Genomic DNA, 461,373 nt, shown 5'->3' with positions numbered 1-461,373 from the left:
AATATGCCTCCTCGTCCGGTGCTTGGCCCGGCAGTCATCCACAATGAGCGCACCATCCGCCGGATACTGGGGCGTGCTGCAGTTACGGGTATCACTGAAGGCACAGCCATCCACAGTGTTCTGGGATATGACCGCCAGATATAAATCCCGCCACGAAACTTCATCGCCAAACTTAAGTCAAATTAGCGCCTCAATGTCATTACGGCCAATAGTTGACCTTCTCACGGGGCCGGCCGATGAACTGTTTCGGGAGTAATTATGCTGAAAGCCCTGATTGTCCCAATGATGTTACTGCCTGCTTTACCTGCACCAGCGCAGATTGTTTCCATCGCACCAGGTCACATCCATCGCGTGCCTGCTCCGGAGCTAGTGGCATATACGCCCGAAAGGGTTCCGGAGACGGAGGCATTAATTCGCAGCAACCTGCTTGATGATACGCATTCACCGCGAGTCGGGGCGCTGCAACCGGCGCTGACGCTGGTATGTTTTACCGATTACAGTTGCAAAGCCTGTAAATGCCTGGATGAAAAACTGCATCGGTTGCTGGCGCAGCATCCTCAGCTGGCTGTGACTTACAAATTCAGTCCATCCATGTTTCAGCCACTTAACCCTTCGCGTATGGCTCTCACCTTATGGGAACAACAGCCCTCAAAATTTGAGGCCTTTCATCGCTATCTGATGCGTTATCAGGGCTTACTGGATGATTACAGTATCCGGAATGCAGTCCGCTCTGCAGGCTCAACCATTTATCAACTCAGCCCGGATGTCACGCATACACTGGCGCTGAACAAAGCATTGATGAAAAAACTTAATATCACCCACACGCCCGCGACCCTCATTGGCGACACAGTTTTGACGGGCGATGTGCCTTTCAGTGAACTTGAAGAGGCGGTGAAGCGCGCACAGACGGAAACGTAATGTGTGAAAACGAACGGAAAGCATTTTTGCGGAAAACTTAATGCTGTCAGTGTCAGCTTATAGTCTCGGCATTTTTCGGGGCGAAAGAGTATGAACTCATTATCAGTATTATCTTTACTGGCGCTGACGATGGTTGGCGCTGGCATGGATGCGAATGACAGTGAAACCTACTACGGAGACAGCTGGGACAACACCATGGCTAAAATCCATGGAACATGCACACGGGTAACATGCCCGCCAGGCACACGCGTCGAGGTGGATGTGGTGCCAGGTGATACCGGTATCGCAGAAACCTGGGACAGAAAGGTCGTAGAACTGCTTAACCTGGTCGGAGTTACGTTCGTGGTGATGGGCACAGATGGACACTCTTCGTCTTCGTGGGTTCTGGCGCCCGGCGGTGTGGCCTACAGCATTCAATGGATGTTCCTGAAGAAAGTTGCCGAGAAGAAATGCAAAAGTTAGGGGGGTAATTGGCTTAGCTGTAATCGCTACCCATCTGAAATATGAGTATTTCTCAAGGTGCAAGTATGAAAGTACTGGCTAAGGCTTAGCATTAAGTTATTTTGCGATAAATTTACTTAGGCTGAGCGTTTCATGTTGGGTTAACATCTGCCATCATATGCCTAACATTTGTTGTTTTTAGCTAGACATTATTTCTCAATGTCTTGGCATATGCATTAGGGGTTGTTAATGAATATCGTAGTTGGGGACATAATTGCTCTTATAGAGGCATCACTTGATGCAAACTATACAGAAGTAAGAAATGTTAGTAATAGAATAGCAAAATCAATCAGTACCGATGACATGGACACCGCTAAAAACATAAAGTCCATCTTACGTCGTAAAGGAGTGCCGCTACGTAGTTCCGGGTATAGTGACAGCTTGCCGATGGATTCTAAATCGCGCATGCCACTTATCGAGGAGCATCAATGGCCAGTAACTCCGTTATTTCTTGATGAAGGTGAAGTTCGCATATTTAATGAGTTTGTCGAATGTGTAACACATCAAGAAAAACTAATCGAAAATGGGCTCAGCGGTCGTTTAGGACTTTTGCTCTCAGGTCCCCCGGGAACAGGGAAAACCTTAATTGCAGGTCACGTTGCAGCTCGTTTGAACAGGCCGCTTTATGTAGTTAGGCTTGATTCGGTGATTTCATCTCTTTTGGGAGACACCGCGAAAAATCTGAGGCAAGTATTTGATTTTGTGCCATCTAAAAATGGGATCATCTTTTTAGATGAAGTAGACGCTGTCGCAAAACTTCGAGATGATCGCCATGAAGTGGGGGAGCTCAAGCGAGTTGTTAACACATTAATTCAAGGATTGGACTCATTAGACGATGATGCTATCGTTATTGCTGCCACAAATCATGCCGGATTACTTGATCCCGCTATTTGGCGAAGATTTCCATATAAAATCAAATTTTCATTCCCATCTTTGGATGTAAGAGAAACGTTATGGAATCATTTTTTGTATCAAGACAAGGGTGAAGGTAAGCATCTTAAAGCTCTCGCAGTCATCTCTGAAGGTCTAACCGGAGCAGATATTGAGACGATTGCAGTCGCTAATAGAAGGCATTCGATCCTTCATGATATTCCCCTCAATATTGTTTCAGTTATCAAGTCAACTATGGATGCATGTGAGGAAGATTCAGTCGCACCGAGCTATGATGGCTTGAATATTGATACAAAAAAAAGGATTATCAGGTTGTTGAATAATTCGAAAATGTTTACTCAAGCCGAAATAGGCCTTTTTCTTGGCTTAAGTAGACAGACGATATCTAATTATCTTAAGGAGTAAGATTTATGGCTGATGGAAACAATTCACCAATATTGAATCCTATCTTATCGTTACTTACTGACCCCACACCAAACTCTGTAAATGGTGGTGGAAAAAGTGCGAAAGGTATTGTCTCATCTCGCTTAGGGCATCAACAAGTTAAGTTGTCTGATGACCTGAGATCGATACAAAAGGATGAAGAGTCGACAGAAGTCGCAGGTCGATTACACTTGCTGATAAAAATGTTTCCTGATTCCTTTGCTCCTTCTTGGACTCCTAATGATCTGTTTGAGACCAGCAGTGTCGTAAGAATCGTAGCGCCTGCTTATAACGGATTTTTAGTCGAGGTCAAAAAGTCAAATATCCAAGATTTGATTACTAAGATTGAAAAACCAAAATCAGAAATTGTCAAAGTGGACATTTCTCGATTAAGTAGCATATCGAGTTTCAAAAAAAATGAAGTGCTTCGTGATAAAAATATGGACGAAGTTTACGAGGCGGGTGCCGAATCAGGACATCAATTTAATATATGGTTATTACCATTTCATGATCCTAACGCTAGAGTTGCAGTGACAAATATCATTGAAGACCTAGTTACAAGTGATTGCTTAGGGTTTGGTGATGATAAGTTTAATAATGTATTGAGTACATCATCTGTAAGTTTAACCATTAATAGTAAAGTAAAAAAATACCTTGTTGACGGCTCTCTCTCATTTACAGCCTCTATAGATGATTATCAAAAGTTTCAACGTGTTCTAGCATCAGGGATTGTATATAGAATTGAGCCGGTATTGCCAATTTCCGTTAAAGCAATGCCACCTGGCGAAGGTAAAGAGCCAACCCCTTCAATTAGAAATGCCCAAAACATGCCTACAGTTGTAATTGTTGATGGAGGTTGCTCCGCAACTTCGTATCTTCCTTTAAATATACTTAGCATAAGTCCTTTGGTTGATAATGTCGACGCTGATTTGAAACATGGGAATCAAGTAACATCTGTAGTGTGTCAGGGGGCTGCTTGGAATAATAACTTGGCTCTCCCAGACCTAGAATGCAATTTTGTAAGTGTCCAAGCTATTAATAAAGTAGGAGTCAAGATCCAACCTACACCTGATCAATTCATAGGTTATCTTAGAGATGTAGCCTTGAAAACTAAAGGTATATCTTCTGTATGGAATTTGTCATTTAATGAGAGAATTCCATCAAGTAGTGACATTGAAATAAGCTTTCTTGGTCATGAAATTAATAAGATTGCAAGAGAGTTTAATATTCTTCCTGTTATCTCTATCGGGAATGTAAGCCGAAGTAACAATGCTCGTCTTTGTGCTCCAGCTGACTGTGAATCTGCTTTAACTGTATCAGGAAGAGTTGCTGATAAAGAAGGAGCACCGGCTCTGCCTTGCCCTTTTAGTCTGAGAGGCCCAGCTCCTGGGGGAATGAAAAAACCCGAGTTATCATGGTTCTCAACCCTACGAATGATCGGTGGAAATGTTGAAACAGGCACAAGTTTTAGCACTCCATTAATTTCAACGGTGGCGGCTCATACTTTTAGTAGTTTAAAAGATCCAACACCTGACTTGGTAAAAGCTCTCTTGATCAATAAAGGGGAGTGTCAGGCGCATGATGCACGTTTAGGTTGGGGATCTCCATGGGCTAGGGGTAAAAATCTGCCATGGTTGTGCGAAGATGGAACTGTAACCCTAGCATGGAATTCTAGAATTAAAGCTGGATTTTCCTATTATTGGAACAACATCCCAATACCGCCTGAAATGCTTGTTAATGGACAGATTAAAGGTGAAATTGTCTTAACGGCCATTTTAAAACCGATAGTTTCTGAGCTAGGTGGTGATAATTACTTTTCAACTAGACTTCAATGTGCTTTGCAATCCGTTGGCAGCAGAGGAACAGCGAAGAACATATTAGGGACTATGAAGGAATCTACAGAAAAAGAAATAGAGTCGCGGAAAGAGTTATCTAAGTGGAGCCCTATAAGACATCACGCTAAGGTTTTTAGCGGTGTGAGTGTTGATAATGGCTTTCTTCGTTTACATGCGAGGGTCTACACACGTGACCTGTATCAGTATGGGCTTTCAACGCATCATGAGTTAGACGAGCAAGACATCGCTATCGTGTTGACATTCAAAAGTCCAGAGAAGAGTGATGCAATTTATAACTCGATGAAGTTACAACTCGGCGCTGCAGCTGAAATCGGCATTCTTGAACAAGATATCGAAATTGATCATGATGTTTAATAAACTTGATTTACTAGTTACATTATTTAATTCTTAGATTTGTTAAGCCCTCGTTTACACGGGGGCTTTTTTTTGGTGGACTCTTTGGATATCGAAGCCTATAAGGTTGCCGTCAGGCTCAGTCTGACTGAAAACATCTCCGCTGGTTTACTGGCTGTCTCCCGGAGGTTTGCTGATACCCACCAGCAGGCCGCATTGTTTCATGCACAGATGAATCAGATCGGGAGGATGACGATCGCCGGTGGAGGTCTGACAGCTGTTGGCCTGGGTATTACAAAGGGACTGGACGCAACCCTTAAGGCTGCACGAGACCTGGTGCGTGCTCAGACTGATTTCTGCACGCTTAATCTTTCCGCTCAGGATAATGCCGCTGTAACGGGGCAGGCGCAGTTGCTGGCACACCAGACGCTGGGTACCACGATTGCAGGTAATATTCGCCTGATTCAGGACCTGCATACAGCCTTTGGTGACCTGCACCATGCCGTTGAGACCGCGCCAGAATTTGCCCGCTATGAAGCGACAGTACGTATGGCACTTGGTAAAGGCGCGACTGACGGACTGGTCAATGCCGCAGCGAAGGCTTTAGAGCACCGTGGCGGTGCGGTGATTAATGATCCCGCCCGATTCCTGAATGAGCTGTCAATGATGTCTCAGGTACAGCTTGCATCACGCGGGCGTGTCAGCCCGAAAGACTTTCTTGCCGCCTCGCAGACGGGCAAAGCCGCTTATATGATGCTCGATCCGCAATATCTGTATGGTCAGTTTGCAGGCCTGATGAGCATGGACAAAGGGGGAAATAAATCCGGTACAGCGCTTATGACAGCATTCAGTTCGCTGATTGGTGGGCACATGGACCGGAAGGCAAAGGGTTTGCTCGCTGAAATAGGCATGCTGGAAGAGGGTGTCAGTCCTGTACGACTGAAGATGATGCGCGAAGCTATGCGCAACATGTCGGCTGAAGAGAGGGATTTATACCGGCAGAGTCTTGGCAGTGAGTCCGTTACCAGTGGCGGTCTGAAGCCGGAGTATGCGAGGTTGTTTTCCCGCCCCGATAAACTTGCTGCCGTGATGGCGGATAAAATCCGACAGCGTTACGGCAGCGGGCTTACCGATGATGAAGTCGAAAACATGCTCGGTGAATACCTGAACCGTAACGCCGGACAGTTTTATGGCCAGCACATTAAGAATGCCGCTAAGCTGAGCAAAGACGCCACGGTATTCCACCGTGCGCAGAGTTACAGCGCTGCTTACGACACTTATCTGAATTCACCTGACGGTGCCGCTGTTGGGCTCACGGCAGCCTGGACCAACCTTAAAGCCATCCTGGGCATCCAGCTGCTGCCCACGGTAACCAGCCTGACGTTGGGACTTACACGATTTATCGACAAGCTCAGCCAGTTCGCCGAAGACAATCCATGGGCCACCCGGATTGCGGCTTACTCTGCAACGGCGCTCGCGGGTCTGACACTGCTGTCCGGTGGCATTTTGTTGTTAAGTGCCACCATTGCCGGAGCAAGGCTGGTGGGCAGTCTCGGCGTTATAACTTCTGTTGCCGCCATACTGGGTGGTCCGGTGACGCTGGCCATCGCAGCAGCTGCAGGTGCCAGCGTACTGATTTACAGCAACTGGGCACGCGTCCGTCCCGCGCTGAAGGGGATGTGGAGAGAGTTCAGTGAGGTGGCCAGCACAACCTGGGCTGCGATAAAGGGGATGGGGCAGCACTTCATCAGCTGGTGGGAAGGCATTGAGAGCAGGGCGGATAAGTTCGGAGAAAGTATGCAGTCAGGCTTTAACCGGTTGTTTGACTACATCATAGGCCTGCTCAACAACCTGCCTGGCGTCAACATTCCGACAACGGCTCAACGCCAGCTGAAAAAGAGCGCTTCCACACTGTTCGGTGATATTGAGGCCATAACCCGTAGTGCACGCGTCTCCGGAACTCATTCAGCAATGGCGATCGCAATGGCAACGCAGGGAAGAAATAAGGTTGGGGTAGATTATGCTAAAGGTATGCAGAGCCAGTATCGCGGTGATGACATACCGCCAATGCCACACAGATTTCAGCAGATGGTACAGGTTCACAGCAGGGTGTATCTGGATAAAAAGGCAGTGGGCGAAGCCGTAACACAACATCAGGTGCGTGAGGCGACCCGTGCACCCACAGGGATCAGTCGCTTCGACCCATCTATGCTATTGACCCATCCAGGGCAGGTCAGTAATGTATTTATGCCTTGACTGTAGTTAATTAAACTATCCTGGCACCGTACGGAACATAAGGAGAATGGCCGTATGATACTTATTTAATGCCGAATCGTATTCAACATTAAAAGGTAATAAAAGAAGTTCATTGCCAAAATTGGTGATGAAATTATCAACAATAAAGAAGATCTCTAATTCCTTGATTGTATATGACTGTAGAACTAAAAGGCCCTAATAATAGGGAGTAGGACAGGTATTTATACCAATCCATGGCACATATCTTATTAATGCGTCATGTAGATGGGTTTGGAGGGCGACGGCTTATACGTCCTCCTTTACGTCCAGCTTCGATTGCTCGTTCCGGGTTGTTTCTAAAGTTACCACCGCTGACACGTCCTCCTCGCTTACCGGCCTCACTCGCTCTATTGGGATCGTTAGCAAAATTACCTGCAACGCCTCTGAGTTTTACTTCTGCCATAGTCAGTCCTCAATTAATCTTGGATAAAGGTTAGTTTTAGGCCACTCATAAAAAAAACATTAGGCAGCTTGTGTGTTTTTTTCCACCCCCATGCAGGGGAATAGAATGATGCAGATCAAATAAGCAACCAAAATTTGACTTAAGGGGCGGGGTCAGGCTGAGTTTTGTATGCATTTTTAAATCCATCGTCATCATTATGCCCAGCCATACTATTCCTAATCATTTTTATGCATCAATTGTAGCGATCGACGACTCATGCGGCCGACAAGCTAAAGCGGCAGTTAAGTGAATTAAAACTTCAGTTAACTGATAGCCGTCAATTGCTAATAATCTTGTGAGAAGTAAAGCATCAGATTAAAGACAATGAGGGATGATAAGGGGTGATAAAAATAAAAGCCCGGTAGTGGTGGCAACCGGGCTGGGCACAATCCTGTGCCAAATTTCCAACAAGAGCGGGTCTCATCACAGGGGGTGATAAGGACAATTATGATTGTAGATTATGTTGAGAGAAGTACATGTAAAGCGGCAAATTTTTATCTTTTATCAGACCTGGGGCCGTGATCATCTCAGAGTGGATGAACCACGAGACGAGGTGTGAATCCTTCTACATGGGATTCGAAAGGGCAGCGCACTGAAACTCCACAACATTTCCTTTTTTCTTATTGGAATTAATATCATATTCATCCACTCTTAGTTAAGACTAACAACCAGAAATTAAGAGCCAATTGTGTCTAAATTAAGTAAACAACTCGAACAGAATTTTGATGATGCGTGTCAGATTATAGGGCAGGTAGCTATACAAAAAGCTGCCCGGGGAGAAGAGACCACCCGTTTGTTGTTAGTTGAAGAGATTAAAAAGCTTGCAGCACGTTACAAAATTCTTACCGGAGAGGAGCATCAGGCTATGCGGATGGCAATTGAATCTCTGGAGGGCAACTTATGATCACAAACTTATTCAGACATTGATTCAGGAACAGTAGAATGCGTACGCACTACATTAATCACCTCACAATGTTCTCTGTGGACATTTGTGTTAAGTACATTGGGGGCCTGACTCACTGAACCTTCATGCATCGTGCACAGTATTGCATTCTCAATAATTTTCAGCAGTTAACCCACCAGTTAGTTATCGAACCTTCAAGCGTCGCCCGGGACTCAGAATCAGCAAGGCCATAATTTACGGCGCTCTCAGCATCAATAAATGAAGCGCTTTCAATTTTCGCATACCAGTCCGTACCAGAATTTTTCGTCTCTGCAGTCAGGATATCAATGAAACGATTCATATCATTATCGAGACTTCTCACCCACTCTGCTATTCGGGCGTGATCCGCAGCATGATTAGTGAAGCCCCACTGAAGAGGGTGGATCAAGAATCGCGAGCCTGGGTTGACCCGGCGGTCGCTACCAGCCAGATAAATCACCGTTGCAATGGACTCTACGTTACTGAGATTGTGGGTATGGAGCGGCACAGGCAGGGATTTTAAAAAGTGATAAGCCGTAAAACCGGCCAACAGCTCACCGCCCGGACTGGAGATATGCAGGTTAATTTGCGTTGCACCATTCCCCAAAGCTTTCAGACATGCGTCCTGAAGGCCTGACACCGTGGACATGTTAACCGGACACAAAAAATGGACAGTGTGACGCATGTAATCCCCTCAGCCTTCATTAGGCGTAAATCCCTGAACAACGATTTTTAGGGCCATTTACTGGAAATGTCCAGTCATCATCGTATGAACATTCAATATAAAAATTTATCTTTCACCGGTGGTGGAGATCCGACCGCCACACGTCTGATGTTAGGCGAATTCGAATTTATGGAATTCGAAGTGCCGGAACGTGTGGTTATTCCCGGTCGGCAGAAGACAGTCCTGCACCAACTAATCGGTGGGAGGCGCATCATTGATGTGCTGGGTACCGAATACGAGCCGTTGACCTGGTCTGGCGTCATCACCGGCTTGCAGGCCAGCGAGCGCGTTAGTGCCCTTGAACGGATGCGGGATGAAGGGCGTCCGACAGTGCTCACGCTTGACGATTACCGTTTTACGGTAATTATTACCCGCTTCACGTCAGTGTATGAGTTTATCTGGCGCCGACCTTATTCAATTGAAGTGGCCGTTGTCAGCAATGACGGTGCGCCGACAAAAGTTGATGGGCTTACTGGAGCGTTGCAAGGACTGATTAACAGTGACCTTGGACGTGCACTGGGTCTGGCAAAGATAATTAATATCGACGCAGTGACAAAGACTGTGAAAGAAGTGCATCAGGCGGTACAACAAATTACTGACTTTGCCCACGCCACGGTGGCGCAGATTCAGTCGGTAATCAGACCCCTCATTGCCGCTCGTAATATTATTCAGCATGAATTGGCCTTACTGGAAGCCGCTGCCGAAGATATCACTTCACTTGGTGGCATGGTTCCCGGAAATCCCATATCAAAAGCCGTAAATAATCTCCTTATGCAATTAGACTGCAGCACCCGCATTCCAGCGTTCTATCAGTTACAGGATGTGCTGGGAAGAATGAACAAAAACGTCAGAACAGGCCAGACTGCACAGGGAGTTAAAGCTATCACCCTTGCAGGAGGAGATCTCTATCGGGTGGCTTCAGAGCAGTACGGCGATGCATCACTGTGGACCAGCCTAGCCGATGCTAATGACCTGGCCGATCCACAGTTAAGCGGGGTCAATACAATCAGAATACCCACCAGCCCGATGAGTTAACAATGAACCTGAACAATACTCCTGTTGAATCCAATGGCCGCTATGTCAGCGGGCGTTGTCTTTTAAATGGAACGGACGTGCCTTTCATATCGTTTAGTGTCGAGGCTCATGCCTTTCGCGGCGCCGGGACGTTTGACTTGACGCTGGCCATCACAGCTCTACCAGCCGCCATGCAGATGCTGAACTGGTGGGCAGTGCAGACGACTATTCGGGTTGAACTGTTCATCTCGGTAAGCACACGAGCAGGCATTGATGAGAAGAAGCACATCACCGGCAACATTGATACCTGGCACTTCGAACCCGCGCGCTTTGTGATATCGGCTGAAGGACGTGACTTTGCCGCGAAGCTTATTGATGCGAAGACTACAGGAGAAAGCTTCAAAAATCAGACCAGCTCTCAAATAGCCTCCACGCTTGCACTACGTCACGGTCTTAGGCCAGTGGTTACCGCTACGAGGCAGCGAGTAGGTGAATATTATCAGATTGATACGGCTCACCTTACGGGAGAGCAGACCGAGTGGGACCTCATCACAACGCTTGCGGCAATTGAGAATTTCTCGGTTTACCTGGATGACGACAGCCTGCATTTTGAACCGAAGCACGATCCGGCTGATGCTGACAGCTATGTTATTCAATGGCAGCCACCCGGCGTGCAGGCATATCCACAGAGCAACATCTCTGACGACCTGTCGTTTTCACGCTCGCTGACGGTTGCCAAAGGCGTGACGGTTGAAGTCCTTAGCTGGAATGCGAAGCGCAAGATTAAGCAGTTTACGGCTTCCTATCCGAAGCCGACCAGAAAAATGACGCCTGGAGAATCCAAGGCTGAAACGCAGGTTTATCGGGTCATTCGTAACGGATTAACCCCAGAGGCGGCTCATGCACTGGCGCAATCCATCTATCTTCAGGTCGTTCAGCACGAGATGACTTTCAACGGGTCAACAGCGGGCGACAACATTCTCACGCCACGAACACTGGTTCATATTAAAGGGACGCAAAGTCCGTTCGACCAGTTTTACTGGTGCGATCGTGTGCGACGCACGCTCAACTGGGAAACAGGTTACACCATGCATATCTCAGGAAAGAACCACACTCCGGCGCTGGAAGTACGGCAATGAGAGCACTACTTAATGTCATGGCGGCGTCGGCAAGACAGGCAACAATGGGCGAAATCGGTACCCGACAAGGCATCATTACCGCATACGATCCGGATGCTTATGTGGTGAAAGTACAGTTGCAGCCATCGGGTGAAGAAACGGGCTGGATCCCGTTAAGTTCACCCTGGGTCGGCAAGGACTGGGGCATGGCAGCAGGACCCATGATCGGCGCAGTGGTGGAAGTCGAGTTTGATTCCGGACTTCCTGGCGCAGGTATGGCGACGGGGCAATTCTACAACGATCAAGATCGCTGTCCAGGACCGCCCTCCGGCGAGTTCTGGTTAGTGCATCAAAGCGGATCGCTGCTCAAATTCCTGAACAATGGCGAAGTACTGCTTAGTGCTAAAGTCAAACTCACTTATGACGCACCTGCACATCATTTTAGGAGAGGAAATGTCCGGATAGACGAAAATCTGACCGTGGTGAAAGACATCCGCGACAGGAACGGCCAATACGGCACGGTAAACCGGATTCGCACTTTCTACGGCGGCCACACTCACCTTGAATGTGGCCAGGGACAATACACTCAGCCTCCTAAACAACAATTAACATCCTTTAAGTCGCGGTAATCCATGTTTGATCTTTACCACATTACGGGTGGTGACCTCGATATCTCTCCCGCCGGCGACCTACGTCCTGTCGATCAGCAGGAACGTGGAAGACAGCGCATTTTGCGTCGTCTCCTCACCAATCCAGGTGACTATCTGTTTCATCCTGGGTATGGCGCCGGGTTGGGAAAAAAAGTAGGCGAGAATATTCATCCCGGGGAGTGGAGGGCGCTAATCGCCGGGCAGATGTTGCTTGAAGAATCTGTGTCTTCCAGTCCGCCACCGCATGTCCGTTTGTCCCTGATAGAAAGTGGCGTCAGTGTCTCCGTGTCATACACGGATGCGCTGACTGGTACTCCTGAAACACTCAGTTTTGACATAACGAGGTAAGCATGACCGCATTCAACATCAAATCTTTCACTGAACTGGTAAGCGGCCAGGTTACTGCTGTGCAGTCGCGAGCGCAGAAGCTGGTGGACTTCTCTATCGGCAGCATTCTCCGATCGCTGGCCGAGTCGAATGCCGGTGTGGCCATGTGGATACAGCAATTAATCGTGAAACTGCTGGTGACAACGCGCGCGGCAACCTGCTCAGGCGAAGATCTCGACAGTTGGATGGCGGATTTTGGATTAAGGCGGCTTTCTGCCGTACAGGCAACCGGACAGGTTGTATTTAGCCGGTTCACGGCAACACATGAGGCATTAATCCCTTTGGGAACACTGGTATCCACGATTGACGGAAGCCAGAGTTATACCGTGATTGCTCCAATGGATAATAAAGCCTGGGATGCAGAGCTTTCGGGATATATTTTCGAGGCAGGGGCCAGCAGCCTGACTGTGCCTGTCCGGGCTTCAGCTGCAGGTGCATCGGGCAATGTGCAAAAAGGTATGGTTAGTATCATTACAGGCTCTATACCGTACGTTGATACGGTGACCAACAACACCATATTTGTGAATGGTAAAGATGCAGAGTCTGATGACGAATTCCGTAAGCGATTTATTACGTGGATAGCGTCTTTGTCTAAAGCCACAAAAGGGGCTTTGGAGTATGCAATCAGCAGTTACTCCGAAGTGACCAGTTTTACTCTGACAGAAAACCTTGCCTGGGATGGTACGCCTAAACCGGGTTATTTTTACGCTGTAGTGGAGAATTCGAGCGGTCAAAATGATAAAGAATTCCGTGAACAGGTATTCAGGTCTATTGATGCAGTTCGTGGTTTCACAATTAATTTCGGGGTCTTCTGTCCAATGGTAATTACAGTTGATGTTGTTATTTCTGTTGCAACTAAAAATCGGGAGCATGACGTAAAAGTCATTGAACAGATTAAAAAGAGAATTACCGAATACATCGCAAATCTTCATATTGGTCAGCTTCTCTCATACACCCAAATTATCAGGGTGGCATATGCCGCCAGCCCACTGGTCACTAACGTCACTTCATTAAGTCTGAATGCAGATACAGCAGACCTGGCCGCTTCCCCAAAAGAGGTAATTCGTCCTGGCAAAATTGTGGTGAGTTAAATGACTTCAGGGGATCAGAACGATATCTATGTGAGACTTCATGCTCTGCTGCCTGCGGGCTGGTTTGCCAATACCAGCCCGCTGCTCACCGGTGTGCTGGTGGCAGCAGCCCGTACACTTGCATGGTGCCATGAATTGTATCGCTATGCCCAAAAGCAAACACGAATCTCAACCGCCACTGATGGCTGGCTCGATATGACTGCGTATGACTTTTTTGGCGATACTCTTCAACGTCCGTTAGAGATGCCCGATGACGCTTTTCGTAAACGGATACGGAGTGAACTCTTGCGCGAACGCGGAACGCGGCAGGCAATTATAAGCGTCCTGAATGAGCTGACAGGCAACACACCCACGGTCTTTGAACCTCAAAGACCAGAAGATACCGGTTCATATGGCGGGCCAGCATTAGGTTACAGAATGGCCGGCGGATACGGTTCATTACTGACGCCTTATCAGGCATTCGTCGTTGCACGCAGGGGCAAAATCTCGGGTTTGCCCTACATTACAGGTTATGGCAGTAATTCATCCGGATACGGTACGCCTTCGTACGGGCAATACGTTTCACTGGACAAGTTACGGGGTGAGCTGAGCGATGCACAAATATACGCTGCGGTGGCTGCAGTGAAAGTCGAAGGCACCACCGTGTGGGTCAGGCTGCATTAATCCCTCATTTACTAAACTTTTTGCTGGCCACTTTCACGGTGGCCTTTATTTTGGGAATTATTATGGATCGTCAGATTGTTTATCCAGGGCAAATTCCGCTCGAAACGGACCTGTTAAATACTAACAAATTTGCAATGGTAGGCCTGGCCAAACTAGCCGCTGCCATCATGGGTCAAAATACCTGCCTCTGCGGACTTGAATGCACGCCTGGTGTTCCAGAATCAATGATGATCAACGTGGGGCAAGGGCAGATATATGCTCTTCAGAGCATCGATGATTCGGCCTATTCCTCGCTGGCGCCAGACACGACGAGCAGCATCCTAAAGCAGGGGCTGTTCATGACCCCAACGTCATTCACGCTCAAGGCTCCCGTTACGGAGGGGGAGAGTATCAACTACCTGATTCAGGTTACGTATAGCGAAGTGGATACGGGCCCAACAGTGTTGCCCTACTATAACGCAGCCAATCCGGCCATCGCGTATAGTGGGCCTGACAATACAGGAGCTGCGCAAAGTACGACCCGTTCGGGTGTCTGTCACGTTGCGTTAAAAGCCGGCATTGCAGCAGCCACAGGTAAACAGATGACACCGTCCCCCGATGCCGGCTATATATCTGCATGGGTTGTAACGGTGCACTTTGGAGATCATGTAGTAACTGCAGGTCATATCCGTCATGCGGATGGCGCACCATTCCTGCCACATGACGGCTTCATCAGTGCGATTCAGCAGGGCAGTTTGACTTACGGAGAAGACACCGGAACCGCCAATCAATACCAGCTTTTGATTCATCCCGCCGTGAGGCAGCTCAGTGACAGTATGCGTTTACGTTTCCGGGCTAGTAATACCAATACGGGACCCTCATCATTGGCGGTGGGGCATCTGCCGGCAACCAGCATATTGACTAATGAGCATCAACAATTGCAGCCTGGAGACGTTACTGAAGGACAGATTGTGGAAGTGGAGTGGAACAGCGCGTTGAATGTATGGATTCATTGTTCCGCTATTAGCAGTTACAGCAAAGTGGAGTCAGATAAAAAATTCTATTCCTGTGCTGGAGGCAATATTGGCGGAGATGTTGTCGTGGAAGGGATTTTGAAGGTCGACAAAAATTTGCTTGTAGGAGAGGCCGAGCTGACTGATGAAGGTGACTTGAAAGGTAAACAGTGGGATGGGAGTCTTAAAAAGTGGATTAAAGGACTGTTGCCTAAAACCACTGGAAATTCGGGGGCCTGGTATTACAAATCAACCAACAAGAGACTCATTATTCAGGGGGGAAGAATAGAGCGTTCCGGCCAGACAACCCGCGTCGCATTTCACATCGTTTTTCCTTCTCAATGCCTCAATGTCCAGTTTTCCTTAAACAAAAAGCACAAAAAAAGTGTCGAGAATCCTTATGTCAACGTGATAGACAACTCACACTTTGAGCTGGTCGCGGGTTCAGGTGAAACCGAATTCTATTGGGTTGCATTTGGCCACTAAAAGTAGGGGGGAATGATATGAATATTGGATTCAGTGCAAAAACGAAAGCTTTCTACGACCTTGATGAGAAGGCGGTATATATTCAAAATGCTTCATGGAGTGAAGATGTTAAAAGCATATCAGAAGTGCTCTGGCTGAATCACTGTGGCCAGCCTCCAAAGGGAAAAATTCGTGGTGCTGATGAACACGGTATGCCTTGCTGGATTGATGCTCCAGAACCTACCGAACAGGAGCGTATAGCGGAAGCCGTAAATATAAGAAATGCGATGTTAATGACGGCTGACACCGAAATTCGCCAGTTAAAGATTATTGAAGAAATTTGTGCATTAACGAGTGAAGAAACTCAGAGACTTATGTCATGGAAAAAGTATCTTGCTGATGTATACCGCATCGAACCGGGAAATGTTAGTTCCATTCGCTGGCCAGATGTTCCAGTGTAAAAGATGATTAAGCTGCGGCAATTCTAGCTGAGAGAGCTGATTTTATCAGCTCAATGCTTTGAGGCAGGAATTGTTTAAAAATGATAACCCACACTCAGTGATGCAGCGTTCAGGCTATTGTAATCCTGATTTTTCTCTGCTGGTGCCCCTTCATATCCTGCTGCAAGTGTGAGCGTATCAGTAACATTCAGGATAACGCCGGCACCAAATGCAACATTATTGAAAGAGTGGGAACCATTTCTTACCGCTTTATTCGTGACCTTATCATGTAGAAGGGGCTTATCCATTCTCAAATGATATAATCCAAAAGCGCCATAAACAGTCAAAAGATCGTTTATGCGTAAGGATGGGCCAAACATGGCAGAATAATACTCCGTGTCTTGTGTGGCTTTTTTATCAGTCTTGACCCTGATACGTCTGCCATTGATGTCCTTCTCATTGTGAAACTCATCTGTGTCATCCCAAAAATTCTTTAAGGCCGTCAAAGATCCAACAATACCGAACATGCTCTCGGGCTCGTAGATCATTTTAAAGTTTGGTCCATGAAGGCTGCCGTAACCCTCAATGGATCCGTGCTCATAACCAAATAACATTGTGGCACGGTCTGGTATATACAAGGCTTTTGCATTCATGCAAAAAATACAGGATAGTGCGGTGATTATTTTGATTAATTTATTTTTCATTTATAGTTCCGCAGTAATTCAATCAGATATGAATATTAAAAGCCCCCTTACGTATATTGAGGGGGCGTATTTGATCAGAAACGATAGCCAACACTCAGCATAACAGCATTGATGGGATGTAATTTTTCATCAAACCTGACTCTTGAACCTTCATACCCCATATTGAGACTTAAATTGTCGGTAATATTAGCAGTCATGCCAAAGCCGTAAGCGAATCGGTTAGTGTTAAAGCTGGCGGAGGAAGTTTTATTACTACTTAAGTTAGCGGCTGAGGTTTTATCGATTTTGCTATGCGATATACCAGCCAGTGCATAAATGCTAATGGATTCATTTAAACGCAGAGTTGGACCAAACATCGCAGAGTAATATTCAGCACTGTTGCCTGGTTTTGTTGATGATGATCCTTTATGTTTTCTAATACCGTTAGTTATTACGTCCAGGTCTGACCGCAGAGCTGTCACTGAACCCATGATTCCTACGGGTAAATCGGGTTCATACTGAACCGTTAGATTCCCCCCATAGAGAGAACCGAAGTCACGAAGTTCCCCTTGTGAATAGCCCATGGAGATGGTCGTTCTGTTTGCATTAACATTGTAATCAACAGGTGAAGCAATGGCTGCCCCACTTGTAATTGAGGCCAAGATTAAAAAAGCGCATTTTATTTTACTGTGCATCTCTATTGCCCTGTGTTAGTTTTTTGATTAAGGAGATCGCCTTAATCAGCAGAGAGGTTACAGATATTTTTAGTCATAAAAATGAATATTTATGGTTTGCGTGAGTTCTAACACAACCTATATAGTAAGATGTTGTCAGCAGATTAATGTATTCGCATGGCTTATTTTCTACTTTTGTATTAGTTGCTCGGGATGTCGTGTTTTATATGGGGGTTTTAAACATCTCTCATGTAGGTTGACGCGGATTTAATGGCCTATATCATCGTCACAATAACGGTCATTTTATTGAGATATAATCCCGATATTGTTCAGTCAATCGCCAAACATAATATTCTGAAGTGCCACATGTAATCTAAAGCTGAGAGGATATGGAGATAAATATGAAAAGAGCTATAGCTTATCTACGTTTTTCATCTTTACAGCAGGTCCAGGGAGATTCAGTCAGAAGACAGAAGAAATTAATTGATGAATGGCTTAAACATAACGCTGACTACTACCTTGATCCGGTAACATTCGAGGACCTTGGGCTGAGCGCATACAGGGGACAGCATGCTATTTCAGGCGCATTTTCTGAATTTATGGAAGCGGTGCAACGGGAGTTAATTGAAGCGGGCAGTGTACTCCTTGTAGAAAGTCTTGATCGTCTATCAAGGGAAAAAATAGGTGATGCGTCCGACAGACTCCGTACAATCCTCAAAGCGGGGATCGATGTGGTCACACTCACTGATGGCACGCATTATACCCGCGATTCACTTGACGACCCTTACTCGATCATCAAAGCAATTCTGATAGCCCAGCGAGCTAACGAAGAAAGCGAGATCAAGTCTAAACGCCAGCGTTCGGTATGGGCCGAAAAGCGTAAACAAGCGGCTGAAAAGGGAGAAATAATGACTCGCCATTGCCCCTCCTGGTTGAAAGTAAACGCTGCCGGTGATGGTTTTGAGGTAATAGAAGATAGAGCAGACATTATCAGAACCATTTTCGAAATGAGACTCGACGGCCGCTCTTTTGAGAAAATCAGTCAGGCACTGAATGTCCAGGGTAAGAAAAATCTTCGTGGAAAAGTTTCTCAGTGGAATTCAGCTTCAATTGAAAGACTGGTTAAATCTAAAGCTGTGATTGGCGTTCTTTCTCCGTCATATCGCATAACAGTGCCCGATGTTGAGGACATTCCTCATTATTATCCTGCAATCATCAGTATTGAAGATTTTGAGCGTGTTAGGCGTATTAGTTACGAACCTGAAAGCAGAAGAAACACTAATTTTAATCCCCATCTAATAAATATATTCAAGGGGCTGATGCACTGTAAAGGTTGTGGGCATGCCATTATTTTGACGGGGATCAGCACAAAAGGCTATGGCTACTATGTTTGCTCAATGCGGCGTCAGCACAGATGTAAAACTGAAGCGGTCAGAAGAGATTTAACCGATCGCTACCTGATTACTGGAGTCATAAAAGGTGCATCAGGAATGGACCTGCATTTATCAAATGAAACTGCATTAACTTCAATGACAGCCAGGCAATTGGAATTAACCGGTAAGCTTCAGAACGTGATTAAGGCAATAGAGCTAGCACCGGATGTCAGAGAGCTGACAGTCAGAGCAGCTGAAATTGCTGCTGAAATAAATCAGTTAAAGAGTGACATGGTTGAAATACAGGTTGAGCGCGATATGAAGGCTGCTTCTGCACTAAATGTGCTCAACGTAGCCGACCGCAAGGAATATCAATTAATAGCTCGAAGAATAATTCAGGATATTAAAATTGACGGAAAGTCAAAAACCTGTGATATCTATCTGCATAACGGGATGAAAGTTCTGAATTATCCCCTCACAAAGTCTACCGGCTGGTCATCTATACTAGATGCAATGGCTTATTTAGAACAGACTGAAATCATTCTCTGATAAGCCACACCATTAGAGATTTATTTAAAAAATAACATAGAGAGAATTTTAATGTCTTAATGAAAATAAAGGGCTAAATCATTCTTAATTTGTGAGTCATTAAATAAGTCAAGTTTAGGTTCTAGGTTAAGTCACTATGAGAGTGGGAAGGTTGCATAGTAACTTTTTTGGTTTCTGCAAAATGATAAGTAACGTCTTGATATCTTAGCAATAAAAAATCAACAAAAAGCATCCAGAACTTAAGTTTTAAATGATTTATTATCCTTTAAATACAGTGAGTTATATCAATATTTAAATCCTTTAGAAGTGTGAGTAAATAAACAATTCACACGATGGCATAGTAATCCTCCTTAGTTATCAGTGGGTGAATAAGTGAGCTGATAATAGTGGCGAAAAGCGGCACTTTCCAGTGAAAAATGCCAGAGATGTGGCGGCGATCGCTATGACGTGCCGGGCAGGGTGCTGGCATCGATAATGAGCCTGGTCGGTGAAAATCTCCTTCAGAGGTCTTCTGCAAAACTCCAGCAAAACTCTTCTGCAAAACTGGTTAAAAAATAATCTGCCTTTGAGCCCGGGTGTTCTTGTTAGATGGCATATCAAATAAAGTGTGGAAGGCTGCTTAGTGCCAGAACCGGACGCATGGTCTGGAAGCTCAAGACTGACTCTGCTTGTGCAGTCTATTATTTTTCGAATTTGGTCCCCTTTTAATCGGGGAGCCATATATAAAGAAAAAATTAGTAGATACATGATTCTTGACTTTAGAATGTTATCACTTTAAAAGAGGTTTAAGCCTATAAAATCTTATAAAGGAAACTGGTTCATGTTGCCGCAGGATAGCCTTCAGCAAGGAATAATTGCATCAATAAAAAAATCACTCACTTTCGATATATTATATCAAAGAATAAGGCCTGATATATCAAAATTCATCGCGACCACCTCAAAGTTACCCTTAAAAGGCCTCGATGATTGGGAACGATTAATTCGAGCTGAAGCTTTCCATTCACTTCGAAAGTATACTCAGAAGCAAAATGATAATAATTTCCAGCAAGTAGGTTCACTTAGATGGATAGACATATGTAGCACTGATGGTTTCAGACGCGAAAGAGCGCTAAAGACACTATCTGGCGGGGCACCAAATAGTTTTTTATTAGCTTTGGTTGTTCGGAAGCTAAATGACTGGGTTCCGCAAGTAAGAGCTGCAGCCCGTGATGCTTTGCCATTGATTGCTGAAGAATCTGATCCTGAGTTTATTGTTGATGTCTTATTTTTAACTCTTCCCTACTGGCATTCCTGGGGGAGAATGGAAGATATCGAGAAAGAGGTGCTCATGAAAATTATTTTGATGGAGAAGGTGACTAATGCTTTAAAAAAACGGCTTCTAACATCCTCTTCAGGGCCTGTCGCTACTATATTTGGGCAGATAGGGCGCACAACAGCGCTGGATGAATTTTTAGCTGAAATTTCAGAAAAATCAATTCAACCCTCCCTGCGAGCCAAAGCGTATCGTTGCCAGTTTGAAAGTAAATTTATTTGGGCTGAAGGGCTGACATGGCAGTGGATTGACAAAATATACGGCTTACAGCGGCGCATTCCTGCTTTAAAAGAACGAATAATACCTACAACTCGGCCCTTTATTGATACTTTGAGAATGGCAACAATCGACCGCTCGCCAATGGTTCGGCGTATAGCTGGCGAAATGCTCATAAAAGAATTGGATAACATTGGTGATGAAGCATTTAACCTGGCAAATATATTGGCTTCAGACAGGTCGCCGTCAGTAGCGGAACGCGGAAGATATGCATTAGCCGACTTAAAAAAACGAAACTGACCATTCACATACATACATTGGTGTGCCTGTGGCCAATTAAGCGATAACACATATTATTTGCTATAGGTGCATCCGCCAACATCTGTGAGAATGATTGCTTACTCCCGCTCCACGCTCACCGCTGACATCAGCCCCTTGCAACAGGCAGCTTTGTGCCAGAAGCGGAAATGGTTAAGTCCGCCTTACATTGGCTTAAGGGGAGCAGGCCAATGTCCATCTGGTATGGATTATTTCAGTACATAATCGAATTTTTCTTCCCAATTTGAATTCAGATCTTGCAATTTTACCCTCTCAAAAATCGCGATAATTTTGTCAAAATAACTTCCAAGCCTTAGCTTGGATAGCTCGGAATTTAACCATATTATTTTTACCGGCCTTTCAACATCTGTGCTAAGGCGATCCCACAATGCATCAAGATTTTTGCCATAGTAAGGTCCAAAGTCTAACAATGCAGAAATAATGGAATGAAATTCCTTTTCAGATAGGATGCGCGTTCCATCCAAATACAAATGACCAACACTCATTTTCTGTTCACTCACTTTTGACTTTCTACCCATAAATAAACAAGAAAATGTAAGTGATTTTTTCCTTATAGGTTTTAACAATTGCCAACTTTCGCTCCTCGCTCACAGTGAACATTCAGGTCTGTCAGATAACCGCTTCGTGCCAGAAGCGGACTGGCAAATACTCGCGAGCTGTCAGTAGGGTGAAGGAAGGTCAGAACGATCCCCTCGTGTTGTCGGATGCGAAATTACAATAAACTCTACGGGAGACCCAGTGTCATTTCTGGCTTGATGCTTTGAACCCGGTGGGATTTCCAGGCCCTGCAGAGCCTTAATATTATGAATTTCTCCTTCCAACTCCATGGAAAGAATGCCAGTAATAACAAAGAAAAACTGCCTTGAAACGGAGTGAAAGTGTCGTTTTTCAAAAGTGCCTGGCGGCATTTGTTCATGAATAACCAGCATGTCCGGGCGGTTTAACAGATACCAACCGTCGCAATCGTCGCCCCAGACATAATGCTCTGCATTATCCTTTGAAATCATTATCCTTCTCCTCTATACCTGTGTGCGTCTCTCTATACCTTAAGAAGGTTATACCGAGAGATTCTTTAGATTCACAATAGGTTATGCTTTTTGTTAATTCCTTTAAGTCCCGAACTGCATCATTCAACCTATCTGGCCGTCATGAATGAAATGTTATAGCAGTGTCCAGGCAGGACCGTAACGTCCGTTCTTCGCTCATTGCAGACCGTGCAGCGCACAGGTCAGCTTCGCGTCAATAGCGGACATTTTGTAAGCTCTCCTGGATAAATTGAGAATATGATCATGTGTAAACTTGAGCTGAATTTTAACGCTCAAGAAAAAAACTTCAGCGGAGAACATCTAATTGTTTACTCATATGCGTATTGCCAAACCCGTCTCCAATCTTGAACGATCTTTTCTGATGTATAGTCAGGGACTGGATTTACACAAATTAGCTGAATTCAATGATCATGACGGTTTCAATGGACTGATGTTAGGACGGAAGGGCTTAGACTGGCACATTGAATTCACCTTTTGCCTTAGTCATCCCATTCAACCTTTGCAAACTCAGGAGGATTTACTCGTTCTTTATTATTCACATGAAAATGCGTGGATAGATGCCTGTGCAAGGATGATAGAAGCCGGATTCAACATGACGAACTCATTTAACCCTTACTGGGATATCAACGGAAGGACATTTGTTGACCCAGATGGATACAGAGTGGTTATCCAAAATAAGACATGGGTATAATTTCAATTATTATTGCCAGTCCACTGGCCGTCTAGTTGCAAACCTGACGGTCTGCTCCTCGCTCACAGCGGACGGTGTTCAAATTAGTTGTTCGCTTAGGGCCATGAGCGGACATCGATGAAAATTCTGTGAATTAAACGTCACGAGATTTCTCTAATTTGATGTCAGTGCCATTGAGATCTGTTTCATTACCCCAACCGAGCTGCATATAAAATTTCGCCGCGCGACTATTCTTATCGGTTTCCAACCAGGCAATATCATGATGTTGGAATAACTCCTGCTCGGCGAGCATAACAAGCCTGCGACCTATTCCTTTGCCTTCATATTCAGGCAGAACAAAGGCCGCAAACAGACAGCCTTCATCCGGAAATATCATGGAGAAGCCAATGATTTTATTATTTTCAGTCGCAACCCATGCGCAAAGACTTTTTTCAACCATATCGCCTACCACGCTTTCGGTAATACCCATCTGCCGCATCTCTTCACGGCTCAGGTGATTCTCGATTACCGATGTTCTGACGTCGAACATTCCCTCGATATCAGAAAGTCGAGCTGTTCTTATGTGGAAACTCATTAGTCTTACTCCATGTATGACGAAATAATTTTGATAATAATGTCAAAAAAAATCAACGGAATATACACTTTAAGGCGGCAAATTATGTCAGCTTTTCGCTCACAGCAGACGTCGTTTTCCTCGGGCTTGGCCGCTTTGTGATGTGAATTCAACCGATGGATGCAACACACTTATTGAACCGCTCAGTTTTTAATGTAGAGAACGGCCTCCTAAAGTTAACCCAGCATATGATAAAAATAACATTCACTCATTTACAGTATTAGCGCCTCTCTCTGATCGCTGACGCATAGCGCCCGGCGGATAGCCATTGATGCGCTTGAACGCTCTGCTAAACGCTGCCTGCGAGGCATAGCCAAGACGTAGAGCAACGGTGTCAATTGAGATCTTATCGTGAGTAATCCAGTGACCCGCGATGCGCATTCGCACTTCTCTTGCATAGCGCAGGGGAGGTATGCCGATGATTGACTTGAAGCGTTCAGCAAAAACAGAACGCGACACATGCGACTGGGCAGCAAGCTCGGCAACAGACCACTCCCGGCTTGTATCACGATGAATGGCCAGAATGGCGCGGGCAAGTCGTGGATCACGTAACGCAGCGATCAGGCCTGCGGCGTTCTCGCTACCGTTTTCGATCCATCCACGCACAATCATGGCCGCCGCCACTTCTGCGAGGCGTGCCAGAATGCCCGCAAAGCCTGCGCGTCCGGAACAGATTTCCGATTTCATCGCGCCCAGAACGGGAACCAGCCCCGGATAAATTTGTTCGTTTGCCTCAACCACGATGGCTTGCGGCATCAGTTTACCCAGGCCCTGCATTCCACCAAGATCGAACTCCATACAGCCATAAAACAGAACCGTGCTGGGTGTCGGATGCGAACTCGGGCAGGTGTTAATTCCGCTGACGGCCTCGCCTAATGGCGCAGAGCCGAACGTGTCGATATGTTGAAATGAACAGCTGGCATCCGATAAAAGCTGATGCTCCTCACCCTGCGGCATGAACACCATGCTGCCGGCGTGCAGTTCGTGCAACGTACCCTCACTTGTGCGAAGCAGCGCAGTACCCACGGCGATGTAATGAAAATAGGCGTGTCCCGGCCTGTTGCTAAAACCGACGCCAAACTCAGAACCCGTCTGCAAGCGACGATACTGCACGCCACGCAGGCGCATTTCCAGCAGCAATTCACTGATGAGCTCGGATGACAGGGCAAAATGTTTATTCACATGCATATCCGGAGTTTCGGGTAAAAAATCAGGGTAAGACATCATAGATCGTCCAGTTGCTCGACTCTAGACTTGGAGCTGTGATTTTTTACTCCAGAAAGAGTGTGTTATGAGAAATGAAGCAACTGAAGCTGTATCCGCAAGTTTAACCTGTTCTGAACCCAAAGAATCCGCATGGATGGCCGTGATTTCACTGACTATGGGGGTGTTTGGCTTACTGACAGCAGAATATCTTCCTGCCAGCCTGCTGACACCCATGGCCGCCGATCTCGGTGTGACGGAAGCGCTCGCTGGTCAGGCTGTGACCGTCACGGCTGTGGTGGCCCTGTTTGCGGGTCTGATGGTTCCCCGCCTGACGCGTAATTATGATCGCCGTACTGTTTTGCTGGGTTTTACCGTGCTGATGATTGCCTCTAACCTGCTTGTCGCACTTTCATCCAGTCTGGCTGTTTTGTTAATCATGCGCATCTTGCTGGGCATCGCGCTGGGAGGCTTCTGGAGCATGGCAGCTGCTGTAGCTATGCGGCTGGTTCCTGCTCAAAGCGTCCCGCGTGCTCTCTCCGTTATTTTTAGCGGTATCGCTGTCGGAACCGTAGTTTCGATCCCGCTGGGAAGCTATTTAGGTGGGCTTTATGGCTGGCGTAGCGCTTTTATCGCTGCAACCGCAGTAGGCGTACTGACTCTGCTCTTTCAGCTGTTTACCCTTCCCGCAATGGCTCCGCGTCGAATGATGGTAACGGCATCTGTCATGGATTTACTCCGCCGCCCAGGCATTGCGGTGGGAATGACGGGGTGTGTAATTGCCCATACGGGTCAGTATGCGCTGTTTACCTATATTAGGCCGGCTCTTGAAAATATTGTTCAACTTGATGTGGATCGTTTGTCTTTGATATTGCTTGGATTTGGCGTCGCTAATTTTATCGGAACGCTGCTTGCCGGGTGGCTGATGGAGAAAAGCCTGCGTCTTACCCTGATACTGATGCCAGCGCTTGTTGGTGTGGCGGCATTAAGCATGATTTTGCTGCCACTCAAGGAAACAGGATTGATGTTGTTTGTTGCGTTGTGGGGAATGGCATTTGGTGGCGTTCCCGTTGCGTGGTCAAACTGGGTAGCGCGTTCCGTTCCCGATCAGGCTGAAACCGCTGGCGGCATGGTTGTCGCAGCCGTTCAGTCCTCAATTGCTGCGGGTGCTGCGTTGGGAGGATTACTTTTTGGTCTCAGCGGCGTAACCGGTGTTTTCATCGCCGCTGGTTGCATAATGTTTTTTGCCGCGCTGGTTATTGGACTAAAGGTGAGGGATACGCTGACCTGACCATTTCCTACAACAACGATTTAAATGAAGGCCAGCTACATCCTTTATTGGTTTAAGAATGACGTTACCTCTTGGGAAAACCGTTTTGGCTGATCAAGCATGACAAAGTGAAAGCTATTATCGATGCGCGTGAAATGGATATCGGATGCAGATGCATAGGCTTGACGATACATGGCATCCACGCTGGCTGGAGGAACGCCGAATAAAGCGTCATACGCGTACACGATCTCCATCGGCGCTTTGATACGGGCGAGTTCGGGGCGCAGATCGGTAATCATCAATTCATACACGGCATCCGCAACTGTTTTACGATCAGAATTGAGTCCCGCAGTCACCAAAGCTGGTCTCATCGCCTCAGTCTTCACTAAACGGATGAGGGATGTTTTCTGAAACTCTTTGAATTGCTCCGGCGACTGTCCCAGTAGCCAATCCCGCGTCGCTGTGGCATGCCGTGCAGCAGTCTCGGTGGTCGCCGCGGGATCAATCATCAACGTATAGAATGGCAAGGCGTCGACGATCATCAAACGACTGACCTGGTCAGGATGACGGGCCCCGATCATCAGGGCAATCTCCCCCCCAAGCGAATGGCCAATGATCGCGGGTGCTTCAATGTGCTGGATTTGAATGTAATCAGCGATGGCGTCAACTGCCGGAGCGATGACCTTGCCATCTGGATTGGAGAGGGCAGGTGTGCTTGCAAAACCGGCAAGTTCAACAAGATGAACTCGGTGGCTTTTACGCAAAGTTGCTGCTAAATCAGTCCAAACTTCGCGAGACGACGCCAGCCCCGGAATCAATATGACATCCGGTCCTGCGCCTTGCGTCTCTACAGAGATGCGTTGCGAGTTCGAATGCACTGCAGGTATCGGCTGAGTTTCTGACGCTGAAACTAAGACGGACATCAATAGAAGCGCCCCTCCGAACGTGGCACGTATATTTGCGCCAGGCATGAATGTAGTCCTTTATATTTTATCCCTGATAAACCGGGTTTGGCTGACATAAGAGTATATCATATAAGGTAAAATTATTAAGGGATGGATACAAAGGATTTTAATTTTCCGCTTACAGTTTCGTGCCAAAAATGTGGGTAACTGCAGTATTCTGAGTTGAATAAAAGGGAACAATTCACCCGCCATAAGCAATATGGACTGCACCCGATTAAATAAACGTTTTATCTTTGTCGGTCTCAAAACCCATATATATCGCATTGAGTCGCTTTCTGAACAACACGGGATCGTGTTCCAGGCAAATGCGCGCGAGTGAGTTTTTGGCGCGCTCTGATACGATTTTTCTGTCGCTGATGATTTGCAATATATAGGTTTTCAACTGAGATATGATGGCATTTCTCAGAACGGTTTTGTCCTTCAATGAGGCTACCGTCAGCTCTAACTTCGGATTCAGGGGGCAGCGGATCAGCCAGCCGGCATTTTCTGGGTTGATTTCTGGCAGAGCCCTGACATTCGTCGTTATAACCGGGCAGCCGCATGCCTGCATCTCCAGAACGGAAAAGCCGTACGTCTCCTGCCAGGTTGGTAGCAGCCCGACATCAGAGGTCTTAATTAACGCCAGCACCGCGTCGTTGGTCAGCGACGTATGGTGACGGAATATCGGGCAATCACGCAGCTTATCTTCCACACATTTTCTAAAAACGTCGTCATCCTGGAACGCATGGTGAGCCACATTATGCGTTTTGCCAGGATCACCAACCAGATTTACGCGCACGTCGTTCACACTTATCAGGTTTTCCCTTAAAAGCTGGGTAAAGGCCAGCACTACTTCTGCACCTCCCTTGCGATAGAACTCATTACCCACGAAGGTGAATGTCACCGGTCCTTCCTGAACAACCACGCTTTTTTTATGCAGTATCGGCTGCGGAGGATGGAGTACGTGCAGTTTGGGCCCAATGATGGCCTGCTCTTCAGGAAAATGTTCCAGCAGCCGCAGCTGAATCTGCCGTGTGGCTTCTGAGATAGCGATGATGCCCTTACAGCGCGGAGAGCAGACGTACCTGAGTTCCCGCGCCAGCTCGGGGTTGGCAAATTTCTGTATTCCGCCAACGGGCAGAACACGAGGCAGTTCGGTTTCAAAGGTCGCCACCCAGTCGCCCGGCCCCGAAGAGACTTCATTGAAAAGGTGGATAATGTCCGCATCAACGGAAGACATCAGGGGCAGTGGGCGGAAAATAAAGAGCTTGTTTTTATGCAATAAGCGCTGCCTTATAACGTTGATCCAGGTCCAGATGTTTCTGGGACGGTAATCCAGGTAGCGATGTGAAGGGTCTGTAATGATATTTCTCTTTTCCGGGTAGCCATTACCCCCCACGATAATCTTCATTTTTCCCCCTGCTGGCGAGTGCAAAAAATTAACAGGATTAATTGAAATATGCTTGCAATTAAAAATGGTAAATAGGTATTTGCGATCTATATGTAGTTATGATGTTTAAGAAAAGGTCCGTATGCGTCCTGATTACAAAGGTTGTTGATACCAAATAAAAATCCGCCCTATGCTGCTGCTTTCAGACACGCTTAATTATGCACGGATATGCAGACAAAAGACGTGTATTTGCATCTTTTTACTGGCTTTCCAGAATACTTCGGTAGAGAGAGTACCAATGCTAATTAAAAAGTTATGTGGCTGATAACCGATGAAACAGGATATCTGCCTTACAATAAGCAAGAATCCAATCTGTTTTATCAGGTAATAGCAAAATATTATATGAAGAGTGCAATAAGCCTGAAATCTGGCAAAGCCTCTAATTAAATATTGTCCAATCCTTTTGATCTACACAAAAAAAAGAGTCTGCGGATGTTTAGGGCTCTTATCCCCTAAATTCTCAGCGTATCAATCACCGCGCGCAAAGCGGGCGACACATTGCGATGTGGATAATAGAGAAATGAACCTTCCAGACGTTGGCTGTAACGTTGCAGTACTCTGATCAGTTTCCCTTGTTCCAGATCCTCAGATACCAACTCTTTCGGGACATAAGCCAGTCCCAGACCCAGAGCGGCGGCTTTTGCTTCCATATAGCTGTCAGCAAAAACCCATTGGCCTTGCGGCCGATGGGTGATTTTTTTTCCATCCTGATTGAGTTCCCATGCGTACAGGGTGCCATCACCAAACTGGTAAGCGATGCAGGGATGAACGGCTAAATCTGCCGGAACTTGCGGAAAGCCGTAGCGACGAAAGTGTTCGGGCGTACCGACAACGACCATCTCCATGTCGGGCGAAATGCGCACAGCAATCATACCCTTGCCCACTTCTGGCCCCAGACGTACACCCGCATCGAATCTTTTCGCAATAATATCGACAAACCGACTTTCGCTGATGAGTTCCAGTCTGATATCCGGGTAGTGTTGCTTGAACACCGCAAGCTTCGGCAGCAGCACTTTATCAATCGCGTGCTGGCTGGCATTAATGCGTACCGTACCAGATGGCGTCTGGCGATAGTGGGCCAGCGTAGCGAGTCCCGTATCTAAAGCATCGAATCCTGACTCAACGGTTTGATAGAGCTGCTCACCGGCATGGGTGAGCGATAATCTGCGCGTGGTACGAACAATGAGTTGAACGCCCAGTCTTTCTTCAAGCTCACGTACTGAACGACTGATTCCTGATTGCGCCAGGCCAAGGCGTTGCGCTGCGGCGGTAAAACTTCCCTCGCGCACCACCAGCATGAACAAATAGAGATCGTTGTAGTTTTCCCGTTTTGCCATTATCCCGCCCTCGTATCCGCATCGCCATTTAGAACAATTTGATATCAATCTTAGCAAATATTGCCCTCTAATCAGAACGCATACTGCTGACTAAAATGTGCGCATTGCAATAAAGCACAGCAGCGTTGTCGGTATGAAACCTGCCTCTTTTAGGTTTTTTTTAGAAGGATCTTGATGAATGTTTTCACCAAAAAACTGACAGCCGCGATGCCTGCATTGCTGCTATGCGCATCATTTAGTGGAGTCACAACCATGAGTTATGCTGATACAAACAACCCGAACGCACCCGTTTCGCTGGTCAAAAAGTGGGACAAAACCTTTCCTGAAAGTACCAACGTTGATCACCGTAAAGTGACCTTTCAGAACCGCTACGGCATCACTTTAGTCGGGGATCTCTATCTTCCGAAGGATCGCGGTGAGCGAAAGCTGGCAGCCGTGGCCGTCAGCGGGCCTTTCGGTGCGGTCAAAGAACAGTCCAGCGGCCTGCACGCGCAGACGCTGGCTGAACAGGGATTTGTTACCCTCGCGTTTGATCCTTCATACACGGGCGAAAGTGGCGGCTAACCGCGTAATGTGGCGTCTCCAGATATCAATACCGAGGATTTCAGTGCAGCGGTTGATTTCTTGGGTCTGCAAAAAGAGGTGGATCGCAACCGAATCGAGCTGCTCGGTATTTGTGGCCTGGGCGGCATGGCGTTAAACGACGCCGCTATGGATACCCGCGTTAAAGCCGTGGCAACCAGCGTGATGTATGACATGAGCCGCGCGATGGGTCATGGTGTGGGCGATGGCAAAGACCGCTACACCACCTCCGATCGTCGTGCTGTGTTGCAGTATCTGAACGCGCAGCGCTGGAAGGATGCGGAGAGCGGCACTTTCACGGCTGGCAGTCACGACATCTATGTCGACGAAAACGGTAAAGCCAGCGCCTCTGAGCGTATTCTGCCGGAAACGTTACCCGCTAATCCAAATCCAGTTTTGATGGAGTTTTTTGATTATTACCGAATGCCGCGTGGTTTCCATGCGCGCTCGGTTAACTCAACCGGCGCATGGAATGCAACCATGCCGCTGTCGTTTATGAATATGCCGCTGCTGAGCTATGCAAATGAAATCACTATCCCCGCGCTTGTTGTGACCGGTGAAAAAGCCCATTCACGTTATTTTGCTGAAGATGCCTTTAAAGCGATCGGGAGCAAAGAGAAAGAGCTGGTAATTATTCCAGGGGCAAACCATGTGGACTTATATGACAACGTTGCTGGAAAGATCCCGTTTGCTAAATTTGAACAATTTTTTAAATCAAATTTAAACTAACTTACTGAAATAATACATATTTACCATGCCACCTGTAATCCTCGGGTGGCGTTGACCTGTCTGATGTAACGCAGGGAATTGATAATGTCTACCGTAAGTCTTCAACCTCCACACAATAAAATCCATGCGTATTGGGGCGGCGTATTTGCCATGACGCTCTGCGTTTTTGTGCTGATCGCTTCTGAGTTTATGCCTGTAAGTCTACTGACGCCCATTGCCAGCGATTTGCACGTCACGGAGGGGCTGGCAGGACAGGGCATCGCCATTTCAGGCGCGCTGGCGGTGCTAACCAGCCTGACAATTTCCCGCATTGCCGGGGATCTGAATCGTAAATATCTTCTGCTGGGGCTGACAATTCTGATGGCGGTATCAGGAATGATTGTCGCGCTGGCGGCCAGCTATCCGATTTGTATGTTGGGGCGGGCGCTGATTGGTATCGTGATTGGTGGATTCTGGTCAATGTCGGCGGCGACGGCCATTCGGCTGGTGCCGCAGCATCAGGTTCCCCGCGCGCTGGCGATTTTTAACGGCGGTAACGCATTGGCCACGATTGTCGCGGCACCGTTGGGTAGCTATCTCGGGGCGACCGTTGGATCGCGGGGTGCCTTTTTATCTCTCGTACCGCTGGCGATAGCGGCGTTCATCTGGCAATGCATCAGCCTGCCTTCAATGGAAAGCGATAATCAACGCAAACCACAGGGATCGGCACTCCGTCTATTTAGAGTCTCAACCGTAGCAACGGGGCTGCTGGCCTGCGGACTGTTCTTTATGGGGCAGTTTGCCTTGTTTACCTACGTGCGGCCGTTTTTGGAAAACGTGACCAGAGTGAGTGCTTCTGGCTTGTCGTTGATTTTGCTTGCTATAGGTGCAGCAGGTTTTATCGGCACCATGATTGTTTCGATCTTCCTGAACGCAAGGTTTTATCCGACATTAATCATGATACCTCTGGTTATGGCAGCGATTGCGGGAACGTTACTCTTGTTCGGTCACAGCATGTGGGTTGTTGCCGTTTTGCTAAGCCTGTGGGGAATGCTTGCGACCGCCGCGCCAACCGGATGGTGGACATGGATCGCACGGACGCTGCCCGAAGATGCAGAGGCGGGTGGTGGCTTAATGGTTGCTGTCATCCAACTCTCCATTGCGCTGGGTTCAACAGCAGGAGGTCTGATATTCGACAGACTGGGATGGCAATGTGCTTTCGGCTTGAGTGGTTTATTACTGCTTGGTGCGGTGGCAATGACGTTTGTGATATTTCGTCAAGATTATACGTCACTGAAGAAAGCCGCCGTACGCGACTGAGAGAACAGCAGCGAGTCAGGCACTATTGCACAACGCTTATTACCGGATTAGCGGCTCAGATGTATTGCTAATCCGGTTCATCAGACCAGATACATACTCATCGATATGGCGTAACACCTAACGTCAGGGCATTACGCCACATCATTTGCAAAACACGCCTAGGCTTTTCTCTTACTCTCGTGTTGGTCTAACTGGCGGGTAAACTCTTCCGCTGAACAACGTTGCTGTAATGCTTCCAGTAACAGCTGCTGTTGTGTTTTGGGGACCAGGCCTCCCAGTGGTGGATCGGTATCCAGATTGGTCGGGAAGGAGTAGCCTTCACCGCTCGCCGCCACAATTGCCTGTAATTCTTCATCGCTCAGATCTTTACTCAGCAGGGTTGGATAAATCGCTTCCATCACTTTAACGTGATTCACCTTCTCCATGGTTTTGCCAAATGCGGAAGAGACCTGCAGCAAATTGGCCGTACGCACGTGATCCTGCGTGATATTATTGCCGGCGGCATGAAACAGGGCCGGATTGAAGAACAGCCCATCACCTTTTTGCAGCGGCAACTGAATGGCATGCTGCTGGAAGAATTCAATAAAGCGCGGATCGCGCCATGCCAGATATCCCTCGGCATACTGCTGCGACCAGGGCAAAAGTTGCGTCGGACCTGATTCAATCGGCATGTCACTGTGAGCCACCGCGCCCTGAAGCGTCAGGTATTGCGACAGGATCTGTAACGGCAGCGGGAAGCGAGCAACGACGTCATTTACCTGAAAACCGAGATGGTAATCGCGATGCGGCTGCTGCGCTTTGCCGCCCGGACGCACCTGATTGACCTGCGCCGTAATTTCATATCCCGGCCCGACCCAGGCTTCACAAATCAGCGCCAGCAAAGGATTGCTGTAGTAATCGATGAAGGCATCAGCATCCCGCTCTGCCACTTTTTGCAGTGCATTCCAGATACGCCCGTTACTGCCCGCTTTGGCAAAGTGATCGCCGCCGCCGCCGTTTGCCGCTTCACTGGCGAGGATATCCTCAAAGACGTTACTGCTGCGATCAACGGCTGAGACATCGCCATATAACCCCTGAACCACCAGAACACCGGGGCCGCTGGACAATGCACGATGCAGTTCAGCCAGCATGTTTTGACGGTCTGCTGTTGCAGCCGCCAGCAGGTCGTCACGATGATAGATCAGCACATTTTTATCAGCCGAACGTGCCAGCGGGAAATCGTCTTTACGCAGGGTTTGCGCGCAAATCGTGGCGAAATCGTCGAGCGAAATATGACTGTCGTTAATGTAGATATTCTTCATTTTTTTGCCTCACAGAGTCAGAGCTTGTGATGGCTGGAAGCCACCGTTATCACCACAACCAACCACACTTTGATCGAAATCGATCACCGCACCCGTCATCATTCCTGACTCCTCAGAAAGGAGAAATGCGACGCCACGCGCGACTTCGGCTGGCTTGAGCAGACGACCAAAAGGCTGCGCCTGCTCAGCGTTGCGAAGCCAGTTTTCATCAGCGTCATGATATTGCCGCTGGATGTCGTGCTCGTGTGGCGTATCCATCCAGCCAATATTCAGACCGTTTACCCGGATGCGATTGCGCATGGCGCTGAAGGCCACGTTTTTAGTCAGTGTGACCAGCGCACCTTTGGATGCGGCGTATGCCGTTAAGAAGCTCTGACCGCCATGAGAAGTCATGGTGATGATATTGACGATGCTGCCTTCAATGCCTTTGGCAATCATCAGTTTGATCGCTGCCTGCATCAGGAAAAAAGGCGCGCGAACGTTGACGGCCATAATCGCATCAAATAATTCCGGGGAAGTGTTGAGGATGGTGCCGCGATCGGACATGCCTGCGCAATTCACCAGCCCGTGCAGGGTTCCAAACGCCTTTTCTGCGGTCGCCACTACTTTTTCGCAGGCTTCTGGCGAGCTGATATCTGCTTCAACAAATATCACTTCACAACCGGTTTGACTGAGAATATCCACCTGTTCGTGTCCGGCTTTAACATTACGACCGCAAATCACAATGCCCCGGGCTCCGCGAATTGCCAGAAGACTGGCAACGGCTGCGCCTAATCCCTGTGTTCCGCCGGTCACGACGAACACTTTGTTTTTAAATCTGCTGCTGTCACTCAGGCTCATTTCATGTCCTTTGTTATTTTGGGTGAGGTAAGGTCTGTCCACTTGCTCACAGTGACCTTAGCAATTACATTCGATTAACAATACGGCGACATAACCTCAAAAAGACCTCAACTTATGGCAAGGTCATTCTCCATTAAGCAAATCGCGGCACAGTCTGGCGTCAGCAAAGCCACGGTCGACAGAGCATTGCATCAACGCGGCAGTGTCAGTCCACGCACTGCCCGACGCATTGCTCAGGCGATCCGCGACCTGGAATTACAGCAGCGCGCCAGCCTGGCAAGCGGTCGCACGCTACCGATCGATCTGGTGATGCACGCGCCAGAGCGATTCAGTTCGTTAGTGCTAGCGGCGCTGCTTAGTCAAATCAACAGCTTCGCGCCTTTCCGACTAACGTTGCGTTGCCACATTTTTGAAGAGATCTCGCCTGAAGATCTGCAGCGTGAGCTGCGCCGCTGTGGCAATGACAGTTATGGCGTGTTGCTCAAAGCAAGCGATCACCCTTTGCTCAAGAATACGATTGCGGAGCTGGCGGCCCTCAACGTGCCGGTGGTAACGCTCGTTACTGATTTACCGTCAAGCGAGCGCATCAGCTATGTCGGCATGGATAATGAAGGTGCCGGTCGAACGGCGGCCTGGCTGATGTCGCGGTGGCTGCCTGCTGCACTGCAAACGGTCGCCGTAGTGATCAGCAGCACGGGTTTTCGTGGAGAAGAGCAGCGAATGGCGGGCTTCATTCAGGCGTTAAGTCAGCGAGCGCCGTATTTGAAGATTAAAGCTGTCAGTGAAGGTTACGGTATCGATTCACTCACTTTTACCCAGATGTGCACAGCGCTGGAACAGGATCCCTTGATCCAATCTATTTACAGCGTGGGGGGCGGAAATGGTGCCATTTTGCAGGCTTTTTCAGCGATGCACCGCGAGGTAAACGTTTTCATTGGCCATGATCTGGATGAAGAAAATCGCCGGCTACTCGCTGCTGAAGAGATGGATGCGGTGATTGACCATGATCTTCATGAAGATGCGCGATCGGCGTTTAAAGCAATCCTGCGTTTTCACGGCTTTTTGCCCGAAGCCGAAGATGAAACGGCATCATCACGCGTTATTGTCGTCACGCCGTTCAATATTTGAGGCACTAGCGATGGCTAAGTGGCAATATCGACGCCAAACCGCTATTGCTCTGAGGATTTTGATATGACCACCTTTCACCAACTCAATGCCATCAGCCTGCGTGGCCAGCCTATCTCAATGGCCGATTTCACCGGCAAGCTGGTTCTGGTGGTTAACACCGCCAGCCATTGTGGATTCACGCCACAATATGCCGGTCTAGAAGCACTTTACAAAAAGCACGCCGCTCAGGGGCTGGTGATCCTGGGGTTCCCCTGTAACCAGTTCGGTAAGCAGGAACCCGGCAGCGCCGATGATATCGCGCAGACCTGCCAAATTAACTACGGTGTGAGCTTTCCGATGTTTAAGAAAGTGGAGGTCAACGGCGCCGCAGCGCATCCGCTATTTCGCTATCTAAAAGACGAATTGCCCGGCGTGTTGGGAGGGCGCATCAAGTGGAACTTCACTAAGTTTCTCATCGGACGTGATGGCAAACCGCTCAAGCGTTTTGCGCCAATCACCACTCCGGAGAAAATGGAAGCCGCAATCCTTGCTGCACTAGAAAGCTAATAGTGATTCCGTCTCTCGACGTCCGAAATGTGCGAGCTATCACAATTAACAACATTTCTTTTTAAGCAATTAGCCTGTTTCTACCTTAAACATCCCCTGCATGTCACGGTTTGTGACATGATAAACGTCATAAATGACCTGCCAGGATGTTTAAATATATGTTTGACGCAAGAAAGTTATCCACTCTAAACGCCCTCGAAAGCTGCGTGCACAATTATATTATCAAAAACATTAATGCCGTTATTTATATGACGATAAGGGAGCTTGCCGATAATTCGGGTGTGTCTACCGCAACGGTTCTGCGATTCTGTAAAAAAATGGATTTCAAAGGTTACTCAGAACTTAAAGCCAGTATGAAGTTACACCTGAACAGAAATAGCACATTACTTATTCCTCATGGCGCTGAGGAAATATTAACCTTTTTTAAAAGCATCAGAAACGATGAGTTTGATGAGATGATTAAGCAGGCAGCAGAGTATATTCGTGATGCAGAACGGGTGTTCTTTGCCGGCGCTGGCAGCTCGGGTACGCTTGGCAGGTATGGCGCCCGTTTCTTCTCTAACATGGGCAAGTTCAGCAATCACATTGACGATCCCTATTATCCGGTGAGCTCGGACATGGTGCAGAGTTCAGTGGCTATCGTGCTTTCTGTCTCTGGCGAAACACCTGAAATAGTGAAGCTTGCCAGACAATTTGTTATTCACCATTGCAAAGTGATTGCGATAACCTGTAATCCTGATTCAACCCTGGCAAAACTCGCTGACTTTATTGTTCCCTATCATGTGTCCCGCATTTTAATTGATAACGAATACGATATTACCACGCAGGTTCCGGTTATTTTTATTCTTGAATCAATAGGCAGAAAACTGGTGGTGAATAATGTCAGTGAGATGTCACGTGGTGTGACATTTTTGTAATTGTCGACCGGTTATAACATATTGTGACTTCGTGACATTGCCGAAGCGATTTTCTAACATTGCCGCGATGAGTTCGCCTCTGACGGACTGAATTCCCTCTGGCAATGGAAGAAAACCATGGCAATAAATTATACGGATTCTGCGAAAGAGATCGTAAAGCTGATAGGTAGCGATAATAACGTGATAAGTGTCACGCATTGCGCCACACGTCTGAGGTTTGTGCTTAAAGATTATGCTCTGGTCGAGGTTGAATCACTCAAGCGGGTGAAAGGGGTGATTACCGCGATGCAGGCCAGCGGACAGATGCAGGTGGTTATCGGCAATCACGTCGGTGATGCTTACCGCGAAGTGCAAAATCTACTCAATATCGATGAAAGTGTTGCGGTAACACCGCCTAATGTCGGTATTGTTAGCCGCGTTATGGATATCATCTCCAGCATCTTTGCGCCTTTCCTCTATCCGCTGGCAGCCTGCGGTGTGCTGCAGGGCATCATTTCGCTGCTGACCGCCATCGGCTGGATGGATCCGGCAAGCGGCACCTATCGCATTCTTAATTTTGTTTCGTGGACCGGCTTTACCTTCCTGCCCGTGATGGTGGCTTTTACCGCTGCAAAAAAATTCAACGTAAATCCGTTTACAGCGGTAATCGCCGCCTGTGCGCTGGTGTCGCCGGATTACCTGAATATGCTGACGGCCAACAAAATACTCACCGCCAACTCAGCCGATCCAGCTGTGCAGGCTTTGATGCAGAGCGCGGTTGAAAACCCGGCTATTTCAAAAGTGCTGGTGGAGATTGCTGGCATTCCGCTGGATGCCGCGCCGCTGACCTTTATGGGCTTGCCGGTTCAGTATCTGAGTTACACCTCGTCGGTGATCCCGATTATTTTGATGGTCTGGGGCATGTCGTATGTTCAGCGCTTCTTTGAGCGCCTGCTGCCGATGGTGATACGCAACCTGTTTACGCCAATGTTCTGCCTCGCCATTATGGTTCCACTCACGCTGCTGGCATTTGGCCCGGTCGGTAACATGATTGGTGGCGCTATCGGTGGCGTCTATAACACGCTCTATCACCTCAGTCCTTCTGTTGCCGGATTTGTGGTCGGTGCCTTGTGGATGCCGCTGGTTACATTAGGCGTGCATTGGGGCATTACGCCCGTAACCGTCGGCAACTATGCAACCTTGGGCTACGACACCTTTACCGGATTACAAGCCTCTGCGGTATTTGGCATGGCGGGTGCGGTGCTTGGCGTCTACCTGAAGGCAAAAGATGCTGAGCTTAAGCGCATGGCGCTCTCTGCAGGTGTGACGGCGCTGTTCGGCATCACTGAACCCGCCATTTACGGTGTGGCATTACGCCTCAAAAGGCCAATGATCTGTGGCTGCCTCGCGGGTGCTGCTGGCGGCATGATTGCCGGAGCTTTCAACGCGGTTTCATGGAGTTACTGCATTCCAGGTATTGCCGTCCTGCCGGTGTTCTTTAAAGAAGGGCACATGACACAGTTCCTTGGCTTCCTGATATCCATTTTCGTTGCATTCGTTTTGGGCATGGTCTTCTCCTGGCTAGCGGGATTCAAAGAAGACAGCCAGCCTGACGTCCGCCCTGTGCCGCAGCCTGGCACCATCTGATCAAGAGATACTTATTATGAATAATCAATTCCCAGAAAATTTCATGTGGGGCGGCGCGGTTGCCGCTCACCAGGTTGAAGGTGCGTGGGATAAAGGCGGAAAAGGCCCGAGCATTGTCGATGTGCTGACCAGCGGGGCGCACGGCGTTGATCGCGTTATCACCGCAGGCATTCAGGATGACTGCTTTTATGCCAATCATGAGGCATCAGACTTTTACCATCGTTATCCTGAAGACATCGCGCTGCTGGCCGAAATGGGATTCCGCTGCTTCCGCACCTCAATTGCATGGTCGCGTATTTTTCCGCGCGGCGATGAAGCTTTACCCAACCAAGAGGGGCTGCGTTTTTACCATGCATTATTTGATGAGCTGTTGAAATACGGGATTGAACCCGTTATTACGCTGTCCCATTTTGAAATGCCCAATTTCCTGGTCACCGAATATGGCGGCTGGAAAAATAGAAAGGTTTTGGACTTCTTTGTCCACTTCAGCGCAGTGGTTATTGAACGCTTCCAGCACAAAGTAAAATACTGGATGACCTTCAATGAAATTAATAATCAGCGCAACTGGAAAACCCCGCTTTTCGGTTATTGCTGTTCCGGTGTTATTTTCACCCACGAGCCTAATCCTGAAGAGTGCATGTATCAGGTTCTGCATCATCAATTTGTTGCCAGTGCTCAAGTGGTGAAGTTAGGACACGACATTAATCCTGAACTGAAAATTGGCTGCATGATCGCCATGGTGCCGCTGTATCCGTTTTCCTGTCACCCAGATGACGTGATGTATGCCCAGGAAGCGATGAGGGAACGATTCTTTTTTAGTGATGTTCACATGCGCGGTCATTATCCGGCTTATATCCTCAATGAATGGCAGCGCAAGGGATACCACATTGCGATGGAGCCCGATGATGCGCAGATCCTGCGCGAAGGATGTGCCGATTATATCGGGCTGAGCTATTACATGAGTAATGCAGTCAGTAAAGAAAATGCCGGCAGCGGGACCGCACTATCAGGATTCGAAGGAAGTGTTCCGAATCCACACGTTAAAGCCTCCGATTGGGGCTGGCAGATCGATCCGGTAGGCCTGCGTTATGTGCTGAATATTCTCTATGAGCGTTATGAAAAGCCGCTTTTCGTGGTTGAAAACGGTTTTGGTGCCATCGACAAATTGGATGAAAAGGGCGAGGTCAATGACGACTACCGCATCGACTATCTGCGCGCGCATATTGAACAGATGAAAAAAGCCGTCACCGAAGATGGTGTCGATCTTATGGGATATACTCCTTGGGGATGTATTGACTGTGTATCCTTTACCACTGGCCAATACAGCAAGCGTTATGGCTTTATCTACGTAAATAAAAACGATGATGGTAGCGGAGATTTTGCCCGCTCGAAGAAGAAGAGTTTTGACTGGTATCGCCGGGTCATCGCCAGCAACGGCGAAGAACTCTAACAAAATTAGGTGCGACAAGGATGTCGCACCTACAAAATTTTTAAGGCTTCTCTTTCTCTTCTTCAGCCGGAATCAGCGGTTCATCAATGGCGATGGATGAATTAGATTTCAGCAGCTGAATATCCAGAATCACGTAGGTCATAGTGGTAATGAATAACGAAATCACGCTGCCAATCACGCCGCTGGTGGTGAAGGTGAAATAGTTATACATCACCACCCAGGTCACACAAATAAACAGCGCCAGCGCAACGTTAATTGCCGACTGCGAATAATCGGTGGTGCGTGATCCCATTTCATTAATTTGCCGACTGAAATTCGCGCCGCTGTATTTCTCCAGCACAAAAATTCCCTGTTCCCAATTACGCAAACGACGTGCGCCGCTGCGGGTGAGAAATACGTAGAGCAGCGAGACAAATAAACCGGAGAAGGCGATCAGTACCGGCACCGCTTCCAGCGCATAAGCGAGGCTTTTATGGCTGGATGCCTGCGGCGTGAGATCCAAAGTTAATGACGCACCCAGCGCGGCATATAAAAACACAAACAGCAGCAGAAACAGCGCGTTGCGCCGCCAGTCGAGATCGGCTTCGTGATTCTTCTGCTGGCGCGCGCTGTGCAGCGCCTGCTGTAATAACGTGGCATTGGTGGATGCGGTGTCAATACTTTCAATCTCTTCAGCCAATAAGCGGTGAATAAACGGCTGATCGGCCGGTTCAATGGTGATGCGCATAGATTTCTCGGTAACGTAACGATCAAAGGCGTCAGTGTAACGTAAATCGCCTGGCTCGCGCAGAATCTGCGAGTAAGCGCGCAATTTTCCATCTATGTTTCGGTTCGCATCGCACATTATTTGTACAATTGATGGGCGGTTATTACTGACCGCGCAAATCACGACGGAGTAATGAGCTATGTCGTATGTTGATGGTTTTGTCGTAGCGGTGCCGGAAGCCAATAAGGAGGATTATCGTGCCATGGCGGCCAAAGCCGCGCCGCTGTTCAAAGAGTTTGGCGCCACGCGTATCGTCGAGTGCTGGGCAGACGATGTGCCTGAAGGCACGCAGACCGATTTCTATCGCGCTGTAAAAGCCGAAGAGGGCGAAACGGTGGTTTTCAGCTGGATCGAATATCCCTCGCGAGAAGCGCGTGACGCCGCCAATGCCAAAATGATGTCCGATCCGCGCATGAAAGAGATGGGCGAGAATATGCCGTTCGACGGTAAACGCATGATTTATGGCGGATTCGCGATTTTGCTGGAGGAGTAGTTGAGCGCTAAGGCGTTGAGATGGTCGCCATGAATGGCGACCCTACGACTTGGCGCTCTATCTCCGTCCGATATCATTTATGATCTTCAAAATCTGAACTGACCTCTAAGCGATTGGCGCTCGCAGATTATTCGGGTAACGTGGAATGCTTAACTTTGTTACCTACAAATAATTACCGCACGCTAAGTTGCAGGAGAGTCAGTCCATGGCCGTAAATTCAAACATCGTCGGCATTGTCAGCGATGAGTTCACCAATCCCAATACCGTAAAACTGCTCAATGAAGTTACGCGCCAGCTGAATGCACGCGGCTTGATTACGCTGCTGCTCAATGCCAATTCCCGTGAAAGTTATCAAAGCGCGCTTCATAACGCCGCGCAACTTCCTGTCAGCGCTTTAGTGTTTCTGACCTCGCTGTTTAGCGATGAGTTGAGTGTGGCAGCCGATATCCTGCCGCAGGCCAAAACCGTCCATCTCAGCCACAGCGCCAGCGCGGATGCCAACGTCGTGATTGCCGATGGTTATGACGCAGGTGCAGAGATGGGATTGTTGCTGCTGTCGCAAGGTCATCAACGGTTCGGCTTTATGCACAGCCAGCAAAACAGCGCGACTGCGCGCCAGCTGGATGGTTTTGTAGCCAGCCTGCAAGCAGAACAGAAAGAACTGAAAATCGAGCTCTCTGCCGGTGGCAACGATCGCGAGCTGGCTTATCAGGCGATGATGGCGTATTTGAAGAAAACGCGTGCTGCCGAGCGCATCAATGCGCTGTTCTGCGAAAGCGATGTGTTGGCGTTTGGTGCGTTACAAGCGGTGCGTGACTTCGCACAAGGCGCTCATGTTGCGGTGGTGGGTTTTGATGATGTCGATGAAGCGCGCGCGTCAACCTGGCATCTCACCAGTTGGGCGCAGCGTCGTGATTTGCTGGTGGCTGAAGCGTTGAATCGTTTATTGGAGAACCGCGCTGATACCAGTAACGCCTGGCAGCAGGGCGAGTTACAGGTGCGCCATTCGCATCACGGCAAGCATGTGCCGGGCGAAATGTCGCAGTGCGGCTGTGCGATTCGGCATTGATAGCAAGAACCAGCGGTGCGCATTGCTGCGCACCAAATCTCTATTTACACCGCAAATGAATATTCGACACACGCTGATAGCTGCACAAAGGGCCCAGCCAAGGTTTGATTATGGTGCGCAATAATCTGCTCAGCGCTCAGCACGCCGTTAACCACTGAAGTATGTCCATCCTCAATCAGCACAACGCGAAAACCTAAATCTGCGGCAGCACGACAAGTGGTATCCACGCAGTATTCGCTCTTCATTCCAACAATCACTAACTCTTGAATATCGGCACTTTTCAGGGCTGACAGTAATTCAGTGTCGCGGAAACAGTTGGGATAGCGCTTCACAAATACCCGATCGTGCGATGCATCCATCTGCAGTTCAGGAATCAATTGAGTCAGCGGACCGCTTTCGGCGAAGGGCGATCCATCCGGTCCGGTGTGGCGAGCGAAGAAAACCGGCGCATGCGCTTGATGGGCTAACGCGATCAGCTGATTGATATTGGCTAAAACAGATTCCGCCGCAAAGGGCGCTGGCGTAGCGTGAAATAAGCCGTTCTGCATATCAATGACTAATAAGGCTTTAAGTTGTGGCTGCATGGTGTGTCTCCTTTCTGCATGCTATGAACGGAGACCATTCCCCGTCCAGTGATTGACGGGGCTGAGGATGCTGGAGCTTATCTCTTCGCTACAGATGCACACACGCCGCCGCCATATGCGGTGGTGGTAGTGGTTTCTGTGATTAACGCGTTGAAGATAGACATAAAAGTTCGCCAGAATGTGGTGTGAGCGTTGAATCTAACAGAGTGCCAGAAGAAAACAAGGGGGAAGTGTTAACAGCTATGAAACCAAAAGGCGAACGCGGATTAACCGGCGTTCGCCCAATGTTTAATGCTTGGTGCCATTACCTGAACCGTCACGATTGCGGAAAATATGCGTCACGTTGTCGGTATTCTTGATCGCCACTCCGCTCGACTGCGGTGTTTCAATATGATTCATCACTTCCGACATCGCGCGACTTAGTGCTTGCTGGCGCGGTGGATCACGCTCAATCGACGCCATCCCACGCAATTTATCCAGCAACGCGCGAGGTGAAAGCGGGCCGGATTTTTTCAGCAACTGTAAAATTGCATCGCCCATGATGATGTCGGTGAGCCGTTCTTCATCACTTCTGTACATAGATTCTCTCTGGTTACCGCGGCAGACCTGCGGCAAATAACAAAGTGGATTCAGTCTCAACCGGGCGCGAATGAGGCGGAAACCACTTGGTTAATTCTCAGGACAGCAGCGCCTGGTTTAGGATTCTCGTTCTACAGAAAACATCAGTCCAATTAACTGCTGATAGTGAATTTCTGCTTCAGTACCGCGCGCTTGTTCCATACGGCACAGCAACTTAGTACACAGCGTTTTACGGCTTAGCGTCCGTCCTGAACGTAAGATCTCAACCACAATTAGTCCCAGCGTTTCCTGCTGCGAAGGCAAAGAGGCTTCTTTGAAGTAGCGCGCAATAGCTTCCGACGCTGTTGAAAGATTGCGATCCTGACGCATGGTTCCATCCTTAAGTTAACGTATGACTTTCGCCATCAAACTTATACAAGTTTAATTAATATGTACAGGAATATGGCGAATCAACTACGCAGCGATTTGGCCAAAAGTGCTAATTTATTGTTAACAATAACTTAAGGAAAGGGTAGGCAATGCTGAGTGTATTCCGCGCAATACTCGTCACTTAAGCGTCTTTAGGTCGCCATGAATGGCGACCCTACAAAGGCTTGGCGCGTTTTTTGTAGGGGGCACATTCATGCGCACCTGCATACCAACGTTTTGATTCCATCAGCCATCCGTCGATCGCGTCAGCGTTTCCCAGCAATCTATCTCTGCGCTTAATGATTCAATCTTCTGCCGTACCAACCCCAAAGCATCACTGCCCAGCAACAGATGCGCCGGGGGATTGCTGCTTTCGATCACCTCCAGCATCGCGCTGGCGGCTTTGAGCGGATCGCCCAACTGCTTGCCGCTCTTCTCCTCTCGTGCCTGGCGAATCGGGTCAAACAGCGCATCGTAATCGGCGATGCTGCGTGCGCTACGCACCATGGAACGACCGGCCCAATCGGTGCGAAACGATCCCGGAGCAACGGCGGTCACGTGGATGTTGAAGGGCGCCAGCTCTTTGCTCAGAGTGTCCGAAATCCCTTCCAGCGCAAACTTGCTGCCGCAGTAATAGCTGATGCCGGGCATGGTGATAAAACCGCCCATCGAGGTGATGTTGATAATGTGGCCGTGACGGCGCTGGCGCATAAAGGGCAGCAACGCTTTAATCATCGCCACCGCACCAAACACGTTGACATCAAACTGACGGCGCATTTCTTCAAGTGATGACTCTTCCATCACCCCTTCATGACCGTAACCGGCGTTATTTACCAATACATCAATCGGGCCAACCTGGGATTCAACATTGGCAATCACCGCATCAATGGCGGCGAAATGGGTGACATCCAGCTCATAGGCGAAAGCATTTTCCGCATGCAAACTTTCAAACTCAGCCTTTGCGGCAGCATTGCGCACCGTACCGATCACGCGATAGCCACGACTAAGCGCAACCTGTGCCAGTGAGCGCCCAAATCCGCTGCTGACGCCAGTAATGAATAATGTTTTAGCCTTAGACATTTGCGGGTTCTCCTCAAAAAGTAGAGGATGCATAATATTCTGTCGATTGAACGGCTATAAGACCTTATCTTGTATATTCTTTGCCTAATCTTATGGAAGTGATGTTGCTGATGAAAGAAACGCTACAGCAGAAAACGGTAGAACTGCTTAAAACGCTAGCGCCGAAGGAAGGTTACAACCTGACTGCGCTGCCGGACGTGCGCATCCTGCGTTCCGATCGGCCGCTAGCACGCACGCCGGTGCTGTACGATCCGGGCATCGTGATTGTGTGTCAGGGATCGAAGCGCGGTTTCTTTGGCGATCAAGTCTATCTGTACGATGAGCAACATTATTTGGCGGTTTCGGTGCCGGTGCCTTTTACCATGGAAACAGCGGCGTCAGCGGAATATCCGCTGCTGGCGATTTATCTGCATCTCGACTTCACTGTGGCGACTGAATTGCTGTTGCAGCTGGAGCAGCAGGACGTGACGTTTGAGAGCCAGGCAGCGCAGAGCATGATGTCGAGTCCGATGGATCAGACGCTGCGCGAAACGGTGTTGCGCTTCCTCACCACGCTAAATCATCCGCTGGACGCAAAGATGCTTGGCCCCGCGCTGGTACGTGAACTCTATTATCGCGTGCTGACCGGTGCGCAGGGCAGCGCGATGCGAGCGGCGCTCACCTTGCAAGGGCAATTTGGCAAAGTGGGCAAAGCGCTGAGCCATATTCACGCGCACTATGCGCAGCCGCTAACGCTCGGACAACTGGCGGCGCTGGCGGGCATGAGCGTGCCCACGTTTCACACCCATTTCAAAAGCATCACCCATCAGCCGCCGATGCAGTATGTGAAATCGGTACGATTGCATCAGGCGCGCATGTTGATGGTGCGTAGGGAGATGACGGCGTCATCGGCCAGCCACGCGGTGGGCTATGAAAGTGCTTCGCAATTTAATCGCGAGTTCAAACGTCTGTTTGGGTTACCGCCTGCTGAAGAGATCAAACGCATGCAGCGTAACTTTGCTGTGCCGCCGGCGCACGAGCCATCGCGGTTCGTTTCCTCACATTAATGCCAGTCTGTGCTATAAATGATAACCATTATCATTTTTGGCGTGAGGCACAGGATGCAGGCAGCAGAGGTAAACGCGCTAAGCGCGGATTGTTGTATCGTTGGCGGCGGTCCGGCGGGTTTGATGCTGGGCTATTTACTGGCGCGCGCGGGTTTACGCGCCGTGGTAATCGAGAAGCATCCCGACTTCCTGCGCGATTTTCGCGGCGACACCATTCATCCTTCAACGCTGGAGATCATGCGCCAGCTTGGCTTGCTGGATGAGCTGCTGACCTTACCGCATCAACGCGCGGAGAAGCTGCAAGCGGAAGTGGCTGGTGAAGAGATCACCATGGCCGATTTCTCACGTTTGCCGGTTCAGTGCCGCTTTATCGCCTTTATGCCGCAGTGGGATTTTCTCAACTTTCTTGCGAAAAAAGCTGCTGAATTTCCGGGGTTTACTCTGCTGCAATCCACCGCATTTGATGACTTTATTTATGAGGATGGCGCAATCAGTGGCGTTAAAACGTTACAGGGTAACGAGCGTCACATTATTCGTACTTCATTAGTGATAGGCGCAGATGGCCGCAATTCGCAGGTCAAAGCTAAAGCCGGATTAACCGGTCAAAGCTTTGGTGCGCCACGCGATGTATTGTGGTTTAGGCTGGAGAAACATCCTGACGATCCGCAGCTGGGTATGGGACATAAAGGGCCTAAGCAGAACTTCATTGTCATCGATCGCGGTGATTACTGGCAGTGCGGTTACACCATCCAGAAAAATCAGTTCGACGAGTTAAAACTGGCGGGTTTGGACGCGCTGAAAAGCACCATGGCGCAGGTGGCACCCTTCAGCGCAGAGCGCATGGCGGAAGTCGATGAGTGGGACAAACTCAAGCTATTGTCAATTCGCATCGACCGCCTTGATCACTGGATGAAACCCGGCGTGCTCTGTATCGGCGATGCTGCGCATGCGATGTCGCCGATTGGCGGGGTTGGGGTTAACCTGGCGATTCAGGATGCGGTGGCCGCAGCCAATATGCTGACCAAACCGCTGCAGCAGGGGAATGTTGCCTTACAGGATCTGCAAAAAGTGCAGCGGCGCCGCCAGTTTCCAACGGTCGCCACCCAGTTCCTGCAAATCAAAATGAGCAGCAACAAACGCAAACGCACCACACCGAGCAAAGTGCCACAGATGATCAGCCGCTTTCCGTTCCTGCGCCACCTGTTTGGTCGCTTAATTGGCCTCGGATTCCGTACTGAAAAGCCGCGTTATATATAACCGGCAAAAAAAAGCCCGCTAAGCGCGGGCCAGGTAAACGTTACCAATCTGAAATTCTCGTAGCAACGCATTGCTGTGTGTTGCGTCGCTATAATAGCAACATAACGCAGGTTGTGCAGGAAATGATCAGCGAGAAAATTTTGTGCTAAGGATTAGCATTACGCTTGCTGCACGCGCGTTGACCACCAGCACATTAGCGATCCGACGCTAACCATCGCGGTGCCTTGTCAGAAAGCGATGGTCAGATGCGAGCGCAATATAAAGACGGCGAGAAGCGATGAGATGATCGGAATGAAGTAGGACGCGGCGGCCAAAATGGTGACGTTGCCATGCAGAATGCCAACATTCCATGCAGCATAGCCAAAGCCCATCGCCATCGCAGCCAGCGCCAGACTGATGCAAACCCCAACGGATAACACAAACGGCGGTTGTGGCGAGAGCAAAAACTTCAGCCACAGCGTCAGCGCTGTCAGGATAAAGAACAGGGTTATGCCATTGCTGCCGTTAGCAATTTTTTTTGTTACCACACAATATACCGCCCAGATCACCGCGCCGCTTAATGCCAAGCCATAACTCAACGGATTATCCATCACGTTATTGGCGATCTCGCTGAATGAAAAACCCTGATCGCCGCCCAAAACGCGACAAATGCCTGCAACCGCCAGCAACATGCCCGGAATAATCAGCGGATGCGTTTTTTGCCGATTCACTATCACCGCTAAAAGGATGGTCAAACTTGGCCACAGATAATTGACCATGCCAACTTCAATCGCTTGGCGTCCGCTGTGGGTAAAGCCTAGTGAAAGCGACAGGCAGAGTTCATAACAGACGAACAGTACGCTGCCGATAATCAAATAGCGGCGCGGAAAAGCACGCAGTTTTGGCAAGCCTACAGTGAAAATCAGCAAAACCGCGCTGGCACTGTAGATCAGCGCCGCACCGCCCACCGGGCCGAATCCTTCGCTGACATTTTTAATCAGTCCTACAATCGCGCTCCACAGCAGAATGGCCAGCAAACCAATCAGCGTCGCTCTTTTTTGGGGCATGACCCGCAACCTTATTTCGCAAATTCGGGCCAAAATCCTATCAAATCAAATGCGCTTTGTATTTGCTGGATTCTCTGCGGTTTTCGAAGGTCGCCATTCATGGCGACCTCACTCACGGAAACATCCATTACCACTTCATCTCGCCGGTATTCACTTTGGCGCTCAGGTCCAACGAACTCTCCTCCGGCAGATTCGGATAAGCGGCTTTCATGGTCTCGATCACCTGGGCCGAACCTTTATGCTGCTGTAACGCTTTCTCAAAGGTTTGCAGGTAGTTCAAGGTAAAGGTAATCGCCGCATCACCCGCCGTGCGCTCGCCAAGATAATGGCCCGGAATTACTTGCTTAGGTTGCAGTTTTTGCATCTCGCTTAGCACATTACGCCACTGCTGACGAACAGCTGGCGTTTGCGTATCGGCGGTCCAGACGTGAATGCCGGAAGCCACGCCGGTGCCGCCAAGAATCGCTTTGTTGGCCGGGATCCACACGTAGGCGGCGTAATCATTGGCGTGACGCAGTTCCAGCGTTTCACCGTCGACTTTAAAGCTGGTGGCATGCGTAACCTGCGGAACATACAGCTGTTTTAGTGCGCCGTCCTTCATCTGCGGGCCCCAATACGCCAGCTTGGCGGCTTTGGTCGCTTCGATGTGTTTCACCACGTCCGACGTCGCCACAATCTTCACCTGCGGGAACGCTTTTACAATCGGTTCCAGACCAAAATAGAAGTCAGGATCGCCGGAGGTGATAACAATCTGCGTCAGCTTTTTACCGCTGGCTTTAATCATCTGCACCAGCTTTTCACCGTCTTTGGTGCTGAATTGCGCATCAAACAGTATCGCTTCATGCGGACCGGAAACCAGCGTGGAAGAGACCGGGAAAATGCCATTCTCCTGCGGGTTATACACTTCTAGATTGAGTGGTGCAGCGAAGGCAGGCAAGGTGGCAAAGGCCAATGCCAGTGTCAGCGTTTTCATTTTCATCGAATTTTCCTTTATCCGGCACTTCGCCGTATTTGTGGCTCTATTGTAGGGAAATCGCTGGCTGGTAGAATTCCCGAAACTGGATATGATCAGTTTCATAAAACGATCAGATGGAGCCAACATGGACAGAGTCACTGCGGCAACAGTGTTTAACCGCATTTGCGAACTGGGCAGCTTAAGTGCTGCGGCGCGTGCACTGGATATTTCGCGGCCGATGGTCAGCCGCTACCTGGATGAAATGGAGAAGTGGGCTGGCGCGCGTTTACTGCACCGATCATCGCGCAAGCTAACCATCACACCCGCTGGCGAGAAGATCCTCGAAAAATCGCGCGCGCTAGCCAGATTGGCTGAAGAGATTGCCGATCAGGGCGCGGATAGCGAGCCGCACGGCACGTTGCGCGTCGCATGTGCGCACTCCACCGCCACGCATATTCTGGGGCCGATGATCCCGGCATTCCTGGCGCGTTTCCCGGCGGTGCGCATCGAGCTGGAGATCAACAATCAGCCGGTGAGTTTGATCGGTGAGCGCATTGATGTGGCGGTGCGCATTACCGACGATCCCGAACCTGGCGCCATTGCCCGACGTTTAGGCGAGTGTGTTTCGGTGATTTGCGCGTCACCGGGCTATCTGCAGGCGCATGGTTCGCCGCACACGCCAGCCGATCTCGCGCAGCATAACTGCCTGCATTACAGCCGTTTCGCTGGGCAGAGCTGGCAATTTTTAGATGCGCACGGCGAAACAATCTCCGCAGCGGTGCACGGTAATTTCAGCGCCGGCATCTCGTCGGTGTTGTGTGATGCGGCGATTGCCGGTTGTGGACTCGCGATGGTGCCGGAAATGGAAGCGCGTCATGCCATCGACAATGGACAGCTGCAAACCGTATTGCCGGCTTATCAGCCAAAAACGCTGGCGATCTTTGGCCTTTACATGTCGCGTGAACGGCAGCCGGCAGCGCTGCGGGCGTTTTTAGATGCGGTGCAGCAGCAGTTAAACGCCTGAAAGTTCGACATGCATTTGGGCTTGAAGGAATGACAAAATAATCAGTGTGTTAGGCAAATAATTCTGGCTACGAAAAGCCGGTTTTCAGCCTGAAATCGCCAAAGTTGTGGCGAAAATTCGTTCAATTGTGGTCGATATAAAATGATGGCACCTGACCGGTGACGCGACGAAACATAGTGGAGAAAGCGGAGCTGCTGTCATAGCCGAGCGAGAGCGCCACCTCGTTTACCGATTTGCCCGCCACCAGCCACGCCAGCGCCGTCACCACGCAGGCACGCTGTCGCCAGGCCGAGAAAGACAAGCCGGTTTGCTGCAGGAAATGGCGGCGGAAGGTGCTGGGGCTCATAAACATCGCGCTGGCCCAGTCATCGGCCGCATCATGAATGGTTGGCGCCAGTAAGAAGTTCTGACATTGCGCCAACAGTGCCGGATGCTGTGGCAGCGGAATATCGAATTCACGTGCAGGCATCGCCGCTAGCTCCAGCAGCAGCAACTGCACCAGCGATCGATCGCGATCGGATGCATATAATAGTGGTAAATCAACCGCTTCAATCAACAACTGCCGCAGTAGCGGCGAGACGCTGATGACGCTACAGCGATCGCGCAATGCTGCCGCGCAAATCGGCTCGATATACAGGCTGCGCGTCGAGACGCCGACAAACTTCACGCTGTGCACAGTGTTCGGCGGAATCCACACCGCATGCTGCGGCGGCACCACCCATTCGCCCGCCTGCGTTGCGACGTGCATTAAACCTGTCGCGCCATATAGCAGCTGCGCGCGGCGATGGCGATGCTCTGGCAGTACAAATCCCTGCGCGTAGTCATTGCCCAGCGCCACCACGTCACGATCAATATAGTCGTATTCATCAATGTGACTATTTCGCATCCCCGACATCCACCGCAAATTGACTGATTTGCAAGGGTAAATGAGCGCTGCGCAAATGGGAAGCGGGCTGCTTGCTGCGTAAGCTGCATCACTCTTTTCATGATGCAGAGAAAGGCGATGAACGAGCTGTTAATTATTGGGTTGGCGGGATTTGCGACCGGCATCACCACGGTGTTGTTTGGTTTTGGCGGCGGTTTTGTGGTGGTGCCGTTTGTCTATCAATTGCTGTTGCAGCAGCTGCTACTGGCGTCGCAGGCGATGCATATCGCGGTGGCAACCTCGACCGCCGTGATGATTTTCAACGCCGGTTGGGCCAGCTATCAAAACTGGCGAGCGGGCAAATTGCATGATGTCCCTTTGTTGCCGCTAATCTGGTTTATCGCGCTCGGTGCGGTGATCGGATCGTGGCTGGCGGGTGTGATGAGCGATATGTGGGTGCGCAGGCTGTTTATGCTTTACATGGTGGTGACTATCGCTGATTGCCTGCTGCGGAAAGGCTTCTTTAGCCGCACTGCACCGCGAATGTTGACGCGGCTGACCGTCAGCGCGGGCGGCACAATGATTGGCGTGATCGCTGCCATGCTCGGCGTTGGTGGCAGCGTAATGACCGTGCCGCTGCTGCGTCGTCATGGTTATGCCATGCGCGATTGCGTCAGCGCGGCTAATCCGCTTTCGCTGCCGGTCGCCATTTTTGGCGCGATAACTTACGCCATCAGCGGCTGGCAGCAGATTCCTGCCAGCGGTTATCTCGGCTTTATCAGCTTGAAAATTTTACTGCTGCTGGTGGTCGCCGGTTTTATCGGGATGGTGTTTGCCCGCCGCTGTATTCCGGCGGTGCCCGATGTCTGGCATGCGCGTACCTATGTTCTGCTGCTATGCATAGTGTTAGTGGCTATCGCCGTGTAAACCGGTTAATCGTTAAGCCAATTCTAAGCTTCGCCACGTACAGTGCCCTCATTGTTACAACCATCAGTAAACGAAGTCAGAATTAGAGGGCGATCGCCGAACTCCTGCAGATTGCCCGCGTCTACAGAGCGTACTGAGCTTTGAGTTAAGCGCTGGAGTGTTCATTTGTTGCGATTACTGTTTCTGCTGATGGGTGGGCCTGCACTCAGATCCGGCTGGCCTTACCTCGCCGCGTTAGGTGTGATTTGTCTGGGAGCCAGTGCCGGGATCGTCATGGATCTGCTGCAACATGGAACGGTCTCCTTTCCCTTGCAGCTTTTAGGCATGTTTTTGGCGTTAGAGGGCGGAGCGGAAGCGCTAAATGCGTTTTATGCCCCCGCCGGTATCGCCTGGCCGTCTTTGATGAAATCGACGATATTGCTGATCTTTGGCGCGCTGGTGTTTCTCGCTCCCCACGACAGCGGCGTTTGCCTTTCACTGGCATTCGCTACGGTGTTTTTACTCGATGGCGGTTTCCGCGTCATCTCATGTTGTCTGATGCGCTGCCGGCGCTGGACGCGCAAGTTAACGCTCGGCTGTAGCGAACTGGCGTTCAGCGTGCTGATTGCCACCAACTGGCCGCTATCACCGCATGTGATTGTGCCGCTCTGTTTTGCGCTGTTGCTGTTGGGTTGGGGCAGCAATCTGTTGGTGATGACGGCACAAATCCACGCCTTGCCCGCCAACACCAGCGTCACCGCATTGCCAATGTTTACGCGTGCCGGTCTGCGTGCGCCGCACGGATTAGGCTATGTGCATCCGCCGATGAGTCAGCATGCGGTGAGCACGCCACTTAACGTCTACATCTGGACGCCGGTGGGTTCCGGGGATGTCGCAGGTCGTCGTCCGTGGTTTGATCGTTGGGTGGCAGCGATTGACCATCGCGGCGAAGTCTCTACCGGCCATACCTCGCTGGAGATGGGCGAAGAGATTTACATCAGCCTCTATCCTGCGGATGACGTTTCTCGCGATTTTCGTGGCTTCCTGAAAACGTTGCGGGCGAAAGAGGAGTTTGATGTAGAAGGTTGTTTCCTGCCTTCACTGGAGAAAGAGATCAAAGCGTGGTGTCGGCCCGACAAACGCCTGACGCTACCTCACTACAATCAGCAGGCGCTGCGAAATTTCTGGCTCAGCAACGCCAGCGACACGCGCTATAATCTGACCTCGCGTAACTGCTCCACCAGCGTGATTCAGGCGCTGGATGTCGCCACCGAAGGTTTGCTGGGCGAGCGCGGTTTACAGGGTCTATGGGTGCTGTTCAATCCTGACTTCTGGCTGTTAAGCCTGGTGCGCAGCCGCGCCGAAGGCATGACCTGGACGCCGGGATTGGTGATGGATTATTGCCTGCTGTTGCGCCAGGTTTTGCCACCGGCACAGCGCTTGAGTCGCTATAAAAGGGCGGCGAGTTGGCTACAGCAGCAGCTTGGTTATAAGCGTTCGGCTACCGATCCGTAAACGGTATAAAACCGTGCTGCTGCAGAAGCGTTTGCGCCGCAGCGGATGAGAGAAATGCCGCGAAAGGCTGCGCGGCATTGAGGTCGCTAAGCGCAAATCATTCCGGCACAGCAACGATAGCCAATCATCCGCTTGCGTGACAATGTCACGCTTTATGGTCAGGCAAAGCGTATTAGCGGCAAACAATCCTGCTTCTGCTGCGCGTCCCGACTGCAATAGCGCTTCAGGATGCTGTCGATTGGCGGAAGCAAACAAGTCGCACGGTTCACCGGCCTCAATGCGCTGGCGCAGCAGGCCCGCCGGAGCGAAATCGGTGTTGACTTTGAGGCCGGAAAGCACGCTAAATGCCGCCACCAAATCCGGCCACACCGCGCGTAAACTACCGGCGGCCAGAATCTTCAGCATGGTCATGATAGTGCGTCCGGTAGAAGCGCTGATACCAGCGGTCGGCTTGTTGTTGCATATCGATGTCGCGGAATTTTTCCGGGTAGAGCTTTTTCGCCATCCACAGTTCGCCGAGGCCAATCGCTTCTGGCATCGGATAGCCCCAGGCTTTGGCGTATTCCGGCATCAGCCACACCCGATGATTTTTCACCGCGTCAATGGTTTGCCAGCGCGCATCCTGCTGGATCGCCTGCACCACGTTGGGATAGCGATCCTGCACGAAAATCACCTGCGGATTCCACGCCACTACCTGTTCCATGCTGACCTGTTTGAAACCTTGCACCGTCGCGGCCGCGACATTGAATGCGCCCGCATGCGCCATCATCAAGCCAGTATATTTGCCCGAGCCGTAAGTGGTGAGGTCGGGATTCGCCATATAGGCACGCACGCGCTGCTGTTCAGACATATTTTTTAAACGATCGCTGATGATTTTGCGTCCGGCAAAGGCGGCATCAATCAGTTCCTGCGCCTGTTTTGGCTTGTTAACCACATTGCCAATTAGCGTGATGCCTTCCTTAATGCCGAGATCGTAAGCCTGATCTTCATTCTGCATACTGGGATTCATTTTGCCTTGCTGACCGGCGTCATCGTGACGCAGTGAGATCGCCAGCACCGGAATGCCCAGGGCAGAAATCTGGTCGATCATCTCTTTCGGCGCATAGTTGGTAACAAACACCACCTGCGGATGCAGTGCCACCAGCTTTTCGAGATCGACATGCGTCAAATCACCGAGCATTGCTTTGTGCGTCAGTTCCGGCACTAATTGCGCATAACCCTCACCTAACTGCTGCTTCCAGTTCGCCAAAATCCCGACGATTTTATCGGTGGCGTTGAGCTGCACCAGCAGGTTCAGGGTCTGATGCTGCAGCACCACAACGCGATCAATCTTGTCCGGAATCTCCACCTGACGGCCAATTTGATCGGTGACGACGCGGCTGGCATAGCTGTGCAGGGAGGTAAAAGTGAGAAACCCCGCGAGAATAATCCGCTTAAAAGAGATGGGCATAAAAGCTCCTGAATTCGATATGCACCGAAGTATATAGCGATTGTGTGGGACGGGATATGATTGTTTAATGTGGCACCCACATCAGACAAAGGATGCTGAAATGAATAATGTTTACCTGATTCTCGCTATTTCAATCGTGGCGGAAACACTTGCAACAACCATGATGAAAGCCTCGCAAGGATTTACGCGGTGGGTTCCGAGCGTCGTGGTGGTGGTGGGCTATGCAATCTCATTTTATGGCCTTTCGCAGGTGGTTAAGCAGATGAATGTCGGCATCGCTTATTCTATCTGGGCCGGAATGGGCATCTTCCTTGTCTCCGTAATGTCGTACTTCTTCTATGGCCAGAAGCTGGATTGGCCAGCGATTATCGGGCTGATGTTAATCGGTCTTGGCATTGTGGTGATTCAGTTTTTCTCCAAAACCATTCTGCATTAATCGAGTAACAACAGGGAAGCGCAGGCTTCCCTGCTGGCGTTAAGGGATAATGCGAGCTGCGCGTAATTGCGTAAACAGCGTAAAGAACATCTCATCCGTTGCCTGATAACCGCTAAAACCCGCGCGCCGTAATTTGCTGCCGTCTCCAAACATGTCGTAATCCCAGCCAAAGACAAAATCGGCAAATTGCCCATCATTCAGCTGCAAGATATCCGGCTCGATCAGCTGATTTTGTTCAGCGATGTTTTGCCATCGGTCGCGGTAATCCTGGAAAAGCTGATGAAACGACAGATTTACCGCTGGCGCGCATTCCAGTTCAAACCAGCGGGCAATCGCCGGCCACAGTTCGCTCCAGCGCCACAAGTCGCCATTGTTAACGTTGAATGCCTGATTGTGGGCGCCAGGCGCATTGGCCGCCCACAGCGTGGCCTGTGCGAGCAATCCGCTATCGGTGTGATCGACCATGCTGTGCCAGGCGAGTGAAGAGCCGGGAAAACGCAGCGGCAAACCCTGAGATTTACACAGCGAGGCATAGATCGCGATGCTCAGCGCCAGGTTCATGGCATTGCCGGGCACCGCGCTGCCGACCACGCCGGGACGCAAGGCATGCCAGTGCCAGCTTTTACCGCGCTGAAAGTCACTGAGCCAGCGCAGCTGTTCCGCATTGAATTCGGCTCCTGCCACGCCAGCATCGCTCTCACGCGCGGGCGTTTTGAACGGCCCCAAATGTGCCCCATACACTTTGTATCCCTGCATTAAACTGACGCTGCGCAGCGGCGCGACCTTATCGATGTTAACCACCAGATTGCGCAGCATCGTCACGTTAGGCTCGACCATCTCGCGCCAGCTTTCGGCATTCTGCCACGCGCTGTAGAAGATATGCGTCACTTGATTGAGCGGGGCCAGTGCCTGTGCGCTCTGTTGCGCATCCAGCAGATCAACGTGGATGAAAGGGATATCGTGCGTTGAGGTTGCAGGCTGGCGCGTCAGGCCGATCACCTGCCAATCCTGCTCACGCAGTGCGGTGACCAGCTGACTGCCAACAATCCCGGTTGCGCCTGCCACCAATGCAACGTTATGTGTTTGCGACATGATGATTCTCCTGTGAACAATACAGCGGTAGTGTTATCTATTATTTTTATTGCTGATATCCCATAATTCAGATGTCACTTATCAGAAAAATCATTAAATGAATAACAAACTCAACGCCATCAACACCTTCATGCGCGTGGCGGAAGCCGGATCCTTTTCGGCGGCGGCACGCCTGTGCGGCATGAAACAATCCGCCGTGAGCCAGCAAATCGCCGCGCTGGAGGAGGAACTCGGCATCGTGTTGCTGCACCGCACCACGCGCGCCATGAAATTAACCGAGCAGGGCGAGCGTTATTTACAGCAGATGCAGCCGCTGGTTGCCGCGATGCAGGAAGTAGAGAGCCAGTTGCGTCCGGCGCAGCAAGCGCTGCAAGGTAGGGTGCATATCCAGTTACCCAGCGGATTAGGCCAGCGGTTTCTGCCGCATTTGCTGGCGCTGCAACGCGCGAACCCTGAACTGCATCTGACCATCGCGCTCGACGATCGTGTGGCTGAACTGGTGAGTGAAGGCGTGGATATCGCGTTGCGCCTGAGTGAAACGCCGCCTGAGATGTTTCCGGCGCGCTTACTGGCGCGTATTGAAACACCGCTGTTTGCTGCGCCTGAGCGGGTACGCGCAACACCGATCACCACGCTGGCAGAGTTGGCGGAGCATCCGCATGTCCGCTTCAGCGGCATCGATAAAGAGGCGCCGCTGCGCCTGATATCCCATCAGGACAGCGTGGCGCTGGCGGTGAATACCGTGTTTCGTGCCAACAGCAGCGAAGGGTTATTGCAGGCGCTGCAGGCGAATATCGGCGTCGGCGGCATGCAATTACCGCTGGTGCACGAAGCGTTGCAATCAGGATCGCTGGTGCGCATCTTGCCGCAATATCGCCTGCCAGACCGTTTTCTCTACGCGGTGTTTCCCGATGCGCGCTTCATCCCGCTGCGCGTAAGACGCGTGGTTGAGGTGCTCGAACAGGTTCTGGTGGATTTAATCCCTGCGGCTGATTAAGCCGCTCTCCATCGTGGCGCATGGCTGCGCCATTTTCGTGCTTCTTGTATCCACATCTGTATTGTAAAGAAACATAAGTATTCGATCTTGTATCCAAGAGCGTATCCCATCTGGCCTGGCGGCCTGCACCCTCATTTCTGGCGTTTTTTGGCACGCAAACTGCAACGTTCCCGATAAGTCATAAATCGGGAGTATTCGCATGTTTGATGCACTGTTGGATGAGGATGCCACCACGCTGGCGGAGTTAATCCGGAGCGGCGACGTCTCGGCCCAGGAAGTGACGCAAGCCGCAATCGATCGTATGGAGCAGCGTGAGCCGCAGATTCAGGCGTTTTGTACCGCCACACCGCAGTTGGCAATGCAACATGCTGCCGCCGTTGATGCGAAACGTGCGCGCGGCGAATCGCTGGGTGCGCTGGCGGGCGTGCCGCTGGCGGTGAAAGACCTGATATGCACCGCCGGCGTGAAAACCACCTCGGGATCGTATGCCTACGCCGATTTCGTCCCGGATGAGGATGACATCACCGTTGAACGCCTGCTGGCCGCTGATGCGGTGCTGCTGGGGAAAACCACCGCGCCGGAATTTGGTTACAGCGGTGTCGGGCATAATCCGCTGTTTCCATCACCGCGCAATCCGTGGGATCTCAGCAAAACGCCGGGCGGATCCAGCGCCGGTTCCGGTGCGGCATTGGCAGCGCGCCTGTGTCCGATTGCCTTAGGCAGCGACGGCGGCGGTTCGGTGCGCATACCTGCTGCGCACTGCGGCGTGTTTGGCCTGAAAGCGTCAATGGGGCGCGTACCTTTGTGGCCAGGCTGTCGCGACGAGCGGTATCCCGGCGTTTCCAGCTGGGAATCGCTGGAACATATCGGCCCAATGACGCGTTCGGTGCGCGACAGCGCATTGATGATGTCGGTGATGGCGGGGCCCGATATGCGCGATCGCCACTCGATTCCCTGCAATGACGTCGATTGGCTAGCCGCGCTGAATAAGCCACTCGGTGGTATGCGCATCGCCTTCAGCGCGGATTTCGGCTACATCGCCGTCGACCCTGAAGTGCGTGACATCGTCACTCATGCTGCGCGTCGTTTTGCCCGTGAACTTGGCGCCGAATTGGATGAAGTCAATCCCGGCATCGCCGATGAAGGGGCCACTTTTGCCGCGCTGGTGGCCTTTGAGAGCGATCTTACTGGCATGCGTAACATGCAAGCTGAACTCGGTTCACGTATGTCACCGCATCTCAGCGCCATGCTGCAACACGACTGGCGGGCTGAAACCTTTACCGACGCCAACACCACGCGTAAAAAGCTGTGCAATCAGATGTGGCGCTTTATGCAGCATTACGATCTGCTGCTGTCGCCGACGCTGGCGGTGCCGCCATTCCCGCTCAACATGCAGGGACCGGAGATTATCGATGGCCGCATGGTGCGCAGCGATCACTGGCTCTCATTCTGCTTCCCGTTCAATTTTACCGGCCAACCGGCGGCATCTGTTCCCGCGGGCTTTACCGCCAGCGGATTGCCGATTGGCATGCAAATCGTGGGTCGTCATCTGGACGATGGCCTGGTGCTGGCGGCAAGTGCCGCATTCGAGCGCATTCAACCCTGGAATCACATCACACCTGTTTCATTCGGAGTTGCCCATGACTAACAAAAATTCACCGGCGTTAGAGCAGGAGTTCGAGCACGAACCGGTTCCGCTCAGCCATCGCCACTCGACCGGTTCGGTGTCGGCGGTGTGGTTTGGTTTCCCGATGATCCTCACCAATGCGCTGTTTGGCGGCATCATTACCTGGCATCTTGGCTTCTGGCCGGCGCTGATTGCCATTCTGCTGGGTAATCTTGTGCTGTTTGCCTATGTTGGCGCGCTCAGTTGGTTCGCGGGTAACACCGGCATGAACTTTGCGCTGCAGGCGAAACGCACCTTTGGTACCAAAGGCTACATTTTGGTTTCAGGCTTCCTTTCTACCGTGGTGATTGGCTGGTACGCCTTCCAGACCGGCTTAACCGGCACGGTGATCAATCAAACCTTTGGCTGGAACGCGCTGGCGGTGACGGCATTTGCCATGGTGCTGTATACCGCCATCACCTTCCTCGGTGTGCGCGCCTTGTCAGTGCTGGGCATGATCGCGGCACCGCTGTTCGTGGTGTTGGGATTGGTGGCGCTGTGGCTGATCGCTCAGGATCACGATTTCAGCACCATCACGCAGTTTACCGGCAGCAGCAGCGCGGTGGGCGCAATGAGCATGGGCACCGCCGTCACCATGGTGGTAGCCGGTTTCGCCGATTCCGGCACCATGACGGCAGATTTCACTCGCTGGTCGAAAGACGGTAAATCGGCGGTGATTGCCGCGTTCTCGGCGTTCCCGGTGGCGAACGTCATCTCTTATCTGTTTGGTGTGGTGATTGTGGCGGTGGGCGCGGCTGTCGATCCGGCGAGCAACGGCGGCAACTTCCTGCCGATGCTGATGGGCCACGGCATGCTGCTCTCGGTGATTGCCTTCCTGTTTGTGTTTATCAACCTCGGTTCAGTGTGTACGCACTGCTTGTATAACGGCGCGGTTGGTTTTAGCCATCTTTTTAGCAGCAAAATGCGCTTATGGACGGTGATCCTCGGCGTGATCGGCGGCGCGCTGGCGCTGGCTGGCGTGTGGTCCTATTTCCTTGAATGGCTGAGTTTGCTCGGTATCGTGGTGCCGCCGTTTGGCGCGGTTATGATTGTCGATTTGATCTTCATGGCCAAAATCAGCGAACAGCGCAAATTGCGCCGTCTGCGCGGCAGCGCCTTTGCCGCCTGGGCGATCGGCAGCTTGTGTGCGGTGATTGCGCATATCGCTTTCCCACAGTTTGGTGAAGCAGTGATTGGTCTGGTCACTGCCGCCGCTAGCTACACGCTGATTGTGAAACTGAAACGTGAAAGTACGGTAAATGTGATGGAGGAAAAAAATGCCTGATTACGCCATTGATTCAACCCCTTACTCGTGGCCGTATGACGGCCGCTGCAGCCAACAGGATACCGCGCTGATCGTCATCGATATGCAAACCGATTTCTGCGGCAAGGGCGGTTACGTTGATAGCATGGGCTACGACATTGCTTTAACGCGCGCGCCGATTAAGCCGCTGCAGCAGGTGCTGGCAACGATGCGCAAGTTGGGCTTCCCGATCATCCATACACGCGAAGGGCATCGGCCCGACTTAAGTGATTTGCCTGCGAACAAGCGCTGGCGTTCGAAGCGCATGCAGGCAGAAATCGGCGCGCCCGGTCCGTGCGGGCGCATTCTGGTGCGCGGTGAACCGGGTTGGGAGATTATCCCTGAACTGGCGCCGCTGCCGGGTGAAGTCATCATCGATAAACCGGGCAAAGGTTCGTTTTATGCCACCGATCTCGAACTGATCCTGCGCAGCCGGGGCATTCGCAATCTGATCATCAGCGGCATCACCACCGATGTCTGCGTGCATACCACGCTGCGCGAAGCCAACGATCGCGGCTTCGAGTGTTTAGTGTTATCTGATTGCTGTGCGGCGACCGAGCTGAAACACCACGAAGCGGCGCTCAGCATGATCCATATGCAGGGCGGGATTTTTGGTGCGGTGGCCAGTTCGCAGACTTTGCTGGCGGGATTGGCTAGCAAACAAATGTCTGAAGTCGGTTAACGCTCTAGCCAACTTTGATAGTGCTCAGGCCACGCCATTGTCGGCGTGCCGGGCCTGCCCATACCAAATCCATGTCCGCCGTTGCTGTAGCGATGCATCTCCACGGGCACATGCTGGCACTTGCAGGCGTCAGCCATAATCAGCGTGTTATTTGGATCGGAAATCGGATCATCTACCGCTTGTACCAGAAAGAAGGGCGGCGATTGCGGATTAACAAACTCTTGTACTGACCATGCGGCGTCTTCATTGGCAGGCGCGTTTTTACCCACCAGAATTTTGTGGGTTGAGGTGTGCGTGTAAGGTTGTTCCAGCGTGATGATGGGATAGATCAGCGCAGCGCTATCGGCGGTGGCGGGCAGGTTATCCAGTGCATCGGTGGCCCTATACGAGCGGAAATCCGCGCGCGTAACCGCCATACCGAGCAGATGCCCACCGGCGGAAAATCCCAGCACGCTGACATGCTTTTCACGCTGCCGCACCACGCGCAGCGCGCGCTGTGCATCCTGCAGTGGAACCATCGCACCATCTTTCCAGCCTTCATGTGGCAAACGATAGCTCAGCACATAAGCGGTATATCCGCGTGCCGTCAACCAGGCTGCGGCAGGCCAGGCTTCTTTGCCCATTTCAATGCGCGTATAGCCGCCACCTGCGGCGATCAACACCGCGCGACCATTGGGTGAGGGCGGCGTTAATACGGTGAGTGTGGGCTGCACGATATTACGCTGCGCACCTTTGGCTGAGATAACCAAATCGCCAGCAGGACCGCCGCCGCCCGGCGGTAAATCAGGCCACAGCGGTAAAACTTGGGTTGTTACGTTCGCTGAAGCAGCCCATATCAGCCCGCTGCGCATGGCCAGCGCGGAAAGGGTGAGGCACGATAAAAAATGGCGGCGGTTCATGGCGGATCCTCATGAAATCGGAGGCTTATTGAAGCAGATAAATCAGCAGAAAAGATGAAGAGGGAGTTGTTTTGTATGAACAAATGCGACGGGACAAGTATTAAGGTTTGTAGTTACAACATACTTTTAATTATTTTTAATCGTGACCCTGGCAGCAGTGCGGTTGTCGTTTTGACAGTGAAGCGCGGCTATAGATGCTACGACGAAAGTGAAATTGGCCTTGGCTGCGTCTGGTACTCCGATGGGTGCTAATGATGCGGCGATCGCCGGACATGCCATTGCGGCAGGCACAATTTTATTCATTAACAATATTCGGGAATTCGCTCGGGTAGTGGATTTGGATCTTCAGGATTGGGCTAGTTAGCCACTAAAGAAAAGGGCGACCAACGTCGCCCCCAAATCAACCTCAACCACGCATCGGTTCAGCGCGGACCGGTTTATCACCGGCAATAAAGTAATCCGCTTCGCTGCGCGGCAGCGGCTGGCGGCCACGAATGTTATCCGCGATTTTCTCGCCGATCATGATGGTAGTGGCATTCAGGTTACCGGTGATGATTAACGGCATGATTGACGCATCCACCACGCGCAGCGCTTCGACGCCATGCACGCGGCCTTCGCCATCAACGACCGACATCTCGTCAGTACCCATTTTACAGGTGCCGCACGGGTGATAAGCCGTTTCGCCGTGATTACGCACAAACTCATCCAGCTGCTCATCGGTCTGGCAATCCAGGCCTGGGCTGATCTCTTTACCGCGATATTTATCCAGCGCCGGCTGGTTGATGATCTGGCGCGTGATACGAATCGCATCGCGGAACTCCTGCCAATCCTGTTCATGTGACATGTAGTTAAACAGAATCGCCGGATGGCGACGCGGATCGCGTGATTTCAGGCGCACATGGCCGCGGCTCGGTGAGCGCATCGAACCAACGTGACACTGGAAACCGTGCGCTTCCACCGCGTTCGAGCCGTTGTAGTTAATCGCTACCGGCAAGAAATGATACTGAATATTCGGCCAGCTGAACTCTTCGCGGCTGCGGATAAAGCCGCCGCCTTCAAAGTGGTTGCTGGCGCCGACGCCGGTGCCGTTAAACAGCCACTCCGCACCGATTTTCGGTTGGTTCCACCACTTCAGTGCCGGATAGAGTGATACCGGCTCTTTGCACTCATATTGCAGGTACATTTCGAGGTGATCCTGCAAGTTCTCGCCCACGCCCGGCAAATCATGTACCAGCGGGATATCAAACTGTTTCAGCAGTTCAGCGGAACCAACACCGGAACGCTGCAGAATCTGCGGCGAGGCGATGGCACCGGCGCACAGCAATACTTCACGACGCGCGTGCGCCTGATGCGACGTATTGCTGGAACCTAGCAGATACTGCACGCCAACCGCGCGTTTACCTTCAAACAGAATGCGGTCAGTGGTCGCATGGGTGAGGATTTTCAGGTTCGGACGCGTCTTAGCGGTATCGAGATAACCGCGCGCGGTGCTGGAGCGGCGACCTTTCGGCGTCACAAAGCGATCCATTGGCCCAAAACCTTCCTGCTGATAGCCGTTCAGATCGTCCGTGCGCGGATAACCCGCCTGCACGCCGGCTTCAATCATTGCCGCGAACAGCGGATTGTTACCTGGTTTACAGGTGGTGATACTCACCGGACCTTCGCCGCCGTGATAATCATTGGCACCGATATCGCGCGTTTCAGATTTGCGATAGTAGGGCAGGCAGTTCAGGTAGCTCCAGTTTTCCAGACCAGGCTCATTGGCCCAGTTATCGAGATCCATCGCGTTACCACGGATGTAGCACATGCCGTTGATCAGCGACGATCCGCCCAAACCTTTACCGCGTCCGCACTCCATGCGGCGGTTATTCATGTACGGTTCAGGTTCGGTTTCGTACGCCCAGTTATAGCGTTTTCCCTGCAGCGGGAAAGCCAGCGCCGCAGGCATCTGCGTGCGGAAGTCGAAGCGGTAATCTGGGCCGCCCGCTTCTAAAAGCAGCACATTGACGCTGCTATCTTCGGTCAGTCTTGTTGCCAAAACGTTCCCTGCGGATCCGGCTCCGATAATGATGTAATCAAATTCCATTAGTCGTTCCTCAGGTTAAAAGCCAAAATTAAAATACGGACTGAAAACGGGTCATTTCGAGTTGCACCGATTTCACCTGCGTGTAGTTTTGCAGCGTCATCAGGCCATTTTCGCGGCCGACACCCGAATGCTTGTAACCGCCGACAGGCATCGCGGCGTCAGATTCGCCCCAGGTATTGATCCAGCAGATACCCGCTTCAATCTGGTGAATCACGCGGTGAGCGCGGTTAAGATCCTGAGTTACCACACCCGCCGCCAGGCCAAATTCGGTGGCGTTGGCGCGGCGAACCACTTCTTCTTCGCTTTCGTAAGTCAGAATCGACATCACCGGCCCGAAGATCTCTTCGCGCACAATGGTCATCTCATCGCGGCAGTCGGTGAACACGGTAGGTTCAACCCACGCGCCGTTATCGAAGTCCGCGCCGCTCAGGCGTTTACCGCCGCACAGCAGACGCGCACCTTCGCTGATACCGGATTCGATAAAGCGCATCACGTTGTCGCGATGCGCGAAGCTCACCAGCGGACCGAAGTTGGTATCGGGATGGTTAAGATCGCCCGCCTTGATGCGCGCCACGCGCTCGGCGATTTTCGCTTCAAACGCCGCTTGCAACGTAGCCGGGATAAACACGCGCGTGCCGTTGGTGCAAACCTGGCCCGAGCTGTAGAAGTTCGCCATCATGGCGATATCAGCGGCGAGGTCGAGATCGGCGTCATCGAAGATGATCAGCGGGGATTTACCGCCCAACTCCATGGTGACGTCTTTCAGCGTTGAGCCTGCCGCATTCGCCATCACTTTCTTGCCGCTGGCGACGCCGCCGGTGAAGGAGACTTTATCGATGCCCGGATGATCGGTGAGCAGCTGGCCGGTGACCGCACCGCGACCGTTCAACACGTTGAACACGCCGTTTGGTACGCCCGCTTCGGTGTAAATTTCTGCCAGCTTCAGCGCGGTGAGCGGCGTAACTTCGCTCGGTTTGAAGATCATCGCGTTACCGGCGGCCAGCGCAGGCGCGGATTTCCACAAAGCGATCTGAATCGGATAGTTCCACGCGCCGATACCGGCCACCACGCCCAGCGGTTCGCGGCGGGTATACACGAAAGAGGTGTCGCGCAGCGGGATTTGCTGGCCTTCCAGAGAAGGAATCAAGCCCGCGTAGTACTCCAGCACGTCGGCACCGGTCACAATATCCACGTATTGGGTTTCGCTCAGCGGTTTGCCGGTATCGAGGGTTTCCAGCGCGGCCAGCTCGTCGTTACGTTCACGCAGGATATCGACCGCACGACGCAGAATGCGCGAACGTTCCATAGCGGTCATCGCCGCCCAAACTTTCTGGCCTTTTTTCGCTGCGGCAACGGCGCGATCAACGTCTGCGCGATCGGCTTCATGCACGTCGGCCAGCACTTCGCCGTTTGCCGGGTTGATGGTCTGGAATGTGTTGCCTGCCGCAGCGGGAACCCCTGCGCCATCAATATAAAGGTGTTGCTCGGTGAATCGGGACATGATTTCTCCTTCCTCAGTGATTCTGGTCAGCCAATTGCTGACGAATGAATTGGGTGGTGAGCTGTCTGGCGATAGCCAAATCGAACGGTTTGCCACTGAGCGCCGCGCGCAGCCACAGGCCATCAATCAGCGAGGCAAGGCCATGCGCCGCCAGGCGCGCCTTCTCGCGCGGAATAACGCGACGAAATTCGGCTGCCAGCGTGGAAAACAGACGACGGCTGCTTACGCGTTCTAAGCGCCCCAACTGTGGCTGATGCATGCTGCTGGCCCAGAAATCCAGCCAGGCTTTCATCGCGGCGCTGTGCACCTGCGAATCATCAAAGTTGCCTTCCACAATCGCCAGCAGGCGCGCTTCGGTGCTGGCGCCGGCCAGCGGTTTTAACCTTGCAGCTACCGCATCACGCAGTTGACGGGTTACGTCACGCATCGTGGCTTCCAGTAGACCGTTCTTGTCTTTGAAGTAGTGGCTGATGATGCCTGTCGATACGCCAGCACGTCGCGCAATCTGCGCAATGGTGGCGTCGTTGATCCCGACTTCATTAATGGTGCTCAGGGTCGCATCAATCAGTTGCCGACGACGTATCGGCTGCATTCCCACCTTTGGCATAACACTCCAGCTCCACTTCAATCTTAGAACACTATTAAAACTTTTTTTGATTGCACGTTCAATATAAAAAAGAAATTTGTTAGGATGCTGTGCTTGGATTGTTACAAAAACGAAGCGGTGGGTTGAAGGGATCTCATCAGGTGTGTACTCACGCGCACCCCACGAAAACCGCACTTCCCTCGTCGGCTCGTCATTTATGGCGGCCGAATCAGGGTTCATTGGCACGTACTACAGGAAATTAACCAGAGGTAATCGATGATTAATCCACCTGCCAGTGAAAAAGACAGAATCAATCCTGTGGTGTTTTACACCTCAGCCGGACTGATTCTGACATTTTCACTTGTCACGATTTTTTACAGCGAACTTGCTGCCAGCTGGCTTCTGACCGCCGTCAATTGGGTCACGTCCACGTTTGGCTGGTACTACATGCTCGCTGCCACGCTGTACATCGTGTTCGTCATCTATATGGCGTGTTCGCGCTATGGCGCTATCAAGCTTGGGCCGGAGCAATCTAAACCCGAGTTCAGTTTACTGAGCTGGTCGGCGATGCTGTTTGCCGCCGGTATCGGTATTGACCTGATGTTCTTCTCGGTTGCCGAACCGGTAACGCAATATATGCAGCCGCCAGAAGGTGCAGGGCAGACCATGGAAGCCGCGCGTCAGGCGATGGTGTGGACGCTGTTCCACTATGGCGTCACCGGCTGGTCGATGTACGCCTTGATGGGCATCGCGCTCGGCTATTTCAGCTATCGCTACAACCTGCCGCTCACTATCCGTTCAGCGCTTTATCCAATTTTTGGCAAACGCATTAATGGCCCGATTGGTCACACGGTGGATATCGCTGCGGTGATCGGCACCATTTTTGGTATCGCCACTACCCTGGGAATTGGGGTGGTGCAGCTGAACTACGGCCTCAACGTGCTGTTTGATGTGCCGGAAGGTTTCACGGCACAGGCCGCGCTGATCGTGCTGTCGGTGATCATCGCCACCATCTCAGTGACATCCGGCGTAGATAAAGGCATCCGTATTCTCTCTGAATTGAATGTCGCGCTGGCGCTGGGCTTGATTCTGTTCGTGCTGTTTATGGGCAAAACCGATTTCCTGCTCAACGCGCTGGTGTTGAACGTCGGTGACTACGTCAATCGCTTTATGGGTATGACGCTGAATACCTTTGCCTTTGATCAGCCACGCGAGTGGATGAATAGCTGGACGCTGTTCTTCTGGGCGTGGTGGGTTGCCTGGTCGCCATTCGTTGGCTTGTTCCTTGCCCGTATCTCGCGCGGTCGTACTATTCGTGAGTTCGTGCTGGGTACGCTGATTATCCCGTTCACCTTTACGCTGCTGTGGTTGTCGGTGTTTGGTAACGCGGCGCTGTATGAAATTATTCATGGCGACGCCGGCTTTGCCCAGGAAGTGATGGCGCATGCTGAACGCGGCTTCTACAGCTTGCTGGCGCAGTATCCGGCGTTCAAGTTCAGTGCTTCGGTGGCCACCATCACCGGTATGCTGTTCTACGTGACGTCGGCGGATTCCGGTTCGCTGGTGTTGGGTAACTTCACCTCGAAGCTGAAAGACATCAACAGCGATGCACCGAACTGGCTGCGTATCTTCTGGTCGATTGCGATTGGTGTGCTGACGATGGGTATGCTGATGACCAACGGGATTTCTGCCCTGCAGAACGCCACGGTGATCATGGGCTTACCCTTTAGCTTTGTGATCTTCTTTGTGATGGCCGGGCTGTATAAATCGCTGAAGGTCGAGGATCATCGCCGCGCCAGCGCCAGCCGCGACACCGCGCCGTACATTCCGGCCAGTAACGATCGCCTGAGCTGGAAGAAACGCCTGTCGCGCCTGATGAACTATCCGGGCACGCGCTATACGCAGAAGATGATGGAAGAGGTGCTGTTCCCGGCGATGCAGGATGTGGCGAAAGAGCTGGAGCTGCGCGGTGGACGTATCTCGCTGGAGCGTGCCGAGCCAGAAGAGGGGCAGCCGCTGGGCCACCTCGATCTGCGCGTGTTGCTGGGTGATGAGCAGGATTTCGTTTATCAAATCTGGCCGCAGCAGTATTCGGTTCCGGGCTTTACCTATCGGGCACGCAGCGGTAAGTCGACCTATTACCGTCTGGAAACCTTCCTGCTGGAAGGCAGCCAGGGCAACGATTTGATGGACTACAACAAAGAGCAGGTGATTATCGATATTCTCGATCAGTACGAACGTCACCTGAACTTTATCCATCTGCATCGTGAAGCGCCGGGCAGCAATATGACGTTCCCGGACGTGTGATTTATCCAGGTCGCCATAAATGGCGACCCTAAAAAACCCAGCACGGTTGATCGCCCTTTATGACGACCAACCGTGCACATTCCCAAATAACAGCTAAGCTTTCAGGCTGATTAAACGGGGGATGAAATGAAATTAGGCTTTGCTTGTAAGTATCTGGATCAACAGGCTAAACAGCCGTATCCCTTCAAAAGCACCACGCGCACGCGTTTTCTCAGCCTTGACGATGATTCACGCATCACGCTGCTGAATCAGTTGGCGCAAAACAATCTGCACAATCTCCTTCTCACGCTCGAACAGCTTGCTACTCAGCCGGATGCGCTGCGCATGATGCGCATCGGCAGCGATCTGTTGCCGCTGTATACCGTGCCGGAAGCCACGCAGTTATATGGCGAATTATTGCCCGATCTCACAACGTTATTACGCCGCTGCGGCGAGCTGGCGCGTGCCAATAATATCCGGCTCTCGTTCCATCCCGGTCAATATACGGTGCTGGCTTCCGATAACGATGGCGTGGTAGATCGTGCAATTGAAGACGTGGAGTATCACACCACCTGCGCAGTATTAATGGGTTATGGCCGCCAGTTTCAGGATTTCAAAATCAACATCCATATGAACGGCAAAAAGGGCTATGAGGGATTTCGCGCCGCGTTTCTGCGGCTGAGTCCTGAAGCGCGCAATATGCTAACGGTGGAAAATGATGAAATATCCTGTTCGCTGGACGATGTGTTGCAGGCGCGTGAGTTGTGTCCGGTAGTGCTGGATATTCACCATCATTGGGTGAAAGAGAACCACTATATTCAGGCTGACGATGCGCGAATCGCGCTGATTAATGAATCGTGGCGCGGTGTGCGGCCCGTTTTGCACTATTCAATTGCGCAGGAAGGTCTGATTCCCGATCACGGTTTCCCGGATCAGCAGGATTTGGCGGTGTCGAAAAGCAAACTTCGCGCCCATGCCGATTATTACTTCAATCAAAGCTTAAATGATTGGGCGCTGTCGTTTAACGCCTTCGATATTATGTGCGAAGTAAAAAAGAAGAATTTAGCGCGCGACCGCCTTTATGATTATGCGGTTGCGCGCCAGATTATCACGGCGCCGTAATTACAATCGCCACGCGGCGATTTTGCGCGCGGTCCTGCGCATTGTTGTTGCTGGCAATCGGTGCGCTCATGCCTAATCCGCGCGTAATAATATTTTCGCGCGGAATCGCGGCGCCTGTTGCCCATTGTGTTGCGACGGCGTTGGCTCTTTTCAATGACAGCTGCTGGTTGTAATCCGCTTTGCCGTAATTATCGGTATGTCCGTCGATACGCACATGGTGAATACCGGTCGCCGCCAGATTTTTCGCCATTGACTGTATATTCTCTTTACTGGCGGGAGTGAGTTGCGCTTCATTGACGCCAAACAGGATTTTGTCCGACAAGCCTAATCCCCAGCCTTCGCTATTTTGGCTGAATCCGGCATTACGCATCGCCGCAATCTGCTCGTCACTGAAACGTCCCTTTGTCTGGCAACCGACCAGCGCTAACACACACACCATCAGGAAAATTTTCATCTTCATATCCGCACCTTACTCATTCCCTTGTTTTTGTACATGTTCATATCTGCGCGTTCCAGAATCGACTCAACGGTATCACCGTGCTGCGACCAGGCGTAACCAATGGTCACCGAGGTAGAAATCGATGTGCCCTCCGCAATAATGATTTTCTGGCTGATCGACTCGCTAATATCCTGCATCAGCAACTGCAGTTGCGCGTCGCTGGCGCGGCTGCTTACCAACATGGCAAACTCATCGCCACCTAGACGGGCGACCAAATCCTGCTTATAAGCCAATGTTGAAAGGCGTGAACCAATGGCTTTCAGCACCTCATCACCGGCCGCATGGCCCCAATTATCGTTGATGCTTTTAAAGCGATCGCCATCAAGAAACAGTAAAACGAAGCGCTCTTTCGCCAATTGCTGATCGAGCAACTGTGTTAAGCGCGCCACAAAGGCGGCGCGGTTGGCGAGGCCGGTCAACGGATCTTCCAGCGCTTTAGCCGCCAGCGTGCGGTTATCTCGCATCAGAGAAGCCTGCAGCGTCTGCATCTCTGTCAGCAACGAGTTGAGGTCATTCGAAAACAGCTGAAACTCGCGCGTCGGACTTTCTGGAATACGTAAGGAAAAATCACCGGAATGGATGACATAATGAATCGAGCTGGTGATGTTGCGCAGCGAGGCGAGAATGCCGCGATGGAGGAATTCACTCAGCATGAAGGAGATGATTAATACGCACAGCATGCCGCTGGTCAGAATCATCAGCGAATAACGAATAAAATCCGCCGCGCCGGTCACCGTACCTTCCAACGTCAGCGTACCGACATTGGTTTCAGAGTGGATAATATTGACGCTAAACGGTTTGAGATAAATCCACTCACGTAATAAACGCGGATACCAGCCGGTTTGTTCCTGTTGATCATGCCAGTCCACTAAAACGGTTTGATCGTCAGTCACTAATTTCGCCGAATCGAACATGCCTTCATTGCCGAGTCGCGCGATTTTATTATGCGCGTCGTAACTGTCTTCAAAAACCGTGGCGGCGGTCAGCGTGGTGCTGAGCGTGGCGGCAATTAATTCGAGGTTTCTTTTCTCGTAGCTTTTAATAAACAGCAGGGAAGTCGAGGAGAGCAACAGCCAGCACAGCAGTAAAATTACCGCCGAGTTAATGGTGCTGATCTTACGCAACTTGTTGCGAATCGATGATTTATCATTAATTGAATTTTCTAATTTCATCTTATTTGCTTCCATTGCGGGACAGCAACAACACGTCCGGACTTACCTTGACGCCGCTCCTGGCAAGCGAATCAAGGTTGACTGAGAACAGCGTGTGATCTGATTTAAAGATCAGGCAGAAGGCGGCGCCGATGGTACATTCCGCATTGTTCTCAGCCAGGGTCAATACCGCTTTACCCTTGAAACGTTCAAACAGTTCAACCTGTTGTTGCGGAGTCTGATCGCCAAAATAGACCGCATCGCAATGCTGCGTCGCCAGTTCGCTCTCGCTGGAGAGATAAACCACGCTAAACGGTACAGATGAAGGCACTTTGTTTTGTGGCAGCGAAAGATGCTGTGCAGAAGAAAATATGCAAAGCTGCGGCGCACCGGTTAATCCCGGCCAATGGGTAAAACTAATAATGCCGCTGACAATGCGATTGGCTTTATCGTCTTTTATTTCAGCAATAGCTGAGCGAGAAATAAACAGCAGCAGAAAAAGGGCAGTAATGACGATTTTGCAGATGTGGAGCAGGGAAAGCAGCACGTCGGCTTCCCGAAGAATGTGATGTTTACGTAACATACTGCGTTCCCGAAAGTTCTTCGCATTGTTCAGCGCGCAAATATTACCATCGCTGCGGTTAAAAAAGTACACATCTCCCCGGTAGGGTCGCCATTCATGGCGACCTTGCATGCATAAATGCACACCCTGAGAAAATCCCCGCGATATTTGTACCTGTCTCTGCGCGAAATTATTTTATGGATAAGAAGCCAAAAAGGACGTATTTGGCCAAAGTGTGATCCAACACACATTTATTGTCCTGATAACTGATGTGCGTTAAAGCGGCTCAAAACGCTGATGATGGGTAAATTAGCGACAAAACCGCATCTTTCCCTTGTGCTTCCATTAGCAGAGCTTACACATTCCCATCGCAGGCAAATCGCGCCATGAACATGATTTTCGATTGCGAAACAATTCGACATATTTATCGAGGTGAGGCTTTTTCACATTCTGGCAGGATACGCAACATTCAGTACATCCTGGTCACCGTGTCATGCAGTGGTTGTCAAAAAACGCCGTTTTTTTTGCTGTAAAAACCTGTCTGGCCGCCTTTCTGGCACTCTATTTCGCACTCGAATTGAACCTGGATAAACCGGCCTGGGCGGTGACCACGGTTTTGCTTGCGTCGCAGCTCTATTCCGCCTCAACCATTTCAAAATCGGTGTTCCGCCTGCTGGGCACCTTATTAGGTGGCGTATTCGTTTTCTTTATTTTTCCGCCAACCGTGCAGCATCCGCTGCTGTTCTGTTTCTGCATTTCGCTGTGGGTCAGCGTTTGCCTTTATCTGTCGCTGCACGACCGCACGCCGAAAAGTTACGTGTTTATGCTGGCCGGTTACAGCGCGGCGATCATGGGTTTTCCGGAAGTCACCACGCCGCTGTCAATCACCAGCACGGTGATTTCACGTATAGAAGAGATCACACTCGGCATCGTCTGTAGCAGTCTGGTGCATGCGCTGCTGTTTCCGGTATCAATGCGCAGCCTGCTGGAGCAGAGCGTCAGCCACTGGTATCTCAACGCGCGTAAACTGTGCGGCGATTTGCTTTCGGGTATTCCCAGCGACAGCTCGCCCGAGCGTGACGACATTCTGATTCGCATGGCGACCCATCCGCAGCAGGTGGAAGTGCTGATCACCCATTGCGTCTATGAAGGTGATGCCGCGCGGCGACTGATTCGGCTGGTGAGCGTGCAGTATCAACATCTCTCCTATCTGATCCCGACGTTAACGGCCATTGAGATGCGCCTGCAGCGGCTTTCAACACTGCAAGTCGCCTTCCCGGAAAACGTGGCGCAGACCTTTCAGCTGTTTCTGCTGTGGCTCAACGACGGTGAAGCGGTGGGGGAGACCGGCGGCATTCAACAGACGTTGAGCGCGTGTCAGGCTGAACTCAACCTCGCCTGGCAAAACGGCGAATTACCCACCGAAAACTGGCTGCTGTTTACCGGGTTAATGGAACGTCTGGCGGATTTTGTGCGTATTGCGGGTGCTTATCAAAGCGTCGGCGGATTGGTGAGCGATCTGTCGGGCGACACCACATTGGCGCGCGGTAAACGCACGCACCGCTTTTTCGATAAAGGGTTAATCCGGCTGTCAGCGTTAACCGCTTTTTGTGCCACCTTCGGTTCCTGCTTACTGTGGATGGGAACGGGCTGGCGTGATGGCGCATCGGCACCGGTGATGGCAGCGATTCTCTGCTCACTGCTCGCCAGTCAGGATACGCCGCTGACCTCGATGAAGCTGTTTGTGCGTGGCGTGATCGTGGCAATCATTATCAGCGTGATTTACGTGGCGCTTTTGATCCCGCAAGCGACCTCATTCGAAGCCCTGATGATTTGCCTCGCGCCCGGCCTGCTGCTGCTGGCACTGATGATCGCGCGTCCCACCACCAACATGATTGGCCTGAGCGTGGCGATTCAGATTCCGGGCTTTATTGGCCTCGGCCACCATTTAAAACCCGATCTGGTGCTGCTGATCAACAACGCGATTGCCACCATGGCGGGCGTAATGTTTGCAGTGATCATCACCGCCATCATGCGCAACAAACGTCCCTCATGGACTGCGCGCCGCGCCGTGCGACAAGGTCTGCGCGAGCTGTTGCGCTTTATTAAAGAGACCGAGCGCAATGGTTCGTCACTGCTGGGACGTCAACGTTTTATCAGCCTGATGCTGGATAAAGTGAACGTGGTGCTGCCGCGTTTACGCCTCGATCCGCATCCCGATATGCGCTCGGCTGGCATGTTGCTCAAGGAAGTGTGGCTAGGCGTTAACAGCTTTGACTATTACGCGCGCCACAAAGAGTTGCTGCAGCAATATCAGCTGGATAGCGGACAGATGTTTCATGAGCTGGCGCTGTTTCTTAAGCGTCGCCTGAAATCGCTGCAAACGCCGCCGCATGCGGATTTGCAGGAGGAGCTGGATTTACTGCTATTGAAGCTGGAACAACTGGCGAAACACGATGAAAAGGTGCTGACGCCGCTGTTCCATCTGTTCAGTATTCGGCTCTATCTGTTCCCGCAACAAGCATGGCCGATCATTAAGTAGGGTCACCATTCATGGCATGAGTGCGCAGGCCGGGGGCACTTTTGGTCCGGCGGTCCTCGCGCCGCTTACGCGGTCCCTTCACTTCGCTCGTCTGCCTGATGGACCGGCGGAGACGGGACTTCCTTGTCCCGGCTCCGCCTTTCGCCCGCGTCCTGCGGGCTCTCCTGGCTTCCTCGCTTCGTTCAGCGCTGCGGATTGCCTGCCCACAAGCGTCCCCGGCCTGCTCATAAGCTTCAGTGCGCGTTATTGAAAAGGGCACATTTGCCAGAGGCGCTGGCGCGTCTGCTGCGGCAAAATGGCCATTCGCAGCGCTGAGGCTTTTACGTCGGGCCAGGAGCCTCATGCATGGATGCATGAGGCAGTTCGGGGCCGGCCAGGAAGGCCGATCCGCGAACGGTCCGTTGGCACGACATGGAAGCCGAAGGCACCGCGGTAGCGGCGCGAGGACGGCCCGTGACGCAGCAGATGTGTCAGAGCCCGCTACCTATTCAAAGCAAAATGCGTTCTTAACTGAAAAGCATTACGCCATTCATGGCGACCACCTATTTAAATCGCGTCCAGATTCCGCCCGTTGCTGGCGATCACTTGCTTGTACCACCAGAACGATTTTTTGCGGATGCGTTCAAGGCTGCCGTTGCCTTTATCATCACGATCGACATAAACAAATCCGTAGCGCTTACTCATCTCGCCGGTCGAGGCCGCCACCAAATCGATGCAGCCCCACGTGGTATAACCGATCAGCGGAATGCCATCGGCAATCGCGTCGCCCATCGCCTGAATGTGTTCCTTCAGGTAACTGATGCGGTAATCATCGTGAATCTCGCCGTCGGCGTTGATTTCATCGCGCGCGCCGAGGCCGTTTTCCACCAGGAACAGCGGCTTCTGGTAGCGGTCATACATCATGTTCATGGTGATGCGCAGGCCGAGCGGATCGATGCCCCAACCCCAATCGCTGCGTTTGACATGCGGATTGGTCAGCGATTTCACCACGTTGGCGGCGCTGCTGTTTTGCTCGTTCATCTCTGCCGAGGCGCAGCGTGAGGCGTAATAGCTGAAGGAGACGAAATCGACGGTGTGACGCAGCGTGGCGGCATCTTCCGCTTCCATCGCAATCTCCACGCCTTTCTCGCGGAACACCCGCGCGGCATAGGAAGGGTAAGCGCCGCGCGCCTGCACATCGATAAAGAACAGGTTTTCGCGATCCTTCTCCAGCGCCGCCCACACGTCTTCCGGCTTGCACGACCACGGATAGAAATTACCGCCCGCCAGCATGCAGCCAACCTGGTTTTCCGGGTTAATTTCATGGGCGATTTTGGTCACCAGCGCGCTTGCCACCAATTCATGATGTGCCGCCTGATACTTCACCTGCTCCGGGTTTTCGCCCGGTTCGAACACCAAACCTGCGCCAGAAAACGGGCTGTGCAGCAGGATATTGATCTCGTTAAAGGTCAGCCAATACTTCACCAGACCGTTAAATTCTTCAAAGCAGGTACGCGCGTAGCGGCTGAAAAATTCGATCATTTTGCGATTGCGCCACGAACCGTATTCGGTCACCAGATGCATCGGCACATCGAAGTGGCACAGCGTCACCAGCGGCGTGATGCCATATTTCTGGCACTCTTCAAACAGGCTGCGGTAGAAGGCGATGCCTTCCGCGTTGGGCGTCAATTCATCGCCTTGCGGATAAATACGGCTCCAGGCAATCGAGGTGCGGAACACGGTGAACCCCATTTCCGCCATCAGCGCGATATCGTCTTTGTAGCGGCGGTAAAAATCGATGGCGTCATGGCTTGGGTAATATTCATCGCTGCGCAGTGCGAAGCGCTTCTCCTGACCCAGCTTTACCGGCATGCGATGCGCGCCGTGCGGGATCATGTCCACCGTGGTTAAGCCTTTACCGCCCGCCAGATAGCTCCCCTCTGACTGATTGGCAGCTAACGCGCCGCCCCACAAAAATCCCTCTGGAAATGTCACTTCAGACATAAAAACCTCTTTTACACCTTGGATAAATTAACGTTGGCGGGTTTGACATCATCCGTCACCGGCTTTGGCTGTGCGGGCTCGGTAACCGGAATATCTTCAAAGCCGAGAATCAACGTCAGAATGAATGAGAGCACCACCGACAGCACCATCACGCCGCCGACCCACACGATGCTCATCGGATTGGTGGGATCGAAAAACTGCACGCTGGTGAACAAGCCGGGCGAAGCCATCGAATGGCTGGCGAGTCCACCAATACCGGCTACCGCGCCGCAGATAAAGCCACTGATCAGGCTGGCGATCAGCGGTCGTTTCAACCTGACCGCCACACCATACAACGCCGGTTCAGAAATGCCCGCGACAATCGCCGATGCCGCCGCCGCAAACGCGGTTTGACGCAGTTCTGGGTTTTTGGTTTTGAACGCCACCGCCAGCGAAGAACCACCCAGCGACAGATTGGCGCCAATTTCCGACGGCATCACCATGCCTTCTTTGCCGGTTTCAGCAATGGTTTGAATGATGGTTGGCGTAAACACGCGATGCATACCGGTCATCACCAGCAGCGGCCACAGCGCGCCCATGATCGCCACCGACAACCAGCCAAGATAGCCGTGAATGGTGTAAACCAGCGCCGAAATACCGCTACCAATCCAGATGCCGAGTGGTCCGATCAGCACAATAGCGATCGGCGCAGCCACCAGCACAATCAGCATCGGCTTGAGGAAGTTCTTGGTAACCGCCGGCGTAATGCGGTCGATCCAGTATTCGATGTGCGACAGAATCCACGTCATCACCAACGCCGGAATCACCGTGTAGGTGTATTTCACCGCCGTCACCGGGATATAGGCGAATTCCACCGCCTGACCTTGCGCCGCTTTGGCCATCAAATCGACAAAGTTGGGATGCACCAGCACGCCCGCGATGGCAATCGCCAGCGACATGTTGGTTTTGAATTTCAGCGCAGCTGAAGCGGCCACCATAATCGGCAGGAAGAAGAACGCGCCGTCACCAATCACGTTGAGGATGATCAACGTCGAGGAGCCTTTCTCCAGCACGCCGCTCATCTCCAGTACCATCGCCAGCAGCTTCACCATTGAGCCACCAATGATCGCCGGAATCAGCGGCGACATGGTGCCCACCAGCGCATCCAGAATCCCAGCACCGATGCTGCGCAGGGTGATTTTGCGTTTCACAGGCGCCGCGCCGTCGCTGTTTGGCGTGCCAAGCTTCAACACTTCCTGATAGGCGAGGTTCACGTTGTTACCAATGATCACCTGACATTGCGTATCGGTATGCACGACGCCCATCACGCCGGGAATGGCTTTCAGCACGGCGTTATCAATGTGCGCGCTGTCTTTCACCACGAAGCGCAGGCGCGTCATGCAGTGCGTCACCGCTTCGATATTGTTCAGGCCGCCGAGCGCAGCCACGATGGCGCGCGAGACGTCCGCATAATTTTTAGCCATGGATTTTTGATCTCTGAATATTTGGTAGAGGTACAGCGGTTTTCTGCGTGATTTTTAATCATGAGAAACCGGTTTCACAAAATCATGAAGATGTGATGTAAACCAGGCAAGAGATTTAAAATTCAATGATTGAAAGTGTGAAGTTGATCGCTGTGAGTGAAAGGGCGCTGATAAGGGGATGGCAGAAAAATTGCCGTACATTTCGTCGCTTAGGTACACTGATGCGATGAGCATCGAAAAAGAGTGAAACATGGCGACCATAATCGAGGTGGCAAAAGTAGCCGGCGTATCAAAAGCAACCGTTTCGCGCGTGTTGTCTGGCAATGGTTATGTCAGCCAGGAAAAACGCGAGAAGGTGTATCAGGCGATTGCTGCCACCGATTTCCGCCCTAACTTGCTGGCGCGCAATCTGGCAACCAAATCCAGCCAGACGATTGGGCTGGTGATTACCAACACTTTGTATACCGGCAGCTACTTCACCGAGTTGATGCAGCACTCCGCGCGCCTGATGGAACAGCAGGGACGTCAGCTGCTGTTAGTGGATGGTAAACACAGCGCCGAAGAGGAGCGCGCAGCCATTCAGTTCCTGCTCGATTTGCGTTGCGATGGTGTGATTATCTATCCGCGTTTTCTCACCACCGATGAAATGGACAACATCATCGCGCAGCATAAACACCCGATATTGGTGATTAACCGTCGTCTACGACAGCACGACAGTTACTGCATCTATTCCGATCAACAGCGCAGCAGCAGCGCTGCGGTGGAGCAGCTGATTGCGCTGGGTCATCGAGATATTGCCTTTATCACCGGTTCGCTGGATTCGCCGACCGGGCGTGAACGTTTGGCGGGCTACCAGGCAGCGCTGACCAAACATGGTATTCCAATTAATGATGCGCTGGTGGTCGAAGGAAAATGGCAGGCGCAAAACGGCATGGCAGCGGTGGAACAGTTGCTGAAGCAGGGCAGGAATTTCTCAGCGCTGGTGGCCAGCAACGATGATATGGCGGTGGGCGCGCTCAAAGCGCTGGCGGCAGCGCAGATTGCCGTTCCTGCACAAGTGGCGGTGATCGGGTTCGATGATATCCCGCTGGCGCCGTTTACTATTCCGGCGTTATCCAGTGTGAAAATGCCGGTCACAGAGATGATTAAGGAAACCATCGAACGTTTGATTTCTATGCTGGACGGCGGCGAAATGCGCAATGACAAAACCTTCTCTGGCGAATTAATTTTGCGTGAATCTGTTGGGCCGGGACCGCATCACAATCTGTAATTGAAAATTTGAGTTTCTAATTCCATTAATTTAGTCATTGATACTTGATGGAAATAGGATTGTTTCTCCATTAATAAATGGCTTTCTTTTTTAAAGAGACTCTGATTTCAATCTGCTTTAATCAGAATTAGCCTGATTGATTGTAAAACTCTGTCAATGCTAATTTGACTTTACTCATCCAGTCATCTTTCCTGAGGGAATTATGCACGCACGTATAACGCACCTTGATGGTATGCGCGGCCTGGCGATCCTGTTAGTTATCGGTTACCACGCTTACGCACGATGGCCGGAATTATTACCTTATGTCGCGCAAACACAACATATCCCACTTTTCAGCTTTGGCTGGCTCGGCGTAGAACTGTTTTTCATGATTTCAGGATTTGTCATTTTTATGACGCTGGATAAATCCAACAGCTATATCAGTTTCTTGAAAAAGCGCTGGCTGCGGCTGTTTCCCGCGATGTTTATTGCCAGCATGCTGCTTTTCGCGCTAGGCGGTTTCTTCCCGGAATGGTCAGCCATGACGCCGTACGTCAGGAATCTGCTGCCTGGATTGATATTTACCAATCCGGAAACCCTGACACAATTAACCGGCATTGAATTTAAATCAATGGCGGGATCGTTCTGGTCACTGTATGTCGAAGCGGTTTTCTATCTGATTATTGGTGCCGTTTACTTTACTCTGGGCCGGAAATATTGCTTGCCTGCTTTACTGGTGCCAATGTTGCTATTATCCGCTTCGTCGGTATTAAAATCGCTTGGGCATCCGATGCTTATCGATATAATTTCCAAGTTTGGTTTTATACATTATTCCTGGTTTATGGTGGGTTGCCTGGTTTATGAACGTATGCACGGTCGCGATAAACTGTTCCATTACGCGATTGTCGCCGTGGCGATGCTGATTAACTTCGGCTATTTCGTCAAAAATGCTGGCATAATGACAGTCATTCCGTTGCTGATGGTGCTGGTGTTCTTTGTTGCCAGTTTCTACTCAAAGCAGATGGAGCGCTGGCTTTCGATACGCTTCCTGACGGCTGTTGGATTTGCCAGTTACGCATTTTATCTGATTCATGAAAACCTGATGATCGCCACGCTGATTAAACTTAACCTCTATATCAAGAGTGAAGTTGTCATGCTGCTGATGCCTATCGTGGTGGCCTGCGTGTTGTACTACATTGCTTTCCTGATAACAAAATATGCCGAACCGGCACTGCGAAATATGCTAAAGGGGAAACGCATCCCCGCAGCGCCGCAATCCGGCGCAGGAGCGTAATCTCACTAATTTCCATACATATCAAATCGTAGGGTCGCCATTTATGGCGACCTAAATAATTTTCGCGCAAAGCATTAAATTCATTAAACCCAGACATCAATTGCTGGAGAAAGTAGTCGCTGTCTGCGATTAGCATGACGATGCCCATCACACTTCCTGCATTTTCCAGATCGTTTTTATAAGTTATTTTGAAAAATGATAACCTCGTCAAAATAATCCCACAGATATTATCGCGAATTAAGCTCGCGCATAGTTCAAATCTGTTTTCGCCTTATCAGTTGTGATGAAGTGTTCAACGATATGTCCATCTTCTGCCCATCATTTAGTATTTTCCTCGTTGCTTATCTCTCGTATAAACGTATCCATGGTGGGTAACGGTGAAAAACAACCAAGGGCGTCAAGAATGACAGCACTGAACCAACGACAAAACGGAATTATTGATTTTCTGATCGCAGAGAATGATTGGGTTCCGGCGAATCGGGTTGCTGAATCTCTCGATATTTCTGTCAGTACGCTGCGAAGAGATATTGAAGTTATCAATGAATTTTGTTCTGACAATCAACGTCGCATTATTAGTAAGCCAGGATTAGGTTTGCGCTTTGATGGCGGATCGGTTTTCTCGCGCGGCACATCAGTTGTCTCTGAACAGCATCATGAAATATTGGGCACTAAACGCCTGGTCGGCATTTCTACTGATTTATTGACGCAATCACCCGCGCCATTATCACTCAGCGCGCTGTCGGAGAAATTTTTTGTCAGCCGATCTTCAATTGTGGAAGATTTGAAAAAGGTCGATGCCTGGCTGGCTACATTCGCTTTGACGTTGATTCGCGACCATTCAGGCACCTATATCCACGGTAACGATCTGAATATACGTATGGCGTTAAAAGATATCATCACCGTAAGTGTATTAAGTCAGTATCAAACAGCGGATAGCCGAATTGACCGTTTTTCCAGAACAAAATTAGTCGATCAATTTGGCAAGGTGAACGTGGATAATTGCATCTCGCTCATTGGTTTAATTGAAGATGAATTAACCTGTGCCATCAGTGAGCCTTATTACACCAATCTCTTTTCACATCTGCTGGTGACGATTCGACGTGCGGCGGGCCTTACGGCGCAATCGGACGTACAAACCTATACGCGACACGAGGGCAAGGAGTGGACGATTGCCGAGAAAGCCGTGAGCTGGTTGCAGGATGAGTACCGAATGATCTTACCGGCGATTGAAGTGAGTTATATCTATCAATATCTGATTTCATCGGGCCGCCATACGCTGACGTCAGGCGATAGCCTTCCGTTACCACTCAACAGCGAAGCCGATCGCTACGCAGATGGGCTGATTCGTGAATCATCAGAAGATTTAGGCCTCGACCTTAGCCTGGATAAGAAACTGCGTCACGATTTAGCTCAGCATATTAAGCCTATGCTCAATCGACTTGCCTATGGCATCGCTATCCATAATCCATTGCTGGATGAAATTAAAAGTGAGCTGGGTAGCGCCTTTAATGCGGTAAAAAAGGCAGCTGACCGTATTAATCAAAAATATGGCTATGCGGATATCTCGGATGATGAAGTGGCTTATCTGACGATTTACCTACAAACCGCGCTGGATAAATTCCGTGCTGCTAAGAAGATCATTATCGTTTGCTCCAGTGGTGTAGGAACATCGCAGTTGTTATCCAGTCGTATCAATCGTGCGTTTCCCGAATGGGAAATTATTGCCATCGTTCCCGGCAGTCAGCTCTCGAGCACACTGGAAATGAAGGCGTGCGATTTAATTATCTCAACCATCAAATTAGAGGATGTTGAGTTACCGGTTGCCTATGTCTCGGCAATTTTCTCTAAGAAAGATATTGCGCGAGTTTCAGAAAGACTTTTTTCTGATGAAAATATGAAGGAGAAACATCATGCTGGATAAAGTGATCGTGTCAGATATTTTAACCCGCTCATGTGTGGTTACTGATTTAGTGGCGAGTAATAAAATTGAGGTGATTGAGGCACTATCGTCGCTGCTTTATGCTGAGAATATTATTAATGATAAAGCCTTATTTATTCAGGATGTGATGGCGCGAGAAGCGCTGGGGCCAACTGGATTTGATAATCAGGTGGCGATACCTCACGGTAAATCGGTGGCAGTGAATGAAACGCGCATGGCGGTGGCTAATTTACGCACGCCGGTTGACTGGGAAACTGAAGAGGACGTAGCGGTAAAACTGGTGATTTTATTTGCGGTACGCAATTCCGATAGCGGCATTGGTCATATTAAAGTATTAGCCCGTGTGTCTGTGGCATTGGGTGATGATGAGATTGTTGAACGATTAATTAATGCCAAAACCAACGAAGAGTTGTATCGGCTAATCGTCAATAATACCGGAGTATAAACTTTTTACCTGGAGTTTATAATGAAACTGATCGCTATTACCGCCTGTCCGACAGGCGTCGCCCACACTTACATTGCAGAAGCCAATCTGAAAAAAAGTGCAGCGAAGATGGGCATCGACATTGTAGTTGAAACCCACGGCGCGGTGGAGAGTGAATATCACTTCACTCAGGATGATATTAGCCAGGCGGATGCAGTATTGATCGCTGCCGATAAAGTCATCGATTTACGCCGATTTAAGGGAAAGCGCATATTTAAAGTACCGGTGGCGCGCGCGGCGAAAGATGCCAGCGGATTATTGAGCAATATCATGAGCGGCGCGCTAAAGCCGGAGATGAACAGCAATAGCGAAGCGCTAAACAGCGATGATAGCGAGACGCAGAGCGGAAAATCCACCTTGTCGCAGCTCTATATTCATCTCATTACCGGCGTGAATCTGATGATTCCGTTTGTGATAGCCGGAGGCATATTAATTGCCCTCAGCTTTTCCTTTGGTATTACTGCAGCAACGCCAGGCGATGCGAATTTCAGTCCGATTGCGAAAATGTTGTCTGACATTGGTGGCGGTGCGGCTTTCGCGCTGATGTTGCCGATTCTGTCGCTCGGCATCAGTAAATCAATCAGTGGCAATCTGGGTATTGTGTCTGGCGCGGTCGGCGGCATGCTCGCAGTGCACACCGGTGCGGGCTTTCTTGGGGCGCTATTTGCCGGCTTCCTCGCCGGATATATCACGTTGCTGGTAGTGAAATATATTCATCTGCCTAAGGCGATTGCGGGTTTAAAACCGATTTTGATTGTGCCACTGCTTACGGTGTTATTAACCGGCGCATTAATGATTTTAGTTATCGGTCAGCCCATCAGAATGTTGCTGGAAGCGCTGACCGCTTTCCTGCAAAGCATGGGCAACATGAATGCCGCCATTATGGGGTTAATGATTGGCGTAATGGTCGCATTTGATATGGGCGGCCCGTTAAACAAAACCGTGTGCATGTTTGCCATCGGGTTAATGTCCACCGGCATTTATGAACCTATCGCCGCCTGTATGGCGGCTGGCATGGTTCCGCCATTAGGCATTGCGCTGGCTACCACGCTGTTTGGCCGCAAATTCACTGCTCAAGAGCGCGAAACCGGCAAAGTCACCTATGTATTAGGACTGTCATTTATCACTGAAGGCGCAATTCCCTATGCGGTTTCCGATCCGCTGCGCGTGATTCCCGCAATTTGTGCCGGTTCAGGTTTAGCGGGTGCGCTCTCCATGGCGTTAGGTTGCGCTTCACGCGCACCGCACGGCGGCGTGTTCGTCCTGTTTATCCCCAATGTGATTACACATGTATTGGCCTATATGTTTGCGATTGCTGCGGGTGCGGTTTTCACCGCGGTAATCCTGCGATTTATTAAGAAAGACGTAAATGAAACCCTTACCGAAGGAGTGAATGATGTTAATCAACATGAAGAATCTTTTGAGCGTGGCTAAGAATAATAAGTTTGGTGTCGGCGCTTTTAATATCGCCTCCGCTGAGTTTGCTCGCCTGGTAATTGAAGTGGCGGAAGAACTTAAATCACCGGTTATTCTGGAAGTACACCCGGTAGAACATGATTTCGTGGGTGATGCTTTTATTGTTTATCTACGTGAGTTAGGCGCTAAAGCCAGCGTGCCGGTGGTGATTCATCAGGATCACGGTCAATCGCTGGAGCACAATATTAAAGCCATTCAAACCGGCTACACCTCGGTGATGATTGATGCTTCATTACTGCCGTTTGAAGAGAATATTGCGCTGACGCGTAAAATGACGGAAATCGCCCACGCCGCGGATGTGTCAGTGGAAGCGGAGTTAGGCACCATCGGCGTAGCGGAGGGGAGTGCGGAAGGCGGCCACAGTGAAATCCTCTTTACCGATCCCGATCAGGCAGAACGCTTTGTCAAAGAGACCGGCGTGGATACCTTAGCGGTTGCTATTGGTACATCGCACGGGCTTTATCCAGCCGGTAAACAACCAAAGCTGGATATTCCCCGCTTGAAAGAGATTGCCGCACGCGTGGATATTCCGCTGGTATTGCATGGTGGTTCCGGCAATAAAGACAGCGAAGTTGCCGAAGCTATTGAACATGGCGTCAGTAAAATCAATATTTCCAGCGATATGAAGAAAGCCTTTTTTGTCATGCTGGAAGATGAGATTAAACGCGGTGGGCATGAACCGAGTGAATTGTTCCTGAAACCGATTGCCGCTGCAAAAGAGGTGGTCGCGCATAAGATGCGGTTGTTCTCTTCAGTGGGTAAAGCCGAACTCTATGGCTGAATGTACGTAGGGTCGCCATTCATGGCGACCCTTACCAAAACCGCATCAAGCATCCGCTAACGCGTTCATCACTGCATCAGGCATGGAAGGGCGTCCATTCTGCAGGCAGGTGGCAACAAACGTCGCATCGGCATATACCACGCCATTCACCAGAATCTGCTGCACAAAATTCACGCGATTGCGTTTCTCATTCTTCCCCAGCACGCAGGTCACTTCAACCTGGTCACCTTTTACCAGGCTCTTACGAAAGCGCAGGGAATACTCCAGCACCATGTAAATTTTGCCCTGCTTAAACTCTTCTTCCATATCGATACCCAGGGCTTCACGCATGTAAGCATGGCGCGTCCACTCCATATAAAACGGATAGTAGAGGCCATCGACCACGCCCTGAAAATCAATGTGTTTTTCATCAACCTCATACTGCTTTGTAAACATTTTTATATCCTTATCTGAGAGTTAGCTGAAGAAGGAGGGTGGTATACCGCAGAACGCGCGCCCGGTAAACGCCGGTTAAGCGGCTGGTGATGATGATCACAATTTAATGCTAAAAATCATCACCGTGAGCTCCTTCGGATTTTTTAAAGCAACACCTCGGTTAATGCTGTTTTCGCTGCCACGCGTGGGAAGGTATACCTTGCGCAAACCCTTTTCGCATAGCAGGCAAGCATGACCACACATACTCGCATCCGTAAATTCAACACCAAAGAAACCTATCCCAATCAGGCGCTGGATAACGATCTCTGTCAGGCGGTGCGCGCGGGCAACACCGTGTATGTCCGTGGACAGATTGGCACTGACTTTGCGGGCAATCTGGTGGGATTAGGCGATCCCGCCGCGCAAGCCGATCAGGCGATGAAGAACGTTAAACAGCTACTGGAAGAAGCGGGTAGCGACTTGTCGCACATCGTTAAAACCACCACCTACATCATCGACCCACGTTATCGCGAGCCGGTGTATCAGGTGGTGGGTAAATGGCTGAAAGGTGTGTTCCCAATCTCTACCGGCTTGGTGATTTCCGGTTTAGGTCAGCCGCAATGGTTGATGGAAATCGATGTGATCGCGGTAATCCCAGACGACTGGCAAGCGGAATAAGAGGCGGGAGACGATGACGTTATCCATTGTGGGACGCTGTGACGAAACCGGCCAAATCGGCATTGCCATTAGCTCATCCAGCATTGCGGTGGGTGCACGTTGCCCATGGCTACGCTCAGCGGTAGGCGCGGTATCAACTCAAAACATCACCTTACCGGCGTTAGGTCCGCGCATTCTTGATCGCCTGCAACAAGGCGATAGCGCAGAAGCCGCGCTTAAAGCCGGTTTGGCCAGCGATGAATATCACCATTATCGCCAGGTGACGGTGTTAGCCGCGAATGGCCAGACCGCCTGCTTTAGCGGCGATAAAACCCTTGGCATTAATAACACGCAAACCGGTCATCACTGCGTGGCGGCGGGTAATTTGCTGGCTAACCCTGAGGTGATTCCGGCAATGGTAGGCGCCTTCGAGCAGCATTCCGGCCATTTAGCTGAGCGCTTAATCGCGGCGATGCAGGCGGGCATGCAGGCCGGCGGTGAAGCGGGGCCGGTGCACTCCTCGGCATTGTCGATCGTTGATGATCAGGTGTGGCCAATTGTCGATCTGCGCGTTGACTGGACGGAAGGCGATGCGATTGGCGAACTCAACCAGCTGTGGCTGGCCTATCAACCGCAAATGAACGATTACGTGACGCGCGCCATCGATCCAACGAAGGCACCCCGTTACGGCGTGCCGGGCGACGAGTAGGAGTTCCCATGTTTACCAGCCGACAACTGCTTGAAAAGCTGGTGGCGTTTGACACCACCAGCCGTGAATCCAACCTGGCATTGATCGATTTCGTCTGGCGATACCTGAGTGATCTGGGTGTGAGCTGTGAGCTGATCCACAACGCAGAACGCAGTAAAGCCAATTTGTATGCGCGCCTTGGGCCCGCTGGCGATGGCGGCGTGATGCTGTCCGGCCACAGCGATGTGGTGCCGGTGGATGGGCAAAACTGGAGCGTGCCGCCGTTTGTACTGACCGAACGTGATGGCAAGTTATACGGCCGCGGCACCACCGATATGAAAGGCTACATCGCCTGCATGCTGGCGGCAGTGCCCCATTTTCTGGCACAACCCCTTACACAGCCGCTGCATCTGGCGATCTCCTACGACGAAGAGGTCGGCTGCCTTGGCGTGCGCACTTTGCTGGATGCGCTGGCGCAGCGCCCGGAAAAACCGGCCATCTGCCTGATCGGTGAACCTACTGAACTGCAACCGGTGCTGGGTCATAAGGGCAAATTGGGCGTGCGCTGTGAAGTGAAGGGTGCGGCTTGCCATTCGGCCTATGCGCCGCAGGGCGTCAATGCCATCGAATATGCCGCGAGATTGATCCAGCAGTTAACGGCGATTGGCGAGCGGAAGGCACAACATCAGGATTCTCGTTTTGATCCGCCATTTACCACCGTACAAACCGGCATCATCAGCGGCGGCCGCGCATTGAATATAGTGCCCGCCGAATGCGCCTTTGATTTCGAAGTGCGCACCTTGCCGCAGGATGATGCGCAAGCCATCGCCGATGAGCTGGATGCGTTTGCGCAAACAGAGTTGGTGCCACGCATGCAGGCCATCGCAGCGGACAGCGCGATCCGTTTTTATCCGATCAGCGGCTATCCAGGATTATTGACTGATGCCCAAAGTGAGGCCGCGCGACTGATCGCCTATTTAACTCAATCCAGCGACTTCAGTACCGTCGCATTTGGCACCGAAGGCGGTTTATTCCATCAGGCCGGTATTCCCAGCGTGATTTGTGGGCCAGGCAGCATGGCGCAAGGTCATAAACCCGACGAATTCATCAGCATCGCGCAGTTAGATGCCTGTGACGCCATGTTGCAACGCTTAGCCGCATGGATGAGTCAATAATTTCCGTGACGTTGTCACGCAAGACAGTTTTGGAGAGTTCATGGTCAGTGCAGAAATTACCCGATTCCCGCAGCCCGATATGCCGCATCTATCAGCGAAAGCCAGTAACGTCGCCGTGCAGTTAGATGGCGTGCTGAAAAGATTTGGCGACGCTATCGCGCTGCACAAAATTTCCCTGACCATTGAAGAAGGGGAATTTATAACGCTGCTCGGCCCGTCGGGCTGTGGCAAAACCACGCTGCTAAACCTGATGGCTGGTTTTGCGGAAGCCGACGGCGGCGAGATTTTTATTGATGGTGAGTTGGTGACCGAAATTCCACCTTACCAGCGTGAAATCGGCATCGTATTCCAAAACTACGCGCTGTTCCCGCATATGACGGTAGAGAAAAACGTCGGGTACGGCCTGCGTATGCGCGGCGTGCCTAAGGCCGAAATCGCCGAGCGGGTTGAGCAAGCATTAGCCTTGGTCAAGCTGGCAGGTTACGGCCATCGCAAGCCACGTGAACTCTCCGGCGGACAACAGCAGCGCGTGGCGCTGGCGCGTGCGCTGGTGATCCGGCCCAAAGTCTTGTTGCTGGATGAGCCGTTTTCCGCGCTGGATAAAAATCTGCGTTTATCAATGCAGGTCGAACTGAAAGCGATCCAGCGCAAATTGGGCGTCACCACGGTGTTTGTCACTCACGATCAGGGCGAAGCGCTGAGCATGAGCGATCGCGTGGTGGTGATGTCAGCGGGGCACGTGCGCCAAATCGGTACGCCAGATGAGATCTATCGCCAGCCGCGCGATCCTTTTGTGGCGGGCTTTGTCGGTGACGTCAATATTCTGCCGGGACGTTATGCTGGACGCGATCACGCGGCGGTGCTTGAGCTGGGGGGCAACGCGCTGCGTCTGCCACCAGAGCGTGTTCAGGCGAATGTTGGCGAGCGTCTGGATGTGTATGTGCGCCCGGAAAACATTCAGTTGGGGCCGCTGTCTTCGCACTCCTTCCTGAGCGCCACGGTGATCACCCATGTGTTTCAGGGCGATCACGTTGACGTGCATCTTGATGTGCCGGCGCTCGGCAGCGCATCGCTGTTTGCGCGTCAGTCTGGGCTCGATTCCCTGACGCGCTGGCCGGTTGGCAGCGTGCTGGGAATCACCTTTGATGATGAAGGCGTGTGCGCTTTTACCACCGCTAAGCAGGGATAAGCTCCGATGTTGCCTGAAATGATGAAAGCAGTAATAGCCAGCCAGCCGGGTGGCGCAGAGGTTTTAACGGTTGTGGAGCGTGCTGTGCCACAACCTGCGGCGGGCGAAGTGCTGATTCGTGTCGCCAGCGCGGGTGTTAATCGTCCGGATATTATGCAGCGCAACGGTATGCCCATTCCGCCGGGATCGACAGATGTGTTAGGTCTGGAAGTGGCAGGTGACGTGGTGGCGTTGGGTGCAGACGTTATTGGCTTCGCCATCGGTGACGCGGTGATGGCGCTGCTCAACGGTGGCGGTTATGCCGAATATTGCGTGGCGCGCGCTGAGTTGTGTTTGCCGCTGCCCGATAATCTGCCGTTGTCGCATGCCGCAGGCGTACCCGAAGCGGCGTTTACCGTGTGGCACAACCTGTTTGAGTTGGGGCGCTTAGCACCCGGCGAAACCGTGCTGATTCACGGTGCTGCTAGCGGCGTCGGCACTTTTGCCATTCAATGTGCGCAGGCCTGTGGCGCGCGTGTGATTGCCACCGCAGGCGGTGCTGAAAAAATCGCAGCACTGCAACAGATTGGCGTCTGGCGCGCCATTGATCGTCATAAAGAGGATTTTGTCGCGGCGATTGCAGCGGAAACCGCAGGTCGTGGCGTGGATGTGGTGCTGGATAACGTCGGCGGTGATTACGTGGCGCGTAATCTTAGCGTATTAGCGCAGGGCGGACGTCATGTGAGTTTGTCATTTATGCAGGGCGCGAAGATCGAACTCGATCTGCAATTGGTGATGCGAAAAGGATTGAGTTTGACTTCTTCCACGCTGCGCCCCAAAAGCGCGGCTGAAAAGGCGCGCCTGGCTGAGTGCATCCGCAAGCATCTGCTGCCGCTCATCGCCGCAGGCAAAATCGTCCCCACGCTGCATCAAGTTTTGCCGCTGGCGCAGGCGGCCGATGCGCATCGCATCCTTGAAGCCAACGCCAACATTGGCAAAGTGCTGCTCAGCGTGGATCAGCCGGGAGCGCTGACATGATGCGACTGTTTTACGCCACTACATCCGCTTATGTGCGCAAAGTGATGGTCACTGCACATTGTCTTGGGCTGACTCATGAGATTGAGCTGTTAGATTCCGCGGCACATCCGATTGAACGTGACGAGCGCATTGCCACCTTTAATCCGTTAGCTAAAGTGCCGGCGCTGCGCACGGAAGAAGGGTTGTGCCTGTACGACAGCCGTGTGATTTGTGAATACCTAATTACTCGCGCGCAGGGCGATTTGTTGCCATCGCACGGTGACACGCGTTGGATCACCTTATCGCGGCAGGCGTTAGGCGATGGTTTGGTCGATGCCGCTTTGCTGGCGCGTTATGAATTCAGCGCGCGTCCAGCGGAAAAGCAGTGGCAAGGTTGGGCCGATGGACAATTGAAGAAAGTCAGTGCCGCGTTGGCGGAAATTGAACGCCATGTTAGTGGTTTTAGCACTCAGCCTGACAATCTTGGTGTGATTGCTATCGGCTGCGCGCTCGGTTATCTCGATTTCCGCTTTGCCGACCTTAACTGGCGAACAAACCATCCGCTGACTGCCGCCTGGTTTGCCCTGTTCGATGCCCATCCAGCGATGGCCAGCACGCGCCCACATTGATCCCTGTAAATCGTCATTCGGTCACCATAAATGGCGACCCTACGAATAACAGGCCCTTTAACCGTAGGGTCGCCATTTATGGTGACCACCGCATAGCGACTTAGGAACTCACATGAATCAGCAAATCTATTTCCTCAACGGCCCGAACGCTAACCTGTACGGCATGGACAAAAGCGGCACCTACGGCACAGAAAGCTTTGCCAGCATCGGTGAACGCTGCCAGCGCCGGGCGGCTTCGCACAATATCACGCTGCAATTTCGCCAGAGCAATCACGAAGGCGTGTTGGTTGACTGGATTCAGGAAGCACGACAGCAGGCCGCCGGATTGATCATCAACGCCGCTGGTTTAACCTACAGTTCGGTGCCAATCCTTGATGCGTTACTGATGTTTGATGGCCCGATCATCGAAGCGCACATGAGCAACATCTGGAAACGCGAGCCGTTCCGCCATCATTCAATGGTATCAAAAGCCGCCACCGGCGTGATTGCCGGCTTGGGCGTGATCGGTTACGAACTTGCGATTGATGCGGTGGTCGAGTTGATTAAGGCGCATGCGGCATGAGTGCCTTGGTGTTTTACAGCGAGTTCGACAGCTTTGAACAGTGGTCAGCGTTGCTCGCGCCGCATCTGCCGGGCGTGAATATCTGTCGCGCAGAAGAGGTGCAAAACGTCGAGGAAGTACATTTCGCGTTGGTGTGGAAACCGCCGCACGGCTTTTTCGCTGCATACCGCAACCTGAAACTGTTGGTGAATCTGGGTGCGGGCGTTGATTCGCTGGTCGGACGCGATGATTTGCCGGATATCCCGATTGTTCGTTTGTCTGACCCGCACATGGCGCGCATGATGGCCAGCTTCGTGCTGTTTGCCGTGCTGCGTTATGTGCGCGATATTCCGGCGTTTGAGCGGGCACAACGTGAACGGCGCTGGCATTACGTGCATCCGCGTTCACCGGAAACCGTGCGCGTTGGCGTGCTGGGATTGGGTGAGTTGGGCGCGCACGCCGCGCAGGAGTTGGTGCGTCAGGGATTGGATGTGCGTGGCTGGTCGCGATCGCAAAAAACCATCGACGGCATTTCCTGTAGCAGCGGAATAGAGGCGCTGGATGATTTCCTCGCCAGCAGCGATATTTTGGTGGTGATGCTGCCGCTCACGCCGCAAACTCAGGGATTGCTGAGTGCTGAACGGTTAGCACTCTTACCGCCCGGTAGCGCGTTTATTAATGTGTCGCGCGGGGCGATTGTCGATCAGGTGGCGTTAACACAAGCGCTGCAGCGTGGGGATATTGGTCAAGCCACGCTGGATGTATTCGACCGCGAACCGTTGCCGCCGGAAGATGCGCTGTGGGCGATGGATAATGTGTTGATTACGCCGCATCTGGCGTCGGTCGCCATTCCCGCCAGCGCCGCACCGCAGGTTGCCGAAAATATCCAGCGCGCCGCGCGTGGTGAACCGGTGTTGCATCAGGTATTCCCGCAGCAGGGATATTAATCGGTGGTCGCCATTTACGGCGACCAACATCATCACGCCACCCGCACCACTTGTGGATCGAAATAACTCGGTGCCGCCATGCCGGGAATATATTGGTCGGAAATAAACATGCGGCAACGCTCGGCAAACGCGCTCACCACCATGGATTGCTGTACGTGCGCCATGGTGGCATAACCCAACTGCATCGCCTTGTTAACGCCCGCCAACCGCACGCGAATCAGGCGTTTACCATCCTGCGACAAGTGCGCTTTGGGTCTCACGTTGGCGATACCAAAGCCAACACCGTTCGCCACCATCGCGCGCACCGTTTCCATACTGCTGGATCGCATCACCACATTTGGCGTCACACCGGCTTCGCTGAACAAGCCAAGAAAATATTCCCGACTCCACGGCATATCCAGCAGCACCATAGGCACTTCAGCCAGATCCTGGATCGATACCGCAGATTGCGTGGCGAACGGATGATGCTCACCCACCATCACATAGGGCGGCAGCTGCGCCAGCGACTGGAAAGTGACATCGCTGGCGGGCACCAAATCATAGGTAAGGGCGATATCGATATCGGCTGAGCGCAGCTGTTTTAACAGCAACTCATGATTGCCCTCCACCAGCGAGATGCGCACGCCGGGAAAGGCGCGGCCAAAACCAAACACCAGTTCCGGCGTCAACATCGGCGCTAGCGTATCAAGGCAACCAACGCGCAGCGGGCCGCGCACGTTGTTCATCGATTCCGACGCGATGGTGTAGAGATTCGACATCTGTTCGAGGATCAGTTTGGCCTCTTTCAATACCTGATGGCCGATTGCGGTGAGTGAAACGCCTTGGGCGTGGTGACGCACAAACAGCTGCACGCCAAGCTCAGACTCAATATGGGTGATGGCTGCGGAAATCGACGGTGAGGAGACGTGAATACGCTCCGAGGCGCCAATAATGCTGCCCGCTTCACCGGAAGCGACAAAATATTCCAGCTGACGCTGGGTGATGCGACTGAGCATGCAGGTTCTCCTGAGATCGCTGACACGCTCATGTCGCGTCAGTCATTCTAATAGTGTCGATTTAGCTCAAGCATTTCTCATGCCAAATTCCGACTCACAGCATAATCACCTGTTCATGCGCCAGCGCCCATTCGCTTCTACCTCACTACTGCTTAAGAAAATCCTTGCTAAGCAGGCCGCTTTTTTAGCCTCAGAAATTCTGATGCAACAGCGAGGGAAATGCTGTTTTACCCAATCTCAACGCAACGGCATTATCGCTTCAACACCCGAGAACCGCCTTCGCACTGTTTTAGTGCATTGCGACGCGATGGACCAGACGGTGGTGCAAAGCAGCTATAACAGCCATTTCATTCATTGGGGACGAAAATATGTTGCGTAAGATTGGTGCCTTAACGTTATTGACCACGTGTGTATTGAGCGCAGGGAATGCGATGGCCGCAGATAAGCTGATTGTCAGCACCTGGGGCGGCAGCTTTAAAGATCTGATTGATCAAACCATCGCCAAAGAGTTCACCAAAGAAACCGGCGTAGAAGTGCAGTTTGTCACTGGCGGCACCATTGATCGCCTAAATAAAGCCAAGCTGGCGGGCGGCTCGCCGGAAACCGACGTCACCTTTACCACCGCGCATGTCGGTTATCTGTATGCCAACAGCGGCCTGTTTGAAAAGCTCGACATGAGCAAAATCCCTAACGCGGTGAATCTGGTCCAGCAGGCCAAAGTCAGCCCGTATCACCTTGGCGTGTGGGGCTACGTTTACACCATCGGCTATCGTCCAGATTTAGTACCGAAGGGCGAAGAATTTACCAGCTGGAACGATCTGTGGCGTCCAGAACTGAAAAGCTCGATTGCGCTGCCAGACTGGGATCCGAGCCATATCATTGCGGTCTCCGCCAAACTCTCTGGCACTGATGCCGCGCACTGGGAACAAGGTCAGGCCAAACTGAAAGCGCTGATCCCGAACATCAAATCCTTCTATACCGATGATGCCAACAGCCAGCAGCTGATCTCCACGGGTGAAACGCCGGTGCAGGTGATGCTGTCGATGAACGCCTACAGCATGATTGCAGAAGGCGTCAACATTAAGCTGGCCATTCCAAAAGAGGGTGCAATTTTGGGCGTTGATACCGTCGGTATCAACAAAGGCACCAAACACGCGGAACTGGCCTACAAGTTCATGAATATCGCGCTGAAACCGGAAATCCAGCAGGAAGTGGCGAAGATCTATCGCGGCAGCCCAACGGTGACCAATGCGCATATCGATCCGGAACTGGCGAAACTGCCTGGCATGCTGACCACGCCAGAACAGTGGAATGCCACCATCAACACCGATCCACAACTGCGCGCGGAAAAAACCGCCGAGTGGCGTCAGTGGTTCTCTGAAAACATCATGTCGCATTAATAAATAGGGGCGGCCGTTTGGTCGCCCGGTTAGTCGCAACACTTTATTCAGGCAGCAACGTCTATGACGAAAAAACCGACATTCTTACCCTGGTTCATTATCCCCGCCACGTTTACGGCGCTTGGGCTGGTGGTGGCCATGTTTGCCGTGATGCAGTTTAGCGTGCGGGCCTATATTCCCGGATCGCTTGATGTGGGTGGATTCACGCTGGCGAACTTTAACGGGCTATTTAAGAAAATTTATGCCGATGCTTTTATCAACACGGTGATGCTCAGCGCAAAAACCGCGATTTTTGGCCTGCTGATGAGTTATCCGCTGGCGTATGCGCTGGTGAGAACGCGCACCACCTGGATCAAATCCACCATTTTGATTATCGCCATTACGCCGCTGTTTCTTGGCGAAGTGGTACGCACTTATTCGTGGATCATCGTGCTGGGCAATAGCGGCTTCCTCAATAGCCTGCTGCTGGCAATGGGGCTGATTAACAAGCCGATCCAGTTCATGTTTACTCAAACCGGCGTGGTGGTCGCGCTGGTGCATGTAACCATGCCAATCATGGTGATGATGCTGGCGACTGCGCTGTCGCACATCAATCCCGATTATGAGAAAGCCGCCACCAGCCTGGGCGCAGGGCCGATTCGGACCTTGCTGACGGTGACCATTCCGCTGTCGATTCCCGGTATCGTTTCCAGCCTGACCACGGCGTTTGCCTGGACGTTCAGCGCTTTCGCAACCCCGCAGCTGATTGGCGGCGGACGCGTTAGCACCGTGGCAACCATGGTTTATCAGCTGGGCTTCTCTTCAATGAATTTTCCGTTTGCCGCTGCGCTCAGCATTGCCGGTTTGATTCTGACCATTCTGCTGTTGATGGCGCTGAAACGTATGAGCCGCTTCATCCATGCGATGGGAGAGCACTGATATGACCCGCTCCCTCAACGATAAATTGATCACACTGGCGGGACGCGCGCTGGTTATCGCGATTTTGCTGTTCGTATTACTGCCAACGATTGTGGTGTTCATCTCCTCGTTCAGCAATAACTCAGTGTTGTTCTTCCCGCCAAAAGGCTGGTCGCTGCGCTGGTTCGAACGTGCGGTGAATTACGATGACTTCCGCCACGGTTTCTATTCGGGATTGATTGTGACGGCGTGGGCGTCAACGCTGGCGGTGATTATCGGTGCCACGCTGGCGATCGCCATTGAACGTTACAGTTTCCCTTGTAAACAGGTGCTGGAAGGTGTGCTGTTGTCACCGCTGTTTATTCCGCACTTCACCATTGGTCTCGGCTTACTGATGCTGGTCTCTCAACTGGGCATTGGACGCGGTTATCCGCTGGTGATCTTCTGCCACATCGTGCTGGTGCTGCCGTTTGTGCTGCGCAGCGTGTATGTGTCGCTGAAAAACCTCGAACAGCGTATTGAATTAGCTGCTGCAAGCCTCGGTGCTTCGCCGCTGCGCGTGGTGTGGACCATTACCGTGCCGCTGATTTTGCCGGGCTTGTTTGGTGGTTGGTTATTTGCTGCCATCCTGTCCTTCAACGAATTTACCGCTTCGCTGTTTATTACCACGCAAGCCACGCAAACCTTGCCGGTGGCGATGTACAACTATGTGCGTGAGTTTGCCGACCCAACGCTGGCTGCACTGTCGGTTATTTATATTGCGGTGACGGCAACGATGTTAATTATCGCGAATAAGTTTTTAGGTTTAGGGAAAATATTAAACGTCGAAGCAGGGCATTGATGTATTAACACTGAATGCTGTGCTTATTTAATGGCGCAGCATTTATTAACCTGAATATCAGTCATACGGCACCTGATTACTCTTTTCCATGAAAAGAGCGGGGGCGATCATCTTTAGGGATCTCACATGTCAGTAGAAAAAATTAATACCGTGGTGGTCGGAGCGGGTCAGGCAGGTATTGCGATGAGTGAACATCTGTCATTAATGGGCGTGCCACATGTGGTTTTCGAGCGTAGCCGTATTGCTGAACGTTGGCGTTCAGAACGTTGGGATTCATTGGTTGCCAATGGCCCAGCCTGGCACGATCGTTTTCCTTCAATGAAATTCGATAATATTTCCCAGGAAGCCTTTCCTCCGAAAGAGCGCATGGCGCAATATTTCGAAGACTACGTAAAAATGCTCAATGCGCCGGTGCGTACTGGCGTGGAAGTGTATTCGGTTGAGCGCCTGCCGGAACGTAGCGGTTTTAAAGTACTGACCTCGGTCGGTGAATTTGAAGCTGACAATGTGGTGGCGGCAACCGGTCCTTTCCAGAAACCCGCTTTCCCGCAGATCGTGCCGGAAGCCGCTGCACTGCATCAAATTCACTCATCGGCCTATAAAAATCCGCAGCAGCTGCCGCAGGGCGGCGTGCTGGTGGTGGGGGCAGGCGCTTCAGGCTCACAAATTGCGGAGGAATTACGTAAATCTGGCCGTGAAGTGACACTTTCCATCGGTGAACATTACCGTCCGCCACGTTCGTATCGCGACCGCGATTATTGCTGGTGGCTGGGCGCGCTGGGCTTGTGGGATGAAGTCAAAATCAAGCCAAAGAAACAGCACGTTGCTTTTGCCGTAAGTGGTTATGAAGGGGGAAAAACGGTCGATTTTCGCCGACTGGCACATATGGGAATTACGCTGGTTGGTATCACCAAAACCTGGAATAACGGCGTGCTAAGCTTTGCCGATGGTTTAGTGGAGAATATTGCTGAGGGCGACAAAGCCTATTTTGACGTGCTGCGTGATGCCGATGCTTATATTGAACGCAATGGCCTGGATTTACCGCCCGAACCGCAAGCATGGGAATTACTGCCGGATCCAGAATGTTTAATTAATCCATTATCAGAATTGGATCTGCAGGCTGCAGGTATCACCAGCATTATCTGGGCCACCGGTTTTAAATTTGATTTCAGCTGGCTGAAAGTGGATGCCTTCGACGCTAATGGTATACCGTTCCACAAGCGCGGTATTTCAGCGGAGCGTGGTATTTACTTCCTTGGCTTACCTAATTTGGTAAATCGGGCATCATCGTTTATTTACGGCGTATGGCACGATGCCAAATATATTGCCGACCATGTGGTATTACAAAACGCCTACACTGATTATAAAAAGTCGTAAAAATATCTGCTTCTGCACGGTGCGCATAAATGCGCACCTTACAATATGTGCAGCACGGTCGTAGGGTCGCCATTCATGGCGACCTCTTCCAAATATTATTGGAAAATCCTCAATGGTCATTACCTGCATCGAAGAGTTACGCCATTTAGCCCGTAAACGCGTACCAAAAATGTTTTATGACTATGTCGATGCTGGTTCATGGACGGAAAGCAGCTATCGCGCCAATGAAGCCGATTTTCAGCGCATCGAATTTCGCCAGCGTGTAGCAGTGGATATTTCACAGCGCAGCACTGCCAGCAGCATGGTTGGGCAATCCGTGGCGATGCCAATGGCGATTGCGCCCACCGGCTTAACCGGCATGATTCATCCCAACGGCGAAATCCTTGCTGCCCGCGCGGCGAAAACCTTCGGCATCCCGTTTACGCTTTCCACCATGAGCATTTGCTCATTGGAAGCGGTGGCGCAGGCCACAGACCATCATCCATTCTGGTTTCAGCTTTATGTGATGCGCGATCGGCAATTCGTCGCCAACCTGATTGAACGTGCCAAAGCCGCCAACTGCAGCGCTTTGGTGCTAACGATGGATTTGCAGGTGTTTGGTCAGCGGCATAAAGACATCAAAAATGGCTTATCGACGCCGCCCAAATTGACGCTGCGTAATCTGCTCAATATCGCCGGTAAACCACGCTGGTGCAGAGGGATGCTTGCTACAACGCATCGTAACTTTGGCAACATCATCGGACACGCCAGCGGCGTAGACAGCATTGATGCAATGATGGCGTGGACACAGCAGCAGTTTGATCCCTGCCTTTCCTGGCGCGATGTTGAGTGGATTAAGCAGCGCTGGGGCGGCAAGTTGATCGTCAAAGGCATTATGGATGTTGAGGATGCGCGTCTGGCGGTGGAAGCGGGCGCCGATGCGATCATTGTCTCGAATCACGGAGGCCGCCAGCTGGATGGCGTCTCTTCGTCGATCTCACTGCTGCCGGAGATTGTGGCAGCGGTGAACAAAGAGGTTGAAGTGCATTTCGATGGCGGTATTCGTTCCGGGCAGGATGTACTGAAAGCCATCGCGCTTGGCGCTCAGGGAACCTATATCGGCCGCAGTATGCTTTATGGTTTGGGCGCGCTAGGCGAACAGGGTGTAACGACCGCGTTGAATATCATCCGTAATGAGTTTGATCTTTCTATGGCGTTTTGTGGCAAAACGAATGTGGAGTCGATTGGCGCAGATATTCTTCGTTTGTGAGTCGGTCGCCATAAATGGCGACCCTACAAAAACGCGCCAATCCTTTGTAGGGTCGCCATTTATGGTGACCGAAAGACGCTTAACTGAAGAGTATTACGCCCATAATGGCGGCCTACAAAAGATAATAAAAAAAGCCGGACATTGTCCGGCTTGATTCACTTCTGGCGTGGATTACAGCGCCATATCCTGTTTGCCTGATTCCGCACGCGGCTTAGCCTGCATCGGTGCAACCGCTTGATCACCCATGTTGATAACCGGCGGCTTGGTCAACAGCAGCGTCGCTGCAGTGTTATCCCAAACTTGCTGGGTCAGCGCGGTGTTGCCGTTCAGCTTCTGGCCGAAGCTAGGCACGATTGCGCGGATCTTCTGCTGCCACTCTGGCGAAGCGAACTGCTCTGGGAACAGCTTCTTCATCACGTCGAGTGTGATTGGCGCAGCAGTAGAAGCACCCGGAGATGCGCCCAGCAGGGCAGCCAGGGTTTTCTGCTGATCGGTCACGATTTCGGTACCCAGTTTCAGCAAGCCACCTTTTTCCGCATCTCTCTTGATGATCTGTACGCGTTGACCAGCCTGAATCAGTTTCCAGTCCTCTTTACGCGCGTTCGGATAGTACTCTTTCAGCGCAGCAAAGCGGTCGTCGTCATTCAGCATCACCTGCCCAATCAGGTATTTCACCAGATCGAAGTTGTCGATGCCCACATGCGTCATCGGCATGATGTTGCTGGTGGTGGTCGCGCTCAGCAGGTCAAACAGCGAACCATTTTTCAGGTACTTGGTAGAGAAGGTGGCGAACGGCCCAAACAGCACCACTTTCTTACCGTCAAGGGTACGTGAATCGATGTGTGGAACCGACATCGGTGGCGCACCCACAGAAGCCTGACCGTACACTTTTTCCAGGTGACGGTTAGCGATTTCTGGGTTCTCGGTCATCAGGAACGAACCGCCGACCGGGAAGCCGCCGTAGTTGTCTGCTTCCGGAATACCGGTTTTCTGCAGCAGCTTAATCGCGCCGCCGCCAGCACCGATGAACACGTATTTCGCATCAACCGAACGCTTATCGCCGCTCTTCACATCTTTGATGGTGACGTGCCAGGAATTATCGCCGTTACGTTTGAAATCAGTGACTTCAGATGAAGTTTCCAGCTTGAAGTTCTGATCTTTTTTCAGGCTACCGATCAACTGACGGGTAATTTCACCGTAGTTAACATCGGTGCCGACTGGCGTCCAGGTTGCCGCGACTTTCTGGTTCGGGTCGCGACCTTCCATCACCAGCGGTGCCCATTGCTGGATCTGCTGATGATCGGTAGAGAACTTCATGCCCTGGAACAGGGTGGTTTTCTGCAGCGCATCGTAACGCTTGGTCAGGTACTCGACGTTTTTGTCGCCCCAAACGAAGCTCATGTGCGGCGTCGAGTTAATGAAGGAGTGCGGATCGTGCAACACACCGCGCTGCACTTGAGCAGTCCAGAACTGACGCGAAATCATAAAGGATTCGTTGATTTCCAGCGCTTTGCTAACGTCGATTGAACCGTCTGCACGCTCAGGCGTGTAGTTCAGCTCCATGTTAGCAGAGTGACCGGTACCGGCGTTGTTCCAGCCGTTGGACGATTCCAGCGCGACGCCGTCCAGCTTCTCAACCATCAGCTGTTTCCAGCCCGGTTGCAGCTCTTGCAGCCAGGTGCCGAGCGAGGCGCTCATGATGCCGCCGCCAATCAGCAGCACGTCAGTTTTTTCCGGTGCGTCATCAGCGCGTACCGCTGAAGAGACAAGCAGCGCTGCCAGCGAGAGGGCAGACACAATCTTTTTGGTGTGAGTCATTCCAGTCCTACTTATTATGCAATGCAGGTGAACGTTAAAAATTCGGATTGCACATTAAGAGATTGTTACTAAATGATTAACTTGTTTTTAGTTAATAAAGTATTGGTGTTAATTAATTAACTTACGAAACAGAAAATAGCGTGAAATATAAGCAGAAGAGGAAATAAATCGGGGATAAACCGCTTAGGCAGCGCGGTTATTCTTTATATCGGGAGACGCGACTTAGGTCAAATGAAACTCACGTATCCTTCGCTGCACATTCCATAAAACATCACTTCACGAAGCGTGTTCATTGCCCGCACACAAACTGGTTTACCCTAACGTCTCTAATGACTTGTTTTACTTTTGCGTGGGCAACGGCATGACTAACAAAACGCTGTATGAAAAACTGATCGATCAGCATGTGGTTCGTAAGTTAGACGATGAAGGGCACGTGCTGCTCTACATCGATCGCTCGATTCTGAATGAATACACCAGCCCGCAGGCGTTTAGCGCCCTACGCGATCACCAGCGTCCGGTGCGTAATCCGGGCACCATTCTGCTGAATGTCGATCACGTCAACCCAACGCGACCCGAGCGCGATGAGGCGATGACCGACGCGGGCGGGCAGTTACAAGTCGATTACTTCCGCCAAAACGCCGCGCATTTTGGCATCGAACTGTTCGATGTGCTGGATCCGCGCCAGGGTATTGAACACGTGGTGGCGCACGAGCAAGGTTTGGTAATGCCCGGCATGGTAATTGCCGCTGGCGACAGTCATACCACCACTTATGGCGCGTTTGGCGCACTCGGTTTTGGCATCGGCACCTCGGAAATCGAGCATCTGCTGGCGACGCAAACCCTGATTTATCGCACGCTGAAAACCATGCTGGTGACGGTGAGCGGCGAGCTGCCGTTTGGGTGCTCGGCGAAGGACATCATCATGGCGCTGATCGAACAGATTGGCGCATCGGGCGCGACCGGTTTTGCCATTGAATTTGCCGGTGAAGCCATCGAAGCGCTGAGCATGGAAGGGCGCATGACGCTGTGCAACATGGCGGTGGAAGCTGGTGCGCGCGGTGCAATTATCGCGCCAGATGAAAAAGTGTTTGCCTATATTGCCGGCAAGCCGCAAATGCCGACCGGCGAGCTGTGGCAGCAGGCCGTTGCGGAGTGGCGCGATTTACGTAGCGATGCTGACGCGCGCTTTGACAGCCGCATCGCCATCGATTGCAGCGATCTTGAACCGAAAGTGACCTGGGGAATCAGCCCGGACCAGGCCAGCACTATCACTGGCCGCGTGCCCGATCCGGCGCAGGAAAAAGATGCGGTAAAACAGCAGACGCTGCGCAGCGCGCTGAAATATATGGGGCTTGAGCCCGGCACGCCGTTAGCGGAAATCGCCATCACGCATGCCTTTATTGGTTCCTGCACCAACGGCCGCATTGAGGATCTGCGCGCCGCCGCCGCAATTATCGATGGGCATAAAATCGCGCCGCACGTACGCGGCATTATCGTGCCGGGATCGACGCAGGTGCGTCAGCAGGCAGAAGTGGAAGGTTTAGCCGCGATTTTCGTTGACGCCGGTTTCGAATGGCGTCAATCGGGCTGCTCGATGTGCCTGGCGATGAACGAAGATGTGTTAGCGCCCGGCGATCGCTGTGCATCTGGCACCAACCGCAACTTCCCTGGCCGCCAGGGCGCCGGTGCGCGCACGCACTTAATGAGCCCGGCGATGGTCGCCGCCGCCGCGATTGCCGGTCATCTGGTTGATGTCCGCAAATTCATGACTGCAGAGGTTTAATATGGAAGCATTTAACAACCTGACTGGCACGCTCGCGCCGTTACCGGCTGCCAATATGGATACTGATGTGATCATGCCCAAGCAGTTTCTCAAAGGCATCGATCGCCGGGATTTGGATCGCGGCGTGTTCTTCGACCTGCGCTTTTTGCCCGACGGCAGCCCGAATCCCGATTTCATTCTGAATCAGCCGGGCTGGGAAAACGCCGTTTTCTTGCTGGTCGGCGCCAATTTCGGCTGTGGCTCCAGCCGCGAACATGCAGTTTGGGGACTCAATCAGCTCGGCATCCGCGCCATTATCGGCACCAGCTTTGCCGGCATCTTTGACGATAACTGCCAGCGCAATGGCGTGCTGACGCTGACGTTAAGCGAAGAGGATTATCAGCGCCTGTGTGCAGTGGCGAATGATGCCGCCAACAACCGCATTACCGTGTCGCTGGAACAACAGGCGATCCTCTTCAATGATCAACGCATTGCCTTTTCGGTCAGTGCCTTGAAACGCGAGATGTTATTGGGCGGCGGCAGCGCGGTGGATTGGACGTTGCAATACGAATCCGATATCACCCAGTTTGAAGCGCAGCATTTTGCCCAGCGTCCGTGGCTGAAACGCGATCAAATCGTACAGGATGCCCAAGCATGAGTGAGATAATGCCACGTGGTGCTTCCCCCTTTATTAACGGCTTTAGGCTGAGTGACGTGCGTTTGGCGAATGGCGTGACGTTGCGCGTCGCCATCGGCGGCGAAGGCCCGCCATTGCTAATGCTGCACGGGCATCCACAAAATCATCTGGCGTGGCGCAAAATTGCGCCCCAACTGACGCAAAAATATCGCGTGATCCTGCCGGATCTGCGCGGATACGGCGATAGCGACAAGCCGTCGAGTGATGAGGCGCATCGTGCTTACTCGAAACGCGTGATGGCAGACGATATCGGCCTGTTGATCGACGCGTTAGGCCTGGAGCGTGTGGCGTTTGTCGGTCACGATCGCGGCGCACGCGTGGGCCATCGGCTGGCGCTCGATCATCCGGAAAAACTCTCCTGCTGCGTGTTCGTCGATATTGCGCCGACCGCCACCATGTATGCGTTAACCAATAAAGAGTTCGCCACGCGCTATTTCTGGTGGTTCTTCCTGATTCAACCTTATCCCTTACCGGAAACCATGATCGGTCACGATCCGGCATTATTCCTGCGTAAACACATTGATGGGCAATTAAAAACGCCGGGCGCCACCGAAGCGGCAATATTTAACGATTACCTGCGCTGTTATCAAACGAAAGAGATGATTCACGCGGTGTGCGAAGATTATCGCGCTGCGGCGACAATTGATTTAGACGATGATGCGCAGGACAGCGATAAACGCATTGAAGCGCCGCTGCTGCTGTTATGGGGAGAAAAGGGCACGGTTGGCCAATTATATAACGTGGTGGAAACCTGGCAGGATAAAGCGCGCGATATTCAAGGCCACGCATTACCTTGCGGTCATTCACCGCATGAGGAAGTGCCCGAGCTGTTTTTAAGCCAGCTTCAGCCCTTCCTGGATTCTGTGTTATAACCGGCTAAATTTCTCTAACGCTGTGATGGTTATGAAGATGCTGCTTGCCGGGAAAAGTTATCAGAAGCCGCTTGAGGGGTGGCCGTCGGTTGAAGATCTGTATGTATTTATCAATGTGGCGCGCTATGAAGGTTTTGGCCGCGCCGCCATTGAACTCGGCCAGTCGCCATCGTATATCAGCAAGCGTATTGCCATCCTTGAAAAGCAATTGGAAACCCGGCTGTTTTTCCGCACCAACCGCGTGATGCGTCTGACGCCAGAAGGTGAAAAGGCGCTGGAAGGCGCGCTGCAAGTGGTGCATGAGATGGATTCCTTCCTCAATAACTTCCAGCAGTGGCGCGGCGAACTGACTGGCGATCTTACCGTGGCTTGTTCATTTGGTTTTGGTCAGGATTATTTGTCCGATGCGATTGCCGAATTTATGACGCGCCATCCGTCACTCAAAATCAAACTGATGCTCAGCGATCGCGATATTGATTTATTGCAATCAGGAACCGATGTGGATATTCGCGTTGGCAATGATGTTAATCATTCCTACATTGCGCGAAAATTAGCCGCCAATCGGCGTATTCTTTGCGCTTCAGCAGATTATTTAGCCCGATCGTGTTCGCTGGAGACGCTGGATGATTTAATCGATCACAGCTGCCTTATTATTAATGAAAATAACAACACGTTTGGCCATTGGACGTTAACCGATGGCGAAAATAAAATCGTCTGTCGTCTGAATAGCCATTACTCATCGAATAGTGGAAAAGTGATTTTGAACTGGGCTTTAAAATCACACGGCATTGCATTGCGCTCGGCCTGGGATGTCGCACCTTATTTAAGCGAAAATAAATTGGTGCACGTTTTACCGCAATGGTACCAGGAAGCGAATGTTTGGGCGGTTTACACGCAACGCGCTTCTGAATCGCCGCGCATTAAAGTGTTTATTGATTTTCTCGCTGACTATTTTGCAGAAAAAAGCCTGCCGATGATGAAGGGCAGGCTGTAAATTCCAATAAATTAAACATTAGCCATAGGCCACTTTACTGTTGATGTGGTAAAGGGTGGCGGTAGCGGCCATGACGTGCTGACCATCGTGCGCCGGCTCGTGGGATTCCACTTCGGTGATGTGATAACCCACCGCACCGGCGGCAACGGCTTTCTGCACAAAGGCGTCATTCAGCTCTTCCATTGAGGTCGCCCAGCTTACCGAAGTAAATCCTACCGGATGAAGTGATGAAAGTTCGCGATGAGTTAAATCAGCGCGAATTAAAACGGGTTTAACAGATTGCGGTGTGAAAATAGATATTACGTCATTAATTAATTGTTTCATGGCGATACTCCTCGCAAATAGTCGCTGAACACATGGCCGCAGCTACGAATCTTTCAATTGTTGATAATGCGCTTAAACCCTAAATGTTCACGACAGCTGATCATTGCCGGTGAAGTTAATAAACACCTTTTCAGGTTAAGCGTTTTAGCTTTAATTGCTAATTAGATGTTAAGAAAGATTCAGCCACAACTCATTCAAACTTACGCGACTATTTTTGCATCTGGTTACATTTGGCGGAAAAAATAAGGTCGCCATGAATGGCGACCCTACGGTTATTTCACGGGATTTTGTAGGTGCGCCATTCATGGCGACCGACTAAAACTCGCGCTGCCCGCCCAGCTCGATGACCCGATTCGGCGGGATATTAAATTGCTCATGTGCGCGCTGTGCATTGCGCTGGCAGAAATGAAAAATACCGCCTTTAACCCGCATCAAACCTTTTCTCTTCTTCATCACCAGCGTGTCGTGCGAGGTGAAGAACGAGGCTTCATTGACGGTACAACCCAATCCTTCCAGCCCGCACAGATGCAGGATCTCCGCCATCGAAGGCGTCTCGCGCCAGCCGTAAGCGGCAGTTACTTGCCAGAACGACGGCGACAACTGGGTGATGCTCAGGCGCTTCTGGTTGTAGACGCGCGGGATATCGGTGGTGCGGATATGCAGCAGCACCACGCGCTTATGCAGCACGCGGTTGTGTTTGAGGTTGTGCAGCAGTGCCTGCGGAATCTCATGCTCTTTACGTGAGAGGAAGATGGCGGTGCCAGACACACGGCTTGGCGGGTTGGTTTCCAGCGATCGCACCAGCGCCTGCAAGCTTTCAGGATCGTTATTCAGTTTGCGGATCAGGCGATTACGCTCGCTGCTCCAAATCAGCATCAATCCCATCATGCTCAGCGCCAGCAGTACCGGCACCCAACCGCCGGAGAGCAGCTTCATCAGGTTGGCGCTGAACAGCGGCACATCAATGCTTAACATACACAGCAGGAAAACCAGCGCCACCGGCAGCGGCCACTTCCAGTTACGCAGCGCTACCACACCCGCCAGACAAGCGGTAATCACCATGGTACCGGTCACCACAATGCCGTACGCGGAAGAGAGCGCCGAAGATTGACGGAATGCCAGCACAATCACCGTTACTGCCACAAACAGCAGCCAGTTCACCACCGGAATATAGATCTGACCGGACTCAGTATGCGAGGTGAATATGACGCGCATCGGCGGCAGGAATCCCTGACGAATCGCCTGATGCGTCAGCGTATAGACGCCGCTAATCACCGACTGCGCCGCAATCACCGTCGCCAGTGTAGACAGCACAATCAGCGGAATTTGTCCCCAGCCCGGCGCGAGATTAAAGAACGGGTTATTGATGGCTTGCGCATCGGCAATCACCAGCGCGCCCTGACCAAAGTAGTTGAGCACTAGCGCGGGCATGGCGATAACCAGCCAGGCCATGCGAATCGGTGCTTTGCCCAGATGTCCCATATCGGCGTAGAGCGCTTCCGCACCGGTCACCGCCAGCACCACCATGCCTAGCGCGGCAAACGACAACGCTTTATGGCTAAGCAGGAACGTCAGCGCATAGGAAGGATTCAGTGCATACAGCACCTCCGGATTGAGCAGGATGCCGCGAATACCTAACAGGGCAATCGACACGAACCAGACAAACATCACCGGCCCAAACACTTTACTGACCTTTTCGGTACCGTGTTTTTGAATGATGAACAGCAGCGTGAGGATCGCCACCGCTAGCGGCACCACATATTTATCCAGCTCAGGCGACACCACTTCGATACCTTCAATTGCCGACAGCACCGAAATCGCCGGGGTGATCACGCCATCGCCATAGAAGAACGCGCCACCAATTAAGCCTGCTAACACAATAATATGTGACGCTTTGGGTCCGACATGCTGGCGCGCCAGCGACATTAGCGTTAACACGCCGCCTTCGCCATCATGATCGGCGCGCATCACGAAGCAGACATATTTCAGCGTCACAATCAGCGTCAGCGCCCAGAAAATCAGCGACAAAAATCCCATCACTGCGGTGGTGGAGATCGCGCCGTTAGGCAAAATGGAGAGGCACTCTTTGAGGGTATACAGCGGGCTAGTACCGATATCCCCAAACACGATCCCTGCGGCCGCCAGCATGCCAGCAGGCAAGGATTGTTTTTCACTCTGACTCATAGATTTCCTGTGGTTTATCAGGGTTGAAGCTAATGAGGGCGAACATACCTGTTTGCGACCAAAGCGAACAGAGGCTGGCGAATTTATACACAGCATTTTTACGCGTAACGCCGATATTTTTACACCATTTTTATATAGCGCTTATTTTATGAACTGAGCTTAGCTGATTAACGTGGGAAGTCGCGAAAGGATGGATGTTGTCAGTTGAGCGGAAAACCGGTCGCCATGAATGGCGACCCTACGGTGGTTTGGCAAGTGCGCATTTAAGCGCACCGGCATACACAGGCTTAATTAAACCGTAAATTACCAGCCTTTAATAATATCGCCTTTGTAAATCTCGTTAGCTTTATCCAGCACTTCCTGCGACTGGAAAGCTTGTTTCAACTTCTGCACGTTAGCGCTGTCTTTATTGTCTTCACGCGCCACAATCGCATTCACGTAAGGCGAGGCTTTGCCTTCCATAAACATGCCGTCACGCGAGGCGGAGAGATTAACCAGCGCGGCGAAGTTGTTGTTGATGATCGAAATATACACCTGCGGATCGTCCAGCGTACGCGCCAGCTGCGGCGTATCGACTTCAACAATTTTCAGCTTCTTCGGATTATCGGTGATATCCAGCGTGGTTGGCAGCAGGCCCGCTTCCGGTTTCACTTTGATTAAGCCTTGCGCCTGCAACAGCAGCAGGCTGCGGCCGAGCGTGGTGGCTTCGTTGGAGATGGTCACGGTCGCGCCATCCGGCAACTCTTTCAGCGATTTAATCTTGCGCGAGTAACCGGCAATCGGGAATACGAAGGTGTTGGTGACCACGGCGAAGTGGTAGCCGCGCTCTTTGGATTGCATCTCCAGATAAGGCAGGCTCTGGAAGGCGTTGGCATCAACATCTTTGTTGAACAGCGCTTCATTCGGCTGCACGTAATCATTAAAGGCTACCACATCGACATCCAGCTGATATTTGTCGTGCGCAACCTGCTTCACGGTATCCCACAGCACCTGATCAGGTCCGGTGTTAATGGCCACTTTGATGTGATTTTCATCGTCTTTATTACAGCCACTCAGCAGCGCCACGGAAGCAGCCAGCAGAGTCGTGATTAAAATTTTCTTCATTGCGCAGATCCCCTCTTAACGTAGGGAACGGACTATAATGGATGTTTAGACGTCTGTACATCCATATGCGGCGCGTTTGCTCACTATTCGTTCAGGCGTTCAAGCAGGCAACATATTTCTCACCCGACTGCATTACGATTTGCTGCGCATCAGCGAGAATTTCACGTTGCTCGAATGCGCCATAAAGCCGCGCAAATTTCAGCGCCGCCAGACGACGTGTAATATCTCTTACCGAAGTGACTGATAAAGGGAGCATATTCGGATAGCTCCACATAAATGACACCGCATTAGCGCCCGGCGTAACTTGCACAATATCGCCGCTCAGCAACACGCCACCCTCCTGCGCCCAATACAACACGCAGCCGCCGGCAAAATGTCCACCAAGACGAATCAGCTTCACATTCGGCACAATTTCCAGCTCATCATGTTGCCAAAGCCTAATATGCGGGCTTTCGCGCATAATCCATTCACTGTCGTTGGCGTGCAGATAAATTGGCGCATCGAACGCCGCCGCCCAATCCTGCATGGTGCTGTAATAGTGCGGATGCGAAATAGCGATGGCGTGAACACCGCCTAGAGCGGTGATAATCGCTTTAGTGGCTTCATCGAAATTAGCGATGCAATCCCACAGAATATTGCCGTGCGGCGTTTGCAGCAGAAATGCGCGTTGATTTATGGCGAAGCTGGGCACGGTTTGCAGGCTAAATAAGTTGGCAGCATGTTGCTGCCATTTATTGCAGTGCGTGGATTGCAGGCTTTTCAGTGAAGTCCATTTTTGCCCGCTGGCCGGCACAAATTGCCGTTCGTCTTCACAGATTTTGCAGTGTTCGATTTTACTCTGCTGTTCATCGTACGATGTGCCGCATGCCGTGCAGATTTTGATCATCATGAATTCCTCTCGTCTATGTGAGATTCATTCTAGAAGCCGAAATCAAGACGTGTGCAGATCACCATCGATTGTATTAAGGGCGTTGCACCTCATTTGGGGTGGAAGAGGAAAGGGTGAAATTTCCCGTAGGGTTGCCATTTATGGTGACCAGGTGCGCATGAATGCGCACCCTACGAAATCGAGCTGTGAAGTTAAAGTTGCGGCTGCAACTGATAAATCCACGCCGTGATCAGCTCGCCATTGCTGGTGGTGACATCCACTTCCACCCGATCGTAGCCATCTTCGAACTCATCCAGCATCGGCCAATGTGGCTCGAGCTTGTCAGACACAAACAGATAACCCGGTACGCGCGGGCCATTGTCCTGCAACACAATGCCGGGGAAATCCGCCGCTGCGCCCCAGCCGCGTGCATAGAAGGTGCCGCGAACCGATCCCGCCAGCCATTCTCCGCCGATATTTTCCAGAATATGCGCATTTGATTGGCCTGGCTGCAGCGTGCCGTAAACAAATAAACGTTTCATTTTCCCTCATAAAATCAAGCAAAAGGGTGACTTTACCTATTGGCGATGACGATGTCATCAATCGCCCAATATGCGATGTGCGATGCCTTAAAAGTGGCTATTCTGAAGGACCCGCGATGAGAGGTAAAAGATCAATGTTGAATAGTTCGAGCATTTCTCGCTGCAATATAAAAAGCTACCCGCAATCCGCTCAGTTCGATGGCAAAAGGTTTAACAATAAGATCCCACGCCAGCAGTTAGGATTGACTGAATTCGCCAAACTATTCTGGGATTTTGCCTTTAATAAACCGAAAAACACCGCTCCTGAAGCTGCGCTGCCGTTAATCCAACTCGACGCGCAGCAGCTTGCCGCGGCGGCGGATAACAGCGTATTTCGCCTGGGTCACTCGTCATTGCTGTTTAAAATGCAGGGCAAATATTGGCTAACCGATCCGGTATTTACCCAGCGCGCCTCGCCGTTTAAATGGTTTGGTCCCAAACGCTTCCAGCCTGCACCAATTGCGCTTGAAGATTTACCGCCGATCGAAGGGATCATCCTTTCGCATGATCATTACGATCATCTGGATTATCACACCATTTTGCAGCTCAAAGATCGCGTGCGCTATTTCCTGACGCCGCTTGGCGTGGGCGATTTGCTGGTATCCTGGGGCGTTGCGCAGGAAAAAATTACCCAGCTGGATTGGTGGGAATCAAAGAGTATCGGCGGGATTCATTTTGTTGCGACGCCATCGCAGCACTTTTCTGGCCGTGGGATCTTCGACAGTAATAAACGTTTGTGGTGCTCATGGAGCCTTATCAGCGATGATTTCCGCCTGTTTTTTGGCGGTGATTCCGGTTATTTCGACGGTTTCAAACAGATCGGCAATAAATTCGGCCCATTCGATATGGCCTTTCTGGAAAACGGTGCTTATGACCGTCGCTGGGCGGATATTCATATGTTGCCGCAAGACACCATCAAAGCCTTTATCGATCTTAACGCGAAATGGTTGTTCCCGATTCACAATGCCGCTTTCGATTTAGCATTCCATCAATGGAACGATCCGCTTAATCAAATCGTGGCGCTGGCGCAGGAACAGCAAATTAACCTGTCGATGCCGCAAATCGGGCAGGGCGTGCAATTTTTGCAGCCGCAGCATGAGAAACCGTGGTGGTAAAAAGAGGCCCGATTGTCAGGCAATCGGGTTATCCGGTTATTTCGTCATACAGGTTGCGCAGTCGCGTGCGCAGAAATAAAACCGCTTTGTGCTTGCGCGATAATAACGTCTGCACGCTGCTGCCGCTCTCTTCAGCTAGTTCGTTATAGCTGTAGCCGAGCAGTTCGGTTTTCTCGAACACCTCACGCTGTGCGTCCGGTAATTCGGCTAACGCCTCCTCCAGTTCTTCCCACAATAACGTTTTGAGATATTCATCTTCCGGCGTTTGCGGCACGCCAAATAAGGTTTCAGCCAGCTCATCTTCCGGGAAATCATTCTCTTCACTGCCGCCGAAAAAATCGGCCAGCGGCAGCTCACGCTTTTTCCGTGCCCGATCGGTCATTTCATTGCGTGCCGCCCGGAACAGCCAGGCGGCGACATTCTCCACCGGCTGCTCCACTTGCATCAGCTTATACGTGACGTCCTGCAAGATATCGTCGGCATCTTCACGCACTGCGGTTCGTCCGCGAATAAATGCATTGAGCTTGGTGCGACAGGCGGTGATCGCCGACATCAGCAGTGAATTCTGCGCCATCACGCTTACTCGGTGTCGCTGGATTTAGGCGGGTTATTCTCCGGCTGTGGGCGCGCTTCGCCTCGCTCATCACGACGACCCTGCCAGTCGCAACGATCGTGGTGGCCACGATGACCAAAGCGATTGCGGCGATGCTGCATAAATTCTTCGCGCTGTTCCGGCGTCATCTGCATCCAGCGCTCGTGCATGCGGCGACGCGCCATACCAAACATGCCCGGACGGAATCCCAAACCGCCAAACAAGATGCGGCACAACGCCAGCAAACCCAGCGCCTGCCAGAAGCCGATGCTTTTCACGCCGATAATGTCGGGCAGCAACGCATTCCACAGCGACATCACCAGTAAACCCAGTGCGGCGATGATCACCGCGCCCATCAACAGCGGTTTCGCCAGGCGATGCCCACCAAAATGATCCCGATGACCGTGTCTGTGCATATCAAAATCTCTCATTGTTTTTGTCCTCATTAGATTAACGGATAACTGCTGTTGATGAGGTAGACGAATGAGCGGTGAGAATATTGCTTAAAAATTTAAAAAAAAGAAAAAGGCCGCCGGATGGCAGCCTCTAATTGCGGGCTATTTGCTAAGAAATCAACGTTTTGCTTTATCCCTCCGTGGTCTAATTACAATATCGGCAATTTGCGTGTCTTCCGGGCTGTCAACGATAAAGCGTACGGCGCGTGCCACTGAAGTCGCGTCGAGATACTCCTGCGAATTGATCGGCGAATGGTTGCCCGCGCGGGCACGCGAGGCTTGGTTCATCGGCGTATCGGTTGGGCCAGGCGCGACTGTCGCGACCCGCACGCCATGTTCGCTCTCTTCGCTACGCAGCGCATGCGCCAGCGCGGTGAGAGCAAATTTCGAGGCGGAGTAAATGACGTGTCCTGCTAACGCCAGCGTTCCCGAACCGGAATTGATAAATACCACTTTACCCTGCGAGGCGCGCAGGGCTGGCAAGGCTAAACGCGTGAGTTCAGCCGGCGCGATGACGTTAATATTCAGGTGCTGTTGCCACAGTTCTGGCGTGGCGGAGAAGGTGGTGCTGAGTATCGAGATCGCCGCTGAATGCACCAGCGCGTCAATCCGTTCCAGCGTGGCGATGAACGCGGCCACGGCGGCAAAATCTGTGATATCCAGCGCAACCGGAATGACATTGGTGACCTGTTCCAACGCCTGCAAAGTTTGCTGATTGCGACCAATGGCGTAAACCTGATGATCGGCCGCCAATAACTTCACGGTTTCCAGGCCAATGCCGCTGTTGCCGCCGGTGACAATCGCCACCGGTAATGCTGATGCTGTCATAGGTTCCTCTCCTGTTGATGATTTCAAGCTAAGGAAAAGGACAGCCGCAGGCAAATGCCTAAACTGACTATGTTTACCTGGTGCGCATGAATGCGCACACGTTGTAGGAGTGCCATTCATGGCGACCATCATCGGTATTTGCAAGGCGTCTACATCTTCGCCAATCCACCAAACGTCTGCTTACCGTTATAGAACGTCGCCATTACCGGCGCGATGTGCGCAACGGCTTCCGCAGAGCAACTTGCGTTAACCAGCATCATGGTGGCGTGATCCTGTGCTTTCGGCCATTGCTGTTCGCCGTGGCTATTCAGCGGCAACACTTCGTTAGTAGCGATACCTAGCGCGCGACTGAGCGAATACTCATCCGGCCCACGATAGAGTTGCGAATAGACGTTGGCTTTTTCCAGCATGCTGCCGCTACCAAACGGCTGCCAGTGATCGGCTATGGTGTCAGTGCCCGACCACACCGGCACGCCCGCGGCGCGCAGCTGCGGCAACGGCATGATCACCCGGCCAATCGGCACGGTAGTAGCGATGCTGAACTGCTGCTCTTTCAGTTCCTCAATCATTGCCGCCAATTCGTTACCCTGTAACGTACCCAGCGCAAAAGCGTGGCTGATGGTCACTTTGCCTTTCAGCTGCGGATTATCGCGCACCGTTTTCAGCATGTAGCGAATCGCTGCTACGCCGTGCGGCTCGGTTTCATGTAAGTGAATATCGATCGGTGCGGCGAAATCGAGCGCGATGCTGAACATGGTATCCAGCGACTTCTCCATCGCGCCGTCGACGTTGGTCGGGTCCAGCCCGCCGACATAGTTCGCGCCCATCTTCATCGCTTCGCGCATCATGCCTTCGACGTTTGAGCGCAGTAATCCGTGCTGCGGGAAGGCGACAATCTCCGCGTGAAAATCGTCGCGATGGTTGGCAATCGCCTGCTGAAGATGTTCCAGACCTTGTAACTTGCTGACCGGATCGATGTTGCAATGGCTGCGTGCGGAACTGCTGCCTTTGGATTGCAGCAGGCCAATCAGTTTCTCGGCACGGATTTCTGAAGTCGGCACCAGTTCGGGCAGGATCTGCTCTTCCTGATGAATCATATCGATCACGCTATGACGCGGCAGCGGGGCACGCCAGCCTTCGCCGTAGAAGGTTTTATCGAGATGGATGTGCATATCGCGCGTGGCGGGCAGCAGCAGATAACCGGCGGCGTCCCATGCGGGCAGATTAAGTTTAACGCCTGGAGGATGCACTGCGGCGATGTTGCCGGCATTCACCTCGACATCATACAAACCGGTGCGCGTGGCGGTAATCACGTCCTGTTTGCGGATAAAAGCTTCTTCCAGTCGCACGTTACGCAGCAGATAGTGCGTGGCATCCACGCGGCTGGCATTGGCGGGTTGGCAGGTTGCCGCCGCCTGAGCGCTGCGGCTCATGCCCGCGCTGAGTAAGGTGCCTGCGGCGGTGAGTTTCATGCCGGCGCAAAGAAAATCCCGGCGATTGCCGGGTGATAAGAGGCTCATGAGTCATTCTCCTTGTAGGGGAGAATTACCCTAAAATAGACGCTGGCAGGGCGCTTTGATATTTCCCACTGCTGGCTATGGTGAAAACTAATGACCGCAGTGATTGCTACTCCGCGAGATGAATTCGTACCTGATGAATCCCAGCTTCACCGCTGAGCGTGATGGCATCATCCGCACTTAGCTCATCATCCAGCCACAGCTGATAACCTTCGGACGTACGTAGCATCTCAATTTCATAGCGCGCGTCACCTTCATGATAAATCACCTTCGCGCCCGGCCACGCCTGAGGCAGACGTGGACGCAGTTGCAATTTATCGCCGTGGCGCGTGATGCCGAGCAGGGTCTCGATAATCAGCTGATAGGTCCAGCCCGCCGAGCCGGTGTACCACGTCCAGCCGCCGCGACCTTGGTGATTATCGGCGCTGTAGACATCCGCCGCCATCACATAAGGTTCGACTTTGTAGGTTGCAACAGCATGCGCATCAAGGCTGTGATTGATCGGATTGATCAGCGCCAGCAATTCCCAGGCGCGATCAACCTGGTCCATTTCCGCGAACGCCATAATTGCCCACAGCGCGCCGTGCGTGTATTGCCCGCCGTTTTCGCGAATGCCGGGCAGATAACCACGAATGTATCCCGGATTGGGACCGATGCCATTAAACGGCGGCGTCAGCAGCTTGATCAGGCCGTTATCGCTGTCAACTAACTGCTGATCGAGCGCCTGCATTGCCGAGACGCATTTATCGTGATCGCCTGCAGCAGAAAGCACCGACCAGCTCTGCGCGATAGCATCAATGCGGCATTCGGCGTTGCGCTGTGAACCGAGAGTTTCACCGTTATCGAAGTAGCCGCGCAGGAACCATTCACCATCCCAGGCGCGCTGATTCAGTGCCGTTTTCAGCTTTGCAGCCTGCTGTTCGCACAACGTAGCGGCTTCCGCTTGCCCGATACGTGTGGAGAGCGCGGCAAAGCGCGTGAGCACGTTGTAGAGGAAAAAGCCCAGCCAGACGCTCTCGCCTTTACCGGCAATGCCGACTTCGCTCATGCCGTCATTCCAGTCGCCAGAACCCATCAGCGGCAAACCATGCTCGCCAAATCTCAGGCCATGCTGGATGGCGCGCAAGCCATGCTGCCACAGGTTTTCCTGCAGCTGACTGACGTTGGGCAGGCTGTAAACCGACTCTTCTTCGGCCGCAAGCAGCGGCGCTTCAAGATAGCTAACTGGCTGTTCTAACAGCTCGACATCCTCGGTGGCGGTGATGTAATGGCAAAGGGCAAAGGGCAGCCAGAGATAATCATCCGAGCAGCGGGTGCGCACGCCGCGTCCGGCGGGTGGATGCCACCAATGCTGCACATCGCCTTCGAGGAACTGACGGGACGCGCACAGCACCAGCTGATCGCGCAGCAGGTGTGGCGCGGCGTGGGTCAGCGATAGCGTGTCCTGCAACTGATCGCGGAAACCAAACGCGCCGCCCGACTGATAATAACCGCTGCGCGCCAGCAAACGGCTGGCCAGCGTTTGGTACAGCAGCCAGTTATTCGCCAGTAGGTTCACCGCCGCATCGGGCGTTTGCACCTCGACTTTGCTTAACAGACCGCGCCATTGCTGCTGTACTTTTGCCAGTTCGGCTTCCGCCTGTTCGCTGGGGAGAAATTGCTGCATCAGCGTCAGCGCAGATGTGGTATCTTCCGCCGCGCCTAATACGAACACCAGCGTGCGCGTGTCACCATCAATTAAGCTGGTCAGCGTTTGCAAGGTGGCGCAGGGATCGAGCCCCGCGCCGGTGTTGCCCGATAAGCCACGCGCTTGCATCATCGCGGGCTTACGCGTTGAACCATTGCGGCCCAGACACTCAAGGCGATTACCGCTGAAAGCAATCTGATTGCCTGATGCGGCGAAGAACGCGGTGCGCGCCGATCCGGCGCTGGTGTACGGATTCATCGCCAGAATGGCGCTGCCATCGGCCACGATCGCCGATGAAGTTTGCACGTGGCGGGCAGATTGGCTCATCAGCTCACCCAGCACCCATTCGACGTAGCCGGTGATCGACAGATGTCGCGTTTTGCCCGACAGATTGCTGAGTTGGATTAGCGTGATTTTCGCCGCCTGCTCGGCTGCGACAAAGGTGGTGAGCGTGCTGCGAATGCCTTGCTCCTGATGCACAAAGCGGCTGTAGCCCATACCGTGCTGCGTCAGATAATCACCGTTGCCACGCATTGGCAGCGGCATCGGCGACCAGACATCGCCGCTCTCCTCATCGCGCAGATAAAAGGCTTCGCCCGACGTATCGCTAACCGGATCGTTGTGCCACGGCGTCAGGCGGTATTCGTGCGCATTTTCAAACCAGGTGTAGGCCTGACCACTTTCCGAGATCACGCTGCCAAACTGTTTATTCGCCAGCACGTTGCACCAGGGCGCGGGCGTCTGAAGATGTTGGGACAGCAGAATGTGATATTCAGTGCCATCGACGCTGTAGCCGCCGGTGCCATTGAACAGCTGCAAGGTTTCCGCTGCGGCGAGGCGAGCGGGCGTAGGAAAGGCCTGTTTATGCGGCAGGAAGCGGGAAGGCGGCGCAACCGGCTGCGGTTTTAACAGCACCGTCAGCTGATCGGCCAAACTGCCATTACGGCCTTCCAGCACCACGGCTGCCACGCTGAGTAACAGCGTGACGTCCTCGGCGGCAAAGTGATCGCTTTGGCGCAGGAAGATGCCGCCCGGCTTGTCGGCCAGCAGCTGAGTTTCGCCGGATGAAATCATCTTGAGCAGTTGATTCTGCAATAGCTGCTGATAACCGCCTTGCTCGCCGTTAAGGATCACCAAATCCGCCGTCAATCCTTTCTGACGCCAGTATTGATGTGCCTTGATCAGATTGCTCACCAGACTAAGCTGCGTACCGTTTTCGATGCGTACCAGCACGATAGGCAGATCGCCTGAAATGGAGTAGCGCCATAGCGAGGTTTGCCCGAGACGATTCTGCTGCATACGCTGGCTGTCGCCGCGCATTTCAGGGCTGGCAAAAATCACCGCGCTGGCGAGCTGGTTATACAAACTGGCATCTTCGGCGAGGATATTCAGCTGTCGCAGCGCCACCTGACTGTGCGACGCCGTCATTTCAAATACCCGATTGGCATAGACATTGTTGCGATACTTCTCAATCAATCCAAGGCAGGCGTCACGCTGCGTAGTGACGCCGTACACCAGATCGAGGGTGATGGATTTACCCGGGTTGAGCGCGATTTTCTGGCGGATCGACATCAGCGGATCGAGCACCGCACCGGCGCTGCCGCTGAGTATGCCTTCCGCTGTAATGGCTTGTGGATCGGCGCGGGTCCTGCCGCGACCAATAAACTGCGCACGGTCGGTTTCATAATGCGTATCGCGCTCGCTGGTGCCGTGAATCAGCAGCGCGTGGAACATCCACACCGGTTCGGTTTTCTCATCACGCGGGCGGCGATGCGCCAGAATGGCTTCCAGCTCGGTAACAATTTCGGTTTGCACAAACAGATTGCTGAACGCCGGATGCGCCATATCGCTGGCAGCGGAGGCGAGCACCACTTCCGCATAGCTGGTGATATCCATCTCACGCAGCTGGCGTGAATGGTTGGTGAGGACGATGCGGCGAATCTCCACATCATCTTCTGGCGACACCACCACATGAGTGTGGGTGCTGAGGGTTTCAGCGCGCGACTCAAACTCCGCGCCAGCATCGGTGAAGCGGGCAATGTGTTGTGGCCGCGTATCGCCGCTCGGCTGGAACGTCGGGCTGATCAATTCGCCGGATTGACGATCGCGGATATAGCAGAAGATGCCGTGCTGATTGCTGGTGCCATCGGCGCGCCAGCGGGTTAACGCCAATCCTTTCCACTGGCTGTAGCCGGTGCCGGATTGCGTCACCATCACATGATAATGGGCATTCGACAGCAGTTGGAGCTGCGGCAGATGAGCCGCCGAACCGCTGTATTCGCGCAGTTCAGGCGTGTCCGAACGCGGCTTGATCTCGCTGGTATCAACGAACTGACGACGCGGCGTATACAGCTCAATGTCGTCCGGCATGCGCTCCTGCAGCAGTAAATAAGAAGACTGGAAGCGTGCGCTGGACATAAACCGCGCCACCATCGGCGCTTCATGCAGCAGATGCGAAATCGCCAGAAAACCCATTCCCTGGTGATGCGCCATGTAAGTTTTCACTGCGACAAATTGCTGACCGCGCGCCAGCCGATGCGCGGTGAAATCAAGCGCTTCGTAGAAACCGTATTTCCCGCAGGCACCCATTTTCTTCAGCTTCATCAGGTTATCGGTAGCCTGATGCGGCAGCACCATCAACGCGAGCAGCGAGGCGTAGGGCGCGACCACATGATCATCGTTGAGGCCACGCTTCAGCCCTAACTCGGGCGTACCGAAGGCTTTGTATTGATAGTTTTGGCTATCATCGAAAGCGGCATACGCCGATTCGGAAACGCCCCACGGAATCTGCGCGGCGTCGCCGGAAGCGATCTGCTGCTTCACCGCTGAGAGCGCCATTTTCTCCAGCAGCGTATCCGGATAAACCGGCATCACCAGATGCGGCATCAGATACTCAAACATTGAGCCGCTCCACGACATCACTGCAGGTTTGTTATCCAGCTGGGTAAACAGGCGTCCCAGTACGAACCAGCTTTTTACCGGTAGCTGATTGGCGGAGATGGCGTAATAGTGCGTCAGGCGCACTTCGGAGGGGAAGAGATCGTAATGGCCTTTGTCGAGTAGGCCGCTATCGAGGTTGTAACCGACGCTGAGCAGCGCGTTTTTTTCAACATAGAGAAAACGGAAGTCCATTTTAGCGTGATCTTCCAGACGTCCTTCCAGCTCCAGCAAGGTCGCCATGCGTTCTCGCGCGGACCACATCACGGAAGCGGCGAGCTGAGCATTAAGACCGGGGCGATGGAGCTTTAATTCACTCAGCCACAGCAACGAGGGCAAAGCGTCCGGCAGCACATCATCCGGCCCGATCCAGCTGAAATAACGCATCCACTCTTGCTGGAAATCGCTGAGCTGATGGATAAAGCGTTCAAACCATTTCACCTGCGACGGCGGCAGTTTGAGCTGCGCCAGCAGAATTTCACTCAGCGCGATCAAGGATGAAAGATGATTGGCAATCGCGGCGGGTGCGACTTGTTGCAGCGCAACAAACTGCTCGGCTAGCTCATCCCAGCGATCGTGACGCTCTGTGCCCATTTGCGCTTTGGCCAGCATCAAGGCGTCATTCAGACCGGCCATGATCACCGGTAAAGCGATTACTGGCAGATGCTTCCACTGCACAAGGCCCGCTTGCAAAGTGGCGAGGTGCGCAGCGAGGTTGCCGCTATCGACAGTAGAAACGTAGCGTGGATTTAAAGGTTTTAGCGTGTAAGTGTCGTACCAGTTATAGAGATGACCACGAAAATGTTCCATGCGATCAAGGCTATCCAGCGTGGCGAGCGAACGGCTAATTACCTGCTTCTGCGTGATGTAGCCAAAATCCCACGCGGTTAAATTAGCCAGCAGCGACAGGCCGATATTGGTCGGCGAAGTGCGGTGCGCCACCACCGGCTGCAACACTTCCTGGAAGTTATCCGGCGGCAAGTGGTTATGTTCGGCGATGACGAAATCTTCAAACCATGCCCAGGTATGGCGCGCGGTCTGGCGCAAAAACTGCTGCTGCTCTGCGGAGAGTTTTTTCTGCCGCGATTGCGCCGGTTTACTCAACTGCCATAACAGCCACGGCGTGAGCAGCCACAGCAAGGAAAGCGGCAGCGCTAACGCGATCAGTTGTGGATTGATCAGCACGGTTAAAAGTGACAGTGCAACGCCTGCCGCCGGATTAAACCACATCGCCTGATAAAAATGGCGCAGTGACGGCGTGGGCGAGGAACTGCCCGCCGACGCGCTTTTCCATTCATGGAGAAACTGCCCGCTGACGTTCAATCGCCACAGCGTGACGATGATCGCTTTAAGCGACCAGTAGCTTTCATGCGGCAACGCTGCCAGCGTCAGTCCCGCACGTCCCAGACGCATTAACGCATCCGAGTACAAGATAGTGAGATGATGTTGCCAGGCGCGCCTTTTGCTTTTGCGCATGCCTTCCATGCTCAGCGCAAAAGCGCTTGGCAGCAGCAGGAACAGCGCAATACAGCCGAGCCAAAACGGCGGATTCGCCACCCAAGTGAAAGCCAGAAACATCAGCAGTAGCAAAGCAGGAGCCACCAGGCTACGACGCAGGTTATCGAACAATTTCCAGCGCGAAAGCGCGCTCAGCGGATTGGCCTGATAACCGCCATCCTCGAGACGTACGCGCAGTTTTAACCAGTTCAGCAGCTGCCAGTCACCGCGCACCCAGCGGAAACGCCGTGCGACATCGCTGAGATAGTTATCCGGATAGTGTTCATACAGCACCACATTGCTGACCACGCCGGAACGCGCGTAACAGCCCTCCAGCAGATCGTGACTCAGCACCAGATTTTCCGGGCAGGTATTGCGCGTCGCGCGGGTGAAAGCCGCCACATCGTAAATGCCTTTGCCGACAAACGAACCTTCGCCAAATAGATCCTGATAGATATCGGAAGACATCGATGAATAGGCATCGTTGCCCGGCACGCTGCTGGAGAGCCGCGCGTAGCGGCCTTGTCCAAAGGGCGGGATCTCTTCGGCCAGACGCGGCTGCAGAATGGCGTAACCTTCCACCACGCGGTTGAGGCGATCATCAAATACCGGCGCATTGAGGGGATGCGCCATGATACCAATCAGCTTGTGTGCGGTTTCGCGCGGCAGAATGGTGTCGGCATCAAGGGTGATGACGTATTTCATCGTGCGCATCTGCGCCTGGCTGGCACCTACGATCACGTTAAACATCTCCGCTTCACCTTGCAGCCAGCGATTGAGCGCATGCAGTTTGCCGCGCTTGCGCTCATAACCCATCCAAACGCCCTGTGAAGGATTGTGAACCCGGTTGCGATGCAGCAGCGAAAACAGCACATCGTGGTGCGACTTGCTGCTGTAACGGCGGTTGAGCGCCTGAATTTTCAGTACTGCGTAACCGATGATTTCATCATCATCAACCTGATGTTCATCCACGCTGTCGGTGAAGTCGGCCAGCAGCGCAAAAGTGATGTTGTCGAGCGCGTTGCCGAGATAGCTGGTTTCCAGCGAGCGCAGCAGCGTATCGGTGCCGTGTTTGCTGCTGATTAAGCAAGGGATCACCACCAAGGTGCGATCGCTATCCGGCACCGCCAGCTCGTAATCGAGTCGTGGAAGGGGAACCGGATGGCGGGTGCGGGTTGTCACTTCGCTGAGCAGTTGTAAGGCGAGCTGGCTGCTGATAATGATCACCGCCGGTACCAGCAACAGCCACAGCACCAACGACATACCGGCCTGATGGGTGAAAAACAGCGCTTCGGCGCTGAAGGCGGTGGTCAATAAGGTGAGGCTGCCAAGCCAGGAGAGCAGCGGCGTTTGGCTGAGATGATGACGCGCCTGATTCAACCAGGAGCGGCGCGGTTTTAACTGTTGCTCAAGCTGAGTGCGTCCTTTATCCAGCAGAAAGTAACCAATATGCTGCTGTCGCGGTGGCAATTCGGGCTGACGACTCAGCGCCAGCACCTGATTGGCCACACTAAGCTCGTCGAATTCGCTCTGACGCGCCAGCTCTTCCACCACGTGTCGGTACTGATCGCGGCTGTCAAAATGCATCTGCGGATAAATGCCGGCAGGATCCTTGAGCAGTAGTTGCTCAACCAGACTCAGCGATTCCACCAAATCCTGCCAGTTGATTTCACCGAGCTGGCGCAATCCGGCAATGCTATTGCTGACCGAAAGCTGGCTCAATGCCAGTTGACGGTTAAATTGTTCAATCACATCCGCGGTATTACGCCCGGTGTTCAGCAGATGTTGCTCCACCCACGTCAGCGCTAGCGAGTGATTCTGACCATTCAGCTTGCGCGCCAGTTCGGCGACAAACGCGCCAGAAAGCTGGCTGTTTTTGTGTGCCATATCGGCAATCACCTGAATCACCCGCGTGGCGTCTTTGGCGGAGTGATGAACGATCTCATTAATCCACGCTTCGGCCTGGCTGCGCTCCTGATGGATCTCGGCGACGCCTTGCGCAATACGCGCGAGGTTATCGAGCAGCGCAAAACGCAGCATGGCGGGAAGCGCCCAAAGTTCTCCCATCAGCAGCGGCGTAATCCTCTGATAAGCATGAATAAAAGTCGCCAGCACCGTCGATTCTAAGCGGCCGTCGCTGTGACTGATCATCTCATCAGCAATCGCCTGAATACGTAACGCGTGGGTGGGCTCTTCAAGCGCGGGTAAACCCTGACCAAATTTGGTCGGCAACAGATGGCGTACCATGCGAATTTGTTCTTCGATGATATAAAAATTATCTAACAGCCACTCGCCAGCCGGCGTCAGATTACGCTTATCACCGGTACTTAATATTTCTGCACTTTTTATCAGCGCCTGTTCGTTTTCACTTAGTCGCTGCAATAACTTATAGTTTTTTTTGGCGTCAGAAAGATGATGCGTTTTTGCCAGTCGCTCGCCATATATTGCCATTTGCTGTTCGGAAAAAACGTCTGGCCGGTTCGCCTGATAGATGCCGCTGTCAGGCAATAATTCAAGACTGGCGCGTGCGGTTGCTGGAAGCGCACTACTGCCGATGATTGATCCGGTGGGAATTTTATTTTTCATAATGGCGTCGCAAAAAATCCAATGGATTATAAAAGTCAGCACTATCAACAGGAAGATTGACGGTATAAGAGTGGGCGAGGAAACTGTTCTGTCTTTATTGAGTATAGCGTTGAATTTATTTGACGGTTGGCTTTATATAATTAAAGTAAATTTAAAATATTTAAATGAGTGTAATGATGGGGTTGAAGATCATTAACAATGTTGTCAAGTGTTAGTTGCAGTGAAAAAAGTGAGGTGTGTTAGAATAAGTTAACTGAAAAAGGAAAAATCATGAGCTGGTTAAATCAATTTTTAGAAGGTTTATCGCGCCGGGAAATAAAAACGCAGTGTCCAGTGTGTAAAAAATTCTGCCCGCAATCTTCCTTAAAACAAGCGCGCGGGCAGGCTATGTTGTGCCCGCACTGTAAATCACTGTTTATTGCTGAGGTATAGACACATGCGCCATATTCTTGAATGGATTGATTTAAATGAACAAGCGCCGGGCTACAAGCAGGAGTGCATCGTGCAATTTGATAATGGCGAAGTGCAGGGCGGCTGGCTTTACGGCGGGCAGTCGCGCAGCGGTGAGCATATTTTTCTTGAGTCACACGCAGAATATGAAACCAGCATGGGGGTTGATTTCTGGATGTCATTGCCACCCGCGCAACCGAACCATCTTGCCACTGTTCACTCTATAATATGAAAATGAAAAATAAACATTACCGCTCATATTCGATAAATGACCGCTGCGCTTCAGCCCGATCGACAAACTGAAACCCCAGTGGATGTATTAATTTTTCATCACAATACCAGCGATCATTTATGCGTTTAAAAATGTCACCCTGATGAAAGGGTTGATCTTTATCCAGGCGCATAACGGCATATTTGCCGTTATTGAAGACGACTTCGTAAAGAGAAATTAAACCGAGCGGGAGTAAAGTACGTTCGTGAATAATTTCACCGCTGAGTTCGGGTTGTCTTGGTTTTTTCATGATTATGTCTCCGATTAACCTGCTTTAATTCTGGCAATGAATTAAACAATGCGTGGTGTTTATTTTTAAGGCTTCGCTTGTGAATTGTGTAATGTCCGCCAGGATTAAGTCAGTCTTATGTGTCGGCGCAATTTATTATTCCTTCTCGCCCACGTTTTACCTACCTGACATCCTACTTTATCAAAAGGCAATATTATGACGATTAAAACACTGCACGATCTGTTTGTGCATGATCTCTCTGATATTTACAGCGCAGAAAAACAGATCACTAAAGCGTTACCAAAAATGATTCGTGCAGCCACCGATCCTAATCTGGTCGCAGCCTTTAAACAGCATCTGGAAGAGACACGCGGACAAATTGAACGTATCGATCAACTGGTTGAACTCACTGAAGGTGTGCAGATCAAACGGATGAAGTGTCATGCGCTGGAAGGATTGGCTGAAGAAGCGCAGGAGATCATCGATGAAGTGGAGAAAGGGCCGGTTTGCGATGCCGGACTGATCGGTGCTGCGCAGAAGGTTGAACACTATGAGATCGCCACCTACGGTACTTTGCGCGCGTTAGCCTTAAAACTGGATTATCAGGATGCCGCGAAGTTGTTGGGTGAAACGCTGGAAGAAGAAAAAGCCACCGACGAAAAACTGACGCTGATTGCTGAAGAGCAGGACTAATCCACCGTGGAGGAGGCTAATGCAGCCAGCCTCTTCCAACCTGAAAAATCCGCTTGCGAATTCCTGGGTTAAAAATCACTTCATTCTCAGTATGCTAATGCCTCTTTTCTCAAACTCACGTTTGAACACGGTTATGAAAACAGAGGATTTGCATGCCTGCCAACGGTCACTCCGCAGAGCCCAACACGACCTTACGTGCTGGGCGCTTCTTACTGATGCAGAAACTACTACGCCGCGACAAAACGCCCGTCGCGCTGTTGCTGCTGGCCGCGCTGGTCGGTGTGTTAACCGGTTTAGTTGGCGTGGCCTTTGATAAAGCCGTCAATTTTGTGGTGCATATGCGCTTAAGCTGGCTTGAGGGTGCGGGTGACAATCTGCTGGTGAAAATCGCCGGCGCGTTTATGCTCTCTGCGCTATTAGGCGCTGTCGGCTACTTGCTGGTGCGACGTTTCGCGCCGGAAGCGGGCGGATCGGGCATTCCCGAAATTGAAGGCGCGCTGGAGGAACTTCGTCCGGTGCGCTGGTGGCGCGTGCTGCCGGTGAAATTTATCGGCGGCATGGGTGCGTTAGGATCAGGCATGGTGCTGGGTCGCGAAGGACCGACCGTGCAACTGGGCGGCAATATCGGCGGCATGTGTGTTGATCTGTTCCGCGTAAAATCTTCTGAGTCTCGCCACACGTTGCTGGCAACCGGCGCTGCAGCTGGTTTGTCGGCCGCTTTCAACGCGCCGCTGGCCGGCATCCTGTTTATTATCGAAGAGATGCGTCCGCAGTTTCGCTACAGCCTGATTTCCATCAAAGCGGTGTTTGTTGGCGTTATCGTTTCCAGCATTGTTTTCCGCGTGTGTAATGGCAACGAAGCAATCATTAATATTGGTCAGCTGCAGGATGCGCCAACCAATACGCTGTGGCTTTATTTAGTGTTGGGCGTGTTATTTGGTGGCTGCGGCGTGGCGTTTAACCGCTTCATTTTCCTCGCGCAGGATCAGTTTCAGCGTTTGCATAAAGGCCGCGTTGCACCCTGGGTGCTGTGGGGAAGTTTGCTGGCGGGGATGTGTGGCGTGATTGGTCTGTTTCTGCCACAAGCGATTAACGGCGGGATTGCGCTGATTCCTGATTTCTCCAGCGGAGCTTACAGCGCGCTGGCGCTCTTTGCCATTTTCGCACTGCGCACGTTGATAACTATTTGCTGTTTTTCCTCCGGCGCGCCGGGCGGTATTTTTGCCCCGATGCTGACGTTGGGCACGCTGTTAGGTACCTGCTTCGGCCAACTCTGCATGCAGTGGTTGCCGGGTTTGCATCTGGAGCCAGCAACCTTTGCCGTGGCTGGTATGGGCGCGCTGTTTGCGGCCTCGGTGCGTGCGCCGCTGACCGGCATTGTGCTGGTGCTGGAGATGACCAACAATTATCAGCTGATTTTGCCGATGATCATTACCTGTCTCGGCGCGACGCTGGCCGCGCAATTCTTCGGCGGCAAACCGCTGTACTCCTCAATTCTTGCGCGCACGCTGGCGAAAGCGAAACAGATAAATGTGCAGTAGGTGAATCGGTCGCCATGAATGGCGACCCTACGACGTCTGATGCGCATTCATCAACCAATCTGAAAACGCCGTCATTGCGGTGCTTTCAGGTCGCGACTGCAAACGCGTTAACCAGTAGCCGCCGAGATCGATTTCTGCGGCGAAAGGGCGCACCAGCCTCTCGCTTTGCAGCAGGTGATTGAAAATTTTCACCGGTGCCAGCGCAATCCCCGCGCCCAGTAATGCCGCTTCGATCATCGTCAGGGATGAGTCAAAAATCATCACCGGATGCGCAGGTGATGGCGCATGTTCATTAATGCTGTGCAGCCATTGGCTCCACTCATCACGGCGGAACGATCGCAATAGGGTGAATTTGTGCACGTCTGCAGGCTGCTGCAACTGCCGGGCAATGGCGGGATTACACAGCGGCGATAACGGGGCTGAACAAATAAACTGCGCTTCGGTGCCGTGCCAGGCGCCGCTGCCAAAGCGAATGGTGTAATCATGGCCCTCGGCGGCTGGATCGACGCGATTGTTGTGGGTGGAGAGTTGCAGCTCTATGTGCGGATAGCGGCGGTTAAAATCTTCTAAAAGCGGCAACAGCAAACCGGTGGCAAAGCTTCCCACCGCGCCGACCTTTAATTTCTCGCGCATCTGACCCGATGAGAAGCGATCCAGCGTATCGGCAATGCGATCGAATGAATCGTTTAATACCGGCAACAGGCTTTCGCCTTCGGTGGTCAACATCAATCCGCGCGATACCCGCACAAACAGCTGGCAGCCGAGCTGCTGCTCCAGCGATTTCACCTGCTGACTTACGGCTGCATGGGTTACATGCAGCTCAATAGCAGCGTTAGTAAAACTTAGATGACGTGCGGCGGCTTCAAAGGCTCTGAGCGCGTTAAGTGGAATATAAGGGCGAGTCATGCGGTGACCTGTAAGAATTTCTATTGTCTGACGCTAAAATTAACAGTTTGTTGCTGCCTGTCAAAGTGGGCAAACTGCCCGCGGAACAACAACCCGGAAGGTTAATAACAGTGAAATTGATTTCTCAAACTTTGATAGCAACAGCACTGACATCGGCGTGCTCAATGGCGTTCGCTGCGACGCCTGATGTGGACGCCATCGTTGATCAGGCCATCAAACCGCTGATGCAGCAGCAAGCCATTCCCGGCATGGCGGTGGCGGTGGTGGTTAAAGGCCAGCCGCACTATTTCACCTGGGGTATGGCGGATGAAAAACAGCAGCGTCCGGTCACGCAAGATACGCTGTTTGAACTGGGTTCGGTGAGTAAAACCTTCACCGGCGTGCTGAGTAGCGTCGCGGTGAACAAAGGCGAGATCGCACTGAGCGATCGCGCCAGTCAATACTGGCCGGCGCTGAATACGCCGCAGTGGCGTGACATCACGCTGCTGCAATTGGCGACGTACACCGCCGGCGGCTTGCCGTTGCAGGTTCCTGATGTCGTGACCGATGAAAAGGCGCTGGCGAACTTCTATCAACAATGGCAACCGCAATGGGCGCCGGGCAACACGCGTCAGTATGCGAACAGCAGCATCGGCTTGTTTGGCTGGCTGGCGACGAAACCCAGCGGGCTGACATTTGAGCAAGCAATGCAGCAACGCGTGTTTACGCCGCTGCAGCTTAAGCACACCTTTATCACCGTGCCGGACAGTGAGAAGGATGCTTACGCATGGGGTTACCGCGAAGGCAAGCCGGTGCGCGTGTCGCCGGGCATGTTGGATGCCGAAGCCTATGGCGTGAAGTCGTCAATTAAAGATATGGCGCGCTGGATGCAGGCCAACATGGATCCGCAGCAGGTAAAAGACCAAACGCTGCAGCAGGCGCTGAATTTCGCGCAAACGCGTTTCTATCGTACCGATGCGTTATATCAGGGGTTGGGGTGGGAAATGCTGAATTGGCCCGCTCAGGCAGACATGGCAGTGAAGGGCGCGGATAACAAGGTAGCGCTCGGTCCGCAGCCGGTAAGGGATGCGAAAGCACATCCGCGTGTCACCGCGTCGTGGGTGCATAAAACCGGCGCAACGGGCGGATTTGGGGCTTATGTCGCCTTTATTCCAGAGAAGCAGGTCGGCATTGTGATCCTGGCGAACAAAAATTATCCCAATACCGAGCGGGTTAAAGCGGCGATGCAGATCCTGAAAGCGTTGCAGTAAGCGGGTGGGGCGAACTTTTCGCCCCATTTAGATCAACTACACTTAATGGGTGATTAACCAAGGAGCTGCAAATGAGCCATCACCCAAAAGATAAACGTGACGTGAATGATGAAAAACATCCCGCTAAGGACAATCCCAGTGAACACGGTGAGATTCCCAGAACGCGCGATGACAGCGAAGATGACAAAAAAGATCCGTTTAACGACGAATAATCAACATCACCAGTAACGGCAGGGCGGCAAACAGTGTTAATACGGTTGACGCGCCTGCCTGCGCATAGAGTTGTCCGAACAGTAGCGATCCAATGACCTGGCCCGTCGCCAACATGAAGAACAGCATGCCTACGCCGATGGCGGGGACATTTTCCGTTGCTGCTGCGCCCCACACCAGCAATACGCCCGAGAGCGTGACGTACGCGGCGCCACCCAATGCCACGGCGGGAAATAGCCAAACTGAGTAGTGATGGCTGAACGCCAGAAGCAGCAAGGGAACGGCGAGGCAGCACTGCCACGCAGTAAGCGGCAAAGCTGCAGAGCGGCGTTTTTACCGGCTTCGCACGCCTGCGAAGCACCAATAATTAACGCTGAAGTGAGAACACCTTCAAACAACAGCCAAATGGCATCGGCTAACGCCAGATGATGCTTGCCGAGCGCCTGTTGAACAGCCCGCGGATCGTTTTACTTTTGCAAATTTCAGGATGCTGTAGTTTTACTTAAGGAATAGTTATTGCTGACTCCAACCGATCCAGCGCAAACAAAATGCCGTAACGCCGTGCGTTTTTTGCCTCTGGCAGCGGCAGCCAGATATCGGCCTGATTCGCCAGGTCTAAGGTCTGCGCACAGAGCGCGATCACCGGCGTTTTTTGAATATGGGCATGGTGTACCGTGCTGAGCACGTGGCTGTTAACCGCGTCAGGCGCGAGAATCAGCAACAGATCATCCGGCTGTAAACGACTCAGTGTCATGCTCAGCAGGTTGTCATCCTGAATCCATGCGATGGGCAATCCAGCGCTTTGCAGACGCTGATGGACTTCCGCCACCAGCGCGGTCTGTGGCCCCGACGCGCCAATTAGCAGCACGCTTCTGGCCTTGTGCAACATCTCTGCGGCACGTTGCCAGGTTGCGGTTTCCGCTTGCGCGTATTGCTGACTTAACGCCTGAGTAATCGCATCGATGGGCGCAATGGCGTTACTGGTTCGCTGCTGTGGCGCGCGTGCCAGCCGCATGCGTAAATCGCGGATATCTTCGCAACCCAGCGAACGGGCAAAGCGGGTGATGGTGGCGGCGCTAACTTCGGCACGTCCGGCAAGTTGTTCGATGGTGGCGGAGGCAGCAAAAGCGGTGTCGCTGAGAATCGCCTCGGCAACGCGTTTCTCCTGCTGGCTGAGCGATGATTGCCGCTGGCGAATGACATCAATCAATTCCACGTCCTGTTGCTGACCGGCTTTACGCACCTGACGAAGAAAATCATCGAGATCCTGACAGCCTGCCGACGTGGCAAAGCGTCGCAGCACATCCGGACTCACGCCAGCCTGCGTGGCGAGACTTTCCATGGTGGCCTGCTCAGTCGCACCCAATTTAGCCAGAAAAAAACGCGCCAGCCTCGATTCCTGCGCATCCGCGCGCTCCGATTGCTGCCGTAATTGCCAGACAATATCCATCAGCTCATCACATCCTCATTAGCGAGCGTCCATCATGCATGAAATAATTTTTCATGTTGAGTTTTTTTTCATCGGAATACCGTTTTTCATCGCCGATTGTCAGGGTTGTTACTGTTAAATTACGGTTAAGATCACACTCGTGAAAAATATTTTCATGATGTATTTTGTCATATGTCTATGATTTATATTAGTAAATTATCAAACCATCAGAAAATCATCTGCCCGTAGCCACTTTACAGCTTCTCTGAGACGGGTCTTAAATGGCCGGGACAAATCACAGGAGAAGAAATTATGCGCATCGTACTTTGCTGTGCTGCAGGCATGTCCACCAGCATGCTGGTGAGCAAAATGCAGCACGCTGCTTTAGGTCGCGGTCTGGAGATCGATATCAAAGCTGTGCCGGTGGCGGAATTCGAACGTATTCTGCCGGATGCCGATGTCGTTCTGCTCGGCCCGCAGGTGCAGTTCGAAGCTGCCCGTCTTACCGCCATTGCCGCGCCGCAGGGCAAATCTGTCGCCGTCATCGACATGATGGATTACGGCATGATGCGTGGCGAACAGGTGCTTGATAAAGCGCTGGCGTTACACACCGCCTAACTGTCCGTTTTAACCCATCTAACCGACATTACACGGCTTGTGCTGTGGGGGATTTTGCATGTCTGAAATCGTGGCTATCGAGTTTGAAGAGGGAATTATGCTGCTGCTGGTGCAAGCCGGCGCAGCGCGCAGCGCGGCAATCAGCGCGCTGCGGCTGGCACGAGAAGGGCGCTTCAGCGAGGCGCAACAGCAGTTGGCGGCGGCGAGTGAAAGCATTAGTGCGGCGCACCAGCAGCAAACCGCGCTGATTGGTCTGGACGAAGGCAGCGGCAAGTTGCCCGTCACGCTGATTCTGGTCCATGCCCAGGATCATCTGATGAACGCCATGCTGATTCAGGATCTGGCAGGCGAAATCATTGAACTTTACCGCCGCACTGCGGCAGGAGGCACGAATGCTTAAGATGGCCATTATTGGTGGTGGCAGCAGCTATTCTCCGGAGTTGGTAGAAGGGATCATCAATCGTTATGCGCAGCTGCCGGTGACGGAACTGGCGCTGGTGGATGTCGAGCAGGGGCGTGAAAAGGTACATGTCATCGCCGATCTCACTCGCCGTATGCTGCAGCAAAATGGGCTGGAGCAGGTGAAAGTCAGCGTGCATTTTGAACTCGATGAAGCGATTCGCGGCGCCCGATTTGTGCTGACGCAGCTGCGAGTGGGTCAACTCGCCGCGCGTGCCGCAGACGAGCGCCTCGGGCTGAAATATGGACGACTCGGCCAGGAAACCACCGGCGTGGGCGGTTTTGCCAAAGCGCTGCGCACCATTCCGGTGATGCTTAACGTGGCGCGCAAAGTGGAAGAGCTGGCGCCAGATGCCTTTATCATCAACTTCACCAATCCGGCGGGGATGGTGACGGAAGCGGTGTCGCGCTACAGCAAGGCGAAAATTATCGGCCTGTGTAATGTGCCGGTGAATATGCACCACATGATTGCCGGCATGCTCGACGCGTCCTGGGATGAGGTGCAACTGCGCTTCGCCGGGCTCAATCATCTGGTATGGGTGCATCAGGTGACCTGTCGCGGCGAGGATGTCACTTCACAGGTGATTGAACAACTGTGCGATGGCCAATCGCTCACCATGAATAACATCAAAGATATGCCATGGTCGCCGCAGTTCCTGCGCGCGCTCAAGGCGATTCCGTGCCCGTATCATCGCTATTACTGGCAAACGCCGCAGATGCTGGCTGAAGAGCAGGAGAAAGCGCAAAACGGTCACGAAGGCACGCGCGCGGAGCAGGTAATGAAAGTGGAAGCCGAGCTGTTCGAGCTGTACGCCGATCCGCATCTGGCGCACAAACCTGAACAACTGAGTTTTCGTGGCGGCGCGTATTACTCCGAAGTGGCGGTTGAGCTGATCAGCGCGATTCATAACGACAGTGGCAACAATCTGGTGGTGAACTGCCGCAACAACGGCGCGATTCATGGTCTGCCGGATGATGCGGTGGTGGAAGTGAACTGCCTGGTAGATGCGCAAGGCGCGCATCCGCTGGTGTTTGGCGAGTTGCCGCCGCTGATGAATGGCCTGACGCAGCAGATCAAAGCGTTTGAACGTTTGACCATCGAAGCCGCCGTGCACGGCGATCGTCAGCAAGCGCTGCTGGCGCTGCTTGGCAATCCGTTAGTCGGTGATGTCGCGACCGCCGAAGCGTTGCTGGAAGAAGTGCTGACCCTTAATAAGCTGTGGTTGCCGCAGTTCGCCACGCCATAATCCGTTGCGCCACCGAGCCAGAGGAACACTTATGTCTAATCGTACTTTTATAGACCGTTATGTCTTGCCCGTCGCACTGAAAATTGCCGGTCAGAAGCATGTGCTCTCCGTGCGTGACGGCATCATTCTCAACATGCCTTTTATGCTGATTGGCAGCTTCTTCCTGATCTTCGCCTATCTGCCGATTCCAGCGTGGGGCCATTTGATGGCGGATCTGTTTGGCGACACGTGGCGCAACAAACTGCTTTATCCGGTGCGCGCCACCTACGACATCATGGCACTGATCTCCAGCTTCGGTATTGCCTACCGTTTGGCGGAGAAGTATCGCACGCTCGATCCGCTCACCAGCGGCGCGATGGCGTTAGTGGCATTTGTGATGACCATTCCGCAGCAGACGCTGTTTGCTCCGGTGGAAGGCGCGCCGACGCAGTTGGTCACCGGCGTGTTGCCGATTTCGCTGATTGGCAGCCAGGGCTTGTTCGTGGCTATCGTCATTGCACTGCTTTCCACTGAGATTTATCGCTTTGTGCATAACCGTAATCTGGTGATCAAGATGCCAGAAGGCGTGCCGCCAGCGGTGGCGAAATCCTTCCTCGCGCTGGTGCCGGGTTTCTGTGTGCTGGCAGTGGTGTTGATGCTTCGTCTGGCGGTGGAAGCCTCACCGTTCGGCGATATCAATAACCTGATTGCGACTGTGATTGGTCTGCCGATGCATCACGTCGGTGGCACGCTCCCCGGCATGATTTTCTCAGTGCTGCTGATTGGCATTCTCTGGACGCTTGGGCTGCACGGCGATGCAATAGTGCTGGTGTTTATTCAGCCGGTTTGGCTATCGAATATGAGTGAAAACCTTGAGGCGTTCCAGCATAACCAACCGATCCCGCACATCTTTACCCAGCAGTTTTACGATTTATGGATTGCGCCGGGCGGCACCGGCGCGCTGCTGGGATTGGTGATCTTTATGCTGATCCGCTCACGCAGTCGTCAGATGAAGCAGCTCGGTAAAATTGCCGCTCCAGCGGCGCTGTTCAACATCAGCGAACCATTGGTGTTCGGCATCCCGCTGGTGATGAACCCGTATTTGTTTCTGCCTTTCATCCTGACGCCGGTGGTGTTGGTGATTGTGTCATGGGCGGCGATGAGCACCGGTTTAGTGGCACCTCCAGCGGGCATTGCGCTGCCATTTACCACACCGATTTTCGTTAGCGGTTATCTGGCAACCGGCGGGCACATTTCTGGCACCGTATTGCAGGTGGTCAATCTGACGATTTCTCTGGTGATTTACTATCCGTTCTTCCGCGTCTGGGATCGACTGAAGTTCCGCGAGGAAGAAGCGAGCCTGCAGCAAGCGAAAGTGGTAAGCGAAGCGGTAACGTCTTGAATTAATAGGCAGAAGCGCATGAATGTGTGCTTCTGCCTCTCAGAAATTGGTTGCCCGAAATGCAAATTAATCACGGGAAAGGACTAATTTACAATTCTCTTTGAGGTCTAACTATCACGCAACTGACTGTTATTGCTGATTTTATTTCAAATGATTAAATTTAAAACGTTTTTCCTAAAAGAAAATTCTGTACTCTTATTACACCTTTGTATATTTTTGTCGGCAAGCAGTGATGAGACAACTATCCCACTGAAATTTACGCATTCAATCATTAACCTCAGCAGGCTCTCTTGATAGATTTTTTTTCTAAAATTAATAACAACCTCTTTTTATTAAACTCAATCAGTTTAGTTAGATCTCTATTGGTCTTTCTTTTCAGACCATTCCATTAATCTTAACACCACTAAATAAAATGCTGGCACTAATGTCGCCAGGGGAAATGCATGCAAAAAATGAATATCAGTACCGATTTTATCGCCTATTTTAATTGCGGTTCTGCACAGCTAAAATCTGAGGCCGAAATATTGGGTTCAGTCATTACGGCGATCATAAAAGACAAAAAAACTGTTACTAATAAAAGCATTATCGCCTATCTGCTGGCAGAACTTGAGAGCACCAATGATGTGATTTTCCAGGATTGCTTGCGTAATACCCTGCAAATCGTGCTCGGAAAGACGCCAGACGATGATGGATTTTCAGGCTAAGATATTCTCCCATTAATAGGATTATCAGTATTAAACTGGTTTTCAATTTCAAAAGTTCAGGAATTATCTGACAGTATTAAACCTTGAGAAAAGCGTTATAATGACTGGACCGACCAGAATAATCTGGCACACAGATAAATCCATCAACAAGTGATATTTTATGAATTACAGCAATTTTTCTGCAAAAGTGAGTTTCTGGCCAAATATGCATTTCACCGCAATAGAAATTCAGCAGTGCGGCGATCTCTATGAGATATATGCCACGGATATTTCCCGTCTCGCTAAAAGTAAGCTTTTCGTGGGGCGTACCCATGATCAACATCTGGCAGATTCCTACGCCAAACAGTTCGAAGAATGGCTGCCAAAAGTAAACCGTGAAATGAAGCTGCGAGAAATTACGCCTTTAGCCAGAAACACAGCTTCCTCGCGGATAAACCATCAAACAGAACTTGAAATTCTGCCGGGCTATTTGCACAACCAACGTGGGATGTAAAAATCTGCGAGCCATTACAGGCTGATTATTGGTCTCCTGCCATGAATGGCTTTTGCTTGTCAGCATGACACAGGTTTCCCAACGATAAATTCGCACAATGGAAAGCTTCTCTTTCCAGTGCGAGGAATGGTTGTGGACAACATTAAAGTCGGACTTTTTGGTATCGGACTTGAAACCTACTGGCCACAGTTTGCTGGGCTCAAGGAGCAACTTGAGCACTATCTTGCTGTGGTATCCCGGCGGCTACGAACTTACAACGCTGAGACTGTGGATGCCGGCCTGATCGATAACAGTGAGAAAACCGAGCAGGCGACGCAATTGTTCTCTAAGGAGAATGTTGACGTTGTGGTGTTATACATCACCACCTATGCGCTCAGTTCTACCGTGCTTCCTCTGGTGCAAAGCCTTAACAAGCCGGTTCTGATTTTGGCGTTGCAGCCGGAAATGTCGGTGCCTTGTCAGTAAATCAATCTACTCACCAAGCGCGAAGACCGCACCGGCCAATGGCTGGCGCACTGAAATATCCAGGCAGCCCGAATTACGTAAGGATATCCAGCAAAGCCGCCCTCTGAAATAAAATCTTACTCACTCAATGGTTAAATCGTATACGTTCAACCAGACCATTGCTTTCGCATTCTAAAAAACTAAACCAGGCTAAATAATTCATCGTTATTAATGGGCCAGTTTATTGGATATAAGTGAGGAAGGAATGGATTTTGTACAACGTACCATCCAGTTAGCCATGAAGAATGTTGAAGAGGGCGGTCGCCCGTTTGCAACGGTCATTGTCCGTGATGGCAAGGTGATCGCTGAAAGCGCGAACCGCGTAGCTCAGACCAACGATCCCACCGCTCATGCTGAAATTCTGGCCATTCGCGAAGCCTGCCGCGAAACAGGCAGCGAAAATCTCACCGACTGCGACATTTATATTCTCGCCAGCCCATGTCCAATGTGCTTAGGCGCGCTTTATTATTGCAGTCCAAAGCAAGTTATTTACATCACTAAACGCGAGGAGTATTCAACCTATTATCGCGACGACCGCAAATACTTTGAACTTGACACTTTCTACGACGAATACAGTAAACCGATTGAACAACGTCGTTTGCCGATGAAATATGATCCACGACCTCAGGCATTAGATGTGTATAAAAGTTGGCAAATATTAAATAAGTAATAAAGGATATTCACGCGCAGCCCGTGCTGCGCGTTGCCCCGGTAATGAACGCTGCTCAAACCGCTCTACCGGCATATACATGCGCCTTCTCTACTTGTCGATGCTGATTTCAGCACTCAAGAGTACAAATGCAAAAACGTAAATCAGGAACTTAGGAACGGGCGGTCTGGAAGTCTCTATCCTGGAGTTTGGTTGCATAGGACTAAAATTTGGATATGGCGCAGCATTGGATTTCGATGAAAATATTGGCGGCGCGGCGTTAACGCTTAGTGCGGCGGATATTACAGAGATTGAAACATTACTGGCAAAAATGCCGGTGATCGGCCACCGCTACTTAGCGCAGATGCAGGCAACCATCAATCGCTGATCGCCAAAGCGGTTGTAATGCGTGAGTCGAGCTGCCTGCTGGCGCAGGCAGCTCAGGTTATTACTTAGATTGCTGCTGTTTACTATCTTCTTCTTTCTGCTTTTTATTCGCCATATGATGACCAACGGCACAACCGGCGGCCGCGCCAGCCACGCCGTGATGCGCCATGTGGCCCGCAACACCGCCGACTACCGCACCTTTAATACAGCCCTTGGCTTCAACCTGAGAAGTGACCGACAGCAACACGCCCGCAGTCAATACAATCAGAGAAAATTTACGCATTGGTTTACTTCCTTATTCATTATCGACATGCTGATTGTAGTTATCCTCGGTGAACTTAACGTATTAAACTGTAAGCAAAAATATCTTTATGCCATAAAGGTTTTAACAAAAATGATCACATCATCAGCAGGCATTTTAATCCTCGCGGCAGGTCAAGGTTCGCGCTATATCGCCAGCGGCGGCAGCGGTAATAAATTGCTTGCCAGCATGGGCGATGAGGCGAAGTCGGTGATTGAAACCGTCATCGAACAGGCGAAGCTGAGCGAATTGCCGGTAGCGCTGGTGACGCGTCCAGATTATCTGGCGGTGCGAGAACATGCTGAACGCGCGGGCGTGCAGCTTGTGCTGTGTGAAAGCGGCGGCAGCGGTGAATCGATTGCGGCGGGCGTAGCGATGACCGATCGCTGGAATGGATGGATCATTACGCTGGGTGATATGCCGTGGCTAACGGCGGCGCATCATCGGCGAGTCAATGAGGCGCTGGAGCAGGGCGCGGCGCAGGTTCGTTTTACTTACAAAGGAAAACCCGGCCATCCGGTCGGGTTTGATCGGCGCTACGCTGAGGCGTTACGCCATTTGCACGGCGATGAGGGCGCCAGAGCGCTGCTGGATGCGCGCTTACTGGTCACCCTTGAAGCGGATGCCGATGTGCACCTTGATATTGATGTGTTAGCTAAACCACGTTGAGCCGGGCCGCCGCGACATCGGCAACAATTGACAATGCCAGCGTGCGAGCATCTCTCGCCTGCGCAAAGATGCCAATCGGCGCTTTGATGCGGGCAATCTCATCTTCCCTAAATCCCAGCGACAGCAGTTTCTCAACGCGCGTTGCATGCGTGCGTAGGCTGCCTAATGCACCGATATAGAAGGGCGCAGAACGCAGTGCCGCCAGCAGCACCGGCAGTTCACGATCCAGATCGTGATAGAGCAAAATCACCGCCGTGAAGGGATCGAGATTCTGCGTCTGCACATCCTCGCCGGATAGCACTTCGTAGCCGGCGGCCTGCGCAATGGATGTGGTCGCTAGCGCTTCGACTGAACGTCCATATACCGCGACACGCGTTTTTGGCAGATAGCGAGTGATAAAGGCATCATCCTGCCAGCCGGATATCTCAGCGTAATCCGCGCTAGCCAGCCGTTGAAACTTCGGCAAATAGCACAGCGCAGCGGGTTGCCGCTTTGCCAGCAGATCCAGCACGTTTCTCAACGGCTGCGCATCTCGTAGCCGATGGAAAGCCAGCGTGATCCCACCACCACAGGGCAGCACAATATCCAGATAAGGCGATCCTTCGCCATAGCGTACAACGCGATCTTTTCCGCTGGCGATAACCTGCAACGCTTCGTAAGCAGCCGCTGCTTCTACGCAGCCGCCGGAAACATAGCCGCAATAGCGGCCATCTTCCCGCACCACCATTTGCGCACCCAAGGCGCGCGCCGCGCCGCCGCGGATTTCAACCAGGGTGATCAACACGACGGCGAAATCCGCCTCCATTGCTTCTAATGCAAAGCGCAGAATGGTTTCGCTGTCATCGGTCTGCAAAGCCTGCTGCGGCTTAATCTGCGGTTGCAGATCGTCATCAATCAGTAGCTGCTGCACTGCGCTTCTCCTCAGCGTTAGACAAGGGCGGGCAAGCCTTTAAGTAACTTATCCAGCGTGACCGGATAGTCACGCACGCGCACCCCGGTGGCGTTGTAAATGGCATTGGCGATTGCCGCGCTGACGCCGCACAAGCCCAGTTCACCGACGCCTTTGGCTTTCATCGGTGATGAGATGGGATCGGTGTCATCAAGGAAAATCACCTCCTGCTGCGGGATATCGGCGTGAACCGGCACTTCGTAGCCCGCCATATCGTGGTTGACGAAATACCCGAGGCGCTCATCGACGAACAGTTCCTCCATCAACGCGCCACCTAGGCCCATCGTCATAGCGCCAATCACCTGACTGCGCGCGGTTTTGGGATTGAGAATGCGTCCGGCGGCACAAACCGCCAGCATGCGCCGCACACGCACTTCGCCGGTGGCGACATCCACGCCGACTTCGATGAAGTGTCCGGCGAAAGTGGATTGCTGATATTGCTCGTCAAGATCGCCAAACTCGATGGTATCTTCCACGGTGATGATGGCTTCGGCGGCGGCCTGGGCGAGCGTCGCGCTCTGGTTGCCGTCATGCACCTGACCCTCGCTGAAGGTGGCGCGTTGCGCGTCAAAGCCCAGTTTGCTGGCGACCGCTTCACGCAATTTCACGCAGGCGGCGTAAACGCCGGAGGTTGAGGTGTTCGCGCCCCATTGGCCGCCGGAACCGGCAGAAACCGGGAAGTCAGAATCGCCTAAGCGAACCACCACGCGCTCAATCGGCACGCCCATCATCTCCGCCGCGGTTTGTGCGAGGATGGTGTAGCTGCCGGTGCCGATGTCGGTCATGTCGGTTTCAACGGTGATGATGCCTTTACCATCCAGATGCACGCGCGCACCGGAAGACGTCACCATGTTGTTACGAAAGCCCGCTGCAACGCCCATGCCGACCAACCAGCGCCCATCCTTAACCATCGCCGGTTTAGCGTTGCGACCTGACCAGCCAAACCGCTCGGCGCCGGTGTTCAAACACTCAACCAACTGACGTCGGGAGAAAGGGCGCTCGGGTTTGGCCGGATCGACCTGCGTATCATTGAGAATGCGGAAAGCGATGGGATCGATCCCGACTTTTTCCGCCATTTCATCGATGGCAATCTCCAGCGCCATCAATCCCGGCGCTTCGCCCGGTGCGCGCATGGCGTTACCTTCAGGTAGATCCAGCGTGGCCAGTCGTAATCCGGTAAAGCGGTTAGCACCGGCGTAAAGCAGTTCCGTCTGCTGCACGGCAGTTTCCGGTGTGCCATCCGGCAAATTACCGGACCAGCTTTCATGCGCGATGGCCTGAATCTTACCGGATTGATCGGTGCCGATGCGGATGTGCTGAATGGTGGCCGGTCGATGCGTGGTGTTATTGGCGATGAGTGGCCGAGGCAGCATCACTTTGACCGGACGCTGAACGGCGCGCGCGCCCAACGCAGCTAACACCGCATCGCTGCGCAGGAACAGCTTGCCGCCAAAGCCGCCGCCGATATAAGGCGACACGATGCGGATCTTTTCCATCGGCATGTTGAGCGTGGCGGCCAGATCGGTGCGGCACCAGTCGATCATCTGATTCGAGGTCCAGACGGTGAGTTTGTCACCTTGCCATGTTGCCATCGAGGCGTGCGGTTCCATCGCGGTATGACTCTGGTCCGGCGTGGTGTAGTGCGCATCTAAGTTGACGTCAGACGCAGCAAACGCAGCGGCGAAATCACCCACGGCCTTGTCAGGCGTGTCTTCGGGAGAGGAAGTGACCCCCGGCTTTTGCTGCGCGAGATTATAAACACCGTGCTCTCGCTGATAATCCACCTTGACTAAACTCGCCGCGGCACGCGCCTGCTCAAACGTCTCGGCAATCACCAATGCGACCGCCTGATGATAGTGTTCGATGGTATCTTCAGCCAACAAACGGGCCGTATTTTTATCGCCTTTACCCAGTTTTCCTGCGTTGTTAGCTGTCACCACCGTTAAGACGCCCGGCGCATTTTGCGCGGCTTGCACATCAATGGCGGTGATTTTCCCTTTGGCGATCGGCGCGCCGACCACATAGCCGTACGCCGCGTCGGGCGCTTCGTTATGCCATTCGTAAGCGTAATGCGCCTGGCCGGAGGTTTTCAGCGGTCCGTCGATACGATTAAGTGGTTGACCGACCACTTTGAGCTGATCAATCGGATTATTGCCTGCGGGTTTTTCGAATTTCATCAGTTATCCCCTCGCTTCTGCCAATACGGAAGCGAGCGTGCGCTGCGCCAGAATGATTTTGAACGCGTTTTCAGCGGTGGGTTGTGCCGTGGCAAACAGCCGAACGCTCACCGCCTTAGCGCCCTGAATCACCGCGTTATCCGCCTCTTCCAGCCGCCACGGCTGATGTGCCACGCCACCGAGCGCCACGCGACCGGAGTTATCCGGCTGAATGATGGCGGCGACCGAGACCAGCGCAAAAGCGTAGGAGGCGCGATCGCGCACCTTACGGTAAATGTGTGTGCCGCCCAGCGGTGCCGGCAGTGAAACCGCAACAATCAGCTCGCCAGGATTGAGCACGGTTTCCAGATGCGGCGTGTTGCCAGGCGCGCGATAGAATTCAGCAATCGGGATGTTGCGCTCACTGCCATCCGGGCTGACCGTTTCTACCACCGCATCCAGCAAACGCATCGCCACTGCCATATCGCTCGGGTGGGTGGCGATACAGTCTTGACTGGTACCGACCACCGCATGCTGGCGACTAAAGCCGTCCAGCGCCGCGCAGCCGCTGCCGGGCAAACGTTTGTTGCACGGTTGGTTGGTATCATAGAAGTAGGGACAACGCGTACGCTGCAGCAAATTTCCTGCGGTGGTCGCCTGATTACGCAACTGACCGGAAGCGCCAGCCACTAACGCGCGTGACAGCACGCCATAATCGCGGCGAACGCGCGCATCGGCCGCCAGATCGGTGTTACGCACCAGTGCGCCGATGCGTAATCCGCCATCCGCCGTGGCTTCGATTTTGTCCAGCTCAAGGCCATTCACATCAATAAGATGTGCGGGTGTTTCAATCTCCAGCTTCATCAGGTCGAGCAAATTGGTGCCGCCCGCGATGAATTTGGCATTGGTATGTTGCAGGGCGCTGGTAGCGGCTTCGGCCGGGGTTTTTACCCGCTGATAGGTGAAGGCTTTCATGATTCCAGGCCCTCCGCGTAATCTTCTATCGCCGCAAGAATGTTGGAATAGGCCCCGCAACGACAGATATTGCCACTCATACGCTCGCGGATTTCATCCGCGGTGAGTTGCGGTGCGGAGACTAAATCGTGGGTGACGTGGCTGGGAATGCCCGCTTTGATCTCTTCCAGCACCGCCATCGAGGAACAGATTTGCCCCGGCGTGCAGTAGCCGCACTGGTAACCATCATGCTTAATGAATGCCGCCTGCAAGGGATGCAGCTCGTCAGGATTTCCCAAACCTTCAATAGTGGTAATTTCCGCATCCTGCTGCATCACGGCGAGCGTCAGGCACGAATTGATGCGACGACCGTTGACCATCACCGTACAGGCGCCGCATTGACCGTGATCGCAGCCTTTTTTGGTGCCGGTCAGATGCAGGTGCTCACGCAACGCATCCAGCAGCGTGGTGCGGGTATCCACATCTAATTGCTGCTGTATGCCGTTGACTTTGAAGCTGATTGGCAACATTGCAGGCGCGGGTGTTGTTAAGTGTTGGCTGCTCATGCCAAACCTCCAGTAAAAGGGTGAAATGTTGAGGTACAACTTATTTTTGTATGGTTTTAGAAGGGTAAGCATAGTCGGCATCTGCAAAAGCACTATCGGCAATCACTGAATGGGTTTATGAGCGAGAGTAATAAAAGCAGGTAGGGGCGGTTAAATGGGAGTGAAAAGCCTATGACAAAATGGGGTCACGATGACATCGATATAAATCCAACATAGTGTGTTTTATTGGCCTCAAGTGGCTTTTACACCCAATATGTTGGATTTAAGTTTGTCTTAGACGAGCTGTTGTTCCAAAAAGGCGATGAACGCTCTTACCTTGGAATTTAGCGCCGAACGCTCGTTAACACAGGCATAAATATTCATTGGCAAAGCCGCAACATCGCTTTTATCTCCTTGATCTGAGTGGAACAAAGCTATGAGTTGGCCCCGCTCAATCAACGGTTGAGCGATAAAACTCGCCAGCCGGGCAATGCCACCGCCGTTTTCGGCGATTTTCGCAATGATATCAATATCGTCACTGATGAACTCTGGATTGAGCTTTGCGTTCACCGGCTGGCCGTTGACCATAAACGTCCACGGAAGAAAGCGTCCATCGGTTGGATAGCGGAAAACTAAACATGCGTGCTGGCTCAGCTCTTCAGGCATTTTAGGAATGCCCGCGCGCGCCAGATAAGCGGGTGCAGCGCAGAAAATAAAGGGTAATGAGGCAATTTTACGGGCGATGAGTTGATCGTTTAGTTGCGCCTCAATACGAATACTGACGTCGACGCCTTCTAAACGGTGATCGACATTGCGGTCGGTACTGATCAGTTCGATATCAATATCGGGGTAAGTTTGTTTAAAAGCGGGCATCAGCGGGGCAAGAACGTGTCTGCCAAAAGCGGCCGTAGTGGCGATGCAAAGTGAGCCCTGCGGTTTGGTTTCAATCGCCGCAGCCTGCGAGGCAAGGTCAATGTCCTGGGGAATATGTCGGACTTTTTCAAAGTAGCGTTTACCGCTCTCGGTTAACGTCATACTGCGGGTGGTGCGTGATAACAATCGCACGCCTAAATGTGTCTCCAGACGCGCAACGCTCTGGCTGACCGCCGCTGGACTCATTCCTTTCGCGCGCGCGGCGGCGGCAATGCTGCCGTTTTCCACTACGCGGATAAACGTGTTAATCAATCCCAGTAAGTCCATACATCCCTCATTATGCGATTCGTTGCTTTTACTTAATAATGATTAAAGCAGCAGTGTTCTACCCGCATCATGATTCGCTTGATAGGTTACCGGCTGTTTTGCTTAAACTGACTAAACAGGATAGCGTTATGACAGCAGCCATTGAGAAAAATACCGCACGCAGACGCCTGCCAAAACATGTTTCACCTTACATCTTTGCGCTTTACATGGCGACCATCATGGCGTTTCTGATGAGCCTGGTCATCACCTTCGCCGAATTTGGTATTAGCCCGCATTATATGGAAAATGTGATGAATGCATATCAAGTTGCGATGCCAGCAGCTTTTGTTTGCATACTCGTGGTACGCCCGATTGTGGTCCGGTTAGTCGGGTTGACGGTGCAAGGTCATTGAAGGGTTTGCAACTCGCTCGTGTCAGTTCTCATTGAGCGCATACAACTCTGTTTTGCAAAAAGTCGATGAACGCTCGTACTTTTTCAGGTACATGGCGAGTGTTGGGGTAGAGCGCATAAATTCCCTGGCGGGGAAAATGATGATCTGGCAGTAGTTGGATTAACTTCCCCAGGCGCAACTCTTCCTTTACAAGCCACGCAGGTAAGAGGGCAATGCCAGCCACTCCTAGAGCAAAAGCCAGGAGTGATGCCGCATTGTCGGCCATGATTGTGGCGGGACTATGCACGTTGAAAATCACGCTTTCACAGGATGGTGTTGTAACTTGCCAGCTCAATGGTGCTGACAGACGGCTATGTGCAATCCATCTCGCATCAGCAAGTTGCTCCAGAGTGGTAATGGGATGGTCTTTCACAGTGTTGAGATAGTCTGGGGAAGCTACGGGATAAATATCGAAGCGATCGATGAGCCGTGCATGGTGACTTGAATCGGCAAGTTGGCCAAGCCGGATTGCCACATCAAAACGTCCAGAAATAAGGTCGTCATTCTTTGATGATGAAACGTGTTGAATACGCAGTTGTGGATGTCTGGATGAAAATTCTGCCAGAGCCGGCACAACCACTCGCGATCCATACTCGGGTGTAGTGGTAATGCGTAATAATCCAATCAATCCGGTATGATCGCGTCGTACTTCATCAAGGACGCGTTCAGCATCCTGCAGAAGTTGCCGGCAACGCTGATAAAACCTTTCTCCACTGTCCGTAGCAGACACACGTCGCGTGCTACGAGTCAGCAATGAGACACCCAGCTCACCTTCAAGCTGTTTAATATTGAAGCTGACTACCGCTTTAGTCAGCCCCAGCGTATCGGCTGCTTTAGTGAAACTACCGGCTTCTACCACTGCAACAAACATCTCAAGACGCTGCAGATTAATCATCAGTTACTCCCATTAAAGAATCCGACTGTCAAAATATCTTTGACAGTGTAACAACCGAATGCGCATTTATCATGGTAACTAATGTTCCTATAGTTCACGCATTATGCTGTTTTGATGAGAAAAAGATGACTTATCGTGTACGTGTGGGCTGTGTATATTTGCTAGGATTTTTTATCGACCTGGTAAACATGTTTATTGCCAATGTTGCTTATCCTGAAATTGCTCGTGAGTTTGACTCGCCGGTGAATCAACTGGCGTGGATAAGTAACAGCTATATTCTGGCGCTTACGCTGGTAATACCGCTTAGCAATTACCTGGCTAAACGTTTTGGCACTAAGCGCCTGTTTATGGTTTCCCTGATGATTTTCATTATTGGGAGTTGTGGTGTGGGGTCGTCTTCATCGCTAGTACAGTTGATTACCTGGCGAGGGATACAGGGAATGGGCGGTGGCATGTTGATTCCTCTGGAGCAAACAATGACCTATGCGTTGTTTAAAAGTCATGAACGCGCACGATTATCTTCTGCTGTGATGTTAGTAGCGTTACTTGCGCCAGCACTCTCGCCAGTTATCGGAGGGATATTGGTTGAAAGCCTCAGCTGGCGCTGGGTATTTTTTGCAAGTGTACCGCTGTCAGTTATCGCCCTTGCATTAGCCGCATGCTGGCTTAAATCAGACCAACGTCGCGAAAATCATGAGAGCCTGGATGTAGGAGGTTTGATCGGCGGTTGTACAGGATTGACCTTGATACTTTTTGGACTGACGTATCTGGGTGACTCTCAGCATTTCCAGCAAGGTGGTCTACTGCTACTGTTGGGCTCATTCATCATGGCCGGATACGTATGGAATGCCATGCATAAAACGCATCCTCTCCTAAACTTGCGCCTGGTAAAAGATCCTCTCTTACAGACCGCGATGCTGATTTACCAGTTCATACCAGGTTTATTCATGGGAGTGAGTATGATCGCTATGCTCTACCTGCAAAACCAGCTTGGCATGCATGCCTCATTAGTCGGAGCCATGATGCTACCATGGTCACTAGCATCGTTTGCGGCGATCACGTTGACCGGCAAAAAATTCAATACATTTGGGCCAAGCCCGTTATTTATTTCGGGTTGTCTGATTCAGGCGACAGGCATTGGGCTACTGGCCATGTCAGGTCATGATGCTGATGTTGTGATATGTATATCGGCCTTCACACTGATGGGATTCGGTGGGAGCTTATGCAGTAGCACGGCACAAAGTTCTGCTTTCATTCAAATAGCAGAGAATGAACTTGCTGATGCCAGCGCCATTTGGAATATCAATCGTCAGCTCAGCTTCTGTCTGGGCGTTACCCTCATCAGTCTGTTATTTAACGTTATAGCCGACACCGGGGTTCCAACATACCAAGCCTATCATCTGTGTTTTGCCATAGCGGCATGCAGCGCCGTTATACCCATAGCATGTTGTTTCCGCATAGCTAATCAGGACATTATATTTACTTTAAAACAGGAGCAAAAATGAATCGTTATTTCAAGGAAGTAATGGATGCGCATGAACTCATCCGCAATTGGCTGGGAAATTCAGCAGCGGATGATGAGGTTTGCGAGAAATTACTCGCTCGCTTTAGTCCAGCGTATTCGATGATGACGACGGGGGGTGTATTACTCAACTTCAACCAATTGAATAGTTTCTTTCGCACTCAGCGTGGCGCACGACCGGGCCTTAATATTGAAATCACTGATTTGCAGATTGTTGCTGAGAGTGAAGGGGGGGCAATCGTAACCTATAAAGAACGGCAGAAAATTTGCGAGCTGGCGGCTACACTTCGTTTTTCGACAGTTGTGTTTGAACTAAATCAGGATGGATCGGTGATCTGGCGACATCTACATGAAACATCGATGCATCTCGATTAAGCTTTGTTTTGTATTTAAAATGATCAAGGAGTTATCCAGTGCGTACCCGTGATTCGGCCCGTTTGCTTATTATCAATTCTCTCAATCAGGTTTTATTGTTCAGGTTCAGGCATGAAAATGATGCGCTGGCCGGTAAAGCATACTGGGCCACCCCCGGTGGAGGCGTGAAATCAGGAGAGACTTTTGAGCAGGCAGCCATCAGGGAGCTTAGAGAAGAAACAGGTATCTATGTTGATGATGTGGGGCAGCCGTTAACGGAGAGAACTTTTGAAATGACTCTACCCAGCGGTGAGGTGGTTCTGGCAAATGAGCGATTTTATTTAATTAAAGTCGCTGATGAAGAAATCAGTACCAGCGGATGGACTGAAAATGAAAAAACAGTCATTGATGATTATCACTGGTGGGATCTAAATGAACTGCGGAATAATGACGATGTGGTTTACCCCTCAAATATTCCCGATATCTGCTTAATGCGGGGTTAACTAGCTATCAGGTGACATTATCAAATTGGATTCTCAATTAGGTGCGCATAATCATGATTATGTTAAATGAAGTATCTGAACGCGCACTAAAACCTCACCTAATCCCGATATCAACCATCACCCTTTCGAGTGACGCTTCTGATCAAACATCCGCATTAAGGCGGCTGGTAATTATCTCAAGGCCAATCTGCTGGCCGTATGAAAGCTCAAGCGTGTTGCCATCTGGATCGGCGAAAAATGCCCAATAGCCTACTGGCGCGGATGATTGCTGCGCGGGTCGGCGTAACACGCCTTCGCGTTCTGCCAAAATAACTTTGGCATCAATCTCTTCTTTGCTGTCGCACGCAACGCCAATGTGACCAAACGGCCCTAAAGGAGTATCCACCGTGGTTTGAGATTGCACCAGCACCAGCGCAAACGGACGCGTCAAATCAGAAAGCCATGCGACTTTTTGCGCTTCTGCAATGCCGGGTTCACGCTCATGGATCACCTGCATCCCTGCGTAACGTTGATAGAAGTCGATGCTGCGTTCTAAATCTCTGACTTGCAGCGCTATGTGGCTAAAACCAATATCGTGCTGTTCCATATTCCATTCCTGTGAAATCACCAAAACAGGAATATGTCATAAATTGTTGCTGGCACTTGTTCATGAATGCCTAAATATGCAGCTCATACACCACGCAAGGCACATCGTAGTGTTGCTCAATCGCTTTGTAGGTCATGCCCAGCCGCTGCATCACCTTTTGCGATGCGGCATTTTCAGGATCGGCCACCGCGACCAGATAGTTAACCCCGACATGTTCGACCGCAAACTTAACCATCGCCTGCGCGGCTTCTGTGGCAAAACCTTTACCGTGATAATTAGCATTAAGACGCCAGCCTATTTCCAACGGCGCGCCATCCTGATTGGCTAAATGCTGCAGGCAGCACGCACCAACGATTTCGCCAGACGCTTTTTCCCGCATCGCCCACCAGGAAAAACCATATTGCTGCCAGCGCGATTGAACGCGTTCAATACTCGCCAGGGTTTCTTCTGGCGTTTTAACCACGCCATTACTGATATAACGCATAATTTCCGGGTCGTTTTCCATCGCCCGCAGTCCGTCAAAATGCGCGAGTTCAAAGGGTTCCAGCCGCAGTCGGGTTGTTTCTAATTCCATTATTCCTCCGCTTTATGAAGAGCCTGCACCAGCGTCATGGCATACGGTGACGCTTCAGAAATATCCAGCTGCTGCTCCAGCTCAATAAGATGATCGCGCATCAGTTGCTGCGCTTTAGCGGTATTACCGGCAATCAGTTCATCAATGATGTGCTGATGCTCGTCGCACTGACAAACCGGCATCTCATTGCGCTGATACAGCATCACAATTAACGAACTTAACACCATCAAATTATTGAGAATATCTTCCAGCACTTTGTTGTCGGCAATTTTGCCTAACAGCAGATGAAACGCGCCAAGCTGATACACCACCCGCTGTCGTTCCTGACTGTGAATCGCTTCATGTTCTTCTTTTTGCTGCTGCTGCAATTGCACGGCAAACGCCGCCATTTTTTGCGGTGTAATGCAGGCAATTATGGCCGATTCAATGGCATGGCGAGCGGTGAAGATCTCACGCGCGGTAGTGGCTGATGGCTGCTCAACAATGGCGCCGACATTAGGTTCGATGGTGACGATGTGTTGCAACGCCATGCGCTGCAGCGCCGCCTGCACATGGTTGCAATGCGTTCGCCCTGCCACACCACTTCGCCATCCGCCAGCAGGCAGTGATCGCCATCTCGATAGCCCACCACCCACGCGGCGCGCAGTCGGGTTACTTTTTCGCTCATCAGAACAGGCACTCCCCGTCAGCGGCGATCAGTTTGCCGCCTTTGAATACCTTACGGTCGCGCGGCAACTCCACCAGCGCTTCCACCATGCTACGGCCGGGAATCAACACCAAATCGGCGCGATTGCCGGGCTGCAAACCATAATTGTCCAGCGTCATCACGCGGGCACCGCCAAAGGTAATGGTGTGCGCCGCGCGCATAATCTGGCGATCCTGACGCCAGCGATAGCGCAGCCCCATGGTGACGGCGCGTTGCAACATATCGCCGCTGCCGTAAGGGCTCCAGGTATCGCGCACGCCGTCATTACCGGCGCAAAATGCCACGCCCGCGTCGGTGAGCAATTCATAAGGCGGAACCGCGATATCCGCCGGCGCGGTTGTTGCAACCGACATTCCCAGCTCCGCCATCTCTTCGGCAAACTGTTGTTGGCGCGCCGGTTCGACCATGCCGAGACAGAAGCCGTGGCTGAGCGTGACGCGATTATGCATCTGATAACGGCGGGTAAAATCAATCAGCAACTCAAGGCTAAACGCGCCCAGTTCACCGCGTTCGTGCAGATGAATATCCACTTTTTTGCCGTGACGAACCGCCAGCTCGAAGATGATCTGCAGATGGCGTACTGGATCTTTATCGTATGAACAGGGATCTAAACCGCCCACCAGCTCGGCGCCCATTTGCAGCGCGCGATCCAGCAGCGCTTCGGTGCCGGGACTTTGCAGAATGCCGCTTTGCGGAAACGCCACTATCTCAATATCCACCTGATCGGCCAGCCGACGCCGTGTTTCCAGCACGCCTTCCAGATTCGCCAGACCGATTTCGTTATCAATATCAACATGGGTGCGAATAAATGAGGTACCTGCCGCGATGGCGCGACGCGTGATACGTTCTGACTGCAACTGCGGATCGGGCTGCTGCTCGCGGCGATAATCGCGTTCATTGGCGATGATCGCCGCCAGATTGCGTGGCACTTCGTTGCGATACCAGTCTCGTCCCAGCAAGGTTTTGTCGAGATGTGCATGGCCATCCACTAAGCCAGGAAATGCCTGCATGCCGCTGGCATCGATGACTTTTGCGCCTGCGGGCATCGGCAAATTATGCCCACGCGTCGCGATAACGCCATTTTCGAGCAACAGGTCTACGCGCTGATTCTCATCAAACGGCATGACATGTTGAATTAACACACTTTCCATCGGCGATCTCCTATTCGGTGAGTCGCTGCTGGCAGCGGGCGATCAGCGCAAACTCATTTTCACGGCTCAGTTCGCCCTGACGCTGCGAGTTGGTATGACCGTGGCCGACCAGTTCACTGCCGGGCAGGCTTACCCAGCGATCGAGCAGCTGCGGGCAATAATCGATGATGGCGGTGTTGGCAATAACCGCTGGCGGAATACCCAGTTCGGCAAACAGATCGGCCAGATACCAGCCGCCGACCCGATTGCCGTAGTCGCGCCACGCATAGTTCAGCACGTCGAGACGATTCGCCCCTTGCGACAGCTTCGCGCCTTCCGGCAAGCCAAACGCGAAGTGCTCCAGATTCATGGCGATATACAGCGCCAGACCTTTACCTTTTGGCCACACGGGCAATACCTGATGTTCGATTGAGCTGTAGGCGTAACGCTGATGGCTGGCGATATCCCACATAACCTGCGGCGATGACATAACGGCCTCCTGATTGAACACACATCTTGCGATGTCAGAAGTAAAGCAAGGGATATGCCACTCTAGCTTTATTGCTAGCAATATTTCTTAACGCGAGGAATTGGTGGGTTTTTCATCGAAAATTTCTTTCTTTGGGTTGAGACTTGCGGGATCAAGTACGTAGCAAAAAGAGTAAAAGGTGAGCTGTTGGTGTTCGCCGCACCAAACAAACCCTTTCACCGCGTGAATTTGGTTTATTGCGCATGTTGGGGCAAACCAGCAATCTCACCGACATTGGGCACAAGCTACATCTCAGTTGTAAAACCATTAGCCATCACCGGCAAAGTATTATTCGCAAACTTAACTGCGCCAATAATAAAGAGTTATTCAGCCGGTTAAGCCGAATGGGTTATCAGGCAAAGATGTAAAACGTAGGGTCGCCATTCATGGCGACCGATTCACAAGCATTACGCCACCAACCTTGTACAAACCTGGTCGCCATGAATGGCGACCCTACGGTTTAAGTGATTTTGTGTGATTGTGGTTGCATTTTCTCCACTGATTGCTGGTTAAGTGCGCACATCGAGGTGCAGAATGGAATATATAATCCAATGTGAATATATATTCACAAATGCAATCATCTGAGGAGAAGGTCGAATGAGTTCCTACACGTATCCGAAATTCGGTGCCGGCTTGTGGCACTTTGCCAACTATATCGATCGCTACGCCGTAGATGGTTACGGACCGGCGCTCAGTACGCTTGATCAGATTAAACTCGCTGGCAGCGTCGAGGATCTTTCCTACGTTGATGTGCCCTATCCCTTCACTGAAGGCGTCACGGTCGCGCAGGTGAAACAAGCGCTGGCCGATGCCGGATTGAAAGCCATCGGCGTCACGCCAGAAATTTACCTGCGTCGCTTCTCACGCGGTGCCTTTACCAATCCGGATGCTGCCATTCGCAAACAGGCGTTTGATTTGATGCATGAAGCCGCCACCGTGGTGCGTGAGTTGGGCGCTAACTACGTGAAAGTCTGGCCAGGTCAGGACGGTTGGGATTATCCGTTCCAGGTCGATCATAAAAACTTGTGGAAGATGGCGGTGGATGGCATGCGCGAACTGGCGAGCGCCAATCCTGACGTTAAATTTGCGATTGAGTACAAACCGCGTGAACCGCGCGTCAAAATGACCTGGGATTCGGCGGCGCGTACGCTGCTCGGCATCGAGGACATTGGCCTTGATAATGTCGGCGTATTACTCGATTTCGGTCATGCGCTGTTTGCTGGGGAGTCGCCGGCGGATTCCGCCCAGCTGATTATCGATCGCGGCCGCCTGTTTGGTATGGACGTCAACGACAACCTGCGCGGTTGGGATGACGATCTGGTGGTGGGCACCGTGCACATGACCGAGATTTTTGAGTTCTTCTATGTACTGAAGATCAACAACTGGGACGGCGTATGGCAGCTCGATCAATTCCCGTTCCGCGAAGATCATGTCGAAGCTGCAAATCTGTCGATCCGCTTCCTCAAACATATTTATCGCGCGCTGGATAAGCTGGATATCGCCGCCTTGCAGGAAGCACAGCGCGAGCAAAACCCACTAAAAGCGCAAAGAATTATTCAGAATGCGCTGCTGACCAGCATCGAGCAGTAATTTTACGCCGTAGGGTCGCCATTCATGGCGACCGCAAATGCGAACGGCGCACACGCATTTCACCGTGGCGCCAACGCTCATCAGCACCCTCGCGACCATCAATCAAGCGGTTCAACGCTTCGGCGATCAGCAGATCTATCCGCTGACTAAAGGTGGTGAGCTGGCAGCCTGGCGCGCTGGCTTCTTCGATATCATCAAATCCCACCACCGCAATCTTGGGCATATTTGGCGCGGCGCGCATTGCTTCCATCGCACCGAGCGCCAGCACATCGTTTTCACAGAACAGCGCATCAATCACAGGCGCGTCCGGCTGTTGCAGGTAATCATTCATCGCCTGCCAGCTACGCGCGCGATCGTAACAGCCCGCTTTTAGCAGTACATTAATCTGGCATCCCGCTTGTTGCAGCGTAGCTTCAAATCCCTCTTTGCGCAGCAGATGAGACGTCGGTGTATCCGGACCTTGCATAAAGCCAAAACGTTGCGCGCCCTGCACCAGCAAAAGTTCGGCGATTTGTTTCCCTGCGGCATAACCATCAATCGCCACCACATCAATGCCCTGCGCATGCGTATTGCGACACAGCTGCACCAGCGGAATGTTATACATGTCCTCCACTAGCGTAATCAGCTGCGCCGATAACACCGTGCCGAGAAACAGAACGCCGTCGATCTGCAATTGATCCGCCTGCGTCATCACCGATCGATACGGTTCGCCATCGGTGATGTTGAGGATCAGCGCCATGTAACCACGGCGTTGCAGCTGCTGCGTGGCTTCATTGAGGATCATCAGCGTATGCGGATTCTTTAGCTCGTCGATCACCACGCCAATGATATGCGTCCTCTTCTTCACCAGGCTGCGCGCCAGCAAATTGGGGCGATATCCCAGCTCTTTAGCGATGCGCATCACCTTCTCGCGCGCCTTATCGGAAATCGAAGCGCCGGGCATAAAAGCACGCGATACCGTCCATTTCGACACGCCCGCAAGAATGGCCACATCGCTGGCCGTGGCCTTTTTCACTGTTCTCGTCATCGGCTCCCTTCCGCTAATTGCCTGGCAAAAAGTGAGCATAGAGCGATTCCTCACGTTAGCAAGAGGCGACTTTCGCAAACTTTGCACCCGGTTGCATTTCTATTATGCACTCGGGTGCAAATCGTGATGATTTTGTGATCGTGGTGATGAAATCAATTTTTGCTGCGTTGACTATTTTTCAACCGTACCTGAGAGTGAAGACAGAACATCACGTTGCCCTTATGAACATGATGTCAATCAGCGGCAGCAATCTGGCCAACTTTGCACCCGGATGCAAAATAAAATAAACCTCCCCTACAGAGATAAAAAAATGATATTATTCAAGGTAGTAATGCTTATCTGCTGTTTGCTCAGTGTGTTCACTGCCCAGGCGAAAACCTACATGGTTGGCGTCGCTTTGGCTAACCTCGATCTCAATTTCGTTTCCATCCTGCGTAGTCAGATGGAGAAGCAGCTCAAAGACAAAGGGCTCAACAGCCAGTTTGCCGATGCCAAAGGTGATGTGTCCCTGCAAATTCAGCAGGTGGATGATTTCATCAATCAGGGTGCGGACGCGATCATCATCAACCCGGTGGATACGCAAGGCGTGATGCCAGTAATCGCCGCCGCGCAGAAAGCCAATATCCCGCTGATCTTCGTCAACCGTAAACCCGAAGTGAAATTGACCGGCAAAATGGCCTATGTCGGTTCTGATTCTGCGTTAAGCGGCAAGATGGAGATCGAAGCGTTAGCCAAGCGTCTGGATAACAAAGGCAATATCGCCATTCTGATGGGTGCCCTTTCCACTGAGGAAGCGCGTCAGCGTACCAAAGCGGTTGAAGATTATGTTAAGGATCATCCTGGTCTGAAAGTGATCCAGAAACAGAGCGCCAACTGGCAGCGCAACGAAGCGGTCGATAAAACTTTGTCATGGTTGCAGGATGGTAACGATATCAATGCCATCATCGCCAACAACGATGAAATGGCGATCGGGGCAATTATGGCGCTCGATCAGCTGAAGAAAAGCAATGTGTTAGTCGCCGGTATCGATGGCACGCCAGATGGTTTGCAGTTTATTAAGAACGGCAAAATGGCGGTAACGATTTTCCAGGATGCGAAAGGTCAGGCAACCGGCGCAGTCGATGTGGCTTACGACATGCTGAGCGGTAAAAAGACCGAAGCCTACAACTGGGTGCCTTATCAAACGGTGACTAAAGAAAATTATCAGGAATTCACCAGTAAGAATCAGAAGTAACACCGCTTTGTAGATACCGTCTTGCCAGTACCTGGCAAGACATATTGTTCAGTTCGGCCTGGCCGAAGCGCTTAATGCGGGCAGGTTTTTCAACGCTGACGTCATAGCCTTCATCGTGCAGGAAGGTGGCCAGCGGCTCGCTGTACGCGCCATGCAGATATGGCAGTCGCCGAACGGCTCCAGCCATCTCACCCGCAACTTCCCGATGATCAGTCGGAGATCATAGCACCCGGAGGAGAATGATCGAGATATAAGGGTCGCCATTCATGGCGTAATGCCGATCGGTTAAGCCCAAAATAGTGGGCATACAGTAATTTCCTACGTTGAAAAGGTGATGGCACGCTGGCAACGTGCAGCGCATGCGTTGGCGGTGCGCACCGGTAATGACACAGCCTGCGGATGGCGACCGGTGACGTTTTTTATCGACATAAATGAAAACAGGGAGTAGTTTTTTTTATCAGTTATTAGCATTAATTGATAAATATATGACAGAATACTTACAATCAGAGGTGGGCAAATGAACCCAGAATAGCTTAAGCGGAATCGCTATGATTTATGATTGCTTTTTATACTATGACGAAGATATGTTACTCGACATTCGGTTACATACTTTGAATGACGTCGTCGACTACTTCGTGATTGTTGAATCCACACATACTTTCACCGGTAAGCCGCGAAATTTGCATTTCAATGTGAATAAATTCGCTAAATTTAAGCATAAGATTATTTATGTCGTTTATGACGAGCCGCCCTTTTTCACAAATAATGTCGTCAATGCATGGAAGAACGAAGCCCATACACGAAATGCCATCATGAGAGGTTTAGAATCCGCCAATGACGACGATATTATTATCGTTTCCGACGTTGATGAAATACCCAATCCCAAGGTTATAGTAAAAATTAATAAGAGCAGACTTTGCACCTCGCTGCACATGAATTTCTACAATTATCAGTTCAATCTGCAGGTTTTCAATACTAATGGCGTTCCGCGCGTGTGTTCATTGCCCCGGGCGGCATCACTTAAAAATCTTAAAGGTTTCTTTGCCGGTAAACCAGAAGATTTCCGAAATATAAAAAAAAGCCCAATTAAATCCAGCTTTATGAAATGGACGCTCTTCGAGCTACGTAATAAAAATATTACATCTGCAGGCTGGCACTTTTCATGGATTATGCGGCCAGAGCGGATATCGGAAAAAATGTCTTCTATTTCGCACACGGAATATGACTTACCACAATTCAACAATAGCGATCATATTATTGATGCACTGAAAAATGGCAAAGATATTTGGGGCCGTGACAGAAAAATGTGCAAACAAGAACTTACTGCCGAACATTTCCCCGATTATTTGGTTAAGAATCAGACAAGATTTAGCGAATTTATTCTGTAGTCATTGCCCTGAGGTTTTCACCTGTGGGGCACATTCCGCTTAACTTACTTTTTGCTACAACATTCAAACTCATAGCCCTCTGCAAAATGCGCTTTTGGCCCTAAGCTTAAAGCCATTCAGCCACTGATGATGAGGTTTCAATGAGTTTACTGTTTAGTGCGACGCAACTGGGTAAGTTAACGCTCGATAATCGCATCGTGATCGCGCCGATGTGCCAATACTCCGCTGAGAATGGCAAAGCCAGCGCCTGGCACCGCATTCATCTCGGGCAACTGGCGCTTTCCGGCGCCGGTTTGCTGATCATTGAGGCGACGGCTGTCGAAGCGGCCGGACGTATTTCTCCCGGTGATTTAGGCTTGTGGGACGATGCAACGGAAGCGGCGCTGGCCAGCGTTCTGCAGGATATCCGTCAATATTCTGACATTCCATTTGGTATTCAACTCGGTCACGCCGGACGTAAAGCGTCCTGCGCCGCGCCGTGGCTCGGTGGCAATCAGCTATCACTGGAACAAGGCGGCTGGCAAACCGTCGCGCCTTCTGCGCAAGCCTTTAATCCTGAAGATCGCGCGCCGGTGGCGCTGACGAAACAGGATCTTGAGCGCCTGAAACAAGCCTTCGTTGATAGCGCGCAGCGTGCCGCCAAACTCGGTATCCAGTTAATTGAACTGCACGCCGCACACGGTTATTTGCTGCATCAGTTCCTGTCACCGCTGAGTAACCAGCGTGAGGATGAATACGGCGGTTCGCTGGAGAATCGTCTGCGCTTCCCGCTGGAAGTGTTCCATGCGGTGCGCAGCGCCCTGCCGGACTCGGTGGCGGTTGGCGTGCGCCTTTCGGCAACGGATTGGGTTGAAGGTGGCTGGGATGTTGAGCAGTCGATTGTATTTAGCCAGCAGCTTGAAGCGGCGGGCAGCGATTACGTGCACGTTTCCAGCGGCGGCCTGTCACCGCAGCAGAAAATTACGGTTGGCCCCGGCTATCAATTGCCTTTTGCCCGCGACATCCGCAAACAAGTGAAGATTCCGGTGATTGGCGTTGGCTTGATTACGGAACCGAAGCAGGCAGAACAAGCCTTGCAGGAAGGTGATGCTGATTTGATCGCGCTGGCGCGCGCGGTGCTTTACGACCCACGCTGGCCGTGGCATGCCGCCGCTGAATTGGGTGCGCAGGCCAAAGCACCACCGCAGTATCTGCGTTCCGAGCCGCACGGCCTGAAAGGCACGCTGATTTCCAATAAAGAGTAATGGTTTTGACCCGGTGCGCATCAATGCGCACCGGTTGAATGTAGGGTCGCCATCTATGGCGACCGATTCACTCTTAACCTGCTACTTCCGTCTTCATGGTCTGCAACATATGTTCAGCCAGGCGCAAGCTCAACGCAGCGCCGGTCAAGGTCGGGTTCATACAAGATGCTGACGGCATCACGCTGGTTCCGGCAATCCACATATTGGGATGATCATGCGTGCGGCAATCACGATTTACTACCGAATTATGCGGATCATCGCCCATAATGGTGGTGCCCATGATGTGCTGGCGATCCTGGAACTTAGTATCGATCGACAATATTTCCGCATTCAGTAGTTCTGCAAACTTGTGAAAATCTTTGAGCCCCGCTTCTTTTCCGGCATGCCAGTAATCCGTCACGCTGTAGTAAATCTCCGGCAACGGAATACCAATCGCATCTTTTTTCGTCTTGCTTGGCGTAACGCGGTTTTCCGCCAGCGGCAAGGTTTCAAAATCGATAGCAAAGTTCAGCGAGCGTGCCGACTGGCGCCGGATTTCAGCATCCAGTTTGGAGCCCAGCACACCTTTCTCAATCAGCGATGCAGCATAATCGGCGGTTGGCACCGTGTTACGCACTTTGATCTTGTAGCTGGGGAAATCCTTGCGGAATACGCCATCGCGGTTGTTCAGATACACCAGCAATTCGGTCGGCCCCTGACCTGGCCACACATCTTCCGACATCATCACGTTCATACTGATGCCGGTGTGGCCCATCAAATTGCGGCCAACCTGATCGGAAGAGTTTGCAATGCCGTTGGGATATTTCTCCGACGTCGACATCAACAGTAGCTTGGGCGATTCAATGCCGTAGGCCGCCAGTACAAAGTAGTCGGCGGTTAAATGGTGCTCGGAACCATCCGGCTTTTTATACCAAATGCCGGTAATTTTGCCATCATCCGCTGCCTCTATACGGTACACCACCGCGTTATCCAGCAGTTTTGCTCCCAAACGCTCCGCTTCATCGATATGCATCGAGCCATCATATTTGGCGGCGATCGGGCAAACCGGATTGCAGTTATTATTGCCGCCACACATTGGGCGCTTGCCCCACGGCTTAGTCGCGCGACCGTTCGGTTCCAGCACCGGATTATAACCGCCTTTACCCAGCATCTCAGTTAGGCGATCAAACAGATAACTGGTTGGCAAACCCGGCATCGGGAATGGTGTAGATCGCGGTGGCCAGGCTTTGCCACCCTGCCCACTTTCGTCTTGTCCATCGACGCCTGAAACGCCCAGCTCATGCTCGGCTTTGCCATACCACGCTTCCAGCTCTTCGTAGCCAAAGGGCCAGTCGCGGCCCCGACCATAAAGTGTGTTAAGTTTGAAATCGTTGGGGATCATACGCCACAGTGCGGAGCCAAAGTGCCAGGTCGTACCACCGACAACGCGCAGGTATTTGGTGGGATATTTAACCGGCCCAACCTGCTGCAAATAGTCACCGTAGGTGGACGGAATATGTGGCGGATTGGGATAAGGCGAACCCACGCCCTGTAATTTGACATTGGTTAACGACATCTTGAACGGGGAATTACGGAAACGTTCGACGATTTCCTGGCGAGACACACGCGGGCCTGCCTCAAGGATGATGACTGATTTACCGGCTTTTGCCATCTGGCAGGCGATCAACCCGCCCATCACGCCCGAGCCAATGATGATCACATCGGCATCGACTTTTTGTGCACTCATGCGCCTTCTCCTGTAGTTGCCACTTTGCCATCATGCGTCACTGCCCAGTAGAACGGCCCGCCGCCATAGGTTGGGACCACCAGAATATCTTTGGTGGGCAGGTACATCATCGCATCGGCATAAGCGATCAACTCCAGATCGCTGCCGTCGCCGACAACGCCGGTGTACCACGCTGAAATGATGCGTTTTGCCGTTTTCCATTCAGGATTATCTGCACCAAATGCGGCAAGGAAATCGTCGACATGGGCAAAATTATGCTGCTGCAACACTGCCTGCAGGCTGCTGAGCTGGTGCGTGAATTCGGCATTATGGCGATTCAAGGCATCGTAGTAGCGCTGTCCCAGCATCGGGCCGACCGGGCGACTGACCAAAAACTGCGAAACGGTCAGAAAACCATTTTCAGCCATCTGATCTGCAGCCAGCGCGCGCGCCGGGAACAGGGAATTACACATCGCGCCGAGTGACAAAATGCCCATGCCTTGCAACAAACGACGTCGGGAAAGGTTATGCGCCATGTTTTTTCCCCTTACGCGAAATTGAAACCAGCAGCACCAGTAAAATAATGATAACTACCGCGCCACCGCCCCACACAGCAGGCTGCGCCAGGCGAGCAATCAGTGGGCGCTTGCCGCCTTCACGCACGGTTTTAACCTGTTCAGGCGTTACGTTCAGCTGAGCATTACCAAAGTTTTTCAGCACGTAGTTGCTGACGTCGGAAATTTGCTGGTCGCTTAATCGATCGGTAAATAACCCATCCGGGCCAAAAGCGGGCATGACGACATCTTTGCCATCAACCTGACGATGTACGCCGTAGACAATAGTGGCAATGAGGTTATCGGCCTGCGGTGCGCCGGTGGCGGTGTTGTGGAACAGCGAAGGATAGAAGTGATTGCCCGCACCATCCGCCTGATGGCAGTTAGCGCAAGAACTGGCGTAAACCTGCCAGCCCGCATCGGGATTTTTAACCGCTCGCAGCGCCGCTTCATCTGTTGCGGGTTTGCCAAGCGCGTCGCGCGGCGAGTTCGTGGCCTGAGTCACCGCGGGGATCTGCCGCAGATAAGCCACTATCGCATTGATATCGTCATCAGACAGATGCTGTAAGCTGTGCTCAACAGCTTCCGCCATCGGGCCTGCTGCCTGGGCTTTGCCTGCAACATGGCCCGTTTTGAGATATTGCGCGATTTGCGCATCGCTCCAGTTGCCAATGCCGGCTTGTTTATCGGGCGTGATATTCGGCGCGTACCAACTGCCTAGGCTGCCGCCGCTGAGAGCCTGACCGTTGTTTTGCCCCATCAGCGCGTTACGTGGCGTATGGCAGGTATCGCAGTGCGCCAATGCATTGACCAGATAATCACCGCGATTAACCACATCCGATTTATCTTTTGCCGGAATAAATGGCTTATTATCGGCAAACAGCATATTCCAGAAGAACATACTTGAACGAATATTAAACGGGAAAGGCAAATCCGTGGTGGGAGGTACATTATCGTCTGCTTTTACACCGTGCATAAAATAAACATACAGCGCGTGCATATCGGCATCAGAAATTTTTGCGTATGAGGTGTAAGGCATCGCCGGATAAAGATGCTGCCCCTGTTTATTAATGCCACTTCGCACGGCTTTAACAAAATCTTGTTCGCTATAATCGCCAATGCCGGCGGTTTTTGATGGCGTGATATTACTGGCAACAATATTCCCCAACGGCGAGGAGATAATATAGCCACCCGACATTTCCTTGCCCTGATTCGGTGCGGTGTGGCAAGCTCCACAGTCCGCAGCAATAGCCAGATACTTGCCTTTCGCAATAAGAACCGCAGACTCAGCCGCATCTTCAGCGTGAGCTGAAAATGTGGCAGACATCAGAATGCTCAACGCGAAAGGCAGACAACACTGTCTCACCTTTCTTGCTTTCATTGTAATTGCTTCCGGTAAATAATTATTAGTATTGTAAAAACAATAATGCACTTCTGTGGCAACCCACAGAAGTGCACACTATCAGACAACGTCAATTCACAAAATACAAACAGTGCTATAACAATTCATAATCATTGAAGATGATATTTTCGCCACTTGCCGCCGTTATATCGACTTTACCTGGCTCGGTTAAAAAGGCATCGCCGGGATGTACCCAAACTTCTTTTACCCGATTGGTATGAGTTTGATCGGCAATCAGTACCCGCCCTTCGGTAAAGAACACGCGCACGCCAGGCCCGTGTTGCGTATATTCGCCGGTACTGGCGCCAGGCTTCAGCGTGACCTTCCAGCCTCTCACTGTTTTCTTATCCAGCACCTGAGTAAATGCGGCATTAGCAGGCCGCGAAGCGTTACCAAAATGTTGCGGGCCTGGGATGTTAATTTCGAACGCCACCTGATGATTGACGTTATTTCCGGTATTGGTGACCTTATCCGTATCTGATTTCCCTTGATGCTCACCGAATTTAACATTGCCACTTTTCATTTCGGTCATGTTTACCGGCTTGTCGGGATACTCTATTTTGACCGGGCTCCCTTCAATGTGCGTATTAACATAATCCAGATGCTGCTCATGAAATAGCGTCGATTGTCCGGGTTGAATTAATACGCGCATTACCGTGACGTATTTATTTTCCAGAATGACGTGGTGCAGTGGTTCCAGATCGGTGGCAACCCCTTTTTCAGCCGCTTGTGTCGGTAATCCTGCGCTTAACAGCGTCGAGCACAATAATGTGCTGAATAATCTTTTGCGAACAGTCGACATAAACACTCCTTTTTTTACGAATGAATTAAATAGAGCAGAAATTTACTCAACAATAGTGACCCAATTAGCGCCCTTGCCGGTGGGGACGCGCTCAATTAATGTCAGTTTGCCAGTGGTTTGATCTATGGAATAGAGCGAAATTTGTGTCGACTTCTGACCCGATTCAATTAAATAGCGCCCGGAATTATCAATAGCAAATCCACGCGGCTGAGCTTCTGTTGGCATGCTATTAATCAACGTCAATCGACCATCGCTCGGTGAAACATGAAATGCAGTAATATGACTGCTGGTGCGTTCGGTAGAATAAAGGAAACGTCCATTTGGCGTGATGTGAATATCGGCTTGCCATAAACGCGGTTTGGCGGATTTTGGCAAATCATCATCGCCGGTCAGTGGTCGCGCTTCACCACGCTGCATGTTGGCGGCAATGGCCGGATCGAGTGATGGTGTCGCTTCATGTTCCGTCAGGGTGCCATCTTTGTTCAACGTCAGGCGGGAAATGTTGCCGGCCATTTCGGTCAGCACATAGAGATTCTGCTCACCCTTCTCATCCCGCTGCGGTGCAAAGGTGAAATGACGCGGTCCGGTTGCCGACTCGCGTTGGATATTCACAAACGCTGGCGTGTTCGCCGTGACGGTTCCGCTGTGGCTATCAAAACGGTACTGCAGCAGTTGATCGGCGCCTAACAGCGGTACATAGAGAAACTGGTTGCTGGGATCGGTCTGAATCGAATGTGCACGCTTTCCGGTATGCACCACCTGCACCGGCGCACTCTCAACTTTGCCATCCGCGGCAATGCGATTGATGCTAAACAGATCGCCGCCGTAAGAAGATGAAAGCAGGAATTTCCCGCTTTTATCCAGCGCGACATACGCCATCGCCTCTGGCAGCGGCGTATCCGCAAAATGCTGCAGCGAGCCGTCAGGTTGAATATGCCAGGCCGAAACATGGTAAGGCTTACTGCGAACGGAGACATAAAGTGTCTTGTTATCCAGCGAAACCACCATCGGCATACTTTTCAGGCCGCTGGGATATTCACCAATCGGTTTAAGCTGGCGCTGCGCCTTTTGCAGCTCGTAGGCCGTCACCGTGCCGCTGTCGCCGTTGGATACGTAGACAAAAGATTTTTCCTGCGCCAATACTGTTGATGCAAAGAGCATTATGCCTGCGGCTATTACCGTCTTTTTCATCTTTGGATCTCGTTTTTGTAGGGAACAATGCGGGTATTACCAGCGCGTATTAAAATGTTCGCACAGCTCCAATACGGCTTGTTCTGGCAGCGCGGCGGGCTTATCCACGCAGTTCAGCCAAAGGCGCGCGGTTTCTTCCAGCTCTTCAAGGGCAAAGCTTACCGCTGAAACGGATTTACCCCACATTACCGGGCCAAGTCTCTCCAGCATCACGCCACGCACGTCATTGGCCAGCTCAGCCACCTGCGCAGCCACATCGGCATGGCCTGGGCGGCGATAGTCGATTAACGGAATCCGCCCGACTTTCATCACCTGATACGGCGTCAGCGGCGGTAAAATGCTGTCGCGCTGCCACACACCCGCTAACGTCAGTTGCACCAGATGCGTGGAATGGGTGTGCACCACACCGTGCGCCTCCGGGTTACGATCGTAAATCTGGCGATGAAGCAGCAAAGTCTTCGACGGTTTGTCGCCCGAAACCCATTCACCCGCGCGATTTACCTTGGCAATCCGGACTGGCTCGAGATGTCCGAGACAAGCATCAGTTGGCGTAATCAGCCAGCCATCTTCCAGGCGAGCGCTAATGTTTCCCGCGGTACCGGTGGTATAGCCGCGGTTAAACAGTTCGGCTCCCACCTGACAAATCTCTTCTCGTAAGGACTGTTCGTTTTGCATGCTGTTTCTCCTCTTATTGATTGGCGGTAGCAATGACGTTGGCATCCGGTTTAGAGCTGATCGGTAATGGTTCCAGTTTGCCGAGCACAAACATAAAGGTCAGCGCACCCAGCACACAGATTCCGCCCGCCACCAACAATGGCACCACAAATGAACCGTGACTGAGGCTCAGCATCAGGCCAGTGAAGGAGGCCGTAACTATCCCTGCCAGGTTACCCGCAAAATTCTGGATGCCGCCTAGCGTGGCTACGTAATTACTGGCAGGCGCAACGTCGGCTGGCAGCGTCCAGATGTTGGCGGCGGTGAAGGCTAAACCGGCGTAAGTGATGGAGAATAAGGTGAGGATCACCGTAATGCTGTCGGTGAATGCGGCGAAAGCAATCACGCTGGAGAGCAACATCCCGCTGATAAGACAGGTTTTACGCGCAGCGGTCAGGCTAAATCCTTTGCGGTAAAGGGTATCTGACACAATCCCGCCGAGCAGACTTCCCGGAATCCCCATCAGTGCAGGGATCGCGCCGAGCGTCCCCAGCTCTTTCAATGAAAAACCATGCGCCACCGTCAGATAAGTTGGGAACCAGGTCACAAAGAAATAGGTGGCGAAGTTCATGCAGAAGAAGCCAATCATCATTCCCCACACGTTGCGATGACGGAAGAGTGACCACAATTCAACTTTTGCGTCGGCCTGCGTAGTGGGCAAAGCACGATCTTCCAGCAGATTTTGACGCTCAGTTTCATCGAGACCTTTCATCTCTTCAGGTTCACGATAGAAGACTAACCAGATCACCACCCAAATCAGTCCTAACGCGCCAGTCACGATGAAGGATGTTTCCCAATCCCATACGCTGATTAACCATGCAACCAGCGGCAGCGCCAGCGCGCTGCCGGCACGTGGACCGGCATCAAAGATCCCGCTTGCCGTTGCACGCTGTTTTTTCGGGAACCAGCTGTAAACCACTTTTACACAGCCCGGATTTCCCCCCGCCTCACCCAACCCTAATGCCAAGCGCGCCGCAAAAAGAGAAGTGAATCCTTTACCAAACGAAGTAAACACCGTAAACAACGACCACCAGCCAACGGCGATGGCTAGCCCGGCACGTGCACCGAGACGATCGAGTAGGCGTCCAGCCGGAATTTGCATCAGCGCATACGTCCAGAAGAAGGCGCCCAGAATCAGCCCCATGCTGGTGTCATCGAGGCCTAAATCTGCTTTGATGTGCGGTGCGGCGATTGCGAGGTTGATACGATCGATGTAATTGATTGCGATGGCGAAAAAGCAGAACACGATCATCAGCCAGCGAATTCGTGGATATCTGCGCATAGTGAATTCCTTTATGATTTATATAGGGTTAACACAGGTTCTGCGGCCTTAGGGCGGCTGCAGTCAGCGTTGTGGTTAAATTTGGGGGTGACAGTTCATGATCGTGTTAAAAAACGTGAGCAGGCACACCCAACCTGATAACATGATGTCAAAAGTAAGCGATTACAAAATTCAGTCAAGCCAAAAGTAAGCGCTTTCAAAATTACCTGTGAGGTGTCTGCAATTTTTGTGGACAAGCTCACTCTTTCTGCAGGAGTGACTTGATGAGTGATAAGCAAAATGGATCTGGCCGCGTATCACTGGATGATGTTGCGCGTCTCTCTGGCGTTTCAACGGCGACGGTTTCACGCGTATTAAACGGCAGCACCACGGTCAAAGCGTCACGCCGTGAAGCGGTGGAAAAGGCCTGTGAGGAATTGGGATATGTGATTAACCGCGCCGCGCGCACCCTCGCCTCACGCCGCAGCATGACGATTGGCGCGGTAGTACCCACGCTGGCGACGGAAACCTTTTCGCGCCCGCTGGCGGCTTTTCAGCAACTGATTCATGAAGCCGGCTATACGCTGCTATTGGCCAACTCCAACTTCGATCCGGAAACCGAGCTGAAAGAAGTTAATAAGCTGATTGAGTACGGCATCGACGGTTTGATGCTGGTGGGCAATACCCATCATCCAAAGCTGTGGGAGCGCATTATTCAGCAGAATATCGCCTGCGTGCAGACCTTTTCGCAAGACAGCGAAAGACCCTGTGTCGGTTATGACAGCGAGGGTGCGGCTGAAACCCTGGCGCAGCATTTGCTGGGATTAGGGCATCAGCGTTTTGCGGTGATTGTCGGCACGCCACCTTCCAACGATCGTATTTCAGAACGCCTGAACGGTACACGCCGCGCCCTGCAGCAGTATGGATTGACGCTGCCGGACACGCATTTAATTGATAACGCCTTCACCATGAATGATGCGCGCAGGGCGGTGTTTCGTTTACTCGATGCGCCGCAGCCGCCCACCGCCATCATCTGCGGTAACGATCTGCTGGCGTTTGGTGCTATGCGCGCGGCGAGCGAGCGTTATCTGCGCATTCCAAATGATATCTCCATCGTTGGCTTCAACGACTATGAATACGCTGAACATCTTGAGCATCCGCTGACCACCATGCGTGTGGATTTAGCGTCGATTGGTGAACACGCCGCGCACTATTTGTTGAACTCGCTGAATAACTTACCCGCACCAATGCAGACGCAGATAAGTACCGAGTTGATTGTCCGGGGCAGCAGCGGCTCGGTGCCCCGTCAGGAACGCTAATCGCGTCTATCCATGCCGAAACGGTTGAACACGTCCGTGACTGACGGCGTTTTCAGCCAGCTCAGAAATGCTTGCGCCCGTTCAGGTTGTTGGGCGCGGCTTAACACCGCAGCCGAAAGCGAAATCGCCTGCTGCGTACCCGCTGGCAGCGGTCCAACAACATCAATGCCCTCCACCATCAGCAGTTCGCTGATCTGCTGTACTGCCAGGTCAGCGTTGCCCTGCACCAGTTGCTCGGCGGTAAAACCAGCAGGAATCACCGTGCCACGCGCGCGCAGTTCCGTATCAATGTTGAGTTGTTTCAACAATTGTGAAAACCAGACACCGCTGGCTCCGGCTTCTGACCAGGCCACCGAACGCGCAGCTAACAAAGTCTGAATCAACGTTTCGCGATTGCTGATATCGGGCTGTGCAGCGCCCGCCCGCACGGCAATACCGATGGGAGAATCAACGAGTTCGATACGCGTGCCCGCATCCGCCAAACCCGATTGTGTCAGGCGGTCCAGCGTCTCAACCGTAGCGATCACCACATCCGCACCGGCGCCAGCGTTGAGCTCTTTTTCGATGAGGGTGCTGGGATGCCAGCGTATCGCCAGCGGTGCATTAGGATGTTGCGACTGCCATTGGGCAACCAGCGTGTTAAACGGCGCGCTCAGTGCAAGCGCGCTATAAATCGTTAACGCCATGATTAATCCTCGCGTGCGAAAAAGGGAGCGCGACGCAGCAGCGCAGCATTAAGTTGCTCAGGCCGCGTCACGCCGATCAGTGCTAAATCGCGATCGATTTCATCCCGCAGGATATGCATGGCATGTTCAACGCCCGCCTGAGCGCCAATCACCGCGCCATACAGGAATGGACGACCAAGAAACACGAAGTCCGCGCCCAGCGCCATCGCTTTCATCACATCGGTGCCGCGACGGATGCCGCTATCAATAATTACCTTCATATTGCCCTTCGCCGCCGCAATTTCAGCGAGTGTATGCAGCGGCGGCACCGTGTAGTCCAGCTGACGGCCGCCGTGGTTGGAGAGAATCACCGCATCGGCGCCAAGATCACGCGCGATGAAGGCATCATCCGGCGACATCAGCCCTTTAATCACCAGATTGCCTTTCCATTTTTTACGGATCGCTTCAACGTGCTTCCAGCTCAGTTTGTCGCGTGCATTGGTGTTACGTACTTTGCTCGACATCATCGGCGGGCCGCGTTCAGCATCGGTATTTTCGAAGTGTGGCGCACCATGACGCAGAAAGGTTTGCGCCACCGTGCCCAATAGCCAGCGCGGACTCATGGCGCTTTGCCACATCACTTTCGGCGTGATTTTTATCGGCATGCTGAAGCCACTGCGGGTGTTATGTTCCCGATTACCCAGCATCGGTGTATCACCGGTCACCACCAGCGTTTTATAACCGGCGTGTTCAACGCGGTCGACCAGGCGATCGATACGCGGTTGGTCGCCCGCCAGATAGGCCTGAAACCAGGCGTCAGGATTAGCGGCGATCACCTCTTCTAACGAAATCAGCGACGAGGCGCTGAGGATCATTGGCACATTCATTGCGCGTGCAGCCTTCGCCAACATTAAGTCAGCCCGGTAACTGACAAACGACGCGCCGCCAAGCGGAGCAACACCGAATGGATGCGCCCAATCATGGCCCAATAAATTCACACGCTGATCCCGGCCAGAAACATCGCGGAACATACGCGGCACAAAGACATATTGCTGATAAGCCTCATGCGCGGCAGCAAGTCCTCTGCCGGTTTCCACGCCGCCTTTTACATACTGATAAATCATATTCGGCAATCGCTTACGCGCATGGCGTTCAAAATCATCTAACGCCAGCAAGTCACGAAAATGGCGTGGCACCGTATTCGCAGGGCGCACCTGCGCTTCGGGTGTCACGTTAACGTTAATAGCGGTGGTTTCTCCACGAATGGTCATAGTGCGTTCTCAGAGTTAGCTAAAAGTAAGCGATTTCAAATTAGGCATTCAGACGAATGCATTCACTTACATCCTGACAGATGCGCAGTTTTTTTATGTGACGGGCATCACCATATGAAGACAAATGTAAGCCCTTACATTTTCATTCTAACTCAGATATGGTGTGCTGTAATTCACTTGTGTATCGCTGGTGTCGGAGAAAATGATGAGCCAACGCATAGTTTTACTGCATGCCACGCCGGTGGCGATGTCTCCTATTCAGGACGCTTTTAACGATCTTTGGCCAGAGGCTGAAGTGGTGAATTTGCTGGATGATGGTTTGACTGTGGATCGCGCAAAAGAAGAACAGCTTTCCCGGCAGTTGATTGATCGCTTCGTTGCTTTTGGCCGCTACGGTTACGCGATGAATGCGCAAGGTATTCTGGTGACCTGCTCAGCCTTTGGCCCAGCGATTGATGAACTCTCTGCGGCTTTGCCGGTGCCGGTGCTTAAACCGAATGAAGCGATGTTCGAGGCTGCACTGCAGCAAGGCGAACGCATCGGCATGCTGGCGACCTTTGGTCCGTCATTAGTGACGATGTGCGATGAGTTTTATCACTATGCCGAACAAATTGGTTCATCCGCGACGCTGGAAACCGTGCTGGTTCCGGATGCCATCGACCTGCTGCGTAAAGGTGATGTCGCCAGCCACAATCGTCTGGTCGCAGAGTGCGCACCGCAGTTAAGTCACTGCGATGTGATTATGCTGGCGCACTTCTCTACCTCGCGCGCCGCCGATGCCGTGCGTGAGAAAGTCTCGATTCCGGTTTTAACGGCACCGCATGCAGCGGTGAAAAAAATGCAGTCCGCGATTGGAGGATCATCATGCTGATTGGGGTCATCGCCGATGATTTTACCGGTGCCAGCGATATTGCCGTCACGCTGTCGAAAGGATTGGTGGGCGAAGGCGGTTTGCGCACGACCCAGTATCTTGGCGTACCGCATCAATCTGCAGACAAACAGGTGCAAGCTGGCGTTATTGCCTTGAAATCGCGCTCTCTGCCCGCAGAGGAAGCTGTTCAACAATCGCTGGCTGCCTGTGAATGGCTATTGCAGCAAGGCTGTACGCAGATCGTATTTAAATATTGCTCGACCTTTGACTCGACCGACTCTGGCAACATTGGTCCTGTACTCGACGCGCTGGCTCAGCGATTAGCGGCGCGCAATGTGATTGTCTGCCCGGCGTTTCCCGCGATGGGCCGTACGCTTTATCAGGGCAATTTGTTTGTGCACACCCGTCCGCTGAATGAATCTGGCATGGAGCATCATCCTTTGACGCCCATGAAGGATGCGGATATCCGCCGTTTGCTGGCGCGCCAGGCAAAAACGCGCGTCAGCCATATTGGCTGGCAGCAAGTGGTGCAAGGCAGTGAAGCACTGCGCGAGATTCTGCAAGCCCGGACAGATGAGGAACCCCAATTGGTGGTGGTGGATGCCATCAGCGATCACGATTTAACGCTGATCGGCATCGCCGCTGCGGATGAGAAGCTTATCAGTGGTGGATCGGGCATCGCGCTTGCCCTGCCGCACAATTTTATCAGTGCCGGTAAAGCACAAGGTAACAACAGTGAGTTTCCTGCCATTAAAGGTTCCAGCGCCATTTTAGTTGGCAGTTGTTCAGGTGCGACGCGCGGACAAATAGAAGAACACCAAAAACAGCATGCGGTGCTGGCCATTGAGATTGAGGATGTGATGGCGGAACGAATTGATGCTGACGATCTCGTGGATTTTATCCTCACCCAACAGAACCGTTGCCCGCTGATCTATTCCTCAGGCGATCCCGTAACCGTAAAGCAAATGCAGCAGCAGTTTGGCCAGCACAATATCTCACAACGCCTTGATCGGCTGTTTGGTGATACGGCACGCAAGTTGGTGCTTGAAGCGGGCATTCAGCGTTTAGTGGTTGGCGGTGGAGAAACCTCGGGCGCGGTGGTCAGCGCGTTGAATTTAGGTTCGCTGCAGGTTGGAAGTGAAATCGATCCTGGCGTGCCCGCCCTGTTTGCTCAAGGCGAGCGACCGCTGGCGCTGGCGCTAAAATCGGGGAATTTTGGTCGGCGCGACTTCTTCTCGCATGCCCTTAACGTGTTAGCCGGTTCTATGCATTAAATCGAAGACAACGTCTGCACGACGTTGTCCTTTTCTCTCTTATCGGCCACCAAATTCCGGCAATACCCCAAACCAGCTCAGCAGCCAGGCCAGTATATTCATCGCGCCAAATACAAACAGTAAAACCACTGCCAGTGAACAGCGTTGCTGAGATTTCCACGCCAGCATGGCCGGGATGATCACCGCCCATAAAGTCGCGAACAGTCCTGCAAAACCAATCGCGGCGACAAAACCACTCGGCCAGCAAATCGAGGCGAGTAACGGCGGCAGGAAAGTCAGGCTGGCGGTTTTCAAACGTGCGCCCGGCGAATTCCCGTATCCCAGACGATCGGCGATGAAATCAAACAGACCAGCGGTGACGCCGAGGAATGAAGCGATCACCGCGAAATGCGAGAAGATCGACATCATCAGCGCCAGCGCATTTACGTGCAGATGATCACGCAACGCTGCCATCAGTGCCGCGATATCACCGCCCTGCTGCACAATCTTGGGAAACGCATTGCGCGGAAGATTTCCCATGGTGCTGGTCAGCCAAAACAGATACAGCGCCAGCGACAGCAAGGTACCCAAGACCAATGCGCGCGTAATATTCTGCTTATTACCACCGTAATAACTCACCAGACCGGTGATGTTGCCGTGGTAACCAAACGACGCGAGACAAAACGGCAGCACGCCAAGTGCATAAGGCCAGTAATGTTCCCCTGCTGCGGGCCCGCTCAGTAACGACGGCACATTCACCTGCGTCAGTAAGCCGCCGAACAGTACGATCAACAGCAGAATTTTCGCCAGCACGCAGAAGGTCATCAAGCGGCTGACGCCGGTAGTACCGAGCCACACTACCAAAGCAACGCACAGCGTCAGCACTATTTTGGCTTCTGCGGTAGAGATCGGTAATCCCAACTGACTGATCGATTGCTGATAAACCGGGCCGCTGGCCGAAATGTAGGCGTAGGTGAGAATGCCGAGGACAAATAAGATGCTAAGACCATTGAGCGTCGCCCAGCCACGTCCGAGCAAATCTTTGGTTAAGGTGTCGTAACCCGCGCCAGGCGGATACTTCAAGCTAACACGCATAAACAACAAGCCGGACAGCAACATCCCGCCCCAGCTAATCAGCAACAACACCATCGCCCAGCCAAACCACGCGCCCGCCATCACCACCGGCAACGTAAACATCCCTGCGCCCACTACGGTGCCGCAAATAATCATCGCGCCCCACCATACGGAAGGCTGCCGGCGGGACAATGTCATCTCCGTCATCACTTATTCCCTACAAAACTGCTTAAAAGCGGCGATGATACACGGGAAAACGCTGAGAAGAGAGTGTGATACGAGATAAAACGCGCGCCATAATGCAGGTGCGCATTAATGCGCACCCTACGAAAAAAGCGCCAATCCTTTGTAGGGTCGCCATTTATGGTGACCGAAAGACGTTTACTGACGAGCATTACGCCATCAAAACGCGCGTATATGGAAGGGAAAAGAACTTAGTTATAGAACGTCGGTTTCGCTGGCATGGTGATCGGCACGATGTCACCCGAGTTTTGCGCCGCAACGCAGGCATCAGCCGCGACCGCCGCCGCATAACCATCCCATGCGGATGGCCCGGTCATCTCCCCCGCCAACACGTTATTGATGAAGTCCTGCAGCTCCACGTCATAGGCATCGATGAAACGCTTTTTCCAGTCGGTGAGAATACTGGTGGAGAGTTTGGCCGCGCTGCGCGTTTGTACCGACATCGGTTCAGGCAAACGTGCGATACCGCTTTCGCCCACCACTTCACACTGAATATCGTAGCCGTAAGCGCAGTTAACGAAGATTTCTACATCGATGCGCACGCCTTTGGCGGTTTCCAGCAGCACGATTTGCGGATCTTTCAGATGCGCAGACGCTTTACTGGTTGAGCGTGGATAGATCACCTGCGCGCTGACGTAGTCATCTTTCAGCAACCAGCGCAGCACATCGAGCTCATGAATCAGCGTGTCGGTGATGGCCATATCGGTGGTGTAGGCATCGCCGACTTCGGGATTGCGGTGCGCGCAGTGCAGCATCAACGGTTCGCCGATCTCACCGTTCTCAATCACCGTTTTCAAGGCGCGATAGCCGCTGTCGTAAGGACGCATAAAGCCGACCTGCACCAGCTTTTTACCGGCGGCGATTTCCGCTTCAACGATGTTCATGCAACCCTGCGCGGTGACCGCCAGCGGCTTTTCACAGAACACCGCTTTGCCCGCTTTGATTGCCGCCAGCACGAATTCTTCGTGAGTTGGCCCCCACGACGTGACCAGAATCGCCTGCACTTCTGGCGCGTTAATCAGGTCATGCGCGTTGTCATAAATCTCCGCCTGGATTCCCAGATCTTGAATGATCTGTTCGCAGTTGCTGCGGTTGATGTCATTCAGCGCCACTACGCGCGAATGTTGCAGCACCTGGCTACAACGACGGATGTGTTCGCGACCAATCGCGCCCGTGCCAATTACACCAATATTGAGCGTCATAGCGTGTTCCTTAGTTATTCAGGTAAGCAATGCTGGATTGGATTTCCTGAGCAATCTGTTCTTCGCTCCAGCCATCCATTACGGAAGAAAACGGTTCAAAGGCGTAGATGCCGCGATAGCCCATCTCTTCCAGACGCTGCACTTGCTGTTTCGATTTCAGCAGATCGTCGGCGCTGAGCATGATGCGCTCTTCGTCAGTTAGCTGATGCGTTGGGCGCGCATCGGTGACGCCAGAAAGATGCACCAGTCCGATATTGTTGACGTCGACGCCGCCGGCAAAGTCTTGCTCAGCGCCTTCGTACAAGTGGTGGTGAAAAGTATCGAGTACGATTTTGAACGGCGCGCCCGCTTGCTTGATCAGCTGTTGTGCCAGTGCGGCAGAACGCAGCGAGCTTTGTGGAAATCCGAGCGGCTCAACCAGACCGGCGATGCCATATTCAGCGAACAGCGGTGCCAGTGTTTTTAACGCATCCACGGTTTGCTGCTGGGAAATAACCGTGCCGTCATTCAGTGGGCAGAGTACTAACGCTTTGGCACCGGTTTCACGCGCAGCGTTTAATAAAGCGCGCGTCTTCTCCAGCACCTCATCAGTTAATTGGTTAAACGGATAAACCGCATTAATCGTTTCGATGGTGAACGCATGTTGTTCAGCCAGATCACGAACTTGTTCACCGGATAAATGATCAGTCACGCTGCCACTTTTCATATCATTGCGGATTTCGACTTTATTTAACCCTAACTTTTCAACCAGAGAGAAAAAACGATCGAGGCTGAGGTTGGGCGCAATTTTACGATTAACGCACAGTCGGTCATGGCTTATTTTGTAGGTCATGGTGTGTTCTATCCTGAAAGAGTAATAGTATTGACTTTCTGTTATGTTGTGACGCGTTGATATCTTGCGATAGTAAGCGATGTCGTTTTGCTGCTCTGCCAGAACTTTGATTGATTTACATCAACGCAACATCATTTATACAACTCATGGAAGTAGTGCTCGACCTGCTCCAGGCTGCGCCCTTTGGTTTCCGGGATGGTGCGCAACACGAACATCGATCCACCAATACCAATCACCGCAAAGGTTAAGAAGGCTCCGGCGAGGCCAAACGCCGCCAGCAGCAAAGGGAATGCCATCGAAATGGCAAAGTTCGCCATCCACAGCGCAAACACCGCGCCGCCCATGCAAATGCCGCGCATACGCGCCGGAAAGATCTCAGAAAGTAATAGCCAGGTAACCGGCGACAGCGCGCCTTGCTGGAAGCACAGGAACATCAACATCCCCGCCAGCACCAGATAAGCGCGCAGCAGATTGACGCCACCCGCAGAATGATATTCCGGCATCAAGAAGCAGACCGCCGCGATAAAGAACAGACACGCGGTGCAGCCCATCTGTCCCACCAACACCAGCGGACGACGACCGATTTTGCCGATCATCCAGATACCGACCAGCGTCATCAGCACTGAAATCACGCCGTTAGCGATGGTGGCAAACAGCGCGGCATCATTACTCAAGCCGGTTGCCGTCAGCATGGTCGGCGCGTAATACATGATGGTGTTGACGCCGGTCAGCTGCTGAATCGCCGCAATACCGATACCGAGGAGGAACACTTTGCGCAGCCACGGCGTTCGCAGATCTCGCAAGCGGCCTTTGCCCTGTTGCCGGTTCTCTTCAATGGTTTCTTCGATCTCTTCCAGCTCCCAATCGACGTCATCCGCCGCGCGGGTTTTCTCCAGCACTTTGCGCGCTTCGTTGTTGTTACCGCGCATCACGTGCCAGCGCGGGCTTTCTGGCATAAAGATCATGCCAAACCACAGCAAAACGGCGGGCACCGTCGAGATGGCGATCATCCAGCGCCAGGTGTGCTCCCCGCCCCAGATTTCGTTGAAAGTGGCGTTGGACACGTACGCCAGCAGCTGACCCGAAACAATCATCAGCTCCTGCAAAGTGACCAGTTGGCCGCGCTTGTTGGCCGGTGCGATTTCCGCGATATACACCGGCACCGTGGCCGCCGCGCCACCGACGGCAATGCCAAGGAACAGTCGTGAAGCGATCATGGAGATGACATCCGGCGCAAATGCCGAACCGATGGCTCCAAGGGCAAAAATAAAGGCGAGGGAAATAATGATTTTGCGACGCCCCAGCGCGTCGGCGAAGTGACCGGCGAGCAGCGCGCCAAAAGCGGCACCAAACAGCAGTGAACTGGTGACTAATCCTGTGGTGAATGGCGTGAGTTGCAAATCGTCACGCATAAACAGCAAAGCGCCCGATACCACGCCGGTATCGTAGCCAAACAGTAATCCACCAAGCGTGGCAACCAGCGCAATTATTTTAACAAAGGGCTCAGTGCGTGTGGTGCTATTCGGGCCGGAAGCCGTGTTGGTGGATATATAAAGTTCTCTTTCCATAATACCTCCTGGTAAAAAAAATAAATAAGGAAATAAGGCAGAACAAAACAGAAGGCTCACGCTAAAGGCATTTTTATTTCATGTTAATTTTTATTTGGAATTTTCTTACCGAAATGTGAGTTCAAGCATTTTGGTGTTTTTATTTTGATGGAATTGCATCAGGGGGAGATTTTATTTAGGCAGGATTTATAACGGTAATTTAAAAGGTCGCCATGAATGGCGACCTTCCATATGTGTATTTCGCATTAACATTGCCAAATAAAGCTATCGCACTGGGCGCAAAAGCCTGCTTTGTCGGGCGGCCGTTTAATTATGCTTGTGCGGTGGGCGGTTTAGCGGGCGTCAATTTAGCTATCGACTTGATTACCAGCGAGGTTAGCCGCGATTTAGGCATGTTAGGCGCGGCTTCGCTGGCAGATTTAGGGGAGAAGCATTTGCGGATCGTTGGTTGATATGGTCGCCACGAATGGCGACCCTAAGGACAATTATCGGCGGCGCGGCAGCGAAACCAGCAGCAAGCCAAACACAATCAGCACCACGCCGGCAAAGCTGCTCCAGCGAAAGGTTTCCCCCAATATGGGCAAGGAAATCGCTGCTAACCAGACCAGCACATAACTCAAACTGAGCAGCGGATAGAGCCGATTGAGCGGCAGAAGACGCAGCGCCAGCATCCAGCACAACATCGACAGCGCATAAGCGCCAAGGCCCATCGCTAACAGCAGCAGCGGTTTGATGTGCTGCATGCTCAGCAGCGCGCTTAACGGCGGGAATTCGAGCATCGCCATTCGCAAAACCAGCTGCGCCAGCGATACCAGCAATACGCTGCACAGCGCCAGCATTACGCCTTTCATAGATGACTTCCCATCAGCGCCACACCGGCAACAATCGCCAGCGTGCCAATCCACTGCTGTAGGCTGTAGGTTTCGCGCCAGATCAGCCGCGCGGCGATGGCCACCAACACAAAGTTAAGACTCAGCATCGGATACGCCACGCTCACCGGCACCACGCGCAGTACCGCCAGCCACAGCAGCATGCCGATACCCAGCAGCAGGATGCTGAGCGCCAGCCAAAGCATCCCCTTTTTGATGCCGAGATGAGCCGCCTGCTTCTGACACAGCTGGGCGGCGCAACTCAGCACGCTGACCAGTAAAATCAGCAGCAGATTCATGGTGTGGCATTGTAGCCGTAATAAACCAGGCGGCCCTGACGATAGACATCATCCGGTTCCGGCAGGTTTTTATCCGGCGTTTTGTCGCTGGAATTCATCATCAGCACCAATGAAACCTTGCCCTGACGACGATGCACGCGCAGCCAGTCGGCAAAGTTATCCGCATCAATATAGTGTGACTGCGCATCCGGATAGCTCAGGCCGTATTGCAACTCGCCTTTGGCATCATAGAAATTGATGTCGCTGCGCTGCAGTTCCCAGGCCACCGCCGATGCCACGCCAGGATTGTTGGCCAGCAGATAACGACTCTCCGCCAGCTGATCGTGCACCGCGCCGACAAAACTCTGCGGCTGCTTGGAGTCGCGCACCTTTTGCGGAATGGCAAAGCCCACCAGTAACGCCAGCGCCAGCGGACAAAGCGCGGCTAACTGCCAGCGACCGTTCTCCGGTTTGCGGCTCAGCCAGCCCATCACGCCCCATCCGATAAAGGAGAGCGCCGCACAGAACACGCCAACAGTCTCTTCGTTGCTGTACACCGGACGATGCGAAATGCCCCACGGCGCTAGTACTACCAGCAACACGATTGCGGCAATCGCACCGAACAGCAGATTGATCCAGCCATTTACTTTTAGCGCTTTCATCACCTGCGGTGAAGCGCTGTGCGCGTAGTGCGCCATCAGCAGCGCCAGCGGCGCGAAGCACGGCAAAATGTAGGTCGGCAATTTGCCTTTAGCGATGCTAAAAAACAGCAGCGGCAGCAGCACCCAGCTGAGCAAATAGATTGGCCCGGCATGCTGGTTGCGCTGACGCCACGCGCCGAGCAGCGATCCCGGCAGCAGCGCCAGCCACGGCAAACAGCCCGCCAGCAACACTGGAATGTAATACCAGAATGGCGCTTTGTGCTGTGCATCCGACTCGGCGAAACGCTGAATATGCTCGACCCAGAAGAAGTAGTGCCAGAAATCCCCTTCCTGCTGATTAATCGCCAACGCCCACGGCGTGCTGAGCAGCACAGCAACCACAATCGTCAGCGGTCCCCAACGCAGCAGTTCACCGAAGCGACGCTGCCAAATGGCCCACGGCAGAATCGCCAACACCGGCACCGCCAGCGCGAGAAACCCTTTGGTCATAAAACCCATCGCGCAGGCCGCGCCCAGCAAAACATAGCCACACAAACGTTGCCGCGTGGTGCTAGCCTGCGACGCCAGCCAGTAACTGCACATCGCGGCAACCAGCCACAGCATCAGGATCGGATCGAGTACCGCGTAAGTGCCGACGCCGTACACCAGTAGTGAAGTCAGGAAAATAACGCTGCCAGTCAGCGCGACTTGGCGGCTGGCAAACATCTGCGTGCCGAGCCAGAAGACCAATACTGCGCTTAACGTGGTGCTAAAAATCGATCCAGCGCGCACGCCAAAGTTTGTGTGACCATACAACCATTGGCCAATGTTATTGACCCAATATCCGGCAATTGGTTTTTCGAAGTAACGGAGATCGAAGAAATGCGGCACCACCCAATTGCCGCTGAACAGCATTTCACGGCTGATTTCAGCGTAACGGGTTTCGTCCGGCTGCCATAAGGCGCGGAACTCAATCGGGATCAGGTAAAAAAGCGCGAAAAGCGCGATGAGTAATGCGGTTTTAGTGCCTGTACGCATCCGTGGTTCCTGTAAATATTAACGCTGGCAGCCTAGCCAGCCTTCGCGTCCGGGAATATGCCCGCGCACGATGTTGCCCTGTGGCAGCGTAGTGAGATCGTCGGGTAACAAGGCGCTGAGTGGACAAAATTCAATGTCCTGCTGCTCCGCACGTTTCAGCAGATCGGCGAACGCCTTAAGTCCAACAATCCCTTCCACTTCGGCATGAATGGTGTAGACCGGTGAACCCGTTGCAGCATGGATCTGCTCGAGAATGAAGTCGTTAAAATCTTCCGCGCTTACCGATTGTCCCACCACTTCATCCCAGGTGGGCAAGGTCACCGGAATTTGTACCGTGCCGATACTACCATCACTAAGAATGGGCAGAAATGGCCCAGTACCTCGGCAGTCGCTGTTATAGCTGAAGCCAAACTGCTGCTTAGCTGCCACGACGCGACCGTCTGCCCGCCAACCCGCCACGGCTGAACATGTGACGTTGTCACCAATAATCGCTTCAAGCGCCTGCTTCCCCCGCGCAATCTGCTCAACCAGTTTTTCTTGCGGCCACACGCCCGCCCAGGTCTGCCAGGCAAAGTGATCCCAGGCATGCAAGCCGACCTCATGATGATCGGCGGTAGCACTGATGATCTCCTCCAGACCGCGACCAATTTCCCGTCCCGGCCAGGCGGTGCCGGCCAGCAAGATATCCCAGCCGTAAAGAGATGCTGCGCGCGAACGCAGCATTTTCCACAGGAAGCGCGGTTTTAACAGGCGCCACAAGTGGCGCCCCATATTATCCGGTCCAACACTGAAGAAAAAACTGGCCTGCAGCTGATGCAGACTGAATTGCTCCAGTAGCGCCGGCACCCCGAATTGGGTGCCGCGCCAGGTATCTACATCGACGCGCAAACCTACTTTTTTCATGGCTTATCCTGCAGCTCAACGGTGCGCAGGAAGAAGTCCAGCGTGTTATCAATGGTGGTATCCATCTCGACGGTTGGCGTCCAGTCCAGCAGACGACGCGCGTTTTTGATCGACGGCTTGCGGTGTTCCACGTCCTGATAACCTTTACCGTAATAGCTGCTGCTTTCTACTTCACGGAATCCAGCAAACGGCGGGAAGTTGCTACGCAGCGGATGACGTTCAAAACTCGCCAGCAGACGCTCGGCCAACTCTTTGATGCTGGCTTCGTTATCCGGGTTACCGATATTGACGATCTGGCCATCGCAGTTATTCTGCTTGTTCTCGATGATGCGGAACAGCGCTTCAATGCCGTCGCGAATATCGGTGAAGCAACGCTTCTGTGCGCCGCCATCGATCAGCTTAATCGGTGAACCTTCCACCAGATTCAAGATCAGTTGCGTAATAGCACGCGAACTGCCGATGCGTGCAGCGTTCAGGTTATCGAGGCGCGGACCCATCCAGTTAAACGGACGGAACAAGGTAAAGCGCAGCCCTTCTTTCTCACCGTAAGCCCAAATCACGCGGTCCAGCAACTGCTTAGAAACGGAGTAGATCCAGCGCTGTTTATTGATCGGCCCAACAACCAGATTCGAGTGATCTTCATCGAAATGTTTGTCAGTACACATGCCGTACACTTCGGAGGTCGATGGGAAAATGATACGCTTTTTGTATTTCACGCAGTCACGAATGATTTTGAGGTTCTCTTCAAAATCGAGTTCGAACACGCGCAGCGGATTGCGCGTGTACTCAATCGGCGTGGCAATCGCCACCAATGGCAGCACCACATCGCACTTCTTAATGTGATACTCAATCCATTCTGAGTGAATGCTGATGTCGCCTTCGACAAAGTGGAAGCGCGGCTGATCGAGGAAACGGCTGATGGCATCTGAACCGATGTCTAAACCGAATACTTCGAAGTTATCATCCTGCAGCAGACGCTCAGTGAGGTGGTTACCGATAAAGCCGTTCACGCCGAGGATCAGCACGCGCGTACGACGTTTGACCGCTGCCACCGGCTGAGAGTAGAGCAATGCGCCCTTCACCATGCCGAGGTTTTGCGCCAGCTGGCTGCCGTTCATGAAGACGCCGTTATCGCTTTGGCCGGTCATCACTTCCAGCGCACCTTCACCGCAAGCGATGAGGAACGGCTCTACGGACAATACGGTGCCTGGTTTGGCGTGGTGACCAATGTTGTGCACGCGGCTCTTCCACACCACAAATTTCACGGTGCCAGCAAAAGCAAATGCGCCCGGCCAAGGATAAGTTACGGCACGCACCAGATTGTTGACCGTCTGCGCCGGGGCTTCCCATTTAATGCGACCATCTTCCGGTGTGCGACGACCGACAACAGTGGCTTCACTTTCGTTTTGTGGCGTGGTGACAATATCGCCACGCTTCACTCCCGGCAACGCGTTATTCAGGACTTCTGTGGCGCAGGCCACCAGTTTGCGATGCAGCGTTAATGCATTGTCCTGCTCGTCAATCGCGACGCGCTGTTGCGCCACGATGTCACCGGCATCGGCGCGTTTCACCATGCGATGCAGCGTAACGCCGGTTTCGGTTTCGCCATTGACCAGCACCCAATTCAGCGGTGCGCGGCCACGGTATTTAGGCAGCAGCGAACCGTGCAGGTTAAAAGCACCCAGTTTTGCGCAGCTGAGAATGCTGTCGTTCAGTAAAGCACGATAGTAGAAGGAGAAGATGTAATCCGGCGCCATGGTTTTAATGCGATCGACCCACAGCGGATGATTCACATCTTCCGGCGCGTAGACCGGAATGCCCTGCTCAGCGGCTAAACGCGCAACGGAGTCAAAAAAGTGGCTCTCAGTTCCTGTGTCTGAGTGGGTAAAAATAGCGCTGATTTCATAGCCAGCGTTCAGAAGTGCAGAAATACCCGCACAGCCCATTTCGGCGTAGGCGAAGACGACAGTTTTCATTGCTCAATTTCCTGTACAGATGAGGCTTTTTGCTGTGGGTGAATCACACGTTGAATGAAGTAGCGCGGACGGGCGCGTACGTCGTTGTAAATGCGGCCGATGTATTCGCCGAGTAATCCCATGCCGATAAACTGCGCACCGACAAAAATAAACAGCACGGCGAACAGCAAGAACACGCCATCGCCGGCCCAGGCGGCGCCGAGGAACAGACGCAGCACAATCAGAATCAGCGAGAAGGCAAATCCGGCCAGCGCAATCAGGCTGCCGACGATACTCAGCAGACGCAGCGGCGTGGTGGTGAGGCAAGTCACCAGGTCATACATCAGGTTAATCAGCCGCATAAAGCTGTATTTTGAATCGCCAAACTCGCGCTCGGCATGCGCCACCGGCAGCTCAATGGTGCGGCGCGCAAAGGTGTTAGCGAGGATGGGAATAAAGGTGCTGCGCTCGTGGCAGTTCAGCATCGCATCAACAATATGGCGGCGATAAGCGCGCAACATGCAGCCGTAGTCGCCCATCGCTTTGCCAGTCACGCGCTGAATCAGGTGATTGATGGTGCGTGAGGCGCGACGACGGAACCAGCTGTCCTGCCGGTTTTGACGCACGGTGCCCACCACGTCATAACCCTGCTGCGCCGCTTTCACCAGGTTCGGGATCTCTTCCGGCGGGTTTTGCAGATCGGCATCCAGCGTGATGATCAAGTCGCCGCTCACGTGGCTGAAGCCCGCCATGATCGCCGAGTGCTGGCCGTAATTACGATTGAGTAATACGCCAACCACATGGCTGCCCGGCATATCCGCAGCGTCAGCAATCATCTCGCCCGAGCGATCGCTGCTGCCGTCATCAACCAGCAGAATCTCGTACTCCAGAGCTAATTCCGCGCAGGCCGCGTCGGTACGACGCACCAACTCCGGCAAGCTCTCCTCTTCGTTGTACACCGGGATCACCACGGAGACTTTACGAATGGCTTTTTCTTCCAACATGTCAAACTCCAGCGATCTGACGCAATGCGCTAATGACGCGCGTGACATCTTCGTCGCGCATATCAGGGAACAACGGGATTGAGCAAATGCGATCGCTATTCCATTCGGTGTGTGGCAGCGAGAGTTGCGGATAGCGTTCGCGGTAATATTTGTGCGTGTGTGCAGCACGGAAATGCAGCCCGGTGCCGATATCCTGCGCTTTAAGTGTTTCCATTAATGCATCGCGGGTAATGCCGCATTGCGCTTCATCGACACGAATAATGAACAGATGCCACGCATGCTGATGCGCCCATTCTGGCTGCGTCAGCGGCAGAAACGGCGTATCTGCCAGTTCGGTGAGATAACGTTGCGCAATCGCCGCGCGGCGCTCATTGATGACGGGCAGCTTTTTCAATTGCACCAAGGCAATGGCGGCGCTGATATCCGGCAAGTTGTATTTGAAGCCCGGCATGATCACTTCCGCCTGCGGCTTGCGGCCATGCGTGTGACGATCGTAAGCATCGACACCGAGGCCGTGGAATTTCAGGCTGCGCATGCGGTCGGCCAATGCCGCATCATCGGTCACAATCAAGCCACCTTCGGCGCAGGTCATGTTTTTGATGGCGTGGAAGGAGAAGATTGCCGTGCCCTGTTGGCCGACGTGCTTACCTTTGTAGTAACAGCCGGCAGCGTGCGCGGCATCCTCAATCACCGGAATGCCGTGGCGCTCACCGATGGCGCGGATGGCATCCAGATCGGCCGGTGCACCTGCGTAATGCACCGGAATGATGGCGCGCGTGCGCGGTGTAATTGCTACTTCAATCTGCTCTGGCGCCACCATTAAGGTGTCGCGATCGATATCGGTCATCACCGGCGTCGCACCGAGCAGCGTGATGATGTTAATGGTGGAAACCCAGGTCAGAGACGGCGTGATCACCTCATCGCCAGGCTGGATGCCCAGCGCCAGCAGCGTGACGTGCATCCCCGCCGTTGCGGAGCTGACAGCAATCGCATGCTGATTGCCGGTGAGCTGGCAAAAAGCCTCTTCCAGTTCGGCATTTTTCGGGCCGGTGGTGATCCAACCCGACTCAAACACCGATTTTACGGCGGCTAACTCTTCCTCGCCCAACGAGGGCCGTGAGAATGGTAAAAAATTCATAATGTTACCTTGGAATTAAGCACTATTTGACGGCCATTTATTCCAAAATACGCGGGTTAACTTAACGCAACATTAAATGAGGAGAGTACTAAGTCGGCTTTTTCTGACACGTTGAGGATTGGTAGAGGAAAGGGCAAATTTGCCGTTTTATCATCATGAACCAGCACACTTCTTAAGGTTAAATTAAGGTTTTGACCCTATACTAAATCAGGATATGTCTTATAACGTCTGGAGGATAATGCGATGAGTACGGCTACTGACAGACTTTCTCAGGCAGCGCTGCGCCGCCACCATATTGGGGTGAAAACCAAAGGATTACGTTATCGCGGCGATCTGTATGTGTTCCGCTATAACGCCGGCCACTCCGATGTGTTCCTAAACAACGACCGCGTGATGTCATTGAATACCAGCAACGTGCAGGAAGCGATCCAGCTGTTTAAGCAGCAGTCATAACACTTTAAAGTTATTATTTTTCCTTTCACCCGATGAACTCAGAACGTTCGTTTTGAGAGCGCTCTCATATTCTTAACGCCTGCAAAAACTTATTTTAATCCGCGAATGCAATTCTTTACGCGTTAATCCTCATTCGGTCTATTGACCTTTTAGGCTGAGGGAGACTTCCCTCAGCCATTTTTATTTACCAGGCAAATAATCATGAAATCAAAATACTCCCGCATGCAGGTATTTCTGCATTGGCTATCCGCCGTTATTATTATCTGGGGTACTATCTCCGGCTTTATGGTCGCGCTCTTTGAACCCGCCTTTGAGCATAAAGCCTGGGTCGGCTTCATCAATGTTTCTCTCACTACGCTATTTATTCCTTTCTTTGTGATGAGATTGTGGTTTGCATTCCGTCACGGTAAACCCAATGATCATCTGCTCTCCTTACGCGAAGAGAAATTATCCGCCATCGGTCACGCCTTTCTCTATCTGAATATGACCATTGTGATGCTCAGTGGCGTATTGATGATGGATCGCCCTATCAACGTATTTGATTGGTTCTCTCTTCCACAACCGATTGAAAATGAATCGATTACGCGTGTTTTCAACCGCGTTCATATCTTCTCCTGCGCCACGCTGGGATTATTAGTCATCGGCCATGTGCTGGCGGTAGTAAAACATCAAATGAAAGGCAAAGCGCTGCTACGTCGTATGAGCTGGTGATATTAAGGTCATTCCGAGAGTGCTCTTATAGCTTAGGTCTTCTTATCTAATTACTTTAGCGCAAAAAAATTCACAGAGACAATTTATATGCTCACTGATGAACAGGCAAAATCATTACTTTCATCTGGACAGCACAATTACGATAATATCCTGCTGTTAGATTCTGCCTATAATAAAATTACGCTCCCCCAACAAGCGATCACTTTTTCAGTTAACGAAGCACAAAAGCGTTTAATGCTGTGCCTGCTGAATAAAATAAGCTGCAAGCGCGAGATTATTCAAGTGGTGTGGAACGATAATCATCAGCGCATCCGCGATAACAATTATCATCAGCTGGTATTTCAGTTTCGCGCCCTGTTACAACGCAATGGTTTACCAGCAAACTTAATTGTCACCGTGCCCTATTACGGCTTAAAGTTGAATGAACCCTTATTGCGCGAACTAAAAGATTGCGGATCCGCGATGCCAGAAGAACGGCGTAAATTGCTGCCGCAACTGCTCTCCTTTGCGCGTTCCCTGTTCTAAGCAAATGGATATTCGCTTAATTGCGCACGCCTGCATCCAATGGCGATCTCTTTTTATCTGGCTGCTCAGTGCGCTGCTGCTCATCGTGGCGCTGCTGAGGTTGGTAATGACGCTCACCGCAGGCCACGCAATCACTATCGAGCTGCCAGTTTCACCCGAAAACGGGCAAAACGCTCCGCGCGCATCTGCGCTCAATCTCGCGTTATTCAACGAAAAACAGGCATGGTCGCCGTTTGCAGTGGGTGAAATGGCCTCTGATGATGCGCGTCTACGCGATGCGCCGCGCAGCGCTTTGCCCGTAAAGGTGGTCGGCATTGTTCATCAACGAAAGGCAGATCAAAGCCTGGCAATTCTTGCCGAAAACCAACAGCAATTCACAGTATCCAGCGGTGAAGCGCTGCCGGGCTATGCCGCGAAAGTGGCGCGCATCTTTCCCGATCGCGTAATCGTGCAATATCGCGGCCACTACGAATCGCTCTTAATGGAATCAGGCAGTCAGCGATGACTGCACCAATTATGAAAAAATTTCTTTTGTTGCTCTGTCTGATGACGTTTGTGGTTCAGGCAGAAGAGTATGACGCCAGTTTTAACAACGCCGAGATCGGCGAATTTATTAACACGGTGAGCAAAAACCTCAGGAAAACCATTATTCTTGACCCCAGCGTCAAAGGCCATATCAGCGTGCGCAGCCATGAAGTGCTGGATGAAGAGCAGTATTATCAGTTCTTTCTTAGCGTGCTGGATGTGTATGGTTTCTCAGTTCTCCACATGAAAAACGGCGTGCTGAAAGTGGTGCCGTCGAAAAATGCCAAAAGCGGCGTGATTCCCCTCTCCAAAAATGGCGAGATCCGCGCTGGCGATGAGTTGATTACCCGCGTGGTGCCGCTGCAATTTGTCACCGCCAAAGATCTCGCGCCCCTGCTGCGTCAGCTGAACGATGCCGCCGCTGGCAGCGTGGTGCATTACGATCCCAGCAACGTGCTGCTGATGACCGGGCGCGCAGCCGTTATCGAACAATTGGTGGCGATTGTGGAGAGCGTCGATCTGCCCGACGATCACAGTGTCGATAAAATCACGTTAGAAAATGCCGCAGCGCCGCAGGTCGCGGAATTGCTCAACAATTTGCACAGCAAAGCCGCGGCTAAAGCGGTGGCCGACAGCCGAACCAACGCGTTGTTAATCAGCGGCGAGTCCTCAGCCCGTCAATCATTGCTTGAGGCCGCGCGCGAACTTGATGCAAAGCAGGTGCGACGCAGCAACGCCAAAGTGATCTACCTCAAACACGCTAAAGCCGAAAACCTGCTGGAAGTGTTAACGGGTATCAATCCGCAAGGCGACACCCGTTCCGAAGGCGGCACCGCGCTTCCGGCCATCAGCGTGATGAAAGACGTGGTGGTAAAAGCCGATAAACAGACCAATTCACTGGTGATCAACGCGCCGCCGGAAAGTGTTGCCGAGCTGGAACACGTGATTCAGCTACTGGATATTGATCGTGCGCAGGTTTTAGTCGAAGCCATTATCGTGGAAGTTGAAGATGCCGATGGTCTGGCGCTTGGCGTGCAGTGGTTCAATCAGCGCGGCGGCGGTACGCAGTTCACGGATAGCGGCGCACCGGTAACCGGACTCTCACCGGGCGGCATGGGCGAGGCGCTGGCGAAGATGAACGGCCTTGCCGCCGGTTTTTATCGCGGTAACTGGTCAGGTTTATTCACCGCGCTGCAAACCAACAGTGAGAACAATATTCTCGCCACGCCGAGTATCGTCACACTCGACAACATGGAAGCGGAATTCACCGTCGGCCAGGATGTTCCGGTGCTGACCGGTTCCCAAACCACCAGCGGCGACAACATTTACCAAACCGTATCGCGCCGCAGCGTGGGCATTAAGCTCAAAGTGAAACCGCAAATTAGTAAAGGCAATGCGGTGATGATGGAGATTGAGCAGGAAGTCTCCAGCGTCTCAGAAGCGGCCAGCAAAGATAATCTCGGTCCGACGTTCAATACCCGCACCGTGCGCAATGCGGTGCAGGTCAGCAGCGGCAACACCGTGGTGGTGGGCGGACTGCTAGATAATAGCGGTTCACGCATCACCAACAGCGTGCCGCTGCTAGGCAACATTCCGCTGATTGGCGGCTTGTTCCGCTATCAGTCCGAGAAAAGCAGCAAACGTAATCTGATGCTGTTTATCCGTCCGACAATCATTCGCAGCCAGGCGGATTACAACACCAGCACCGAATCGCAGAGGAATAAATTTGGCGATGCGCTGCAAGGCTCACCCGCCGCACGCAACATTGATCGCGGTTTTAATCAGATCCTCGGTGGGAGCCAGAACAATCAGGCGCTGGATGAGACGCTGCAACTGATTAACGACTTCAATCGGGCGGCGCGATGAGTGCCCCGCTTCTGCCGTGGAACTGGGTGCAGCAGCACCACATAGTGCTGCTGCCAGAAGATCCACCGCGCCTCTGCTGCAAATCGAGCATCAGCTTTACCGCGCTGGCCGAGGCGCGACGCCGCTGTCCTGATGCGCTGATTGAAACGGTCAGTGATGACCAGTTTCAGCAACTCGCCAGCGCCTGCTATCAGCAGAACAACGCATCGCAGAAAATGGTGAGCGAAATCGGTCAAAGCCTCGATCTGGATGAACTGGTTGATGCCTTGCCGGATGAAAATGAACTGCTCGACAGCGACGATGGCGCGCCAGTCATCCGCTTGATCAATGCGATCCTGAGTGAAGCGGTGCGGGAAGGCGCTTCAGACGTCCACATTGAGCCGTTCGAAAAGTTGTTGAGCGTACGCTTCCGCATTGACGGCATGTTACGCCCGGTGTTGACGCCGCCGGTACAGCTCAGCCGCTATCTGATTTCCCGCCTCAAAGTGATGGCAAAACTGGATATCGCGGAAAAACGGCTGCCGCAGGACGGTCGCATTACGTTGCGCGTTGCCGGCCGCAGCGTGGATGTGCGTGTGTCAACGCTGCCCGCCAGTCACGGTGAACGCGTGGTACTGCGTATCCTCGATAAAAACAGCCTCGATGTCGCGCTGGAAAATACCGGCATGCAGGCAACGTTATGTCAGCGTTTACAGCAACAGCTGCAGCTGCCACACGGCATTATTCTGGTAACCGGCCCAACCGGTTCGGGAAAAAGCACTACGCTGTATGCCGCCTTACGCGCGCTTTATCGCCCGGAAAAAAATATTCTTACCATTGAAGATCCGGTGGAATACGAGCTGGAAGGTATCGGGCAAACGCAGGTGAATGCCAAAGTTGACATGACCTTCGCCCGCGGGCTGCGTGCCATTTTGCGTCAGGATCCGGATGTGGTGATGATTGGTGAGATTCGCGACAGCGATACGGCACAAATTGCCGTGCAGGCTTCGTTGACCGGCCATCTGGTGCTCTCCACGCTTCACACTAACAGCGCGTTAGGTGCGGTAGAACGCCTACGTGACATGGGCATCGAACCCTTTTTGCTGGCGAATGCGCTGAGCGCGGTTTTGGCCCAGCGTCTGGTACGCAAACTCTGTGAAGCCTGTAAACAGCCGTGGCAACCCGATGAGCATGTGCTAACCCGCTACGGACTCGGTGGCCTAACGCTCAGCGCCCCGCTTTTTCAGCCGCAAGGCTGCGCCGCGTGCAATCACAGCGGCTATCGCGGCCGTACCGGCATTCATGAGCTGGTTATCGTGGATGATGCGCTGCGCAGCGCTATCAACCAGGGATCGAGTGAGCAGCTTTTACAACAACATGTCACTCAGCGTATCTCGCTGATGCAGGACGGACTAGAGAAGGCGCTGGCGGGCATCACCTCATTGGAAGAAGTGCTGCGCGTCTCACGGGAGGGATATTGATGCACTTCCGCTATGTGGCGCGAGACGATCAGGGTAAAACCCAGCGCGGCACGCTCGAAGCCGATAATGCGCGTCACGCGCGCCAGCAATTGCGTGAACGTCGCTGGCAGCCGCTAACGTTGAAGCGTGCAACGGCTTCATCCGCCAAGTCAGGTCGTATTAAATCCCGCGATTTCGTCTTGATGATGCGCCAGCTCGCCACCTTAACCGGTGCGAACTTACCGCTGGCGCAGTCGCTGCAGGCGCTGGCCCAGCAGAGTGAAAAACCGCAGCAGCGACAGCTAATCGACACCTTACGTCAACGCGTGCTTGAGGGGAGTTCGCTGGCGGAAGCGGTGGCGCTGTTCCCAAAAACCTTTTCTCCCTTGTATCAGGCGATGATCAGCGCGGGCGAAGCCTCCGGACGTCTGGACCGCGTGCTGGAGCAATTGGCGGATTACAGCGAGCAGAGCGAAAAACTAAAGAGCAAACTGTTGCAGGCAATGATCTATCCGCTGTTGCTCACCGTGGTAGCAATGTCGGTGGTGGGAATTTTGCTGGTCGCGGTAGTGCCTGAAGTGGTGGCGCAGTTCAGCCATATGCAGCAGAACCTGCCTGCCAGCACGCGGATTCTGATGCAGCTGAGCGATGCAGCGCAACAGTTCGGACCGGCGCTGCTGCTGATCATCGTCACGCTTCTGCTGCTGTGCCAAACCGCCCTGCGACGCCCAACACTGCAACTGCGCTGGCATCAGCGCATGTTGCAGCTGCCGGTGATCGGTCGTATTACGCTGAATCTCAACCTGGCGCGCTATGCGCGCACGCTCAGCATTCTTACCCACAGCGCCGTACCGCTGCTGGAAGGCATGGCAATCAGCGCGGCCGTGCTGAGCAATGTTTTTATTCGTGAACGCCTGCAGGTGGCTGCTGAACGCGTACGCGAAGGCGTCACGCTGACGCAGGCGCTGGATGCTTCACAACTGCTCACGCCGATGATGCGCCACATGATTGCCAGCGGCGAAAGCAGTGGCGAACTGGATGCGATGCTGAAGCGCACCGCCGATATTCAGGATCAAGCTTTTGTCAGCCAGATGACGCTGGCCGTCAGCCTGTTCGAACCCTTACTGATTGTGGTGATGGCAGCAATTGTGCTGTTCATCATCCTCGCTATTTTGCAGCCAATACTGCAGCTCAACTCACTGACAGGATAAAACTCAATGGAATTAGCGCCGGTTAACACCCAACGCCAGCGTGGCTTTACGCTGCTGGAAATCATGGTGGTGATTGTGATTCTTGGCGTACTCGCCAGTTTGGTGATCCCAAGCTTAATGGGAAATAAAGATCGTGCCGATCGGCAGAAGGCGGTGAGTGACATTGTCACGCTGGAAAATGCGCTCGATATGTACAAGCTGGATAATGGTCGCTATCCCACCACGGAACAGGGACTGAAAGCGCTGGTCGCAGCACCGGCGATCGCCCCGCAGCCGCGCAACTATCGCAGCGATGGCTATATTCGCCGTCTGCCACAAGATCCCTGGGGCAACGATTATCGTCTGGTCAGTCCGGGTAAACACGGTGCTATTGATCTGTTCTCGGCAGGCGCGGATGGCGAAGCCGGCAGCGAAGATGATGTCAATAACTGGCAGTTGGATGGCAGCGAATAACCATGAAGAACAGAAGTCAGGGTTTCACGCTGTTAGAAATCATGATGGTTATGCTGCTGCTGGGCGTGGTGACGCGTTTAGTGGTCGCGGCTCTGCCTGAAAGCAAAACCGCGCAACCGCTGGAACAGTTGCAGGATAGCGCGCGCTGGGCATGGGAACAGGCGCAGCTCGAAGCGCGCATTTGGCGTTTACAGCTGCATAGCGATCGCTGGCAGCTCTCCACGCTCACCGGCGGTGAAGCCGGTGAAAAAGGGCCGTTGCCCGGCACTGTCTGGCATCCGGTGGTGGGCGCATTAGCACAGGAAACGATTAAAAACGGGGAACTTCGTCTGCGCGGCGCGGCGGCACATGCCCTGCCCGCCACATTGTGGTTTTTACCGGATGGCGACATGACACTGGCTGAGATTGAATTTCATTCGCCTGCTGGCGAGGTCCATCAGCTGGCGCTCAATCCCGCCAGCTTATCCGCCACCTTACCGCTATGAAACAGCAAGGGATGACGCTGATCGAAGTGATGATTGCACTCGCTCTGCTGGCAATAGCCGGGCTGGCGCTGATGCAAACGCAGCATGAGCGGGTGCGTAATCTTCACTATCTGGAGCAGAAACAGATCGCGGGCTGGGTTGCAGAGAACCAGCTCGTGCTGCTGCAACTTTCGGCGCTGCCACATGCGGGCCTGCAGGAGGTTCAAATGGCGCATGAACGCTGGCACTGGCAAGTGCAGAGTTTGCCCACCACGCAACCCAGCGTGCAGCGTGTTGAAATCGCGGTATGGCGAAATAGCATTGAGGGAGCACCGCTGGCGCGCCTGTATAGCTGGGTTGCGCAATGAATCCACAACGCGGGTTTACGTTGCTGGAGATGCTGCTGGCGCTGGCGATCTTTGCGCTGCTGAGTCTGGCGGGATATCAACTGTTACAAGGCAGCATGCGCGCACAACAGCAATCGCAGCAACATACACACCAGTTGAGTGCGTTGAATCGCCTGTTTGCGATCCTCGAACAGGATCTCAAACACGCGCTGATTCTGCCGAATGCCGTCATTCATCAACAACCGGCTTTTGTTGCCCAGCAGCAAGCCACGCTGCTGCAATTCACTCGCCGGAATTGGCTCAACCCGCAAGGCGATGCGCGCGCGGCTTTACAACAGGTTCGGTGGAATTTCAGCCAGCAAACTTTGTCGCGGCAACGGCTGGACGATGGTCTCACCCTCACCTTTTCCGCCATTCAGCACGTCAACCTGCGCTTCTATTCAACTGGCCGCTGGCAGGATCGCTGGACCTCACAATTCAGCCTGCCGCAGGCGATTGAAATTACTCTGATCACGGCGCGCTGGGGGAAAATTACGCGCGTGCTATTAGTGGGAAATGGGCGATGAGGGCGCAACGTGGCATGGCGTTAATCACGGTTTTGCTGATCATCGCGCTTATGACGCTGCTGGCGGTAGCAGGACAGCGACAGTGGTGGCAGGCTCTGACGCGCACTGCGAGCCAGCAATTTCAGCAACAGGCGCAATGGACGCTGCGCGGTGCGGAAACCTGGCTGATTAACCAAGGCGGCAAACCGCTGGATGGACGCGTGCAACAGCTGCGGCTGGACCAGCAAACGGTCAGCTATCGCTGGCGTGATCGACAACGCTGTTTCAACCTCAATGCGCTGGGTCAAAATGGTCGCACCGATAAGGATGGCGTGTTTCACCGCAGCGCGGCGCAACGCGTATTTGCCCATTTGCTGCAGCAACAAAGTATGGATCAACAGGCGATCAGCATCCTGCTTGCCCAGCTCCACCAGCAGATCAATGCGGGCGACAACAAACAGTGGCCTTTGCTGGCCGATAAGACCGAAATCCGCCATTTATCCTTGCTGGCCGAACCGCGCTGGTCAAACCTCGCGCCACTGCTTTGTGCCTTACCCAGTAGCGAACTCAACATAAACCTAAACGCGCTACACGCTGACCAGGCATCACTGTTGATGGCGCTGCTCGAAGGCGAAAAAGATCGTTCACAGATCCTCTCACTTCTGCAAAAACGCCCCGAGCGCGGATGGTCCACGCTGGATGACTTTATCAGCGCCTTGCCGGGTGGTACGGCAGCGGCCGTTAGTACCTTGCAAAGTATCGCCGTGCTGGAAAGTCAACATTGGGAGCTGCTGATTTGGCTGGCCGACGAACAGCAGTTTGCCGCCATTCGTAGCCAGTGGATACGCCATCAGGACCTCTTTACCCTGCATCACCGTCAATATGGATTAAGTGAAGCGCCATGAAATTTTTTAACAAACACCCAAAAGGTTGGCGGATCCTTGTGCAGCACGCGCAGGGATGGCGTTGGTGTTACCAATACGCCGACCTGCGCCCGCAACAGGGCGAATCTCTGGCAGACTTACCGGTAGCCGATGATATCGAGACGATTGTGCTGATCGCCGCCGAACAGCTGACACTCGCCAACGTCACGCTGCCAAGCGCCAATAGCCAATCACTGCGCTGGCAACTGGAGCCGCTGCTGAGTGAAGAGGAGGAAAATCTGCACATTGTTAGTCTGCAGCGTCACGGCGATGCGCATCTTATGGCTGCAATCAATCGCGATCCATTACGACAGATACTTGAAACGCTGAACGATCACGGCATTGTGCCGCAACGCGTAATCCCCGTGACGCTGGTGCTGGAAGCCGGAACGCGCTTACAGCTTGGTGATCAATGGTTGCTGCGCCTGGCAGACGGAACCGGCTTGTCGCTGCCGGGTGATGCGCTGGCACAGTTTCCCTCTTTGTCTGAACTGACGGCGATTGAAGGCGATAGCTTATTGCATCTGGCACAAGGCGCGCGCAACTGTCGCTATTCGCTGCTGCAAGGTGAATTTGCACGTCGCCCAGAACTGCGATCACCGCTGTTCGCGTTGGCGGGCGCCATCATGTTGGGTTGGTTTAGCGTGATATTTCCCCCTTTGTGGCAAGGCTGGCAGGCACAACAGGCGCTGACGCAGCTTAATCAGCAACTGCTGGCACGCTATCAGCACTATTTTCCTGCGGAGTCGCCGACGTTAGTCCGCCGCGCGTTTAGCGCTAAGGCGTCACAGTCAGCTGATTTCCCCGCTAATCCGGGTTTGCTTGCTCTGCTGCACAACACTTCGAGCCTGCTCGAAAAACTGCATGAAACCCACTGCAATCGCTGATATGGGATGGTACGACGCAACGATTACAGTTAACGTTTCGCGATGCGCTGCCTGCGGCCGTCAGTAATGACGCGCCTGAGGGCATTGAGGTGATTGTGATGGAGACACAATTAATGTTGAGCAGGAAATCATGACCTTTCTATCTGAATGGTGGCAGACACGTCAGCCGCGTGAACGCGGATTGCTGATAGCGGCAATCTTGATCGGCATTGGATTATTGCTGCAACTTAGCTCGCAGCAAACCGATGAATATCGTCAACGCAGCCAGCAGGCATTCGCACGAGAACAGCAAGTGTTACAACTGCTGCCAACGTGGGAAGCCGCGCTGCAAAGTTTTCGTCAACCTGGTGAAGCGCCCTCAACAGGCGCGTTCAACATACTGGCGCAGCAGCAGGGTTTAACGCTTGAGGTGGAATCACATCAGCATCACTGGCAATTGAAGCAGGCGGTGACGCTCTCCTTTCCTGTTCTGCTGCAATGGTTAAGCGAACTTGACGCGCGCTGGGGTATTGAGGTCAGTGAGTTGAAAATGCAGCGCGACAAGCAACATGTCCGGCTCACACATCTGGAGCTGAAGCATGCTGAATGATGGGTTGATGCTGCTATTCGGCAGTCTGTCTGCGCTCTCCGTCGGCAGCTTCCTCAACGTGGTGATTTATCGACTGCCGCTGATGATTATGCAGCCTGAGAAAAAGTTAAGCCTGACGCTGCCGCGATCGCATTGTCCACATTGCCACCGGCCGCTGCGCAAGCGCGATAACATCCCGCTGATTAGCTGGCTGGCTCTGCGTGGTCGCTGCCATCAATGTGCCCATCCGATTAGCGTGCGCTATCCCGCACTGGAACTGGCGACGTTAATGCTTAGCCTGTTTTTAGCCTGGCTGTTGCCGTGGGATGCGACCTTATTGGCCGCACTGCTGCTGTGCTGGATACTGCTGGCACTAACGCTGATTGATATTGAGCATCAGCTGCTACCCGATGCGCTGACGCTCTCACTGTTGTGGCTGGGCTTGTTGCTACACGCATTTGCCTGGTTGTCGGGCTCATTAAGTGATGCGGTGTTGGGGGCTGCTTTTGGCTATCTGGCGTTGTGGCTACTTGCGAGCGGCTACCGTTACTGGCGCGGAATCGACGCTTTAGGGCTGGGCGATGCAAAATTGCTGGCGGCGTTAGGTGCCTGGCTGGGTTGGCAGATGCTGCCGACGGTTTTATTAATTGCCGCAGGTGGCGGCATCGTCACGGTAATTTTACGCACACTGCTGTTTAAGCGCCCTTTACACCAACCGCTGCCGTTTGGCCCGATGCTGGCATTTGCCGGGGCGTTACTGTTTGTTTATCCGTTGGTTTGAGTATGCGCACCACGCATATTTAACTTCTTACCCAACTCATCTGATTCAAAAACGGCGCAATGGCCACATTCAGCGCTGCGCATTTCTGTGCGTTAGTTTGATGATCTTTCGTCAACGCAGCGTATCGCTGGTTGATGGCATTACTCAGCTCGTGCGGATCGATCTGCGCGGTATTCCAGCCACGGTTTTTGGCCTGACCTAATGCGCCACGCATTAATGTTTGTTGATCAGGAATATCGCTGCGTTGGCAATAATCGCGCGTCCAGTTACTTCCCGCCACTAACGCGGATAATTGGTTTAACTGCTGCGGCTGCAGTGCTTGTGCTGGCGAGAGCTGCTGGCAACCGCTCAACGCGGTAGCCAGAAAAACAAATACACAGGTGCTTATACGGATAGTCATCTTCATTCCGGGAAAAGAAAAATTAATTGCAGGAATTTTAATCATCTGGCGAGTTTTATGACACCGCCAATAAGGATGTTTAAGGTCTTTAAGAAGTTAGAGGGGTTTATTAAGGTGGTTGTTAATCAAGGGATAAATAATATTTTCTCAACGTTAATACCTCTAATGTCCTTTAAGTCTGCATCTGTCCGCAAATTTCTTATCCTGCTTCTGCCTGTGAAATACAGGTCAGGAAATAACGGGCGCCCTACACGCCTACTTAAACCTTTGGATAAGGGAATAATGATGAAATTAACCAAAATTGCTCTGGCAATTTCTGCTCTGGCATTCAGCGGCGGCGTATTAGCGCATGGCTATATCAGCGAACCGGCGTCACGCGATCAAATGTGTCGTGATGCTAAAACCCCGAACCTGAACTGCGGCCAAGCGCAGTATGAGCCGCAAAGCGTGGGCGAAGGTCCGGATGGTTTCCCGGCTGCAGGTCCTAAAAACGGTGAACTGGTCAGCGGCAGCGGCGGCACCAACTGGATGGGTACCGCGCTGAATGCCCAGAGCAGCGATCGCTGGGTGAAACATAAAGTCGAAGCCGGTCCAATGGACATCACCTGGACTTTCACCGCCCCACATCCGATTGCCGATTTCAAATACTACATCACCAAAGCCGACTGGAATCCAAACCAGGCGCTGACGCGTGATGCGTTCGAACTGACGCCGTTCTGCGTGATTCCAGGCGGCCCGGCAGCCTCTACCGGTAAAACCACTCACAGCTGTAATCTGCCTGAGCGTAACGGCTACCAGATTATTTACGGTGCGTGGGATGTCTCCGACACCGCAGCGACCTTCTATAAAGTCATCGACGTGGAATATGACGAAGTCGCTTCCGTGTGGAAACGCACCATTGGTTCTATCCTGCCTTCCCGCGCGCTGGAAACCGGCGACAGCGTGAAAGCCCGTATCTTCGACGCCAATGGCGAACGTGAAGATCTCAGCATCACGCTGAATATCGATTCAGACGCCGCCGGCGAACCTAATGCCTGGTCAATGGCGTTAGCGAATAAGATCAACGATACCTTCAAAGACATCCGTGCGGGCGTGAAGAATAAAGACGGTGATGTGGTGCCGGTGGCCGGTAGCAACACCATTTATGCGCAGAGTGAAAGCCAGATTACGCGCGTCGAGCTGCAGGTAAATGCTCAGGCCGATAACCGCCCAGGTTTGGAACTGACGAATATCGCCAGCAGCTACAACATTACCGAAGGTCTGACGCCGGTTGAGTTCGGCATTCAAACGCGCGGCGCAATGGTAATCAATGCGAAAGCCTACAACGCGAAGCAAGAGAACATCGGTTTTGGCAGCGTTAATGTTGAAGATGCCGCGCAGAATATGACCGTCAACCTGTGGAACGCTGAAACCGGCGATATCACCATGGTGGTTACCGGTGCAATGAAAGATGGCAAAACCTTCCAGAAAGAGTTCACCACCAAGCTGGTGAGCAACGACGCGGGCGGTGATTTTGACTTCATCTATCCGGCGGGCATCGGTCAGTATAAAGAAGGTACCAAAGTACAGCTGCCAGCAACCGGCGAAGTCTTTGCGTGCAAGCCATTCCCGTATTCGGGCTGGTGTAACATCAACTCACACCATTACGTACCGGGCACTGGCTCTAACTGGCAGGATGCGTGGACCAAAGTTGGCGGCGGTCATCAGCACTAATTTTACAGTTTTAAACCGGGTGTAAACCTCAATGGCAACCTGCGGGTTGCCATTTTTTATCCACAATTGCAGCTATTTATGCACAATTCATTTCCGCGTCATGCTGACGAAATAATCTAAGCGCCGAATTCTTCAACAAATCCCTGATTCATATAGACAAGTAATAAACAAATCTAAACAAAATTAATCATTGTGATGTAGGTCAAAAGGCTCTATATTGGCCGCGTTTTTTCACAGCTGTTACTTTTTTGTTCAATTAGTCAATTGGCGAGCCTCACGTGCCCCGGTTGAAGGAGAGATATGATGACGGATAAAGTCCGTATTGATAGTTTTGGTGCCAATGCATTCAACGGAAACAACGACGCATTCTTAGCCCGTCAGGCTGAGTTTGAATCTAACGTCAGGAGTTACCCGCGCAAACTGCCTTTAGCCATCGCTAAAGCCCATGGCGTGTGGATCACAGATGTTGAGAATAAACAATATCTTGACTGTCTGGCTGGCGCAGGGACGCTGGCACTGGGTCACAACCATCCTGATGTTCTCCAGAGCATACAAAATGTCATTACCAGCGGCTTGCCGTTACATACTCTTGATCTGACTACACCACTGAAAGATCAATTCTCTGAGTCTTTACTCTCGCTGCTGCCAGGCCAAGGTAAAGATTATTGTCTGCAGTTCACCGGCCCTTCAGGTGCGGATGCAGTAGAAGCCGCGCTGAAGCTGGCGAAGAAAGCCACTGGCCGTAGCGGCGTGATCAGCTTCTCTGGCGGTTACCACGGTATGACGCACGGCGCGCTGTCCGTTACCGGCAACCTGGCACCGAAAGAAGCGGTTGATGGCATGATGCCAGAAGTGCAGTTCATGCCTTACCCTCATCAGTATCGTTGCCCGCTGGGTATCGGTGGTGAAGCTGGCGTGAAAGCGTTGACCTACTACTTCGACAACCTGATCAACGACGTGGAAAGCGGCGTGCGTAAGCCAGCTGCAGTCATCCTCGAAGCGGTTCAGGGCGAAGGCGGCGTAAACCCAGCTCCGGCTGAGTGGCTGCAGCGCATCCGTAAAGTGACCCAGGAACACGGCATTCTGCTGATCCTCGACGAAGTTCAGGCTGGCTTTGCCCGTACCGGTAAATTCTTCGCCTTCGAACACGCAGGTATCGAGCCAGACATCATCGTGATGTCTAAAGCGGTGGGCGGCGGTCTGCCACTGGCCGTGCTGGGCATCAAAAAGCAGTTCGACGTTTGGTCACCGGGTCATCACACCGGTACCTTCCGTGGCAACCAACTGGCGATGGCGACCGGCCTGACCACGCTGAAAATCCTCAAAGAGCAGGATATCGCGGGCAAAGTTGCCGCGCAGGGTGAATGGCTGAAACAGCAGCTGGCTGCGATGCAGAAACGCTTCCCGGTCATTGGTCACATTCGTGGTCTCGGCATGATGATCGGTATTGAGATCGTTAAACCGAACGAAGCGGCCGATCACATGGGTAGCTTCCCGGCTGACGGCGAGCTCTCTGCGCTGCTGCAGAAGAAGTGCTTCGAAGCAGGTCTGATTCTGGAACGCGGTGGCCGTCATGGCGCAGTGTTGCGTCTGCTGCCTTCACTGCTGATCACCGACGATGAGCTGGCGATTTTCCTGGATAAATTTGAGCAGGCGCTGATTGGCGCTGGCGTCAAACCTGTTTGATTGGAAGAGTAAATGTCTGAAGTAAACCCGATTCTGGCCGCCTCTGCACAGAGCATTGAGGCGTACCAGCAGGCGATTGCCCAGAGCAGCGCCGCGGTTGTGCAGTGGCTGCAACAGCCTGAGATGTATCAAGGCAAGACCGTTGCCGAACTGCGCGAGCGTATCACGCTCGACTTCAATCCAAACGGCCTGGGTAACCAGGCCGCGATTGAACGCGCGATTGAATATTTCCTGAAAGACAGTCTTTCAGTGCATCACCCACAATGTGTGGCGCATCTGCATTGCCCTAGCCTGGTAGTAAGCCAGGCAGCAGAAGTGCTGATCAACGCCACCAACCAGAGTATGGATTCGTGGGATCAGAGCCCTTCTGCCACCATCATTGAGATCAAACTGATTGAATGGCTGCGTGCGCAAGTGGGTTATCCGGCTGGCGACGCAGGTGTGTTCACCAGCGGCGGCACCCAGAGCAACCTGATGGGCCTGATGCTGGCACGCGATGCGTTTTATCAGCGCCAGGGCCACTCGGTACAGCAGCATGGCATCACTGGCGATCTGCGTAAGATCAAAGTGCTGTGCTCTGAAAACGCGCACTTCTCCGTACAGAAGAACATGGCGCTGCTTGGCCACGGCTATCAGTCTGTGGTGCAGGTGAAGTCTGATGAATTCGCCCGTATGGATGTGTCAGACCTGAAAGCCAAGCTGGCACAGGCCGAAGCCAACGGCGAGCAGATTCTGGCGATCGTTGCGACCGCCGGTACCACCGATGCCGGTGCTATCGATCCGCTGCGTGAAATTGCCGATATCGCTGCCGAGCACAACATCTGGGTACACGTTGATGCAGCCTGGGGCGGCGCGCTGTTGCTGTCCGAGAAGTATCGCGACTACCTTGATGGCCTGGAGCGGGTGGATTCCGTCACGCTGGACTTCCACAAGCAGTATTTCCAGACCATCAGCTGTGGTGCGTTCCTGCTGAAAGATGAGCGTCATTACGAGCTGATGCGCTATCAGGCGGCTTATCTGAACTCTGAGTTTGACGAAGAGGCTGGCGTACCGAATCTGGTTTCCAAATCACTGCAGACCACGCGTCGTTTCGATGCATTAAAACTGTGGATGGGCCTGGAAGCGCTGGGTCAGAAACAGTACGCGGCGATCATCGATCACGGCGTGACGCTGGCGCAGGAAGTGGCGAAGTTTGTTACCTCTGAACCACGCCTCGAGCTGGTAATGCAGCCTCAGCTGGCGAGCGTGCTGTTCCGCTATCGTCCAGAGCAACTGACCGATACCGCGCAGATTGCCCTGTTCAACCAGCGCATCGGTGATGCGCTGCTGGATTCAGGCCGCGCCAACGTGGGTGTGACCGAGAACCAGGGCATAACCTGCCTGAAGCTGACCTTGCTGAACCCAACCGTCACGCTGAAAGATGTTAAAGTCCTGCTGGCGCTGGTTGAGAAAACCGCGAATCAGCTGCTGAACGCATAATTATCTGTGATGCGAATAAGCCGATAACTGGCAACGGTTATCGGCTTTTTTCGCTTCTGCACCTGAATTCAGTTCGCGCACATAATCCAGAAACGCCTGGAGCGGCGCCGGAATCAACCGGCGATCGTTGTAATAGAGCCACAGGCCAGAGAAGCTTTGCCACCAATCCGGCAGAATCGGCTGCAGGCTGCCATCACTCAGCGCCGGTCTAATCCAATCCTCAAATAAGTAGACCACGCCGCAGCCAGCAATCGCGGCCTCCACCGTGAGATCCATCGCCGCGCCGATACTGCAAATCAGCGGACCTTTCGGCTGCAAACGCACGGTTTCTTCGCCGCAGGTGAATTCCCATTCGGCAATCACACCCGTCGCATAGCGCCCGTGCAAACAGCGATGCCGCACCAGGTCGCGCGGATGCTGCGGCGTGCCGAACTGCGCCAGATACGCTGGAGATGCCGCCAACGCAAAGCGCTGGGTACGCGGGCCGATCGGCAGCGCCACCATATCTTGCTCCAGATGATCGTCGTAACGAATGCCAGCATCACAGCTATCGCGGAACACGTCCTGCACATTACTTTCCGCCACCACTTCGAGCTGGATATCGGGATAGCGCTGCAGAAATCCCGGCACAATCGCCGGTAACACGATGCGCGCGGCGCTCACCGGCACATTCAAGCGCAAGGTGCCGCCCGGCGTATCGCGGAACGTATTCAGTGCATCCAGCGCCGCATCCACTTCATTCATCGCCGGAAGCAGTCGCGACATCAGCGCCCTGCCAGCTTCGGTTAACGCCACGGTGCGCGTGGTGCGATTAAACAGCCGCACGCCGAGCTGCTCTTCAGCGCGCCGCACCGCATCACTTAAACGCGACGGATTGCTGCCGGTGATACGCGCCGCCTCGCGAAAACCACCCGCTTTTGCCACCGCCACCACCGCGTGCAGTAGCGCGATATCCAATGCCATTGTTCGCCATTCCGTACAGTATGTCCCGATTTGTACGGATAGTTGCACAGCACTTTGGCGATTACAATCTAACCACACACTGACGAAGGAGCTTTCCATGTCTCATCCAGCATTGACTTACACCCTTGGCGATCGCCAGGTTGCACGACTCGGTTACGGTGCCATGCAGTTAGCCGGTCCCGGCGTGTTTGGTCCGCCGAAAGACGAAGCGCGTGCTTTGCAGGTGCTGCGCGATGCCGTCGCGGCAGGCGTGAATCACATTGATACCAGTGACTTCTATGGTCCACACATTACCAATCAGCTGATCAAGAAGGCGCTTCATCCTTACACCGACGATCTGGTGATCGTCACCAAACTGGGCGCGCGTCGTGACGAGAAAGGCGGCTGGTTACCGGCGTTTACACCAGAAGCGTTGACGCAAGCAGTGGAAGATAACCTGCGTAATCTCGGACTGGATGTGATGGAAGTGGTGAATCTGCGTTCGATGTTGGACGTGCATGGGCCGAAGGAAGGTTCGCTGGAACCGCAGATTGAGGCGATGATCAAGCTGAAAGAGCGCGGGCTGATTCGTCATATTGGTCTGAGCAACGTTACCGCCAAACAGGTGGCCGATGCCCAGGCAATGACGCCGATCGCCTGCGTGCAGAACCTCTACAATCTGGCCAATCGCCAGGATGAGGCCTTGATTGATCAGTTGGCAGCACAAGGCATTCCGTACGTCCCGTTCTTCCCGCTCGGCGGTTTTTCACCGCTGCAATCGGATCGGCTGAGCGAGGTGGCAAATGAGCTTAACGCGACACCGCTGCAGGTGGCGCTGGCCTGGCTGCTGCAGCGTTCGCCTAACATTTTGCTGATTCCGGGCACCTCATCGCCGGAGCACCTGAAGCAGAACATGGCGAGTGCCGAGGTGAAACTTACGCCTGAAGTTTTGCAGCGTTTGGATAGCATCGCGCAGCCATAAGTTGACCAGGTCGCCATAAATGGCGACCCTACGAAGACGATGCGGCCGTTGTAGGGTCGCCATTTATGGCGACCTCCGCTTCAAATTATCCCCATCTCCGCCAAACACCCTTTCAAGGTACCAAACGCATCCTGACACTGCCGCTCATCGACGCAGGCAAAACCCAGCAGCAACCCGCGCCGCTCCTGCGGATGCATATAATATTGCGACAGCGGCCGCACCTTCACGCCGCGCCTCAGCGCCAGCGCGGCGACCGCCACATCGTCACAGCCGGTTGGCAAATTCATCACCAAATGCAATCCCGCCTCGTGATTCACCACCGGCAAAAAAGCAGCCCCTAAATAACGCTCAATCAGGCTAACCATAAAGCGCCGCCGCTGACTATAGAGCTTACGCATGCGGCGAATGTGCGACATGTAATGCCCTTTCTGGATGAACTCCGCCAGCGCACGCTGCACCAGCAAATGGCCGCCGCGATACAGTTCCGCCGCCGCCACACGCAGCGGCTGCGCCAGCGCTTTTGGCACCACCAGATAACCGAGGCGCAGCGCCGGATAGAGCGTCTTGCTAAAAGTGCCCATATAAATTACCGGCGCATCCGGCTCGAAGCCTTGCAGTGAGGGAAATGGCTGGCCGGAGAAGCGAAACTCGCTGTCGTAATCATCTTCCACCAGCCAGGTTTTGTGTTTGCGCGCCAGATCGAGCAGTTGCTTGCGGCGTTCCAGGCTGAGATGCACGCCCAGCGGATATTGGTGTGACGGTGTCACGAAAATCATCTTCGGTGCGCGACTGCGTGGCGGCAAATCGGGAATTAAACCATGCTCATCCACCGCAATGGCATTGATTTTCAAGCCATTAATGCGCAGCAGATTGCGCGTACCCCAATAACCGGGCTCTTCGATCCACACCTGATCGCCAGGATCGCACAGCACGCGTGAAACCAAATCCACCGCCTGATGAATCCCTTCGGTGATGATGATTTGATTGGCATCGGCACGCACCGAACGCGCCACGCTGAGATACTCCGCCAGCGCGGCGCGCAGCTGCGGACAGCCGCCGTTGCTGCTGTAGATCAGCCGTTCAATATCCGGTTCACGATTCAAACGCGCCTGGATCTGGCTGAAAAGTTTATGCGGGAACTGCGTGACATCCGGCGCGCCAGGCACAAAAGCGCCCCACTGATACGGCGAGGCATTGGCATGGCCGAGCAGCGAGGCGCCGCGTTTAGAAATCGCCGCCGGTTTCGCGGTCAACGCTTCGACAGTTGCTTCATTGCGCGGTGTGTTAAGCGATCCTTCCGGCAAGTTTTCTGCAATCCAGGTGCCGCTGCCGGTGCGCGCCGTGACGTAGCCTTGCGCCATCAAATTCTCGTACACATTTAACACCGTATTTCGCGACACCGACAGCTCACGCGCCAAATCGCGCGTGGCGGGCAAGCGCGTGGCACGCGGAAAAATGCCTTCAGCGATAGCGGCTTGCATACAGCTCAGCAAACGCTGCTGCAATGTTCCTTCCGGCATAAACTGCATGCGCTCTAATACATGATCGGCGTACAAACTTCGCAATTGGCTCCCCTCTTTTCACTGAAAGTGGCTCTGGCAAGATAGCGCAGCGCAGGCATAAATAAGCGTGTTTATCGTGATTTGTAAAGACGCTTATCGCTAAGGAAAGGTTATGGAAGGTAAAAACAGCCAGTTGCAGCAACGTAAAGATGATGCCCTGCCACGCGGCACCGGCAATCTTTGTCAGTGGTATGTCGAGCACGCGGAGAACGCCACGCTGCGCGATGGTGAAGGTAACAGCTGGATCGATTTCGCCGGCGGCATCGCGGTGCTGAACACCGGTCACCGCCATCCGCGCATCGTGCAGGCGATTGCCGATCAGTTAGCGAAATTTACCCATACCGCATTCCAGGTGACGCCGTACGAGAGCTATGTGGCGCTGGCTGAACGCCTCAATCGCGTGGTACCAATTGCCGGTAAAGCCAAAACTGCTTTCTTCTCCACCGGCGCAGAAGCGGTCGAAAACGCGGTGAAAGTGGCACGGGCGGCGACGCGCCGTCACGGCATCATCACCTTCGGCAACTCTTTCCACGGTCGTACTTTTATGACCATGGCGATGACCGGCAAAGTGGCACCTTACAAACGCGACTTCGGCCCGATGCCCGCGTCGGTTTGGCACGCGCGCTATCCCAACAGCGTGACCGGCATCAGCGTTGATGATGCGCTATCCAGCTTGCAGGACATCTTCACTCAGGACATCGCACCACAGGATGTTGCCGCTATTGTGCTGGAGCCGATTCAGGGCGAAGGCGGCTTCCACGTCGCGCCGCCTGAATTCTTCAACCGTCTGCGTGCGCTAGCCGATGAGCACGGCATTCTGCTGATTGCCGATGAGGTGCAAACCGGCTTTGCGCGCACCGGCAAGCTGTTTGCGATGGATCACTATGCGGTGAAACCGGATCTCATCACCATGGCGAAAAGCCTCGCGGGCGGCATGCCGTTATCGGCGGTCAGCGGCCGCGCCGAGATTATGGATGCGCCAGGTCCGGGTGGATTGGGCGGTACTTACGCCGGTAACCCGCTGGCGATTGCCTCAGCGCATGCGGTGCTGGACGTGATCGCCGACGAGAAGCTGTGTGAACGCTCTGCACAACTCGGCGCGCAGTTAACCGACTTCCTGCACAGCGCGCGCAGTCAGTGCTCCTCCATCACCGATATCCGCGGCCTTGGCTCGATGATCGCGGTGGAGTTTGCCAGCGCGCAAACCGCGCAAACTATCCAGCAACAGGCGATGGCGCGTGGGCTGCTGCTGCTCACCTGCGGCCCGCAGGGCAATGTCATCCGCTTCCTCTATCCGCTCACCATTCCTGATGCACAGTTCGGTCAGGCGCTGGAAATCCTCAGCAGCGTGCTGAGTCAACACGCCGATTCGTAACACGCTACCCAGCCCGTGCGGCGGGCTGGGCTTCTCACCTGTTGTAACCCGGTTGCGCATGGCGCGGCCTGAGAGACGCTTTGGAGAAATATTGATGAGTTCACAGAATGCCGATGTACTGGCGCAAGGCCTGAAGCCACGTCATGTGCGGATGTTATCGATTGGTGGCGTGATTGGTGCCGGATTGTTTGTTGGTTCAGGCCATGCGATCGCCGAAGCCGGTCCGGCGGTATTGCTGGCCTACATCGCTGCGGGCGCGTTGGTGGTGCTGATTATGCGCATGCTGGCGGAAATGGCGGTGGCATCGCCGGATTCCGGCTCTTTCTCCACTTACGCCGACAAATCGCTCGGCCGCTGGGCTGGCTTCACCATCGGCTGGCTGTACTGGTGGTTCTGGGTATTAGTGATCCCGCTGGAAGCCAACGCCGCTGGCACCATCCTGCATTCATGGTTTCCGCAGGTTCCTGTATGGGAATATACGCTGGCGATCACTTCATTTCTGACCATCAGCAACTTGTTCAGCGTGAAAAATTATGGCGAGTTTGAATTCTGGTTCGCCCTGCTGAAAGTGGTGGCGATTGTGGCATTCCTCTGCGCGGGTAGTTTGGCGGTGTTCGGATTGATGCCGGGCAGCAGCACGCAAGGAATTTCACATCTGTATGACACGCAAGGCTTTATGCCGAATGGCATTGGCGCGGTGCTGGCCGCCATCCTGACCACCATGTTCTCGTTTATGGGCACCGAGATCGTCACCATCGCCGCCGCTGAATCGCGCGAGCCGAAGAAGCAAATTACCCAGGCGACCAACTCGGTGATCTGGCGTATTGCGCTGTTCTATCTGCTGTCGATTTTCATTGTGGTGGCGCTGGTGCCGTGGAATACGCCGTCGCTGATGAAAGCCGGTTCTTACCAGACGGCGATGCAGATGATGAACGTGCCGTACGCGAAGCAGATTGTTGATGTGGTGGTGTTGATTGCGGTGTGTAGCTGCCTCAATTCCGCGCTGTATACCGCATCCCGCATGATCTACTCGCTGTCGCGCCGTGAAGATGCGCCTGCCATCGCATCGCGCACCACCCGCAGCGGCACGCCGTGGGTCGCGGTACTGCTTTCTACGGCGGCCGCCTTCCTCGCGGTGATCGCCAACTATCTGGCGCCAAGCGCGGTGTTTGAGTTCCTGCTGGCCAGTTCCGGTGCCATCGCGCTGCTGGTGTATCTGGTGATCGCCGCGTCTCATCTGGTGCTGCGCAAAAAGCGCGAAGCGCGCGGCGAAATCCTCAGCTATCGCATGTGGCTGTTCCCTGGCCTGACGTGGGCGACGATGGTGTTCATTGTCGGCGTGTTGATTGCCATGCTGTTTAACCAACAACACCGTCCAGAGATTATCGCCACCGGCCTGTTAACGCTGGGTGTGGTTGCCGCCAGCCGCATTGTGCAGCGCAAACGCGTGGCGCGTAAAAACGAGGAGATGGTGGCGTTACGCTCGTAACGCATTGATTCCGGGCAAGGATGCCGCGGAACTCAGTCGTACTGCACGTCGATGCTGATGGCTTCTTCCAGCACGTTGAGGTTAATCGCGCATTTGCGCCACACCGGCAAACCGTTGGTCATGTTGTTATCCACGAAGTACTGCTGAAAATCCTTCAGCGCCTCCGAGAGATCGCCAATCGCGCGCGCATCGGGTTCAAACCAATCCGGTTCACCGTTTTCATCGATGTAATCGAATTGAAACTGCCCGCCATCATCGTCCGCAAACAGTTCAGCCTGAACGATCAATTCCCGCGCACCTTCGGGGCCACAGCTAAAGATGATCTGGCCGATACGGCGATAAAGGTCTTCGTATTGCATAGGTTTTGGGTTCCTCAATGGTGTTTGGTGGCTGTCGCCATAAATGGCGACCCTACGTGAACGCGAATGTCTTTTGTAGGGTCGCCATTCATGGCGACCTGCAGTTTCTCGATTATATTGACTTTAGTTCGCATGATAAGAGAATGAGGCTCTTCGAACAGAAAGTTGCAAAAAAGGGAGTTTACCATAGCCTGTTCACATCGTTTTCCCTGGGTTAATACCTACAAAAAATCCGCTGCGCTGATTGCCGTTGCCGTCGCCCTCTCTCTTGCCAGTTGCTCCTCGCCGCCGCCAAAATCGTTGGTCACGCCGTTGCCGACGGTGACTAAACCGCCAATGCCCACCAAACCAGCGCTGAGCAAAGAGCCGGTGCGCGGCGTGTGGCTAACCACCGTTTCACGCCTCGACTGGCCGCCGATCAATTCAGTCAATGCCAGCCCGGCCAACCGCATCCACCAGCAGCAACAGGCGTTGACCGACAAGCTGGATAAACTGAAAAGCCTCGGCATCAATACCGTGTTTTTCCAGGTGAAGCCGGATGGCACCGCGCTGTGGCGTTCCAGCATCTTGCCGTGGTCAGATATGCTCACTGGCAAGATTGGCGAAGATCCCGGCTACGATCCGTTGAAGTTCATGCTGGATGAGGCGCACAAACGCGGCATGAAGGTGCACGCGTGGTTCAACCCTTATCGCGTCTCAACCAACGTCAAACCGTCCACGGTTAACGCGCTGAATAATACGCTTTCGCTGCAACCGGCCAGCGTATTTGTGCTGCATCGTGACTGGATTCGTACCGCCAGCGACCGTTTTGTACTCGATCCCGGCATTCCCGCCGCGCGTGACTGGATCACCAGCATCGTTGCGGAAGTGGTGTCGCACTATCCAATCGACGGCGTGCAGTTCGATGACTATTTCTACACCGAAACGCCCGGTTCAGCTCTCAATGACAACGCCACGTTCCGCCAGTATGGTCAGGGTTTTGCCTCAAAAGCCGACTGGCGCCGCAACAATACGCTGCTGTTAATTGAGCAGGTGTCACGCACCATCAAGCAGTTGAATCCGAACGTGGAATTTGGCGTTAGCCCGGCGGGCGTATGGCGCAATTTGTCGCATGATGCGGCGGGTTCCGACACGCGCGGCGCGGCCGCCTACGACGAAGCCTATGCCGATACACGTCGCTGGGTGCAAATGGGACTGCTGGATTACATCGCGCCGCAGCTTTACTGGCCGTTTGCGCGCCAGGCCGCACGCTACGACGTGTTAGCTAACTGGTGGGCGGATGTGGTGAAACCGACGCATACACGGCTCTATATCGGTGTGGCGCTATACAAAATCGGCGAAGCGTCGAAAAGCGAACCTGACTGGACGGTGAATGGCGGCGTGCCGGAGTTGAAAAAGCAGCTCGATCTCAACGAGTCAGTACCGCAAATTAACGGCACCATTTTGTTCCGCGAGAATTACCTGAATCAGCCACAAACTCAGGATGCGGTGAATTATTTACGCAGCCGTTGGGGCGATTAACATTATCGTAGGGTCGCCATTCATGGCGTAATGCTTGTCAGTTAAGCCAACGAAGAGTGCGCAGGCTGGCGCGTCTGCTGCGGCAAAAGGGCAATTCGCAGCGCTGAGGCTTTTACGTTGTGCCAGGAGCCTCACGCATGGATGCGTGAGGCAGTTCGGGGCCGGCCAGGACGGCCGATCCGCGAACGGTCCGTTGGCACGACGTGAAAGCCGAAGGTACCGCGCTAGCGGCGCGAGGACGGCCCGTGACGCAGCAGATGTGTCAGAGCCCTCACTAGTTTAAAGCAACATGCTTTCTTAACTGGTCGGCATTACGCCATTCATGGCGACCGATTACGCCAGCAGCTCCTCACTCTGCATCAGCGCAAAAAACGACTCCAGCTCGCGCAGCATCATCGAAGCGGCGATCGAAAGCTGGCGCTGCGGCGCAACACACAGCGACAGAGTAAACGGCTTCAGCACCGTATCGATCAGCGGGATAAACTTCAGTTCGCCGCGCCGATACTCATCGACGATATCCAGCCAGCACATCAGGCTAATTCCCACGTCATCGCGCACCAGCGAACGCAACATATGAATGTTATTGGTGCGCGCCACTTCATTGATCTTAATGCCCGAACTGTTGATCAGCGCCTCCAGTGGATCGGCCAGCATCAGCGGCGCGGCGGGCACGATAAACGGCCAGGATTCGCAGTGGCTAAAGCGGATCGACTCCAGCTGGGCCAGCGGATGCTGGCTGCTCACCACAATACCCAGACGTAAATCGGCAAATGACTTCACCAGCAGCTCGCGTGAACTCTGCGGATTGAGCATGATGCCGAAATCCGCATCGCCCGACGTCAACGCATTGGCGATGTGGATATTGCTCATGGTGGTCAGCGTGAAGGAGATGCCGGGATAGTCGCTGCGAATGCGTTGCAGGATCGAAGAGAAGAAACCGCGATTAATCGCATCGATGGTGGCGATATGCACATGACCGTGGCGCAATCCGCGTAAATCATCCAACTGTGTGCAGACGCGGCCAAAATCCCGCTGCCAGTTTTTGGCCGCATTCAGCAGGATCTCACCCGCTGCGGTCATACGTAATCCTGATGGATGGCGCTCGAACAGCGGCATATCCAGCTGTTCTTCGACGCGCAGGATCTGCCGATCAATCGACGATGCCGAGACATGCAGCACCTCAGAAGCCTTACGCAGCGAACCCTGGCGGGCCACTTCAGTGAAATAGAGCAGAAATCGGGAGAAGGCGAACATAAGGGGGTGCTCTCTTTTTTGCAACGCATCATGCGAATTAAACAGATGGACGCTTACACAAGGGCAAAATAATAATCGCTGTCATGATAAAAACAAGGGTTTGCGCGGTCTCGCAGCCGACGACATCCCTGCTCAGGCAGAAAGATGATGAAATCCAATTTTCTCGCCGTCACCGTCATCGCAAAGCAGTTCAACGGTGCAGGCAATGTGTTACTGACGCTGACGAGTCGCAGCGGACAGCAACTGCCCGCCTTCACGCCGGGCGCGCATATTGATGTGCTGATTCCCGACGGCGGGAAACGCCAGTATTCGCTCTGCTCTGCGCCAGCCGATGATTATGAAATCTGCGTGCGTCTGGATGAGTGTTCAACCGGCGGATCGCGCTGGCTGCACAACGAGCTGACAGTCGGCGATGAATTACAGATTTCCGCCCCGCGCAACCACTTCCCGCTGCCACAGGCGCCGCGCACGCTACTGTTTGCCGCCGGTATCGGTTTGACGCCGCTGTTGGTGATGGCCGAAACGCTGGCCGCGCGTCAGGCGGATTTCACTCTGCACCTTTACCTGAAACGCGCCGACGAGCTGGCTTTCAGCCCACGCCTGAGCAAACTCGGCGCTCGCGTCGTCATTCACTACAGCAGCGAAGGCGATAGCCTGCGTCAGCGCGTTCCCGACGATCTTACCCAGCCAGAGAACGCGGCGTTAGTGTTCTGCGGTCCGGTAGGCTTTATGGATCATCTGCAGCAGCTCGCGTTTCAATTCGGCTGGGCGGAAGCACAGTTGCACAGCGAGCGCTTCCAACCCAAAACGACGGTGACGGCGGGCGGTGCGTTCGAGGTGGAGATCGCCTCCTCCGGCGCACGCTTTGCCGTGGGCGCGCAACAAACTATCGCTGAAGTGCTTGAGAATGCAGGACTCGAATTACCGCTTTCCTGCGAGCAAGGTATGTGTGGTTCCTGTATCACCGGCGTACTGGCAGGCGAACCGGATCACCGCGATGAGGTGCTGAGTAAGCAAGAGCGTGCCGCCAATAATTGCATCGTATTGTGCTGCTCGCGCGCCCATTCTCCGCTGCTGGTACTGGATCTATGAGCGGCTATGCGGGTGCGACCGGCGCACGTTTACCCCGCTGGCTGCTGCCAGAAAACTGGCCTGAAACGAGTAATCAACCGCAGCTGGCGACCTTACATTTCCACGCCGCAGGCCTGCAATTCGAACCCGACAGCGCAGCAGCACCCGCTGATTATCTGCCGCTTAACGGCGCGCTGGTGCTACCCGCGTTTATCGAGCCGCACGCGCATCTGGATAAAACTTTCACTATCCAGCGCAGCCCGGCGCAACAGCCTGGTTTGCTGGCAGCGATTGCCGCCATGCATCAGGACCGCGCGCACTGGAACGCCGAGGATTTACAGCAGCGCGCCAGCCAGGCGCTGCGCTGGGCGGTGGAAGCCGGGGTTGGTTTGCTGCGCACCCACATCGACTGGTTCTCTATCGATGCACCGTTAGCGTGGCAAGTGATTGGCGACTTGCACCATCCGCTGTGCAGCATCGAGCGCGTGGCCCTCGCGCCACTCACCTTTTTCGCCGATGCCAGCGATGCGCAGCATATCGCTGCGCAGGTCGCGACCAGCGGTCCCGGCGCGCTGTTAGGCGGTTTTATTCACAGCAGCAATTGGGATGCGCAGGCGTTTCAGCATCTGATGCAGGCCGCCGAACTGTGGCAGCTGGATATCGATCTGCATATTGATGAAGAACTTAACGTTGAGGCGCAGGGATTACGCTGGCTGGCGCAGTATTTGCAGCAGCATCCGTTTAGCGGCGCGATTACCTGCAGCCACAGCTGCGCGCTATCGCAGCAAGACGATGCAGAACAGATTCTGGCCGTGCTGGCGCAGCACAATGTGACATTGATTGCGCTGCCGCTCACCAACCTGCTGCTGCAGGACGCGGTGCCTGACCGCACGCCGCGTCTGCGCGGGTTAACGCTGGTGAAAGAGGCGCAGGCGCTTGGCATTCCACTGCTGCTCGGCGCTGATAACGTGCAGGACGCGTTCTGCCCGTTTGGCAGTTACGACCCGCTCGATACGCTGTTTAGCGGTGTGCTAAGCCTGCAACTGGGCGCGCCATTTGATCGGGCCTCGGCGCTGATCTGCCAACGCCGCGCGCTGCTGGCCAATGATTTAGTGGTTTTTCCGCATGCCGATGTGGCGAGCTGGCCGTTGCGTCAACGTCAGCGCTATCGGCTGAAAATGGGTGTGCGTTATGGAGAAACAACAGATGGCGCTTGATGCAGGAGCGGGACAACCGCTGGCGAAATATGCCGCGTGGCGACGCGCGGGCGACTTCATTTTCCTCTCCGGCATTATTCCGGTGAACCCGCAAACCGCCACCATTGTGCGCGGCTATGACGACATTCCCGCTGCGGCACAACAACTGCTTGGCCGCACCGGCGAGTTCTCCACCGACATTAAAGAGGGGCCGATTCTGGCGCAGAGCTGGTACGTGCTGGAGAGCATCCGCACCACCATCGAAAGCGCCGGCGGTCAGATGAGCGATGTCTTCAAACTGGTGCAGTACTTCCGCAACCTCGACCATTTTCCCCATTACAGCCGGGCGCGTAAGCAATTTTTCCCCGATGCGCCGCCGGTTTCCACCGTGGTGCAGGTCAGCGAATTGCTGCCTAGTCCGGACGTCTTAATTGAAGTTGAAGCCACGGCGTGGTTGCCGCAATAACACGAGGAGTTGAAATGTTGCATGGTTATATTCCGGCAAACCGCTTTTTGCCGTACCTGAGCTGGACCGACATCGCCACGCTGGAAAATAAAGCCAACACGGTGATTGTGTTACCGACCGGCGCAATTGAGCAGCACGGCCCGCATCTGCCGTGTGCGGTGGATAGCGTGATCTCCTCCGGCGTGGTCGGCCATGCGCTGGCGCGCTTACCTGCAGCGATCCCCGCTTACGCCATCCCGCCGATCACCTACGGTAAATCGGATGAGCACCTGCATTTTCCCGGTACGCTGACGCTCACCGGCGAAACTTTGCTGCACACCATTCTGGAGATTGGCGAATCACTTTATCGCGCTGGTTTCCGCAAATTCCTGATGGTTAACGGCCACGGTGGCCAGCCGCAACCGTTGCAGATGGCGGCGCGCGAACTGCGTCTGCGTCACGGCGACATGATCATCATCATGCAAGACACTTTCAAAGTGCCGAACTGCGCTGAAAGCTTTATGGATGACAAAGAGCGGCAGATGGCGATGCACGCGGGACATGCGGAAACTGCGCTGATGCTGGCGCTCGCGCCCGATACCGTGCAAATGGACAAAGCCGTTGCCAACTATCCGCCAGAATTCCCCTGCCCGACGTTATCGACCAACAAACCGATGGCAGCGTGGGCATCCTACGATTTCGGTCCAAGCGGCGTGATTGGCGATCCTTTGCCGTCTACGCCCGAGCAAGGCGCAGCGATCCTCGATTCGCTGGCAGAAAGCTGGGCGCAGGTGATCACCGAAGTGCATCAGATGACGTGGGTAACGCGCGCCGAACCGGCGTGGGGCACCGGCCAGTGGCAAGGCAAAGTATTAGATCACAACGACGCAGCCGCCTTTTTAACACCTCGCTAGGGAATAACGATGAAAAAAACATTGAGCACTGTGGCCGCGCTTGCGCTGGCACTCTCGGCCCCGAGCATGGCGGCGGAGAAATTCACCTTTATGACCAACTGGTATGCGCAGGCCGAACATGGCGGTTTCTACCAGGCGCAGGCGCAGAATCTCTATCGCGATGCCGGCCTCGACGTCACCATCAAGATGGGCGGTCCGCAGGTGCACACCATGCAGCTGATGGCGGCCGGTCAGGCCGACTGTATCATCAGCGATAACATGCAGGCGCTGGAAATCTGGCAGCAAGGCGTTGAAGCGATGCCGGTTGCCACCACCTTCCAGCACTCGGCGATTGCCTTTCTCACTCATCCGGATGTGAAAAATCAGGCCGATTTGCAGGGCAAAACCTTCCTGCTGGCAGCAGAAGCCTACACCTCATATTGGCCGTGGGCGCAGAGCGCGCTGAACCTGAAAAATGCCCGCGTGCGGCCTTACACTTTCAGCATTCAGCCATTCCTCGCCGATAAAAATCTGGTGCAGCAAGGCTACATCACCTCCGAACCGTTTGCGGTGCAGAAAGCCAATGCGCAGGCCAATGTCTATCCGATCAGCGATTGGGGCTATCCGCCGTACGGCAACAGCATCGTTTGCATGAAATCGACCATTGAGAAACGTCCGGCAGCGGTGGCGGCGTTTGTGAAGGCATCGATGCAGGGCTGGAAAAACTATTTGCAGGATCCGAGTGCGGGCAACGTGCTGATCAAGAAAGAGAACCCGCAGATGAGCGATGAACAGATCGCCTTCGGCATCGCGCAGATGAAGAAATACCAGATGCTGACCGGCGGCGATGCGCAAACCGGCGGCATCGGCATCATGACCGAAGCGCGCCTCAAGCAAACCTGGCAGCTGCTGGTCGATACCAAGCTGATCGATCCCGCTAAAGTGCCGTTTGACGGCAGCTACACGCTTAAATTCATTCAAGACGTCAAGGTTCTGCCATGAATACAGCCAGCCATCTGACGCTGCTGCATCCCGATGCGCAAGCGTTGCCGCGTTCTGCGGCGCCACCGGCGATTGAGGTGCTATCAGCGGAAAAAATCTATCCCAATGGCACGCGCGCACTGCTGCCGGTCGATCTCACTATCCGTCAGGGCGAATTTGTCTCGCTGCTCGGCCCGTCCGGCTGCGGCAAAAGCACCTTGCTGAAAATGATCGCCGGACTGATTGAGCCCACCGATGGCAAGTTGATGCTGTTTCGCCGCGATCGGCGGGAGAATCAACGCGATCTGCCGCTGTCGTTTGTGTTTCAGGAAGCGACGCTAATGCCGTGGAGCAACGTGCACAAAAATGTACGTCTGCCGCTCGATTTGGCCGGCGTACCGCGTGCCGAAGCGGACACTCGCGTGCGCGAGATCCTCGAGCTGGTCGGCCTCGGCCAGTTTGGTCACGTGTTGCCGCGCGAGCTTTCTGGTGGCATGCAGATGCGCGTATCGATCGCGCGCGGCCTGGTCACGCGCCCGAAAGTGCTGCTGATGGATGAGCCGTTTGGCGCGCTGGATGAAATCACCCGCAACAAGCTGGACAGCGATCTGCTGGATTTGTGGCAGGAGCAGAAGCTGACGGTGGTGTTTGTCACCCACTCGATTCAGGAAGCGGTATTCCTTTCGCAGCGCGTGATCATGATGGCGGCGCGCCCCGGACGCGTGGTGGATGACATTCGCATTGAAACGGCGTTGCCGCGCGACGATGAGTTCCGCGTCAGCCAGGATTTCACGCACTATGCGCAACAGCTACAACGCGGCCTGTTGGCGGCCAGCAAGGAGAGTCAATGATGAAACCGTTAGCGAGCCATCGGCAATTTCAGCAGTGGCTGTTCCCCGCCATCGTCGCAGTCGCCATGCTGCTGTTGTGGCAGTTTCTGGTCACCACCTTCAAGGTGCCGGTGTTTCTGGTGCCGTCGCCGTTAGTGGTGGCACAAAGTCTGGTGCAGAACTTCCCAACGCTGTTTATGTCGTTGCTCTACACGCTGAAAATCACCGTGATTTCCTTCGCGGTAGCGATTGTCATCGGCTCGATTGTGGCGTTTCTGCTGGTGCAAAATCGCTTCATTGAAACCGCCCTTTTTCCCTACATCGTGTTCCTGCAGGTGACGCCAATTGTCGCCATCGCGCCGTTGATCATCATCTGGGTGAAAGACACCACGCTGTCGCTGGTGGTGTGTGCCACTTTGATGGCAGTGTTTCCAATCATTTCCAATACCACACAAGGATTGCGTAGCGTGTCGCCCGGATTGCTGAGCTACTTCCGCCTCAATCACGCATCGCGCATGCAGATTCTGCTGCGCCTGCGTATTCCCTCGGCGCTGCCGTACTTCTTCGGCGCGCTGCGCATCTCCAGTGGCTTGTCGCTGATTGGCGCAGTGGTGGCAGAGTTTGTCGCCGGCACCGGCGGCACCGATACCGGGCTGGCATACCAGATTTTGCAGGCCGGTTATCAGCTCAATATCCCGCTGATGTTCGCCGCGCTGCTGCTGATTTCACTGGCCGGTTTTCTGCTGTTCGCGCTGATGTCGTGGCTGACGCGCCGCGTGCTGGCGGCGTGGCATGAGAGTGAATTAAGCCCCAGCTGACGTGTAGGGTCGCCATTCATGGCGACCTTCTTACCAGGTCGCCATGAATGGCGACCCTACGGAACCCTCTTTTACCACAGGAAATAAACATGTCTGATTCTGATCGCCAGTCTGCACTGGCGGCGCTGGTCGCGGCGTTGCCTGAACTTGACTGGATTAAAGAAGCGCCGAAGGTCAAACGTCTGTCGCGCGATTTCCACTGGTTCAGCCCGGTACTGAAACCGCAGCTGGAAGAGAAGTTTGCCGAGCTAGCGGTGCGTCCGCGTGATGAGCAGGAGCTGGCGCTGATCGTCGCGGCCTGCACGAAACAGCGCGTGCCGCTCAATCTGCGCGGCGGCGGCACCGGCAATTACGGGCAGCTGATTCCGCTGCACGGCGGATTGATGGTCGATATGACGCGCCTCAACGCGGTGACCGCCGTCGGCCACGGCACGGTGCGTGCGCAGGCGGGTATTCGGCTCGGCGATCTGGAAGCGCATACGCGTCCACTTGGCTGGGAGCTGCGCTGCATGCCCTCCACCTGGAAAGTGGCGACGCTTGGCGGTCTGTTTGGCGGCGGATTTGGCGGCGTGGGCTCCATTAATTACGGTCCGCTGGCCGCGCCGGGCAATGTGTTGTCGGTGCGGCTGATGACCATGGAAGAGACGCCGCGCATTATCACGTTGCAGGCACCTGATGCATTGCTGCTGCATCACGCGTATGGCAGCAACGGCATTGTGCTGGAGATCGAACTGGCGCTGGCACCGCGTCACGACTGGATCGAACGTCTGGATATCTTCAACGATTTCGCGGCGGCAATGGCCTTTGCCGATGCGATTGCACGATCGCCGGGCATGGTGAAACGCCAGATTGCCGTATTTGCCGCGCCAGTACTCAATTACTTCAGCGATCTGGCCGATGCCGATGTGGCGGGCACGCATGGCGTGATTTCTGTGGTGGGCAGCGAAAGCGATGGATTATTACCTGCACTTCTCACCCAGCATGGGGGCCGCAACGCGCTGCATTTTGCCGAAGGTGAAAATAGCGGGCATTCGCTGATTGAATATTGCTGGAATCACACCACGCTGCAGGCGCTGAAAATCGATAAGACGCTAACTTACCTGCAAACTGCTTACACGACGGATAACTATTTGCAGCAGGCGTTAACGCTGGAAGCGCAATTATCCGATGAGGTGATGTCGCACATTGAATTCTTACGCGATATGAACGGCAGCATTACCTGTAGCGGTTTACCGCTGGTGCGTTATCAGGACGAAGATCGCCTCAACGCGATTATGGCTACTTACCGCACGAATGGCGTGAATATTAATAATCCACATGTGATTCATATTGAAGATGGCAAACAGGGCATGGTGCGTGCTGATGTGGTGGCGATGAAACGCGCCTGTGATCCCCACAATTTATTAAATCCCGGCAAATTGCGCGGCTGGGAAGTACGCGATACGTTGCCGGATGTGCATATCCCTGGCGTCAATTAACCACGTAGATTTTATTATTGTCGAGCCAGCAACCTCGATTGCTGGCTCGATAAAATTAATAGGGATCGGTAGCACTGTGCAATTCAATACTGCGCTCCGTTCCATTGACTCGAACTTTTAAGAAACGACGCGTTCTCCATGATCCATCGGGATTTTGCACGCTCTTTTCGAACACCGGACCATGCAATAACAACTCTTTATTGTCGTTGTACCCAAAGCCAACTTGTTTATTACCAATCCAGTGCTGTTCAAAGGCAACAACTTTCTCCGCATTCAGTCTGGTGCTCTCTTCGGCGCTACAGGCCGTGAAGCTTTTACGGAAAATAAAGCAATTTCCAGCCTGGTATCGGTCTTTGCCATTGGTATCGACTAGCGCAATGGAATAGGCGGTAAAGCCCGCAATTTTCACATAGAGTTTGGTTCGGGCACCATTACCCGAAATATGCACTTTGGTCACCGGACTGGAACCTTCACCATACCAACTGCCAATAGATTCAGCGCCATTTCTTGCCTGCAGATAGATATTTGCCACGCCTTCCGGCGTACGGCTACTAAAGTCAGTTTGGGTTTCACTTTGTGAGAGGAATTGTGCGGTGCCAATAATGCGCACATGTATTTGCGAGTTGGCATTAGAGAAAGCGAATTCCCCGACATAAAACCACTGTTCAGCCTCTTTCCCCTGATTATCCATGTGATACTGCGAGGAGATATAGTCATAGCTCAATGAACCTTGCGCAACGATTCCCCAATCCGACATCTCCAGTACCCCACGATCGCCTTCACCGATTAGCGTCCACGGCTCAATACCTTCGGTACTGTAATCGAATCCAGCACTTTGATTATGGATACTTTTTTGAATAATAGTGGCGCGGCAATAACCCAATTTTAATGGGTTATCGGTGGATTCAATCGCTAATCCCTCAATCACCCACTGGCCATTGGAAAGATCACCGGCAAATTCGGAGTGTTCAATCCAGCCGTTGCGAATAAAGGATTGCGTACAGCGCGGTAAATCCAGCACCGGCTTTTTAGTGCCGCCCTGCAAATTAAAATTGGAGAGTTCAATTGCCGTAGAGTGATCCCACGCGCCTTGTTGGCGATCGGACCAACGAGCATAAACAATGCTGTCCTGACAACCACGGGAATAGAACTGGTCGATTTTACAATCCAGCGTATCGATAAGATCAAGCGCACGTCCGCCCAAATAGCGGAATTCCATACTGCTGACGCGCAAGAACTGGCCGCCGATAATGGTATTAGTGTAAAAACCGACATTATTGAACGCCGTGCCGCCATCACCACCGCTGTCCGAACTCTTGCCTTTCACAACCAGCCCAGAAATTTCGGCATAGCGTGCCTGCACTTTAAAGAAATGTTGACCACGAGGTTTGGTATCCCAGTCGAAAAACAACGTCGTTGTTGGAAAATAACCGAAATTGACCGCCGCACCGGTAACCTTAAAACGGTTAATTTCTTTATCTGAGATATCAAACGTCGACATACTAAATTCGCCCGCTGTAAAACGTATCCCTGCTGATGGCAGCACGCGCTGCGACCAGTTAAACATGCGTTTCACCGCCTCGATGCAGTCGGTTTTCCCGTCAGGCACCGCGCCAAAATCCAGCACGGTGACCGAGTTATAATCCAGTATCACCCTTTTCCAGCGTTTCTTTCCCGCTGTCACAATCACCAACCCACCATCGTCTGGCGATGTGGTATCTGTTGCGTCATAAACAAATACGCCGCCGCCAGCTTTTGTTCCGCGCTTATACTCCAGCACCGTAGCGAGTTCACCGCCGGTGGTAGGTTCGGTGGCTTTGAGCTGTTCGATATCTATGATCTGAATAACCGGTGCCGCCGCCGTGACACTATTTTGTGGTGTGGTATTCGTATTGCTGGACGCATTCGCCATGGTGTACCCCTTAACTATTAAGAGAAAGTAACTGCACCATCGAGTATAAGTAACTGAAAATTAATGTGTTGATGCGTACCACTCTAATTGGGGCATTTGACTTATGTGATTTTTGCATGGCCAGACAACAATATGATTAATGGAAAAAAGCGTAGCGGCAGCGAGGCGATTTACAGATTAATCGCAGACAACTTCTTTATTTACATGGCACGAAACAGGAGTGGTAACGCGGAATTACAAGGTTGATGCTAAGCAGAGAAAGCATTTGTGATCGTTATAAATTAACAGGCCAGCAACTAACAGTTACTGGCCTGCATGCTTAGAACGTGGCGTTCACACCGACATTCCAGGTCACCTGATGGTAATCGCTATTCCCACCGACGGTTGAAACCCCGGCAAACGCATTCACCGTTTCGCCGAGCGGCACGTTGGCACCTAGCGACAGATCCAGCCAGTTTTTATCGCGCGCCTCAACGCTGCGTTCAAACGAAGTACGCGTCGATTTCAATCCGGCACGCACCGTGGAATCGGTATCGCCAAACTGATGGTTGTAGCTCACCTGTGCCCAGGGATTAACCACCCACTGTTTGCTGTCGATGCGCCAACCCACTGAGCCAATCTGTGAATGGGTGGTTTGATCGGAGTAGCGCATCGCGGTGCTGCTATCACTGTTCTCGCTGTAGCCGCCGACGCGACCGTAATCCAGCGCGTAACTGGCAACCGGCCCGGTGCTGAGATTTTCAGTAATTGGCAGCGTCCAGCCAGTCTGCACGCGCATGCCGAGCAATTTACCGCTGGTGCTACCCTGCTCGGTACGTTTGGCCGGGCCGATGTGGATATCACGCTCGATGCTGTCGAAATCGAGATCGGCATAATGCAGATCGGCGTTAATCCAGCCCTGATCGAACACCGTCAGCTGGCTATAAAGCGCCACCAGATTGCCGCGCAGTTTATAGTCGTAGTTCGACGAAGGTTCCTGGCGCTGATTGGTGTTGGAGAACAGCACACCCGTTTGCCAGTTGTCGGTGATCTGATAGCCGATACCCAGCGTTAAGTTGGTGGTGTTGGCATTTCCGTCGCTCCAGCTGTCGCCCTGATAATCGACATGTTGCCCGGCATAGCCGCCAAATACCGTGAACTTTCCGGCGCTGGCAGGCTGCTGACGCTGTTGCTGCAAATGCCCATCCAACGTGTTTTGCGTATCGCGCGCCATCATCAGTGGCGATTGTGACAGCGCCGCCACTTGCGCTGGCGCATCCAGAATCGACTGAATGTAATCGGCGATCATCGCGTGCACCGCTGGACTTGGATGCAGGCGATCGGCAAACAGATAATCCTGCGCGCTGGAAAAACCCGGCGTGCTGGATTGACACTCATCCGCTGACGTCCCAATCGGACACGCGATGCCGATAGTGTTGGTGAGGCCATATTGCGTGGGATTAGCGATCACTTCATCAAACAGCCCGGCTATATCAACACGCACGATGTTGCCATTCAGAGTCGCCAGTCCCGCTTCTTCCTGCTGGTTATAGCCGTCGGAGAGCGCAGTAACCTGCTCGCTGAGTTCTTGCCATGCGCTGTAAAGCTGCTGCGCCAGCGCGTCGCGCACCGCCGGAACAGAAGAGACTTCGCCCGCGGCTTGCGTAAACGCATCCTGCACCGCCTGTTGCCGCGCGGCTTTATCTGGCGTGGTGACGCTATCCAGCGACTGAAACGCCGCCACCATCGCTGGCGTGGCTGCGGTGCCTAACACGCGCAGCACCGTTTGGATCATATAAGGCGTTGAACCGAGTTGCGGTACGGTTGGCACAATTACCGCTCCCGCGCCGGCATCCAGCAACGTTTTGATCTGTGCAACCGATTGATTGGCGCTGTTGCTGATGGTTTCACTGGCGGTTAACGGATTGGTGACGGCAGCGGCGATGTCGTTGGCACCGACCCAATGGATGTACAAACCGTTGTTGTCAGCGCGGCCGCCGGTTGAGGCGAGGTATCCCGCCAGTTGATCCTGAGTATTTAATTCCGGATCGAGCTTCGGCACCGACACCGCGCCGCCCTGCGCATAATTGCTGCCGCCCAGTGTAGATCGCTGCAAGTCCTCGCCCAAATGCGCGGCAAGAATCTCGTCATATAAAGGATGTTGTGCACCGTCGAAGGTAAAGCGGCCCACGTTGCCGCTATCACTCAGGCTATCGCCAAACACGGTCAGGCTATCCCATGCCAGCGCCGGAGCTGGCGTCAGCAACGCGCTGAAGGTAGCGATGGCGACAGCAGAAAGCGCAGATTTGTGGTTGTTCATCATCAACTCCGTGATGGGCCAGCGTTACGTCGTCTGACCGGCAAAAGGTTAGGTCCGCGCATCAAGCGAACCCGCAACATCGCATCAGGAATGCGTAAGGGAAATATCAAGGACGTTTAACTGTTTAGTCAGGAAGGTGGCGTTATGCCAGTTTGCAGCAGCAAATTAACCGAAGTTTATGAACAACTCTTTTACATGCATTTAAATTAAACCTTTAAAAAAGGCCGCCGATAACTAACGATGCAGAGTTCGACTACGCTCTGATCGGTACCTTTGAAAACATCAGGTCGGTTAATTAAATACCCCCATGCGGCGCTGCGGCGCGCAGAGACACGTTCAAGTGTACGGCGAAGGGGATCTGCGGGCAGCCTAAGCGACACGTCCTGAACGTGAGCAGATTGGTGCTGCACGCCTTACGTTCAACAGCACAATAATCGCCTGAGGCTTCCCATGTTTGGTGTGAAAAAGTCGAGTCTTACCTTGCCGTTTTATAAAAGTGGTGATGTGATTAAAGATATCAATGCGATCAAACAGCATGTGGCATGGATCGAATTTACGCCCAACGGCGAGATTCTTACTGCCAATCATCTCTTCCTTGCCACCACCGGATACCAGCTGAATGAGATTCAGGGGAAACATCACCGCATCTTCTGCAGCCCGCAACACAGCCAATCTTCCAACTACCTCGCCTTCTGGCAAACGCTGGCGTCGGGCGAATCGGTGACCGGCATCTTTGAACGCTTCAATAAGCAAGGCCAGCGCTTCTATCTCAGCGCCACCTATTTCCCGGTGAGCGATGACAAAGGCCATGTTTACAAAGTGATCAAGGTGGCGTCGGATATTACAGAACGGCACCAGGAGCTGGAGCATAAAGAAGCGGTGATCACCGCGTTGGATCTTTCCATGGCGGTGATTGAATTTACGCCGGAGGGTCAAATCCTCACAGCAAACAATAATTTCCTGAAGCACATGGGATATGAGCTGGATTCGGTGGTTGGGCAACATCACCGTATTTTCTGCTTCGATAACTTCTACCGCGAAAATCCGGACTTCTGGCGCAAGATGGCCAAAGGTGAACACTTTGTTGGCCGCTTCGAACGCAAAACCGCCAGCGGTGAACGCATCTGGCTTGAAGCCAGCTACAACCCGGTTTATGACGCGGATGGCAAGGTCTACAAGGTGATCAAAATCGCCTCGGATATCACCGCGCGCGTGGAAGCTGCCAAGCGTGTGGCCGACATCGCGCTGACCACGTCTGAAGAGACCTCACAAATCACCGACAACGCCAATGAAGTGCTGGATGAAACCATCCGCAATTCCGGTCTGGTGGCGGTGCAGGTGAATGCGGCGACGGCAATTGGTGCCGAACTCAATGCCTCGGCGAAGAGCATTAGCGAGGTAGTCGAGACCATCAACCTGATTGCCTCACAAACCAATATTCTGGCGCTAAATGCGGCGATTGAGTCGGCGCGCGCCGGTGAAGCGGGCCGTGGATTCAGCGTGGTGGCGGGCGAAGTGCGGCGTTTGGCGGCATCCACCTCCAGCGCCACCAAGCAGATTACGCAGGTGGTGGAACACAACGCCAGTTTGATTGCGCAGATGGAGCAACAGCTTAATGAGGTGAAGCAGTTTGTGGTGACCGAGCAGGATAAAATCAGCGTGCTGTCACGCAGCCTGCGGGAAATTAACAGCGGCGTACATGAGTTTGTGAACGTGATTCATCGGTTAGATGTGTAATTTGTAGGGTCGCCATTTATGGCGACCTGGAAAGTATCGTGCGGTCAGCGGTAAGGTCGTCATGAATGACGACCCTACGGTGGCGGGGTTGTGATTACATCATCTGCGGTTCACGGATCGCCTGACCTTTGGCGAAACGCGCCAGACTGTACGGCTTCATATCGGTGAACAGCGGTTTGTTATTCACCATCTGCGCGCACAGCAAGCCTGCGCCCGGCCCAATACCAAAACCGTGGCCGCTAAAGCCGGAGGCGATAAACAAGCCCGGCATGCTGGTCATCTCATCAATCACCGGCACCAGATCCGGCGTGGTATCAATCCAGCCGCCCCACGCGTGATCCACTTTAATGCCGTTCAACTCCGGATAAAGCTGCACCAGTGCCTGCATTGCTTCCTGCACAATGCCGTTATCCGGTGCCGGATCGAGAGTACGAATCTTCTCAAACGGCGACACACCTTGGTTAGACCATGAACCGGCGGCTTCCGGGCCGTTGAAGAACGAGCCATTGATGCGCATCTTCAGCTTCTTAGCGATCTTGCTGCGAAACATCGGATAAAACTTGGTGGCGTAACGGATGTTTTGCGGTGCGAGGTCAATCTGCCCGCGCCCGGAGAGCGCCACGGTGTAGCTGCCATCCTGACGACGGCGGATGCACAACCCGCCAGTGCTGAGACAACCTGTGATCACTTCAGGTGCCGCCGTGGTTTTGAACGCGGTACCCAGAATGTTGGCGCTCGGCAGTTCGATGCCGTATTGCTTGCAGAAGCGTGAGCTCCACGCGCCGCCGCAGCAGATCACGCGATTGGCTTTCACAAGGCCGCGCTCGGTCCAGACGCCGGTCACGCGTCCGCCGGAAACATCGAGGCCGCGCACCGCGCAGTTTTGCTGGATTGATGCGCCAAGGTTTTTCGCGCCAGTCGCAATTGCCGGTGCCGCCAGTGACGGCTCCGCGCGTCCATCGCTGGGCGACCACACGCCGCCAATCCACGGAGAATTGTTGCCGATGCGTTCGCGCGTCTCTTGCGCAGTCATCAGATGGCTAACGAAACCAATTTGCTTCGCCTGTTTGCCCCACGCTTCCCAGCGCGCCAGGTCGCTTTCGCTCTGCGTGCCGTAAGTAATGCCCTGACGCGAGAAGCCGAGATCGAGGCCGATTTCGCTGCTCAACTCGTCCCAGCGCTGCAAACTGCGCATCGCCATCGGCAGCTCATACAGGTCGCGGTTTTGCTGGCGCACCCAGCCCCAGTTACGACCGGATTGCTCGCCGCCGATCACGCCCTTTTCAAACAGCGCCACGGAAACGCCCTGTTTTGCCAGTTCGTAACTCACCGACGTGCCAATAATGCCGCCGCCAATGACTATCACATCAACGGATTCGGGAAAGCGTTCACTGTCTGCTACTGCATTGATTTTTATGCGCATCGTCTCAAGTCCTGCACGCCACGTCGGTGACGAAATCACAAATGATGTTCAGAGGGAATGTGCATGATCCACAATACTCTGGCTTCACTCGCGCTATGGTTAAAAATGTTGTGCGGTAAATGGCTCTGGAACTGGAAGCTGTCGCCCGCAGTTAAGATGGTGCTGTCGCCATCAATCTCCAGCGTTAGCTCACCTTCCATCACCAAACCGGCCTTCTCGCCCTTGCCCATTAACATCTCATCGGAACGCACGCCCGGCGGCACATTGATGAACATAAACTGCAAATCGTGATCGCCTGACGGCGACAACATCTCCTTGGAGATCCCGCGCTTGCCGACATTGAAATGCGGCCGCTCAACGGCGCGACGCACATAATGTTCCGCGCCGCGCAGGTTGGTTTGATTCTCTTCAAGAAAGGCTGAAAGTGGCACTTTCAACACTAATCTCAGTTGCTCTAACACGCGCACGGTGGGATTGGTCAGGTTGCGCTCGATCTGGCTGATAGCGCCAGCAGACACATTCGCCAGCTGCGCCAAATCAGTGATGGTCATATTGCGCGCCTTACGAATCCGTTTCAGGCGCGATCCAATATCCGCGTCCTGCGCATCCGTTGCTTCGTCACTGATACTCACTTTCTTCATCGGTTTTTACCCTTCCAGCGGATAACTTTATCCAATTTCGCACAGCGCAGTCGCCGCGTTTATTTCCCTGATACTGTGTTTATCGCTGAAATTACCGGTGCGAGACAGCAAAATATGCCGCAGCGACGTTATGGCATGCCCCATTTGGTTTTAATAATTTGCAAAGTGCCGTCTTCTTTCATCGCAGTCAGCGCGCTATTAATCTGCGCCATTAATGGGTCGTTGCCCTTTTTCACGCCAAACGCCATCGGCGAAACATGTTCGGGTTTATAACCGTCGATAACGTGCATGCCTTTCAGGCCACCGGCTTTTTCCTGCGCTTTCAGGATCGGATAATCATTCATGCCTGCCGCAATACGTCCGAGCGATAAATCGCGCGTCATATCCGCCGGACTGTCATACACCTTCACCTCTTTGGCGATGCCGCTCGCCATCAGGCTTTGGGTGTAATCGGTGCCCGCCATGGTGCCGACGATGTCACCTTTTACATCCTGCCACGAGTTATAGGTCTTTTTGTTGTCGTCACGCACCACCAAACCCGCGCCAAACGCGGTCACCGGCTGCGAAAACGTAATGCGTTTTGCGCGTTCTTCGGTGGGCGTCATACCGGCCACAATCATGTCGATTTTGCCGGCAATCACCGATTGAATCAGCGTGGAGAACGGAATGGCGGTGTAGTTGATGTCGAGGTGCTGGCGTTTAGCCACTTCGGCTGCCACATCCGGCATAAAGCCTTCAATTTTGCCGCTTTGGGTATCGAGAAAAGTGGTTGGCGCACTGGAAGGCGGTGAACCGGCGGTCAGCGCCGCCGCTTGAGCATTGAGGCTAAATGCAGCCGCCAGACACGCAAGTAATAACCGGGAACGATTAGCAGACATAACTCACTCCTGAATCAAATGAAAAGGGCGAACGTCATTTTCACTATAATGAAATTAGTCAGGTGTCTGTCAATGTTTTATTTAATCACACTGCGTGAATTCACAATTCAGGATTAACCCCTTTGATAACAAGCGTTATTTAACCTATAGCCTATTCGTATGACGACAATAAGTAAAAGCTATCTCTGTGCGGCGGGTAAAGATTGACAGTGATTCGCCATCGGGGATATTCATTATAATGAAAATTATCTGCAGGGGATTATCATGGATTGGAGTAGTATTCACGTTTATCTGCCCTTCCTGTTAAAAGGGGCCGAAATGACGATTTACATCACCATTTTGTCCCTGATAATCAGCACGCCATTGGGACTGATTTTTGCTGCTGCGAAGATGTGTCCTTGGAAAATAATTTCCTGGCCGATCGCGACGGTAATTAATATTACGCGCGGCCTGCCGATGATTGTGGTGCTGTTTTATATCTATTTTGTCTTCCCCGATATTGGTATCACGCTGTCGTCATTTCAGGCCAGCGTGATCGGTATCGCCTTCTGCTTTTCGACCTATATCGCTGAAATTTTCCGCGCCGGCATTGAATCGGTAGATCGCGGCCAGCTCGAAGCCGCACGCTCAATGGGCATGAGTTTCCCGAAAGCAATGCGCCGTGTGGTGCTGCCGCAGGCGTTTCATGTTGCCCTGCCGCCTTACAGCAATACGCTGGTGATGATGCTGAAAGATTCCGCGCTGGCCTCCACCATCGCCGTCACCGAGATGACACGTCAGGGCCAGCTGATTGCTGCATCCACGTTCGATAACACCACGGTGTATACGCTGGTGGCGCTGCTTTATCTGGTGCTGTGCCTGCCGTTGCTGGCGCTAACCAAGCAGCTGGAAAAACGCCAGATTAAAGGAGCCTGAGATGATTGAAATTCGTGATGTGTACAAAAAATTCGGCCATGTCGAAGTGCTGAAGGGCGTGAGTTTCAACGTCAGCGAAGGAGAAGTGGTGTGTTTGATCGGCCCGTCGGGTTCAGGGAAATCGACCATATTGCGCTGCATTAACGGCCTGGAAACCTACGAAGGCGGCGACATCAACGTGCTGGGCCAGCGCGTCAATAACAAACATAAAAGCATCAACGATCTGCGTCGTCAGATCGGCATGGTGTTTCAGCGCTTCAACCTGTTCCCGCATCGCAGCGTGTTAGAGAACGTGATGGAAGGTCCGATTCACGTCAATGGCGAACCGCGTCATGTGGCGGAAAAGCGCGCCAAAGATCTGCTGGCGATGGTGGGGCTGGCGGAGAAGATCAACGCGTGGCCGACGCAGCTTTCCGGCGGTCAACAGCAGCGCGTGGCGATTGCCCGCACGCTGGCGCTGCAACCAAAAGCGATATTGTTTGATGAACCAACCTCAGCGCTCGATCCAGAACTGGTGGGCGAAGTGCTGCAGGTGATGCGCAATCTGGCGCGTGAAGGCATGACGATGATTGTTGTGACGCATGAAATGCAGTTTGCGCGCGAAGTCGCTGACCGCGTCTGTTTCCTGCACAGCGGCCAAATTGTCGAACAAGGTCCCGCCGATCAAATCCTGCTAAAACCGCAGGAGCCCCGCACCCAGGATTTTCTGCGCCGCGTGCTGGGCAACGTGGTCTCCACCACCTGCGACTGTTGCCGCAGTGTCGCCATTCATGGCGACCTGGAATCTCAACCGCACAACACTTAATTCAGAGGAAAATAATGAAAGTCCAAAAAATCACCCAACCCGCCACCATTGCATCGATGGAAGATTGGGGTAGCGTGGAAGGTTTACCTGGCACCGGCAGCATTGCATTATCCGGCATTCAGAAAGTGATTCCCGGTAAAGAGGATATCGATACCGGAATATTCGAGTGCGGCGTCGGTTCCTATCGCCGCTCGGTGAAACAGGCCGAAATCATGCACTTCCTCAACGGCAACGGCTCTTTCACGCCGGATGGTGAAGAGACGCTGCACTTCAAACCTGGCGATTCGTTGTTCTTTGAAGCCAATACCGAAGGCACCTGGCTAATTGAAAACACCATGCGCAAGTTGTATGTGATTTTTGACGCCAGCTGATTAATGCGCTGACTTCCCCGGTGCGCAGAGATGCGCACCCGACAAAATCCCGCCTTTATATACCGTTCCCCTTTCGTAAATTTTCGTCTAGATACTGGCATTGCGAACAAAAATGACTCATATAAATAGCATCAGCTATATATTATAGCATTGGCTATATTTCTCTGGAGATGATCATGTTCACTCAACGCCTCTTGCCTGCGATTGCTGTCCTGCTGTCACTCAGCGCGTTTACCGCGTCCGCGGCTGAAAAACTTAAAGTGGTAACCACTTTTACGGTGATCGCCGATATGGCGAAAAACGTTGCGGGTGATGCGGCGGAGGTGACGTCGATTACCAAAACCGGCGCAGAAATCCACGAATACCAACCCACGCCAGGCGATATTCGTCGCGCGCAAGGTGCCAATCTAATCCTGGTAAACGGCTTTAATCTGGAATTGTGGTTCAGCCGTTTTTACCAGCGCCTCAAGGATGTGCCGCAGGTTACCGTGACGCAAGGCATTGAGCCAATGGGCATCACCGAAGGCCCGTACAACGGCAAACCCAATCCGCATGCGTGGATGTCGCCGGATAACGCGCTGATCTACGTCGATAACATCCGTAATGCGCTGCAAAAATACGATCCCGCCAATGCCGCGATTTATCAGGCCAACGCCGAGCGTTACAAAGCGCAGATTCAGCAGACCATCGCGCCGATGCGTGCCGCTATCGACAAACTGCCCACCGATAAACGGTGGTTGGTGACCAGTGAAGGTGCGTTCTCTTACCTGGCGCGCGATTTCGGTTTGAAAGAACTCTATTTATGGCCGATTAACGCCGATCAGCAAGGCACGCCGCAGCAGGTGCGTAAAGTGATCGATGCGGTGCGCGATCATCAAATTCCAGCCATCTTTAGTGAAAGCACCATCTCGGCCAAACCTGCTCAACAAGTGGCGCGTGAAGCCGGTATTCATTACGGCGGCGTGTTGTACGTCGATTCGCTGAGCAACAGCGATGGCCCGGTGCCGACCTATCTGGATCTCTTGCGCGTCACCACTGAAACCGTGGTGAAAGGCATCACAGAAGGAAGTCAGAAATGAACCCAGCCGCAGGTTTACTCGTCGAGAATGTCGGCGTTACCTACCGCAACGGCCACACGGCGCTGCGTAAAGCCTCTTTTAGCGTGCCCGCAGGCAGCATTACCGCGCTGATTGGTGTTAACGGCTCTGGCAAATCCACGCTGTTTAAAGCGATCATGGGATTTGTGCCGCTCTCCTCAGGCGCGGTAACGCTGGCCGGTTTACCGGCCAATAAGGCGCTGAAACACAATATTGTTTCTTATGTTCCGCAAGCGGAGGAAGTCGACTGGAGCTTCCCGGTGCTGGTGGAAGATGTGGTAATGATGGGCCGCTACGGCTACATGGGCATGCTGCGTATTCCGCGTGCCGCCGATAAACTGAGCGTAGATCAGGCGCTGGAACGCGTGGGAATGAGCGCCTATCGTCATCGTCAGATTGGCGAGCTGTCGGGCGGGCAAAAGAAACGCGTGTTTCTGGCGCGCGCGCTGGCGCAAAGTGGCCAGATTATCCTGCTGGACGAGCCGTTTACCGGCGTTGACGTCAAAACCGAAGCCGCGATTATCGCCCTGCTGAAAGAGCTGCGCGACGAAGGCCGCACCATGCTGGTTTCCACCCACGATCTCAACGCCATCCCCGATTTCTGCGATCGCTGCGTACTGGTGAAAAACACCGTGCTGGCGAGCGGCCTGTTGCATGACACTTTCACCGCCGACAATCTGGCGCAGACCTTTGATGGCGCACTGCATGAGCGTAACGCGGTATTAATGCAGTTGATGAAGGACAAAAATCCGGACCGGGGAGCAAATCATGTCGTGGATTATTGAACCGTTTGGCTATCAATACATGCTGAATGCGATGTGGATCGCGGCGCTGGTCGGCGCGATTTGCGCCTTTCTTTCCTGCTTTCTGATGCTGAAAGGCTGGTCACTGATTGGCGATGCGCTGTCGCACTCGATTGTGCCCGGCGTGGCGGGCGCGTATATGCTCGGACTGCCCTTTTCACTCGGCGCGTTTCTCTCCGGCGGGCTGGCGGCTGGCAGCATGCTGTTTCTTAATCAACGCACGCGTTTAAAAGAAGATGCCATCATCGGTCTGATTTTCTCGTCGTTTTTCGGCATCGGCCTGTTTCTGGTGTCGCTTAATCCCACGTCGGTGAACATTCAAACCATCGTTCTGGGCAATATTTTGTCGGTTGCGCCCGCTGATATCTGGCAGCTCGGCGCGATTGGCTTTATCACCCTGACCATTCTGCTGCTGAAGTGGAAAGATCTGATGGTGACCTTCTTTGACGAGAGCCACGCACGTTCACTCGGTTTGAATACGCTGCGGCTGAAGATCCTGTTCTTTACCCTGCTCTCGGCGTCCACCGTCGCCGCGCTGCAAACCGTCGGCGCCTTTATGGTGATTTGTCTGGTGGTGACGCCCGGCGCGACCGCCTATCTGCTGACCGATCGTTTTCCACGTCTGTTGATGATCGCCGTCGCCATTGGCAGCGTCACCAGTTTTCTCGGCGCGTGGAGCAGCTACTTCCTCGACGGCGCGACTGGCGGCGTGATTGTGGTGGCACAAACGCTGGTATTTTTAGTGGCCTTTGTCTTCGCGCCAAAACATGGCGTGCTGGCGGCGCGCCGTCGTGCGCGTCAGACCCTGGAGGACGGCGTAAATGGCTGAATTACTGTTGAGTCCTTTCCATTTCGAATTCATGAACATGGCGCTGATCACCACCTTGGTGCTGTCGCTGCCGTGCGCGATGCTGTCGGCGTTTCTGGTGCTGAAAGGTTGGTCATTGCTCGGTGATGCGATGAGCCACGCGGTATTTCCCGGCGTGGTGATCGCCTGGCTGATTGGCTTGCCGTACGCCATCGGCGCGTTTGTCGCCGGGATGCTGTGCGCCGTCGCAACCGGCTACATCAGCGAAAACAGCCGCATCAAACCCGATACGGTGATGGGCATCGTCTTCTCCGGCATGTTTGGCGCCGGTTTGGTGCTGTACCTGAAACTGCAGCCTGAAGTGCATCTCGACCACATTTTGTTCGGCGATATGCTGGGTATCAGCCTGGCGGATATCATCCAGACCGCGGCCATCGCGGTGATTGTCAGCGTGCTGATTGGTATTAAGTGGCGCGATTTACTGCTGCACGCGTTCGATCCCAATCAGGCGCGCGCCTGCGGCATCAACGGTAAACTGATGCATTACGGTTTGCTGTGTTTGATCTCGCTGACCATTGTCGCCGCGCTGAAATCGGTGGGCGTAATTCTGTCGATTTCCATGCTGATCGCGCCCGGCGCTATCGCCTTGCTGTTGGCGCGCCGTTTTGTGCAGGTGATGTTGCTGGCGATTGGCATTGCGATGGTAACGGGTTTCAGCGGCGTGTACGCCTCGTTCTTCCTCGATAGCGCGCCGGGTCCAACCATTGTGGTGATCTACGCGGCGCTGTTTGTGCTGGCGTTTTTGTATGTCACGGTGAGGGATCGGCGCACGCAGCAGGTGCATGGCTGATGAAGTGATCGCCATGGATGGCGACCCCTACGTCGTGCGTACCTTTGAAAACACGCGAAGTGAAGCCTGAATCATGGATTTTGACGCAAACACCCATCGCTGCACCCTCGTGATTGATCGGCAACTTCCCGCCAGGTTGGCGATGAACGCTTCAAGCGGTATCGGCATTAATTTTGGAAAAATTGTTCCGCTGATTGATAGCCCGCTTGAAGAGTATTAATTTATTGTCCGATAAAGCGCATATCGAACAATTTTCAGCCAAGCGGTCATGTAAACTTCTTCATTTTTGGCTTTACCCCAAAAATGAAGGAAGCGTAATGCGATTGTTTTATGAGAAAGTAACACACAACACTTACTGCAATACCAATGACAAAATCTATCAACACATAAATGATTGAGAATTGTGCCGGGAGCCAGGTATCTAACAACCAGGAAAATGCAATAACTACTGGATAATGCAATAAGTAAATCACTAACGCTGAATCGATAATAGTAGTCAGCATGCGGTTTTCTTTAATCTGAATTTTTTCAAACTTAAATACTAACCAATAGGATAACAAAACTGAAAAGACGCTACCTGCAAGCGTAGGCAAGTACTTCATCGCGCCTTCAATATGAAACTCTGCCACCATAAAGAAACCTAACCATATTGCCATAGCCAGAGCAGCAATTAACCCGCCATTCATAACGATACTGTTGCTATAGCATGAAATATTGCCGCGATGGATATACAGAGCATAGCCAGCAGTATAATACACAAGGAAACGTGCAGTGACTGGAATTAAATTAATAAAATCGCCCTGACCTTTTGTCAGAAACTTCAAAACAAAGAATAGATTGCCCAATACTATCAATAATGCAATCAGGAATGGCAGCGGCATTTTGGCGAAATAACGGGCGCACCACTGATAAAATCGATTGGGGATCAGTAATGACATGATGCTTAAGGAAACCAAAAACCATAAATGATGCAGGGTCGCATAACTTTCTAGCACGCCTTTTAAGGTTATCACAGAGGTACTCATTTGCTTTTCAAGGCAGTACATTAATGGAGGAATAATGATATAGGCAGATAGCAGTGGCAGAAGTACGCGTTTACGTCGATTATCATGAAAAAACGCTCGCCCTTTCCTTAGAATAATGAGTGCTGAAAACATACCCGATAAAAAGAAAAAAACTTCCATTCTGAACGTATGTATCAAACTTAATAAGGCTGTAAAGAGTGTTGAAGGGTCGCGCTGAGAGTTATAAATCCAACTGTTTTCTCCGGGTAAACTACGGGAAGCGTGTAATAAAACACCTTCAATAATCAGTCCTGCACGCAGCAGATCCAGGCCAATATTTCGGCTGGATAAAAAAGATTTGGTTTTCATGTCTCACACCTGTGTAAGGGATCGTAAATGCGCAAGAACATTAACCATTAATTATTTAAAAGAACTTAAGCTTTGTCCTTAAATTCTTACAGTGGTTTTCGCGGAATTCATTAAAATTAATAAGACAAACCTTAACAACCAGTAACGATGAGAACTTTTAGCCGATAAGAAAAATTAGCCAAATAGGTCAATACCCCATCAATTGATGCTGAAATAATTTCTGAAGTATTAGATTTAAATTTCCTCTTCTGCGGCGAACCACGCCGGTAGCTGTCCAACGTAACGACTGAATGCCACGCTGTAAGCACTGGCTGAGCGATAGCTGACGCGTTCCGCTACTTCTGCCACCGCTATGCTATCGATTCGCATGCTCCGATGCGCATTCCTGCCGGTAAAGATGCGGTGGCGCTGGCGAACGAAGTGGATTAACTGTGAATTTCGGCGACAGCCATGGTGAAAATCAGCGGCAGTTCGCCGAGGTTCGCATAGCTGTGCGGCGCAGTGGTTTTTGCCACCGCTGAACTGCCGCGCGGCACCTGCAACTGCTGTTCATCAACCTTCAGCGTGAGTTCGCCCTGCTCGACATGCAGCAGTTCGTAAGTGCGCTGCGGATGACCCGGCGAGGCAAAATGTTCGCCGGGAAACATCTCCCAACGCCACAGCTCGATCATATCCGGCCCTTGGGTGCCCGCCAGCAAACGCGCCGTGCCGCCCTTGTCGCCTTGCCATAACACCGGTATATCCTCTTCAGCAACCAGATGCGCGAGCGGATCGGCGGTGACATTCACAATATCGGCCACCGATATTCCCAGCGCAGCCGCCACTTTGCACAGAATGGCGATGCTGGGATTTGCGCTGCCTTTCTCAATCTCAACTAACATGCCTTTACTGACGCCCGCGCGGCGTGACAACTCATCCAGCGACAGTTTTTGCTGTTGGCGGAAGCTTTTGACACTGGCTGATACGGCGGCGCTCACGTAGTCGATATCAGAACCTGTTTCGGTCAATTTATTGACTTTCGTCTTCATCGGTCACTATCATGGAATAAATTAGTCATTACAGGATTATGTTATGTTCACCTTTAGCCCGTCAATCGATCCTTCCGTTTCTGCCTTAGCGCCTGACTTTACCGCGCTCAGCATTTTAGTTCAGGCTGCGCCAGTGGAGCGTCCGCACGTTGGTGAAGAAGCCTTAGCGCAAGCGTGTCGCGACATGTTGCAGAATGACTTTCCGTGGGCGGAAGAACATCTGACGCAATGGGCTGAGATGTTCAAACGCTTTGGCGCTAAACCGAAGCGCACGCCCTGTTCAGCAGATGCGTTGCGCAAGCGCGTGCAGCGCGACGGAACTATGGCGGCCATCGATCCGATCGTTGATCTCTACAATGCGGTGAGCATTCGTTTCGCCATTCCGGTCGGCGGTGAGAATGTGGCCGCTTACGTGGGCAACCCGCAACTGACACGCGCCGATGGCAGCGAATCCTTCGATGTCTATAAAGAAGGCGTGTTAAGCCATGAATCTCCAGAACCTGGCGAAGTGGTATGGCGGGATGATGCAGGCGTCACCTGTCGGCGCTGGAACTGGCGACAAGGCGTGCGCACGCGTCTCAGTATTGAGCAAGCGCAGATGTGGTTTGTGCTGGAACGTTTACCGGCGATGCCGCTCTACACATTGCAACAAGCGGGCGATATGCTGGAGCACGGTATTCTGCAGATGATGCCTGGCGCGACTGTCGAGCGCCGTTTGCTTGGCAATATCAGTAGCTAACCGTTATGTTGTCACTCTCGCCCGCCATTTTTAGGAATCGGAATGCACATCAACCTGCTGGCGCAACAGCCACAGTTATTGGATGCAGTGACGCAAATGCTGCATCGCGAATGGTCGGATTTCCCCAACTGGCGTGATGCGGCGGTGATTCAGCAGCGTTTGCAGGCGCGCAATCACGCGGAGGCCAAAACGCTGACGCTGGTTGCCACCACATCCGATGGCGAATTGATGGCGACCGCCAGCATTATCCATTACGAACTGCACGATATCGCCGAGCGCGAGTTTTGGCTTGGCGAAGTGATTACGGCTGCCGAACATCGCGGTAAAGGGTTGGCGAGCACTTTGGTGACGCGCTTGATTACTGAAGCGCGTCTGCGTGGGATTAGCGCGTTGTGGCTGTATACGCCGGATCAACAAGCGCTCTATCGCCGCTTCGGCTGGCAGGATGTGGAACAACGCGTGATGGCTGATGAAGAAGTTACCGTGATGAAGCTGGTGCTTTAAGTCGATTTTCCCAGCGCCTTTAACGCCGCGATTCCATCGCGTGCGATCCAGGTGCGCAGCGGTGCAAACAGCGGTTGCGGCAGATTGTCTGGTGCGAACCATTGCCAGCCGTGGCACTTTTCAGGCTCCATCAGTTGTGGTTCACCGATTGCATCCTGCGCCACCATCAGTAGCGTAATGTAGTGCTTGTTGACCTCGGGAAACACATCGCTAACGAACGCGCCGTTTTGCAGTTCGCCAAGCTGTAGGCCGGTTTCTTCCAGCACTTCTCGACGCGCGCAGGCTTCCGGCGATTCGCCAAACTCCAGATGCCCGCCCGGCGCAGACCAGTCGCCCGCGCCGTGGCTGCCTTTGCGTTGTCCCAATAACAGTTTCCCGTCGCGGAAAATTAAAACGCCGATTCCCACTTGTGGCGACATTGTTGCTCCTTGTTTTGCCAGGTCGTCATAAATGACGACCCTACGTTAAAAAATTGCCCCCACGTTTTATCACATTCTCTGTGGTTTAAACCGCAGCGCCATCACCATCAGCAACACAATGCCCACGCTCATGATTATCCACGCACTATCGAGCGAGGCGGCGCGGTCACGTACGATGCCAGCGACCAGCGGCATCAACGCCGCCAGCAAATAACCGCCGCCCTGCACGAAGGATAGCAATGCGCCCGCTTCTTCCGGCGTGTGCGCATGATCAAGCGTGACGATCAGCGAGAGCGGGAACAGCGCGCCAATGCCTAATCCGAGCAGCAATGTAGGCAGCCACGCCTGCGCCCCACCAAGCCACAGCAGACTGATCAAGCCCAGCAGAATCAAAGTTAACACCACCAGCAACGGACGGCGACGATCGCGGAAGCGATGGATCAACGCCGACAGCACAAAACCCGCGGCAACTTCCGTCAGCGTGAGCGCGCCCAGCACATAGCCACTTTGTTCAGGTTGCCAGCCGTGCTGCATGTAAAACGGCGGTAGCCACGCCAGCACCAAGGTGTACGCGCCGGTGCCAATGCCAAAGAAGATCATCAACAGCCAGGCACGCGGTGAGCGAGCAGTGCGTGGAGCCTGGCTGCTTTGCATTGGCGTTACGCCGCGTGAAAACGTCAACCACAGCAACAGCGCGATGACTGCGGGAACAACAGGAATTGCCAGCGTTAACGCTAAACCTTGCGATTTCGCCAATGGTGCGGCGCTGGCGGCAGCAATCGCTGCGCCCGCCATAATCCCGGTGGTGAATAACGCCATCAGCGTGCCCGCTTTCGCACCGAAGTGACGTTTGATCTGCGCGGGCATCAAGGCCTGAATTAACCCTATTCCGCTGCCCGCCACCAGCGCACTGACAATTAACAGGGTGGCGGAGTGATCGAATCCACGCGCGATACTCGCCAGCGCCAGCAACAGCAATCCAACAGCGATACCGCGCACTTCGCCAAGCCGACGCAACAATAGCGGACCCGCCAGCGCCGCTAATCCCATCATGATCACCGGCAATGTGGTGAGCAGGCTAAGCTGCGTGGCGCTAAGCTGCGCGTCGCGCTGCAATAGTGGAAACAGCGGCCCCATCGCCGCCATAATCGGCCGCAAATTCAGTGCGATAATAAAAACCAGTAAGGCAAACATCCCAACCGCAGGTAAAGTACGATTCACTTTGCATCTCCTTGCACATTAAAAGTACCTTAACGTTAAGATACTTTTCGGAGCAGCAATAGCCCATGCGCACAAAGCAACAAATGGTGATGAGATATGGTCGCCATAAATGCCGCGTTTTTCGGTCGCCATAAATGGCAACCCTACAAAAGATTGGCGCGTTTTTCGTAGGGTGCGCATTCATGCGCACCTTCTTACATCAAACTCAGGAGTTAGCCGCTTGACCGATCACGTCGATTTTGTAGTTGAACAATGGGCCAGCGCGATGCCGGAGTTGGATGCGTCATCAATGGCGGTTTTTGGCCGTATGCTGCGCATCATGCAACATCTGGCGAAAACCCGCGCTGAAGCGCTGGCACCGTTTGGTTTTCGCGATGGCGAATTTGATGTGCTGGCGACGCTGCGACGCGCAGGCGCCCCCTATCGCTTGTCGCCCACGCAGCTGTATAAATCGTTGCTGGTGACATCGGGCGCGATGACCAATCGCCTCAATCGGCTGGAAGAAGTGGGTTCGATTTTGCGTGTTGCCGATCCCGAGGATAAGCGCAGCATGCTGGTGGCGCTCACCGATGGAGGCTTAGCAAAGATCGAGCAAGCGCTGCTGGTGCATACGCAAACGCAAAACAGTTTGCTGGCCACGCTGGATGCCTCGCAGCAAGCACAGTTGAAAACCTTGCTGAGTCAGTTATTGGTGGCAACTGAAGCGGAAAAGTAAAAACGCTGTTGCTGATGCGTCAAAATATGAATTAATTCAGGGCATTTTCCCTTAAATTAAACGTCCCGCCAGATATATTTACGGATTAGAGATGAGCAATAAATATGCCCCATCACAGATTTTTCTTCATTGGTTGACCTTCCTGTTGGTCGTCACTGCGTATTGCACCATGGAATTTCGTGGATTGGCGACGCGCGGTTCGTGGCAAGGCTTTGCGATGATCATTGGTCACTTCAGCGCTGGAAGCTGTGTGCTGGTGATTATGCTGTCGCGCATCCTGCTGCGTTTTCGTCATCGCAGCCCGGCAATTGTGCCCAAACCACCGCACTGGCAAACCGGGCTGGCGCATCTGATGCATCTGGCGATCTACGTGTTTTTCATCGTCTTACCCACGCTGGGGATTCTGTCGCGTTTCTATATGGGACGAACCTGGTGGATTTTTGGTATTCCGATGCCGGTGAGTGGCGATCCTGATCCGGATTTCGCCGACACGATTGCGGACTGGCATGAGACCCTCGCGCCATATGGTTACTGGCTGATCGGCATTCACGCCGTTGCCGCGCTGGCACATCATTATCTGTTTAAAGACAACACTTTAATGCGCATGATGCCGTCGCGTCGCTCACGTTAAAAAAGTTACAGCGTCACTAAAATGTCAGACTAAAGCTGTCATCGAGTAGCGCCAAAATCTCGCTGTCCGGCAAGCCATTCTCCAGCGTGATACTCAACCAAAGTTCTTTGTTCATGTGGTAAGCCGGATAAACGCCGGGCAACTGGCGCAGCGATCCAATGAGTTCGGGGCGCGCTTTGATGTTCATCACGTCAATCACCGGCCCATCCGGCAAACCGAGTTTATGACTCTCCAGCGGGAACACCAGCGCAAACCATTTGCGGTGCCGCGGATGACGCAGCACCGCATATTCACTGTGCTTTTTCCACGGATAATCGGGTTCTACCTGATAGTGCTGAATGATGTAGTCGAACAGCTGCTGGCGTTGCATGCATCCTCCGTGGTGAACGCGGGATAAGGGCCGCCGAAGATGGCGGCCCTGAGACTTTATAAAGCTGAAGCAAACGTTGCCAGTGTTCGATTAAAACGCGCAGGTTCTTCGATAAATGGCGCATGGCCAGAATCGGCAAACATCTGTGTCTGAATGCGCGAATTGATACGCTTTACTCTGGCGAGAGATGCAGCAGGATTCACCAATGCATCATGCTCACCGTAGATGAACAGCAGCGGCACACGCACATTTTTTACTCCTTTTTCTAATGCAATGGTCATGGTGGGCACCGCTCGTTGCATGGGCCACGCAGCTAGCGCGGCGTTGGCCAGCAGGCGTTCAAAGGTGGTGCGGTCAGGTTGCTGGTAAAAACATAGCTGCAGAAAGGCCCGCTCGCCATCCAGATGTGTTTTCAAATCACTTGCCGTCATTGCGCCATATACGTCATGCGCCGGAATCAATGTGGGATTGAGCTCTACCACACCGTCGACGTAGATAGCGCCACTGATATTACCGTCACCAGAGGCCGCCAGGTAGTTGGTGATCACCGCCCCGCCCAATGACCATCCGACTAATAACGGCTTATTGGCATGGCTTTGATTAATTACTGCGCGGAGATCGTCGGCCCAGCGTTTCCCATCGCGGTAAGCTGATTCTTGTTCTGGCTTATCGGATAAACCGTGCCCACGCATATCGAATGTAATCAGCCGATAGCGTTGCTGTAACTGCGCGTCACTGATCTGTTTTTCCCAGTTTAAGTGGCTGCCAAGCAAACCATGAATAAACACAATAGGTAAACCATCAGGATTACCTGATTCCTGTACTGCCAGCTTCACGCCATCTGGCGCGGTAATGGAGTACTGCTTCTCAGCGGCAAACAGCGTGGCAGAAAAGAGCATGAGAACGCCGATAAACATTGTGCGTTTAAAAAGTAACAGCATAAAAAATCTCCTTAAATGAATGATTCCCGGCTATCCTGAACCCTGACACTGATGTCAGAGTCAAGCCGCTTTATGGGGAGTCACTTATGCAGTTATCAATTGGAGAGCTGGCAAGAGAGACAGGTGTGAGCGTGCGCGCCATTCGTCATTACGATCGCCATCATCTGCTAACTTCAACACGTGCCTGCAATGGATACCGTTTTTTCCCGCCACAGGCGATCACCCAGGTGCGCCAGATTCAACGGCTCATCAATACCGGTTTCAGCATTGCCGAAATCTGCTCTTTTCCGGATTGTATGCGCATGATCGAAGGGGCAGCATTCTGCCCGGAAACTCAGGCTGTGCAATATAAGCGACTGGCGGATATTGAACGCCAAATTAGTGAACTCGAATCTCGTCGGGCATTGCTGATGGCCACGCTGGCTGAAGGCATCACCCGATGATGCGGTTTTATCAACAGTGCGGTCAGTAATGTTCTTTGCGGATAAATTTTTGCGCTAAATCAGCGCTCTTAGACCAGGGAAGTGAATGATGTTCCATCTGATTTTCAGCATACCGAGCTGGTATGTGATCGCCCGATTTTTGTTCCCGTTAGCCATGCCCTTGCTGTTAAAAATCATCCTTTCTCTGCTGGTGTTGCTGGCTTCGCAATATCTGCTGGTGAGCCGTTTTACCTCTGGCAGCATGTTCTCGCCGGAAATGCCGCGCGCCATCGTCATCCTGTTCAACTGGGGTTTCAGCGCCGTGTTATTCCTCGCGCTGACGCAGTTTGTGATTGATATGGTGGCGCTGGTTTCGCTGTTGTTCCGCCATCCGTTCGAAATTGTGCCTGCGGTGCGTTATGTGGCGGCGGCGTTTGCCTTGATTCTGGCCACCGTTGGCGTTTATCAGGCTATCCGCGTGCCGCCGATCAAAGATGTGACCATTGAGATCGACAACCTTCCGCGTGAATTCGAAGGCTATCAACTGTTGCAGTTGACAGATATGCACATTACCAAACTCTTCAACGAGAAATGGACGCGCGCGCTGGTGAAAAAAGCCATGACGCTGGATGTCGATCTGATTCTGGTCACCGGCGATGTGATCGACGGCACGCTGCAGAATCGTCGCGCGGACGTCGAGCCGTTGCGCGGATTGCATGCCCGCGATGGCGTGTTTGCTATCACCGGCAATCACGAATATTTCTTTGAGCAGGAGCGCTGGACCGCGCATCTGGCATCGCTGGGTCTGGAGCCGCTACTCAATCGTCATACGGTGATTAAGCGCGATAACGCCGAGCTAGTGATCGCCGGCATGCCGGATACGTCAGCAGCACGACGTGGCGCAGTTGGCCCCGATTTGGAATTGGCGCTGGCCGGTGCGCCGGAAAACGCTCCGGTGATCTTGCTCGACCACCAGCCGCGCAACGCCCGGCAAAATGCGCTGAAAAACATCGATCTACAGCTGTCTGGCCACACGCACGGCGGCCTGATTGTTGGCTTTGATCGCCTGTTTGCCAAACCCAACGCGGGCTTCGTGTCGGGTTTGTATCAGGTCGACGGCATGCAGCTCTACGTCAACAATGGCACCGCGCTCTGGCCTGGCATGGCGGTGCGTTTGGGCCGACCATCGGAGTTGACCCGCATTACGCTAAAGCGCAAACCGTAACGCGCTGTTTAAGGTTGTGGGATTGTCCGCGAGGCATCCCATAACCTCATCATCTGAGCGATTCCCCGCTCAATTTCGGCGAGAGGGACGTCATCCCGCGCCAGCGTCGAGATGCCCAGCATAAAGCTGTTGAAGCTGACCGCCAGCGAAAGCGTCTCTTCCTCATCCCGCAACTCACCGCTGCCAATCCCTCTTTCAACGCAATGCTTTATCCCTTCACGGGTGCGCATGCGCGATGCTTCAAGCGGTTTAAGCACGTGGCGATTTTCCTCAGAACAGGAAAACATCACGCTTAGCGCAACCATGCATCCACGCGGATGCGCAGGATCGTACTGCATTCTGGCGGAGTTGAGCAGCGCGGTTTCCAGCGCCTGCCGAGCGGGCACGCGGGTATCCCACAAAGCTTCCGTGACCTGAGCATGGGTTTGCAAATAACAGTTCACGGTTTCAGCAAAGAGTGCCTCTTTCGATCCAAACGCGGCATAGAAGCTTGGCGCGGTGATGCCTTTACCTATAGAGGCTTTGAGCTGCGCCAGCGAGGTTGATTCATAGCCGTTCTCCCAGAAAAGGTGCATCGCTTTGATCACCGCTTCATCCCGGTCAAATTGTCTTGGTCTGCCTGTTCTCATCATCACATCCTCCGCCATTTATACTAATCGATACAGAATTCATTGACAACGCACAGCTCGCCTCCGCAATATAAATACCGATCGATACATATATTCATGGCGCTTCGCGGCGCTGTTGCAAATCAAGAGCAGGCTAAATAATGAATTCAACGTTTAAGCACGAAGAAGCCCAACGGCTGCCAATCCTGGCGCTTTTGGCGCTCGCAATGGCAGGTTTTATCTGCATCCTGACTGAAACCATACCCGCCGGATTGCTGCCACAAATTAGTCAGGGGCTTAATATTTCCCCCTCGCTGGCCGGTCAATGGGTTACCTCCTATGCAGCCGGTTCGCTACTGGCCGCGATTCCGCTCACATTGCTGACCCGAAGCTGGTCGCGCCGGGTTGTGCTGCTGAGCACCGTGTGTGGATTTCTGCTGTTTAACACTCTTACCGCCGTCTCTTCTGACGTTGTCATCATCTTAATAGCGCGATTTTTTGCTGGTGCGTCAGCCGGTTTGGCGTGGAGTCTGATTGCGGGCTATGCGCGAAGAATGGTGGTTCCATCGCTGCAGGGACGCGCATTGGCGCTCGCCATGGTGGGCACGCCAATCGCTCTTTCACTCGGTGTTCCGGCAGGCACATGGATGGGTTCGTTGCTGGGATGGCGTCTGACATTTGCCGCCATGTCGGGTCTCTCTCTCATTCTTATCGGCTGGATTTTGCTGGCCGTACCGAACTATCCCGGCCAATCTGCCACGCAAAAAATGCCGCTCGGCGCAGTATTACGCCTCCCCGGCGTAAGTGCCGTGCTCGGCGTGGTGCTGACCTGGATGCTGGCGCATAACATTCTCTACACCTACATTGCACCGTTCATTGCTTCAGCCGGTCTGGCTGATCGCGTGGATGTGGTGCTGCTGATCTTTGGTATTGCGGCATTGGGGGGAATATTCATTACCGGTAAGATCATTGATACGCATCTGCGCAAAGCGGTGCTGCTGTCACTCTCCATCTTTGCTGCGGTGTCGGTGATTTTTGGTCTAAGTACGCCAACACCCGCCGTGATCTATGCGGGCATAGCCGTTTGGGGACTCACCTTCGGCGGTGCCGCGACGCTGCTGCAAACGGCTCTGGCAGATGCCGCCGGCGAATATGCCGATGTCGCGCTCTCCATGAATGTCGTCACCTGGAACAGCGCTATCGCCCTCGGCGGTTTGACCGGCGGAATGTTGCTGGAACATGTCGGCTCCCAATCTTTTCCGTGGGCGATTCTGCTATTGCTGTTGGTCGCGTTGGGAATTGCGCTGCGTGCTAAGCAGGGTTTCCCGGCTGCGAACAGCCGGCAAACCGGCATGACACCGGTGGCTTAGCGTAAACATACATTGCACATGCTGTAGCGGCGCGATTTATCGCGCAAATAATTGCGCCGCTACGATTCGTGAACTCGGTAATTTACGCTTTCGCAAACGCTAACAAATCGGGGTTAATCTGCTCAGGATGCGTCGCGAACATACCGTGCGACAAACCTGGGTAGGTTTTCAGCGTGCCCTGTTTCAGCAGCTTAATCGCCTTATGCGCCGAATCATTAATCGGCACTACCTGATCGTCTTCCCCGTGCAGCAGCAACACCGGCACCGTGATCGCTTTTAAATCCTCGGTAAAATCAGTTTCCGAGAAGGCAGTGATACAGTCGTATTGCGCCTTCGCGCCGCCCGCCATGCCCTGACGCCACCAGTTATCGATCAAGCCCTGACTGACTTTCGCCCCCGGACGGTTGAAACCATAGAACGGACCCGCTGGCACATCGATAAAGAACTGCGCGCGGTTGGTTGCCAGCGCCGAGCGGAAACCGTCAAACACCGATTTCGGTAAACCTTCCGGATTGGCGTCGGTTTGCAGCATGATTGGCGGCACTGCGCCCATCAACACCGCCTTCGCCACGCGGCCTGGCTCAGCGTGCGCTACATAACGCGCCACTTCACCGCCACCGGTTGAGTGACCGATATGGATAGCGTTGCGCAGGTCCAGCGCTTTAGCCAGTTCTGCCACGTCGGCGGCGTAAGTGTTCATATCGTTGCCGCTATCGGTCTGATCGGAACGGCCATGGCCGCGACGGTCGTGGGCGATAACGCGATAACCTTGCGCCAGGAAGAACAACATTTGGTTATCCCAGTCATCGGCGCTTAACGGCCAGCCGTGATGAAACACTACCGGTTGGGCGTTTTCTGGGCCCCAGTCTTTGTAAAAGATTTTGGTACCGTCTTGAGTGGTGATGATGCCGTTGCTCATGAGTAAGTCCTCTGTATGTGATTGTCTGCGTTCGATGGGCTTATTGTCATGGAAAGCGGCAACGGCTAATATTGTCAAATATGACACATTAAGGGCCGTAACTGACAAATGATAAAAACTGATGAAAGCAGCGTTGTCGCGGAGATTGGCTTAGTGATCTATCCCGATTGCCAACTCGCGGCGATATATGGCTTAACCGATATGTTCAGGATTGCTGCGGAATGGGCCGAGAATATATCGGGTGAAGAGCGCAAGCGGACGATTCGTGTCTCACATTGGCAGATTGATGCGCATAGCGATCACATGGTTTGCGTCTGGGATAGCCATCCCGATACAGCACATCGCCTGAGCCACGTGATTGCGCCGCCAAGTCTGGTGGTGCCAGCGAAAATGGTGCCCATGAAGGTGCCCGCCAACTGGATGAGTAAGCTTTATGACGCAGGCGTAACACTCTGTTCGGTGTGCGCCGGTGCCTTTGTGCTGGCCGAAACCGGACTGATCGATCATCGTCGCGCCACCACGCACTGGGCCTTTGCACAGACGCTGTCGGAGCGTTTTCCTGCGGTAGACGTCGCGGTGGAAAATATGGTGATTGACGATGGCGACATTATTACCGCCGGTGGGATTTTGGCGTGGACGGATTTGGGTTTAACGCTGATCGAAAAAGTGCTCGGTACCGGCACCATGCTGGCGACCTCACGCTTTTTACTGATCGACCCGCCGCGACGCGAGCAAAGCACCTATTCGGCATTTATCCCCAATTTCGATCACGGTGATAGCCTGATTCTGCGCGCACAGCATCATCTTCATGCCCATGTTGCCGAGCAGCACAGCATTGAGAGCATGTCGGCGCTGGCAAGCATGACGCCACGTACTTTTCTGCGCCATTTCCAGAAAGCGACCGGCCTGCGACCAACGGATTATTTGCAGCAGGTACGCATTATGAAAGCGCGCGACGCGCTGGAGCTGAGTAATCGTTCGGTCGATCAGATCGCCTGGGAGATCGGCTACAGCGACCCTTCCGCTTTCCGCAAAATTTTCCGCAAGCTCACCGGCGTCACGCCCGGCCAGTATCGGCAGCGGTTTGGTACCCGGCAACATAATTAACGCCCATCACAGCAGGAAAATTGCCGTTTTCCTGCCATGATTACGTTCGTCCCGTTCCGATTACTTGCTAAGGATTTCTATGCCACTGCGTTCGCTTCAGGCTCTGTGTCTGGTTAACTTTTTTATGGCTGACGTACGAGATGGTCTTGGGCCTTTTCTCGGCATATTTCTGACAGAACGCCACTGGAATGCAGGAGATATTGGCTGGGTGATGACCGCCGGTGGCCTTGCAGGGCTGGTTGCCACCCTGCCGGCGGGTTTAGCCACAGACGCTACTCGCCATAAACGATCGTTGCTGCTCATCGGTTCACTCCTGATCACCCTATCCACCTTACTGCTGTGGTATTTCCATCAGGGATGGATCGTGGTTTTATCGCAGATTGTGACTGGCCTTTCCGCCGCGCTCATCGCGCCGATGTTGACGGGTATTACCCTTGGCCTGGCCGGTCCGCAAGGATTCAGCCATCAAATGGGGAGAAATGAAGCCTTCAACCACGGCGGTAATATGACAGCCGCCATTATTGCGGGTGCTTCAGTGTGGTTGTGGGGCACGGGTGCGGTGTTTGTACTCATGACAACGATGGCGCTGTGTGCAGGTGCAGCCGTGCTGGCTATTCGCCATAATGACATCGATAACCTTGCCGCGCGCGGGCTTTCTGGCAGCGAATCGGTTAGCAACGTCCCACGTCTTTATCAGATTGCCCGTAATCCTGCCGTCATTATTACGGGAGTTACGCTGTTACTCTTCCATCTTGGCAATGCCGCGCTGTTACCTATGCTGAGCCTGCGGGTGGCGGCAGCACACAATGCAGCCATCAGCCCCGGACTTTATGCTGCCGCCACGGTGGTTATTTCACAATGTGTGATGATTCCCATGGCGCTGTATGCTGCACGTCACGCACCGCGTTTTGGCTATCCTGTGCTGATCACGGCGGCGCTGCTGGTGCTGCCGTTACGTGCGTTGATTGCCTCCGCTTTTGACGGCGCTTATTTCATGATTCCGGTACAGATTCTGGATGGCGTAGCGGCGGGTCTGCTGGGCGTGGCGGTGCCGGGTTATATCGTGAAGGTGCTCGAGGGCAGCGGACATACCAATGCCGGTCAGGGCTTTATCATGCTCATGCAGGGCATCGGCGCGGCAATGAGTTCCGCGTTGGCGGGAAACATTGCCGCAGCCTATTCCTATCGCAGTGCATTTGCCGTGCTGGGCGCGATCGCCCTGGCGGCGCTGATCACCTGGTGGATAGGCAGCCGTTATTCAGAGAAAAACGGCGTGCCACGCTCAGCGCGTTCTTAGCTAAGGCTCGATTAACTCAGCTGGAAACGCCCAACGGTGTTCGCCAGCTGCGAAGCCTGATCTTCCAGCGAACTGGCGGCGGCAGACATCTCCTGCACCAGCGCGGCGTTTTGCTGCGTGGTGCTGTCCATCTCGTTCACCGCGATGGTCACCTGGCTGATGCCGCGCGCCTGCTCATCGGACGCAATCACAATTTCACCAATGATGGTGCGCACTGAATTCACCGCCTGGGTCATCTCCTGCATGGTTCTACCGGCATCCTGCACCAGCTGCACGCCGCTGCCGACGCGCTGCGTGGATTCTTCAATCAGCGCGCCGATATCTTTCACCGCATTGGCGCTGCGCTGGGCCAGATTACGCACTTCCGACGCCACCACAGCAAACCCGCGCCCTTGTTCCCCGGCGCGTGCCGCTTCTACTGCGGCGTTCAGCGCCAGAATATTGGTCTGGAAGGCGATGCTGTTGATGATGGCGGTGATGTCACCAATCTTCTTCGCGCTATCGTCGATCTGCGCCATGGTTTGCACCACTTCGCCCACCAGCGTTTCACCGCGGCTGGCGATATGCGTGGCATTGTCGGTCAACGTTGTTGCCTGATGCGCGTTGGTGGCGTTGTGTTTCACCGTGGCGGTGATCTGCTCCATGCTGGCGGCCGTTTGCTCCAGCGCGGCAGCTTGCTGCTCAGTGCGCGAGGCCAGATTGAGGTTGCCGCTGGCGATTTCACCCGCGCCCTGACGCACCGACGAACTGGCATCCTGAATCTGTCCCACGATATCGCGCAGCTGGTTTTGCATGGTATGCAGCGCATAGAACAAGCTGCTGTTATCGCGACCTTTAAGCGTGATGATGTTATCGAGTTTGCCATCGGCGACGGCCAGCGCGATGGTCGCGGCTTCCAGCGGTTCGCCACCAATCGGCTTCAGCACTTTGCGGCTGAACAGCATACCCAGCAGCGTACACACCACCAGAATGCTGATGATCATCAGGATCACCGCGTTGATCAGTTGACGATGTGCCGCAGCCATTACCTGGCTGACCGGCGCAACCACGCCGAGATACCATTTCTGATCGCTGTTACCAATTACCACCGGCTGCCACGTCACCAACACATCTTCATCCAGCAACGCATCATGATGCTCCATCACGCTGCTGCTGAAATTGTTGGTATCGCCTTTCCACGGCTTGCTGGTCTGGCTTTTATCTGGATAAGAGACCACATTGCCCGCGCTGGAGAGCAACATCGCATAGCCGCTGCCTTCCCACGGTTTGATTTTGTTGACCTTCTCCTGCAGTGACGCCAGCGAAATGTCGGACGTCACCACGCCCCACAATTTGCCCTGGCTGACAATCGGCGCCGCCACCGAGGTTAGCAGCGTCGGCACGCCGTTGTAAGCGTAGCTGTACGGTTCGATCAGCATGTCTTTCTGGCTTTTTTGTGGCAGCAGATAGTAATCGCCCTGACCCGGCGTGAAGATAGAGGTCAGCGGATGCATGTTGAATTTGCCGGCTTGATCGCGATCGACGAAAAAGGCGTAGCGCCCTTTGGGTGCCGCGTTGGGTTGGGTGGCAAACTCCGCGTCACGTCCGTCGAAGGCGTTCTCTTCAAAGATCACCGAGATCGACAGATAATCAGGATTATCGCGCAGCGCAGATTCCATCAGCTTATCGGCGACTTTACGATCCTGAATTCCCGCCGCTGGCAGCGCAATCAGGCTGTGGCCGAGGTTGTGCGCCACATCGCGCGCATAACTGAGCTGATGCTGAATTTGCAGCGCCTGGCTTTGCGCTATCTGCTGCAGGTAGTTTTCAGCCAGCGACTTTTGTTCATTACTGGATTGCCAGCTAAGCACGCCGATGGTCACGGCAAAGCCGAGCGTGATGGTTAAGGCGCCCGTCAGCAGCATCTGCGTGCGGGTGCTCATTTTTTTCTTAGGTGATGCGTGTTTGGCCATTATGGCGCTCCTGGAGTTGACACTTTTCGGTAATCAGAACCACTCCCTGTGCGCGTACATCCCTTTGAACACTCTATCGGCGCGCAGCGGGGGAACTTGATGGCGACGCACTAAACTCCGTAGGGTCGCCATTAATGGCGACCGGCTTTAGCCCAGCGCCCGCTCCCTTCTGGTCAATGAGCCGAATAAAGGCTATTATTCAGCTCACTATATGAGCCGAATATCAACCCTATTCAGCTCATGCAATTCAGGAGTGAGCTTATAATGTGGATTTGGCAGCAGCCCGATTGGCCGCGGTTTCGCTGGCAGGATGAAAAAATACTGCCGCGCCTGCGCCAGTTGCAGCAGCAACGCGGCGTCTTGCTGGGCCGCGCCAGCGTGCAAGATAACAGCGATCAACAAACGCTGGATACGCTGCTCAGCAATATCCTCTCTTCTTCAGCGATTGAAGATGAGCGCGTCAACGCGCAGTCGGTACGATCTTCGCTTGCCCGCCGTTTAGGCGTTTCACTCGATCAGCCTTACCCGGTTTCCGAACGTTCAGAAGGTTTGGCAACCATGATGATGGATGCCATTACGCAACGCGATCAGGAATTAACGTTGGCGCGTATATGTCAGTGGCATCGCTGGCTGTTTCCCGAAAGTGAATGGACCATTAAGCGGTTAAATGTCGGCACGCTGCGCGGCGATGAGCCAATGCAGGTGGTTTCAGGCCGTATCGATCGACCAACGGTACATTTCGAAGCGCCAGCACGCGCCGGGCTGGAAGCGCAGCTAGAGCAATTTATTGCCTGGTTTAATTACAGCCGCGAGGATCCGCTGCTCGATCCGCTGTTGCGCGCCGCGTTGTGCCACTTGTGGTTTGTTACGCTGCACCCGTTTGATGACGGTAATGGACGTATCACTCGCGCCCTCACAGATTTGGCGCTGGCGCAGGCTGATAGCCAGAGCATCCGTTTGTATGCCATGTCCGCATCGATTCTGGCGCGACGTGCCGATTATTACCGCATCCTGCAGGAGACGCAGCGCGGCGCAATGGACGTCACCGATTGGTTGCTGTGGTTTTGTGATGTGCTGAATGAAAGTCTTGAAAAGGCACTGGAAACCGTCACGCGCACGCAAAATAAAGCGCGCTTCTGGTTGATGCACAATGCAGCTGAATTGAGTGCCGAGCAAACCCGCGTGCTGAATCGCTTACTGGATGGCGGAGAACAGGGGTTCAGTGAAGGCATCAGCGCAGGCCAGTACCAGAAAGTGGCGAAAGTGAGTAAAGCTACCGCGACGCGACATCTGACTGAATTGCTGGCGAAAGGGTGTCTGGAGAAATTACCCGGCGGCGGGCGCAGTACGCGGTATCAGATTAAACATTGAGGGTGCGGAAGATTATCAGGTGCGCATCAATGCACACCTGACGAAACCAATTACGCCGCTTTAACGGCGCGAACTTTCTTTTCCGGCGCTGCCGTTTCCGCTTCGGTCTCGGTTTCCGCAGAAGCTTCAGACGCTTGCGAAACCTCTTCCTTTACGCTTTCCGGCAGCTTGCTGGTGCGCAGGATATGCTGCACCGCGTCTTTCTGTTCAGCCAACAGCAGACCCAATGCTTCGGCCTGCGCTTCACCCAGTTCAGGCTGATGCTGCTGCAGCCAATCGGTGAAAGCGTCTGCCATATCCAGCATTTTATCCCAGGCATCCGCGTCTTTTTTATTGGCAAACGTCATTTTTTCTTCACCCTTTCTGACTACAACATATTTGGTTTCGACTGCCATGATGCACCTCGGTTAACTGTATTTATATACAGTATATTCTGAACAAACTTTTCCAGGCAATGACTTTCTGCCTTCAAGCCAGTAATTCTTCCAGAAACAGCGCCAGCGCTTTGCGCGGATCGTCCTCTTCCGAGACGATCATCTCAATGCCCCATTGCCCCAACACCTCTTTCGCCACCGGATTATTGCGGTTGGTGAACAGGTACGATTTCGGACGCGCGGTAGCCAATCCGGTGCGGCCCCACATTTTTGTCAGGCGGTAGAATAACAGACGAATATTGAAATCACTGATGCTGTAGCCCACAAACAACACCGAGTTGCCCATCACGTCGTGCGTGAGTTTGATATCCAGCGGCGAATCAAAATAGAGCCGTTCAAAGTAGCTGCTTTCATCTAGCACGATGGAAGTATCGTCGTCGAAATCACCATGCAACTTAATGATATGGCGCTTATCTTCGGTCAACGATACCAAATCCGCCGCATTCGCCACTTTGCTGTAAGGCACGTTGTGCGCCTCATGCGCCATCTCCAGCCAGCGATCGTAATTGGTGGTATAGATGCGTGAGAAGTTGCCTTGCGTGATCATGGTGTGGATTTCAGAACTGCGCACATCAATATCCGGACGATGCCATTCGCGATCCATCCAGCTGCGCAGCGGTCCCAGCGAGCCTTTACGTTGTTTGTAATACTCCGCCAACGACAAATGCGTGCCGTAGGTGTTGAAGATTTTCGGGTCGTAGCCCAGTTCTTTAGCCAGATGCGCAATCAGCTCATGCCATTCTGGTAAGCCCAGATTGCGCGAAATGCCCGCACCGGCAAACAGAATCAATTTACCGGCATCGTAGGCGCGTTTAAGCTCGGGTTTCATGCCAATCCCCGCGATGTTTTCAAAAAGGTAGCGAAGCGATCCAGCGCCAGGCGACGCATCGAAATCTCATTTTTTAGCTCGCCCATTTCGGCGAAGGTTTGCGTATGCCCTTCCGGGATAAACACGCAGTCCCACTGAAATTCGCGTGGACCGGCCGGCTCGGTGGCGATGGTGCCACGCAGTTCGCCTTCGAACTGATACATTTTTTGCCCGTCACAATAGCCAAGCACCGTTTTCGCCGTGACGCAGGGACTATCGAGACCGTTCACCAGTTTGGTGAAGCGCTCGGCATTCAAGCGGCTCCAGAAGATGCGAGTCAGCCCAGCAGGTAAGCCGTTCAGGCCATCCAGATAGAGCCCGGTGTGCTCGACAAACAGCGGACGACCAATAATCGAGAACGCTTTGGTGAGCTTGTCGCGCACCAGTTCGACCTCATTTTCAGTCTGAATCTCTTCGATACGGCGTGCGATGGGCAGCACTTCGACACCGACCGGCTCAAGGATGGTACGCACCTCGGCCAGCTTAAGCTCGTTGGCAGACAGGAATCGTATTTTCATTGCAATCAGTACGTTGAAAGTGGGTTTAAGCTCAGTAAAAGCCTTTCCGTTGGTAGATGATTCTAACGTGCATACCGGGAACTGGGTAGGAACAATCCATTATTTAAGTAAACAAAACTATGACTTTCACCAGGCATGAATCTAAAATAATTATGCGACGCTAGTTGAAAAATATGACAAAGAAAAATGAGAACCTCAGATGATCTCTTATTTAAATTCCCGATATTCCATGCTAAGAGATTTGCCCTTCATTTTGCAGGGTGATAACCCAGAGAAAAAATTGCGCTTAACGCTGCTCATTGCTGGATTTTCCAGCATCCTGGCGGGCTTTTATATGATAGTGACCAATTTCATCAGGGGAGAAAATGGTGTCACAGCCTTATATTGCCTGAGTACCGTGATAGGATTTTATATTGTCCTTGCGGCTTTCAGTAACCGGTTGAACAAACATCTCTACCTCGTCGTCCATGCTTTGTTACTGATCATAATGCTGCTTTTCCTGCTGGATAATGGTCATTCGGTGGAGAAACACTCCGAGTACAATTATTTGGTGGCGTTAACCGTGGGTTCAGCATTGGTATTACGCCAGCAAACTACTTACTTAAGTAAAATATTCCCGATAATCTGCCTGGCGGTTTATCTCTTTTTTATTTCTACCGGATTAACATGGCAACATAGCGCCTTTGAGCTCAATATTCCGCATGAGTCCGGCTTTTATATCGTTAACTGCGCTGTGCCGATGATCGCACTCTTGTTGACGGCATTCACACTGCGTGGCAATTACTCTGAAACCGATTTAATCAAACGCGAACTTTCACAAGCTATCGAAAAAAACCAGCTGGAACTCTATTACCAGCCACAGGTGGATAACCATAAAAAAACTGATCGGCTTTGAAGCCTTGCTACGCTGGAAGCATCCTTCTAAAGGCTTTATCTCGCCAGAAGTGTTTATTCCCGTGGCCGAGAAAAGTGGTTTGATAATAGAGATTGGCAAATGGGTGATGGAACGCGCCTTGCAGCAAATCGCCGAATGGGATCGCGGTCAGTATCTCGGTGATTTGGTCTTTTCGATTAACATCAGTCCGCTGCAGTTGATACACCGGGATTTCACCCAGGATACCTTGCTGACGCTGTCACATTATAAAATCCGTCCAGAGCGCCTGAAGTTTGAAATTACTGAAACCACCTTTGTTTACGATCAAAAACGCATTGGCGAGGTGATCAGCCATTTTAGTCAGCTGGGTGTTAGATGGGCGATTGATGACTTTGGCGTCGGCTATTCATCGCTTAAATCGATCAGTGATTTTGCTATTAATGATATTAAGATTGATAAATCGTTAATCATGCAGATTTTTGAAAACGAATCATCCGCCATAGTGGTGCAGAAAACCATCGAGTTATCGCGTGAAATGGGACTGAATGTGCTCGCCGAAGGCATTGAGAGTGAGGAGTATTTTACCTACCTGCGTGATAGAGGTTGTCATCTGTTTCAGGGCTTCCATTTCGCCCGCCCGCTGCCGGTTGCTGATGCGCTGGTCTGGATCAAAAAAGCGAAAATATAACCCTCAGTTTTTATCAAAACGCCATTTATGGTGACCAGGTGCGCATAAATGCGCACCCTACAAAACCGCGTCATATATTCGTACGATCGATATCTATGCCGACCAGGTGCGCATTAATGCGCACCCTACAAACCGCGCCTTATATTCGTACGATCGGCATTTATGGCGACCAGGTGCGCATTAATGCGCACCCTACGAAAACCGCGCCATACCATTGTAGGGTCGCCATTTATGGCGACCGGAACAAATAATCACTGATAAACAATCCCCGGCGGATTCACCTGCGAGGTTTCAACCGCCTCTTCCTGTTCGCCCCAGCGTGCCAACACTTGTTTATATTCGCCGCTGGCAATCGCACCGTTGATCGCCTGCTGCAGCGCCACATCCAATCCATTGCCTTTTTTAGTAATCACCGCCACCCACGCACGAAAAGGTCCGTGGCCGACGATTTTGGTTTGCCCGCGCGAAGCGACTTTCCATGCTGCCATCGCCTGCGGACCAAACGATGCATCGGCACGCCCGGAAAGCAGTGCCAGCGTAGCCGCCGCATCATCATTGAGATAGATCGGCTGCACCGACGCTAAGCCCTGCGCGCGGTTCTTCTCATCCCAGCTGAGTAAAATCCGCTCCTGATTGGTGCCTGATCCTACAATAATGCGCTTACCCGCCACATCTTCGCGGCCTTTAATCGCGGTGATTGCGCTGTTGGTTTTCACCGCAAATGCGTGGTTATCCGCGCGATAGGTGGCGAAGTCGAACTTCTTTTTACGCTCTTCGGTAACGGCAATATTGAACATCGCCACGTCGTAACGTCCGGCGGTGATGCCCAGCGGCCAATCTTCCCAGGCGGCTGGCACCAGTTTTAGCTTTAAGCCCAAACTGTCCGCCAGCAGACGCGCAATATCCGGATCGCTGCCAATCAGCGTTTTATTATCCGATGCCCACAACCCGATGGGCGGCGAATTCATTGACGTGGTGGCAACGGTCAGATAACCCGGATTAACAAAGTGAAAACCCGCCGGAATTTTCGCGATAGCCTGTGGATTCGCCGCAATATTGATCGGCGTTTCGTTGTTTTTGGCATCCAGCGTTTCTGCTGCGATGGCTGGCGCGCCTAACATCACTGTCAGCAACGCCGCAATAATCACTCGTTCCATTAAAGTACCCGCGCCAGAAAACGTTTGGTGCGCTCGTGGCGCGGCTGATTCAGTACCTGATGGCTGCTGCCCTGCTCGACGATACGGCCATCGACCATAAACACCACGTTATCTGCCACTTCACGTGCAAAACCGACTTCGTGCGTCACGATCACCAGCGTGGTGCCGGAACGCGCCAGCTTTTTGATCACATCCAGCACTTCGCCCACCAGCTCTGGATCGAGCGCGGACGTCGGTTCATCAAACAACATCACGCGCGGGTTGAGCATCAAGGCACGCGCAATGGCGATACGCTGCTGCTGGCCGCCCGACAAATGGCGCGGCCAGGCATCGGCTTTATGGCGCAGGCCAACCACATCCAGCAACTCACCGGCGCGATCGATCGCTTCACGGCGCGACAGCTGACGATGCGCAATCGGCGCTTCAATCAGGTTATCCAGCACCGTCAGATGCGGGAACAGATTGAAGTTCTGGAACACGTAGCCAACGTTGATGCGCTGACGCAGAATCGCCTGCTCTTTCAGCTCATACAGTTTGTCGCCGCGCCGCTGATAACCGATGTAATCGCCATCGATCTGGATATAACCTTCATCGACGCGCTCCAGATGGTTGATGGTGCGCAGCAGCGTCGATTTACCCGAACCGGATGGCCCGAGAATCACCGTCACCGACCCCGGTTCCAGCTCAAGCGACACATCATCCAGCGCTTTAAGTTTGCCGAACGACTTGCTCACGCCGGTGATGCTGATGGCGCCAGCGCTATGCAGATTACGGTAATCAATGGCTTCGGACATGGGAGAGCTCCTCAGTTGCAGATTTGGCGCTACGGTTACGCCATTGACGCCAGCGCGACGGCTGCGGTTCACGGGTGACACTGCGCGCCAGCCAGCGCTCAACGCTGTGCTGCAGCAGTGACAAGACGGTGGTGATAATCAGATACCAGGCCGCGCCGACCATCAGCAGCGGAATCACCTGCTGCGTGCGGTTGTAGATCATCTGGATGGTGTAAAACAGTTCCGGCATCGCCAGCACGTACACCATTGAGGTGCCTTTGGCGAGGCTGATGATTTCATTAAAGGTGGTGGGAATAATCGCGCGCAGCGCCTGCGGCAGAATGATGCGGAAGGTGCGGCGCGTGGAGGATAATCCCAACGCCGACGCCGCTTCAAACTGGCCGTGATCGACACCCAAAAAGCCGCCGCGAATGATCTCGGCGCTATAGGCGCTCTGCACCAGCGTCAAACCAATCACCGCCGCCGGGAACTGGCCGAGCACGTTGATGGTCTGGAAGTGGCCCCACGACAGCGCGGTAAACGGAATGCCGAGCGACAGCGTGTCGTACAGATAGGAGAAGTTGTAGAGGATGATCAGCACCACAATCAGCGGCAACGAGCGGAACAGCCAGATGTAGCCGAACGCCAGCGTGCTGAGCAGCCACGATGACGAGAGGCGCGCCAGCGCCAGCAAGCCGCCAAAAATCAGGCTGAGGAGGGTGCCAAACAGCGTCAGCAGCAGCGTTTGCCCCAAACCGCTGAGGATCACCGGATCAAAAAACCATTTAGCGAACACGCCCCATTCCCAGCGCGGATTAAAGGCAACAGAATCAATCACGCTGGCCAGAATAAACAGCGCGACAATCGCGCCGACGGTACGTGCCGGATAACGCGCCGGCACCACGGTTAAACGTTGTGGTTCATTACTCATGGCAACTCCTTAGCTGGCCTGCGCCACGCTATGCACATCAATCACTTTCAGGAAGCGCAAGCGTCCATCGTGTGGCGGCTGGCTGTAGACTTCCATATCCTCCAGCAGCGCAAACTGCGGCTGATAACCGTAGCCGATATACAACTTCACCGCTTCCGGCTGGCGGAAACCGGTGGTGAGAAACACGCGCTGGTAGCCCGCACGCAGCGCGCGGCGCTCCAGTTCCTGCAGAATCAGCAGCGCCAATCCCTGACGACGCAGATCGCTGCGCGTCCAGATGCGTTTAAACTCAGCGGTCACCGCGTCGTAGGGTTTATACGCGCCCATCGCGATGATCTCGCCGTCCCGCTCCAGCACGATAAACAGCCCGCGCGGCGGCAAATACCATTCGGTCAGCTCAACCTCTTTTTGGTTGGTAAAGAATGCGCCGTAACGCGCGGCGTATTCACCAAACAGTCCGGTCAAAATCGGCTGCAGCTCAGGCGCTTCTGGTGACACTTCGCGGAACAGTTGCTCGCTCATGCGGCCTCCTTAATCGCCCAATCCGGCCGGATTGATCTCTGAACCGTCGATACGCTCAACGCCTTCACCCCAACGCTTCAGCACCTTGTCGTAATCGCCGTTTTTGATCACGCCATTCAGCGCGGTGTTGATCGGCTGCACCAGGCCGCCATCTTTCTTCACCGTCACCGCGATGTGCGCCGCTTTCGGCCAGCCGCCATCAACGCTGCCAACCAAACGCGTCTGCTTAGTCAGCGCCGCTTTCCATGCGCCAATCACGTTCGGACCAAAAAAGGCATCGGCTCGACCCGACTGTAGCGCCAGCGTTTGTGCCGCATCGTCTTTGGTATACACCGGCGTAAACGGCTTCAATCCTTTGGCCTGATTGGCTTTATCCCAGGCCAGCAGGATCGATTCCTGATTGGTGCCAGAGCCGACGATAATGCGCAGTCCGGCAATATCTTCCGCTTTAGCGATCGCCTTAATCGGGCTGCTGGATTTGACGTAAAAGCCGAGTGAATCTTTGCGATAGGTGGCGAAATCGAAGCGTTCTTTGCGCTCTTTAGTAACAGTCACGTTACTGATCGCCGCATCGTATTTGCCCGAAGCCACGCCCAGCGGCCAGTCTTCCCACGAGGTGGGCACCACGTTGAGTTTCAAACCCAGGCTGTCGGCGACTAAGCGGGCGATATCCACTTCGCTGCCGAGCAGGGTTTTGTTGTCATCACTGAATACGGTTAATGGCGGCGAATTCAGCGCGGCCACCGCCACGGTGAACGAGCCCGGCACGGCGAAGCGATGTCCGGCTGGGATCTGCGCCACGGCAGCAGCATTCTTCGCGGTATTAATTGGCGTTTTGTTGGCTTCAACACTAACGTTCTGACCGTTCACCGCCACATCTTCGGCGAATACGGCGCTGCTCATGCCCAGCAACAGCAGCGCGATAAGGGATTTTTTCTGCATAGCGTTTATTCTCGTGTTTTATTTTTGTGTGTATTGATTAACCGGATCTTTCAAACCAAAGCTGCCGCGCAGCGTGGTGCCGGGATATTCACTGCGGGTTAACCCGCGCGCTTGCAGAATCGGTACCACGCGATCGACAAAGCGTTCGAAGGTATCTGGCGTGCCGCCCTGAATGATGAAGCCATCGGTCGCTTCGCTCTCAAACCACAGCTGCAAACCGTCGGCCACCTGCTCTGGCGTGCCGTGAAACAGCGGACGCGGCGTCGCGGCTTCCAGCGCCGCCTGACGCAGCGTGTGGCCATGCTCGCGCGCCTTGCGTTTGATTTCATCGGTGGTGCTGCGGAAGCTGTTTTGCCCGATATCGCCGAGTGCCGGGAACGGCTCATCCAGCGGATATTGTGAAAAGTCGTGATGATCAAAGAAGCGACCGAGATAGTTGAGCGCATCTTTGATGGAAACCAGCGCGGCGGTGGTTTGATACTGCTGCTCCACATCTTCCGCACTGTCGCCCACAATCACGCCAACGCCCTGGAAAATGTGCAGATCGCCCGGCTCGCGGCCATTCGCCACCAGCTGTTTTTTCACATCGCGGTAGAATGCCTGCGCTTCTTCGCGCGTCGGCTGGTGGGTGAAGATGGCGTCAGCATGTTTAGCGGCCAGCTTGCGGCCATCTTCCGATGCGCCCGCCTGGAACACCACCGGACGTCCTTGTGGCGTGCGTTCGATATTCAGCGGTCCTTGCACCTGGAAAAAATCGCCGTGGTGATTCAGCGTGTGCAGCTTTTCGGGATCAAAGAACTGGCCGCTCTGTTTATTCCGCACGAAAGCATCGCCTTCCCACGAATCCCACAGCCCTTTCACCACTTGCAGATACTCATCGGCGATGCGATAGCGCAGCGCGTGTTCAGGATGCTGCTGACGCGAGAAGTTCTTCGCCGATCCCTCCAGCGGCGAGGTCACGACGTTCCAGCCCGCACGACCGCCGCTCAGATGATCGAGGCTGGCAAACTGACGCGCCACGGTGAACGGCTCGCTGTACGAAGTGGAAACCGTGCCAACCAAACCGAGATGTTCGGTGACGCCCGCCAGCGCCGACAGCAAGGTCAGCGGCTCGAAGCGATTAAGGAAGTGGGGAATCGATTTTTCGTTGATGAACAGGCCATCGGCAACAAATAGGAAATCCAGCTTGCCCGCTTCCGCCTTGCGTGCAATGTGTTTGGCGTAATCAAAATTGATGCTGGCATCCGCCAGCGCCGCCGGATGACGCCACGCGGACATATTGCCGGATGCGCCATGCAGAATGGTGCCCAATCGCAGTTGTCTTGCAGTCATAATGTTCTCTCTTTTGCCAAAGCGCAGCCTGACGGCGACATCGTGTCGCCGTGCAGAATCGAAATGAAATCAGTGAATCGAGCTAGTTCAGAATGGCGTCACGACATCGCGCATTGAGGTGCTGCAACGCTTGCTGAGCCAGTTGCGCAAAGTAGTGTGCAGCGGGGGCAATCAGCGCTTCATCGGGATTGAAGCCGCCATGATGCAGACCAAATTCGCTCGCGCTGCCAATGCTGACAAACGCGCCGGGGATCTGCTGTAAGTAGTAAGCGAAATCTTCGCCGCCGAGGTGCAGCTCAGCGGTCTGCACGCGGTAACCCGCCTGCTGCGCCACGTTGCTGGCAAACTGCGCCCAACGCGCATCGTTTTCCAGCACCGGCGGACCGGGATGCCAGCTAAAAGTGGCGCTGGCACCGTTGGCGGCGGCGATGTTCTCGACCAGCGTGCGGGCGCGCTGTTCCAGCTCGGCGCGCACCTGTTTGTCATGGGTGCGCACCGTACCGCCAAATTCGGCCTCGCCGGGCAGCACGTTCCAGGTTTTTCCAGCGTCGATGCGCGTCACGCTGAGCACTAAGCTGTCCAGCGTATTAAAGCTGCGGCTGATGAGCGATTGCAGCGCCTGAATGATCTGGCTGGCGACCACAATGCTGTCCACGCCCTCTTCCGGATGCGCGGCGTGCGCCCCTTTACCGGAAACGCGCACGATAAATTTATCCGCATTGGCGTAAAACGCGCCGCCGCGTGTGGCGAAGGTGCCGGTCGGCAAACCGGGTTCATTGTGCATGCCGAAAATCGCCTGCACCCCGTCCAAAACGCCCGCATTGATCAACTGGCGTGCGCCGGTGGCGTTCTCTTCCGCCGGTTGGAACAGAATACGAATGCGGCCCGGCAATTGATCTTCAACGGCTTTCAACTGCAAAGCTGCGCCCAGCATCACCGCGCTGTGTACGTCATGACCGCAGGCGTGCATCACGCCGCTGTTGCGCGAACGGTATGCCAGTCCGGTGGCTTCGTGAATCGGTAGCGCATCGATATCGGCGCGCAGCGCAATCAGCGTGTCGCCGCGCCCCACTTCCACGATCACGCCGGTTTCCAGCGGGTAATCCAGCAGACGCAAACCGGCGTCCTGTAACCAGCGGCGCAGGCGCGCGGTGGTTTCGACTTCGCGACCGGATAACTCCGGCCAGCTGTGCAGCTCACGTCGCCAGTCAATCAGCTGATGTTCGCTAAATTGCGTCATACCTGCCTCCGTAAGCAGCAAATCAAGCCGTGACTAAACGGTGAGTGGCCAGCAGTTCAAGTGATTTCACGCGCGCCTGCTCTTCAGCCACCGGCGTATCAATCACAAACTCTTCAATGCCGAAATGCTGATGCAGCGCATCCAACTTGGCATGCACCTGCGCGGCGGTGCCTTTCAGCAGCGACGGCGTGCGCGGTTCAATCACGTAATCGCTGTAACCGCCCTGACGCACGTAGCGTTCGGCCTGCTCGACGCTGCCGACATTCACGCTTGGGCCATCTTTGACGCTGACGTGATACACGCGCAGGTTATCCACCAGCAGATCGGCTTCTGCCGGAGAATCTGCCACCACCACTTGTACCGCCACCAGCGCGCGCTGGCCGTTGCTGTGCTGGCGATAGCTGTTAAGGACTTTTTCCATTAATTGCGGATCGCCGTTGTGATGCGCAGCGAACACCAGCTGCCAGCCGAGTTCCGCCGCCAGTTTGGCGCTCTCTTCACTGGCACCCAGCAGGAAACGATTGGCCGGACGCGGCGGCTGCGGCGTGGCGCGCAGAATTTCTTCGTCGCCCACCGGCGGCACATGCAGCCAGCTATCCAGCAGCGTCAACTGTTCGGCGAAGCTGCCTTTCTCCTGCAGATGTACGCCCAGCTGCAGCGCACGCGTCGAAAGCGGCAAGCCGCCTGGCGCTTTGCCGACGCCGACGTCAATGCGTCCCGGCGCTAATGACGCCAGCAGGTTGAAGTTTTCCGCCACTTTGTACGGGCTGTAATGTTGCAGCATCACACCGCCGGAGCCGACGCGAATGTGTTGCGTCTGGCCGATGATCCAGGCGATCAGCAGTTCCGGCGACGGGCTCGCCAGACGATCGCTGTTGTGGTGTTCCGCCAACCAGAAGCGGTGATAACCCCAGCTTTCCGCCTGCTGCGCCAGCTGTAAAGTACGGTGTAGCGCGTGGCTGGCTGTCTCTCCATCAGCAATCGGCGATTTATCCAGCAAACTCAGTCGGTATGACATGCGCCTTATCCTTATCGTCATGAATATGGCGAGTAGTGTGTGGCGCAGAAGGCGGGTTCGTAAAACATGATATTGTCGTATCTATATTTACTTTATGCATATCAGGGAGATAGATTGGACCGTTTGGTGTAAACTCCTTTGAAAACACACAATTATCCCCGCTGAATAGGGATTGTTGTGGTGATGTTTTGAAAATGTGATATTCAATATAAAATTATTAAAACATCGTTTCAAAATGTGACGCAATTCATCCAATCGCCATTCCCTTATTTTTCCAGCCACTATTTTCTCTATGCTGGCACCACGCGGCACCTCTCGACAAAATCAATGCGCCGCACCTTCCTGCCTCCCCCTTAGCTGGAGAAAAAGCATGACGTTTAAAAAATTACTTCTGGTCGTTTCGTTATCCTCTGCGGCAGCGTTTTGCCCTGCCGTGGCGTCCGCTAAAGTCATCAAAGTGGCCGAAGTACAACCGGCGGGTTATCCCACCGTGGTAGCACTTGAACACATGGGCGAGAAGCTGAAAAAAGCCACTGACGGGCGGTTAGAGATGAAGGTTTACGCCGGTGGCGTATTGGGTGATGAAGACCAAACGCTGCAGCAGGTGCAACTGGGCGCGATTGATATGATTCGTGTTTCGCTGGCACCGGTCACCAGCATCGCGCCGGAAACCAGCGTATTAACCTTGCCGTATGTTTTTCGCGATGAAGATCATATGCACAAGGTGCTGGATGGTGATATCGGGAAAAGTATCGTCGAGAAATTCGATAACGATCCCAACGCCCGCATGATTTTCCTCGGCTGGACCGATGCCGGCGTGCGCAACATGATCACCAAAAAGCCGATCGCCAAACCCGAAGATCTCAAGGGCATGAAAATCCGCGTGCAAAACAGTGCGATCTCTTTGGCGACCTTGAAAGCGATGGGAGCGAATCCGGTCGCCATGGGCGTGAGCGAAGTGTTTAGCGCCATGCAAACCGGCGTGGTGGATGGCACTGAAAACAACCCGCCAACTTTTGTCGCCCACAACTATATGCCCGTTGCCAAGTACTACACGCTGAGCGGGCACTTTATTCAGCCTGAAATGATTCTCTACTCCAAACCATTGTGGAATCGTCTCTCGGCGGATGACCAGGCGTTGCTGAAGAAATTAGGCAAAGAGGCGCAGGAGGAAGAACGCCAGCTTTGGGCAGCCTATACCCAGCAATCCATCGAGAAGATGAAAGCCGGTGGCGTGACCTTCCAGCAAACCGACCGTGAAACCTTCATGAAAGCCACGCAGCCGGTGCGCGATCAGTTTGGCGGCAAATATCAGGATTTGATGAAACAAATTGCTGATGTGAAGTAATCCTCTCCACGCCACGTGCCTGCGTGGCGTTTTAACCAGGTAAATATTATGACTGCATATTCTCGTCTGATGGATGGGCTTTATTTGCTGTGCATGGCGATTGCCGCCGTCGCCTTGCTGATCATGGTAACGGTGATTCCCATCGGGATTTTCTCACGCTATGTGTTGAACGACGCGTTATCCTGGCCCGAACCGGTCGCCATCATTTGCATGATCATCTTTACCTTTATTGGTGCGCCAGTCGGGTTCCGCGCCGGCACGCATATTTGCGTGTCGATGATGACCGACCGGCTCTCGCCCGCCAATCAGCGCTGGCTGCTGAAGTTGTCTGATGCGCTGATGATCATCACCTGTCTGGTGATTTTCCGCGCCAGTTACAACCTGTGCGAAGCGATGTGGGTGCAAACGCTGGCCTCATTGCCGGTGGTGACCTACGGCGAAATGTATTTGCCGATTCCGGTTGGCGCGATCTTTACGCTGTTGTTTGTGATTGAGCGATTGGTTAATGGCGATCAAAGCCAACGCGCCATCGTGACTCTTGGCGGCACCCACTAAGCGGAGAAGAAAATGGACGCACTGATTTTGATAGGCAGTTTGGTGGTGTTGCTGCTGGTGGGTTTTCCCGTGGCATTCGCCGTTGGATTAAGCGCGTTTATTGGCGCATGGTGGATCGACTTACCGCTGGAAGCGGTGGTAATTCAGATTACCAACGGCATCAATAAGTTTTCGCTGCTGACCATTCCCTTCTTTATTTTGGCTGGCGCGATTATGGCGGAAGGCGGCATTGCGCGACGGTTGGTTAACTTCGCCTATATTTTCGTTGGCTTTATTCGCGGTGGTTTGTCGCTGGTGAATATCGTCGCCTCAACCTTCTTTGGCGCGATTTCGGGATCTTCGGTAGCGGATACCGCCTCGATTGGGTCGGTGATGATTCCGCAGATGGAGGAGAAAGGTTATCCACGTGATTTCGCTGCGGCGGTGACCGCCAGCGGCTCGGTTCAGGCAGTTTTAACCCCGCCCAGCCATAACTCGGTGATTTATTCGCTCGCCACCGGCGGCGTTGTCACCATCTCTTCGCTGTTTGTCGCCGGGATTATTCCTGGCCTGCTGCTGGGTTTCTGTTTGATGGTCATGTGCCTTGCCTTTGCACGTAAACGCGGATATCCAAAAGGCGAACGCATCCCTTATAAGCAGGCGGTGAAAATCTTCTTCGATGCGTTTTGGGGACTGTTCACCATCTTCATCATTCTCGGCGGGATTCTTTCGGGCGTTTTCACTGCCTCAGAATCGGCGGCCATCGCCTGCATCTGGGCGTTCTTTGTCACCATGTTTATTTACCGTGATTTCAAATGGACGCAATTGCATATTCTGGTATTCCGCACCATCAAAACGGTAACCATTGTGATGGTGTTGATCGCCTTCGCTGCCGGTTTCGGTGCGGTGATGACCTTTATGCAATTACCGACCATCATTACCGAAGCCTTTACCCAATTCTCCAGCAACAAGTATGTGATTTTGATGTGTATCAACCTGCTGTTGCTGGTGGTGGGAACGTTAATGGATATGGCGCCGCTGATCCTGATTCTGACCCCGGTACTGTTACCGGTAGCCACCGCGCTGGGCGTCGATCCGGTGCATTTCGGCATGATCATGCTAACCAACCTCGGCATCGGTTTAATTACGCCACCGGTTGGCACGGTATTATTTGTCGCCAGCGCAGTGAGCAAGCAAAAGATTGAGCAAGTGGTCAGCGCCATGCTGCCCTTCTATGGCATGTTGTTTATTGTGCTGATGTTAATTACCTATATTCCGGCGATATCGCTGTGGTTACCGCGTTTAATGGGCGTGATGTAAAAAGGTGCGCATTAATGCGCACCCTACGAAAAAAACACCGTAGGGTCGCCATTTATGGCGACCTCAATATATGTTCCGCAATAATCAGGTCGCCATAAATAGCGTTCCAAACGCCTATTTATTTTTTTTAGCAAAGCTTAGTGCAATTCCTTGGTTCAACTCCCGTGTGCGGCATTCAATGATGAAAACCGCCCGTCGGGCTATTGATTAAAAAGGGAAACACCATGACTAAGCATTTTCACTTGCAGGCGTTGAGTTTGGCCCTGCTATCAGGGATTTTTAGCGCCCACGCGGCAGACACGTCCGTCAAAGGCGGCACGCTGGTTTATCTCGAACAACAGGCGCATACCAACCTTTATCCCCCCGCCGGTGGCTTTTATCCCAATGGCGGAATTCTGAATCAAATCACCGATAAACTGACGTGGCAGAATCCAAAAACATTACAAGTTGAACCCTGGATTGCCGAAAGCTGGAGCAGCAACGCGGATAAAACCGAATATACCTTTAAAATTCGTCCCGGCGTCACCTTCTCCGATGGCACGCCCTTAGATGCCAATGCGGTAGCCAAAAACTTTGATACTTACGGTCTGGGAAATAAAGCCCAGCGCCTGCCGGTTTCCGAAGTGATCAACAATTACGACCGCAGTGAAGTTATTGATCCTCAGACGGTGAAATTCTATTTCAAAAAACCGTCTCCCGGTTTTTTACAGGGCACCGCAACGATTGGCTCGGGCCTGGTTTCTCTCAGCACGCTGCAACGTAGCTTCGATCAACTCGGCGATGCGCGTCATATTATCGGTTCCGGTCCATTTGTGGTCAGCGATGAAAAACTCGGGCGCGAAGTCGATTTAACCGCGCGCAAAGATTACCAATGGGGCCCGAAAAATCTCGCCCAGCAAGGTCCAGCCAATCTCGACGGCATTAAATTCATCGTCACGCCGGAAGACAGCGTGCGCATCGGCGCGCTGCTGGCGGGTCAGGCCGACTTTATTCGTCAGGTGCAAGCCTACGACGAAAAGCAGGCGCAGCAGCAAAACTTCCCGATTTACGCGGCACCCACGCGCGGTGTTAACGACAGCATCAGCTTCCGCCCGGATAACCCACTGGTCAGCGATGTGAAAGTACGCCAGGCGCTGCTGCACGCCACCAACGCGCAGCAAGTGGTGCAAACCCTGTTTTCCCCAAACTATCCGCAGGCTACCTCAGTGATCGCCACTTCGGCGGCCGGTTACGTTAACCTGGCCGACAAGCTGAAATTCGATCCGGCGTTGTCGAAAAAACTGCTGGATGAAGCGGGCTGGAAACCGGGCAGCGACGGCATCCGCGAGAAGGATGGCAAGAAACTGGCGCTGACCATTTATGAATCGCTGCCGCAGCCGCAGAACAAAGAGGTGCTGCAGCTGGTGGCACAACAGTGGCGTCAGGTTGGCGTTGCGCTGGCGGTGAAAGCCGGTGATGCCGGCAGCCGCGTGCTGGATAACCTCGATCCGCTAAAAACCCCGCTAGTGGTATCCGAAGTGGGCCGCGCCGATCCTGACGTGGTGAAGAGCCAGTTCTATCCAACCAACCGCGATGCGCTGCTGCAGAAAGGCGGCTCCAGCGACAAAGTGCAGAACTTCCGCGACGACAAGCTCAACACGCTGTTACTGGCTATCTCATCGGAAGTCGACCCGGCGAAACGCCTGGCGGTGACCGGCGATGCGCAGCGTTATCTGCTCGATCAGGCCTATGTGATTCCGATCTTTGAAGAACCGCAGGTGTTTGCCGGTGCGCCTTGGCTGAAAGGCGTGAATTTTGAAGCTGTGGGTCGTCCGTCGTTCTACGGCGCGTGGCTGGAAAAACACTAAGGCAGGTTAATGATGCAACGTTCACTGCTGCGAAGAGTGGGTCAAAGCGTTTTGGTGCTGTGGGCCGCGTTTACCCTGTCGTTCTTTCTGCTGCAGGTGCTGCCCGGCGATGCGGTGCTGATCAAGTTTCAGAATCCGGATCTGGGCCTCAGCCCGGATCAAATCGCCGAAATGCGACTGGCTTACGGCGCGGATAATCCGCTCTGGCAGCAGTACGTGCACACGCTGCTGGCGATGCTGCGCGGTGATTTTGGTTACTCGGTGCAGGCGGGCGTGCCGGTCAGCGAACAGCTGATCAGCAACCTGCCCGCCACGCTGCAACTGGCGCTGCTCGGCTTTGCACTGGCAACGATTATTGCGTTCGCGCTGGCGGCGTTATCGCGCTTGCCAGCGCTGCGCTTCCTGCGTTCCGTGCTGCAATCGGTACCGGCGCTGTTTATCTCGCTGCCGACCTTCTGGCTCGGCATCGCGCTAATTCAGCTGTTCTCCTTCCAGCTGCGCTGGATTCCGGTGATCAATCCATCGGCGCTGCAGGGTTTGATTCTGCCGGTGATTACCGTGGCGATCCCGATCTCCGCGCCGCTGGCGCAGATTCTGTTGCGCAGCATCGATCAGGTGTCAACCCAGCCGTTCGTGGCGGTGGCGCGCGCCAAAGGCGCCAGCGAAAGCCATGTGTTATGGCATCACGTGATGCGCAATGCGCTGCTGCCGGTGCTAAACGTTGCCGGCTTGCTGCTTGGTGAATTGATTGCCGGTGCGCTGATTACCGAAACGGTGTTTGGCCTGAGCGGCGTCGGCCAGCTAACGCAGCAGGCGGTGAATAATCAGGACGTCGCAGTGTTGCAGGCGGTGGTGATGATTTCGGCGCTGGCGTTTGTGCTGATTAACCTGCTGGTCGATGCGCTGATGCCACTGTTCGATCCGCGTCTGCAATCCATTGCCGGAGGCCAACGATGAGCCTGGTCGACTACTCAACTGCACGGCAAAAAATCAGCACCCCGCGCGTGTTCAATATCCAGCCCGGATTATGGCTGGCATGGGGCGTAATGCTGCTGGCGCTGCTGGCGGCGTTTGCGCCTGGCCTGTTTACCCATTTCAGCCCGACTGAAGGCGTGCCCGGCGCGCAGCGTCTGCCGCCGCAGGCCGCGTACTGGCTCGGCACCGATCAGCTAGGCCGCGATCTCTACACGCGCATTATCTATGGTTCGTCACAGTCGCTGTCGGCGGCGGTCGCAGCCGTGGCGATGGGGCTGATTGGCGGCACCACGCTCGGCGTGCTGGCAGGCGCGATTGGCGGGCGCACCGAGAACTGGCTGATGCGCTTAGTCGATGTGCTGCTGTCAATTCCCTCGCTGCTGCTGTCGCTCAGCATTCTGATTTTGCTGGGTTTCGGCACCGTTCACGCCGCGCTGGCGGTGGGCATCGCCTCAATTGTCAGTTTTGCCCGCCTGGCGCGCGGCGAAGTGGTGCGCGTGCGCCGCAGTGAATTCGTCGAAGCGGCTTACGGCAGCGGCGGCAGTTTCTGGCGCGTGTTGTGGCGCCACATTCTACCCAACTCGCTGACGGCGGTGATCGCCTTCGCCGCTTTGCAGTTTGGTCAGGCGATTCTGGCGCTGTCGACGCTGAGCTTTCTCGGCTACGGCACGCCGCCGCCAACGCCCGAATGGGGATTATTGATGGCTGAAGGACGTAACTATCTGGCGACCGCGTGGTGGCTCACAACTTTCCCCGGCATTGTGGTGGTCGCCGTGGTGCTGGCCGCTAACCGCATTAGCCGTCAACTGGCCGGAGGTGACGCATGAGCGCGTTATTAGCCATTGAAAATTTAACCCTTAGCTATCGCCAGCGCGGCGAGTGGCGCGCGGTGGTTCACAACGTCAGCTTTGAGTTGCAGCCCGGTGAAATGGTGGCGCTGGTCGGGGAATCCGGCTCCGGCAAAACCACCACCGCGCAGGCGATTATTGGTTTGATGGCGGAAAACGGTCGCCGTGACAGCGGCAGGATTGTGCTGAACGGCACCGATATCGCCGGCTGGTCATCCAAACGTCTTGATAGCCTGCGCGGCGTCAGCATCAGCTTGGTGCCGCAGGATCCGGGCAACTCGCTTAATCCGGTGAAAACCATTGGCGATCAGGTCGGTGAAATGCTGCAGCTGCACCTGAAAATCAGCAAGGCCGAACGCCAGCAACGCGTGCTGGAGCTGTTGCAAAAAGTAGGACTGAGCCATCCGGAACAGCGCCTCAAGCAGTATCCGCATCAGCTCTCCGGCGGCATGAAACAGCGCGTATTGATTGCCATCGCCCTCGCCCTGCGTCCGCAGATTATCATTGCCGATGAACCCACCAGCGCGCTGGATGTCACGGTGCAAAAACGCATTCTCGATCTGCTGGATGTGCTGCGCCGTGAATCTGGCACGGCAGTGCTGTTTGTCACGCACGATTTGGCGCTAGCGGCAGAACGCGCCGATCGCCTGCTGGTATTTCGTCATGGCGAAGTGCAGGAACAAGGCCCGGCGGCGCAGGTGATCAACGCGCCGAAACATGCTTATACGCGGCAGCTATTAAAGGATGCCGATCCAGGCGACAGCGCGCTGTCCGTGCCGACTCAAGCCAACTTCTCGTCACCGGCGATTCAGCTCTCCGGCATTAATAAACAGTTTTCACTTGGTCGCCAGCAGCAGTTACAGGTGGCGAAAGAGGTGTGCGTCACGGTGGCGCGCGGCACCACGCACGCGCTGGTTGGCGAATCCGGCTCGGGGAAAACCACGCTGGCGCGCATTCTTTCAGGCTTTGAGCAGGCCGACAGCGGCCGCGTGGTGATCGATGGCATCGACGCCACCGCGCTGCGCGGTGAAGCGCAACGCCAATTGCGCCGCAAGATTCAGTTTGTGTATCAGAACCCGTTTGCCTCGCTCGATCCGCGCCAGACGCTGTTCGCCATCATTGAGGAACCGCTGCGTAACTTTGAGAAGCTCAGCAGCGAAGAGCGCCGGGAACGCGTCGCCGCGGTGGCGCAGCGCGTAGCGTTACCGCTGGAATTGCTGACGCGCAAACCGCGCGAATTATCCGGCGGCCAGCGTCAGCGCGTAGCCATCGCCCGCGCCCTGATTCTGCAACCGGCGATTCTGGTGCTGGATGAAGCGACTTCGGCGCTGGATGTCACGGTTCAGGCGCAAATTCTGCAACTACTGCAACAACTGCAACGCGAGCTCGGCCTCACTTATCTGTTTATCACCCACGACCTCGCCACCGTGCGCCGCATTGCGCACAGCGTGACCGTGCTGCGCGCCGGTGAAGTGGTGGAGCAAGGTGACACCGTCACGCTATTTAACGCGCCTCAGCATCCGTATACCCGATCGCTGATTGACGCGATTCCCGCTTTCCGTCCGCTGATTAAGGAGTCTGCATGACGCGTAAACGCATTGGATTTTTCACCCGTCTGCTGGATGACACCAGCGCACAACAGCGCTATCGCCTGGCAACTGAACAGATTCAGCACGCCGAGCGCAACGGTTTTGACAGTGCATGGATTGCGCAGCACCACTTTCACGAGAAAGAAGGCGGCTTGCCGTCGCCACTGCTGTTTCTGGCCCACGTTGCCGCGCACACCCGCATCATTCGCCTTGGTACCGGCATCATCACGCTGGCGATGGAGAACGCGCTGCGCGTCGCCGAAGATGCGGCGGTGCTGGATCTGCTAAGCAACGGTCGCCTCGAGGTCGGGTTAGGATCGGGCGGCACCGCGACCTCGTTTCTGCCGTTCGGCATCACTATCGACCAGCGCGCTAGCGTGTTTGCCGATCATCTGCATCAGCTGCTGAGCGCCTGGCGCGGCGATACGCTGGGCCATCCGGATAACCATCTTTATCCCGCTGCGCCGACACTGGCGCAGCGCGTGTGGATCGCCACCTTCTCGGCGGAAGGCGCCGCGCGCGCGGGACAAGCTGGGCACGGTTTGATGCTGTCGCGCACCCAACCGCGTCCGGCGGGCCAGCCGGATTTGCCGCTGGATCAGATGCAGAACCCGATGATCGATGCCTATCTGGCGGCATTACCGGCGGGCATTGCGCCCCGTATTCTGGCATCGCGCACCGCCTTTGTGGCTGATTCCCGTGACTACGCGCGCCGCCTTGCCGAACCGGGCTTGCAGCGCCAGGCGCAGCATTTCCGCGAATCAGGACATGTGATTGGCCACACGCTGGACGAACAGGCGCGTCAGCTGGATGCACATTTCGGCGATGCCGACCAGGTGCGGCAATCGCTGCTGGCCGATACATCGCTGCAGCGCGTCACCGATATCAGCTTCCAGGTGCACTCGATCGATCCGCCACACGCCGACACTCTGCGTTCCATCGAATTGATTGCGGAACATATTGCGCCCGCGCTGCGTGGCTAGGTGATTAGCGGTCGCCATGAATGGCGACCCTACGCAGGTTTTGTAGGGTCGCCATTTATGGTGACCTTCTAAAGTCAAACTGGAGAATTTCATGTCTCAACCGACAGATTTACTGGCCGCGCTGGCGGATATCGATCCCGCGTCTGAACTGGCGCAGGCCCGTGCCGAGCGTCATGCCGCCACCCAGCATACCCAAGGCAGCTACGACGTGCTGTTTTCGCAAGATGATGAAGATTTGCCGTTAGCAGAGCGCTTCGCCCTCGCCGCGCAGGTTGCGGCCTGGCATGGTGCGTCAAGTCTTGAAGCGCATTACCGCCAGCACGATCAGCCGCAAAACGCGCGCTTCGCTGCGGGTCTGGCGTTTGCGGAACTGCTGAGCCTGCATCCGGTTGATGCCGCGCCGCAGCACATCGAGAAACTGCAAACTGCCGGCTGGTCGCCGCGCGGTATCGTCACACTGGCGCAACTGATTGCCTTTGTCAGCTTCCAGAGCCGCTTACTCGCGGGTTTGCGTTTGCTCAACGGCGAAGAGACGGCGTCGCAGCCACATGCGGTTGCCGGTAAATGGCACGATGCGCCGCTCACCGTCAGCGGTAAAACCGCCCTCACCGCCTTTACCCAACAGGAACTGGGCTGGGAACCGTGGCTGGCGGCGAAACCGCTGCATGAATTTAGCGCTGAAGAGCAGGCAACGCTGGCGAAATTCGGCCACAGCGACTCTGATTACTTCCGCCTGCTGGGCCGCAATCAGCCGCTGCTCGAGCAGCGCACGCTAACCGATAAAGGCATCTTCTACACCGCAGGCGGACTTTCACGCGCCGAGCGAGAACTCGCCGCCACGGTGGTGAGCAAGGTCAACGGCTGCATCTACTGCGCCTCGGTGCATGCGCGCAAAGCCAGCCAGCTGTCGAAAGATGAACCGTCGGTGCAGAAGCTGCTGAATGTCGCGCCGGGCGCGGAGCTGTCACACGGACAATCGGCGCGCTGGGCGGCGCAGATCGATCTGGTCGCCACCTTATCGATCACGCCTGCCGCCACCAGCCTGAAACAGCTGCAGGCGCTGCGCGATCAGGGATTCAGCACGCTGGCGCTGCTGGACCTGATTCAATCCGCCGCCTTCTTCGCCTGGGCTAACCGCCTGATGCTGACGCTCGGCGAACCTTTCTTACCTGAACACACACAAGGATGACCATGACGGATCTTTCCCATCAACAGCTGGTGCGCTGGCGACGCGAGCTGCATCAGCATCCCGAATTGTCGGATCAGGAATTTGCCACCACTAAACGCCTTACCCGCTGGCTGCAGGAGCTGAACGTCAAGCTGCTGCCGCTGGAGCTGAAAACCGGTGTTGTGGCAGAAATTGGTCACGGCGAACCGCTGATTGCGCTGCGTGCCGACATCGACGCCCTGCCCATCGACGAGCAAAGCGATCACGCGTGGCGATCGCAGCAGCCGGGCGTGATGCACGCCTGCGGCCACGATCTGCATAGCAGCGTGATGCTGGGTGTCGCGCAGCAGCTGAAACGCATCGAATCCCACCTGCCCGGCCGCGTGCGCATTCTGTTTCAGCCTGCCGAGGAGATTTTCACCGGCGCGAAGCAGCTGATCGCAGCGGGCGCACTGCAAGATGTGCAGGCGATTTTCGGGCTGCACAACGCGCCGGATCTGCCGACCGGCACGCTGCGGACGCGCGGCGGCGCTTATTATGCCAACGTCGATCGCTTCCAAATCACTATCACCGGCAAAGGCGCGCACGCCGCGCGTCCGCATGAAGGCATTGATAGCATCATGATTGGCAGTCACATCGTCACCGCGCTGCAAACGCTGCCGAGCCGCGTATTCAGTTCGCTGGAATCGGTGGTGGTCAGCGTGACGCGCTTTACCGCAGGCAACAGCTGGAACGTGCTGCCACAAACGGTGGAACTGGAAGGCACGGTGCGCACTCACAACGCGGCGATTCGCGCGCAGATCCCACAGAAAATCACAGCGCTGATCAATGGCATCGCCACCGGATTTGGCGCGCAGACGGATCTGGTGTGGCAGGAAGGGCCGCCTTCGTTGGTCAACACGCCGCAATGGGCCGATTTCGCGCTGGATCTGGCAGCTGAGCAAGGCTATCAAACCCAAGTTGGCACGCCACAAATGGGCGGCGAAGACTTCGCCTTCTACCTGCAGCAGCTGCCAGGCGCGTTCGTCAGCATCGGCAGCGCCAGTGAATTTGGCCTGCATCACTCCGGATTCGATCCGGATGAAGCGATGCTGGAACCGGCGGTGCATTACTTCACTGAACTGGCCCAGCGCGCATTGCTGACGCTGCGCCAGCAACAGGCGCTGGCATCGTGACCCTAAGAGCAAGGAGAAAAGCGATGACGATTTCTGTACCTGTTCCACGTCTCGACCATGTGGTGATCAACGTTGCCAGCCAGCTGGATGACGCCAGCGCGCTGTTTCGTCGCCTGGGATTTCAGCTGACCGAGCGCGGTCATCACTCGCTCGGTTCCAGTAATCATCTGGCAATTTTTGGTGATAACTATCTGGAGCTGTTGGGGTTTGAAGCTGGGCGCGGCAATCTGCGCCAGGATTTATGGCAGTCGCCGATTGGCCTCAGCGGTTTAGTGTGGAAAACCGAGGATGCCGACGCGGTGTGGCGCTATCTGGAGAGCCAGGACATTGACGGCGATCTGCCCGCGAGCTTTTTCCGTCCTGTGACGTTGCCGGACGGCAGCGAGCAGGACGCGCGTTTCCGCACCGTGCGGCTGCGCCCGTCACTGGTGCCGAACGGTCGCAGCTTCTTTTGCCAGCATGACACACCGGATTCGGTATGGCAGGACGCGTGGCGCGTCCATCCCAATGGCGTGAGCGATATCGTCGAGTTCGTGGTGGTGGCGCAGGATCCCGCCGCCGCCGCCCAGCCTTACAGCCGATTGTTTGGTGCCGATAAGCTCACCGCCTGTCAGGAAGGCGCGTTTGTGCTCAACGCGGGCGTGGCGACGGTGCGCTTTGCCTCTGCGGAATATGTGACACAGCGCTTCGTCGGATTGCCGATTGATTACGACGGCAGCGCGCGCATGGCAGGATTGAGCTTACGCACCACGGATCTGCGCAAAGTGAAAGCCAGCCTGCTGCTCGGCGACGTGCCGTTCCGCGAGGAAGCGTCGGCGATTATTGTCGGTGCCGAGCAGGCGTTTGGCGTGGCGTTGCGGTTCCAGTTGTGATTTGTAGGGTCGCCATTTATGGCGACCTGGTTTACCTTAATTCACTTTCGTATCCGACAAACGAAGGCGAAATGTGACCCCTAAACTGCTTCTCGAAACCCTCAGACTCACCTGCTCGCAAATCACCGAAGACGACTGGGCTTTCTTCCGTCAGCTTCAGCTCTCGCCACAGGTCATGCATTACGTTTCCGATGCAAAATCTGAAGAAAAGATTCACGCCGATTTCACAGCAAGATTGCCGATCTGGTCGCCACGCAGCGCGCATTGGCTGTGTCTGATGGTGCGGGAGAAACAATCGGGCAATTGCATCGGTGTTAGCGGCTATATTCATCGCGATAGCGACTGTGCCGAAGTTGGCTTTCTGTTCGCACCGGAAGCGCAAGGCAAAGGCTATGCGAACGAATCGCTTCGCGCCATTTGTGACTATGCGTTCGGCGAAGGCGGCATTCGACGTTTGAGTGCCACTGTCACCGCAGGCAATACGCCCTCTCGTCGACTGCTGGAAAAAGTCGGTTTTGTATTAGAAGGTGAGCTGCGGGAAAGTTACTGGCTGAGAAATGCGTGGCATAACGATTGGCTGTTTGGGCTGCTGCGTGGGGAATATGGGTTGTAATGGAGGTGTTATCCACTTTGCGGTAATCGGATTTGGTTAGCGACTTAGCTATAGGCTAACGGGTAGAGCCACAGAATAAGCATGCCTGAGGCTGATTCTCACGGAGTCGTAGGAAAAAGATTAAATAATGCGGGGCCCAGACTAGGGCCCCAACGTAAATGAGATTTATTACAACTGGAACGCTTCAACCATGCCACGTAAAGCATGCGCCTGAGCAGAAAGCTCTTGTGACGCAGAGGAGGATTCTTCAACCAATGCAGCATTGTTCTGTGTTACGCCGTCCATTTGACTAACGGCAATGCTGACCTGCGAAATCCCCTGCATTTGTTCGGAAGAAGCCAGAGATATCTCGTCCATCGCATCCGCGAGCTCACCTACCATGCTGACGATTTTCATGATGCTCTGGCCGGTTCCTGTCGCCACATTCACCCCACTTTCCACCTGCCCTACGGCCTGCTCAATAAGGTGTTTTATATCCCGCGCAGCAGTCGCACTTCGTTGTGCTAGCGTTCTGACTTCACCGGCAACCACGGCAAATCCCCTTCCTTCCTCACCGGCGCGAGCAGCTTCAACGGCGGCATTGAGTGCAAGAATATTGGTCTGGAAGGCAATGCTTTCAATGACTGAAGTAATATCCCTCACTTTTGTCGCGCTTAGAGAAATCTCGTTCATCGTATCCGACATTTTCTGCACATCCGCCTCGCCTGCTCGCGCCAGATCTGCTGTCCCACGTGCAACTTGTGCCGTCTGTTGCGCACCTGCAGTGTTACTTTTCACCGTTGCCGTAAGTTGCTCCATACTTGCGGCCGTTTCCTGAAGCGCAGCGGCCTGCTGTTCAGTACGTGATGAAAGTTCTGTGTTGCCTTTCGATATCTCATCTGCGGCTAAAGCAACAGATCCAGCCGAGTCTTTAATTTGTGATACCAGCCCACGTAGACTCTCCTGCATACGATCTAACGATGCCAGTAGGCTGTGCTTATCGTTACGGCGCAAGGTTATTGAGGTTGTCAGATTCCCCGCGGCGATGGCTGCCGCAAGTTCTTGTGCCTGGGCGGGCTCGCCGCCTAGCTGACGCATCAGTACGCGTACGATGAAATAACCGGTCACCCCAGAAATAATCACCGAGAATGCCGCCATTATTAATAAAATAAACGCTGTGCGTGTCGTGGATGCACTATTCTCAGCCATTGTCTCCTTGCTGAGTGTCATTTCGATATTCGTCAGCGCATCCAGCGCTCCCATTAATGCCTGCTGCGCCGGTCGTGCAGTTTTCAAGAGGTAAACCGTTGCTTCCTGCTGACGGTTATCGAGTCCCATCTTCCCTGCGATCATTAAGGTCTCCATCGCGGCGCTCTCTGAGGAAACGACCTTATCAAGAGCCTCCTTCCCTTGAGATGAAACATTGATCGTCATGCTTTCCACCAGCTCACGACGCTTATCAATATAATTTTTCTGCTGCGAGATTAATCTTTGCCATTCAGGCTGCATTTCTACGGGATCGCTCAGTAACGCCAGGTTGCGAACAGCAATAGCCATATCTCGAGCAATTCCTCGCATATCCTGAACCAGCGTAAAGCGCTTCATCTTGTTATTAACCGTATCTTCCATCCCATCCCGCGCCTGCCATAATGCGTTCAGAGCAATCCCCGTGCACAATACGAAAAGAATAATGAGCAGACTGAAACCCGCAGCCAGGCGTGTAGATATTTTCATTTATAATTCTCTAAAAGTTCAAGATGATTTGCAGAAGAACAGAAATTATAGACAGTGAAATTAACCCTGCCTGCGCGGCAAATTAATAAGGGCTTCACTCAAATTTATCACGCCCGGAAATTATAAGAACCACTTTAGTTACCACGAATAACTTAAGTTAAATTAAGCCTTTTCAAAGCATTAATTTAAATTAAATTCACCCATCACTAAATTTAAATTAATATTTTTGGGGGGGGAATATTTTCTCTTTTTTTAGTTACATTATTTTAGAAACGAAGAACGTCTTAAAAACAGGTGTAAAATAAGAACAATTTCCCTTAAATTGCGCTCTTATTCTTTCTCTGATTGGCTTAAAAAGGGCATCACTGCTACCTGTAATGCCAGTAGAAGTCAAAATCATACTGGAAGTCGGGCCTTTTATGCCCAAACGGTGTCAACGATGTTCGCCATGGCCTCTTCTGGCAAATTTCTTACAACGGCAGCGTATCAGGTCGGAAAAATTGATATGACCCATCACGTCGTGCTTTAGCCTGATACATCGCTTTATCGGCATTGTCGAATAACGTTTTGGCCGTTTTCGTCCCGAAACGCGCAAGGCTGATACCAATCGATGCTCCGATCTTTACTTCCACGCCACTAATAGAAAAAGGAGCTTTCAGGCCGTCTATGAGGCGCAGTGCAATACCGGCTGCAGCATCATGACTACTGCACTTTGCTGCCACGACAAACTCGTCTCCTCCCTGGCGTGCTAACGAGTCGCCTTGGCGCATGCAACTTTGTAGCCGTTCGCTTACCTGCTGCAGCAACATATCACCCATTGCGTGCCCCATCGAATCGTTAACGGCTTTGAATCCATTTAGATCGATAAACAGTACAGTCGTATACGAAGGATCTTCTACGTGCGTCAGCATGGATTGCACTTTGTCGTTGATCCAGGCTCGGTTTGGCAGTCCGGTTAACGTGTCGCGGGTAGCGAGCCGCTCAAGCATCATCATCTTTTCTTTATCTCGGGTGATATCGCGCGAAACCAGCACTGCCCCGATATTTTTACCTGTAGAGGGATCGCTAACGCCGCAGGCCTTAGTACCAAGTGTAATGTAGTGGCCGTTACGATGCCGCTTGCGCACCTCAACGACGTCTGGTAACTCAGCACCGTTGAAGATATTTGCCAGAACGACCTCAGCAGGTGTTCTATCTTCAGGATGCAGGAAGTCCACCACCAGTTGGCCAACTATTTCATCGGATGACCAGCCTATCATTTCGCTATAAGAAGGAGAGATCGACACGTACCGGCCTTCCGCATCGCAGTGGGCGATCAGATCAGTACTGTTTTCTATCAACAGACGATATTCTGTCGCCGTACGCAGCGCGTCCTGAAGTGCTTTGCGCTGTCCGGTAACATCTAAAACGAAGCCACTAAACTGTGCATGAGAATCATTTGATTGGCATGCCGGCAGACCTGAAACAATCACATGGCGCAACTTTCCATCCAGACATTTGATCGGCACTTCTATATTAAAAGGCGTCCTAAACTCTAATGCCGCTGTCAACTGCAATGCGATTTTTGCATCTTCCTCTACCAGCGCGAGGCTAAGCCACTCACAAAGCGTTATGCCTTTAAGTAATGGCATCAGACCTTCAGGGCTTTCCTGGCTGGTAATGCAAATGCCCTGTGCATCCGTGGACCAAACGGCAGAAAATGTAGGTTTGAACGCGATATGCATGCTGGTGATTCCGTTGTTTGCTGATGATGCTGAACACATTTATTTCTGCTTCTAAACCCATTAGGTGCTAAAAAATGCCTGATAATGAGAACGTCAGGCTTTCTATCGCGGCACCGCTGGAGCCTGTTATGCGGCATCTTCGGGCCACAAGAGCTGATCCGGACTTATCGGCTGATTAGCTCAGGATCTTTAATAACGCCTCTCGCTGTTCGCTGACGCATAGCGCCCGGCGGATAGCCATTGATGCGCTTGAACGCTCTGCTAAACGCTGCCTGCGAGGCATAGCCAAGACGTAGAGCAACGGTGTCAATTGAGATCTTATCGTGAGTAATCCAGTGACCCGCGATGCGCATTCGCACTTCTCTTGCATAGCGCTGGGGAGGTATGCCGATGATTGATTTGAAGCGTTCAGCAAAAACAGAACGCGACACATGCGACTGGGCAGCAAGCTCGGCAACAGACCACTCCCGGCTTGTATCACGATGAATGGCCAGAATGGCGCGGGCAAGTCGTGGATCACGTAACGCAGCGATCAGGCCTGCGGCGTTCTCGCTACCGTTTTCGATCCATCCACGCACAATCATGGCCGCCGCCACTTCTGCGAGGCGTGCCAGAATGCCCGCAAAGCCCGCGCGTCCGGAACAGATTTCCGATTTCATCGCGCCCAGAACGGGAACCAGCCCCGGATAAATTTGTTCGTTTGCCTCAACCACGATGGCTTGCGGCATCAGTTTACCCAGGCCCTGCATTCCACCAAGATCGAACTCCATACAGCCATAAAACAGAACCGTGCTGGGTGTCGGATGCGAACTCGGGCAGGTGTTAATTCCGCTGACGGCCTCGCCTAATGGCGCAGAGCCGAACGTGTCGATATGTTGAAATGAACAGCTGGCATCCGATAAAAGCTGATGCTCCTCACCCTGCGGCATGAACACCATGCTGCCGGCGTGCAGTTCGTGCAGCGTACCCTCACTTGTGCGAAGCAGCGCAGTACCCACGGCGATGTAATGAAAATAGGCGTGTCCCGGCCTGTTGCTAAAACCGACGCCAAACTCAGAACCCGTCTGCAAGCGACGATACTGCACGCCACGCAGGCGCATTTCCAGCAGCAATTCACTGATGAGCTCGGATGACAGGGCAAAATGTTTATTCACATGCATATCCGGAGTTTCGGGTAAAAAATCAGGGTAAGACATCATAGATCGTCCAGCTGCTCGACTCTAGACTTGGAGCTGTGATTTTTTACTCCAGAAAGAGTGTGTTATGAGAAATGAAGCAACTGAAGCTGTATCCGCAAGTTTAACCTGTTCTGAACCCAAAGAATCCGCATGGATGGCCGTGATTTCACTGACTATGGGGGTGTTTGGCTTACTGACAGCAGAATATCTTCCTGCCAGCCTGCTGACACCCATGGCCGCCGATCTCGGTGTGACCGAAGCGCTCGCTGGTCAGGCTGTGACAGTAACGGCTGTGGTGGCCCTGTTTGCGGGTCTGATGGTTCCCCGCCTGACGCGTAATTATGATCGCCGTACTGTTTTGCTGGGTTTTACCGTGCTGATGATTGCCTCTAACCTGCTTGTCGCACTTTCATCCAGTCTGGCTGTTTTGTTAATCATGCGCATCTTGCTGGGCATCGCGCTGGGAGGCTTCTGGAGCATGGCAGCTGCTGTAGCTATGCGGCTGGTTCCTGCTCAAAGCGTCCCGCGTGCTCTCTCCGTTATTTTTAGCGGTATCGCTGTCGGAACCGTAGTTTCGATCCCGCTGGGAAGCTATTTAGGTGGGCTTTATGGCTGGCGTAGCGCTTTTATCGCTGCAACCGCAGTAGGCGTACTGACTCTGCTCTTTCAGCTGTTTACCCTTCCCGCAATGGCTCCGCGTCGAATGATGGTAACGGCATCTGTCATGGATTTACTCCGCCGCCCAGGCATTGCGGTGGGAATGACGGGGTGTGTAATTGCCCATACGGGTCAGTATGCGCTGTTTACCTATATTCGGCCGGCTCTTGAAAATATTATTCAACTTGATGTGGATCGTTTGTCTTTGATATTGCTTGGATTTGGCGTCGCTAATTTTATCGGAACGCTGCTTGCCGGGTGGCTGATGGAGAAAAGCCTGCGTCTTACCCTGATACTGATGCCAGCACTTGTTGGTGTGGCGGCATTAAGCATGATTTTGCTGCCACTCAAGGAAACAGGATTGATGTTGTTCGTTGCGTTGTGGGGAATGGCATTTGGTGGCGTTCCCGTTGCGTGGTCAAACTGGGTAGCGCGTTCCGTTCCCAATCAGGCTGAAACCGCTGGCGGCATGGTAGTCGCAGCCGTTCAGTCCTCAATTGCTGCGGGTGCTGCGTTGGGAGGATTACTTTTTGGTCTCAGCGGCGTAACCGGTGTTTTCATCGCCGCTGGTTGCATAATGTTTTTTGCCGCGCTGGTTATTGGACTAAAGGTCAGGGTCGCGCTGACCTGACCACTTGCCCTACAAAAAAATTTTAAATTAAGGCCAGCTGAACCAGGTGGCTGGCCTAACAAATGCAGCGAGGTTTCATACCTCTCCCGCTCAATTTATTGTCCCCAAGTCAGCGCTTAGCTGACCTTACTCGTGCGTCCCCTTTGTGCCAGGAGCGAACGTGATGGCTCTTGCTGAGGAGTTAATAGATAAGGCTGTGTAGAGAAAAAGCAATGAGCATCATCCCGCCGACAATGTTGACGTATTTTTTCAGCATTAATGGGTTAGTTTTTTGGGCTGAGAATATGAGCGTTTGAGTGATTGCAAAAAGCCAGATGCTCATAACCACTATATGAACTGATGCCAGTATAAGGTAGTTGCAAACGCCACCCTTCGCGCCTGCGAACTGTGAAACGACTGTCAGATAAAAAAAGATGGCTTTAGGGTTCAAAACATTAGCCAGCCAAGCCTCTTTTAAAGTCACGGAATGCTTTGCACCAATAAGCCCACCTGAATTTACCGTTATCCCACTCCGGATAAGCATCGCGCCTAACCAAAGCAGATAGACAGTTCCAGTTACTTTAAGCACAGCAAACGCTGCTGGCGACGAGATGAGCACTGCCGTGATACCAAGCCCTATAAAAAATGCATGGGTATATATACCCAGAGCTGTTCCGGTGAGGGTTCTTAATAAACCTTTGTTACCTCCTGTCAGAGCACTGTTCATAACGAGAGTAAAGCTCGCTCCGGGGGACAGTGCAACAGGGAGTAATGCTGGCAAAAAGCCAAAAATGTTCATATCCATAGATTCTGGATAGTAATTGGCACTTTCTGAAATTGCCAGGGCAAGCGTTTCGCATATAGGTTATGTTCAGCCAGGCAGAAACAGGGAATCGTCATGAATCAAAAGTCTGCTCCTCGCTCACAGCGGACCTTCAGGTCTGTCAGATAACCGCTTCGTACCAACAGCGGACGTTGGTGATTTATTTTTATGCACTGCTGAAAAAAGTACCCCCAGCCCGGCACATTCAATCCTTACTGGCTTCGTGATTGACAAGACGCGCACGGCAGACATCCAGAATTTCATCAGCCAGAGCGGAATTATCCGGGCAGGCACGAGACAACACCAGTGCACCCACAAGATGGGCGATGGTATCTATCAGGTCAGCGCGTGTGCCATTTTCAGTTCCTAAAACGGCGAGTTGGCGTTCAATTCCGACGGCAAATGTCGCCTTAATTGACTCAGACTGACGGGATGTATCGGTGCCCAGTGCTGACATCACGCACCCTTTCCCCATATCATCGCGATGTTGTCGGGAGAGGTAGTATTCAATAAATTTGTCCCGGTCCACACCTGCCGTGATTTCTGCAGAACGCGTAAATCCGCAGCTCATCGCTTCTGACATTAGGTCTGCCTTGGAACCAAAGTGCTTGTAAAACCCGCCATGAGTTAAGCCTGCCGCTGACATCAGTTCCGCCACGCCCACGCCATCGTAACCGCGCTCACGAAAAAGTTCTGAGGCCGTTTCAACAATCCGTGTCCGGTTTTCCCGAACCTGCTCTTTCGACACTTTCATGCTTTCCTGCCCCTCTTAAAAATAGAGTTTAAGTATACATTGATGATGACCGTAATCAAACGGGTTGACTTTATAGATTATGATCATCATCATTATATTGACACCTTGAACCACCACTAAAGGGCGAATAAGCATGACGAATCAGACATTATTTCAACCCTATGAACTTGGCTCACTAACACTGGCCAACCACATCGTGATGGCACCGCTGACACGTAACCGGGCCGGAGCGGGGCTGGTACCGGGCGAACTGGCGGCGACCTACTACGCCCAGCGTGCCACAGCAGGATTGCTGATCACTGAAGCCACGCAGATCTCAGCACAGGCGCAGGGCTATCAGGATACGCCGGGGATTTATACGCAGGCTCAGATTGATGGCTGGCGCAAAGTGACTGACGCGGTGCATGCCAAAGGCGGGCGCATATTTGTACAGCTATGGCACGTAGGACGAATTTCGCATGTTGATTTACAGCCGGGTGGCGCTGCACCGGTCGCGCCGTCTGCCATTCGCGCCAAGACGAAAACCTTTGTGAACAATGGCTTCGCTGATGTTTCTGAGCCACGTGCGCTGGAGTTGCAGGAAATACCGGGGATTATTGACGATTTCAGAAAGGCATCGGCCAATGCCATTGCCGCCGGATTTGACGGCGTAGAGATCCACGGCGCGAATGGTTATCTGCTGGAACAGTTCCTCAAAGATGGTGCAAATCAGCGTACTGATGAATACGGCGGCTCTGTCGAGAATCGTGCGCGCCTGCTGCTGGAAGTCACGACGGCTGTAAATAATGAGATTGGCGCAGAACGCACCGGCGTACGCCTTTCACCGGTGTCACCTGCTAATGCGATTTCATGCAGTGATCCGCAGCCACAATATGACTACGTTGTTGAACAACTCGATGCATTGGGCATTGTGTACCTCCATGTGGTTGAAGGTGCGACGGGCGGACCGCGTGATGTATCCCCGTTCGATTACGACTCCCTGCGCCGGCGTTTTAAAAACACCTACATCGGCAACAATGGCTATGACCTGGAACTGGCGTCCGCTCAGCTTGCGCAGGGTAAAGCCAATCTGTTCGCGTTTGGTCGCCCGTTCATCTCCAATCCGGATTTGGTCGAAAGGCTGAAGACGGGCGCACCTCTGGCCTCAATCAATCCTGAAACACTTTATGGCGGTGGCGCAGCGGGATATACCGATTACCCGTCGCTGACTGAGACCAGTAAGTAAAGCACCGGTGTCACGGTTCTTCATACATCGCACATGGCGAATTCTGTTTACACTTTAATAAAGAAGATCAACTTATGACTAAAGCTTCAGTTCTCATTACAGGCGCATCCACGGGTATTGGTGCGGTTTACGCTGAACGGTTCGCCCGCCGGGGCCACGACCTGGTATTGGTTGCGCGCGACAAAGCGAAGTTAGAAATACTGGCCGATCGTCTGCGACAGGAAAATGGCATTTCTGTCGATGTTTTGCCTGCTGACCTTACGCAAACGAGCGATTTAGCTGTGGTCGAAGCTCGCCTGCGTGAGGACACACGGATTGGCATTCTTATCAATAATGCGGGTATCGCGCAGTCCGGCAGTTTTACAGAGCAGACACCTGATTCAATAGAAAGCCTTATCGCGCTTAACATCACCGCCCTGACCAGACTGGCCAGTGCCGTGACTCCACGCTTTGTGCAAGCGGGCGAGGGATCGATCGTCAACATCAGTTCCATCGTCGGCCTCGCCCCAGAATTTGCCATGACGGTTTACGGCGCCACCAAAGCCTTTGTGCTCTTCCTGTCTCAGGGAATGAATGTCGAGCTGTCATCTAAAGGCATTTATATCCAGGCGGTGCTCCCTGCCGGCACTTACACGGAAATCTGGGACCGTGCGGGTATCGACATCTCTAACTCGGCAAAATTCATGGAAGTGGGCGAGTTAGTGGATGCCGCACTGGTAGGTTTTGACCGCCGTGAACGGGTCACCATTCCGCCTTTACATAATGCTGCCCGCTGGGACACCCTCGATGCTTCGCGTCAGGCTCTGCTTTCAGACGTCAAACAAGACGAAGCCGCCGAACGATATAAAGCGCTGTAATCAATGAGGTGCACTGTGCAGAACGCTCTTCCGGCTATTCTGCACAGCGGTAAATCCGACATAAATACCTTACAGCCTGTCGTCTCATCAGCGATGAGAAACCTCAAACGCATCATGAAGGCTTTATTCAGCATGACAAAAAAACGTGTAGCACTGGTTACCGGTGCGTCCTCGGGTATCGGCGAAGCGTCTGCCCGTAAACTTTTAGCTGCTGGATTTATTGTATATGGTACGAGCCAGCGTGGCGCACAGGCGGGAAAGCATCCATTTCCTTTACTGGCGCTGGATGTGACGGACGACGCTTCTGTCGAGGCCGCAATTGAGGCGTTGTTGCGTCTGGAGGGGCGAATCGATGTTCTGGTTAATAATGCGGGCTTTGGGGTTGCTCCAGCGGCGGCGGAAGAGAGTTCTGTCGAACAGGCCAAACACATTTTCGACACCAACTTTCTGGGCATCGTCAGGTTGAGCCGCGCAGTGATCCCTCATATGCGCCGTCAGGGCAGCGGGCGCATCATCAATATCGGTTCGATACTCGGCATCGTTCCGTTGCCGTATGTGGCACTTTATGCTGCCAGTAAACATGCGGTCGAAGGGTATACCGGAGCACTGGATCATGAACTGCGCACACAGGGCATCAGAGTGTCTGTCATCGAACCTGCCTACATGAAAACACAGTTTGAAGCCAATAATATCGAGGCGGATGCAAAGCTTCAGGAGTATGACCAGATCCGGGCCAAGCTGACGAAAGTGGTGAGCAAAGCAATGGCTGAGGCGGAAAGTCCGGAGGTGGTGGCTGACGTGGTGGTTAAAGCGGCTCAGACCTTACGCCCGAAGGTGCGCTACACGGCGGGAAGGCTGGCAGGCCAATTGAATTTTATTCTCAGATTCGCCCCTGCGTCATTCCTGGATAAGGTGGTGCGCAAACGTCTTCAGCTTGATGCGAAAAAATAAATGAAGAATAAGACGATGAAAGCACTTACGTTTAAACGCTATGGTAAATCCCCTGAGCTGGGATTCGATAACATCGATTGCCCTGCCCCCGCTGATAATAAAATCCTGGTAAAAGTTTTCGCTGTGGGTCTGAACCCGATTGATAACATGATCCCAACCGGAATATTCAAACCGGTTTTGCATTTTAAACTCCCCGCCACTTTGGGAAGCGACTTAGCCGGGGTTGTCATCGCCGTGGGGAGTCGCGTGACGCGTTTCAAGCCAGGTGACGAAATTTTCGCCAGCACTTTCGACACGGGAATAGGTTCTCTTGCGGAGTTTGCAGTGGTGCCAGAGCGCGCTGCAGCCATAAAACCCACGAACCTGGATTTCGTGCAGGCGGCTTCGCTCCCGATGGTGAGCCTCACATGCTGGCAGGCGCTGACAGAGCGAGCCGGGTTGCAGCCTGGTCAGAAAGTATTCATCCCGGCAGGTTCCGGGGGGATTGGCAGTTTTGCCATCCAACTGGCGAAGCACCTTGGCGCACAGGTGGCCACGACAACCAGCACAGACAACGCCGGGTGGGTGAGTCATCTTGGCGCAGACGAAGTGATTGATTATAAAAAGCAGGAATTTGAAAACGAGCTGAGCGGCTACGATGTGGTTCTCGGCACTATCAGAGGCGATTCAATTGAAAAATCCACCCAAATTCTCAAGCCGGGTGGAAAGATTGTTTCTCTCATCGGTCCATTAGATGTTGCGTTCGCCCGGTCGCGGAGACTAAACGTCCTGCTGCGTTTAGTTTTCGGGCTGATGAGCCGCAAGATCATGCGTCTTACGAAAAAACGGGGCCTGAGCTATTCATTTCTTTTTGTCCGTCCTGATGGCGATCAGCTCGCCCAAATCGGCAAACTCATTGAGACAGAACAAATCAGGCCGGTGATCGACAAGGTATTCCCGTTTATAGAAGCAAAGGAAGCTCTTGCCTATCTGGGTCAGGGACACGCGAAGGGCAAAGTAGTCGTTAGGATGCAGGAGTCATAACAAGTGAAATTTGAATCTGATTAAAAGAATTTTCTCGTGCTAAGATAAAAATGTTACGTTCTCTGCTTAACGAACATATGTCTTCAGAAAGTAAAGGCGCCCACAACCAATTTGGCCACCTTTATTCAACACTAGCACTCAATGAAAATATGGTGTAATAACAGAGACTATTAGGCCAATAGCAAAAACCATAAACACACTACCAACAGTCTTATTTAGATATGAAAAGGCTTTACCCGTAGCCAGTTTTTTCTTCACTGAACTAGCCGAAGCACCATATATGAAGTGGATAATAACCACCAACACACAAAAAATCATAGAAAGAATACAGAACTGGCTGATGAAAGGCTTTTCAGCGTTTATAAACTGAGGAAATGAAGCGTTTAAAAAACACACTGTTTACGGGGCTTTTGAATTCCGCTAACATATAAATCACCACCTGAACCAATCAATTCAGTTAAATTAACCAAATTTATCATAAATCAACCTAAATTAAACCCAATCAGTGAGAAAGAAGAGTTAGTTATGAAAAGAATAGAGTTATTAACAATGTTTATCTTTATTTTTTAAACCACCCATCAAAATACTTATGATGGATTGAATTTAAGTCTGTACAGACCATCGGGATAAAATAGAACCAAATCAATTAATCATCTAAATCCATCTAACCAGACAGCTGTGATCCTGCCATCAGGTTAAAGTCACATCCATTAACGGTGAGTCGAGGTTTACCAGCATCGCTGATTTATTCACTTTAGTTGCGAGGCCAGCTCGATAGCAAAGAGAAGAGTCCTACACATCAATATGTGCGGAAACTTATTCACAAAAGCAAAGAACTTTTTATCAACATTGCAAATTGAATAATCAGGTCTTTAGTCCCCCCCAGCCCTGCCCTAAACGTGAAGTAACATCCGCTCCTCGCCTAAAGCAGACCCTATCTCGCGAGTAAGTCTGCGGTGATCAAAAGGCGTTAGCGTTAAAGCGCAGCACAATTATTGAATCCCTATATTTGAAGAGTGCGTGGTTTTTAGCCGCTCTCTAAAGCTGCCTGGCGACATACCCATCACTGCAGTGAAGGCGCGTCTGAAAGCCGTTTCGTCGCCATATCCGCAGGTATTTGCGATCTGAGAAATGGTTTTACCCGGACTTTCCAGAAGGAGCGTCGCCGTTTCGATACGAACCCGGGTAATAAAGCTTTTAGGGCTTTCCTGCAGGAGTGATTTCATTTTACGGTTCAGCGTTCGGGTCGTCATATTCAGCGCTTCAGCGAGCTGCTCTACCGTCATTGCCGGATTCCGATAACTTATAAGATTTTCAGCTTTGGTTAGCAGCGGATGGGTTGCGTTAAGAAAGCCGGCGGGCGCATAAATTTGCTGAGATAAAGGCTGACTGTCTGCAACGGCCATATCCGCGGTCAGTTTTGCCAGCTGACCACCTAAATGTCGGCGCACGAGGTGTATCACGAGATCGACCCACGAAAGTGGTCCGCCCGTGGTTATCACATTGTCCTGTTCGGCCAGAGCCTTTCCCCATACCGGCTTAGCCAGCGGATAACGCTCCGTAAAAGTAGGGTATAACCACCATGTTGTTGTGCAGATCCGCCCATTGAGTAAACCCGCTTCTCCCAGTACAAATCCCCCCGCGCAGGCACCGGCAATACAGCTTCCCTTTGAATGGCTAATGCGCAGCCAACTGGCCGCGTTGCACATTGCTGCTCTATCTGCTGGATACCTTTGCTCATCGAGTTGCATGCCGCTGGCAATAATAAGTTCAAAGTTCTCCGTGTCACTGAATGCACCATCACTCTCAATGAATCTGCCCTGGACGTCCCTGACCGGCTGACCATCAGAGGTAATAATACTGACGTCAAAAAAAGGCGTACTACGGGAGACTTCACTGTTTACTGACGGGTTTTGCATGATGACCTGATTGGCCAGCCAGAACATGTCTGCCAGACCGGCAATCGCCGATCGCATGCTACCCGGGAGCGCCAGCAACGCAACACGCATAATTTTTTCCCGTTCATCTGAATGTCTGATTTCGCATGATACCTGTCTTTAAAGACACTTCATACGGGGCTGCCAGGGTGATTACACTGTCTGAAATCAGATCAGCCCTCATAAGGAGAAATGCGGATGAATAATTTACTGTCGGGCGCCATGCGAAAAGGCGCACTCATCCTGAGCCTGCTGCTCGCACACTCTTCACTGCTTATGGCTCAGGATAAAGGCGTCAATAATATCGTACTGGTACACGGTGCTTTTACGGACGGCTCAAGCTGGTCTGCTGTCATATCCCGGCTGAAGGCCCGGGGCTATCACGTCACGGCTGTGCAGACCCCCCTGACTTCTTTGCGTGAAGATGTCGCAGCGACTGAACGCGTACTCGCCCGTCAGGAAGGTAACGTGTTGCTCGTTGGTCATTCCTGGGCCGGTGCAGTGATCACTCAGGCAGGCAATGCTGCGAACGTTAAGGGGCTGGTTTATCTGTCAGCACTGGTTCCTGACAACTATCAATCTGTATCGGAAGCCCTGGCACAATTTCATGCACCTATGGACGGTATGGCACCTGATAAACACGGCTTTGTCTGGCTTGATGATCCGGCTTTGTTTCATCGGGTTATGGCGAACGACATCAGCGCTGAACAGAGTCAGCTCCTCGCTGCCGTGCAGCAGCCTATAGCGGCGGCAGCTTTTATCGAAAAGGTAGAGACAGCAGCCTGGCGCAGTAAACCCGCATGGTATCTGATTACAGAAAACGACAACGCTCTCAACTCATCAGTACAGGCCAGTTTTGCCCGTGAAATCGGCGCTCACACCTCGCGGATTCACTCAGGCCATCTTTCCATGGTTTCACATCCCGAAGAGGTCGCTGCGTTCATTGCCAGGGCGGCTCGCACTACTCACTGATCTTTACACCACAGGACAATACGCAATGAAAATTCTTCATCTCGATTCCAGTATTAATCTTGAATTTTCAGTCACCCGTCAGCTGTCGGCTGCAATAGTAAAGACGCTGATGGCTTCAGATCAAAAGCATCAGCTGGTCTACAGGGACCTCGTGCAGGATGAAATCGGGCATCTTAGCGGAGGCGTTGCCGCAGGGTTCAGGCCCGTTGCAGTGAGCCCAGCCACGACAACTGAGCTGGAGTCCGAGCGACATTTATCAGACGCACTGGTTAACGAGTTTCTGGACAGCGAAGTGATCGTGATTGGAGCACCCATGTACAACTTCTCCGTGCCCAGTCAGCTAAAAGCCTGGATCGACCGGATCGCCCAGCCGGGCAAGACATTCAGTTATACCCCGGCGGGACCTGTCGGGTTGGCTGGGGGGAAAAAAGTCATTATAGCCTCAGCCCGCGGCGGTTTTTATACCGGGACAGCGCTTGAGAGTATGGACTTTCAGGAGCAGTTTCTGCGTAAATTTCTGGCTTTCCTGGGCATAACGGATGTGGAGTGTGTCCGGGTAGAAGGTGTGTCAAAAGGGGAAGAAGTAAAAAGCAGAGAAATGTCCCGCGCTTTGTCCTTAATTCCTCAGACCATTGTGGCGCGTTCTGCCACCAAGGAATAAATCATGCTGCACGCCGTAACGTTGACTTACCTGGCAGAAGCCGATGCGATTTCTGCTCATCTGGACGCTCATAAGAAATGGCTGGTCAGGGGGTTTACTGAAGGAAAAGTCATTTTCGCAGGCCCGCTCAATAGTGGTGCTGGAGGTTATATACTTTTTCAGGGGGATAATGTCAGAGACATTCATCACTTTCTTCAGGATGATCCTTTTGTTCTGCACAATATTGCAGATGCAGAAGTGGTGAGCATTGAGCCAGCATTATGTGCTCAGGATTTCTCTCCGCAATGGGCAGGTAAAGCACGGTTCATATGATCAGTATTCCTCTTTGTACCGCCTTAGGGCGGTTTTTGTTTTGGAGAAATGAACGCCTTGACGACGTAAACCGTTTGCGATCTCAATACCAAGCGCTGCGCTGGCTGAGCAGTAATCTGTGAGAGGGTCGCCATTAATGGCGAGCCTACGATTTGGCGGCAGCAATCAGGCCATTCAGCCAATCCTGATGGCCGTTAATCATCGGGTTAGGCTGCGCTTTTGCTAGCTCAACCGCCGGTTTGCCGTTTTGCGTTTCCTGCGTCAGGATGCGCACGCGATGATCAGGAAGATCTTCAACCAGCCACGCATGCAGAACGTCAAGACGGTCGACACTTCCCGGTTCGCCCGCCCAGCCGTGCCATGAAACGCGCGCCGGTTCACCTGCTACAGGTGCCACATATTCAGTGACCTGCGCCTCAACCGGGAAGCCGAAGGTTTCAAAGTAGAACCGTGCGCCCTGCTCCAGCTCAGGGCCTTTGTTGTCATAAAAGCGCGCGTTGGCGGAGTTCTGATAGTAGCTCGGCCACAATGCTGGCGTGTTAAGCAGCGGCCAGATATCGGCGGTTGTCAGGCCAGCGACGATCACTTCATTCGAGCAATAGTTATCCGTAAAGCCCGGCACAAAACCTTCGGGCCAGTTAATCGCGTTCATTTTCATAAGGTCAATCTCAGGGTTAAAAGTGGGTTGCTAAAGGACAGTCGCAGTATCCAGCTGGCAGAGACATAAGGCCAATCGCCATTTTTTATTTGTGATATCACTTACTGTGATATCTGCATCACGCTATGCTTGCTGCATCCCCGTTGAAGATGAAAACCATGAAAACCGATCTCCGCACCTTAGATCTCAACTTACTGAAAGCTCTTGATGCGCTACTCGATGAGCGCAGCGTGACGCGAGCGGCGGAGCGTTTATCGCTGACGCAGCCGGCGGTCAGCGGCATGTTGACGCGGTTACGTGAATGCTTTGACGATCCGCTGTTCACCCGCACCCAGCGCGGCATTGTGCCGACGCTGCGCGCGCTGGAACTGGCGGTGCCGGTGAAGAGTATTCTGACGGAAGTGAGTGCGCTGCTGCAGCCGAAACAATTTGATCCGGCCACCGCTGAGATGACCATCAATATTGCCGCCACCGATTACGCACTCCGCGCGGTGATCGTGCCGTTTATGGCGGCGTTGCGTCAGCAGGCGCCGGGCATTCGCGTGGCGGTATTGCCAGTGAACAATGAGCAGCTGGCGTTACAGTTCGAACGCGGATCGGTGGATATCGCCTTAATCACGCCCAATACCGCGCCGCCTGAACTGCATGCTCGCGCGTTGTACGCGGAAGAGTATGTTTGTCTGATGCGCGACGATCATCCGCTCGCCCACCTTGAAAATCTCACGCTTGACGACTTCTGCACGCAGGATCACGCGCTGGTGTCTTATCTTGGCGGGAATTTTCATGGCGCCACCGATGCGGCTTTGAATGCGATAGGACGCTCGCGCCGCGTCACGCTTTCGGTGTGCAGTTTTCTGGTGCTGCCGGAGATTTTGCGCGTTAGCGATTTGATCAGCGTGGTGCCGCGTCGTCTGGCGCGGCACCACGCGGGATTGAAAGTCTTCGCGCCGCCGCTGGAGATTCAGGGCTTCACTAAAACCGTAGCATGGCACGAAAGAACGCACCGCGATGCCGGGCATCGCTGGTTGCGCGACTTGCTATTCGCCACGGCAATTTAGGTCAGAACTTCAGCTGCGCCCGCGCGGTATACAGGCGCCGATAGGCTAAATAGGCGGCGATGATGGTGGATAAACTTGCCGTGCCAATCAGCATAAAGGTCACCATAATCTGATACTTGATCGCTTTGACCGGATCGATACCGGCAAAAATCAGCCCTGACATCATGCCCGGCAAGCTCACCAATCCCACGGTTTTGGCGCCATCAACGGTGGGAATCATCGCCGCGCGGACGCTGTCGCGAATAAAGCGCGCCGACGCCATTTTTACCGGTGCGCCCAAACTCAGCATCTCCTGAATTTTTTGCCGGTTATCGCTGAAGCGTTGGTTGAGATTGCTGAAACAGAGCCCCACCGCCACCATCGCGTTGCCGGCGATCATTCCGGAGATCGGGATCACCTGCATCGGGATAAACTCGATGGCACCGCTCAGGAGCAAAATAGTCAACGTCAGCGTGGTGCCGGTGGTAATCGCCACAAACGAGATAACGAAACCGTTGCTGATATTAAGGCTGCGCTTGCGCGCGTTGAGCGCCGCATTGACGCAGATAAACAGCACCATCAGCACGGTGAGCCAGTCATTGTTCAGGTCAAAGATCGACTTGAGCACATAGCCAACGATCACCAGCTGGATAATGGCGCGACACACGCTCCAGATAATGTCTTTGCTCATGCCAAGCTTCTCTTTCTGGCTGATCAGCAGCGCAATCACCACCAGCAGCAGCGAGAGTAATAGCGAGCTGTCGGTAATATTATGCTGGCTCATTGGTTGTTCCCTGCTCTGGTGCCTCAAGTTTCAGCACCTGTTGTGCCTCGCGGATCTCTTGCCCATCGTGGCTGATGCCGATCACGGCGAGATGCTTCTCGCGCACCAGCGCATCAATCAATGCGTTGATGATCACTTTATTCTCTTCATCTAATGCGCTGGTGACTTCATCCAGCAGCAGCACCAGCGGCAGAAATTGCAGGTTGCGCAGCAAGCCTACGCGCTGCTTCTCACCGCCCGACAGCTGCTCGATTTTTTTATCGAGCATGTCAGCAGCCAAATGCACATCGGCAAGTGATTCAACTAGCTTGTCGCGCGACGGTTTCTGCTGGCGGATGTGCCACGGCAGCGCCAGGTTGTCGTACACCGTGTCGCCGAACAGTTGCGGCGTCTGGAAACAATAGGAAACCTGTTGCCGATAATGTTCGGTTTTCAAGCTGGCAATATCGTTGTTTTCGAACAGGATCTGCCCGCCGCTCGGTTCCAGAAGCGAGGCGAGAATCTTCAGCAAGGTGCTTTTACCGCTGCCCGAAGGACCGGTCAGCAACAGCCTTTCTCCTGCGTTGAGTTGCAGTGAAACGGGCGCCAGCAGCATGCGTCCCTGCAACGAAAAGGTTACGCCCTGCACATCCAGCAAGGGATAATCGGTGGTCATAATGTGTGCCCCTAATAAATACCGGCCAAAGTATAAGGCCGCAAAACTCATTCCGAAAAGGTAAATGAGGTTGCAGCAAAAATAAGACGTAGGTTGTCATTAATTCCTCTCGCGCTAAGGTTCGCTTAATCTTCAGCAATGAAAATATCCTCAACTAAAGAGGAGATTTTTAATGCAATCGATACAAACCCGACCATTCAGTGAATACCTGGCTGTCGCTGTCAGCGTGTTCGCCGTAGTCAGTTTTCTTGCCGTCTGGTTCTAAACTAAGGTTCACTTAACCTTCACTGCTTAAGCTGGTGCCATCTTCACTATGACGGATGGACCAATGACGTTCTCGCTACGCAAAAGACCGACGTTAAGTCGGCTCTCTTTTATTTCGCTTGTTTCTATTTATATCGCGGTCTTTTTGAACATTGCGTTTTATCGACAAGTGCTTGCTGCCATGCCGCTCGATAGCGTGCGCACCATTTTGGTATTCGCTTCAATGCCGTTAGTAGCATTCAGCGTAATCAATATTATTGCCACATTAGCCTCCTTTTTGTGGCTTGACCGCGTTATTCTTGCGCTCTTCATTTTAGTTTCCGCCGCTGCGCAATATTTTATCTGGACCTTTGGTATTGTTATTGATCGCTCGATGATCGTGAATATTATCGATACCACACCGTCTGAATCCTTTGCTCTATTATCACCCAAGTTAATTGTTACGCTGGGTGGTAGCGGGCTGCTGGCTGCCCTATTAGTTTTCTGGATTCGCGTTAAAAACAGCAAACCTATCTGGAAAAGCATCGCCAAACGCACGGCGTCAATTGTCGCGTCGGTAATCTGCATCGCCTTAGTCGCGACGTTTTTTTATAAAGATTACGCCTCGCTGTTTCGTAACCAAAAAGAGCTGATTAAATCGCTCAGCCCTTCAAACTCGATCGTGGCAACACTTTCCTGGTATAACCACAGCCGCACCGCCAATTTACCGCTGGTGCAAATTGGTTTAGATGCTAAACAGAAGCCGGAGATGCTGGCGGGTCCAAAGCGTAACCTGACCATTTTGGTGGTGGGTGAAACCACGCGTGCGGTGAATTTCCAGTTGAATGGTTATGGACGCGAAAACACACCGTTGCTGGCGAAAGATGATGTCACCTACTTCCCGAATACGCAGTCTTGCGGCACAGCCACGGCGGTCTCATTACCTTGTATGTTCTCAAATATGCCGCGCGCGCATTATGACGATCAGCTTGCCAGCCATCAGGAAGGGATGCTCGATATTATCCAGCGTGCCGGTGTGCAGGTTCTCTGGAATGACAATGATGGCGGCTGTAAAGGTGCCTGCGATCGCGTCCCGCATCAGGATATGAGCAGTCTGAATCTGCCAAATATGTGCCATGACGGAGAGTGTTATGACGACGTTTTATTCCACGGTATTGAGGACTACATTAAAAACCTGAAAGGCAATGGTGTTATCGTGTTGCACACCATTGGTAGCCACGGCCCAACCTATTACAACCGTTATCCTGCGCAGTTTAAAAAATTTACTCCAACGTGCGATACCAGCCAAATTCAGGATTGTTCGCAAGAACAGCTGGTCAATACTTACGACAACACCATTCTGTATATCGATTACATCGTAGATAAAGCAATTAATGTGCTGAAAGCGCATCAGGATGAATACACCACCAGCCTGGTTTATTTATCGGATCACGGTGAGTCGTTAGGCGAAAATGGCGCTTATCTGCACGGTATGCCGTATGCGATTGCGCCGGATGTGCAGAAACATGTGCCAATGCTGATTTGGTTATCTCCAGATTATCAACAGCGCTATGGCGTGAGTAAAAGCTGTCTTGATAAAGAAGCGGCGCATCAGGGATATTCGCAGGATAATCTGTTCTCCACCATGCTGGGATTAACGGGGATTCAAACCACTGAATATCAGGCTGCGGACGATATTTTGGCCGCTTGCCGGAGAACGTAGGATTAGATGTTAAAAGGTCGCCATTCATGGCGACCAACATCACGCTGCCACGCGGTCCGCGCCCAACAAATCCAGTATCCGGCTGCGCAGCGCCACCAGATGCGGGTCGTCACGGCGGCGCGGCCACGGCAGATTAACCTCGATCACATCCACCACTTTTGCTGGTCGTGGGCTGAACACCACCACGCGATTTGCCATCACCAGCGCTTCTTCCACGTCGTGCGTCACCATCAGCGTGGTGAACTGCTGCTCCTGCCACAGATCGACAATTTCCTGCTGCATACGCAACCGCGTCAGTGAGTCGAGCTTGCCGAGCGGTTCATCCAGAATCAATAAACGCGGCACATTGACCAGCGCACGGGCCAGTGCCGCACGCTGCGCCATGCCGCCGGAGAGCTGATGCGGCCAGGCGCGGGCAAACTGCCTGAGGCCGACGCGATCCAGCATCGCGTTAATCCGCTGTTCGCGCAGCGTTCGGCTCTCTCCGCGAATCTGCAAGCCGAGGCCAACGTTGTCATAGACAGTGCGCCACGGATAAAGCGTGGGATCCTGAAACACCACCACGCGCGACGGATCCGGCGCAGTAATCGCTTTGCCCTCTTCCGCCAGTAACCCGCTGGCGGGCGGTTCGAGTCCGGCCAGCAAACGCAGCAGCGTCGATTTGCCGCAGCCGGATGGTCCCAGCAGCGCAACAAATTCACCGGCCTCTACCTGCAAATTAATATTCTCCAGCACCGGTAAATCTTCGCCTTCTAATGTGAAGTGATGATTAACTTTCTCAATCGCAATATTAACGCCCGCCGAGGTTAAGGCCATATTTTCGCTCCTGCTTGATATGCTAAGAAATAAAGCATAAGGCGCGTCTTTCCCACGACGAAATAGCCATTCCGGCAAACCTATCCGCAAATATTCATAATGAAAAACTGCATGATGTCATGCGGGATTGTTATTTGGTCGCGCTAATTGCCTTTGCCATAGTGCCTGTGAACTTTATCTACAAGGAAGACAGGATGGCATTTCAACAATTCTCTCTGAGCCGCCGCGCGTTATTACGCGGGCTGGGTCTCTTTAGTGCCGGCGTGGCGGTGAATCCGTTGCTGGGCAGCAAGGTGTTTGCCGATGATAAATCCCTCAAAACTATCAAGCTGGCCTGGGGACAAACCGCAGTATGTCAGTCACCGATTTCGGTGGCGCTAAAGCAAGGCTTCTTTAAAAAGTACGGTTTGAATGTCGAGCCCGTGAACTTCAGCGGGCCAACCGATGCGCTTTTACAGGCGATTGCCACCGGCCAGGCCGATGGCGGTATCGGCATGGCGCTGCGCTGGCTGAAGCCGCTGGAGCAGGGTTTTGATGTTGATCTCACCGTCGGCACGCACGGCGGCTGCATGCGTCTACTCGCCCCACAGAACAGCGGCATCCGCGATGTGAAAGATTTGGTGGGCAAATCGGTGGCGGTGAGCGATCAGGCCAGCCCAATTCGCAACTTCTTCGCCATTCAGCTGGCGAAACAGGGCATCGATCCTGATAAGCAGGTCAACTGGCTGCAATATCCGCCCGACCTGTTTGGCGAAGCGCTGCGCAAAGGTGAAGTGCAGGCGCTGGCCACCGACGATCCGCAGGGCTGGCTGCTGAAGAAGCAGCACGATCTGGTGGAAGTGGATAACAACCTGAAAAGCGAATACGCCAGCCTCACTTGCTGCGTGCTGGGCCTGCGTGGCTCGCTGGTGCGTGACGATCCCGCCACCGCGCGCGCTATCACCCAGGCGATTGTTGATGCGCAGCAGTGGACCGCCGAACATCCGGAAGAGACGGCGAAAATCTTCCAACCCTTTGTGCCGGGCTCCGTCGCGGTGGAAGACATTGCCGCGATGCTGAAAGAGCACACTCACAGCCATCACTCCACCGGCGTGCAGCTGCGCAATGAGGTGGCGGTGTATATCGATGAGCTGAAGAAAATCAACGTGATCCGCCCGGATACCGATGCGCAACGCTTTGCCGAGCACTATGTGCCGGAGCTGCTGCCGGCAGAATCGGCCCATCAGCACGCTAGCAACATGGCGCACATGAGCAACATGTCCAGCTAAGGAGACGATAATGGCCAGTGAAACCCTGACGATTGCCCGCAACCGTGACGTGCCGCGCCGCCTTCAACCAGCGGTTTGGGTTGCGCTCCTGCTGTGGTGGGCGCTTTTAGCGCTGATGGTGGCGGTACCGGATAAGCCGCAGGGTTTTGCCGCCCCGCGCTTTGTGAATGAAACGCATGAGTTGTTCGCCGCCATCGCGCTTGTTCTCAGCGGACTGGCGATTGCCTCGTGTCTGTTTCCACGCCTGACACTACTCGCACCGCTCAAGCGCAGTGGCCCGTGGCTGATTGTGCTGGCGCTGCTGATTGGCCTGTGGGAAACCGTGACCGGCAAACTGGCGCTGCTGCCCGCGCCATTCTTCGCCCCGCCGCGCGCGCTGGTGGAAGCCTACGCCACCGACTGGCCGCGCCTGCTGGATAGCGTGCTCAATTCGCTGCGTCTTCTGGCTTTCGGCTTTATCTACGGCAGCGTGGTCGGCTTTATTACCGGCGTGGCGATTGGCTGGTCGCGCGGCTTGGGTTACTGGGTGCATCCGATTCTGCGTTTCCTCGGACCGGTGCCTTCAACTGCGCTGCTGCCGCTGTCGCTCTACTTCTTCCCGTCGAGCTTCTCGGCGGCGGTATTCCTGATCGCGCTGGCGACCTGGTTCCCGGTGACGGTGCTGACCTGGTCGGGCGTTTCCAGCGTTGATACGCGTTATTACGATGTGGCGCGCACGCTGGGTGCCAATTCACTGTTCCTTGTGTTGCGCGTAGCGGTGCCTGCAGCGCTGCCGCACCTGTTTGTCGGCCTGTTTATGGGCCTGGGCGCGTCGTTCTCGGTGCTGGTGGCAGCAGAGATGATGGGCGTGAAATCCGGGCTCGGCTGGTATTTGCAGTGGGCGCAAGGCTGGGCGGCTTACGCCAATATGTACGCCGCGCTGATTGTGATGGCGCTGCTGTTCTCTTCGCTGATCTCCCTGCTGTTCCTGGTGCGCGATCGCCTGCTGTCATGGCAGCGCAGCGCGGTGAAATGGTAATTCGTAGGGTCGCCACTCATGGCGACCGCCCCCACACATGAGGTCGATTATGGCTGCAAAAATTTCTGCTTCTATCACTGAACTGATTGGCAACACGCCGCTGCTGCGCCTGTCTCGCTACGCGCAGCAGCAAGAGATTCAGGCGGATTTGGTCGCTAAACTCGAACTGTTTAATCCCAATCACAGCGTCAAAGATCGCATCGCCCTCAGCATGATTGAAGCCGCCGAACGCAACGGCATTATCCAGCCCGGCGATACGCTGGTTGAAACCACCAGCGGCAATACCGGTATTGGGTTAGCGGCGATTGCGGCGGCCAAAGGTTACAAGTTCCGCGTTTACATCAATGATTTCGTCAGCATCGAACGCAGCCAGATTATTCAGGCGTACGGCGCCGAAGTGGTGCCGTTCAGCACCATTGAAGGATTTAAGGAATTCTACGACGCCAGCAACGGCGATTTTGTCGCCGCCACTAAATGGCTGGCCGAGCAGATTACTGCGGCGGAACCGGAAGTGCATTTTCTGCTGCAGCTGGATAACCCGGCCAATCCGGCGGTGCATGAGCGCACCACCGGGCCAGAGATCTGGCGCGACAGCGGCGGCGAGCTGGATATCTTCATCGCCGCCGTCGGCACCGGCGGCACGCTCTCCGGCACCGGACGCTATCTCAAACAGCAGCATCCGGGTTTGCAGGTGATCGCCGTCGAGCCGGGCGTGGGTTCCCAGCCGAGCGAATTGCGTCCCGATCCGCTGGAGATCACCGGCGTACATGCGTTTAGCAACCAGACGCCGGAGCGCATTCCTGCCAATCTTGATCACCGCGTTTACGATGAGGTGATCGCGGTAGAAACCTGGCAGGCGTACACTGCGGCGCGGCAACTGGCGCTGAGCGAAGGTGTGCTGGTAGGCGATTCGTCTGGTGCAGTGTTGTGGGCGGCACAACAGGTTGCGGCGCGACCGGAGAATCGCGGCAAGCGTATTGTGGTGTTGCTGGCCGACGGCGGCAGCAGTTATTTGACCACCCAGCTGTTCGCGCATCAGGTGCCCGCGGAATCGCTAAAGCTGGCGAGCGCCGTGCAAACCTCGAGGAAAATCGCCTAATCCCGTAGGGTCGCCATTCATGGCGACCTGACTTTTCCCTCTAAACCAACACGTTGCTGGTAATCCCTTTGGCAAACAGCAGTGGATCGGTTTCCGGTCGTAACACGTTGATCGCCTTCAAATCGCGCGCATATACGTCGATCTCATTCACAAACGCATTCCCCACCGAATAGTGTCCGTGCGTATGGGTTTTCAAAACGCTGGCGATCTCCTGCGGCGTGGTGTTGAGCGCCTGGCCGTTAAACTCACTGCCAATCGCTTCCGGATGTTTGGCCGCATAGGCATGTGCCTGCAAAATTGCGTGGGTGATCGCGGCCGCCACTTCCGGCTGTTCGCGAATCAAGCTGCCGCGCGTGCCCACCACACAGCAACTCAGTTTGGCGTACTCATCCATTAAATTGGTGCCAATCTCACGGTAGCCCGGCTTCTGGGTTAAGCGCCACATCACCGGATCGGAACCGCTAGCGGCCTGAATTTCGCCCTTCTCCAGCACCATCGGCAGCAAATCCTGCGGGAACACGCGCCAGTCGACATCGATATTGGGATCGACGCCGTGCTTTTTCAGCATCAGCGAGAAGAAGTTTTTATCCGCGCCCGCCATGTCAGTAACGCCGATGGTTTTGCCTTTCAGCTGTTCCAGCGTGGTTGGCCCGCCATCGCGCGCCAGCAGGCGCATACAGCCGCCGTGCGTGCCTGCGGTGAGTTTCACATCAAAGCCCTGTTCCAGCGCTTTCAGCCAGCGTAGTGCCATGCCGATGGCGGCTTCGGCTTTGCCAGTGGCGATGGATTCCAGCAGCAATTCGGTTGAGTTGCCGAAGTTAACAAACTCCACTTCCAGGTTGTGCGCTTTGAAGAAGCTATGCTGATCGGCCACCACAACCGGTGCAAGACAGATGGCGTTGAGATTCACTGCCAGACGCACATGTGTCGGCTTCGCCAGCGCCCATTTTCCTGGGCCCCCTTGCAGTAAATCGCCAGGCATCTGCATGCCCGCCATATGCTCTTCGGCAAACACGCGGCCCGGTAAGGTTGCCGCCATCGCCGCGGCGGCTGAATATCCCAGAAAATGCCGACGGGAAACTAAATAATTATTTGGCATTAAATAACTCCCAAAAATAAATGCAGGTGAAGTTGCTAACCCTATTTAATGGGTTACGTAGAAACAGCCATTGCAAATTAACACTTCAACCGGCGGCAGAATTATGCCGATTCCGCATGTATATAGCCGGTTTATTGCTTTTACAGCGGTGGTAGAAATGGAAACAATTAAGCCTGATTTGATCAGGGAATTAATAACGTATGGCAAATAACCCGCCCATTCTGACTGAAATATTGCCAGTGATTATTCAGGCTTTAGAAAAAGACGCTGAAGAGGTTGATCGCAGCGGCGAATTTCCCAAAACAGCTTTTCGTGTGTTGCAGCAGCATGGCTTGCTGCACTTCGTATTGCCGAAAGCGTCGGGCGGCAGCGGCGGCGATTTGCTGGCAAGCCAGGCGATTATCCAGGCCGTGGCGCGCAGCGAACCTTCTGCCGCGCTGATCCTCATCATGCAGTATCTCAACACGCGCCGTCTCGACGACAGCTCAAACTGGCCAGATGCGGTGCGACGTAAGGTAGCGGAGAGTGTGATTCGCGACGGTGCGCTGATTAACGCGCTGCGCGTCGAACCGGAATTAGGCACGCCCGCGCGCGGCGGATTGCCCGCTACCCGCGCACGCCGCACTTCTGAAGGCTGGCGCATCAGCGGTGAGAAGATTTACTCCACCGGCAGCTATGGGCTGAGCTGGTTTCTGGTCTGGGCCAGCAGCGACGATGCCGATCCGCTGGTCGGCGGTTATCTGGTGCCGGCCAACGCGCCCGGCATCCATATCATTGATGAGTGGGATCATCTCGGCATGCGCGGCACCTGTAGCCATCGCGTGGTGCTGGACAATGTGCTGATCCCGCTTGATCACGCGGTAAACGTCGCGCCCTGGAGTACGCCGCGAGCGGGTCTTAACGAAGAGGAATCGGTGTGGATGGCGGTGCTGCTCGGTTCGCTGTACGACGCCATTGCGAACAGCGCACGCGACTGGTTTATCGGCTTTTTGCAGCAACGCGTGCCGGCCAATCTTGATGCGCCGCTGGCATCACTGCCACGCTTTCAGGAACTGGTTGGCCGCATCGACACGCTGCTATTTACTAATCAAACCCTGCTAAGCAGCGCTGCACGAGGCCACGTAGCCAGCGGGCATGCCGCGCAAATTAAACAGGTGGTAACCGAAAACGCCATTCGCAGCGTGCAGCTGATGGTTGAGAGCATCGGTAATCACGCGCTGACGCGCCTCCACCCGTTACAACGTCACCTGCGTAACGTGCTATGCGGCCGCATTCATACGCCACAGGACGACGCCATTTTCACTTCAGTGGGTAAATTGGCACTGTCTGCAGAGAGCAATTCATCATGACGCTCAAATTCATGAATCTGGTTGGGGAGGTCGCCATAAATGGCGACCGAAGGATTGGCGAGATTCTCCGCTGGATGCGCAATCCTGCACACCCAGCATTTTCATCAGAAACGATAAGTCGCCGAAACCGAGAAGTTACGTGGCTCGCCGTACACGATGCCGCCGTTACCGACGTTGTTGTCGTACTCTTTGTCAAACAGGTTGTTGATGTTGGCCTGCAGCGAGACATTTTTAGTGACATCGTAACGTGCGAACAGATCAACCAGCGAGTAGCTGCCCTGACGTGCGCGCCAGGTACCATTGCCTTCCGGACCGGTAATATCGGTGTAAGTCTTCGACTGCCAGGTTACACCACCGCCAAGAGTCAACTCATCCAGCATTGGCAAGCGATAGCTGGTAAACAAGTTGAACGAGGTGCGCGGCAGCTGAGAATTGTAATTCTCGCCTTCGCGATCTTCCGCCACATAGCTGGTGCCACCAAAGGTCATCTGCCAGTTATCAGTCAGCGCGCCGTTCACTTCGAACTCTACGCCACGGCTGACAACGCCATTTTTACCTTCGTAGACGGTAATATTGTTGATCGTCTCGCCGGTCGCTTCGCCGACGTTATCCAGTTCGGTGCGGAACACAGAAATAGACGTGGTCAGGCGGCTGTTAAACCAGTCGGATTTCACACCCGCTTCGTAATTCTTGCCAATTACCGGTGCCAGGAAGGCTCCAGTTGCATCCTGATAATCCTGCGGCTGGAACACCGAGGTGTAACTGGCATACGCGGACCAGTTGTCGTAGAAGTCCCAAATCACACCACCGTACGGCGTGATGTTGTTCTTCTCCATCTCTTCGGTCAGCGTTTGACGATTCCAGTTGGTATAACGCGCGCCCAGAATCACATGCAGCGGATCGGCCAGCGAGATGCGCGTTGCCAGATAGGCAGATTTCTGACGCACCAGCTGCGTGTCCGATGCCGGTTCACGCGGGCTCCAGTCGGATTCCGGGAAATTACCGTTGTAATCGTAGAAGTTGCCCAGTTGCGCCGGAGAGATGTTGGTCCAGGCGCTGTAATATTTGTTGTCCTGACGGCTGTAATTCACGCCGAACATCAGCTCATGCTGACGGCCAAACATCTCGTAAGGACCGCTGGCGAAGGCATCCACCGCATCCACTTTACGCTTGCCGGTGTTGTAGCCGGTGCCGCCAACTGCGTCATAGTTGTAAAACGCCGGATACTGATTGACCGCAATGCCGGTGTCTTTATTGATATAGCCATCGATATACAGCTGCTTACTGTCGAGGAACATCTCATTGTGTGTGCCGTTAAGCGTGACGTTCCAGCCGTTATCAAAGTTCTGCTGCAGGTTAACAAAGACTTTTTTGTTTTCTTTGTTGTTGTAAGCCCAATCTGGCGCGGTGTTGTAACCACGACGAAGCTTGACTTGTGAACCGTCGGTGTACCAGCGCGGAGAACCGCCCCACATGGTTGAATCGGTATTGACCTGCGAGAACTCATAGCCAACGGATAATTTGGTGGAATCAGTCAGGTCGGCATCAACCACGCCATAGACGAATTTTTTATCTGCGCCATAGCGTTCAATAAAGCTGTTTCTATCTTCATAACCCGCCACCAGGCGACCACGCACGTTACCTTCGGCGGACAGCGGCGCAGAGATATCGGCAACATAACGCTGTTTGTTCCAGCTGCCATAGCTGGCTGAAACGCTGCCGGTGAACTCTTTGCTGTCGGCGTGCTTGCGCACCATGTTGATCGAAGCAGATGGGTTGCCTGGGCCAGTCAGCAAACCGGTGGCACCGCGCACCACTTCTACGCGCTCATACAGCGCCATATCGCTCTGCGCATCGCCGAGGTTCCAGCGTGAGGCGAAGGCGGTGGGAATGCCATCGGTCATATAGTTGTCGATCAGGAAACCGCGCGAATAGTAGTTGGTACGATCCATATCGCCCGAGACGCCGTGGATGCCGGTGGTGTTTTTCAGCACATCGTTCAGCGATTGCAGCTGTTGGTCTTCCATACGCTGCTTGCTAACGATCGAAACCGATTGCGGAATATCGCGCGCGGTGAGCGCCATTTTGGTCCCGGCACGCGTCACCGGTACGCTGTAATCCTGTGCCGCCTGCTGTTGCTGATCCGCATTCGCGCTGGCATCCACGTTCAGCGTCTGTTCGGTGTTGGTGGTCTCTGCTGCCTGCGCGATACCCGACGCAACCATCATAGCCAGTAAGGAGTGGCGCAATGCACGCTGCGGGGCATTGCCGGGTTTCCTGACGCGCAAATCACTGAAAGACATACAATTCCTCGATCAACTTTTCGTTATTTTTTTGCGGCACCACTGCTGACGTCTGAAAGAGGAACGACAGTAAGGAAGCCGTTAAGAAAGCAAATGAGAAATATACGCATTAAGGTTTACAATGCAAGAAAATGTTACCGGTTTACTGACACTTTTACACTTGGTTAAACGCCTTATTCATCAACGAGTAATAGTTGACAAGCGTTATTTTCAGGAAGGTTCATGCAAGGATTTTCGGCAACTATGTGAAATTGAACAGATTCCAGCACGCATCAGATTTGTAGGGTCGCCATTCATGGCGACCTTCACATACATCGCATTAAAATGCTGAATAATGCAGCAACTATTATTCTCATTACTCAAAAACATAACGTGAATAAGCCAAACAGCTTGAAAACGCGTCAGCCAATATAAAGAAACATCTGATCACCCGGATATTTTCCGGACAATTCTGTCTGGAACAGATTATTTTAATTTGCCAAAAAATCTCGTAGAATGCTCTCCTTTACACCAGTCAAATAAGTAATAAGGATTTATTCATGAGCGATGCACTTAACGCATTGAACAATCTTCGCACGCTGCGTGCCGAAGCACGTAATATTGAGGTTACAGCATTAGAAGAGATGCTGGAAAAATTCGCCGTGGTAGTCGCAGAACGCCGTGAAGAAGCGGAAGCAGAAATTGCAGCCCAGCGCGAAAAAGAAGAAAAACTGGCGCTGTACAAAGAGATGTTGTTGAAAGACGGTATCGATATTAGTGACCTGGCGCAATTAAATACCCAGGAAAGCAAACCTAAGTCGAAACGCGCGCCGCGTCCCGCAAAGTATAAGTTCATCGACGAACAGGGTAACGAGAAATTGTGGACCGGCCAGGGCCGCACGCCTTCCCCGATTAAAGCCGCACTGGAAGCTGGCGGTTCGATGGATGATTTCCTGATTTAATCGGCGCATGCAGTACAAAGTGTGAACATGAAAACGCAGCGCAAGTGCTGCGTTTTTTTTACTTATTATTTCTGCGCATTAATCTGTTTGATATACGCTTTTAAAACATCGTACACATAATCCTGGCAAGCGATACCGGTTTGCGCGTCGTATTTACCGTTGTTGGTGATGTTGTTAGATAACACACGAATACCGATAAACGGGATATTGAACAGCGATGAGATCTGCGCAGCCGACGCGGTTTCCATCTCCTCAACGGAGGTGTTGAAGTTCTCATGGAAGAAGCGAATACGGTCCAACTCGCTGTTCCACACATCAGCCGATCCGATCACGCCTTCCACAACTTTGCCTTGGGTGTAAGCCGGCATCGCCTGCTCAGCGGCTTTCATCAGCTGCGCATCGGCGGCAAACTGACGAATGCTGTGGGCATTTTTATCTTCACCTGCGCTGCCTTTTGAGGCCATCAAATCCATCGGTTTCCAATCAACGGAATTACTGCCCGCGCCCTGTAACTTGTGCGGCGTTTTAAACGCGCCGAGGTTGACCGAATATTTGCCCACGACAATGTCATAGACATGTAATGCCGGATCGTGACCGCCTGCAGTGCCCTGATTAATGATGGCTTTAGGTTTGAATTCCACTGCTGCAATCGAGGTTGCCGCCGCGACATTTGACATGCCTTTCAGCGTTTCAGAAACGATCACCGGATAACCTTCAACCGTGCCCTGCCAGAAACGCCATTCGCCAATCTGACGCTCTTTAGCATTTTCCAGTTTGGCGGCGAAATGCTCGGCTTCAACCGGCATTGCACCCTGAATAATGATCGGCGCCTGAGAAGTTTCTGTATTTGCCATAGCATGCAGCGGCGCGAAAATGGCCAGGCCGCTAATTAAAGCGATATTGAGACTTAAGGATGGTTTAGACATGAAATAATAACCGGAAATAATGAAAGGCGCATTATGCGGGATGAAACGCGGGTTGGAAAGTTGATAATTGACTCATAAAGTTATTGCGATAAGATGCCAGACAAAACCTAATAATTATCTGGCGCATCTGGCAGGAATTAGCTTAATGCCGCACAGGCCTGCGCAATTCTGCGGCCCGCCTCACGCACCGTCGCAATATCGGTGGCAATGGATAAACGGAAATAAGGTGACAAACCATACGCGCTGCCCGCCACGCCCGATACCCCGCTTTCCAGCAGATAATTTATTACATCCTGCTCAGTTTCAATCTTCTGTCCATCGGGACGCGTTTTACCCAATAAACCGGCGCAGCGGCAGAAAATAAAGAACGCGCCATCTGGGTTGAGCACGTCAATTTCCTGCACCGGCTGTAAGAACGCCATAATTGCATCGCGGCGATCCTGATAAGCCGTGCGTTGCGGCGGCAGGAAGTCGAGTCCACCGTTATACGCCGCCACCGCCGCAGCCTGGCTGACCGCGCTGGCACCGGAACTGTTTTGCGACTGCACCACCACCATCGCGTCGATCAAGGCTTTTGGCCCGGCACCAAAACCAATGCGCCAGCCGGTCATGGCGTAGGTTTTCGACACGCCGCCCACCAGCAAAATGCGCTCGGCTAAATCCGGCGCGACGTGCAGCAAGCTGACGTGTTCACGGCCATCAAACAGAATATGTTCGTAGAGTTCATCCAGCATGATCAGCACATCAGGATGATCGCGTAGCACCGTCGCCAGCGCAGTCAGCTCATCAGCGCTATACACCATGCCGGAAGGATTGCCGGGATTGTTCAGCACCAGCCAGCGGGTTTTGCTGGTAATTGCCTGCGCCAGCTGCTGCGGCTGCAACTTGTATTCCTGCTCAAGCGGACACTCCAACAGCACCGCTTCACCGCCGTTGAAACGCACGCTATCCGGGAACGTCGGCCAATACGGCACCGGTACAATCACCTCATCGCCTTCATTCAGCGTGGCGGCAAAGGCGTTGAAGATGATCTGCTTGGCACCGTTAGCGATGCAGATTTGCCCCAGCTCATAATCGAGCTGGTTCTCATTCTTCAGCTTGGCTATCACCGCTTTGCGCAGCGGCGTGGTGCCGTTGGTTGGCGTGTAGCGCGTTTCACCGGCTTCCATCGCCGCCACCGCCGCCTGACGAATATGCGCAGGCGTATCAAAATCTGGCTCACCGGTGGTGAGATCGAGAATATCGACGCCCTGCTCTTTTAGCTGGCGCGTCAGTTGACGCGCCGCCGCATTGGCAGAGAGCGACACGGACTGCACACGCTTTGATAAGGTGACCATGTTGTGCTCCTGAAGGGATTAAGCCACCGGCAAGCCGAGGTTTTCACGCAGCGTGGCGAACTCGTAATCATCCCGGAACAGGCCGCGACGGCGCAGTTCCGGGATTACCAGCTCAACAAACAGATCCAGCTGCTCGGACATAATCGCCGGCATGATATTGAACCCATCCGCGCCGCCCTCGTTCAGCCACAGCTCGAAATCATCGGCGATATCTTCGGCGGTACCGACAATCACGCGATGTCCACGTGAACCGGCCGCTACCGCCGCCAGCTCGCGCAGCGTCAGATTTTCACGCTTCGCCATGTCGGTCATCAGTTTGACGCGGCTCTGGTTACCTTCACCCAGCGGCACTTCTGGCACCGGACCATCCAGCGGGAACTGGCTGAGATCCATGCTGAAACGCAGCGACAGCTGACGCAGACCGTTTTCGATATCCACCAGCGTGTTGAGCTCTTTCCACAGCGCTTTGGCTTCTTCGCGCGTGTGGCCAACAATTGGCATCACGCCCGGCATGATCACCACGTGATCCGGATTACGTCCGGCGGCAATTACCTGATCTTTCTGCGAACGATAGAAGGTTTGCGCTTCTTCGAGGCTGGCCGCAGCGGTGAAGATCACTTCAGCGGTTTCCGCCGCCAGTTTCTGGCCATCGGCGGACGATCCTGCTTCGATGATCACCGGACGGCCTTGCGGTGAGCGGGTGATATTCAGCGGGCCTTGCACCTGGAAGTGTTCGCCCTGGTGGTTAATCGGCTGGATTTTGTCATCAACAAAGTACGCGCCGGTCTCTTTATTCGGCTGCACCGCGCCCTCTTCCCAGCCGGCCCACAGTTTTTCCGCTACTTCGAGGAATTCACGCGCCCGCGCATAACGCTCGGCGTGGTTCGGCATATCGTTGCGGCTGAAGTTGCGCGCCACATCGGTGGAGAACGAGGTCACCACGTTCCATGCGGCGCGACCACGGCTGATATGGTCCAGCGAAGAGAAGCTGCGCGCCATGGTGAACGGATCGCTGAAGGTGGTGGACGCGGTGGCCGCCAGACCGATGCGTTTAGTGTTGACCGCCAGCGCCGACAGCATGGTCAGCGGCTCCAGGCGCGCCATGGTCGATGGCAGGCGATACATGCTGGTGGCCAGCGCATCGCCGACGAAGAACAGATCGAATTTACCGGCTTCGGCTTTTTTTGCGATAGTGATCAGCCAGTCAATGTCAGTCGGATCGCCGAGTTTTTCCGTCAGGCGCCAGCCGCTGACGTGTTGTCCTACTGGCTGCACGAAAAGGCCTAAACGGATGCGGCGTTGTTGTTGTGAGTTAGCCATTAATTTGTCCTGGTCAATAAAAAGTGGTGCGATTAAAAAGTGTTCTCGGTCGCCAGCAGCGCCTGTTCCAGCGCATCAGCAGAGATGCGGAATGGCAGACGTTCGGCGCTGGCCGCCGGGAATTTAATTTGTTCCGCGATAGTGCGGATCGTTGCCGCGCGGTCGCCGGTTAACGGTGCTAAGGTCAGCGGCATGTCGTACTCACGCAGCAGCGCCAGCAAATCGGCATCCGGCACGCCGTTATGTTCAATCAGCGATTGCACCAGCAGGCTGTAACCCACTTTTTCGCCGTGCAGCCATTCGTGCAGCTCCGGCTGATACGTCAGACGATTGTGAATGGCGTGGGCAAAACCCGGCGTGGGCAACACATCGCGCACGCTGTTGGCTAATCCGGCCAACACGATGTTGGCATCGATGATTTTCACCAGCTCCGGCGTGACAATCTGCTGTTCGTTAGCCGCAACCGCCGCTGCACCCAGCTCGCGATAGAGATCCAGTGCGCGTTTGGCAGTCATTACTTTGAGATCCAGCGCCAGATCGTGGGGATTGTTACGCTGATAAGGATAGAACTCGTAATATTTGGCCAGCGCATCAACGATGCCGGCTTTCAGATAACGCACGTCGCTGCGCGCGATAATCTCGCTATCCACCAACACCAAATCCGGCATTTTACCCAGCGGCTGGCTGCGCACATGGCCGCCCTGCTCATTGTAAACAATCGCTACCGGCGACCAGGCCGCGCAGGTTGCGGCAACCGTGGCGAAGTTGATCACGTTGAGATTGGGCAATTGGCTACCCACCGCTTTCGCCGCATCCAGCACGCGTCCGCCACCGACCGCAAACAGCAGTTCAACGCCCTGCTGCTCGACATTTTGCTTCAGGGTTGCAATCGCGGCATCGGTGCATTCACCGATCAGATACTCTATTTCCCAGCGAATAGCATTGGCTTCAAGGCTGTGGGTTAATTCCGGATTAACCGCCTGCCAGGCGCGAGGAGAAGTAAAGATGCGAATATGGGAAGCGTAAGGTTTGATAAATTCACCGGCGCGCGCACGCAAACCGGATTCATGTGCATATGCACGCGGAGATTTGATCGCTAACACGGCGTCACCCTGATTAAGAATAAGGCTATAACGGATTAAATTAAGATAATTCAGAGGGTTAATACAGAATAGTTATAGCGCTATGTATTTTCTGCATACTACGGTAAATAACGATTTAAGCAATGCAAAAGGGGTGATTTCATTTTCACAAATTCGCATTAGCTTAGTTATTTTTCACATATAGCGGGGAATGGCTTTGCTGGTAGTCTGATCTCTTTTGTATGAATGCCTGTTAGGTCGCCATTAATGGCGACCCTACAAAAGCGCATATTTTCCCGGGGATATCTATGTCACTTGAATTTCGTCAGGTCAGAGAAGACGAGGTGGAAACCTATCAGGCGCTGATGCATGCCGCGTATGCGCCTACGCTGGCACTGGGCATCAAGTTTGATGCCGCTACCGCCGACCTTGCCAAAACGCTGCGTCATCTGCAAAGCAACGGTGTTTATGCCCTGTATGCCGATGAGGTGATGGTCTCATCCGTTACCGTACGTTATCCGTGGGGACCGCTGCCCGGCCCGTTTGGCCTGCCGCACATCGGCTGGTTTGGCGCGCATCCCGATTATCCCGGCAAGCAATATGGCCGTCAGGTGCAGGATCGCCTTGAGCAGGAGATTCTGCTGGGCCAATTACGCGCGCCTGCGGTGTCGCTCGGCACCGCCACCAGCCATCCGTGGCTGATCGAGATGTACAAAAAGCGCGGTTTCCAGCTGATGCACACCACCGATCTTGGCAAAGGCCACATTACGCAATATATGAAGAAAGTATTGGATGAAGCCGCCCACGATGCGTGGTTAACACGCCAGGCGGCGCAACAAGGAGTAACAGCATGAGCCAATCACTCGACACCTTAGGCGAACAGCTGATCGCTTTCCGCCATGAACTGCACCGTTTTCCTGAGCTCTCCAATCAAGAGTTTGAAACCACCGCACGTATTCGCCAGCAATTAGAGAAACACCATATTCGCGTGCTGGATCTGCCGCTCAAAACCGGTTTAGTCGCGGAAATAGGTCGTGAAAACGGTCCGCTGATGGTGCTACGTTCTGACATCGATGCGCTGCCGATTGAAGAGCAGTCGGATGTGAGCTTCCGTTCTGAACGTCCCGGCGTGATGCACGCCTGCGGCCACGACTTCCACAGTTCGGCGGCGCTGGGCGCGGCGATTCTGCTCAAACAGCAGGAAGATACGCTGCCAGGTCGCGTGCGCATTCTGTTCCAGGCGGCGGAAGAGACCGGCCAGGGCGCGCCCGATGTGATCGCTACTGGCGCGCTGGATGATGCGGTGGCTATTTTCGGCATCCACAACGATCCGTCTCTGCCGCCAGGCGTGGTTGGCAGCAAAGCCGGTCCGTTAACGGCGGCGGTTGATCGCTTTGATATCAGCATCACTGGCATTGGTAGCCACGCCGCTAAACCGCATGAGGGCAACGATCCGATTGTGATTGCTGCGCAAATTATCTCGGCGGCGCAAACGCTGATCAGCCGCAATGCGCCATCCGGCGATAACGCGGTGGTCTCGATCACCCAGATTCATAGCGGCAGCACCTGGAACGTGATTCCGGATAGCGCCTGGCTGGAAGGCACGGTGCGCTCCTTCTCACAGAAGACGCGCGAACGTCTTGAACAGCGCTTCCGTGAGATCGTGCAAGGTATTGGCGCTGCCTTTGCCGCCGAGGTGAAATTCAACTGGCATGCAGGCCCGCCTTCGGTGGTGAATGACGCGCACTGGGCCGATTTTGCCTTGCAGCAGGCCAGCGCCAGCGGCTTTGAGGCGCGCGTGGTGGAAGCCAGCCCAATTGGCGAAGATTTTGCGTTCTATCAGCAACAACTGCCAGGCGCATTCATGATGATTGGCACCGGCGAGCCTTATGCGCTGCACCATCCGGCGTTTCGCATTAATGATGATGTGCTGCTGCCGACGTCGCGCTATCTCGCCAATCTGGCGGTCGCGGCTCTCAAGAGCGTGAGCTGATGAACCTGACTGCCGCGCTGGCTGAGCGCATTGTTCACAGCCAACCTGACGACCTTGCACGTGCTGCCGCACGCCAGGGCGTGCGTGATTTCCTCGCCGTCAGCTGGCCGGTATTGCAAGGCCAGGTGCCGGATAGCGGTTTACCGGCGCTGCGCAGCGTATATGGCGACGGCAGCGCGCGATCTCACGCGCTGCTGCTCGGTTATGCCAGCCACGCGTTGGATTACGATGATTTTCACGCGGATTTTCGCGGACATCCCAGCGTGGTGATTCTGCCCGCGCTGTTTGCCTGGCAGCAGCTGCAGCCTTCTGAGCTGGATCAGTTCCTTGATGCCTACGCGATTGGCGTTGAAGTCGCCGGACGTTTAGGTCTCGCCGTCAGCCAGCAGCATTACGCCTTAGGTAATCACAATACCGCGACACTCGGCACGGTTGCCGCCGCCGCCGCGCTGGCGCGGTTGCTGGCTTTAGATGTCTCTGCCACCGCGACGCTGATCGGCATCGCCACCACGCAGGCCAGCGGTTTACGCGCGCAGTTTGGTTCGGCGGTGAAGCCGCTGCACGCGGGGTTTGCGGCAGAACGCGCGGTGACCGCCGCCCAGCTTACGCTGGCGGGTTTTGATGGTAAGCAGGATGGCGTGATCGAAGCATTTATCTCTGCCACCAGCAACGGCCAGGCGCAGCCGGAAAAGCTGATTGAGAACTGGGCGCAGCCGTGGCGCATTGTTACGCCTGGACTGGAGTTCAAACCCTTCCCCACCTGCGCCGGTACGCACAGCGCCGCCGAAGCCACGCGCATCTTGCGCAATGAATGGCTGGCTAGCGGTAAATCACTGGAAACATTGCTGCAAAGCATTAGCGAGATTAGCGTGGCGTTTCCGCCGGGCGGCGATATTGCCGCATCGGTGCGTGTGCCGACCAACGGCATTGAAGCGCGTTTCAGTCTGGAATACGTGATTGCCGCGATGCTGATTTATGGCGATTTACGCTTGCAGGATTTTGCCGAAGGCGAGTTGAATCAGGAAGTGATGCCGCTGGCGGCTAAAGTACTTCGTATGCCAGATGAAAATGCGCCACCGGATGCGATTAACCCGGCGCTGCGTTTTCATCTGGTGACGATTAGGCTACGCGATGGCTTGCAGTTGCAGCATCACCGCACGCGTCAGCAATCGCTGGCCGATGCGGTGGATGTCGCAGGCAAGCTGCGCGCGGCACTGCAGCAGGAATCCCCGCAACGCCAGCAACAACTGCTAAACAGCAGCGAGCTGGCTAGCAGCGCGCATCTGGCGCAATTAACCCAGCTGCTGGGTTAGAGCGTTTCAACCGGCTCCAGCGCATCCTGAATGGCATCGGCCAGATTTGCGATCTCATTGGCAACCGCCTGCAAATCCCACGATGCCTTTGATCCGCTGGCAGAGGTTGAGGCGCTAACTGACTCTTTTGCCACCGCTAATGCCGCCGCAACCGCAACGGTGCGTTTATGCTGCTCAACCGTGACGCCAATCGCTGGCTGTGTGAAATAGTCGTTGACCATCGTATCTCTCCCTTAAGTGTTAAAAAAATAAATGAATCCTGGAGAGGTATTATGGGGGAATTACAGCAGAGTGCACTCTAAATAGTGAGCCGCCAGCGGCGGCTCGACCCATTTTCAGATTTTAGGTTGCTGATCTTCAGGGAATTCAGTATCGCGGGGTAAATCATCATCTTCGTCGGGTAATGTTTCATCATCACCTGGTAGTGGAATTACATCATCATCATCTGGACGTTCTGACATAGGACCCTCCGTAAACCCGAAGTGGGTTAATTAAAGTGTAGTGATGAAAAAAATTAATACTCGTGCTTCTTTTCAATATGTGAGTTAAGCGTAAGAATTAGTTTAACTATGTCATTTTATTTTAACTTTGCCGCTTCACTTAATTACGCAAAACTCACGCTAGGCTTATTTTCTTTTCAGCTCAGTGATTTGCGTTAAGCTAAAGCGTGGTTATAATTTTAATTAGTTTTAATATTCATTTAATAGGCCGCCATTAATGGCGACCCTACAATGTAGTTAATTTCTTTTATTTACTTCACTTTCCTGAATTTTATTCCGGGGGAACACCATGCCGCCATTTTCCAGCTTTTGGCAAGCCGGTTATGAGGGAGCGGATCATATCAATCCCTTCGGCGAACGGCTTTCAATGAATGCGCTGACCGACCATTTATCGCAATACCACAACGATTACGCCGCGCTGCAGCAGTTTGGCATAACCTCGGCCCGTGAAAGTATTGGCTGGCGACTGGCGGAAATGGAACCGCACGCCACACTCGAAAGTTTAAAAAAACGCATGAATTCAGCGCGCTCATTTGGCATGCAAATTAACTGGACCTTTTGCCATTACGGCTGGCCGGACGATTTAACCTTATTTTCCAGCGAATTTGTGCCGCGCTTCGCCGCTTTTTGTCAGCGCATAGCGCTTTTTCTCGCGGAATATTATGAAGAGGCACCGATTTATTCACCGATGAATGAAATCTCGTTTATGGCATGGGGAATTTCTGTCGGCCTGTTTGGCAATAATGCACACAGCGATCCCGATGAGATTAAACGTCAATTAATTCGCGCCACGCTAGCAGGTTGCGCTGCTATTCGCCGCGCCGATCCGCGTGCACGTTTCCTGCACTGCGACCCGATTATTCATGTGGTGCCGGATGAAGACAGCGATGCGTGTCGGCAGCGCACCCGCGATATCAACGCGTCGCAATATCAGGCGTGGGACATGATCGTCGGTTTGCGCGAACCGGAGCTCGGCGGCAAGCCGCACTACCTCGATGTGGTTGGTGCCAATTATTACCACGGCAATCAGTGGCTCACCGGGTCCGGCTGTCGGCTGGAGTGGCATCTGGGCGATGCGCGCCGCGTGCCGCTGCATCCGCTGCTGACGCAGTTAACCGAACGTTACCAGCGGCCCATTTTGCTGGCGGAAACCAGCCACGTCGGCAGCGGACGCGCCGCCTGGCTTACCCAAGTGACCGCCGATGTCGCGCAAGCCCAACTCAACGGCAGTGATATTCGCGGCATCTGCCTCTACCCGATTATTGATCGCCCGCTTTGGGAAGATCTGCAGGACTGGCCACGCAGCGGATTGTGGGATGTCGATCCTCACAAAAAGCGCCTGCTGAACCCGGTTTATGCCGCGTCATTACAGCAATCACAACGAGTATTAGCCCGTTTTCAGAGACTTATCATCCCAAACAGCAGGCCAGAGGAAAGCACCATGCAACAATCCGTATTAGTGGTATTCAGTCATTTACGTTGGGGATTTGTTTTTCAACGTCCACAGCATCTGTTGTCGCGCCTCGCCCAGTGCCACCGCATTGTGTTTATCGAAGAACCGATTTATCAGCCCGGTGAAGCCGCGTTACGCCACTATCAACCGGCACCGAATGTGACGGTGATCGAGCCGCATACCGATGTGGCCGCGCCCGGCTTCCACGACAGCCAAATCGCTGTGCTGCAGCCGCTACTGGCCGAGCTGCTGGATCACGATGAAACGCCGCTGGTGTGGTTTTACACGCCGATGGCGCTGCCGCTTTTGGCCTGCTTCACCCCGAGCGCGATTATCTATGACTGCATGGATGAGCTTTCCGCCTTTAATCAGGCACCGCGTCAACTGCAGCAGCGTGAATCGGCGCTGTTGAGCCGTGCTGATTTGGTGTTTACCGGCGGCACCAGCCTGTATGAAGCGAAGAAACATCGCCATCCGCAGGTTTACTGCTATCCAAGCAGCGTCGATGCGGGACATTTTGAACAAGCGCTGGACCGCACTAACGGCCATCCGCTGCAGGAAAACCTGCCCAAGCCGCGCCTCGGCTATTACGGCGTGATTGATGAACGCCTCGACCTGACGCTGATTGCCGCGCTAGCAGATGCGCATCCTGACTGGCAGATCGTGATGGTCGGCCCGGTGGTAAAAATTGACGTCGCCAGCCTACCGCAGCGCAGCAATCTGCATTGGTTTGGACAGCAACCTTACGCCGCCTTGCCGCACTTTCTCGCTGGCTGGGATGTGTGCCTGATGCCGTTCGCGCTCAATCCATCGACGCGTTTTATTAGCCCGACCAAAGTGCTGGAATACATGGCGGCGCAGCTGCCGATCGTCAGCACCGCGATTGCCGATGTGGTGCGCCATTACGCCGAGGTGGTGAGCATCGCCGATTCTCATCAGAGCTTTATTCAGGCCTGCGATGCCGCGCTCAACATGCCGCTCGAAACCCGCTATCAGCTGGCGAAAAACATGGCGGCACGCGTTGCGGCAACTTCGTGGGATCGCACCGCTGAAGAGATGCAGGCGCATATCGTGGCGCTGACGAAACGCCCGATTTCCCAGCCCGACGTGGCCGCCGCCCGTCCACCAGTGCAGGCGCACAATACTGTTGAGTGCTTGATTCTCGGTGCCGGGCCAACCGGATTGAGCGCCGGTTATCACTACGGCGCGGGCGCGGTGGTGCTGGAGAAAAATGCCAGCGTGGGCGGCTGGTGCCGTTCGGTCGAGGATCAGGGATTCACCTTCGATCACGCCGGCCACATTATGTTCTCCAACGATCCTTACGTGTTGCGTTTGTACGACATCCTGCTGGGCGACAATCAGCACTGGCAAACGCGTGAAGCCTGGGTTTACAGCCATGATGTTTACACCCGTTATCCGTTCCAGTCGGCACTGCACGGTTTGCCCGCCGAGGTGATTGGCGAGTGCGTGTTGGGTGCGATTGAGGCGCGCTATGCTTCACCTCCCGCTTTGCAGGCAGTCGCCACCGAAGCGCGTCGCGACTGCTGCGCCGATGGCGCCATCCCGGATGGTGAAACCTTGGCCTGTCCGCCGGAAAGCGAAGATTTTGAGAGCTTCATTTTCCGTACCTGGGGCAAAGGCATCGCGCGACATTTCGCCCTGCCGTATAACCAGAAACTGTGGAAAACCCCGCTGGTGAATATGGAGACTTCATGGCTCGGCGGACGCGTGCCGCTGCCGGATTTGGAGCAGATCATCTCCGGCGCGCTGGCGCCGCTGGATAAGCCGGTCGGTCCCAACGCGCGCTTTGGCTATCCGCTGCGCGGCGGTTTTCAGGCGCTGATGGAAGGATTTCTGCCCCATCTGAATTGCGCGCTGGAGATGGAAGCGGACGTCAGTGATATCCAGCCGCTGCAACGGCGCGTGCTGTTGCGTGATGGTCGCCAGTTCCATTATGACCAGATGATCAGCACCCTGCCGCTGCCGGAGCTGGTGCGGTTGATGGGCAGCTTTGCGCCCGAGGCGGTGCAGAAAGCGGCGCAGCAGTTGCGCCATATCTCGGTGCGCTGCGTCAATCTGGGCATTGGCCGCGCGGATATCAGCGACAAGCACTGGATTTACTATCCCGGCAACACGCTGTTCCATCGCATCTTTTTACAGGGCAACGCCAGCCCGCACTGTAATCCACAAGGCGGTTTTGGCCTGACCTGCGAAATGACCTATCGCGCCGATCAGCCGCTGCCTTGTGAAGGTGATGCGTTGATTGAACGCTGTATCGCTGATTGTATTCGGGTCGGCATCATCAATGCCGATGATGAAATCGTGACCGCCAGTGAAGTGGATATGCCGTACGCCTATGTAGTGTATGACCATCAACGCACCGCTAACGTTACACTCATTCGCAGCTGGCTGGCGACGCAAGGCATCCATCTTTCCGGGCGCTACAGCGAGTGGGAATATTACAACTCGGACCACGCGTTCCTCGCCGGAAAACGTGCAGCGGAAACGGTGAAAGAATTGACGCAAAACCGGAAAACCACGGCATGAGATGAAAAAGCGGGTCAGTTAAGGGGCAATTGGTCGCCATGAATGGCGACCCTACGAATGTTGAGTGAGTTTTCAGCGTTTCAACGCGGATCAATCAAATCCACCACCATCGACAGGATTTCGTCCATGATGTGTGGTTCAACTTTCGCGGCAAAACTCGTCTCTTACTGCCTGATTGAACTTACGAATCTCGGCCTGATCAATGCCAGCTAACAGTTGGTCAATTGTTTTCCTGCCTCGTGCAATCCGGTTAACAGGTTTGATGTTGATTGACTCGTCAGTTGTAGTGACATCCAGCTCAATCCCCACATGCCAACCGGCTTTGGTCGCAATATCACTGGGAATTGTTAGCACGAGGTTTTCACCTTGCTGACGCATTTTGGTTAAGGCCATATATCACTCCAAAGTGAGCATTAATGCTCACATCCTTTGCCGGTCGCCATGAATGGCGACCCTACGAGAATGATAATGTATTTGGCGGATTAAACGCCTGTACCGGCGTCACTTCACCTTGATATTTCCGCACCTGTACCACGGTGATTTGCCCGCTGCAGCCTTGTGCCAGCGACGAGGTGCCGATATCCAGCGTCAGCACATTAGGATTGCCGTGACGACACAGAGGACGCAGCGCGGTGGGATCGACCGGATCGTACCAGGCGCCGGTCGGCAACTGCACCACGCCGCGCATAATGGATTCGGTCAAACGCGCACTGGCGAGTACGTGGCCGCGCGCGTTATAGAGCTCGATGATATCGCCATCGTTAATACCCAACGCGGCCGCATCAGCCGGATGCAAACTGCACACTTCGCGGCCATCGCGTTTACCGCTCAGGCTGTAATCCCCAAAATCGAGCTGGCTGTGCAAGCGCGTCGCCGGCTGATTGGCAATCAGCCAGAAGGGATGATCGGCATTCGGTTGCTGCTGCGGCTCGCGCCATACCGGATGACCGGGACAGTTTTCATAATTAAAGCTGGCGATGGTGGCGGAGAAAATTTCGATTTTCCCACTCGGCGTCGGCAGCGGCGACGCTTCTGGATCGGCGCGGAACGCGTTAATCATGCGGCCGCCATCTTTCAGCTGCGGCAGCTCCAGCACGCCTTGTTGCCAGAACTTCTCGAAGTCGGGGATCTCAACCTGATGCGCCGCCAGCTTCTGTTGCAGCTGAGCGTAATGATGCTGCAACCAGCCGCGCGTATCGCGTCCTTCGGTAAAGGCTTCTTCCCGCCCTAAACGGCGTGCCAGCTCGGTGAAAATCGCGTAATCATCTTTGGCTTCGCCGAACGGCTGCGACACCGGCTGCATGGCAAACAAATGGCGATCGGTAGGTGCGCCGCCAATGTCTTCGCGCTCCAGCGTCATGGTGGCGGGCAAGACGATATCGGCATGGCGCGCGCTGGCGGTCCAGGCGATTTCATGGACGATCAGCGTATCCAGCTGGCAGAAAGCCTGACGCAGGCGCGCGAGATCCTGATGATGGTGGAACGGATTGCCGCCCGCCCAATATGCCAGACGGATGTGTGGATAGGTTAAGCGGCGGCCATTGTAGTCAAATTGTTTGCCGGGATTGAGCAGCATATCGGCGATACGCGCTACCGGAATCAGGCGATCGATGCCGTTCTTGCCCTGCGGCAGTGCCGGGAAACTCACCAGATTGTGATGCTTGCCGTAATGGCCTAGCGCGCCAAGCGCATAGGTGTAGCCACCGCCCGGCAAGCCCGGCTGACCGAGCGCGGCCGCCAGCACCAATCCCAGCCATACCGGTTGTTCGCCGTTTTCGGCGCGCTGCAAGGCATGCGCCACCGTCACCAGCACGCGTTTGCCGTGCAACTGGCGGGCGAAATCCCTGATGAACTCCGCGCTGACGCCGCAAATTTCTGCTGCCCACGCCGCATCGCGCGGCGTGCCATCTTCTTCGCCACGAATGTAGGCCGCCATTTCTGGCCAGCCCACGGTGTAGCGCGCGAGGAAAGCCTCGTCGGTCAGCTGTTCTGCGATCAATACCGATAACACGCCAAGGATGAAGGCCGCGTCAGTGCCCGGTCGCAGCGCCAGCCATTCGCCCTGCGCTTCCTCAGGCAGATCGCTTTTCAGCGGGCTAACCGAGATAAAGCGCGTGCCACGCTGCGCCGCCTGCTGCATAAAGCCGCGCTCGGTGTGTTCGCTCAAGCCGCCGCTGGCGACCTGTGAGTTTTTTAATGCTAAACCGCCAAATGCCAGCACGATTTCGCTGTGCTGGGCGATCTCTTCCCAACTGACGCCGCGACGGGCAATTTCATTCATGTCGCCGACGATATGTGGCAGCAACACCGACGCAGAGCCGGAGCTGTAGCTGTTAACCGAGCGCACGTAGCCGCCGAGCGTGGTGTTGAGGAAGCGATGCACCTGACTTTGTGCGTGGTGGAAGCGCCCCGCGCTTGACCATCCGTAAGAGCCGCCGAAGATGCCTTCCGGGCCATAAGTGTCGCCGACGCGTTGCAGTTCGCGCGTTACTAACGCGTAAGCGTCATCCCAGCTCACCGCGACGTACTCATTGTTGCCACGACGATCGTCCGGGCCTGGTCCGTTCTCCAGCCAGCCACGACGCACCATTGGACGGGAAACGCGCGCCGGATGGTTTAATGCAGTGCGGAAATTTTGCAGCAGCGGACTGGGATCGGGATCGCCCTTAAACGGTTCGATGGTGAGCCGATCGCCCTGTTGCTGGGCATGAAAAGCGCCCCAATGGGCGCTGTGCATTACCGGTTTTTGCGTCATCACTGTTCCTGGCATCAAAAAAGAAAAACGGTGCTTAAAGCACCGTTGCAATAAAGTTTCTTACGCGCCCGTTTTCCGGGTCGTCGAGCACTTGCTGGGTTGGCCCCGCCGCCACGATTTTGCCGCTTTCCATAAACACAATGTTGTCGGCTACCTCGCGCGCAAAACCAATCTCGTGGGTGACCACCACCATGGTGATGCCAGAGTGCGCCAGCTGTTTAATCACCTGCAGCACTTCGCCAACCAGTTCGGGGTCGAGCGCTGACGTCGGTTCATCAAACAGCATCACGCCGGGATCCATCGCCAGCGCGCGAGCAATCGCCACACGCTGCTGCTGTCCGCCGGAGAGATTCTGCGGCCACTCTTCTTCGCGGCCTGACAAACCCACTTGCTTCAGCAGCGACAGCGCTTTGCTGGTCGCCTGCTGACGGCTCTGCTTCTTCACGCGCATCGGCGCATCCACAATGTTCTGCAATACGGTGCGGTGCGGGAACAGGTTAAACTGCTGGAACACCATGCCGATTTCGGCACGCTGACGCGCAACCTCACCGCTGCTTAACTCGTGCAGCGCCTGGCCTTTCTGCTTGTAGCCGATGATCTCGCCGCCGATGCGAATGGTGCCGCCATCCAGTTTTTCCAGATGGTTAATGCAGCGCAGCAGCGTGGATTTCCCGGAACCGGATGGCCCAAGGATCACCGTGACTGAACCGGCAGGAATATCCAGGTTCACTTCATCTAGAATGGTGACGCCAGAGAAGCGTTTGGTGACTTTACGTAATGCGATCGCCTCACCCATTGCTGACGCTCCTTTCTGCTTTCGCCGCTGAAAAACCCGGCAGCGATTTCAGCAAACTGCGTTTTTCCCGGCGTGTGACGCCACGCCCAAAATAGCGTTCCACATAGAACTGACCGACTGACAGCACCGAGGTCATCAGCAGATACCACAAGGTTGCCACCAGCAGCAGCGGAATCACTTCATAGGTGCGCTGGTAAATAATCTGCGCCGAGAACAGCACGTCCTGCAGCGAGATCACGGACACCACCGCCGTGGTTTTAAGCTGACCAATGATTTCGTTGCCGGCTGGCGGCATGATGGCGCGCATCGCCTGCGGTAGCACGGTGTGACGGAAAATCTGTGAAGGGCGATAGCCAAGCGCACGCGCGGCTTCCAGTTGGCCGTTGCCGACGCTCTGGATACCGGCACGCACAATTTCAGCGGCATAAGCGGATTGGTGCATCACCAGCGCGATCACCGCCGCACTGAATGGGCTGACTAACGCATTAGATTGCGTGCTCCAGATTTCGCCGAGGCCCGGAATCGACAAGGCGATGGTGGGATAAAGCGCCGCGATGTTGTACCACAGGAACAGTTGCACCAGCATCGGCACACCACGGAAGAACCAGGTATAAAACCAGCTCACCCCCACCAGTACCGGATTGGAGGAGAGGCGCATCAGGGCCAGCACCGTACCAAAAGCAAAACCCAGCACCACAGAGATCGCGGTGAGCTGCAGCGTCATTAATACGCCTTGCAGGATCGATTCGCCGGTAAAGTTCTCCGCAATCACGCTCCATTCGAAGCGTGGATTGTTAATCATCGAGTTCGCCATCGCCACCACGCACAACAGCACCACCAGCGCACTCAGCCAGCGTCCGTAGTAACGTTTGCCGACGATTTTCAAATCGCCGGTGTGGTCGTGAAAATCACTCATTGAAAGATTTCCTGATTGCGTTTGGCTTCTTTAACAGCGCCAAAGCCGATGCCCCAGTTGTCGAGGATCTTGTTGTAGCTGCCATCTTTGATCAGCGAGTTCAGCGCGGCCTGCACGGCGGGCTCCAGCGCAGAATCTTTCGGGAACGCAACGGAAACTGGCGCATCGTGTACGGTGATTTCGCCGCTCATGGTCAGCGGTTTGATCACTTTCACCTGCCACAGCAAGCCTTCATACGGGCCAAGGAACATCGGCACGCGACCGCTTACCACCGCCTGCACACCAGCTGGACGATCCGGGAAGACGGAGACTTTGATTGGCTTTTTACCCGCCGCTTCACAGGCTTTGCTGGCGTCTTCAAGGCGCGTGACCTGCGTGGTACCGGAACCGGCACCCACTTCTTTACCGCATACGTCAGCCAGTTCTTTGAATGGTGCGATGTTGGCATCTTTACGCGAGATAATGCCGAGGCGGCTGGCATCGTAGTAACCGACGAAGTCGATGATTTTGGCACGCGCTGGCGTGGCGTTGATGTTGGAGAGCGCCACATCGTAACGACCGGTTTTCAGGCCAGGAATGATGTTGTCGAATCCGCCGGTGTCGCGCCACTGAACCTGGATTCCCAAGCGTTCGCCCACGGCATTCATGATATCGATTTCACGACCGGCCAAGGTTTTGTTGTCTTCTTTATAGAAGGTGGTTGGCGGCGTGTTGGGGTTGGTTCCGGCAACAATGTAGCCACGTTTCACCACATCCGCCGGCAGCAAACTTTTCAGCGCGGGATCGGCCTGCACGTGGATTGAGCTGTCAGTTGGGACGGATTCATCGGCGGCGAACGCGGTGTGTGCACTCAGCGCGAGCGCAAGAATTGTCATGCCTTTGGCGAATTTCACTGGAACCTTTCTCCTGATTTATAAAAAGTTTCCCCACAGGGAAAAGGCGTTGAGGTAGCGATGGTTTTGTCTCCTGACTCACCTCGCGCGAAAGGCGCGTGGCGGAAGGAATTGTCATCCTCAGAACGTCCCGCTGAACATTCTCTGGAAGATAGATAACAATCACAAATGCGAAAAAAACATATCTATTGCCGAAATATGGCAATAGCCGCAAGCACGGTTGCAAGGCGGGATTTCCGCACCAGTTTGGCATCCAAGACTCAACAGAATTCAGAATTTGCTAATGAATCAATAGCCTGCTTATCCAATATTCATCGATACATTTCTTCTTACTCATAACGGATTCATCTAAGCAATTTAGGCGTTCCCTTCCCCGCAACGCGTACTCCGCAACGGAAAATCCTTTGTAAAGGTTTGTATTGTCAGGCTTGTTGCCGTCTCGCTGAATAGACAATGAGAAACGTTATCATTATCATGCGCATTTACTTACAATTGTTAACTTAACAGGGAGAAAACTTAAGTGAATGTAACCATGCGTGGCAAAAAGCGTCCAATTGCGCTTTTTTTAGCGGGAATGCTAACGTCGCCAGCCTTTGCAGCTGAAACCACAGAAAAGCTGGCTGACGATGAATCAATGATCGTCACCGCCGAGCAGGAGCTCAAACAGCAACCGGGCGTGTCCACCATTACGGCTGAAGACATCAAGAAAAATCCCCCTGTTAACGATCTATCCGACATCATCCGCAAAATGCCCGGCGTAAACCTCACCGGTAACGGTGCCAGCGGCAGCCGCGGCAATAACCGTCAAATTGATATCCGTGGCATGGGCCCGGAAAACACCTTGGTCATGATCGATGGCGTGCCGGTTTCTTCGCGTAACTCAGTGCGTTACAGCTGGCGCGGCGAGCGTGATTCACGCGGCGATACCAATTGGGTGCCAGCGGAAATGGTGGAGCGCATTGAAGTGATTCGTGGCCCAGCCGCTGCACGTTACGGTTCTGGCGCGGCAGGCGGCGTGGTGAATATCATTACCAAGCGTCCAACCAATGACTGGCACGGCTCGCTGTCGCTCTACACCAGCCAGCCGGAAAACGATAAAGAAGGCGATACGCGACGCGCTAACTTCAATCTCAGCGGCCCGCTGGCCGGTGATGCCTTGACCATGCGTCTGTACGGCAATATTAACCGTACCGATGCCGATGCGTTCGATATCAACACCGCCGAAAACGGTTCTTACGCGGCGGGCCGTGAAGGCGTGCGCAATAAAGACATCAATACCGTGCTGTCGTGGAAAATCACGCCGCTGCAAATTGTCGACTTCTCTTACGGCTACAGCCGTCAGGGCAACATTTACGCCGGTGATACGCAAAACAGTAACAGCAACGCCAGCACCGACGGTTTAGTCGAATCGCTGTACGGCGATGAAACGAACCGCATGTATCGCCAAACCTACGGCATTGCGCACAACGGAATCTGGGATTGGGGAACCTCGAAGCTCAACTTCAACTACGAGAAAACCAATAACACGCGTCTGCAGGAAGGCACTGCTGGTCGTACCGAAGGGATGATCAACAGCGATACGTACGCTACCAGCCGTTTGGAAAGCTATCGCGCGGGCGGAGAGATCAACTTCCCGTTGCAGCTGCTGGTTGATCAAACCGTGACGCTGGGCGCGGAGTGGAACCGCGACGAGCTGAACGATCCGGCATCAATGCTGGCGTCCAACGCGAGCGGCGTCAATCTGCCAGGCAGCTCTGGCGATCCGTCGCAGCGCAGCAGTAAGAACAGCGCTACCATCAGTTCTCTGTTCTTCGAAGACAACATTGCTGCCACCGATACCACCGAAGTGATCCCAGGCCTGCGCTTTGATTATCACGATCAGTTTGGTGCCAACTGGAGCCCAAGCCTGAACGTTTCACAAGGGTTAGGCGACTACTTCACCCTGAAAGCCGGTATTGCGCGGGTGTTTAAAGCGCCGAACCTCTATCAGTCAACGCCGGGTTATCTGCTCTCGACGCGTGGCAACGGCTGCCCGATTGGTCTCAGCCAATGTTATCTGCTGGGTAACGACGATCTCGATGCCGAAACCAGCGTCAACAAAGAGATTGGTCTGGAATTCAGCAACGAAGGCTACGTCGCGGGCATCACCTGGTTCCGCAATGACTACAAAAACAAAATTGTGTCGGGCACCGAGCCGGTGTATTCCAGCACGCGACCGGTTTATAACGTATTGCGCTGGGAAAACGGCGGCAAAGCGATCGTGGAAGGACTGGAAGGTAATCTGACCATTCCTTTAATTGCCGATACGCTGGAATGGCGCTCCAACGCTACCTACATGTTCCGCTCCGAAAGTAAGGAAACCGGCAATCCGCTGTCCGTGATCCCGGAATTCACTATCAACTCGCAGCTGGAGTGGCAAGCGACGCAGGATCTCAGCGCCAACATCAACTGGACGCAGTATGGCCGCCAGAAACCGCGTCAAAATGCAGAGACCAATATCGATACCTCGAACATGACAACGCAGGAAATCAGCCCGTATTCGGTGTTTGGTTTGAACGTCAATTACGACATCAGCAAAAACCTGCGCGCCAATGCCGGTATCAACAACCTGTTTGATAAACGCATTTACCGCGAGAATTCAGGTGCGTCGACCTATAACGAGCCGGGCCGAGCATATTATGCCGGTGTGACGATGTCGTTTTGATTGAGCTGGGTTTTGGTCGCCATGAATGGCGTAATGCTTGTCAGATAAGCAGTGTACTGGCATCGCAGAAGTTCCGCCCGCTAAGCATCTGACAGTTTCAGAATACTAGAAGTAGGCGGCCGGGCTAAGGTCCGAAGGCGCGGACCTTAGCAATCCGCGCCTTGCGCCGTCCTCGCTGTTCCCTCGCTTATCGCTCCGTCCTGACGGACCACGCGGATTCGCCTTCCTGGCTCATGCCGCGCTTTCACCGACGTCCTGTCGGCTCATCCTGGCCGTCACTCTGCGTTCGGCACTGCGGATGGCGCCCAACACCGCCGCCTGTGATGACGGTGCCTGGATTGTTTTTTCGTAGGGTGCGCATTCATGCGCACCAGGTCGCCATGAATGGCGACCCTACGGGGTTTGTAGCGATGGTGAATCAGGAAAATGCACAGTTGCTGCAGCGCGGGTGTTGAGGCGACATCCTAACCCGCTGAGCGAATGAGGGATTCCAGGGCGAGCCGCATGGATGCGGCGAGAGGTGGCGCTGAGCAGGAGCGAATCGCCACCGGTCCGTCAGGAATCGTGAATGAGTGAAGGTACCGCGCAGCGGCGGGTTGGGCTGGCGCAGGGCCCGGGAGTGCAGAGGGCGCGGCCAGGCGTCCTCTGCTCGATCGCCGCACGAAGGTGCTGCAACTGCCTCAGCACAGGGCGAACGAAAGTCGCTCCGCGCTTAACTGAGCGGTATTACGCCATGAATGGCGACCCTACGTTTAATTAAAAAACTCGTGCAGCGCATCGGCCAGCGCCTGCGGTTGCTCATCCGGGATGAAGTGACCGCAGTGCGCTATTTTAATTCCCGTCACATCCGCCGCGAACTCGTGCAACGGCAACGCCATATCCGGAATCGAACCCTGATCGGCGCTGATCGCCAGTAACGGCAAGGCTAATTTACCGCGTTCACGAAGCAACGTTCGGTTTTGCGCCGCCGAAACCGTCACTTCACGATAAGTGGCCATTCCGGCGCGTATTGCGCCCTTCTGCTGTAACAAACGGGTATATTCCGCCATGTCTTCATCGCCAAACACCATCGGGCTGGCCGCTTTGCGTTTCAGGAACCATTCCAGGTAGATTGCTTCGCGCCCTTCTATAAGTGCTTCCGGCAAATCCGGTAAGAGATGAAACGCGAAATGCCAGGTTTTCCACGCTTTATCCGGCGTGGCGGGCAGCGATTCTGGCAAAGTGACACCAGGAATGCCGGCATCGAGCAGCGCCAGCTTTTTCACCTGATCGCTAAACAATGTGGCATACGGCCAGGCAACCCACGCGCCGACGTCGTGCGCGGCGAGGTAATAGCTTTCATGACCCAATTGCTGCATCAAGCCCTGTACATTCTGCGCCAGCGATGTGGTGTCGTAGCCGCTGAGCGGTTTATCCGAGTCGCCTTGACCGGGTAAATCCGGTGCGATAATGAAATAGCGATCGCCCAGCAGCGCCATCACCTGGCGCCAGGCGAACCAGCTTTGCGGAAATCCCGCCAGCAGCAGCAACGTTTCTCCATTTGCATTGCCGCCGCTGACGTAATGCAAACGCACGCCGTCAACGGTGGCGTAATGATGGGAAAATCCCTCTAACTCGTTGAATGGCTGCGTCCAGCCCGGCGCGTGCTTGATAACTGATGCTGACATTTTCGCTCTCCGCATATTTAGGAAATGATCAATTCCTAAATACTACCTGATGATCACAACATAAGAAAAATTTTCTGCACAGCGACATCGGTCGCCATTAATGGCGACCCTACGGAGTGGGTTGTTTGCTATTCTGTGCGCGACTCTTTCTTAACAATTGTGAAACCTATGCGAACATCGGATTTGTTGCGGCTGCTAATTTTAGCGGCGATTTGGGGTGCCAGTTTTCTGTTTATGCGCATTGCGGTTCCGGCGCTGGGCGCGGTGAATACCGCATTTTTACGCGTATTCTGCGGCATGTTGGGTTTAATGATTATCATGGCGGTGATGCGCATTCCGCGCCGCTTTGACGGCAAATTGGGCTGGGCGATGTTGCTGGGCGTTATCAACTCGGCGATTCCATTCCTGATGTACTGCCTCGCGGCACGCGTGTTGCCGGCGGGTTATTCGGCGATTCTCAACGCCACTACGCCGTTGATGGGTGTGATTATTGGCGCGGCCTTCTTCGACGAAAAGCTAACAGTTAATAAAGTTATCGGCATGATCGCCGGATTCAGTGGAATTATTGTCATCAGTACCACCGGAGAAGCGCATCTCAGCAGCACGTTAATTGGCGGAATATTAGCCTGTTTGATCGCTACCGCCTGTTATGGTTTTGCCGGTTTCCTGACCAAGCGCTGGATCGGTGCACGTGGCGGTCTTGATGCCACCAAAGTCGCCTTTGGTTCCCAACTTGGCGCGTCAGTCTTTCTGCTGCCGATCTTTGCTTTTAGCGCACCGCAAACGTCAGCGGCAAGTTGGCAAATTCCTGAAGTCTGGGCCAGCATTCTGGCGATTGGGTTTATCTGCACCGCGCTGGCTTACATCATCTACTTTCGCCTGCTCGCCGATATTGGTCCGCTGCGCACGCTGACCGTGACATTTATGATCCCGCCGTTTGGCATTTTATGGGGCTGGTTAGTGCTGGGTGAAGAGATCAATCAGGGCTTTATTAGCGGTTCGCTGCTGATTGTCTGCGCGGTATGGCTGGTCACCAGCAACGGCTTCGGCAAACGCGCCGCTGTAAACAACAGCGCCAGCAAATAGCCTTACTTTTTGCCGGATGGCTTCAGCGATCGATTGAGGTCCTGAATACGCTTCATGGTTTTCACCGTACGCGATGAGGTCGCGGAAGCCACCGACAAAATCAGCATCTCCAGACACACCAGCACCGTTCCGTGCAGCGGCATGCGACCATTCTCGCCGCCGCGCGGCACGTTGATAATCACATCCGCCTGTTTAGCGAAAGCTGAATCCAGCGCATTAGTCAGCAAAATCACCGGCATGCCAAGACGTTTCGCCTCTTTCAGTGCGGTGATGCCTTCACGGTGCGCCGACTTCTGCGCCATCATAATCAGCACATCACCACGCTGCAGCCCAATCAACTTTTCCGCCAGCGCAATACCGGAGCGATTGAGCGTCACCGCCGGAATCCCAATACGCGTGAACAAACGCGCACTGTAATCCGCCAAAATCCCCGAAGCATTGATGCCAAACAGCGCTACCTGACGCGCATCTATAAGATGTGTTACCGCTTTGGCGACCGCTTCCCGATTGTGCGGTTCAGATAACGCATCGCAGGCGCGTTTATGGCCGCTCAGCACAAAATCGATGCCCGAATTGATATCACACGAGAGTTCGCCCACGGTGGCGCTCATCTTCTCTTCAGAATTCATCGCCGGGCCAAACCAGGCGGTCAGCGTGGTTTTCAAATCGCGCAAACCGGCAAAACCTAATGCCTGCACCGCACGAACTACAGTGGCATCCGAGGTGTGGGTGGCGTCGGCAATTTCCATCGCCGTGGCATCCAAAACCACTTCGCGGTGGTCATGGATGTAACGCGCCACCGCTTGCAGGCTGGATGATAATGTCGGCGCGCGCGATCGATAGCGTTCACCCAGAACATCCACACGACTTTTACTGCTATTTCTGCTCATCTGCTGGTTGCTCTTTAAGAGTGAGATTATTACTGAAGGTTTGTAGTGAATTATGCAATTACTACCAAGAATAAAATATGTAAGACAATGAATTTATACCAATAAAAGTGTAATAGATTCGAAATTATTTCCATTTACTACTACATTACAACATGGTTGAATGATTCTCAATTGCATTGCACCAGGTTAATGATGAATGAATAACAACAAGCCCTTCACTTTTAAATCCCAACGCCATCCAGCCATCCTTGCTGCGATTTACGGCGTTAGCCTCTGGAGTTCCGCCAGCAGTTTTGCCGCTGAGGAAAGCAGCACGCTCACCGTTTCAGCGCAGGAAGAGAACGCACAAGGTGACAACGTCACTAATAGTTCGGTCGGCAGTAAAACGTCTACGCCGCGTATTAACCAGGCGCAGTCAGTCAGCGTGGTGACGCAGCAGCAACTTGAAGACTTTCAGGCGTCGAGTCTTACCGATGCAATGCGCTTTGTCAGCGGCGTGACGGAAGGCAACACGCTGGCCGGCACCGAAGATGGCTTTGTACGTCGCGGCTTTGGCAGCAATTCGGATGGTTCGATCTATCGCGATGGGGTGCGCAGCAGCCAGGGTTTGAACTTTGATGCCACCACCGAGCGCGTGGAAGTGCTGAAAGGCTCAGCATCGTTGCTGTACGGCATTCAAAATCCGGGTGGCGTAATCAATGTGATAAGCAAGAAGCCGCAGTATGTATGGCACACCAAAGTCAGCGGCAGAACCTCCAGTGAAGGCGGCGGCGCGGGCACCGTGGATATCACAGGGCCGCTCGGCAACGGCTTCGCCTTCCGCCTGATTGCGGAAAAACAGAATCAGGATTACTGGCGCAATTTTGGCACTGAAAAGCACACGCTGATCGCGCCTTCGCTGCAGTGGTTTGGTGAGCAAGCCAGCTTCCTGATTAGCTATTCTGATTATCAATACGACATTCCTTACGATCGCGGCACCGCATTTATCAGCGGCAAACCGATTGATATTGGTTACAAAGATCGCCTGGATGACAAAGCCAACCATGCGTGGGGCCACAACAAAACCCTCAACGCCCATTATGACTGGCAGTTTAATGACGACTGGAGCACGCGCGTTACCCTCGGCTGGAACCAGCGCCAATACGATAACAATGAAGTGCGCGTTACCGCAGTCAATCCCAACACCGGCGTGGTGACGCGTCGCGCCGATGCCAATCGCGGTTTTAACCATAAAACCAAATACGTTTCCTGGGACTTGATCGGCTCACAGCAAGTTTTCGGCATGACGCACGATGTGGTTTTGGGTACCGATTACGAGATGATCCAAACCTATCGCGCGCATCAGTATCAAGGCAAAGCCAACACCGGTTTTAACTTCAACAATCCGCAGTATGATATTTTGTCGCCAATCACCAACAGCAGCACCGAAAACACCGCCAACGCTAATAACCTCAATCGCACGCACAGCCGTTCCATCTATGCCAAAGACAGCATCAGTTTGACGGATAACTGGATCGCGGTACTCGGCGGGCGCTATCAGCATTACGAGCAGCGCGCATCGAAAGGCTTCGATCCGGTGGTGCAAACGCTGGACAGCGATGGCAACAAATTCCTGCCGCAGGCTGGTTTGATCTACAAAGTGACGCCAGACTTTTCGCTCTACACCAGCGTGAGTAAATCCTTCACACCATCGACCGATGTGGATGATGACGGCAACGTCGGAAAACCGGAACAGGGCACCACATGGGAAGTGGGCAGCAAATGGCAGATTTCACCGAAGCTGTTTGCCAGCGTGGCGCTGTATCGCATTGACGAGCGCGATATGTCGCTGAGCATTAACGGCACTACGCGCGCCATCAATAAAGCCCGATCCAGCGGCGCGGAATTTGAGTTAAATGGCGAAGTGCTGCCGGGCTGGGATCTCAGCGCCAACTTCAGCTATGACAAAGCGGAGATTGTTGATGATGGCGTTAACGCGGCTAACAACGGTAACCGTTTGCAAAACGCGCCCCGCCACGCTGGCGCGCTCTATCTGAGTCATAATCTGGCGATCTCCGGCGTGCCGGGAGATTTCCGTGTGGGCGGCGGCGCGCGTTATGTGGGAACGCGCGCAGGCGATCCAGAAAACAGTTTTAACATGCCCGATTATGTGGTGGCGGACAGCTTTATCGCCTGGAACAACCATTTGTTCGGTGAGAAAACCCAACTGAAACTCAATCTGAACAACCTGTTTAATAAGCACTATTACACCTCCAGCGGCGGCAATCTGCGCGTGCGTGAAGGAGAAACCCGCAACCTGATGCTCGAGGCCAGCGTTGAATTCTGATTCGATATTTACCCCAGGCGCTCGACGTGCGCCTTCCTTGCTCGCCAGGATTTTGGCTGGTTTCCTGGTTCTAATAAGTAGCGCGGCGTGGGCGAAAACCATCACCGATATTGACGGCACTCGCGTTGAGATCCCCGATCGTCCACAGCGTATCGTGCTGGGCGAAAGCCGCATGCTGTATACGTTGGCGTTGCTCGAGCCGGGCGATCCGTTTCAGCATATTGTGGCGTGGCCGCAGGATCTGAAAAAGTACGACAGCCAAACCTGGAACAGTTTTGCCCGCCAGTTTCCGCAGATGCTGAAAATCCCGTCGCTCGGTTCCGGCGGGCCCAACGCCATCAATCCCGAGCAGATTCTGGCACTGAAGCCGGACGTGGTGATTTTACCGAGCCTGGCGCGCTACGATGATGCCGACTTACGTTTGGTCACCATGCTGAAGGCGGCACATATCCCGGTGGTGAAGATCGATTTGCGTGTGCATCTGCTGAAAAACACCCGCCGCAGCGTGGAAATTTTTGGTGAAGTGCTGAATCAGCAAGCACGCGCGCAGGCGTTCAATCAATTTTACGATCAGCATATGCAGGTGATTCGTGAACGCTTAGCCACGTATCAGGGTGCAAAGCCTTCGGTGCTGCTGCAACTGCATCTCGGACGCCGTAACGAGTGCTGCGTGACGGCAATCAACGGCAGCCTCGGCGAATTACTCAACGCGGCGGGCGGCGACAACATCGCCAATAAAACGCAGCACGGCGTGTTTGGACGCCTGAGTGAAGAAAGCGTGATTGCCGCACGACCGCAGTACTATTTTGCCACCGGTTTTGGCGATAATGCCTCGCAGGGCTTGCTGAAATTAGGGCCAGACGTGGCGCCAGAAACCGTGATCAGCAGTTTTGAACAGCTGACGGCGCAGCAAAAGGGTTTACGTGAATTATCTGCATTGAAAAATGGTCACTCGGCGGTGATCTGGATGAACTTTTACCTCAGCCCGTGGCACATCGCGGCGGCAGAATTTATGGCTAAGTCACTCTATCCGCAGCTATTTGCGGACGTAGAACCTGAAAAGACCTTAAAGCAGATTTTCCATGATTTCTTACCGATTCCCTATAGCGGTACTTATTTTATTAACATCCCGCCGGTGAACGATAAATAATCACTTCCGCTCCGCTTGTGATTAATCTGAAGCTCGCTAATCTTAAATTTGCAGCACGGGCATGGCGTTGAAGCAGTTATTTCCGCCATGCAACAACAACTCACGAGAGGATGTTTTATGGCTGAGCATAGAGGCGGTTCCGGCAATTTTGCTGACGATAAAAAGAAAGCATCAGAAGCCGGTAAAAAAGGCGGAGAAAAAAGCGGAGGGAGTTTCAAAGACGATCCCGCTAAAGCATCAGAAGCTGGTAAGAAAGGCGGCAAGAAGTAGCCAACCACGTTTTAAATAGTACATAACACCCGAAACCCGCCTGGGCACGGACGCCCTCAGAATTATCCCATTCAGTATTATCCTTCTGAAATAAATACCGTTAATAACCTTACGTAACTGCCTTCCATTAATAGCACCCAGATCTTGCCGTTTCGTCTTAATAAATCTGATTGCTCACTTTTTAACGTGACAAACATCACATTTATGCCAGGCTTAATTTATTCACTTCATGCGACAAGGAGATATATATGACAACGCAAGCCACCAAAAAAACCTTAATTACTGAAGCGTATCCGGTTCCGCCTTTTAAAAAGCAGACGCAACCGATGCCGGGTTTGGCGAGCAAAATGGATCCCCGTCCCGATCATGGTGAAACCAGCTATCGTGGTACCGGCAGATTGACCGGCCGTAAAGCGCTTATCACCGGCGGCGATTCCGGTATTGGTCGCGCCGTGGCCATTGCTTATGCCCGTGAAGGTGCCGATGTAGCCATTAACTTCCTGCCGGAAGAAGAAGCCGATGCGGCAGAAGTGGTGAAACTGATTGAAGCCGAAGGCCGCAAAGCGGTGGCGATCCCGGGCGACATTCGTTCAGAAGCGTTCTGCCAGAAGCTGGTCGATCAGGCCGCTGACCAGTTGGGCGGATTGGATATTCTGGTGAATAACGCCGGACGTCAGCAGTTCAACGAATCGATCCGCACGCTTTCCACTGAAGACTTTGACGCCACCTTCAAAACCAACGTCTATGCAATGTTCTGGATTACCAAAGCGGCGCTGAAATATCTGCCAGCGGGCTCCTCCATCATCAATACCTCTTCAGTGCAGGCTTATGATCCTAGTGCGATATTGCTGGATTATGCGCAGACCAAAGCCTCGATTGTCGCCTTCACCAAAGCGTTGGCAAAACAGCTGGGTAAAGAGCAGATTCGCGTTAATGCCGTTGCGCCTGGTCCATACTGGACCGCGCTGCAGGTAAGTGGCGGACAGCCGCAAGAGAAAGTGGAGAAGTTTGGTGCATCCGCCCCACTGGGCCGTCCGGGACAACCGGCTGAAATTGCCCCGCTCTACGTCACCTTTGCCGATGTGAAAAACAGCTTCACTTCCGGCCAGGTTTGGTGCTCCGACGGCGGCACCGGCACGCTGTAATTATCCGTGGGGTCGCCATGAATGGTGACCCTACATTGTCCCGTTTAATCGTTCTGGAAACACGTCCCGCAACCACTCAATAAACACCCGCAACCGCTGCGTAAGATGGCGGTTCTGCGGATACACCACATGAAACGGATAATTCGCCGGACGCCACGCCGCAAGAATCTCGACCAATTTTCCCGCCTGTAAATCTGCCGCCGCTGCGTAGCGGAAAGTCTGAATAATCCCTAATCCCGCAACCGCTGCCGCCAGATGTGCGTTACTTTCGTTAACGCCGATCCGATGCTCGCTCTTAATCTCCAGCTGCTCGCCGCCTTGCGTAAAACGAAACGGGAACGCCCTGCCGCTTTGCGGCGACAGATAACTCACCATGCGATGACCATTTTTCAGCTCCTGCGGATAAGCTGGCACGCCGTAGGTTTTCATATAGCCCGGCGCAGCGCAGGTAATCATCTCCGCATCCCCCAGATGTCGCGCCACTAGCGACGAATCGCTGAGCGGACCGCCGCGAATCACGCAATCGACATTACCGCTGATCAAATCCACCGCGCGGTCCGCAACGCCAAGATCGATACGGATGTCCGGATAGCGGGCGATGAAATCAGGCAGCGCCGGAATCAACACATCACGCGCGGTTGATCCGCCAATATCGATGCGCAGATAGCCGCCAGGTTTGGCGCTTTCCGCATTGAACGAGTGATCGATATCTTCCAAATCCCGCACGATGCGCAGTGCTTTTTCATAGTAATCGCGCCCTTCCGGCGTCACCGTCACGCGCCGCGTGGTGCGTTGCAGCAAGCGAATACCGAGATGCGCTTCCAGTTCCTGCACCAGTTTGCTCAGCGTAGCGTTCGGCATGTCGAGTGAATCCGCCGCACGCGTAAAGTTGCCCGCTTCGACCACGCGCGCAAACGCCTTGATCGCCATTAACTGATCCATACTGTTTTCCGCTGCATCAAATTATCCACACACAGGAATAGTCATTTCGATTTTACACCATTTATTAGCAAACGCCGTGAAGATAGATTGCTTCTCATGCACTGCAACGCAGTCATCAAAACCTCATCACCCATTGGAGAAGCAAACATGAACGCACTCAACGGCAAAATCGCATTGGTAACCGGCGGCACAACCGGCATTGGTCTGGCATCCGCGCAGGAGTTGGCGACACAAGGCGCACGCGTGTTTATCACTGGTCGTCGTCAGGCGGAGCTTGATGCGGCAGTCGCCAGCATCGGTGCCAGCGCCAGCGGTATTCGCGCTGATGCTGCGGTGCTAAGCGACCTCGACAACGTTTACGCAGAGATCGCCAAACAAGCGGGCCGCCTTGATATCCTGTTCGCCAACGCCGGTGGCGGCGACATGCTGCCGCTCGGCGCCATCACCGAAGAGCATTTTGACCGTATCTTTGGCACCAACGTGCGCGGCGTGCTGTTTACCGTGCAGAAGGCGTTGCCGCTGCTGAGCGACAACGCATCGGTGATTCTTACTTCTTCAACCACATCGGTTCAGGGCACCGCCGGATTTAGCGTATATAGCGCCAGTAAAGCCGCAGTGCGTAACTTTGCCCGCTCATGGGCGCTGGATGTGAAAGATCGTGGTATTCGCGTCAACGTGGTTAGTCCCGGCCCGGTGCGCACGCCAGGTTTAGGTGATTTAGTATCCGAAGATCAGCGTCAGGGATTGTTTGATGCGCTAGCAGCGCAGGTACCGTTGGGTCGCCTCGGCGAACCGGGTGAGATTGGTAAAGTGGTGGCGTTTTTGGCGTCCGATGCATCCAGCTTTATTAATGCTGCCGAACTGTTTGTTGATGGCGGTATGGCACAGGTGTAACGCGTAGCAGGTCGCCATAAATGGCGACCACGCCTTTTCTACGCCTCAACCACCGGAATCTCATCCAACTGGGTAAAGATGGCGATCCCCCTTTCCCTGCCAATCCGCACATCGTTATCCGCACCCTGTGAAGCACCCGGAATGCGCAAGATCGCATCGCAACAGTGAATCAAGCGATGCGCTACCGGATAGAGAAATGATTCACTGATTTCATCGCCAATCTTCTGCGAACCGGCCGCGCTTGCCAGTGGCAACGCCAGCCATTCACCAATCACCGGCGTATGTCCGCGCTGGTAGACCTGCAGAGCAATCTGATCTAATTTCTTAATATTTTCATGAATTAACACTTCATTGCCGTTGGTGCCGCTGCGTACCGGTCCTGCGATAAGAATTAACATTGGGCTTCTCCAGAGATTCGATGTTTAGGGCAAGCTTTTTTTGCGCGTTTCGCCCGACGTTTGATGACAAAATCTACGCTAGCATGCATAATCGTGCAGATACAAGCAAAAACATGAATGAGAAAATAATGCTCTCCAGTCAACGTAAACAGCAAATCCTCGCCATTCTGTTCGAGGAAAAACAGGTGATGTCGAGCGAGCTGAGCCAGCGTTTTGCGGTATCGGAGGACTCGATTCGCCGCGATCTGCGTGAGTTAGCCGCCGAAGGTTTACTGCAACGGGTGCACGGCGGGGCGCTGCCGGTTTCTGCGGCTATCGCACCGTTTGAAACCCGCAAAAGCGTGCAGATCAGCTCCAAACGTCTAATCGCGCAGAAAGCGGTTCAGCTGATTCAAACCGATCAGGTGGTGATTATTGATGGCGGTACCACCACCGCCGAGATGGTGAAGCTGCTGCCGTCGGATCTTGCCTTTACCGTGGTGACGCACAGTCCAAGCATTGCCGTGGCGCTGGTGGATTATCCGCTGGTTGAAGTGATCATGATTGGCGGCTTGCTGTATCGCCATTCGGTGGTTGCGGTGGGTGCGGCGGTGCTGGAAGCGATTGCGCGGATTAATGCCGATCTGTTCTTCATGGGCGTGACCGGCGTACACAAAACCGCAGGATTAACCACCGGCAATTACGAAGAAGCCAGTGTGAAACGCGCGCTTTCCGCACGCGCGGCTGAAACCGTGGTGATGGTATCGAATGAGAAACTGAATTCCGCCTCGGCGTTTGCCATCGGCGAGCTGTCTCTGGCGAGTACGTTGATTGTTGATACTCAACCCGATGACGAAATGTGCCAACTGCTGCGGAAAAAGCACATAACCGTGCTGTAACCGGCTATGCTTCGCTGCTGAAGAGACGATCTGCCACTTGATAATCAGGAGCTTAAAGATGTCTGAGAATCCCACCATTGCCCTTATTGGACCGGGCGCGATTGGCACCACTATCGCGGCGGCGCTGCATGAAGTTGGACGCACGCCAACGATTTGCGGGCGTACCGCACATCCGCAGCTGGAACTGCGTCACGACAGCGGCAACATTATCGTTCCCGGCCCGGTGCTCACCAATCCCGCCGAGATCGCGCAGCCGTTCGATCTGGTGTTTGTGGCGGTGAAAACCACCCAGGTTGAAGACACCGCGCCGTGGTTAGCAGCGCTGTGCAATGAAAATACCGTGGTGTGCGCGCTGCAAAATGGCGTTGAGCAGAAAAGCCAACTCGCGCCCTACGTCAATGGCGCAACCGTGCTGCCGTCGGTGGTATGGTTCCCGGCCCAGCGCGAACCGGATGCTTCGGTTTGGCTGCGCGAAAAACCGCGCCTGACGCTGCCAGAAACCCCGCAGGCTGAACGTGTGGTTATGGCCTTAAAAGACACGCGCTGCGCAGTCGATCTCTCTGCCGATTTTCTTACCATCGCCTGGCGCAAGCTGCTGCAAAACGCAGTTGCCGGTTTGATGGTGCTGTCGAATCGTCGTGCGGGCATGTTCCAGCGCGAAGATATAACCGCGCTGGCGCTGGCCTATTTACAGGAGTGCCTGACGGTGGCGCGCGCCGAAGGTGCCGCGTTAAAAGATGAGGTGCCGCAAGAGATTGTCGAACGTTTCCACCGCGCGCCGAGCGATTTAGGTACTTCGATCCTTGCCGATCGCCAGGCCGATCGTCCGCTGGAGTGGGATATCCGCAACGGCGTGGTGCAGCGTTATGGTCGGGCGCGCGGCATTCCCACACCGATCAGCGATGTGATTGTGCCGCTGCTGGCAGCCGGTAGTGAAGGTCCAGGCTGAATTACCCCACACTCTCCAGGTCGCCTTTTGGGCGACCACCAGCCTAAAATCATTAATTTCTGCAGATGAAGTAGTGTTTTATCCCGCCAACTTGCGGGATATAGAAATCTTTACTAGGGTTTGCGCTTCTTCTGCCTCTTATAGCTTTCTTTTCCATTGAAGAAATTACGGCTGCGAAAGCTATGAGATCGCACCATTTTCTAACCTGGGGAATATATGAGCACAGGAAATGATACACATACTTCAGCCACATCCAGTGGTTTAACCGTTGATGACATCACCGTCATCGACAACAAATTACTCAAACGCGCGGTCAGTGCCGCCGCGTTGGGTAACGCGATGGAGTGGTTTGATTTCGGCGTCTACAGCTATCTCGCCGTGATCATTGGTCAGGTGTTCTTTGCCGATGCCAGCGCTGCCGCGCAGTTGATCGCTTCGTTCGGTACCTTTGCTGCGGCATTTTTAGTGCGTCCGATTGGCGGCATGGTGTTTGGCCCGCTCGGCGATCGCATTGGCCGTCAGAAGGTGTTGGCGTTAACCATGATCATGATGTCGATCGGTACCTTCTGTATCGGTCTGATTCCGAGCTACGCCAGCATTGGTATCGCCGCGCCAATTCTGCTGCTGCTCGCGCGCTTATTGCAGGGTTTCTCTACCGGCGGTGAATATGGCGGTGCTGCCACCTTTATCGCGGAATACTCCACCGATAAGCGGCGCGGCTTTATGGGCAGTTTCCTTGAGTTCGGGACGCTGGGCGGCTATTTGCTGGGCGCCAGCCTGGTCACCGCGATGATCGCCTTCTTACCGCATCAAACCATGATGGATTGGGGCTGGCGTGTGCCGTTCTTCCTTGCTGCGCCGTTGGGTCTGTTCGGTTTGTATATCCGCTTAAAGCTGGAAGAGACGCCTGCGTTTAAAGATCACATGGATAAACGCGAAGAGATGGAGCACAACAAACCGCGCCTGAGCGTGTGGCAGATGCTGCGCGATCAGCGTAAACCGCTGCTGAAATGTATCGGTCTGGTGCTGCTGTTCAACGTCTCCAACTATATGTTGACTGCCTACATGCCGAGCTATTTAACCGGTGTGCTGGGAATGAGTGAATTATCCGGCCTGATGTTGGTGATGGTGATTATGTTTATCATGATGCCGCTGACGTTGATGTGGGGACATTTAACCGACCGCATTGGCCGCCGCCCGGTGATTGGTTTGGGTGCGCTGGGTTTAATTGTGTTGGCGATCCCGAGCTACATGCTGATTGGTTCTGGCAACATGCTGCTGGTGTTTGCCGGATTGGCGATACTGGGCTTGTTGCATACCTGCTTCAGCGGCACCATGCCGGCAACGTTACCGGCGCTGTTTGTCACCGATATTCGTTACAGCGCGCTGGCGATTGGTTTTAACTTATCGGTTTCACTGTTTGGTGGCACCACGCCTCTAATCACTGCATGGCTGGTGGATACCACGCACAATAATCTGATGCCGGCGTATTACATGATCGGTGCCGGGATTATTGGTTTGCTGACGGTATTAACCTTGAGTGAAACGGCACGTAAACCGCTGAAAGGTTCATCGCCTGCGGTGGCGACGGAAGCAGAAGCGCATCGTTTGCTCGATAAGCTGCGTAAACGCAAGGTTAAGTATAAATCGGCCTAACGGCTCAGCAACCGATATGCCAGTCAGTTAACGCTGACTGGCATTTTTTTATGTGCCATCTTAAGTTTCGAACTTTGATCGCCGCTTTTCAGGTATCTCACAATGCTTGATTAGGCTTAATCATCGATGGTTATTACGGAAAAAGAAGCACTTTCGACGCTCGAGGGAAATATGTTCCTCGGTGAACTCCCTGAAATGATCAACAGTAAAATCGTTTTCTCTGGCTCAGGAAATATCTTCATCTGCGAACCCGGCGTTAAGTTGCATAATTCAAGCATTGAATTTAATGCGAATAACTCGATAGTGTATTTAAGCTCAAGCCATTTCCCCTATCCGGTGACGATCGTTATTCACTCGAACTCCATCTGTTATCTGGGAAGAAATAACTATATCAATGATAAATTGACACTCATTCTTTCCGAAGAGAAGCACATTTTTATAGGACATGATTGTTGTATTTCGCTCGGTATATGGATGCGTAACGCCGATCCACATTTAGTCTTTAATCAAGAAGATCACGCCAGAATTAATCATTCCAAAAGTATCTATATTGGTGACCATGTCTGGCTCGGTCAAAACGCCATGATTTTGAAAGGTTCGGTTATCCACTCGGGTAGTATTGTGGGTGCGATGAGCCTCGTGGCGGGTAAAACCATCCCCTCAAACAGCTGTTGGGGCGGCAACCCGGCGACAAAACTCAAAGATGAGATTTTTTGGTCTGGCGAATGCGTTCATTACTGGACAGAAGAAATGACCAAAAACAATGATAATTGTCATCACAATCATTACACATTTGCAAATACGGGTGAGGTCGTCGATATCAGCGATTTTGAACGGCAGTTACAAGCCACCTCCCAAGCGACAGACAAAGTCAGATTATTGATTAAAATGCTGCTCAAAAATAATGCTAAAAATCGATTCTACGGATGATTTTTTAGAACTTACATACCATTACGGCGCGGCTTAATGTGCAAAACGACGCGCCGCAATCGGGTGCCATTTAGCCCTAACAGCCATTCATACGCTCAACCATCTGGATAACCGAAGCGTGACACATCAGCGTTCAAACAGATAATTTCCGAAACCCGCCTGAAATCCACTGCCTCACGCCAGAAAACGCCAAAATATCGACTATGATTTGTTGTCCGACCTAACTTTCATCCCAAATTATTTATCGTTTTCAGCCAGTAGCGAATCGCTTGATGTCGTCCATTGCCCCTGCGTGGGCTAAACGAGGCAATTGAATGGAATTCAGATCATTTGAAAAATCCTGGGGCGCTGAAATTCTTGCTGATGACAGCGTCCGTTTTCGTGTTTGGGCACCTGGGCAACAGCGCATCACCTTAAGACTTGCCGATAACGACGCAGCCATGCTCGACGCAGGTGACGGTTGGTTTGCGCTGCAAGTCAGCGGCGTAGCGCCCGGCGCAGAGTATAACTTTGTGCTGGACGATGGCACGGTAGTGCCCGATCCCGCCGCACGTGCGCAAAAGGCGGACGTCAACGGCCCTTCACTGGTTATCGATCCGCAAAGCTATCGCTGGCAGCACACCGCATGGCAAGGTCGTCCGTGGCATGAAACGGTGGTGTATGAAATGCACATCGGTACCTTCACGCCCGAAGGCACATTCCAGGCGGCGATAGCCAAATTGCCTTGGCTGGCTGAGTTAGGCATCACGCAACTGGAAGTGCTGCCGGTGTCGCAGTTCGGCGGCAATCGCGGTTGGGGCTACGACGGCGTGTTGCTCTACGCTCCGCATGCGGCTTACGGATCGCCGGATGATTTCAAAGCCTTTATCGATGCCGCCCACGCGCACGGTTTGTCGGTGGTGCTGGATATCGTGCTCAACCACTTTGGCCCGGAAGGCAACTATCTGCCGCTACTGGCGCCGGAGTTTTTCCACCAGGAGCGCATGACGCCGTGGGGCGCAGGCATTGCTTATGATGTCGATGCGGTGCGTCGCTACATCGTCGAAGCGCCGCTCTACTGGCTGCAGGAGTTTAATCTGGATGGCCTGCGTTTTGATGCCATCGATCAGATTGAAGATAGCTCCAGCAAGCATGCGCTGATTGAGATTGCCGAACGCATCCGTCAGGCCATTCCCGAGCGCCCTATCCATCTCACCACTGAAGATTGCCGCAACGTCATCTTCCTGCATCCGCGTGATAAACAGGGCAACGCGCCACTGTTTACTGGCGAGTGGAACGATGATTTCCACAATGCGGTGCACGTATTCGCCACCGGTGAAACCCACGCTTATTACGAAGATTTCGCCGACGTGCCAGAGAAACGCGTGGCGCGCGTGCTGACCGAAGGCTTTGCTTATCAGGGCGAACTGTCGCCGCAGAGTGGACAGCGGCGCGGCGTACCGAGCGCCAGCCAGCCGCCAGTGGCATTCGTCGATTTCATCCAGAACCATGATCAGGTCGGTAACCGCGCGCAGGGCGATCGTTTGATCAGCCTGGCGGGCAGCGATCGTACCAAAGTGCTGCTGGCGACGCTGCTGCTATCGCCACACATTCCGCTGCTGTTTATGGGCGAAGAGTATGGCGAAACCAATCCCTTCCTGTTCTTCACCGATTTCCATGGCGATTTGGCCAAAGCAGTACGTGAAGGCCGCGCGAAGGAGTTCACCGGTCACGCCGGGCATGACCAAGAAGTGCCGGATCCTAATGCGGAACAGACCTTCATCCGCTCGAAACTTGACTGGAATACGCTGCAAACGCCGGCAGGCCAGAGCTGGCTGGCGTTAACGCGCGAGTTGCTGGCGCTGCGTCAGCAACACATCGTGCCGCTGCTGGCGGATGCGGGCGGCAACAGTGGCAAGGTGCTCGCCACGGCGGAAGGCTTTGTTGCCGTCAGCTGGCGTTTTCCGCAGGGCGAGCTGTCGCTGGCGTTGAATATCGGCAAGCAGACGCAACCTTTACCCACCATGCCAGGCCGCACGATTTTCGCCTGGCCGCAAGAAACTGAAGCATTACCCCAACACACCATTGTGGTGCGTTTGGATCAGGGAGCAACAAAATGAGTATTCCAACCGCGACGTACCGCATTCAGTTTCGCAACGGCATGACCTTTGATCGCGCCGCGGCGCTGGTGCCTTATCTGCAACGCCTTGGCATCAGCCATCTTTACGCGTCGCCGATTTTCAGCGCCACCGCCGAATCCACTCACGGTTACGATGTGACCGATGCCAATGAGATCGAACCAGCAATTGGCGGGCGTGACGGCTTCAATCGGCTGGTTGAAGCGTTGCAGGACGCGGAGATCGGCTTGATTCTCGATATCGTGCCAAACCATATGGCGGCCTCGCTGGAGAATGCCTGGTGGCGCGATGTGATTGAGTATGGCGAGAGCAGCCGCTATGCCAATCACTTTGACATTGACTGGACGCGCCGTCTGACGCTGCCGTTTCTCGGCGACAGCTTCGAGAACGTGCTGGAAAAAGGTGAGCTGAGCATTAAAGCGCATCCGGAAACCGGCCATCCGGCGCTGGCCTATTACGACAGCTTTTACCCGCTGACGCCCGCCAGCTGGCAGGATCGCGCTGACGAGGTGCTGGCGATCACCGATGCTAAAGCGATTGCCGAGCTGCATGAGCAGCAGCCGTGGCGCTTGATGAGCTGGCGCGATGCACGCAGCGAGCTCTCTTATCGCCGTTTCTTTGAGATCACCGGTTTAGTCGGCGTGCGCGTTGAGGATGAAGCGGTGTTTGCCGATTCCCATCAGCTGATTCTCGAGCTGGTGCGCTCGGGCGCGGTCAGCGGCCTGCGCGTCGATCACGTAGATGGCCTTGCCGATCCGCAAGGCTATTTGCGTCAGCTGCGCCAGGCCACCGGCCCGGATTGCTATATCACGGTGGAAAAGATCCTCGCCGAAGGGGAACAGATTCCTGCCGACTGGCCGATTTCTGGCACCACCGGCTACGAATTTATTGCTGCGCTGTCGCACGCGCTGGTCGATGATTCGCAGATCGATACCCTGCATCTGGCCTATGAAGCCACCACCGGACAACCCAACGACGTTGAGGGTGGACTGCGCGTGGCGCGCGAATTGATGGTCGATCGCAATTTCGCCGGTGAATTTGCGCGTTTACTCAAGCTGGCGACGCAGATTGCCGTTTCCGAACATCGCAACCTCGGTGAAGCGGAACTGCACGTCGCGCTGCGGGAAATCCTCATCGCCTTCCCGGTGTATCGCACCTACGGCCAGCAGGATGGCATGCCGCTTGAAGGCGAAGAGCTGCTGCAACAGGTGCTGGAAAGGGTGAAAAACAGCGCGTCTCCGACGGTGCTGAGTTTGCTGCAGGCGATGCTATTGGGCGCGGTTTCCGAAGAGAGCGAAAAAGAGGCGCATGAATTCCGCGTGCGCTTCCAGCAACTGACCGGACCGCTGATGGCGAAGTCGGTGGAAGACACGCTGTTCTTCCGCAATCACGTCGCGTTAGCCATCAATGAAGTGGGCGCAGAGCCGCTGCCGCATGCCTTCTCGCTGGCGCATTTCCACAGCGAGATGCAAACACGGCTGCAGCAGCAACCCGATGGCATCTCTTCCACTTCAACCCACGACACCAAGCGTGGCGAAGATGCGCGTGCGCGGCTGTACACACTGAGCGAAGCGCCTGCGTTGTGGGCGGAACACGTGACGCGCTGGCGGCAGATTAATCAGGCGCAGGTGGTGGAGCTGGAAGATGGCGCCGCACCGGAACCGGCGGTGGAATGGATGCTGTATCAGGCGTTAGCCGGCGTGTGGCCGACCACCTTGCAGCCGCAGGATGCCAGCCAACTTGAAGAACGCTTTATTCCCTTTGTCGAGAAAGCGTTACGCGAAGCCAAGCTGCGCACCGACTGGGCAGAGAGCAATGAAGCCTACGAAAAGGCGGTGCTGGATTACGCACGCCATCTGCTTTCACCGGCCAATCAGCAGTTTCTCAGCGACTTCAGCCACGCGTTGCAGCCGTTTATTCAGGCCGGACTGATCAACAGCCTGACGCAAACGGTGATCAAACTCACCGCGCCGGGCGTGCCGGATATCTATCAGGGCAGCGAAGCGCTGGATTTCAGCCTGGTCGATCCCGACAACCGCCGCACGCCGGACTTTGATCTGCTGGAGCAGCAGCTTGCAGAGTCTGAATCTCCCGATTTCAACGATGCGCAAAACTGGCTGAGCGGCAAACTGAAACAACAGGTCATTGCCCGCCTTCTGCATCTGCGCCGCGATTATCCGCAGCTGTTCCGCGTGGGTGATTATCAGCCGCTGCAGGTTAGCGGCGAACATCAGGAGAAAGTCATCGCTTTTGCGCGTCAGGACAGCGACCACGCGTTGCTGGTGATCCTGCCGCGCCTGAGTTTCGATAACGCGCAGTGGACGCAAACCGAAGTGGTTCTGACCGAATCACTCGCCCATCGCCATTATCGCAACTTATGGACAGGCACAAGCGTGGCGATTGGCGATTACATCGCGCTGGATGAGGCGGCCTCGAGTGCGCCGTTGGTGCTGCTAAGCAGCTGATGCATTACCCGATTAATCTGTGTGGAGAATTATTGATGACAAGTAAGCATCTGGAAATTACAGCAGGTTCGGGACAAGTGCTTGGCGCTAACTATGATGGCCAGGGCGTGAACTTTGCCCTGTTTTCAGCCTGCGCTGAGCGAGTTGAGCTGTGTTTGTACGATGAAAGCGGCGAAAACGAAATCGCCCGCTTCGATTTGCCGGAATATACCCATGAAGTGTGGCACGGCTATATTCCCGGTTTGCAGCCCGGCGCGCTTTATGGCTATCGCGTGCATGGCCCGTACGAGCCGGAAAATGGCCATCGCTTTAACCCCAACAAATTGTTGCTCGACCCTTACGCGCGCGAACTGGCGGGCGAATTGCAGTGGGACGAGTCGCACTTTGCTTACGACCTGCTGCATGAAGACAAAGACCTCAGTTTTGATACCCGCGACAGCGCGCCGTTTACGCCGAAATGCGTCGTCATCGATCCTAACGAATTCGATTGGCAGGATGCCAATCGCCCCAATATTCCATGGTCGAAAACGGTGATTTATGAAGCCCATGTAAAAGGCTTCAGCCAGCTTAATCCAGCGGTGCCTGAAGAGATGCGCGGCACTTACGATGGGATGAGCAATCAGGCCTCGATCGATTACATCAAAAGCCTCGGCGTGACTACCGTGGAACTGCTGCCAGTGCACGGTTTCCCGGACGATCAGCATCTGCTGGATCGCGGTCTGAAAAACTTCTGGGGCTACAACACGCTGGCGTTCTTCGCGCCGGCCACGCGCTACTTTGGTCCGCGCGGCATTCAGGGCTTCCGCGATATGGTGCGTGCCTTCCACGATGCCGGCATCGAAGTGATTCTTGATGTGGTCTATAACCACACTGCCGAGGGTAATGAACTCGGTCCAACCTTGTCGTTTAAAGGCATCGATAACTACTCCTATTACCGCACGCTGCCGGATCAGCATCGCTACTACATCAACGATACCGGTACCGGCAACACGGTGAATACCTCGCATCCGCGCGTGCTGCAGATGATTTTGGATTCGCTGCGTTATTGGGCCGAATCGATGCACGTCGACGGCTTCCGCTTCGATCTCGGCACCGTGCTGGGTCGTGAACCGGAAGGCTTTGACGAACGTAGTGGCTTCTTTGACGCCATCATGCAGGATCCGGTGTTGTCCAAACTGAAGTTGATTGGTGAGCCATGGGATATCGGGCCTGGCGGCTATCAGGTTGGTGGTTTCCCGCCAGGCTGGGCGGAGTGGAACGACAAGTATCGCGATACGGTGCGTGAATATTGGAAAGGTGACATGGTCACAAATGATTTCGCCGCGCGCCTGCTCGGTTCCGGCGATCTCTACGATCAGCGCGGTCGCCGTCCGTGGTCCAGCATCAACTTCCTTACCGCGCATGATGGCTTCACGCTGAACGATTTAGTGTCGTACAACGAGAAACACAACGAAGCCAACGGCGAAGATAACAACGACGGCCACAACGAGAACCGTTCGTACAACTACGGCGCGGAAGGCCCGACGGACGATGAAGGCATCAATGCGGTGCGCGAGCGGCAGAAACGCAATTTCCTCGCCACGCTGCTGTTCTCGCACGGCACGCCGATGCTGCTGGCAGGCGATGAGTTTGGTCGCAGTCAGCTTGGCAACAACAACGGCTACTGTCAGGACAGCGAGATTTCCTGGCTGCACTGGGAAAACCTGCCGCCTTCCGCTGATGCGCTGCGCGACTTTACACGGCATATTTTGGCGTTAAGAGCCAAACAGCCGCTGCTGCGGCGTGAAAGCTGGCGCGATGGGATGGAAATCAAATGGTTTAACGCCGGTGGCGGTTTCCAGCAGGCCGATCAATGGGATGATGGCACCACGCTTGGGGTGTATCTCGGTCGCCCGGATTTAGAGACGGAGGAAGGGATTTGGCATGACGTGTTGATGCTGTTTAATCCGTACGAAGGCAACGTGCCGTTCCGTATTCCCCAGTTTGGTGAAGGCGGCTGGGTACTGGAGCTTTCGACGTCGGACAGCGTTGAGAAGGGTTTGGTGATTACCAAGGAGAAGGATTTCGAGCTGGAAGGCCGCAGCCTGGCGCTGTTCCGCAGGCCATAGCCGGGTTGCCATTGATGGCGTAATGCACATCGGGTAAACGTTAAACGGTCGCCATGAATGGCGACCCTACAACTGTTTGGCGAGGTTTTCGTAGGGTGCGCATTCATGCGCACCGGATAAATTAAATTAACTAAATTCCTTAATCTGCCGATGGTTATTAACTTGCCCTCTTCCCTGAGCTGCCAAAGCCGGGATGCTTTAAGATTAAGGATAATGAAATGAACATCTCCCAACGTCTGTTTGCCACATTCTCCATCCTGTTTGGTGCCATCATCCTACAAGCTGTCCTCGCCATTTCTCTGCTTTCAGGTTTTCAGGATCGTTTTGAATATGTACAGGCCAATGCCATTCCCTCGATCAAGGATCTTGGCAAATTGATTGATGGCAGTAACCAACTGGCGCTGACGCTGTACAAACACAAAAGCCAGACCGACGACAGTAAAATGCCGGTGATTGAGAATGAGATCCAGAAACAGCTGGCGGATTTGAAATCACAAACCGATTACTACATGGCAAACGATATCTCCAATGATGAAGATAAGCGCTTAACGGAAGTTGCTTACGCCAATATTGAGCATGTCATTGCCGCGCTTCCGCCCTTCTTAGCGGCATCACGCGCCCATCAGAATGACATCAGTATGGATCTGATCAACGGACAAACCGGCATCGGTGCCGCCATCCGACAGCTGATCAGTGATTATCAAAAACAGCTGCAGCTGAATATCGCCATCGGTGATGAACTGCGCGCCACCAACCGAAGTACCTTCCATTCGGTGCTCTGGACCACCATTGCTGGCGTTATCGCCACTGTACTAATTTTTGGTGTGCTGTCGCTGTTCACTGTACTGCGTATTCGTCGCAGCTTGTCTGCGGCGGGTAAAGTGATGATGACCGCCAGCGAGAACCTCGATTTAACCTTGAAGGCGGATGAAAGTCGTCGTGATGAAGTGGGCAATATGGCGCACTCGTTTAACGTCTTGATGGATCGCGTATCAGTTGCCCTTTCGTCCGTACGGCAGGCGTCACAATCGGTGAGCAGCGCATCGGTACAGATCACCGCGGGCAACGAAGATCTTTCGTCACGCACCGAACAGCAGGCGGCATCATTGGAACAAACTGCTGCCAGCATGACCGAACTGAGCGAAACCGTACGCCAGACTGCCGATAACACCCGCCAGGCGAGTCAGCTTGCTGCTAACGCCAGCGGCTTGTCGGAGAAGAGCAGCACATCACTGACCACTATGCTTTCAACCATGGATAACATTCGTGGTAGCTCGCGCAAAGTGACCGAAATCGTCTCGATCATTGAAGGCATTGCTTTCCAGACCAATATCCTGGCGCTCAATGCGGCTGTTGAAGCCGCACGTGCCGGTGAGCATGGCAAAGGATTCGCCGTGGTCGCCGGTGAAGTTCGCAGCTTATCGCAGCGTTCCACCACCGCCGCGCGTGAAATTAAGACGCTGATTGAAGAGTCTCATCGTTTGACCGAAGCCGGTGCCGCGCAGGCCAGCGACGTGGGCCGCAATATGAGCGTAATGAATGATGCCATTCATCAGGTGAGCCAGCTGATGGAAGAGATTGCCGCTGCCGCCGTTGAGCAGAGCCAGGGCATTGTACAGGTGCAGCAAGCGGTGAATCAGATGGACGATGTCACGCAGCAGAACGCCGCGCTGGTGGAAGAAGCTTCTGCCGCTTCGCAGTCGCTGCAGGAGCAGGCCGGGAATCTGAATCAGCTGGTGGGTAAATTCCATGTTGCGGGTGTGGGCGAGGTTCATCAAAAGCAGGCTGTGATGCGTACGGCTTCATTCGTTAAACCCTCGCGCGTTGCGGTGGTGAATGATGCGGATTGGCAGAGTTTTTAAGAAGTTTTAGCCGGTGCGCATGAATGCGCACCCTACAAAAACGTAGGGTCGCCATTCATGGCGACCTCTTGACTAACTGGCATTACACCTTCAGCATTTTCACCGTGGCATCTATATCGATTTCATCTGCCGTGAAAATCAAGGTTGTGCCCTGAAAAGTGGTAATCGCCAGTTTTTTCAGTGAGCGCACTTCATCCGGCTTAATATCTGTTTTCGGCTTGATGCTATTCATCAAAATACCCACTGACAGCACGGTATTCTCTTTATCAATACGCGTCTCAACCGGCACTTCTTCGCTGTAAACCACGTAAGACTTGATCGACGTAAGCTTAAGGCGCTCACCGGCAATATAGATATATTTGCTTTCGGGTAAGACTTTCACCGCATAGGCTGACAAACCCTTGTTATTGGTTGTCGGCTCGAATGTCACCGCGGCATCTTTCTTGATCAGCTCAGGGTTAGCGACCTTAATCACATGGAAATAGCGGTTATCGCCATTTTCATCTTTGATAAATCCAAAACCTTTATCCTGAAACCAGGTTGTGATCGTTCCGTTCATCGCCATTGCCGCCTACCTAATCGTTATCTACTCAGTTTTTTCAGCGCGCAGTGTAAAGCACATTGCCTGCGCAGACCACGTCTTTGCTGTAAGTCTGGACGATAATTTTTGGCCAGGCGAATGCTTATCCACCAGATTCGCCAGCTAGTTGAAAATTCGTTATTATCCGCCTCCATTCACAACCCGGGCGTTTTGATGTCTACCATTATCGATCACTTTATTGCCCCGCCTTGCGATGACGAAATTGAGATTCTCTATCAGGATGAGCATCTGCTGCTGATCAATAAACCTGCTGGCCTGCTCAGCCTGTCGGGGAAAAATCCGCTCAATCTCGATTCGGTGCATCATCGACTGGTAAAGCTGTTCCCCGGCTGCACGCTGGTGCATCGGCTGGATTTCGGTACTTCGGGGTTAATGGTGATTGCCCGCAACAAGGCGATGAATGCCGCATTGTGCCAGCAGTTCAGCCAGCGCAGCGTAACCAAGATTTATCACGCGCTGTTGTGTGGGCATCTGGCTGAGAATGAAGGTGTGATCGACGCGCCAATTGCTAAAGATGCGGCGCTGTTTCCGCTAATGACGATTTGCGCAGTCAATGGCAAACCTGCTCATTCACGCTATCGTGTCATTGAGCATACGCATGACGGGATGCTGCCATTAACGCGGGTAGAACTCACACCTGAAACGGGACGCACCCATCAACTGCGCATTCACTGCCAGCAGTTGGGCCATCCGATTTTGGGTTGCGATCTGTATGGCGGGCGCTTGCTGCCAGGTAGCGAACAAACGCCGCGTTTGATGTTACACGCCAGCGAGTTGAATTTTATTCATCCGGTAAGCGGTGAGTCGGTAAACGTCCGGAATATATGCCCGTTCTGACTGCATAACCGGCGTTGTGATTACCACATCAAATCATCTGGCACTTTGAAATCAGCGTACGGATCGTCTTCATCCTGCTCTTCCTGACTCAGCGCACTGTTCAATACGATACTGCTCGCATCTCGCTGGGCAATTTTATCCGCAACGCTGGCGGGAATGATCGCGTATTGACTCTCACCATTGCTATCCACGCTCAGTCGCGCGATGGCAAGGCGGCCATTAATCAGTTGGGTCTGGGTCAGCTTATCCACGTCGATTTTTTTGATCAGATTATTGTCGGTGAAATTAAAACCAATATTGCCTTTCGAAATATCGATTTTATTCATTTCGATCAACTGCTTAACCTGCGCTTTATACTCTTTAGCCAAAGTCGCCTGTTTTTGCTGCTCGCTCAGCTGCTTATCACGCTCCAGCTGCGCTTTTTTGTTCTCTTCCACCGCCTCTCTGGCCTCACGAGCCTGAACGCGTGATTTTTTAGCGGTTCGTTGGACCTTGTCCATTTTTTTGCTGCTGACTAAGCCTGCTTTCAGCATTTGCTCTTGTAAGGTGAGTTTTGCCATTTTCGTGTCTGACCCGTTAAAAAATTTGGGGAGAGTATACCTGCAATGATGAAGTCTGTGCCACACCGCACGGGCTGACTGCTGTGCGCACGATCTTCATCATTCCTCTCATCATGAAATTCCTTCATGTTCGATGAAATTAAATCACTTTTTTTCAACCAGCGACTCAGGCATAAAAGTACCATCGTTAATAACTTAAAATAATATGAAGCCTGCTGATTGAGAGTACCCGAAAAGAACAAGGGGAAAGCGTAAAATCCAGCCACAGCAAGGCTTTATATTAATAATCAGGACAGCAGACTAAAATGAACAACGCCTTTACTTTTACGGTTAAGAGCCTTCGTTTCGACGAAAATTACAATCCTTCGAGCAATACACGCATCACCACCAACTTTGCGAATCTGGCGCGCGGTGAGAAGCGTCAGGAGAATCTGCGCAACGCGCTGGTGATGATTGATAACCGCTTTAATTCTCTGGCGCATTGGGACAACCCAAAAAGTGATCGTTATGCGGTTGAGCTGGAGATTATTACGGCTGAGCTGAATCTCGGTGCTGAAGGCAATGGCAATACCTTCCCAGTCATTGAAATTTTGAAAACGAATATCGTTGATAAAAAAACCAATGAGCGCATCGAAGGGATTGTGGGCAATAACTTCTCTTCCTACGTACGTGATTATGACTTCAGCGTCGTGTTGTCAGAGCATAACAAGAGCCACACTGAATTCCGTACACCTGATAACTTTGGCGATCTGCATGGCAATATTTTCAAGAATTTCGTTAACTCAGATGCCTACAAAGCTAACTTCAATAAAGCACCGGTTATCTGCCTGAGCGTTTCAAGTAAAAATACCTATTACCGCACCGGCAATGTACATCCGGTATTGGGCATTGAATATCAGCAGGATGAGCTCTCACTGACTGATGAATATTTCGGAAAAATGGGTCTGCGGGCGCGTTATTTCATGCCGGCAAACAGTGCTGCGCCATTGGCTTTCTATTTCCATGGCGATTTACTCCGTGATTACACCAATCTTGAGCTGATCGGCACCATCAGCACCATGGAGACGTTCCAAAAGATTTACCGTCCTGAGATTTATAATGCTAACTCGGCCGCCGGTAATCAGTATCAGCCAAGCTTAAATCATCAGGATTATTCTTTAACGCGAATTGTTTATGATCGAGAAGAACGTAGCCATTTGGCAGTTGAACAAGGGAAGTTCACGGAGGAGCGCTTCATTAAGCCTTACCAAACTATTCTTGAGCAATGGTTTGCTACTCCCGTTCTTTGATCACCCATAAAAATATAAGGTCACCTGCTATGAAAAAATTATTACCGACTTCCACTGCTGGTAGTTTGCCGAAACCATCATGGTTGGCTCAGCCCGAAACATTGTGGTCGCCGTGGAAATTACAAGATCAGGAATTAACCGACGGTAAGCAAGATGCGCTGCGTTTGTGTCTGGAAGATCAACAGCAAGCAGGCATTGATATCGTCAGTGATGGCGAGCAAACGCGTCAGCACTTTGTTACCACCTTTATTGAACACCTTAACGGCGTGGATTTTGAGAAGCGCGAGATCGTAAAAATCCGCGATCGTTATGATGCCAGTGTTCCGACCGTGGTTGGCCCGGTAAGCCGTCAAAAATCCGTGTTTGTTGAAGATGCTAAGTTTTTGCGTCAGCAAACTGATCGTCCCATTAAATGGGCGCTGCCGGGTCCAATGACCATGATCGACACGCTTTATGATAACCACTATAAAAGCCGTGAAAAACTGGCATGGGAATTCGCTAAAATTCTCAATGAAGAAGCCAAAGAGTTAGAAGCGGTGGGCGTCGATATTATTCAGTTTGATGAGCCTGCATTTAACGTCTTCTTTGACGAAGTGAATGATTGGGGTATTGCTACCCTGGAAAGAGCCATCGAAGGGCTGAAATGCGAAACCGCTGTGCATATTTGCTACGGTTATGGCATCAAAGCCAATACCGACTGGAAAAAGACGCTGGGCACCGAATGGCGTCAATATGAAGAGATCTTCCCTAAACTGCAAAAGTCGAATATCGATATCATCTCATTGGAATGTCAAAACTCACATGTGCCGATGGAATTAATGGAACTGATTCGCGGTAAAAAAGTGATGGTTGGCGCCATTGATGTGGCGAGCAATACCATTGAAACGCCGGAAGAAGTTGCCGCGACGCTGCGTAAAGCGCTGCAGTTTGTCGACGCCGATAAGCTTTATCCTTGCACCAACTGCGGCATGATTCCTTTGCCGCGCGGCGTGGCAAGAGGCAAACTGGATGCGTTAAGCGCCGGTGCGGAGATCGTACGTAAAGAGCTGATGAATAAATAACGCCGCCAAATAGCACCATATATAAAACTCGGTCCGGGATATGACAATCATTCCCGGACCGAGCAGCTGAATCAGTGATTAACCTGCCCGCCCGACTTTCTGAAATCAATTACCATCGTTTGCCCCTCCTGAAAAGCGTCAAAATCCGGTCCTTGCGAAAGATACTGGCGTGGTTTAATCACTCTCATCTCTTCCGTTGCTTTCAACGCTTTCAACCTCAAGCCAGCGTTTTTAATCAAAGCCAGCCAAATCCACCCCTCAGACTCACCCAGCATTTTCATCCGAATATGATCGATGATGGGGAAGTTACGAATATTGGTTTGTACTTCCGGAGCATCATTCAGCTGACCAACAAACGCGAGGGAATCAATCGATTGTGCGCCAGGAATCGACAGCGTGATTTTAATCTGATTCATTACATCCATTTGGTAACGTTGGTCGTTCACCACCGTGTTGAAACTTATCAACATCACCACCAGATGATAAAACAGCAAGATGACACTGAATCCCGCCAGCCAGTTTCTTATAGCAGGTAAAGCGTGCACGGATACGTAGAAACAGAACAGGAAGGTAATACTGCTGGCGCCCAACATGCGTGGTGCAAATAAGGGAGTGGCTAATGCCAAAGAAAGACCGGGAATCGCCATAATGACAATTAATCCCGCACTTAGCATCAAGATGGCTGCGCTTACCGTGAATTTACGCTGCTGTTTTAAATTGAGTGCCATCACAATTAGGCCTGACAGCAGCATCAGCAAAGGCAGCAATAAAAATATCATCATGCCCCGCGGATAAGCGCTAATAAAGAGGCGACTGAAGGTTTTAATCGTCTCAATGATGACTGGCAAAGACTCTGAATTGGGTAATAATAGCTTGCTGTGTTTCATGCTGTACCAGTCGATCTTTACCGGCAGCAGATAATTCATCGCCAGTTTATAGACCACAATGGCAATGCCCAGCGCCACTATTTTCCCAGCCAGCCACGCCCATGTAGATTGATCATTATTTAACCGAGAAATAACCAGTAACGCTACGCAAGCAATATAGACATTAAGTCCTGGCTGATAGAGCGTCTGAATCAGCAGTAATATTAGCGCCGTGTACATAACCGCCTGAAACGGCTTGGATCGGTTCACCAGGCTTGCCAGCATGGCGCCAGCGAATGACAAAAGAATGGTGAAACTGTCAAAGGTATACAGCATTCCCTGCGCCAGAAAGGGATTAAGCACGATAAAAATTGGCGGTACAAATGACCAGCAGCCAATCAGAGGAATTTTAAGCTTTTCAGTGAAGAGCACAGCCGCAACACTCAGCGCCAGCAATCCGAGCAGTAAATTAAGCGGAGAAACATCGCTGAGCGTATTACCAAAAGAGATCAAAGCCTGTAATAACCAGGTGCCCGGTCTTCCATTGCTCAGCCATGTCGATCTATCCCCATCCAGGATCCGGTAAAGGTCATCCCGATAATAAATTTTGTGGGTCCAGACAGGAATCGTCGCGAGCATTCCCATCATCATGGTCAACGCGATACGCTGCATCCGGCTTGCCGACGGAGGATCATTTACGGGCATCATTTTATTAGCGAATTTCCATCGATCGGGGCGGGCGGACTTTTATTTCCGCGTAGATACAAGCAAGTGTAGGCGGTTTTTTAGAAGGGATGCTCAGGGATGATAAACATCATTGGCAGGCAAGGGCTGTGCGGATAACATGGCACTTTATCTCTTTCTCACAGGCAACGTCGGCAATGGCTCTGATCCCTAAAAACTACACGCGGCTGGAAAGCGGCTATCGTGAAAAAGCATTAAAAATCTATCCGTGGGTATGCGGCCGCTGCTCGCGCGAATTTGTCTATTCCAATCTGCGCGAATTAACCGTTCATCACATCGATCACGATCACACCAATAATCCGGAAGATGGCAGTAACTGGGAGTTGTTGTGCCTGTATTGTCACGACCATGAACATTCGAAATACACCGAAGCGGATCAGTACGGTACAACGGTTGTGGCAGGAGAAGATGCGCAAAAAGATGTGGGTGAAGCCACCTATAATCCTTTTGCCGATTTGAAGTCGATGTTGAATAAGAAAAAGTAAGGTTTTTGTTTGAAATAGAGGTCGCCATAAATGGCGACCCTACGATGGCGACAGATCATTCCTTACTTATTAGTCTTAGTGCTATTACTGAACTGCTCGGTGAGATAGTTGCTGGTGTTATTCAGCACGCTAACCATTTTATCCAGATTGGTGAACTGCTTTTTATAGCGCGCAATAGTGTCATCGATACGTTTACTGGCGGTATTGTACTGATCGGTCAATGTATTCAGCTTCTTGCTGATGGTATCCGTTGCGCCCTGCAATACGCCTTTGCTGCTGAGGAACGTGGTGAAAGTGTTGTTCAGTACGGTCGAAACGCCGGTTTTCTTGCTATCGCCAACAAACATGTCGCGAATCGCTTCTGGCTTCACCTGCAAACTGGTGGTCAGTTTGGTCGCATCCAACTTAAGTTGCCCATTGGTGGGATCAGTGGTAATGCCCGCCTGCGATAACGTTTTGTAAACGCTGGAACCGGAAGTGTTCGCCAGAATGCTCTTCATCTGCACCTGAATGTTGCGCAGCGTGCCGTCGCCAATCAGCGCCCCATTCTTCCCGTCCGGATCTTTACCCGCATCCACCGGCGTGTATTTGGTCAAACTCGCCATCGTATCCTGCAGCGAGTTATAGGCATTTACCCAATCAGTAATGGCGGTTTTCGCCTTGTTGGTATCGCTGCTCACCGTCAGCGTCTGATTACCGCTGGTTTCATCGTTAAGCTTCAGCGTGATGCCTTCCACCGCGTCGGTGATCACGTTGCTGCTGCTCTCAATCGCCACATTATTAACAGTCAGCTTGGCGTTCTGCGCCTCGACGCTCTGCGTCATGCCGCTGCTGCTAGCATTTGTCGCATCAAAGCCGATAAAGTCGTGCAAGGTATCATCGCCGGTCACGCTCAGCGATTTCACTGCATTGCCGGTGCCAGATGCAGAGGAAGTCAGTGAAAGCGGTATTCAGTGGCCGAGACCTTAATCAGGCTAGCGGTGACGCCAACGTCGGACTTGTTGATGGTGTCACGAATGGCAGAAAGCGAGGTCTGATCTTTGGTCAGCGTGATGCTCTTCTCTTTACCTTCGGTGGTGACAAATTTCAGGGTTCGGGAATCAGCATCGCTACCAATCGCCACTTTGATATCGGTTTTGGCATCGCTGGTTAGCGTTTGCGATTGCGCCAGTTTCTGCACGCTTATGGTGTATTTGCCCGCCAACGCATTGCCGTTGGAATCGGCGCTAAACGCTGTTGAACTGGATGCTGTGGTCGTCGAGGTATACAGGGCGGCATCGTTTAATTTGTTGTTAGCCGTCTGGAAAGTCTGAATCGCGGTTTTGAGCGTACCGTAGGCGGACAACTTGGCGGTCGCCGCCGATTGTTGTTTGGAAATCGGTGCCAGCGATTGCTTTTCTGCCGCAGTCAGTTTGTCGAGGATGGTGCTTAAACCCAGTCCTGAACCGACGCCTAATGTTGAAATCCCAGTCATGAACGCAACTCCTGTTAATTTAACGTTACGGTACTATCGGCAGCCTTAACGCAAACTTTATAAAAATCTGATCATTTCCTTATGTTATCCTTACAAATATAAAAAGCCGCGTCGTTAGCGCCCGATCGCCTGTGATTAATCGCGCTGGAAATATGATGCATTTCACATTTAACTGTCGCTGTGCTTGTCGGATAAGCACAGCCGATTATGATCTTGCGAGATTGTTACTGCGTTCAGCGCAGGCAAAACCTGACACGCCGTCCTCCCGGTGGGTCAGGTTTTTTATTTTCAGGGCAGATAAAAATGAAAATCGCGAAAATCCTCAACAACAATGTCGCGGTAGTGCTGGGCGACAACGGCAAAGAACAGGTTGTGATGGGACGCGGGTTGGCGTTTCAGAAGCGCGTCGGCGACGAACTGGATGCGCAGCAGATCGAAAAAGTGTTTGCGCTGCAAAGTGATACCTTGACAGGCCGGCTCAGCGAATTGCTGTCGGATATTCCGCTTGAGGTGATCACCACCAGCGAACTGATCATTGCCAATGCGCGTCAGCAGCTGGGTCAGCCGCTGCATGAAAGTCTCTCTATCGCGCTGTGCGATCACTGCCATTTTGCGATTGAGCGCCACCAGCAAGGCATCCCGATTCGTAACGTATTGAAGTGGGAAATCAAAACGCTCTATCCGAAAGAGTTTTCCCTCGGTATCGAAGCGCTGGCGCTGATTCACAAACGGCTTGGCGTGGAGTTACCCGAAGATGAGGCCGGATTTATCGCCCTGCATCTGGTGAATGCGCAGCTCGGCAGCGATTTCGCCGATGTATCGCACATCACGCAATTTATGCAAGAGATCCTGCATATCGTGAAGTATCGCCTTCAGCTGGATTACCGCACCAGGAGCTTGAGTTACAACCGCTTCGTCAACCACCTGAAGTTCTTTGCACAGCGCATGTTGGGCAAACGCGGCGTGTGGAGCGAGGATGAATCGCTGCATGATGTGGTGCGCGACAAATATCCGCTCGCCTATCGATGTGCAGAGAAGATCGATAAGCATATTCAGCAGAAATATCTGTATGAGCTCTCCAGCGAGGAGCGCATGTTCCTCACCATTCACATTGAGCGGGTACGCAAAGAGACGCTGGCGTTACAGGATGATGCGGACGAGGCGTAAACCAGGTGCGCATGATTGCGCACCCTTCAATCAACCCACTCACTTCAACGCTTCGCCATGGCTGCGAATCACGTCCTGATACCAGAAGAAGCTTTTCTTGCGTGAACGCGCCAGCGTACCGTTGCCCGCATCATCGCGATCCACGTAGATAAAGCCGTAACGTTTGGAGAACTCGGCTTTTGATGCGCTGACCAAATCGATCGGTCCCCAGCAGGTATAACCCAATACCTCCACGCCATCTTCAATCGCTTCACGCACCTGCACCAGATGATCGTTGAGATACTGAATACGGTAATCGTCGTTAATTTGCCCATCCGCTTCCACCACATCTTTGGCCCCAAGCCCATTTTCCACAATAAACAGCGGCTTCTGATAGCGGTCATACAGGATGTTAAGCAGAATGCGCAGCCCTTCAGGATCGATCTGCCAGCCCCAATCGGAGCTCGGCAGATGCGGGTTCGGCACCATCGAAAGAATGTTGCCGCGCGCTTTCTGGTTCTCTTCTTCATTGGTGGTGACGCAACCGGTCATGTAGTAGCTGAAGGAGATGTAATCGACAGTGTTTTGCAGGTCGCGCTTATCTTCTTCGGTCATTGCGATGCTGATGCCGCGATCGGCAAAGAAGCGTTTCATATAGGCCGGATACGCGCCGCGCACCTGCACATCGCCAAAGAAGAGCCATTCGCGGTTCTGCTGCAAGGTTTCCAACACGTCTGCCGGACGGCAGCTCAGCGGATAGAGCAGCGCGCCGAGCAGCATGTTGCCGATTTTGCCGTCCTGAACGATTTCGTGGCAGGCTTTCACCGCGCGACCGCTCGCCACCAGCTGATGATGAATCGCCTGATAGATCGCCTGCTGATCGCTCTCTTCCGCCAGACCCACGCCGGTAAACGGCGCGTGCAGCGACATGTTGATTTCATTAAAAGTCAGCCACAGTTTCACCTTGTGCTGGAAGCGGGTGAACACCGCGCGCGCATAGCGTTCAAAGCAATCGATGGTGATGCGATTGCCCCAGCCGCCGTACTTTTTGATCAAGCCATACGGCATTTCATAATGCGACAGCGTCACCAGCGGCGTGATGTTGTATTTGGCCATCTCATCGAACAGGCGATCGTAATAGGCTAATCCCGCTTCGTTAGGTTCCGCTTCATCACCCTGCGGGAAGATGCGCGTCCAGGCAATTGAGGTACGCAGCACGGTAAAGCCCATTTCGGCGAACAGTTTGATGTCCTCCGGGAAGCGGTTATAGAAATCGATGGCGGTATCTTTGATGCCAAAATCATCACCGCTGCGCTCGACGCGCGCACCGAAAATGCCTTTGGGTTGCAGGTCGGAGGTCGATAAACCTTTGCCGCCCTCCTGATACGCGCCTTCAACCTGGTTCGCGGCCACGGCGCCGCCCCATAAAAATCCGTCTGGGAAACGTTTAGTCATCTGTTTGCTCCTCAATTATTTCAGCACGGCCAACAACGGAGCGCCTTCGCTCACGGCCGTGCGGCTCAGGGTTAACACATCCACAAAATCATCGCTATTACTCACCAGCACCGGCGTGGTGAGGTCAAATCCTGCGGCTTTAATCGCATCGAGATCGAACTCCAGCAGCAGGTCGCCCACTTTGACCGGCTGATCGTTGGCGACTTTTGGAGAGAAATATTGTCCATCGAGCTTCACGGTATCGAGACCGACGTGGATCAACACTTCCGCGCCCTGCGCTGATGTCAGGCCAATCGCATGACCAGTACGGAACATTGACGACACCACGCCATCGATCGGCGAAACCACGCGGCCACTCTGCGGGATAATCGCTGCCCCTTTGCCGAGCAAACCACTGGCAAAGGTTTCATCTTTAACCTGTTCCAGCGGAATGACGTCTCCCGCTATCGGACTGACCACACTTTCGCGGCGCGTCAGCTTGGTGGGGGACGAAACCGGTGAGGGCGGCGCAACCACGTCGGCTGCAGGCTCGGTCAGACCGAACAGATAGGTGCTGACGCAGGCGAAAATCAGTGCCACCGCCGCACCGGCAAACGCCGCCAGTACGCTGGCATCAATGCCGCTGTTCGGCACCACCTGAATAAAGGTGAACACGCTCGGGAAACCAAAGGAGTAAATGGTGGTGTGCCAGAAGCCGAGGATTGCCGCGCCCAGGGCGCCACCGATGCAACCGAAGATAAACGGACGTCGACACGGCAGCGTCACGCCATATACTGCCGGTTCGGTGATGCCGAAGATGCTGGCGGTAAACGCCGATCCCGCCATCGCTTTGAGTTTCGCTTCGCGGGTTCGCAGGAAGATGCCCAGCGTCGCGCCCGCCTGACCCAACACCGCTGGCATCAGCAATGGCAGCAGAGTGTCGTGACCAAAGTTGGCGAGATTGTTCAGCATGATCGGCACCAATCCCCAGTGCAGACCGAAAATCACGCACACTTGCCAAATCGCGCCCATCACCGCGCCCGCAATCATTGGGCTCAGGCTGTAAATCCACAGATAGCCTTCGGCCAGCATGCGGCTCAGCCAGGTCGCCGCCGGACCAATCGCCAGGAACGTCAGCGGCACAGTGATCAACAAGCAGCACAACGGCGTAGTGAAGTTACGCACCGCGACAGGCGAGCGCGGATGCACCCAACGTTCAATCAGGCTGGAAACCCAGGCCGCGAAGATAATCGGAATCACTGATGAGCTGTAGTTCAGCACCTCGAGCGGGATGCCGATGAAGGTCAGTGCATTGCCCTGCTGCTGCTGTTGCAGCACCTCAAGAATCATCGGATGCACCAGTGCAGCGGCAATCGCCATGCTGACAAATGGATTACCGCCGAATTTTTTACCGGCGCTGTAGCCGAGCAAAATCGGCAGGAAGTAGAACAAACCATCGCTGGCAACAAACAGCACTTTGTAGCTGCCGCTGTCGGCGCTCATCACGCCGAGCACCAGCGCCAACGCCAGCAACCCTTTGATGATGCCAGTGGCGATCATCACGCCGATAAACGGGGTAAAAATGCCGGAAACCAAATCGATAAAGCGTGCAAACAGGCCTTGCGGTGCAGCGTTATCTGCGGCCTCGTTCTGATTATCCAGCGCATGGCGCGCGGTGAGTTCGCGATACACTTCCGCGACTTGATTGCCAATTACCACCTGATATTGGCCGCCGCTCTCCACCACCATGATCACGCCGGGATTGTCCTTTAACGCGGCGGTCTGCGCTTTTTGACTGTTTTTCAGCTTGAAGCGCAAACGCGTGGCGCAGTGCATCACGCTGATAATGTTCTCTTTGCCGCCAACACCGCTAACGATGTCATCCGCCAGTTCCTGATATTGCATCACTCTTTCTCCTGAACAATGCCCTAATGCTCGCCAGTTAAGCGTCTATCGGTCACCATAGATGGCGACCCTACAAAGGATTGGCGTGTTTTTCGCGCAAAAAAAAAACCTGAGACGCGCCCTCTTCAACTGAAAAAGGGCGCGTCTCAGGTTTTGCCTGCCGAACAGTAACAATCCTTAACGGGCGCTATCATGCTTACAGCGCGGAAAAAGTGGCAAGCAGTATTAGCGAACAACGTTGAGAAGTGTGAAGCGGGTCACCGATTAGAGGCGTTTGAGTGCCGTTAACGCCAGCACGCTAAGCAGCGCACCAATCACCATCAGCAGCAGATAACTCATCCACTGCAGCAGCAAAATCCCCAGCACGCCACCGCCCAAAAACGCCAGCACGGTGTAAAAATGCAGCTTTAGCCGCTCAATATAGAGTGGCGCATCCTTAGGAGATTCTTTGCGGCGCAGCACATCAAACAGCATTGCCAGCTCAATACCGATATCGGTCGCGGTGCCGGAAACGTGCGTGGTACGTACACGCGCGTTGGAGATGCGCGTCACCACCGCGTTTTGCAATCCCATCAAAAAACTCAGGCTAAGCACCAGCAGCACGCCGGATCCGCTAAAGCGGAACCCGCTTTCAATCACACCCAGCACCAGCAACGCGATGCCTTCAATCAGGATATTAATGGCGTAGATGCCGCGGATCTGGCGCCGTCTGCCGGAGTTGATAATCAGCGTTGAGACCGACGATCCGGCGATAAACAGCAGCACGATGAGCAGAAAAAACAGGCCGACGTGCAGATTGGCTTTGGCCAGATGGTCGGAAAGTGAGGAGACATTGCCGGTCATGTTTGCCGAGAAGAAACCGACGGTTTCAAACGCTGCGGTGTTGAGTGCGCCCGCAACGGCGGCCAGCGTGCAGGCCAGGCGAATGTCGGTATTAAAGGTGCGCGTGTTCTCGGCGGTGATCAGCATGGGAAATCCTGGCCCGGGGAAAGAGGCGTATCTTCCTCCCGTAACCAGGAATTCTCAAGCGCCGTCAGGCGGTCTGTTGATCCTGCTCCTGCTCGCTAAACCGCTCACGCATTTCGTTTTCGATCTCTTCGAGAGATTTGCCTTTGGTCTCAGGCAGCATGGTGATCACAAAGATCAGCGAGCCGACGTTGATGGCCGCAAAGATAAAGAATGCACCATTGCCGGTGGCAGACAGCAGCGGCGGGAAAGCAAACGCCACCGCCGCGTTACAGATCCACTGGAATGAAACCGCAGCGCCTGTCAGCACGCCGCGCACTTTCATCGGGAACAGCTCGGACATCAGCAGCCAATACACCGGCGAAATGCACATTTGCATAAAGAACAGGAACACCAGAATCGCCGCCAGCGCGAAGATACTTTGCGTCATGTCTTGTGGCATCAGCAGCAGCACGCAGCCGAGCACCAGTTGCATGGCTATTACTACCGTCAAACCAGTCATCAGCATGGTGCGACGTCCAAAACGTCCCACCGCTTTGATGCCCACCATGGTTGCCAGCACCGAGACAATGCCGTTACCGATGGTCGCCGCAATCGACGCGTTGGTGCCCATGCCGGTGGTTTTCAGGATCACAGGTGTGTAGTACATAAAGGCGTTCACGCCGGTGAACTGGATAACAATGCCCAGCCCCGCGCCCACCAGCAACAAGCGAAGAATCCATTTCTCTTGCAGCAGTTCACGTGCCGAAGGCCCCTGACGCGCCGCCTTCGCGTGCTGGCGCATCTCTGTCATCTCCTTTTTTACTTCACGCGGTGTTTCGCGCAATTTATGCAGGATTCGGCTCGCTTCTTTGATGCGCCCTTCCGCCACCATCCAATGCGGCGAAGCCGGCACAAAGAAGGTGCCGATAAACAACAAGGCGCCGGGAATCATTGCCATCGCCAGCATGTAACGCCACAAATGCGGATCGTTAAGTGTGAAACTCATCACCGCGCTGACCACATACGCCAGCAGCTGACCGGAAACAATCATCAGCTCATTGCGGCTCACCAGCGGCGCACGACGTTTGGGTCCGGCGATTTCGGCAATAAACACCGGCACGGTTGAGGAGCCACCACCTACCGCAATCCCCAGCAGAAAACGCATCGCCACCATCACGTGCAGGTTCGGCGCTAACGCGGTACCAATCGCGCCCAGCACAAAGATCAGTGCCAGAGAACGCAGCGTGATACGACGACCAAAGCGGTCGGAGAAATAGCCACTGAGAAAAGCACCCAGTGCGGCACCGAAGATCAGGGATGAAGTGACTAAACCTTCGGTGAACGGTGTGAGGTCAAGACCGCCCTGATCAGGTGGTAAAGTCATAAACGGCAAGGCACCGGAGATAATCCCGGTGTCATAACCAAAGGCCAACGCGCCCATGGTCGCCACCAGTACCACAAAGAAGATGCGCTGTTTGACGGTGAGATTGCTTAGCGCTGAATCGTCGTCACTGTTTTGCTGCGATGTGTCCATTCCTGTTCCCTGCATATTTAACGCGCCCTCTAGCGCAAAGGTTGAAACCCAAAAGGCAGAAGTATAGTCAGGAATTGTAAAATGTGACGGAGGTCACGGTTAAATCGACAAACATTCAAACATTTATTTCATGATCTCTTTCAATGATCGTCATTGCCGCTCTGGCTTTCGCACAACGGCGTACTACTATTTCAGCGTGACTAGCTAGTCCTCAAATCTAACGGAACATTGATAAGAGGTCTTCCTATGAACAAACAGAGCTACAGAGGCGGCGCAGGGAATTTTGCCAACGATCCAGAACGTGCGAAAGAAGCTGGCAGAGCGGGAGGCAAAGCCAGTGGAGGCAATTTCAGAAACGATCCTGAAAGAGCCGTTGAAGCGGGACGGAAAGGAGGCAAGATTAGCCGTCGTCCTCCAACAAAGTCTGAGTAAGGCGCCTTAGGATTTTTCATGCCATGGATTGGCTTCACTTCTCTTTTGCATATCACCTCCCAAAACGGTAGCCTATATACATATCGCATACATTTCATATATAGGCTTATCATGGGCATCGTAAAAATCTCCGACCTGATGCATGAGAATCTGCGCATCGCCAGCACGGCGATGAGCCGATCCATCAATGCGCAGGCAGAACACTGGATGAAGATCGGCATGCTGGCCGAGATTTACCCGTCACTCAATCATCAGGAATTGACGCGCTTGCTGATGCGCGTTGAACGCGACAGCGGCGCGGATTTAGCGCAACTGCTTGGCCATCCTTTATTCACCTCGCAGGGAATCGCGTAATGAGCATCAAACTGCATACCGCTGAAGAGATCGAACTGGCGCGTGCCGCCGGACATGCCGCCGCTAAAGTGCTGGAGATCATCACGCCATACGTCAAACCGGGCGTTACCACCGATGAACTGGACGCGATTTGTCATGATTACGTGGTAAACGTGCTGAAAGTGATTCCAGCGAATATCGGCTATCACGGCTACAGCAAAACGACCTGTACCTCAGTAAACCACGTGGTGTGTCACGGCATTCCGGGCGAGAAAAAGCTCAGGGATGGTGACATCGTTAATATTGATGTCGGCATTATCAAAGATGGCTGGTACGGCGATACCAGCCGCATGTATTACGTCGGTCAGCCTTCGGTGCGTGCCAAACGTTTAGTGGATATCACCTACGAATCGATGGTTGCGGGTATCAACGTGGTGAAACCGGGCGCGACATTAGGCGATATCGGCGCGGCAATTCAGCAAGTGGCGGAAAAAGCCGGTTTCTCGGTAGTGCGTGAGTATTGCGGTCACGGCGTTGGCGAGGTGTATCACGGCGATCCGCAGATTCTGCATTACGGCACGCCGGGTGAGGGATTGGAATTGCAAGCGGGTATGATTTTCACCATCGAACCGATGATCAATGCGGGCAAAGCCGGCACCAGCGTGCTATCCGATGGCTGGACGGTAGTCACAAAGGACCGCTCGCTGTCGGCGCAGTGGGAACATACCATCGCAGTGACCGAAACCGGATTTGATTTGCTGACGCCGTGGCCAGAAGGTACCGGCGCATATCAGGCTATCTAATAATAGGAGATCCAGAACGCGAAGAACGTTCTGGACCCACATCGCCTTAAGCGGTTTGACGCAGCGTAAACACACTCACACTATTCACCATATTTGCCGCCTGCTCACTCAGCATTGCCGATGCCGCCAGCGATTGCTCCACCAGCGACGCATTTTGCTGTGTGGTGATATCAATCTGGCTAATCGCAGTGTTGATCTGGCTGATGCCGTCGGCCTGCTCGGTGCTGGCCTGATTAATCTGCACCAGCAGCTCTTTCATCTCGGCGACATTCGACATCATGCCGTTCATCAGCTTATTGGCATCCGTCACCATATCGCGACCATCGGCAATGCGCGTGGAGGACTCCTCAATTAAATTGCGGATCTCATGCGACGAGGTGGCGGTTTTCTGTGCCAGCGCGCGCACTTCTTGCGCCACCACGGCAAAACCACGACCGTGTTCACCGGCGCGTGCGGCTTCCACCGCAGCATTCAACGCCAGAATATTGGTCTGGAAAGCAATTGAATCGATCAGGTTAATGATGTCCGCCATGCGGCTGGCAGAATCGTTGATCTCGGCCATTTTGGTCGCAACGTTATCCATCATGCTGGCATTGCGTCCCACCGTGCTTTCCGCTTTGGCGGAGAGATCGGCGGCAACGTGGGTATTATTTCGCGTATTGCTGATGGTGGCGCTGAATTCCTCCACCGAGGCCGCCGTTTGTTCCACCGAGCTAGCCTGCTCTTCCGTGCGGGCGGCAAGGTCGTTGGTGCCCGACATGATTTCGCTGGCGCCGCCAGATATCTGTTCAGCGCTAATGCGAATATGGCTGACAATCTCTGACATTTTCTCCTGCATCTGCTGAATGGCATTAATTAACTGCCCCATTTCATCTTTGCGCTGTTCATAAAAATCGGAGCTGAGATCGCCATCCGCTACGCGGCCTAGAAACGCAATAACTTTTTTCAAAGGCACAGTAATGGAACGGATAATAATCCAGCCAATTAATGCAGAAACCAAAATAGCCACCACAAAAATAATCAGCATGGAGATTTTGGTCTTACTGTATGACGCCATAAAATTATTGTAAGAGCCATTCATTTGCTGCTCTTGCAGATTAATGAAACCCTCAACCTCATTGATATAATCTCTTTGCGCCGTGGCAAGGGTAGAAAAATAGAAATCCACCGCTTTTGTCACATCACTATTCACTAACGCGAAGAAAGCATTTCGCTCCTTCAGAAAGTCAGCCCGCTTCAATTCAACGCGCTTAAGAAAATCAATAGATTCTTCATCCGTTGCCAGCGCACCTAATTGCTTATAGGTTTCGCTGATCTTTTTCGATGCTTCCTGAAGATTGCTTTGAATGGTCGCTCTGCGCTGCGCATCAATGGGACTTAGCAGCAGTGCTTGCTGCTGCACCGTCACGTTGATTTCATCAATCAACTGGTTGCCCAATGCGATGGTCGGATAATCATCCTTCATCATGCCATTGACGCCGGTTTCCGCTAAGAACAGCGAATTTAATCCGAGCAACGCCACCAACATTAGCATCGCAATATTCAGCACAGAGGATATGGTAAGTTTGGTTCGCAACTTTACATTACGCGAAAATCTTTGAACTACGTCCATTTAGAAACCTCAATGATTTTGATTGAAAAGGTGTGAAGACAATGGTGTTGTTTTAAAAATGGAAGAGGCTCCGAAAATTAATCGGCAGCATCCCTACTGTTATCGTCAGCTATTTCATTAACATTAGAGACGCAGGTACATCAAACTGGCTATGTGCAGATAGTTATTGATTTGAAAACGATTTCATTGATCAGTTTTATTTAATGATGGCGATATACATAAAATCACCAGGCTGATTTTTTTGCTTAATTTACAAGAAAGGATTTCGCAGACCTTACGGATAGTGAATAAATGTTCTTATTTTTCCCAGTTACCGCAATTTGACTCAAAGAAAAATGATCATTTATCTTCAATATATACGCATAAATGCAAAATGACGTGGTCAGCAGATACAGGCTGCTGACCGTCCGCACTCATTCGTCAAACTGCCGCTTCCGCGCTCTGCAAAATCGCTTCATTCGCTACATCCGGCAACTGATGCAGTAGCCAATCCGCCATTTGGATTTCATCTTGCAGGATAAGCTGGAAAGTCTTTATGCCTTTACTGTCCGCCGCCTGCTGCGCTGCGGCCAGCAATGCGGTGTAGGTGGCTACTTTATAGTTACAGAACACATAGCTGCTCACTGCAATACGCACGCCCTCTTCATCACGCAACATATCACTGGCGGCTTGACCCACCGCCGACATGCGTCCCAACGCCTCTTTGAGCGCCGACCAGTTGCTATCATAGCGCTTCAAAACCTCCTTCACCTGTTGTTGCTGTTCACAGGTTTGCTGCGTGTATTGCTTCATGCGCGCCTGCAAAAGGGGAAAATCCTCCAGCCTTAGCGTCGCGGCCTGCAGCAAAGACTCTGCGTGTTTTTCCATGGCGTGCGCATCGCGTAACCAGTCCAGATACACAAATTCCTTGGTCATTAATTTGCTCCGGTAGTGAGAAGAACATCGACAGTTAGCTGCCTGATGGGTATGACATCAGCTCATTTAGCGTGAATAAATAAAATAAGCGAAGCGTTAATTAGGCTAAATAAGGAGATTAATTAAACCTAGCAAGCAAGTGGGAAGCTGCAAGTATTGCATAAAGGAATTGCGATTTACTTTACAAGTAAAGTCTCTTACCGCTTCGCTTATTAACGACTCAAAGAAGCTTTCTTTTTGACGTTAAAAAACTCAAGATCATAACTAATGATAGTTACATTTAGAGACAATCAAAAATTTAGCTGGAAGTTACACAAGCAAGCCTCTTAGAATTAAGACTTAAGATAAACCCAGGCTTGAAACTGGTAAAAATGGCACTACATTTATTTTGCATCAAATTGGTATTTAACAGAGAGGAGAACCAATGACGGACGCTAAGCAGCAACCCGATGAGGAAGAAAAAAAGACGCAACGTCGTGGTGGTGCAGGCAACTTCGCAGAGAATAAGGAACGTGCAGCTGAGGCTGGACGCAAGGGTGGTCAGGCGAGCGGCGGCAACTTCAAGAATGACCCGGAGCGTGCCATTGAAGCAGGAAGAAAAGGAGGCAAGATCAGCCGACGCAAATAACATTCTTCTTAAAAGAATAAACCTTTAACGGTATTCACTTCTGCACAACACTCTCCTGATACTGTATTTACGCTTCGCTTAATTACAGCTGCATCGATCTCAGGAGAGTTATTTTTTGCAAAAAAACGGATATTTGATTGTTTCTTGATCAATCTCAACTTATTTACCGCTTCGCTTATCATGGTTTTACCCTTCGCTTATTAGCCAATAAATTACATTTGCAGGCTAATAATAAATCACGGACTAAACGTTATATTTGTACACTGTCTAAAGGCTGGTACAACTTTCGAAGGATTATTCTTACAGGTTACTAAGAATAATCATGAAGAGGTTATCGAAGCGGTAAAACAGGAAACCGAAACACACAATCGTTCCGGAGGTCGCCATTTATGGTGACCAGGTGCGCATGAATGCGCTCCTTCGATGACAGCACGCACTTAACTCATTTTTTGATTTCAGAAATTTCACATTTAGTCGTATCGATTTTTATTTTGTTGTCGCAGAACCTAGGATTGCAGCACATTCACCTGCTAAATATGGATATCTTAATGAAAACTCTTTTTACCTCAGCCAGTGCCATCCTGATTGCGACCAGCCTGTCAGCAGGAGCTGCACAACCCGCCGCACCAAAAAATCCTCTCAGCGTACATGTATTGAACCTGCAGACAGGCTCACCAACAGCGGGTATTGAGGTTGAACTCGATCAGAAACAAAATAATAACTGGGTGAAATTAGCCAGCGGCAAAACCGACAGCAACGGCAGAATCAGCGCGCTGTTCCCGGAAGATAAAACCGCCAGCGCAGGCAGCTATCGCGTGGTGTTCAAAACCGGTGACTATTACAAAATGAACAATCAGAAGACCTTCTTCCCGGAGATTCCGGTGGAGTTCAATATGGAAAGCAACGGCGAGCATTACCATATTCCGCTGCTGTTGAGTCCGTTTGGTTATTCGACTTATCGCGGAAATTAAGTTCAAAACGGTCGCCATGAATGGCGACCCTACAGGTTTTCGGCGCACCTGGCTTAATTAAAGCACCATCCCTCTTTCATTAAATGCCTTGCGCCAATGCGTTGGCGTAGTATTCAAGCGCTGTCTGAAGTGATGCCGCAAGGTTTCCGGCGATCCAAATCCCGCCTGCTCGGCAACCTGGTCGATGCTCAGCTTGCCGCTCTCCAGCAGCGCGCAGGCTTTTTCCAGCCGCACGCTCAACATCCACTCTCCCGGTGTGGTGCCGGTAGCGTCATGGAAGCGGCGTAAAAAAGTGCGGCGGCTCATACCGGCTTGCCTGGCGAGCTGATCAATCACCAGCGGCGTATTAAGGTGATTGCGTAAATCATCAAGCAGCGGCGAGAGATTTTTTGCCGCACGCTGCGGCACCGGCTGCTGGATCAGCTGCGCCTGGTTCCCTTCACGCAGCGGCGGCGTCACCATGCGGCGCGCGGTGCGGTTTGCCACTTCAATGCCATAATCGCGACGAATCAGATGCAGACACAAATCCACGCCCGCTGCGCCGCCCGCTGACGTAATAATGCTGCCCTCATCAACATAAATCATGCCGTGCTCAACCTGCACCTGTGGGAAGCGCTGCGCCAGTATTTCGGTGCTGTTCCAGTGTGCGGTAGCGCGTTTACCATCCAGCAAACCGGCAGCGCCCAACACGAAACTGCCTGCGCAGATCGAAACGATACGCGTGCCGTTGCGGTGTGCTTTTTGTAATGCAGCGATAAGCGCATCCGATGCCGGTTCATGCACGCTGCGCCAGCCGGGAATCACGATGGTGCCCGCCTCGTCCAGCAGCTCAAGTCCGCCGTCGACCACCAAACGTACGCCGCCTTGCGCGCCGAATACGCCCTCCTCCACCGACGCCACGCTCAAATCATACAAAGGCTGGCCGAACGCGTCATCGACGCGCCCAAAGGCCTCAACCGCCGTGCCGAATTCAAAGGTACACAGGCATTCATACGCCAGCAAAACCATGCGGCGGTTAAACGGTGCAGGCGAACGGGCATGTAACGGAGCAATCATTTGCATTAAGGGTCACCGGAGAATTTGGCACGATCTTGACGATATATGGCATGCGGGCGGATTTCCACTGTCACGCCAATCTTTCATGCTGGCACGCTCTTAACGTATCGCAGGGAATGAGTATGAAAAACATGTTGGCGCTGATGGCGGTTTGTCTGGCCGCACTGATGTCGGGCCTGGAGATATCCAGCGTACCGGTGATTTTGCCAGTGCTGGAAAAAGAGATGCACACCAGTTTTCGCGAACTGCAGTGGATCATGAACGCCTATACGCTGGCTTGCACCGCGGTGTTAATGGCAACCGGCACGCTGGCAGACACTTACGGACGCAAACGTATTTTCATCATCAGCATTATCGCCTTCGGCGTGACGTCGGTGATGTGCGGGCTGGCGGGAAATGCGTGGTGGCTGATCGTCGGACGTTTGCTGCAAGGATTAAGCGGTGGCGCGATGTTAACCTGCCTGATCGCCATTTTGTCATTCCAATTTCCACAGGGAAAAGCGCGCAGTCGAGCGTTCGCCGCGTGGGGCATTACCTTTGGCTTTGGGCTGGGATTCGGGCCAATCATCGGCGGCATGCTGGTCGCCTGGTTTAGCTGGCAATGGGTGTTTTTGGTGCACGGATTTATCGCCCTGCTGACGCTGATCCTCGCGCTGAAAAATGTGGTGGAATCACGTGATGCTGAAGCCAAAAAGCTCGATCTCGGCGGCCTGATCACCTTATCGCTCAGCGTAGTCGGCGCAACTTACCTCATCACGCAGGGCAGCAGCCTCGGCTGGAGCAGCATGGCTTCACGGCTGATATTGCTGGTTACATTGCTCAGCGTGCTGCTGTTTGTATGGGTTGAGAAGCGCCATCCGCACCCGATGTTTGATTTCTCGGTGTTCCGCATCCGCGCCTTTTCCGGTGCGCTGATGGGCTCGATTGGCATGAACTTCAGCTTCTGGCCGCTGATGATTTATCTGCCGGTCTATTATCAGAGCGGGCTTGGCTACAGCAGCATGGCAACCGGTTTGGCGCTGCTGGCTTACACTTTGCCGACCTTACTGATGCCGCCGCTTGGCGAGAAGTTGGTGGTGCGATTTGGCGCGGCGCGCATGATCCCGCTGGGATTATTCACCATCGGCGCGGGCTTTATGCTGATGAAGTTTGCCGCCGCGCAGCAGATGAGTTTATTGCCGGGCGCGCTGCTCTCGGGCATCGCGCTTGGGCTGACCAACACACCCGTCACCAACACCACAACCGCATCGGTGCCGGGTAATCGCGTGGGTATGGCGTCTGGCATCGATATCAGCGCGCGCCTGATTACGCTTGCTATTAATATCGCGCTGATGGGCAGCTTGCTGGTGGCGGGCATCGCGGCAAGTCTGCAACGCCTTATGCCGGGACAAAGTAGTGTGTATGCGCTGGCCGAGCACATCGCCGGCGGCGGCGAGGTTTCACTGACCCACGCTATTGCCGCGCAGGTGCTAACCGACGGATTTTCCGGCGTGCTGTTGTATGGCGCGGCAGGCGTGTGGGGATTGGCGCTGGCGAGTTATCTGCTGTTTAACCTCCGTCGCAAGGCGCAGGAACAATGTACGCCTTAGCTACGGATTAACCCATTTGCTGTTGGTGAGCGCTCCGTCTGAGCGGTAACTCAGTAACGCTCTTTGATTGTTTTCGCGCGCCAGCAGGCACCAATCCAGTTGGGTAATTTGGATGATCAAGACGCCGAAATTATCCTCGGCGTTACTGACATCGTTGGATTGGTTGTCAATGTCACTTCCCGGCGCAGCGCCAGCATAGGTTTGCTGCGTCCGGTGCGATAATCGTTGCCACGCCGCTGCAGCTAGTGCGCTGTATGCGGCGTGCAGCTCGACCGTGCCCTGCAACCGCAGCTGGGTTTTCGCGCTGTAACCCAAAACCGTAACCTCTGGATTCACCGCCAGCGCCTGCCATTTCGGGCTGCGCATATCGGTGTGGAATTCCAGCGTGCGTTTTTCACGGTCAACGGCGCGCAGCACCAGCGTTCTTGCCTGCGGCTTGCCTTGTAGATCAACGGATGCGAGCGTTAAGAAGTGAAACCCGGAATCAGGCTCGCGTGCGCCGGTTTCCAGTTGTTGCCAGCAAGCGGTATCAATCTCGCACAATGACATCTGTTGCTCCTGTTCGGTTACTGGTGACGCTCCACCAGCGCCAGAATCAGCGCCTGAAGTTCCGCTAATCCTTGCTGCTGGCTGATATCGCCACCTACCACCGCATTAGAAATCGCATCGGCAGCGCCTAACATTCCCCACATGCTGGCTTGCGGCAACGCTGCCTCGGCAAACCAGCCACGGAATTTTTCAATAAAATCGAGCTGGTACTTGCGCTTCACTTCCGCCAGCTCCGGCGAGCTATCAAGTGCTGACAGCACATCGGGGATTTCACGTCCCTGCGTCAACACGCAATCAACGTAACTCGACGCCACCACGTTAGCGCGCTCAACAAGGCTGGCACCGGCAGCATTCATTGCCGCCTCGATAATCGCGTTCTGACGCAGATCGAAATCTTCATACAACGCCGCAAGCAGACCGTGGCGCGTGCCAAAATGATCGTAGACCACCGGTTTACTGACGCCCGCTTCTTCTGCCACGCGTCCTAACGTCAGCGCTAAGCTGCCCTGCTCGCGCACCAGATTCCACGCCACGGCAATCAGCTGCTGACGACGTGCCTGATGCGACATGCGCTGGCGAGTGGGTTGATTCATGCCGATTCCTTCACGTGAAAAAGTTGCTTCCCAAGTTGGTGGGCCAGCGTGTAATGCGCCTCGGGATAATTTTCATCGGTTGGCAGCAGCAATTCGCTGGTCATCACCGGCGCGCCGCAGTAGCCAAAAATCCCCTCGTCGATCTGCGTGCGCATGCTGCTGAAATAGCCGCGACGCACATAGGTGCGCTGGCTTGCCGCGCCCAGCGCCAGCAAATGCACCTGCAAATGGCCGAGCTTTTTCACCACGTTTTGGCCGTCATCATCGTACGCCCAACCTTGGGTGAAAACGCGATCGATCCAGCCTTTCAGCTGCGCCGGGAACGACCACCAGTAAATCGGATAAACCAGAATCAACGCATCGGCGCGATCCAGACGTTGCTGTTCAGCCACAACATCGGCAGGCGACGGCGCAACACTTTTGAACTGATCAAAATCGGCCTGATTGAAGCGCGGATCAAACTGCTCCGCCGCCAGATCGGCAATTTCATAGCTGTGGCCACTCGCAGCAATACCATGCGCTACCTGCGAAACAAGGTGATGAGTATAGGAGTTGGGATCTGGATGAGCAGTAACAATCAGAGCATGCATAGCGACAACCTCCGTCATGAATAAGCTACTAGTAGTAACTTACCATTGGTAGGTTGTCAATTTTACCGCGCTCGAGACACCTAAAAAAGCCCGCCGTCAACTAAACCGGCGGGCTTGTGAAGGTAACCGTTTTATCAAAACACCCAGCGTACGCCCGCGTTGTAATTCCAGCCTTGCACGCCGTTGCCGTCGATCTCTTTGCGATAATTGGCTTCGGCATACAGCGAGAGATTATTGGTGAAAGCCGCATTGCCGCCGATGCCGGCATCCCACATCTGGCCGAACTTACCGCTGTTGAAGCTCTCGCTGACGTCGCTGTTGCTGGCACCGACATTCACTTTCGCTGTGCCGCCCCAGCCGCGATAGTAGTTAGTGCGCAGATACGGCGTATATTGCCCGCTGCCGCTGTCCTGCCAGGTACGCGCCAGACGCGCGCCGACGCGGCCAATGGTTTGGTCATAATCGTCGTAAGAGACTTTGGTTTGATCGTCGTCGGTGAAGTCATCCATCTTCAAATGCAGATGCAGCAGTTGCGCTTGCGGCTCAAGACGAATGCCGTTAGCCAGTTGGAACGGATAACCACTCTCCAGCGATGCGGTCCAGCCTTTGCCTTTCAACTTCGCCACCTCTTTCTGTCGAGCGATATCGGTGTCGCCACGATGCCAATCGAGTGAAAACGCGCCATCCAGATAGAAGCCACTTGCGCGCTGCCAGGTGCCGTAAATCGCCAGGCTGTCGCTGTCGAAATCGGTTGAACTGTAACCATCAGCGGCATTCGGTCGGATGCGTGCATTGCCGCGCGTGTAAGCCAGGCCGCCGCGCAGGCTGTCTTGCTCGCCGTCCAACCGCAGCAGATTGCCGCCGAACTGCACCGCGCTGTAATCGAGGTCAAAGTCGTAACCGTAATGCGCCGTATCAAGGTTAGTTTTGTACTTCTGGTTGGAGCCGGAATAACGGATGAACATTTCCGCTGATCCGTCTGGATTCTGCCGCAATTCGCCCAGCCGTTGATGCAAATCACCCATGGTTGCCAGGGTGTAATAAGCCAATCCGACCGGCGCCGAAATGTACGAAGGAAGCTGTGGAATCAGCGCCGGGCGCACCGCGCCGCTGCCTGCTGTCTGCGGCTGGCAAACGGAATCCTCTTCACAAATGTAGTTATTGGCCAGACGATAATCCCAGGTTGTATTGCCATTCTCGGGAGCAAAGCTGTAAAGCCCGTATTGCCACGGCCCTGCGGCGACATAACCCCGTTGCAGCGCAAAGCTATTGGCGCGGGCGCTACCAGCAACCTGTACCAGAGAAACGCCTTCATTGGCGGAGATCACGCCATCTCGATTGCTATCCGCCAGCGTGGCAGCACTCAGCGCATCATTGATAAAGGTCGTGCCGGTAACGTTGCCGTTAACGCGTAACGTGTCGCTTTGCGCGCCCTGCGTCCGCAACGTCAGCTTGCCGCCCGCCGACGCCAAATCACCGTTGATGGTCAAGGTGTTGCCCGCTGCGCCGTTGGTGAGATCCAACGTACCGGCGTTATTCACCACCAGCGAATCATCGGTTTCGCCCGACAACACCGGATTGACCTGATCGCCAACCAACAGCGTTGATCCGCTATCCACGTTGATGGTGCTGTGCGCCAGCTTGAGATTGTCGGTAAGGGTAAATTGCGTGTTGTAGAAGTTGATGGTGCTCCAACCCGCACCGAGGTTGACGCCGCGCGCCAGATCATCGTTGTTGAACGAACCTCCGCGCGCGTTGATCTCGCTAAAGTTCAGCGTGCTGCCGCTGCCGCCTGCGGTGGTAATGTGGCGGGTGTTTGCCAGGCTGACGTTAGCAATCGTCGCCACATTGTTAGCACCGGTTCCCATCGTCACGCTGCCGTCAATGGTTCCGCCGGTGAGTTCGACCACGTCGGTGCCGTTGCCGGTGTTCACATCGCCCACCACGTTGCCATCGACCAGCGCAATTTGGTCATTGGTAGCGCCACCCGCAACCACAACGGTTTCCGGGTAAGGCGCGGTGACGTTGCCTTCATTGATAAATACCGAGTTGCCGCCACGCAGATCGATAATGGGCGAAACCAGGCTGAGCGAAACGATGGTGCCGCGGTTGATCACCTCGCTGGCGGTGCTGGTGACAATCGCCGAGCCGCCATCGGAGCTGTTAACGATGATGTTACCGTTGGCGATCACCCGCCCGGTGGTGTTGGCGCGTACGCCAGTTGCCGGGCCATAGACAAAGAAGCTGTAACCTTGTGGGATGATCAAATCGTTGCTGGTGGTGGAACCATCTTCTTTGCTGAACACGTAGCCCGTCGCGCCTGCGCCACTCACCGCACCGAGCATATAACCGTTGGGATCGAATGAGGTCGCGGAGCGAATTAAGGTGCCGCCATCGGTGTTCATCCCGACATCCTGCAACGAAATGTTGCTGGTTTCGGCGCGGTTGTTCAGCACGGTGCCGCCGCCGGAATTGTAAAGCCCAATGTTGCTGGCGGTTAACGATGCTGCGCCTTTATCCAGCAAAATGGTGTCTGCGCCCGTATTGGCGTTGATGGTGCTGTAGTAAAAATTCGGCCCGGCAGTATCGCCATTTATCGTCAGCCCGCCGTTATTGCCTACGCGCACTGCGGCGATGCCGCCTGCACTCAATCCGCTGTGATCGGTCCAATAAACGGTATTACCTTCAGCGGTATCCAGCGCGACGCCCGAGGCTATGTTGGTGCTGGATCCGTCAAAGATATTTCCGCCGCCGCGAATACGTACGCCGATGCTGTTTGGCCCGCTGAGATTGATGGTGCCGCGCGGCGTTGACTGATAGATCACACCGTCGCGGATATCAAAGGCAGTGGCATTAGTTCCGTTGCCGGTGATCGGCGCCACGTTGGCGAAGAATCCGCCTTGCCCGGTGCCCGCAATGGTATTGTTGCCGTTAAGCTCAATCGGGTTGGTGATAGTCACGTCTGCACCCTCCGAGCTCTGAACCGCAATCGCCCCTTCGCCATTAACGTGATAGCTGTCGGTGCCGTACAAGGTGGTGCCGTAAAGTCGTGAACCGGCACCTGACGCGATAATGCCGCGTGTGTTGGCACCGCTCAACGTCACATCTGCAGCCACCACCGGATTGAAGATCACGCCGTCACTCAGGCGATACAGCGCTGAACCTGGCGTGGAGACATCATAACTGCCACCGTTGCTATCGATGTGCGCATAGTTGGTGGCTTGATAACCGGTTTGATTCGGCGCGTAGAAATGCAGTGAACTGGCATCGCTGATGGTCAATCTGGCATCGTCACGCACATCAACGCCAATCGCATTTTCGCCGTACAAATTGATTGTGCCGTTCTGGACAAAATTGGCCTGGCTGCCAGAAACGGCAACGCCCGTCGCGCCCTTGCCTTTGACATTAATGGTGCCGTTATTCTCACCGCTGGCATCCTCGAGACGGATGCCGGTGCTGTTAATCGCGGTATTGATCACGCCATTGTTGGTGAAGCGGCTGCCACCGTTGGCATACACGCCGGTGCCGCCCGCACCAACGGTCGAGGCATCAACGCCGCTGCCATCGGCATTATTGAAAAAGCCGCTGTTGATGACGCCGTTGTTAATGCCGTTGCTGCCGTTTAACAGTTCCAGTGCGTTGCTGCCAACGCTGGCCAGTTTGCCGTCAATCACCGCCGTCGCGCCATTGCTGGCACGCATCGCCGCGCTGTTGGCGTTTACCACCTCCAGAATGCCGCTGCTGCCAATGGTTGCCCTGGCATTGGGGCCATCGGCGCTTAACACAATGCGTTCGCCAATCGGCTGCGTCACTTCGTCGTAGTATTCGTCGGCATCGATCACATAGGCGATGACATCGCTGCGTAAGGAGAGCGCTTTATTGAACTCGCTGCTGTAGCTATCGGCGGCCAAGTTGCCGTTTTGCAATTGCTCAATCAGCCAATTGTTGTAGCTCTGCAAGCTGCTGACGTTGGACACGTTGAATGAAGTGGTGGCGTTATCCAGCGTGGTGACGCTAAACGCGCCGCGCCACGAGACCACATTGTCGAACCATTGCCCCAGTTGATAGGTATAGGGCGTGTAGGAACCAAAAAAGGAGATGCGATTAGCGGAGTTCCAGTTCATGGTGCCGCTGCCGCTGGCAGTAAACAATTCGCTCTGTTTTGCCGCCATCGACCAGCCGTTGGTGCTGGCGGTGGTTGCTGCGCCCTTTTGCCCGATATCAACATTGATGGTGCCATTGCTGACCTGCGCCACGCGCGCGTTAATATATTGCCCATTATTAACGTTATAAAAATTCGGCAAGGTCGTAGTTTCAATGGCACTAATCGCCGCAGAATTATATACCTGCACGCTATTACTGCCGCTGCCATAAGCGTCCGGCACGTTAATCACATCATTCTGCGCGCCCAGATCGACGCGACCTGAATCTTGCCAGGAATACGAAATTATTCTGCCGCTGCTGAGCAATTGTCCGATGGATATGGTGCCACCGCCGTCCTGACCGGGCGCAAACCGCTGATTGCCACTTAATGTTTGAGTCGAGCCATTACAAATACAAAATACCCCGGCGCGGTTGTCATTTAATTCCGGCGTAAAAGGCTGAAGCGTCGCCGCCCAAACTGGTGAAGCCGGATTAAATACCCCGTAAGCCGCAATAAGGCTAATAAACAGCGGATGCAATCGAAACATCATCGTTCACTCCAGAGAAGCGTGCAACGCTGCCGCGATGCGTAAAGACATCGCCAGCAATGGGTTTGGCTAATATTAATTTGTGTAATTGAACGTAAGGGAATTCTGCGACGCGGCAATATCATCACTTTACGCGAGAGAGTTCCAGCGCGACTTAAGCCAAATAGCGATGATTAGATAACTTTAAGAAAAGGCCGGGGATTGAATACAATTATTCGTGGGACTGAAATAGCGGAAAGGATGTTGATCGTGTTAACAACAATATAAAAATAAGAAGCCACCATTAAGTGGCTTCTTACGATTTATTAGAATGGTCCCCAGTTGATCGCCACACCAATTAATAAGGTGACAACACAAATGGCAAACCAAATCGCCACTACCGGCGCAACGAATTTAATCCATTTGCCGAAAGAGATATTGGCGGTGGCCAAGGCGGCCATTAACACCCCAGACGTTGGGCTGATGGAGTTGACGATACCTTCACCCAGCAACACCGTTTGTACGGTGACCTGACGGGTTAAACCGAGGTTATCGCCGAGCGGCGAGAAGATCGGGATCAGCAACGCGGATTCACCGGAACCGGATGAAATACCGAAATGCATTAGAGCTGCGCTGATGAACATGCCTATCGCCGCAATGGCGGGATGAACCGGCGCCAGTAAATCAGACAGGAAGCCCACAATCGGATCAAGAATATTGCCCTGCTGCAGCACTACGGAGATTGCGCCAGCCATACCGACAATGAAACCGCCCTTTACCAATTGCGAGCAACCCGTAAGGAAGGTATTGGCAATGGCAGAACCCGACATGCGACCCATCATGCCGACCATAATCGACAGAATAATAAACATCGCCGACATTTCATTGGTGGCCCAATGCAATTGCACCGTGCCAATCATAAATACAATCAGCGTAGCGGCGCAGGTGATCAGAATCAGTTTATGCCGACCAGTAATCGCCAGTGATTCATCATTCTGCGCAATTTGTTCTATTCGCACTTCACCATTATTCCGCGCGCGCTTCACCGAGATAATCAAATAGGTCATCACCGTTAACACGAACAATAAACAGGTAATACCGCGCAATAACATGCCTGAGAACAGCGGTAACTGTGCCAGATGTTGGGTTAAGCCGGTAGTGGCTGGACCTAATACCGCAACGTTAAAACCCGCCGCGCAGGTTAAATACACCAGCGCCATACCAATCATTGGCGATAAACCCAACGAACGCGCCACCAGTAAACCAATCGGCACAAACGCGACCACCGAGTTTTGCACCACGCCAGTGGTGCCGAGAATGGCGAATATCACACCAAAAATAATGATAATACGCGTATCGCTAATTTTGGTACTGCGCGACAGTGAATTAAGCGCCGTAGCAATAGCACCCGTCGATTCGATAACCGCTAATAACCCGCCGGTAAATAGAATCAGGAAAATGATCGGCGCGGCTTTGATCACCCCTTGTACAATCGCCAGAAAGATTTCGCCGGGATAAACGCCCGAACGCGCGACTTCATGCAAACTTCCCTTGATGGCGAAAGTAATGCCATTGCGGGTTTCATGATCAAACTTGCCCGCCGGAATAATCCAGGTCGCCACTGCCGCCAGCACCAAAATAATAAACAGCAGCAGATAAGGACTTTGCTCGGTTTTCGCTGCTGGCGGTTGGCGCAGCGTATTTTTCTCCACATTAACCTGAGACATGCGCATCACCTCCGAGGATCAAACCCGCCACCAGCGCCGCGCGCGGAGCAATATCGGCAATGATGATATGTTCATGGCGCGCATGAATACCTGCGCCGGTTGCGCCTAAACCATCTAAAGTTGGAATGCCCAACGCGGCAGTGAAATTGCCGTCGCTGCCACCGCCAACCGCCTTGCCTTCCACAGAGAAACCGAGCTGCTCGGCAACCTGCTGCGCACGCTCCATCAACAACAACGATTCCGGCGTTTGACGCATCGGCGGACGCGATTGTGCGCCGCTAATTTCCAGCGTGATGCCAGCTAAATGTGGCGTGATTTTGCTGATTTCGGCGTGAATGCGCTCGGCTTCTGCTTCGCTGGTAACGCGCGTATCAATGCCTAACACCGCTTTATCCGCCACCACATTGATGCGGTTGCCGCCACGCGCGATTCCCACATTGACGGTGGTGCCGCGCTCCGGCGCGTTTAAGCTGTGCAAGAACATGATCTGATGCGCCATTTCTTGTACCGCGCTGATGCCCTCTTCGGGATTGTTCCCGGCGTGCGCCGCTAATCCGTTGAGGGTGATTTCATATTGTCCGGTACCTTTGCGCGCTGTTTTCAGTGCGCCCGATCCCGCCACCGCAGGCTCAACCACCAGCACTTGCGCCGATCCTAAAGCGTGCTGCGATAACCAGGCGCTGGAGCTTGGGCTACCGACCTCTTCATCGCTGCCGCAGAGAAACACGATGCGTTTGCCCGCCAGTAAATCGTGCTGTTGCAACGCGCGTACCGCCCAGATGGCCTGCACCAGACCGGCCTTCATATCCAGCACGCCAGGACCGTAAAGCTTGCCGTCTTCTTCACGCATTACCAACTCGCCTTCATCCCAAACGGTATCGAAATGCCCGAGTAACACGGTTTGCTCGTCACCGCTTCCCAGCGTGAACTTCAGATGATTGCCGTACTCCGGCTGCTCATCAATCTCTGCTTCCACTCCCAAACGTTTGGCAAACAGCGATTGTAAGACTTCGCCACAACGATCCACGGCGGCTTTGTTCATTGATGGAGATTCCGCTGCGACCAATTCCTTGATATCCAGAAGAATTTCATCGGCATGTTGTTGCAGGTAATTTTTTATAGTTTTCATTTGTACTGCCCTCGCATAGTGAATCTTCGAGTATGGAGATAAAAATGCGCTTAAAAAATGGAGATAAAAGGCTATTATTGTTGACCTCAGATCAACGGATAAGAAAAACCTATGGCGATGCTGCTCTATCCAGAAAAATCCATAAGGTATCTCTATGAAGTAGGTAATTACGGTGGTATTCGTCGCGCGGCAGAAGCCCTGGATGTTGATCCCGCCGCCATCAGCCGTCAGTTATCGCAACTGGCGCGGGAGATGCAACTGCCGCTGCTGGAGCGACGTGGCCGCAATGTGGTGCTGACCGAAGCCGGTAAGTTATTGGCTGAAGATTACGCGCACACCCATCAGCGGCGCAGCCAGTTGGATCGCCAGTTAAAAGATCTGCGCCATAAACGCGGCGGCTCAATCAAATTGCGCGTCGGTCAGGGCATGGTGGATGAAGTCGTCAGGCATGTATTGCAGCCGTTCTCGCAAACTTATCCCGACGTGTTTATCGATATTCTGTCGGGCGATATGCAAACCACCGTGTCGCTGATTGCCAAAGGCGACGTTGATATGGCGGTGGGTTTTGGCCCGATTGGCCCTCCCGGCCTGAAGTGTTTGAGTTTTCACCGCGGACCAATTTGCGCGGTGGTGCACAGCCAACACCCCATCGCGGATTATCCGCAAATTGAAGTGGCCGAACTGGTCAATTATTCGTTGATTGGTATGGACAAAAATTTTGGCATTCAAAGTTATATGAATGCCATGTTCAGTCAGGAAGGATTTATATTCAGCCCGGCTTATAGCTGTAATCTGTTTTCCAGCGCCATCGCCTTGAGCCAGGCCGGCATGGGCATCGCGTTTATGACCGCCAAAGTGGTTGAAGACGACCTCATCGCTAAGAACTTAGTCGCCGTGCCGATTCAGCATCGCATCGCCCGCGAAAGCCAATGCCACTTATTACGCAGCGCCGATCACCGCTTCACGCCCGCCGCGCAGCATTTATGGCAATTGCTGGTGACGTTTTTTGAAGGTACGGCGGGAGCGGTTTAATCGCTGCTTATTTGATTACAAATTTAATAATGGCTTGCGGTGCTTTGAACCAGGCATGATGTTGCTGATCGAACATTAAAGGGGCCACACGACTAATTGATGTACGCTGATGATAAATTTCACTGAAAAACGAAGTGTCGCAGCGCGTTAGATTTTGCGTCAATGTGTTGGCTTGAGCAGATGTTGTTATACTTGTCATACCCAGAATCAAACCAAAAGAGCAGATAATATTACGCATCAAATATCCCTATAATAAAAAACACCCTTTTTATCGACATACCTATATGAAACTTTGGGTTTTTATCATTGACCGAAAGCTCTCCAGGCGAGTGCGTAAGTAAATAAAACCAAATAATCTTAAATAAACACATTAATAACGAGTTAATCATTTGGTAGCCTGTAATTTAAATTGTGTAATCGCCTGTTTTTGATATATTCTCGACATCACGAAGACAGGAAATTATTATGGATGAAAACACTCAAAGTGGTACGAGCGTTATCCGCAAATTACCCGAAGCTGGCATACAAACTGGGTCAATCTGAGCACACTGTACGGGTATCCGGAAGATATCCGCCGTGCGATTTATATGACTGATGCTATCGAATCGCTGAACAGCGTGACCAGGTAAGTGATTAAGAAGCGCAAAGAATTTCCGACGGATGAGTCAGTGCTCAAGGTTATCCGGCTAGCGACGGAAGCTGCGGCGACAAAGTGGACGATGCCAATCATTAACTGGCGGCTGGTGATGAGCCGCTTTATTATCGAGTACGGTGACCGCCTTAGCGGCCATCTTTAAGGTTGAGCAATTATACAGAATTATTTGCAGACTCGTAAAACCACCGACAAGGGCGGGATTATTTTATACAGCTAACTGATTTATCTTTAAAATATCATTCTTTAGATCATCGTTTATATTCTGAGGATCTAGCCCGTTTATAAGATGCTTTATTTTGATAAATGTCTCTTTATGATCCTGCAACTCATTCCCTTTTATTGTCGCCAGCGCTGCTATCAGTTCACCATCATAAAGATCACCAGTCAGGGGATCTTCAGTCAGAACAGCTAATATTCTTGGCATCAGCTGATCAACACATATCTTTTGTCGCACAGCACGGCAGAGATCCCCTACTGCCATGCCTTCGACCGGGACATCAAGAACACTCTCGAACCATGCCTCAAGAGAAGACTGCTGTCCTGAATCTTTCGTTGTATTAATATTTCCCACCAATTTGCGGAAGGTAATCATATTCCATACCCTTTCAGCGCTGATTCAATTTTGTTGATGGCATCAGTTGCCCTGCCATATGCAGCTTGTGCCTCGGGATTATTTACGTTTTTCAGCGTTTCAGCATGATTTCTTAGTCCCCTAAGAGTATTTTGCATTTCCTGCATATGATCCCAATAACCACCGCTTTCTTTAGGTACAGGATTTCCATCCATGTCCTTAAGCGTGCCAGTTATATCATGATCTTTCGGAGTATTCAGACTCAGCAGCGCGTCGGTGATAGGGCGGGTCAGTTGTAGAGTCTGCCCAATCATCGTCTTACTCGTCTATCCCCCGGCGCTCTTGGTGTAATACGGTAGCAGTGGCGGGAAATGGGCCTGTTTAGGGATTAAAGGTAGTAACCCAGGCCAAAGCTGGGATTACTAATTTCAGCTGTAATAGCTTAGAGCTGATCTAACTGTCACCACCATTTAGGATAATCATTAAACGCTGCATACATTGCAGATTTCGCATCGTCCGTTAATCGTTCTCTGCCTTTTGATACTGTGATATACCCATGCAGATCTTCTTTAGCACATGACCATTCAAACCATCCTAAAATTGGATTAACATTCAACTCAAAACATCCATTCATATCTTTAAGATGGGCTATATCATCATTCAATAACTTGTCGACAAATTCGTCAAAGCATTGACATTCAAGCCATACATGGGAGCTGACACTCAAGCTATAATTATATTTATCTACTTGAATCGCCAAGTTAAACTTCAATGATGGAATATGTTCATCAAGTTCTATTACGTCCAATGTGATAATGATCGGACTTTTTATTTCGATATCCATTTAATTTGCCCTTAGATAACGAGCATGAATGACTATTGGCAACTCACCAGCAGCGCGCGGAGGTTTGATTTCCAGTTGCCAACCATCGACTGTTATACGCCCATATGACATACCGTTCTTTGTCGCGGTATCTAATGCAGCTTGAAAACTGCGAAGTTCTGTCTGGCTGGCAAGCCTTACCGCCTCTGGCGTATAAGTTTCGGCTTTAGATGCCGCATATTCTGCCATGTGTTCTGTAGCATTGCCATGCACCCACACTTTTTGACCGTTAGGGTGGTTCGCTTTTGCACCGTTGGTGACAGTGGCCACCAGCAGCAATTCCTTGTCCCACCTGAGAGACGATGTGGTGCGTGTGTGAATGTTGGTCCGGATGAGCAGTAACGATCAGAGCATGCATAGCGACAACCTCCGTAATCGTTATACGACTAGTGGCAACTTGCCATTATTAGGCTGTCAAACTCACAGCGTTTTAGCAAAACAGATCGATTCGTTTCTGCCGATGTAAGGTTCGTAGTTCTGGATTTGCGCGTAGCCGGAACGGTAATAAAACGCCACGGCACGGCTATTGATAACGCGGGTCGATAGCCGAATTTCGCGGTATCCCATACTTTTGGCCCGCGTTTCCAGATACTCCAATAGCGCTGCGCCAACGCCCGGCACACTACGATCGGAGTACATGCGTTTTACTTCGGCGGTATTGTTCCCAAGCGACCGCAACGCCCCGCAACCCACGGCATTGCCGGCTTCATTTCTGGCTAGCACCCACAAACAACACTCATTGTTGAATTCCTGGGCGTTGAAATGACTTTTGCCGTTGTCGCCGGTTATGAAGGCGAGTTCGGCTGATAACTTCTCTACCAGTAATTGGGACTCTGCAGAGTGGGGAGCGGATTGCTGGATTTTGATGTTCCTGTTAGTCATCTTGATTAAAACCTCCAGAGCGGAGAATTTTTTACACTGATTGGGAAACGTTGAGCGATCGATGTTTATCCAATTCGTCGCGCCTGTCTTCTCTGTAACAAACCGTGCCAGTTGGATAACGATATGATGCACAATCGTCCAGTTGGTGGTGCGCGACGGCTCAAAACGGGAGGAAAATACTTTTTCGTCTGCCGATAAAATGAAGGCTAACCCGTCATTAGTTATGCCACAAAGTGTCATTTTAAACGTCCTGTTCACGAAAATGGTTTTCTGGATACAACCTATTCGGAGTTTATCCCGGTGATAGCTGCGCCGCAGTTAATAATACTTAACTAACTGGTTAAAAAGGTAACATCAAGGATTCGGCCGAAATTCTACATTTTAATCAGGTTGATAGCGCTCATCCTGCATCATTAGAGGCAGAATTTCTGTATTCCAGATGTCTTGTTGATATAGCTGAACTTCATTGGGTTCTTTTCGAGCAAAAAGACATTGTCTAATAGTTTTTACGGCCATATTGAACTCTTCTTTACTTAACTCACTAAAACTTATCTGATCTAAGGGCAAAAACATCATTATCTTTTCATGTATGTCAGGATGACACTCCTGTAATGCATCGTCGAACAATGCTTCTAAAGCATTCGAAGCTGTTCTGTTAAGCCCTACTGTTAGCCCTCTTTCACCATAGTTGTTGTTATATGGCTTGCATCCTATATCGAAAAAAGAGCCCATGATTACCTCATAATAATTAATTTATCTTGTTGATTTTTTGGCAACGTTTTTATGTAGTCCATAAACACTTTCTGGTTAGACGATGTTAATACACTAAAATCTACAGGAACTATGTCTGCTTTTCCTAAGTGATCGAGGATTTGCTTTTGACCTGTTGGAATTTCTCCAGCAGTTCTAGATACTGTCATATTTTTCTCAAAGAATCTGTTGATCCCATCAACCTCTTTCTGAGACAAGTTTTTTGTAGTGTACATAAAGTCGACCGTTTTACCTGCGTTAGAGCCACCACTTATGATGAAATCAGCAGTTTTTCCACCTGTATCAGGGGCTCTTTCCAGTTTACCCAACGTACTTTCAAGTCTCGCAGCAGCAGCGGCTTCAGCAGGATTATATTTCCCATTACCATTTACATCGGGTGTATTTAATCTTTCATGACCTTCCAACGGTGTCGAATTTACTTTTACTTCATAAATTCCTTGTTCATTTTTTACGAGTTTATTTATATTCCCAGCTTCAGGATTCTGAGAATTACCAGCCCCTTTTTTTACAACATTTTCAGGCACAGGATTGGAACCCTGTTTTACTTTCAGCACACTGCCAGCACCCAGTGAGCCATAAACTATATTACCTAGTCCATCCGCACCCGTTTTTAATAACGCGGCTTCCAGCCAGCCACATTTTCCAGCACAGCTATCAATGATATCGCCATACCATTTTGCCGACTCTTCGTAAGCTCGCCCAGCCATATTATCCTGTTGGCGCAATTTCGTATATGCGTTGTCACTCAGCTCTATCTTGGTGCGCATCGTCGTTACACAGGCTGTATCCCCTGCATCCCAGCACGACTTCAGGGCCTGAATATTTTCTGCCGACTCCTTCGCCATATTCTTACGGATTTTCTGCTCACAGCTATCATTACCGTGACATTCTTTATATTCTTGAGCGTATTTCTGCGGATTTCCCTTGCTCAGGAAATTATTCTCCACTGCATTCTTCCCGGCACCCGCGCCAGCCCCGACTCCCATCGACGAATTAGACGCAATCCCGCCTGCCATGCCTGCTGCAATCTGGCTCAGGCTGCTGACGATCTGCTTCTGATTTTCTGTCAGGCTGCTGATGTCTGTGTCCGGATACATCACTTTTACAATCGTCCGCGCAGCCAGCTCACCACCTGCTGCGCCAGCCGCACCCGCTGACGCAGAGCTGCCGGATATCTGTGCCAGCACAGCGCCGGCTACGGCGTGGGCCATGGTATTTGCCAGCAGATTGACGTTCTCAGTACCGTCAGCGTTGTAGGTTGTCGTAGCTTGCTTGATAGCGTTAGCAATATACGGAGCCATCACCCCGCTTGCAGCCGTACCGAGATTGCTGGCACTCAGTCCGCCCAGCGCACCCGCAACCGCCGTTGCCACCATCGAATAGGTGCCACCGGTGCCCCACTGTGCCGCGACTGACTGATAACCCGGATCCTGCTGAATTTTCACATTCAGCTGCTCTGGCGTCAGATTTGCATAGTCGGGATGCTCTTTTAGCAGTCGCGCTTGAGCTTCGGCAGAGGCGGCGCCCATTTTGTACTCTTTAACATCACCGACAACCCGTCCCGCCAGTTCCTGCACCCCCTGTGCAAACGCCATCTGGTTCGCGACTTTATCTTTGTCGAAGATTTTGCCGATATTTCCGTTCGCGTTGTCTGTATCGCGGCTCAGCGTTGCCACATCCTGCGTCTGGTTCTGCGCGTTGCGCACCGTAATCGTGCCATCCGCCACTGCTGAACGCGTGGTACCGGAGGCGCTGTCGCTCATGTTGACCACAGACGGCAGCGCGCCGGCAGCATAGTGCTCTCCGGAAGGCATTGGCGTCTTGCTGTAACTGCCGTTGAAGCCGATTGCAGAACTGCTGGCGTGGTAACTGGCATGATTATCGATGCTGTCCCAGCCCAGTGTGCCAGTTGACAGCTTGTTGTTCGCGGCATCCGCCGTTGAGGCAATTACTGCGCCATTGAGCTGCGTGTGGTTACCCACGAAAATGTCATAGCCGCCGTTGCCGGCAAACAGACCGCTCTGGTCGCCGACACTGGCGTATTCGCTGTTGACCTTGCTTTTGCTCAGGCTTAGACCGATCGAGCCCGTCATCGAGCCAAAGGTGAAGCTAAAGCCGCCGCTGGCGCTCTGCTGCTGGCTATGATAACTGTCGGTATCTTGCAAGCTTGTCAGCGTCAAGTTGTTGCCCGCGTTCACGCTGATGCTGTTACCCAGCGCCTGAGCGCCGGACAGCAGCGTGTCGTTGCCGCTGCTGAGCGTCAGGTTGTCTTTAGCATTGACGCGGCTGTTAACGTATTCGGTGCTGCTGCCGTTCTCCGAGCCACTGGCCATATAGCCGCTGGCCTGCACGCCAATACCGGTTTCCTGACCTATGGCAATGTGAACACCAGCGCTCCAGCCTGAAGATTTGTTGCTGCTCTTTTGCTCCGTGTTATTGCTGGCGGCAACCAGATTCAGGTCATGTGCGGCGGCAAGCGTCACGTTGTTACCGGTGATGCCGCTGCCTGCCAGTATCACGTCGCCGCTGGTGCCGTTGTTGCCCGTCGCCACCACGGCGACATTGCCGCCGCCGCTAAGTGAACTACCGCTTACAGTGTTACTGCTGTATTCGGATGAAGATTTGCTTTTGCTGGCCCCCACGCTGAGCGAAATTTTAATGCCCGCGTTATTCATATCGCCCTTTGCCAGCGCTGTAGCGGATTGCGTAGCGCCTTGTGACATCGCCCAGCCGCTTTCCAGTGCCTTCACCGCACCCAGCGCCTTCAAACGATCATCACCTGCCTCACTGGCGGCCTTTGCCTGGGAACCCAGACTCAGCAGCGCGTCGGTGATTGGGCTTGTCAGCTGCAGCGTCAGGCCACTTTGCTTTTGATCAAAGCTCTGACGGCGCGTTAACGTGTCGTTGCCCGGATCGATAGTGACCGAGCCGCCGACCAGGCTGATGTCCTGCTTAGCAATCACATCCGATCCCGCTACGTGCGAGTCATGACCCGCAACCAGCGTTACGTTGCCACCCGTGCTGCCAACGGTACTGGCACTCTGACTTTCTGTAGTGCCGTCCTGCTTAAGCTGCTGTTTCGAGGATGCGCTGCCAAAAGTGACCCCAATCCCGCCACCGCTAAACATGCCGCTCTTCTTGGTTTCACTCAGCCGATAGCTGCTCTGGGTATCGGTTGCCGCCGTAATAGTGAGATCGTTGCCAGCTTTAAGACCAACATTGTTTTCACCGACAACGGTGGAGCCTTTTAGGGTCAGATCATTACCTGCGACGATTGAAATCTGGTCGCCATTTATCTGAGAAGCTTTTTCAGTGGTTGAGCTGTCTTCGCGGATGGTGTGAGTCGTTTTCTTACTGAACAGGCCTTTTTTGGTTTTTGTTTCTTCCTTATAGACATAGTCACTTTCCGTCGCCGTGGTGATATTCACGTCGTGGCCGGCCTGTAATCCAATATCTTTGTTTGCGGTGATGCTAGCGGCCTGAGTGGTGATGTCGTTCCCGGCAAGCATCGTCGTGCTGCCACCACTGACAATTTCAGTGCCCTGCTGACGCACGGTTTCGTTGATAACCGTTTTCTTACTTCCGCGTTCACTGTCTCCGGAGCGGCTTTCAACTGCATTCAAATTGATATCACGCCCCGCCTGCAGGCCAATATTGCCCTCGGCTGCCAGCGCTGCCGCCTGGCTGGTAATATCCTGCCCGGCTTTTAATGTCAGATTGCCGCCGCTGGAAAGTGTTGTGCGCTCGGCACCTGAACTATGAGTTTCCTTGTTACCGATTTTGCGGCTTTCGCTGGTCTCGATGCTGTTGAGACTGAGGTCGTGCCAGGCGTTGAGCAGCAGATCGCCACCTGCATTGAGTGAAGCGCCGGTGATGTTGATATCGTTGCCGGACTTCAGGCTGAGCGCATCCAGTGACGTGATCGCCGCCGTCTGGCCAAGCAGCGTCTTGCTTGCCTGCACTGGCCCGTTGCCGCCGATCGTCCACTGTGAGCTGATGGTGGTATTGTTGATGTCACCGTTGACGCTTTCCAGCGCCACCTTTTTACCGCTGATTGTCGAGCTGACGTTGTTAATGCTATTCAGCGCACTGAGATTCAGCTCGCCTCCGGCTTTAATCAGCCCGGCTTTAAGGTTGTCGATATTGTTCTGGCTGTCGGCGCTGACAGCGTTCTTCGCCACGATAGTGCTGGCGCTGTTGGTGATGTTACCGCCAGAGAGCGTCACGTTGTTCCCGGCAATCACGCTGCCGTTGTTCATCGCCGCATCTTTTTCGGACAGGTACACTTTTGGCACCATCACCGTCTGGCCATTCACAGAGGTGGCTTCCCACCAGATGATGCTCTTATCCAGCGAAGCAACCTGATCCGCAGTAAGCGATACACCAAACTGCAGGCCTAAAGCCTGCTGTGACGCGGCGGCGTTATCCATCAGGTAACGCATCTGGTCCAGATCGGAGCCCACACCATTCAGATAGCGGCTGCCGGTCTGGTTAAGAACGGTGTTGCTGACGTAACGCGTATCAAATGCCGCATCGCCAAGGAAGCGGTAATCGTTGTCAGGCTTGAGGTTCAGCCTGTCCAGCAGATAGGACGAACCGAGGAAAGTATTTACGTCGGTATACTGCTGACGGCTTTCCTGTGGCGCGCTGCCAGGCTGTTTACCCAGCAACTGATTGAGGTCACCAAACAGGCTGGCGTCCAGCTGCCCCAGACCGTTTAATTTCGGGTTTACGGTGATGAGATAGGGACTGCTGCTGGTCAGGCTACAACAAGATGCAGCAGCGCCGCGATTTGGCATTTCTGCATATGGCATATGCCACGTTGCTGCGTGTCAGCGAACTTGGACGTCTGCGCGTGCGGGATCTCTCTCGCGCACAAGATGGCCGAATCATTCTTGATGTGGCCTGGACCAAAACGATTGTGATGACCGGTGGCCTGATAAAAGCGCTGGGCGATCTGTCTTCGCAAAGACTTACGGAGTGGCTAAATAAATCAGGGCTGATTCACAAACCGGATGCATTTATCTTCGGTCCTGTTCACCGTACTAATTGCGCGACAGCCGTATCGCTAAAGCCTTTGTCTACCCGCGCGCTGGAGGACATTTTTGCCCGAGCATGGCGTGAAGCGGGCCCCGGTCATGACGCGCTGCCGAATAAAAATCGCTATCGTGGATGGTCGGGGCACAGCACTCGCGTGGAAGCAGCTATCGATATGGCCTCGAAAAAATACAGCACTGCGCAGATTATGCAGGAGGGTACATGGAAGAAGCCAGAGACGGTAATGCGATATATCAGACATGTTGATGCTCATTCCGGCGCCATGGTCGACTTCATGGATAATTACGCTCAAAGTTAAAAGCTTTAGTGCTGAATTCTTTTAGCACTACACGTCTTAACCGCGAAGCGCGTAGTCATCCTGCCTTATATGATGATGTCCACTCCTTAAGATCCATATCAATCTATGGAGGAGTTTATATCACTAATTACTGGCCAAAATTTTTCCATGCTAATACATGTTTCTTCGACTCGACCTGAAGGTAATACTCAATCTCTTTCCAAACAGATTCATTTGCATCAGACGCTGTGACTAATGCCTCAACAAGTCCCGTAGCAACTGCTATTGCTAGCTCCTCATTATCAGAAGTCATACCCAATTCAATGTGCTGGAAAAGAGATAGTTTCTCATTTTCATTAAAAAAACTTAAATGTTTAACAATTGATTTACCAACTAATGAAAACAACAAGATCGGAGCTGGTGCGTCTGGCATCCAATACTCAAGGCATTTCTTGACGTCATTCTTTAAAAACTCATTTCTATCGATCACAAAACTTATGAACTCATCAGTTTTCTTTTTCATGGTCAACAGTCTTCAAAAAGATGAATCCTTGATGAATTTAGAGAATTTCATTTTTAGTTGTTTATCTGCAACTTTTAATTTTAAATCCTTTATTTTCAATTTCTTACTGGTTATCCAGTTTAAAGATCTTCAGTCATTGCTTTATAACTTGGATCCACGATTGATATTACTTCTACTATCTCTGTGCTTGTAACAATAAGATAGTGGTTTAGCTTTTCATCATTATGAATTTCGAAGCTTTGTTCGTTAAACCAACGTAGATAACCAGAGTCATTCAAGGTGTATATTCCTAAAGTTAATTTACCACACAAATCATTTTGTAACTTAAGTAAATCCCCTTCATCTGTCAATCGGAAGGAATAGATCCAATCAAATGATATTTTTACATCATCTGTTCCTCCGTCTTCGCTTGGTGAAAGTTGTATCTCCAAGATTCCTCCGGAATATCCTATAGACACAAGGAACCTATTCTTAAGATCTATGCCTTCCAACGTGACTTGATTCAAGTTCTCACTCATTTTCATACCACTTAGCAATATTAATTAACACGACTATTCATCTGGTCCTTTTTAGTCTTAATCATACTCGGTCAGCTCCCTAAGTAACTACCACATTCACAGCCTTCAAGATAGCTGCGCCTCAGCAGCCGGGCGCTGCGCCGAATAACGGCAGTTTGAAAGGGACAGACCGGCGCACTGAACCTCACAACGCATACAAGCGTCTGTGAGGGGCTCTTTTAAAGATTTGTGTACCTATCGTTTCTTTCTGATCAACGAATCATACTCACCAAAATCAGGGAATCCATCATAATTTCCGGTCAAATCTACGGTTGTTTGATTCTCTTCCAATTATAGGGATTAAACTGTTCCTCTCTTATTACAGCACTACTATTTTAGCTTCTACCATTTCGCCTTGAGTTTTAGTAGATGTTGTATTTTCGTAAAATCTCAAGCGCCCTTTTAATCGCCACAATGGGGGCAGCCCTAACCCTACGCCACAGCTGGCTATCAACGGACACTTGCTGGAGCCGATGGGCTTTACCATTGGACACTGTAAATTAATAATCGTAACCCTTGATAAAAAGCCATTTTTATTAAACTGAAAGTTAATTGATTGCTCGCTATTTTTGTATTTAATCCATTTATTCACGTAGCCAATCAACAGATCTAATTTACCTCCTCCGGATGCATCAGGTAAACCGAAAAACTCCATCACATTTTTTTCGACAGATGATTTATTAAGGTTGTGACATAACTCGTAATCAAAGGCTGAATAGCCTTCATCATTTTCAAGATAAAAATGAATGTGATTTAGCTTTTCATTTCTAAATCCTGCCTCGGCTCCAGATTTTAAAAATTTATAGTATTTTTCCTTACCAATAGATTCATTATATTCAACAGGGTCAGATGTCAATACTGTACTTTCACCCAGCAACTTACAAAATGCTAAAAATTCGGAAGATTTTTCCCCATTATTGATTGCTGAAATACCAGCATCCCACACACTTATCATTTTATAACCCCTGACTGACGGTTTCTCTTAATAATTTGTTTAATAGCGTCATCAACTTGCTTTGAATTATAGCCACATTCAACCATATTGTTCTTCAGGGCATCAGTATCACGACAGACTGCTCCACATAAATCTAAAGCATCTTGCTCAACTTGAGCTGCTGTGTTTTTCCCGCCATATGTAGGCCCAGCTCTATGAACATCTTGGAGTACTTCCACAGCCGTCGCATTTTGATACAAATTCTTTGATTCTGCATCAGTCAAAGGACGTCCATTTGGCAAGAGCCCACCGCTTTGCAGGCCATGTTCTGGCATTCAGCGATTTCTTTATCCTTATGAGCCTGTTGTTTCTGGCTCAGAGAGCTATTCTCAACTAAATTGGAGGTAACTCTTTTTTAGCCATTTCAGCCCAAAGTGGGTTTATTTTTCCTAGGTATTTTAGCAGTTTGGGGAAAATTATTTTCCTGCAATCTTCATGCTCATCAACTCGATGTAATAATTCATACTCCACGGCCATTTGATGAACTACGGGATAGATAATCCAGTAAAACAACTCATCTAAATCCTTGGTTGATTTTCTTGAGAATTCAAAGCCTCTTCCGAATAAATATATTCATAGCGATCCTCAGATATGTGAAGGTATGGCTTTCCGTAATCTGAAGGCTTTGTCAGAATAATCAATGAATTATGAGAAGCGTTGACTTTAGAACCTAACCGGAAAACTTCATTCTGGATTACTCTTATATCTTCCATTTACTTAATCTCCTTCAGATCGCCCAAGTATCATATAATGATATTTAACTAATACCTACATCGCCATATCTACCCGCCATCTTCCGACGAAATTATTCGAACTGATCTAATGTTAGTGCGAGTTGCGCTACTGTTCTTCCTTCGTCCTCGCAAAATTCAACCTCATAAGCCTCGTATGGTTGACTATAAGTATCTATTATTGTTCCTTTCATACCATTTTTTAGGTTATTTTCCGGCATGTCAATGATTAGAGTGATAATGTCAAATTTCGCATGTATCAACTCATTTAATAACATAAATAAAACCCAGCTCTTAGATAATAATCACTTTGCTTTTAAAAACTTATTATCTTCGTACATACGATCAAAATATGAAACGACCACTACATTCAGGCCTGAATCTACATCGTCTTGACTAAATAATTCTTTTTTCATCACCGCCATTCTTGATAATGGAAAATGTATTTATTGCTAATAATATAATAAAGAGGTGATTAAGTACCACAATTAATTTTCTTCAAGCCCGTAGTTACCAGTCTAGATCATTAATGATGATTGCAACTTTTTACTTTTGGGCCTTTCTTTAAACACTAAAACTCGGTTAATTTGGCCTGCACCTCATGTCAGGCAGGGTATTTCTCTGACAGATACCTTAATAATACGGCTACATTTTTCAAATTATGACCAATCAGAAGATCTTTATTGCTCATCTGAACAAGAATATCGTAATCTTCCTCTAACTGACCAATATCAAGTTCTGTTGGTAAGGTATAAGGGTCATAGATTTTCTCACTAGGAATACTCCAGTAAAAATCAGCATCTACTTTAAAACTATCAACACCTCGACTCCTCAAGTCTGAGAAAATTCTAGTTATTGCTTTTTCAATTACATCCAAATTAACTTCCATAATTTACTCCTTACCATTTTTAATTTCACTTATGTTCTTATGGAACGTTTTTATCTCCTGCTCAAGATGACGAATACGACCATCAATAATACTTTGCCTCACTTGTTCATTTGGTGCGTTCTTAAGGTAACCTTTGTTATCGAAAGAGTCTGGGTTATTTTTGTATGCTTCAAGCTTATCTTCATGAATACGAATTTGTTCTTCAAGTGATTTAATCGATCTCTGATCTGAAGCATTTAGATTTTTATCGCGGCCCTGTTGTTCATCCTCTGGTTCCCATCCACCAGGAGTTCCAGATCCCACGCCGCCATATTCATTCTTCTCAGCATCTGTCAGATTAGCGCCAGCTCTCGGGCCATCAGCCTCTTCTGAATCATCTGTCGAGCAGGCTCGGCCAAATGAGCACGCTGTTGTCTTATCCAGCAAGTCAGTCACATTATTAAGCCCTTCCTTGAGCCCTGAAGCAATATTCTTATCCGCAATCTGTTTCACTTTGTCACCAGGCCCTACGGGTGCCCCAGGGACGGGGACTGGGACTGGAGCAGGAATAGGCCCAAACATATTGTTCTCCACCGCATTCTTCCCGGCACCCGCTCCAGCTCCAATCCCCATGGACGAATCCGCCGCAATACCGCCCGCAAGGCCTGCAGCAAGCTGGCTCAGGCTACTGACAATTTGCTTCTGATTTTCTGTCAGGCTGCTAATGTCGGTGTCCGGATACATTACTTTCACAATCGCGCGCGCTGTCAGCTCACCACCTGCTGCACCTGCCGCACCCGCTGCTGCACTGCTGCCGGACATCTGAGCCAGCACGGCACCCGCTACGGCGTGCGCCATGGTGTTTGCTACCAGATTAGTCTTTTCTGTGCCGTCAGCGTTGTATGATGTGGTGGCTTTCTTTATAGCATTAGCAATATATGGTGCCATCGCGCCGCTGGCTGCCGCGCCCATGTTGTTGGCACTTAAGCCGCCAAGCGCACCCGCGACTGCACTGGCCACCATCGAATAAGTTCCACCAGCACCCCACTTATCCGCCACGTCCTTATATCCAGAATCGTTTCGAACCAATGTGTTGAAATCTTCATTAGATAAGCTGGCGTATTCAGGATGTTCCTTCAGGAGGCGGTCTGAGGTCTCTTTTGCAGCTTCATCCAGCTTGTAGGCTTTGACATCACTGACAACCTTGCCCGCCAGTTCCTGTACGCCTTGTGCAAAAGCCATCTGGTTTTCGACTTTTTCCTTATCGAAAATCTTACCAATACTGCCGTTCGCGTTATCGGTATCGCGGCTCAGATCCGCTACATCCTGCTTCTGGTTCCGTTCATCTCGAACCGTAATGGTGCCAGCTGAGATCGCAGATTGTGTTGTGCCGGATGCATTTCCATTCAAATTCACTACTGCTGGCAGCGCGGAGCCTGCAAATTGCTCTCCCGGTTTATTGTTGCTGTTATATCCTCCACTGATACCCATTGCCGCACTGCTGGCGCTGTAAGAAGCATGATTATCTATGCTTCCCCAGCCCAGTGTGCCGGTAGACAGGTGATTGTTTGCCGCTTGGGCGGTTGAGGCGATTACAGCACCATTTAGCTGTGTATGATTGCCAACGTAAATGTCATAGCCACCGTCACCCGCAAACAAACCGCTCTGATCCCCGACGCTTGCGTATTCACTCTTAACTTTGCTCTTGCTAATACTCAGCCCAGCCGAGCCAGTCATACTGCCAAAGGTGAAACTGAAACCACCGCTGGCGCTCTGCTGCTTACTTTGGTAGTTGTCGATATCCTGCAGGCTGGTCAGTGTGAGGTTGTTACCTGCATCAACGGTGATACGGTTACCCAGCGCCTGGGCTCCGGAGAGTAGCGTATTGTTCCCACTGCTCAACGTCAGATTATCTTTCGCGTTGACGCGGCTATTAACGTAAGACGTTGTGTTGCCATTCTCCGAGCCGCTGGCCATGAACCCGCTGGCCTGCACTCCAATACCGGTTTCCTGACCAATAGCAATATGTACGCCCGCACTCCAGCCAGATGACTTATTGCTACTCTTCTGATCGCTATTGTTGCTGGCGGCGATCAGGTTGAGGTCATGCGCTGCGGCAAGAGTGACGTTACCTCCAGTGATACCGCTGCCGGTCAAATTCAGGTCACCACTGGCACCGTTTGCACCCGTGGCAACCACAGTGACATTACCACCGCCGTTAAGCGAACTGCCGCTAATCGTATTGGCGTTGTATTCTGAAGAAGACTTGCTTTTGCTGGCACCGACGCTCAGCTCAATCTTAATGCCGGCATTATTTAAATCACCCTTAGCTAGGGCTGCCGCAGACTGTCCTGCCGCTCCTGACATTGCCCAGCCACTCTCCAGCATTTTTACCGCGTTAAGCGCTTTAAGACGTTCGTCTCCTGCCTGTCCGGCCTCTTTAGCCTGTGACCCCAAACTCAGTAACGCGTCAGTAATCGGGCTGGTTAGCCTTAAGGTCAGACCACTTTGTTTCTGCTCAAAGCTCTGATGGCGCGAAAGCGTGTCATTGCCTGGGTCGATCGAGACCGACCCGCCTACCAGGCTGATATCCTGTTTTGCTATTACATCAGAACCGGCTATTCGTGCGTCATGACCCGCAACCAGCGTTACGTTGCCACCCGTGCTGCCAACGGTACTGGCACTCTGACTTTCTGTAGTGCCGTCCTGCTTAAGCTGCTGTTTCGAGGATGCGCTGCCAAAAGTGACCCCAATCCCGCCACCGCTGAACATGCCGCTCTTCTTGGTTTCACTCAGCCTATAGCTGCTCTGGGTATCAGTTGCCGCCGTAATAGTGAGATCGTTGCCAGCTTTAAGACCAACATTGTTTTCACCGACAACAGTGGAGCCTTTTAGAGTCAGATCATTACCTGCGACGATTGAAATCTGGTCGCCATTTAGCTGAGAAGCTTTTTCAGTGGTTGAGCTGTCTTCGCGGATGGTGTGAGTCGTTTTCTTACTGAACAGGCCTTTTTTGGTTTTAGTTTCTTCCTTGTAGGCATAATCACTTTCCGTCGCCGTGGTGATATTTACGTCGTGGCCGGCCTGTAATCCAATATCTTTGTTTGCGGTGATGCTTGCGGCCTGAGTGGTGATGTCATTTCCGGCAAGCATCGTCGTGCTGCCGCCACTGACAATTTCAGTGCCCTGCTGACGCACTGCTTCGTTGATAACCGTTTTTTTACTGCCCCGTTCGCTGTCTCCGGAGCGGCTCTCAACTGCATTCAGGTTGATATCACGCCCCGCCTGCAGACCAATATCGCCTTCCGCTGCCAGGGCTGCTGCCTGGCTGGTAATATCCTGCCCGGCTACCAGCGACAGATTGCCGCCGCTGGAAACGGTCGTGCGTTCAGCACCGGAGCTATGCGCTTCCTTGTTGCCGTTTTTGCGGCTTTCGCTGGTCTCGATGCTGTTGAGACTGAGGTCGTGCCAGGCGTTGAGCAGCAGATCGCCACCTGCATTGAGTGAAGCGCCGGTGATGTTGATATCGTTGCCGGACTTCAGGCTGAGCGCATCCAGTGACGTGATCGCCGCCGTCTGGCCAAGCAGCGTCTTGCTTGCCTGCACTGGCCCGTTGCCGCCGATCGTCCACTGTGAGCTGATGGTGGTATTGTTGATGTCACCGTTGACGCTTTCCAGCGCCACCTTTTTACCGCTGATTGTCGAGCTGACGTTGTTAATGCTATTCAGCGCACTGAGATTCAGCTCGCCTCCGGCTTTAATCAGCCCGGCTTTAAGGTTGTCGATATTGTTCTGGCTGTCGGCGCTGACAGCGTTCTTCGCCACGATAGTGCTGGCGCTGTTGGTGATGTTACCGCCAGAGAGCGTCACGTTGTTCCCGGCAATCACGCTGCCGTTGTTCATCGCCGCATCTTTTTCGGACAGGTACACTTTTGGCACCATCACCGTCTGGCCATTCACAGAGGTGGCTTCCCACCAGATGATGCTCTTATCCAGCGAAGCAACCTGATCCGCAGTAAGCGATACACCAAACTGCAGGCCTAAAGCCTGCTGTGACGCGGCGGCGTTATCCATCAGGTAACGCATCTGGTCCAGATCGGAGCCCACACCATTCAGATAGCGGCTGCCGGTCTGGTTAAGAACGGTGTTGCTGACGTAACGCGTATCAAATGCCGCATCGCCAAGGAAGCGGTAATCGTTTTCAGGCTTGAGGTTCAGCCTGTCCAGCAGATAGGACGAACCGAGGAAAGTATTTACGTCGGTATACTGCTGACGGCTTTCCTGTGGCGCGCTGCCAGGCTGTTTACCTAGCAACTGATTGAGGTCACCAAACAGGCTGGCGTCCAGCTGCCCCAGACCGTTTAATTTCGGGTTTACGGTGATGAGATAGGGACTGCTGCTGTCACCCGGGACGAAGTAGCCATTGTCACTGGTGGGGAGCGGATAGGCGCTGGTATCCACCGCTGAAGCACCATAGCTGCCCAGGGCCGATGGTTTTACTGCGCTGCCTGACGCCAGTTCAGCAGTCTTACCAAGGTTCGCGTTGCCCTGTTGTTTGCCATTGTGATTTGAGAGCCCAACGGTTTCAGGCTGCGCATTTTGCAGCGACGTGCCACCGTTGACCTGCTGCAGGGCATTTTGCAGCTGGTCGCGCCATTCAGGAGAATTAATCGCCACTTTATCTATGGCGGCGAGCTGCTGGCGCTGCTGAGCTGCCACCTGGCCGATTGCGGCGAGCTGATTTAATGCAGGCGCATTGACAGTGGTGCCTGTCCAGCCGGCATTGGAAGTCGTGGAGGTATTGCTGATATCACCACTGAAGCTGGCGTTAACGTTGCCGCCTGCCTGAATGACGGCACGATATACGTTGCCGCTACCGGTAGTTTCATACGCCGGACTGTCATCAAGCGTGTATCCAAATGAACTCGACGTAGCGCCACCACTATAACGGTAAATCTGATAAGCCGTGCTTGTGCCATCAGTCCAGCTTTGGTTATTCAATTCCCTCCCTGACAGCGCCATATTGTTACTAGCAAGCAAAGAGGAGGCAGAATTATCAAGCTGCGCCGCCTGCACATTCAGGTCTCGGCCCGCTGCAATACGTCCTGCTCCTCCGCTTGCATTAGCGGTCACGGCTATGGACTGATATGCAATCTTTTGCACCTGGACATCAGCATTCGGCGCATAGCTGTAAGTATGGGTTTCCCAGTCATCACCATGTCCGTGGTGTTGTTGAGTTCCACTGACGTATTTATAGTAATCGCCGGGTTTAAACCACGAGAACGGGATCCTAACATTCGGTCCATTCGCCCATGACGGGGTAGCAAGCTGGGTTACCTCTTCACTAGTGATCAAGCCCTCACGCGTATTCAGCAGATGCCCGGTCCTAATCGTGATATCACCATTCTGTGACTCAATTGTTCCGGAAGTGTTGATTACCTCACCATTAGCATTCCCCGCCGCGTCGCGCTGCATCCACAGACTGTTGCCTGCCAGCATATCGCCACGCTGATTTTGAATGCTGTTAGCGTACAGGTAGAGATTCTGCCCGCCATACAGCAGCGCCGTGTTCACAATGCTGCCTGGCGAGGAAATGGTGAGGCTGCCACGCGTGCCGGTGAAACCATTGAGTGCTACGTCGCTGCGGCTGGCCAGCGTAATGTTGCCGCCGCCCTGCAGCGTGCCAGCGCTGTTCATATTGATGCGGTTACCGCTCAGGCTGCTGTCGCCGGTTCCGGTGGTGAGCTGGCCGTTGTTCGTCAGGTCGCCGCCTGCACTCAACGTCAGCGCCTGCCCCTGTAACGTGCCCTGGTTCTCAATCGCTCCGTTACTGCTGATAGTCAGGCGATTACCGGCTACCAGCGTGTTGCGTGCAATAAAGCTGTTGATCAGTTTCAGCGTGGCATCGCCCAGCGCTACCACCTGACCCAGCTGATCAAAACCGGTGCTCTCCAGCAGCATATTGCCGCCGCTGAACAGCTTACCCGCTGCCTGCTGCGTGACCTGGCTGGCCTTAACGTCCAGTTGATTAGCGCCCAGCAGCGTGCCACTGTTATTGAGCTGGCTATAATTGACCGCCAGCGAGCCACCCTGCGCAGTTCCCTGATTCAGCAGTTGCGAGCCGGTTAAAGTTCCCTGCTGATCGGCCAGCAAGGTGCCGCTGTTGCTGGCGTTGGCAGCATTCAGCGTCAGCTGCGCTGCCTGCAACCAGCCGCTATTGACGAGTTGAGGCGTTGTGAGCGTGAGCTCGCCCGCAGACAGCATTTTTCCGCTGTTAGTCGCGCTGCTGCTGGCGGTGATGCGGTTAGTTGCCCCCTGAATCAGGCCGTAGTTATACAACTCTGGCGTGGTCAGCGTCAGACCGCTCTGGCTTATCAGCGTCCCGCTATTGTTGTTGGTGATGCGGCCACGGGTGGTCAGCAACAGGCTCTTATCACCCTGCAACCGCCCGTTGTTAGTCAGTGTTCCAGTGGTGATCGTCAGATCACCGCCCTGAATGCGGCCATCATTGCTAGCCGTCGCCGCCTGAACATCCAGTTTGCCACCTGATAACAGCGCGCCATTTTGCTGCTGCGTCAGCGTGCCGCCGAGCTCTGCCGTCAGTCCGTTAACGCCGGAGATTTCTCCACCGTTGTTCAGCGTCGTGCCTTTCAGCGTCAGGTTTCCGGCAATCCACTGTCCCTGATTGGTGAAACTAAGTGCGTTGAGTGCGGCGTTGCCGTTGGCGGTGATTTTGCTGCTAGTGGTGGACGTCAGCGTATCGCTGAGGTTGAGCGTCAGATCGCCCGCGCTCTGAATAGCGCCGTTGTTGGCAAGGCGGGTGGCGTTCAGCAGGATTTGCTGTCCCTGCCAGCTGCCGTTGTTGGTGATGACATCACCGCTAATGTTCAGCGCGCCCTGCGTCAGTAGCTGACCGCCAGCATTGTTGATTAATTCACGTGCGGGCTGCGACTGTACCGCCATCATACGGAAACCACGGGTCGACGCCGGACCGATAGTCAGTGATTGTAAACCAATCAGACTGCCCTGATTGGTCACGCTGGCCGGGGTAATAGCCAGCGTTTTGCCCTGCACGCTGCCGCTGTTATTCAGCGCATCGCCACTCAGCGTCATCGCTTTATCCGCCAGCAGCGAGCCGCTGTTGTTCAGATTCTGCGCGCTGACCTGTGCCGTGCCCTGCGACAATATTTCACCGCTGTTGCGCAGCTCACCCGTAACGTCCGCAGACACGCCTGCGGTGCCCAGCAGCGAGCCCTGATTCTGCCAGCGGCCTGCGCTGATTTGCGCGTTGTCACCCTGTAACGTACCTGCCGTATTGAGGTCGGCAGCGTTCAGTAGCAGGTCACCGCCGGTCAGCGTTTTGCCACCAGTTGCCTGAATTAAAGCGCCGCTCGACTGTGCATCCAGCGAGGAAGTTCCCTGCCATAAGCCACTGTTGCTCAGGCTGCTCCCGCGTAACACCAGATTATCGGCCAGCACCTTACCGCTGTTTTGCAGGTTACCCGCCGTCAGGCTGGCGTTACCGCCCGCCGTCAGGCTGCCACGGTTATCCAGCAGCCCGTCAGACTGACCTTTAAGTGAGTCAATACCGTAAACCGTGCCACTGTTGGTCAGCGAGCCAAACTGATAGTCAATGCTGTTGCCCTGCCACACACCGGCGTTATCAGCGGTGGCGCCCTTCACTGCAAGAATACCGTTGCTGAGAAGCTGACCCGCGCTCAGGTTGCTGAACTGCCTGAAATTCGCGTTAAGTCCGTTGTCACCCTGCAGCAGGCTTTGATTCTTCAGCACATCACCAGACACGTTCAACTGCTGTGCCGCAATCGAACCGCTGTTATTCAGCGTGCCGCTCAGGTCTGCATTCAGATTGGTGGCGGTGATGCGGCCGCTGTTGGTCAGGTCACGACCGTTGATGTTGAAGTCATCAGCCACCTGTAACAGGCCCGCATTGGTCAGCTGTACCGGGGAAAGCGTCAGCGAACCGCCGCTAATAAGCTGGCCGCTGGCGGCGTTGGTGATATCCGCGCTGTTCATTAAGAGCGAGCTGTTACCCTGCAGCAATCCGGCGTTAGTCAGCTGAGGGGCTGTGATGCTGAGTCGGTTGGCCGCCAGCGTACCGCTATTAGTGATGTCGTTGCTGATGAGGGCAAAATCGTTCTGGCTCAGCAGCGTGCCGCTGTTATCCAGCGCGCCGCTCAGGGTGCCAAGGAACTGCCTGGTCGCCTGGGCGCTGCCGGCGTTCTGCCAGCTTTGCAGCCGCATATCGAGCGTGTCGGCCTGAATGCTGCCGTGATTATCCAGGCTGTCAGCCTGAGCAGTCAGCGTGCCAGCACTCAGTAACTGGCCGCCGGTTTTATTACTGAGCTTATTGCCCGTCACGGTCAGCGCATCACTGCCCTGAATCAGCCCGCTGTTAACTAAATCGCCCTGAAGCGTGAGCGCCTGCGCCAGCAGCCAGCCGCTGTTATCAACCGAATCTGCTTTGAGCTGTAGGTTCTGCTGACCAAGAATTTTGCCGCTGTTATCAAGCGTTGCGGCGTTAAGTACGCCATCACCCGCACTCAACGCGTTGCCGCTGTTATCCCAACGGCCCGCCGTCACCGCCAGCTGCTGTCCCTGCAACAGGCCACGGTTAGTGAGCGAGTCTGCTGCGATCGTTAATTTGCCGTCACTCAGTAACGTACCGCTGCTGGTTATCGCCTTGCCGCTGGCCTGCAGCGATTGTTTGCCCTGCAACGTGCCGCTGTTGTTCAGCGTACTGGCATCAACAGTGGTTGTCGCTGCGGCGATTTGACCGTCATTGGTCAGCGCAGCGTTTTGAAGACTGAGGTTGTTATCCGCGAGCAGCAGGCCGCCCTGCTGATTGTTCAGCTGCGCGTTTGAGGCAAACAGGCTGGCAGCGTTGATTTCGCCGCTGTTGGTCAGCGCGTCTCCACTCAGCGTCAGCCCTGCCTTGCTGGTGATGAGCCCGCTGTTAATCAGCTGCGGCAGATTGAGTGCAAAACTGTTGTCCGAACTCAGGGTGCCGCCCGCCAGATTGTTCAGGCGGTTGCCGCTGTAGGTCAGCGCTTTGCTGCCCTGAATCAGCCCGCTGTTGTCGGTTTGCACGCTGCTGAGTGAGAGCACCGGCGCGGACAATACGCCCTGATTCAGCAGGCTGTCGCTGCTGAGGCTTAGACTCTCTGCGCCGGAGATGGCCGCGCCCTTACCATTCTGCAGGCTACTTGTGGTGATGCCGGTGGTGTTACCGGCCAGCATGCCGCGATTATCGAGTTGTTTGGCCGAGATGTTGAGATTTTTTCCCGCCGTCAGCTGGCCGCTGTTGCTGAGCCGATCCTGCGCCTGCAATCGGATATCGTTACCGGCTTTCGCGACGGCATTGCTGTCCGTGACAACGGTTGTGCCATTAAGCTGAATATCATGTCCTGCCGTGATGCTGGTGCCATTGGTGGTGAGATTTCCTTTCGCCGTAACGCTGACTCCGGCGTCGCTGACCAGCGTGCCTTTATTGAGCGTTGCATACTGCTGTGCACTGAGCGTGACCTGTCCGGACGCTTTGTTTTCGCCACCAAGGGTCACTGATTCAGCATTCGCCGTTAGCGCCCCGCTGCTCAGGCTGTTGTTGAGCGTCAGTTTGCCGCTGGCATCCAGCTGAATATCCCCCTGCTTCGCCACCAGGTTACCGAGGTTAACCCCAACACCTTTCTCGCTCGACACCAGATGAATACGATTGGCATACATGCCGCCAAGCGCGCCGGTATCAACCGCTACCGACGATGCCGCACCTTCACCGGCAATCGGCGTGACGGAACCATCCGCACCGACCCGATTAGCCCCCAACGTCACCGACAGATCTTTCGCATGGATCCCGGCGTTGATCTCCGTTGCGCGCGCGACGATCGATACGGCATCGGCGCTGCTGCCATCCAGTCCCTGACCTTCGACGATCACCGATCCTTTCGTCACCTCCAGCGCAGCCAGATTGCCTCTGGCATCCAGCTGCGGTTTACCGGTGGTCAGCGTGACGTTCGGTGTGTTGATAAAGCCGCAGCCGTTACAGGTAATACCGTACGGGTTGGCCACCATCACGTTAGCGGCTTTACCCGCCACTTCGGTGTAGCCCTGCAACTGCGAACGGTTGGCGCCAACCACTTCGTTGATGATCGCCTGCGCTTCATGCCCGGCTTTCAGATTAGGGTTGTTCTGGATCAGGCCGCCAAGCTGCGTCTGGGTAAGCTGACCGGTGGCGTTATTGAGGATTAAACCTTCTTTGCCTACGTTGTACTGCTGGTACTGGTTATGCGAAATCCCGGCGCCGTTGGGGGCGGCGATATTCACCACCGGCACGCCGTTGCCGGCGGCATCCATTTTCGTGCCCGGCGTTACCGGCGTAATTTGCGCGGCGACAACAGGCAGCATCGGCTGTGCCGCCACCAGATAGCAAATCAGGTAACTCAGCGCGCGACGGGCGAGGGAAACGGGTTGACGATCGTCCATAATCTTTGCCTCTTAGAAAACCAGCCCGACGCGGGCGTAAATGCTGACGTGATCCGGCTGGAGATGGCCGGGATAACTGAGGGGAATGCCGACGGTGTACTGGGTGTAGAAGTTGCGGCCGCGCGTGCTGAGGCCTACCGCGCTGCCCCACAAGGTGCCGGTGGACTCGCGGTTCTGCGCGTCGCTCTTTAACCAGCCGCCGTCGATAGCGGCCAGCGCGCTGACGTCGCCCAGAACCGGCAGCGTGAACAGGCTGTAACTCAGTTCGTTGCGCAGATAGCCACCGGCATCACCGGAGAGATACTGCTCCTTAAAACCGCGCACCGAGCTTTCGCCACCCAGCGTCAGGCGTTCACTACCGTACAGCCGATCCGGCGACCACTGGCCGTAAATGCTGCTGAGCAGCCACAGTTTGTCGGCCAGCGGCCGCTGGAAACTGCCGCTGATGCTCCACTTGCGGAACTGCGCTTTGGGCAGATCGCCGGTCTTGCCCGCGTCATCCTCGGCATCGAACCACGGCATGCCGCGGCTGAACGTTGGGTTGAGCGTAGCGACGCCGCCGAGGATTTTCTGCGTGTGATTGAGTCCCAGCTGCGCGCTGGTGATTTTGCGGCTGCTACTCTGCAACAAGGTATTGTTGAGATAGTTGTGGCTGGAGTAATGATTCAGGCCGAGCTGAACGCCGGTTTTGATATCGCCGTTACGAAACAGCACCCATGAACCGTTAAGCCGGTGCGACACGTTGTCGCCGTTGCTCAGCCAGGTAAAGCCGTTGTTAACGAAGCTGCTGTGATAGTTGCTCCAGCTGTAGCTGTAGTCGAGCAGGCCGTAGCCGTAAGGCACGCTGACGCCCGCCTGCAGGTTCTGCGCATCACGCCAGTCGCTGAAGGCGCTACTGCGTCCGCCGCTGATAAACCAGCGGTCAGCCAGTCCCAGCAGATTGTTTCCCGTCAGCGAGGCGTTGAGTTGACCAACGCCGGTGCTTTTCTGTCCGCTGTTATCAAACCCCAGCGATGCGCTGAGCGGGAATTCCGGCGTAGCCGTAAGGTTAACCACCGAATAACCGGTTTTAGGCGACGGCTGTATTTCAATCTGTACCGGCGTGGTGCGCACGCGGTTAATCTGCTCCATGCCCTGCTCAATATCACGCAGGTTAAGCACCTTGCCTTCCAGACCGGGAAACGCCATCTGTAATGAACGCGGATGCTGGCCGTCGAGACGAATGGCGTCCAGTTTCCCTTCCAGCACCGGAATAATTAACTCGCCCTGCGATAAATCCTGTTCAATTAAAAATGCCCGGCTGGTGATATAACCGCGCTGCATATACCAGTCAGAAATGGCATGCACCAGCGAATTAATTTCGGTTAAGTTCAGGCAGCGATGAATATAAGGTGCGGCCAGCGATTGCTGCTGGCCGGCAGAAATTAGCGTGGCGTTGCGAATAGCGATATGCTGCACCGGGAAGCAGGGGCCGGCCTGACCGGAATCCGCTGCTGGCGTGCTCTGCGGCGCGGTAGCACTCCACAATGCATCACGCTGCTGCTGGTCATTTTGCAAACGTTGCTGTTGTTGGTTCTGAATATAATCACGGTCGCCGGGATTTAACGGTGCCGCAAATGCAGAAGTTGTGATCATACCGACGCACAGCGCCAGTGACATCCTTGTTTTTGCCATCATAGTAAGACTTAAGCGAAATTGATTGTAAGTTTTGTGTAAGCACTTTTGTGCAGAATATCACCTTAACAATCAGAAAGTTCCTGGCTCCTTATAAAAACTTTAATTTCCTGTTTATTCAATTTTATAAATCATGAAGTTTCCCCTTAACGCAAATAGTCAGTCATTCCATCATTTTCACCGATAATGTTTACTTTCATGGTCATGCATGTTGAATGAATTGATGAGGAAAATGCATATACAGAATGAGGATCTTCACTGCATTGATTAGCAGCCTGCGGGGAAAGTGGTGGTTGCGAGCCCCAATCGAGGCATAAGCGCCTACCTTTGGTTGTTACATTATAACATACTTTAGGCCCAGCAATGGTTGAACTGATCCCCAAATCCATCATCTTACCTAGGGTTGTCAATTTACAGGCAAGTGATTGAGTTGTTCATTATAATAACGGGGAATACATGTTTAAAAAGGGTTGGGTTAAGCAGTTTTATATACCGGTGTTTATTTCGCTCTATATCGGCGTACTTCTTAATATTCCGATTTTCATCCGTCGCTATACGCAACTGCAGTTTGATAACACCCTGTCATTAGTGACGGAGATCATCGCTGCATTTTGTCTGGTAATGCTGTTGACGTTGTTAACCTCATTAACCGGGAAATATCTATCACGCGTATTAATGACCATGCTGGTGCTATTCTCCAGCGCGGCCAGTTATTACATGATTTTCTTTAATATTGATATTGGTTATGGAATTATCGCCGCCGTATTAGCCACCGATTCATTAGACCTTTCTAAGGAGTCGGTGGGTTGGCACTTTATGCTGTGGATGGTGATCATCAACGTCATTCCACTTTGGCTAATCTGGCGCGGAATGCGCGGTAATTCCGTTACAAATATCAGTAAAAAGCGTTACTGGTCTTATAAAACTATCGCCATTGTTATTGCCGCATTAGGTTGCTGGTTGCCGCTAACGCTAATGGGCAAGGTGCAGGATGAACAGGATAAGATAAATAATCGCATGATGGCCAGCTACGGCGGCATTGTTGCGGGGACCTATTCACCGTCTAACTGGTTATCGGGCGTTGGCTTGCTGGCTTATAGTTCGTTCAGCCAGGCTGAAGATAACCGTAATCTTTACGATCCCGCAGAACACTTTAAATACATTCCACCAAAAAATGCGGATAACTTGTACATCGTGTTTGTGATTGGTGAAAGTGCCCGCCGCGATCATATGGGTTTATACGGTTACGATCGCGACAACACGCCTTATCTCGATCACGAAAAAAACCTCGTTCACTTGCAGGGCTATTCCTGCGATACCTCCACCAAGCTCTCGCTGCGCTGTATGTTTGTCAGAGAAGGTGGCGCCTCAGAAGCCCCGCAGCGCACGCTGAAAGAGATGAATGTCTTCACGGTGATGAAGAAGCAATGTTTCTCGGAAGATCTCTATTCCATGCAGAGCGAAGCCTGGTTCTATAACAAAGTTATGGCCGACAGTTATTCAATGCGTGAATCTATTCAGGCGGAGAAGCGTAATGTCGGTAAGCCGGTGGATGATATGGCGTTGATTAATGAATTGCAGGACTCAATTCAGCGCCATCCACAGGGTAAACATATTGTGATTCTTCACACCAAAGGCTCTCATTATATGTATACCGAACGCTATCCACGCGCGTTTGCCCGTTATACCCCGGAGTGTCAGGGCATTGATGATGCTTGTAGCACGCAGGAGATGATCAATTCCTACGACAATAGCCTTTTGTATACCGATTATTTTCTCAAACAGACTTTCGATAGCCTGAAAGATAAAAATGCCATCGTGTTTTATGCCTCAGATCATGGGGAATCGATCTCCGATGATCTGCATTTCCACGGCACACCACGCGATCATGCACCGATGGCGCAACGCACGGTGCCGATTATGGTTTGGGCATCGGATAAGTTTTTAAGTGACAGTAATAACAAAGCATCATTTGCCAAACTTGAGCAACTGCAGAATGACAAAACGCCGGTATTCCACGAGAAGTTATTCGACTCGATATTAGGCTGCTCAGGTTTTACCTCACCGGATGGCGGAATTAATTCACTGCGAAACTGGTGCGATCATTCTACTATTCAGAAGTGAGGTGACGATTCAAAGGGAGGACATATGACGCCAGAAATCAAAACGAAACGATTAATCCTGAAGCCACTGGAAAGTCGTGATGGGCAGGCGATGCAAATCGCTTTCCCGCGCTGGGAGATCGTGCGTTATCTCAATGCCAATGTGCCCTGGCCTTATCCTGAAGGTGCCGCGCAGGATTATGTCGATAACGTGGTGTTGCCCGCTGTCAAGGAAGGTCGATGCTGGTGCTGGAGTATCAGACGTCAGGAGAAACCTGAGGAATTAATTGGGTTGATTGAACTGCGCGATGGAGAGAATGATAACCGCGGATTCTGGCTGGTACCTGAGTGGCAGCATCGCGGATTCATGAGTGAAGCCTGCAACGCCGTGAACGACTTCTGGTTTAAAACGCTGGGCCGCGAAGTTTTACGTGTGCCAAAAGCGGCGGTGAACACCGGCTCGGTGATGATCTCACGTAAATCTGGCATGCGTCTGATAGAAACCGGGAAAAAAGAGTATGTCGCGGGTGTTCTCGATTACGAATTATGGGAGTTAACTCGCGAAGAGTGGCTCGCATAAAAAATCAGCCAAATCAACGTAGGTCCGCCCGTTTATATCTTAATGCTCGTCACGGTCGCCATAAATGGCGACCCTACAGAGGATTGGTGCGGTTTTTCGTAGGGTCGCCATTTATGGCGACCGATCCACTACACATACCCCATCATCCGCAGCATCGACTGCGCCTGATTCATCGCTTCCGCGCGATGCGTCACGCCCAGTTTTTGGTACAGATTACGAATATGCGTTTTGATGGTGGTGGCAGCAACATCCAACTCGCTGGCGATCTGATCGTTGCTGTATCCCGAATAGATCAGCCCCAAAACCTGCCATTCGCGTTGGGTTAGCGGACTGGTGCGGATCAGCTCCGGCACATCGGGATGGTTAATCAGGCGGCTAACAAAGCCTTCGTCAAAATGGGCAAACTTATGGCGATGATATTTATTGATCTCGCTGAGGATGCGTCTGGCGCGATGGTTATCAAGTTCATCCAGCGTATTCAGCTGAATCAGCTGACGCAACTGCTGCGCCATCGCCTCGCCTTCAATCACAAAATGGCTGACGAAACCGGTGCTGCGCGCCAGTTTCAGCGCTTCGGTCAGCGCATGCTGTGCTTCTGCTTTACGCTGGGTTTGCCAGTAAATCTGATTTAACAGCAGTAGATTGCGATTCATGTCGCTCATCAGGTTGAGCGCGCGGGCATTGTCATTCAACTCATCCAGCACCACTTCGGCCTGACTCATATTTCCCAGCAAGATCTGCGCGCGCGCCACGTTGCGCCACTGCCCTTGCAGGAAATGATTATTGGCGAACTCCGGTTTCGCCGTCTGGCGCATCCAGCTGCTGGCGCTTTGGCTGTCGCCGGTCATCTGCCAGAAAATCACCCGCACCTTATCGGCATTGGCGATCCAGTCGCTGTGCAGCGATCCGTTGTTAAGCAGATTCTCCAGCCGACTAAGGTGACTACGCGCGTTATCGAGATTGCCGCGCGCCAGTGAACACTGCACCAGCAAACCCAGGCACTGAATCTGCTGCTGTGGCTGATAACCTTTCAGCACTTTTATCCCTTCGCGCGCCGCCTGCTCCGCTTCGTCAAGTCGGCCCCACGCCCACAACAGTTGCGCGCGAATGCGCAGCAGGAATTCATGCATCGGGAACTGCGTCAGATGCTGCTCTTTGACCAATACAAACGCCCGATCCTGCATCTCATAAGCGGATTGCAAAAATCCCTGCGCGAACAGAATTTCACTCTGCTGGATCAGACTCCACAGCGCGTAATTCCACGCTTCTTCGCGACGCGCCATCTGCTCGGTTTGACGCATCAGCTTCAGCGAACTGGTTAGCTCGCCTTTGCAATGCATCACTTCGCCCAATACCGAAGTGGCCACAATGCAGCTGTATTGACGGCTTTCCGGCAGCGCGTCGAGCGCCAGCATCGCCAGCCGCTCGGCTTCCTCGGCGTTACCGTCGTTGATTGAAACTTGCGCCAGCAGCGCGTTAAATTCGCCGCGCAGCACATCATCAATCTCTTGGCTGCAGGAGTGCTCAAAGCGCGTCAGCAAACTGCTCACTTCAGAAAAACGGTGCTGGCTCTGCATCAGCCACGCCTGCAACAGCAGCAGTTTTGGATTTTCCAGCAGAATTTCCCACGGCAGCGCCTTGAGAGAATTTTCCAGCAGCGTGAGTTCGCTCTGATTAAACAACGTCCAGGCATATTGCAGCAGCACGTCGCGCAGCATTAGCGCATCACCGGCAGCAAGCGCATGATGGATCGCTTCGCCAGGAAAACCGAGGCGCATCCAGCTTTCAGCCGCTGCGCGATGCAGCGCAGGCAGTTCCGCCGCCAGTTCCCACTGACAGCGCTGACGCAAGAAGCTGCCAAACAGCGGATGATAGCTAAACCACTCGCCCGAGTTATCCATGCGCTGCAAAAACAGGCCCTGACGCTCAATCTCTTCCAGCCGCATCTGCCCTTGCTCTTCACCGGTTACGCAGGCAATCAGCGTGTCGTTCATCGATCGCAGCAGCGCGCTTTTCAGCAAGAACTGTCGCGTGGCGCTGTCGACGTTATTCAGCACTTCCTCAACCAGATAATCCGCCAGATGGCTGGCGTTAATGCCGGACAGGCGGCGCGCGGAATCCTGGGCAGAGCTGGCGCCCTGACGCGTCGAGAGCGCGATCAGTTGTAATGCCGTCGCCCAACCCGCCACGTCATCACACAAACGCCCGCTCTCTTCCGATTCCAGCGGGGTCGTCAGGCGGCAATCAAAAAACTGTTTGGCTTCGTGATGGGTAAACGCCAGTTGCTGGCTGCCCAATTCAATCAGCTGTTCACGCACGCGCAGGTTGGCAATGCCGAGCTGCGGCAAATTACGCGACAGCAAAATCAGCGTCACATTTTCCGGCTGGTTACGGAGAAAGAAGCGCATCGCGTCATGAATCGCGGGATTGGTGATGTGATGGTAATCATCAATGATCAGCCAAATCGGTTGCTGCCACGCCGCCAGCTCACTGAACAACTGGGCGAACAGCGCATTCAGATTGATGTACTGCCGTTTCTGCGCCAGTGCTTCGCTGGAGGCGCAGCCGCCCTGCGTTGCCTGCTGCAGGGCGGCAATTAAGTAATCGACGAAGCGTTCAGGTTGATTGTCGCCCTCATCCAGTGAATACCAGCCCAGATTGGCTTTCCCCGCCGCCCATTGTGAGATCAGCGTGGTTTTGCCGTATCCCGCCGGACTGGTCACCAATACCAACCGGTAATTGCCCGCCGCGCCCAATTTTTGCATCAGGCGCTCGCGCGCAACGGTGTTCTCCAGGCGGACAGGTCGGCTAAGTTTGGAGGGTATTAACATCGGTAAACGCTTCTCCCTAAACGTGGCGCATCATTATTTTACGCTTCGTAATTAATAGTCACATACGTTCAGACATTCATTTACCTAATGCAAGCGAACCCATTAAGCAGTCTTAACAAAAGCGACGGTTATCACATTCCTGTCACACTTTAAGATTTCCCTCAGCCTCTCCTCCCCGCTCATCCTCCCCGCTGAATTTGGTGCAGGAGGAGGAGCGCGTAATGGCTGACGCGCAGAATGAAGCACATTCACCTCCGCCCCTACAGGACTGATTATGAAATTTGATTGCACCCGTTTTAAACACGCGCTAACCCGCCAATGGCGACGTTTTGGTCTGCACGATGTGCAAGAGATGACGCCGAATCAATGGTGGCAGGCGCTGAGTGGCGCACTCGCCGACATGTTGGCGGAGATGCCTGCGCCACCATCCGCCACGCCGCTGCGCCACGTTAACTACATCTCGATGGAGTTTTTGATTGGTCGTCTGACCGGTAACAATCTGCTCAACCTTGGCTGGTATGACGAGGTCAACGCGGCGCTGGCCGAGTGGAATATCACGCTGAGCGACGTGGAAGCGTGTGAAACCGATCCGGCGCTGGGCAACGGCGGTTTGGGCCGGCTCGCCGCCTGTTTTCTCGATTCGATGGCGACGGTTGGACAACCCGCCACCGGCTACGGACTCAATTATCAGTACGGCCTGTTCCGCCAGCACTTCGTTGATGGCGCGCAGCAGGAGATGCCGGATAACTGGCAGCGCGACAGCTATCCGTGGTTTAACCACAACGCGGCGCTAACCGTGCCGGTGCATCTCGGCGGCAAAGTCATCACGCAGAATGGCGTTGTGCGCTGGGAACCGGCGGTGCAAATTCTCGGCGAAGCCTGGGATCTGCCGGTGGTGGGTTATCAGAATGGTGTTACTCAACCGCTGCGTCTGTGGCAGGCGAAACATGCGCAGCCGTTTAATCTGCAGCGCTTCAATAACGGGGATTTCCTGCGCGCCGAGCAGCCGGGCATTGAGGCCGAAAAACTCACTAAAGTGCTCTACCCCAACGACCATCACGACAACGGCAAAAAGCTGCGCCTGATGCAGCAATATTTCCAATGCGCCTGTTCACTGGCGGACATTCTGCGCCGTCACCAGCGCGCCGGGCGCAGCATTGCCAGCTTGCCGGATTATGAGGTGATTCAGCTTAACGATACCCATCCCACGCTGGCGATCCCCGAGCTGATGCGTCTGCTGCTGGATGAACACGCGCTAAGCTGGGACGAGGCGTGGCACATCACCCAGCGCACCTTTGCCTATACCAATCACACTTTAATGCCTGAAGCGCTGGAGTGCTGGGATGTGCGCATGGTGCGCGCGCTGCTGCCGCGCCATATGCTGATTATCACCCAACTCAATGCGCAGCTGAAGAAGCAGGTTGAAGCGCACTGGCCGGGCGATGACGCGACCTGGGCGAAACTGGCGCTGGTACACAATAATCAGCTGCGTATGGCCAATCTCTGCGTCACCAGCGGCTTTGCGGTGAACGGTGTGGCAGCGCTGCACTCGCAGCTGGTGGTGAAAGATCTGTTCCCGGAATATCACGCACTGTGGCCGGAGAAATTCCATAACGTCACCAACGGCATCACGCCGCGCCGCTGGATTAATCAGTGCAATCCGGCATTGGCGGTGTTGATCACTAAAACTCTCGATCAGCCGTGGCTTACCGATCTCGATCAGCTGAAAGCGTTAGAAACCTACGCCGATCACGCCGCATTCCAGGCGCAGTATCGCGCCATCAAGCAGCAGAACAAGGTGGCGCTGACGCAATGGATCGCAGAACGCACCGGCATCAAGGTGAATCCTGAGGCGATGTTTGATGTGCAGATTAAGCGACTGCACGAGTACAAGCGTCAGCATCTGGCGCTGCTGCACATTATCGCGCTGTGGCAAACGCTGGTGAGCGATCCGCAGGCCAACCTGACGCCGCGTGTGGTCCTGTTTGGTGCCAAGGCCGCGCCGGGTTATGTGTTAGCTAAAAACATCATCTACGCGATTAATAAAGTGGCGGCCACCGTCAACAACGATCCGCGCATTGGCGATCGCCTGAAAGTGGTGTTTGTGCCTGATTACAATGTTTCGGTTGCAGAGCGGCTGATCCCGGCAGCCGATCTGTCCGAGCAGATTTCTACCGCCGGCAAAGAGGCATCCGGCACCGGCAACATGAAGTTGGCGCTGAACGGTGCCTTAACCATCGGCACGCTGGATGGCGCTAATGTGGAGATCGCCGAGCAGGTCGGGTCCGATAATATCTTTATCTTTGGTCACACCGTCGATCAGGTCAGCGCGTTGAAAGCGGAAGGCTACTCGCCTGACGCATGGCGCAAAAAAGATGCGCAGCTGGATCGGGTATTGAAAGCGTTAGAAGACGGCACCTTTAGCGACGGCGACGTCACCGCGTTCGAGCCGCTGCTGCACAGCCTGAGCGCCAAAGGTGGCGATCCTTATCTGGTGCTGGCCGATTTTCGTCACTACCTCAACGCGCAGGCGCAGGCTGAAACCTTGTGGGCCGATCAACACGGCTGGACGCGCGCCGCCATTCTCAATACCGCGCGCTGCGGCATGTTCAGCGCCGACCGCGCCATCCGCGACTATCAGCAACGCATCTGGCAGGCCGCACGATGAACAGCACTATCACACCAACCGCCGAAATCGCCAGCGAATACATCGACGCTCACGGTCAGCTGCAATCGGTCTCTGCCGTTACCCGCCAGCGTTTGCTGGCGGCGATGCATCCCGCGAAACCGCACGCTTCGCCGCTGCCGCCGGTGCTGATCGTGCAGGGAGAACACGCGGAGATTGTGCTGCCTGCGACCGGTATAGCAGGCGAGTGGCAGCTGATCGCGGAACAGGGCGAAAGCTGGCAAGGGCACGGTATCGCCAACCAGCCGCTCGTTTTACCCGCGCTGTCTTTGGGTTATCACCAGCTTAGCTTTACCGCGCATCAGCAAGTGTTTCACTGCCGGATTATTGTCGCGCCGGTTCGCTGTTACGAGCCGCCAGCCATCCAGCAAGGGCAATCGTTGTGGGGCGCCTGCATTCAGCTTTATACGCTGCGATCGGCATCCAACTGGGGAATCGGCGACTTCAGCGACTTAAAGCAGATGCTGGTCGAGGTCGCGCAACGCGGCGGTGCATGCATTGGGCTGAACCCGCTGCATGCGCTGTTCCCGGCGACGCCGGAAAGCGCCAGTCCGTACAGCCCGTCGTCGCGGCGCTGGCTCAATATGCTGTATATCGACGTCGCCGCCGTTGAGGATTTTACGCTGAGCGACGATGCGCAGCGCTGGTGGCAAGCCGCCAGCACGCAGCTGGCGTTACAGGCGGCGCGGGATGCTGAGTGGGTCGATTACTCAGCGGTTACCCGATTGAAACTCGAGGCGTTGCGCCTCGCCTGGCAGCAGTTCAGAAAGCGCGGCGCGGACGATGATCTGGTTATCGCCTTTGAACATTTCATGCAGCAAGGCGGTGAAAGTTTGCTGCATCAGGGCGTTTTCGATGCCCTGCACGCCGCGCAGATCGCTGAGGATCCTCAGCGCTACGACTGGACAACCTGGCCTGCGGCATTGCAGTCGCCCGACAGCGCAGCGGTGCGCGCATTCCGCATCGAACACACCTATGAAGTGCGCTTTTATCTGTGGCTGCAATGGCTGGCCGCGCGCCAGCTCGCTGACTGCTGGGCGGTGTGCCAGCAGCAGGCGATGCCGATTGGCTTATATCGCGATTTGGCGGTGGGCGTGGCGCAGGGCGGCGCGGAAACCTGGAGCGATCGCGAGCTTTATTGCTTGCAGGCCAGCGTCGGCGCGCCGCCGGATATTCTCGGCCCGCTGGGGCAGAACTGGGGATTGCCGCCGATGGATCCGCACATTATGCAGGCGCGCGCCTACCAGCCGTGGATTGATCTGCTGCGCGCCAACATGCACGACTGCGGCGCACTGCGCATCGATCACGTGATGGCGCTGCTGCGGCTGTGGTGGATCCCGCAGGGCGAAAGCGCGGCGGAAGGTGCTTATGTTCATTATCCCATCGACGATCTGCTGGCGATTCTGGCGCTGGAGAGTCAGCGTTATCACTGCATGGTGATTGGCGAGGATTTGGGGACGGTGCCGGAGAAGATTATCGGCAAGCTGCAGCAGGCGGGCGTCTACTCCTACAAAGTGCTCTATTTTGAGCAGACGTCCAAAGTGGCCTTCCGCGCCCCTGCCCGCTGGCCACGTCAGGCGATGGCGGTCGCCACCACCCACGATATGCCAACCCTGCGCGGCTGGTGGCAAAGCGACGATTTACGGCTGGGCAGCGAGTTGAGGCTGTATCCCGATAAGCAGATTCTTGCCGGGCTGAACAAGTCGCGTTTGGCTGCACGACGCGCGCTGTTTAAGAGCCTGCAACGCAGCAATTGCTTGCCCGAACAGGCCGAACCGCAGGTGATGGATCGGGCGTTAAGTGCCGCGATGCAGCGTTATCTGGCGGACAGCAACAGCGCGCTGCTGGGCTTGCAACCCGAAGAGTGGCTGAATATGGCTTCACCGGTGAATATCCCCGGCACCACCCGCCAATATCCCAACTGGCGCCGCAAACTCAGCGCCTCGCTGGAGGAGATGTTTGAAGATCCGCAGATTAATGCGTTGCTGGCGGATATCGATCAACGGAGGCGTAATGCTTAGTCGCTATTGGTTGCCTTGCATGGTTGCAGGCCGGGGTCACTTTCGGTCCGGCAGATAAGCTTAAGTGCGTGTAGTTAAATGGGCACATTGCTCCCGGCACTGGCGTATCTGCTTCGGCATAAGGGCTATCCGCAGCGCTGAGGCTTTTACGTTGGGCCAGGAGACTCACGCATGGATGCGTGAGGCAGTTCGGGGCCGGCTAGGAAGGCCGATCCCCGAACGGTCCGTCGGCACAACGTGAAAGCCGAAGGCACCGCGCTAGCGGCGCGAGGACGGCCCGTGACGAAACAGATACGCTCGTGCCCACACCAATAAAAAAGGTGCGCCGAAGCGCACCAGATGGGACAAATCAGCACTGCCGGGGCGGTTTACCCCTTGCCTTTAACACTGCTGATAAACACGTGTCTGGCGGAGGTGGAACCTAAACGCTCGGCCTCATCCAGCAGCTTCAACGCCTTATCGATATTGCCCTTCTCAACCGCTTCACGGATGTTCTGATTAAAGTAACCTTCGGTATCCGTCATGATCGGTTTAGGTTTTGCATCCGAAACCGGGGCAGCACGATAAGTCGCAGGCGCAACCGGCTGCGTATTACCGACGGTTACCGGCGCAGGACCGGATGATCCAAACAGCGGCCCAACCAGAACTGATGAACCTGAGCTGGTTTTCACTTTGAGTTTCAACGTGCCATCGCGGCTGTGCTGGGCAATTGGGTCGGGAATATCCGGCACCGCATTGCCGGTGCCGCGTGCGTAGGCTTTAGCTGGATCGAGTAAGGTGGTGGTTTCGGTCAAATCCTTCTCGGTAGTGAACACCAGCAGATAGATCTTTTGCTGACCCAGCGCCGGCGTCAGTTTCATCACACCCTCCAGCCGATCCGCCGCCATCACGCCCGGTTGCTGATAGGTGAAAAAGCGCGCCGGGAACCAGGCCGCCGGGCGCATGTTCTCATCCAGCACCAGTACATTGGGCGCGAACACCTGATTTTGTTTAACTTCACTGCTCAGCGTAATGGTGAGTTCACCGATATTGGCTGGCAAGCTGTAGGCCGCCACCGAACCCGTCACGCCCGCAGCATTAAGATTGGCGTGGTTTTCACTCAGCGTGGTGACCTGCGTGCGGGAGGGTTCTACCGGCAACCAGCTCAGCGTTTGCAGGCTGGCGGCAGGAAATGTGGGTGCGGCAGAGAGATCCTGTGGCACCAGATTGACATCAGCGAGCGCCGGTAAACTTTGACCGGCGAGCAACGCGGCGCTCAGGCAGAGCGCAAAAACCGTTTTTTTCATTCTCATTGTATAACCTCAAAAAACTGTCAGGCGGCGGCGCGAACCAGGCAATGGCGCGCCGCGCCGAAAAGAGAGGGTCTCAGTTAAGCCACAAGCGGGAGCATTACCACCAGATCTCCATCTGCGCCCCGAATGTCACTTCATCGTTGTTGCCACGGCTGTTGGTCAGAATGCCGTTGCCGCTGCTGTCGTTAGAGGCAAAGGAGGTCAAATCCCCTGAGCTGTCTTTGCTGTAGCCCCACTTCTCATCCCACTTGGCGTAGGTGGCGAACAGACGCAGCGCCGGACGCGACCAGATGCTGTCGCCCGCCTGCCACTGTTGTGCCAGCGTCACTTTGTACTGGCCGTTGCGCTCGCTCACCTGCTGCGATTTGACGTTGTCGTAGCCCACTTCAAGCAGCGTGCTCATGATCGGCGTCCATTTGTACATTGGGCGCACGCCCACGGTGTACCACTCGGTACCACGGTTGTTGTCGAGGTCGGTATTCTGGTACATGGCGACGTACATCAGATCCCAGCGATCGGCGAGGTTAATTGCGCCGTGATCGAGTACGCGATACATGCTGCCGCTGTTGTTGATGTTGGTGCCCTGCGGCAAGCCTTTGCCTTGTGAAGTCAACGCATCGGTGGCGTACTGCAGCACGAACTTGTTGTAGCCCTTCATCATGCTCTGCGTATGTTCTGCGGTGAACATCCAGCCATCTTTGGAGGCATTATCTTCGAGGCGATAACCGTCACGCGCGTTGGCGCGGCCATAATCAACGCCCAATTCCAGCACGCCGTTCGGGTTGGTTTCGAGGCCCGCTAAACGCACATCAAACACGTCGTTGGCGGTGCTGGTGGCGTAATCACGAATCTGATCGCTGGAGAAGGTGTAAGAACCGCCCGCTTCCGAGGAGCGCGTGGCGGCAAAAGAGAGTTTGCCGAAGCCGAGATCGACATCTTCCAGACCAGCACCAGGACCGGATATATCCCAGTAGTAGAAGTCGATCATATGTACGTCATGACGCTGGTAGAAACGCTTACCGGCCCAGATGGTGGAACCCGGTAGCGCGTCGATCAGGTTTTTGCCCTTCACGTTGGCTTCACGGAACGCCGGGGAGGTCGCTTCCCAGTCATTCTGCTGGGAAACCGAATAGGCGACGTTGGTATCGAAATAGAAGCTCTTATCGCCCTCTTTCCACACTTCCTGGCCCAGCTTCAGCTCAGCGTAGGTTTCACATTCGTTGCCCAGACGGTATTTACTTTGTGCGCCGGTGGCCTGAAAACATTGCTGTTCCCCGCCGCTGCCGGTCCAGCCGATGCCGGAACGGGCATAGCCGGTAAAATCGACTGCCATCGACGGGGCAGCGAGCGTACCTGCCGCGATAGCAACCGCGATAGGGAGTTTGCGCAGAGTTAACATTTTCTATCTCCTGAGTTCATTGCTTTTATTGTTTTGCAGGGCTAAACACCGGGTTCCTGATGCAGCCTGCGACAGGCGCTGCCATCTTCACGGAAAAGATGGCAACGCTCCGGCGGCAGGCCGATGCCCATCAGGGCGCCCTCTTCTACCAGCACGACGTCCTCCTGGCGATAAACCAGGCTTTGACGAATAGCGGGAATCTGGATATGAATTTGCGTTTCGTGTCCCAGCTGCTCGACCACCGTCACCTCGCCCTCGAGGGTGACGTCAGCGATATCGCTGGAGAGCAGATGCTCGGGACGAATGCCTAACGACATGTTGCTGCCCACCTGCACACCGGCGCTGTCGACCGGTAGCCACACCAGTTGGGTGTTGGGTAGGCGCACCTGCACCTGATCGATGGCGGTGGCGGTGACTTTTACCGGTAAGAAATTCATGCGCGGTGAGCCGATAAAACCGGCGACGAAACGATTGGCGGGATAGTGATACAGCTCGAGTGGCTTGCCGACCTGGGCAACGTGGCCGCCATCCAGCACCACGATCTTGTCCGCTAGCGTCATCGCTTCGGTCTGATCGTGGGTGACGTAAATCATGGTGCGCTTCAAGCGCTTATGCAGACGTGAAATCTCAATACGCATCTGCACACGCAACGCCGCATCGAGGTTGGAAAGCGGCTCATCGAGTAAAAACACGCGCGGTTCCGCCACCAGCGTACGGCCAATCGCTACGCGCTGACGCTGCCCGCCCGACAGCGCTTTCGGACGGCGCTCCAGCAGATGTGCCAGCTGCAGCACTTCCGCTACCTGATTGACGCGCTGCTGGATCTCCGCTTTGCGCGTGCCCGCCAGTTTCAGGCCGAACGACATGTTCTCGGCCACCGAAAGATGGGGATACAGCGCGTAGGACTGAAACACCATGCCGATGCCGCGCTCGGCGGGCGGCACCTCATTCATGCGTTTGTCGCCAATAAACAGATCGCCGCTGGTGATGGTTTCCAGTCCGGCAATCATGCGCAGCAGCGTCGATTTGCCGCAGCCTGAAGGTCCGACAAAAACCACGAACTCTCCTTCGGCGATCTCAAGGCTGATGTTTTTCGACACCTCAGTTTCGCCCCACACCTTGGAGACACTGCGCAACGTAACGCTCGACATGATGCTTTCCTCTCAGCTTGCTATTCCTTGTCCGCAAATCGGCGGACAGACCCCGGCGACCACTATGGGCAAGGAGATCAAGGCCGACATCCTCCACCGCAGCGCGTCAGCGTGGGGGAGGAGACGGGAGGAGGAGATCGTGGAGGCGCGTCTGATAAAACGCGGCAGGCAACCATTTTTGTGAGCTATGACGCAGAGCAGAGCGATGATTGTGTGCGCCAGTCCGTGATAACCGGGTGGTTTTGCAACACAGATCACATCAGGCGTTAGGCAGGCGTAGAAGCAGGGAGGATGAGAAGCGGCGGCAGATACTCACAATGTGGCAGGTAAAACGATTTCCGTTTCCGCTAACAGGATGGAGTTATGACAATGAAAACCGGTGCACGCATTCTTGCCCTTTCCGCCCTCACGGCCGTGCTGTTTTCAGCTTCTGCCGTTGCAAAGATTGAAGAGGGAAAGCTGGTCATCTGGATCAACGGCGACAAGGGCTACAACGGCCTGGCTGAGGTGGGTAAAAAGTTTGAGCAGGAAACCGGCATCAAAGTGACGGTTGAGCATCCGGACAAAATGGAAGAGAAGTATCCGCAGGTTGCCGCTACCGGCGACGGCCCGGACATCATCTTCTGGGCACACGATCGCTTCGGCGGTTATGCGCAGTCAGGCTTGTTAGCGGAGATCACGCCGGATGCGCGCTTCCAGGAGAAAATCTTCCCGTTCACCTGGGACGCGGTGCGCTTCAACGGCAAGCTGATCGGTTATCCGATTTCGGTGGAATCCTTATCCCTCATCTACAACAAAGATCTGCTGCCTGAGCCGCCAAAAACCTGGGAAGAGATCGCCGCCATCGATAAGAAAATGCGCGCGCAGGGCAAGAGCGCCATGATGTTTAACCTGCAGGAGCCGTACTTCACCTGGCCGCTGCTGGCGGCGGGCGGCGCTTATGCCTTTAAGCTCAACGATGGTCGCTACGACGTGAAAGATACCGGCGTGGATAACGCTGGCGCCAAAGCGGGCATGAAATTCCTTGTCGATCAGGTGAAGGCCAAAACGCTGAATGCCGATACCGATTACTCCATCGCCGAAGCCGCCTTTAATAAAGGGCAAACCGCCATGACCATCAACGGGCCGTGGGCGTGGAGCAACATCGACAAGAGCAAAATCAACTACCGCGTCACGCTGCTGCCAACGCTGAACGGCAAAAATTCCAAAACCTTCGTTGGCGTGCTGAGTGCCGGGATCAATGCCGCCAGCCCGAACAAAGAGCTGGCCAAAGAGTTCCTGGAAAATTACCTGCTGACCGATGCTGGTCTTGATGCGGTCAACAAAGACAAACCGCTTGGCGCGGTGGCGCTGAAGTCGTTCCAGCAGACGCTGGAGAAGGATGAGCGTATCGCCGCCACCATGACCAACGCGCGCAACGGCGACATCATGCCGAACATCCCGCAGATGGCCGCCTTCTGGTACGCGATGCGCACCGCCACGCTGAATGCGCTGAGCGGACGTCAAAGCGTTGATGCGGCGCTGAAAGATGCGCAGGCACGACTCAACAAGTAATCCTCTCTACCAGAGCCGGCGCAATCCGGCTCGTTACTGGCTGTTAAGGAAAACCGCATCATGTCAGGAAAACCGAAAACAGCACGGTTCAGCGCCGTGCTGAAGGCTCTTTTTCTCGGTATCTGCTGTCTGCTGGTCGGCTATCTGCTCGTGCTGATGTATGCAAAAGGTGAATATCTGTTTGCGCTGGTGACACTGATTATCAGCGCCGTCGGCATCTGGATTTATGCCAATCGTCGCGCTTATGCCTGGCGTTATGTCTATCCCGGCCTCGCGGGGATGGCGCTGTTCGTGCTGTTTCCCCTCGCCTGCACCGTGGCGATTGCCTTTACCAACTACAGCAGCACCAATCAGCTGACGCTGGAACGCGCGCAACAGGTGTTGCTGAGCCGTCAATATCAGGATGGTTCGGCGCTGAACTTCTCATTGATTCCGGCGGGCGATCGCTGGCAGTTGGTGCTGACCGAAGCGGCCAACGGGCAAACCTTCGTTTCGCCTGCGTTTGCTTTTGGCGGAGCGCAAAAGCTGAAACTGACCAGCGCCCCGCCACCGCCGGGCGAACGCGCCACGTTGCGCATCGTCACTACTAATCGTCAGGCGCTGAACCAGATTCAGGCCGAACTGCCGGATGGCCGCCAGGTGGTGATGAGTTCGCTGCGCCAGTTCTCCGGCACGCGCCCGTTGTATGTGCTGCAAGCCAACGGCGATCTGAAAAATCAGCAAAGCGGCGCGCTGTATCAGGCTAATCGTGAGAGTGGTTTCTATCAGAACAGCAGCGGCGAAGCGCTGAGCCCGGGCTTCACGGTGAATACCGGCTGGAAGAATTTCATTCGCGTGTTTACCGATGAAGGGATTCAAAAGCCGTTTCTGGCGATCTTTGGCTGGACGCTGCTGTTTTCCTTCATAACGGTGATTCTCACCGTGGCGGTCGGCATGGTGCTGGCGTGTCTGGTGCAGTGGGACGCGCTGAAAGGCAAAGCGGTGTATCGCGTGATGCTGATTTTGCCTTACGCCGTGCCCGCCTTTATCTCGATACTGATCTTCAAAGGCTTGTTCAACCAGAGCTTCGGTGAAATCAACGTGATGCTGCAAGCGCTGTTTGGCTTCCAGCCCGCGTGGTTCAGCGATCCAACGCTGGCGCGCACCATGCTGATTATTGTGAATACCTGGCTCGGTTATCCCTACATGATGATTCTCTGCATGGGGCTGCTGAAAGCGATTCCGGACGATCTCTATGAAGCTTCGGCGATGGACGGTGCCGGGCCGCTGCAGAACTTCTTCCTGATTACCCTGCCGTTGCTGTTGAAGCCGCTGATGCCGCTGATGATCGCCAGTTTTGCCTTTAACTTCAATAACTTCGTGCTGGTACAGCTGCTGACCAACGGCGGACCGGATCGAATCGGCACCACCACGCCAGCCGGTTACACCGATTTGCTGGTCAATTACACCTGGCGCATTGCGTTTGAAGGTGGCGGCGGGCAGGACTTTGGTCTGGCGGCGGCGATTGCCACGCTGATCTTCCTGCTGGTGGGCGCGCTGGCGGTGATCAATCTTAAAGCCGTGCGGATGAAATTCGATTAAGGAGGCGTTATGGCTATGGTGCAACCCAAGTCGCAAAAGCTGCGTCTGTTAATGACGCATCTGCTGCTGCTGATATTTATTGCGGGAATCCTGTTTCCGCTGCTGATGGTTTTCGCCATCTCACTGCGCGCCGGTAACTTCGCCACCGGCTCGCTGATCCCGGAGCAGATTTCCTGGGAACACTGGCAGCTGGCGTTAGGTTTCAGCGTGGAGCACGCCGACGGCCGCGTGACGCCGCCGCCCTTCCCGGTGCTACTCTGGCTGTGGAACTCGGTGAAAATCGCCGCCATCAGCGCGATTGGTATTGTGGCGCTTTCCACCACCTGCGCGTATGCCTTTGCGCGCATGCGTTTTGCCGGGCGCGCCACGCTGTTAAAAGGCATGCTGATTTTCCAGATGTTCCCGGCCGTGCTGTCGCTGGTGGCGCTCTATGCGCTGTTTGATCGCCTGGGACAATATCTGCCGTTTATCGGCCTGAATACGCATGGCGGCGTGATCTTTGCCTATCTCGGCGGCATCGCCCTGCACGTCTGGACCATTAAAGGCTATTTCGAAACCATCGACGGTTCGCTGGAAGAAGCCGCCGCGCTGGATGGCGCTACGCCGTGGCAGGCGTTCCGGCTAGTGCTGTTGCCGCTTTCGGTGCCGATTCTGGCGGTGGTGTTTATTCTGGCGTTTATCGCCGCTGTCACCGAAGTGCCGGTCGCCTCACTGCTGCTGCGCGATGTGAATAGCTACACGCTGGCAGTCGGCATGCAGCAATATTTGAACCCGCAAAACTATCTGTGGGGCGACTTTGCGGCGGCGGCGGTGCTCTCTGCAATTCCGATTACGCTGGTGTTCCTGCTGGCACAACGCTGGCTGGTCAGCGGCCTGACGGCTGGCGGCGTAAAAGGCTAACCCGTTTGTTATCCTCCTTCCTCAATGTTCACTGCAGTTGAGGGTTTTGGCGGCCTTAGGGCCGCTTTTTTTATGGGGTGAGCGTTAATTAGCACGCTGTTCATCCATTATTTTTAAATACAGATCGTAATTTTCCTGATCAAAGCAGACTAAATTGACTTGCTCGATATTTGGGTTATCACGTAAACATTGGTTAATCACACCCAATGCGATTTCAGCCGCCAGCACTTTTGGAAATCTGTATATGCCGGTGCTGATATTGGGAAACGAAACGGTATGAATGCCATATTTTTCGACCAGTTTAAAACAGCTCAAGTAGGCATTTTTCAACAGCGTTTCTTCGTCATGTCTTCCGTCATGCCAATGTGGGCCAACGGTGTGAATGACGTATTTTGCTGGCAAATTACCCGCCGTGGTGATCACTGCATCTCCGACTTTACAGCCACCTTGTCGATTCCTGATTTTCTGACACTCAGCCAAAATTGCTGGCCCACCCGCACGATGGATGGCGCCATCAACTCCGCCGCCGCCCAGCAAGGATGTGTTGGCGGCGTTAACAATGGCATCAGCTGGAACTTTGGTTATATCTTCTTTGAGCAAGGCGATTTTGTTCATGTTACTTATAATCCTCAGCGTCAGCAGTCTTAGCCAGAAGTTAAGCAATCATCCTCTCATTCCATCCGTCCTTAAACACAATATTGCCGTCCACGTATTTCCATGTGATCGTTTCATATCGTAGCTCAATATTTTCCAGATGCGTGCTGGTCTGGCCGTTTGGCAACAGGGCCGGAGAGATGCTGGAGATTTTGACGTTTTCCAACAGAATATTGAAATACTCAACCTCAATGCCCGCTTCGTTAATTCGGTACATCTTGATGGTCGCTGATTTCAGCGTACGGGCCTGGCACAATGCACGAAACAGTACCGGTGTTGTTCTATCAAACTCCTTTTGAACGGATATCGGTGCATGAATCCTCGTGGCTGTCAGCCTTCCCGTGTGCGGATCCACCGGGATTGTGATGTTATGCATCACCGTGTTCAGTTCAATCGAACCGAGGCGGGTCGGCATCATGCACGAACCCACAATCGGAGAACCACTTTCATCTTCTAACCAGATATGTGCTGGAGTTGACATATTTAATCCTTTAAATTAACGAAACTTATAAATAAAAAATGTCAGAGCGCATAGATAAAATATCCCCACGCTCAACATTCCACTATCTGGGTAATAAATTACCTTTAACACTCCAAATATTAAAGTAGTAATAATCGGGCCATAGATACATAACAAAAACTTTCCTTCAGTTATTAACCACTGTTTTAAAAATCTCTTCATACCTTGCCCATTAATTTCATTAAAACTTCAGCGATCTCATAATCTGATAGCCATTCGTTTTTAAGTGCGCCTGCACGCATTAGTGAATTTTCAACAAGGAAATACATCATTTCAAGCTCACGAACATATAATGCATGATAATAATGCGGATGCATTAACTGCAGGCGCTTCGCGCTGTCTGCTGCATTCTGAACTACACCATATATTCCCAAGCCTCCAGCCGCAACCCCAACGACTCGTCCAATATTTCTTCCAATAGGTAATGTAATATTAAGTCCAGCTACAACTGCAAGAGTCGCACCCAGACTAAATGAAGATGAAGTGAGTGTACTTGCAGCGATATGAATGTTGGCCCGCATTAGATGCATTTTTATTACTTCAATCTGCCGGAAATTTCTGTTTTGCAATTGATAATCTAAGTATATTTTTAGCAACGAAAAAACAATATTTCGCTCTTTAACTAACTGCGCTACCCCCATCAGGAATCGATTATCTTCGATCGCCTGTTTTTTACAGACATCATAATATTCATCAGTAAAACACGATGCATAAAATGAAAGCCTGGTCGCGCCTTTATTGATCTTACTAACCTGATCGGAAACTGCATCAATAACGCCGGAAACGGCATTGTCGAGCTTTTCTGCCAGAATTCTTTGCGCCTGAAGCTGCTTTATGACCGCATCACTGTGGTACATATATATCCCTATAGTTAATTCCGTTAACCATAAAAACTATAGGATAATGATATTACTCCGTGAAGATAAATTTTAGCCAGATGTGATCCTTATTCATAAAATAAGGATGTGTAAATCCGTACATAAATGTGCGTTCTACTTGTTTCAGTAAAGAAAATACTGAGATGCGTTAGCGTTTGAAATATCTATTATTTAATCCGTAATTACGTACAGATATATGTCATTCGTCTTGAGCTTATTAATGCGAAATGGTCGCCATTAATGGCGACCCTACGGTTAATTCATTACTAATCCGCCATCGATGTATAAGGTTTGCCCGGTGACAAACTCGCTCCAGTCGGAGGCGAGGAACAGCACCGGGCCGGTGACATCTTCCGGGCGCGCAATGCGCCGCAGCGGCGTTTGCGCGGTGAGAAAATCGCGCACCTCTTCGCGAGTGGCCTGGCTGGCATCGGTGGGATACACCAAACCAGGCGCGACGCAGTTAACACGAATCCCCAGCGGGCCAAGCTCCGTCGCCAGCGTGCGGCTAAAGCCGGTCAGCGCCGCTTTCGCGGTGATGTAATCGTGATACGGCACTGAAGGACGCACCACCAGATCGCTGGTGAGATTCACGATGCTGCCGCGCACCCGCGCACGCATTAAAGGCAGCGCCGCCTGGCAGACGTTATACGCGGCTTTCACCGCGCCATCGAACTGCGACTGATAGCCCGACCATGGCGTTTCCCAAAAGCGTGAACGATTTTCGGTGTCGAAAACGTATGGTGCGAAAGCATTGTTGATCACCGCATCGAGGCGGCCGGTGGCGTTGACGATCTGCTCCATCATGGCGTTGACCTGTTGTTCAGAGGTGACATCTGCGGCAATCGCCAGCGCGTCGCCGCCCAATGCGCGGCACTCTGCAACCACGCCCGCTGCAGCAGCTTCATTGCGCAGATAGTTGACCACCACGAATGCACCTTCAGCGGCAAAGGCTTTAGCGATTGCTGCACCAATGCCGCGACTTGCGCCGGTTACCAGAACGGTTTGGTTGGAGAATTTCATTGTTAATCCTTTGGATCAAGGTACGTTTCAGCCAGGTGCGCATTAATGCGCACCCTACAAAACCGGTACGTCGTAGGGTCGCCATTCATGGCGACCGCGTCAGTCCGCATAAGGCGCAAACCCTTCTGCCGCCGCTTCTGCGCCCTGCTCGATCTCCGTGATGGTCACCAGATCGAGCAAACTAAAACGCCCGTCGTGATGCCAGCCCGCTTCCGGCGAGGTCATGTTGCCGAACGCGGCGATGCGGGTAACACCCACTTGCCCAAGAAGAGCGGAGATGCGGAACAACTCATTCGGCGCGGCCGCCACGCCTGCGGTTTGCAGAAAATGCCGCTGCTGCGCCACCAAATCGACCACTTCCTCCAGCGCATCCACGGACACCACTTTCAAGGTGCGGCCGAGCGCAGCAGGCGATAAAGGCTCTGCATGATCAACGCTCACCACCGCCCAATCGTCTGACGCCTCGCCGTAAAGCGTACGATCTCCGCCCAGCGCACGGATCTCCTCGCCATTACGCCACGCGGCAATGCTGTTCATCTCATCATTAGCCAGCGGACGGCGCGGATGTTTATGCGCCAGCGCAGCGAGTTCATGGGCGATATAGCTGGCGAACTCATCCGGCGACACCTTGCCGCCGCGCTCGACAAACAGCATTTGCGGCGAGTAGCAACCCGCCTGGTCGTAACGCATCACGTCATAGGCCACGCGGCGCGCCAACTCCGCGCCCTGCCGAGCATTCAACGCCGAACGCGCCACCAGCCCGAAACTAATTTTGTGGCCGTGTGGCAGAAAGCGCGTGGTAACTGGCAAACGCTGTTGGATCGCCGCCAGCGTTGGATTTCCGCCATAAGCCACCAGCACATCGGGTTGGCGCAGCCAGGTTGGCTCGGTTTGCGCATCGCCGCCTTTCCACCACACCACCGCGATGCACTCGCCGAGTTTTGGATCGATTTCCGCCAGCAACTGCGTGAACCAGCTTGCCATCAGCGGCTCATTGCCCGGCAGTTTGCCGATGGTGCCCGCCTTGACCAGCAGGCCGCAAATCAAACTCCACAGCGGCAAACCCGGCACGTTGCCCGCCCAGATATGCATCAACAATTGCGGGCCAAACGCGCGTGCAAAGCCGCCTTTGGGGCGTGGCTGGAAATCGTCGAGCATCTGCGGATCGGTGAAATCCTCCGCCAGAAAGCGCTTCAGCTGCGGCTGACGAAAGGTTTTCAGGTAGCCGGTGAGGCCAAGCCGCACCATGTCGGCATCGTAACCGGTGACGATGGGCAGCAGCTTTTCGGCTTTGATGCGCAGTGGATGATGGCGATCGAGCAGTCGCGCCACCGCTTTATCAATGATGGCGATAATCTGCGCGACGCTTAGCTGATGAAGATAAGCGCGGGCGTTGGTGCGGATGCGCGCTGCGAGCGCCTTTATCTGCGCGTCATCAAGCTGCGGAACGCAAACCTCAAGGCGCTCGCCACGATGATTGAAACTCAGCGTATGCCACTGCACTTCATCAGCGGAAAGGCCCGGCAGATGTCCGGCAACTTCCTTCACAACTGTGCCTGCGCGCTGGCGAGAAACGCTTCCATGGTCAGCGAACAGCCTTTGGCATCAGCGCCGGTTGCGCGTCCCAGCAGATGGAATCCGCCGGGCACCATCACGCCCGCATCTTCCGTTAACAACGCTGATACCGAGTTGAAATGCGCCAGATCGTGATGCAGCAGCACGCCAATCTCGCCGTCCGGCACATCATCACCGGTAAGCGGATTGACCACGCGTGTGCGGATCCAGTATGGCCCGGATTTTACCGGCGGGCAGCGTTCATTGCCCGCATCGTAAAACTGCGTGCTGATTTCCGTCATACCGTACATGTTGATGCAGTGTGAGCGCGGGATGCCGAAGGCGTGAGAGAGCGAAGCGTAGAAATCCTCTGCGCCAATCTCGCGTGACTGGCCTTTGAAACCGCCGGTATCGAGAATGCGACTGCCAGCAGGCAGCGCGAAGCCGCGTTGCTGGCGCTGCATTTCATCCAGCAGAGGCACGAAGCTGTAGCTGGCACCCAGCAGCGCATAAGGTTCGCCGCTGGCTTCGGCCTGTTCCAGCGCACTGAACAGGCGATCGATATCGAGGCCATGCTCGCCCACCATTCCTTCGCTGTCTGGCGTGCCGCACTCCTGCATCGCCAAATCGAGATAGGTCGCCAGCGAGGAGTTCGGCATCGCCACGGTATCCGGGAATAAAATGCCCATGCGCATGCGTTCACTGCCCGCCATAAAGCGACGGCGGAAGTTGAGCAGCATCGATTTCTTCCACACGTCCAGCGTCGGATGGTAGCTGCGTCCTTTTACCGTGCCGGTGGTGCCGCTGGTCATGAAGATCTCGGCAATCTGGTCGATGGGACGGCAGCTGAGCGTCAGATCTTTGAAGGCGTTAATTGGGATAGCGGGAATGTTGCGCCAGTTTTTCACCGTCAGCGGCGTGCGTCCGCGCTGGATGGCGAAGCGGCGATAAGGTGGGTTGTGTTCGAATTGATAAGCGAAGATTTGGAGGGCCAGCTGGTTGAAATCGTCGTCTGAGGTCTCTTCACGCTGCAGGAATGTCAGCAGAGCCTGGATGATGTGTGTTTCGTTCATGTGTCGCCACCTTTGCGATTGCGCAGAGACTCTCAGGCAACGCCTGAAGAGCGCGAACTGTCCGCTACAAAGCACAAAGAGGGAATCAGGGCGCAATATCGCCCTGCGGTTCCGCATCCCTACGCCGGTATTAGCCGGATCAGGTTCGGAGGGTCACTACGTTGCCAGCGCATACACGCCAGCCGGTAGAATCTCAGCCCCTTAACAGATCACCCCTTGGAACAAGCCGCAGTCTAGGATGGCGCGCGATGATGTGTCAATCTTGTTAAATTCTGGCCTGTCCGGCATTCATTACGCCATGTCTTATACTTTGGGCATCAGTATTTGTGGAGGTGAAGTATGGCTGGCGGTTGGTCAGAAGACGGTGCAGTGCACAAACAAATTGATGCCACGGTTGATGACGCGGTGGCCCGCGCGCGCGAGAATCTCGGTCACGGTGAAAGCGCCGAGTTTTGCGACGAGTGCGGCGAACCGATCCCGGAAGCGCGTCGCGCGGCATTAGCTGGCGTGCGTTACTGCGTGAATTGTCAGAGTAAGATCGATAAAAAACAGGCGGCGATCGGCGGTTATAACCGCCGCGGAAGTAAGGATAGTCAGCTGAGGTAGTTTTTTATTGATGATGCAGTAACACCACCAAAAACGCGCCAATCCTTTGTAGGGTCGCCATTTATGGTGACCGAAATTCGCATATATGTCTGGTTATGCTTGAATCGGTCGCCATGAATGGCGACCCTACGTTGCTTTGGCGTTATTACAGCTGAATATTAATCAGGGTTTTGTACCATCGGCCAAATGAAATAATTTAACGCGCAAAGCAGCCAAATCGCTCATCAAGTAACGGATAATTTTTCGCGTCAGGAAGTTCGAAGTGCCACCATTCCGTTGGCATGGCGACAAAGCCGCCGCCAAACATAATCGCGTTCAGCAGCAGGCGATTACGTTGCGCTTCGGCGGGGACATTCGGATGATACGGATGTGATTCTGCTTCCATCGCATCAAAGGCGGTGCCCATATCCAGCGGCTGGCCTTGTGCATCAAGTAACGTCAGGTCAATTGCGACGCCGCGACTGTGATTCGAACTCTGCGCGGGCGGCACCACATAATCTTTATCCGGACAGGCATCCCACAAGTGCCACTGCGCTTGCTGCGGCCGATAGGCATCGAATACCAACAAACTGAATCCCGCCAGCCGGGCGATCTCAATGCTTTTTGCCAGTGCGTCGGCGGCTGCCGGATGCAGCAGCGCTTTGGCCTCCTGGTAAATGGCATAGCCCGCGATGTTATCCGCCGTGGCATATTTCAGATCGAAACGTAAAGCGGGAAAGGTTACGGCTAAATCAATCAGTTCAACGTCCTGCGTCATAATACATCCTGCTCATTACTGGTCCGGCAATGATAATAACTGACGCGGTAAATTTGTCAGCCGCTCTGCACCAGCGGGCGTAACGCGCACCGTTTCGCTGAACGCCAAACCTTGGGCCGAAATATACATGTGGAACACCATATTCTCTTCCAGCAGCCACTGCGCGTTAGGGTAGAAACTGCAGGAAAAATCACTGGGTCGTGGCGTGCGTGTATAAAGCCCCAGCGCATAACCGGTGATATTGGGATAATCCGCGCGCAATCCTCTACTCAAAACCGCATCGCGCACGATGGCATCCACGTCGTGCGCCGTCATGCCCGGTTTCATGGCGGTAAATTGCTGATCCTGAATCGCGATCAGCTGTGCTGCCACTTCGGCACGCTGCGCCGAAATCTCCCCGACGATATAAGGCCGCATCAGGCGCGCGCTGTAATGTTTCACTTTTGGTATCAGCTCGACATGCAGCACATCGCCTTTTTCCAGCCGCTGCTCGTGGCCACTAGCATGCAGAAAACCATTATCACCGCTGGCGATCACTATCGGTCCGGTTTCGCCGGTATCCGCGCCAAGCTGTAAAAACTCTCCGGCGGCCAGCGCGGCGACATCGCGCACGCGCCAGCCGCCCTCCACTTCCGCGCCAATCGCCATCATTGTGGCATCGGCGATGGCAGCAGCCTGACGCAACGCGGCGATTTCCGCCGGGAATTTGACGCTACGCAGCCGGTCGCTCAAGCCGGTTAAATCATGCCACGTCACGTCTGGTAGATAGCGCGAAAGCTGCTGCCAGCTGTGTACCGTCATGCCGTAAGAGTAAAAGTCCGCGCCGATGCGCGCCTGTTGATATCCGCGACGGATTAGGCTTTGCGCCACCGTGTGCCAGGCATCCTGATCATCGCGATAGCTTTCCACGTCCAGCGTCGGCGATTGCGTGCGGCATGGCGCCTCATCCAGTTGGCGCAGCACCATCCAGGGTTCGCCGTTGAGCGGCACCAGACAGGCGCGATACAAGGTTTCGGAGACGGTAAAGCCGGTGAGCCACGCCAGCAGCTCACCGTGATCCACCAGCATGATATCGACCGTGTTCTGCTGCATGGCGGCGCGCAGACGCATCAGCGCTTCGGCGTGCATTACGCGGCCTCAACCGGCTGGCAAATCTCCAGAATGGCCAGCAAATAGATGCGCACCATATCGAGGAATTCACTGATTTCAACCCGTTCATCCGGCATGGTGTTGTATTTGCCGCCCGGCCCACAGACGATCCCTTCCATGCCCGCATGCTGATAGAGATGCGCCGCGTCAGTGCCAAAGAATGCCGGAGGCGTGATCACGCCGGTCGGCTGCTCGGTTCCGCGCACGGTTTTCCAGCCGCGATTCACCGCTTTAACGATGGCCGATTCCGGTGACACTTCGAACGGCAACATGGTGGGTTTATCGCGAATGCCATCATCATAAAGCTCGGCTTTCAGGCCCGGGTAGCGCTGGCACAAGGTGTTCAGCAATGCCTGCAGATCGGCGAGCACACCTTCCACCGTTTGCCCCGGCGCAAAGCGTGCCGAGCCTTTTAAGCGCACAAAATCAGCCACCTGCGGCGGTCGCCACTCTTCCAAATCGCGGCCCAACGCGCCATGCACGGTACCGATATGTCCACGGTTAATCTTCAAATGCTCAGCAGTTTTCGCACCGCTAAAGGTCATACCGTTAATCTGCGGAATCAGTTCGACGGCGGCGCTAATCGCATCCACCGCTTCTTCACGCTTGGACAAATGACGCGTATCGCCGGTGAGCTCAATGGTAAACATCAGCGAACCGGCGTGCATGGTGAGCGCTTGCAGATCGGTGGGTTCCGCATTGATGAAGTAGTCGGCGCGCACACCTTGCTCAATCGCCGCCAGCGTACCAATGCCGCCCTGCAACTCGCCCACCACATAAGTCAGAATCACATCGCCTTTCAGCTTCACACCGGCATCAATCAGGGTTTTCAAGGCGCAAAAGTAGGCGGCATCACCCGCTTTCATGTTCGACACGCCGATACCGTAGATGAACTGCTCGTCAATTTTTCCTTCCCAGGGATCGACGGTCCAGCCTTCGGTGACCGGATTGGTATCCAGATGTCCGTTAAACAGCAGGCTTTTGCCGCCGCCGCTGCCTGCTAGTCGTCCAATTGCGTTCAGTCGATCGCCAGGCACGTTTTGCAGTTCGGTTTCCAGGCCCAGCTGCGCCATCTGCGCGGCCATGTATTTCGCCAGTTCACGCTCACCATCGGTGGCGCTGTAGCTTTTGTGCTGCACCATTTTTGCCAGGAAAGAGAGGCAAAAGTCGCGATCGATATGATGAATTAACTGTTCAGGATTCATGTTTTTCTCGTCATGCAACGGACTTGGATAAGTCGGGAATATGCACCGCATCAAGCAGTGCACGGGTATAAGGATGCTGCGCCAACGCCGTCATGTTGTCGCCGGACAGCACTTCCACCACGTCACCGCGATACATCACGGCGACACGATGGGCGATCTGGCGAATCAGGTTGAGATCGTGGGTAATAAACAGATACGCGGTGCCGTAGCGGCGACGCAGTTCCAGCAGCAGCTCGATGATGGTGGCCTGCACCGAGACGTCGAGCGCGGCGGTGATCTCGTCGCAAATCACCAGATCCGGCGGATTAGCAAAGGCGCGGGCAATCGCGACGCGCTGCTTCTGGCCGCCCGACAGCGCATGCGGATAACGCTGTGCAAACTCTGGCGGCAAACGCACTTCCTGCAACAGGCGCGCCACCGCCTGCGCTTCGGTTTCGCCCGGCGGCAAACCGTACAAGCGCAGCGGTCGCGCGATGATCTCGCCGATGGTCATACGCGGATTCAGCGAGGCATCGGGATGCTGGAAAATCATCTGCACGCGGCGGCGATACTCTTTATCCATCTGCGCGCGGCCATGCAGCGTGTAGCCACAAAAATCGAGCTCGCCGCTGAACGGCACCAATCCAGTGATAGCTTTACCCAGCGACGATTTACCGGAACCCGATTCGCCGACCACACCGAGAATTTCGCCCTGATGCACAGTGAGCGAAACCGCATTGGCGGCGCGCGTGGTATTGGCTTCGCGCTTCAGCAGGCGGTCGAGCAAACCTTGTTTGCCATAGTCGATGGTCAACTGCTTCAAACCGAGTAACGGTTGATTGCCCGGCGCGTCCTGCACCAGCCGATGTTGCGGATTAGGCACCGCCTCAATCAGCTTGCGCGTGTAGGCATTTTGCGGCGCGTTAAACATGCTACGCGTGTCGGCCTGTTCGACAATGCGCCCTTGTTCCAGCACACAGACGCGATTGGCGACTTTGGCGACTAACGCCAGATCGTGCGAGATATACAACGACGCGACGCCGGTCTCTTCGCGCAATCGCTCATACAAATCGAGGATTTGCGCCGAGCTGATCACATCCAGCGCGGTGGTCGGCTCATCAAAAATCATGCAGTCGGGCTGGCAGGCAAAGGCGGTGGCGATCAGAATGCGCTGCTTTTCGCCCCCCGAAACCTGATGCGGATAGCGGCGCATCATGCGTGCCGGATTTTTGAGTTCAACGTCGTGCAGCAGCGATTCGCCCAGCTCCTGCGCTTCACGCGCCAATAACCCGCGATGGCGGCGGAGCACTTCGGTGACCTGCTCACCCAACGTCAGCGTAGGATTGAGGGAGGCGCTGGGATCCTGAAAAATCATGCCCAGTTTGGCCCCACGCAGCGCCGTCAGTTTGGCCGCGGGCAAAGTCAGCAGGCTGTCGCCGTTCAGGCGGATATCGCCTTGCAGCTCACGCGCGTTACCCGCCAGCCAGCGCATAATCGCCCAGCCGAGCGTGGTTTTGCCGGAACCCGATTCGCCCACCAGCCCGAGTACTTCGCCGGGCATCACCTGCAGGTTGATGTCGCGCAGCACCGGCAGCGCATGTCCTTTGGCTAACGCGTAATCAAGGCTGTAATTTTCCACCGACAGCACCGGTGCAAGCTTGTCACTCATCAGTGGCTCCTTGGGTTGAGCACATCACGCAGCCCGTCACCCAGTAAATTAAAACCAATGGCGACCAGCGCGATGGCGAGGCCCGGAATCATCATCATCCACGGCGCATTGAAGAAGTAGGCGCGCGCTTCTGAGACCATCAATCCCCATTCCGGCTCTGGCGGCTGTGCGCCTAAACCCAGGAAACTCAGGGTGGCAAACAGCATGATGGCGAAGGCAACGCGAATGGTGGCTTCAACGATGATCGGCGCCAGAATATTCGGCAGCATTTCACGCAGGATGATGTAGTGCCCGGCTTCGCCGCGCGCGATGGCAGCATTGATGTAATCCTGCTGGCGGGCGGCCAATGCCACGCTGCGCGAGATACGCACCATGCCCGGCACAAAGGCGATAGTGATCGCCAGCACCGCGTTCATGCTGCTCTGCCCGAGCGTGCTGACAATCAGCAATGCAAACAGCAGGCTGGGAATCGCCATCACCGCATCCATGGTGCGCATCATGAACTCATCAAATTTGCCGCCCAGATAGGCGCTGGCAGTGCCGAGCACCGAACCGATCACCATCGCCAGCGCGGTAGCCAGCAGCGACAGTAAAATGGTTGAGCGCGCACCCACCATCACGCGGCTGAAAATGTCGCGGCCCATCTGATCGGTACCAAACCAGTGTTCCGCACTGGGCGGCTTATAGCGCGTCAGGATGGAAATCGATTCAGGATCAAAAGGCGCAACGTGCGCACCGCCCACCACCATCAGCAGCGCCAGCAAGATGATCAGCACGCCAGCGGCGCCCTGCGGTGAACGCAGCAAACGTTTCAAAATATCAGGCATAGGAGATCCGCTTATCGAGAGTGACGTAGGCCAAATCAGCCAGGAAGTTCACCACTGAATAGGTCGCGGCGAGGATCATCACGCCAGCCTGAATAGTGGGCAGATCGCGCGCCTGCACGGCGACAATCAGTTCGCGGCCAATGCCGGGAATGGCGAAAATCTCCTCCACCACCACAATGCCGCCCAGCAGATAACCAACATCCAGCGCCACAATGGTGATGGTCGGCAACAAGCCGTTTCGCAGCGCATGTCGCCAGAGAATGCGACGACGCGATAAACCTTTCAGCCACGCGGCGCGGATGTAATCGGTATGCAGCACATCGACCATTTCTGAGCGCACCATGCGCGAGACGTGCGCCACCAGAATCAGCGCCACGGTGACCGACGGCAGAATCAGGTGCTGAATGCCGCTGACGAAGTTCTCACTGAGCGGCACATAGCCGGTGGCGGGCAAAATCTGCCAGACATCGGCAAACAGCAGCAAGACCAGCGTGGCGGTGACGAATTCCGGGAACGAGATGCCGATATAGGAGATAACGCTCACCAGCACATCGGCGGTTTTGCCGCGACGCACTGCCGCCCAGATGCCAAGGGGAATGGCGATAATCAGCATCAGGATCAGGGCGCACACCGCCAATAGCAGCGAGCGCGATAACGCCGTTAGCAGCGTCGGTGCCACTTCGAGGCCATTGCGCATCGATACGCCAAAGTTGCCTTGCAGTGCCTGCGTCAGCCAATGCCAGTATTGCAACCACGCTGGGGCATCCAGCCCCAGACGTTCACGCACCGCCGCCAATGCTTCCGGCGTGGCGTTTTGTCCCAGCAAGGTGACAGCCGCATCGGCCGGTAACAGTTGAGTGATGCCAAAGACCAGCAGCGACACCACTAACAAGGTGTAAACCATCAGCAGAAGGCGTTTGAGCAGATAACTTGCTGTCACGTTCGCTCCTTACACTGCGCGCTTCGGCGCTTTGTCGGTCAACCAGATATGGTCAAGACGGAACACCGCACCGCGCGGATGCAGATGATATCCGCCGACATAATCGCGGCTGGCAGCGAGCAGATCGAAGAAGGTTGGGATCACCGACGGCACTTCGTCGTGCATCAGCTGCTGCGCTTTGCCATACAGCGTGGCGCGCTGGGCTTCGTCGCGGGTTTCACGCGCTGCACCGACCGCTTTATCAAACTCCGCGTTGTTCCAGCGCGTTTCATTCCAGGATGCGGTTGAGGTGTAGAGCAGAGAAAACACTGCGTCTGGCGTCGGCTGCATGTTGTAGAAGCCGACGTAGAAATTGCCCTTCTTCCACACCTGATCGAGATAGGTGCTGTGCGCCATGGTCTGCACGTTGATGCGGAAACCGCCCTGTTTCGCCATTTCGCGCAGCGCGATGCCCAGCTGCGTGCGGGTGGCCGGTTTGTCGGAGGCAACCAGCGTTAAATCCAGACCGTTGGGATAACCGGCATCCGCCAGCAGCGCCTTGGCTTTGCTGTAATCCACCGCTTTTTTCACCAGGTTAGCGAAGAACGGATACGCGCCGTTGATCGGCGTGTCATTGCCCGGTGAACCCAGGCCATCCGCCACGAAATCCACTGACGCCTGACGATCAACACACAGCGCCAGCGCCTGACGCACTCGCACATCGTTGAAAGGTTTTTGATCGCAGCCCATGTTCACATTAAGGAACTGGCCGGAGGCCACGCGCAGCGGCAGCACGCCGGAAGATTTGGACAGGCGCGCGAACTCGCTCGACTGCGCGCTCAGCATCAGATCGGTGTCACCGGCGATCAGCGCGGAACTCTCCGCGATGCCATCGGGATAAACCACCACTTCCACGCCATCCAGATAGGGGCGCGCCGGATCGTAGTAATGCGGATTGCGCTTCACCACAATTTTGCGTTCTGGATCATAGGACACCAGTTGGAAAGGACCGGCGCCGAACGAGGCTTTACTCAACTTGTCAAACTGGCCTTGCGCGATGCTGGCCGGGATAATTTTTGCGTCCGGATAAGCCAGCATCACCGGCAAATCGGCGTAAGGCGCATCGGTTTCAATCAATACCGTATTGGTGTCTGGCGCGCTGACGGCTTTAATCGGCCCAATGTTATGCAGCGCCGGTGAGGCATTTTTTGGATCGAGCAGCGCCTGCAGGCTGGCGACCACATCCGCTGAGGTTAACGCGGAACCGTCGCTGAACTTCAGGTTCGGGCGCAGGGTAAATGTCCACTGCTTGAGATCGGCGCTGGCCTGCCAGGATTGCGCCAAATCGGCTTCGGCTTTCATCTCCTGCGTCAGACGCGTTAAGCCGCTGTACAGCAGTTCCGCCACCAGATATTCCGGGTTGACGCGAACCTGATGCGGATTGAGCACGCTGACGGCCTGGTCAACGCTGATGCGCAGCACGCCGCCTTTACGCGCGGTGCCGCCCGGCGTAGCACTCGTCACCTGCGCGGCATGGGCCGAGAACGACCAGGGCAGCATCGCTGCGCCCGTCAGAGCGGTAGAACTGGCGATAAACTGTCTGCGGTTTAACCCTTTCATTGCGCACATCTTCTCTTCCTCGTTAAATAGTTAATTACCCTGGGTTGGCTGAAAATCATCGGCGAGATACGCCAGAATGGACTGCGAAAGTGCGATCAAATCTGCCAGCGTGGTGTACTCATCGGCGGCATGAATGCGATTGTCGGGACGGGCGAGGCCGCCGAGTAAAATCTCCTGAATCCCGGCTTGCTGGACCCAGCCCATATCAGAACTGGTGGACGATCCCCAGGGTTTGAACTCGCTGGGTTGGAAACCAAATCCTTGACTCAGCGCCGCCTGCCAGCGCGGCCAATGCGGGCCGTCAGGATTTGCGACCGGCGCCAGATGACCAATCATTTGCAGCGTGACGTCGAGCGCGCGGCTATCGCGCATCGCGTTTTCCACGCAGTGCGTCAGCTCTTGCCACACCGCGTCAAAGCGCTCCTCCGGCGCGTAACGGCGATTAATCAGCAGCTCAAAACGTTCCGGGATGGTCGAGCCTTTGCTGCCGCCCTGTGCGGCAGCCAGCGTTAACAGTGACGTCAGCGGTTTGCCCTGATAATGCGGCGGAGAAGGCATCGCCGAGGTGCGTTGTTCCACCTCGAGCTTCAGCTGGTAAAGCGCGTTCATCAGCGGCAGCGCCGCTTCGATAGCATTGATGCCGTTAACCGGATCGCCGGAGTGCGCCGAACGTCCGGTGATAATTACCTTGAGATCGATGCTGCCAAAGCAGCCGGCCCAGATGCGCGGCACTGCGCCGCCGTTAAAGCTGAGCAGATGGCCGGAGAAAAGCTGCTGTTCCGCCAGATAACGGATGCCGGGATACAAGCCGCCCTCTTCATCGCTACACAGTAGAAACACCGGGTTAAATCGCAGCGGAATCGCCGCCGCCTGCGCCGCGCGTACCGCCGCCATCGCCGCAACAATGGTGCCTTTCATGTCTGCCGCGCCGCGCCCAAACAGCTTGCCTTCCGCTGCAGTCAGCGTCAGCGCCGGAAAACGCCAGCCATCACCGGCGGGCACGGTATCGGTATGGAAATAGAGATTGCAGTTTTCAGCCGCACCGGCATCAAGGGATGCCAGCAGATTGACGCGTTCACCGTACGCGCTGCCGTCCGGTGCCTGCCACAAATGTTCCGGCACCGAGACGCGCGCAAAGCTAAAATCCAGCGGCTGCAACAGATGCGTCATCACGTCAGCAAAAGCGCCATAACCGTTGCCCGGCGGGAAGCAGGTATTGACCTCAAGCATCTGTTTGAGGTCATCGGTCATTTGCGCGCCGTCGTTAGCAATCATCGCTAATGCACTGTTAAAGCGTGAATTTTGCATCATAGGATTATCGTCTGTTGTATTTCTATATAGTTTATAGATAATGCAATTCAACCACGGCGGTCAATCGGTAATCGGAAACATGCAAAAAAACTATGACGCGAACGATGCTCAACCTTTCGCCAGGCTCAGCGAAGGTGAAGGTGCGCCGCTGTATGAAGTAGTCAAGCGCCATATCAGCGAATCGATCCTGCAAGGCGAACTGCCCGCAGGCACGATTTTGCCGAGTGAAAATAGCCTGGCGGCGAAGTTTGGTGTGTCGGTTGGCACGGTGCGAAAAGCGCTGGCGGCGCTGACCACGGAAGGCATGCTGATGCGCCGTCGTAAAACCGGCACCGTGGTGACCGGCTGGGCACCGCTGCACAACCTCAGCCATTTTTTCCAGTATTTCCGGCTGCACGATAAAACCGGCGGATTGCTGCAATCCGATACCCGTTTACTCGATTATCAGCTCAGTCATGCCAGCGCCGACGAGGCGGAGAAACTGCAAATTGCTCAGGGTGATAAGGTGATCCGCCTGAAGCGTGTGCGTCGTGTGAAGGGGATTGCCGCAATGCATGAAACGCTGGTGTTGCCGTCGGCGCGGTTGGTCGATTTTCCTCCCGCCGATCAGTTGCCGCCGCTGCTCTATCGCTATCTGTTTGAACGCTACGATTTGCGCGTCGCTGCGGTGCGCGAGCAAATCACCGCCACGCTGGCGAATGAAGAGGATGCCGCACTGCTGGAGCTGAGTTTGCCGCACGCCGTGATGGTGATTGATGAAGTGTCGTTTGATCAGAGCGCCCTTCCGGTGATTCTGGCGCACCACCGTTTTAGCACCGAAAACTTTATGTACGTGAATGAGATTCGCTGATCGCGCGGCATGAACCGCCGTTTGAGTCAGGTTAAACAGCGCAGATGCGCCGGGTTTCTGGAAGTTTCGGGAAAATGTTCTACGCTTTGAAGGTAGTTAAACGTATTCCACTGAAAGGAACTCATCATGATGAATAAAACAGTACTGGCAACGGCATTTCTTGGCACTTTTATGGCAATGACATTAACCGCTTGCTCTTCTAATCAGGCGATTAAAACCACCGACGGACGCACTATCGTGACGTCGGGTAAGCCGCAAATCGACAGCGACACAGGCCTTGTTTCTTACAAGGATGCGCAAAGCGGTAAAACTGAGCAGATCAATCGCGACAAGATTACCAACATGAGCGAACTGGATAATTAATATCCTTTAACTAGCCTGGAGAGACTAATGAAAAAATCAATTTTGCTTTCTGTTACTGCGCTTATTGCCCTGTCTGCTCTGACCGGCTGTACACGGACCTCGTACGCCATCCACACCAATGATGGACGTACCATCGTGACCGATGGCAAACCACAGGATGCCGAAACCGGCCTGCTGGGTTACGTCGATGCCAATGGTGTTAAGCAGCAAATCAATAAAAGTGACGTAAAAGAGATCTCTGAAGTTCCTAAGAAATAACTTTTCTGCCTGAAGCCGCCCGCTATAGTGGATTTTCGCCATAGCGGGCGTTTGTAATGACCTGATGCACTTGCTTCAACCGAAGTCGCTCTGCAACCCATCGATATACTTTTTACTCTCCCTAAGCACTTCAACAATTCGTTCCAGTCCCACTGGCGTATCACTGCGTACCGGCGTGCTGTCAGCCAGTCGATGCATACGCAGTGGAATTTCCAGCGTACAAGGAATATCTTGCGCAGCCAGTGACTTGATGAGCGGCTGATAATCTAAGATGCCCTGTCCAATGGGCGGAAAGTGAAACTCTGCGCCCTGTTTATACACATCTTTAATGTGGCAATGACGCATCTGCGGCAACAGTTGCATTATTTGTTGTATCGCATCCGCCTGAGGTCGCAACGACACCATATTGCCGGCATCGCCATTAAACGCTACAGCTGCACTGCCCACCTCTCGCAGCAACTCTTCGCCCTCGGCTGCCAGCGCAAACGCATCATAATTATGGTCGCCGCCATTCTCGATCAGTAAACAACAACCAGCATGCTCAAGATGCGGCGCGATCTGACGTAAATTACTCACCAGCGCCGCATAATCCTCACGCTTTGCCGTGCAGGTGTTGAGTAGCTTGACGCCTATCGCCTGAGCAAAACCGATGCGTGTTTGCAGATACGCAACCGCTTCGGGTCGCGCCAGATTAAAGGTGCAACCGAGCGCCAATGTTTTCAACTGATGCTTGTCCAGCAGTGTCCGAATGCGTTGCGCATTGGCCGGGCTAAACAGGCTGTCATCCAGGTCACCGACATAACCTTGGTTATAAGCGACCTCAACGTACTCATAGCCTAACCGGCTAATGATTCCGAAGGCGACATCCATGTCGTGCCCATCGAAAATCGAGGTGTTAACACCGAGTTTAAGCGAATTTGGCATAGCGAAGATTCTCCTGATAATCGGATATCGAACGATAACTGGGAATCAAATCGCGCTGGCTGCCATACGCACCAGCAAGCGGAAAGCGTTCTCAAACGCCGATGGCGTTGCAAGATTTTGCCCATATAAGTTGTATGCGGTGCCGTGATTGGCGGTCGCAATCGGAATCGGCAGCCCGCCCTGTACGGTAATACCGCGTTCGAAGCCAAGCATTTTTAACGCGGTGGCGAACTGATCGTGGTACATCGAAACCACAGCATCCAGATGCTGTGTCTCTACGGCTTTGTAGGTGGTATCGGCTGGATAAGGGCCATAGACATCAATACCTTGATCTTTGGCTTTTGCCATCGCCGGTTTAATGATGGTTTGTTCCTCATCACCAAACAGACCATTCTCACCACCATGTGGATTGAGTGCCTGCACGGCAATTTTCGGCTGCGCAATGCCCGCCTGACGCAGTGTGCGATCCATCAGCGCAATGGTATCGACTACGCCTTCAACGCTGAGGTTCTTCACGATATCGCGGAAGGGAATATGCGAAGTGGCGCGTCCAGCCCAGAGGTCATCCACCACATTCACCTCACAGCAGAAACTATCCCACTTCAGCAGTTCGGCGAACCAGTGCAATTCATCGCGATGCTGCAGCCCTCCCATATGCATCGCTTGCTTATTCAGCGGCGCAAAACAGACTCCTTGCGTAATGCCCTGCTGGGTCAATTCGACCGCACGCGCCAGCGTTTCCAGGATATACACGCCGCTCTGCTCGCTTGCATTGCCATAATCAAAAGGCGTGCGTGAAGACCAGTCATGATTGAGCAGCAACGGTTTACCTGACGTGAACCTGATATTTGCGGTATCAGCGATTTCGTCATAGTCGAAACGCTGACCGGCAATAGTCATGCCTTTTTCCAGCTCCTGGCGGTCGGCAATGATAATCACGTTAGCCAACTCACGTAGCGCCGGCTGCGACAATACTTTGGCCACAAGCTCTGGACCAATACCTGCTGGATCGCCCAGCACCAGTGCAACAGAAGGTTTTTTCATCAGTATTTCCTCAGTGATAAGCATTATTTGCGGGCTGTACTTCACCGCGAGAAGGGGAATCTTCAGACAACGGAATGTCCGGGCGCATAAAGAAGGTAAGCACGATGCCCACCATCAGCAGCACAACCGAGCCATAAAATGGCAAGCTCCAGTTGCCGGTTCTATCAATGATGATGCCAAACAGAATCGGCGAAATGATGCCCGCCACCGCTGAGCCGGCATTAACCAGGCCACTGGCGACGCCAACGAACTTAGGCGTGATCTCCATTGGCACTGCCCAGATAGGCCCAATGGTCAGTTCCAGGCAGAAGAAGGCCAGACCGAGACAGGCGGTAATGACCGTCATGTTGGTGGAGCTGATCACCGGAATAAGCAGCAAACCGGCGCTCAGAAAGCTAAAGATAATGACGTTACGTCGCGCCGCCACTACATTGCCGGTACGTTTTAGGATTTTGTCACTCACTATGCCGCCGACGGTATTCCCCACCACACCCGAGAGAAACACTGCTGAGGTGAAGAGTGCGGACGATTTCAGGTCCATGCCGCGACCGTTCATAAAGAAAGTCGGAAGCCAGGTGAAGAACAGCCAGCCGGTCCAGCCGTAGCAAAAATAGACGCCCATGGTTGGTCCAATACGTTTGAGCAGCGCTTTCCATGGCGTGGGGGCTTTCACTTTGTCCGTCATGTAGGCGTCAAGTTTTGGCAAAATCTTGCGTTCTTCTTCACTCATATCGGCAATGTGATGCGGGTTATCGCGGAAGCCTGCAATCCAGAAACCGAGCCATACGGCGGTGATAACGCCCAATGCGATAAATGAGAAGCGCCAGGAGTGCATCAGTACTAACAGCGCCACCAGCGATGGCGTAACAGCATTACCAAAGCGTGAAAATGAGTGGGTGATACCTTGTACAAAGCCACGCTTCTCGCTGGAGAACCAGAATGTCATGGCGCGTGCTTGTGACGGCAATGCCGCCCCTTCGCCTACGCCAAGCAGCATGCGTGACAGGAACAGCGAAGCGAAACCACCGGCAAAACCGGTACAGATGGTCGCGACCACCCAGATACTGCCGCAGATGATAATGGTTTTGCGTGCGCCGAAGCGGTCAACAAACCAGCCACCGATAATCTGAAACACTAAGTAGGTGTAAGCGAAGGCAGAAAAAATCAGGCCCAGATCGGTGTTATTGAGGCCAAGATCCTGCTTTATCAGCCCCGCCGCAGTTGAAAGGTTTACGCGATCGACATACATCAGAAATGACAGGGCGCAGAAAAGCGCCAGTACTTTCGTACTGTATCGTTTTTTCATGGATGAACCTTTTGGGTTTAGGTCAGAGGTTGTAGGCTGCACCTTGCTCAAATGAACGCTTGTTGTTCATTTGTTATATTTTATCGCTTATTTTTCGCCTGCTCATTGTGAGCACCATCACAATAAGCCTGCTAAGTAGTTTTCAGCGTTCAAGGTGTGATCGTCATCTCAGCATTGCCCGCTGACGATGAACATATGCACAATCAACCACTAAGCCATAAACAAAAGCTCATGGGATAAGCGTTATGATCTGTTCCTGATGCGTACATATGCGCAGTGAATAATGCGGAGTGAAGGTGTTTTATTGGTCGACATAAATGGCGACCCTACCGTTGTTTGGCGAGGTTTTTGTAGGGTGCGCATTCAGGCGCACCTGGATAAATAGACAAATTAATGTGCCGCTACAGCGCGTGTCGCATTTCGTCTCAACGCTTTTTAAGCGATGTAAATAAGATAGACAGCCAGATGCACCATAGCGCAAACGCTAATAACCATCAGCAATGTCAATACGCCTTTGCCAGGATTCAACGCGTAGAGTCCCTAAAACGTATACGTCACCGCCGCTGTTGCGGTCAGCTGGTTCTGCCTAAACACAAAAGGACTGTCCGCCGCGTGATCGTCCAGCCACGTGTAACCCGCGCTCATTGCGCCGCCCCAGTGCTGCGTAAACTGATGACTCCATGTCAGGTCGGTTTCTACCCCATAAAATCCGGCTGCAGGCGAGTAAATCGTATAGCCACTTTTGTCGCTTTGACGCGCGTTGACGCCGTACCAGGTTTGCATGTAGCGCGCATCTCCAAACAGCGCGGAGGTCTGCAAGGAAAGGTTGTCTTCCTGGCTTTGCAGCGGAATCAACGTCAACGAAGTGCGATAATTTACGCCCTGGCTGGCTGTTAGGGGCAGAACGGCTTTCGCTTCCAGAATCAGCCATGGCGAGATCGCCCAACCGGCAGCAATTCCGGTGTTGAGCGTGGCATTGATTGTGCCCATGCCACGCAGCTTGTCAGAACCATCGCGCCAGTTGGAATCCTTGTCCGCCCTGCCCAGGCCATATCCCAATGTCTGCTCCAGATATAGGCCGCTGTCACTTTGCAAATCGTAGCCAACACCCTTTTGCGAATCGATGAAAAATGCGCCCTTTCGGGCCTGCACCATCGGCACCACCTGCCAGCGTTGCTTATCTGCGCCGCTGTATTTCGGCGTGGTCTGCGCGCCCACGCCCATCATCACGCCATCCTGCGCTGCGCTGTCATCGGCGCGCGTGCTGGCACTGAAACTGACCAGTAACAAACAGCCACTGTACAGCGCCTTTTTTCTGGTTATCATCGTGTCACCTCAGTTACCCATCTGTTTTTAGCCCCTTGCCCGGGCGTTACGTCACAGGTCGGAGTATCCCGAAGCAATGTCAATTAAGTGCCAGGGATTTATGAAGAAACTGTCAAGGTGAGCCATGAACAACAGACGAGTATTGGTTATTGAGGATGATGCAGACGCGGCAGACGTGCTGGAAGCCTATCTGCTACGCGAAGGATATGCCGTGGAGATTGCCGGTAATGGGCTTAGCGGACTTGAGCGCGTAGAGAAGTGGAAACCCGATCTCATTCTGCTCGACATCATGTTACCCGGCATGAACGGCACCGAGGTGCTGGCTGCCGTGCGACGCCGCGCTGACACGCCAGTGATTATGATTACCGCGATGACGGACACGCCCGACAGAATCGGCGCGCTGCGCTTAGGCGCGGATGACTACGTGGTGAAACCCTATCATCCGGGTGAAGTGGTTGCGCGCGTGCAGGCCGTGCTGCGCCGTAGCCGTGCGGCAGTTGCCGAGGATGAAGTGCTGCGCTGGCAAGCGCTGGAGGTTAATACTGCGGCGATGACCGCCGTTGTCGCGCAGTCAGAGCAGCATCCAACCCGCATTGACCTCACGCCAACCGAATTTTCTCTGCTGGTGACGCTGATGCGAGCGCCAGTGCGCGCGCTTAGCCGTCAATATCTGATCGAAACCTGTATGCCTGAAAGCGAGGCGCTGGAAAGGGTGATCGATACCCACGTCTACAATCTGCGTAAGAAGCTCGAAAACGCCGGGTTGTCAGAGATATTACTCAACGTGCGCGGCGTGGGTTACAGGTTCAGACAGCCATGAAACAGTCACCTCCTCAAACGCTGTGGCGCTGGATCTGCGTGCGTATTTTGACACTGGCCATCGTCACGGTTATTGCCGTCGCCGGGATTATGTTCCTGCGCTTTGCGCTGCAAAACCTGTGGATCATCCACCATATGCCGCCGGACATGCGCCAGGAATTTCTGACACTGCGCGCGCATCCGCAAACCAATCTGCCGCGCTTCCACGAGATCGTTGATGAACGCTGGGGTGTGCGCTACTCCGATCCTTCGGTCGGTGCCGCTGACTGGTTGATGGTGATCATCCTGATTTTCATCATTACGCCGTTTGTTGCTTTCACCGTTCTGCGCTACGCCCGTCCGCTAGCGCTGCAATTCAGCCACCTGAAAAAAACCGCTGATCGGGTATCCGAAGGGCAGTTTGGTTCATCCGCCACTATGGTAAAAAGCGCCCCGGCAGAGCTGCTGCACTTCGCGCACGACTTTAATCGCATGAGCCAGCAACTGGCGCTCTACGATCGTGAACTGCGCGCCTCGCACGTGGCGCTGGCACACGAACTACGCTCGCCGCTGACGGCCGCCATGGGTCGAATGCAAGGTCTGCTGGATGGTGTGTTTCAGCCTGAACCGCAGCAGCTGGAAATGGTCATGAAACAGTTGCGTCACATGAGCCGACTCATTGATGAGCTTCACCTGCTGTCGCTGGCCGACGCCGGGCAACTTAAGCTGGATCTGCATGTGATCAATCCGGGAGAACTGGCACGCGAGCGCGTGGCCTGGGTGCGACCGCAAGCCGAAGCCAGCGGCATGATCATTAGCGTGGTAGCAGACAGCACGCTCACCTGCCGCGCCGATCCCTTCCGGTTGGGTCAGGTTTTTAGCGTGTTGATTGAAAACGCCTTGCGCTATGGCAAACCTGCGGGCCAGTTGCAGATTATCGCCCGGGCGGTACCGGGAGGCTGCAGTATTGAATTCAGGGATGATGGCCCCGGCGTCACACCGGCGTTTCTGCCAGAGATGTTCGAACGCTTCACGCGCGGCGAATCCTCACGCGCGCGACACTCCGGCGGCAGCGGACTTGGCCTGTCGATCGCCCGCGCCATCTGCGTGGCGCACGGCGGCAGGATTAGCGCCAAACTCCCCAAAGAGGGTGGTCTCAGCCTGGCAATTTTTTTGCCTAACGTCAGTACGGAGCCGTTGTCGCGCTCTTGACAGGATCTTGACTCGCCGTACAAAGAATCTCGACAGTAAGCCGTTTTAATGGCGCCAAATCCTTGTACGGAGAGGCGCCATGACAGACTCTTTCACCGGCCTGGTCAAACAGGCCGCCAATCATCTTATCGATGCACAACGCTTAATAGCGTTGCTGCCGTTGTTGCCCTGCATGGTGGTCATCGCCTTATCGCTCACCGCCTGCGGGCCACGCGATCCCTTACCCCCGGCGCCTCCCCGGCCGGTAAAATTCATCATCGTGAAGCCTGCCACGCAAGGGCGGCAGGTGCAGATGACCGGTGATATTCACGCCCATGACGAAACATCGCTGGGTTTCAGGTTGGATGGGCGGATTCTGGCGCGATCTGCCGAAGTGGGCGACCGCGTCAACGCGGGCCAGGTGCTGGCCACGTTAGAAAGCAGCACGACCCAAAACGCGTTACAGAGTGCGATGGCTGACACCGACAGCGCACGGGCAACGGAACGCGTCGCGGCGCTGAATCTGCATCGCATGAAACAGTTGATGCCTTCCGGTGCGATTGCGCGGGCGCAGTTAGACAGCGCGCAATCCGATTGGCAATCCGCCGCTGCGCGTCTGCAGAGCAGCGAAGCCGCACTTAACAACGCGAAAGAAAATCTGCGCTGGACCCAGCTAACGGCCCCTTTTAGCGGCGTGATCACCGCCGTCAGCGCATCCGCCGGACAGGTCGTGAGCGCCGGTCAAACGGTGATGTCGCTGGCAAGCGGTACACAGCGAGATGTGGTGATGGATGTACCTTTCCCGGCGGCATTTTCCTCGCTCCCCGGCGACGCCTTTCATGTATCCCTGCTCGCTTCACCGGCGATTATCGCACAGGCGCATCTGCGCGATATCAGCCCGCAGGCTGATCCACAGACGCGTACCTGGCGGGTTCGATTAACGTTGAACGACCCGCCGCCAGCAATGCTGCTGGGTGCCAGCGTCAGCGTTGCGCTGCCAGAAAGCGATACACGCACCTTCATCCTTCCTGCATCCGTGCTGACTCGCCTGGCGGGCAAGCCGGCGGTGTTTGTGCTGGATGCACAGCGCGGCAAGGTAGCGCGCCGCATAGTGGTGATTTCCCGCTTCACCGCCAGCGAAGTCTATATCGCGAGTGGTCTCACGGCGGGCGAAAGCGTGGTCACGGCCGGCGTGAGCACATTGCGCGATGGCGAAGCGGTTTCGCTGGGAGATGAGCAGCCATGAGTGAACATTCAGCTCGCGCTAAATTCAACCTTTCCGCCTGGGCGCTAACTCATCAACAGCTGATGGCTTTTCTGATGCTGATGATCCTTGGCGCGGGCGTGCTCAGCTATCAGGCGCTGCCGCGTAACGAAGATCCTGCCTTTACTATCAAAACCGCCGTGGTCTCCGCGCAGTGGCCCGGCGCCGATCTCAACGATACGGTGCAACTTCTGACTGAACCGCTGGAGAAGAAGCTGCAGGAAGTGCCGTATCTGGATTACGTGCAGAGCGAAACGCATCCCGGCAAAACCGTTATCTTTGTGAATCTGCGAGATAGCACGCCGCCCGCCAAAGTGCAGGACATCTGGTATCAGGTGCGCAAGACAATGCAGGATGTCAGCAGCACGCTGCCTGCGGGCGTTGCGGGCCCGGCGGTCAATGACGATTTTGATGATACCTTTGGCACGATTTACGGTTTTACCGCTGAAGGATTCAGTGCACGTGAATTGCGCGATCGCGTCGAATCCATTCGCGATCGGCTGATGAGCGTGCCAGACATCGGCAAAATTGCGTTGCTCGGTGTGCAGGAGGAGCAGATTGTTGCCCGCTTTTCTCCGCGCAAACTCGCGGGTATGGGCCTGAACTTGCAGCAGGTCACCGATGCCTTGCAGGCGCAGAATGCCTTATCACCCGCCGGCGTCATTCGCACCGACAGCGATAACATCGCGCTGCGCGTCAGCGGTGCCTTCAACTCGGAACAAAGCCTGCGCGACGTGACGCTGCATCTCAACGATCGTTACATTCCCCTGACCGATATCGTCACGCTGTCGCGTGTGCCTGCCGAACCGCCAACGCCGCTTTATCGCGTCAACGGTAAGCCCGCGATTGGGCTGGCGATCTCCATGGCACCGACCGGCAATATGCTGGATTTTGGTAACGCGTTAACGGCTAAGATGTCGCAAATTGCCCGCCAACTGCCGCACGGCATTGAGGTTACAAAAGTGGCCGATCAGTCGCGGGTGGTCAGCAATGCGGTCAGTGGATTTGTGCGGGTGCTCGGCGAAGCTATCGTTATTGTGCTGGCCGTCTCTTTCGTGTCGCTCGGATTGCGCGCCGGTTTAGTGGTGGCAGCGGCAATTCCATTAGTGCTGGCGATGACGTTTACCGGCATGATGCTGGCGGGCATTGGGCTGCAACGTATTTCCCTTGGCGCGCTGATCATTGCGCTGGGCTTGTTGGTTGATGACGCGATGATCGCGGTGGAAACCATGGTCGCTAGACTTGAAGCCGGTGATTCCCGCTGGCGCGCCGCCACGGTGGCCTTTGAAACTACCGCATTTCCGATGCTCACCGGCACGCTGGTGATGATTGCCGGTTTCATTCCCGTCGGCTTCGCCGCATCCGGCGCGGGAGAATATTGCTACTCGCTGTTTGTCGTGGTGCTGATCTCGCTGCTCAGTTCCTGGGTTGTCGCGGTGCTGTTCTCTCCGTTGACCGGCAGTTGGATCCTGTCATCGAGGCCAGTTAAATCGCACGCTAAACCCGGTTTATTGCTGCGTTTTTATCGCCATCTGATTTCACAGGTCCTGCGCCATCGAAGTTTCACGCTCGGTCTGGCGGGTGCTTCGCTGATGGTCGCCATCTGGGGCATGAGCCATATGCAGGGCGAGTTTTTCCCCGCCTCCGATCGCCCGGAGCTGCTGGTCAGCCTCACGCTGCCCGCGAACGCATCGCAGGCGCGCACGCTAAGTGTGGTGGAACAGCTCGAAGCGAAACTCAGCGGCAACGCGAATATTGACCACTTCTCCTCCTACAGCGGCAGCGGCGCCGTGCGTTTTTATCTGCCGATGGACGTGCTCAACGATGATGAAAACATTGCACAGTTGGTGGTGGTGGCCAAAAATCTGACGGCGAGAGATCGGCTCAAAGCCGAACTCGACCGTCTGCTGGCACGTGAATTCAGCGATGTGGTGACGCGCGTATCGCCGCTGGAACTGGGGCCACCGGTCGGTTGGCCGATACGCTATCGCATCAGCGGGCCGCATTACGATCGGGTAAAACAGTATGCAGAAAAGCTGGCCGGCATCCTCGGGCAATCACGCGCGACGCGCAGTGTAAACATGACGGCGGGCGAGCCGGAACGCGTCATCACTTTTGTGGTGAACCAGACTGCAGCCCGTGCGGCTGGCGTCTCTTCACAGGATATCGCGCAGCTGCTGAACCGCGTGTGGTCCGGTCAAAGCGTGACGACCGTGAGAGATCATAATCGGCTGGTTGATGTAGTGTTGCGCGCCAACGATGCTGACCGGCTGGATTTGAGTAGCCTCGCTGCGCTCAAACTGACCACCGCAGCAGGCACGAAGATCGCCATCGGCCAGGTGGCGACGCTGCAGTGGGGATTGCAGGATCCGGTGATGTGGCGTCGACAGGGTTTTCCCTATGTGGTGGTACAAACGGATGTGGCGGCAGGCATGCAGGCGGAAGCCACATCCGCGCAGCTCAGTACGGCTGTTCAGCAGCTGCGCGCCGGATTAGCGCCGGGTTACACGCTTGATGAAGAGGGCACGGTTGCCGAATCCGATAAAGGTAACGGTTCGGTGTTTGCCGTATTGCCGGTGACGTTGTTTGTCATGCTAATTCTGCTGATGGTGCAGCTGCAACGAATATCGCGCATGTTGCTGGCATTGGCGATGGCGCCCTTTGGGCTTCCCGGCATTGTTTTGGCGATGCTGCCCAGCGGTACGCCGATGGGATTTGTCGCTCTGCTCGGGATGATTGCGTTAGCTGGCATGATCATCCGCAACGCGGTAATCCTGATCATGGAAGCCGATAGCAATCTGCGCGTTGGCATGTCACGCAACGATGCGTTAAGCAAAGCGGCAGAGCATCGTGCCCGCCCGATTATTCTCACCGCCTGCGCCGCGATTTTAGGCATGATTCCCATCTCGCATCAGGTATTTTGGGGGCCGATGGCCTACGCCATCATTGGTGGGTTGCTGGTGGGAACGCTGATGACGCTGACGGTGTTGCCCGCAGCGCTCAGTCTGGTGATGCAGCGTGAATCAGCGTCTTCATCTAAATGACAAAGTGTTGGCTGGCTTTACGCCAGCCAACATGACTTAACGTGCCAGACGCCAGCCGCGTGTCAGGCGCTTCTCTATCTCCACCAGCACAAAGATCCCAACACTCACCGCCAGTGAAATCAGCCAGTATTTAAACGGCAGCGGCGCGGTGCCAAACAGCGTGTTCATCAATGGTACATAGATAATCATCGCCTGCAGCGCGATAAGCACCACGGTGACCAGCCAGATGCCACGATTTTTCAGCAAGCCGGTATCCAGCGAGAATCCGTTACTGTTGCGGCAGTTCAGCATGTAAACCCACTGCGCGGTGACCAGCATCTGCAGCAGCACGGTGCGGATGAACTCCGGCGTATAGCCGCGCGGCTGAAGCCAGGCTTCCAGCACGAAGGCGCTAATCGAAATCAGCAGGCCGACGAAAATCACGCGCCAGATGGCGTAACCATCCATCACCGGACTGCGTGCGTTACGCGGCGGTCGGCGCATGATGTTGCGCTCTGCCGGTTCGAATGCCAGACCAAACGACAGCGTCGCCGAGGTCGCCATGTTCATCCACAGAATCTGCACCGGCGTTAGCGGCAGCAGGTTGCCCATCAGAATCGCAATGATGATCAGCAATCCCTGCGCGAGGTTGGTCGGCATGATAAACAGAATGGTTTTCTTCAGGTTATCGTAGACGCGTCGGCCCTCTTTCACCGCTGCCGCGATGGTGGCGAAGTTGTCATCGGCGAGGATCATATCCGCCGCCTCTTTGGTCACTTCGGTGCCTTTGATGCCCATCGCGATACCGACATTAGCCTGCTTCAGTGCAGGCGCATCATTAACGCCATCACCGGTCATACCGACGATCTCACCGCTGCTCTCCAGCGCTTTCACCAGACGCAGCTTATGCTCGGGGCTGGTACGGGCAAAGATGTCGTACTCACGCGCCGCCACGCCCAACTCGGCATCATCCATGTGCTCCAGCTGATAGCCGGTAATCGCAGAATCGCTGTTACCAATGCCCAGCATCTGGCCAATCGCCATGGCGGTTTCCGGGTGATCGCCGGTAATCATCTTCACGCGAATCCCTGCCTGCTGACAGTCGCGAATCGCGGTGATGGCTTCCGGACGCGGCGGATCCATCATGCAGGCCAGGCCCAGTATCTTCATGCCGTTGCGTAAATCATCGTGATCGATATGATGCTGCGCTTCCGGCAGCCAGCGCCACGCGGCGGCAACGGTGCGCAACCCTTCGCTGGCGTAGGTGGTGATCGCCGCTTCCCAGTAGCCGCGATCAATCACTTCCGCTTCGGTTGCGCCCTGCTGCTGCTGACACAGCGACAGCAACACATCGGGCGCGCCGGTCATCAGCAGGCACGGTTTGCCATCAATCAGGCAGCTCACCGCCATGTATTTGTAGGCAGAATCAAACGGCAACTTGCTCAGAATCTGCACATTGTCACTCTGAATGCCCGCCTTGGCCGCCAGCACTTTCAGCGCGCCTTCGGTTGGGCCACCAACGATGTCCCAGTTGCCGTTGGCATCCTGACGCAGCTGGCTTTCGTTACAGATATCCACCACCTGCAAAAAGCCCTGCATCAGCGCATCGCTTTGCTGACCCGCTTCAAGGGTGAACTCACCTTTGGGTTCGTAACTGTTGCCGCTGATGCGCCACTGGCTGTTTGCCAGCACCACCGCTTTCACCGTCATCTCGTTCATGGTCAGCGTGCCGGTTTTATCCGAGCAGATCACCGTCATGGCACCGAGCGTTTCTACGGTCGGCAACTTACGAATGATGGCGTGATTACGCGCCATCGACTGCACGCCGAGCGACAGAATGATCGAGATAATCGCCGGTAAACCTTCCGGCACCGCCGCCACCGCCAGGCTGATCACCGACAGCAGCAGCTCCGTCACCGCGATGTCGCGCAGCAGATAACCAAACACGAACAGCGCAATCATCATCAGCATAATGATGGCGAAGATGGCTTTACCGAGCTTGTCGATCTGCACCAGCAGCGGGGTTTTCGCCTCCTCAATCGAGGAGATCATCGCATTGATGTGACCCAGCTCGGTGTCGCCGCCGGTGGCGATCACCACGCCCAGCGCGGTACCTGAACTGACGGTGGTGCCGGAATAGGTCAGATTCAGGCGATCGCCGAGCGCTTTTTCGCCCTCAAGCGCCACGGTGTTTTTTGACACCACCGTTGATTCGCCGGTCAGGATTGCCTCTTCGACGCGCAGGTTATGCACCTCGAACAGACGCAAATCCGCCGGGATCTTATCGCCAGGACGCAGCATCACCACATCGCCCACCACCAGATCCTGCGTGGCGACGGTGATCTGCTGGCCGTCGCGCAGCACCATGGCATCGCTCGACATCATGTTCTGGATGCTTTTCAGCGACTTTTCGGCGTTGCTCTCCTGAATGAAGCCGATCATGGCGTTGATCACCGCCACGCCGAGAATCACAAAGGTATCCACCCAGTGGCCCATTACCGCCGTGATCACCGCCGCAGCCAGCAGGATATAGATCAGCACATCTTTGAAATGCGCCAGAAAACGCATCAGCAGTGATTTTTCCGCTTTCTGCGGCAGCACGTTCGGCCCGTTGGCGTTGAGCCGTTGCTGGGCGTCGGTGGTGCTCAACCCCGCAGGTGAGCTGTTTATTGCGTTAAATACCGCAGCGTTATCCTGCTGATAATAGGGTCGCGCGGATGCCTCCGGACGTTTTGGCTGAATAGGAATAACAGTCATAATTAACCCCGTGCTAATGAATTGAAAATAAAAAAGCGTGCGAAAATAAGAAAAACATTTTAATTATATTTTCCCGAAGCATACTGACCGTGGTCATGTTTTTACCGATTCAGAAGTGTGATGCTAATAGTGACAGCACTGATTGCGCAGGGTTATTATTTAAACGCAAATAGAAAGAGTGCGTAACGCATATTAATTTTAGTTTCATCTCGGAATCTATTATTCATAGGGAGAATTATTATGAATAAAATACATAACCTGACAATACCGATGATTATCTCCTTTATTATCATTGCGGTATCCTCAGCTACCGCCATCGGCTTACTCTCTTACCATGTGGTTTCGCGCATGGTGGCATAATTGATTTCGCCATGCACAGCTAAATTAAACCAAGGTTAAACACACAAAATTCATTTCCTCTAATGGCCCTTATTTTGCTGAGGGTCATTATTCCCTCCTTCAGACAATGGCATATTCCCGCCCTTTCTCTCTTATTGAGGCTGGGGCATGAATAATTGGCCAGTGCTGGGCGCACTTCTAATTTGTTTGGTTTTGATCGGTTGTGACAATAAAAGCGGTGATGAAATCAGCGCACCGCGCGTAATTAAAGCGCTAACGCTGACGGAAAATACCACAGAAAAAGTCAGGATATTCCCGGCGCGTATTTCAGCGGGCGATTACACCGAACTGGCCTTTAAGCGTACCGGCCGACTGGCACAGTTGCAGGTACGTGAAGGCAGCCATGTTAAGGCTGGCGAGGTGATTGGCCGACTGATCGATACCGATGCGCAGCTGCGGGTCAACGATCAGCAGAACAAATTCCTGCTGGCAGATCGCCAGTATCAACGCTTCAGTGCGCTGGCAACGCGCAGTGCGGTTTCGCAGGCGGATAGGGATGTGCAAAAGGCGAATCGCGACTCCGCTGCAGTGGCGCTCAACATCGCCAAAGAGGAGCTGGATTATCACACCTTGCGCGCCCCCTTTGACGGCATCATCACCAGCGTGGCATCGCAAAATCATCAGGTGGTCGCCGCTGGACAAACGGTGGCGGTGATTAGCCGCAACAATGTGCTGGATGTGATTTTCAGCGTGCCGGAAAACCTGTTCACCAGCCTCGACGTGCAGAACGTAAGTTATCAGCCAGAGATCAGCCTGAATGCGCTGCCGGGCCGGACGTTTCGCGCAGCATATAAAGAGCATCGCGCAGAAGCTGATGCCGCCACGCTAACCTGGCAAGTGGTGCTGACCATGCCGCGCCCGACGGATTTACCGCAGGTCAGCGGCTTGAGTGGTACGGTGAAAGTGCAAATGCATAATCTGCCCACTTCCGATGGCACGCCACTGCTGCGCGTGCCCGCCAACGCGGTGTTTAACCCGGATCACAGCCTGCCGAATCAGCCTTACGTGTGGCTGGTGAGCGGTGAAGGCGATGCGCTTAACGTTCAGCAGCAGCCGGTGGTGGTGGGAAAACTCAACGCGCAGGGCATCGAAATTCTCTCCGGCTTGAAAGTGGGCGATCGCATTGTGGTGGCGGGCGTCAGCGATCTGCGTGATGGTCAGGCGGTGCGCCTGTGGACACGCGAGCGAGGTCTGTAATGCGACTGCTGGAACAGTTTCTCAAATATCCGATTCGCAGCTGGCTGGTGATCCTGCTGCTCGGCGTGGGCGGTATTTTTGCGCTACTCAATATTGGCCGCCTGGAAGATCCGCTTTTCACCATCAAATCGGCGGTGATCGTGACGCACTATCCCGGCGCATCGGCGCAGCAGGTGGAAGAGGAAGTCACGCTGCCGCTGGAGAACGCCTTGCAGCGTTTGCCATCGCTCGACAACGTCAGTTCGATCTCCAGCAACGGCTTGTCGCAGATCACCGTTACGATTCACAGCCACTATCGCGCCGATGACTTGCCTCAGGTGTGGGATGAACTGCGTCGCCGCGTTGACGATGCCACGCGCCAGTTTCCGCCCGGCGTCAGCGCACCGCTGGTGAATGACGACTTCGGCGATGTGTACGGCTACTTCTTTACCCTGTCGGGCGAGCACTTCACCAATAGCGAGCTGCGTACCTACGCCGATCAGCTGCGGCGTGAACTGAATCTGGTGCCCGGCGTGGCGAAAGTGGCGATTGCCGGTATCGAGCAGGAGCAGGTGAATATCACGCTCTCCAGCCAGAAGATGGCGGCACTGGGTGTGACGCCGCAGCGCGTGGCCGCCCTGCTCAATAGCGTTAATGCCGTTTCCGATGCGGGCCAGATTCGCCTCGGTAATGAAGCCATCCGTTTCCATCCCACCGGCGAATTTCAGTCGCTGGACGAAATCGGCGCGCTACCCATCTCTGCGCCCGGCAGCAGCCAGCAAGTGTTGCTGCGCGATATCGCCACGCTCAGCTATGGCGTGACCGACCAGCCGGGCAATCTCTATCACGCGAACGGCAACGCCGCGCTGGCGATGGGCGTTTCCTTTGCGCCTGGCGTCAACGTCATCGACGTCGGCGAGGCGTTAAGCGCCAAAATCCAGCAGCATCAGCAGGCCAAACCGCTCGGCATCGATCTGAATGTGTTTTATAACCAGGCGCAGGAAGTGAAGCAGTCGGTGGATGGCTTCATCAATAACTTCCTGATGGCATTGGCGATTGTGGTGGGCACGCTGCTGCTGTTTATGGGTGTCCGCAGCGGCATGGTGATCGCCGCCTCGCTGGCGCTCAATGTGCTGGGCACGCTGTTGATCATGTATCTGTTCAAGCTCGAGCTGCAGCGCGTATCGCTGGGTGCGCTGATTATCTCACTCAGCATGCTAGTGGATAACGCCATCGTGGTGGTGGAAGGCATTAAAGTCGATCGTCAGCGCGGTAAGCCGCTGCAACAGGCGATGATGCAGATGGTAAAACGCAGCGCGCTGCCGCTGCTCGGCGCTACGGTGATCGCCATCATTGCCTTCGCACCGATTGGGTTATCGCAGGATTCCACCGGCGAATACTGTCAATCGCTGTTCCAGGTGCTGCTGATTTCTCTGTTGCTCAGCTGGATCACCGCGCTGACGCTGACGCCGGTATTCGTGCAGTGGATGGATGGTCGTCAGGCGATCAGCAAGGATACCACGCAGCCGTATCAGGGCGTACTGTTCCGCCTGTATCGCCGTGTGCTCACCACGCTGATGCGCTTCCGCATTACCACGTTGGTGCTGATGGTCGCGTGTCTGGCCGCCTCGATCTATGGCTTCGGTTACGTGAAGCAGAACTTCTTCCCTGCCTCCAATACGCCGATTTTATTTACCGATCTGTGGCTGCCGTATGGCACCGATATCCATTACACCGCGCAAACCGCGCGCGAAATTGAAGGCTGGATCAACCAGCAGCCAGGCGTCACCAGCACCGTGACCACCATCGGTCAGGGCGCAATGCGGTTTACGCTGACCTACGATGCGACACGTCAGTATAGTAATTACGGACAGATTATGGTGCGCGTGCAGGACGCGAAGCAGCTGGAAACGCTGGCGCAGCAGACCGAGCAGCACATCCGCGATCATTTCCCTCACGTAACGGAGCGCATCAAACGCATCAATTTCGGCAGTGCCAGCGACAGCGCGATTGCGTTACGCGTCACCGGCCCCGATCCCATTATGCTGCGACAGATTGCCAGCCAGATAGACGACATTTTCCTCGCCGAAGGCAGCGCATTTCACCCGCGTAATGACTGGCAGGCGCGCAGTAAAGTGATCCGTCCGCAGTATTCGCCGCTGCGCGGTCAGGAGCTGGGCGTGGACAAGCGCGATATCGACCGGGCGCTGCGTATCAACTTCAGTGGCGATAGCGTTGGCTTACTGCGCGAAGGCTCACGCATGATGCCGATCATGCTGCAAACCTCAGAACATGAGCGGCAGAATATCGATCATCTTGGCAATATTCAGGTATGGAGTCAGGCGCAGCAGCGCTATGTGCCGCTGGCCAATCTGGTGAGTGATTTCCAGCTGGAATGGGAAGACCCGCTGATTATGCGTCGCGACCGCATGCGCGTCTTGACGGTGCAAACCGATCCCGATCCCGCCAGCGGCCGCACCGCCGCAGAGATTGTGGCGCGCGTGCAGCCGGCCATCGATCAGTTGAGCTTGCCCGCTGGCTATCATCTGGAATGGGGCGGCGAGCTGGAGAGTTCCCGTGATGCCCAAAGCGGCCTGCTCGGATCGCTGCCGTTAGGTTTCCTCGCGATGTTTGTGATTACCGTGCTGATGTTTAATTCGCTGCGTGATGCGCTGGCGATCTGGATTACCGTGCCGCTGGCGTTGATTGGCGTCACCTGCGGCTTCCTGCTCACCGGCATTCCTTTTGGTTTTATGGCGTTGATCGGTTTGCTGAGTTTGTCGGGCATGTTGATTCGTAACGGCATCGTG

The 461,373-nt window shown here is 53.4% G+C and carries 414 protein-coding genes, 11 pseudogenes and 1 riboswitch (2 of these 426 only partly in view); of the genes and pseudogenes, 225 read left to right on the top strand and 200 right to left on the bottom strand.

Annotated features, from left to right (window positions below; genetic code table 11):
- From AC6I8A_RS22075 to AC6I8A_RS22050, 6 genes are all read left to right on the top strand, one after another.
- Nucleotides 1-144, top strand: the 3' portion of a protein-coding gene (locus AC6I8A_RS22075) for a phage virion morphogenesis protein (protein WP_497819189.1). The gene continues 345 nt to the left of window position 1, outside the view; only the last 144 of its 489 coding nucleotides appear in the window; the start codon falls outside the window, past its left edge; it ends in the stop codon at nt 142-144.
- 114 nt (nt 145-258) lie between these two features.
- Nucleotides 259-918, top strand: a complete 660-nt coding sequence (locus AC6I8A_RS22070) for a thioredoxin domain-containing protein (RefSeq protein WP_497819188.1) — start codon at nt 259-261, stop codon at nt 916-918.
- A gap of 90 nt (nt 919-1,008) precedes the next feature.
- Nucleotides 1,009-1,380 carry a hypothetical protein gene (locus AC6I8A_RS22065; protein WP_497819187.1) on the top strand — a complete coding sequence of 124 codons (372 nt, stop codon included), beginning with the start codon at nt 1,009-1,011 and terminating at the stop codon, nt 1,378-1,380.
- A gap of 228 nt (nt 1,381-1,608) precedes the next feature.
- Nucleotides 1,609-2,715, top strand: a complete 1,107-nt coding sequence (locus AC6I8A_RS22060) for an AAA family ATPase (RefSeq protein ID WP_497819186.1) — start codon at nt 1,609-1,611, stop codon at nt 2,713-2,715.
- A gap of 5 nt (nt 2,716-2,720) precedes the next feature.
- On the top strand, nt 2,721-4,943 hold the full coding sequence (locus AC6I8A_RS22055; protein WP_497819185.1) for a S8 family serine peptidase: 2,223 nt from the start codon (nt 2,721-2,723) through the stop codon (nt 4,941-4,943).
- A gap of 84 nt (nt 4,944-5,027) precedes the next feature.
- On the top strand, nt 5,028-7,178 hold the full coding sequence (locus AC6I8A_RS22050; RefSeq protein WP_497819184.1) for a phage tail tape measure protein: 2,151 nt from the start codon (nt 5,028-5,030) through the stop codon (nt 7,176-7,178).
- A gap of 256 nt (nt 7,179-7,434) precedes the next feature.
- Here AC6I8A_RS22050 and AC6I8A_RS22045 read toward each other — a convergent pair whose 3' ends face one another.
- Entirely contained in the window at nt 7,435-7,620 is a 186-nt protein-coding gene (locus tag AC6I8A_RS22045; protein WP_497819183.1) for a con-10 family general stress protein, read from the bottom strand.
- A 727-nt stretch (nt 7,621-8,347) separates the two neighbouring features.
- Here AC6I8A_RS22045 and AC6I8A_RS22040 point away from each other — a divergent pair.
- Entirely contained in the window at nt 8,348-8,563 is a 216-nt protein-coding gene (locus tag AC6I8A_RS22040; protein WP_277976387.1) for a DUF2767 family protein, read from the top strand.
- A gap of 160 nt (nt 8,564-8,723) precedes the next feature.
- Here AC6I8A_RS22040 and AC6I8A_RS22035 read toward each other — a convergent pair whose 3' ends face one another.
- Nucleotides 8,724-9,266, bottom strand: coding sequence for an ATP-dependent Clp protease proteolytic subunit (locus AC6I8A_RS22035; RefSeq protein ID WP_497819182.1), 543 nt, complete (start codon nt 9,264-9,266; stop codon nt 8,724-8,726).
- An 84-nt stretch (nt 9,267-9,350) separates the two neighbouring features.
- Here AC6I8A_RS22035 and AC6I8A_RS22030 point away from each other — a divergent pair, with 84 nt between their 5' ends.
- From AC6I8A_RS22030 to AC6I8A_RS21995, 8 genes are read left to right on the top strand one after another with little or no spacing between them, the layout of a single operon-like run.
- Entirely contained in the window at nt 9,351-10,340 is a 990-nt protein-coding gene (locus tag AC6I8A_RS22030) for a hypothetical protein (protein ID WP_497819181.1), read from the top strand.
- A 2-nt stretch (nt 10,341-10,342) separates the two neighbouring features.
- A complete protein-coding gene (locus AC6I8A_RS22025) occupies nt 10,343-11,458 on the top strand; it encodes a type IV secretion protein Rhs (protein WP_497819180.1) in 1,116 nt (371 codons plus the stop codon).
- Nucleotides 11,455-12,066 (top strand): phage baseplate assembly protein V, encoded by a 612-nt coding sequence (locus tag AC6I8A_RS22020; RefSeq protein ID WP_497819179.1) that lies wholly within the window; start codon nt 11,455-11,457, stop codon nt 12,064-12,066. Before AC6I8A_RS22025 ends, AC6I8A_RS22020 begins: the two co-directional genes overlap by 4 nt.
- Before the next feature lie 3 nt (nt 12,067-12,069).
- A complete protein-coding gene (locus AC6I8A_RS22015) occupies nt 12,070-12,435 on the top strand; it encodes a phage tail protein (protein ID WP_323271603.1) in 366 nt (121 codons plus the stop codon).
- 2 nt (nt 12,436-12,437) lie between these two features.
- Complete coding sequence (locus AC6I8A_RS22010; RefSeq protein WP_497819178.1) at nt 12,438-13,565, top strand: baseplate J/gp47 family protein; 1,128 nt, start codon at nt 12,438-12,440, stop codon at nt 13,563-13,565.
- Entirely contained in the window at nt 13,566-14,228 is a 663-nt protein-coding gene (locus AC6I8A_RS22005; protein WP_497819177.1) for a UCP028438 family phage-derived protein, read from the top strand.
- On the top strand, nt 14,210-15,706 hold the full coding sequence (locus AC6I8A_RS22000) for a gp53-like domain-containing protein (protein ID WP_497819176.1): 1,497 nt from the start codon (nt 14,210-14,212) through the stop codon (nt 15,704-15,706). Before AC6I8A_RS22005 ends, AC6I8A_RS22000 begins: the two co-directional genes overlap by 19 nt.
- Nucleotides 15,707-15,723: 17 nt before the next feature.
- Nucleotides 15,724-16,146, top strand: a complete 423-nt coding sequence (locus tag AC6I8A_RS21995; protein ID WP_277976378.1) for a tail fiber assembly protein — start codon at nt 15,724-15,726, stop codon at nt 16,144-16,146.
- A 74-nt stretch (nt 16,147-16,220) separates the two neighbouring features.
- Here the strand turns inward: AC6I8A_RS21995 and AC6I8A_RS21990 are convergent, their stop codons facing one another.
- On the bottom strand, nt 16,221-16,829 hold the full coding sequence (locus tag AC6I8A_RS21990) for an Ail/Lom family outer membrane beta-barrel protein (protein WP_277976377.1): 609 nt from the start codon (nt 16,827-16,829) through the stop codon (nt 16,221-16,223).
- A gap of 74 nt (nt 16,830-16,903) precedes the next feature.
- Nucleotides 16,904-17,503: an Ail/Lom family outer membrane beta-barrel protein gene (locus AC6I8A_RS21985; protein WP_277976376.1), complete on the bottom strand. Its 600-nt coding sequence runs from the start codon at nt 17,501-17,503 to the stop codon at nt 16,904-16,906.
- Nucleotides 17,504-17,883: 380 nt separating this feature from the next.
- Here AC6I8A_RS21985 and AC6I8A_RS21980 point away from each other — a divergent pair, with 380 nt between their 5' ends.
- Complete coding sequence (locus tag AC6I8A_RS21980) at nt 17,884-19,404, top strand: recombinase family protein (RefSeq protein ID WP_497819175.1); 1,521 nt, start codon at nt 17,884-17,886, stop codon at nt 19,402-19,404.
- 820 nt (nt 19,405-20,224) lie between these two features.
- Nucleotides 20,225-21,232, top strand: a complete 1,008-nt coding sequence (locus AC6I8A_RS21975; RefSeq protein ID WP_497819174.1) for a hypothetical protein — start codon at nt 20,225-20,227, stop codon at nt 21,230-21,232.
- A 227-nt stretch (nt 21,233-21,459) separates the two neighbouring features.
- Here the strand turns inward: AC6I8A_RS21975 and AC6I8A_RS21970 are convergent, their stop codons facing one another.
- Together AC6I8A_RS21970 and AC6I8A_RS21965 are read right to left on the bottom strand one after the other, a co-directional pair.
- Nucleotides 21,460-21,771 (bottom strand): barstar family protein, encoded by a 312-nt coding sequence (locus AC6I8A_RS21970; protein ID WP_479490923.1) that lies wholly within the window; start codon nt 21,769-21,771, stop codon nt 21,460-21,462.
- A 159-nt stretch (nt 21,772-21,930) separates the two neighbouring features.
- Complete coding sequence (locus tag AC6I8A_RS21965; RefSeq protein WP_179452957.1) at nt 21,931-22,278, bottom strand: cupin domain-containing protein; 348 nt, start codon at nt 22,276-22,278, stop codon at nt 21,931-21,933.
- A gap of 355 nt (nt 22,279-22,633) precedes the next feature.
- On the opposite strand from AC6I8A_RS21965, the gene AC6I8A_RS21960 reads away from it, so the two are divergent.
- Nucleotides 22,634-23,008, top strand: a complete 375-nt coding sequence (locus AC6I8A_RS21960; RefSeq protein ID WP_497819173.1) for a VOC family protein — start codon at nt 22,634-22,636, stop codon at nt 23,006-23,008.
- A 133-nt stretch (nt 23,009-23,141) separates the two neighbouring features.
- Here AC6I8A_RS21960 and AC6I8A_RS21955 read toward each other — a convergent pair whose 3' ends face one another.
- Together AC6I8A_RS21955 and AC6I8A_RS21950 are read right to left on the bottom strand one after the other, a co-directional pair.
- Nucleotides 23,142-23,582, bottom strand: a complete 441-nt coding sequence (locus AC6I8A_RS21955; RefSeq protein ID WP_265303421.1) for a GNAT family N-acetyltransferase — start codon at nt 23,580-23,582, stop codon at nt 23,142-23,144.
- 243 nt (nt 23,583-23,825) lie between these two features.
- On the bottom strand, nt 23,826-24,848 hold the full coding sequence (locus tag AC6I8A_RS21950) for an AraC family transcriptional regulator (RefSeq protein WP_479485535.1): 1,023 nt from the start codon (nt 24,846-24,848) through the stop codon (nt 23,826-23,828).
- A gap of 64 nt (nt 24,849-24,912) precedes the next feature.
- Here AC6I8A_RS21950 and AC6I8A_RS21945 point away from each other — a divergent pair, with 64 nt between their 5' ends.
- Nucleotides 24,913-26,115, top strand: coding sequence for an MFS transporter (locus tag AC6I8A_RS21945; RefSeq protein WP_497819172.1), 1,203 nt, complete (start codon nt 24,913-24,915; stop codon nt 26,113-26,115).
- A 44-nt stretch (nt 26,116-26,159) separates the two neighbouring features.
- Here the strand turns inward: AC6I8A_RS21945 and AC6I8A_RS21940 are convergent, their stop codons facing one another.
- Both AC6I8A_RS21940 and AC6I8A_RS21935 read right to left on the bottom strand, forming a co-directional pair.
- Nucleotides 26,160-27,065 carry an alpha/beta fold hydrolase gene (locus AC6I8A_RS21940; protein WP_265296658.1) on the bottom strand — a complete coding sequence of 302 codons (906 nt, stop codon included), beginning with the start codon at nt 27,063-27,065 and terminating at the stop codon, nt 26,160-26,162.
- 208 nt (nt 27,066-27,273) lie between these two features.
- The gene (locus AC6I8A_RS21935; protein ID WP_497819171.1) at nt 27,274-28,449 is read right to left on the bottom strand and encodes a glycosyltransferase family 4 protein; all 1,176 of its coding nucleotides are present in this window, start codon (nt 28,447-28,449) and stop codon (nt 27,274-27,276) included.
- 294 nt (nt 28,450-28,743) lie between these two features.
- On the opposite strand from AC6I8A_RS21935, the gene AC6I8A_RS21930 reads away from it, so the two are divergent.
- On the top strand, nt 28,744-28,875 hold the full coding sequence (locus tag AC6I8A_RS21930; protein WP_414858916.1) for an ATP-binding protein: 132 nt from the start codon (nt 28,744-28,746) through the stop codon (nt 28,873-28,875).
- A gap of 65 nt (nt 28,876-28,940) precedes the next feature.
- Here AC6I8A_RS21930 and AC6I8A_RS21925 read toward each other — a convergent pair whose 3' ends face one another.
- Nucleotides 28,941-29,825, bottom strand: a complete 885-nt coding sequence (locus tag AC6I8A_RS21925; protein WP_265296660.1) for a LysR family transcriptional regulator — start codon at nt 29,823-29,825, stop codon at nt 28,941-28,943.
- A 174-nt stretch (nt 29,826-29,999) separates the two neighbouring features.
- On the opposite strand from AC6I8A_RS21925, the pseudogene AC6I8A_RS21920 reads away from it, so the two are divergent.
- Nucleotides 30,000-31,136 (top strand): annotated as a pseudogene (locus AC6I8A_RS21920) (alpha/beta hydrolase).
- A gap of 84 nt (nt 31,137-31,220) precedes the next feature.
- A complete protein-coding gene (locus AC6I8A_RS21915) occupies nt 31,221-32,435 on the top strand; it encodes an MFS transporter (protein ID WP_497819170.1) in 1,215 nt (404 codons plus the stop codon).
- Nucleotides 32,436-32,593: 158 nt separating this feature from the next.
- On the opposite strand, the gene AC6I8A_RS21910 is transcribed toward AC6I8A_RS21915, so the two are convergent.
- Both AC6I8A_RS21910 and AC6I8A_RS21905 read right to left on the bottom strand, forming a co-directional pair.
- Nucleotides 32,594-33,736 (bottom strand): phytanoyl-CoA dioxygenase family protein, encoded by a 1,143-nt coding sequence (locus tag AC6I8A_RS21910; protein ID WP_497819169.1) that lies wholly within the window; start codon nt 33,734-33,736, stop codon nt 32,594-32,596.
- 9 nt (nt 33,737-33,745) lie between these two features.
- Nucleotides 33,746-34,576, bottom strand: coding sequence for an SDR family oxidoreductase (locus AC6I8A_RS21905; RefSeq protein ID WP_256698619.1), 831 nt, complete (start codon nt 34,574-34,576; stop codon nt 33,746-33,748).
- Between the two features lie 114 nt (nt 34,577-34,690).
- On the opposite strand from AC6I8A_RS21905, the gene AC6I8A_RS21900 reads away from it, so the two are divergent.
- The 5 genes from AC6I8A_RS21900 (at nt 34,691) to AC6I8A_RS21880 (ending at nt 40,243) form a co-directional block, all read left to right on the top strand.
- Nucleotides 34,691-35,704 carry a LacI family DNA-binding transcriptional regulator gene (locus tag AC6I8A_RS21900; RefSeq protein WP_497819168.1) on the top strand — a complete coding sequence of 338 codons (1,014 nt, stop codon included), beginning with the start codon at nt 34,691-34,693 and terminating at the stop codon, nt 35,702-35,704.
- A 63-nt stretch (nt 35,705-35,767) separates the two neighbouring features.
- A complete protein-coding gene (locus tag AC6I8A_RS21895; RefSeq protein WP_265296664.1) occupies nt 35,768-36,250 on the top strand; it encodes a glutathione peroxidase in 483 nt (160 codons plus the stop codon).
- A gap of 158 nt (nt 36,251-36,408) precedes the next feature.
- Nucleotides 36,409-37,167: a MurR/RpiR family transcriptional regulator gene (locus tag AC6I8A_RS21890; RefSeq protein ID WP_293793606.1), complete on the top strand. Its 759-nt coding sequence runs from the start codon at nt 36,409-36,411 to the stop codon at nt 37,165-37,167.
- 117 nt (nt 37,168-37,284) lie between these two features.
- Entirely contained in the window at nt 37,285-38,793 is a 1,509-nt protein-coding gene (locus AC6I8A_RS21885) for a PTS transporter subunit EIIC (RefSeq protein ID WP_497819167.1), read from the top strand.
- Between the two features lie 16 nt (nt 38,794-38,809).
- Nucleotides 38,810-40,243, top strand: a complete 1,434-nt coding sequence (locus AC6I8A_RS21880; protein WP_497819166.1) for a 6-phospho-beta-glucosidase — start codon at nt 38,810-38,812, stop codon at nt 40,241-40,243.
- 40 nt (nt 40,244-40,283) lie between these two features.
- On the opposite strand, the gene AC6I8A_RS21875 is transcribed toward AC6I8A_RS21880, so the two are convergent.
- Nucleotides 40,284-40,970 carry a RipA family octameric membrane protein gene (locus tag AC6I8A_RS21875; protein WP_256699129.1) on the bottom strand — a complete coding sequence of 229 codons (687 nt, stop codon included), beginning with the start codon at nt 40,968-40,970 and terminating at the stop codon, nt 40,284-40,286.
- Nucleotides 40,971-41,148: 178 nt separating this feature from the next.
- On the opposite strand from AC6I8A_RS21875, the gene AC6I8A_RS21870 reads away from it, so the two are divergent.
- Nucleotides 41,149-41,502 (top strand): DUF1428 domain-containing protein, encoded by a 354-nt coding sequence (locus AC6I8A_RS21870; RefSeq protein ID WP_256698625.1) that lies wholly within the window; start codon nt 41,149-41,151, stop codon nt 41,500-41,502.
- A gap of 205 nt (nt 41,503-41,707) precedes the next feature.
- Nucleotides 41,708-42,571 carry a substrate-binding domain-containing protein gene (locus AC6I8A_RS21865; protein ID WP_265296666.1) on the top strand — a complete coding sequence of 288 codons (864 nt, stop codon included), beginning with the start codon at nt 41,708-41,710 and terminating at the stop codon, nt 42,569-42,571.
- A 44-nt stretch (nt 42,572-42,615) separates the two neighbouring features.
- Here the strand turns inward: AC6I8A_RS21865 and AC6I8A_RS21860 are convergent, their stop codons facing one another.
- The 4 genes from AC6I8A_RS21860 to AC6I8A_RS21845 all read right to left on the bottom strand — a co-directional run bounded on the left by AC6I8A_RS21860 (nt 42,616) and on the right by AC6I8A_RS21845 (nt 45,222).
- Nucleotides 42,616-43,155, bottom strand: coding sequence for a cysteine hydrolase family protein (locus AC6I8A_RS21860; protein WP_497819165.1), 540 nt, complete (start codon nt 43,153-43,155; stop codon nt 42,616-42,618).
- A 288-nt stretch (nt 43,156-43,443) separates the two neighbouring features.
- Nucleotides 43,444-43,734, bottom strand: coding sequence for a hypothetical protein (locus AC6I8A_RS21855; RefSeq protein WP_008102070.1), 291 nt, complete (start codon nt 43,732-43,734; stop codon nt 43,444-43,446).
- Between the two features lie 117 nt (nt 43,735-43,851).
- Nucleotides 43,852-44,103 carry a regulatory protein YcgZ gene (gene ycgZ / locus AC6I8A_RS21850; protein WP_256698629.1) on the bottom strand — a complete coding sequence of 84 codons (252 nt, stop codon included), beginning with the start codon at nt 44,101-44,103 and terminating at the stop codon, nt 43,852-43,854.
- A 285-nt stretch (nt 44,104-44,388) separates the two neighbouring features.
- The gene (locus tag AC6I8A_RS21845; protein ID WP_497819164.1) at nt 44,389-45,222 is read right to left on the bottom strand and encodes an oxidoreductase; all 834 of its coding nucleotides are present in this window, start codon (nt 45,220-45,222) and stop codon (nt 44,389-44,391) included.
- A gap of 110 nt (nt 45,223-45,332) precedes the next feature.
- Between AC6I8A_RS21845 and AC6I8A_RS21840 the strand changes: the two genes are divergently transcribed.
- Together AC6I8A_RS21840 and AC6I8A_RS21835 are read left to right on the top strand one after the other, a co-directional pair.
- The gene (locus tag AC6I8A_RS21840) at nt 45,333-46,268 is read left to right on the top strand and encodes an AraC family transcriptional regulator (RefSeq protein ID WP_497819344.1); all 936 of its coding nucleotides are present in this window, start codon (nt 45,333-45,335) and stop codon (nt 46,266-46,268) included.
- Between the two features lie 54 nt (nt 46,269-46,322).
- Complete coding sequence (locus AC6I8A_RS21835; protein ID WP_497819163.1) at nt 46,323-47,525, top strand: FAD-dependent oxidoreductase; 1,203 nt, start codon at nt 46,323-46,325, stop codon at nt 47,523-47,525.
- A gap of 230 nt (nt 47,526-47,755) precedes the next feature.
- Here the strand turns inward: AC6I8A_RS21835 and yddG are convergent.
- Both yddG and AC6I8A_RS21825 read right to left on the bottom strand, forming a co-directional pair.
- Nucleotides 47,756-48,571: pseudogene (gene yddG, locus AC6I8A_RS21830) on the bottom strand (aromatic amino acid DMT transporter YddG); the annotation flags it as partial.
- Between the two features lie 127 nt (nt 48,572-48,698).
- Entirely contained in the window at nt 48,699-49,550 is an 852-nt protein-coding gene (locus AC6I8A_RS21825) for a Vmh family MBL fold metallo-hydrolase (protein ID WP_497819162.1), read from the bottom strand.
- A gap of 121 nt (nt 49,551-49,671) precedes the next feature.
- Between AC6I8A_RS21825 and AC6I8A_RS21820 the strand changes: the two genes are divergently transcribed.
- Nucleotides 49,672-50,550, top strand: a complete 879-nt coding sequence (locus AC6I8A_RS21820; RefSeq protein WP_256698635.1) for a LysR family transcriptional regulator — start codon at nt 49,672-49,674, stop codon at nt 50,548-50,550.
- A 121-nt stretch (nt 50,551-50,671) separates the two neighbouring features.
- Here the strand turns inward: AC6I8A_RS21820 and AC6I8A_RS21815 are convergent, their stop codons facing one another.
- Nucleotides 50,672-51,436: an AraC family transcriptional regulator gene (locus tag AC6I8A_RS21815; RefSeq protein ID WP_479485500.1), complete on the bottom strand. Its 765-nt coding sequence runs from the start codon at nt 51,434-51,436 to the stop codon at nt 50,672-50,674.
- Nucleotides 51,437-51,553: 117 nt separating this feature from the next.
- Between AC6I8A_RS21815 and AC6I8A_RS21810 the strand changes: the two genes are divergently transcribed.
- Together AC6I8A_RS21810 and AC6I8A_RS21805 are read left to right on the top strand one after the other, a co-directional pair.
- Nucleotides 51,554-52,342, top strand: coding sequence for a sulfite exporter TauE/SafE family protein (locus tag AC6I8A_RS21810; protein ID WP_256698637.1), 789 nt, complete (start codon nt 51,554-51,556; stop codon nt 52,340-52,342).
- Nucleotides 52,343-52,510: 168 nt separating this feature from the next.
- Nucleotides 52,511-53,836 (top strand): hypothetical protein, encoded by a 1,326-nt coding sequence (locus AC6I8A_RS21805; RefSeq protein WP_497819161.1) that lies wholly within the window; start codon nt 52,511-52,513, stop codon nt 53,834-53,836.
- A 72-nt stretch (nt 53,837-53,908) separates the two neighbouring features.
- Here the strand turns inward: AC6I8A_RS21805 and AC6I8A_RS21800 are convergent.
- Together AC6I8A_RS21800 and AC6I8A_RS21795 are read right to left on the bottom strand one after the other, a co-directional pair.
- Nucleotides 53,909-54,247: pseudogene (locus AC6I8A_RS21800) on the bottom strand (substrate-binding domain-containing protein); the annotation flags it as partial.
- Nucleotides 54,216-55,286, bottom strand: coding sequence for an ABC transporter substrate-binding protein (locus AC6I8A_RS21795; protein WP_497819160.1), 1,071 nt, complete (start codon nt 55,284-55,286; stop codon nt 54,216-54,218). The gene AC6I8A_RS21795 and the pseudogene AC6I8A_RS21800, both read right to left, overlap by 32 nt.
- A gap of 100 nt (nt 55,287-55,386) precedes the next feature.
- Here AC6I8A_RS21795 and AC6I8A_RS21790 point away from each other — a divergent pair, with 100 nt between their 5' ends.
- Nucleotides 55,387-55,722, top strand: a complete 336-nt coding sequence (locus AC6I8A_RS21790; RefSeq protein ID WP_256698639.1) for a DMT family transporter — start codon at nt 55,387-55,389, stop codon at nt 55,720-55,722.
- A 39-nt stretch (nt 55,723-55,761) separates the two neighbouring features.
- Here AC6I8A_RS21790 and AC6I8A_RS21785 read toward each other — a convergent pair whose 3' ends face one another.
- The gene (locus AC6I8A_RS21785; RefSeq protein WP_497819159.1) at nt 55,762-56,814 is read right to left on the bottom strand and encodes an SDR family oxidoreductase; all 1,053 of its coding nucleotides are present in this window, start codon (nt 56,812-56,814) and stop codon (nt 55,762-55,764) included.
- A gap of 97 nt (nt 56,815-56,911) precedes the next feature.
- On the opposite strand from AC6I8A_RS21785, the gene AC6I8A_RS21780 reads away from it, so the two are divergent.
- The 4 genes from AC6I8A_RS21780 (at nt 56,912) to biuH (ending at nt 61,462) form a co-directional block, all read left to right on the top strand.
- Nucleotides 56,912-57,811, top strand: a complete 900-nt coding sequence (locus tag AC6I8A_RS21780; protein WP_256698640.1) for a LysR family transcriptional regulator — start codon at nt 56,912-56,914, stop codon at nt 57,809-57,811.
- A 199-nt stretch (nt 57,812-58,010) separates the two neighbouring features.
- Nucleotides 58,011-59,459, top strand: a complete 1,449-nt coding sequence (locus tag AC6I8A_RS21775; protein WP_497819158.1) for an amidase — start codon at nt 58,011-58,013, stop codon at nt 59,457-59,459.
- On the top strand, nt 59,452-60,762 hold the full coding sequence (locus tag AC6I8A_RS21770; protein ID WP_497819157.1) for a purine-cytosine permease family protein: 1,311 nt from the start codon (nt 59,452-59,454) through the stop codon (nt 60,760-60,762). The genes AC6I8A_RS21775 and AC6I8A_RS21770 overlap by 8 nt, the downstream gene beginning before the upstream one ends.
- Nucleotides 60,755-61,462 carry a biuret amidohydrolase gene (biuH, locus tag AC6I8A_RS21765; protein ID WP_497819156.1) on the top strand — a complete coding sequence of 236 codons (708 nt, stop codon included), beginning with the start codon at nt 60,755-60,757 and terminating at the stop codon, nt 61,460-61,462. The genes AC6I8A_RS21770 and biuH overlap by 8 nt, the downstream gene beginning before the upstream one ends.
- Here biuH and AC6I8A_RS21760 read toward each other — a convergent pair.
- Nucleotides 61,459-62,361, bottom strand: coding sequence for an alpha/beta hydrolase (locus tag AC6I8A_RS21760; protein ID WP_497819155.1), 903 nt, complete (start codon nt 62,359-62,361; stop codon nt 61,459-61,461). The genes biuH and AC6I8A_RS21760 overlap by 4 nt on opposite strands.
- Nucleotides 62,362-62,545: 184 nt before the next feature.
- Between AC6I8A_RS21760 and AC6I8A_RS21755 the strand changes: the two are divergent.
- A pseudogene (locus AC6I8A_RS21755) lies at nt 62,546-62,725 on the top strand (PIN domain-containing protein); the annotation flags it as partial.
- Between the two features lie 42 nt (nt 62,726-62,767).
- Here the strand turns inward: AC6I8A_RS21755 and betA are convergent.
- The 3 genes from betA to betI are packed head-to-tail and all read right to left on the bottom strand — an operon-like array spanning nt 62,768 to nt 66,555.
- A complete protein-coding gene (gene betA / locus AC6I8A_RS21750) occupies nt 62,768-64,447 on the bottom strand; it encodes a choline dehydrogenase (RefSeq protein ID WP_497819154.1) in 1,680 nt (559 codons plus the stop codon).
- 28 nt (nt 64,448-64,475) lie between these two features.
- Nucleotides 64,476-65,948 (bottom strand): betaine-aldehyde dehydrogenase, encoded by a 1,473-nt coding sequence (gene betB, locus AC6I8A_RS21745; protein ID WP_256698646.1) that lies wholly within the window; start codon nt 65,946-65,948, stop codon nt 64,476-64,478.
- A gap of 13 nt (nt 65,949-65,961) precedes the next feature.
- Entirely contained in the window at nt 65,962-66,555 is a 594-nt protein-coding gene (gene betI, locus AC6I8A_RS21740; protein ID WP_256698647.1) for a transcriptional regulator BetI, read from the bottom strand.
- A 255-nt stretch (nt 66,556-66,810) separates the two neighbouring features.
- On the opposite strand from betI, the gene AC6I8A_RS21735 reads away from it, so the two are divergent.
- Nucleotides 66,811-68,841, top strand: a complete 2,031-nt coding sequence (locus AC6I8A_RS21735; protein ID WP_256698648.1) for a choline transporter — start codon at nt 66,811-66,813, stop codon at nt 68,839-68,841.
- 126 nt (nt 68,842-68,967) lie between these two features.
- The gene (uvsE, locus tag AC6I8A_RS21730) at nt 68,968-69,942 is read left to right on the top strand and encodes a UV DNA damage repair endonuclease UvsE (RefSeq protein WP_497819153.1); all 975 of its coding nucleotides are present in this window, start codon (nt 68,968-68,970) and stop codon (nt 69,940-69,942) included.
- Here the strand turns inward: uvsE and yfiB are convergent.
- The 3 genes from yfiB to yfiR are packed head-to-tail and all read right to left on the bottom strand — an operon-like array spanning nt 69,929 to nt 72,286.
- A complete protein-coding gene (yfiB, locus tag AC6I8A_RS21725; RefSeq protein ID WP_256698650.1) occupies nt 69,929-70,402 on the bottom strand; it encodes an outer membrane lipoprotein YfiB in 474 nt (157 codons plus the stop codon). The two genes, uvsE and yfiB, sit on opposite strands and share 14 nt — an antisense overlap.
- The gene (dgcN, locus tag AC6I8A_RS21720) at nt 70,399-71,613 is read right to left on the bottom strand and encodes a diguanylate cyclase DgcN/YfiN (RefSeq protein ID WP_256698651.1); all 1,215 of its coding nucleotides are present in this window, start codon (nt 71,611-71,613) and stop codon (nt 70,399-70,401) included. Before dgcN ends, yfiB begins: the two co-directional genes overlap by 4 nt.
- Nucleotide 71,614: 1 nt before the next feature.
- Nucleotides 71,615-72,286, bottom strand: coding sequence for a regulatory sequestration protein YfiR (yfiR, locus tag AC6I8A_RS21715; protein WP_256698652.1), 672 nt, complete (start codon nt 72,284-72,286; stop codon nt 71,615-71,617).
- A 361-nt stretch (nt 72,287-72,647) separates the two neighbouring features.
- Between yfiR and AC6I8A_RS21710 the strand changes: the two genes are divergently transcribed.
- Entirely contained in the window at nt 72,648-74,696 is a 2,049-nt protein-coding gene (locus AC6I8A_RS21710; protein ID WP_265296692.1) for an FUSC family protein, read from the top strand.
- A gap of 546 nt (nt 74,697-75,242) precedes the next feature.
- Here AC6I8A_RS21710 and AC6I8A_RS21705 read toward each other — a convergent pair.
- Together AC6I8A_RS21705 and ascF are read right to left on the bottom strand one after the other, a co-directional pair.
- On the bottom strand, nt 75,243-76,679 hold the full coding sequence (locus AC6I8A_RS21705) for a 6-phospho-beta-glucosidase (RefSeq protein WP_497819152.1): 1,437 nt from the start codon (nt 76,677-76,679) through the stop codon (nt 75,243-75,245).
- An 11-nt stretch (nt 76,680-76,690) separates the two neighbouring features.
- The gene (ascF, locus tag AC6I8A_RS21700) at nt 76,691-78,142 is read right to left on the bottom strand and encodes a PTS cellobiose/arbutin/salicin transporter subunit IIBC (RefSeq protein WP_265296695.1); all 1,452 of its coding nucleotides are present in this window, start codon (nt 78,140-78,142) and stop codon (nt 76,691-76,693) included.
- 250 nt (nt 78,143-78,392) lie between these two features.
- On the opposite strand from ascF, the gene AC6I8A_RS21695 reads away from it, so the two are divergent.
- The 6 genes from AC6I8A_RS21695 (at nt 78,393) to AC6I8A_RS21670 (ending at nt 85,365) form a co-directional block, all read left to right on the top strand.
- Nucleotides 78,393-79,412: a LacI family DNA-binding transcriptional regulator gene (locus AC6I8A_RS21695; protein ID WP_256698656.1), complete on the top strand. Its 1,020-nt coding sequence runs from the start codon at nt 78,393-78,395 to the stop codon at nt 79,410-79,412.
- Nucleotides 79,413-79,614: 202 nt separating this feature from the next.
- The gene (locus AC6I8A_RS21690; protein ID WP_497819151.1) at nt 79,615-80,685 is read left to right on the top strand and encodes an acyltransferase family protein; all 1,071 of its coding nucleotides are present in this window, start codon (nt 79,615-79,617) and stop codon (nt 80,683-80,685) included.
- 403 nt (nt 80,686-81,088) lie between these two features.
- The gene (locus tag AC6I8A_RS21685; protein ID WP_497819150.1) at nt 81,089-82,606 is read left to right on the top strand and encodes a BglG family transcription antiterminator; all 1,518 of its coding nucleotides are present in this window, start codon (nt 81,089-81,091) and stop codon (nt 82,604-82,606) included.
- A complete protein-coding gene (locus tag AC6I8A_RS21680) occupies nt 82,596-83,069 on the top strand; it encodes a PTS sugar transporter subunit IIA (RefSeq protein WP_497819149.1) in 474 nt (157 codons plus the stop codon). Before AC6I8A_RS21685 ends, AC6I8A_RS21680 begins: the two co-directional genes overlap by 11 nt.
- A gap of 21 nt (nt 83,070-83,090) precedes the next feature.
- Complete coding sequence (locus AC6I8A_RS21675; RefSeq protein ID WP_265296699.1) at nt 83,091-84,542, top strand: PTS fructose transporter subunit IIC; 1,452 nt, start codon at nt 83,091-83,093, stop codon at nt 84,540-84,542.
- A complete protein-coding gene (locus AC6I8A_RS21670; RefSeq protein ID WP_265297375.1) occupies nt 84,505-85,365 on the top strand; it encodes a ketose-bisphosphate aldolase in 861 nt (286 codons plus the stop codon). Before AC6I8A_RS21675 ends, AC6I8A_RS21670 begins: the two co-directional genes overlap by 38 nt.
- A gap of 45 nt (nt 85,366-85,410) precedes the next feature.
- Here AC6I8A_RS21670 and AC6I8A_RS21665 read toward each other — a convergent pair whose 3' ends face one another.
- The gene (locus AC6I8A_RS21665) at nt 85,411-85,800 is read right to left on the bottom strand and encodes an acyl-CoA thioesterase (RefSeq protein WP_479490579.1); all 390 of its coding nucleotides are present in this window, start codon (nt 85,798-85,800) and stop codon (nt 85,411-85,413) included.
- A 231-nt stretch (nt 85,801-86,031) separates the two neighbouring features.
- Between AC6I8A_RS21665 and AC6I8A_RS21660 the strand changes: the two genes are divergently transcribed.
- From AC6I8A_RS21660 to AC6I8A_RS21625, 8 genes are all read left to right on the top strand, one after another.
- Nucleotides 86,032-86,457, top strand: coding sequence for a RidA family protein (locus AC6I8A_RS21660; RefSeq protein WP_256698661.1), 426 nt, complete (start codon nt 86,032-86,034; stop codon nt 86,455-86,457).
- A gap of 13 nt (nt 86,458-86,470) precedes the next feature.
- Nucleotides 86,471-87,145, top strand: a complete 675-nt coding sequence (locus AC6I8A_RS21655; RefSeq protein ID WP_265296700.1) for a DUF1028 domain-containing protein — start codon at nt 86,471-86,473, stop codon at nt 87,143-87,145.
- A gap of 8 nt (nt 87,146-87,153) precedes the next feature.
- Nucleotides 87,154-88,299, top strand: coding sequence for an acetylornithine deacetylase (gene argE / locus AC6I8A_RS21650; RefSeq protein ID WP_256698663.1), 1,146 nt, complete (start codon nt 87,154-87,156; stop codon nt 88,297-88,299).
- 40 nt (nt 88,300-88,339) lie between these two features.
- The gene (locus tag AC6I8A_RS21645; protein WP_256698664.1) at nt 88,340-89,488 is read left to right on the top strand and encodes an ABC transporter ATP-binding protein; all 1,149 of its coding nucleotides are present in this window, start codon (nt 88,340-88,342) and stop codon (nt 89,486-89,488) included.
- A gap of 6 nt (nt 89,489-89,494) precedes the next feature.
- Nucleotides 89,495-90,505 carry an NAD(P)H-quinone oxidoreductase gene (locus tag AC6I8A_RS21640; RefSeq protein ID WP_497819148.1) on the top strand — a complete coding sequence of 337 codons (1,011 nt, stop codon included), beginning with the start codon at nt 89,495-89,497 and terminating at the stop codon, nt 90,503-90,505.
- Nucleotides 90,502-91,113 carry a glutathione S-transferase gene (locus AC6I8A_RS21635; protein WP_256698666.1) on the top strand — a complete coding sequence of 204 codons (612 nt, stop codon included), beginning with the start codon at nt 90,502-90,504 and terminating at the stop codon, nt 91,111-91,113. The genes AC6I8A_RS21640 and AC6I8A_RS21635 overlap by 4 nt, the downstream gene beginning before the upstream one ends.
- A 112-nt stretch (nt 91,114-91,225) precedes the next feature.
- Complete coding sequence (locus AC6I8A_RS21630) at nt 91,226-91,675, top strand: type II 3-dehydroquinate dehydratase (protein WP_154157044.1); 450 nt, start codon at nt 91,226-91,228, stop codon at nt 91,673-91,675.
- The gene (locus AC6I8A_RS21625) at nt 91,672-92,601 is read left to right on the top strand and encodes a 2-hydroxyacid dehydrogenase (RefSeq protein ID WP_265296704.1); all 930 of its coding nucleotides are present in this window, start codon (nt 91,672-91,674) and stop codon (nt 92,599-92,601) included. The genes AC6I8A_RS21630 and AC6I8A_RS21625 overlap by 4 nt, the downstream gene beginning before the upstream one ends.
- A gap of 32 nt (nt 92,602-92,633) precedes the next feature.
- Here the strand turns inward: AC6I8A_RS21625 and AC6I8A_RS21620 are convergent, their stop codons facing one another.
- Nucleotides 92,634-93,596: a LysR family transcriptional regulator gene (locus AC6I8A_RS21620; protein WP_008106834.1), complete on the bottom strand. Its 963-nt coding sequence runs from the start codon at nt 93,594-93,596 to the stop codon at nt 92,634-92,636.
- A gap of 79 nt (nt 93,597-93,675) precedes the next feature.
- Here AC6I8A_RS21620 and AC6I8A_RS21615 point away from each other — a divergent pair, with 79 nt between their 5' ends.
- The 6 genes from AC6I8A_RS21615 to AC6I8A_RS21590 all read left to right on the top strand — a co-directional run bounded on the left by AC6I8A_RS21615 (nt 93,676) and on the right by AC6I8A_RS21590 (nt 99,360).
- Nucleotides 93,676-93,975 (top strand): hypothetical protein, encoded by a 300-nt coding sequence (locus tag AC6I8A_RS21615; protein ID WP_265296706.1) that lies wholly within the window; start codon nt 93,676-93,678, stop codon nt 93,973-93,975.
- Complete coding sequence (locus tag AC6I8A_RS21610; RefSeq protein ID WP_008106832.1) at nt 93,965-94,996, top strand: polyamine ABC transporter substrate-binding protein; 1,032 nt, start codon at nt 93,965-93,967, stop codon at nt 94,994-94,996. Before AC6I8A_RS21615 ends, AC6I8A_RS21610 begins: the two co-directional genes overlap by 11 nt.
- A 63-nt stretch (nt 94,997-95,059) precedes the next feature.
- A complete protein-coding gene (locus AC6I8A_RS21605) occupies nt 95,060-95,914 on the top strand; it encodes an ABC transporter permease (protein ID WP_256698669.1) in 855 nt (284 codons plus the stop codon).
- A 1-nt stretch (nt 95,915) separates the two neighbouring features.
- Nucleotides 95,916-96,734 (top strand): ABC transporter permease, encoded by an 819-nt coding sequence (locus tag AC6I8A_RS21600; protein ID WP_497819147.1) that lies wholly within the window; start codon nt 95,916-95,918, stop codon nt 96,732-96,734.
- Between the two features lie 126 nt (nt 96,735-96,860).
- Nucleotides 96,861-98,111, top strand: coding sequence for a flavin-containing monooxygenase (locus AC6I8A_RS21595; protein ID WP_256698671.1), 1,251 nt, complete (start codon nt 96,861-96,863; stop codon nt 98,109-98,111).
- A gap of 112 nt (nt 98,112-98,223) precedes the next feature.
- Nucleotides 98,224-99,360 carry an alpha-hydroxy acid oxidase gene (locus AC6I8A_RS21590; protein ID WP_265296708.1) on the top strand — a complete coding sequence of 379 codons (1,137 nt, stop codon included), beginning with the start codon at nt 98,224-98,226 and terminating at the stop codon, nt 99,358-99,360.
- A gap of 171 nt (nt 99,361-99,531) precedes the next feature.
- Here the strand turns inward: AC6I8A_RS21590 and mqo are convergent, their stop codons facing one another.
- Nucleotides 99,532-101,178 carry a malate dehydrogenase (quinone) gene (gene mqo, locus AC6I8A_RS21585; RefSeq protein ID WP_265296709.1) on the bottom strand — a complete coding sequence of 549 codons (1,647 nt, stop codon included), beginning with the start codon at nt 101,176-101,178 and terminating at the stop codon, nt 99,532-99,534.
- A gap of 361 nt (nt 101,179-101,539) precedes the next feature.
- On the opposite strand from mqo, the gene leuC reads away from it, so the two are divergent.
- The 4 genes from leuC to AC6I8A_RS21565 are packed head-to-tail and all read left to right on the top strand — an operon-like array spanning nt 101,540 to nt 105,503.
- Entirely contained in the window at nt 101,540-102,961 is a 1,422-nt protein-coding gene (leuC, locus tag AC6I8A_RS21580; protein WP_497819146.1) for a 3-isopropylmalate dehydratase large subunit, read from the top strand.
- A 1-nt stretch (nt 102,962) separates the two neighbouring features.
- Nucleotides 102,963-103,598, top strand: coding sequence for a 3-isopropylmalate dehydratase small subunit (gene leuD / locus AC6I8A_RS21575; RefSeq protein ID WP_436332182.1), 636 nt, complete (start codon nt 102,963-102,965; stop codon nt 103,596-103,598).
- Entirely contained in the window at nt 103,595-104,509 is a 915-nt protein-coding gene (locus AC6I8A_RS21570) for an alpha/beta fold hydrolase (RefSeq protein ID WP_497819145.1), read from the top strand. Before leuD ends, AC6I8A_RS21570 begins: the two co-directional genes overlap by 4 nt.
- A gap of 31 nt (nt 104,510-104,540) precedes the next feature.
- The gene (locus AC6I8A_RS21565; RefSeq protein ID WP_479485463.1) at nt 104,541-105,503 is read left to right on the top strand and encodes a LysR substrate-binding domain-containing protein; all 963 of its coding nucleotides are present in this window, start codon (nt 104,541-104,543) and stop codon (nt 105,501-105,503) included.
- An 18-nt stretch (nt 105,504-105,521) separates the two neighbouring features.
- On the opposite strand, the gene AC6I8A_RS21560 is transcribed toward AC6I8A_RS21565, so the two are convergent.
- From AC6I8A_RS21560 to AC6I8A_RS21540, 5 genes are all read right to left on the bottom strand, one after another.
- Complete coding sequence (locus tag AC6I8A_RS21560; protein WP_497819144.1) at nt 105,522-105,827, bottom strand: YdgH/BhsA/McbA family protein; 306 nt, start codon at nt 105,825-105,827, stop codon at nt 105,522-105,524.
- Nucleotides 105,828-106,142: 315 nt separating this feature from the next.
- On the bottom strand, nt 106,143-108,011 hold the full coding sequence (kup, locus tag AC6I8A_RS21555; protein WP_479490585.1) for a low affinity potassium transporter Kup: 1,869 nt from the start codon (nt 108,009-108,011) through the stop codon (nt 106,143-106,145).
- Between the two features lie 303 nt (nt 108,012-108,314).
- Nucleotides 108,315-109,115: a MetQ/NlpA family ABC transporter substrate-binding protein gene (locus AC6I8A_RS21550; RefSeq protein ID WP_479490586.1), complete on the bottom strand. Its 801-nt coding sequence runs from the start codon at nt 109,113-109,115 to the stop codon at nt 108,315-108,317.
- 91 nt (nt 109,116-109,206) lie between these two features.
- The gene (locus tag AC6I8A_RS21545) at nt 109,207-110,001 is read right to left on the bottom strand and encodes an MBL fold metallo-hydrolase (protein ID WP_497819343.1); all 795 of its coding nucleotides are present in this window, start codon (nt 109,999-110,001) and stop codon (nt 109,207-109,209) included.
- A 194-nt stretch (nt 110,002-110,195) separates the two neighbouring features.
- Nucleotides 110,196-110,525, bottom strand: coding sequence for a gamma-glutamylcyclotransferase family protein (locus AC6I8A_RS21540; RefSeq protein ID WP_312182040.1), 330 nt, complete (start codon nt 110,523-110,525; stop codon nt 110,196-110,198).
- A gap of 134 nt (nt 110,526-110,659) precedes the next feature.
- Here AC6I8A_RS21540 and AC6I8A_RS21535 point away from each other — a divergent pair, with 134 nt between their 5' ends.
- Nucleotides 110,660-111,679 (top strand): MBL fold metallo-hydrolase, encoded by a 1,020-nt coding sequence (locus AC6I8A_RS21535; RefSeq protein WP_497819143.1) that lies wholly within the window; start codon nt 110,660-110,662, stop codon nt 111,677-111,679.
- A gap of 28 nt (nt 111,680-111,707) precedes the next feature.
- Here the strand turns inward: AC6I8A_RS21535 and AC6I8A_RS21530 are convergent, their stop codons facing one another.
- The 5 genes from AC6I8A_RS21530 to AC6I8A_RS21510 all read right to left on the bottom strand — a co-directional run bounded on the left by AC6I8A_RS21530 (nt 111,708) and on the right by AC6I8A_RS21510 (nt 123,778).
- Nucleotides 111,708-112,253 carry an RNA polymerase sigma factor gene (locus tag AC6I8A_RS21530; protein WP_436332177.1) on the bottom strand — a complete coding sequence of 182 codons (546 nt, stop codon included), beginning with the start codon at nt 112,251-112,253 and terminating at the stop codon, nt 111,708-111,710.
- A 5-nt stretch (nt 112,254-112,258) separates the two neighbouring features.
- Nucleotides 112,259-112,702 carry a hypothetical protein gene (locus tag AC6I8A_RS21525; RefSeq protein ID WP_479490589.1) on the bottom strand — a complete coding sequence of 148 codons (444 nt, stop codon included), beginning with the start codon at nt 112,700-112,702 and terminating at the stop codon, nt 112,259-112,261.
- 141 nt (nt 112,703-112,843) lie between these two features.
- The gene (locus tag AC6I8A_RS21520) at nt 112,844-113,554 is read right to left on the bottom strand and encodes an SDR family oxidoreductase (RefSeq protein WP_497819142.1); all 711 of its coding nucleotides are present in this window, start codon (nt 113,552-113,554) and stop codon (nt 112,844-112,846) included.
- Between the two features lie 149 nt (nt 113,555-113,703).
- Nucleotides 113,704-115,074 carry an amidohydrolase gene (locus AC6I8A_RS21515; RefSeq protein ID WP_497819141.1) on the bottom strand — a complete coding sequence of 457 codons (1,371 nt, stop codon included), beginning with the start codon at nt 115,072-115,074 and terminating at the stop codon, nt 113,704-113,706.
- Between the two features lie 106 nt (nt 115,075-115,180).
- On the bottom strand, nt 115,181-123,778 hold the full coding sequence (locus tag AC6I8A_RS21510) for a glycoside hydrolase family 94 protein (protein ID WP_497819140.1): 8,598 nt from the start codon (nt 123,776-123,778) through the stop codon (nt 115,181-115,183).
- Between the two features lie 270 nt (nt 123,779-124,048).
- Here AC6I8A_RS21510 and AC6I8A_RS21505 point away from each other — a divergent pair, with 270 nt between their 5' ends.
- Both AC6I8A_RS21505 and AC6I8A_RS21500 read left to right on the top strand, forming a co-directional pair.
- The gene (locus AC6I8A_RS21505; protein WP_008102026.1) at nt 124,049-124,210 is read left to right on the top strand and encodes a YnfU family zinc-binding protein; all 162 of its coding nucleotides are present in this window, start codon (nt 124,049-124,051) and stop codon (nt 124,208-124,210) included.
- A 4-nt stretch (nt 124,211-124,214) separates the two neighbouring features.
- Nucleotides 124,215-124,460 carry a hypothetical protein gene (locus tag AC6I8A_RS21500; protein ID WP_256698688.1) on the top strand — a complete coding sequence of 82 codons (246 nt, stop codon included), beginning with the start codon at nt 124,215-124,217 and terminating at the stop codon, nt 124,458-124,460.
- Between the two features lie 16 nt (nt 124,461-124,476).
- Here AC6I8A_RS21500 and AC6I8A_RS21495 read toward each other — a convergent pair whose 3' ends face one another.
- Entirely contained in the window at nt 124,477-124,749 is a 273-nt protein-coding gene (locus tag AC6I8A_RS21495) for a hypothetical protein (protein WP_256698689.1), read from the bottom strand.
- A gap of 195 nt (nt 124,750-124,944) precedes the next feature.
- On the opposite strand from AC6I8A_RS21495, the gene AC6I8A_RS21490 reads away from it, so the two are divergent.
- Together AC6I8A_RS21490 and clcA are read left to right on the top strand one after the other, a co-directional pair.
- Nucleotides 124,945-125,421 carry a YciE/YciF ferroxidase family protein gene (locus AC6I8A_RS21490; RefSeq protein ID WP_061719259.1) on the top strand — a complete coding sequence of 159 codons (477 nt, stop codon included), beginning with the start codon at nt 124,945-124,947 and terminating at the stop codon, nt 125,419-125,421.
- Between the two features lie 152 nt (nt 125,422-125,573).
- The gene (gene clcA, locus AC6I8A_RS21485; protein WP_497819139.1) at nt 125,574-126,962 is read left to right on the top strand and encodes a H(+)/Cl(-) exchange transporter ClcA; all 1,389 of its coding nucleotides are present in this window, start codon (nt 125,574-125,576) and stop codon (nt 126,960-126,962) included.
- Nucleotides 126,963-126,989: 27 nt separating this feature from the next.
- Here the strand turns inward: clcA and ampR are convergent, their stop codons facing one another.
- Nucleotides 126,990-127,868: a LysR family transcriptional regulator AmpR gene (gene ampR / locus AC6I8A_RS21480; RefSeq protein ID WP_256698691.1), complete on the bottom strand. Its 879-nt coding sequence runs from the start codon at nt 127,866-127,868 to the stop codon at nt 126,990-126,992.
- 116 nt (nt 127,869-127,984) lie between these two features.
- On the opposite strand from ampR, the gene blaPSZ reads away from it, so the two are divergent.
- Nucleotides 127,985-129,118, top strand: a complete 1,134-nt coding sequence (gene blaPSZ / locus AC6I8A_RS21475; RefSeq protein ID WP_479490958.1) for a PSZ family class C beta-lactamase — start codon at nt 127,985-127,987, stop codon at nt 129,116-129,118.
- A gap of 71 nt (nt 129,119-129,189) precedes the next feature.
- Entirely contained in the window at nt 129,190-129,330 is a 141-nt protein-coding gene (locus tag AC6I8A_RS21470; RefSeq protein ID WP_008106109.1) for a hypothetical protein, read from the top strand.
- Here AC6I8A_RS21470 and AC6I8A_RS21465 read toward each other — a convergent pair.
- Nucleotides 129,317-129,643 carry a hypothetical protein gene (locus tag AC6I8A_RS21465; RefSeq protein WP_497819138.1) on the bottom strand — a complete coding sequence of 109 codons (327 nt, stop codon included), beginning with the start codon at nt 129,641-129,643 and terminating at the stop codon, nt 129,317-129,319. The genes AC6I8A_RS21470 and AC6I8A_RS21465 overlap by 14 nt on opposite strands.
- A 187-nt stretch (nt 129,644-129,830) precedes the next feature.
- The gene (locus AC6I8A_RS21460) at nt 129,831-130,778 is read right to left on the bottom strand and encodes a MurR/RpiR family transcriptional regulator (RefSeq protein WP_497819137.1); all 948 of its coding nucleotides are present in this window, start codon (nt 130,776-130,778) and stop codon (nt 129,831-129,833) included.
- A 288-nt stretch (nt 130,779-131,066) separates the two neighbouring features.
- Between AC6I8A_RS21460 and AC6I8A_RS21455 the strand changes: the two genes are divergently transcribed.
- From AC6I8A_RS21455 to AC6I8A_RS21415, 9 genes are all read left to right on the top strand, one after another.
- Nucleotides 131,067-131,375 carry a PTS sugar transporter subunit IIB gene (locus AC6I8A_RS21455; protein ID WP_061719412.1) on the top strand — a complete coding sequence of 103 codons (309 nt, stop codon included), beginning with the start codon at nt 131,067-131,069 and terminating at the stop codon, nt 131,373-131,375.
- A gap of 58 nt (nt 131,376-131,433) precedes the next feature.
- Nucleotides 131,434-131,775, top strand: coding sequence for a PTS lactose/cellobiose transporter subunit IIA (locus tag AC6I8A_RS21450; protein ID WP_256698694.1), 342 nt, complete (start codon nt 131,434-131,436; stop codon nt 131,773-131,775).
- A complete protein-coding gene (locus AC6I8A_RS21445; RefSeq protein ID WP_497819136.1) occupies nt 131,768-133,081 on the top strand; it encodes a 6-phospho-beta-glucosidase in 1,314 nt (437 codons plus the stop codon). The genes AC6I8A_RS21450 and AC6I8A_RS21445 overlap by 8 nt, the downstream gene beginning before the upstream one ends.
- A 31-nt stretch (nt 133,082-133,112) precedes the next feature.
- Entirely contained in the window at nt 133,113-134,462 is a 1,350-nt protein-coding gene (gene celB, locus AC6I8A_RS21440; RefSeq protein WP_312182011.1) for a PTS cellobiose transporter subunit IIC, read from the top strand.
- 443 nt (nt 134,463-134,905) lie between these two features.
- Nucleotides 134,906-135,166, top strand: a complete 261-nt coding sequence (locus AC6I8A_RS21435; protein ID WP_256698696.1) for a biofilm/acid-resistance regulator YmgB/AriR — start codon at nt 134,906-134,908, stop codon at nt 135,164-135,166.
- 160 nt (nt 135,167-135,326) lie between these two features.
- On the top strand, nt 135,327-135,659 hold the full coding sequence (locus tag AC6I8A_RS21430; protein WP_256698697.1) for a hypothetical protein: 333 nt from the start codon (nt 135,327-135,329) through the stop codon (nt 135,657-135,659).
- Nucleotides 135,660-135,791: 132 nt separating this feature from the next.
- Nucleotides 135,792-136,124, top strand: a complete 333-nt coding sequence (locus AC6I8A_RS21425) for a hypothetical protein (protein WP_497819135.1) — start codon at nt 135,792-135,794, stop codon at nt 136,122-136,124.
- A 244-nt stretch (nt 136,125-136,368) separates the two neighbouring features.
- Nucleotides 136,369-136,833, top strand: a complete 465-nt coding sequence (locus AC6I8A_RS21420; RefSeq protein ID WP_497819134.1) for a nucleoside deaminase — start codon at nt 136,369-136,371, stop codon at nt 136,831-136,833.
- Nucleotides 136,834-137,059: 226 nt separating this feature from the next.
- On the top strand, nt 137,060-137,200 hold the full coding sequence (locus tag AC6I8A_RS21415; RefSeq protein WP_265296730.1) for a hypothetical protein: 141 nt from the start codon (nt 137,060-137,062) through the stop codon (nt 137,198-137,200).
- Nucleotides 137,201-137,260: 60 nt separating this feature from the next.
- On the opposite strand, the gene AC6I8A_RS21410 is transcribed toward AC6I8A_RS21415, so the two are convergent.
- Complete coding sequence (locus AC6I8A_RS21410; protein ID WP_008106155.1) at nt 137,261-137,482, bottom strand: hypothetical protein; 222 nt, start codon at nt 137,480-137,482, stop codon at nt 137,261-137,263.
- 111 nt (nt 137,483-137,593) lie between these two features.
- Between AC6I8A_RS21410 and AC6I8A_RS21405 the strand changes: the two genes are divergently transcribed.
- A complete protein-coding gene (locus AC6I8A_RS21405; RefSeq protein ID WP_497819133.1) occupies nt 137,594-138,169 on the top strand; it encodes a nucleotidyltransferase family protein in 576 nt (191 codons plus the stop codon).
- Here AC6I8A_RS21405 and AC6I8A_RS21400 read toward each other — a convergent pair.
- The 5 genes from AC6I8A_RS21400 to AC6I8A_RS21380 all read right to left on the bottom strand — a co-directional run bounded on the left by AC6I8A_RS21400 (nt 138,156) and on the right by AC6I8A_RS21380 (nt 143,973).
- Nucleotides 138,156-139,079, bottom strand: coding sequence for an XdhC family protein (locus AC6I8A_RS21400; RefSeq protein ID WP_497819132.1), 924 nt, complete (start codon nt 139,077-139,079; stop codon nt 138,156-138,158). The genes AC6I8A_RS21405 and AC6I8A_RS21400 overlap by 14 nt on opposite strands.
- Nucleotides 139,080-139,096: 17 nt before the next feature.
- Nucleotides 139,097-141,295, bottom strand: a complete 2,199-nt coding sequence (paoC, locus tag AC6I8A_RS21395) for an aldehyde oxidoreductase molybdenum-binding subunit PaoC (RefSeq protein ID WP_293793711.1) — start codon at nt 141,293-141,295, stop codon at nt 139,097-139,099.
- A gap of 3 nt (nt 141,296-141,298) precedes the next feature.
- Nucleotides 141,299-142,249 (bottom strand): FAD binding domain-containing protein, encoded by a 951-nt coding sequence (locus AC6I8A_RS21390; protein WP_497819131.1) that lies wholly within the window; start codon nt 142,247-142,249, stop codon nt 141,299-141,301.
- On the bottom strand, nt 142,246-142,794 hold the full coding sequence (gene paoA / locus AC6I8A_RS21385) for an aldehyde dehydrogenase iron-sulfur subunit PaoA (RefSeq protein WP_436332164.1): 549 nt from the start codon (nt 142,792-142,794) through the stop codon (nt 142,246-142,248). Before paoA ends, AC6I8A_RS21390 begins: the two co-directional genes overlap by 4 nt.
- Before the next feature lie 273 nt (nt 142,795-143,067).
- Nucleotides 143,068-143,973 (bottom strand): LysR family transcriptional regulator, encoded by a 906-nt coding sequence (locus AC6I8A_RS21380; protein ID WP_256698706.1) that lies wholly within the window; start codon nt 143,971-143,973, stop codon nt 143,068-143,070.
- A 128-nt stretch (nt 143,974-144,101) separates the two neighbouring features.
- Between AC6I8A_RS21380 and AC6I8A_RS21375 the strand changes: the two genes are divergently transcribed.
- The gene (locus AC6I8A_RS21375; RefSeq protein ID WP_497819130.1) at nt 144,102-144,365 is read left to right on the top strand and encodes a DUF2798 domain-containing protein; all 264 of its coding nucleotides are present in this window, start codon (nt 144,102-144,104) and stop codon (nt 144,363-144,365) included.
- A 28-nt stretch (nt 144,366-144,393) separates the two neighbouring features.
- Here AC6I8A_RS21375 and AC6I8A_RS21370 read toward each other — a convergent pair whose 3' ends face one another.
- Complete coding sequence (locus tag AC6I8A_RS21370) at nt 144,394-145,299, bottom strand: LysR family transcriptional regulator (protein ID WP_497819129.1); 906 nt, start codon at nt 145,297-145,299, stop codon at nt 144,394-144,396.
- 125 nt (nt 145,300-145,424) lie between these two features.
- On the opposite strand from AC6I8A_RS21370, the gene AC6I8A_RS21365 reads away from it, so the two are divergent.
- The 3 genes from AC6I8A_RS21365 to AC6I8A_RS21355 are packed head-to-tail and all read left to right on the top strand — an operon-like array spanning nt 145,425 to nt 147,678.
- Nucleotides 145,425-146,804 carry an MFS transporter gene (locus AC6I8A_RS21365; protein ID WP_497819128.1) on the top strand — a complete coding sequence of 460 codons (1,380 nt, stop codon included), beginning with the start codon at nt 145,425-145,427 and terminating at the stop codon, nt 146,802-146,804.
- The gene (locus tag AC6I8A_RS21360; protein WP_256698710.1) at nt 146,801-147,196 is read left to right on the top strand and encodes a DUF4440 domain-containing protein; all 396 of its coding nucleotides are present in this window, start codon (nt 146,801-146,803) and stop codon (nt 147,194-147,196) included. Before AC6I8A_RS21365 ends, AC6I8A_RS21360 begins: the two co-directional genes overlap by 4 nt.
- A 38-nt stretch (nt 147,197-147,234) precedes the next feature.
- Complete coding sequence (locus AC6I8A_RS21355) at nt 147,235-147,678, top strand: NUDIX hydrolase (protein WP_256698711.1); 444 nt, start codon at nt 147,235-147,237, stop codon at nt 147,676-147,678.
- A gap of 142 nt (nt 147,679-147,820) precedes the next feature.
- Here AC6I8A_RS21355 and AC6I8A_RS21350 read toward each other — a convergent pair whose 3' ends face one another.
- The 5 genes from AC6I8A_RS21350 to AC6I8A_RS21330 all read right to left on the bottom strand — a co-directional run bounded on the left by AC6I8A_RS21350 (nt 147,821) and on the right by AC6I8A_RS21330 (nt 151,164).
- The gene (locus tag AC6I8A_RS21350; protein ID WP_008106184.1) at nt 147,821-148,264 is read right to left on the bottom strand and encodes a VOC family protein; all 444 of its coding nucleotides are present in this window, start codon (nt 148,262-148,264) and stop codon (nt 147,821-147,823) included.
- A 70-nt stretch (nt 148,265-148,334) separates the two neighbouring features.
- Complete coding sequence (locus tag AC6I8A_RS21345; protein ID WP_256698712.1) at nt 148,335-148,838, bottom strand: GNAT family N-acetyltransferase; 504 nt, start codon at nt 148,836-148,838, stop codon at nt 148,335-148,337.
- A complete protein-coding gene (locus AC6I8A_RS21340) occupies nt 148,838-149,368 on the bottom strand; it encodes a GntR family transcriptional regulator (RefSeq protein ID WP_497819342.1) in 531 nt (176 codons plus the stop codon). The genes AC6I8A_RS21345 and AC6I8A_RS21340 overlap by 1 nt, the downstream gene beginning before the upstream one ends.
- A gap of 136 nt (nt 149,369-149,504) precedes the next feature.
- On the bottom strand, nt 149,505-150,695 hold the full coding sequence (locus tag AC6I8A_RS21335; RefSeq protein ID WP_497819127.1) for an amidohydrolase family protein: 1,191 nt from the start codon (nt 150,693-150,695) through the stop codon (nt 149,505-149,507).
- A 10-nt stretch (nt 150,696-150,705) separates the two neighbouring features.
- Nucleotides 150,706-151,164: a polysaccharide deacetylase family protein gene (locus tag AC6I8A_RS21330; RefSeq protein ID WP_265298304.1), complete on the bottom strand. Its 459-nt coding sequence runs from the start codon at nt 151,162-151,164 to the stop codon at nt 150,706-150,708.
- Between the two features lie 218 nt (nt 151,165-151,382).
- On the opposite strand from AC6I8A_RS21330, the pseudogene AC6I8A_RS21325 reads away from it, so the two are divergent.
- Together AC6I8A_RS21325 and AC6I8A_RS21320 are read left to right on the top strand one after the other, a co-directional pair.
- Nucleotides 151,383-151,571, top strand: a pseudogene (locus tag AC6I8A_RS21325) (LuxR C-terminal-related transcriptional regulator); the annotation flags it as partial.
- Between the two features lie 229 nt (nt 151,572-151,800).
- The gene (locus tag AC6I8A_RS21320) at nt 151,801-152,793 is read left to right on the top strand and encodes a sugar phosphate isomerase/epimerase family protein (protein WP_179452610.1); all 993 of its coding nucleotides are present in this window, start codon (nt 151,801-151,803) and stop codon (nt 152,791-152,793) included.
- 22 nt (nt 152,794-152,815) lie between these two features.
- On the opposite strand, the gene AC6I8A_RS21315 is transcribed toward AC6I8A_RS21320, so the two are convergent.
- Nucleotides 152,816-153,820, bottom strand: coding sequence for a LacI family DNA-binding transcriptional regulator (locus AC6I8A_RS21315; protein WP_436332157.1), 1,005 nt, complete (start codon nt 153,818-153,820; stop codon nt 152,816-152,818).
- 310 nt (nt 153,821-154,130) lie between these two features.
- Between AC6I8A_RS21315 and AC6I8A_RS21310 the strand changes: the two genes are divergently transcribed.
- Entirely contained in the window at nt 154,131-155,054 is a 924-nt protein-coding gene (locus AC6I8A_RS21310) for a substrate-binding domain-containing protein (RefSeq protein ID WP_497819126.1), read from the top strand.
- Here AC6I8A_RS21310 and AC6I8A_RS21305 read toward each other — a convergent pair.
- Nucleotides 155,032-155,241, bottom strand: coding sequence for a hypothetical protein (locus tag AC6I8A_RS21305; RefSeq protein WP_479485404.1), 210 nt, complete (start codon nt 155,239-155,241; stop codon nt 155,032-155,034). The genes AC6I8A_RS21310 and AC6I8A_RS21305 overlap by 23 nt on opposite strands.
- Before the next feature lie 361 nt (nt 155,242-155,602).
- Between AC6I8A_RS21305 and AC6I8A_RS21300 the strand changes: the two genes are divergently transcribed.
- Together AC6I8A_RS21300 and AC6I8A_RS21295 are read left to right on the top strand one after the other, a co-directional pair.
- A complete protein-coding gene (locus AC6I8A_RS21300; RefSeq protein WP_497819125.1) occupies nt 155,603-156,442 on the top strand; it encodes a glycosyltransferase family 17 protein in 840 nt (279 codons plus the stop codon).
- A 140-nt stretch (nt 156,443-156,582) separates the two neighbouring features.
- A complete protein-coding gene (locus tag AC6I8A_RS21295; protein ID WP_436332155.1) occupies nt 156,583-157,686 on the top strand; it encodes an NADH:flavin oxidoreductase/NADH oxidase in 1,104 nt (367 codons plus the stop codon).
- A 73-nt stretch (nt 157,687-157,759) separates the two neighbouring features.
- Here AC6I8A_RS21295 and AC6I8A_RS21290 read toward each other — a convergent pair whose 3' ends face one another.
- The 7 genes from AC6I8A_RS21290 to AC6I8A_RS21260 form a co-directional block, all read right to left on the bottom strand.
- Complete coding sequence (locus tag AC6I8A_RS21290) at nt 157,760-159,412, bottom strand: GMC family oxidoreductase (protein ID WP_265298315.1); 1,653 nt, start codon at nt 159,410-159,412, stop codon at nt 157,760-157,762.
- Nucleotides 159,409-159,927 carry a sugar dehydrogenase complex small subunit gene (locus AC6I8A_RS21285; protein WP_497819124.1) on the bottom strand — a complete coding sequence of 173 codons (519 nt, stop codon included), beginning with the start codon at nt 159,925-159,927 and terminating at the stop codon, nt 159,409-159,411. The genes AC6I8A_RS21290 and AC6I8A_RS21285 overlap by 4 nt, the downstream gene beginning before the upstream one ends.
- On the bottom strand, nt 159,917-161,326 hold the full coding sequence (locus AC6I8A_RS21280; RefSeq protein ID WP_497819123.1) for a c-type cytochrome: 1,410 nt from the start codon (nt 161,324-161,326) through the stop codon (nt 159,917-159,919). Before AC6I8A_RS21280 ends, AC6I8A_RS21285 begins: the two co-directional genes overlap by 11 nt.
- 115 nt (nt 161,327-161,441) lie before the next feature.
- Nucleotides 161,442-162,149, bottom strand: coding sequence for a hypothetical protein (locus AC6I8A_RS21275; RefSeq protein WP_312184607.1), 708 nt, complete (start codon nt 162,147-162,149; stop codon nt 161,442-161,444).
- A gap of 42 nt (nt 162,150-162,191) precedes the next feature.
- Entirely contained in the window at nt 162,192-163,340 is a 1,149-nt protein-coding gene (locus AC6I8A_RS21270; protein WP_497819122.1) for a lactonase family protein, read from the bottom strand.
- Between the two features lie 36 nt (nt 163,341-163,376).
- A complete protein-coding gene (gene otnC / locus AC6I8A_RS21265; RefSeq protein WP_497819121.1) occupies nt 163,377-164,015 on the bottom strand; it encodes a 3-oxo-tetronate 4-phosphate decarboxylase in 639 nt (212 codons plus the stop codon).
- 13 nt (nt 164,016-164,028) lie between these two features.
- Nucleotides 164,029-165,336, bottom strand: a complete 1,308-nt coding sequence (locus AC6I8A_RS21260) for an MFS transporter (RefSeq protein ID WP_293793753.1) — start codon at nt 165,334-165,336, stop codon at nt 164,029-164,031.
- 263 nt (nt 165,337-165,599) lie between these two features.
- Here AC6I8A_RS21260 and AC6I8A_RS21255 point away from each other — a divergent pair, with 263 nt between their 5' ends.
- Nucleotides 165,600-166,634, top strand: coding sequence for a LacI family DNA-binding transcriptional regulator (locus AC6I8A_RS21255; RefSeq protein ID WP_256698729.1), 1,035 nt, complete (start codon nt 165,600-165,602; stop codon nt 166,632-166,634).
- Here the strand turns inward: AC6I8A_RS21255 and AC6I8A_RS21250 are convergent.
- Both AC6I8A_RS21250 and AC6I8A_RS21245 read right to left on the bottom strand, forming a co-directional pair.
- A complete protein-coding gene (locus tag AC6I8A_RS21250; protein WP_497819120.1) occupies nt 166,631-167,320 on the bottom strand; it encodes a molybdate ABC transporter substrate-binding protein in 690 nt (229 codons plus the stop codon). The two genes, AC6I8A_RS21255 and AC6I8A_RS21250, sit on opposite strands and share 4 nt — an antisense overlap.
- Nucleotides 167,321-167,322: 2 nt before the next feature.
- A complete protein-coding gene (locus AC6I8A_RS21245) occupies nt 167,323-168,570 on the bottom strand; it encodes an alpha-hydroxy acid oxidase (protein ID WP_256698731.1) in 1,248 nt (415 codons plus the stop codon).
- Nucleotides 168,571-168,775: 205 nt separating this feature from the next.
- Here AC6I8A_RS21245 and AC6I8A_RS21240 point away from each other — a divergent pair, with 205 nt between their 5' ends.
- Nucleotides 168,776-169,441 (top strand): aspartate/glutamate racemase family protein, encoded by a 666-nt coding sequence (locus AC6I8A_RS21240; RefSeq protein ID WP_331482749.1) that lies wholly within the window; start codon nt 168,776-168,778, stop codon nt 169,439-169,441.
- Nucleotides 169,435-170,715, top strand: coding sequence for a 3-oxo-tetronate kinase (gene otnK / locus AC6I8A_RS21235; protein WP_497819119.1), 1,281 nt, complete (start codon nt 169,435-169,437; stop codon nt 170,713-170,715). The genes AC6I8A_RS21240 and otnK overlap by 7 nt, the downstream gene beginning before the upstream one ends.
- Nucleotides 170,716-170,754: 39 nt before the next feature.
- On the opposite strand, the gene AC6I8A_RS21230 is transcribed toward otnK, so the two are convergent.
- The 4 genes from AC6I8A_RS21230 to AC6I8A_RS21215 all read right to left on the bottom strand — a co-directional run bounded on the left by AC6I8A_RS21230 (nt 170,755) and on the right by AC6I8A_RS21215 (nt 175,613).
- Nucleotides 170,755-171,975, bottom strand: a complete 1,221-nt coding sequence (locus AC6I8A_RS21230; RefSeq protein WP_497819118.1) for an aromatic amino acid transporter — start codon at nt 171,973-171,975, stop codon at nt 170,755-170,757.
- Between the two features lie 227 nt (nt 171,976-172,202).
- Nucleotides 172,203-173,213, bottom strand: coding sequence for a bifunctional inositol 2-dehydrogenase/D-chiro-inositol 1-dehydrogenase (gene iolG, locus AC6I8A_RS21225; RefSeq protein WP_256698735.1), 1,011 nt, complete (start codon nt 173,211-173,213; stop codon nt 172,203-172,205).
- Nucleotides 173,214-173,223: 10 nt separating this feature from the next.
- Nucleotides 173,224-174,045 (bottom strand): TIM barrel protein, encoded by an 822-nt coding sequence (locus tag AC6I8A_RS21220; RefSeq protein WP_293793769.1) that lies wholly within the window; start codon nt 174,043-174,045, stop codon nt 173,224-173,226.
- A gap of 131 nt (nt 174,046-174,176) precedes the next feature.
- Nucleotides 174,177-175,613, bottom strand: coding sequence for a sugar porter family MFS transporter (locus tag AC6I8A_RS21215; protein ID WP_497819117.1), 1,437 nt, complete (start codon nt 175,611-175,613; stop codon nt 174,177-174,179).
- Between the two features lie 212 nt (nt 175,614-175,825).
- Here AC6I8A_RS21215 and AC6I8A_RS21210 point away from each other — a divergent pair, with 212 nt between their 5' ends.
- Entirely contained in the window at nt 175,826-176,065 is a 240-nt protein-coding gene (locus AC6I8A_RS21210) for an alpha-hydroxy-acid oxidizing protein (RefSeq protein ID WP_479485379.1), read from the top strand.
- Nucleotides 176,066-176,098: 33 nt separating this feature from the next.
- On the opposite strand, the gene arnF is transcribed toward AC6I8A_RS21210, so the two are convergent.
- From arnF to arnB, 7 genes are read right to left on the bottom strand one after another with little or no spacing between them, the layout of a single operon-like run.
- Complete coding sequence (gene arnF / locus AC6I8A_RS21205; protein WP_479485377.1) at nt 176,099-176,464, bottom strand: 4-amino-4-deoxy-L-arabinose-phosphoundecaprenol flippase subunit ArnF; 366 nt, start codon at nt 176,462-176,464, stop codon at nt 176,099-176,101.
- A complete protein-coding gene (arnE, locus tag AC6I8A_RS21200; RefSeq protein WP_265298349.1) occupies nt 176,461-176,781 on the bottom strand; it encodes a 4-amino-4-deoxy-L-arabinose-phosphoundecaprenol flippase subunit ArnE in 321 nt (106 codons plus the stop codon). Before arnE ends, arnF begins: the two co-directional genes overlap by 4 nt.
- Nucleotides 176,778-178,439 carry a lipid IV(A) 4-amino-4-deoxy-L-arabinosyltransferase gene (gene arnT / locus AC6I8A_RS21195; protein WP_497819116.1) on the bottom strand — a complete coding sequence of 554 codons (1,662 nt, stop codon included), beginning with the start codon at nt 178,437-178,439 and terminating at the stop codon, nt 176,778-176,780. Before arnT ends, arnE begins: the two co-directional genes overlap by 4 nt.
- Nucleotides 178,440-178,457: 18 nt before the next feature.
- Nucleotides 178,458-179,342, bottom strand: a complete 885-nt coding sequence (gene arnD, locus AC6I8A_RS21190; protein WP_312183637.1) for a 4-deoxy-4-formamido-L-arabinose-phosphoundecaprenol deformylase — start codon at nt 179,340-179,342, stop codon at nt 178,458-178,460.
- Entirely contained in the window at nt 179,339-181,318 is a 1,980-nt protein-coding gene (arnA, locus tag AC6I8A_RS21185) for a bifunctional UDP-4-amino-4-deoxy-L-arabinose formyltransferase/UDP-glucuronic acid oxidase ArnA (RefSeq protein WP_479485371.1), read from the bottom strand. Before arnA ends, arnD begins: the two co-directional genes overlap by 4 nt.
- Nucleotides 181,315-182,301, bottom strand: coding sequence for an undecaprenyl-phosphate 4-deoxy-4-formamido-L-arabinose transferase (gene arnC / locus AC6I8A_RS21180; protein ID WP_256698744.1), 987 nt, complete (start codon nt 182,299-182,301; stop codon nt 181,315-181,317). The genes arnA and arnC overlap by 4 nt, the downstream gene beginning before the upstream one ends.
- 1 nt (nt 182,302) lies before the next feature.
- Nucleotides 182,303-183,439 (bottom strand): UDP-4-amino-4-deoxy-L-arabinose aminotransferase, encoded by a 1,137-nt coding sequence (arnB, locus tag AC6I8A_RS21175; RefSeq protein WP_265298366.1) that lies wholly within the window; start codon nt 183,437-183,439, stop codon nt 182,303-182,305.
- Between the two features lie 243 nt (nt 183,440-183,682).
- Here arnB and AC6I8A_RS21170 point away from each other — a divergent pair, with 243 nt between their 5' ends.
- The 15 genes from AC6I8A_RS21170 (at nt 183,683) to AC6I8A_RS21100 (ending at nt 195,137) form a co-directional block, all read left to right on the top strand.
- Nucleotides 183,683-183,892 (top strand): hypothetical protein, encoded by a 210-nt coding sequence (locus AC6I8A_RS21170; RefSeq protein WP_497819115.1) that lies wholly within the window; start codon nt 183,683-183,685, stop codon nt 183,890-183,892.
- Nucleotides 183,893-184,093: 201 nt separating this feature from the next.
- Nucleotides 184,094-184,603 carry a cytochrome b gene (locus tag AC6I8A_RS21165; protein ID WP_265298370.1) on the top strand — a complete coding sequence of 170 codons (510 nt, stop codon included), beginning with the start codon at nt 184,094-184,096 and terminating at the stop codon, nt 184,601-184,603.
- A gap of 87 nt (nt 184,604-184,690) precedes the next feature.
- Complete coding sequence (locus tag AC6I8A_RS21160) at nt 184,691-185,128, top strand: winged helix-turn-helix domain-containing protein (RefSeq protein WP_265298371.1); 438 nt, start codon at nt 184,691-184,693, stop codon at nt 185,126-185,128.
- 4 nt (nt 185,129-185,132) lie between these two features.
- A complete protein-coding gene (locus AC6I8A_RS21155) occupies nt 185,133-185,633 on the top strand; it encodes a type II secretion system protein N (RefSeq protein WP_265298373.1) in 501 nt (166 codons plus the stop codon).
- An 11-nt stretch (nt 185,634-185,644) separates the two neighbouring features.
- On the top strand, nt 185,645-187,519 hold the full coding sequence (gene gspD, locus AC6I8A_RS21150) for a type II secretion system secretin GspD (RefSeq protein WP_265298375.1): 1,875 nt from the start codon (nt 185,645-185,647) through the stop codon (nt 187,517-187,519).
- Nucleotides 187,516-188,979, top strand: a complete 1,464-nt coding sequence (gene gspE / locus AC6I8A_RS21145; protein WP_265298377.1) for a type II secretion system ATPase GspE — start codon at nt 187,516-187,518, stop codon at nt 188,977-188,979. The genes gspD and gspE overlap by 4 nt, the downstream gene beginning before the upstream one ends.
- Entirely contained in the window at nt 188,976-190,169 is a 1,194-nt protein-coding gene (gspF, locus tag AC6I8A_RS21140) for a type II secretion system inner membrane protein GspF (protein ID WP_497819114.1), read from the top strand. The genes gspE and gspF overlap by 4 nt, the downstream gene beginning before the upstream one ends.
- A gap of 6 nt (nt 190,170-190,175) precedes the next feature.
- Nucleotides 190,176-190,622: a type II secretion system major pseudopilin GspG gene (gene gspG / locus AC6I8A_RS21135; protein ID WP_265298381.1), complete on the top strand. Its 447-nt coding sequence runs from the start codon at nt 190,176-190,178 to the stop codon at nt 190,620-190,622.
- A gap of 2 nt (nt 190,623-190,624) precedes the next feature.
- Nucleotides 190,625-191,107: a type II secretion system protein gene (locus AC6I8A_RS21130; protein WP_293793801.1), complete on the top strand. Its 483-nt coding sequence runs from the start codon at nt 190,625-190,627 to the stop codon at nt 191,105-191,107.
- Nucleotides 191,104-191,454 carry a type II secretion system minor pseudopilin GspI gene (gspI, locus tag AC6I8A_RS21125; RefSeq protein WP_293793803.1) on the top strand — a complete coding sequence of 117 codons (351 nt, stop codon included), beginning with the start codon at nt 191,104-191,106 and terminating at the stop codon, nt 191,452-191,454. The genes AC6I8A_RS21130 and gspI overlap by 4 nt, the downstream gene beginning before the upstream one ends.
- Nucleotides 191,451-191,999 (top strand): type II secretion system minor pseudopilin GspJ, encoded by a 549-nt coding sequence (gspJ, locus tag AC6I8A_RS21120; protein WP_479485363.1) that lies wholly within the window; start codon nt 191,451-191,453, stop codon nt 191,997-191,999. The genes gspI and gspJ overlap by 4 nt, the downstream gene beginning before the upstream one ends.
- On the top strand, nt 191,996-192,883 hold the full coding sequence (gene gspK, locus AC6I8A_RS21115; protein WP_497819113.1) for a type II secretion system minor pseudopilin GspK: 888 nt from the start codon (nt 191,996-191,998) through the stop codon (nt 192,881-192,883). The genes gspJ and gspK overlap by 4 nt, the downstream gene beginning before the upstream one ends.
- The gene (gspL, locus tag AC6I8A_RS21110) at nt 192,880-193,788 is read left to right on the top strand and encodes a type II secretion system protein GspL (RefSeq protein ID WP_497819112.1); all 909 of its coding nucleotides are present in this window, start codon (nt 192,880-192,882) and stop codon (nt 193,786-193,788) included. Before gspK ends, gspL begins: the two co-directional genes overlap by 4 nt.
- A 130-nt stretch (nt 193,789-193,918) precedes the next feature.
- Nucleotides 193,919-194,377, top strand: coding sequence for a hypothetical protein (locus tag AC6I8A_RS21105; RefSeq protein WP_497819111.1), 459 nt, complete (start codon nt 193,919-193,921; stop codon nt 194,375-194,377).
- Entirely contained in the window at nt 194,367-195,137 is a 771-nt protein-coding gene (locus AC6I8A_RS21100; RefSeq protein WP_265298395.1) for a prepilin peptidase, read from the top strand. Before AC6I8A_RS21105 ends, AC6I8A_RS21100 begins: the two co-directional genes overlap by 11 nt.
- Before the next feature lie 19 nt (nt 195,138-195,156).
- Here AC6I8A_RS21100 and gspS read toward each other — a convergent pair whose 3' ends face one another.
- Nucleotides 195,157-195,537 carry a type II secretion system pilot lipoprotein GspS gene (gspS, locus tag AC6I8A_RS21095; RefSeq protein WP_265298397.1) on the bottom strand — a complete coding sequence of 127 codons (381 nt, stop codon included), beginning with the start codon at nt 195,535-195,537 and terminating at the stop codon, nt 195,157-195,159.
- Nucleotides 195,538-195,822: 285 nt separating this feature from the next.
- Here gspS and gbpA point away from each other — a divergent pair, with 285 nt between their 5' ends.
- From gbpA to AC6I8A_RS21080, 3 genes are all read left to right on the top strand, one after another.
- Nucleotides 195,823-197,250 (top strand): N-acetylglucosamine-binding protein GbpA, encoded by a 1,428-nt coding sequence (gbpA, locus tag AC6I8A_RS21090; RefSeq protein WP_265298399.1) that lies wholly within the window; start codon nt 195,823-195,825, stop codon nt 197,248-197,250.
- A gap of 300 nt (nt 197,251-197,550) precedes the next feature.
- Nucleotides 197,551-198,936: a diaminobutyrate--2-oxoglutarate transaminase gene (locus tag AC6I8A_RS21085; protein WP_265298401.1), complete on the top strand. Its 1,386-nt coding sequence runs from the start codon at nt 197,551-197,553 to the stop codon at nt 198,934-198,936.
- Between the two features lie 12 nt (nt 198,937-198,948).
- Nucleotides 198,949-200,415 (top strand): pyridoxal phosphate-dependent decarboxylase family protein, encoded by a 1,467-nt coding sequence (locus AC6I8A_RS21080; RefSeq protein WP_497819110.1) that lies wholly within the window; start codon nt 198,949-198,951, stop codon nt 200,413-200,415.
- On the opposite strand, the gene AC6I8A_RS21075 is transcribed toward AC6I8A_RS21080, so the two are convergent.
- Nucleotides 200,416-201,378: a LysR family transcriptional regulator gene (locus tag AC6I8A_RS21075; RefSeq protein WP_265298405.1), complete on the bottom strand. Its 963-nt coding sequence runs from the start codon at nt 201,376-201,378 to the stop codon at nt 200,416-200,418.
- Nucleotides 201,379-201,475: 97 nt separating this feature from the next.
- Between AC6I8A_RS21075 and AC6I8A_RS21070 the strand changes: the two genes are divergently transcribed.
- Nucleotides 201,476-202,339, top strand: coding sequence for an aldo/keto reductase family oxidoreductase (locus tag AC6I8A_RS21070; RefSeq protein WP_497819109.1), 864 nt, complete (start codon nt 201,476-201,478; stop codon nt 202,337-202,339).
- 80 nt (nt 202,340-202,419) lie between these two features.
- Here AC6I8A_RS21070 and pdxR read toward each other — a convergent pair whose 3' ends face one another.
- Nucleotides 202,420-203,904 carry a MocR-like pyridoxine biosynthesis transcription factor PdxR gene (gene pdxR, locus AC6I8A_RS21065; RefSeq protein ID WP_256698751.1) on the bottom strand — a complete coding sequence of 495 codons (1,485 nt, stop codon included), beginning with the start codon at nt 203,902-203,904 and terminating at the stop codon, nt 202,420-202,422.
- A 109-nt stretch (nt 203,905-204,013) separates the two neighbouring features.
- On the opposite strand from pdxR, the gene gabT reads away from it, so the two are divergent.
- Together gabT and gabP are read left to right on the top strand one after the other, a co-directional pair.
- Nucleotides 204,014-205,276, top strand: a complete 1,263-nt coding sequence (gene gabT, locus AC6I8A_RS21060; RefSeq protein WP_256698752.1) for a 4-aminobutyrate--2-oxoglutarate transaminase — start codon at nt 204,014-204,016, stop codon at nt 205,274-205,276.
- A gap of 94 nt (nt 205,277-205,370) precedes the next feature.
- Entirely contained in the window at nt 205,371-206,765 is a 1,395-nt protein-coding gene (gene gabP, locus AC6I8A_RS21055; RefSeq protein ID WP_256698753.1) for a GABA permease, read from the top strand.
- A 32-nt stretch (nt 206,766-206,797) separates the two neighbouring features.
- Here the strand turns inward: gabP and AC6I8A_RS21050 are convergent, their stop codons facing one another.
- Nucleotides 206,798-207,124, bottom strand: a complete 327-nt coding sequence (locus AC6I8A_RS21050) for a hypothetical protein (protein ID WP_265298415.1) — start codon at nt 207,122-207,124, stop codon at nt 206,798-206,800.
- Between the two features lie 186 nt (nt 207,125-207,310).
- Between AC6I8A_RS21050 and AC6I8A_RS21045 the strand changes: the two genes are divergently transcribed.
- A complete protein-coding gene (locus AC6I8A_RS21045; protein ID WP_256699139.1) occupies nt 207,311-208,645 on the top strand; it encodes a glycoside hydrolase family 10-like protein in 1,335 nt (444 codons plus the stop codon).
- A 333-nt stretch (nt 208,646-208,978) separates the two neighbouring features.
- On the opposite strand, the gene AC6I8A_RS21040 is transcribed toward AC6I8A_RS21045, so the two are convergent.
- Nucleotides 208,979-209,899 (bottom strand): LysR family transcriptional regulator, encoded by a 921-nt coding sequence (locus AC6I8A_RS21040; protein ID WP_256698755.1) that lies wholly within the window; start codon nt 209,897-209,899, stop codon nt 208,979-208,981.
- 144 nt (nt 209,900-210,043) lie between these two features.
- On the opposite strand from AC6I8A_RS21040, the gene AC6I8A_RS21035 reads away from it, so the two are divergent.
- The 8 genes from AC6I8A_RS21035 (at nt 210,044) to AC6I8A_RS21000 (ending at nt 217,611) form a co-directional block, all read left to right on the top strand.
- Nucleotides 210,044-210,991, top strand: a complete 948-nt coding sequence (locus tag AC6I8A_RS21035; protein ID WP_497819108.1) for a PDR/VanB family oxidoreductase — start codon at nt 210,044-210,046, stop codon at nt 210,989-210,991.
- Nucleotides 210,988-212,187: an amidohydrolase family protein gene (locus AC6I8A_RS21030; protein WP_497819107.1), complete on the top strand. Its 1,200-nt coding sequence runs from the start codon at nt 210,988-210,990 to the stop codon at nt 212,185-212,187. The genes AC6I8A_RS21035 and AC6I8A_RS21030 overlap by 4 nt, the downstream gene beginning before the upstream one ends.
- A complete protein-coding gene (locus AC6I8A_RS21025; RefSeq protein ID WP_497819341.1) occupies nt 212,177-212,632 on the top strand; it encodes a RidA family protein in 456 nt (151 codons plus the stop codon). The genes AC6I8A_RS21030 and AC6I8A_RS21025 overlap by 11 nt, the downstream gene beginning before the upstream one ends.
- A gap of 14 nt (nt 212,633-212,646) precedes the next feature.
- On the top strand, nt 212,647-213,525 hold the full coding sequence (locus tag AC6I8A_RS21020; RefSeq protein WP_256698758.1) for a creatininase family protein: 879 nt from the start codon (nt 212,647-212,649) through the stop codon (nt 213,523-213,525).
- A gap of 9 nt (nt 213,526-213,534) precedes the next feature.
- The gene (locus tag AC6I8A_RS21015; protein WP_256698759.1) at nt 213,535-214,506 is read left to right on the top strand and encodes an ABC transporter substrate-binding protein; all 972 of its coding nucleotides are present in this window, start codon (nt 213,535-213,537) and stop codon (nt 214,504-214,506) included.
- Nucleotides 214,503-215,336, top strand: coding sequence for an ABC transporter ATP-binding protein (locus AC6I8A_RS21010; RefSeq protein WP_479490631.1), 834 nt, complete (start codon nt 214,503-214,505; stop codon nt 215,334-215,336). The genes AC6I8A_RS21015 and AC6I8A_RS21010 overlap by 4 nt, the downstream gene beginning before the upstream one ends.
- On the top strand, nt 215,333-216,133 hold the full coding sequence (locus AC6I8A_RS21005) for an ABC transporter permease (RefSeq protein WP_101761439.1): 801 nt from the start codon (nt 215,333-215,335) through the stop codon (nt 216,131-216,133). Before AC6I8A_RS21010 ends, AC6I8A_RS21005 begins: the two co-directional genes overlap by 4 nt.
- An 89-nt stretch (nt 216,134-216,222) precedes the next feature.
- Complete coding sequence (locus AC6I8A_RS21000) at nt 216,223-217,611, top strand: FAD-binding oxidoreductase (RefSeq protein WP_497819106.1); 1,389 nt, start codon at nt 216,223-216,225, stop codon at nt 217,609-217,611.
- Nucleotides 217,612-217,666: 55 nt separating this feature from the next.
- Here AC6I8A_RS21000 and AC6I8A_RS20995 read toward each other — a convergent pair whose 3' ends face one another.
- Nucleotides 217,667-219,523 (bottom strand): putative phage tail protein, encoded by a 1,857-nt coding sequence (locus tag AC6I8A_RS20995; RefSeq protein ID WP_497819105.1) that lies wholly within the window; start codon nt 219,521-219,523, stop codon nt 217,667-217,669.
- Between the two features lie 319 nt (nt 219,524-219,842).
- Nucleotides 219,843-221,822 carry an autotransporter outer membrane beta-barrel domain-containing protein gene (locus tag AC6I8A_RS20990; protein WP_256699143.1) on the bottom strand — a complete coding sequence of 660 codons (1,980 nt, stop codon included), beginning with the start codon at nt 221,820-221,822 and terminating at the stop codon, nt 219,843-219,845.
- 450 nt (nt 221,823-222,272) lie between these two features.
- On the opposite strand from AC6I8A_RS20990, the gene AC6I8A_RS20985 reads away from it, so the two are divergent.
- Nucleotides 222,273-223,559: a methyl-accepting chemotaxis protein gene (locus AC6I8A_RS20985; RefSeq protein ID WP_265298434.1), complete on the top strand. Its 1,287-nt coding sequence runs from the start codon at nt 222,273-222,275 to the stop codon at nt 223,557-223,559.
- A 94-nt stretch (nt 223,560-223,653) separates the two neighbouring features.
- On the opposite strand, the gene AC6I8A_RS20980 is transcribed toward AC6I8A_RS20985, so the two are convergent.
- From AC6I8A_RS20980 to AC6I8A_RS20970, 3 genes are all read right to left on the bottom strand, one after another.
- Nucleotides 223,654-224,982, bottom strand: coding sequence for an NAD(P)/FAD-dependent oxidoreductase (locus AC6I8A_RS20980; protein ID WP_479485342.1), 1,329 nt, complete (start codon nt 224,980-224,982; stop codon nt 223,654-223,656).
- Between the two features lie 35 nt (nt 224,983-225,017).
- Nucleotides 225,018-225,623 (bottom strand): cupin domain-containing protein, encoded by a 606-nt coding sequence (locus AC6I8A_RS20975; RefSeq protein WP_497819104.1) that lies wholly within the window; start codon nt 225,621-225,623, stop codon nt 225,018-225,020.
- A gap of 128 nt (nt 225,624-225,751) precedes the next feature.
- Nucleotides 225,752-226,501 carry an ABC transporter substrate-binding protein gene (locus AC6I8A_RS20970; protein ID WP_497819103.1) on the bottom strand — a complete coding sequence of 250 codons (750 nt, stop codon included), beginning with the start codon at nt 226,499-226,501 and terminating at the stop codon, nt 225,752-225,754.
- Between the two features lie 264 nt (nt 226,502-226,765).
- On the opposite strand from AC6I8A_RS20970, the gene AC6I8A_RS20965 reads away from it, so the two are divergent.
- The 8 genes from AC6I8A_RS20965 to AC6I8A_RS20930 all read left to right on the top strand — a co-directional run bounded on the left by AC6I8A_RS20965 (nt 226,766) and on the right by AC6I8A_RS20930 (nt 232,370).
- Nucleotides 226,766-227,416 carry an amino acid ABC transporter permease gene (locus AC6I8A_RS20965; RefSeq protein WP_008108724.1) on the top strand — a complete coding sequence of 217 codons (651 nt, stop codon included), beginning with the start codon at nt 226,766-226,768 and terminating at the stop codon, nt 227,414-227,416.
- Between the two features lies 1 nt (nt 227,417).
- Complete coding sequence (locus tag AC6I8A_RS20960; protein WP_497819102.1) at nt 227,418-228,221, top strand: amino acid ABC transporter ATP-binding protein; 804 nt, start codon at nt 227,418-227,420, stop codon at nt 228,219-228,221.
- Between the two features lie 14 nt (nt 228,222-228,235).
- A complete protein-coding gene (locus AC6I8A_RS20955) occupies nt 228,236-228,592 on the top strand; it encodes a cupin domain-containing protein (RefSeq protein WP_479485338.1) in 357 nt (118 codons plus the stop codon).
- A gap of 176 nt (nt 228,593-228,768) precedes the next feature.
- Nucleotides 228,769-229,671, top strand: coding sequence for a metal ABC transporter substrate-binding protein (locus AC6I8A_RS20950; RefSeq protein ID WP_256698767.1), 903 nt, complete (start codon nt 228,769-228,771; stop codon nt 229,669-229,671).
- Complete coding sequence (locus AC6I8A_RS20945; protein WP_179452669.1) at nt 229,668-230,474, top strand: manganese/iron ABC transporter ATP-binding protein; 807 nt, start codon at nt 229,668-229,670, stop codon at nt 230,472-230,474. Before AC6I8A_RS20950 ends, AC6I8A_RS20945 begins: the two co-directional genes overlap by 4 nt.
- Nucleotides 230,458-231,321 (top strand): iron/manganese ABC transporter permease subunit SitC, encoded by an 864-nt coding sequence (sitC, locus tag AC6I8A_RS20940; protein ID WP_265298448.1) that lies wholly within the window; start codon nt 230,458-230,460, stop codon nt 231,319-231,321. The genes AC6I8A_RS20945 and sitC overlap by 17 nt, the downstream gene beginning before the upstream one ends.
- A complete protein-coding gene (locus AC6I8A_RS20935) occupies nt 231,314-232,150 on the top strand; it encodes a metal ABC transporter permease (protein WP_265298450.1) in 837 nt (278 codons plus the stop codon). The genes sitC and AC6I8A_RS20935 overlap by 8 nt, the downstream gene beginning before the upstream one ends.
- Nucleotides 232,151-232,223: 73 nt before the next feature.
- Entirely contained in the window at nt 232,224-232,370 is a 147-nt protein-coding gene (locus AC6I8A_RS20930; protein WP_414858933.1) for a hypothetical protein, read from the top strand.
- Nucleotides 232,371-232,416: 46 nt separating this feature from the next.
- Here the strand turns inward: AC6I8A_RS20930 and AC6I8A_RS20925 are convergent, their stop codons facing one another.
- The 3 genes from AC6I8A_RS20925 to AC6I8A_RS20915 form a co-directional block, all read right to left on the bottom strand.
- On the bottom strand, nt 232,417-233,523 hold the full coding sequence (locus AC6I8A_RS20925; protein ID WP_256698771.1) for an acyltransferase family protein: 1,107 nt from the start codon (nt 233,521-233,523) through the stop codon (nt 232,417-232,419).
- 234 nt (nt 233,524-233,757) lie between these two features.
- Complete coding sequence (locus AC6I8A_RS20920; RefSeq protein ID WP_265298454.1) at nt 233,758-233,892, bottom strand: helix-turn-helix transcriptional regulator; 135 nt, start codon at nt 233,890-233,892, stop codon at nt 233,758-233,760.
- 56 nt (nt 233,893-233,948) lie between these two features.
- Nucleotides 233,949-234,551: an XRE family transcriptional regulator gene (locus AC6I8A_RS20915; RefSeq protein WP_497819101.1), complete on the bottom strand. Its 603-nt coding sequence runs from the start codon at nt 234,549-234,551 to the stop codon at nt 233,949-233,951.
- 43 nt (nt 234,552-234,594) lie between these two features.
- On the opposite strand from AC6I8A_RS20915, the gene AC6I8A_RS20910 reads away from it, so the two are divergent.
- Entirely contained in the window at nt 234,595-235,290 is a 696-nt protein-coding gene (locus tag AC6I8A_RS20910) for a B3/B4 domain-containing protein (RefSeq protein ID WP_497819100.1), read from the top strand.
- A 42-nt stretch (nt 235,291-235,332) separates the two neighbouring features.
- On the top strand, nt 235,333-235,794 hold the full coding sequence (locus AC6I8A_RS20905; RefSeq protein ID WP_497819099.1) for a GNAT family N-acetyltransferase: 462 nt from the start codon (nt 235,333-235,335) through the stop codon (nt 235,792-235,794).
- On the opposite strand, the gene AC6I8A_RS20900 is transcribed toward AC6I8A_RS20905, so the two are convergent.
- Together AC6I8A_RS20900 and AC6I8A_RS20895 are read right to left on the bottom strand one after the other, a co-directional pair.
- Nucleotides 235,791-236,213: a nucleotide triphosphate diphosphatase NUDT15 gene (locus AC6I8A_RS20900; RefSeq protein WP_265298462.1), complete on the bottom strand. Its 423-nt coding sequence runs from the start codon at nt 236,211-236,213 to the stop codon at nt 235,791-235,793. The genes AC6I8A_RS20905 and AC6I8A_RS20900 overlap by 4 nt on opposite strands.
- A gap of 69 nt (nt 236,214-236,282) precedes the next feature.
- Nucleotides 236,283-237,434 carry an MFS transporter gene (locus AC6I8A_RS20895; protein ID WP_265298465.1) on the bottom strand — a complete coding sequence of 384 codons (1,152 nt, stop codon included), beginning with the start codon at nt 237,432-237,434 and terminating at the stop codon, nt 236,283-236,285.
- Nucleotides 237,435-237,654: 220 nt separating this feature from the next.
- Here AC6I8A_RS20895 and AC6I8A_RS20890 point away from each other — a divergent pair, with 220 nt between their 5' ends.
- Together AC6I8A_RS20890 and cybB are read left to right on the top strand one after the other, a co-directional pair.
- A complete protein-coding gene (locus AC6I8A_RS20890; RefSeq protein ID WP_265298467.1) occupies nt 237,655-238,149 on the top strand; it encodes a MarR family winged helix-turn-helix transcriptional regulator in 495 nt (164 codons plus the stop codon).
- Between the two features lie 91 nt (nt 238,150-238,240).
- Entirely contained in the window at nt 238,241-238,780 is a 540-nt protein-coding gene (cybB, locus tag AC6I8A_RS20885; RefSeq protein ID WP_265298469.1) for a cytochrome b561, read from the top strand.
- A 16-nt stretch (nt 238,781-238,796) separates the two neighbouring features.
- On the opposite strand, the gene AC6I8A_RS20880 is transcribed toward cybB, so the two are convergent.
- A complete protein-coding gene (locus tag AC6I8A_RS20880) occupies nt 238,797-239,150 on the bottom strand; it encodes an MmcQ/YjbR family DNA-binding protein (RefSeq protein WP_265298472.1) in 354 nt (117 codons plus the stop codon).
- A gap of 56 nt (nt 239,151-239,206) precedes the next feature.
- Entirely contained in the window at nt 239,207-240,091 is an 885-nt protein-coding gene (locus AC6I8A_RS20875; protein WP_414858934.1) for an alpha/beta fold hydrolase, read from the bottom strand.
- Nucleotides 240,092-240,177: 86 nt separating this feature from the next.
- Between AC6I8A_RS20875 and AC6I8A_RS20870 the strand changes: the two genes are divergently transcribed.
- Both AC6I8A_RS20870 and AC6I8A_RS20865 read left to right on the top strand, forming a co-directional pair.
- Nucleotides 240,178-240,534 carry a MerR family transcriptional regulator gene (locus AC6I8A_RS20870; protein ID WP_110866970.1) on the top strand — a complete coding sequence of 119 codons (357 nt, stop codon included), beginning with the start codon at nt 240,178-240,180 and terminating at the stop codon, nt 240,532-240,534.
- 88 nt (nt 240,535-240,622) lie between these two features.
- The gene (locus tag AC6I8A_RS20865; protein ID WP_497819340.1) at nt 240,623-241,738 is read left to right on the top strand and encodes a metallophosphoesterase; all 1,116 of its coding nucleotides are present in this window, start codon (nt 240,623-240,625) and stop codon (nt 241,736-241,738) included.
- An 8-nt stretch (nt 241,739-241,746) separates the two neighbouring features.
- On the opposite strand, the gene AC6I8A_RS20860 is transcribed toward AC6I8A_RS20865, so the two are convergent.
- A complete protein-coding gene (locus tag AC6I8A_RS20860) occupies nt 241,747-242,370 on the bottom strand; it encodes a TetR/AcrR family transcriptional regulator (RefSeq protein WP_265298480.1) in 624 nt (207 codons plus the stop codon).
- 137 nt (nt 242,371-242,507) lie between these two features.
- Here AC6I8A_RS20860 and AC6I8A_RS20855 point away from each other — a divergent pair, with 137 nt between their 5' ends.
- The gene (locus AC6I8A_RS20855) at nt 242,508-243,716 is read left to right on the top strand and encodes an MFS transporter (RefSeq protein ID WP_265298482.1); all 1,209 of its coding nucleotides are present in this window, start codon (nt 242,508-242,510) and stop codon (nt 243,714-243,716) included.
- A gap of 82 nt (nt 243,717-243,798) precedes the next feature.
- On the opposite strand, the gene AC6I8A_RS20850 is transcribed toward AC6I8A_RS20855, so the two are convergent.
- On the bottom strand, nt 243,799-244,635 hold the full coding sequence (locus tag AC6I8A_RS20850) for an alpha/beta fold hydrolase (protein ID WP_265298484.1): 837 nt from the start codon (nt 244,633-244,635) through the stop codon (nt 243,799-243,801).
- A gap of 108 nt (nt 244,636-244,743) precedes the next feature.
- Between AC6I8A_RS20850 and AC6I8A_RS20845 the strand changes: the two genes are divergently transcribed.
- Together AC6I8A_RS20845 and AC6I8A_RS20840 are read left to right on the top strand one after the other, a co-directional pair.
- Nucleotides 244,744-245,742: a GlxA family transcriptional regulator gene (locus AC6I8A_RS20845; RefSeq protein ID WP_312184041.1), complete on the top strand. Its 999-nt coding sequence runs from the start codon at nt 244,744-244,746 to the stop codon at nt 245,740-245,742.
- A gap of 79 nt (nt 245,743-245,821) precedes the next feature.
- Nucleotides 245,822-247,039: an MFS transporter gene (locus AC6I8A_RS20840; protein WP_497819098.1), complete on the top strand. Its 1,218-nt coding sequence runs from the start codon at nt 245,822-245,824 to the stop codon at nt 247,037-247,039.
- 11 nt (nt 247,040-247,050) lie between these two features.
- On the opposite strand, the gene AC6I8A_RS20835 is transcribed toward AC6I8A_RS20840, so the two are convergent.
- Entirely contained in the window at nt 247,051-248,991 is a 1,941-nt protein-coding gene (locus AC6I8A_RS20835; RefSeq protein WP_265298489.1) for a methyl-accepting chemotaxis protein, read from the bottom strand.
- A gap of 264 nt (nt 248,992-249,255) precedes the next feature.
- On the opposite strand from AC6I8A_RS20835, the gene AC6I8A_RS20830 reads away from it, so the two are divergent.
- Nucleotides 249,256-250,362, top strand: coding sequence for a Fic family protein (locus AC6I8A_RS20830; protein WP_265298491.1), 1,107 nt, complete (start codon nt 249,256-249,258; stop codon nt 250,360-250,362).
- Between the two features lie 50 nt (nt 250,363-250,412).
- Here the strand turns inward: AC6I8A_RS20830 and AC6I8A_RS20825 are convergent, their stop codons facing one another.
- The 3 genes from AC6I8A_RS20825 to AC6I8A_RS20815 all read right to left on the bottom strand — a co-directional run bounded on the left by AC6I8A_RS20825 (nt 250,413) and on the right by AC6I8A_RS20815 (nt 252,182).
- The gene (locus AC6I8A_RS20825; RefSeq protein WP_265298493.1) at nt 250,413-250,757 is read right to left on the bottom strand and encodes a YebG family protein; all 345 of its coding nucleotides are present in this window, start codon (nt 250,755-250,757) and stop codon (nt 250,413-250,415) included.
- A gap of 73 nt (nt 250,758-250,830) precedes the next feature.
- Nucleotides 250,831-251,625 (bottom strand): SIR2 family protein, encoded by a 795-nt coding sequence (locus AC6I8A_RS20820; RefSeq protein ID WP_008108794.1) that lies wholly within the window; start codon nt 251,623-251,625, stop codon nt 250,831-250,833.
- Nucleotides 251,622-252,182, bottom strand: coding sequence for a non-canonical purine NTP pyrophosphatase (locus AC6I8A_RS20815; protein ID WP_008108796.1), 561 nt, complete (start codon nt 252,180-252,182; stop codon nt 251,622-251,624). The genes AC6I8A_RS20820 and AC6I8A_RS20815 overlap by 4 nt, the downstream gene beginning before the upstream one ends.
- A gap of 199 nt (nt 252,183-252,381) precedes the next feature.
- Between AC6I8A_RS20815 and AC6I8A_RS20810 the strand changes: the two genes are divergently transcribed.
- Both AC6I8A_RS20810 and AC6I8A_RS20805 read left to right on the top strand, forming a co-directional pair.
- Nucleotides 252,382-253,077, top strand: coding sequence for a hypothetical protein (locus tag AC6I8A_RS20810; RefSeq protein ID WP_497819097.1), 696 nt, complete (start codon nt 252,382-252,384; stop codon nt 253,075-253,077).
- 4 nt (nt 253,078-253,081) lie between these two features.
- Entirely contained in the window at nt 253,082-253,744 is a 663-nt protein-coding gene (locus tag AC6I8A_RS20805) for an EAL domain-containing protein (RefSeq protein ID WP_497819096.1), read from the top strand.
- Between the two features lie 251 nt (nt 253,745-253,995).
- Here AC6I8A_RS20805 and AC6I8A_RS20800 read toward each other — a convergent pair whose 3' ends face one another.
- The 8 genes from AC6I8A_RS20800 to AC6I8A_RS20765 form a co-directional block, all read right to left on the bottom strand.
- Nucleotides 253,996-254,901 (bottom strand): ABC transporter substrate-binding protein, encoded by a 906-nt coding sequence (locus AC6I8A_RS20800; protein WP_497819095.1) that lies wholly within the window; start codon nt 254,899-254,901, stop codon nt 253,996-253,998.
- On the bottom strand, nt 254,901-255,695 hold the full coding sequence (locus tag AC6I8A_RS20795) for an amino acid ABC transporter ATP-binding protein (RefSeq protein ID WP_265298507.1): 795 nt from the start codon (nt 255,693-255,695) through the stop codon (nt 254,901-254,903). The genes AC6I8A_RS20800 and AC6I8A_RS20795 overlap by 1 nt, the downstream gene beginning before the upstream one ends.
- A complete protein-coding gene (locus AC6I8A_RS20790) occupies nt 255,679-256,605 on the bottom strand; it encodes an amino acid ABC transporter permease (RefSeq protein WP_497819094.1) in 927 nt (308 codons plus the stop codon). Before AC6I8A_RS20790 ends, AC6I8A_RS20795 begins: the two co-directional genes overlap by 17 nt.
- 9 nt (nt 256,606-256,614) lie before the next feature.
- Nucleotides 256,615-257,127, bottom strand: a complete 513-nt coding sequence (locus AC6I8A_RS20785; protein ID WP_497819093.1) for a GNAT family N-acetyltransferase — start codon at nt 257,125-257,127, stop codon at nt 256,615-256,617.
- A 9-nt stretch (nt 257,128-257,136) separates the two neighbouring features.
- Nucleotides 257,137-258,069 (bottom strand): ABC transporter substrate-binding protein, encoded by a 933-nt coding sequence (locus AC6I8A_RS20780; protein WP_497819092.1) that lies wholly within the window; start codon nt 258,067-258,069, stop codon nt 257,137-257,139.
- Between the two features lie 18 nt (nt 258,070-258,087).
- Nucleotides 258,088-259,401, bottom strand: a complete 1,314-nt coding sequence (locus AC6I8A_RS20775; RefSeq protein ID WP_497819091.1) for an LLM class flavin-dependent oxidoreductase — start codon at nt 259,399-259,401, stop codon at nt 258,088-258,090.
- A gap of 82 nt (nt 259,402-259,483) precedes the next feature.
- Nucleotides 259,484-260,641: an amidohydrolase gene (locus AC6I8A_RS20770; RefSeq protein WP_497819090.1), complete on the bottom strand. Its 1,158-nt coding sequence runs from the start codon at nt 260,639-260,641 to the stop codon at nt 259,484-259,486.
- 22 nt (nt 260,642-260,663) lie between these two features.
- Nucleotides 260,664-261,659, bottom strand: a complete 996-nt coding sequence (locus tag AC6I8A_RS20765) for an MsnO8 family LLM class oxidoreductase (RefSeq protein WP_256698798.1) — start codon at nt 261,657-261,659, stop codon at nt 260,664-260,666.
- A gap of 370 nt (nt 261,660-262,029) precedes the next feature.
- Between AC6I8A_RS20765 and AC6I8A_RS20760 the strand changes: the two genes are divergently transcribed.
- From AC6I8A_RS20760 to AC6I8A_RS20705, 12 genes are all read left to right on the top strand, one after another.
- Nucleotides 262,030-263,007: a TRAP transporter substrate-binding protein gene (locus AC6I8A_RS20760; protein ID WP_479490660.1), complete on the top strand. Its 978-nt coding sequence runs from the start codon at nt 262,030-262,032 to the stop codon at nt 263,005-263,007.
- 48 nt (nt 263,008-263,055) lie between these two features.
- Nucleotides 263,056-263,562 carry a TRAP transporter small permease gene (locus AC6I8A_RS20755; RefSeq protein ID WP_256698800.1) on the top strand — a complete coding sequence of 169 codons (507 nt, stop codon included), beginning with the start codon at nt 263,056-263,058 and terminating at the stop codon, nt 263,560-263,562.
- Nucleotides 263,563-263,574: 12 nt separating this feature from the next.
- Complete coding sequence (locus AC6I8A_RS20750) at nt 263,575-264,861, top strand: TRAP transporter large permease (protein WP_497819089.1); 1,287 nt, start codon at nt 263,575-263,577, stop codon at nt 264,859-264,861.
- 224 nt (nt 264,862-265,085) lie between these two features.
- Nucleotides 265,086-266,708 (top strand): TIGR04028 family ABC transporter substrate-binding protein, encoded by a 1,623-nt coding sequence (locus AC6I8A_RS20745; protein WP_497819088.1) that lies wholly within the window; start codon nt 265,086-265,088, stop codon nt 266,706-266,708.
- 12 nt (nt 266,709-266,720) lie between these two features.
- Nucleotides 266,721-267,665: an ABC transporter permease gene (locus AC6I8A_RS20740; RefSeq protein WP_277966697.1), complete on the top strand. Its 945-nt coding sequence runs from the start codon at nt 266,721-266,723 to the stop codon at nt 267,663-267,665.
- Nucleotides 267,662-268,510, top strand: coding sequence for an ABC transporter permease (locus AC6I8A_RS20735; RefSeq protein ID WP_497819087.1), 849 nt, complete (start codon nt 267,662-267,664; stop codon nt 268,508-268,510). Before AC6I8A_RS20740 ends, AC6I8A_RS20735 begins: the two co-directional genes overlap by 4 nt.
- On the top strand, nt 268,507-270,117 hold the full coding sequence (locus AC6I8A_RS20730; protein ID WP_497819086.1) for a dipeptide ABC transporter ATP-binding protein: 1,611 nt from the start codon (nt 268,507-268,509) through the stop codon (nt 270,115-270,117). Before AC6I8A_RS20735 ends, AC6I8A_RS20730 begins: the two co-directional genes overlap by 4 nt.
- Nucleotides 270,114-271,103: a putative FMN-dependent luciferase-like monooxygenase gene (locus AC6I8A_RS20725; protein WP_497819085.1), complete on the top strand. Its 990-nt coding sequence runs from the start codon at nt 270,114-270,116 to the stop codon at nt 271,101-271,103. Before AC6I8A_RS20730 ends, AC6I8A_RS20725 begins: the two co-directional genes overlap by 4 nt.
- Nucleotides 271,104-271,194: 91 nt before the next feature.
- A complete protein-coding gene (locus tag AC6I8A_RS20720) occupies nt 271,195-272,292 on the top strand; it encodes an alkylhydroperoxidase domain protein (protein WP_293793925.1) in 1,098 nt (365 codons plus the stop codon).
- A 2-nt stretch (nt 272,293-272,294) separates the two neighbouring features.
- Nucleotides 272,295-273,446, top strand: a complete 1,152-nt coding sequence (locus tag AC6I8A_RS20715) for an amidohydrolase (protein ID WP_497819084.1) — start codon at nt 272,295-272,297, stop codon at nt 273,444-273,446.
- 23 nt (nt 273,447-273,469) lie between these two features.
- Nucleotides 273,470-274,318 carry a VOC family protein gene (locus AC6I8A_RS20710; RefSeq protein WP_497819083.1) on the top strand — a complete coding sequence of 283 codons (849 nt, stop codon included), beginning with the start codon at nt 273,470-273,472 and terminating at the stop codon, nt 274,316-274,318.
- A gap of 73 nt (nt 274,319-274,391) precedes the next feature.
- Entirely contained in the window at nt 274,392-274,931 is a 540-nt protein-coding gene (locus AC6I8A_RS20705) for a GNAT family N-acetyltransferase (protein WP_497819082.1), read from the top strand.
- Nucleotides 274,932-275,099: 168 nt separating this feature from the next.
- Here the strand turns inward: AC6I8A_RS20705 and AC6I8A_RS20700 are convergent, their stop codons facing one another.
- From AC6I8A_RS20700 to AC6I8A_RS20690, 3 genes are all read right to left on the bottom strand, one after another.
- On the bottom strand, nt 275,100-276,644 hold the full coding sequence (locus AC6I8A_RS20700) for a methyl-accepting chemotaxis protein (protein WP_497819081.1): 1,545 nt from the start codon (nt 276,642-276,644) through the stop codon (nt 275,100-275,102).
- 470 nt (nt 276,645-277,114) lie between these two features.
- The gene (locus AC6I8A_RS20695) at nt 277,115-278,368 is read right to left on the bottom strand and encodes a sensor domain-containing diguanylate cyclase (protein WP_265303505.1); all 1,254 of its coding nucleotides are present in this window, start codon (nt 278,366-278,368) and stop codon (nt 277,115-277,117) included.
- A gap of 164 nt (nt 278,369-278,532) precedes the next feature.
- Nucleotides 278,533-279,567 (bottom strand): AraC family transcriptional regulator, encoded by a 1,035-nt coding sequence (locus AC6I8A_RS20690; RefSeq protein WP_293793940.1) that lies wholly within the window; start codon nt 279,565-279,567, stop codon nt 278,533-278,535.
- 64 nt (nt 279,568-279,631) lie between these two features.
- Here AC6I8A_RS20690 and AC6I8A_RS20685 point away from each other — a divergent pair, with 64 nt between their 5' ends.
- On the top strand, nt 279,632-280,834 hold the full coding sequence (locus AC6I8A_RS20685) for an MFS transporter (RefSeq protein WP_497819080.1): 1,203 nt from the start codon (nt 279,632-279,634) through the stop codon (nt 280,832-280,834).
- 181 nt (nt 280,835-281,015) lie between these two features.
- Here the strand turns inward: AC6I8A_RS20685 and AC6I8A_RS20680 are convergent, their stop codons facing one another.
- Together AC6I8A_RS20680 and AC6I8A_RS20675 are read right to left on the bottom strand one after the other, a co-directional pair.
- Entirely contained in the window at nt 281,016-281,618 is a 603-nt protein-coding gene (locus AC6I8A_RS20680; protein WP_265302947.1) for a LysE family translocator, read from the bottom strand.
- 223 nt (nt 281,619-281,841) lie between these two features.
- Nucleotides 281,842-282,390 (bottom strand): TetR/AcrR family transcriptional regulator, encoded by a 549-nt coding sequence (locus tag AC6I8A_RS20675; protein WP_265302945.1) that lies wholly within the window; start codon nt 282,388-282,390, stop codon nt 281,842-281,844.
- Nucleotides 282,391-282,523: 133 nt separating this feature from the next.
- Between AC6I8A_RS20675 and AC6I8A_RS20670 the strand changes: the two genes are divergently transcribed.
- The 4 genes from AC6I8A_RS20670 (at nt 282,524) to AC6I8A_RS20655 (ending at nt 286,446) form a co-directional block, all read left to right on the top strand.
- The gene (locus AC6I8A_RS20670) at nt 282,524-283,615 is read left to right on the top strand and encodes an alkene reductase (RefSeq protein ID WP_497819079.1); all 1,092 of its coding nucleotides are present in this window, start codon (nt 282,524-282,526) and stop codon (nt 283,613-283,615) included.
- Between the two features lie 74 nt (nt 283,616-283,689).
- Nucleotides 283,690-284,472: an SDR family NAD(P)-dependent oxidoreductase gene (locus AC6I8A_RS20665; protein WP_479490673.1), complete on the top strand. Its 783-nt coding sequence runs from the start codon at nt 283,690-283,692 to the stop codon at nt 284,470-284,472.
- 132 nt (nt 284,473-284,604) lie between these two features.
- On the top strand, nt 284,605-285,423 hold the full coding sequence (locus AC6I8A_RS20660; RefSeq protein WP_497819339.1) for an oxidoreductase: 819 nt from the start codon (nt 284,605-284,607) through the stop codon (nt 285,421-285,423).
- A complete protein-coding gene (locus AC6I8A_RS20655; RefSeq protein WP_497819078.1) occupies nt 285,424-286,446 on the top strand; it encodes an NADP-dependent oxidoreductase in 1,023 nt (340 codons plus the stop codon).
- Between the two features lie 992 nt (nt 286,447-287,438).
- Here the strand turns inward: AC6I8A_RS20655 and AC6I8A_RS20650 are convergent.
- Nucleotides 287,439-288,455 (bottom strand): GlxA family transcriptional regulator, encoded by a 1,017-nt coding sequence (locus AC6I8A_RS20650; protein WP_497819077.1) that lies wholly within the window; start codon nt 288,453-288,455, stop codon nt 287,439-287,441.
- A gap of 120 nt (nt 288,456-288,575) precedes the next feature.
- On the opposite strand from AC6I8A_RS20650, the gene AC6I8A_RS20645 reads away from it, so the two are divergent.
- From AC6I8A_RS20645 to AC6I8A_RS20635, 3 genes are read left to right on the top strand one after another with little or no spacing between them, the layout of a single operon-like run.
- Nucleotides 288,576-289,355 (top strand): alpha/beta hydrolase, encoded by a 780-nt coding sequence (locus AC6I8A_RS20645; protein ID WP_497819076.1) that lies wholly within the window; start codon nt 288,576-288,578, stop codon nt 289,353-289,355.
- Between the two features lie 25 nt (nt 289,356-289,380).
- Entirely contained in the window at nt 289,381-290,016 is a 636-nt protein-coding gene (locus tag AC6I8A_RS20640) for an FMN-dependent NADH-azoreductase (RefSeq protein ID WP_497819075.1), read from the top strand.
- Nucleotides 290,017-290,019: 3 nt separating this feature from the next.
- Nucleotides 290,020-290,328 carry a YciI family protein gene (locus tag AC6I8A_RS20635; protein WP_256698823.1) on the top strand — a complete coding sequence of 103 codons (309 nt, stop codon included), beginning with the start codon at nt 290,020-290,022 and terminating at the stop codon, nt 290,326-290,328.
- 145 nt (nt 290,329-290,473) lie between these two features.
- On the opposite strand, the gene AC6I8A_RS20630 is transcribed toward AC6I8A_RS20635, so the two are convergent.
- Nucleotides 290,474-290,980, bottom strand: a complete 507-nt coding sequence (locus AC6I8A_RS20630; RefSeq protein WP_256699148.1) for an SRPBCC family protein — start codon at nt 290,978-290,980, stop codon at nt 290,474-290,476.
- 164 nt (nt 290,981-291,144) lie between these two features.
- Here AC6I8A_RS20630 and AC6I8A_RS20625 point away from each other — a divergent pair, with 164 nt between their 5' ends.
- Nucleotides 291,145-292,044 (top strand): LysR family transcriptional regulator, encoded by a 900-nt coding sequence (locus AC6I8A_RS20625; protein ID WP_497819074.1) that lies wholly within the window; start codon nt 291,145-291,147, stop codon nt 292,042-292,044.
- A 1-nt stretch (nt 292,045) separates the two neighbouring features.
- On the opposite strand, the gene fetB is transcribed toward AC6I8A_RS20625, so the two are convergent.
- The gene (gene fetB / locus AC6I8A_RS20620) at nt 292,046-292,807 is read right to left on the bottom strand and encodes an iron efflux ABC transporter permease subunit FetB (protein ID WP_256698825.1); all 762 of its coding nucleotides are present in this window, start codon (nt 292,805-292,807) and stop codon (nt 292,046-292,048) included.
- On the bottom strand, nt 292,794-293,462 hold the full coding sequence (gene fetA / locus AC6I8A_RS20615) for an iron efflux ABC transporter ATP-binding subunit FetA (RefSeq protein ID WP_497819073.1): 669 nt from the start codon (nt 293,460-293,462) through the stop codon (nt 292,794-292,796). The genes fetB and fetA overlap by 14 nt, the downstream gene beginning before the upstream one ends.
- A 328-nt stretch (nt 293,463-293,790) precedes the next feature.
- On the opposite strand from fetA, the gene eptA reads away from it, so the two are divergent.
- A complete protein-coding gene (gene eptA, locus AC6I8A_RS20610; RefSeq protein WP_497819072.1) occupies nt 293,791-295,428 on the top strand; it encodes a phosphoethanolamine transferase EptA in 1,638 nt (545 codons plus the stop codon).
- 39 nt (nt 295,429-295,467) lie between these two features.
- Here eptA and AC6I8A_RS20605 read toward each other — a convergent pair whose 3' ends face one another.
- Nucleotides 295,468-296,244 carry an ABC transporter ATP-binding protein gene (locus tag AC6I8A_RS20605; RefSeq protein WP_497819071.1) on the bottom strand — a complete coding sequence of 259 codons (777 nt, stop codon included), beginning with the start codon at nt 296,242-296,244 and terminating at the stop codon, nt 295,468-295,470.
- A 194-nt stretch (nt 296,245-296,438) separates the two neighbouring features.
- On the opposite strand from AC6I8A_RS20605, the gene AC6I8A_RS20600 reads away from it, so the two are divergent.
- From AC6I8A_RS20600 to AC6I8A_RS20590, 3 genes are read left to right on the top strand one after another with little or no spacing between them, the layout of a single operon-like run.
- A complete protein-coding gene (locus AC6I8A_RS20600; protein ID WP_497819070.1) occupies nt 296,439-297,512 on the top strand; it encodes an ABC transporter substrate-binding protein in 1,074 nt (357 codons plus the stop codon).
- A 10-nt stretch (nt 297,513-297,522) separates the two neighbouring features.
- Complete coding sequence (locus AC6I8A_RS20595; RefSeq protein ID WP_497819069.1) at nt 297,523-298,530, top strand: ABC transporter permease; 1,008 nt, start codon at nt 297,523-297,525, stop codon at nt 298,528-298,530.
- Between the two features lie 49 nt (nt 298,531-298,579).
- The gene (locus tag AC6I8A_RS20590; RefSeq protein WP_497819068.1) at nt 298,580-299,629 is read left to right on the top strand and encodes a PLP-dependent cysteine synthase family protein; all 1,050 of its coding nucleotides are present in this window, start codon (nt 298,580-298,582) and stop codon (nt 299,627-299,629) included.
- Nucleotides 299,630-299,669: 40 nt separating this feature from the next.
- Here the strand turns inward: AC6I8A_RS20590 and AC6I8A_RS20585 are convergent, their stop codons facing one another.
- Entirely contained in the window at nt 299,670-300,728 is a 1,059-nt protein-coding gene (locus AC6I8A_RS20585) for an ABC transporter substrate-binding protein (protein WP_497819067.1), read from the bottom strand.
- Nucleotides 300,729-300,928: 200 nt separating this feature from the next.
- Here AC6I8A_RS20585 and AC6I8A_RS20580 point away from each other — a divergent pair, with 200 nt between their 5' ends.
- Nucleotides 300,929-302,077, top strand: a complete 1,149-nt coding sequence (locus AC6I8A_RS20580) for an acyl-CoA dehydrogenase family protein (protein WP_497819066.1) — start codon at nt 300,929-300,931, stop codon at nt 302,075-302,077.
- Nucleotides 302,078-302,181: 104 nt separating this feature from the next.
- On the opposite strand, the gene fhuE is transcribed toward AC6I8A_RS20580, so the two are convergent.
- Nucleotides 302,182-304,380 (bottom strand): ferric-rhodotorulic acid/ferric-coprogen receptor FhuE, encoded by a 2,199-nt coding sequence (gene fhuE / locus AC6I8A_RS20575; protein WP_497819065.1) that lies wholly within the window; start codon nt 304,378-304,380, stop codon nt 302,182-302,184.
- A 539-nt stretch (nt 304,381-304,919) separates the two neighbouring features.
- Here fhuE and AC6I8A_RS20570 point away from each other — a divergent pair.
- The gene (locus AC6I8A_RS20570; RefSeq protein ID WP_265302911.1) at nt 304,920-305,321 is read left to right on the top strand and encodes an H-NS family histone-like protein; all 402 of its coding nucleotides are present in this window, start codon (nt 304,920-304,922) and stop codon (nt 305,319-305,321) included.
- A 65-nt stretch (nt 305,322-305,386) separates the two neighbouring features.
- On the opposite strand, the gene AC6I8A_RS20565 is transcribed toward AC6I8A_RS20570, so the two are convergent.
- The 4 genes from AC6I8A_RS20565 to AC6I8A_RS20550 form a co-directional block, all read right to left on the bottom strand.
- Entirely contained in the window at nt 305,387-306,247 is an 861-nt protein-coding gene (locus AC6I8A_RS20565) for a 5'-methylthioadenosine/S-adenosylhomocysteine nucleosidase (RefSeq protein ID WP_497819064.1), read from the bottom strand.
- Nucleotides 306,248-306,384: 137 nt separating this feature from the next.
- Nucleotides 306,385-307,584: an aminotransferase class I/II-fold pyridoxal phosphate-dependent enzyme gene (locus AC6I8A_RS20560; protein WP_256698837.1), complete on the bottom strand. Its 1,200-nt coding sequence runs from the start codon at nt 307,582-307,584 to the stop codon at nt 306,385-306,387.
- 18 nt (nt 307,585-307,602) lie between these two features.
- Entirely contained in the window at nt 307,603-308,904 is a 1,302-nt protein-coding gene (locus AC6I8A_RS20555) for an LLM class flavin-dependent oxidoreductase (protein ID WP_497819063.1), read from the bottom strand.
- A 32-nt stretch (nt 308,905-308,936) separates the two neighbouring features.
- Nucleotides 308,937-310,007: an iron-containing alcohol dehydrogenase family protein gene (locus tag AC6I8A_RS20550; RefSeq protein ID WP_497819062.1), complete on the bottom strand. Its 1,071-nt coding sequence runs from the start codon at nt 310,005-310,007 to the stop codon at nt 308,937-308,939.
- A 287-nt stretch (nt 310,008-310,294) separates the two neighbouring features.
- Here AC6I8A_RS20550 and AC6I8A_RS20545 point away from each other — a divergent pair, with 287 nt between their 5' ends.
- The 3 genes from AC6I8A_RS20545 to AC6I8A_RS20535 are packed head-to-tail and all read left to right on the top strand — an operon-like array spanning nt 310,295 to nt 313,292.
- On the top strand, nt 310,295-310,840 hold the full coding sequence (locus AC6I8A_RS20545) for a GNAT family N-acetyltransferase (RefSeq protein ID WP_497819061.1): 546 nt from the start codon (nt 310,295-310,297) through the stop codon (nt 310,838-310,840).
- Nucleotides 310,837-311,979: an amidohydrolase gene (locus tag AC6I8A_RS20540; protein ID WP_497819060.1), complete on the top strand. Its 1,143-nt coding sequence runs from the start codon at nt 310,837-310,839 to the stop codon at nt 311,977-311,979. Before AC6I8A_RS20545 ends, AC6I8A_RS20540 begins: the two co-directional genes overlap by 4 nt.
- Nucleotides 311,979-313,292, top strand: coding sequence for an MmgE/PrpD family protein (locus AC6I8A_RS20535; protein ID WP_497819059.1), 1,314 nt, complete (start codon nt 311,979-311,981; stop codon nt 313,290-313,292). Before AC6I8A_RS20540 ends, AC6I8A_RS20535 begins: the two co-directional genes overlap by 1 nt.
- Here the strand turns inward: AC6I8A_RS20535 and AC6I8A_RS20530 are convergent.
- Together AC6I8A_RS20530 and AC6I8A_RS20525 are read right to left on the bottom strand one after the other, a co-directional pair.
- Complete coding sequence (locus tag AC6I8A_RS20530; protein WP_008103158.1) at nt 313,289-313,513, bottom strand: hypothetical protein; 225 nt, start codon at nt 313,511-313,513, stop codon at nt 313,289-313,291. The genes AC6I8A_RS20535 and AC6I8A_RS20530 overlap by 4 nt on opposite strands.
- A 114-nt stretch (nt 313,514-313,627) precedes the next feature.
- Nucleotides 313,628-313,753: a hypothetical protein gene (locus AC6I8A_RS20525; RefSeq protein WP_008103156.1), complete on the bottom strand. Its 126-nt coding sequence runs from the start codon at nt 313,751-313,753 to the stop codon at nt 313,628-313,630.
- Nucleotides 313,754-314,081: 328 nt separating this feature from the next.
- On the opposite strand from AC6I8A_RS20525, the gene AC6I8A_RS20520 reads away from it, so the two are divergent.
- Entirely contained in the window at nt 314,082-317,792 is a 3,711-nt protein-coding gene (locus AC6I8A_RS20520) for an FAD-dependent oxidoreductase (RefSeq protein ID WP_497819058.1), read from the top strand.
- Between the two features lie 138 nt (nt 317,793-317,930).
- Here AC6I8A_RS20520 and AC6I8A_RS20515 read toward each other — a convergent pair whose 3' ends face one another.
- The 5 genes from AC6I8A_RS20515 to AC6I8A_RS20495 all read right to left on the bottom strand — a co-directional run bounded on the left by AC6I8A_RS20515 (nt 317,931) and on the right by AC6I8A_RS20495 (nt 323,152).
- Nucleotides 317,931-318,185, bottom strand: a complete 255-nt coding sequence (locus AC6I8A_RS20515; protein WP_265302889.1) for an AbrB/MazE/SpoVT family DNA-binding domain-containing protein — start codon at nt 318,183-318,185, stop codon at nt 317,931-317,933.
- Between the two features lie 61 nt (nt 318,186-318,246).
- Complete coding sequence (locus tag AC6I8A_RS20510) at nt 318,247-320,547, bottom strand: molybdopterin-dependent oxidoreductase (protein WP_497819057.1); 2,301 nt, start codon at nt 320,545-320,547, stop codon at nt 318,247-318,249.
- A 34-nt stretch (nt 320,548-320,581) separates the two neighbouring features.
- Entirely contained in the window at nt 320,582-321,343 is a 762-nt protein-coding gene (locus AC6I8A_RS20505) for an amino acid ABC transporter ATP-binding protein (RefSeq protein WP_061719602.1), read from the bottom strand.
- Nucleotides 321,336-322,259, bottom strand: coding sequence for an amino acid ABC transporter permease (locus tag AC6I8A_RS20500; protein WP_256698846.1), 924 nt, complete (start codon nt 322,257-322,259; stop codon nt 321,336-321,338). Before AC6I8A_RS20500 ends, AC6I8A_RS20505 begins: the two co-directional genes overlap by 8 nt.
- Complete coding sequence (locus AC6I8A_RS20495; RefSeq protein WP_293794082.1) at nt 322,256-323,152, bottom strand: ABC transporter substrate-binding protein; 897 nt, start codon at nt 323,150-323,152, stop codon at nt 322,256-322,258. The genes AC6I8A_RS20500 and AC6I8A_RS20495 overlap by 4 nt, the downstream gene beginning before the upstream one ends.
- 532 nt (nt 323,153-323,684) lie before the next feature.
- Between AC6I8A_RS20495 and AC6I8A_RS20490 the strand changes: the two genes are divergently transcribed.
- Entirely contained in the window at nt 323,685-325,856 is a 2,172-nt protein-coding gene (locus tag AC6I8A_RS20490; RefSeq protein ID WP_497819338.1) for a TonB-dependent siderophore receptor, read from the top strand.
- 752 nt (nt 325,857-326,608) lie between these two features.
- Here AC6I8A_RS20490 and AC6I8A_RS20485 read toward each other — a convergent pair.
- On the bottom strand, nt 326,609-327,523 hold the full coding sequence (locus AC6I8A_RS20485; protein ID WP_497819056.1) for an alpha/beta fold hydrolase: 915 nt from the start codon (nt 327,521-327,523) through the stop codon (nt 326,609-326,611).
- A 168-nt stretch (nt 327,524-327,691) separates the two neighbouring features.
- On the opposite strand from AC6I8A_RS20485, the gene AC6I8A_RS20480 reads away from it, so the two are divergent.
- Nucleotides 327,692-328,609 (top strand): DMT family transporter, encoded by a 918-nt coding sequence (locus AC6I8A_RS20480; protein WP_293794086.1) that lies wholly within the window; start codon nt 327,692-327,694, stop codon nt 328,607-328,609.
- A 2-nt stretch (nt 328,610-328,611) separates the two neighbouring features.
- Here AC6I8A_RS20480 and AC6I8A_RS20475 read toward each other — a convergent pair whose 3' ends face one another.
- Nucleotides 328,612-329,499, bottom strand: a complete 888-nt coding sequence (locus AC6I8A_RS20475) for a MurR/RpiR family transcriptional regulator (protein WP_497819055.1) — start codon at nt 329,497-329,499, stop codon at nt 328,612-328,614.
- Nucleotides 329,500-329,695: 196 nt separating this feature from the next.
- Here AC6I8A_RS20475 and AC6I8A_RS20470 point away from each other — a divergent pair, with 196 nt between their 5' ends.
- The 4 genes from AC6I8A_RS20470 to AC6I8A_RS20455 all read left to right on the top strand — a co-directional run bounded on the left by AC6I8A_RS20470 (nt 329,696) and on the right by AC6I8A_RS20455 (nt 334,390).
- Nucleotides 329,696-331,825, top strand: a complete 2,130-nt coding sequence (locus tag AC6I8A_RS20470; RefSeq protein WP_497819054.1) for a TonB-dependent siderophore receptor — start codon at nt 329,696-329,698, stop codon at nt 331,823-331,825.
- Between the two features lie 37 nt (nt 331,826-331,862).
- The gene (locus AC6I8A_RS20465) at nt 331,863-332,975 is read left to right on the top strand and encodes an ABC transporter substrate-binding protein (protein WP_497819053.1); all 1,113 of its coding nucleotides are present in this window, start codon (nt 331,863-331,865) and stop codon (nt 332,973-332,975) included.
- A 117-nt stretch (nt 332,976-333,092) separates the two neighbouring features.
- Complete coding sequence (locus AC6I8A_RS20460) at nt 333,093-333,245, top strand: con-10 family general stress protein (protein ID WP_101761338.1); 153 nt, start codon at nt 333,093-333,095, stop codon at nt 333,243-333,245.
- A 248-nt stretch (nt 333,246-333,493) separates the two neighbouring features.
- Nucleotides 333,494-334,390, top strand: a complete 897-nt coding sequence (locus AC6I8A_RS20455; protein ID WP_265302871.1) for an SDR family oxidoreductase — start codon at nt 333,494-333,496, stop codon at nt 334,388-334,390.
- 30 nt (nt 334,391-334,420) lie between these two features.
- On the opposite strand, the gene AC6I8A_RS20450 is transcribed toward AC6I8A_RS20455, so the two are convergent.
- Nucleotides 334,421-335,332: a LysR family transcriptional regulator gene (locus AC6I8A_RS20450; RefSeq protein WP_497819052.1), complete on the bottom strand. Its 912-nt coding sequence runs from the start codon at nt 335,330-335,332 to the stop codon at nt 334,421-334,423.
- A gap of 147 nt (nt 335,333-335,479) precedes the next feature.
- Between AC6I8A_RS20450 and AC6I8A_RS20445 the strand changes: the two genes are divergently transcribed.
- Nucleotides 335,480-336,226, top strand: coding sequence for an SDR family NAD(P)-dependent oxidoreductase (locus tag AC6I8A_RS20445; protein WP_497819051.1), 747 nt, complete (start codon nt 335,480-335,482; stop codon nt 336,224-336,226).
- 38 nt (nt 336,227-336,264) lie between these two features.
- Here the strand turns inward: AC6I8A_RS20445 and AC6I8A_RS20440 are convergent, their stop codons facing one another.
- Nucleotides 336,265-336,624 carry an NUDIX hydrolase gene (locus AC6I8A_RS20440; protein ID WP_436333435.1) on the bottom strand — a complete coding sequence of 120 codons (360 nt, stop codon included), beginning with the start codon at nt 336,622-336,624 and terminating at the stop codon, nt 336,265-336,267.
- 113 nt (nt 336,625-336,737) lie between these two features.
- Here AC6I8A_RS20440 and AC6I8A_RS20435 point away from each other — a divergent pair, with 113 nt between their 5' ends.
- From AC6I8A_RS20435 to AC6I8A_RS20400, 8 genes are all read left to right on the top strand, one after another.
- Nucleotides 336,738-337,502 carry a DeoR/GlpR family DNA-binding transcription regulator gene (locus AC6I8A_RS20435; RefSeq protein WP_497819050.1) on the top strand — a complete coding sequence of 255 codons (765 nt, stop codon included), beginning with the start codon at nt 336,738-336,740 and terminating at the stop codon, nt 337,500-337,502.
- Nucleotides 337,503-337,560: 58 nt separating this feature from the next.
- Nucleotides 337,561-338,451, top strand: coding sequence for an oxidoreductase (locus AC6I8A_RS20430; RefSeq protein WP_497819049.1), 891 nt, complete (start codon nt 337,561-337,563; stop codon nt 338,449-338,451).
- 216 nt (nt 338,452-338,667) lie between these two features.
- The gene (proP, locus tag AC6I8A_RS20425) at nt 338,668-340,107 is read left to right on the top strand and encodes a glycine betaine/L-proline transporter ProP (RefSeq protein WP_497819048.1); all 1,440 of its coding nucleotides are present in this window, start codon (nt 338,668-338,670) and stop codon (nt 340,105-340,107) included.
- A 126-nt stretch (nt 340,108-340,233) separates the two neighbouring features.
- Complete coding sequence (locus AC6I8A_RS20420) at nt 340,234-341,037, top strand: acyltransferase (protein ID WP_497819047.1); 804 nt, start codon at nt 340,234-340,236, stop codon at nt 341,035-341,037.
- A 314-nt stretch (nt 341,038-341,351) separates the two neighbouring features.
- Nucleotides 341,352-343,136 (top strand): malto-oligosyltrehalose trehalohydrolase, encoded by a 1,785-nt coding sequence (gene treZ / locus AC6I8A_RS20415; protein WP_256698860.1) that lies wholly within the window; start codon nt 341,352-341,354, stop codon nt 343,134-343,136.
- Nucleotides 343,133-345,619: a malto-oligosyltrehalose synthase gene (gene treY, locus AC6I8A_RS20410; RefSeq protein ID WP_497819046.1), complete on the top strand. Its 2,487-nt coding sequence runs from the start codon at nt 343,133-343,135 to the stop codon at nt 345,617-345,619. The genes treZ and treY overlap by 4 nt, the downstream gene beginning before the upstream one ends.
- A 35-nt stretch (nt 345,620-345,654) precedes the next feature.
- Complete coding sequence (gene glgX, locus AC6I8A_RS20405; protein WP_256698862.1) at nt 345,655-347,727, top strand: glycogen debranching protein GlgX; 2,073 nt, start codon at nt 345,655-345,657, stop codon at nt 347,725-347,727.
- Nucleotides 347,728-347,945: 218 nt separating this feature from the next.
- The gene (locus tag AC6I8A_RS20400) at nt 347,946-349,589 is read left to right on the top strand and encodes a methyl-accepting chemotaxis protein (RefSeq protein ID WP_265302853.1); all 1,644 of its coding nucleotides are present in this window, start codon (nt 347,946-347,948) and stop codon (nt 349,587-349,589) included.
- 82 nt (nt 349,590-349,671) lie between these two features.
- Here the strand turns inward: AC6I8A_RS20400 and AC6I8A_RS20395 are convergent, their stop codons facing one another.
- On the bottom strand, nt 349,672-350,154 hold the full coding sequence (locus AC6I8A_RS20395; RefSeq protein ID WP_256698865.1) for a cold-shock protein: 483 nt from the start codon (nt 350,152-350,154) through the stop codon (nt 349,672-349,674).
- Nucleotides 350,155-350,343: 189 nt separating this feature from the next.
- On the opposite strand from AC6I8A_RS20395, the gene AC6I8A_RS20390 reads away from it, so the two are divergent.
- Nucleotides 350,344-351,027 (top strand): RluA family pseudouridine synthase, encoded by a 684-nt coding sequence (locus AC6I8A_RS20390; RefSeq protein ID WP_479485746.1) that lies wholly within the window; start codon nt 350,344-350,346, stop codon nt 351,025-351,027.
- A 20-nt stretch (nt 351,028-351,047) separates the two neighbouring features.
- On the opposite strand, the gene AC6I8A_RS20385 is transcribed toward AC6I8A_RS20390, so the two are convergent.
- Nucleotides 351,048-351,587 carry a DUF2058 domain-containing protein gene (locus tag AC6I8A_RS20385; protein WP_154156752.1) on the bottom strand — a complete coding sequence of 180 codons (540 nt, stop codon included), beginning with the start codon at nt 351,585-351,587 and terminating at the stop codon, nt 351,048-351,050.
- A gap of 305 nt (nt 351,588-351,892) precedes the next feature.
- On the opposite strand from AC6I8A_RS20385, the gene AC6I8A_RS20380 reads away from it, so the two are divergent.
- Complete coding sequence (locus AC6I8A_RS20380; protein ID WP_256698867.1) at nt 351,893-352,876, top strand: DUF1852 domain-containing protein; 984 nt, start codon at nt 351,893-351,895, stop codon at nt 352,874-352,876.
- 29 nt (nt 352,877-352,905) lie between these two features.
- Nucleotides 352,906-353,937, top strand: coding sequence for a methionine synthase (locus AC6I8A_RS20375; protein ID WP_256698868.1), 1,032 nt, complete (start codon nt 352,906-352,908; stop codon nt 353,935-353,937).
- Nucleotides 353,938-354,008: 71 nt separating this feature from the next.
- On the opposite strand, the gene AC6I8A_RS20370 is transcribed toward AC6I8A_RS20375, so the two are convergent.
- A complete protein-coding gene (locus AC6I8A_RS20370) occupies nt 354,009-355,475 on the bottom strand; it encodes a glucosyltransferase domain-containing protein (RefSeq protein ID WP_497819045.1) in 1,467 nt (488 codons plus the stop codon).
- 209 nt (nt 355,476-355,684) lie between these two features.
- Between AC6I8A_RS20370 and yajD the strand changes: the two genes are divergently transcribed.
- Nucleotides 355,685-356,032 carry an HNH nuclease YajD gene (yajD, locus tag AC6I8A_RS20365; RefSeq protein ID WP_034460453.1) on the top strand — a complete coding sequence of 116 codons (348 nt, stop codon included), beginning with the start codon at nt 355,685-355,687 and terminating at the stop codon, nt 356,030-356,032.
- A gap of 62 nt (nt 356,033-356,094) precedes the next feature.
- Here the strand turns inward: yajD and fliD are convergent.
- A pseudogene (fliD, locus tag AC6I8A_RS20360) lies at nt 356,095-357,506 on the bottom strand (flagellar filament capping protein FliD).
- A 303-nt stretch (nt 357,507-357,809) separates the two neighbouring features.
- Here fliD and licT point away from each other — a divergent pair.
- A complete protein-coding gene (gene licT / locus AC6I8A_RS20355; protein ID WP_497819044.1) occupies nt 357,810-358,673 on the top strand; it encodes a BglG family transcription antiterminator LicT in 864 nt (287 codons plus the stop codon).
- A 39-nt stretch (nt 358,674-358,712) separates the two neighbouring features.
- Here the strand turns inward: licT and AC6I8A_RS20350 are convergent, their stop codons facing one another.
- From AC6I8A_RS20350 to AC6I8A_RS20335, 4 genes are all read right to left on the bottom strand, one after another.
- Complete coding sequence (locus AC6I8A_RS20350; RefSeq protein ID WP_293794135.1) at nt 358,713-360,107, bottom strand: glycoside hydrolase family 1 protein; 1,395 nt, start codon at nt 360,105-360,107, stop codon at nt 358,713-358,715.
- A 15-nt stretch (nt 360,108-360,122) separates the two neighbouring features.
- Nucleotides 360,123-361,991: a PTS beta-glucoside transporter subunit IIABC gene (gene bglF, locus AC6I8A_RS20345; RefSeq protein ID WP_497819043.1), complete on the bottom strand. Its 1,869-nt coding sequence runs from the start codon at nt 361,989-361,991 to the stop codon at nt 360,123-360,125.
- 264 nt (nt 361,992-362,255) lie between these two features.
- Complete coding sequence (locus tag AC6I8A_RS20340; RefSeq protein ID WP_256699421.1) at nt 362,256-362,960, bottom strand: YoaK family protein; 705 nt, start codon at nt 362,958-362,960, stop codon at nt 362,256-362,258.
- Between the two features lie 64 nt (nt 362,961-363,024).
- Entirely contained in the window at nt 363,025-364,473 is a 1,449-nt protein-coding gene (locus tag AC6I8A_RS20335) for a sugar porter family MFS transporter (protein WP_265302835.1), read from the bottom strand.
- A 246-nt stretch (nt 364,474-364,719) separates the two neighbouring features.
- On the opposite strand from AC6I8A_RS20335, the gene AC6I8A_RS20330 reads away from it, so the two are divergent.
- From AC6I8A_RS20330 to map, 3 genes are all read left to right on the top strand, one after another.
- Nucleotides 364,720-364,905, top strand: coding sequence for a con-10 family general stress protein (locus AC6I8A_RS20330; protein WP_176972698.1), 186 nt, complete (start codon nt 364,720-364,722; stop codon nt 364,903-364,905).
- A 111-nt stretch (nt 364,906-365,016) separates the two neighbouring features.
- Nucleotides 365,017-365,259 (top strand): ParD-like family protein, encoded by a 243-nt coding sequence (locus AC6I8A_RS20325; protein WP_497819042.1) that lies wholly within the window; start codon nt 365,017-365,019, stop codon nt 365,257-365,259.
- Nucleotides 365,259-366,041, top strand: a complete 783-nt coding sequence (gene map / locus AC6I8A_RS20320) for a type I methionyl aminopeptidase (protein ID WP_256698875.1) — start codon at nt 365,259-365,261, stop codon at nt 366,039-366,041. Before AC6I8A_RS20325 ends, map begins: the two co-directional genes overlap by 1 nt.
- 46 nt (nt 366,042-366,087) lie before the next feature.
- Here the strand turns inward: map and AC6I8A_RS20315 are convergent, their stop codons facing one another.
- Nucleotides 366,088-367,653 carry a methyl-accepting chemotaxis protein gene (locus AC6I8A_RS20315; RefSeq protein ID WP_497819041.1) on the bottom strand — a complete coding sequence of 522 codons (1,566 nt, stop codon included), beginning with the start codon at nt 367,651-367,653 and terminating at the stop codon, nt 366,088-366,090.
- Between the two features lie 420 nt (nt 367,654-368,073).
- Nucleotides 368,074-368,568: a DUF892 family protein gene (locus AC6I8A_RS20310; protein ID WP_256698878.1), complete on the bottom strand. Its 495-nt coding sequence runs from the start codon at nt 368,566-368,568 to the stop codon at nt 368,074-368,076.
- Nucleotides 368,569-368,992: 424 nt separating this feature from the next.
- On the opposite strand from AC6I8A_RS20310, the gene AC6I8A_RS20305 reads away from it, so the two are divergent.
- Both AC6I8A_RS20305 and uraH read left to right on the top strand, forming a co-directional pair.
- Nucleotides 368,993-369,196 carry a con-10 family general stress protein gene (locus tag AC6I8A_RS20305; protein ID WP_256698879.1) on the top strand — a complete coding sequence of 68 codons (204 nt, stop codon included), beginning with the start codon at nt 368,993-368,995 and terminating at the stop codon, nt 369,194-369,196.
- A gap of 548 nt (nt 369,197-369,744) precedes the next feature.
- The gene (gene uraH / locus AC6I8A_RS20300; protein ID WP_110867159.1) at nt 369,745-370,167 is read left to right on the top strand and encodes a hydroxyisourate hydrolase; all 423 of its coding nucleotides are present in this window, start codon (nt 369,745-369,747) and stop codon (nt 370,165-370,167) included.
- Between the two features lie 57 nt (nt 370,168-370,224).
- On the opposite strand, the gene ftrA is transcribed toward uraH, so the two are convergent.
- On the bottom strand, nt 370,225-371,229 hold the full coding sequence (gene ftrA, locus AC6I8A_RS20295; protein ID WP_265302825.1) for a transcriptional regulator FtrA: 1,005 nt from the start codon (nt 371,227-371,229) through the stop codon (nt 370,225-370,227).
- Nucleotides 371,230-371,345: 116 nt separating this feature from the next.
- Here ftrA and AC6I8A_RS20290 point away from each other — a divergent pair, with 116 nt between their 5' ends.
- Nucleotides 371,346-372,812 (top strand): MFS transporter, encoded by a 1,467-nt coding sequence (locus AC6I8A_RS20290; protein ID WP_497819040.1) that lies wholly within the window; start codon nt 371,346-371,348, stop codon nt 372,810-372,812.
- Here the strand turns inward: AC6I8A_RS20290 and AC6I8A_RS20285 are convergent, their stop codons facing one another.
- From AC6I8A_RS20285 to AC6I8A_RS20260, 6 genes are all read right to left on the bottom strand, one after another.
- A complete protein-coding gene (locus AC6I8A_RS20285) occupies nt 372,813-373,361 on the bottom strand; it encodes a pyridoxamine 5'-phosphate oxidase family protein (protein WP_256698883.1) in 549 nt (182 codons plus the stop codon).
- A 17-nt stretch (nt 373,362-373,378) separates the two neighbouring features.
- Entirely contained in the window at nt 373,379-373,954 is a 576-nt protein-coding gene (locus AC6I8A_RS20280; protein WP_497819039.1) for a TetR/AcrR family transcriptional regulator, read from the bottom strand.
- The gene (locus AC6I8A_RS20275; RefSeq protein ID WP_497819038.1) at nt 373,951-374,544 is read right to left on the bottom strand and encodes an NAD(P)H-dependent oxidoreductase; all 594 of its coding nucleotides are present in this window, start codon (nt 374,542-374,544) and stop codon (nt 373,951-373,953) included. Before AC6I8A_RS20275 ends, AC6I8A_RS20280 begins: the two co-directional genes overlap by 4 nt.
- A gap of 134 nt (nt 374,545-374,678) precedes the next feature.
- Complete coding sequence (locus AC6I8A_RS20270) at nt 374,679-379,238, bottom strand: autotransporter outer membrane beta-barrel domain-containing protein (RefSeq protein ID WP_497819037.1); 4,560 nt, start codon at nt 379,236-379,238, stop codon at nt 374,679-374,681.
- A gap of 302 nt (nt 379,239-379,540) precedes the next feature.
- Nucleotides 379,541-380,941, bottom strand: a complete 1,401-nt coding sequence (locus AC6I8A_RS20265) for a YfcC family protein (RefSeq protein WP_497819036.1) — start codon at nt 380,939-380,941, stop codon at nt 379,541-379,543.
- Complete coding sequence (locus AC6I8A_RS20260) at nt 380,928-382,070, bottom strand: M20 family metallopeptidase (protein WP_497819035.1); 1,143 nt, start codon at nt 382,068-382,070, stop codon at nt 380,928-380,930. Before AC6I8A_RS20260 ends, AC6I8A_RS20265 begins: the two co-directional genes overlap by 14 nt.
- Nucleotides 382,071-382,181: 111 nt before the next feature.
- Between AC6I8A_RS20260 and AC6I8A_RS20255 the strand changes: the two genes are divergently transcribed.
- Nucleotides 382,182-383,102 (top strand): LysR family transcriptional regulator, encoded by a 921-nt coding sequence (locus AC6I8A_RS20255; RefSeq protein ID WP_497819034.1) that lies wholly within the window; start codon nt 382,182-382,184, stop codon nt 383,100-383,102.
- A 7-nt stretch (nt 383,103-383,109) separates the two neighbouring features.
- On the opposite strand, the gene AC6I8A_RS20250 is transcribed toward AC6I8A_RS20255, so the two are convergent.
- Complete coding sequence (locus AC6I8A_RS20250) at nt 383,110-383,340, bottom strand: hypothetical protein (protein WP_061719655.1); 231 nt, start codon at nt 383,338-383,340, stop codon at nt 383,110-383,112.
- A 244-nt stretch (nt 383,341-383,584) separates the two neighbouring features.
- Between AC6I8A_RS20250 and AC6I8A_RS20245 the strand changes: the two are divergent.
- Nucleotides 383,585-383,899: pseudogene (locus AC6I8A_RS20245) on the top strand (transposase); the annotation flags it as partial.
- A 63-nt stretch (nt 383,900-383,962) separates the two neighbouring features.
- On the opposite strand, the gene AC6I8A_RS20240 reads toward AC6I8A_RS20245, so the two are convergent.
- The 8 genes and pseudogenes from AC6I8A_RS20240 to AC6I8A_RS20205 form a co-directional block, all read right to left on the bottom strand.
- Complete coding sequence (locus AC6I8A_RS20240; protein ID WP_293794167.1) at nt 383,963-384,349, bottom strand: contact-dependent growth inhibition system immunity protein; 387 nt, start codon at nt 384,347-384,349, stop codon at nt 383,963-383,965.
- Nucleotides 384,346-384,585, bottom strand: a pseudogene (locus AC6I8A_RS20235) (polymorphic toxin type 28 domain-containing protein); the annotation flags it as partial. The pseudogene AC6I8A_RS20235 and the gene AC6I8A_RS20240, both read right to left, overlap by 4 nt.
- A gap of 203 nt (nt 384,586-384,788) precedes the next feature.
- Complete coding sequence (locus tag AC6I8A_RS20230) at nt 384,789-385,172, bottom strand: hypothetical protein (RefSeq protein WP_265302802.1); 384 nt, start codon at nt 385,170-385,172, stop codon at nt 384,789-384,791.
- Nucleotides 385,173-385,481 (bottom strand): hypothetical protein, encoded by a 309-nt coding sequence (locus tag AC6I8A_RS20225; protein ID WP_265302800.1) that lies wholly within the window; start codon nt 385,479-385,481, stop codon nt 385,173-385,175.
- A 150-nt stretch (nt 385,482-385,631) separates the two neighbouring features.
- Nucleotides 385,632-386,333 (bottom strand): GNAT family N-acetyltransferase, encoded by a 702-nt coding sequence (locus AC6I8A_RS20220; RefSeq protein ID WP_497819033.1) that lies wholly within the window; start codon nt 386,331-386,333, stop codon nt 385,632-385,634.
- A gap of 141 nt (nt 386,334-386,474) precedes the next feature.
- The gene (locus AC6I8A_RS20215; RefSeq protein ID WP_154156727.1) at nt 386,475-386,825 is read right to left on the bottom strand and encodes a hypothetical protein; all 351 of its coding nucleotides are present in this window, start codon (nt 386,823-386,825) and stop codon (nt 386,475-386,477) included.
- Nucleotides 386,826-386,827: 2 nt separating this feature from the next.
- Nucleotides 386,828-387,199, bottom strand: a pseudogene (locus AC6I8A_RS20210) (hypothetical protein); the annotation flags it as partial.
- Nucleotides 387,200-387,793: 594 nt separating this feature from the next.
- Nucleotides 387,794-391,630: pseudogene (locus tag AC6I8A_RS20205) on the bottom strand (hemagglutinin repeat-containing protein); the annotation flags it as partial.
- Here AC6I8A_RS20205 and AC6I8A_RS20200 point away from each other — a divergent pair.
- A pseudogene (locus AC6I8A_RS20200) lies at nt 391,621-392,220 on the top strand (tyrosine-type recombinase/integrase); the annotation flags it as partial. The pseudogenes AC6I8A_RS20205 and AC6I8A_RS20200 sit on opposite strands and share 10 nt — an antisense overlap.
- 127 nt (nt 392,221-392,347) lie before the next feature.
- On the opposite strand, the gene AC6I8A_RS20195 reads toward AC6I8A_RS20200, so the two are convergent.
- The 9 genes from AC6I8A_RS20195 to AC6I8A_RS20155 all read right to left on the bottom strand — a co-directional run bounded on the left by AC6I8A_RS20195 (nt 392,348) and on the right by AC6I8A_RS20155 (nt 408,046).
- Nucleotides 392,348-392,722 carry a hypothetical protein gene (locus AC6I8A_RS20195; RefSeq protein WP_497819032.1) on the bottom strand — a complete coding sequence of 125 codons (375 nt, stop codon included), beginning with the start codon at nt 392,720-392,722 and terminating at the stop codon, nt 392,348-392,350.
- A 119-nt stretch (nt 392,723-392,841) separates the two neighbouring features.
- Nucleotides 392,842-393,240, bottom strand: coding sequence for a hypothetical protein (locus tag AC6I8A_RS20190; protein WP_256698901.1), 399 nt, complete (start codon nt 393,238-393,240; stop codon nt 392,842-392,844).
- A gap of 358 nt (nt 393,241-393,598) precedes the next feature.
- Nucleotides 393,599-394,234, bottom strand: coding sequence for a DUF6392 family protein (locus tag AC6I8A_RS20185; RefSeq protein ID WP_436333539.1), 636 nt, complete (start codon nt 394,232-394,234; stop codon nt 393,599-393,601).
- Nucleotides 394,231-394,548 carry a hypothetical protein gene (locus tag AC6I8A_RS20180; protein ID WP_436333538.1) on the bottom strand — a complete coding sequence of 106 codons (318 nt, stop codon included), beginning with the start codon at nt 394,546-394,548 and terminating at the stop codon, nt 394,231-394,233. The genes AC6I8A_RS20185 and AC6I8A_RS20180 overlap by 4 nt, the downstream gene beginning before the upstream one ends.
- Before the next feature lie 58 nt (nt 394,549-394,606).
- Nucleotides 394,607-394,846, bottom strand: a complete 240-nt coding sequence (locus tag AC6I8A_RS20175; RefSeq protein ID WP_436333541.1) for an Imm63 family immunity protein — start codon at nt 394,844-394,846, stop codon at nt 394,607-394,609.
- A gap of 232 nt (nt 394,847-395,078) precedes the next feature.
- A complete protein-coding gene (locus tag AC6I8A_RS20170) occupies nt 395,079-395,282 on the bottom strand; it encodes a DUF4926 domain-containing protein (RefSeq protein ID WP_436333537.1) in 204 nt (67 codons plus the stop codon).
- Between the two features lie 326 nt (nt 395,283-395,608).
- On the bottom strand, nt 395,609-395,893 hold the full coding sequence (locus AC6I8A_RS20165; protein ID WP_256698908.1) for a hypothetical protein: 285 nt from the start codon (nt 395,891-395,893) through the stop codon (nt 395,609-395,611).
- Nucleotides 395,894-395,896: 3 nt separating this feature from the next.
- The gene (locus AC6I8A_RS20160; RefSeq protein ID WP_497819031.1) at nt 395,897-406,369 is read right to left on the bottom strand and encodes a hemagglutinin repeat-containing protein; all 10,473 of its coding nucleotides are present in this window, start codon (nt 406,367-406,369) and stop codon (nt 395,897-395,899) included.
- A gap of 12 nt (nt 406,370-406,381) precedes the next feature.
- Nucleotides 406,382-408,046 (bottom strand): ShlB/FhaC/HecB family hemolysin secretion/activation protein, encoded by a 1,665-nt coding sequence (locus AC6I8A_RS20155; protein WP_497819030.1) that lies wholly within the window; start codon nt 408,044-408,046, stop codon nt 406,382-406,384.
- Between the two features lie 453 nt (nt 408,047-408,499).
- Here AC6I8A_RS20155 and eptB point away from each other — a divergent pair, with 453 nt between their 5' ends.
- Together eptB and AC6I8A_RS20145 are read left to right on the top strand one after the other, a co-directional pair.
- Nucleotides 408,500-410,167 carry a kdo(2)-lipid A phosphoethanolamine 7''-transferase gene (gene eptB / locus AC6I8A_RS20150; RefSeq protein WP_497819029.1) on the top strand — a complete coding sequence of 556 codons (1,668 nt, stop codon included), beginning with the start codon at nt 408,500-408,502 and terminating at the stop codon, nt 410,165-410,167.
- 24 nt (nt 410,168-410,191) lie between these two features.
- The gene (locus AC6I8A_RS20145) at nt 410,192-410,725 is read left to right on the top strand and encodes a GNAT family N-acetyltransferase (RefSeq protein WP_479490725.1); all 534 of its coding nucleotides are present in this window, start codon (nt 410,192-410,194) and stop codon (nt 410,723-410,725) included.
- Nucleotides 410,726-410,853: 128 nt separating this feature from the next.
- On the opposite strand, the gene malT is transcribed toward AC6I8A_RS20145, so the two are convergent.
- The gene (gene malT / locus AC6I8A_RS20140; RefSeq protein ID WP_497819028.1) at nt 410,854-413,556 is read right to left on the bottom strand and encodes an HTH-type transcriptional regulator MalT; all 2,703 of its coding nucleotides are present in this window, start codon (nt 413,554-413,556) and stop codon (nt 410,854-410,856) included.
- Between the two features lie 274 nt (nt 413,557-413,830).
- Between malT and malP the strand changes: the two genes are divergently transcribed.
- Nucleotides 413,831-416,224 carry a maltodextrin phosphorylase gene (gene malP / locus AC6I8A_RS20135; RefSeq protein WP_479490727.1) on the top strand — a complete coding sequence of 798 codons (2,394 nt, stop codon included), beginning with the start codon at nt 413,831-413,833 and terminating at the stop codon, nt 416,222-416,224.
- Nucleotides 416,221-418,263: a 4-alpha-glucanotransferase gene (malQ, locus tag AC6I8A_RS20130; RefSeq protein ID WP_497819027.1), complete on the top strand. Its 2,043-nt coding sequence runs from the start codon at nt 416,221-416,223 to the stop codon at nt 418,261-418,263. The genes malP and malQ overlap by 4 nt, the downstream gene beginning before the upstream one ends.
- A 368-nt stretch (nt 418,264-418,631) precedes the next feature.
- On the opposite strand, the gene malM is transcribed toward malQ, so the two are convergent.
- The 3 genes from malM to malK all read right to left on the bottom strand — a co-directional run bounded on the left by malM (nt 418,632) and on the right by malK (nt 422,105).
- Nucleotides 418,632-419,555, bottom strand: coding sequence for a maltose operon protein MalM (gene malM, locus AC6I8A_RS20125; protein ID WP_497819026.1), 924 nt, complete (start codon nt 419,553-419,555; stop codon nt 418,632-418,634).
- 97 nt (nt 419,556-419,652) lie between these two features.
- A complete protein-coding gene (locus tag AC6I8A_RS20120) occupies nt 419,653-420,954 on the bottom strand; it encodes a maltoporin (RefSeq protein ID WP_256698920.1) in 1,302 nt (433 codons plus the stop codon).
- A 41-nt stretch (nt 420,955-420,995) separates the two neighbouring features.
- A complete protein-coding gene (gene malK, locus AC6I8A_RS20115; protein WP_061719670.1) occupies nt 420,996-422,105 on the bottom strand; it encodes a maltose/maltodextrin ABC transporter ATP-binding protein MalK in 1,110 nt (369 codons plus the stop codon).
- 363 nt (nt 422,106-422,468) lie between these two features.
- Here malK and malE point away from each other — a divergent pair, with 363 nt between their 5' ends.
- Genes malE through malG form a run of 3 tightly spaced genes read left to right on the top strand, consistent with a single transcriptional unit; the run spans nt 422,469 to nt 426,140 of the window.
- Nucleotides 422,469-423,659 (top strand): maltose/maltodextrin ABC transporter substrate-binding protein MalE, encoded by a 1,191-nt coding sequence (gene malE / locus AC6I8A_RS20110; protein WP_497819025.1) that lies wholly within the window; start codon nt 422,469-422,471, stop codon nt 423,657-423,659.
- 60 nt (nt 423,660-423,719) lie between these two features.
- On the top strand, nt 423,720-425,240 hold the full coding sequence (gene malF, locus AC6I8A_RS20105; protein ID WP_256698922.1) for a maltose ABC transporter permease MalF: 1,521 nt from the start codon (nt 423,720-423,722) through the stop codon (nt 425,238-425,240).
- 9 nt (nt 425,241-425,249) lie between these two features.
- Complete coding sequence (gene malG / locus AC6I8A_RS20100; protein ID WP_061719673.1) at nt 425,250-426,140, top strand: maltose ABC transporter permease MalG; 891 nt, start codon at nt 425,250-425,252, stop codon at nt 426,138-426,140.
- Between the two features lie 84 nt (nt 426,141-426,224).
- Here malG and AC6I8A_RS20095 read toward each other — a convergent pair whose 3' ends face one another.
- The 6 genes from AC6I8A_RS20095 to AC6I8A_RS20070 all read right to left on the bottom strand — a co-directional run bounded on the left by AC6I8A_RS20095 (nt 426,225) and on the right by AC6I8A_RS20070 (nt 431,842).
- Nucleotides 426,225-426,755 carry an O-acetyl-ADP-ribose deacetylase gene (locus AC6I8A_RS20095; RefSeq protein ID WP_256698923.1) on the bottom strand — a complete coding sequence of 177 codons (531 nt, stop codon included), beginning with the start codon at nt 426,753-426,755 and terminating at the stop codon, nt 426,225-426,227.
- 40 nt (nt 426,756-426,795) lie between these two features.
- The gene (locus AC6I8A_RS20090) at nt 426,796-427,275 is read right to left on the bottom strand and encodes an Hcp family type VI secretion system effector (protein ID WP_256698924.1); all 480 of its coding nucleotides are present in this window, start codon (nt 427,273-427,275) and stop codon (nt 426,796-426,798) included.
- A 197-nt stretch (nt 427,276-427,472) separates the two neighbouring features.
- Nucleotides 427,473-428,171 (bottom strand): hypothetical protein, encoded by a 699-nt coding sequence (locus AC6I8A_RS20085; RefSeq protein ID WP_497819024.1) that lies wholly within the window; start codon nt 428,169-428,171, stop codon nt 427,473-427,475.
- Nucleotides 428,172-428,447: 276 nt separating this feature from the next.
- Nucleotides 428,448-429,215 carry a 3-oxoacyl-ACP reductase gene (locus AC6I8A_RS20080; protein ID WP_497819023.1) on the bottom strand — a complete coding sequence of 256 codons (768 nt, stop codon included), beginning with the start codon at nt 429,213-429,215 and terminating at the stop codon, nt 428,448-428,450.
- Nucleotides 429,216-429,314: 99 nt separating this feature from the next.
- Entirely contained in the window at nt 429,315-430,763 is a 1,449-nt protein-coding gene (locus tag AC6I8A_RS20075) for an acyl-CoA reductase (RefSeq protein WP_497819022.1), read from the bottom strand.
- Entirely contained in the window at nt 430,760-431,842 is a 1,083-nt protein-coding gene (locus AC6I8A_RS20070) for a LuxE/PaaK family acyltransferase (RefSeq protein WP_497819021.1), read from the bottom strand. Before AC6I8A_RS20070 ends, AC6I8A_RS20075 begins: the two co-directional genes overlap by 4 nt.
- Nucleotides 431,843-431,941: 99 nt before the next feature.
- Nucleotides 431,942-432,069, bottom strand: a riboswitch (TPP riboswitch).
- Nucleotides 432,070-432,181: 112 nt separating this feature from the next.
- Here AC6I8A_RS20070 and AC6I8A_RS20065 point away from each other — a divergent pair.
- Nucleotides 432,182-432,448, top strand: a complete 267-nt coding sequence (locus tag AC6I8A_RS20065; RefSeq protein ID WP_061720421.1) for a DksA/TraR family C4-type zinc finger protein — start codon at nt 432,182-432,184, stop codon at nt 432,446-432,448.
- Nucleotides 432,449-432,644: 196 nt separating this feature from the next.
- Here AC6I8A_RS20065 and ddpX read toward each other — a convergent pair whose 3' ends face one another.
- From ddpX to AC6I8A_RS20025, 8 genes are read right to left on the bottom strand one after another with little or no spacing between them, the layout of a single operon-like run.
- The gene (ddpX, locus tag AC6I8A_RS20060) at nt 432,645-433,205 is read right to left on the bottom strand and encodes a D-alanyl-D-alanine dipeptidase (RefSeq protein ID WP_497819020.1); all 561 of its coding nucleotides are present in this window, start codon (nt 433,203-433,205) and stop codon (nt 432,645-432,647) included.
- 15 nt (nt 433,206-433,220) lie between these two features.
- Nucleotides 433,221-434,333, bottom strand: coding sequence for a M24 family metallopeptidase (locus AC6I8A_RS20055; RefSeq protein ID WP_265303437.1), 1,113 nt, complete (start codon nt 434,331-434,333; stop codon nt 433,221-433,223).
- A complete protein-coding gene (locus tag AC6I8A_RS20050; RefSeq protein ID WP_497819019.1) occupies nt 434,333-435,559 on the bottom strand; it encodes a M20 family metallopeptidase in 1,227 nt (408 codons plus the stop codon). Before AC6I8A_RS20050 ends, AC6I8A_RS20055 begins: the two co-directional genes overlap by 1 nt.
- A 10-nt stretch (nt 435,560-435,569) precedes the next feature.
- Complete coding sequence (locus AC6I8A_RS20045) at nt 435,570-437,207, bottom strand: dipeptide ABC transporter ATP-binding protein (protein WP_497819018.1); 1,638 nt, start codon at nt 437,205-437,207, stop codon at nt 435,570-435,572.
- Nucleotides 437,207-438,034, bottom strand: coding sequence for an ABC transporter permease (locus AC6I8A_RS20040; protein WP_008110632.1), 828 nt, complete (start codon nt 438,032-438,034; stop codon nt 437,207-437,209). Before AC6I8A_RS20040 ends, AC6I8A_RS20045 begins: the two co-directional genes overlap by 1 nt.
- Entirely contained in the window at nt 438,027-438,974 is a 948-nt protein-coding gene (locus tag AC6I8A_RS20035) for an ABC transporter permease (protein WP_007885920.1), read from the bottom strand. Before AC6I8A_RS20035 ends, AC6I8A_RS20040 begins: the two co-directional genes overlap by 8 nt.
- Nucleotides 438,975-438,983: 9 nt before the next feature.
- On the bottom strand, nt 438,984-440,582 hold the full coding sequence (locus AC6I8A_RS20030; protein ID WP_497819017.1) for an ABC transporter substrate-binding protein: 1,599 nt from the start codon (nt 440,580-440,582) through the stop codon (nt 438,984-438,986).
- Nucleotides 440,583-440,603: 21 nt separating this feature from the next.
- A complete protein-coding gene (locus AC6I8A_RS20025) occupies nt 440,604-441,884 on the bottom strand; it encodes a M20 family metallopeptidase (protein WP_497819016.1) in 1,281 nt (426 codons plus the stop codon).
- Nucleotides 441,885-441,963: 79 nt separating this feature from the next.
- On the opposite strand from AC6I8A_RS20025, the gene AC6I8A_RS20020 reads away from it, so the two are divergent.
- From AC6I8A_RS20020 to AC6I8A_RS20010, 3 genes are all read left to right on the top strand, one after another.
- Entirely contained in the window at nt 441,964-442,734 is a 771-nt protein-coding gene (locus AC6I8A_RS20020) for a GntR family transcriptional regulator (protein ID WP_265303443.1), read from the top strand.
- 129 nt (nt 442,735-442,863) lie between these two features.
- On the top strand, nt 442,864-443,097 hold the full coding sequence (locus AC6I8A_RS20015; RefSeq protein WP_155727019.1) for a YgdI/YgdR family lipoprotein: 234 nt from the start codon (nt 442,864-442,866) through the stop codon (nt 443,095-443,097).
- 27 nt (nt 443,098-443,124) lie between these two features.
- A complete protein-coding gene (locus AC6I8A_RS20010; protein ID WP_179452518.1) occupies nt 443,125-443,355 on the top strand; it encodes a YgdI/YgdR family lipoprotein in 231 nt (76 codons plus the stop codon).
- A gap of 75 nt (nt 443,356-443,430) precedes the next feature.
- On the opposite strand, the gene AC6I8A_RS20005 is transcribed toward AC6I8A_RS20010, so the two are convergent.
- The 4 genes from AC6I8A_RS20005 to AC6I8A_RS19990 form a co-directional block, all read right to left on the bottom strand.
- The gene (locus tag AC6I8A_RS20005) at nt 443,431-444,279 is read right to left on the bottom strand and encodes a sugar phosphate isomerase/epimerase family protein (protein WP_497819015.1); all 849 of its coding nucleotides are present in this window, start codon (nt 444,277-444,279) and stop codon (nt 443,431-443,433) included.
- Between the two features lie 45 nt (nt 444,280-444,324).
- On the bottom strand, nt 444,325-445,323 hold the full coding sequence (locus AC6I8A_RS20000) for a 4-hydroxythreonine-4-phosphate dehydrogenase PdxA (protein WP_497819014.1): 999 nt from the start codon (nt 445,321-445,323) through the stop codon (nt 444,325-444,327).
- 10 nt (nt 445,324-445,333) lie between these two features.
- A complete protein-coding gene (locus tag AC6I8A_RS19995) occupies nt 445,334-446,629 on the bottom strand; it encodes an MFS transporter (RefSeq protein WP_265303446.1) in 1,296 nt (431 codons plus the stop codon).
- Between the two features lie 540 nt (nt 446,630-447,169).
- On the bottom strand, nt 447,170-447,955 hold the full coding sequence (locus tag AC6I8A_RS19990; RefSeq protein WP_497819013.1) for a MipA/OmpV family protein: 786 nt from the start codon (nt 447,953-447,955) through the stop codon (nt 447,170-447,172).
- Between the two features lie 124 nt (nt 447,956-448,079).
- Here AC6I8A_RS19990 and AC6I8A_RS19985 point away from each other — a divergent pair, with 124 nt between their 5' ends.
- The 4 genes from AC6I8A_RS19985 to AC6I8A_RS19970 all read left to right on the top strand — a co-directional run bounded on the left by AC6I8A_RS19985 (nt 448,080) and on the right by AC6I8A_RS19970 (nt 454,252).
- Complete coding sequence (locus AC6I8A_RS19985) at nt 448,080-448,775, top strand: response regulator transcription factor (protein WP_436333233.1); 696 nt, start codon at nt 448,080-448,082, stop codon at nt 448,773-448,775.
- Nucleotides 448,772-449,965, top strand: coding sequence for a sensor histidine kinase (locus tag AC6I8A_RS19980; RefSeq protein WP_497819012.1), 1,194 nt, complete (start codon nt 448,772-448,774; stop codon nt 449,963-449,965). Before AC6I8A_RS19985 ends, AC6I8A_RS19980 begins: the two co-directional genes overlap by 4 nt.
- Before the next feature lie 79 nt (nt 449,966-450,044).
- Nucleotides 450,045-451,190 (top strand): efflux RND transporter periplasmic adaptor subunit, encoded by a 1,146-nt coding sequence (locus AC6I8A_RS19975; protein ID WP_265303450.1) that lies wholly within the window; start codon nt 450,045-450,047, stop codon nt 451,188-451,190.
- On the top strand, nt 451,187-454,252 hold the full coding sequence (locus AC6I8A_RS19970) for an efflux RND transporter permease subunit (RefSeq protein WP_497819011.1): 3,066 nt from the start codon (nt 451,187-451,189) through the stop codon (nt 454,250-454,252). The genes AC6I8A_RS19975 and AC6I8A_RS19970 overlap by 4 nt, the downstream gene beginning before the upstream one ends.
- 36 nt (nt 454,253-454,288) lie before the next feature.
- Here AC6I8A_RS19970 and AC6I8A_RS19965 read toward each other — a convergent pair whose 3' ends face one another.
- The gene (locus tag AC6I8A_RS19965; RefSeq protein WP_497819010.1) at nt 454,289-456,988 is read right to left on the bottom strand and encodes a cation-transporting P-type ATPase; all 2,700 of its coding nucleotides are present in this window, start codon (nt 456,986-456,988) and stop codon (nt 454,289-454,291) included.
- A gap of 507 nt (nt 456,989-457,495) precedes the next feature.
- On the opposite strand from AC6I8A_RS19965, the gene AC6I8A_RS19960 reads away from it, so the two are divergent.
- Together AC6I8A_RS19960 and AC6I8A_RS19955 are read left to right on the top strand one after the other, a co-directional pair.
- Nucleotides 457,496-458,584, top strand: a complete 1,089-nt coding sequence (locus AC6I8A_RS19960) for an efflux RND transporter periplasmic adaptor subunit (RefSeq protein WP_497819009.1) — start codon at nt 457,496-457,498, stop codon at nt 458,582-458,584.
- A protein-coding gene (locus AC6I8A_RS19955) for an efflux RND transporter permease subunit (protein WP_497819008.1) crosses the window boundary here: on the top strand, nt 458,584-461,373 show its 5' portion. The gene runs 255 nt beyond the window's last position; only the first 2,790 of its 3,045 coding nucleotides appear in the window; it begins with the start codon at nt 458,584-458,586; its stop codon lies off the right edge, out of view. The genes AC6I8A_RS19960 and AC6I8A_RS19955 overlap by 1 nt, the downstream gene beginning before the upstream one ends.

It is taken from the genome of Pantoea sp. X-Soil-ISGK-275 (genome assembly GCF_059730795.1).
This window is presented reverse-complemented; position numbering and strand designations above follow the sequence as displayed.

Bases quoted from the DNA above. Each gene is read 5' to 3' on its own strand.
- AC6I8A_RS22070 (WP_497819188.1), top strand. From the start codon at position 259: ATGCTGAAAGCCCTGATTGTCCCAATGATGTTACTGCCTGCTTTACCT.
- AC6I8A_RS22065 (WP_497819187.1), top strand. From the start codon at position 1,009: ATGAACTCATTATCAGTATTATCTTTACTGGCGCTGACGATGGTTGGC.
- AC6I8A_RS22060 (WP_497819186.1), top strand. From the start codon at position 1,609: ATGAATATCGTAGTTGGGGACATAATTGCTCTTATAGAGGCATCACTT.
- AC6I8A_RS22055 (WP_497819185.1), top strand. From the start codon at position 2,721: ATGGCTGATGGAAACAATTCACCAATATTGAATCCTATCTTATCGTTA.
- AC6I8A_RS22045 (WP_497819183.1), bottom strand. From the start codon at position 7,620: ATGGCAGAAGTAAAACTCAGAGGCGTTGCAGGTAATTTTGCTAACGAT.
- AC6I8A_RS22035 (WP_497819182.1), bottom strand. From the start codon at position 9,266: ATGCGTCACACTGTCCATTTTTTGTGTCCGGTTAACATGTCCACGGTG.
- AC6I8A_RS22030 (WP_497819181.1), top strand. From the start codon at position 9,351: ATGAACATTCAATATAAAAATTTATCTTTCACCGGTGGTGGAGATCCG.
- AC6I8A_RS22025 (WP_497819180.1), top strand. From the start codon at position 10,343: ATGAACCTGAACAATACTCCTGTTGAATCCAATGGCCGCTATGTCAGC.
- AC6I8A_RS22020 (WP_497819179.1), top strand. From the start codon at position 11,455: ATGAGAGCACTACTTAATGTCATGGCGGCGTCGGCAAGACAGGCAACA.
- AC6I8A_RS22015 (WP_323271603.1), top strand. From the start codon at position 12,070: ATGTTTGATCTTTACCACATTACGGGTGGTGACCTCGATATCTCTCCC.
- AC6I8A_RS22010 (WP_497819178.1), top strand. From the start codon at position 12,438: ATGACCGCATTCAACATCAAATCTTTCACTGAACTGGTAAGCGGCCAG.
- AC6I8A_RS22005 (WP_497819177.1), top strand. From the start codon at position 13,566: ATGACTTCAGGGGATCAGAACGATATCTATGTGAGACTTCATGCTCTG.
- AC6I8A_RS21995 (WP_277976378.1), top strand. From the start codon at position 15,724: ATGAATATTGGATTCAGTGCAAAAACGAAAGCTTTCTACGACCTTGAT.
- AC6I8A_RS21990 (WP_277976377.1), bottom strand. From the start codon at position 16,829: ATGAAAAATAAATTAATCAAAATAATCACCGCACTATCCTGTATTTTT.
- AC6I8A_RS21985 (WP_277976376.1), bottom strand. From the start codon at position 17,503: ATGCACAGTAAAATAAAATGCGCTTTTTTAATCTTGGCCTCAATTACA.
- AC6I8A_RS21980 (WP_497819175.1), top strand. From the start codon at position 17,884: ATGAAAAGAGCTATAGCTTATCTACGTTTTTCATCTTTACAGCAGGTC.
- AC6I8A_RS21975 (WP_497819174.1), top strand. From the start codon at position 20,225: ATGTTGCCGCAGGATAGCCTTCAGCAAGGAATAATTGCATCAATAAAA.
- AC6I8A_RS21965 (WP_179452957.1), bottom strand. From the start codon at position 22,278: ATGATTTCAAAGGATAATGCAGAGCATTATGTCTGGGGCGACGATTGC.
- AC6I8A_RS21960 (WP_497819173.1), top strand. From the start codon at position 22,634: ATGCGTATTGCCAAACCCGTCTCCAATCTTGAACGATCTTTTCTGATG.
- AC6I8A_RS21955 (WP_265303421.1), bottom strand. From the start codon at position 23,582: ATGAGTTTCCACATAAGAACAGCTCGACTTTCTGATATCGAGGGAATG.
- AC6I8A_RS21950 (WP_479485535.1), bottom strand. From the start codon at position 24,848: ATGATGTCTTACCCTGATTTTTTACCCGAAACTCCGGATATGCATGTG.
- AC6I8A_RS21945 (WP_497819172.1), top strand. From the start codon at position 24,913: ATGAGAAATGAAGCAACTGAAGCTGTATCCGCAAGTTTAACCTGTTCT.
- AC6I8A_RS21940 (WP_265296658.1), bottom strand. From the start codon at position 27,065: ATGCCTGGCGCAAATATACGTGCCACGTTCGGAGGGGCGCTTCTATTG.
- AC6I8A_RS21935 (WP_497819171.1), bottom strand. From the start codon at position 28,449: ATGAAGATTATCGTGGGGGGTAATGGCTACCCGGAAAAGAGAAATATC.
- AC6I8A_RS21930 (WP_414858916.1), top strand. From the start codon at position 28,744: ATGTGGCTGATAACCGATGAAACAGGATATCTGCCTTACAATAAGCAA.
- AC6I8A_RS21925 (WP_265296660.1), bottom strand. From the start codon at position 29,825: ATGGCAAAACGGGAAAACTACAACGATCTCTATTTGTTCATGCTGGTG.
- AC6I8A_RS21915 (WP_497819170.1), top strand. From the start codon at position 31,221: ATGTCTACCGTAAGTCTTCAACCTCCACACAATAAAATCCATGCGTAT.
- AC6I8A_RS21910 (WP_497819169.1), bottom strand. From the start codon at position 33,736: ATGAAGAATATCTACATTAACGACAGTCATATTTCGCTCGACGATTTC.
- AC6I8A_RS21905 (WP_256698619.1), bottom strand. From the start codon at position 34,576: ATGAGCCTGAGTGACAGCAGCAGATTTAAAAACAAAGTGTTCGTCGTG.
- AC6I8A_RS21900 (WP_497819168.1), top strand. From the start codon at position 34,691: ATGGCAAGGTCATTCTCCATTAAGCAAATCGCGGCACAGTCTGGCGTC.
- AC6I8A_RS21895 (WP_265296664.1), top strand. From the start codon at position 35,768: ATGACCACCTTTCACCAACTCAATGCCATCAGCCTGCGTGGCCAGCCT.
- AC6I8A_RS21890 (WP_293793606.1), top strand. From the start codon at position 36,409: ATGTTTGACGCAAGAAAGTTATCCACTCTAAACGCCCTCGAAAGCTGC.
- AC6I8A_RS21885 (WP_497819167.1), top strand. From the start codon at position 37,285: ATGGCAATAAATTATACGGATTCTGCGAAAGAGATCGTAAAGCTGATA.
- AC6I8A_RS21880 (WP_497819166.1), top strand. From the start codon at position 38,810: ATGAATAATCAATTCCCAGAAAATTTCATGTGGGGCGGCGCGGTTGCC.
- AC6I8A_RS21875 (WP_256699129.1), bottom strand. From the start codon at position 40,970: ATGCGCATCACCATTGAACCGGCCGATCAGCCGTTTATTCACCGCTTA.
- AC6I8A_RS21870 (WP_256698625.1), top strand. From the start codon at position 41,149: ATGTCGTATGTTGATGGTTTTGTCGTAGCGGTGCCGGAAGCCAATAAG.
- AC6I8A_RS21865 (WP_265296666.1), top strand. From the start codon at position 41,708: ATGGCCGTAAATTCAAACATCGTCGGCATTGTCAGCGATGAGTTCACC.
- AC6I8A_RS21860 (WP_497819165.1), bottom strand. From the start codon at position 43,155: ATGCAGCCACAACTTAAAGCCTTATTAGTCATTGATATGCAGAACGGC.
- AC6I8A_RS21855 (WP_008102070.1), bottom strand. From the start codon at position 43,734: ATGTACAGAAGTGATGAAGAACGGCTCACCGACATCATCATGGGCGAT.
- ycgZ (WP_256698629.1), bottom strand. From the start codon at position 44,103: ATGCGTCAGGATCGCAATCTTTCAACAGCGTCGGAAGCTATTGCGCGC.
- AC6I8A_RS21845 (WP_497819164.1), bottom strand. From the start codon at position 45,222: ATGTCTAAGGCTAAAACATTATTCATTACTGGCGTCAGCAGCGGATTT.
- AC6I8A_RS21840 (WP_497819344.1), top strand. From the start codon at position 45,333: ATGAAAGAAACGCTACAGCAGAAAACGGTAGAACTGCTTAAAACGCTA.
- AC6I8A_RS21835 (WP_497819163.1), top strand. From the start codon at position 46,323: ATGCAGGCAGCAGAGGTAAACGCGCTAAGCGCGGATTGTTGTATCGTT.
- AC6I8A_RS21825 (WP_497819162.1), bottom strand. From the start codon at position 49,550: ATGAAAATGAAAACGCTGACACTGGCATTGGCCTTTGCCACCTTGCCT.
- AC6I8A_RS21820 (WP_256698635.1), top strand. From the start codon at position 49,672: ATGGACAGAGTCACTGCGGCAACAGTGTTTAACCGCATTTGCGAACTG.
- AC6I8A_RS21815 (WP_479485500.1), bottom strand. From the start codon at position 51,436: ATGCGAAATAGTCACATTGATGAATACGACTATATTGATCGTGACGTG.
- AC6I8A_RS21810 (WP_256698637.1), top strand. From the start codon at position 51,554: ATGAACGAGCTGTTAATTATTGGGTTGGCGGGATTTGCGACCGGCATC.
- AC6I8A_RS21795 (WP_497819160.1), bottom strand. From the start codon at position 55,286: ATGCCCATCTCTTTTAAGCGGATTATTCTCGCGGGGTTTCTCACTTTT.
- AC6I8A_RS21790 (WP_256698639.1), top strand. From the start codon at position 55,387: ATGAATAATGTTTACCTGATTCTCGCTATTTCAATCGTGGCGGAAACA.
- AC6I8A_RS21785 (WP_497819159.1), bottom strand. From the start codon at position 56,814: ATGTCGCAAACACATAACGTTGCATTGGTGGCAGGCGCAACCGGGATT.
- AC6I8A_RS21780 (WP_256698640.1), top strand. From the start codon at position 56,912: ATGAATAACAAACTCAACGCCATCAACACCTTCATGCGCGTGGCGGAA.
- AC6I8A_RS21775 (WP_497819158.1), top strand. From the start codon at position 58,011: ATGTTTGATGCACTGTTGGATGAGGATGCCACCACGCTGGCGGAGTTA.
- AC6I8A_RS21770 (WP_497819157.1), top strand. From the start codon at position 59,452: ATGACTAACAAAAATTCACCGGCGTTAGAGCAGGAGTTCGAGCACGAA.
- biuH (WP_497819156.1), top strand. From the start codon at position 60,755: ATGCCTGATTACGCCATTGATTCAACCCCTTACTCGTGGCCGTATGAC.
- AC6I8A_RS21760 (WP_497819155.1), bottom strand. From the start codon at position 62,361: ATGAACCGCCGCCATTTTTTATCGTGCCTCACCCTTTCCGCGCTGGCC.
- betA (WP_497819154.1), bottom strand. From the start codon at position 64,447: ATGGAATTTGATTACATCATTATCGGAGCCGGATCCGCAGGGAACGTT.
- betB (WP_256698646.1), bottom strand. From the start codon at position 65,948: ATGTCCCGATTCACCGAGCAACACCTTTATATTGATGGCGCAGGGGTT.
- betI (WP_256698647.1), bottom strand. From the start codon at position 66,555: ATGCCAAAGGTGGGAATGCAGCCGATACGTCGTCGGCAACTGATTGAT.
- AC6I8A_RS21735 (WP_256698648.1), top strand. From the start codon at position 66,811: ATGATTAATCCACCTGCCAGTGAAAAAGACAGAATCAATCCTGTGGTG.
- uvsE (WP_497819153.1), top strand. From the start codon at position 68,968: ATGAAATTAGGCTTTGCTTGTAAGTATCTGGATCAACAGGCTAAACAG.
- yfiB (WP_256698650.1), bottom strand. From the start codon at position 70,402: ATGAAGATGAAAATTTTCCTGATGGTGTGTGTGTTAGCGCTGGTCGGT.
- dgcN (WP_256698651.1), bottom strand. From the start codon at position 71,613: ATGAAATTAGAAAATTCAATTAATGATAAATCATCGATTCGCAACAAG.
- yfiR (WP_256698652.1), bottom strand. From the start codon at position 72,286: ATGCAAGGTCGCCATGAATGGCGACCCTACCGGGGAGATGTGTACTTT.
- AC6I8A_RS21710 (WP_265296692.1), top strand. From the start codon at position 72,648: ATGCAGTGGTTGTCAAAAAACGCCGTTTTTTTTGCTGTAAAAACCTGT.
- AC6I8A_RS21705 (WP_497819152.1), bottom strand. From the start codon at position 76,679: ATGTCTGAAGTGACATTTCCAGAGGGATTTTTGTGGGGCGGCGCGTTA.
- ascF (WP_265296695.1), bottom strand. From the start codon at position 78,142: ATGGCTAAAAATTATGCGGACGTCTCGCGCGCCATCGTGGCTGCGCTC.
- AC6I8A_RS21695 (WP_256698656.1), top strand. From the start codon at position 78,393: ATGGCGACCATAATCGAGGTGGCAAAAGTAGCCGGCGTATCAAAAGCA.
- AC6I8A_RS21690 (WP_497819151.1), top strand. From the start codon at position 79,615: ATGCACGCACGTATAACGCACCTTGATGGTATGCGCGGCCTGGCGATC.
- AC6I8A_RS21685 (WP_497819150.1), top strand. From the start codon at position 81,089: ATGACAGCACTGAACCAACGACAAAACGGAATTATTGATTTTCTGATC.
- AC6I8A_RS21680 (WP_497819149.1), top strand. From the start codon at position 82,596: ATGCTGGATAAAGTGATCGTGTCAGATATTTTAACCCGCTCATGTGTG.
- AC6I8A_RS21675 (WP_265296699.1), top strand. From the start codon at position 83,091: ATGAAACTGATCGCTATTACCGCCTGTCCGACAGGCGTCGCCCACACT.
- AC6I8A_RS21670 (WP_265297375.1), top strand. From the start codon at position 84,505: ATGTTAATCAACATGAAGAATCTTTTGAGCGTGGCTAAGAATAATAAG.
- AC6I8A_RS21665 (WP_479490579.1), bottom strand. From the start codon at position 85,800: ATGTTTACAAAGCAGTATGAGGTTGATGAAAAACACATTGATTTTCAG.
- AC6I8A_RS21660 (WP_256698661.1), top strand. From the start codon at position 86,032: ATGACCACACATACTCGCATCCGTAAATTCAACACCAAAGAAACCTAT.
- AC6I8A_RS21655 (WP_265296700.1), top strand. From the start codon at position 86,471: ATGACGTTATCCATTGTGGGACGCTGTGACGAAACCGGCCAAATCGGC.
- argE (WP_256698663.1), top strand. From the start codon at position 87,154: ATGTTTACCAGCCGACAACTGCTTGAAAAGCTGGTGGCGTTTGACACC.
- AC6I8A_RS21645 (WP_256698664.1), top strand. From the start codon at position 88,340: ATGGTCAGTGCAGAAATTACCCGATTCCCGCAGCCCGATATGCCGCAT.
- AC6I8A_RS21640 (WP_497819148.1), top strand. From the start codon at position 89,495: ATGTTGCCTGAAATGATGAAAGCAGTAATAGCCAGCCAGCCGGGTGGC.
- AC6I8A_RS21635 (WP_256698666.1), top strand. From the start codon at position 90,502: ATGATGCGACTGTTTTACGCCACTACATCCGCTTATGTGCGCAAAGTG.
- AC6I8A_RS21630 (WP_154157044.1), top strand. From the start codon at position 91,226: ATGAATCAGCAAATCTATTTCCTCAACGGCCCGAACGCTAACCTGTAC.
- AC6I8A_RS21625 (WP_265296704.1), top strand. From the start codon at position 91,672: ATGAGTGCCTTGGTGTTTTACAGCGAGTTCGACAGCTTTGAACAGTGG.
- AC6I8A_RS21620 (WP_008106834.1), bottom strand. From the start codon at position 93,596: ATGCTCAGTCGCATCACCCAGCGTCAGCTGGAATATTTTGTCGCTTCC.
- AC6I8A_RS21615 (WP_265296706.1), top strand. From the start codon at position 93,676: ATGCCAAATTCCGACTCACAGCATAATCACCTGTTCATGCGCCAGCGC.
- AC6I8A_RS21610 (WP_008106832.1), top strand. From the start codon at position 93,965: ATGTTGCGTAAGATTGGTGCCTTAACGTTATTGACCACGTGTGTATTG.
- AC6I8A_RS21605 (WP_256698669.1), top strand. From the start codon at position 95,060: ATGACGAAAAAACCGACATTCTTACCCTGGTTCATTATCCCCGCCACG.
- AC6I8A_RS21600 (WP_497819147.1), top strand. From the start codon at position 95,916: ATGACCCGCTCCCTCAACGATAAATTGATCACACTGGCGGGACGCGCG.
- AC6I8A_RS21595 (WP_256698671.1), top strand. From the start codon at position 96,861: ATGTCAGTAGAAAAAATTAATACCGTGGTGGTCGGAGCGGGTCAGGCA.
- AC6I8A_RS21590 (WP_265296708.1), top strand. From the start codon at position 98,224: ATGGTCATTACCTGCATCGAAGAGTTACGCCATTTAGCCCGTAAACGC.
- mqo (WP_265296709.1), bottom strand. From the start codon at position 101,178: ATGACTCACACCAAAAAGATTGTGTCTGCCCTCTCGCTGGCAGCGCTG.
- leuC (WP_497819146.1), top strand. From the start codon at position 101,540: ATGACTAACAAAACGCTGTATGAAAAACTGATCGATCAGCATGTGGTT.
- leuD (WP_436332182.1), top strand. From the start codon at position 102,963: ATGGAAGCATTTAACAACCTGACTGGCACGCTCGCGCCGTTACCGGCT.
- AC6I8A_RS21570 (WP_497819145.1), top strand. From the start codon at position 103,595: ATGAGTGAGATAATGCCACGTGGTGCTTCCCCCTTTATTAACGGCTTT.
- AC6I8A_RS21565 (WP_479485463.1), top strand. From the start codon at position 104,541: ATGAAGATGCTGCTTGCCGGGAAAAGTTATCAGAAGCCGCTTGAGGGG.
- AC6I8A_RS21560 (WP_497819144.1), bottom strand. From the start codon at position 105,827: ATGAAACAATTAATTAATGACGTAATATCTATTTTCACACCGCAATCT.
- kup (WP_479490585.1), bottom strand. From the start codon at position 108,011: ATGAGTCAGAGTGAAAAACAATCCTTGCCTGCTGGCATGCTGGCGGCC.
- AC6I8A_RS21550 (WP_479490586.1), bottom strand. From the start codon at position 109,115: ATGAAGAAAATTTTAATCACGACTCTGCTGGCTGCTTCCGTGGCGCTG.
- AC6I8A_RS21545 (WP_497819343.1), bottom strand. From the start codon at position 110,001: ATGATCAAAATCTGCACGGCATGCGGCACATCGTACGATGAACAGCAG.
- AC6I8A_RS21540 (WP_312182040.1), bottom strand. From the start codon at position 110,525: ATGAAACGTTTATTTGTTTACGGCACGCTGCAGCCAGGCCAATCAAAT.
- AC6I8A_RS21535 (WP_497819143.1), top strand. From the start codon at position 110,660: ATGTTGAATAGTTCGAGCATTTCTCGCTGCAATATAAAAAGCTACCCG.
- AC6I8A_RS21530 (WP_436332177.1), bottom strand. From the start codon at position 112,253: ATGGCGCAGAATTCACTGCTGATGTCGGCGATCACCGCCTGTCGCACC.
- AC6I8A_RS21525 (WP_479490589.1), bottom strand. From the start codon at position 112,702: ATGAGAGATTTTGATATGCACAGACACGGTCATCGGGATCATTTTGGT.
- AC6I8A_RS21520 (WP_497819142.1), bottom strand. From the start codon at position 113,554: ATGACAGCATCAGCATTACCGGTGGCGATTGTCACCGGCGGCAACAGC.
- AC6I8A_RS21515 (WP_497819141.1), bottom strand. From the start codon at position 115,074: ATGAGCCTCTTATCACCCGGCAATCGCCGGGATTTTCTTTGCGCCGGC.
- AC6I8A_RS21510 (WP_497819140.1), bottom strand. From the start codon at position 123,778: ATGAAAAATAAAATTCCCACCGGATCAATCATCGGCAGTAGTGCGCTT.
- AC6I8A_RS21505 (WP_008102026.1), top strand. From the start codon at position 124,049: ATGAGCTGGTTAAATCAATTTTTAGAAGGTTTATCGCGCCGGGAAATA.
- AC6I8A_RS21500 (WP_256698688.1), top strand. From the start codon at position 124,215: ATGCGCCATATTCTTGAATGGATTGATTTAAATGAACAAGCGCCGGGC.
- AC6I8A_RS21495 (WP_256698689.1), bottom strand. From the start codon at position 124,749: ATGAAAAAACCAAGACAACCCGAACTCAGCGGTGAAATTATTCACGAA.
- AC6I8A_RS21490 (WP_061719259.1), top strand. From the start codon at position 124,945: ATGACGATTAAAACACTGCACGATCTGTTTGTGCATGATCTCTCTGAT.
- clcA (WP_497819139.1), top strand. From the start codon at position 125,574: ATGCCTGCCAACGGTCACTCCGCAGAGCCCAACACGACCTTACGTGCT.
- ampR (WP_256698691.1), bottom strand. From the start codon at position 127,868: ATGACTCGCCCTTATATTCCACTTAACGCGCTCAGAGCCTTTGAAGCC.
- AC6I8A_RS21470 (WP_008106109.1), top strand. From the start codon at position 129,190: ATGAGCCATCACCCAAAAGATAAACGTGACGTGAATGATGAAAAACAT.
- AC6I8A_RS21460 (WP_497819137.1), bottom strand. From the start codon at position 130,778: ATGGATATTGTCTGGCAATTACGGCAGCAATCGGAGCGCGCGGATGCG.
- AC6I8A_RS21450 (WP_256698694.1), top strand. From the start codon at position 131,434: ATGTCTGAAATCGTGGCTATCGAGTTTGAAGAGGGAATTATGCTGCTG.
- AC6I8A_RS21445 (WP_497819136.1), top strand. From the start codon at position 131,768: ATGCTTAAGATGGCCATTATTGGTGGTGGCAGCAGCTATTCTCCGGAG.
- celB (WP_312182011.1), top strand. From the start codon at position 133,113: ATGTCTAATCGTACTTTTATAGACCGTTATGTCTTGCCCGTCGCACTG.
- AC6I8A_RS21435 (WP_256698696.1), top strand. From the start codon at position 134,906: ATGCAAAAAATGAATATCAGTACCGATTTTATCGCCTATTTTAATTGC.
- AC6I8A_RS21430 (WP_256698697.1), top strand. From the start codon at position 135,327: ATGAATTACAGCAATTTTTCTGCAAAAGTGAGTTTCTGGCCAAATATG.
- AC6I8A_RS21420 (WP_497819134.1), top strand. From the start codon at position 136,369: ATGGATTTTGTACAACGTACCATCCAGTTAGCCATGAAGAATGTTGAA.
- AC6I8A_RS21410 (WP_008106155.1), bottom strand. From the start codon at position 137,482: ATGCGTAAATTTTCTCTGATTGTATTGACTGCGGGCGTGTTGCTGTCG.
- AC6I8A_RS21405 (WP_497819133.1), top strand. From the start codon at position 137,594: ATGATCACATCATCAGCAGGCATTTTAATCCTCGCGGCAGGTCAAGGT.
- paoC (WP_293793711.1), bottom strand. From the start codon at position 141,295: ATGAAATTCGAAAAACCCGCAGGCAATAATCCGATTGATCAGCTCAAA.
- AC6I8A_RS21390 (WP_497819131.1), bottom strand. From the start codon at position 142,249: ATGAAAGCCTTCACCTATCAGCGGGTAAAAACCCCGGCCGAAGCCGCT.
- paoA (WP_436332164.1), bottom strand. From the start codon at position 142,794: ATGAGCAGCCAACACTTAACAACACCCGCGCCTGCAATGTTGCCAATC.
- AC6I8A_RS21380 (WP_256698706.1), bottom strand. From the start codon at position 143,973: ATGGACTTACTGGGATTGATTAACACGTTTATCCGCGTAGTGGAAAAC.
- AC6I8A_RS21375 (WP_497819130.1), top strand. From the start codon at position 144,102: ATGACAGCAGCCATTGAGAAAAATACCGCACGCAGACGCCTGCCAAAA.
- AC6I8A_RS21370 (WP_497819129.1), bottom strand. From the start codon at position 145,299: ATGATTAATCTGCAGCGTCTTGAGATGTTTGTTGCAGTGGTAGAAGCC.
- AC6I8A_RS21365 (WP_497819128.1), top strand. From the start codon at position 145,425: ATGACTTATCGTGTACGTGTGGGCTGTGTATATTTGCTAGGATTTTTT.
- AC6I8A_RS21360 (WP_256698710.1), top strand. From the start codon at position 146,801: ATGAATCGTTATTTCAAGGAAGTAATGGATGCGCATGAACTCATCCGC.
- AC6I8A_RS21350 (WP_008106184.1), bottom strand. From the start codon at position 148,264: ATGGAACAGCACGATATTGGTTTTAGCCACATAGCGCTGCAAGTCAGA.
- AC6I8A_RS21345 (WP_256698712.1), bottom strand. From the start codon at position 148,838: ATGGAATTAGAAACAACCCGACTGCGGCTGGAACCCTTTGAACTCGCG.
- AC6I8A_RS21340 (WP_497819342.1), bottom strand. From the start codon at position 149,368: ATGGCGTTGCAACACATCGTCACCATCGAACCTAATGTCGGCGCCATT.
- AC6I8A_RS21335 (WP_497819127.1), bottom strand. From the start codon at position 150,695: ATGGAAAGTGTGTTAATTCAACATGTCATGCCGTTTGATGAGAATCAG.
- AC6I8A_RS21330 (WP_265298304.1), bottom strand. From the start codon at position 151,164: ATGTCATCGCCGCAGGTTATGTGGGATATCGCCAGCCATCAGCGTTAC.
- AC6I8A_RS21320 (WP_179452610.1), top strand. From the start codon at position 151,801: ATGAGTTCCTACACGTATCCGAAATTCGGTGCCGGCTTGTGGCACTTT.
- AC6I8A_RS21315 (WP_436332157.1), bottom strand. From the start codon at position 153,820: ATGACGAGAACAGTGAAAAAGGCCACGGCCAGCGATGTGGCCATTCTT.
- AC6I8A_RS21310 (WP_497819126.1), top strand. From the start codon at position 154,131: ATGATATTATTCAAGGTAGTAATGCTTATCTGCTGTTTGCTCAGTGTG.
- AC6I8A_RS21305 (WP_479485404.1), bottom strand. From the start codon at position 155,241: ATGGCTGGAGCCGTTCGGCGACTGCCATATCTGCATGGCGCGTACAGC.
- AC6I8A_RS21300 (WP_497819125.1), top strand. From the start codon at position 155,603: ATGATTTATGATTGCTTTTTATACTATGACGAAGATATGTTACTCGAC.
- AC6I8A_RS21295 (WP_436332155.1), top strand. From the start codon at position 156,583: ATGAGTTTACTGTTTAGTGCGACGCAACTGGGTAAGTTAACGCTCGAT.
- AC6I8A_RS21290 (WP_265298315.1), bottom strand. From the start codon at position 159,412: ATGAGTGCACAAAAAGTCGATGCCGATGTGATCATCATTGGCTCGGGC.
- AC6I8A_RS21285 (WP_497819124.1), bottom strand. From the start codon at position 159,927: ATGGCGCATAACCTTTCCCGACGTCGTTTGTTGCAAGGCATGGGCATT.
- AC6I8A_RS21280 (WP_497819123.1), bottom strand. From the start codon at position 161,326: ATGAAAGCAAGAAAGGTGAGACAGTGTTGTCTGCCTTTCGCGTTGAGC.
- AC6I8A_RS21275 (WP_312184607.1), bottom strand. From the start codon at position 162,149: ATGTCGACTGTTCGCAAAAGATTATTCAGCACATTATTGTGCTCGACG.
- AC6I8A_RS21270 (WP_497819122.1), bottom strand. From the start codon at position 163,340: ATGAAAAAGACGGTAATAGCCGCAGGCATAATGCTCTTTGCATCAACA.
- otnC (WP_497819121.1), bottom strand. From the start codon at position 164,015: ATGCAAAACGAACAGTCCTTACGAGAAGAGATTTGTCAGGTGGGAGCC.
- AC6I8A_RS21260 (WP_293793753.1), bottom strand. From the start codon at position 165,336: ATGCGCAGATATCCACGAATTCGCTGGCTGATGATCGTGTTCTGCTTT.
- AC6I8A_RS21255 (WP_256698729.1), top strand. From the start codon at position 165,600: ATGAGTGATAAGCAAAATGGATCTGGCCGCGTATCACTGGATGATGTT.
- AC6I8A_RS21250 (WP_497819120.1), bottom strand. From the start codon at position 167,320: ATGGCGTTAACGATTTATAGCGCGCTTGCACTGAGCGCGCCGTTTAAC.
- AC6I8A_RS21245 (WP_256698731.1), bottom strand. From the start codon at position 168,570: ATGACCATTCGTGGAGAAACCACCGCTATTAACGTTAACGTGACACCC.
- AC6I8A_RS21240 (WP_331482749.1), top strand. From the start codon at position 168,776: ATGAGCCAACGCATAGTTTTACTGCATGCCACGCCGGTGGCGATGTCT.
- otnK (WP_497819119.1), top strand. From the start codon at position 169,435: ATGCTGATTGGGGTCATCGCCGATGATTTTACCGGTGCCAGCGATATT.
- AC6I8A_RS21230 (WP_497819118.1), bottom strand. From the start codon at position 171,975: ATGACGGAGATGACATTGTCCCGCCGGCAGCCTTCCGTATGGTGGGGC.
- iolG (WP_256698735.1), bottom strand. From the start codon at position 173,213: ATGACGCTCAATATTGGTGTAATTGGCACGGGCGCGATTGGTCGCGAA.
- AC6I8A_RS21220 (WP_293793769.1), bottom strand. From the start codon at position 174,045: ATGACCTACAAAATAAGCCATGACCGACTGTGCGTTAATCGTAAAATT.
- AC6I8A_RS21215 (WP_497819117.1), bottom strand. From the start codon at position 175,613: ATGGAAAGAGAACTTTATATATCCACCAACACGGCTTCCGGCCCGAAT.
- AC6I8A_RS21210 (WP_479485379.1), top strand. From the start codon at position 175,826: ATGAATGGCGACCTTCCATATGTGTATTTCGCATTAACATTGCCAAAT.
- arnF (WP_479485377.1), bottom strand. From the start codon at position 176,464: ATGAAAGGCGTAATGCTGGCGCTGTGCAGCGTATTGCTGGTATCGCTG.
- arnE (WP_265298349.1), bottom strand. From the start codon at position 176,781: ATGAATCTGCTGCTGATTTTACTGGTCAGCGTGCTGAGTTGCGCCGCC.
- arnT (WP_497819116.1), bottom strand. From the start codon at position 178,439: ATGCGTACAGGCACTAAAACCGCATTACTCATCGCGCTTTTCGCGCTT.
- arnD (WP_312183637.1), bottom strand. From the start codon at position 179,342: ATGAAAAAAGTAGGTTTGCGCGTCGATGTAGATACCTGGCGCGGCACC.
- arnA (WP_479485371.1), bottom strand. From the start codon at position 181,318: ATGAAAACTGTCGTCTTCGCCTACGCCGAAATGGGCTGTGCGGGTATT.
- arnC (WP_256698744.1), bottom strand. From the start codon at position 182,301: ATGTTGGAAGAAAAAGCCATTCGTAAAGTCTCCGTGGTGATCCCGGTG.
- arnB (WP_265298366.1), bottom strand. From the start codon at position 183,439: ATGAATTTTTTACCATTCTCACGGCCCTCGTTGGGCGAGGAAGAGTTA.
- AC6I8A_RS21170 (WP_497819115.1), top strand. From the start codon at position 183,683: ATGAGTACGGCTACTGACAGACTTTCTCAGGCAGCGCTGCGCCGCCAC.
- AC6I8A_RS21165 (WP_265298370.1), top strand. From the start codon at position 184,094: ATGAAATCAAAATACTCCCGCATGCAGGTATTTCTGCATTGGCTATCC.
- AC6I8A_RS21160 (WP_265298371.1), top strand. From the start codon at position 184,691: ATGCTCACTGATGAACAGGCAAAATCATTACTTTCATCTGGACAGCAC.
- AC6I8A_RS21155 (WP_265298373.1), top strand. From the start codon at position 185,133: ATGGATATTCGCTTAATTGCGCACGCCTGCATCCAATGGCGATCTCTT.
- gspD (WP_265298375.1), top strand. From the start codon at position 185,645: ATGAAAAAATTTCTTTTGTTGCTCTGTCTGATGACGTTTGTGGTTCAG.
- gspE (WP_265298377.1), top strand. From the start codon at position 187,516: ATGAGTGCCCCGCTTCTGCCGTGGAACTGGGTGCAGCAGCACCACATA.
- gspG (WP_265298381.1), top strand. From the start codon at position 190,176: ATGGAATTAGCGCCGGTTAACACCCAACGCCAGCGTGGCTTTACGCTG.
- AC6I8A_RS21130 (WP_293793801.1), top strand. From the start codon at position 190,625: ATGAAGAACAGAAGTCAGGGTTTCACGCTGTTAGAAATCATGATGGTT.
- gspI (WP_293793803.1), top strand. From the start codon at position 191,104: ATGAAACAGCAAGGGATGACGCTGATCGAAGTGATGATTGCACTCGCT.
- gspJ (WP_479485363.1), top strand. From the start codon at position 191,451: ATGAATCCACAACGCGGGTTTACGTTGCTGGAGATGCTGCTGGCGCTG.
- gspK (WP_497819113.1), top strand. From the start codon at position 191,996: ATGAGGGCGCAACGTGGCATGGCGTTAATCACGGTTTTGCTGATCATC.
- gspL (WP_497819112.1), top strand. From the start codon at position 192,880: ATGAAATTTTTTAACAAACACCCAAAAGGTTGGCGGATCCTTGTGCAG.
- AC6I8A_RS21105 (WP_497819111.1), top strand. From the start codon at position 193,919: ATGACCTTTCTATCTGAATGGTGGCAGACACGTCAGCCGCGTGAACGC.
- AC6I8A_RS21100 (WP_265298395.1), top strand. From the start codon at position 194,367: ATGCTGAATGATGGGTTGATGCTGCTATTCGGCAGTCTGTCTGCGCTC.
- gspS (WP_265298397.1), bottom strand. From the start codon at position 195,537: ATGACTATCCGTATAAGCACCTGTGTATTTGTTTTTCTGGCTACCGCG.
- gbpA (WP_265298399.1), top strand. From the start codon at position 195,823: ATGAAATTAACCAAAATTGCTCTGGCAATTTCTGCTCTGGCATTCAGC.
- AC6I8A_RS21085 (WP_265298401.1), top strand. From the start codon at position 197,551: ATGATGACGGATAAAGTCCGTATTGATAGTTTTGGTGCCAATGCATTC.
- AC6I8A_RS21080 (WP_497819110.1), top strand. From the start codon at position 198,949: ATGTCTGAAGTAAACCCGATTCTGGCCGCCTCTGCACAGAGCATTGAG.
- AC6I8A_RS21075 (WP_265298405.1), bottom strand. From the start codon at position 201,378: ATGGCATTGGATATCGCGCTACTGCACGCGGTGGTGGCGGTGGCAAAA.
- AC6I8A_RS21070 (WP_497819109.1), top strand. From the start codon at position 201,476: ATGTCTCATCCAGCATTGACTTACACCCTTGGCGATCGCCAGGTTGCA.
- gabT (WP_256698752.1), top strand. From the start codon at position 204,014: ATGGAAGGTAAAAACAGCCAGTTGCAGCAACGTAAAGATGATGCCCTG.
- gabP (WP_256698753.1), top strand. From the start codon at position 205,371: ATGAGTTCACAGAATGCCGATGTACTGGCGCAAGGCCTGAAGCCACGT.
- AC6I8A_RS21050 (WP_265298415.1), bottom strand. From the start codon at position 207,124: ATGCAATACGAAGACCTTTATCGCCGTATCGGCCAGATCATCTTTAGC.
- AC6I8A_RS21040 (WP_256698755.1), bottom strand. From the start codon at position 209,899: ATGTTCGCCTTCTCCCGATTTCTGCTCTATTTCACTGAAGTGGCCCGC.
- AC6I8A_RS21035 (WP_497819108.1), top strand. From the start codon at position 210,044: ATGATGAAATCCAATTTTCTCGCCGTCACCGTCATCGCAAAGCAGTTC.
- AC6I8A_RS21030 (WP_497819107.1), top strand. From the start codon at position 210,988: ATGAGCGGCTATGCGGGTGCGACCGGCGCACGTTTACCCCGCTGGCTG.
- AC6I8A_RS21025 (WP_497819341.1), top strand. From the start codon at position 212,177: ATGGCGCTTGATGCAGGAGCGGGACAACCGCTGGCGAAATATGCCGCG.
- AC6I8A_RS21020 (WP_256698758.1), top strand. From the start codon at position 212,647: ATGTTGCATGGTTATATTCCGGCAAACCGCTTTTTGCCGTACCTGAGC.
- AC6I8A_RS21015 (WP_256698759.1), top strand. From the start codon at position 213,535: ATGAAAAAAACATTGAGCACTGTGGCCGCGCTTGCGCTGGCACTCTCG.
- AC6I8A_RS21010 (WP_479490631.1), top strand. From the start codon at position 214,503: ATGAATACAGCCAGCCATCTGACGCTGCTGCATCCCGATGCGCAAGCG.
- AC6I8A_RS21005 (WP_101761439.1), top strand. From the start codon at position 215,333: ATGATGAAACCGTTAGCGAGCCATCGGCAATTTCAGCAGTGGCTGTTC.
- AC6I8A_RS21000 (WP_497819106.1), top strand. From the start codon at position 216,223: ATGTCTGATTCTGATCGCCAGTCTGCACTGGCGGCGCTGGTCGCGGCG.
- AC6I8A_RS20995 (WP_497819105.1), bottom strand. From the start codon at position 219,523: ATGGCGAATGCGTCCAGCAATACGAATACCACACCACAAAATAGTGTC.
- AC6I8A_RS20990 (WP_256699143.1), bottom strand. From the start codon at position 221,822: ATGAACAACCACAAATCTGCGCTTTCTGCTGTCGCCATCGCTACCTTC.
- AC6I8A_RS20985 (WP_265298434.1), top strand. From the start codon at position 222,273: ATGTTTGGTGTGAAAAAGTCGAGTCTTACCTTGCCGTTTTATAAAAGT.
- AC6I8A_RS20980 (WP_479485342.1), bottom strand. From the start codon at position 224,982: ATGCGCATAAAAATCAATGCAGTAGCAGACAGTGAACGCTTTCCCGAA.
- AC6I8A_RS20975 (WP_497819104.1), bottom strand. From the start codon at position 225,623: ATGAAGAAAGTGAGTATCAGTGACGAAGCAACGGATGCGCAGGACGCG.
- AC6I8A_RS20970 (WP_497819103.1), bottom strand. From the start codon at position 226,501: ATGTCTGCTAATCGTTCCCGGTTATTACTTGCGTGTCTGGCGGCTGCA.
- AC6I8A_RS20965 (WP_008108724.1), top strand. From the start codon at position 226,766: ATGGATTGGAGTAGTATTCACGTTTATCTGCCCTTCCTGTTAAAAGGG.
- AC6I8A_RS20960 (WP_497819102.1), top strand. From the start codon at position 227,418: ATGATTGAAATTCGTGATGTGTACAAAAAATTCGGCCATGTCGAAGTG.
- AC6I8A_RS20955 (WP_479485338.1), top strand. From the start codon at position 228,236: ATGAAAGTCCAAAAAATCACCCAACCCGCCACCATTGCATCGATGGAA.
- AC6I8A_RS20950 (WP_256698767.1), top strand. From the start codon at position 228,769: ATGTTCACTCAACGCCTCTTGCCTGCGATTGCTGTCCTGCTGTCACTC.
- AC6I8A_RS20945 (WP_179452669.1), top strand. From the start codon at position 229,668: ATGAACCCAGCCGCAGGTTTACTCGTCGAGAATGTCGGCGTTACCTAC.
- sitC (WP_265298448.1), top strand. From the start codon at position 230,458: ATGTCGTGGATTATTGAACCGTTTGGCTATCAATACATGCTGAATGCG.
- AC6I8A_RS20935 (WP_265298450.1), top strand. From the start codon at position 231,314: ATGGCTGAATTACTGTTGAGTCCTTTCCATTTCGAATTCATGAACATG.
- AC6I8A_RS20930 (WP_414858933.1), top strand. From the start codon at position 232,224: ATGGATTTTGACGCAAACACCCATCGCTGCACCCTCGTGATTGATCGG.
- AC6I8A_RS20925 (WP_256698771.1), bottom strand. From the start codon at position 233,523: ATGAAAACCAAATCTTTTTTATCCAGCCGAAATATTGGCCTGGATCTG.
- AC6I8A_RS20920 (WP_265298454.1), bottom strand. From the start codon at position 233,892: ATGCGAATCGATAGCATAGCGGTGGCAGAAGTAGCGGAACGCGTCAGC.
- AC6I8A_RS20915 (WP_497819101.1), bottom strand. From the start codon at position 234,551: ATGAAGACGAAAGTCAATAAATTGACCGAAACAGGTTCTGATATCGAC.
- AC6I8A_RS20910 (WP_497819100.1), top strand. From the start codon at position 234,595: ATGTTCACCTTTAGCCCGTCAATCGATCCTTCCGTTTCTGCCTTAGCG.
- AC6I8A_RS20905 (WP_497819099.1), top strand. From the start codon at position 235,333: ATGCACATCAACCTGCTGGCGCAACAGCCACAGTTATTGGATGCAGTG.
- AC6I8A_RS20900 (WP_265298462.1), bottom strand. From the start codon at position 236,213: ATGTCGCCACAAGTGGGAATCGGCGTTTTAATTTTCCGCGACGGGAAA.
- cybB (WP_265298469.1), top strand. From the start codon at position 238,241: ATGAGCAATAAATATGCCCCATCACAGATTTTTCTTCATTGGTTGACC.
- AC6I8A_RS20880 (WP_265298472.1), bottom strand. From the start codon at position 239,150: ATGCAACGCCAGCAGCTGTTCGACTACATCATTCAGCACTATCAGGTA.
- AC6I8A_RS20875 (WP_414858934.1), bottom strand. From the start codon at position 240,091: ATGCTGTTACTTTTTAAACGCACAATGTTTATCGGCGTTCTCATGCTC.
- AC6I8A_RS20870 (WP_110866970.1), top strand. From the start codon at position 240,178: ATGCAGTTATCAATTGGAGAGCTGGCAAGAGAGACAGGTGTGAGCGTG.
- AC6I8A_RS20865 (WP_497819340.1), top strand. From the start codon at position 240,623: ATGTTCCATCTGATTTTCAGCATACCGAGCTGGTATGTGATCGCCCGA.
- AC6I8A_RS20860 (WP_265298480.1), bottom strand. From the start codon at position 242,370: ATGATGAGAACAGGCAGACCAAGACAATTTGACCGGGATGAAGCGGTG.
- AC6I8A_RS20855 (WP_265298482.1), top strand. From the start codon at position 242,508: ATGAATTCAACGTTTAAGCACGAAGAAGCCCAACGGCTGCCAATCCTG.
- AC6I8A_RS20850 (WP_265298484.1), bottom strand. From the start codon at position 244,635: ATGAGCAACGGCATCATCACCACTCAAGACGGTACCAAAATCTTTTAC.
- AC6I8A_RS20845 (WP_312184041.1), top strand. From the start codon at position 244,744: ATGATAAAAACTGATGAAAGCAGCGTTGTCGCGGAGATTGGCTTAGTG.
- AC6I8A_RS20840 (WP_497819098.1), top strand. From the start codon at position 245,822: ATGCCACTGCGTTCGCTTCAGGCTCTGTGTCTGGTTAACTTTTTTATG.
- AC6I8A_RS20835 (WP_265298489.1), bottom strand. From the start codon at position 248,991: ATGGCCAAACACGCATCACCTAAGAAAAAAATGAGCACCCGCACGCAG.
- AC6I8A_RS20830 (WP_265298491.1), top strand. From the start codon at position 249,256: ATGTGGATTTGGCAGCAGCCCGATTGGCCGCGGTTTCGCTGGCAGGAT.
- AC6I8A_RS20825 (WP_265298493.1), bottom strand. From the start codon at position 250,757: ATGGCAGTCGAAACCAAATATGTTGTAGTCAGAAAGGGTGAAGAAAAA.
- AC6I8A_RS20820 (WP_008108794.1), bottom strand. From the start codon at position 251,625: ATGAAACCCGAGCTTAAACGCGCCTACGATGCCGGTAAATTGATTCTG.
- AC6I8A_RS20815 (WP_008108796.1), bottom strand. From the start codon at position 252,182: ATGAAAATACGATTCCTGTCTGCCAACGAGCTTAAGCTGGCCGAGGTG.
- AC6I8A_RS20810 (WP_497819097.1), top strand. From the start codon at position 252,382: ATGATCTCTTATTTAAATTCCCGATATTCCATGCTAAGAGATTTGCCC.
- AC6I8A_RS20800 (WP_497819095.1), bottom strand. From the start codon at position 254,901: ATGGAACGAGTGATTATTGCGGCGTTGCTGACAGTGATGTTAGGCGCG.
- AC6I8A_RS20795 (WP_265298507.1), bottom strand. From the start codon at position 255,695: ATGTCCGAAGCCATTGATTACCGTAATCTGCATAGCGCTGGCGCCATC.
- AC6I8A_RS20790 (WP_497819094.1), bottom strand. From the start codon at position 256,605: ATGAGTAATGAACCACAACGTTTAACCGTGGTGCCGGCGCGTTATCCG.
- AC6I8A_RS20785 (WP_497819093.1), bottom strand. From the start codon at position 257,127: ATGAGCGAGCAACTGTTCCGCGAAGTGTCACCAGAAGCGCCTGAGCTG.
- AC6I8A_RS20780 (WP_497819092.1), bottom strand. From the start codon at position 258,069: ATGCAGAAAAAATCCCTTATCGCGCTGCTGTTGCTGGGCATGAGCAGC.
- AC6I8A_RS20775 (WP_497819091.1), bottom strand. From the start codon at position 259,401: ATGACTGCAAGACAACTGCGATTGGGCACCATTCTGCATGGCGCATCC.
- AC6I8A_RS20770 (WP_497819090.1), bottom strand. From the start codon at position 260,641: ATGACGCAATTTAGCGAACATCAGCTGATTGACTGGCGACGTGAGCTG.
- AC6I8A_RS20765 (WP_256698798.1), bottom strand. From the start codon at position 261,659: ATGTCATACCGACTGAGTTTGCTGGATAAATCGCCGATTGCTGATGGA.
- AC6I8A_RS20760 (WP_479490660.1), top strand. From the start codon at position 262,030: ATGACGTTTAAAAAATTACTTCTGGTCGTTTCGTTATCCTCTGCGGCA.
- AC6I8A_RS20755 (WP_256698800.1), top strand. From the start codon at position 263,056: ATGACTGCATATTCTCGTCTGATGGATGGGCTTTATTTGCTGTGCATG.
- AC6I8A_RS20750 (WP_497819089.1), top strand. From the start codon at position 263,575: ATGGACGCACTGATTTTGATAGGCAGTTTGGTGGTGTTGCTGCTGGTG.
- AC6I8A_RS20745 (WP_497819088.1), top strand. From the start codon at position 265,086: ATGACTAAGCATTTTCACTTGCAGGCGTTGAGTTTGGCCCTGCTATCA.
- AC6I8A_RS20740 (WP_277966697.1), top strand. From the start codon at position 266,721: ATGCAACGTTCACTGCTGCGAAGAGTGGGTCAAAGCGTTTTGGTGCTG.
- AC6I8A_RS20735 (WP_497819087.1), top strand. From the start codon at position 267,662: ATGAGCCTGGTCGACTACTCAACTGCACGGCAAAAAATCAGCACCCCG.
- AC6I8A_RS20730 (WP_497819086.1), top strand. From the start codon at position 268,507: ATGAGCGCGTTATTAGCCATTGAAAATTTAACCCTTAGCTATCGCCAG.
- AC6I8A_RS20725 (WP_497819085.1), top strand. From the start codon at position 270,114: ATGACGCGTAAACGCATTGGATTTTTCACCCGTCTGCTGGATGACACC.
- AC6I8A_RS20720 (WP_293793925.1), top strand. From the start codon at position 271,195: ATGTCTCAACCGACAGATTTACTGGCCGCGCTGGCGGATATCGATCCC.
- AC6I8A_RS20715 (WP_497819084.1), top strand. From the start codon at position 272,295: ATGACGGATCTTTCCCATCAACAGCTGGTGCGCTGGCGACGCGAGCTG.
- AC6I8A_RS20710 (WP_497819083.1), top strand. From the start codon at position 273,470: ATGACGATTTCTGTACCTGTTCCACGTCTCGACCATGTGGTGATCAAC.
- AC6I8A_RS20700 (WP_497819081.1), bottom strand. From the start codon at position 276,644: ATGAAAATATCTACACGCCTGGCTGCGGGTTTCAGTCTGCTCATTATT.
- AC6I8A_RS20695 (WP_265303505.1), bottom strand. From the start codon at position 278,368: ATGCATATCGCGTTCAAACCTACATTTTCTGCCGTTTGGTCCACGGAT.
- AC6I8A_RS20690 (WP_293793940.1), bottom strand. From the start codon at position 279,567: ATGATGTCTTACCCTGATTTTTTACCCGAAACTCCGGATATGCATGTG.
- AC6I8A_RS20685 (WP_497819080.1), top strand. From the start codon at position 279,632: ATGAGAAATGAAGCAACTGAAGCTGTATCCGCAAGTTTAACCTGTTCT.
- AC6I8A_RS20680 (WP_265302947.1), bottom strand. From the start codon at position 281,618: ATGGATATGAACATTTTTGGCTTTTTGCCAGCATTACTCCCTGTTGCA.
- AC6I8A_RS20675 (WP_265302945.1), bottom strand. From the start codon at position 282,390: ATGAAAGTGTCGAAAGAGCAGGTTCGGGAAAACCGGACACGGATTGTT.
- AC6I8A_RS20670 (WP_497819079.1), top strand. From the start codon at position 282,524: ATGACGAATCAGACATTATTTCAACCCTATGAACTTGGCTCACTAACA.
- AC6I8A_RS20665 (WP_479490673.1), top strand. From the start codon at position 283,690: ATGACTAAAGCTTCAGTTCTCATTACAGGCGCATCCACGGGTATTGGT.
- AC6I8A_RS20660 (WP_497819339.1), top strand. From the start codon at position 284,605: ATGACAAAAAAACGTGTAGCACTGGTTACCGGTGCGTCCTCGGGTATC.
- AC6I8A_RS20655 (WP_497819078.1), top strand. From the start codon at position 285,424: ATGAAGAATAAGACGATGAAAGCACTTACGTTTAAACGCTATGGTAAA.
- AC6I8A_RS20650 (WP_497819077.1), bottom strand. From the start codon at position 288,455: ATGCGTGTTGCGTTGCTGGCGCTCCCGGGTAGCATGCGATCGGCGATT.
- AC6I8A_RS20645 (WP_497819076.1), top strand. From the start codon at position 288,576: ATGCGGATGAATAATTTACTGTCGGGCGCCATGCGAAAAGGCGCACTC.
- AC6I8A_RS20640 (WP_497819075.1), top strand. From the start codon at position 289,381: ATGAAAATTCTTCATCTCGATTCCAGTATTAATCTTGAATTTTCAGTC.
- AC6I8A_RS20635 (WP_256698823.1), top strand. From the start codon at position 290,020: ATGCTGCACGCCGTAACGTTGACTTACCTGGCAGAAGCCGATGCGATT.
- AC6I8A_RS20630 (WP_256699148.1), bottom strand. From the start codon at position 290,980: ATGAACGCGATTAACTGGCCCGAAGGTTTTGTGCCGGGCTTTACGGAT.
- AC6I8A_RS20625 (WP_497819074.1), top strand. From the start codon at position 291,145: ATGAAAACCGATCTCCGCACCTTAGATCTCAACTTACTGAAAGCTCTT.
- fetB (WP_256698825.1), bottom strand. From the start codon at position 292,807: ATGAGCCAGCATAATATTACCGACAGCTCGCTATTACTCTCGCTGCTG.
- fetA (WP_497819073.1), bottom strand. From the start codon at position 293,462: ATGACCACCGATTATCCCTTGCTGGATGTGCAGGGCGTAACCTTTTCG.
- eptA (WP_497819072.1), top strand. From the start codon at position 293,791: ATGACGTTCTCGCTACGCAAAAGACCGACGTTAAGTCGGCTCTCTTTT.
- AC6I8A_RS20605 (WP_497819071.1), bottom strand. From the start codon at position 296,244: ATGGCCTTAACCTCGGCGGGCGTTAATATTGCGATTGAGAAAGTTAAT.
- AC6I8A_RS20600 (WP_497819070.1), top strand. From the start codon at position 296,439: ATGGCATTTCAACAATTCTCTCTGAGCCGCCGCGCGTTATTACGCGGG.
- AC6I8A_RS20595 (WP_497819069.1), top strand. From the start codon at position 297,523: ATGGCCAGTGAAACCCTGACGATTGCCCGCAACCGTGACGTGCCGCGC.
- AC6I8A_RS20590 (WP_497819068.1), top strand. From the start codon at position 298,580: ATGGCTGCAAAAATTTCTGCTTCTATCACTGAACTGATTGGCAACACG.
- AC6I8A_RS20585 (WP_497819067.1), bottom strand. From the start codon at position 300,728: ATGCCAAATAATTATTTAGTTTCCCGTCGGCATTTTCTGGGATATTCA.
- AC6I8A_RS20580 (WP_497819066.1), top strand. From the start codon at position 300,929: ATGGCAAATAACCCGCCCATTCTGACTGAAATATTGCCAGTGATTATT.
- fhuE (WP_497819065.1), bottom strand. From the start codon at position 304,380: ATGTCTTTCAGTGATTTGCGCGTCAGGAAACCCGGCAATGCCCCGCAG.
- AC6I8A_RS20570 (WP_265302911.1), top strand. From the start codon at position 304,920: ATGAGCGATGCACTTAACGCATTGAACAATCTTCGCACGCTGCGTGCC.
- AC6I8A_RS20565 (WP_497819064.1), bottom strand. From the start codon at position 306,247: ATGTCTAAACCATCCTTAAGTCTCAATATCGCTTTAATTAGCGGCCTG.
- AC6I8A_RS20560 (WP_256698837.1), bottom strand. From the start codon at position 307,584: ATGGTCACCTTATCAAAGCGTGTGCAGTCCGTGTCGCTCTCTGCCAAT.
- AC6I8A_RS20555 (WP_497819063.1), bottom strand. From the start codon at position 308,904: ATGGCTAACTCACAACAACAACGCCGCATCCGTTTAGGCCTTTTCGTG.
- AC6I8A_RS20545 (WP_497819061.1), top strand. From the start codon at position 310,295: ATGTCACTTGAATTTCGTCAGGTCAGAGAAGACGAGGTGGAAACCTAT.
- AC6I8A_RS20540 (WP_497819060.1), top strand. From the start codon at position 310,837: ATGAGCCAATCACTCGACACCTTAGGCGAACAGCTGATCGCTTTCCGC.
- AC6I8A_RS20535 (WP_497819059.1), top strand. From the start codon at position 311,979: ATGAACCTGACTGCCGCGCTGGCTGAGCGCATTGTTCACAGCCAACCT.
- AC6I8A_RS20530 (WP_008103158.1), bottom strand. From the start codon at position 313,513: ATGGTCAACGACTATTTCACACAGCCAGCGATTGGCGTCACGGTTGAG.
- AC6I8A_RS20525 (WP_008103156.1), bottom strand. From the start codon at position 313,753: ATGTCAGAACGTCCAGATGATGATGATGTAATTCCACTACCAGGTGAT.
- AC6I8A_RS20520 (WP_497819058.1), top strand. From the start codon at position 314,082: ATGCCGCCATTTTCCAGCTTTTGGCAAGCCGGTTATGAGGGAGCGGAT.
- AC6I8A_RS20515 (WP_265302889.1), bottom strand. From the start codon at position 318,185: ATGGCCTTAACCAAAATGCGTCAGCAAGGTGAAAACCTCGTGCTAACA.
- AC6I8A_RS20510 (WP_497819057.1), bottom strand. From the start codon at position 320,547: ATGACGCAAAAACCGGTAATGCACAGCGCCCATTGGGGCGCTTTTCAT.
- AC6I8A_RS20505 (WP_061719602.1), bottom strand. From the start codon at position 321,343: ATGGGTGAGGCGATCGCATTACGTAAAGTCACCAAACGCTTCTCTGGC.
- AC6I8A_RS20500 (WP_256698846.1), bottom strand. From the start codon at position 322,259: ATGAGTGATTTTCACGACCACACCGGCGATTTGAAAATCGTCGGCAAA.
- AC6I8A_RS20490 (WP_497819338.1), top strand. From the start codon at position 323,685: ATGCGTGGCAAAAAGCGTCCAATTGCGCTTTTTTTAGCGGGAATGCTA.
- AC6I8A_RS20485 (WP_497819056.1), bottom strand. From the start codon at position 327,523: ATGTCAGCATCAGTTATCAAGCACGCGCCGGGCTGGACGCAGCCATTC.
- AC6I8A_RS20480 (WP_293794086.1), top strand. From the start codon at position 327,692: ATGCGAACATCGGATTTGTTGCGGCTGCTAATTTTAGCGGCGATTTGG.
- AC6I8A_RS20475 (WP_497819055.1), bottom strand. From the start codon at position 329,499: ATGAGCAGAAATAGCAGTAAAAGTCGTGTGGATGTTCTGGGTGAACGC.
- AC6I8A_RS20470 (WP_497819054.1), top strand. From the start codon at position 329,696: ATGAATAACAACAAGCCCTTCACTTTTAAATCCCAACGCCATCCAGCC.
- AC6I8A_RS20460 (WP_101761338.1), top strand. From the start codon at position 333,093: ATGGCTGAGCATAGAGGCGGTTCCGGCAATTTTGCTGACGATAAAAAG.
- AC6I8A_RS20455 (WP_265302871.1), top strand. From the start codon at position 333,494: ATGACAACGCAAGCCACCAAAAAAACCTTAATTACTGAAGCGTATCCG.
- AC6I8A_RS20450 (WP_497819052.1), bottom strand. From the start codon at position 335,332: ATGGATCAGTTAATGGCGATCAAGGCGTTTGCGCGCGTGGTCGAAGCG.
- AC6I8A_RS20445 (WP_497819051.1), top strand. From the start codon at position 335,480: ATGAACGCACTCAACGGCAAAATCGCATTGGTAACCGGCGGCACAACC.
- AC6I8A_RS20440 (WP_436333435.1), bottom strand. From the start codon at position 336,624: ATGTTAATTCTTATCGCAGGACCGGTACGCAGCGGCACCAACGGCAAT.
- AC6I8A_RS20435 (WP_497819050.1), top strand. From the start codon at position 336,738: ATGAATGAGAAAATAATGCTCTCCAGTCAACGTAAACAGCAAATCCTC.
- AC6I8A_RS20430 (WP_497819049.1), top strand. From the start codon at position 337,561: ATGTCTGAGAATCCCACCATTGCCCTTATTGGACCGGGCGCGATTGGC.
- proP (WP_497819048.1), top strand. From the start codon at position 338,668: ATGAGCACAGGAAATGATACACATACTTCAGCCACATCCAGTGGTTTA.
- AC6I8A_RS20420 (WP_497819047.1), top strand. From the start codon at position 340,234: ATGGTTATTACGGAAAAAGAAGCACTTTCGACGCTCGAGGGAAATATG.
- treZ (WP_256698860.1), top strand. From the start codon at position 341,352: ATGGAATTCAGATCATTTGAAAAATCCTGGGGCGCTGAAATTCTTGCT.
- treY (WP_497819046.1), top strand. From the start codon at position 343,133: ATGAGTATTCCAACCGCGACGTACCGCATTCAGTTTCGCAACGGCATG.
- glgX (WP_256698862.1), top strand. From the start codon at position 345,655: ATGACAAGTAAGCATCTGGAAATTACAGCAGGTTCGGGACAAGTGCTT.
- AC6I8A_RS20400 (WP_265302853.1), top strand. From the start codon at position 347,946: ATGAACATCTCCCAACGTCTGTTTGCCACATTCTCCATCCTGTTTGGT.
- AC6I8A_RS20395 (WP_256698865.1), bottom strand. From the start codon at position 350,154: ATGGCGATGAACGGAACGATCACAACCTGGTTTCAGGATAAAGGTTTT.
- AC6I8A_RS20390 (WP_479485746.1), top strand. From the start codon at position 350,344: ATGTCTACCATTATCGATCACTTTATTGCCCCGCCTTGCGATGACGAA.
- AC6I8A_RS20385 (WP_154156752.1), bottom strand. From the start codon at position 351,587: ATGGCAAAACTCACCTTACAAGAGCAAATGCTGAAAGCAGGCTTAGTC.
- AC6I8A_RS20380 (WP_256698867.1), top strand. From the start codon at position 351,893: ATGAACAACGCCTTTACTTTTACGGTTAAGAGCCTTCGTTTCGACGAA.
- AC6I8A_RS20375 (WP_256698868.1), top strand. From the start codon at position 352,906: ATGAAAAAATTATTACCGACTTCCACTGCTGGTAGTTTGCCGAAACCA.
- AC6I8A_RS20370 (WP_497819045.1), bottom strand. From the start codon at position 355,475: ATGCAGCGTATCGCGTTGACCATGATGATGGGAATGCTCGCGACGATT.
- yajD (WP_034460453.1), top strand. From the start codon at position 355,685: ATGGCTCTGATCCCTAAAAACTACACGCGGCTGGAAAGCGGCTATCGT.
- licT (WP_497819044.1), top strand. From the start codon at position 357,810: ATGAAAATCGCGAAAATCCTCAACAACAATGTCGCGGTAGTGCTGGGC.
- AC6I8A_RS20350 (WP_293794135.1), bottom strand. From the start codon at position 360,107: ATGACTAAACGTTTCCCAGACGGATTTTTATGGGGCGGCGCCGTGGCC.
- bglF (WP_497819043.1), bottom strand. From the start codon at position 361,991: ATGCAATATCAGGAACTGGCGGATGACATCGTTAGCGGTGTTGGCGGC.
- AC6I8A_RS20340 (WP_256699421.1), bottom strand. From the start codon at position 362,960: ATGCTGATCACCGCCGAGAACACGCGCACCTTTAATACCGACATTCGC.
- AC6I8A_RS20335 (WP_265302835.1), bottom strand. From the start codon at position 364,473: ATGGACACATCGCAGCAAAACAGTGACGACGATTCAGCGCTAAGCAAT.
- AC6I8A_RS20330 (WP_176972698.1), top strand. From the start codon at position 364,720: ATGAACAAACAGAGCTACAGAGGCGGCGCAGGGAATTTTGCCAACGAT.
- AC6I8A_RS20325 (WP_497819042.1), top strand. From the start codon at position 365,017: ATGGGCATCGTAAAAATCTCCGACCTGATGCATGAGAATCTGCGCATC.
- map (WP_256698875.1), top strand. From the start codon at position 365,259: ATGAGCATCAAACTGCATACCGCTGAAGAGATCGAACTGGCGCGTGCC.
- AC6I8A_RS20315 (WP_497819041.1), bottom strand. From the start codon at position 367,653: ATGGACGTAGTTCAAAGATTTTCGCGTAATGTAAAGTTGCGAACCAAA.
- AC6I8A_RS20310 (WP_256698878.1), bottom strand. From the start codon at position 368,568: ATGACCAAGGAATTTGTGTATCTGGACTGGTTACGCGATGCGCACGCC.
- AC6I8A_RS20305 (WP_256698879.1), top strand. From the start codon at position 368,993: ATGACGGACGCTAAGCAGCAACCCGATGAGGAAGAAAAAAAGACGCAA.
- uraH (WP_110867159.1), top strand. From the start codon at position 369,745: ATGAAAACTCTTTTTACCTCAGCCAGTGCCATCCTGATTGCGACCAGC.
- ftrA (WP_265302825.1), bottom strand. From the start codon at position 371,229: ATGCAAATGATTGCTCCGTTACATGCCCGTTCGCCTGCACCGTTTAAC.
- AC6I8A_RS20290 (WP_497819040.1), top strand. From the start codon at position 371,346: ATGAAAAACATGTTGGCGCTGATGGCGGTTTGTCTGGCCGCACTGATG.
- AC6I8A_RS20285 (WP_256698883.1), bottom strand. From the start codon at position 373,361: ATGTCATTGTGCGAGATTGATACCGCTTGCTGGCAACAACTGGAAACC.
- AC6I8A_RS20280 (WP_497819039.1), bottom strand. From the start codon at position 373,954: ATGAATCAACCCACTCGCCAGCGCATGTCGCATCAGGCACGTCGTCAG.
- AC6I8A_RS20275 (WP_497819038.1), bottom strand. From the start codon at position 374,544: ATGCATGCTCTGATTGTTACTGCTCATCCAGATCCCAACTCCTATACT.
- AC6I8A_RS20270 (WP_497819037.1), bottom strand. From the start codon at position 379,238: ATGATGTTTCGATTGCATCCGCTGTTTATTAGCCTTATTGCGGCTTAC.
- AC6I8A_RS20265 (WP_497819036.1), bottom strand. From the start codon at position 380,941: ATGTCTCAGGTTAATGTGGAGAAAAATACGCTGCGCCAACCGCCAGCA.
- AC6I8A_RS20260 (WP_497819035.1), bottom strand. From the start codon at position 382,070: ATGAAAACTATAAAAAATTACCTGCAACAACATGCCGATGAAATTCTT.
- AC6I8A_RS20255 (WP_497819034.1), top strand. From the start codon at position 382,182: ATGGCGATGCTGCTCTATCCAGAAAAATCCATAAGGTATCTCTATGAA.
- AC6I8A_RS20250 (WP_061719655.1), bottom strand. From the start codon at position 383,340: ATGCGTAATATTATCTGCTCTTTTGGTTTGATTCTGGGTATGACAAGT.
- AC6I8A_RS20240 (WP_293794167.1), bottom strand. From the start codon at position 384,349: ATGATTACCTTCCGCAAATTGGTGGGAAATATTAATACAACGAAAGAT.
- AC6I8A_RS20230 (WP_265302802.1), bottom strand. From the start codon at position 385,172: ATGGATATCGAAATAAAAAGTCCGATCATTATCACATTGGACGTAATA.
- AC6I8A_RS20220 (WP_497819033.1), bottom strand. From the start codon at position 386,333: ATGACACTTTGTGGCATAACTAATGACGGGTTAGCCTTCATTTTATCG.
- AC6I8A_RS20215 (WP_154156727.1), bottom strand. From the start codon at position 386,825: ATGGGCTCTTTTTTCGATATAGGATGCAAGCCATATAACAACAACTAT.
- AC6I8A_RS20195 (WP_497819032.1), bottom strand. From the start codon at position 392,722: ATGAAAAAGAAAACTGATGAGTTCATAAGTTTTGTGATCGATAGAAAT.
- AC6I8A_RS20190 (WP_256698901.1), bottom strand. From the start codon at position 393,240: ATGAGTGAGAACTTGAATCAAGTCACGTTGGAAGGCATAGATCTTAAG.
- AC6I8A_RS20185 (WP_436333539.1), bottom strand. From the start codon at position 394,234: ATGATAAGTGTGTGGGATGCTGGTATTTCAGCAATCAATAATGGGGAA.
- AC6I8A_RS20180 (WP_436333538.1), bottom strand. From the start codon at position 394,548: ATGCCAGAACATGGCCTGCAAAGCGGTGGGCTCTTGCCAAATGGACGT.
- AC6I8A_RS20170 (WP_436333537.1), bottom strand. From the start codon at position 395,282: ATGTTATTAAATGAGTTGATACATGCGAAATTTGACATTATCACTCTA.
- AC6I8A_RS20165 (WP_256698908.1), bottom strand. From the start codon at position 395,893: ATGGAAGTTAATTTGGATGTAATTGAAAAAGCAATAACTAGAATTTTC.
- AC6I8A_RS20160 (WP_497819031.1), bottom strand. From the start codon at position 406,369: ATGGACGATCGTCAACCCGTTTCCCTCGCCCGTCGCGCGCTGAGTTAC.
- AC6I8A_RS20155 (WP_497819030.1), bottom strand. From the start codon at position 408,046: ATGATGGCAAAAACAAGGATGTCACTGGCGCTGTGCGTCGGTATGATC.
- eptB (WP_497819029.1), top strand. From the start codon at position 408,500: ATGTTTAAAAAGGGTTGGGTTAAGCAGTTTTATATACCGGTGTTTATT.
- AC6I8A_RS20145 (WP_479490725.1), top strand. From the start codon at position 410,192: ATGACGCCAGAAATCAAAACGAAACGATTAATCCTGAAGCCACTGGAA.
- malT (WP_497819028.1), bottom strand. From the start codon at position 413,556: ATGTTAATACCCTCCAAACTTAGCCGACCTGTCCGCCTGGAGAACACC.
- malP (WP_479490727.1), top strand. From the start codon at position 413,831: ATGAAATTTGATTGCACCCGTTTTAAACACGCGCTAACCCGCCAATGG.
- malQ (WP_497819027.1), top strand. From the start codon at position 416,221: ATGAACAGCACTATCACACCAACCGCCGAAATCGCCAGCGAATACATC.
- malM (WP_497819026.1), bottom strand. From the start codon at position 419,555: ATGAGAATGAAAAAAACGGTTTTTGCGCTCTGCCTGAGCGCCGCGTTG.
- AC6I8A_RS20120 (WP_256698920.1), bottom strand. From the start codon at position 420,954: ATGTTAACTCTGCGCAAACTCCCTATCGCGGTTGCTATCGCGGCAGGT.
- malK (WP_061719670.1), bottom strand. From the start codon at position 422,105: ATGTCGAGCGTTACGTTGCGCAGTGTCTCCAAGGTGTGGGGCGAAACT.
- malE (WP_497819025.1), top strand. From the start codon at position 422,469: ATGACAATGAAAACCGGTGCACGCATTCTTGCCCTTTCCGCCCTCACG.
- malF (WP_256698922.1), top strand. From the start codon at position 423,720: ATGTCAGGAAAACCGAAAACAGCACGGTTCAGCGCCGTGCTGAAGGCT.
- malG (WP_061719673.1), top strand. From the start codon at position 425,250: ATGGCTATGGTGCAACCCAAGTCGCAAAAGCTGCGTCTGTTAATGACG.
- AC6I8A_RS20095 (WP_256698923.1), bottom strand. From the start codon at position 426,755: ATGAACAAAATCGCCTTGCTCAAAGAAGATATAACCAAAGTTCCAGCT.
- AC6I8A_RS20090 (WP_256698924.1), bottom strand. From the start codon at position 427,275: ATGTCAACTCCAGCACATATCTGGTTAGAAGATGAAAGTGGTTCTCCG.
- AC6I8A_RS20085 (WP_497819024.1), bottom strand. From the start codon at position 428,171: ATGTACCACAGTGATGCGGTCATAAAGCAGCTTCAGGCGCAAAGAATT.
- AC6I8A_RS20080 (WP_497819023.1), bottom strand. From the start codon at position 429,215: ATGAAATTCTCCAACCAAACCGTTCTGGTAACCGGCGCAAGTCGCGGC.
- AC6I8A_RS20070 (WP_497819021.1), bottom strand. From the start codon at position 431,842: ATGAACGAAACACACATCATCCAGGCTCTGCTGACATTCCTGCAGCGT.
- AC6I8A_RS20065 (WP_061720421.1), top strand. From the start codon at position 432,182: ATGGCTGGCGGTTGGTCAGAAGACGGTGCAGTGCACAAACAAATTGAT.
- ddpX (WP_497819020.1), bottom strand. From the start codon at position 433,205: ATGACGCAGGACGTTGAACTGATTGATTTAGCCGTAACCTTTCCCGCT.
- AC6I8A_RS20055 (WP_265303437.1), bottom strand. From the start codon at position 434,333: ATGCACGCCGAAGCGCTGATGCGTCTGCGCGCCGCCATGCAGCAGAAC.
- AC6I8A_RS20050 (WP_497819019.1), bottom strand. From the start codon at position 435,559: ATGAATCCTGAACAGTTAATTCATCATATCGATCGCGACTTTTGCCTC.
- AC6I8A_RS20045 (WP_497819018.1), bottom strand. From the start codon at position 437,207: ATGAGTGACAAGCTTGCACCGGTGCTGTCGGTGGAAAATTACAGCCTT.
- AC6I8A_RS20040 (WP_008110632.1), bottom strand. From the start codon at position 438,034: ATGCCTGATATTTTGAAACGTTTGCTGCGTTCACCGCAGGGCGCCGCT.
- AC6I8A_RS20030 (WP_497819017.1), bottom strand. From the start codon at position 440,582: ATGTGCGCAATGAAAGGGTTAAACCGCAGACAGTTTATCGCCAGTTCT.
- AC6I8A_RS20025 (WP_497819016.1), bottom strand. From the start codon at position 441,884: ATGATGCAAAATTCACGCTTTAACAGTGCATTAGCGATGATTGCTAAC.
- AC6I8A_RS20020 (WP_265303443.1), top strand. From the start codon at position 441,964: ATGCAAAAAAACTATGACGCGAACGATGCTCAACCTTTCGCCAGGCTC.
- AC6I8A_RS20015 (WP_155727019.1), top strand. From the start codon at position 442,864: ATGAATAAAACAGTACTGGCAACGGCATTTCTTGGCACTTTTATGGCA.
- AC6I8A_RS20010 (WP_179452518.1), top strand. From the start codon at position 443,125: ATGAAAAAATCAATTTTGCTTTCTGTTACTGCGCTTATTGCCCTGTCT.
- AC6I8A_RS20005 (WP_497819015.1), bottom strand. From the start codon at position 444,279: ATGCCAAATTCGCTTAAACTCGGTGTTAACACCTCGATTTTCGATGGG.
- AC6I8A_RS20000 (WP_497819014.1), bottom strand. From the start codon at position 445,323: ATGAAAAAACCTTCTGTTGCACTGGTGCTGGGCGATCCAGCAGGTATT.
- AC6I8A_RS19995 (WP_265303446.1), bottom strand. From the start codon at position 446,629: ATGAAAAAACGATACAGTACGAAAGTACTGGCGCTTTTCTGCGCCCTG.
- AC6I8A_RS19990 (WP_497819013.1), bottom strand. From the start codon at position 447,955: ATGATAACCAGAAAAAAGGCGCTGTACAGTGGCTGTTTGTTACTGGTC.
- AC6I8A_RS19985 (WP_436333233.1), top strand. From the start codon at position 448,080: ATGAACAACAGACGAGTATTGGTTATTGAGGATGATGCAGACGCGGCA.
- AC6I8A_RS19980 (WP_497819012.1), top strand. From the start codon at position 448,772: ATGAAACAGTCACCTCCTCAAACGCTGTGGCGCTGGATCTGCGTGCGT.
- AC6I8A_RS19975 (WP_265303450.1), top strand. From the start codon at position 450,045: ATGACAGACTCTTTCACCGGCCTGGTCAAACAGGCCGCCAATCATCTT.
- AC6I8A_RS19970 (WP_497819011.1), top strand. From the start codon at position 451,187: ATGAGTGAACATTCAGCTCGCGCTAAATTCAACCTTTCCGCCTGGGCG.
- AC6I8A_RS19965 (WP_497819010.1), bottom strand. From the start codon at position 456,988: ATGACTGTTATTCCTATTCAGCCAAAACGTCCGGAGGCATCCGCGCGA.
- AC6I8A_RS19960 (WP_497819009.1), top strand. From the start codon at position 457,496: ATGAATAATTGGCCAGTGCTGGGCGCACTTCTAATTTGTTTGGTTTTG.